At 45.4% G+C, this 461,373-nt stretch carries 368 protein-coding genes, 4 tRNA genes, 7 pseudogenes and 1 CRISPR repeat array (1 of these 380 only partly in view); of the genes and pseudogenes, 166 read left to right on the top strand and 213 right to left on the bottom strand.

Annotation, left to right across the window (positions count from 1 at the left end):
• The 26 genes and pseudogenes from CI959_RS16255 to CI959_RS16120 form a co-directional block, all read right to left on the bottom strand.
• A protein-coding gene (locus tag CI959_RS16255) for an ABC transporter permease (protein ID WP_011966402.1) crosses the window boundary here: on the bottom strand, positions 1-612 show its 5' portion. It extends 474 nt beyond the left edge of the window; 612 of the gene's 1,086 nt are visible here — the first part of the coding sequence; its start codon is at positions 610-612; the stop codon falls past the left edge of the window.
• A gap of 3 nt (positions 613-615) precedes the next feature.
• Positions 616-1,350 (bottom strand): ABC transporter ATP-binding protein, encoded by a 735-nt coding sequence (locus CI959_RS16250; RefSeq protein WP_005856443.1) that lies wholly within the window; start codon positions 1,348-1,350, stop codon positions 616-618.
• A 268-nt stretch (positions 1,351-1,618) separates the two neighbouring features.
• Positions 1,619-2,539, bottom strand: a complete 921-nt coding sequence (locus CI959_RS16245) for an ABC transporter ATP-binding protein (RefSeq protein WP_008771941.1) — start codon at positions 2,537-2,539, stop codon at positions 1,619-1,621.
• Positions 2,517-3,407 carry an HlyD family secretion protein gene (locus tag CI959_RS16240; RefSeq protein ID WP_005856439.1) on the bottom strand — a complete coding sequence of 297 codons (891 nt, stop codon included), beginning with the start codon at positions 3,405-3,407 and terminating at the stop codon, positions 2,517-2,519. Before CI959_RS16240 ends, CI959_RS16245 begins: the two co-directional genes overlap by 23 nt.
• 27 nt (positions 3,408-3,434) lie before the next feature.
• Entirely contained in the window at positions 3,435-4,721 is a 1,287-nt protein-coding gene (locus CI959_RS16235) for a TolC family protein (protein ID WP_057317359.1), read from the bottom strand.
• 37 nt (positions 4,722-4,758) lie between these two features.
• On the bottom strand, positions 4,759-5,388 hold the full coding sequence (locus CI959_RS16230; RefSeq protein WP_009276036.1) for a TetR/AcrR family transcriptional regulator: 630 nt from the start codon (positions 5,386-5,388) through the stop codon (positions 4,759-4,761).
• A 210-nt stretch (positions 5,389-5,598) separates the two neighbouring features.
• Entirely contained in the window at positions 5,599-6,603 is a 1,005-nt protein-coding gene (locus CI959_RS16225; protein WP_057317345.1) for a glycoside hydrolase family 43 protein, read from the bottom strand.
• Between the two features lie 39 nt (positions 6,604-6,642).
• On the bottom strand, positions 6,643-7,854 hold the full coding sequence (locus CI959_RS16220) for an L-serine ammonia-lyase (protein ID WP_008771936.1): 1,212 nt from the start codon (positions 7,852-7,854) through the stop codon (positions 6,643-6,645).
• A 27-nt stretch (positions 7,855-7,881) separates the two neighbouring features.
• Entirely contained in the window at positions 7,882-9,018 is a 1,137-nt protein-coding gene (locus CI959_RS16215; RefSeq protein ID WP_008780482.1) for an acyltransferase family protein, read from the bottom strand.
• 7 nt (positions 9,019-9,025) lie between these two features.
• Entirely contained in the window at positions 9,026-10,144 is a 1,119-nt protein-coding gene (locus CI959_RS16210) for an acyltransferase family protein (protein ID WP_005856429.1), read from the bottom strand.
• 102 nt (positions 10,145-10,246) lie between these two features.
• A pseudogene (locus CI959_RS16205) lies at positions 10,247-10,615 on the bottom strand (AAA family ATPase); the annotation flags it as partial.
• Positions 10,616-10,845: 230 nt separating this feature from the next.
• Positions 10,846-11,598 carry a glycosyltransferase family 2 protein gene (locus tag CI959_RS16200; RefSeq protein ID WP_005856427.1) on the bottom strand — a complete coding sequence of 251 codons (753 nt, stop codon included), beginning with the start codon at positions 11,596-11,598 and terminating at the stop codon, positions 10,846-10,848.
• Between the two features lie 15 nt (positions 11,599-11,613).
• Positions 11,614-13,071, bottom strand: a complete 1,458-nt coding sequence (locus CI959_RS16195) for a radical SAM protein (protein ID WP_005856426.1) — start codon at positions 13,069-13,071, stop codon at positions 11,614-11,616.
• Positions 13,068-14,112 (bottom strand): annotated as a pseudogene (locus tag CI959_RS22115) (acyltransferase family protein). The gene CI959_RS16195 and the pseudogene CI959_RS22115 overlap by 4 nt, the downstream one beginning before the upstream one ends.
• 13 nt (positions 14,113-14,125) lie before the next feature.
• A complete protein-coding gene (locus CI959_RS16185; protein WP_227211117.1) occupies positions 14,126-15,214 on the bottom strand; it encodes a hypothetical protein in 1,089 nt (362 codons plus the stop codon).
• Between the two features lie 8 nt (positions 15,215-15,222).
• A complete protein-coding gene (gene wecB / locus CI959_RS16180) occupies positions 15,223-16,386 on the bottom strand; it encodes a non-hydrolyzing UDP-N-acetylglucosamine 2-epimerase (RefSeq protein ID WP_005856423.1) in 1,164 nt (387 codons plus the stop codon).
• Positions 16,383-17,558 (bottom strand): glycosyltransferase, encoded by a 1,176-nt coding sequence (locus CI959_RS16175; RefSeq protein ID WP_005856422.1) that lies wholly within the window; start codon positions 17,556-17,558, stop codon positions 16,383-16,385. Before CI959_RS16175 ends, wecB (CI959_RS16180) begins: the two co-directional genes overlap by 4 nt.
• Positions 17,559-17,565: 7 nt before the next feature.
• Positions 17,566-18,642, bottom strand: a complete 1,077-nt coding sequence (locus CI959_RS16170; RefSeq protein ID WP_005856421.1) for an EpsG family protein — start codon at positions 18,640-18,642, stop codon at positions 17,566-17,568.
• Positions 18,643-18,649: 7 nt separating this feature from the next.
• Positions 18,650-19,831: a glycosyltransferase gene (locus tag CI959_RS16165; protein ID WP_009017888.1), complete on the bottom strand. Its 1,182-nt coding sequence runs from the start codon at positions 19,829-19,831 to the stop codon at positions 18,650-18,652.
• A gap of 620 nt (positions 19,832-20,451) precedes the next feature.
• Positions 20,452-21,984, bottom strand: a complete 1,533-nt coding sequence (locus tag CI959_RS16155; protein ID WP_036628701.1) for a lipopolysaccharide biosynthesis protein — start codon at positions 21,982-21,984, stop codon at positions 20,452-20,454.
• 321 nt (positions 21,985-22,305) lie between these two features.
• Positions 22,306-22,668 carry a nucleotidyltransferase domain-containing protein gene (locus CI959_RS16150; RefSeq protein WP_005856417.1) on the bottom strand — a complete coding sequence of 121 codons (363 nt, stop codon included), beginning with the start codon at positions 22,666-22,668 and terminating at the stop codon, positions 22,306-22,308.
• Between the two features lie 136 nt (positions 22,669-22,804).
• Entirely contained in the window at positions 22,805-23,449 is a 645-nt protein-coding gene (locus tag CI959_RS16145; protein WP_005856416.1) for a sugar transferase, read from the bottom strand.
• A 72-nt stretch (positions 23,450-23,521) separates the two neighbouring features.
• Positions 23,522-23,668 carry a hypothetical protein gene (locus CI959_RS21565; RefSeq protein ID WP_005856415.1) on the bottom strand — a complete coding sequence of 49 codons (147 nt, stop codon included), beginning with the start codon at positions 23,666-23,668 and terminating at the stop codon, positions 23,522-23,524.
• 537 nt (positions 23,669-24,205) lie between these two features.
• Entirely contained in the window at positions 24,206-24,595 is a 390-nt protein-coding gene (locus CI959_RS16135) for a hypothetical protein (RefSeq protein WP_005856413.1), read from the bottom strand.
• Positions 24,596-24,630: 35 nt separating this feature from the next.
• Entirely contained in the window at positions 24,631-25,746 is a 1,116-nt protein-coding gene (locus tag CI959_RS16130; protein ID WP_009017883.1) for a transcription termination/antitermination protein NusG, read from the bottom strand.
• A 461-nt stretch (positions 25,747-26,207) separates the two neighbouring features.
• The gene (locus CI959_RS16120; protein WP_095231485.1) at positions 26,208-27,143 is read right to left on the bottom strand and encodes a site-specific integrase; all 936 of its coding nucleotides are present in this window, start codon (positions 27,141-27,143) and stop codon (positions 26,208-26,210) included.
• A gap of 66 nt (positions 27,144-27,209) precedes the next feature.
• Here CI959_RS16120 and CI959_RS16115 point away from each other — a divergent pair, with 66 nt between their 5' ends.
• The 3 genes from CI959_RS16115 to CI959_RS16105 all read left to right on the top strand — a co-directional run bounded on the left by CI959_RS16115 (position 27,210) and on the right by CI959_RS16105 (position 30,645).
• Complete coding sequence (locus CI959_RS16115; protein ID WP_005856411.1) at positions 27,210-28,700, top strand: cobyric acid synthase; 1,491 nt, start codon at positions 27,210-27,212, stop codon at positions 28,698-28,700.
• Positions 28,701-28,704: 4 nt separating this feature from the next.
• Positions 28,705-30,027: a Gfo/Idh/MocA family protein gene (locus CI959_RS16110; RefSeq protein WP_095231484.1), complete on the top strand. Its 1,323-nt coding sequence runs from the start codon at positions 28,705-28,707 to the stop codon at positions 30,025-30,027.
• Between the two features lie 108 nt (positions 30,028-30,135).
• A complete protein-coding gene (locus tag CI959_RS16105) occupies positions 30,136-30,645 on the top strand; it encodes a ferritin-like domain-containing protein (protein WP_005856408.1) in 510 nt (169 codons plus the stop codon).
• Positions 30,646-30,733: 88 nt separating this feature from the next.
• On the opposite strand, the gene CI959_RS16100 is transcribed toward CI959_RS16105, so the two are convergent.
• Positions 30,734-31,306, bottom strand: coding sequence for a DJ-1 family glyoxalase III (locus CI959_RS16100; RefSeq protein WP_005856403.1), 573 nt, complete (start codon positions 31,304-31,306; stop codon positions 30,734-30,736).
• An 11-nt stretch (positions 31,307-31,317) separates the two neighbouring features.
• A complete protein-coding gene (locus tag CI959_RS16095; protein WP_005856401.1) occupies positions 31,318-32,589 on the bottom strand; it encodes an ATP-binding protein in 1,272 nt (423 codons plus the stop codon).
• Positions 32,590-32,787: 198 nt separating this feature from the next.
• Here CI959_RS16095 and CI959_RS16090 point away from each other — a divergent pair, with 198 nt between their 5' ends.
• The 6 genes from CI959_RS16090 to CI959_RS16070 all read left to right on the top strand — a co-directional run bounded on the left by CI959_RS16090 (position 32,788) and on the right by CI959_RS16070 (position 38,679).
• Positions 32,788-34,089, top strand: a complete 1,302-nt coding sequence (locus CI959_RS16090) for a phenylacetate--CoA ligase family protein (protein ID WP_005856399.1) — start codon at positions 32,788-32,790, stop codon at positions 34,087-34,089.
• 23 nt (positions 34,090-34,112) lie between these two features.
• Positions 34,113-34,538 (top strand): hypothetical protein, encoded by a 426-nt coding sequence (locus CI959_RS16085; protein ID WP_005856397.1) that lies wholly within the window; start codon positions 34,113-34,115, stop codon positions 34,536-34,538.
• A gap of 13 nt (positions 34,539-34,551) precedes the next feature.
• On the top strand, positions 34,552-34,695 hold the full coding sequence (locus CI959_RS22110; RefSeq protein WP_005856393.1) for a symporter small accessory protein: 144 nt from the start codon (positions 34,552-34,554) through the stop codon (positions 34,693-34,695).
• Complete coding sequence (locus CI959_RS16080; RefSeq protein WP_008780467.1) at positions 34,692-36,245, top strand: sodium:solute symporter; 1,554 nt, start codon at positions 34,692-34,694, stop codon at positions 36,243-36,245. Before CI959_RS22110 ends, CI959_RS16080 begins: the two co-directional genes overlap by 4 nt.
• A 170-nt stretch (positions 36,246-36,415) precedes the next feature.
• Entirely contained in the window at positions 36,416-37,324 is a 909-nt protein-coding gene (locus CI959_RS16075; RefSeq protein WP_008778290.1) for a hypothetical protein, read from the top strand.
• Positions 37,321-38,679 (top strand): ATP-binding cassette domain-containing protein, encoded by a 1,359-nt coding sequence (locus tag CI959_RS16070; protein WP_057317348.1) that lies wholly within the window; start codon positions 37,321-37,323, stop codon positions 38,677-38,679. Before CI959_RS16075 ends, CI959_RS16070 begins: the two co-directional genes overlap by 4 nt.
• Before the next feature lie 22 nt (positions 38,680-38,701).
• On the opposite strand, the gene CI959_RS16065 is transcribed toward CI959_RS16070, so the two are convergent.
• On the bottom strand, positions 38,702-40,210 hold the full coding sequence (locus tag CI959_RS16065) for an ATP-binding protein (RefSeq protein WP_005856384.1): 1,509 nt from the start codon (positions 40,208-40,210) through the stop codon (positions 38,702-38,704).
• A 152-nt stretch (positions 40,211-40,362) separates the two neighbouring features.
• Here CI959_RS16065 and CI959_RS16060 point away from each other — a divergent pair, with 152 nt between their 5' ends.
• Together CI959_RS16060 and ybaK are read left to right on the top strand one after the other, a co-directional pair.
• Complete coding sequence (locus CI959_RS16060) at positions 40,363-42,489, top strand: Tex family protein (RefSeq protein ID WP_057317349.1); 2,127 nt, start codon at positions 40,363-40,365, stop codon at positions 42,487-42,489.
• Positions 42,490-42,492: 3 nt separating this feature from the next.
• The gene (ybaK, locus tag CI959_RS16055; RefSeq protein ID WP_005856380.1) at positions 42,493-42,975 is read left to right on the top strand and encodes a Cys-tRNA(Pro) deacylase; all 483 of its coding nucleotides are present in this window, start codon (positions 42,493-42,495) and stop codon (positions 42,973-42,975) included.
• A gap of 124 nt (positions 42,976-43,099) precedes the next feature.
• On the opposite strand, the gene CI959_RS16050 is transcribed toward ybaK, so the two are convergent.
• Entirely contained in the window at positions 43,100-43,504 is a 405-nt protein-coding gene (locus tag CI959_RS16050) for a lipocalin-like domain-containing protein (protein ID WP_008771908.1), read from the bottom strand.
• Positions 43,505-43,663: 159 nt separating this feature from the next.
• Between CI959_RS16050 and CI959_RS16045 the strand changes: the two genes are divergently transcribed.
• The 6 genes from CI959_RS16045 (at position 43,664) to CI959_RS16020 (ending at position 49,338) form a co-directional block, all read left to right on the top strand.
• The gene (locus tag CI959_RS16045) at positions 43,664-44,245 is read left to right on the top strand and encodes an HdeD family acid-resistance protein (RefSeq protein WP_005856375.1); all 582 of its coding nucleotides are present in this window, start codon (positions 43,664-43,666) and stop codon (positions 44,243-44,245) included.
• A 95-nt stretch (positions 44,246-44,340) separates the two neighbouring features.
• Complete coding sequence (locus CI959_RS16040) at positions 44,341-45,177, top strand: AraC family transcriptional regulator (RefSeq protein ID WP_005856373.1); 837 nt, start codon at positions 44,341-44,343, stop codon at positions 45,175-45,177.
• 275 nt (positions 45,178-45,452) lie between these two features.
• Positions 45,453-46,298, top strand: a complete 846-nt coding sequence (locus CI959_RS16035) for a prephenate dehydratase (RefSeq protein WP_008771907.1) — start codon at positions 45,453-45,455, stop codon at positions 46,296-46,298.
• Positions 46,273-47,451, top strand: coding sequence for a pyridoxal phosphate-dependent aminotransferase (locus CI959_RS16030; RefSeq protein ID WP_008780461.1), 1,179 nt, complete (start codon positions 46,273-46,275; stop codon positions 47,449-47,451). Before CI959_RS16035 ends, CI959_RS16030 begins: the two co-directional genes overlap by 26 nt.
• Before the next feature lie 34 nt (positions 47,452-47,485).
• The gene (locus tag CI959_RS16025) at positions 47,486-48,556 is read left to right on the top strand and encodes a bifunctional 3-deoxy-7-phosphoheptulonate synthase/chorismate mutase type II (RefSeq protein ID WP_005856362.1); all 1,071 of its coding nucleotides are present in this window, start codon (positions 47,486-47,488) and stop codon (positions 48,554-48,556) included.
• 8 nt (positions 48,557-48,564) lie between these two features.
• Positions 48,565-49,338, top strand: a complete 774-nt coding sequence (locus CI959_RS16020; protein ID WP_005856360.1) for a prephenate dehydrogenase/arogenate dehydrogenase family protein — start codon at positions 48,565-48,567, stop codon at positions 49,336-49,338.
• Between the two features lie 22 nt (positions 49,339-49,360).
• Here CI959_RS16020 and CI959_RS16015 read toward each other — a convergent pair whose 3' ends face one another.
• Positions 49,361-50,740, bottom strand: coding sequence for an MATE family efflux transporter (locus CI959_RS16015; RefSeq protein ID WP_034527476.1), 1,380 nt, complete (start codon positions 50,738-50,740; stop codon positions 49,361-49,363).
• 85 nt (positions 50,741-50,825) lie between these two features.
• Positions 50,826-51,389, bottom strand: a complete 564-nt coding sequence (locus CI959_RS16010) for a Crp/Fnr family transcriptional regulator (protein ID WP_008780459.1) — start codon at positions 51,387-51,389, stop codon at positions 50,826-50,828.
• A 319-nt stretch (positions 51,390-51,708) separates the two neighbouring features.
• On the opposite strand from CI959_RS16010, the gene CI959_RS16005 reads away from it, so the two are divergent.
• Entirely contained in the window at positions 51,709-53,055 is a 1,347-nt protein-coding gene (locus CI959_RS16005) for an MATE family efflux transporter (RefSeq protein WP_011966430.1), read from the top strand.
• Between the two features lie 5 nt (positions 53,056-53,060).
• On the opposite strand, the gene CI959_RS16000 is transcribed toward CI959_RS16005, so the two are convergent.
• Complete coding sequence (locus tag CI959_RS16000) at positions 53,061-54,458, bottom strand: MFS transporter (RefSeq protein WP_005856339.1); 1,398 nt, start codon at positions 54,456-54,458, stop codon at positions 53,061-53,063.
• An 86-nt stretch (positions 54,459-54,544) separates the two neighbouring features.
• Between CI959_RS16000 and CI959_RS15995 the strand changes: the two genes are divergently transcribed.
• From CI959_RS15995 to CI959_RS15935, 14 genes are all read left to right on the top strand, one after another.
• Positions 54,545-55,894 (top strand): sigma-54 dependent transcriptional regulator, encoded by a 1,350-nt coding sequence (locus CI959_RS15995; RefSeq protein WP_057317350.1) that lies wholly within the window; start codon positions 54,545-54,547, stop codon positions 55,892-55,894.
• Positions 55,884-57,203 carry a PAS domain-containing sensor histidine kinase gene (locus CI959_RS15990; RefSeq protein WP_057317351.1) on the top strand — a complete coding sequence of 440 codons (1,320 nt, stop codon included), beginning with the start codon at positions 55,884-55,886 and terminating at the stop codon, positions 57,201-57,203. The genes CI959_RS15995 and CI959_RS15990 overlap by 11 nt, the downstream gene beginning before the upstream one ends.
• Before the next feature lie 348 nt (positions 57,204-57,551).
• Positions 57,552-58,805: an Nramp family divalent metal transporter gene (locus tag CI959_RS15985; protein ID WP_008780456.1), complete on the top strand. Its 1,254-nt coding sequence runs from the start codon at positions 57,552-57,554 to the stop codon at positions 58,803-58,805.
• A 52-nt stretch (positions 58,806-58,857) separates the two neighbouring features.
• Positions 58,858-60,597 carry a glutamine--tRNA ligase/YqeY domain fusion protein gene (locus tag CI959_RS15980; protein ID WP_008778287.1) on the top strand — a complete coding sequence of 580 codons (1,740 nt, stop codon included), beginning with the start codon at positions 58,858-58,860 and terminating at the stop codon, positions 60,595-60,597.
• A gap of 10 nt (positions 60,598-60,607) precedes the next feature.
• Positions 60,608-62,065, top strand: coding sequence for a tetratricopeptide repeat protein (locus tag CI959_RS15975; RefSeq protein ID WP_057317352.1), 1,458 nt, complete (start codon positions 60,608-60,610; stop codon positions 62,063-62,065).
• A 17-nt stretch (positions 62,066-62,082) separates the two neighbouring features.
• On the top strand, positions 62,083-63,000 hold the full coding sequence (locus tag CI959_RS15970) for a DUF368 domain-containing protein (RefSeq protein ID WP_036616753.1): 918 nt from the start codon (positions 62,083-62,085) through the stop codon (positions 62,998-63,000).
• A gap of 128 nt (positions 63,001-63,128) precedes the next feature.
• The gene (locus CI959_RS15965) at positions 63,129-63,230 is read left to right on the top strand and encodes a helix-turn-helix domain-containing protein (RefSeq protein ID WP_226766767.1); all 102 of its coding nucleotides are present in this window, start codon (positions 63,129-63,131) and stop codon (positions 63,228-63,230) included.
• Positions 63,231-63,295: 65 nt separating this feature from the next.
• Positions 63,296-63,523, top strand: coding sequence for a ferredoxin family protein (locus CI959_RS15960; protein WP_005856324.1), 228 nt, complete (start codon positions 63,296-63,298; stop codon positions 63,521-63,523).
• Between the two features lie 14 nt (positions 63,524-63,537).
• Positions 63,538-64,617, top strand: coding sequence for a 3-methyl-2-oxobutanoate dehydrogenase subunit VorB (locus CI959_RS15955; RefSeq protein WP_005856322.1), 1,080 nt, complete (start codon positions 63,538-63,540; stop codon positions 64,615-64,617).
• Positions 64,618-64,622: 5 nt separating this feature from the next.
• Complete coding sequence (locus tag CI959_RS21560; protein ID WP_172580096.1) at positions 64,623-64,793, top strand: hypothetical protein; 171 nt, start codon at positions 64,623-64,625, stop codon at positions 64,791-64,793.
• Between the two features lie 12 nt (positions 64,794-64,805).
• Positions 64,806-65,570 (top strand): thiamine pyrophosphate-dependent enzyme, encoded by a 765-nt coding sequence (locus CI959_RS15950; RefSeq protein WP_005856318.1) that lies wholly within the window; start codon positions 64,806-64,808, stop codon positions 65,568-65,570.
• Positions 65,571-65,588: 18 nt separating this feature from the next.
• Positions 65,589-66,131, top strand: a complete 543-nt coding sequence (locus CI959_RS15945) for a 2-oxoacid:acceptor oxidoreductase family protein (RefSeq protein WP_005856316.1) — start codon at positions 65,589-65,591, stop codon at positions 66,129-66,131.
• 104 nt (positions 66,132-66,235) lie between these two features.
• Positions 66,236-68,317 (top strand): putative porin, encoded by a 2,082-nt coding sequence (locus CI959_RS15940; RefSeq protein WP_010182819.1) that lies wholly within the window; start codon positions 66,236-66,238, stop codon positions 68,315-68,317.
• Between the two features lie 9 nt (positions 68,318-68,326).
• Entirely contained in the window at positions 68,327-69,151 is an 825-nt protein-coding gene (locus tag CI959_RS15935) for a transporter substrate-binding domain-containing protein (protein ID WP_005856312.1), read from the top strand.
• Between the two features lie 2 nt (positions 69,152-69,153).
• Here CI959_RS15935 and CI959_RS15930 read toward each other — a convergent pair whose 3' ends face one another.
• Positions 69,154-71,022, bottom strand: coding sequence for an ATP-binding protein (locus CI959_RS15930; RefSeq protein ID WP_011966432.1), 1,869 nt, complete (start codon positions 71,020-71,022; stop codon positions 69,154-69,156).
• Between the two features lie 136 nt (positions 71,023-71,158).
• Between CI959_RS15930 and CI959_RS15925 the strand changes: the two genes are divergently transcribed.
• Entirely contained in the window at positions 71,159-72,439 is a 1,281-nt protein-coding gene (locus CI959_RS15925) for a DEAD/DEAH box helicase (RefSeq protein ID WP_057317353.1), read from the top strand.
• 93 nt (positions 72,440-72,532) lie between these two features.
• Here the strand turns inward: CI959_RS15925 and rho are convergent, their stop codons facing one another.
• From rho to CI959_RS21555, 6 genes are all read right to left on the bottom strand, one after another.
• The gene (rho, locus tag CI959_RS15920) at positions 72,533-74,515 is read right to left on the bottom strand and encodes a transcription termination factor Rho (RefSeq protein WP_011966434.1); all 1,983 of its coding nucleotides are present in this window, start codon (positions 74,513-74,515) and stop codon (positions 72,533-72,535) included.
• Between the two features lie 201 nt (positions 74,516-74,716).
• On the bottom strand, positions 74,717-76,033 hold the full coding sequence (tilS, locus tag CI959_RS15915; protein WP_057317354.1) for a tRNA lysidine(34) synthetase TilS: 1,317 nt from the start codon (positions 76,031-76,033) through the stop codon (positions 74,717-74,719).
• A gap of 73 nt (positions 76,034-76,106) precedes the next feature.
• The gene (locus CI959_RS15910; RefSeq protein WP_005856302.1) at positions 76,107-76,871 is read right to left on the bottom strand and encodes a zinc ribbon domain-containing protein; all 765 of its coding nucleotides are present in this window, start codon (positions 76,869-76,871) and stop codon (positions 76,107-76,109) included.
• Position 76,872: 1 nt separating this feature from the next.
• Positions 76,873-77,970: a Nif3-like dinuclear metal center hexameric protein gene (locus CI959_RS15905; RefSeq protein WP_005856300.1), complete on the bottom strand. Its 1,098-nt coding sequence runs from the start codon at positions 77,968-77,970 to the stop codon at positions 76,873-76,875.
• A 111-nt stretch (positions 77,971-78,081) separates the two neighbouring features.
• On the bottom strand, positions 78,082-79,839 hold the full coding sequence (gene aspS / locus CI959_RS15900; protein WP_005856298.1) for an aspartate--tRNA ligase: 1,758 nt from the start codon (positions 79,837-79,839) through the stop codon (positions 78,082-78,084).
• A gap of 120 nt (positions 79,840-79,959) precedes the next feature.
• Positions 79,960-80,133 carry a hypothetical protein gene (locus CI959_RS21555; RefSeq protein WP_005856296.1) on the bottom strand — a complete coding sequence of 58 codons (174 nt, stop codon included), beginning with the start codon at positions 80,131-80,133 and terminating at the stop codon, positions 79,960-79,962.
• 86 nt (positions 80,134-80,219) lie between these two features.
• On the opposite strand from CI959_RS21555, the gene CI959_RS15895 reads away from it, so the two are divergent.
• Entirely contained in the window at positions 80,220-80,357 is a 138-nt protein-coding gene (locus tag CI959_RS15895) for a DUF86 domain-containing protein (protein WP_095231483.1), read from the top strand.
• A gap of 44 nt (positions 80,358-80,401) precedes the next feature.
• Here CI959_RS15895 and CI959_RS15890 read toward each other — a convergent pair whose 3' ends face one another.
• The 19 genes from CI959_RS15890 to CI959_RS15790 form a co-directional block, all read right to left on the bottom strand.
• Positions 80,402-81,214: a glycosyltransferase gene (locus CI959_RS15890; protein ID WP_005868212.1), complete on the bottom strand. Its 813-nt coding sequence runs from the start codon at positions 81,212-81,214 to the stop codon at positions 80,402-80,404.
• A gap of 222 nt (positions 81,215-81,436) precedes the next feature.
• Positions 81,437-82,234, bottom strand: a complete 798-nt coding sequence (locus tag CI959_RS15885; protein ID WP_005856290.1) for a hypothetical protein — start codon at positions 82,232-82,234, stop codon at positions 81,437-81,439.
• A 3-nt stretch (positions 82,235-82,237) separates the two neighbouring features.
• Positions 82,238-82,807, bottom strand: coding sequence for a dTDP-4-dehydrorhamnose 3,5-epimerase (gene rfbC / locus CI959_RS15880; protein WP_036630770.1), 570 nt, complete (start codon positions 82,805-82,807; stop codon positions 82,238-82,240).
• An 11-nt stretch (positions 82,808-82,818) separates the two neighbouring features.
• Positions 82,819-83,727, bottom strand: a complete 909-nt coding sequence (locus CI959_RS15875) for an NAD(P)-dependent oxidoreductase (protein ID WP_008780448.1) — start codon at positions 83,725-83,727, stop codon at positions 82,819-82,821.
• Between the two features lie 7 nt (positions 83,728-83,734).
• Positions 83,735-84,802 carry a CDP-glucose 4,6-dehydratase gene (rfbG, locus tag CI959_RS15870; protein ID WP_057316468.1) on the bottom strand — a complete coding sequence of 356 codons (1,068 nt, stop codon included), beginning with the start codon at positions 84,800-84,802 and terminating at the stop codon, positions 83,735-83,737.
• Positions 84,803-84,817: 15 nt separating this feature from the next.
• Positions 84,818-85,633 carry a glucose-1-phosphate cytidylyltransferase gene (gene rfbF / locus CI959_RS15865; RefSeq protein WP_005856281.1) on the bottom strand — a complete coding sequence of 272 codons (816 nt, stop codon included), beginning with the start codon at positions 85,631-85,633 and terminating at the stop codon, positions 84,818-84,820.
• A gap of 48 nt (positions 85,634-85,681) precedes the next feature.
• Complete coding sequence (locus CI959_RS15860) at positions 85,682-86,512, bottom strand: phosphorylcholine transferase LicD (protein ID WP_005856279.1); 831 nt, start codon at positions 86,510-86,512, stop codon at positions 85,682-85,684.
• Positions 86,513-86,521: 9 nt separating this feature from the next.
• Positions 86,522-86,941, bottom strand: a complete 420-nt coding sequence (locus CI959_RS15855) for an adenylyltransferase/cytidyltransferase family protein (RefSeq protein ID WP_005856277.1) — start codon at positions 86,939-86,941, stop codon at positions 86,522-86,524.
• A 9-nt stretch (positions 86,942-86,950) separates the two neighbouring features.
• Positions 86,951-88,126 (bottom strand): glycosyltransferase, encoded by a 1,176-nt coding sequence (locus CI959_RS15850; protein WP_005856274.1) that lies wholly within the window; start codon positions 88,124-88,126, stop codon positions 86,951-86,953.
• A complete protein-coding gene (locus tag CI959_RS15845; RefSeq protein ID WP_005856272.1) occupies positions 88,123-89,025 on the bottom strand; it encodes a hypothetical protein in 903 nt (300 codons plus the stop codon). The genes CI959_RS15850 and CI959_RS15845 overlap by 4 nt, the downstream gene beginning before the upstream one ends.
• Positions 89,026-89,033: 8 nt before the next feature.
• The gene (locus tag CI959_RS15840; protein WP_005856270.1) at positions 89,034-90,095 is read right to left on the bottom strand and encodes a hypothetical protein; all 1,062 of its coding nucleotides are present in this window, start codon (positions 90,093-90,095) and stop codon (positions 89,034-89,036) included.
• Positions 90,092-91,207: a glycosyltransferase gene (locus CI959_RS15835; protein ID WP_008778278.1), complete on the bottom strand. Its 1,116-nt coding sequence runs from the start codon at positions 91,205-91,207 to the stop codon at positions 90,092-90,094. Before CI959_RS15835 ends, CI959_RS15840 begins: the two co-directional genes overlap by 4 nt.
• A gap of 147 nt (positions 91,208-91,354) precedes the next feature.
• Entirely contained in the window at positions 91,355-92,884 is a 1,530-nt protein-coding gene (locus CI959_RS15830; RefSeq protein ID WP_008778277.1) for a membrane protein, read from the bottom strand.
• Between the two features lie 87 nt (positions 92,885-92,971).
• Positions 92,972-93,493, bottom strand: a complete 522-nt coding sequence (locus CI959_RS15825) for an acyltransferase family protein (RefSeq protein WP_009017867.1) — start codon at positions 93,491-93,493, stop codon at positions 92,972-92,974.
• A 328-nt stretch (positions 93,494-93,821) separates the two neighbouring features.
• Positions 93,822-94,583 carry a DNA-binding domain-containing protein gene (locus CI959_RS15815; protein WP_009276771.1) on the bottom strand — a complete coding sequence of 254 codons (762 nt, stop codon included), beginning with the start codon at positions 94,581-94,583 and terminating at the stop codon, positions 93,822-93,824.
• Positions 94,584-94,634: 51 nt separating this feature from the next.
• Positions 94,635-95,777: an MraY family glycosyltransferase gene (locus CI959_RS15810; protein WP_057316470.1), complete on the bottom strand. Its 1,143-nt coding sequence runs from the start codon at positions 95,775-95,777 to the stop codon at positions 94,635-94,637.
• On the bottom strand, positions 95,774-96,163 hold the full coding sequence (locus CI959_RS15805; protein WP_009017866.1) for a hypothetical protein: 390 nt from the start codon (positions 96,161-96,163) through the stop codon (positions 95,774-95,776). Before CI959_RS15805 ends, CI959_RS15810 begins: the two co-directional genes overlap by 4 nt.
• A 54-nt stretch (positions 96,164-96,217) precedes the next feature.
• On the bottom strand, positions 96,218-97,330 hold the full coding sequence (locus CI959_RS15800) for a transcription termination/antitermination protein NusG (protein WP_057316472.1): 1,113 nt from the start codon (positions 97,328-97,330) through the stop codon (positions 96,218-96,220).
• A gap of 524 nt (positions 97,331-97,854) precedes the next feature.
• Complete coding sequence (locus tag CI959_RS15790; protein WP_095231482.1) at positions 97,855-98,790, bottom strand: site-specific integrase; 936 nt, start codon at positions 98,788-98,790, stop codon at positions 97,855-97,857.
• Between the two features lie 84 nt (positions 98,791-98,874).
• On the opposite strand from CI959_RS15790, the gene CI959_RS15785 reads away from it, so the two are divergent.
• On the top strand, positions 98,875-101,697 hold the full coding sequence (locus CI959_RS15785) for a sugar-binding domain-containing protein (protein WP_057316474.1): 2,823 nt from the start codon (positions 98,875-98,877) through the stop codon (positions 101,695-101,697).
• Between the two features lie 75 nt (positions 101,698-101,772).
• Here CI959_RS15785 and CI959_RS15780 read toward each other — a convergent pair whose 3' ends face one another.
• The 3 genes from CI959_RS15780 to CI959_RS15770 all read right to left on the bottom strand — a co-directional run bounded on the left by CI959_RS15780 (position 101,773) and on the right by CI959_RS15770 (position 105,955).
• Positions 101,773-104,016: an excinuclease ABC subunit UvrA gene (locus CI959_RS15780; RefSeq protein WP_036630954.1), complete on the bottom strand. Its 2,244-nt coding sequence runs from the start codon at positions 104,014-104,016 to the stop codon at positions 101,773-101,775.
• 533 nt (positions 104,017-104,549) lie between these two features.
• The gene (locus CI959_RS15775) at positions 104,550-105,461 is read right to left on the bottom strand and encodes a ThuA domain-containing protein (RefSeq protein ID WP_009276767.1); all 912 of its coding nucleotides are present in this window, start codon (positions 105,459-105,461) and stop codon (positions 104,550-104,552) included.
• Positions 105,458-105,955 (bottom strand): hypothetical protein, encoded by a 498-nt coding sequence (locus CI959_RS15770; RefSeq protein WP_009017861.1) that lies wholly within the window; start codon positions 105,953-105,955, stop codon positions 105,458-105,460. The genes CI959_RS15775 and CI959_RS15770 overlap by 4 nt, the downstream gene beginning before the upstream one ends.
• Before the next feature lie 100 nt (positions 105,956-106,055).
• On the opposite strand from CI959_RS15770, the gene CI959_RS15765 reads away from it, so the two are divergent.
• Complete coding sequence (locus tag CI959_RS15765; RefSeq protein ID WP_010184305.1) at positions 106,056-107,300, top strand: family 20 glycosylhydrolase; 1,245 nt, start codon at positions 106,056-106,058, stop codon at positions 107,298-107,300.
• A gap of 125 nt (positions 107,301-107,425) precedes the next feature.
• Positions 107,426-107,989 (top strand): sugar O-acetyltransferase, encoded by a 564-nt coding sequence (locus tag CI959_RS15760; protein ID WP_008771860.1) that lies wholly within the window; start codon positions 107,426-107,428, stop codon positions 107,987-107,989.
• A 13-nt stretch (positions 107,990-108,002) separates the two neighbouring features.
• Here CI959_RS15760 and CI959_RS15755 read toward each other — a convergent pair whose 3' ends face one another.
• Together CI959_RS15755 and CI959_RS15750 are read right to left on the bottom strand one after the other, a co-directional pair.
• Entirely contained in the window at positions 108,003-108,905 is a 903-nt protein-coding gene (locus CI959_RS15755; RefSeq protein WP_005856223.1) for an AraC family transcriptional regulator, read from the bottom strand.
• Positions 108,906-109,050: 145 nt separating this feature from the next.
• A tRNA-Asp gene (locus CI959_RS15750) sits at positions 109,051-109,124 on the bottom strand.
• A 143-nt stretch (positions 109,125-109,267) separates the two neighbouring features.
• On the opposite strand from CI959_RS15750, the gene CI959_RS15745 reads away from it, so the two are divergent.
• Both CI959_RS15745 and CI959_RS15740 read left to right on the top strand, forming a co-directional pair.
• Positions 109,268-110,581, top strand: coding sequence for a pyridoxal phosphate-dependent aminotransferase (locus CI959_RS15745; protein WP_008771858.1), 1,314 nt, complete (start codon positions 109,268-109,270; stop codon positions 110,579-110,581).
• Between the two features lie 120 nt (positions 110,582-110,701).
• A complete protein-coding gene (locus CI959_RS15740; protein ID WP_005856219.1) occupies positions 110,702-111,298 on the top strand; it encodes a YqgE/AlgH family protein in 597 nt (198 codons plus the stop codon).
• Here the strand turns inward: CI959_RS15740 and CI959_RS15735 are convergent.
• Genes CI959_RS15735 through recR form a run of 3 tightly spaced genes read right to left on the bottom strand, consistent with a single transcriptional unit; the run spans position 111,290 to position 113,642 of the window.
• On the bottom strand, positions 111,290-111,805 hold the full coding sequence (locus CI959_RS15735) for a GNAT family N-acetyltransferase (RefSeq protein ID WP_005856217.1): 516 nt from the start codon (positions 111,803-111,805) through the stop codon (positions 111,290-111,292). The two genes, CI959_RS15740 and CI959_RS15735, sit on opposite strands and share 9 nt — an antisense overlap.
• 17 nt (positions 111,806-111,822) lie before the next feature.
• A complete protein-coding gene (locus CI959_RS15730) occupies positions 111,823-112,989 on the bottom strand; it encodes a glycosyltransferase family 2 protein (RefSeq protein ID WP_057316476.1) in 1,167 nt (388 codons plus the stop codon).
• Positions 112,990-113,015: 26 nt separating this feature from the next.
• Positions 113,016-113,642, bottom strand: coding sequence for a recombination mediator RecR (recR, locus tag CI959_RS15725; RefSeq protein ID WP_005868175.1), 627 nt, complete (start codon positions 113,640-113,642; stop codon positions 113,016-113,018).
• A gap of 484 nt (positions 113,643-114,126) precedes the next feature.
• Here recR and CI959_RS15720 point away from each other — a divergent pair, with 484 nt between their 5' ends.
• From CI959_RS15720 to CI959_RS15690, 7 genes are all read left to right on the top strand, one after another.
• Complete coding sequence (locus CI959_RS15720) at positions 114,127-116,124, top strand: OPT family oligopeptide transporter (RefSeq protein WP_057316477.1); 1,998 nt, start codon at positions 114,127-114,129, stop codon at positions 116,122-116,124.
• A 17-nt stretch (positions 116,125-116,141) separates the two neighbouring features.
• Positions 116,142-117,455, top strand: coding sequence for a SpoIID/LytB domain-containing protein (locus CI959_RS15715; protein ID WP_057316479.1), 1,314 nt, complete (start codon positions 116,142-116,144; stop codon positions 117,453-117,455).
• 148 nt (positions 117,456-117,603) lie between these two features.
• Positions 117,604-119,982, top strand: a complete 2,379-nt coding sequence (locus CI959_RS15710; protein ID WP_057316481.1) for an FtsX-like permease family protein — start codon at positions 117,604-117,606, stop codon at positions 119,980-119,982.
• 225 nt (positions 119,983-120,207) lie between these two features.
• Positions 120,208-121,791 (top strand): bifunctional UDP-sugar hydrolase/5'-nucleotidase, encoded by a 1,584-nt coding sequence (locus tag CI959_RS15705; protein WP_057316483.1) that lies wholly within the window; start codon positions 120,208-120,210, stop codon positions 121,789-121,791.
• A gap of 41 nt (positions 121,792-121,832) precedes the next feature.
• Positions 121,833-123,296, top strand: a complete 1,464-nt coding sequence (locus CI959_RS15700; protein WP_057316485.1) for a sodium:solute symporter — start codon at positions 121,833-121,835, stop codon at positions 123,294-123,296.
• 44 nt (positions 123,297-123,340) lie between these two features.
• Positions 123,341-123,943: a ribosome biogenesis GTP-binding protein YihA/YsxC gene (yihA, locus tag CI959_RS15695; RefSeq protein ID WP_005856199.1), complete on the top strand. Its 603-nt coding sequence runs from the start codon at positions 123,341-123,343 to the stop codon at positions 123,941-123,943.
• A gap of 17 nt (positions 123,944-123,960) precedes the next feature.
• Complete coding sequence (locus CI959_RS15690) at positions 123,961-125,841, top strand: radical SAM protein (protein WP_011966460.1); 1,881 nt, start codon at positions 123,961-123,963, stop codon at positions 125,839-125,841.
• 191 nt (positions 125,842-126,032) lie between these two features.
• Here CI959_RS15690 and CI959_RS15685 read toward each other — a convergent pair whose 3' ends face one another.
• Both CI959_RS15685 and CI959_RS15680 read right to left on the bottom strand, forming a co-directional pair.
• Entirely contained in the window at positions 126,033-128,339 is a 2,307-nt protein-coding gene (locus CI959_RS15685) for a TonB-dependent receptor (protein WP_057316487.1), read from the bottom strand.
• 99 nt (positions 128,340-128,438) lie between these two features.
• On the bottom strand, positions 128,439-128,792 hold the full coding sequence (locus CI959_RS15680) for a hypothetical protein (protein WP_057316489.1): 354 nt from the start codon (positions 128,790-128,792) through the stop codon (positions 128,439-128,441).
• A 97-nt stretch (positions 128,793-128,889) separates the two neighbouring features.
• Here CI959_RS15680 and CI959_RS15675 point away from each other — a divergent pair, with 97 nt between their 5' ends.
• The 3 genes from CI959_RS15675 (at position 128,890) to CI959_RS15665 (ending at position 134,427) form a co-directional block, all read left to right on the top strand.
• Positions 128,890-130,557 (top strand): putative transporter, encoded by a 1,668-nt coding sequence (locus tag CI959_RS15675; protein ID WP_005856194.1) that lies wholly within the window; start codon positions 128,890-128,892, stop codon positions 130,555-130,557.
• Positions 130,558-130,640: 83 nt separating this feature from the next.
• Positions 130,641-133,562 carry an ATP-binding cassette domain-containing protein gene (locus tag CI959_RS15670; RefSeq protein ID WP_005856192.1) on the top strand — a complete coding sequence of 974 codons (2,922 nt, stop codon included), beginning with the start codon at positions 130,641-130,643 and terminating at the stop codon, positions 133,560-133,562.
• Between the two features lie 34 nt (positions 133,563-133,596).
• The gene (locus CI959_RS15665; RefSeq protein ID WP_009276759.1) at positions 133,597-134,427 is read left to right on the top strand and encodes a hypothetical protein; all 831 of its coding nucleotides are present in this window, start codon (positions 133,597-133,599) and stop codon (positions 134,425-134,427) included.
• Between the two features lie 182 nt (positions 134,428-134,609).
• Here the strand turns inward: CI959_RS15665 and CI959_RS15660 are convergent, their stop codons facing one another.
• The gene (locus CI959_RS15660; RefSeq protein WP_008780427.1) at positions 134,610-135,797 is read right to left on the bottom strand and encodes a class I SAM-dependent methyltransferase; all 1,188 of its coding nucleotides are present in this window, start codon (positions 135,795-135,797) and stop codon (positions 134,610-134,612) included.
• Between the two features lie 6 nt (positions 135,798-135,803).
• The gene (locus CI959_RS15655; RefSeq protein ID WP_008780426.1) at positions 135,804-138,089 is read right to left on the bottom strand and encodes an ATP-binding protein; all 2,286 of its coding nucleotides are present in this window, start codon (positions 138,087-138,089) and stop codon (positions 135,804-135,806) included.
• 202 nt (positions 138,090-138,291) lie between these two features.
• Between CI959_RS15655 and CI959_RS15650 the strand changes: the two genes are divergently transcribed.
• From CI959_RS15650 to CI959_RS15610, 9 genes are read left to right on the top strand one after another with little or no spacing between them, the layout of a single operon-like run.
• Complete coding sequence (locus tag CI959_RS15650; RefSeq protein ID WP_005856184.1) at positions 138,292-139,485, top strand: saccharopine dehydrogenase family protein; 1,194 nt, start codon at positions 138,292-138,294, stop codon at positions 139,483-139,485.
• A 1-nt stretch (position 139,486) separates the two neighbouring features.
• The gene (bcp, locus tag CI959_RS15645; RefSeq protein WP_005856182.1) at positions 139,487-139,945 is read left to right on the top strand and encodes a thioredoxin-dependent thiol peroxidase; all 459 of its coding nucleotides are present in this window, start codon (positions 139,487-139,489) and stop codon (positions 139,943-139,945) included.
• Positions 139,946-139,954: 9 nt separating this feature from the next.
• Positions 139,955-141,007 (top strand): recombinase RecA, encoded by a 1,053-nt coding sequence (gene recA, locus CI959_RS15640; RefSeq protein WP_005856173.1) that lies wholly within the window; start codon positions 139,955-139,957, stop codon positions 141,005-141,007.
• A 41-nt stretch (positions 141,008-141,048) separates the two neighbouring features.
• On the top strand, positions 141,049-142,002 hold the full coding sequence (locus CI959_RS15635) for a GNAT family N-acetyltransferase (protein ID WP_005868142.1): 954 nt from the start codon (positions 141,049-141,051) through the stop codon (positions 142,000-142,002).
• Entirely contained in the window at positions 141,993-143,300 is a 1,308-nt protein-coding gene (locus CI959_RS15630; protein WP_009017846.1) for a polysaccharide deacetylase family protein, read from the top strand. Before CI959_RS15635 ends, CI959_RS15630 begins: the two co-directional genes overlap by 10 nt.
• Positions 143,301-143,338: 38 nt before the next feature.
• Positions 143,339-143,974: a PIG-L deacetylase family protein gene (locus CI959_RS15625; RefSeq protein WP_005868139.1), complete on the top strand. Its 636-nt coding sequence runs from the start codon at positions 143,339-143,341 to the stop codon at positions 143,972-143,974.
• 14 nt (positions 143,975-143,988) lie between these two features.
• The gene (locus CI959_RS15620) at positions 143,989-145,224 is read left to right on the top strand and encodes a glycosyltransferase (RefSeq protein ID WP_095231481.1); all 1,236 of its coding nucleotides are present in this window, start codon (positions 143,989-143,991) and stop codon (positions 145,222-145,224) included.
• A gap of 4 nt (positions 145,225-145,228) precedes the next feature.
• Positions 145,229-146,362 carry a mannosyltransferase gene (locus tag CI959_RS15615; protein WP_057316493.1) on the top strand — a complete coding sequence of 378 codons (1,134 nt, stop codon included), beginning with the start codon at positions 145,229-145,231 and terminating at the stop codon, positions 146,360-146,362.
• Positions 146,346-147,359, top strand: coding sequence for a class I SAM-dependent methyltransferase (locus CI959_RS15610; RefSeq protein WP_005856160.1), 1,014 nt, complete (start codon positions 146,346-146,348; stop codon positions 147,357-147,359). The genes CI959_RS15615 and CI959_RS15610 overlap by 17 nt, the downstream gene beginning before the upstream one ends.
• On the opposite strand, the gene CI959_RS15605 is transcribed toward CI959_RS15610, so the two are convergent.
• The gene (locus CI959_RS15605; RefSeq protein ID WP_005856158.1) at positions 147,303-147,713 is read right to left on the bottom strand and encodes a 2-amino-4-hydroxy-6-hydroxymethyldihydropteridine diphosphokinase; all 411 of its coding nucleotides are present in this window, start codon (positions 147,711-147,713) and stop codon (positions 147,303-147,305) included. The two genes, CI959_RS15610 and CI959_RS15605, sit on opposite strands and share 57 nt — an antisense overlap.
• A 16-nt stretch (positions 147,714-147,729) precedes the next feature.
• Complete coding sequence (locus CI959_RS15600) at positions 147,730-148,215, bottom strand: hypothetical protein (protein ID WP_005856155.1); 486 nt, start codon at positions 148,213-148,215, stop codon at positions 147,730-147,732.
• A gap of 137 nt (positions 148,216-148,352) precedes the next feature.
• Between CI959_RS15600 and feoB the strand changes: the two genes are divergently transcribed.
• From feoB to CI959_RS15585, 3 genes are read left to right on the top strand one after another with little or no spacing between them, the layout of a single operon-like run.
• Complete coding sequence (feoB, locus tag CI959_RS15595; RefSeq protein WP_008780422.1) at positions 148,353-150,842, top strand: ferrous iron transport protein B; 2,490 nt, start codon at positions 148,353-148,355, stop codon at positions 150,840-150,842.
• Positions 150,843-150,892: 50 nt separating this feature from the next.
• Positions 150,893-151,048 (top strand): FeoB-associated Cys-rich membrane protein, encoded by a 156-nt coding sequence (locus tag CI959_RS15590; RefSeq protein WP_085931154.1) that lies wholly within the window; start codon positions 150,893-150,895, stop codon positions 151,046-151,048.
• 44 nt (positions 151,049-151,092) lie between these two features.
• On the top strand, positions 151,093-152,337 hold the full coding sequence (locus CI959_RS15585; protein WP_008780421.1) for a metallophosphoesterase: 1,245 nt from the start codon (positions 151,093-151,095) through the stop codon (positions 152,335-152,337).
• Between the two features lie 3 nt (positions 152,338-152,340).
• Here the strand turns inward: CI959_RS15585 and CI959_RS15580 are convergent, their stop codons facing one another.
• A complete protein-coding gene (locus CI959_RS15580) occupies positions 152,341-153,657 on the bottom strand; it encodes a UDP-glucose/GDP-mannose dehydrogenase family protein (RefSeq protein ID WP_008780420.1) in 1,317 nt (438 codons plus the stop codon).
• 123 nt (positions 153,658-153,780) lie between these two features.
• Here CI959_RS15580 and CI959_RS15575 point away from each other — a divergent pair, with 123 nt between their 5' ends.
• The 3 genes from CI959_RS15575 (at position 153,781) to CI959_RS15565 (ending at position 157,961) form a co-directional block, all read left to right on the top strand.
• Positions 153,781-154,728: an ornithine cyclodeaminase gene (locus CI959_RS15575; RefSeq protein ID WP_008771831.1), complete on the top strand. Its 948-nt coding sequence runs from the start codon at positions 153,781-153,783 to the stop codon at positions 154,726-154,728.
• Between the two features lie 144 nt (positions 154,729-154,872).
• A complete protein-coding gene (locus CI959_RS15570; RefSeq protein WP_057316502.1) occupies positions 154,873-156,690 on the top strand; it encodes an aminotransferase class I/II-fold pyridoxal phosphate-dependent enzyme in 1,818 nt (605 codons plus the stop codon).
• A 26-nt stretch (positions 156,691-156,716) separates the two neighbouring features.
• The gene (locus tag CI959_RS15565; protein WP_057316505.1) at positions 156,717-157,961 is read left to right on the top strand and encodes an oligosaccharide flippase family protein; all 1,245 of its coding nucleotides are present in this window, start codon (positions 156,717-156,719) and stop codon (positions 157,959-157,961) included.
• 214 nt (positions 157,962-158,175) lie between these two features.
• On the opposite strand, the gene CI959_RS21550 is transcribed toward CI959_RS15565, so the two are convergent.
• Positions 158,176-159,798 (bottom strand): hypothetical protein, encoded by a 1,623-nt coding sequence (locus tag CI959_RS21550; RefSeq protein ID WP_176471228.1) that lies wholly within the window; start codon positions 159,796-159,798, stop codon positions 158,176-158,178.
• Positions 159,799-161,670: 1,872 nt separating this feature from the next.
• The gene (locus CI959_RS22105) at positions 161,671-161,748 is read right to left on the bottom strand and encodes a DUF2770 family protein (protein WP_227204473.1); all 78 of its coding nucleotides are present in this window, start codon (positions 161,746-161,748) and stop codon (positions 161,671-161,673) included.
• A gap of 146 nt (positions 161,749-161,894) precedes the next feature.
• On the opposite strand from CI959_RS22105, the gene CI959_RS15545 reads away from it, so the two are divergent.
• Both CI959_RS15545 and CI959_RS15540 read left to right on the top strand, forming a co-directional pair.
• Positions 161,895-163,118 (top strand): glycosyltransferase family 4 protein, encoded by a 1,224-nt coding sequence (locus tag CI959_RS15545; RefSeq protein WP_011966467.1) that lies wholly within the window; start codon positions 161,895-161,897, stop codon positions 163,116-163,118.
• The gene (locus tag CI959_RS15540) at positions 163,115-164,194 is read left to right on the top strand and encodes a glycosyltransferase family 4 protein (protein ID WP_011966468.1); all 1,080 of its coding nucleotides are present in this window, start codon (positions 163,115-163,117) and stop codon (positions 164,192-164,194) included. The genes CI959_RS15545 and CI959_RS15540 overlap by 4 nt, the downstream gene beginning before the upstream one ends.
• A 44-nt stretch (positions 164,195-164,238) precedes the next feature.
• On the opposite strand, the gene CI959_RS15535 is transcribed toward CI959_RS15540, so the two are convergent.
• Genes CI959_RS15535 through CI959_RS15525 form a run of 3 tightly spaced genes read right to left on the bottom strand, consistent with a single transcriptional unit; the run spans position 164,239 to position 167,533 of the window.
• Positions 164,239-165,102 (bottom strand): phosphorylcholine transferase LicD, encoded by an 864-nt coding sequence (locus CI959_RS15535; protein ID WP_008780413.1) that lies wholly within the window; start codon positions 165,100-165,102, stop codon positions 164,239-164,241.
• Positions 165,103-165,108: 6 nt separating this feature from the next.
• Positions 165,109-166,722 (bottom strand): GNVR domain-containing protein, encoded by a 1,614-nt coding sequence (locus CI959_RS15530; RefSeq protein WP_008780412.1) that lies wholly within the window; start codon positions 166,720-166,722, stop codon positions 165,109-165,111.
• 7 nt (positions 166,723-166,729) lie between these two features.
• Positions 166,730-167,533 carry a polysaccharide biosynthesis/export family protein gene (locus CI959_RS15525; RefSeq protein ID WP_008780411.1) on the bottom strand — a complete coding sequence of 268 codons (804 nt, stop codon included), beginning with the start codon at positions 167,531-167,533 and terminating at the stop codon, positions 166,730-166,732.
• 196 nt (positions 167,534-167,729) lie between these two features.
• Between CI959_RS15525 and CI959_RS15520 the strand changes: the two genes are divergently transcribed.
• Positions 167,730-168,569, top strand: a complete 840-nt coding sequence (locus CI959_RS15520) for a S1 RNA-binding domain-containing protein (protein WP_005856099.1) — start codon at positions 167,730-167,732, stop codon at positions 168,567-168,569.
• 96 nt (positions 168,570-168,665) lie between these two features.
• Here the strand turns inward: CI959_RS15520 and lepA are convergent, their stop codons facing one another.
• A complete protein-coding gene (gene lepA / locus CI959_RS15515) occupies positions 168,666-170,453 on the bottom strand; it encodes a translation elongation factor 4 (protein WP_005856098.1) in 1,788 nt (595 codons plus the stop codon).
• 86 nt (positions 170,454-170,539) lie between these two features.
• Between lepA and CI959_RS15510 the strand changes: the two genes are divergently transcribed.
• Positions 170,540-172,738 (top strand): tetratricopeptide repeat protein, encoded by a 2,199-nt coding sequence (locus CI959_RS15510; protein ID WP_005856096.1) that lies wholly within the window; start codon positions 170,540-170,542, stop codon positions 172,736-172,738.
• Positions 172,739-172,779: 41 nt separating this feature from the next.
• Positions 172,780-173,301 (top strand): GNAT family N-acetyltransferase, encoded by a 522-nt coding sequence (locus CI959_RS15505; protein ID WP_005856094.1) that lies wholly within the window; start codon positions 172,780-172,782, stop codon positions 173,299-173,301.
• Positions 173,302-173,309: 8 nt separating this feature from the next.
• Here CI959_RS15505 and CI959_RS15500 read toward each other — a convergent pair.
• Both CI959_RS15500 and CI959_RS15495 read right to left on the bottom strand, forming a co-directional pair.
• Positions 173,310-173,396: transfer RNA gene (locus tag CI959_RS15500), tRNA-Ser, on the bottom strand.
• A 138-nt stretch (positions 173,397-173,534) separates the two neighbouring features.
• Positions 173,535-174,086, bottom strand: a complete 552-nt coding sequence (locus CI959_RS15495) for an NADH peroxidase (RefSeq protein ID WP_005856013.1) — start codon at positions 174,084-174,086, stop codon at positions 173,535-173,537.
• A gap of 155 nt (positions 174,087-174,241) precedes the next feature.
• On the opposite strand from CI959_RS15495, the gene CI959_RS15490 reads away from it, so the two are divergent.
• Positions 174,242-175,300, top strand: coding sequence for a class I fructose-bisphosphate aldolase (locus tag CI959_RS15490; RefSeq protein WP_005856012.1), 1,059 nt, complete (start codon positions 174,242-174,244; stop codon positions 175,298-175,300).
• Positions 175,301-175,368: 68 nt separating this feature from the next.
• Here the strand turns inward: CI959_RS15490 and CI959_RS15485 are convergent, their stop codons facing one another.
• Positions 175,369-177,480 (bottom strand): S9 family peptidase, encoded by a 2,112-nt coding sequence (locus CI959_RS15485; protein ID WP_008780335.1) that lies wholly within the window; start codon positions 177,478-177,480, stop codon positions 175,369-175,371.
• Between the two features lie 85 nt (positions 177,481-177,565).
• Between CI959_RS15485 and CI959_RS15480 the strand changes: the two genes are divergently transcribed.
• Positions 177,566-178,054 carry an SPOR domain-containing protein gene (locus tag CI959_RS15480; RefSeq protein WP_005856008.1) on the top strand — a complete coding sequence of 163 codons (489 nt, stop codon included), beginning with the start codon at positions 177,566-177,568 and terminating at the stop codon, positions 178,052-178,054.
• 292 nt (positions 178,055-178,346) lie between these two features.
• Here the strand turns inward: CI959_RS15480 and CI959_RS15475 are convergent, their stop codons facing one another.
• The 4 genes from CI959_RS15475 to CI959_RS15460 all read right to left on the bottom strand — a co-directional run bounded on the left by CI959_RS15475 (position 178,347) and on the right by CI959_RS15460 (position 184,552).
• Positions 178,347-179,225 carry a carbohydrate kinase gene (locus CI959_RS15475; protein WP_005856006.1) on the bottom strand — a complete coding sequence of 293 codons (879 nt, stop codon included), beginning with the start codon at positions 179,223-179,225 and terminating at the stop codon, positions 178,347-178,349.
• A 175-nt stretch (positions 179,226-179,400) separates the two neighbouring features.
• A complete protein-coding gene (locus CI959_RS15470; protein WP_057316600.1) occupies positions 179,401-182,136 on the bottom strand; it encodes a substrate-binding domain-containing protein in 2,736 nt (911 codons plus the stop codon).
• Positions 182,137-182,180: 44 nt separating this feature from the next.
• The gene (locus tag CI959_RS15465; protein WP_005856002.1) at positions 182,181-183,089 is read right to left on the bottom strand and encodes a hypothetical protein; all 909 of its coding nucleotides are present in this window, start codon (positions 183,087-183,089) and stop codon (positions 182,181-182,183) included.
• Positions 183,090-183,094: 5 nt separating this feature from the next.
• Positions 183,095-184,552, bottom strand: a complete 1,458-nt coding sequence (locus CI959_RS15460; protein ID WP_005856000.1) for an MBOAT family protein — start codon at positions 184,550-184,552, stop codon at positions 183,095-183,097.
• A gap of 120 nt (positions 184,553-184,672) precedes the next feature.
• On the opposite strand from CI959_RS15460, the gene CI959_RS15455 reads away from it, so the two are divergent.
• A complete protein-coding gene (locus tag CI959_RS15455) occupies positions 184,673-185,140 on the top strand; it encodes a WbuC family cupin fold metalloprotein (protein ID WP_005855998.1) in 468 nt (155 codons plus the stop codon).
• Between the two features lie 153 nt (positions 185,141-185,293).
• On the opposite strand, the gene CI959_RS15450 is transcribed toward CI959_RS15455, so the two are convergent.
• From CI959_RS15450 to CI959_RS15400, 11 genes are all read right to left on the bottom strand, one after another.
• A complete protein-coding gene (locus CI959_RS15450) occupies positions 185,294-186,112 on the bottom strand; it encodes a peptidylprolyl isomerase (RefSeq protein ID WP_005855996.1) in 819 nt (272 codons plus the stop codon).
• A gap of 39 nt (positions 186,113-186,151) precedes the next feature.
• Positions 186,152-187,996 carry a U32 family peptidase gene (locus tag CI959_RS15445; RefSeq protein ID WP_057316604.1) on the bottom strand — a complete coding sequence of 615 codons (1,845 nt, stop codon included), beginning with the start codon at positions 187,994-187,996 and terminating at the stop codon, positions 186,152-186,154.
• Entirely contained in the window at positions 187,997-188,929 is a 933-nt protein-coding gene (gene metA, locus CI959_RS15440; protein ID WP_005855991.1) for a homoserine O-succinyltransferase, read from the bottom strand.
• A gap of 50 nt (positions 188,930-188,979) precedes the next feature.
• On the bottom strand, positions 188,980-190,215 hold the full coding sequence (locus tag CI959_RS15435) for a 6-bladed beta-propeller (RefSeq protein ID WP_057316687.1): 1,236 nt from the start codon (positions 190,213-190,215) through the stop codon (positions 188,980-188,982).
• Between the two features lie 262 nt (positions 190,216-190,477).
• Positions 190,478-191,857: an efflux transporter outer membrane subunit gene (locus tag CI959_RS15430; RefSeq protein WP_010184517.1), complete on the bottom strand. Its 1,380-nt coding sequence runs from the start codon at positions 191,855-191,857 to the stop codon at positions 190,478-190,480.
• Positions 191,854-195,018, bottom strand: a complete 3,165-nt coding sequence (locus tag CI959_RS15425) for an efflux RND transporter permease subunit (protein ID WP_008780328.1) — start codon at positions 195,016-195,018, stop codon at positions 191,854-191,856. The genes CI959_RS15430 and CI959_RS15425 overlap by 4 nt, the downstream gene beginning before the upstream one ends.
• Positions 195,015-196,181 (bottom strand): efflux RND transporter periplasmic adaptor subunit, encoded by a 1,167-nt coding sequence (locus CI959_RS15420; RefSeq protein ID WP_005855980.1) that lies wholly within the window; start codon positions 196,179-196,181, stop codon positions 195,015-195,017. The genes CI959_RS15425 and CI959_RS15420 overlap by 4 nt, the downstream gene beginning before the upstream one ends.
• A gap of 279 nt (positions 196,182-196,460) precedes the next feature.
• Positions 196,461-197,135 (bottom strand): RluA family pseudouridine synthase, encoded by a 675-nt coding sequence (locus CI959_RS15415; RefSeq protein WP_009017818.1) that lies wholly within the window; start codon positions 197,133-197,135, stop codon positions 196,461-196,463.
• A gap of 1 nt (position 197,136) precedes the next feature.
• The gene (gene fabG / locus CI959_RS15410) at positions 197,137-197,883 is read right to left on the bottom strand and encodes a 3-oxoacyl-[acyl-carrier-protein] reductase (RefSeq protein ID WP_005855977.1); all 747 of its coding nucleotides are present in this window, start codon (positions 197,881-197,883) and stop codon (positions 197,137-197,139) included.
• 20 nt (positions 197,884-197,903) lie between these two features.
• Entirely contained in the window at positions 197,904-198,848 is a 945-nt protein-coding gene (locus CI959_RS15405; protein ID WP_095231480.1) for a 3-oxoacyl-ACP synthase III family protein, read from the bottom strand.
• Between the two features lie 16 nt (positions 198,849-198,864).
• The gene (locus CI959_RS15400) at positions 198,865-199,458 is read right to left on the bottom strand and encodes a TetR/AcrR family transcriptional regulator (RefSeq protein WP_011966477.1); all 594 of its coding nucleotides are present in this window, start codon (positions 199,456-199,458) and stop codon (positions 198,865-198,867) included.
• 150 nt (positions 199,459-199,608) lie between these two features.
• Between CI959_RS15400 and CI959_RS15395 the strand changes: the two genes are divergently transcribed.
• Positions 199,609-199,680: transfer RNA gene (locus CI959_RS15395), tRNA-Met, on the top strand.
• 195 nt (positions 199,681-199,875) lie between these two features.
• On the opposite strand, the gene CI959_RS15390 is transcribed toward CI959_RS15395, so the two are convergent.
• From CI959_RS15390 to CI959_RS15335, 12 genes are all read right to left on the bottom strand, one after another.
• Positions 199,876-201,735: a ChbG/HpnK family deacetylase gene (locus tag CI959_RS15390; protein WP_057316606.1), complete on the bottom strand. Its 1,860-nt coding sequence runs from the start codon at positions 201,733-201,735 to the stop codon at positions 199,876-199,878.
• 27 nt (positions 201,736-201,762) lie between these two features.
• The gene (locus CI959_RS15385) at positions 201,763-202,176 is read right to left on the bottom strand and encodes a PaaI family thioesterase (RefSeq protein WP_005855973.1); all 414 of its coding nucleotides are present in this window, start codon (positions 202,174-202,176) and stop codon (positions 201,763-201,765) included.
• A gap of 10 nt (positions 202,177-202,186) precedes the next feature.
• Positions 202,187-202,753: a xanthine phosphoribosyltransferase gene (gene xpt, locus CI959_RS15380; RefSeq protein WP_005855972.1), complete on the bottom strand. Its 567-nt coding sequence runs from the start codon at positions 202,751-202,753 to the stop codon at positions 202,187-202,189.
• A 6-nt stretch (positions 202,754-202,759) separates the two neighbouring features.
• Entirely contained in the window at positions 202,760-204,085 is a 1,326-nt protein-coding gene (locus tag CI959_RS15375; protein WP_057316607.1) for a nucleobase:cation symporter-2 family protein, read from the bottom strand.
• Positions 204,086-204,093: 8 nt separating this feature from the next.
• Positions 204,094-205,980, bottom strand: coding sequence for an endonuclease/exonuclease/phosphatase family protein (locus tag CI959_RS15370; RefSeq protein WP_057316609.1), 1,887 nt, complete (start codon positions 205,978-205,980; stop codon positions 204,094-204,096).
• A gap of 14 nt (positions 205,981-205,994) precedes the next feature.
• The gene (locus CI959_RS15365) at positions 205,995-207,017 is read right to left on the bottom strand and encodes a low specificity L-threonine aldolase (protein ID WP_009017811.1); all 1,023 of its coding nucleotides are present in this window, start codon (positions 207,015-207,017) and stop codon (positions 205,995-205,997) included.
• 175 nt (positions 207,018-207,192) lie between these two features.
• A complete protein-coding gene (locus tag CI959_RS15360; RefSeq protein ID WP_005855965.1) occupies positions 207,193-207,402 on the bottom strand; it encodes a DUF6722 family protein in 210 nt (69 codons plus the stop codon).
• A gap of 55 nt (positions 207,403-207,457) precedes the next feature.
• On the bottom strand, positions 207,458-209,140 hold the full coding sequence (locus CI959_RS15355) for a hypothetical protein (protein ID WP_057316611.1): 1,683 nt from the start codon (positions 209,138-209,140) through the stop codon (positions 207,458-207,460).
• 10 nt (positions 209,141-209,150) lie between these two features.
• On the bottom strand, positions 209,151-210,311 hold the full coding sequence (locus CI959_RS15350; RefSeq protein WP_009017809.1) for a DUF4249 domain-containing protein: 1,161 nt from the start codon (positions 210,309-210,311) through the stop codon (positions 209,151-209,153).
• 12 nt (positions 210,312-210,323) lie between these two features.
• Positions 210,324-213,077 (bottom strand): TonB-dependent receptor, encoded by a 2,754-nt coding sequence (locus CI959_RS15345; protein WP_057316612.1) that lies wholly within the window; start codon positions 213,075-213,077, stop codon positions 210,324-210,326.
• On the bottom strand, positions 213,074-213,766 hold the full coding sequence (locus tag CI959_RS15340) for a hypothetical protein (protein ID WP_057316689.1): 693 nt from the start codon (positions 213,764-213,766) through the stop codon (positions 213,074-213,076). Before CI959_RS15340 ends, CI959_RS15345 begins: the two co-directional genes overlap by 4 nt.
• Before the next feature lie 38 nt (positions 213,767-213,804).
• A complete protein-coding gene (locus CI959_RS15335; RefSeq protein ID WP_036613728.1) occupies positions 213,805-215,535 on the bottom strand; it encodes an ATP-binding protein in 1,731 nt (576 codons plus the stop codon).
• 165 nt (positions 215,536-215,700) lie between these two features.
• Here CI959_RS15335 and CI959_RS15330 point away from each other — a divergent pair, with 165 nt between their 5' ends.
• Both CI959_RS15330 and CI959_RS15325 read left to right on the top strand, forming a co-directional pair.
• Positions 215,701-216,045 carry a hypothetical protein gene (locus CI959_RS15330; protein ID WP_057316613.1) on the top strand — a complete coding sequence of 115 codons (345 nt, stop codon included), beginning with the start codon at positions 215,701-215,703 and terminating at the stop codon, positions 216,043-216,045.
• A gap of 119 nt (positions 216,046-216,164) precedes the next feature.
• Positions 216,165-218,321 (top strand): BT4734/BF3469 family protein, encoded by a 2,157-nt coding sequence (locus CI959_RS15325; RefSeq protein WP_057316614.1) that lies wholly within the window; start codon positions 216,165-216,167, stop codon positions 218,319-218,321.
• A 301-nt stretch (positions 218,322-218,622) separates the two neighbouring features.
• Here the strand turns inward: CI959_RS15325 and CI959_RS15320 are convergent, their stop codons facing one another.
• On the bottom strand, positions 218,623-218,844 hold the full coding sequence (locus CI959_RS15320) for a DUF4248 domain-containing protein (RefSeq protein WP_005868065.1): 222 nt from the start codon (positions 218,842-218,844) through the stop codon (positions 218,623-218,625).
• A 141-nt stretch (positions 218,845-218,985) separates the two neighbouring features.
• Between CI959_RS15320 and CI959_RS15315 the strand changes: the two genes are divergently transcribed.
• Together CI959_RS15315 and CI959_RS15310 are read left to right on the top strand one after the other, a co-directional pair.
• Positions 218,986-219,444: a hypothetical protein gene (locus CI959_RS15315; protein ID WP_005855948.1), complete on the top strand. Its 459-nt coding sequence runs from the start codon at positions 218,986-218,988 to the stop codon at positions 219,442-219,444.
• A 41-nt stretch (positions 219,445-219,485) separates the two neighbouring features.
• The gene (locus CI959_RS15310; RefSeq protein ID WP_005868062.1) at positions 219,486-219,983 is read left to right on the top strand and encodes a glucosaminidase domain-containing protein; all 498 of its coding nucleotides are present in this window, start codon (positions 219,486-219,488) and stop codon (positions 219,981-219,983) included.
• A 454-nt stretch (positions 219,984-220,437) separates the two neighbouring features.
• Here the strand turns inward: CI959_RS15310 and CI959_RS15300 are convergent, their stop codons facing one another.
• The 6 genes from CI959_RS15300 to CI959_RS15275 all read right to left on the bottom strand — a co-directional run bounded on the left by CI959_RS15300 (position 220,438) and on the right by CI959_RS15275 (position 235,859).
• Positions 220,438-220,944, bottom strand: coding sequence for a hypothetical protein (locus tag CI959_RS15300; protein ID WP_008771787.1), 507 nt, complete (start codon positions 220,942-220,944; stop codon positions 220,438-220,440).
• Positions 220,945-220,950: 6 nt separating this feature from the next.
• Complete coding sequence (locus CI959_RS15295) at positions 220,951-222,729, bottom strand: RagB/SusD family nutrient uptake outer membrane protein (protein ID WP_057316691.1); 1,779 nt, start codon at positions 222,727-222,729, stop codon at positions 220,951-220,953.
• A gap of 39 nt (positions 222,730-222,768) precedes the next feature.
• A complete protein-coding gene (locus tag CI959_RS15290) occupies positions 222,769-226,059 on the bottom strand; it encodes a TonB-dependent receptor (protein WP_008771785.1) in 3,291 nt (1,096 codons plus the stop codon).
• A 380-nt stretch (positions 226,060-226,439) separates the two neighbouring features.
• Positions 226,440-228,737 (bottom strand): beta-galactosidase, encoded by a 2,298-nt coding sequence (locus tag CI959_RS15285; RefSeq protein ID WP_036628908.1) that lies wholly within the window; start codon positions 228,735-228,737, stop codon positions 226,440-226,442.
• Positions 228,738-228,865: 128 nt separating this feature from the next.
• Entirely contained in the window at positions 228,866-230,509 is a 1,644-nt protein-coding gene (locus CI959_RS15280) for a diphosphate--fructose-6-phosphate 1-phosphotransferase (RefSeq protein ID WP_005855923.1), read from the bottom strand.
• Between the two features lie 358 nt (positions 230,510-230,867).
• Positions 230,868-235,859, bottom strand: a complete 4,992-nt coding sequence (locus CI959_RS15275; protein WP_057316616.1) for a type ISP restriction/modification enzyme — start codon at positions 235,857-235,859, stop codon at positions 230,868-230,870.
• Between the two features lie 421 nt (positions 235,860-236,280).
• Here CI959_RS15275 and CI959_RS15270 point away from each other — a divergent pair, with 421 nt between their 5' ends.
• The 6 genes from CI959_RS15270 (at position 236,281) to CI959_RS15245 (ending at position 240,829) form a co-directional block, all read left to right on the top strand.
• Positions 236,281-237,405 carry a TlpA disulfide reductase family protein gene (locus CI959_RS15270; protein ID WP_008771781.1) on the top strand — a complete coding sequence of 375 codons (1,125 nt, stop codon included), beginning with the start codon at positions 236,281-236,283 and terminating at the stop codon, positions 237,403-237,405.
• 11 nt (positions 237,406-237,416) lie between these two features.
• Positions 237,417-237,863: an OsmC family protein gene (locus tag CI959_RS15265; RefSeq protein WP_008771780.1), complete on the top strand. Its 447-nt coding sequence runs from the start codon at positions 237,417-237,419 to the stop codon at positions 237,861-237,863.
• A 123-nt stretch (positions 237,864-237,986) separates the two neighbouring features.
• The gene (locus tag CI959_RS15260; RefSeq protein WP_005855907.1) at positions 237,987-238,679 is read left to right on the top strand and encodes an iron-sulfur cluster assembly scaffold protein; all 693 of its coding nucleotides are present in this window, start codon (positions 237,987-237,989) and stop codon (positions 238,677-238,679) included.
• On the top strand, positions 238,672-238,863 hold the full coding sequence (locus CI959_RS15255) for a hypothetical protein (protein ID WP_005855905.1): 192 nt from the start codon (positions 238,672-238,674) through the stop codon (positions 238,861-238,863). The genes CI959_RS15260 and CI959_RS15255 overlap by 8 nt, the downstream gene beginning before the upstream one ends.
• Positions 238,864-238,872: 9 nt before the next feature.
• Entirely contained in the window at positions 238,873-239,874 is a 1,002-nt protein-coding gene (locus tag CI959_RS15250) for a GGGtGRT protein (RefSeq protein ID WP_005855903.1), read from the top strand.
• A 94-nt stretch (positions 239,875-239,968) separates the two neighbouring features.
• Entirely contained in the window at positions 239,969-240,829 is an 861-nt protein-coding gene (locus tag CI959_RS15245) for a nitroreductase family protein (RefSeq protein ID WP_008771779.1), read from the top strand.
• Positions 240,830-240,966: 137 nt separating this feature from the next.
• On the opposite strand, the gene CI959_RS15240 is transcribed toward CI959_RS15245, so the two are convergent.
• Positions 240,967-241,143: a DUF4250 domain-containing protein gene (locus CI959_RS15240; RefSeq protein ID WP_005855899.1), complete on the bottom strand. Its 177-nt coding sequence runs from the start codon at positions 241,141-241,143 to the stop codon at positions 240,967-240,969.
• A gap of 163 nt (positions 241,144-241,306) precedes the next feature.
• On the opposite strand from CI959_RS15240, the gene CI959_RS15235 reads away from it, so the two are divergent.
• The 3 genes from CI959_RS15235 to CI959_RS15225 all read left to right on the top strand — a co-directional run bounded on the left by CI959_RS15235 (position 241,307) and on the right by CI959_RS15225 (position 244,386).
• Complete coding sequence (locus tag CI959_RS15235) at positions 241,307-241,759, top strand: copper resistance protein NlpE (protein WP_008771778.1); 453 nt, start codon at positions 241,307-241,309, stop codon at positions 241,757-241,759.
• A 300-nt stretch (positions 241,760-242,059) separates the two neighbouring features.
• On the top strand, positions 242,060-243,679 hold the full coding sequence (gene abc-f, locus CI959_RS15230) for a ribosomal protection-like ABC-F family protein (RefSeq protein WP_057316618.1): 1,620 nt from the start codon (positions 242,060-242,062) through the stop codon (positions 243,677-243,679).
• Entirely contained in the window at positions 243,676-244,386 is a 711-nt protein-coding gene (locus CI959_RS15225) for a phosphatase (protein ID WP_005855893.1), read from the top strand. Before abc-f ends, CI959_RS15225 begins: the two co-directional genes overlap by 4 nt.
• A gap of 52 nt (positions 244,387-244,438) precedes the next feature.
• On the opposite strand, the gene CI959_RS15220 is transcribed toward CI959_RS15225, so the two are convergent.
• A complete protein-coding gene (locus CI959_RS15220) occupies positions 244,439-246,166 on the bottom strand; it encodes a tetratricopeptide repeat-containing serine protease family protein (protein WP_011966493.1) in 1,728 nt (575 codons plus the stop codon).
• 122 nt (positions 246,167-246,288) lie between these two features.
• Between CI959_RS15220 and CI959_RS15215 the strand changes: the two genes are divergently transcribed.
• A complete protein-coding gene (locus CI959_RS15215; protein WP_057316620.1) occupies positions 246,289-247,014 on the top strand; it encodes an MBL fold metallo-hydrolase in 726 nt (241 codons plus the stop codon).
• Here the strand turns inward: CI959_RS15215 and CI959_RS15210 are convergent.
• The 12 genes from CI959_RS15210 to CI959_RS15155 form a co-directional block, all read right to left on the bottom strand.
• Entirely contained in the window at positions 247,006-248,214 is a 1,209-nt protein-coding gene (locus tag CI959_RS15210; protein ID WP_005855888.1) for an ABC transporter permease, read from the bottom strand. The two genes, CI959_RS15215 and CI959_RS15210, sit on opposite strands and share 9 nt — an antisense overlap.
• A complete protein-coding gene (locus tag CI959_RS15205) occupies positions 248,198-249,373 on the bottom strand; it encodes an ABC transporter permease (protein ID WP_057316621.1) in 1,176 nt (391 codons plus the stop codon). Before CI959_RS15205 ends, CI959_RS15210 begins: the two co-directional genes overlap by 17 nt.
• A gap of 125 nt (positions 249,374-249,498) precedes the next feature.
• The gene (locus tag CI959_RS15200; RefSeq protein ID WP_095231479.1) at positions 249,499-250,485 is read right to left on the bottom strand and encodes an HlyD family secretion protein; all 987 of its coding nucleotides are present in this window, start codon (positions 250,483-250,485) and stop codon (positions 249,499-249,501) included.
• A 20-nt stretch (positions 250,486-250,505) separates the two neighbouring features.
• Complete coding sequence (locus CI959_RS15195; RefSeq protein WP_005855881.1) at positions 250,506-251,948, bottom strand: TolC family protein; 1,443 nt, start codon at positions 251,946-251,948, stop codon at positions 250,506-250,508.
• A 61-nt stretch (positions 251,949-252,009) separates the two neighbouring features.
• The gene (locus CI959_RS15190) at positions 252,010-253,209 is read right to left on the bottom strand and encodes an MFS transporter (protein ID WP_008780298.1); all 1,200 of its coding nucleotides are present in this window, start codon (positions 253,207-253,209) and stop codon (positions 252,010-252,012) included.
• A gap of 339 nt (positions 253,210-253,548) precedes the next feature.
• Positions 253,549-254,088, bottom strand: a complete 540-nt coding sequence (locus tag CI959_RS15185) for an FHA domain-containing protein (protein ID WP_008780297.1) — start codon at positions 254,086-254,088, stop codon at positions 253,549-253,551.
• A 287-nt stretch (positions 254,089-254,375) separates the two neighbouring features.
• Positions 254,376-255,944 (bottom strand): ATP-binding protein, encoded by a 1,569-nt coding sequence (locus CI959_RS15180; protein ID WP_009276347.1) that lies wholly within the window; start codon positions 255,942-255,944, stop codon positions 254,376-254,378.
• A 141-nt stretch (positions 255,945-256,085) separates the two neighbouring features.
• Positions 256,086-256,967 (bottom strand): helix-turn-helix domain-containing protein, encoded by an 882-nt coding sequence (locus CI959_RS15175; RefSeq protein WP_008771769.1) that lies wholly within the window; start codon positions 256,965-256,967, stop codon positions 256,086-256,088.
• Positions 256,968-257,647: 680 nt separating this feature from the next.
• On the bottom strand, positions 257,648-258,337 hold the full coding sequence (locus CI959_RS15170; protein WP_011966499.1) for a hypothetical protein: 690 nt from the start codon (positions 258,335-258,337) through the stop codon (positions 257,648-257,650).
• Between the two features lie 19 nt (positions 258,338-258,356).
• Positions 258,357-259,319: a glycosyltransferase family 2 protein gene (locus tag CI959_RS15165; RefSeq protein ID WP_041525570.1), complete on the bottom strand. Its 963-nt coding sequence runs from the start codon at positions 259,317-259,319 to the stop codon at positions 258,357-258,359.
• Positions 259,320-259,564: 245 nt separating this feature from the next.
• Positions 259,565-260,440, bottom strand: coding sequence for an NAD kinase (locus CI959_RS15160; RefSeq protein WP_005855867.1), 876 nt, complete (start codon positions 260,438-260,440; stop codon positions 259,565-259,567).
• Between the two features lie 15 nt (positions 260,441-260,455).
• Complete coding sequence (locus CI959_RS15155; protein WP_005855866.1) at positions 260,456-261,115, bottom strand: CBS domain-containing protein; 660 nt, start codon at positions 261,113-261,115, stop codon at positions 260,456-260,458.
• A gap of 84 nt (positions 261,116-261,199) precedes the next feature.
• Here CI959_RS15155 and CI959_RS15150 point away from each other — a divergent pair, with 84 nt between their 5' ends.
• The 5 genes from CI959_RS15150 to CI959_RS15130 all read left to right on the top strand — a co-directional run bounded on the left by CI959_RS15150 (position 261,200) and on the right by CI959_RS15130 (position 264,597).
• Positions 261,200-261,916 (top strand): pyridoxine 5'-phosphate synthase, encoded by a 717-nt coding sequence (locus CI959_RS15150; RefSeq protein WP_005855864.1) that lies wholly within the window; start codon positions 261,200-261,202, stop codon positions 261,914-261,916.
• A gap of 104 nt (positions 261,917-262,020) precedes the next feature.
• Positions 262,021-262,680 carry a MotA/TolQ/ExbB proton channel family protein gene (locus CI959_RS15145; RefSeq protein WP_224202609.1) on the top strand — a complete coding sequence of 220 codons (660 nt, stop codon included), beginning with the start codon at positions 262,021-262,023 and terminating at the stop codon, positions 262,678-262,680.
• 91 nt (positions 262,681-262,771) lie between these two features.
• The gene (locus CI959_RS15140; protein WP_005855860.1) at positions 262,772-263,182 is read left to right on the top strand and encodes a biopolymer transporter ExbD; all 411 of its coding nucleotides are present in this window, start codon (positions 262,772-262,774) and stop codon (positions 263,180-263,182) included.
• A 5-nt stretch (positions 263,183-263,187) separates the two neighbouring features.
• Complete coding sequence (locus CI959_RS15135) at positions 263,188-264,042, top strand: energy transducer TonB (protein ID WP_044546518.1); 855 nt, start codon at positions 263,188-263,190, stop codon at positions 264,040-264,042.
• Positions 264,043-264,051: 9 nt separating this feature from the next.
• On the top strand, positions 264,052-264,597 hold the full coding sequence (locus CI959_RS15130) for a DJ-1 family glyoxalase III (RefSeq protein WP_005868002.1): 546 nt from the start codon (positions 264,052-264,054) through the stop codon (positions 264,595-264,597).
• A 127-nt stretch (positions 264,598-264,724) separates the two neighbouring features.
• Here CI959_RS15130 and CI959_RS15125 read toward each other — a convergent pair whose 3' ends face one another.
• Positions 264,725-265,801 (bottom strand): linear amide C-N hydrolase, encoded by a 1,077-nt coding sequence (locus tag CI959_RS15125; protein WP_036630960.1) that lies wholly within the window; start codon positions 265,799-265,801, stop codon positions 264,725-264,727.
• 120 nt (positions 265,802-265,921) lie between these two features.
• On the opposite strand from CI959_RS15125, the pseudogene CI959_RS15120 reads away from it, so the two are divergent.
• Positions 265,922-266,122, top strand: a pseudogene (locus CI959_RS15120) (SDR family NAD(P)-dependent oxidoreductase); the annotation flags it as partial.
• A 152-nt stretch (positions 266,123-266,274) separates the two neighbouring features.
• Complete coding sequence (locus CI959_RS15115) at positions 266,275-267,207, top strand: DMT family transporter (protein WP_005855838.1); 933 nt, start codon at positions 266,275-266,277, stop codon at positions 267,205-267,207.
• Here the strand turns inward: CI959_RS15115 and CI959_RS15110 are convergent.
• The gene (locus CI959_RS15110) at positions 267,193-268,083 is read right to left on the bottom strand and encodes a 1,4-dihydroxy-2-naphthoate polyprenyltransferase (protein ID WP_036630959.1); all 891 of its coding nucleotides are present in this window, start codon (positions 268,081-268,083) and stop codon (positions 267,193-267,195) included. The two genes, CI959_RS15115 and CI959_RS15110, sit on opposite strands and share 15 nt — an antisense overlap.
• 93 nt (positions 268,084-268,176) lie before the next feature.
• Between CI959_RS15110 and CI959_RS15105 the strand changes: the two genes are divergently transcribed.
• Both CI959_RS15105 and CI959_RS15095 read left to right on the top strand, forming a co-directional pair.
• Complete coding sequence (locus CI959_RS15105) at positions 268,177-268,578, top strand: hypothetical protein (RefSeq protein WP_005855834.1); 402 nt, start codon at positions 268,177-268,179, stop codon at positions 268,576-268,578.
• Between the two features lie 393 nt (positions 268,579-268,971).
• Positions 268,972-269,166 carry a hypothetical protein gene (locus CI959_RS15095; protein ID WP_005855829.1) on the top strand — a complete coding sequence of 65 codons (195 nt, stop codon included), beginning with the start codon at positions 268,972-268,974 and terminating at the stop codon, positions 269,164-269,166.
• A gap of 146 nt (positions 269,167-269,312) precedes the next feature.
• Here CI959_RS15095 and CI959_RS15090 read toward each other — a convergent pair whose 3' ends face one another.
• Both CI959_RS15090 and CI959_RS15085 read right to left on the bottom strand, forming a co-directional pair.
• Positions 269,313-270,677, bottom strand: coding sequence for an MFS transporter (locus tag CI959_RS15090; RefSeq protein WP_005855828.1), 1,365 nt, complete (start codon positions 270,675-270,677; stop codon positions 269,313-269,315).
• Positions 270,678-270,804: 127 nt separating this feature from the next.
• Positions 270,805-271,818, bottom strand: a complete 1,014-nt coding sequence (locus CI959_RS15085; protein ID WP_005855821.1) for a LacI family DNA-binding transcriptional regulator — start codon at positions 271,816-271,818, stop codon at positions 270,805-270,807.
• Positions 271,819-272,018: 200 nt separating this feature from the next.
• On the opposite strand from CI959_RS15085, the gene CI959_RS15080 reads away from it, so the two are divergent.
• The 3 genes from CI959_RS15080 to CI959_RS15070 are packed head-to-tail and all read left to right on the top strand — an operon-like array spanning position 272,019 to position 277,694.
• Positions 272,019-274,988: a TonB-dependent receptor gene (locus CI959_RS15080; RefSeq protein WP_009276338.1), complete on the top strand. Its 2,970-nt coding sequence runs from the start codon at positions 272,019-272,021 to the stop codon at positions 274,986-274,988.
• A gap of 20 nt (positions 274,989-275,008) precedes the next feature.
• Positions 275,009-276,556, top strand: coding sequence for a RagB/SusD family nutrient uptake outer membrane protein (locus CI959_RS15075; RefSeq protein WP_005855819.1), 1,548 nt, complete (start codon positions 275,009-275,011; stop codon positions 276,554-276,556).
• Positions 276,557-276,584: 28 nt separating this feature from the next.
• On the top strand, positions 276,585-277,694 hold the full coding sequence (locus CI959_RS15070) for a SusE domain-containing protein (protein ID WP_057316623.1): 1,110 nt from the start codon (positions 276,585-276,587) through the stop codon (positions 277,692-277,694).
• Positions 277,695-277,969: 275 nt separating this feature from the next.
• Here CI959_RS15070 and CI959_RS15065 read toward each other — a convergent pair whose 3' ends face one another.
• Entirely contained in the window at positions 277,970-278,191 is a 222-nt protein-coding gene (locus tag CI959_RS15065) for a winged helix-turn-helix domain-containing protein (protein ID WP_005855817.1), read from the bottom strand.
• Positions 278,192-278,386: 195 nt separating this feature from the next.
• Here CI959_RS15065 and CI959_RS15060 point away from each other — a divergent pair, with 195 nt between their 5' ends.
• Complete coding sequence (locus CI959_RS15060; protein ID WP_008778253.1) at positions 278,387-279,256, top strand: AraC family transcriptional regulator; 870 nt, start codon at positions 278,387-278,389, stop codon at positions 279,254-279,256.
• A 7-nt stretch (positions 279,257-279,263) separates the two neighbouring features.
• Here the strand turns inward: CI959_RS15060 and CI959_RS21875 are convergent, their stop codons facing one another.
• Both CI959_RS21875 and CI959_RS15055 read right to left on the bottom strand, forming a co-directional pair.
• Entirely contained in the window at positions 279,264-279,389 is a 126-nt protein-coding gene (locus CI959_RS21875; protein ID WP_255223121.1) for a hypothetical protein, read from the bottom strand.
• 146 nt (positions 279,390-279,535) lie between these two features.
• A complete protein-coding gene (locus CI959_RS15055; protein ID WP_009276336.1) occupies positions 279,536-281,578 on the bottom strand; it encodes a M13 family metallopeptidase in 2,043 nt (680 codons plus the stop codon).
• 182 nt (positions 281,579-281,760) lie between these two features.
• Here CI959_RS15055 and CI959_RS15050 point away from each other — a divergent pair, with 182 nt between their 5' ends.
• Positions 281,761-283,296 carry an alpha-N-arabinofuranosidase gene (locus tag CI959_RS15050; protein ID WP_057316625.1) on the top strand — a complete coding sequence of 512 codons (1,536 nt, stop codon included), beginning with the start codon at positions 281,761-281,763 and terminating at the stop codon, positions 283,294-283,296.
• Positions 283,297-283,378: 82 nt separating this feature from the next.
• Positions 283,379-284,281, top strand: coding sequence for a nucleotidyltransferase (locus tag CI959_RS15045; protein WP_005855808.1), 903 nt, complete (start codon positions 283,379-283,381; stop codon positions 284,279-284,281).
• Positions 284,282-284,483: 202 nt separating this feature from the next.
• Here the strand turns inward: CI959_RS15045 and CI959_RS15040 are convergent, their stop codons facing one another.
• The 3 genes from CI959_RS15040 to CI959_RS15030 all read right to left on the bottom strand — a co-directional run bounded on the left by CI959_RS15040 (position 284,484) and on the right by CI959_RS15030 (position 288,061).
• Positions 284,484-285,509 (bottom strand): alpha/beta fold hydrolase, encoded by a 1,026-nt coding sequence (locus CI959_RS15040; protein WP_005855807.1) that lies wholly within the window; start codon positions 285,507-285,509, stop codon positions 284,484-284,486.
• A 17-nt stretch (positions 285,510-285,526) separates the two neighbouring features.
• The gene (locus CI959_RS15035; RefSeq protein WP_005855806.1) at positions 285,527-286,690 is read right to left on the bottom strand and encodes an aldo/keto reductase; all 1,164 of its coding nucleotides are present in this window, start codon (positions 286,688-286,690) and stop codon (positions 285,527-285,529) included.
• 96 nt (positions 286,691-286,786) lie between these two features.
• Positions 286,787-288,061: an MBL fold metallo-hydrolase gene (locus tag CI959_RS15030; protein ID WP_057316627.1), complete on the bottom strand. Its 1,275-nt coding sequence runs from the start codon at positions 288,059-288,061 to the stop codon at positions 286,787-286,789.
• Between the two features lie 197 nt (positions 288,062-288,258).
• On the opposite strand from CI959_RS15030, the gene CI959_RS15025 reads away from it, so the two are divergent.
• The 3 genes from CI959_RS15025 (at position 288,259) to dinB (ending at position 290,852) form a co-directional block, all read left to right on the top strand.
• Positions 288,259-288,930 (top strand): peptidylprolyl isomerase, encoded by a 672-nt coding sequence (locus tag CI959_RS15025; RefSeq protein WP_005855801.1) that lies wholly within the window; start codon positions 288,259-288,261, stop codon positions 288,928-288,930.
• A gap of 5 nt (positions 288,931-288,935) precedes the next feature.
• Complete coding sequence (locus CI959_RS15020; protein WP_005867982.1) at positions 288,936-289,700, top strand: peptidylprolyl isomerase; 765 nt, start codon at positions 288,936-288,938, stop codon at positions 289,698-289,700.
• 66 nt (positions 289,701-289,766) lie between these two features.
• Positions 289,767-290,852 (top strand): DNA polymerase IV, encoded by a 1,086-nt coding sequence (gene dinB / locus CI959_RS15015; protein WP_009017772.1) that lies wholly within the window; start codon positions 289,767-289,769, stop codon positions 290,850-290,852.
• Positions 290,853-290,860: 8 nt separating this feature from the next.
• On the opposite strand, the gene CI959_RS15010 is transcribed toward dinB, so the two are convergent.
• The gene (locus CI959_RS15010; RefSeq protein ID WP_095231478.1) at positions 290,861-293,419 is read right to left on the bottom strand and encodes a DUF5686 and carboxypeptidase-like regulatory domain-containing protein; all 2,559 of its coding nucleotides are present in this window, start codon (positions 293,417-293,419) and stop codon (positions 290,861-290,863) included.
• Between the two features lie 222 nt (positions 293,420-293,641).
• Positions 293,642-296,554 carry a bifunctional fucokinase/fucose-1-phosphate guanylyltransferase gene (locus tag CI959_RS15005; protein ID WP_081033134.1) on the bottom strand — a complete coding sequence of 971 codons (2,913 nt, stop codon included), beginning with the start codon at positions 296,552-296,554 and terminating at the stop codon, positions 293,642-293,644.
• Positions 296,555-296,699: 145 nt separating this feature from the next.
• Here CI959_RS15005 and CI959_RS15000 point away from each other — a divergent pair, with 145 nt between their 5' ends.
• Entirely contained in the window at positions 296,700-297,329 is a 630-nt protein-coding gene (locus tag CI959_RS15000; RefSeq protein WP_005855789.1) for a master DNA invertase Mpi family serine-type recombinase, read from the top strand.
• 224 nt (positions 297,330-297,553) lie between these two features.
• On the top strand, positions 297,554-298,015 hold the full coding sequence (gene ndk / locus CI959_RS14995) for a nucleoside-diphosphate kinase (protein ID WP_009276331.1): 462 nt from the start codon (positions 297,554-297,556) through the stop codon (positions 298,013-298,015).
• Between the two features lie 195 nt (positions 298,016-298,210).
• Here ndk and CI959_RS21870 read toward each other — a convergent pair whose 3' ends face one another.
• The 15 genes and pseudogenes from CI959_RS21870 to CI959_RS14930 form a co-directional block, all read right to left on the bottom strand.
• Entirely contained in the window at positions 298,211-298,462 is a 252-nt protein-coding gene (locus CI959_RS21870) for a hypothetical protein (RefSeq protein WP_230323773.1), read from the bottom strand.
• On the bottom strand, positions 298,450-298,971 hold the full coding sequence (locus CI959_RS21865) for a hypothetical protein (RefSeq protein WP_230323774.1): 522 nt from the start codon (positions 298,969-298,971) through the stop codon (positions 298,450-298,452). The genes CI959_RS21870 and CI959_RS21865 overlap by 13 nt, the downstream gene beginning before the upstream one ends.
• Positions 298,938-299,399, bottom strand: a complete 462-nt coding sequence (locus tag CI959_RS21860; RefSeq protein WP_230323775.1) for a glycosyltransferase — start codon at positions 299,397-299,399, stop codon at positions 298,938-298,940. Before CI959_RS21860 ends, CI959_RS21865 begins: the two co-directional genes overlap by 34 nt.
• Positions 299,396-300,555: pseudogene (wecB, locus tag CI959_RS14985) on the bottom strand (non-hydrolyzing UDP-N-acetylglucosamine 2-epimerase). The gene CI959_RS21860 and the pseudogene wecB (CI959_RS14985) overlap by 4 nt, the downstream one beginning before the upstream one ends.
• A gap of 29 nt (positions 300,556-300,584) precedes the next feature.
• On the bottom strand, positions 300,585-301,790 hold the full coding sequence (gene wecC / locus CI959_RS14980) for a UDP-N-acetyl-D-mannosamine dehydrogenase (RefSeq protein WP_011966514.1): 1,206 nt from the start codon (positions 301,788-301,790) through the stop codon (positions 300,585-300,587).
• Positions 301,791-301,851: 61 nt separating this feature from the next.
• The gene (locus CI959_RS14975; protein ID WP_009017767.1) at positions 301,852-303,438 is read right to left on the bottom strand and encodes an alginate lyase family protein; all 1,587 of its coding nucleotides are present in this window, start codon (positions 303,436-303,438) and stop codon (positions 301,852-301,854) included.
• Positions 303,420-305,537: a bi-domain-containing oxidoreductase gene (locus CI959_RS14970; protein ID WP_095231477.1), complete on the bottom strand. Its 2,118-nt coding sequence runs from the start codon at positions 305,535-305,537 to the stop codon at positions 303,420-303,422. Before CI959_RS14970 ends, CI959_RS14975 begins: the two co-directional genes overlap by 19 nt.
• Before the next feature lie 2 nt (positions 305,538-305,539).
• The gene (locus CI959_RS14965) at positions 305,540-306,535 is read right to left on the bottom strand and encodes a glycosyltransferase family 4 protein (protein ID WP_005855765.1); all 996 of its coding nucleotides are present in this window, start codon (positions 306,533-306,535) and stop codon (positions 305,540-305,542) included.
• A 347-nt stretch (positions 306,536-306,882) separates the two neighbouring features.
• Positions 306,883-307,965, bottom strand: a complete 1,083-nt coding sequence (locus CI959_RS14960; RefSeq protein ID WP_009276326.1) for a glycosyltransferase family 4 protein — start codon at positions 307,963-307,965, stop codon at positions 306,883-306,885.
• Entirely contained in the window at positions 307,962-309,143 is a 1,182-nt protein-coding gene (wzy, locus tag CI959_RS14955) for an oligosaccharide repeat unit polymerase (protein WP_005855761.1), read from the bottom strand. Before wzy ends, CI959_RS14960 begins: the two co-directional genes overlap by 4 nt.
• 46 nt (positions 309,144-309,189) lie before the next feature.
• On the bottom strand, positions 309,190-310,128 hold the full coding sequence (locus CI959_RS14950; protein WP_005855759.1) for a glycosyltransferase family 2 protein: 939 nt from the start codon (positions 310,126-310,128) through the stop codon (positions 309,190-309,192).
• A gap of 100 nt (positions 310,129-310,228) precedes the next feature.
• Positions 310,229-311,776 (bottom strand): lipopolysaccharide biosynthesis protein, encoded by a 1,548-nt coding sequence (locus CI959_RS14945; protein ID WP_057316631.1) that lies wholly within the window; start codon positions 311,774-311,776, stop codon positions 310,229-310,231.
• Between the two features lie 219 nt (positions 311,777-311,995).
• Positions 311,996-312,370, bottom strand: coding sequence for a DUF86 domain-containing protein (locus tag CI959_RS14940; protein WP_005855755.1), 375 nt, complete (start codon positions 312,368-312,370; stop codon positions 311,996-311,998).
• On the bottom strand, positions 312,363-312,656 hold the full coding sequence (locus CI959_RS14935) for a nucleotidyltransferase family protein (protein ID WP_005855753.1): 294 nt from the start codon (positions 312,654-312,656) through the stop codon (positions 312,363-312,365). Before CI959_RS14935 ends, CI959_RS14940 begins: the two co-directional genes overlap by 8 nt.
• A gap of 69 nt (positions 312,657-312,725) precedes the next feature.
• Positions 312,726-313,154 carry a hypothetical protein gene (locus CI959_RS14930; RefSeq protein WP_005855752.1) on the bottom strand — a complete coding sequence of 143 codons (429 nt, stop codon included), beginning with the start codon at positions 313,152-313,154 and terminating at the stop codon, positions 312,726-312,728.
• Between the two features lie 137 nt (positions 313,155-313,291).
• Between CI959_RS14930 and CI959_RS14925 the strand changes: the two genes are divergently transcribed.
• Both CI959_RS14925 and CI959_RS14920 read left to right on the top strand, forming a co-directional pair.
• Positions 313,292-313,855, top strand: a complete 564-nt coding sequence (locus CI959_RS14925) for a BT4734/BF3469 family protein (RefSeq protein WP_005855750.1) — start codon at positions 313,292-313,294, stop codon at positions 313,853-313,855.
• A 55-nt stretch (positions 313,856-313,910) separates the two neighbouring features.
• Entirely contained in the window at positions 313,911-315,743 is a 1,833-nt protein-coding gene (locus CI959_RS14920) for a DUF3987 domain-containing protein (protein WP_057316632.1), read from the top strand.
• 133 nt (positions 315,744-315,876) lie between these two features.
• Here CI959_RS14920 and CI959_RS14915 read toward each other — a convergent pair whose 3' ends face one another.
• Positions 315,877-316,116 carry a DUF4248 domain-containing protein gene (locus CI959_RS14915; RefSeq protein ID WP_009017759.1) on the bottom strand — a complete coding sequence of 80 codons (240 nt, stop codon included), beginning with the start codon at positions 316,114-316,116 and terminating at the stop codon, positions 315,877-315,879.
• 229 nt (positions 316,117-316,345) lie between these two features.
• Here CI959_RS14915 and CI959_RS14910 point away from each other — a divergent pair, with 229 nt between their 5' ends.
• Positions 316,346-316,843: an HU family DNA-binding protein gene (locus CI959_RS14910; RefSeq protein WP_005855743.1), complete on the top strand. Its 498-nt coding sequence runs from the start codon at positions 316,346-316,348 to the stop codon at positions 316,841-316,843.
• A gap of 103 nt (positions 316,844-316,946) precedes the next feature.
• Here CI959_RS14910 and CI959_RS21855 read toward each other — a convergent pair whose 3' ends face one another.
• Positions 316,947-317,069 carry a hypothetical protein gene (locus tag CI959_RS21855; RefSeq protein ID WP_255223120.1) on the bottom strand — a complete coding sequence of 41 codons (123 nt, stop codon included), beginning with the start codon at positions 317,067-317,069 and terminating at the stop codon, positions 316,947-316,949.
• 19 nt (positions 317,070-317,088) lie between these two features.
• Between CI959_RS21855 and CI959_RS21545 the strand changes: the two genes are divergently transcribed.
• Both CI959_RS21545 and CI959_RS14905 read left to right on the top strand, forming a co-directional pair.
• Positions 317,089-317,184, top strand: a complete 96-nt coding sequence (locus tag CI959_RS21545) for a smalltalk protein (protein WP_005855736.1) — start codon at positions 317,089-317,091, stop codon at positions 317,182-317,184.
• A 33-nt stretch (positions 317,185-317,217) separates the two neighbouring features.
• The gene (locus CI959_RS14905) at positions 317,218-317,664 is read left to right on the top strand and encodes an N-acetylmuramoyl-L-alanine amidase (protein ID WP_008778242.1); all 447 of its coding nucleotides are present in this window, start codon (positions 317,218-317,220) and stop codon (positions 317,662-317,664) included.
• Positions 317,665-317,666: 2 nt separating this feature from the next.
• Here the strand turns inward: CI959_RS14905 and CI959_RS14900 are convergent, their stop codons facing one another.
• The 4 genes from CI959_RS14900 to CI959_RS14880 all read right to left on the bottom strand — a co-directional run bounded on the left by CI959_RS14900 (position 317,667) and on the right by CI959_RS14880 (position 321,399).
• A complete protein-coding gene (locus CI959_RS14900; protein ID WP_049762385.1) occupies positions 317,667-318,332 on the bottom strand; it encodes a sugar transferase in 666 nt (221 codons plus the stop codon).
• 65 nt (positions 318,333-318,397) lie between these two features.
• The gene (locus CI959_RS14895; protein WP_009017757.1) at positions 318,398-318,787 is read right to left on the bottom strand and encodes a hypothetical protein; all 390 of its coding nucleotides are present in this window, start codon (positions 318,785-318,787) and stop codon (positions 318,398-318,400) included.
• A 65-nt stretch (positions 318,788-318,852) separates the two neighbouring features.
• A complete protein-coding gene (locus CI959_RS14890) occupies positions 318,853-319,956 on the bottom strand; it encodes a transcription termination/antitermination protein NusG (protein ID WP_036630274.1) in 1,104 nt (367 codons plus the stop codon).
• 510 nt (positions 319,957-320,466) lie between these two features.
• The gene (locus CI959_RS14880) at positions 320,467-321,399 is read right to left on the bottom strand and encodes a site-specific integrase (RefSeq protein ID WP_009276318.1); all 933 of its coding nucleotides are present in this window, start codon (positions 321,397-321,399) and stop codon (positions 320,467-320,469) included.
• Between the two features lie 155 nt (positions 321,400-321,554).
• On the opposite strand from CI959_RS14880, the gene CI959_RS14875 reads away from it, so the two are divergent.
• The 5 genes from CI959_RS14875 to CI959_RS14855 all read left to right on the top strand — a co-directional run bounded on the left by CI959_RS14875 (position 321,555) and on the right by CI959_RS14855 (position 326,849).
• Positions 321,555-322,058: a DUF4494 domain-containing protein gene (locus CI959_RS14875; protein WP_005855722.1), complete on the top strand. Its 504-nt coding sequence runs from the start codon at positions 321,555-321,557 to the stop codon at positions 322,056-322,058.
• 4 nt (positions 322,059-322,062) lie between these two features.
• Positions 322,063-322,731, top strand: a complete 669-nt coding sequence (locus CI959_RS14870) for a YggS family pyridoxal phosphate-dependent enzyme (protein WP_009017753.1) — start codon at positions 322,063-322,065, stop codon at positions 322,729-322,731.
• Between the two features lie 29 nt (positions 322,732-322,760).
• Positions 322,761-323,738 (top strand): dihydroorotate dehydrogenase-like protein, encoded by a 978-nt coding sequence (locus CI959_RS14865; RefSeq protein ID WP_005855718.1) that lies wholly within the window; start codon positions 322,761-322,763, stop codon positions 323,736-323,738.
• A 209-nt stretch (positions 323,739-323,947) separates the two neighbouring features.
• Positions 323,948-324,313 (top strand): MarR family winged helix-turn-helix transcriptional regulator, encoded by a 366-nt coding sequence (locus tag CI959_RS14860; RefSeq protein ID WP_005855716.1) that lies wholly within the window; start codon positions 323,948-323,950, stop codon positions 324,311-324,313.
• 67 nt (positions 324,314-324,380) lie between these two features.
• Positions 324,381-326,849: an FAD-dependent oxidoreductase gene (locus CI959_RS14855; protein WP_057317736.1), complete on the top strand. Its 2,469-nt coding sequence runs from the start codon at positions 324,381-324,383 to the stop codon at positions 326,847-326,849.
• Between the two features lie 69 nt (positions 326,850-326,918).
• On the opposite strand, the gene CI959_RS14850 is transcribed toward CI959_RS14855, so the two are convergent.
• The 6 genes from CI959_RS14850 to CI959_RS14825 form a co-directional block, all read right to left on the bottom strand.
• Entirely contained in the window at positions 326,919-327,176 is a 258-nt protein-coding gene (locus CI959_RS14850) for a DUF2442 domain-containing protein (RefSeq protein WP_005855712.1), read from the bottom strand.
• Between the two features lie 15 nt (positions 327,177-327,191).
• On the bottom strand, positions 327,192-328,466 hold the full coding sequence (gene serS / locus CI959_RS14845) for a serine--tRNA ligase (RefSeq protein WP_008780959.1): 1,275 nt from the start codon (positions 328,464-328,466) through the stop codon (positions 327,192-327,194).
• 47 nt (positions 328,467-328,513) lie between these two features.
• A complete protein-coding gene (locus CI959_RS14840) occupies positions 328,514-329,053 on the bottom strand; it encodes an NlpC/P60 family protein (protein WP_005865414.1) in 540 nt (179 codons plus the stop codon).
• A gap of 129 nt (positions 329,054-329,182) precedes the next feature.
• Entirely contained in the window at positions 329,183-329,893 is a 711-nt protein-coding gene (locus CI959_RS14835; RefSeq protein ID WP_036644367.1) for a LytTR family DNA-binding domain-containing protein, read from the bottom strand.
• On the bottom strand, positions 329,890-330,912 hold the full coding sequence (locus CI959_RS14830) for a sensor histidine kinase (RefSeq protein WP_057317735.1): 1,023 nt from the start codon (positions 330,910-330,912) through the stop codon (positions 329,890-329,892). Before CI959_RS14830 ends, CI959_RS14835 begins: the two co-directional genes overlap by 4 nt.
• A gap of 99 nt (positions 330,913-331,011) precedes the next feature.
• Positions 331,012-333,006, bottom strand: coding sequence for a glycoside hydrolase family 97 protein (locus tag CI959_RS14825; RefSeq protein WP_005855702.1), 1,995 nt, complete (start codon positions 333,004-333,006; stop codon positions 331,012-331,014).
• A gap of 82 nt (positions 333,007-333,088) precedes the next feature.
• Between CI959_RS14825 and CI959_RS14820 the strand changes: the two genes are divergently transcribed.
• A complete protein-coding gene (locus CI959_RS14820; protein ID WP_036630266.1) occupies positions 333,089-334,828 on the top strand; it encodes an SGNH/GDSL hydrolase family protein in 1,740 nt (579 codons plus the stop codon).
• A gap of 12 nt (positions 334,829-334,840) precedes the next feature.
• Here CI959_RS14820 and CI959_RS14815 read toward each other — a convergent pair whose 3' ends face one another.
• Positions 334,841-335,377, bottom strand: coding sequence for a CinA family protein (locus CI959_RS14815; RefSeq protein WP_005855698.1), 537 nt, complete (start codon positions 335,375-335,377; stop codon positions 334,841-334,843).
• A 64-nt stretch (positions 335,378-335,441) separates the two neighbouring features.
• Entirely contained in the window at positions 335,442-336,461 is a 1,020-nt protein-coding gene (gene tsaD, locus CI959_RS14810; RefSeq protein WP_008780953.1) for a tRNA (adenosine(37)-N6)-threonylcarbamoyltransferase complex transferase subunit TsaD, read from the bottom strand.
• 139 nt (positions 336,462-336,600) lie between these two features.
• Between tsaD and CI959_RS14805 the strand changes: the two genes are divergently transcribed.
• Entirely contained in the window at positions 336,601-341,064 is a 4,464-nt protein-coding gene (locus CI959_RS14805) for a translocation/assembly module TamB domain-containing protein (protein WP_057317734.1), read from the top strand.
• Here the strand turns inward: CI959_RS14805 and CI959_RS14800 are convergent.
• The 3 genes from CI959_RS14800 to mtgA are packed head-to-tail and all read right to left on the bottom strand — an operon-like array spanning position 341,021 to position 343,366.
• Complete coding sequence (locus CI959_RS14800) at positions 341,021-341,953, bottom strand: tRNA-dihydrouridine synthase family protein (protein WP_005855693.1); 933 nt, start codon at positions 341,951-341,953, stop codon at positions 341,021-341,023. The genes CI959_RS14805 and CI959_RS14800 overlap by 44 nt on opposite strands.
• A gap of 1 nt (position 341,954) precedes the next feature.
• Positions 341,955-342,620, bottom strand: a complete 666-nt coding sequence (gene lipB, locus CI959_RS14795; RefSeq protein ID WP_005855691.1) for a lipoyl(octanoyl) transferase LipB — start codon at positions 342,618-342,620, stop codon at positions 341,955-341,957.
• Complete coding sequence (mtgA, locus tag CI959_RS14790) at positions 342,566-343,366, bottom strand: monofunctional biosynthetic peptidoglycan transglycosylase (RefSeq protein WP_011966042.1); 801 nt, start codon at positions 343,364-343,366, stop codon at positions 342,566-342,568. The genes lipB and mtgA overlap by 55 nt, the downstream gene beginning before the upstream one ends.
• 140 nt (positions 343,367-343,506) lie before the next feature.
• Here mtgA and CI959_RS14785 point away from each other — a divergent pair, with 140 nt between their 5' ends.
• On the top strand, positions 343,507-345,165 hold the full coding sequence (locus CI959_RS14785; protein ID WP_005855687.1) for an AMP-binding protein: 1,659 nt from the start codon (positions 343,507-343,509) through the stop codon (positions 345,163-345,165).
• A gap of 50 nt (positions 345,166-345,215) precedes the next feature.
• Here CI959_RS14785 and CI959_RS14780 read toward each other — a convergent pair whose 3' ends face one another.
• Positions 345,216-345,725, bottom strand: coding sequence for an RNA polymerase sigma factor (locus tag CI959_RS14780; protein ID WP_005855686.1), 510 nt, complete (start codon positions 345,723-345,725; stop codon positions 345,216-345,218).
• A 265-nt stretch (positions 345,726-345,990) separates the two neighbouring features.
• Here CI959_RS14780 and CI959_RS14775 point away from each other — a divergent pair, with 265 nt between their 5' ends.
• Complete coding sequence (locus CI959_RS14775) at positions 345,991-347,370, top strand: nodulation protein NfeD (protein ID WP_005855684.1); 1,380 nt, start codon at positions 345,991-345,993, stop codon at positions 347,368-347,370.
• A 6-nt stretch (positions 347,371-347,376) separates the two neighbouring features.
• Here the strand turns inward: CI959_RS14775 and CI959_RS14770 are convergent, their stop codons facing one another.
• Positions 347,377-348,012, bottom strand: coding sequence for a helix-turn-helix domain-containing protein (locus CI959_RS14770; RefSeq protein WP_005855682.1), 636 nt, complete (start codon positions 348,010-348,012; stop codon positions 347,377-347,379).
• Positions 348,013-348,082: 70 nt separating this feature from the next.
• On the opposite strand from CI959_RS14770, the gene CI959_RS14765 reads away from it, so the two are divergent.
• The gene (locus CI959_RS14765; protein ID WP_005855680.1) at positions 348,083-350,353 is read left to right on the top strand and encodes a cation:proton antiporter; all 2,271 of its coding nucleotides are present in this window, start codon (positions 348,083-348,085) and stop codon (positions 350,351-350,353) included.
• A 17-nt stretch (positions 350,354-350,370) separates the two neighbouring features.
• Positions 350,371-351,123, top strand: a complete 753-nt coding sequence (gene kdsB, locus CI959_RS14760; protein ID WP_034527937.1) for a 3-deoxy-manno-octulosonate cytidylyltransferase — start codon at positions 350,371-350,373, stop codon at positions 351,121-351,123.
• Between the two features lie 16 nt (positions 351,124-351,139).
• On the opposite strand, the gene CI959_RS14755 is transcribed toward kdsB, so the two are convergent.
• From CI959_RS14755 to CI959_RS14740, 3 genes are all read right to left on the bottom strand, one after another.
• Positions 351,140-352,864 (bottom strand): DUF6057 family protein, encoded by a 1,725-nt coding sequence (locus CI959_RS14755; protein ID WP_036630262.1) that lies wholly within the window; start codon positions 352,862-352,864, stop codon positions 351,140-351,142.
• A 248-nt stretch (positions 352,865-353,112) separates the two neighbouring features.
• Complete coding sequence (gene yidC, locus CI959_RS14745) at positions 353,113-355,014, bottom strand: membrane protein insertase YidC (RefSeq protein WP_057317569.1); 1,902 nt, start codon at positions 355,012-355,014, stop codon at positions 353,113-353,115.
• 10 nt (positions 355,015-355,024) lie between these two features.
• The gene (locus tag CI959_RS14740) at positions 355,025-356,632 is read right to left on the bottom strand and encodes a CTP synthase (RefSeq protein ID WP_005865380.1); all 1,608 of its coding nucleotides are present in this window, start codon (positions 356,630-356,632) and stop codon (positions 355,025-355,027) included.
• Between the two features lie 416 nt (positions 356,633-357,048).
• Here CI959_RS14740 and CI959_RS14735 point away from each other — a divergent pair, with 416 nt between their 5' ends.
• From CI959_RS14735 to galE, 9 genes are all read left to right on the top strand, one after another.
• The gene (locus tag CI959_RS14735; RefSeq protein ID WP_057317570.1) at positions 357,049-358,593 is read left to right on the top strand and encodes a DUF3078 domain-containing protein; all 1,545 of its coding nucleotides are present in this window, start codon (positions 357,049-357,051) and stop codon (positions 358,591-358,593) included.
• 101 nt (positions 358,594-358,694) lie between these two features.
• Complete coding sequence (locus CI959_RS14730; protein ID WP_005855668.1) at positions 358,695-359,111, top strand: SoxR reducing system RseC family protein; 417 nt, start codon at positions 358,695-358,697, stop codon at positions 359,109-359,111.
• 9 nt (positions 359,112-359,120) lie between these two features.
• Positions 359,121-360,053, top strand: a complete 933-nt coding sequence (locus CI959_RS14725; protein ID WP_005855666.1) for a Fe-S cluster domain-containing protein — start codon at positions 359,121-359,123, stop codon at positions 360,051-360,053.
• A gap of 11 nt (positions 360,054-360,064) precedes the next feature.
• A complete protein-coding gene (gene rsxC, locus CI959_RS14720) occupies positions 360,065-361,396 on the top strand; it encodes an electron transport complex subunit RsxC (protein WP_005855665.1) in 1,332 nt (443 codons plus the stop codon).
• Between the two features lie 12 nt (positions 361,397-361,408).
• Positions 361,409-362,377: an RnfABCDGE type electron transport complex subunit D gene (locus CI959_RS14715; protein ID WP_005855664.1), complete on the top strand. Its 969-nt coding sequence runs from the start codon at positions 361,409-361,411 to the stop codon at positions 362,375-362,377.
• Positions 362,378-362,379: 2 nt separating this feature from the next.
• Positions 362,380-362,994: an RnfABCDGE type electron transport complex subunit G gene (locus CI959_RS14710; RefSeq protein WP_008771710.1), complete on the top strand. Its 615-nt coding sequence runs from the start codon at positions 362,380-362,382 to the stop codon at positions 362,992-362,994.
• A 17-nt stretch (positions 362,995-363,011) separates the two neighbouring features.
• Positions 363,012-363,596: an RnfABCDGE type electron transport complex subunit E gene (locus CI959_RS14705; RefSeq protein ID WP_005855661.1), complete on the top strand. Its 585-nt coding sequence runs from the start codon at positions 363,012-363,014 to the stop codon at positions 363,594-363,596.
• Between the two features lie 12 nt (positions 363,597-363,608).
• Complete coding sequence (rsxA, locus tag CI959_RS14700; protein ID WP_005855659.1) at positions 363,609-364,181, top strand: electron transport complex subunit RsxA; 573 nt, start codon at positions 363,609-363,611, stop codon at positions 364,179-364,181.
• Positions 364,182-364,206: 25 nt separating this feature from the next.
• Complete coding sequence (galE, locus tag CI959_RS14695; protein WP_005855657.1) at positions 364,207-365,247, top strand: UDP-glucose 4-epimerase GalE; 1,041 nt, start codon at positions 364,207-364,209, stop codon at positions 365,245-365,247.
• Positions 365,248-365,315: 68 nt separating this feature from the next.
• Here the strand turns inward: galE and CI959_RS14690 are convergent, their stop codons facing one another.
• The 8 genes and pseudogenes from CI959_RS14690 to CI959_RS14655 all read right to left on the bottom strand — a co-directional run bounded on the left by CI959_RS14690 (position 365,316) and on the right by CI959_RS14655 (position 378,491).
• A complete protein-coding gene (locus CI959_RS14690; RefSeq protein WP_022193141.1) occupies positions 365,316-367,697 on the bottom strand; it encodes a hybrid sensor histidine kinase/response regulator in 2,382 nt (793 codons plus the stop codon).
• 38 nt (positions 367,698-367,735) lie between these two features.
• Positions 367,736-368,367: pseudogene (locus CI959_RS14685) on the bottom strand (HAD family hydrolase).
• A gap of 122 nt (positions 368,368-368,489) precedes the next feature.
• A complete protein-coding gene (locus tag CI959_RS14680) occupies positions 368,490-369,737 on the bottom strand; it encodes a DUF1015 domain-containing protein (protein WP_005855651.1) in 1,248 nt (415 codons plus the stop codon).
• A gap of 71 nt (positions 369,738-369,808) precedes the next feature.
• Positions 369,809-370,732 carry an NAD(P)-dependent oxidoreductase gene (locus tag CI959_RS14675; protein WP_005855649.1) on the bottom strand — a complete coding sequence of 308 codons (924 nt, stop codon included), beginning with the start codon at positions 370,730-370,732 and terminating at the stop codon, positions 369,809-369,811.
• Positions 370,733-370,749: 17 nt separating this feature from the next.
• A complete protein-coding gene (gene serC / locus CI959_RS14670; protein ID WP_005855647.1) occupies positions 370,750-371,817 on the bottom strand; it encodes a 3-phosphoserine/phosphohydroxythreonine transaminase in 1,068 nt (355 codons plus the stop codon).
• A 132-nt stretch (positions 371,818-371,949) separates the two neighbouring features.
• Entirely contained in the window at positions 371,950-373,221 is a 1,272-nt protein-coding gene (locus tag CI959_RS14665; RefSeq protein WP_057317571.1) for a replication-associated recombination protein A, read from the bottom strand.
• Positions 373,222-373,702: 481 nt separating this feature from the next.
• Complete coding sequence (locus CI959_RS14660; protein ID WP_008771706.1) at positions 373,703-375,271, bottom strand: SusD/RagB family nutrient-binding outer membrane lipoprotein; 1,569 nt, start codon at positions 375,269-375,271, stop codon at positions 373,703-373,705.
• Positions 375,272-375,293: 22 nt separating this feature from the next.
• Positions 375,294-378,491 (bottom strand): SusC/RagA family TonB-linked outer membrane protein, encoded by a 3,198-nt coding sequence (locus CI959_RS14655; protein WP_005855640.1) that lies wholly within the window; start codon positions 378,489-378,491, stop codon positions 375,294-375,296.
• Positions 378,492-379,182: 691 nt separating this feature from the next.
• Here CI959_RS14655 and CI959_RS14645 point away from each other — a divergent pair.
• Positions 379,183-382,356 carry a SusC/RagA family TonB-linked outer membrane protein gene (locus CI959_RS14645; RefSeq protein ID WP_005855638.1) on the top strand — a complete coding sequence of 1,058 codons (3,174 nt, stop codon included), beginning with the start codon at positions 379,183-379,185 and terminating at the stop codon, positions 382,354-382,356.
• A gap of 15 nt (positions 382,357-382,371) precedes the next feature.
• Positions 382,372-383,901 (top strand): SusD/RagB family nutrient-binding outer membrane lipoprotein, encoded by a 1,530-nt coding sequence (locus CI959_RS14640; RefSeq protein ID WP_005855636.1) that lies wholly within the window; start codon positions 382,372-382,374, stop codon positions 383,899-383,901.
• A 90-nt stretch (positions 383,902-383,991) separates the two neighbouring features.
• On the opposite strand, the gene CI959_RS14635 is transcribed toward CI959_RS14640, so the two are convergent.
• The 4 genes from CI959_RS14635 to CI959_RS14620 form a co-directional block, all read right to left on the bottom strand.
• Positions 383,992-385,170 carry a site-specific integrase gene (locus CI959_RS14635; RefSeq protein ID WP_005855634.1) on the bottom strand — a complete coding sequence of 393 codons (1,179 nt, stop codon included), beginning with the start codon at positions 385,168-385,170 and terminating at the stop codon, positions 383,992-383,994.
• Between the two features lie 188 nt (positions 385,171-385,358).
• Entirely contained in the window at positions 385,359-385,859 is a 501-nt protein-coding gene (locus CI959_RS14630) for a lipid-binding protein (RefSeq protein ID WP_008780938.1), read from the bottom strand.
• A 43-nt stretch (positions 385,860-385,902) separates the two neighbouring features.
• Positions 385,903-387,375, bottom strand: a complete 1,473-nt coding sequence (locus CI959_RS14625) for a SusD/RagB family nutrient-binding outer membrane lipoprotein (RefSeq protein ID WP_005865342.1) — start codon at positions 387,373-387,375, stop codon at positions 385,903-385,905.
• 27 nt (positions 387,376-387,402) lie between these two features.
• Positions 387,403-390,576: a SusC/RagA family TonB-linked outer membrane protein gene (locus tag CI959_RS14620; protein WP_005855628.1), complete on the bottom strand. Its 3,174-nt coding sequence runs from the start codon at positions 390,574-390,576 to the stop codon at positions 387,403-387,405.
• Positions 390,577-391,229: 653 nt separating this feature from the next.
• On the opposite strand from CI959_RS14620, the gene CI959_RS14615 reads away from it, so the two are divergent.
• Both CI959_RS14615 and CI959_RS14610 read left to right on the top strand, forming a co-directional pair.
• A complete protein-coding gene (locus CI959_RS14615; protein WP_081033164.1) occupies positions 391,230-394,064 on the top strand; it encodes a TonB-dependent receptor in 2,835 nt (944 codons plus the stop codon).
• A 20-nt stretch (positions 394,065-394,084) separates the two neighbouring features.
• Positions 394,085-395,455 (top strand): RagB/SusD family nutrient uptake outer membrane protein, encoded by a 1,371-nt coding sequence (locus tag CI959_RS14610; RefSeq protein ID WP_005855624.1) that lies wholly within the window; start codon positions 394,085-394,087, stop codon positions 395,453-395,455.
• Between the two features lie 77 nt (positions 395,456-395,532).
• On the opposite strand, the gene CI959_RS14605 is transcribed toward CI959_RS14610, so the two are convergent.
• From CI959_RS14605 to CI959_RS14595, 3 genes are all read right to left on the bottom strand, one after another.
• A complete protein-coding gene (locus CI959_RS14605) occupies positions 395,533-397,005 on the bottom strand; it encodes an ATP-binding cassette domain-containing protein (RefSeq protein WP_010184676.1) in 1,473 nt (490 codons plus the stop codon).
• Between the two features lie 136 nt (positions 397,006-397,141).
• On the bottom strand, positions 397,142-398,629 hold the full coding sequence (locus tag CI959_RS14600) for a SusD/RagB family nutrient-binding outer membrane lipoprotein (RefSeq protein WP_005855620.1): 1,488 nt from the start codon (positions 398,627-398,629) through the stop codon (positions 397,142-397,144).
• Between the two features lie 25 nt (positions 398,630-398,654).
• Positions 398,655-401,900, bottom strand: coding sequence for a SusC/RagA family TonB-linked outer membrane protein (locus tag CI959_RS14595; RefSeq protein WP_011966031.1), 3,246 nt, complete (start codon positions 401,898-401,900; stop codon positions 398,655-398,657).
• A 560-nt stretch (positions 401,901-402,460) separates the two neighbouring features.
• On the opposite strand from CI959_RS14595, the gene CI959_RS14590 reads away from it, so the two are divergent.
• A complete protein-coding gene (locus CI959_RS14590; RefSeq protein WP_005855615.1) occupies positions 402,461-403,129 on the top strand; it encodes a DUF1080 domain-containing protein in 669 nt (222 codons plus the stop codon).
• Positions 403,130-403,180: 51 nt separating this feature from the next.
• Here the strand turns inward: CI959_RS14590 and argB are convergent, their stop codons facing one another.
• Positions 403,181-403,948 (bottom strand): acetylglutamate kinase, encoded by a 768-nt coding sequence (argB, locus tag CI959_RS14585; protein WP_005855613.1) that lies wholly within the window; start codon positions 403,946-403,948, stop codon positions 403,181-403,183.
• A 77-nt stretch (positions 403,949-404,025) separates the two neighbouring features.
• On the opposite strand from argB, the gene CI959_RS14580 reads away from it, so the two are divergent.
• The 6 genes from CI959_RS14580 (at position 404,026) to CI959_RS14555 (ending at position 412,837) form a co-directional block, all read left to right on the top strand.
• Positions 404,026-404,098 (top strand) — tRNA-Gly (locus CI959_RS14580).
• Positions 404,099-404,461: 363 nt separating this feature from the next.
• Positions 404,462-405,649, top strand: a complete 1,188-nt coding sequence (locus CI959_RS14575; protein WP_057317573.1) for a DUF4105 domain-containing protein — start codon at positions 404,462-404,464, stop codon at positions 405,647-405,649.
• A complete protein-coding gene (locus tag CI959_RS14570) occupies positions 405,646-407,232 on the top strand; it encodes an alkaline phosphatase family protein (protein ID WP_022193138.1) in 1,587 nt (528 codons plus the stop codon). The genes CI959_RS14575 and CI959_RS14570 overlap by 4 nt, the downstream gene beginning before the upstream one ends.
• A gap of 134 nt (positions 407,233-407,366) precedes the next feature.
• Complete coding sequence (gene secA, locus CI959_RS14565) at positions 407,367-410,747, top strand: preprotein translocase subunit SecA (protein WP_005855607.1); 3,381 nt, start codon at positions 407,367-407,369, stop codon at positions 410,745-410,747.
• 96 nt (positions 410,748-410,843) lie between these two features.
• Positions 410,844-411,938 carry an alanine dehydrogenase gene (gene ald, locus CI959_RS14560; RefSeq protein WP_005855604.1) on the top strand — a complete coding sequence of 365 codons (1,095 nt, stop codon included), beginning with the start codon at positions 410,844-410,846 and terminating at the stop codon, positions 411,936-411,938.
• Positions 411,939-412,093: 155 nt separating this feature from the next.
• On the top strand, positions 412,094-412,837 hold the full coding sequence (locus CI959_RS14555; protein WP_005855602.1) for a lipopolysaccharide assembly protein LapB: 744 nt from the start codon (positions 412,094-412,096) through the stop codon (positions 412,835-412,837).
• Between the two features lie 91 nt (positions 412,838-412,928).
• Here the strand turns inward: CI959_RS14555 and rseP are convergent, their stop codons facing one another.
• From rseP to CI959_RS14505, 9 genes are all read right to left on the bottom strand, one after another.
• Positions 412,929-414,257 (bottom strand): RIP metalloprotease RseP, encoded by a 1,329-nt coding sequence (gene rseP / locus CI959_RS14550; protein ID WP_008780932.1) that lies wholly within the window; start codon positions 414,255-414,257, stop codon positions 412,929-412,931.
• Between the two features lie 30 nt (positions 414,258-414,287).
• Positions 414,288-415,439 carry a 1-deoxy-D-xylulose-5-phosphate reductoisomerase gene (locus CI959_RS14545; RefSeq protein ID WP_008780931.1) on the bottom strand — a complete coding sequence of 384 codons (1,152 nt, stop codon included), beginning with the start codon at positions 415,437-415,439 and terminating at the stop codon, positions 414,288-414,290.
• Positions 415,440-415,445: 6 nt separating this feature from the next.
• Entirely contained in the window at positions 415,446-416,309 is an 864-nt protein-coding gene (locus CI959_RS14540; protein WP_008780930.1) for a M23 family metallopeptidase, read from the bottom strand.
• A gap of 28 nt (positions 416,310-416,337) precedes the next feature.
• Positions 416,338-416,859 carry a ribosome maturation factor RimM gene (gene rimM / locus CI959_RS14535; protein WP_008780929.1) on the bottom strand — a complete coding sequence of 174 codons (522 nt, stop codon included), beginning with the start codon at positions 416,857-416,859 and terminating at the stop codon, positions 416,338-416,340.
• 12 nt (positions 416,860-416,871) lie between these two features.
• Positions 416,872-418,176 (bottom strand): UDP-N-acetylglucosamine 1-carboxyvinyltransferase, encoded by a 1,305-nt coding sequence (gene murA / locus CI959_RS14530; protein WP_008780928.1) that lies wholly within the window; start codon positions 418,174-418,176, stop codon positions 416,872-416,874.
• Entirely contained in the window at positions 418,173-418,778 is a 606-nt protein-coding gene (locus CI959_RS14525; protein WP_008771685.1) for a DUF4290 domain-containing protein, read from the bottom strand. Before CI959_RS14525 ends, murA begins: the two co-directional genes overlap by 4 nt.
• Before the next feature lie 66 nt (positions 418,779-418,844).
• The gene (locus CI959_RS14520; RefSeq protein WP_009276293.1) at positions 418,845-419,342 is read right to left on the bottom strand and encodes a GNAT family N-acetyltransferase; all 498 of its coding nucleotides are present in this window, start codon (positions 419,340-419,342) and stop codon (positions 418,845-418,847) included.
• A 95-nt stretch (positions 419,343-419,437) separates the two neighbouring features.
• Positions 419,438-421,252, bottom strand: coding sequence for a glycoside hydrolase family 2 protein (locus CI959_RS14515; protein ID WP_057317575.1), 1,815 nt, complete (start codon positions 421,250-421,252; stop codon positions 419,438-419,440).
• 881 nt (positions 421,253-422,133) lie between these two features.
• Positions 422,134-424,602, bottom strand: coding sequence for an outer membrane beta-barrel family protein (locus tag CI959_RS14505; protein WP_005855575.1), 2,469 nt, complete (start codon positions 424,600-424,602; stop codon positions 422,134-422,136).
• A gap of 177 nt (positions 424,603-424,779) precedes the next feature.
• Between CI959_RS14505 and CI959_RS14500 the strand changes: the two genes are divergently transcribed.
• The 12 genes from CI959_RS14500 to CI959_RS14445 all read left to right on the top strand — a co-directional run bounded on the left by CI959_RS14500 (position 424,780) and on the right by CI959_RS14445 (position 438,724).
• Positions 424,780-425,886 (top strand): sensor histidine kinase, encoded by a 1,107-nt coding sequence (locus tag CI959_RS14500; RefSeq protein WP_005855572.1) that lies wholly within the window; start codon positions 424,780-424,782, stop codon positions 425,884-425,886.
• A gap of 17 nt (positions 425,887-425,903) precedes the next feature.
• Positions 425,904-426,656, top strand: coding sequence for a LytTR family DNA-binding domain-containing protein (locus CI959_RS14495; RefSeq protein WP_005855569.1), 753 nt, complete (start codon positions 425,904-425,906; stop codon positions 426,654-426,656).
• A gap of 73 nt (positions 426,657-426,729) precedes the next feature.
• Positions 426,730-427,581 (top strand): DUF3298 and DUF4163 domain-containing protein, encoded by an 852-nt coding sequence (locus CI959_RS14490; protein WP_005855566.1) that lies wholly within the window; start codon positions 426,730-426,732, stop codon positions 427,579-427,581.
• A 20-nt stretch (positions 427,582-427,601) separates the two neighbouring features.
• Complete coding sequence (gene rsmG / locus CI959_RS14485) at positions 427,602-428,294, top strand: 16S rRNA (guanine(527)-N(7))-methyltransferase RsmG (protein ID WP_011966023.1); 693 nt, start codon at positions 427,602-427,604, stop codon at positions 428,292-428,294.
• Positions 428,291-428,929: an MBL fold metallo-hydrolase gene (locus CI959_RS14480; protein ID WP_005855561.1), complete on the top strand. Its 639-nt coding sequence runs from the start codon at positions 428,291-428,293 to the stop codon at positions 428,927-428,929. Before rsmG ends, CI959_RS14480 begins: the two co-directional genes overlap by 4 nt.
• 12 nt (positions 428,930-428,941) lie before the next feature.
• Positions 428,942-431,794 (top strand): aminomethyl-transferring glycine dehydrogenase, encoded by a 2,853-nt coding sequence (gene gcvP / locus CI959_RS14475; RefSeq protein WP_005855559.1) that lies wholly within the window; start codon positions 428,942-428,944, stop codon positions 431,792-431,794.
• Positions 431,791-432,900: a hypothetical protein gene (locus CI959_RS14470; protein WP_039848705.1), complete on the top strand. Its 1,110-nt coding sequence runs from the start codon at positions 431,791-431,793 to the stop codon at positions 432,898-432,900. The genes gcvP and CI959_RS14470 overlap by 4 nt, the downstream gene beginning before the upstream one ends.
• A 112-nt stretch (positions 432,901-433,012) precedes the next feature.
• Entirely contained in the window at positions 433,013-434,392 is a 1,380-nt protein-coding gene (locus CI959_RS14465; RefSeq protein ID WP_005855557.1) for an MFS transporter, read from the top strand.
• A 57-nt stretch (positions 434,393-434,449) separates the two neighbouring features.
• On the top strand, positions 434,450-434,929 hold the full coding sequence (locus CI959_RS14460; RefSeq protein ID WP_005855556.1) for an AraC family transcriptional regulator: 480 nt from the start codon (positions 434,450-434,452) through the stop codon (positions 434,927-434,929).
• Positions 434,930-435,083: 154 nt separating this feature from the next.
• Positions 435,084-435,989 (top strand): electron transfer flavoprotein subunit beta/FixA family protein, encoded by a 906-nt coding sequence (locus CI959_RS14455; protein WP_005855555.1) that lies wholly within the window; start codon positions 435,084-435,086, stop codon positions 435,987-435,989.
• A gap of 4 nt (positions 435,990-435,993) precedes the next feature.
• Positions 435,994-437,013, top strand: coding sequence for an electron transfer flavoprotein subunit alpha/FixB family protein (locus CI959_RS14450; protein ID WP_005855554.1), 1,020 nt, complete (start codon positions 435,994-435,996; stop codon positions 437,011-437,013).
• A 4-nt stretch (positions 437,014-437,017) separates the two neighbouring features.
• The gene (locus CI959_RS14445) at positions 437,018-438,724 is read left to right on the top strand and encodes an acyl-CoA dehydrogenase family protein (RefSeq protein WP_005855553.1); all 1,707 of its coding nucleotides are present in this window, start codon (positions 437,018-437,020) and stop codon (positions 438,722-438,724) included.
• A 51-nt stretch (positions 438,725-438,775) separates the two neighbouring features.
• Here CI959_RS14445 and CI959_RS14440 read toward each other — a convergent pair whose 3' ends face one another.
• From CI959_RS14440 to tpx, 3 genes are all read right to left on the bottom strand, one after another.
• On the bottom strand, positions 438,776-440,059 hold the full coding sequence (locus CI959_RS14440) for an MATE family efflux transporter (RefSeq protein WP_005855552.1): 1,284 nt from the start codon (positions 440,057-440,059) through the stop codon (positions 438,776-438,778).
• Between the two features lie 27 nt (positions 440,060-440,086).
• On the bottom strand, positions 440,087-441,304 hold the full coding sequence (locus CI959_RS14435) for an MFS transporter (protein WP_005855551.1): 1,218 nt from the start codon (positions 441,302-441,304) through the stop codon (positions 440,087-440,089).
• Between the two features lie 105 nt (positions 441,305-441,409).
• Positions 441,410-441,910 (bottom strand): thiol peroxidase, encoded by a 501-nt coding sequence (gene tpx / locus CI959_RS14430; protein WP_022193127.1) that lies wholly within the window; start codon positions 441,908-441,910, stop codon positions 441,410-441,412.
• 165 nt (positions 441,911-442,075) lie between these two features.
• On the opposite strand from tpx, the gene rmuC reads away from it, so the two are divergent.
• Positions 442,076-443,347, top strand: a complete 1,272-nt coding sequence (gene rmuC, locus CI959_RS14425; RefSeq protein WP_022193126.1) for a DNA recombination protein RmuC — start codon at positions 442,076-442,078, stop codon at positions 443,345-443,347.
• Positions 443,344-444,927, top strand: coding sequence for a YfcC family protein (locus CI959_RS14420; RefSeq protein ID WP_005855548.1), 1,584 nt, complete (start codon positions 443,344-443,346; stop codon positions 444,925-444,927). The genes rmuC and CI959_RS14420 overlap by 4 nt, the downstream gene beginning before the upstream one ends.
• Here the strand turns inward: CI959_RS14420 and trxA are convergent.
• From trxA to cas9, 4 genes are all read right to left on the bottom strand, one after another.
• On the bottom strand, positions 444,924-445,223 hold the full coding sequence (trxA, locus tag CI959_RS14415; protein ID WP_005855547.1) for a thioredoxin: 300 nt from the start codon (positions 445,221-445,223) through the stop codon (positions 444,924-444,926). The genes CI959_RS14420 and trxA overlap by 4 nt on opposite strands.
• A gap of 866 nt (positions 445,224-446,089) precedes the next feature.
• Positions 446,090-447,060: a CRISPR direct-repeat array (repeat unit 47 nt; unit sequence GTTGTGATTTGCTTTCATTTTAGTAACTTTGAGCCATTGGAAACAGC).
• A 107-nt stretch (positions 447,061-447,167) separates the two neighbouring features.
• On the bottom strand, positions 447,168-447,500 hold the full coding sequence (gene cas2 / locus CI959_RS14410; protein WP_005855545.1) for a CRISPR-associated endonuclease Cas2: 333 nt from the start codon (positions 447,498-447,500) through the stop codon (positions 447,168-447,170).
• A 1-nt stretch (position 447,501) separates the two neighbouring features.
• Complete coding sequence (gene cas1 / locus CI959_RS14405) at positions 447,502-448,431, bottom strand: type II CRISPR-associated endonuclease Cas1 (RefSeq protein ID WP_005855544.1); 930 nt, start codon at positions 448,429-448,431, stop codon at positions 447,502-447,504.
• Positions 448,432-448,545: 114 nt separating this feature from the next.
• On the bottom strand, positions 448,546-452,820 hold the full coding sequence (gene cas9, locus CI959_RS14400; RefSeq protein ID WP_005855543.1) for a type II CRISPR RNA-guided endonuclease Cas9: 4,275 nt from the start codon (positions 452,818-452,820) through the stop codon (positions 448,546-448,548).
• Positions 452,821-453,409: 589 nt separating this feature from the next.
• Between cas9 and CI959_RS14395 the strand changes: the two genes are divergently transcribed.
• The gene (locus CI959_RS14395) at positions 453,410-454,540 is read left to right on the top strand and encodes a site-specific integrase (RefSeq protein WP_004289313.1); all 1,131 of its coding nucleotides are present in this window, start codon (positions 453,410-453,412) and stop codon (positions 454,538-454,540) included.
• A 59-nt stretch (positions 454,541-454,599) separates the two neighbouring features.
• Here the strand turns inward: CI959_RS14395 and CI959_RS21685 are convergent, their stop codons facing one another.
• A complete protein-coding gene (locus tag CI959_RS21685) occupies positions 454,600-454,893 on the bottom strand; it encodes a hypothetical protein (RefSeq protein WP_224200298.1) in 294 nt (97 codons plus the stop codon).
• On the opposite strand from CI959_RS21685, the gene CI959_RS14385 reads away from it, so the two are divergent.
• The 8 genes and pseudogenes from CI959_RS14385 to CI959_RS14350 form a co-directional block, all read left to right on the top strand.
• On the top strand, positions 454,798-455,442 hold the full coding sequence (locus CI959_RS14385; protein WP_007478951.1) for a hypothetical protein: 645 nt from the start codon (positions 454,798-454,800) through the stop codon (positions 455,440-455,442). The two genes, CI959_RS21685 and CI959_RS14385, sit on opposite strands and share 96 nt — an antisense overlap.
• 198 nt (positions 455,443-455,640) lie before the next feature.
• On the top strand, positions 455,641-456,015 hold the full coding sequence (locus tag CI959_RS14380; protein WP_004294465.1) for a helix-turn-helix domain-containing protein: 375 nt from the start codon (positions 455,641-455,643) through the stop codon (positions 456,013-456,015).
• The gene (locus CI959_RS14375) at positions 455,993-457,117 is read left to right on the top strand and encodes an AAA family ATPase (protein WP_004289317.1); all 1,125 of its coding nucleotides are present in this window, start codon (positions 455,993-455,995) and stop codon (positions 457,115-457,117) included. Before CI959_RS14380 ends, CI959_RS14375 begins: the two co-directional genes overlap by 23 nt.
• 81 nt (positions 457,118-457,198) lie before the next feature.
• A complete protein-coding gene (locus CI959_RS14370; protein ID WP_004289318.1) occupies positions 457,199-458,086 on the top strand; it encodes a toprim domain-containing protein in 888 nt (295 codons plus the stop codon).
• Positions 458,087-458,326: 240 nt separating this feature from the next.
• The gene (locus tag CI959_RS14365) at positions 458,327-458,773 is read left to right on the top strand and encodes a hypothetical protein (protein WP_004289320.1); all 447 of its coding nucleotides are present in this window, start codon (positions 458,327-458,329) and stop codon (positions 458,771-458,773) included.
• Between the two features lies 1 nt (position 458,774).
• The gene (locus CI959_RS14360; protein ID WP_004289321.1) at positions 458,775-459,101 is read left to right on the top strand and encodes a DUF4134 domain-containing protein; all 327 of its coding nucleotides are present in this window, start codon (positions 458,775-458,777) and stop codon (positions 459,099-459,101) included.
• Positions 459,102-459,175: 74 nt separating this feature from the next.
• A pseudogene (locus CI959_RS14355) lies at positions 459,176-459,433 on the top strand (DUF4134 family protein); the annotation flags it as partial.
• Between the two features lie 562 nt (positions 459,434-459,995).
• Positions 459,996-461,373 (top strand): annotated as a pseudogene (locus tag CI959_RS14350) (reverse transcriptase/maturase family protein); the annotation flags it as partial.

The raw sequence follows: 461,373 nt of genomic DNA, 5'->3' as shown, positions 1-461,373 counted from the left end.
GGAGACCAGCAGGACTTCCATCGTTCCCATCTCCTTCTCTTTCACGATGCCGATCGAGGTCATCATGGCGCATATAAGGATCAAGATCAAACCCATTACGCCGGGCACGAAGTTGTAGGCGCCTTTCATTTGAGGGTTGTAGAGCAAAGTGGTAACCGGGGTCACGGCTTTACTCTCAACCGCAGACTCTCCTTTCAACTGTTCCGCAATGATCGCCGAGCAATAGGCGATTAGCTGCGTGGCCTCGTTCGGATCGGTAGCGTCCGCCAAGACTTGTACTTGGGCATCGGCCGTGGAAGCGTATTGAGGGGGAAAGACAACTATGACGTGTACCTTTCCTTGCCGAAACAAGGCCCCGGCATCCTCATAGCTATCGACGGTCGTATACAGCTCGAAATACTCGCTGGCATTCAAGCGGTCTGCCATCTTCAGTGTCAGCTCATCCCGGCTTTGGTCGAAAATAGCGATCGGCACACGCTTGATCTCGGTCGTGATGGCATATCCGAACAAGATGATCAGGATGACGGGCATGAGCAAGAGGATCATTGTCGTGCGTGCGTCCCTGAAAATGTGATAGAACTCCTTTCTAACAAAGGATATGAATTGTTTCATCGTTTATTCTCCTCTCGTTGCTTTTCGAGCCAAGGCGTGGAAGACTTGGTTCATATTCGTTGTCTTAAAATCCCGCTTCAAGGCGGAGGGACTGTCTAACGCTTCGATCTTTCCGTCTACCATGATGGAGACACGGTTACAATACTCCGCCTCATCCATATAATGGGTGGTGACGAAGATCGTGATCCCCCGGGCAGCCGCTTCATAGATCAACTCCCAGAACTGGCGGCGGGTGACGGGATCGACGCCTCCGGTAGGCTCATCCAAGAAAACGATCTTGGGATCATGGATGATCGCCACGGAGAAGGATAGCTTCTGTTTCCACCCCAAGGGCAGGGAATCGACCAAGGTATTCCGCTCCTTTTCCAGCCCGAGGATATCCAGCAACTCATCCGTTTTCTGGGACAGCTGCCGTTTAGACAAGCCGTAGATACCGCCGAAGAGACGGATATTCTCCCATACCTTTAGATCGCCGTATAGGGAGAATTTCTGGCTCATGTATCCGATATTCCGTTTGATGGACTCGCTCTCCCGGTAGACATCGAAACCGGCTACCCGGGCCTCGCCGGATGTCGGGACGGATAGACCGCAGAGCATACGCATGGCGGTGGTCTTCCCTGCCCCGTTTGCCCCGAGGAAGCCGAATATCTCGCCCGGCTCCACCTCGAAACTGATATGATCGACGGCGGTGAAGGTGCCGAAACGTTTGGTCAGTTGTTTTACTTCTATCGCTTTCATTATTTATCCTTATTTCATAATTACAATGCCGTATTTCTCCAAGATTCGACCTCGCGCCCAACACGAGGCCCCGCATTTCCCCGAGATTCGACCTCGCACCCGACGCGAGCCCCGCATTTTCCCGAGATTCGACCTCGCACCCGACGCGAGCCCTCGCATTTTTCCGCGATTCGACCTCGCGCCTGACGCAAGCCCCGTATTTTTCCAAGATTCGACTTCGCACCCGACGCAAGGTCGAATCTTGGGGAAATGCGACACATCCCCTCTCCTACAAGGCCATGAAACAATCCTCAACGCTTGGCTCAAGGCGTTCGATGCTTACATCTGCGTAACCTTTGCCTTTCAGATATTCCTGTAATCGCCTCATGACATCCTCCCCATCCCTCCTCAACGTAAGATGATGAGCATCTCCAAAAGCGAAACATGAGTTTGTATCCGGGAACTCACGCAAGTCTCCCAACAACTTATACATCGACGCACATCGCACCGCATATAGCCGCCTATCGAATGAGGTACGGATGCCTACCGGCGTATCGATAGATAGGCATTCCCCAGAACGCACCAAAGCGATACGGTCGCAACGGGAGGCCTCATCCATATAAGGCGTAGAGACAAGTATCGTAATGCCTTGCCGTTTCAGACGATCCAGCATATCCCAGAACTCAGAGCGGGAGACAGGATCGACCCCCGTCGTAGGCTCATCCAAGAACAAGACATCCGGACGATGGATCAAGGCGCAACTCAAAGCCAGCTTCTGCTTCATACCACCGGACAGCTTCCCCGCCCGCCGATGCTTGAACGGCTCTATCTGACTATAGATATCCCGTACCAGATCGTAGTTCTCCTCGATCGTCGTATTGAAGACCGTAGCGAAGAAGTTCAAGTTCTCCTCTACTGTCAGGTCTTGGTAGAGCGAGAAGCGGCCGGGCATATATCCTACCCGCCGACGGATCTCCTTCAAGTCTTTCACCACGTCCAAGCCGCAGACAGAGGCGGTACCGCTATCGGCCAGCAACAACGTGGTCAGGATACGGAACAGGGTGGTCTTTCCCGCCCCATCCGGACCGATTAACCCGAACAACTCACCAGAGCCGATCTCCAGCGACAGATCCCGCAGGGCCTCGACATCGCCATAACGCTTGGTGATATGATTTATATGAATCTCATTATTCATATTTAATCTCCCCATATTGCCCGATCTTCAGATAACCATCGTTGCGGACGGCGATCTTGATGGCATATACCAAATTAGCCCGTTCGTCCTTCGTCTGGATACCTTTCGGGGTAAACTCGGATTTATCGGAGATCCACGTGATCGTACCGGGGTATTCCCGGCGATCATTCCCATAGTCGGCGAAGACCTTGAGAGATTGCCCTAGTTTCAGGTGGGATAACTGATCCGCCGTCACATAGGCGCGGAGATAAAGCAAGTCCGTATCGGCGATCTTGTAAAGCGGTTTGCCTGCCGCCGTCACCTCTCCCGGCTCGGCGTATTTCACCAATACCGTACCGGTCTGGGGATTGAGGATACGGCTTTTCATCAGTTGATCATCCAATTGCATGATCTGGTATTGCAGGCCTTCCGCCTCGGCGTCGGCACCTCCCGTCGTCTTGCTTAAAGAGGAGTATTGGGCATCCAGTTGTTTCTGGAGATATTTGATGTTATTCACGATATCGTCCAGTTGCTTTTGGTTACCCGCTTTGGCGCGCACCAAGTTCTCTTGTCGCTGCTGCTCGGTCTTGGCCGTGGCGATTTGTTGTTCCAGAACGGCGATCTGCTTGCGGATATCCGGCTTGCGAATATCTACTGAGCGAAGGCTGGCAGAGAGTTGCATCTTCCGCAGAAAAAGCTGGGTACTATCCACGTAACCCACGATGGCGCCGGCATCCAAGCGATCGCCCTCCTCGATATTCAGTTCCATGATCTTTCCGTTGGCTTCCGAAGATACCAAGATCTCGGTTGCCTCAAAGGTACCGGAAGCGTCAAAATCATTGTCTGTATTACCGCAAGCCGTCCATAGAAGGCTGCATAAGCTGATAAAAATCAAATGTCTCATAAATCAATTGTATTTGTCATACTCTATTTAATTCGTTGTATACATATAATTATAAATGGTCATCAAGCGCTGTACACGGTGCGCCGCGGCGGTTTGCCGGGCCATGTCCTCGGCGTTGATCTCCCGGATCAGGTCCGTGACGGAAATCACGCCATTCTCCAGCTTCACCTCCGCTGCCTGCTTGATGCTTGTTCTCAGACGGATGATATCGTCATCGGCACGCATCAGGTCCGTCATTTTCTTTATCTCCGTGTTTTGCCGCAAAAGTTGCAGGCGGGTATTGAATAAGAAGGTCTCCCGTTGCACATCAATCTGGCGACGGCTTACCTCGATCTTCCTCCGGTCGTTCTTCAGCGTGTACAACTTCCCCAGATTCCAAGAAAGACGGACACCGGCCACATAATAAGGCTCGAAACTATCCTCCAGCATGTTCAAGCCCGGCCGTCCGTAACCACCTTGTACGAAAGCTCCGATACGAGGCATCAAGCCCGCCGTTACCTGCTTGTTTTGCGTCTCGATCCATTCGCTCTTAGCATCCAAGGCCCGTAATTCCGGACGGTTGATTTGCGTGGACAATGAACGCTCGGGTGACTCCGGAGTCCTCAAGACGACTTGATCCGTCAGCGGTTTATTGATAAAGGTCGCCAACATCTGCCGATATGCCGTACGAGACGCTTTTAGCTCAATCTCATTTTGGCGGGCATTCAGCAGTTCCACTTCCATACTTTCCAGATCCGATTGATTCGCCACGCCATTGTCCATCATCGCCTTGATACGCTCGATATTGACCTGCAACTCTTTTTGAAGCAAAGCGTTCTGACGTATCAACTCGTCTTGCAGCAGGCAACCGAAGTAGATTTGATTCACCCGGTCGTTCAGCGCATACAACTCACTTTCCAATTGCTCCCGGTTGGCGATCGCCTCAGCACGAGTCAAGGCACGGGCCGAACGGGTGCTACCGCCGTCCCAAATCGTCTGGTCCACCTGCGCCACGACTTGATACTGGTCCTTGCTCAAGCTCGGGATCTCAAAGCCGGGAAGAAGCGAGGAGATCTTATCGCCATCCAAAGGCAACTTCGTCACGTCGCTCTGATAGCTTGCCTTACCGCTTACCGAGAGCTGGGGAAGCCAAGCCTTGCCCACATTGCTCAAGCTATAACGCTCCGTCTGATCGATCAAACCCATTTGATGAATCTGTGGATAATTCGCCCTCGCCCATTCGTAACATTGCGTGATCGTGACCGATTCCTGTCCGCCAACCCTCCCGGCATACCCAAACAGGCTAATTAACAATAATACATATACACCTCTCATATACTCTATGATATGTTTATTAAATTGAACAAATCCATCATCTGGCATCCGGGACCATCAGCTGGGTTATTACCTCGACGATCAAATCCCTGCGCCTATCCATATATTCCTCAAACCGCCCCATATCGTTATCCAAAAAAGCCGCCGCTAGTGGCTTGCGGATCAACAACGGGAAGACCACTAGGCTCACCAAGGTCGAAACTAAATCTATGACCGGCATCTTCCGTAGAAGCCCCTTGTCCATCTCCTCCTCTATCTGACGACGAAGACGCAAGATGGGCTGTATTTTTTTCGGGTCTCTCAGCACGGTCTGGAATAAACGTTCCGGATCTCTGTTTAACTCGCCCACCACAAAACTCGGAAACATCGGGTTCGCACGAACAATTCCCATATACAGATCAACGATCACCGGCATTTTCTCCAGCATCGTACTCTTCTCATCCAAAACCCGATCGATGTTCGGCAACAATGAAGAAAGCAATTGCCCGAAAATAGCGTCGAACAGAATCTCTTTCGTCCTATAATAATAATGTAAGGCCGTCCTGCCAATACCCACTTCTGCCGCCACGTCACTCATGGTAGCCGCCTCGTACCCCTTTCGGACAAACACTCGCTTCGCCGCTTCTATGATGCGAGGCTCCATCTCATTCATGTCTTTCGCTTCCATAATAAAATGTTATTTTTTGTTTTGTCACCATTGTTTGTCATTATTGTTTGACACATGCGTCAAAAATAGTATAAAAAAATTACATAGCAAGTAAAACCTAAGTTTTCTTGCTATGTAATCCTTCTTTTTTTCATTCGAGAGGAAATACGATTCCTTTCGAGAGGAAGGCGGATTCCCTTCGAACCCGCCTTTCATTTCTATCGGAAGTAATTATTGGATCGTGCGAGCCTCAACTCCTTCGGTCGTAATCTCCACGGGATTGATCAATCCCTCCTCGTTGAACGTCATCTTCTCGATACAAGTCTCCCGGTGGTCACGTGTCTTGACCCCGGCCGGCCGGCGATGGTACACGATGTAGTAATCTTCCGAATTCGGCACATGCATGATCGAGTGGTGACCCGCTCCGTTTGCCATATCGAAATTTTGCCGCAAGACCTCCCCAATACGATTGAACGGGCCAAAAGGAGAATCGGAGATGGCGTAAGCGACCTTGTAATCCGGTCCGGTCCAGCCCCCCTCACTCCACATGAAGTAATATTTACCATTCTTCTTAAACATAAACGGGCCTTCCACGTAATCCTTGGGAGTTACCTCTTTATAAATCGTTCCGTCCTCAAACGGTATAAGTCCGGTAAAGTCTTTGTTCAAGCGTACCATGTTGCAGTGCTTCCAACCACCGTAATACATATAATACTCATCATTGTCAGCGTCGTGGAAAACAAACTGGTCGATCGGCTGCGCCCCATTCACGATCTCGTTGATCAGCGGCTTACCCAGCAAATCCTTATAAGGCCCTTCCGGACGATCGCTCACGGCAACACCGATACCTCCGATCTCTCCCTCGTGCACGTCATTCGCCCCAAAGAAAAGATAATACTTACCGTCCTTGTTGATTACTGAAGGAGCCCACATAGCGATCTTCGCCCATTTCACCTCTGCCGTATCAAGAATGGCGGTATGCTTGGTCCAATTCACCAAATCCTTGGAAGAGAAGCAATCGAAGAAGGTTTGCTTCTCATATAAATCACTCGTAGTCGGGTAAATCCAATAGGTATCCCCGTAAATAATTCCCTCCGGATCGGCGTACCAACCCTCGAACACAGGATTACCACTCTTCGCTACCTCTTCATTTGGAGCCTGTTTAGGGCCACCACAGGACATCAAGGCACCGGCCATCAATACAGTGTAAAACAGGCTTTTCTTTCCGTTTATCATCAATAGTAGATTATTTATTAGTAAATCAAATAGTATCTTTTAATTATTCGAGTTCTCCATGTTCTTCGCCAAACCACCTTCCGAGGTCTCCTTATAAAGACTGGGCAAATCATTACCTGTCTGGCGCATCACCTCAACCACCTGATCAAAACTTACCCGGTGTTTTCCGTCGGAGAAGTTCGAGAACGTATTCGCGTCAAGTGCACGGGCAGCAGCAAAAGCGTTTCGCTCGATACAAGGGATTTGTACCAAGCCACAAACAGGATCGCAAGTCAATCCCAAGTGATGCTCCAATCCCATCTCGGCGGCATACTCGATCTGCGCGGGCGTACCACCAAACAACTGACTGGCGGCAGCGGCAGCCATAGCGCAAGCCACGCCAACCTCACCTTGGCAACCTACCTCTGCCCCCGATACGGAGGCATTCGTACGCACCACATTTCCAAACAAGCCTGCCGTAGCCAACGCACGCAATATACGGGAATCACGGAACTCACGCGTCTCCTTCAAGTGATAAAGGACCGCAGGCATTACACCGCAAGAACCACAAGTCGGAGCGGTCACGATCTTCCCACCGCACGCATTCTCCTCAGACACCGCCAAGGCATAGGCATACACCATTCCCCGGCTCTTGATACTGCTGCCATAACCTTTCGCACGGATCATATAATCGGAAGCCTTACGACGAATGCCCAAACCTCCCGGCAAGATGCCTTCCGCTTCCAGACCACGACGAACCGCATCCTGCATCACTTCCCATACCTCAGCCAGATAATCCCAGATAGAAGGGCCTTCGTGCTGCTCGACATATTCCCAATAGGAATGGCCAGTCTTCTCACACCAAGCCTGTATCTCCTTGATCGTATGCATATCGTATACTTGCTCCGTCCTCAACTCATTGAAAGACTCGTTCGCCAAGGTTCCCCCGCCGATACTATATACGGTCCACGTATCCAGCTCCTCGCCACTCTCATTATACGACTCGAACAACATCCCGTTCGGGTGGAACGGCAAGAAAGTCTTGGGTTCCCAAGTAATATTTGTCTTCGCGACCGGCTGTAATACCTCAAGAATAGCCGCGTCCGTCATATGGCCTTTTCCCGTAGCCGCCAGACTACCATATAAGGTTACGTTAAAACGAACAGCGCCCCGGTTACGTTCCAAGAACATTTGTGCCGCACGCATCGGCCCCATAGTATGACTACTTGAAGGGCCATGACCCATCCGGTATATTTGTTTGATTGATTCCATCTTTCTTCGATCTAAGTTTTCTTGTTTCTATACTTTAAGGAAAATATTATGTTTATAAAACGCATACAAAAGTACATAAATTACCGATACATTGCACATGGCAATGAGCACCGGATAATAATTTCCTAAATATTGCTGGGTTCCGAAAAACAAGGATTCGCCGATACACCTAAAACTTACCACGTTAGTAAGCATATAAGCCAGTATTGAATTCATGCCGTACACTTTCAGCCAAGTCGTATACTTTCGATGCCCTTTATAGTCGATCCAATAATAGAACAACCCCATAAGCAAGAAACAGTACCCACTGCTCACCAATACCATCGAACTGGTCCACAGTTTCTTAATAACGGGAAGCTCGATACCCCAAAGCCATCCGGCGATAACCATACCCAGACCAATACCGAATAACATCCGTAATTTGAGCCGCTCGGAATATAATTTGTTCTTTAGGATATATCCGGCGAACAACCCGGTCAACACGGTTACCCCGAAATTCAAGCTGCTCAGTATCCATGTATAACGATACCAAGTAGCGAATATCACCTCCCCGTTCTCCACCGTCGCCCCATCCCGGAAACGTCCCAGTACGGTGCGATCGATCCATTCGGCCAAATTACTATCCGGTGTGTACGAACCTCCCCCATAGTTACCGACTGTAATAAACTCCATCGTTCCCCAAAAGATTAATAAAAGAGATGCCGCTATACCGATCTGTACCCGTATCCTTACATGCAAGAATAACAAGGAAGCAATCAAATACCCCATAGCGATCGACTGCAAAGTATTTGAATACAAATAAACCCGGTCCGGGTCCAAAGCCAATAAATTACCTTGGCACATCATACCGAAGACCCAAAGCAGTAGCACCCGTTTCCCGATCCGCCGATATACCGCCATCTTATCGGGCATATCCTTATAACGAGACAAAGAGAAAGGCATAGAAACTCCCGCCATGAATAAGAATAAGGGCATCACGAGATCCCACGTAGAGAATCCCTCCCATTCCACATGCGAGAATCCCCACATAAAAGAATTAAACCAAGGCATATCAATCGCATGGGCCAGCGGATGCAACACCATCTCCAACACCACTAAGCAAAAAAGGTCGAAGCCACGGAGTACGTCCAATGACTCCAACCGATTTAATTTCTTCTTCTCCATCCGTCTATTATACTTTCAAGAAAATACGTTGGCGATATAAGAAATACAAGAATCCCCAACAAACAGCGATATATGCGATAGCGCTAACCAAAGGCTGGGCGGTCTCGGGCATCAATTTCGCCAACCCTCCGAATATAGCCTCGGAAGTATAGGAGAAACGGATGAAACGCTGTGCCAAATAGATCGTAATAGAGTTCATGCCGATCACGGTAAAAAACAAGGTCCATTTACGCCACCCCAATACATCTATGATATAGAAGAACAAAGCAAACATCCAAACGGAATAAGCACCTACCACACAGACAAAAGAGCTTGTCCATAGCTTCTTATTGATAGGGAAGACCAAGCTCCATAACAAGCCGACGATCAACAATACAGCTCCCGCTCCTACTAAACAAAGCACTTTATTTCGGTCGGTCAGCCCCTCTTTCCGTAACTTAATCCATTCACCAGTGAACATACCCAACATTGCCGTGGCAATCGCAGGGACGGTGGAGAATAAACCCTCCGGATCAAAAACAGTCTCGTGCAAACGTCCGGGAAGAAACAGGCGGTCAATATACCCTACCAAGTTTCCCTCGAGCGTGAATGGCCCCGCTCCACCGGCGTCCGGCACAGGCACAAAAGCCATCGCCAGCCAATAGCCAACCAAAATAAGAACCGTTATCCCCGCACGCACTTTCCAACCGAAACGGACAAACAACAAGGCTGCGAACATCCATCCCAACCCGATACGCGCCAGCACGCTCGCACAACGCAGGTGGTCAAATTCGAACGACAATAGCCCGTTATATACCAATCCCAAGAAAACCAAGGTAATCCCCCGACGGACGATCTTCTTATAAATCGCCCCTTCCGTCATACCTTTTCCTCGTTGCTTCTCTAGTGAGAACGGAAACGAGATACCCGCAATAAAGAGGAACAATGGGAAGATCGTGTCGTGATGCGCCAATCCGTTCCATTCCACATGTTCCATCTGCCCGGCTATCGCCTGAAAAAAAGGATTCGGAAACAATGTCGCCAAAGCGACAAATAAAGAAGCACCGCCCATAATAAAGAGCATGTCAAAACCCCTAAGGGCATCCAATGATTGCAACCGCTGGGGTTGTTGTTTTTGTTTTTCCATATAATCTATTTACATTTAAAGTCAACACAAATATACTAAAACTCGCCCACATACGGATGGGATTTAACATAAAGACACCCCTAATCTTTCCCCTCGCATTCCTAATTCCGGTGTTAGATTATCGACCAACTCCGCATGGGTAATCCCGCAAAGGGTCGCATAGTCATAGTCTAAACTTATATCATTGAGTTGGTTCAAATCACTGAAATACAATACCGGATAAACATTCCAATCCTGCTCTAGCTGATCGATAGCCAATCCTTTAAACAGTTCTTTTTTCCCTTGGAAATAGGCTTCTAACGTAGATATCAATAAACTTTTCCCAAAACGGCGAGGACGACTCAGAAAGTAAGGCTTACCTTTCGTCACCAATTGGTAAATCAAGGCAGTCTTATCCACATATAAATAGTTCTCATTCCGAATATTTTCGAAACTCTGTATTCCTATCGGTAATTTACGCATAGTCGTCATAACCTTTTTTCTTACCACACCTGTTGTTGAACAAAGATAGAACTTTTTTCCGGAACAAGTCTCCGATTATAGTTTTCATTCTATGAAATACTCAATTTTTTCTACACTAATAGAGGGCGATATTTTACTTTCCATAAGCTGGAAGTAGAATATCGCCCTCTATTTTACAAGACAGTTTGTCTATGAGTAAGCACTAGATCTAAGGCATACAAATATTTCACTGAGTAAGATCACCTCATAGCCTTAGCAAAAGCTCTAATCGCATAATGAATAAAATAATAAACAGCCTTATACACCGGCAAATCCATCTCATTTCTCAAAATGTTCCACTGCCAACGCATGGCTTTTAATTTATTCGAAGAGACCGAATGGTCACTAACTCGGTAAAGAGCCGTCACCGTATTTGTGTTCTGCGCTTTATACCCTTGCTTTAAGATAGAAAGCCAACATACATAATCCTCATGCCCAATTTCCTTGAAAAATATCTTTCCCGTCAAGGCTGAATCATACATGGCTGTCAAGCATCCTATACAATTCCCTTTCAACAACAAACGATAATCAACCTCACAAGGAGCTATTACCTCACGCCCGCATCGCTCTCCGCCTAGACTTACTTTCTCATAGTTAGAGAAAACAATAGCGACCTCGGATTTCTCGAAGACTTTTAACTGATCGCTTAGCTTATTCGGTAACCATATATCATCGCTATCCAAGAAAGCAATATACCGTCCTTTCGCTTCCTTTATTCCCATATTACGGGGTAACGTAGGCGAACCGGATGGTTTATCCGTCCGTAAATATCGAATACGGGAATCTATTCTCGCATACTTTTGAATGATTGAGAGTGAATCATCACTAGAACAATCATCCACAATAATCATCTCCCAATCCCCAAACGATTGAGCCAATACGGACTCAATCGCTTGGGATATAAAAGGAGCCGCATTATAACACGGGGTTATAATGGATACAAGAGGCAACACGTTAAATACAAATGATTATTTAAATAAATAACGTTTCAACTTAGCGAATGCCTTAAGCGAACGTTTCAAGTCTGAAGGATTACGCAAACCGACTCTCAGCCTGTGTAAAATGTAACTGGCACGTAAATAATATTTCTTCCGTGCCCTATTACAGAAATCAACCATTTCCCCTGCGGAAAGATCCGGTAAAGACAATACGGTGTTATGTGTACCATCCGGCAAACAATACTTCTCATAATCCGTCTCTATATAGTTATTTTCCCTCGCCCACTGATAAGCCTCCGTACCGGGATAAGGTATCAACGGGAAAAACTGGGCGGTATCCGTATTCAACCTTAACGCTAACCGAAGAGTCTCTTCCATGGTTTCCCGGGTTTCGCCTTGGTTACCGACCATATAACAAGCATGTATTAACAAACCCGCCTTTTTAGCGTTGGCAACATACTGATAGAAATATTCCACCTTCGTTCCTTTCTTGATGTTATCCAATATCTGTTGGCTACCACTCTCTATACCCGGAATAATCAAACGACATCCGGCCTTTTTCATAGCCAACATCGTTTCCAAATCAAGGTCTACACGAGCATTACATAACCATTTCAGCCGTTTATTCAATTTCTTTTCCACTAACAAACGACAAATGTCCAATACTCGCTTCTTATTGGCTGTAAATGTATCATCTTCGATTACTACCTCTTTCACATCTGGGAAATTAGCGGCAATGTATTCGAACTCGGCCACCACATTCTCTGCGGATCGTGCCCGAAAAGCATGCCCATGCATCGTTTGCGGATAGACACAGAAATTACAACGAAAGGGACATCCACGCCCGGTAAATATCTGGATAGAGGGATATGTGGCAGCAGCGAAAAAGTAATCCCTCTCATTTAAATGTTCCTTGATAAATTGTGAGGCAAAAGGAAGATCATCCAAATTCTTCATCGGTGGCATAGGCGCGGTTCGTACAAACTCCTTCCCGTCCCAAAAACAAAGCCCTCGAACCTCCCGCAGATCCTTTCCTGCGTCCAGAACATTCGCTAGCTCATTCACGATACAATCATATTCTCCAATAGCGACCGCATCCACCGCATCCGAATAACCCAACGTCTCTTCTGCGCAAGCCGAAGGATGAGTCCCCACAAGCACGACAAACGAGTGAGGATACAATGCCTTCAGCTTCCCGGCAAAAGCAACGTCACTTTTAATGGAAGGCGTACTTGTATCTAAAACAAACAATGAATGCTCATTATCCGTCTTCCGAATAATGTTTAAAGACTGTTCCTCATTTAACTGTTTAGCTGGAGCATCCAAAAAAGAGACATTATGTCCCTGTTTGCTTGAATACAAAGCCGCATAAATCAGCCATAGAGGATAATATAAAGCCCCACTTTTCGTAATTGCTGGACTACGGGACTCACGAGAGAATTTTCCATACTCAGCCTTGAATGGAGGATTGATGAAATAGATGTTCATATAGATTTTCTTTTATAAGATTTTCCGTATAAAAACAATTCAAGAATAGGAGATATAGAGACTATGTTCTTAATCCATATAGAAGCATAGCTAATAAATAAAGAGAATATAAACAAAAACAAAAAACAAGGTATATTGTCCACCGATGACAACGTAATATAGTCCGTAATCACCAATAAAAACGCAAAAGGTCCGTTATGGGTCACATAAATAGATAAAGACTCACGCCCGAAATATTGGAACATATTATCTACCTGTCTATTCCAAGAAATATGGTGAACAATAAAGAACAAAGAAAAGATAGCGAATAACGACAACACAATCTTCATCAATTGGTTAAACATCGAGGACATATCATATACAAAAGAAGGGATCAGCAGGAAAAACATAACGAACGAAAACGTAAAAAACTTCTTATTATTCAGAATAAGACTCCTCAAATTCGTTTGTTTACACACGATAGACCCTAAAAAATAAAACATAAAATAATTAAATACAGATCGTATTCCTTCCGAGTAAATCGCATCCTTATACAGTAACATATACAACAAAATAACAAGTATAAATAAGAACAATAAAATTACTAAATCTACAAAAATAGACTTAGCATTTATTTGTTTATCGACCCATCTATAGACAAAAAAAAAGAATAGAGAGAATGAACAGAGTAGCAAAGAACCACAATCCCCCTCCCCATGTTTTCACAAAGTTCAATACACAATCTATAAAGCTTTGATCTATCATTGTCCTTAAGAAAAAGAAAGGGATAACAACTCCCCAAGTAACCATGGGAAGTAACAATGTCCTCAACTTCTTTATTAGAAAAGAAATGGTTTCATTCCATCCAAAGCGTTCTATTCGAAATGTCATCTGAGCGACATACCCACTAATGAACATAAAAAGAGGCATGTGGAATGAATAAATAAAACGCCAAAGAAAACTATCCTCGCAATTGTTATACCCTATGACATGACCTAGTACAACAAGTAAGATTGCAATTCCTTTAAGTTGATCGATGTAAGATATTCTAAGATCGTTCATTTCTAGTAAAAAATTAGTTTATTATAAATGGTATATATTTACTAAACATGAAACGATCAACATATTCACTATACTTATCAATCCACATTTCTCTTGCATTTTTACTACATAAATCTATTCGCTCCTGAAGATCAAAACAAATAAAAAAAGACTCCAAATCCCTTAAACTTTCTCCTATGACAAACCCAGTTCTTCCCTTCTCTGTCTTATTTCCAACCAATGTCCCTTCTGTTGTTAATATTGGTTTTCCAAGAAATAGCCCTTCGTAATATTTATTAGGAGCTGCATACACGTTATTTAAAACAGTTTTTTCATATAAAGCGACAATTATATCTGAATTCGCCATTATTTCTAATCCTTTTTCATATGAAACCGTACCAAAATAATGAATATTAGAGACACAATCACTATACTCCTTCACCAATTTATCCATAATTCCAAATCCTGCAATATTAAGTTCTAATGAAGAATTATTTTTCACACATTCCAACAGTTTATCAATACCTCGATCCGCAGGCATAGTACCAACATAAGACAATATGACTTTATCCGACATATTTTGTTTATTAGGTAAGTTTTGATTTAGACTCGTAAAAAGAGTTGGTATATTAGGAAGAACCCATAAATTATGAGGTATATAGTTTAATTGTTCCGTTCTTTCTTCTTCACAAATTATAGTAATATCTGAATGCTTAAGAAAAAATCTCTCAAACGTCAATATTATTGTTTTTATTAGCCGATTATTAAAATGCCTTGAATCAACAAACCAATCAAAGATATCATATATAACTTTTTTTCCAAAAAACAACTTCAATATAATTGCAGGTAGGATTGTATCAAAATCACAAGCATGAATGACCTTGTACGATTTTTTATTTCTTAACAGATAACAAAATATATACCAGTTAAATCCTAATATTCCAAACGCATTTTTTAAACCTGTACCATACTTTGACTTTCTTTGATAATATGAGTGAATATGGTCATTTTTCAACTTACAACTTCTATCCCAACAAACTATTCTATAATTTATATTGTTAGCATATAAATAATCGCAATACTTTTGCACTCTAGGGTCAGGATTACAATCTAAACTTCTCAAAAAAACAATCATTTCAAATATTCTAACAAGATTTTCACAATTCTATGACTAGCCACTCCATCTCCATATGGATTTACCGTACGACTCATCGACTCATATTTTTCATTATCACACAGAAGATCAGAAACTGCAGAAATAATTTTATCACAATCGGTACCAACAAGTCGCACAGTTCCTGCTGAAACAGCTTCCGGTCGTTCCGTTGTATCTCGCATCACCAATACAGGTTTTCCAAGTCCAGGAGCCTCTTCTTGAACGCCGCCACTATCCGTCAATACAAGTGTTGATTTCTCCATTAAGTAAACAAATGACAAATATTCCAATGGTTCTATAAAAAACATATTATTCAAGTTGGATAAATCATCTCCAAATACCTCATGAATAGGTTTGCGAACATTAGGATTTAAGTGCATCGGATAAATAAAATCAATATCAGAATACTTTTGTGTCAATTCTTTAATTGCCTTAGATATACGAATAAAACCATCACCAAAATTCTCTCGTCGATGCCCTGTTATAAGTACCATTTTTTTCCCATCCAATAAGCGATTAACATCATACCCTCTTTCTCTTAAGACCTCTTTCTGCATTGCTTCCATAATCTTATCGGTCTTCATCTTTCGAACTACTTGAAGCAAAGCATCTATCACTGTATTACCGGTAACCCATATCAGATCAGGATTTACATTTTCCCTCATTAAGTTTTGTTTACCCAATAAAGTTGGTGCAAAATGATAAGTAGCAATACGACCGGTTATTTGTCGATTCATCTCTTCCGGCCAAGGATTATAAGTATTATGAGTACGCAAACCTGCCTCTATATGCCCAACAGGTATTCGTTGATAATAAGCAGCTAACGCTGCGACGGTAGAAGTAGTTGTATCACCATGTACTAAAACAAGGTCCGGTTGTACCTCTTTTAAAATATCACGCATACCTAACAACACACAAGATGTTACATCATACAGGTCTTGTCCCTGTCTCATAATATTCAAATCATAATCAGGTATTATTTCAAAAACATGTAATACTTGATCCAACATTTCACGATGTTGTCCCGTCACACAAACAACGCTTTTTAAATCATTAGGATATTTTTGAAATTCTTTGATTAAAGGAGCCATTTTAATAGCTTCAGGACGTGTTCCAAAAACAAATAATACTTTTTTCATATTTTATTTCCTTTGCAATTTAATGTGTCATTTATAAGGTTTATCCATTTTCCACCTATATATTCTGGATCAAAAGAATGAATTTTTTCCATACATCTATTTTTCATTTGTTGTAATTGTACAGGATCATTCATTAATTGGTGTAGCTTTTTAGCGTATTCTTTTTTCTTATAAGGAGATATTAAATACCCATTTATTCCATCATCTATAATATCAACAGCTGCAGAAAACGAATTATATAAAAGCGGGACAACACCAAAGGATTGACACTCTAATAATGTCATAGGGAATCCTTCATAGATGGATGTCATACAAAAAATTTTAGCACGCTTATAGTATTCATTAGGATCAACCATCCCAACAAACCTAACATTTCTCAAACGCATATTTTTAGATAGATTTTCTAAATATCTACGACAACTTCCGTCTCCTAGAATATAAAGTTTCCAACCTAGATCCTTATACTTACTTTCAATAATATACCAAATATCAAGCAATTTATCTACAGATTTCTGCGGCTCCAATCTACCCACAAAAACAACGACATTTTCTTTATCACTAGGCAATACAGGAATTTGTAAAATTGCAGGATTATTTATAACTTCAATTTTATCAAAGTTACTGTTTGTATTTATATAACAATAATCATTAAAATATTTTTTTGATAACAAAACAACGCAACTACTATTGTCAAATATAAATTTTCCGCCCTTAAAGCCTCTAAATACAGACTGAAAATAATACCACATTCGATAGATTAGCAATCTCGTAAAAGATGTATAAAAAAATATTTTAAAGAATTTATTTTCTCTTAGGAACAAATCTGGAGTATTATGAAGAACTGAGACTAAAGGAATTTTTAGTTCATTACACGCAATAGTACAACCGGCAGAAGTACGACTATTAACAGCCGTCTGATTAATTACAACATCTATTTCATTTTTAATTAAATACGATTTTATAAAATCGATATTACATAAGCTATTCATATTGCACTTATCTGGCAAACCAACTTGACACAACTCTGACTTTAACCCTTTATGGTTTTGCCAATACATTAAATACACAGAATATCCATTTGAATTTAAATATTCATATAAAAATCTAGTAACAGACTCTACTCCTCCAGATTGTTTTACAATTTCATAAGTAGAAAAAAATAAGACTCTCATACAAAATTCATTTTACATTTATATGACTAACACCTATTATATAAATATTGGTAGAAAACCAAAATGCAAAGAGTAGAAACAAAACAAAACAATTTGTCATTGATATACAGGAATATGTAAATCTATTAAACACATATTTACTCAGCAAATATATCATGGGAATTTTAACAACATTCAACCATCTCAAAAAGATATCATTATTCTCTATATTTAGAAAATAAAATATCGTTGACACATATATTATCCAAAATACAAAACGATACATAACTTTATCGATACAGGTTAGTATATTCTTCCGCAGCGTATAAAGTACAATAAAACTTAGCACATATAACACTACGACTTGTATATACATTATAACAACCCACCAAAATGATCCCTCCTGTGCTTCTTTCATCAAATACCCTCCTCCTTCTAGTTCCAACAAATCCGACAAATATTCTTCAATCAAAATATTTCCAAAATACACAAAAACAGGAATAACACATACAAGCAATAAGATTTTTTTTGTATTTATATTCATTATCAATAGTAATAAAAACAACAACATATATATTCCTGTTTTATGAAAAAAAGAACTCGATATCAAAAGCAATAATCCAAATAGAATTTTTTTAAGTTGTATTTTTTCATATAGTATTAAAAACAATCCTAAAAACATCATACATATAGATAACATTTGACGCCCCCCCGCCATATCATACAGTAATATAACACTATACAATATCAAGAAATACAATTTGTAGCACCTAACATATTGAAATATTCCCCATAGAAATATAAATGACACAATATACAATGTCAGCCTAAAAACAAAATAATTTCCACTTATTAATTGAATATACCATACATATATTGGTTCTAAAGCGACCAGAGGATCATTCACTTTAGACATTTTCATTAATTCCAAATAAGAATTATAATCAGCTGTAATATAACCATATACTGAAAATATGATAAAAAATACAAAGATTATAAAGTAAGATGATTTTTTTATTTTCTTATTCACACAGACTAAAAACAGCAAGAATAAAATAACAAAATTATAAATAAACCAAGAATAAGAATATAGCAAAATTGGCATTATTAGTTCAGATCAATTCATTAAACAATTTTTCCCATTCAAACACTACTTTATTTATATCATATAACTCAGATTTTTTAATAGCATTATTTCTCATATAACAAAGAGAAGTATCATCTAAAGACATCAAATATCGAAGTTTACAAATATACTCATTTTGTTTATTAAATGGAATTACATAGCCATTCACTCCATCATCAATAATATCATCAACAGCAGAAAAACTATCATAACATATTGGAATACAACCATATTTCATTCCTTCTATCAGTACCATTGGAAAACCCTCCGATTCTGATGTCAAACAAACGACAGTAGATTGATTAAAATAATATTCAGGAGAGTTAGTTGAACCTTCAAAATATACGTTTTTTATATTTTCCGATTTCACCAAGCTCTTATAGATTCCCACATCAGGACCATCACCTACAATAAGCAGATCCCAGTCTAAAAACTCTTCACACAAATATTTCCAGATATTAATCAACTCGGAAATTTTTTTTTGGGTTTCTACTAATCGTCCCACATAAAGTAGTTTTTTTCTATTTAAGAATAAACCATCTACTTTATCATCCACATTAAAACCATTTGGAATAGCTATAATTTTCTCATATTCACATCTTGACAATTCAGCACAAGATGAGACATAAGATTTTGACAACACAACCATCTTATCACTAACAAGAGATGCCATGATATATGATCTCCTAACTACATTATGTATATATACCTGATATATTGGCTTTAACATCCGTTTTAACACATTTTTTACTCCTCGGCCTTTTATCATTGTATCAAGACATTTAAAATCAACAAATGGATCATTATGGACAACGGTGATAAAAGCTGGAAAATATTTACCATTACCTTGTACATTTCCTTTTAATTTAAGCATCAACTTATTTACCTCATAGTCCATATTTTGATTAATAATAACATCGATTTCATTCTCCTGCAAAACCAACAAAAAATGGCGCCTATTTTCTCTGGAAAACAATTTTTCATTAGGCATATTTAAGCAAACAACTTTAGAATCAAGCCTACTCATATATTCACATTTATTTCCTTTAAAAAGAGATAATATACAGACATTATATCCTATTTTAACAAGACTATTAGACAAAGTTATAGTCATTTTTTCCACACCACCATATCTAGGAAATTGTTTTAGAATAAATAAAATATTCATAACTTTTACTGCTTAAAATTTCAAGTAAGAACTCTAATTGTATTTTTATCTCTTCCACACACGAACAAAATCATCCTTCCGATCTCTCAATATCATCATCGGCTTACAATTATGCGATGGGTCTATCAAATTTTGAATACCAGTTATTCATCATATTCAGCACTATGAGATTCACTTTCATAAGCCCAATATAATCGTCCTAACTCAACCCTTGCAGATCTGAAAAATTCCAAACCTTAACAGGTAGTCTTATATTTATTCCAATTCTTCAAGAATAAAAAATCAGCTTTCAACCGCGGAACAATATTCCTTTGCGCTTCCAGTAATTGAAAAAACGTATTCTTAAATTGATCTTCTTTTACAGATTTCTTTTGTTTCTCGTTAAATTCAAATTGCTCTCTCAATGTCAAATAAAGTAGCACCGCATTAAGCAAGCCGATCACAGGAGCTGTAAGTCCACCTATCGTATCCCCAATCTCGCCTATATGATCAAATATAACCTCATCCCCAAAAATAGGACGAGTGTACAAAAAGGAGCACAAACAGCAAAGACTGTCAAACAAAGTAAAATTACAAGAGCAACTAATTTTCTATTCATATTGCTATTATTCTCTTTTTATTCATACATGACACATCCGGATAAATCGCCTCATCAGATTTCTCATTCCCGGAGCAACACAAAGCAAAGTTAAAGTCGACAAAATAGAAAATACAAGAATACCCAATAATCCATCAAAAAACGTCGTATCTCCTTGCACCATTGAATACCTCATCCCAAGACAAACTATCACTCCGCAAAGCAACGCTGCCATCAAATGTCTCGCATACATAAATATGTATATACTCAATCGCTCATCCAAGCCCTTGCGAAACAAATAGTAAGGTTTCCAACAAAAAACGACCAACAACAAGCTGATCAGCACCCCAGATAACACACCATGTAATCCAAAGTAATATCCTAAAATAATAGATAGGCCAACATTCAGAGAGGCTTCCACTATTGGTGCCCAAATATCGCCAAACAAGCCGTAAGCATTGATATAGGCATCCACCGTCGTTCGGCTTAAATTAACAAACAGAATAGCTGTCATCAACAACAAACTCAAGGAATCCATGACATATTTCTTGCCTATCCAAAAGGAGACAAATGCTGGAGTAATCATAAGAACCCCGAAGCACATGATACAAGAGAACAAGAACCTTATAGAAAACAGTTCCGCAAATACACTCATAATCTTTCGTTTGTCCCCTTCAGCCACCAAATTTCCAATTCCAGCATTCATGCTATTAAACATAGCTGTCATCAGAGTTTGAACACCCATTACAATCAACATATAATTACCGTACAAAGCGACTACCGTTAATGTCGTATAGACATATATAATGATTGGGCTTGTTTGTGACAAGGCAAAACCTCCAATTTTATGAAAAAACAGTTGCTTGACCTTCGTAAGCACATCCGGATATTTCCTTGTCAACTCTCTACCTATAAGCAAATTTGTCTTTAAATAAGGATAAGTCCGGGCGATCACCCGATTCAAAGCCATTGAAGCCACCACAGCGAACACCATTTCCAATACCAGCCACCAAACATATCCATCATCCAAGAATCGAATCGCCAATATTTGGCAAAGTAATTTTGCTAACATCGAGGCTTTGTAACTATACTGTATCTTATACTCCTGTTGATCCGCAGACAAAACGATCTGCTTATAATTAACAAAATAGCTTAATAGCCCACTAACCAATAATACCCCAAAAGAGGCATACGCATACCATAAGGGCAACGGCATCTTGGCAAAGATCCAAGGGAAAAAGGCCATCAAGACCACACTTCCAGCTATCACGATCCATGCGATACGCCGATAGAGCCACCCTTGCAAGGATACGATTTCATTGATTGTATCCGTATCTTTCTCGGCAAGCGGTTTATAAAGGGTACAAGCAATAGCAGCTCCCACCCCCAATTCCGCAAGGTTCAAGAACTGCAGCAAATTGGTAGCCGTAGTATTCAACCCCAGCACCTCCGCCCCCAAATAATCCAAGAAAATCTTCCTTGAAAAGAATTGGAGGATCAGGTTGATGAAATAAAACACCAACGCCACCGAACTGTTTTTTATACTTTTGGATGTTCGTGAATCTGTTTTTGCCATATTCTTCACAAATCTATTTGCCCCAAGATACACTCATAAGTAAGAAACAAGCTATTCCACAAAGGAACTCCTTATAACTCGTTCCTACAAGCTAAAATTGTCGTATTTCTTTATGTGATTATTAAGGATGAGCGATCAGACTTTCGAGTTTAGCTAACAATTTACGTGTGAGTTCCAACAAAGGCAATACATCCTCACGCTCAAAGTCAAAGAAATCGTTATAATCCCCGGTAATACGATGTTGTAGCAAACGGGAATATAATCAGCTTTCATCTTTTGTCAACAAACCTTTAGAGACATAATTCAATTCTAATTGACCAACTACCCCATTATGGGTTTGCACCTTGAATCCGCTGTTATATCTTCCGCACTCAAGAATTGTATCCCCTTGTCTTTTACGCTGTGTACAAAGGGAGAGAAATGGTATCTCATCCAATCTTTCAAGGTGTAAAGCACCGGGCTGACGCACTCGTTTAACAACCAACCCAGCCCTACTAAAGGATAGGATATATTGTCATAATCCTCCACCTCGATTTTCGGTTTGTCCAACAAGATCAATATACCCCAATCCGAATCCGGACGTGCCTCGTTTCTGGCCTGCGAACCATACAAAAAAGCATGCCCTCCTGCCGGTATGACCTTACGCAAGGTCTCCTTGATTCGATTCAGCACGTCCGTTCTCATAAAATCTATGACTTTTATTGTTTCACTTCCGGGCAAGGATAAATAATGTACACCAAACTTACGCATAAATGCCCACATAATTTCATTCTGCCTGGTAGTGCAGGATTGGATAATCGCTCTCCTTAGTTTTCCTCATCTAAAATTTCTTCCCAAACGCAATGTTCAAGAACGTCTTCACCAATATCTTGAAATCGAACCACCACGAGCGATGCTCCAGATAGAACAAGTCATAGCGCAGACGGCGGAGCATCTTCTCCAGCGTATCCGTATAACCGTTATAGAGCGTGGCGTAAGAGGTCACACCCGGACGGATCTGGTACAGGAAGCGATAGCGGGGATCGCGTTCCATGATCTGGTCGATGTAGAACTTGCGTTCCGGACGGGGGCCGATAAAAGACATATCACCGATGAAGACATTCCATAATTGGGGAAGCTCGTCCAAATGATGCTCACGCAGGAACTTGCCCACATGCGTCATACGGGGATCAGCGCCTCCCTTGTAAAGGGCAGGGCCGAACTTCTCAGCGTCCAAACGCATGCTGCGGAACTTATAGATGTTAAACGGGCGACCGAAACGGCCGATACGCTCCTGCCTGAAGATAGCCGGGCCGCCATCCTCGCGCCTTACGGCGATGTAGCAGATCAAGAACAAGGGGGAGAATACGACCAAGGCGATAAAGGCCAAAAGACAATCCCCTATACGCTTCACGTTACGCTCGAAGGCGTTCATCCCATCTGAGATAAAATCAGTAGATTTTCCAAAACTCTCTTCTAAAATCATGGCTAGTTAATTAGTCGATGAAGGCAGGCACGAGGTTAAAACTTAATCTCATTTGCATAGCCCATCCTTAAATTATTTCTTTCCTCCGTTCATTTCCTCCTCTTTCTTATAATCGATATACCGCTCCAAGGCCTCACGTGCCAGACGGCGGAAAAGTTCCTCGTCCGACAGATGGTCCCAAAGGAGATCTACCAATCGATAGTAAACGCTAAAGTGCATGTCCTTGCCTTTTTAAAAGAATTGTAAGTGTCACTGCCAATGCCTCCGCTTATGCGGATAATGGACTTGGTCAGTCTGGTGACTTGTAAAACCGTGGCGATGTAATCGCCCAAACGGGGAAATGATTGTCTGTGATACATGTCTGGTTTGTTATTATTTTTATACAGTCCTTATGGAGACCCCAAGTAATGCAAATAATGCAAGTAATGCAGCACCTTTTTCCCACACACGTGCGTACATTATATAAAACAAGAATTTTACACTAAACGATCACAAACAAGGCATGGAACGATCCGGAAGAGAAACGCTGGATAGCCGTATGAAAGTTTGATTCGACACATATAATGTACACGTGCGTGTGTGGGAAAAAGGTGCTGCATTACTTGCATTACTTGCACCTGTTTTCCCCGGCATCGGTTCCATCCCGCACGTATATCGGCATCGACTCACGCCTACGTTCGTATAGGCCTACACCGATATACGTGTGGGGCGACGTCGATATACGTGTAAAACGATGCCCTTATACGTATGCCACACTCATACGGTCTCGCTTAGCAATGGCAATCCCTCCACCTCTCTCTTATGCCAGCCTTGGTAATCAGACAGGGAAAAACCGGGGACGGTCAATTGCTTGTAATCCTTATCGTCTCTTCGCAAGATGTGCTTGCGGGCATACGAGCGGAGCGAACGATCCGTCACGGATACCATCACCACAGGAAACGGGTAGCCGAGCAAGCGCATCGGCGTGACCTCGCTGTCCGGGAACACACGGCGCAACTGATAGGCCGAGCACTCGAACGCCACCCAATAAGGCCCCGTGCAATACAGGTGGATCGAGTTTTGGTTCGTACGCTCACGCCCCATGATCTCACCCAAATGCTCGTTCAGCAACCGCACCAAACGAACGCCGGAAGGAAGGGAAGACATTTTGATTTTTGATTTATTATTTAAACTGTCTACTGTTAACTTATTTCATGGTTGAGCCACCGATCGTAATCGTCCAGCCGGCGGATCAACGACAACTTGCTTTTCTTGGGCGAGGACTCACTTCGCCACGGATCCACAACCTCGTGCGCCATCTGACGGTAAAGACTGCTGTCCGTGCAACCGTAGAGCGTCACAAGCAACAAGGCACGGGATTGCGGAGCTTTCACCGCCAGGAGCATACCGCGCATCGTGGCGAGCAAACGAGCGAACTCTTCTTTTTCGCCCAGTAGCTTGTAGGCGGAAAGGAGCGACGAATAGACCTTGCAGCGCATCACGTCCGTCTCCGCACGGAGAGAACCATAGGCTCTCAATACCTCACGCGCCAAGCGGGTATCCTCCTCCCCTACGCTACCGGAGGCGTGATAACGGCCCAACGCGTCGTGCAGGCCATCCCGCAGGCGATCGTTGTCCAGATGGGTATAGACATGCTTACCATTGGTGTTCAGCTCGATCAGCTCGTACTCGCCCGGCTTCACCTCCAACAAGGGAACCCACATGCAATCGAGGATACGGGCCATCACATCCTTGTGACCGCCGCCCGGCTGGATCACCACCTCAGCCTCCATCCCGGCGAAATAGCCGGACGTGATACGTACACGGTCACCCTTCAGCAGGCGGCCACTGTCCGGAACGTACACCGGAAGCTCGTTGGAGTAAGACTCCGCTACCCAACGTAAGTTTCCCATCTCGCTATCCGACAGGTAAGGGAAATGGGGCGTGCCCCCGGAAGAGACACGGGGAAGGAAATTATATAAGGGGAGCGTCTGCTTCATCCGGAAGATCTCCTCCACCGAGGACCGGATAAACACGTAGTTGAACAGCAGGGGACGCCTCGTGTTGACCAGCTTGCCGTCCACCTTCCTCACCTCCACGTACGAGGGGGCGAAATACTCGAACAACGTCTCCCCGCGACGCTCGCGACGGGAAAGCTCGGCATCCAACCCTCTTGAGGGACTGATCCTATCGCGCCTGCCACCCGCGGCGGTAGGGAGCGTCAGCACGTACCAGCGAACGGTCTTCAGGTCTTGGCGCTTACAGACCCGCTCCATACCCCTATCCGGGCAATCGTTCCTCAAAACATTCATCGACATGATTCTTTTTTCCTTGGAGTATTTCAAGATATCCACCAAGCCTAACGACAATTCAAAGCCCTGCCAAGACCCTATCGTTTCTTCTTGACAAACAACGCTTTAAGTATTCAATTATGGTATTTCTGAAAATTACCATCACTTGCGATTTTTAAGCTACTTGGGAAGTAGCTTAAAAGATGGGAAAATGGTCACCACACAGTTGTAGAGACGGGGCACGCCTCATCTCTACGTGAATGTAGATGCAATTTTTGTGAGGTAACGGGATGATATAGGAAATATGAGATCATTCCGTCTCTATCGTTGTGTCCATAACCCAAGAATAGGAACGAAGATATAAGGAGAATCAAAGTCGGAACATAAAGAACAGAGCACAAATAAAGTCTAATGTTTGCTTGTGTCTTGTTATTTTTTATTACATTTGCGCCGTGAAAGAATACGCTACTTCCCAAGTAGCAAGCCTCCTACCCCACTTTGGGTATCGGTTTACACACGCTCTCAAAACAATTCCGGTTCACCTTCGACAAACGCTCCAACGAGAAGCTCTTCAAATAGATCTGTGTTGTCTTAATAGACTTATGCCCCAACAACTCACTGATAACCTCGATCGATACATCTTGTTCCTTCAAGAACGAGGCGAATGAATGACGGATCGTATACGAGGTGACCGGAAGCGTAACGCCTGTCGATCTCGCCAACAACTTCAAGTCACGGTTAAAGCGGGACAGGGTCCTGTTATATTCTTTGTAGGCCGCCTCACCGGTTCTCGTTCCACTCAAAAAAGGAAATAAATAAAGGGATTCCTTTGCCGTACAAGCGGACAACTCATCCAACAGCCGCAACGCTCCGGAGGGAATCTCCAACTGTATGAGGGATCCGCTCTTTTGTCGGTGATACTGCAATATCCCATCCCGGATATTCTCCCATTTCAAATGCGCTAGATCCACAAACGCTATCCCGCTGAACGCGAACATCAACCGAACGGTCAACTGTACACGCCGCAAGGACGGATCCTCCAATGGGGCGTTAAATATACGATCCAGCATCTCTCGCGGCAACGCCTTCTTCCGCTTGCTTTCAACGCCCGTGAAGACATCTTTGAACAGGTTGGGTACAAAGGGAGCCTCGTTCGCCTCCACGGCCAAGTTATAAATGTGACGAATCCGACGCATATAGGTGGACACCGTATTCAACGAACGGCCCTTGTCCAACAACCATGACTGATAGCACAAAAGCCTGTTCCTATTAATATAGGCATAAGGAATCGCCTCCATACCGCAAAAGCACTTGAACGAGTTCAAGGCATCTTGATAACTCTTCGCCGTGGAATACCGTTTTTTCTCACGCAGACAAGCCATGTAGATGGACAGGCCCATAACAAAATCTTCTTCTTTTTTCATATCTTCTCCTTAATAAAAAGGCCAAAAATACTACCTTTGTACACTGTGTAAATAAAATCTATACAGATGAAGCAACACCTACGACCGATTATGTTTGTCGGAACCTGCTCTGATGCGGGTAAAAGCGTTATCAATGCGGCGTTTTGCCGTATTTTCAAGCAAGATGGTTATCAACCGGCACCGTTCAAGGCACAAAATATGTCCCTCAATTCCTACTCTACCCCGGAAGGCGGCGAGATGGGCCGGGCGCAAGTCGTACAAGCGGAGGCCTGCGGTATTTCCCCGCATACGGATATGAACCCGATATTACTAAAGCCGACAAATGATAAAAGCTCGCAAGTCGTATTAAACGGAAAGCCAGTCGGCAATATGTCCGCCAAGGATTATTTCGGGATACAAAACCAGAAGGAGGAGCTATTTAAGGAAGCCATCGAAGCCTTCAAGCGTCTGGAAGCTCGCTATAACCCGATCGTATTGGAAGGAGCCGGAAGCATCTCCGAACTAAACCTGCGAGACCGGGATATCACCAATATGCGTATGGCGATCGCTGCCGGAGCCTCTACCTATTTAGTTGCGGATATAGACCGTGGGGGCGTATTCGGCTCTGTATATGGAACGATCGCTTTATTACGACCGGAGGAACGAGTGTTAATGAAAGGGGTTATCATCAATAAGTTCCGTGGAGACGCCTCTTTATTCGAAGAAGGACGGAGCCTATTAAAGGAATTGACTGGGATTCCCGTGGTCGGCGTAATTCCATGGTTTCGGGATATCAAGATAGAGGAAGAGGATTCCGTAGCGTTGGATATGAAAAATAACACTTATAAAGACGGGAAAATCAATGTAGCTATCATCCTGCTGAAACGAATGTCTAATTTCACGGATTTTGATGTATTGGAGATGGACCCCCGTTTCAATCCGTATTATACCAACAATATCGATGAGATAGAGAAAGCCGACATCATCCTGCTCCCCGGCTCAAAGAATACGTTATCGGACTTACAAAGCCTGCGGGCCAATGGGATAGCGATGGCGATTATCCGGGCGCATAAAGCGGGTAAAAAGGTGATCGGTATTTGCGGTGGCTATCAAATGATGGGAGTCCGCTTGGAAGATCCGGAAAGTATCGAGGGAAATATCCCGGCGATTCCCGGTCTCGGTCTTCTGCCTCAATGCACAGTCATCGAGCAGGAGAAGATCACGAGACAAAGCGACTTTGCTTTCCTCCCCTCCTCGGAGAATAAGGATTGTAAAGGATACGAAATACATATGGGACGAACCACCTTATTGGGCGACGCCCCCGAACAGCCCGTAGCCCGACTGGAAGACGGACGAACGGACGGATATTACCTCAACAACCGATGCTGGGGAAGTTATATGCATGGTATCCTTGATAATCCGGCCGTATTGGACAACTTAGCTGAGGGCTTTGACACGGAAACGACTACAGGCCCTTTCGATTATGCCGCTTTTAAGGAAGAGCAGTATGATAAACTCGCCGCCCTCGTAAGGGAGCACGTGGATATGGAATATATTTATAACAGTATTAAAAACTAATATCATGAACAGACGTACTTTTATGCAAAAAACCGGACTTATCATGTCCGGACTTACTTTATCGCCGCTTATCGGTAAATCGTATTCCTCCATATACGGACAAACCGCCCCTAGCAACAAAGTAAAGATAGCCCTCATAGGATGCCGTAGCATGGGATACGGGGATTTGAATACTTTTCTTGATTATCCGGAGACGGAATGCGTGGCTCTTTGCGATGTCGATGACGAATGGTTAAACAAACGGGCTGCCGACGTTGAGAAGAAAACAGGGAAAAAAGTACCTCACTTATATAAGGACTGGCGACGAGTAATCGATAATAAAGACGTAGATGTAGTCATTATCGGTACGCCGGACCATTGGCATTGCCTTCCGACGGTCTGGGCTTGCCAAGCGGGAAAAGACGTATATGTAGAGAAGCCGCTCTCCAATACGATCGAGGAATGTAACCTGATGGAAAAAGCCGCCCGTAAATATAACCGGATCGTACAGGTAGGCCAATGGCAACGTAGCGACCCGCATTGGGACGAGGCGGCTAATTTCTTGAAAGCCGGAAATATCGGACGGATCCGTACGGTCAAGGTCTGGGCTTACCAAGACGGCAAGCCGACACTTCCGGTTAAACCGGATTGCGACGCTCCCGCCGGTGTGGATTACGATATGTGGCTAGGCCCGGCTCCTAAACGTCCGTTCAATCCTTATCGCTTTCATTATAATTTCCGTTTTTTCTGGGATTATGCCGGAGGCTTGATGTCGGACTGGGGTGTACATTTACTGGATTATGCCCTAGAAGGTATGAACGCGGGCCTTCCCAGCCGTGTATTCTCAGGCGGTGGCAAGTTCGCCTATCCGAACGACGCTATGGAGACACCCGATACTTTAATGGCGACTTATGCCTACGATGATTTTAATATCATCTGGGATCACGCCTGTGGAATCAATCACGGACTCTATAACCGTAAGGAAGGATTAGCGTTCTATGGGGAGAATGGTACGATGGTACTCGACAGGGCCGGTTGGGAAGTCATACCAGTCGTATCCAATAACGTAGCCCGCATGGAAGCCGTTCCTTTCAAGAAAGGAGAAGGCAAAGGACTTTATAATCATGTGGGAAACATGTTGAGCTGCATTAAAAGCCGTGAGCTTCCGAACGCCGATGTCGCTATCGGTGCCCGTGTAGCGAAGATGGCTCATCTGGCGAATATCTCCTGCCGGGTTCAACGGGAAGTTCATTGGGATGATAAAAACAATTTGTTTGTCGGCGATAACGAGGCTACCGCCTTGTCGAAAGCCTATTACCGGGCACCTTGGGAATTACCTAAATTGTAACAATCGCAGCATAACGTTAAAATTTTGACAAACAATAAACAATGCCCTAGTAAGCTTGTTAGAACTATAAAAAACGAACAATACGTTTAATTCTAAATTAATACAGCTATGGCAAAAGAAAGCGTCAAAATTTTAAGAGGGAAATTGGATGTCGACAATTTATTATCTCAACTAAACGCCGCGTTAGCGGAAGAATGGCTAGCATACTATCAATATTGGGTAGGAGCCTTGGTCGTTGAAGGAGCCATGCGTTCCGACGTACAAGGTGAATTCGAGGAACATGCCGAGGAAGAAAGGCATCACGCCCAATTATTGGCAGACCGGATCATCGAATTGGAAGGAGTTCCGGTACTTGATCCGAAACAATGGTTTGAATTAGCCCGATGCAAATATGATTCACCGACAGACTTTGACGTAGTAAGCCTTCTGAACCAGAATGTCGCCTCCGAGCGTTGCGCCATCTTGCGTTATCAAGAAATCGCTAAATTCACGGACGGCATCGACTTCACGACTTGTGATATCGCTAAGCATATCTTAGCTGAGGAAGAAGAACACGAGCAAGATCTGCAAGACTATTTGACAGATATCGCACGTATGAAAAAATCTTTCCAGAAATAATTTAGGAAAGGGAAAACTCTTTACAACAAAAATCCCTTGAGAGAATGTCTTAGAGACATTCTCTCAAGGGATTTTAATTTCAAGCACATTAATGCTTTGTCCCATGCAACAAAGCGTCATATAATAAGGCATCCGCCACTTCCAAAGCGATTTCCTCGTCTTTCAGATTCCTCAAGATCGTCAAACCAAACTCAAACATAAAACCCGGCCCCTTGCTTGTGATGATATTTCCATCCTGCTCTACTCCATTATCCGTAGGGATAGCGCCTACCATTGTTGGCTCGAAGAAAGGAAAACAGGTAGCCCTTTTCCCTTTTAGCAATCCAAGACCACCTAAAACCATCGGTCCGGCACAGATAGCACCGATTAATACGCCTTCCTCCGTTTTCTCCTTGACTAATTCTTTCAAATGGGCATGCGCATTTAAGTGGTTGCTTCCGGGTATTCCACCCGGCAAGATCAAGGCATCGACGCAACTGAAATCCGCCTCCTCGAACAGATAATCAGCCATTACCGGAATATCATGAGCTCCTATCACCAATCGGTCACCCGTAATAGATACCATCATAACCCGTACACCACCACGCCTCAAGACATCAATCGTACCCAAGGCCTCTATTTCCTCAAAGCCTGTCGCTAAAAAGACAACCGCATTTTTCATTTCTTTTTTATTTAATATAGTTGACATTCACTTAAAACAGAAGGATCATCCTTCTCCACAACAGCCTTATCCGTAACAACCAATGGTAAGGTGAACCAGAAAGTGGAACCTTTGCCAAGCTCAGATCGCACACCGATCTCACCACCCAACTGCTCTACAATCATCTTGCAGATCGGTAGTCCCAAACCAGCCCCTTGATAAAAATCATCCAATTTCACGAAACGCTCGAAAACAGACTCCAGCTTTTCCTCTGATATCCCGATTCCGGTATCCATGACAGAGACACGTACGAACATATCTTCCACCTCATAAAAAAGCGAGATAAAACCTTTGGAAGTAAACTTAATGGCATTAGACAAGAGATTTAACAAGACCTGTTCTACCCGGTGCGGATCGATCCACAGACGAACAGAAGGCATGGCGACCGAGTTATATAATAATGCCACATCGGAAGTCATCTTCAAGGATTGTACCACATAGGCCTCTTGGCAAATATCCCTCAACTCAACTTCCGACACGTTATAGTTTAACCGACCGGACTCGATCTTCGACAAATCCAAGATATCGTTAATCAGTTTCAACAATAAATCGCAATTCTTATTTATAATCGAAAAGTATTCCCTTTGCTCACTGGCATTAGTCGTTTCCGTCACGAGATGGGCAAAGCCAACGATAGCATTCAGCGGAGTCCGGATCTCATGGCTCATATTAGCGATAAAAGCGTTTTTCATCTTATCCGCCTCTTGCACTTTCATCAGCGCCAACTGGTCCTGACGCTGCTCCGTGATATCATTCAGCATGACCAATAACAGAGGCGAGGCTCCCGGGTCCGGATTCGTGATCAGTAAACGTACGATATTTACGATTCTCACCTCTCCATTCGGTTTCTCATACTCGACCATTTCCTTTACCATACGTCCCGTCTTGATCGTATGGTAATCTTCCGTTCGGATCTCATGCGCCCGCCGGGAATCAGGGAAAAGCTCGAAATCCGTCTTCCCTAAGATATCTTCCGCCTTGACCCCCGTAAATTCCTCCGCCGCCTTATTAAAATAGATATACCGGAAACCGTTGAAAATATCTTTCACCGTGATCTCCACAAATACGTTCGACAAGATCGTATCCATCAAGATATTTAAGAAGTTGATCGTATGCTGGCTTTGGCGCATCTCAAGTTCGTTATCGCTCGCGGATGGTGTCAAAGTGGCTTTTTCCAGATCGGCTTCCAGTCTCTCAATCCTTTGAATCAACTCTTCTTTGGAAAGGTGGTCATATTTTCCCATGGCCCATACATAAAGTTAAATTGCGTAATGGACAAAAATAACTATTATTTTTTTATTTACAACGGCTTACCGCCTAATAATTCTTATTTTCAAAAGGTCATTACTAATATTTTGACACAAAAGCATGGCGTTATCCAAAATAAAAGATACATTTGCAATCTAATTTCATGAATTAAACACACTCTAATTGAAAAAACGATGATGTATTGGCAGAAAGAAATAGAAACCATGGATCGTAAAGATCTGGTAAAATTCCAACTGGAACGACTGAAACAAACCATAGAACTAGCGGGCAACTCCCCTTTTTACCATAAGATATTCAAAGAGAAAGGAATTACCCCGGACAGTTTTCAGTCCTTGGAAGATTTACAAAAACTTCCGTTTACAACGAAAGATGATCTTAGAAATAACTATCCGTTCGGATTGGCAGCCATCCCGTTACAGAAATGCGTACGTATCCACTCTTCCAGTGGAACGACAGGTAATCCTACCGTTGTCTTACATTCCGCCAAGGATTTGGACCAATGGGCTAACCAAGTAGCTCGTTGCATGTATATGGTAGGGCTAAGGGATACGGACGTATTCCAGAATACATCCGGCTACGGCATGTTTACCGGTGGCCTCGGTTTCCAGTATGGAGCAGAAAAATTAGGTGCGTTGACAGTGCCTGCGGCGGCCGGTAATACCAAACGACAGATTAAGTTCATCACCGATTTCGGCACCACCTGTTTACATATCATACCGAGCTATGCCACTCGTTTGGCCGAGGTTATGTATGAGGAGGGAATAGACCCGAGAAAGGATACCAAACTACACACCGTATGTATTGGTGCCGAGCCTCACTCGGAAGAACAACGTAAACGCATCGAACAGCTTCTGGGTGTCAAGGCTTACAACTGTTTCGGTATGTCGGAGATGAACGGGCCGGGTGTAGCCTTCGAATGTACGGAGCAGAACGGCTTGCATATCTGGGAAGACAACGTGATCGTAGAGATCGTAGACCCGGTTACCTTGCAACCGGTGCCCGAGGGAGAGGTCGGAGAATTGGTATTAACGACCATCAACCGGGAGGCGATGCCTTTACTCCGTTATCGTACCCGTGACCTTACTTGTATCTTACCGGGCGATTGCCCTTGCGGACGTACCCATAAACGCCTAGCCCGTTTCAAAGGACGTAGCGACGATATGATAATTTTGAAGGGTGTGAACCTGTTCCCCATCCAAATCGAAAAGATATTGATGCAATTCAAGGAATTGGGCAGCAATTACTTGATCACCCTCGAAACGATCGGCAACAGCGACGAGATGTTGATCGAGGTAGAGTTGAGCGACCTATTCACCGATGATTATTCAGCCTTACAGCGTTTGACGAAAGGTATCACCCGTCAGTTGAAGGACGAATTATTACTTACACCACGTATCAAGCTGGTAGCCAAGGGATCTTTGCCAACCACAGATGGCAAGGCGGTACGAGTGAAAGATCATCGCAAGCTTTGTTAAATAAACAATTAAAATAACACCTTATGACAGTCAATCAAATTTCTATTTTCCTAGAAAACAAGTACGGGAAATTAAGCGAGATATTAGCGTTATTGGCGGAAGAGCGCATCCGCATCATCGCAGCCACCGTAGCCGACACCTCCGAGTATGGAATCCTTCGTATCATCGTAAGCGATCCCCAGAAGGCATACAAGATATTAAAAGAAAACAACGTCAGCGCAAACCTGACCGACGTATTAGCGATCGTAACCAGCTCATGCGCCGGAAGTTTTGCCAATACATTATCTTATTTCACGAAAGCGGGCATCAGCATAGAATATATGTATTGTTTCTCCATCCGGGAAAAAGCGATCTTGATCTTGCGTACGAACAACCGGGAAAGCGCCCGTGAGGTAATCCGCCGTCAGAATCTCGAGTATATCTGTGAAAGTGATCTAATAAAACTTTAATAGGCACGGATATATGTTCGGAATCAGCGACCCCGGTATTTGGCTGGCTTATCTTCTAGCGTTCGCCTGCCTCCTATTTTCTATTTGGTTCGGGATAACCACTTGGAATAAAGAAGACGACGAAAAAACAAACCCTACTAAAGAATCACGAAAATGAGTACGCTAACATTAGGCATTATTGTCATTATTTACATGTTTGTAATCGCTTGGTTAGGGTATCTCGGATACAGGCAGACGAAAAACGCCAGTGATTATTTATTAGGCGGACGAAAAGTAAACCCCATTATCATGGCCCTGTCTTACGGGGCGACCTTTATCTCGGCATCGGCGATCGTTGGTTTCGGTGGCGTAGCCGCTACGTTCGGCATGGGTATTCAATGGCTTTGCTTATTGAACATGTTCATGGGCGTAGTGGTAGCCTTTATCTTTTTCGGACGAAGGACCCGGAAGTTAGGCGAGGCACATAACGCACGGACTTTCCCGCAATTATTGGGATTACACTATAAGTCCCGGTCTATACAGATCTTTATCGCCTCGATCATTTTCATCGGCATGCCCCTCTACGCCGCCGTGGTGATGAAGGGAGGAGCCGTCTTCATCGAACAGATGTTTCACATCGACCTTCATCTGGCCTTGTTGATCTTCACCTTGATCGTAGCGGCCTACGTGATTACGGGCGGTATCAAGGGAGTACTTTATACGGATGCGTTGCAAGCGGTTATCATGTTCGCTTGTATGCTATTCCTGCTATTTTGGTTTTACCATATCATGGACATGGGCTTTATCGAGGCGAACCAGAAGTTGACGGATATCGCCCCCATGGTGCCCGAACGCTTCAAGGCCTTGGGACATCAAGGATGGACAGCTATGCCCATCTCAGGCTCTCCACAATGGTATACATTGGTTACCTCATTGATCCTTGGCGTAGGAATCGGTTGCTTAGCGCAGCCACAACTAGTCGTACGCTTCATGATGGTGGAAAGTACCAAGCAACTCAACAGGGGCGTATTGATCGGCTGCGTGTTCTTGATTGTCACGGTAGGGGCGATTTATCACGTGGGAGCCTTGTCTAATTTGTTTTTCCTCAAGACGGAAGGTGTAGTCGCCTCCGAGGCGGTAAAAGATATGGACAAGATCATCCCCCTATTTATCAATAAAGCGATGCCGGAGTGGTTCGGGGCGGTTTTCATGCTTTGTATTCTCTCTGCCAGTATGTCTACCCTTAGCGCGCAATTTCATACCATGGGAGCGGCTTTCGGGGCAGACGCATTCCCCAAACTAGGACGTAGCAAAAATCCGAACTCTACATTAGGTGTACGTATCGGCGTGCTATGCTCTATCTTGGTCAGCTACGTTATCTGCTATACGCTAAGCGCAAGTATTATCGCACGAGGCACCGCCTTGTTCATGGGTATTTGCGCGGCTACATTCCTACCTACCTATTTCTGCTCGCTATATTGGAAAGGGGCTACCCGGCAAGGGGCCTTGGCCAGCTTATGGGTAGGAGGCTTGGCCAGTTTATTCGCCATGTTGTTCCTTCATAAGGCGGAAGCGGCTCCGGTAGGACTTTGCAAGGCTTTATTCGGACAAGACGTCTTGATCGATGTATATCCGTGGCATGCGATAGATCCGATCTTATTTGCTTTGCCATTATCGGCGATAACGATTGTTTTGGTTAGCCTAGCGACTCAAAAGAAGGCTTTTTAGCTTTTCTTATGAACCTCAAAACACTAATTAGCATTTATTCTATTGACAGATATATAGAAAACAGTACATTTGCACTGTGGTTTTTTCATAATAGTATTAGATTTAAGGTTAACAAAGTTGGTTAGGGGTTGCCGGGAGGCAATCCTTAATTGTTTTATAGAGGTCTAGATATGATTAAATACATTTTTCTACTATTCATACTTTGTTGCTCCGGTTGCCGGCACGCACAAACGGAAGATACCGTAATCAAGGTTTCGGTACTTCGTGGTCCATCCGTTATCGCATTCGCCGATTGGCTTGAGAATCCTCCAATTATAGATAACAAAAAAGTACAAGTAAAAGTGGTAGACTCGCCTGATCTGGCGCAAGCCTTACTGATCAAGCAGGAGACCGACATAGCCGTACTCCCCATGATCAATGCGGCGAACTTGTACAATAAAGGGATCAAGATTAAACTAGCGGGATGCCCGATCTGGGGAACCCTTTACCTCGTCGAGAAAACACCCTTAAAAGAACCGGCATTGTATGTATTCGGCAACGGTACGACTCCCGATATCCTTACCCGGTACTATCTCGGCCGCCAGCGATCAGACTATCCGTTGAATTACGCCTTCAATACCGCCGGGGAAATCACCCAAGGCATCTTAGCCGGAAAAGTAAATCGTGCCGTGCTCGGGGAACCGTTTCTAAGCATCGCTTTACGGAAAGACAGCAGCTTACGAATAACTGCGGACTTGAATCACTTAACAGACAGCGATACCCTCGGATTCGCCCAAACAGCGGTCGTATACACCCCGACGATGGAGAAATATCGTATCGCTTTTGAGGATGCCTTACGAGCCTCCTGCCAAAAAGCCGTACGATATCCGAAAGAGACCATCCATTCTTTGGAAGAACATGGAATCTTCGCCCAAGGGGCCTTAACTCCTGAGAGTATCGAGCGGTGTAAAATCCATTATTTATCGGCTATCGAGGCGAAAAACGCCGTCATGGATTTCCTGCGTCTCATCGAACAGTATGAACCTAAGGCCGTCGGCGGGAGGCTTCCCGATGCCGGATTTATCCCCGAAAAACAATGAGATTGCGAAAAACAATCACTACAATAGTCGCTACCGCTATCCTCTTGGCGGGATGGCAACTATTCGCCGTTATAGCCAACCAACCGGAGCTGATACCTTCACTTCCCCGACTCGTACGGACACTTTGCGAATGGCTCGTCTCCGGTAGTTTCTATCAGTCGGTCGGAGCGACTATACTCCGGGGAATCTTAGGCATGTCGATCTCATTCGTTTGTGCGATAGGGATGGCCGGGTTATTCGCCCGTTTTGAGTGGGTGTATGAATTATTCAGACCTCTGCTTGCCATCATGCGCTCGATCCCGGTCATATCCTTCATACTTTTGGCGCTTATATTCCTAAATCCGGAAAGTATCCCTTTGATGATCGCCTTCCTCACCATGTTCCCGCTACTAACAGAGAATCTGACACGGGGAATCCTCGATCTACGTCCGGGTTTATCCATTATGGCACGTCAGTTCCATATCAAACGTTCCAATGTCTTATTCCAGATCATCTATCCGCAGCTAAAGCCATTCTTATATAGCGGACTTGCCTCCGCCGCCGGATTCGGCTGGCGTGCGATCATTATGGGAGAAGTCCTGTCGCAATGCGCATTCGGAATCGGAAGCGAGATGAAAAGGGCGCAAAACTTTATCGCTGTCCCTGAGCTACTCGCTTGGACAATCGTGGCGGTATTCATCAGTTTCTTTTTTGACAAAGGAATTAGCAAAGTCGCTGATATCACCCCTAAAATATCTTTCGCGAATGAGGATCAGACCATCCCGACCCCTACATTATCAGTTTTAGACACGAAAGATATAAGTTACCAATACGGCATACAGCACTTTTCCCATTCCTTTCAAAAAGGGATTATTTATGGAATTAACGCACCTTCAGGCAAAGGAAAAACAACGTTATTAAACCTAATCGGAGATATCTTATTGCCTACGGAAGGAGAGATACATCCCACAAGACACTTTGGAATCGCCACCATATTCCAACAACCGCAACTCCTGCCCCATCTAACCGCAGAAGAAAATATCATCCTCCCCCTCTCCTCTTTTCTCACGGAGGAGAAAGCCCGGCGAATTGCCCAAAAACACTTACAGGAAATGGAAATGGAGCCCTTCGGGAACCGATATCCTAAAGAGCTTAGTTACGGACAGCAACAACGTATCGCTATAGCTAGGGCATTGGCATACCCTTCTCCTCTCCTTTTGATGGACGAGCCGTTCAAAGGCTTGGATGAAGCCCTAAGCCATCGCATCATAGAACGAATACGAGAAATGCAAATGAAAGAAGAACGGATCATTCTTTTCACGTCACATAATCCGGATGAGATTCGGTTGTTGGCGGATGAGGTGATTTACCTATAAATCCCAACCAAACTTGAATGTCTTATTTCACTTTCATCGGTTGGCAAGGTATCGTAAACCAGAATGTAGAGCCCTTTCCCTCCTCCGACTCAACCCCGATTTTACCTTTCAACTTCTCAATTATCGTCTTGCAGATAGAAAGCCCTAATCCTGTTCCTTGCTTAAAGCTGTTCAATTTCACGAAACGATTGAATATGCTCGCTTGAGACTCCTTACTGATTCCCATACCCGTATCCGTTACGTAGACATAGATACCATCATCGGTCAAACGATAACCAAACCGTATAGAACCCGAGCTGGTGAACTTCACGGCGTTGGAAAGGAAATTGGTCAAAACCTGAGTCAAACGGGTCTTCTCCGACACAATACAATAGTCATTACCGTCCGACTCAAAGATAACCTTTACATCCGGGGCCACTCTCAAGGCGAAAGCTTGCTGCTGGGGAGCGAATATCTCACTCAAACGCAGGGTCGTATAAATAAACTCCATCTTTCCGGACTCGATCTTAGAGATATCCAAGATATCACCGATCAACTGCAACAAAAACTCATTGCTACTCTCTATGATCCTCAGATATTCCTTTTTTTCCTCCTCATCGTCACTCTCCGCCAATAAGGTGGAAAAGCCGACGATGGCATTTAAAGGGGTACGTATCTCATGGCTCATGTTAGCGATAAAAGCGGACTTCATCCGGTCGCTCTCTTCCGCCAAACGCTTGGCCTGCACATCCGCCTCGTGCCGTTTATCGACGGTCATATCCCGAAGGATTCCGATCGAGCGGATCGGCTTGCCATCCGGATCGGCCTCATAGACCTCACCGATCTTCTCCAGCCATACATACTCATCCGAGAAATAACGACAAGGGAAACTGAATCGCATGGAATCGATCTCGCCCCGCATGAAAGCGGTTGTAATATTCTCATAGACCTTCCGGTAATCCGGATGGATCTTCTCCGTAAAACTAGCGTGGGTGATCTGCACATGCTTGATCTGGCCGTTTTCTTCCAAGGAAAGCTCCGCCGTACCGTTTACCAGATCCCAAAGCCACGGGTAGATCTTACCCGCTTGACAAGCGAGCGCCAAGCGCTTATTATAACTATGCAACTCCTCCTCGACCTGCCTTTGCTTTGTAATATCCCATGAAATCCCTACTAAATAAGGAGGCTTATCCTCACGGGGCGCTAGCAGTTTCATCGTATCCATAGTACGCAAGATACCTTTCGGATCGATCATTTGCTCCACGAAACGCTGCATCTTACCCGTTTTCACCACCTCCTCGTCCATATCCCTGAAAGATTGGGCGACGACCGGATCTAGAAATAGGTCAAAATCTGTTTTCCCGACCACATCATTATGATATCGTCCGTAAAGTTGGTTCATCAAAGGGCTGGAGTACACGTACCTGAAATTATCACCCGTATCCTTCACGAAAAAGTAGATGGGCAACGAGTCCACGATATTAGATAACAATCCTGCTAAATCCCTATAATCCTGTTCCAAAGTTTTGTTCTCCGTAGTATTAACTTCCATGTTGATTTTTTTAATCAAAGGCTTGAATATTCAGGCCGTAAAATTCTTGAAAATTAATGAAAGATACAAATAATAAGCCCAAGAAGTGAGTATCCCGACCGAAAATATAAGCAAAACCGTATATTTGTACTCCAATTCTAAGAAAACTAGATATGATAAACGTATTTCACACGCTTATAGCCCGTTTTCTACAAATTCCGGAAGGACAAGTGGAACGGACAATCGGGCTCTTGAACGAAGGCGCTACCATACCTTTTATAAGTCGTTACCGGAAAGAGGTGACCGGAGGATTAGACGAGGTGCAAATCGGTGCCATCAAAGATCAACTGGATAAACTGACGGAACTGAGCAAACGAAAGGAAACGATCCTCGCCACGATAGAAGAGCAAGGAAAACTTACTCCCGAGCTCCGGAAACGCATCGAGGAGTCTTGGGATAGCACCGAGATCGAGGATTTATATCTCCCTTACAAACCGAAACGGGTCACCAAGGCGGAGATCGCACGCCGGAAAGGACTGGAGCCCTTGGCTAAGATCGTTATGATGCAAAACGAGAATAACCTATCCGCACGCATCAAGAGTTTTATCAAGGGGGAAGTGAAAAACGCCGAAGAAGCCTTGCAAGGGGCACGGGACATTATCGCCGAATGGATCAACGAGAACGAATCGGCACGTAATACCGTACGTAACTCTTTCGCTCATACCGCCATGATCACATCCAAAGTGATCAAGGGGAAAGAAGAGGAAGGCGCCAAATACCGGGATTACTTTGATTTCAGCGAGCCTTTGAACCGGGCCAGTTCCCATCGCTTATTGGCTCTCCGACGGGGAGAGGCGGAAGGTATCCTTCGTGTAAGTATCTCTCCCGACGCGGAATCTTGTCTGGATCGCTTGAACCGGCGCTTCGTAAAAGGTCGTGGAGAGGTTTCCGAGCAAGTGGCTACAGCTGTCGACGATTCTTTCAAACGCCTGCTGAAACCCTCTATCGAGACGGAGTTCTCCAACCAGAGCAAGGCGAAAGCCGATGAGGAGGCGATCCGGGTATTTGCCGAGAACCTCCGGCAATTGCTGCTCGCTCCTCCCTTGGGACAAAAACGGGTATTAGGCGTAGACCCCGGATACCGTACCGGATGTAAGTTGGTCTGTCTGGATGCGCAGGGGAATTTACTGCATAACGAGGCGATCTTCCCGCATCCGCCCCAGAACGAGAAGGGCAAAGCCGCCGCTAAGGTCGCCCAGTTAGTAGCCACTTACGCCATAGATGCCATTGCCATCGGTAATGGTACCGCCAGTCGTGAGACTGAGCAGTTCATCACGAATATACGATACGACCGCAAGGTACAAGTGTTCGTAGTCAGCGAAAACGGAGCCTCTATCTACTCCGCGTCCAAGATCGCTAGGGAGGAGTTTCCCGAATACGACGTCACGGTACGCGGAGCTGTCAGCATCGGTCGCCGGCTGATGGACCCTTTGGCCGAGTTGGTCAAGATCGACCCGAAGAGTATCGGTGTCGGCCAATACCAGCATGACGTAGAGCAAAACGCCTTGAAAAAGAGTCTGGATCAAACCGTGGAGAGTTGCGTGAATTTAGTAGGTGTAAACGTGAATACGGCGAGCAAGCATTTGCTGACTTACATCTCGGGATTAGGCCCTACGTTAGCGCAAAACATCGTGAATTACCGGGCGGAGCACGGACCCTTCACTTCCCGGAAAGAACTGATGAAAGTCCCCCGTATGGGAGAGAAGGCTTTCGAGCAAAGCGCCGGATTCCTACGGATACCCGACGGAAAGAATCCGTTGGATAACTCGGCCGTACACCCCGAGAGCTACCCGATCGTCGAACGGATGGCCAAGGACCTAAAATGCTCGGTAGCCGACCTGATCACCGACAAAGCGCTTAAAAAGAAACTAAAACTAACGGACTACCTTACGGATAAGGTCGGGATGCCTACCTTGCTTGATATCATGGAGGAACTGGATAAACCGGGCCGTGATCCCCGCCAAACGATCCAAGTATTCGCGTTCGATCCCACGGTGAAAACGATCGAGGATTTGAAAGAAGGACAAGTATTGCCCGGTATCGTGACCAACATCACCAACTTCGGTTGTTTCGTCGATGTAGGAATCAAGGAAAACGGGCTTGTCCATATCTCCGAGCTGGCGGATCGTTTCGTAAGCGATCCTACCCAAGTGGTCTCCATCCATCAGCATGTCAAGGTGAAGGTTCTAAGCGTAGACCTATCCAGAAAACGTGTTCAATTATCCATGAAAGGGATCTAAATGATGAAAGAGAAGATTAATAAGACAAACGTGGCGCGCCTGCTGGACAAGGCTAAGATCGCCTACCAGCTCGTGCCTTATGAAGTAGACGAGAATGATCTGAGCGCTACGCATGTAGCGGAGCAGCTAGGGGAAGATATCGCCCAAGTATTCAAGACCTTGATCTTACATGGCGATAAGAGCGGTTATTTCGTATGCGTGATCCCCGGAGCGGACGAGGTGGACTTGAAAAAGGCGGCCAAGGTATCCGGGAACAAGAAATGTGAGATGATCCCCGTGAAAGAGTTGTTACCGCTTACCGGTTATATCCGGGGAGGATGCTCGCCTATCGGCATGAAAAAGCATTTCCCTACGTATATCCATCCTACGGCATCCGGCTTCGATAAGATCTATGTAAGCGCCGGACAACGAGGCTTGCAGATACAGATAGCCCCCGCCGATTTAATCAAGGTGGCGCAAGCTATAGAAGCGGATTTGATCGCATGATCTAACATCGCTGAGAGTACTTCGTAAGAAGTACTCCAGTACTCCGCAAAGAGTATCGCAGTACTTCCTCGGGAGTACTGGAGTACTCCTTATGAGGGACTGAGATCAAACAGCACATGATATCTTAGAATTTCTTAAACGTATACGTTCTTCCTTCGCAGCTCATTACCAGATTCGTCACAGATGACTGCTCGATCGTGAAAGTTTGTTTAGGTGAGGTCCAATCCGTATAACGCATGAATTGTTCCAAAGGCGTACCTCCATAGTTGACCAACTCCAGATCCAGTCTCGTATCTCCCTCCAACGTCTTATAACCGAAATTCGTACGATATACGTCCTTTGCCGGGTCATATAATTGGTACTCGAACAAAGAGGTCTGGAAGTTATACCAAACCGTATCCACCGTCTGGACCACCCCATTCGCCTCTACGGTTTTCAATTGCCATTTCCCTTCCAGCTTATGTTCCACCTTATTACAAGACACCAACGCCACGACAAAACAAGTTATCGCTATCAAATTTTTCATCATAATCCTCGTACTTATATACCTATATTGATTTGAAACGTCAAAGAAAAGAATTAATTTCCAAAGGACAAAGTTTTTAAGGATATCCTAGCCACAAATACCCAGAACTTTTTCTTCCTTCCCTTTGTTAATTGGGTAATTACAATACAAATATTATCCAATATGAAAACATTTATTGATAAAATGGATTATGCGGTCAAGAATTGGTGGTTATCACTATTGGTCGGACTGCTTTACATCATCGTCGCTATTTATTTAATGTTCGCGCCATTGGCGAGCTACGTAGCGCTTAGTATCTTATTCAGCGTCTCTATGTTCGTAAGCGGCTTGTTCGAGATCGCTTTCGCCTTGGCGAACAAAAAGGGTATCAGCAGTTGGGGATGGTATTTGGCCGGAGGTATTATCGACTTGATCTTAGGTATATTCTTGATGGCAAGCCCGGGACTTAGCATGGAGGTGCTTCCGTTTGTCTTGGCATTCTGGCTTATGTTCAGAGGCTTCTCGGCTACCGGTTATTCGATGGACCTGAAACGATACGGCACACGGAACTGGGGTTGGTACATGGTCTTCGGTATCTTGGCTATCCTTTGCTCCATCGGTGTTATCTGGCAACCCGCCCTAGGTGCTTTCACGTTGGTTTACATGATCGCTTATGCCTTATTAATAATAGGTATATTCCGTGTCATGCTATCCTTCGAACTGAAAAGCTTGCATAAACGGAATAAGGAAGCACAAGCGGAATAAGTCTGATTCAAGGATTAATTGGTCTATTTTTAAATTATCCAGTAAGTCAACACCACTTTTATTATTTTTGTGTTCAATCATTAATAAATTAACGGATGAACGCAAACTTACCACAATTAGATTTGCCCCGGGATTATGTCGTAGGAAACGACATTACCGAGGCAATCTTAAACTTTTACAAGCAGACTTGCCGGTTAAAAGCAGGTATTTTCGTGTTATGCGTTGAAGGAAATTTACGGGCTTCCATCAACTTGACGGAGTACACGTTGAAACCGAATGATTTCATCACCTTGATGCCGGGAAGCATTATTCAGTTCTGTGAGCAGAAAGAGAGTTTCCGCCTTTCCTTTATAGGATTCTCATCCGAGTTCATGGACTGCGTGAACATGATAAAGTCTACGATGAGCGCCTTACCTACTATCTACGAGAATCCGATCATATCACTGAGTGAGGACCGGGCGGACTTCATTAACGATTATTTCCATTTGCTAGAGCGGGTACAAGCGAAAGAGAAATCCATAAACAGGGAGATGGTGAAACATATCCTGCTTACCATGATCCATGGGATCAGCGATTTGTATCAAGGGAAATCATGGCCTAACAAGATAACGACCCGTAGCGACGAGATCCACAAGAAATTCATCCAACTGGTGATGAAGAATTATACCTCAAAGCGGCAAACGGCTTTTTATGCCAGCCAACTAAGTATTTCTCCCCAGCACCTCTGCATGATCATCAAGCAAAAGACAGGACGTTCCGTATCCGATATCATAGCCGATATGATAATCATGGACGCAAAATCGCAATTGATGGCTACGGACTTGACTATCCAAGAGATATCTTACTCCTTGAACTTCCCGAATGTATCCTTTTTCGGTAAGTACTTTAAACGGTACGTAGGCGTATCTCCACAGAAGTTCAGAAACAGTTAAGATAAAATTTAAATGTAACAGAAAAAAAATATCACTTTTTGCTTGTAGTTTCCAAAAAAGCGTTACTTTTGCTGCGTATTTAAAAACAAACAGACAATGAATCGATTTAGCTTTACATATTACTTTTATTACTTTTACTTTAGCAGAGTAAAGGCAGGAGTTTGTATGTAAAGCGTTGATGATTGAATATAAATATCAATAAAATATAAAGTCCTGCCGGTTTCGGTGGGACTTTTTTTGTTTGTAACAGTTTAGAGTAAAAATAGAGAAACAAGATGAAAAAGAAAGTAGCAATACAGGGAATAGCCGGTTCGTATCACGACATCGCCGCCCGTAATTATCATGAAGGTGAAGAAATAGAAATCATCCCTTGCAATACGTTTCGGGATGTTATCACGACGATCAAGAAAGACCCGTCCGTACTAGGCATGATGGCCATCGAGAATACGATAGCGGGAAGCCTCCTTCAAAACCATGAGCTGATCCGTGAAAGCGGGCTGAGCGTCACCGGCGAGTATAAGCTACGTATCTCCCATTCCTTGGTAGCGCTTCCGGGAACCTCGATACACGAGGTAACAGAGGTCAACTCCCATCCGATAGCGTTGATGCAATGTACCGATTTCCTCGATACTCTGCCCAACGCCAAGGTGGTAGAGAAAGAAGATACCGCCATGAGTGCCCGGTGGATCTCGGAAAACCAACTGAAAGGACATGCGGCGATATGCGGGAAACTGGCTGCCCAGATCTACAAGATGGAAGTCCTTGCCGAGGGGATCGAGACTAACAAACGGAATTTCACCCGCTTCCTCGCTATAGCGGACCGCTGGACGGCGGATGAGATGCTTCGAGGAACCGATAAAAACAAATCCTCTCTCGTATTCGCTCTTCCCCACACCTCCGGCAGCCTTTCCAAAGTCCTCTCCGTTCTCTCTTTTTACGACATGAATCTTTCTAAAATACAGTCCTTGCCTATTATCGGGCGTGAATGGGAATACTTGTTCTACATCGACCTTACTTTCACGGATTTTACCCGTTACAAACAAGCATTGGACGCTATCAGACCGTTAACAAAAGACTTAAAAATATTAGGCGAATATGCAGAAGGAAGACAAAGTGTGTAACATTACACCCGCTAACCGTGTAGGTAGCGTACAGGAATACTACTTCTCCAAGAAACTGAAGGAAGTAGCCGAGATGAACGCCGCAGGCAAGAACGTCATTAACCTTGGCGTGGGCAGCCCCGACCTTCCACCTTCGGAACAGACCATCGAGACGTTGTGTGAACATGCCCGCAAAGCGAACGAGCACGGTTATCAGCCGTACGTGGGCATACCGGAACTGCGTAAGGGATTCGCCGACTGGTACAAGACGTGGTATAACGTAGACTTGGACCCGAAAACAGAGATCCAACCGCTCATCGGCTCCAAAGAAGGTATCTTGCATATCTCGCTGGCATTCTTGAATCCGGGGGATGGCGTACTGGTTCCGAACCCGGGATATCCGACATATAGTTCCGTCAGCAAACTGGTAGAGGCCCGTTTGATCCCTTACGAGCTGAAAGAGGAACTGGGATGGCAACCGGATTTCGAGGAACTGGAGAAAATGGATCTCTCCAACGTAAAGCTGATGTGGACCAATTACCCGAATATGCCCACAGGGGCGAACGCTAGCGTAGAGCTATACGAGAAGCTAGTGGCCTTCGGCCGGAAGCACGGTATTATTATATGTAATGATAACCCCTATAGCTTCATCTTGAATGAGCATCCGCTAAGTATCTTAAGCATACCGGGAGCCAAAGAGATCTGCATCGAGATGAACTCCATGAGTAAGGCTCATAATATGCCGGGTTGGCGTATGGCGATGCTGGCTTCCAACGCCCAATTCGTCCAATGGATACTGAAGGTAAAAAGCAATATCGACTCCGGGCAGTTCAAGCCGATGCAATATGCGGCGGTGGAGGCCCTAAGCGCGAAGAAAGAGTGGTACGACAACATGAACCGTGTCTATCGTAGCCGCCGGGACCTTGCCGGACAAATCATGCGTACCTTGGGATGCGAGTACGACGAGAACCAAGTAGGTATGTTCCTTTGGGGACGTATCCCCGACTCCGCCGAGAGCGGCGAGGCAATCGCCAACAAGGTGCTATACGAGGCAAACGTATTCCTTACGCCGGGATTTATCTTCGGTAGCCGTGGCGAGCGTTATATCCGTATCTCCCTTTGCTGCAAGAACGAGACTTTAGAAGAAGCCTTGAAGAGAATTGAGAATTTATAACTGAAAATTGAAAATTAAAATATAGATCACAAAGATGGAAATGAAGATTGAACCGTTAGCATTACCGGGAGTTGACACACAACGTCCTATCGTAATCGCAGGCCCTTGTAGCGCCGAGACAGAAGAGCAAGTGTTAGAAACAGCCCAAGGATTAGCCTCCAGAGGCGTTAAGATATTCCGTGCGGGTATTTGGAAGCCTCGTACGAAACCGGGTGGATTCGAGGGCATCGGAGCCGAGGGATTGGCTTGGTTGAAGAAAGTGAAAAAAGAGACCGGTATGCTGGTATCTACCGAGGTAGCGACTAAAGATCATGTATTCGAGGCATTGAAAGCCGGTATCGATATCCTTTGGATCGGAGCACGTACGACGGTAAATCCATTCGCTGTCCAAGAGATCGCCGATGCGTTAAAAGGGGTTGATGTACCTGTATTGATCAAGAACCCGGTTAACCCGGACTTGGAGTTATGGATCGGAGCGTTCGAGCGTTTGTACGGAGCGGGCATTCATCGTTTGGGTGCTATCCATAGAGGTTTCAGCTCATACGACAAGAAAATCTACCGTAACCTTCCGTTGTGGCATATTCCTATCGAGCTTCGCCGCCGTATGCCGGACCTGCCTATTTTCTGTGATCCTAGTCACATTGGTGGTAAGCGTGAGTTGGTAGCCCCACTTTGCCAGCAAGCGATGGACTTGAGTTTCGACGGCTTGATCGTAGAGTCTCATTGTAACCCGGATTGCGCATGGAGCGACGCTTCCCAGCAAATCACCCCGGATGTATTGGATTACGTATTGAACCTATTGGTGATCCGTGACGTAAACCAGACTACCGAGAACCTGACCGCTCTTCGCCGCCAGATCGATGGTATCGACGAGCAATTATTGGAGCTTTTGGCTAAACGTATGCGTATCTCCAAGGAGATCGGCGTTTATAAGAAAGAGCACAATATGCCGATCTTACAGTCTCCCCGCTACAGCGAGATCTTAGAGAAACGCTCCTGCATGGGTGAGCAAATGGACCTGAGCCCGGACTTTGTAAAGGAGATCTTGAAGGAGATCCATGAGGAATCCGTGCGCCAGCAAATGATTATCATGAACGAACAATAATTTATAAGATGAAAATATTGATTTTAGGCGCAGGAAAGATGGGTTCTTTCTTCACCGACCTGCTTAGTTTTGATCATGAGGTAGCCGTATTGGAGAAAGATCCGAAACGTATGCGTTTTATCTATAACGCCCTTCGCCTACAAAGCCCGGAAGAGGTTAAGGATTTCAATCCCGAGTTGGTCATCAACTGCGTGACGTTAAGTTACACGATAGAGGCTTTCAAGGCCGTAATGCCTTACTTGCAGCCATATTGCATTATTTCCGATATCGCTTCCGTGAAGACTTATTTGAAGGAGTTTTATGAGACATGCGGTTTCCCGTATGTCTCCACTCACCCGATGTTCGGACCTACATTCGCTAATCTGGGACAACTGGAGAAAGAGAATACGATTATTATCTCCGAGGGCGATCATCTGGGCAAGATATTCTTCAAGGATATTTATTCCAGCCTCCGCTTGCATATCTGCGAATACACGTTCGAGGAGCACGATAAAGTGGTAGCCTACTCACTAGGTATCCCATTCGCCTCCACTATGGTATTTGCCGCTACGATGAAGCATCAGGATGCCCCGGGTACCACTTTCAAACGCCATATGAAAATCGCCCGCGGCCTTTTGTCCGAGGACGATTTTCTATTGACCGAGATCCTTTTCAACCCCCGTACCCCTCGCCAAATCGAGCGGATACAAGAGGAATTGCATATCCTGCAAGAAATCATCAAGGATAAGGATTCCGAGAAGATGAAAGAGTATCTGACCAAGATACGGAAGAATATCGAATAAGAAATTAAGAAGGTTGTGCTGATTAATTTTTCAGCACGGCCTCTTTTAAAAGTTCTCTCCTTACCAACATAAAGGAGATAAATAACGTACACAATTCCGCCACCGGTACATTATACCAAATACTTTGGATGCCGAATAAAGAAGGATAAACGATAATACCAAAGGTTACGAATACCAAGCTACGCAGCATAGAGATAACAACCGACAGCTTAGCGTTGCCGATAGCCGTGAAATAACTGGAGGCCAATATATTCAGCCCACTCATCAAGAAGGTGAAGCAATAAATCGTTATGCCGTAATTAGCGATCGCCAAAGCGTCCAAAGCCTCTCCTCCCTTAAAGAAAAAGGACGTGATCTGTTGCCCGAAAAAGAATAAGATGGCGAATAACGTTATACCTATCATAAAATTAACACGCCCTGCTAATCTCAGCACTTTCTCGATCCGGTCCAATCTTCCCGCCCCGAAATTATAACTGATAATCGGTATAATTCCATCGGATATCCCTAAGAATACCGTGGTGGCGATAAACAAGATATAGTTAATCGCCGTAAAGGCGGCGACTCCATCCTCTCCTAAATATCGCATCATCGTTATATTGAACAAAAAAATCGTGATTCCGGCAGATAGCTCGGATATTCCTTCCGAAGAGCCATTGTATAACGCATTCCAGACCAAAGGCCAACGGAAACGTCCTCTTTGTACCGCTACGACTTGCCCTCGCTGGAACATCCGGGGAATATTGAACAGCGCTCCCAAGGTAAAGGCCAAACCTGTAGCCAATCCCGCCCCCTTAATCCCTAAACCCATTACCGGGATAAACAAAAGATCCAGACCGATATTAATCAACACCGTACTTCCCATTACGATCATGGCATAAAGCGGATGCCCCATCGCCTTAATCATATAATCTCCTAAGAACATCAATGATAATAAAGGGAAAAACGGGACAAGGGAACGAATATAGTCCACGGCTCCCGTAACCAATACGTCATTCGCACCTAACATACGGGCGATATCTCCGGCGAATATATAAATCAACCCGCTAATCAAAACGGATATTCCTCCAAGAAACAAGAACGAAGTAGTTATAGCGTTATTCGCCTCTTGCCGATCCGAACGTCCGAGGTTTATACCGATCAAGGTCTGACACCCTACTCCTATCACGATAGACAAAGCCGTCATCAAACTATAGCAAGGTAAGATCAGATTCACGCTGGCCAAAGCGTTCGCCCCGACAAACCGCCCTAATATCACACCATCGATCACCGACTGAATCCCGAGGAATAATAGGCCGGCTACTCCCGGTATCGTATATTTCAGAAATAGTCTTGAAATCTTTTGAGTTAGTAAACCACGCTCCAACTCTTGGCGATGGATCGCCTTTTCTCCACTCATTTTCATATTATCCACTTCACGTTTTTAACGACGCGAAGATATGGCTATTGAAAACAAGAAAAATTACCCTATGATAAATAATGACTTTTCCCTATTTTTTTACGGAAGCACGGATACGGCTCAATGACTGTGGGGTTATCTGTAAATAGGAGGCGATATGTTTCAAGGGTAGTTTCAAGATCAAGTCCGGACGGGTTTTCAGCAATGACTCATATTGTTCACGAGCTTCCATCCAACTATCGTTTATAAAATAGTTCTCATATTCCCGAAGATAGTAATCTTGTATTTTCAACCCCCAATTGGCCAACTCAAGGGAGCTCCGGCATAGGTAATCCAATTTCGTTTTCGGTATTCTCAATAATGTCGTATTCTCCACCATTTGAACATTATAGGCGGAGATATTCCGATAAACAAAATTGATCACCTCGCTATCTGAGGCGAACCATAACGAGATATCTTTCCCCTCACGCTCCACGAAAGCCCGGACCAATCCGGTTTTCACGAACCAAACGAACGGATCTCTTTCTCCCTCCCGAATCGATAATTCTCCCTTAGCAAAAGAAACCTCTTTCATTTCTTCCAACAGCTGCCCCACGATCTCATCTGATAAAGGAGACACCTGCCTTAATTGTTCTACGAACTGATCCATAATCATTCATTTATCTTATATCCGTAAAGATATAAAAAAAGTGCGATCCCAAAAACAAAGGTAATTTTGAAGGTTTGCGGATTCCAGTGATTTTACGTAATTTTGCGCCGCTAAATCAAAGAAGAGGTATGAGCTGTAAATTCGAATATTATTTTTTTACGACTAAAAGCATCTTGTTCGTCCATTGGACTACGAGAGGCTCTACCGTATCCGCACCCTATTCCTTCTAATTTATCTTTACATTTTCATTTAAAACAACTCTATCGTATATCCGGCATATACGATCAAGGATTTTTACACCATCATTAATAACAGAACAATACATATGTACAATAGAATAGCGGGTTACAAACAATATTATAAATCCTTAGTAATGCTAGGGGTACCTATCATCATTGGACAATTGGGGGCTATCATCACCGGATTGGCAGACACCATCATGGTGGGACAACACAGTACGGAGGAACTAGCGGCGGCATCGTTCGTCAATAATGTAATAAACGCATTTATCATAATGGGAACCGGATTCTCCTATAATCTTACCCCGCTGATCGGACAGAATTTAGCGATGAATAAAAAGATCGTGATCGGAGGCTGGCTCAAAAACAGTCTGGTTGCCAATATGACTACCACCTTATTATTGATAGCCGTCTTACTGGGGATTTACCTAAACCTAGACTCTTTAGGCCAACCCGAAGAACTCTTGCCATTGATAAGACCTTATTTCGCAGTCTCATTAGTCTCGATCATATTCGTAATGCTTTATAATTCATTCCGTCAATTCGTGGAAGGCATAGCCAACCCATCCATATCCATGTGGGTCCTATTGACAGGGAATCTGCTGAATATCATCGGCAACTATATCCTCATTTACGGAAAATGCGGAATGCCGGAACTCGGACTGCTCGGGGCAGGTATAAGCACCTTTATCTCGCGTATCATCATGCTATTGCTTTTCATCGCCGTATTCATGCTGCGAACCGACTATAAGCCTTACCGGAAAGGTTTCACCCATATTCGTATCAATAAGCAAAGTTGGAGAAGGCTGAATTCCATAGGCTGGCCGATCAGTCTGCAACAAGGCTTGGAAGCGGGAACATTCTGCGTCACCGCCATCATGGTGGGTTGGCTGGGTAGCCTTGAGCTTGCCGCCCATCAAATAGCCATTACCATATCAACGATCAGTTTTACCATCTATTTAGGTCTTGGAGCCGCCGTAGCGATTCGTACCAGTTATTATAAAGGGGCGAACGACTGGTATATGGTGCGTAAGATCACCATTGCCGGGCTTCATCTAGGGCTTATTGTCGTTTGTATTGTCTGCACCACCTTATTCATGACCCAATCCTGGCTTGGATTAATATTTACGGATAATCTTCATGTCAACGCAATCGTGAAGACACTACTCCCCATATTGATGCTCTATCAAATAGGAGACAGCGCACAAATCATTTTAGCGAACTCCTTACGAGGGCTAGCCGACGTGAAAGCGATTATGTGGATCTCGTTTCTCGCTTATTTCATCATAGCCATACCTGCCGGATATCTATTGGGATTCACATTCCATTGGGGTATCGCCGGGATTTGGATGGCTTACCCATTAGGCTTCTTATGCTCTGTATGCCTGCTGGGATACCGGGCGAAAATGCAGGTAAAATCGCATCTCGCCTAATCCGATCAAGCCTTACGATTGATCCGGGAGAAACTAATAACCGCCCCGATCAAGGCCAACACACTTCCCAGCCATAACGCCGCGGGCATGCTATGGCCGGGAAATAACTTAAACATCAAGGCTACCAGCGAAGCCCCGCAAGTTTGTCCCAGCAAACGGGCCGTACCCAACATGCCACTAGCCCCTCCACTCCTACTTTCCGGAGCGGCCCCGATCATGAGGCTATTGTTAGGAGTCTGGAACAACCCGAAGCCACAACCGCAAAGCGCCATGCGCCAGATAATATCCAGATCGGAAGGATGCGCCGGTAATTCCGCCAACGAGAACAACCCTCCCGAGAAGATAATCAACCCGATACCACTCAAGACCCCGGCATTCATTTTCTCCGACAAGATCCCGGCCAAAGGGGCGCACACCATTGTCGCCAAAGGCCAAGGAGTCAATAATAAGCCGGTCGCCACCTCATCGCGTCCCAGTACCCGCTGCAAGAAAAACGGGAAAGAGACCATAGCCAGCATCTGAGCGATGAAAGAAAACACAGACGTAATGATAGAAAGGGTAAAAAGAGGAATACGCAGCAAGTCTATCGGCAATAATGGATATGCCTGCCGTTCCTCTCTCCGGATATAGAAATACCCACAGAACAATACGATAACAATCGCCGCTATTATCAATGAGATATGTACATCATGCGTGAACGCCTCGATAATCGCTATCACCAAACCGAATGTCAATGCGTTCATGAGTGCCGCCGTAACATCAAACTTACGTCCGACAGCCTTCACCGGATTTTGCGGCAAGAACTTAAAGCTCAATATCAAAGCGGTAATACCTATCGGGATATTTATAGCGAACAACCAAGGCCAGTTCCCCACGGACAATATACCAGCGGCTATCGTAGGACCAGCGGCGGCCGATACGGATACCACCAAGGCATTAATCCCCATACCTCGCCCCAGAAAACGTTTGGGATAAATAATACGGATCAAGGCCGTATTCACGCTCGCTATGGCAGCGGCGCCAAAACCTTGTAGCGTACGGGCGATAATCAGCGTAAACAAGGAATCGGATAAAGCGCAGGCCAAAGAGGTACAGCTAAATAACAGCAACCCGATCGTATACACCTTCCGATACCCCCAGATCTCTCCCATCGACGATAACGACAGCAAAGAAATCGTGATCGCCAACTGATAAGCGTTCACCACCCATATAGAAGCAGACGGACTCGTATGGAGATCGCCGGCAATCGTAGGTAAAGCCACGTTTGCGATCGCCCCATCCAACACCGACACGGTAACACCAAGCCCAATCGCTAGGATCGCCCAATAACGGCTAGGGATTGGCAAGCCATCCGGGATATTCCCTCCCGTCTGACCATTTATATTCGTTATTTCTTTATCCATACGGTATATGAAACAGAAATAGGATGTATCTGGTTTAGGAAGTATCGACCAGATCGAGTATCTTTGCCCGTATAAATGGACATGACATGGCAAAACAAGGCACTATACTAGTTGTGGATGATAATAAAGGTATCCTGACCGCCGTACAAATGCTGTTAGGAACTTGCTTCGAGAAGGTTATCACCATCTCTACCCCGAACAAGATAAAAAACACGCTGCACGACGAGAACGTGGATGTCGTATTGCTCGACATGAATTTCAGCGCCGGTATAAACAGCGGCAACGAGGGGTTGTTCTGGCTCTCCGAGATCAAGAAGGCTTATCCCTCGATACAAGTCGTTCTCTTTACCGCCTACGCCGACATCGATCTGGCGGTACGAGGAATCAAGGAAGGGGCTACCGATTTCGTGGTAAAGCCTTGGGACAACGCTAAATTATTGGAAACCTTGCAAGCCGCTTACCAAATCCGCTCGGCCAATCATAAAGGCGGTGTCGGCAACAAGCAGTTGGTATCCAAGGAAAGCGGTATGTTCTGGGGAGACAGCAACGCCATGCAGCAACTACGGATGCTGATAGAGAAAGTAGCCAAGACAGACGCCAATATATTAATCACGGGAGAGAACGGAACCGGTAAGGAAATGCTGGCCCGGGAAATACACCTGCTATCCCCCCGCAAGGATGAGGCCATGGTACCGGTGGATATGGGCGCTATCACGGAGACGCTGTTCGAGAGCGAGCTGTTCGGACACGTAAAAGGGGCCTTCACCGACGCCCGGACGGATCGCCCCGGTAAGTTCGAGGTAGCGAACAACGGAAGCTTGTTCCTCGACGAGATCGGGAACCTGTCTTATCATTTGCAAGCCAAATTATTGACCGCCTTGCAACGCCGAAGCATCGTACGGGTAGGTAGCAATACCCCGATCCCCATCAATATCCGCCTGATCTGCGCCACGAACCGGGACTTGCAGGAGATGGTACAGAAAGAGCAATTCCGCGAGGACTTGCTGTATCGTATCAATACGATACACGTAGAGATCCCGCCCTTGAGGGAGCGGCCGGAGGATATCGTACCGCTTACCGAAATATTCATCACGAAATATACCAACATCTATGGTAAAAAGCCCATGGCTCTCACCGACGACGCCAAGGAAAAACTGAAAGCCCAACCTTGGCTGGGTAATATCCGCGAACTGGAACATACCGTGGAGAAAGCGATTATCATCGCCGACGGTGATACTTTAGATGGCAGCAATTTCGATTTTCCCCGTAAGCGGGAGGTGCCCGTCAAGAATGACATCACTACGCTCGAGGAAATGGAGTATACAATGATCAAGGCCGCCATGGATAAATTCGGCGGCAATCTCTCGCTCGTGGCGAACCAGTTGGGAATCTCACGGCAAACGCTTTACAATAAGATCAAGCGGTATGAACTTTAAAGGCATTTATTACAGCCTCACCTTCCGCCTCGCCCTCGCTATCGGGCTGACGGCGGCACTCACCTACCAGGCCTTGGTGGAAGAATGGGGATGGTTCCTGTTCTTAGGCATCGGATGGATGGCTGCCTTGCGGGGCATCAGCCTTTTGTTCAAGCGGAACGCACAAAAGGTAGCCTTCATGTTCGACGCGATCGACAATAGCGATTACGCCTTCAAATACGCTACCCGGGGGCGTTCCTCCAACGACAAGCTGGTTAGCGAGTCCTTAAACCGCATCACCCAGATACTTTTTCAAGCGAAAGCCGAGGCGATCCAGAAAGAGAAATATTACGAGTTGATCATGAACCAAGTGAATACGGGTATCATCGTAGAAGATGATAAGGGCAATATTTTCCAGACCAACAACGAGGCCTTGCGACTGCTGGGATTGACGGTCTTTACCCATGCCCGCCAGCTCGGACGTATCGACGAGAATCTAGAGCGCCTCATCAGCGACGTTCGTCCCGGCGAGAAACATCAGATCTCCTTTATCAACGAGCGGGGCACGGTACATCTCTCGGTCCGTGTCTCCGAGATGACGCTCCAAGAGAAACACGTCCGCATCATCGCGATCAATGATATCAACAGCGAGCTGGACGATAAGGAGATCGAGTCATGGATACGGCTGACACGGGTCTTGACCCATGAGATCATGAACTCCGTCACCCCTATCACCTCCTTGAGCGACACCTTGCTTTCCCTCCACCAGAATGTCGACGAGGAGATACGGGGCGGCTTGGAGGTAATCAGCTCTACCGGGAAGAGCTTGATCGCGTTCGTCGAGTCGTACCGTAAGTTTACGCATATACCGACTCCTCAGCCCTCTTTATTCTACGTCAATAAGTTCGCCGAACGGCTCACGCGGTTGGCCCGTCATCACAATAACTACCCGAACATAACCATTCGTATCGACGTGGAACCGGAGGACTTGATCGTCTACGCCGACGAGAACCTGATCACGCAAGTAGTCTTGAACCTCTTGAAGAACGCCATGCAAGCGATCGGGCACGAGCAAGAAAACGGGCTTATCTTGTTCAAGGCGTATTGCGACCCCAACGAGGCCGTTATCCTAGAAGTGACGAACAACGGCCCTATCATCCCCCCCGAGGAAGCCGAGCATATATTCGTGCCGTTCTTCACCACGAAAGAAGGCGGAAGCGGTATCGGGCTGTCCATCTCACGACAGATCATGCGCTTGTCCGGCGGCAGCATCGCATTGAGAAGCAACCCGGCCCAGCGGCAGACCACCTTCGTGTTGACATTCCCGTAGCTCGTTTACCGTATCCGCATAAACGCGGACACGCGGCCGGGCGGATACGCAGACACACAAGCCCGGATACACGGGCGCGACCGTACGGGTACGACCGCATATCCGTACAGCTGCCCATCCGTATCCGAGTAGCTACATCTTTGTATCCGGGCAGCTACATCTTTGTATCCGAGTAGCTACATCTTTGCAGCCGTACGGATACGGACGGACAGCCGGGCAGCTACAAGAGGACAGCCGTACGGATACCCGCCATCGGCCGTACGAACGTATTTCCGGCCACCGTTGGGTAACAACGAAACTATTCGTATCTTTACGCTGTTTTTTTAATTTAAAAGTATCTATACAAACATGAACTTACTAGACAAACTGAAGATCAACCACCGCCCCCGCTCCGGGGCATTGGATTTGCTAAAATATATCGGCCCCGGATTACTTGTCACCGTAGGCTTTATCGATCCCGGGAATTGGGCGACGAATCTCGCCGCGGGCTCCGAGTTCGGCTACGCCCTCCTGTGGGTCGTCACCTTCTCGTCCGTCATGCTGATCATTATCCAGCACAACGTGGCCCACCTCGGTATCGTGACCGGCCTCTGCCTCTCGGAGGCGACCAACAAATACATGCCGCGCGTGCTAAGCCGCCCGATCCTAGGATCGGCCATGCTCGCCAGCGTATCCACCTCCCTCGCCGAGATACTCGGTGGAGCCATCGCCCTCCGGATGCTGTTCGGTATGCCGATCAAGGCGGGAGCGGTGATCGTCACCATCGTATGCCTCGCCATGCTATTCAGTAATACATATAGTAAGACCGAACGCTGGATCATCACGTTCGTGTCCATTATCGGGCTCTCGTTCCTATACGAGCTGGCGTTGGTCGACGTAGACTGGGGGCAGGCCGTGGTAGGCTGGGTGAAACCCACCTTCCCCGAGAACTCCATGCTGATCATCATGAGCGTACTGGGAGCCGTCGTGATGCCTCACAACCTGTTCCTGCACTCGGAGGTGATACAGAGCCGGGAATGGAACCTAGAAGACGAGTCGGTCATCAAGAAACAACTGAAGTACGAGTTCTACGACACGCTCCTGTCCATGGTGATCGGCTGGGCGATCAACTCGGCGATGATCATCTTGGCCGCCTCTACCTTCTTCAAGCAAAACATCGCCGTAGACGAGCTGGACCAAGCGCAACAGTTATTGGTACCCCTCGTAGGAAATAACGCCGGGGTGATTTTCGCCGCCGCCCTATTACTGGCAGGTATCTCCTCGACCATCACATCCGGTATCGCCGGGGCTTCCATCTTCGCCGGATTCTATGGCGAGGCGTACAATCATACCGACCTCCACTCAAAGCTGGGAGTCCTGCTATCGTTCGTCCCCGCCTTGGCCATCATATTCCTGATCGGCGATCCGTTCAAGGGATTGATCCTGTCGCAGATGTTGTTGAGCGTGCAATTGCCGATCACGGTCTTCACGCAAGTGTACCTCACTTCCAGCAAGAAGGTCATGGGTGTCTACGCGAACAGCCGCTCTACGACCATCATCCTCTTGCTGTTGGGAACGATGGTAACCGTCCTAAATATAGCCCTGCTCATCAGCCTATTTTAAAAAGAAATCGCTACCTTTGCCCCATTCGAAGAAAAACTATCAATTTTTAAGTATGAGCGATATCAATACAAACGAAGAAGAAGGCAAGAAGAACCTGAATTTCATTGAGGCAGCCGTAGAGAAAGATTTAGCGGAAGGCAAGAACGGAGGACGTGTACAAACCCGTTTCCCGCCCGAGCCCAACGGATACCTTCACATCGGCCACGCGAAGGCCATTTGCCTAGATTTCGGCATCGCTGAACGCCATGGCGGTATCTGCAACCTCCGTTTCGACGACACGAACCCGACGAAGGAGGATGAGGAATACGTGGAGGCGATCAAGGAGGATATCCAATGGCTGGGATATCAGTGGGGAAATATTTATTACGCGTCCGACTACTTCCAGCAATTGTGGGATTTCGCGATCCGCCTCATCGAGGAAGGTAAAGCATATATTGACGAGCAGACATCCGAACAAATAGCCCAGCAAAAGGGCACGCCTACCCAACCGGGCATCGAGAGCCCGTATCGCAACCGTCCGATCGAGGAAAGCTTAGCTCTCTTCAAGAAGATGAACACGGGTGAGATAGCGGAAGGTGCCATGGTACTTCGCGCGAAGATCGACATGGCAAACCCGAACATGCACTTCCGCGATCCGATCATCTATCGGGTGGTTAACCATCCGCACCATCGTACGGGCACGACGTGGAAAGCGTATCCGATGTACGACTTCGCCCACGGACAGAGCGATTTCTTCGAGGGCGTAACGCATTCCTTGTGTACCTTGGAGTTTGTCGTACACCGTCCTCTGTATGATTTGTTTATCGACTGGCTGAAGGAAGGCGAGGACTTGAACGACAACCGCCCCCGACAGACTGAGTTCAACAAATTGAACCTAAGCTACACGCTGATGAGCAAGCGTAACCTGCTTACATTGGTAAAAGAGAACTTGGTAAACGGCTGGGATGACCCCCGTATGCCGACCATCTGCGGTTTCCGCCGCCGGGGTTACTCTCCGGAGTCTATCCGTAAGTTCATCGACAAGATCGGTTATACGACTTACGACGCCCTGAACGAGTTCGCCTTGCTGGAAAGCGCCGTACGCGAGGATCTGAATGCCCGCGCCATCCGTGTATCCGCCGTGATCAATCCGGTGAAACTGATTATCACCAACTATCCGGAAGGACAGGTCGAGGAGCTGGAAGCGATCAATAACCCGGAAGATCCGGAAGCCGGCAGCCATACGATCGAGTTCAGCCGTGAGTTGTGGATGGAACGTGAGGACTTCATGGAAGACGCCCCCAAGAAATATTTCCGGATGACACCGGGACAGGAAGTTCGTCTGAAGAACGCTTATATCGTAAAATGTACGGGCTGCAAGAAAGACGAGAACGGTGAGATTACCGAGGTATATTGCGAATACGATCCGAATACCCGCAGCGGTATGCCGGACGCTAACCGTAAAGTAAAAGGTACCTTGCACTGGGTAAGCTGCGCCCATTGCCAAAAAGCGGAAGTACGCTTATACGACCGCCTTTGGAAGGTGGAGAACCCTAGAGACGAATTGGCCGCTATCCGGGAGGAGAAGAATTGCTCCCCGCTAGAGGCCATGAAGGAAATCATCAACCCGAACTCCTTGGAGATCCGGAAAAACTGTTACGTAGAGAAGTTCGTGGCTACCTTGCCCAAGCTTTCCTACCTTCAATTCCAGCGTATCGGCTATTTCAACATAGATAGCGAATCCACCCCCGACAACTTGGTATTCAACCGTACCGTAGGACTAAAGGACACGTGGAGCAAGATTAATAAATAAAGAATAGTAAATGAAAAAAGACGATATCTCACGCTTGTTACAACATTATCTTTCAGCGAAGGAAGAGGGTAAGGAGCCTTATTTCGACGCTGATCAAATCGATGAAATGTTGGACAGCTTTGAAGATTCGAACGATTATACTTACTTTGATGAAGTCTTAGCCCTCGGGCTAAAGCTTCATCCCGGTAATTCCGCCTTGCAAATCAAGAAAGGCAGGCAATTCGCGTATAACGAGGATTATGAGAGCGCTCTCGCTCTGCTCGAGAATATAGCGGAGACTGATAACCAAGATCTGGATATGTTAAAAATGGAATGCTATTGCTCGCTCAACCAATATCCCAAGGTTCTGGAGATCACGGAAGAGTTGATCACTAGGGATTGTGACTATTTGGAGGAAGTCTTCGAGTACATCTCCCCCATCCTGAATGATTTAGACATGAACAAAGAGGCCCGCGATTTCGTGGACCGTGGCTTGGCTTTATTTCCGGATAACTTGATCCTTAAGAATGAGCTTTGCTACATCCTCGAGACGGAAGGAGACATTCCCCGGGCGATCGAGTTATGTAATGAGCTAATCGATAAGAATCCTTTCTCATACGAGTATTGGTTTACGCTGGGAAGGCTACATTCCATGGTTGGCGATTACGAGAAAGCGATCGAGGCTTTCGACTTCGCCTTGACGTGTGATGATTCCGATACGGAACTGAAAATATTGAAAGCGTACTGCCTGTATATGAACGAGAGCTATGAGAAGGCGATCGAGGAATATCAAGAAATCGAGGGTGATGAGGAGGTGATGCGCCGTATCTCTCCACTCATGGCGGAATGTTATATGAAGCTGGAGCAATATGAGAAGGCTTACCAACTGCTTTCCACGATCATAAACGATCCGGATATGGAGGATGGGCCGACCAATTATATCAATTATATCCGTTGTTGTACCGAGACTGAGCGCGACAACGAGGCTTCCATCATGTTATTCAAGGCGGCGCAATTGTATCCGAACAATGTCCGTCTCCTTTCTCTTTTAGCGCTTTGCTTGCTTGATAGCGGGAAAAAGGAGGAGGCTATCGCTATTACGAATAAGATATTCAAGATCATCGATAAGAAAAGTATCAATCCGGAAACTCAAGAAGAATGCAACAGCCTGCTTCATGCCGGACAATATTTGCTTTCTAAGGGAGATGTAGATAAGGCGATCTCTTATTACAAGAAAGTCCTTCAAATCAACCCGAAGACTCCAATGATTCATATCCATTTGGCTATGGCTTATCTGGATAACCGTGATATGGAAAATTTCATGGAGCATATCGGCCAAATATCCGGAGATGATCTTCTTTATTTGCTTCGTAAAGTGGGACCAGAAGTATTCGCGGACTTTACCATCGATTCCGATAAAGAGAAGAAACATATCCAACCCGAGGATCTGGTAAAAGAGTTTTTAAAGAATAAAGATAACAGTAATTAGACAATTAATAATGTAATATGCCTAACAAACGAAATCTCAAGGACTACGGTTTTTTAGTATTAAAAGGTATGGGTATGGGAGCGGCGGATGTCGTTCCCGGCGTGTCGGGAGGAACGATCGCCTTTATCGTAGGTATCTACGAGGAACTGATCGACTCTATCAAAAGTATTAACGGGACGACATTGAAACAATTATTCACGGGGAAAATAGCGGCCTTCTGGAAAGGGATCAACGCTAATTTCTTGCTTTCTATCGTGGGTGGTATCGGTATCAGCATATTCTCGCTGGCGAAGATCATTACGTATCTCTTGGTGTATCACCCGATCTTGGTATGGTCTTTTTTCTTTGGCTTGGTGCTGGCCTCTACTTGGTTCGTCTCTAAGGATATCAAGCAATGGAACTGGAAGACGATCTTGAGTTTCGTTGTCGGGGCGATGATCGCTTTTTATATCACCGTGGCGACTCCCGCCGAGACTCCGAGTAATTTACTCTTTATCTTCCTCTGTGGGGCGATCGCTATTTGCGCCATGATCTTGCCGGGTATCTCGGGTAGCTTTATCTTAGTGTTGCTCGGAAAATACTTCTATATCATGGAGGCGGTCAAGACATTTAACGTTCCCGTTATGTTGGTGTTTATAGCGGGTGCGGCTATTGGTATCACGACGTTCTCCCGCGTGTTGTCATTCGCCCTTCGTAAATTCCATGATATAACGATCGCCGTATTGGCCGGATTCATGTTGGGTTCGCTTAACAAGGTATGGCCTTGGAAAGAAACGATCGAGACCTATGTGGATAGCCATGGCATGACCAAGCCGTTGGTTGAGGCGAATATCGCTCCGAATCAGTTTGTTTGGGAGGCCGTCGGATTGATGATCTTAGGTTTCGGGATCGTATATTTCCTAGAAAAGCTCTCACAAAAAAGCGCTAAGGCGTAACCCAATATTACAATGGGCATTATAAGGTGATTAGAATGCCCATTCTTATTTGCCTACATTTTATCATCGCACATCGTACTTTTCCAATAAGCGAAATCCTCTCTATACTAATAAAGTGATAAAGAAGTATCAAAAGTAACTATAACCGTACCCTAGTCGCCGAGGTGTTAAATATCAGTAGAAAGACGCTATTCAACAAAATGAAACGTTATAATCTTGGCAACGAGTAATTTTTTACTAACTTTGATGCCTCAATAGAAATGTGTTACATTTAGATTTTAAATAAACAAGTATTATGGCGAAAATAAAAGGAGCTGTTGTTGTAAACACAGAGCGCTGCAAGGGATGCAACCTTTGCGTAGTAGCCTGCCCGTCGGATGTACTGGAGTTGCACCCACGAGAAGTAAACAACAAGGGGTATCACTATGTGTACATGAAGAACCCGGACGCATGCATCGGTTGCGCTAGTTGCGGGTTAGTTTGTCCGGACGGTTGTCTAACGATCTACAAAGTAAAAATATAAAGTTATATCAAGATATGGCAGAAGATATAAAATTAATGAAGGGTAACGAGGCCATCGCCCATGCGGCTATCCGCTATGGCGTGGACGGTTACTTCGGCTATCCGATCACTCCGCAGTCGGAGATATTGGAAACCCTTATGGCAGAGATGCCGTGGGAAAAGACCGGCATGGTAGTCTTACAAGCGGAGAGCGAGGTAGCCGCTATTAATATGGTATACGGCGGAGCCGGCACTGGAAAGAAAGTGATGACCTCTTCTTCCAGTCCGGGCGTGAGCTTGAAACAAGAAGGTATCTCTTATATCGCAGGAGCGGAGCTTCCTTGTCTGATCGTGAACGTTATGCGTGGCGGTCCCGGATTAGGAACGATCCAGCCGAGTCAGGCTGATTATTTCCAGACCGTGAAAGGCGGTGGTCATGGCGATTACCGTTTGATAACCTTAGCTCCCTCTTCCGTACAGGAGATGGCCGATTTCGTAGGCCTTGGTTTTGATCTGGCTTTCAAATACAATAACCCCGCTATTATCTTGGCGGACGGTATCATCGGACAGATGATGGAGAAGGTGGTATTGCCTCCCTATCAACCCCGCCGTACCGAGGAAGAGATTATCGCTCAATGTCCTTGGGCCGTACAAGGAAAGAAGGGCGGACGCAAAGGTAACGTCATCACTTCCTTGGAGCTAGACCCGGCGAAGATGGAAGAGAACAATATCCGTTTCCAAGCGAAATATCGCAAGATCGAGGAAAACGAGGTTCGTTACGAGGAGTTCCAATGTGAGGACGCTGATTATCTATTGATCGCGTTCGGTTCTTCCGCCCGTATTTGCCAGAAGGTAGTCGAGATCGCCCGTGCGGAAGGTATCAAGCTTGGCTTGTTACGCCCGATCACGTTATGGCCGTTCCCGACAAAAGTGATCGCCGCTTATGCGGATAAGGTAAAAGGTATGTTATCGGTTGAGTTGAACGCCGGACAGATGGTAGAGGACGTTCGCCTAGCCGTAAATGGTAAGGTGAAGGTAGAGCACTTTGGCCGATTGGGTGGAATCGTATTCACCCCGGATGAGGTATTGAACGCGCTGAAGGAAAAATTATTCTGATCCGTATGACACGAGGAAGTAAAGCTGACGAGATATTGACGCTGTTTTTTATGCTACTGGCCATAGCTGCCGTGGTATGTTACTTCGCTGTTAGCGATAAGGCCGTATTCTTGTATTGTGGCGGGGCGGCGATCGTATTGCGGCTGGTGCAATATGTCTTAAGATATATACATTAATAATTAAAGATTATGGAACTCAACGATATAATTAAACCGGAAAATCTGGTGTATGAAAAGCCCAGATTGATGAATGAAAATCCCATGCACTACTGCCCCGGTTGCAGCCACGGTGTGATACATAAGTTAATCGCCGAGGTTATAGCCGATATGGGTCTGGAAGATAAGACAATCGGTATCTCCCCCGTGGGATGTGCCGTATTCGCATATAACTACTTGGATATCGATTGGATCGAGGCAGCCCACGGACGTGCGCCAGCCATAGCTTCTGCTGTTAAACGCTTGAATCCGGAGAAGATGGTATTCACGTATCAAGGAGATGGTGACTTGGCGGCTATCGGTACGGCCGAGACGATTCATGCAGCCAACCGTGGCGAGAATATCGTGATCGTATTCGTAAATAACGCGATCTATGGTATGACCGGCGGACAGATGGCTCCGACTACACTGGAAGGTATGCCCACGGCTACCTGTCCTTACGGACGCAACATCGCCTTGAACGGTTACCCGCTGAAGATCGGTGATTTATTAGCCCAATTGGAAGGAACTTGCTTGGTAACACGCCAAAGCGTACAGACGGCCGCAGCCGTACGGAAAGCGAAGAAGATGCTTCGTAAGGCTTTCGAGAACGCTATGGCCGGTAAGGGTACTTCTGTGGTAGAGTTCGTCTCCACTTGCTCATCCGGCTGGAAGATGACTCCGGAAAAAGCCAATAAATGGATGGAAGCGAACATGTTCCCCTTCTACCCGCTGGGCGACTTAAAGAATGTTGAATAAGTAATACGGTAAACGACAATGAAACAAGAAATAATTATAGCAGGCTTCGGTGGACAAGGTGTATTGTCTATGGGTAAGATCTTGGCCTATTCCGGTTTGATGGAAGGCAAGGAGGTTAGCTGGATGCCTTCATACGGACCTGAGCAACGTGGCGGTACGGCCAACGTAACCGTTATCTTGAGCGACGAGCGTATCAGCTCACCCGTATTGAATGAATATGATATCGCTATTATCTTGAACCAACCTTCCATGGATAAGTTCGAGAGCAAGGTGAAACCGGGCGGTATCTTGATTTACGATGGTTATGGCATCCATACGCCAGCGAAACGTACGGATATTAACGTATATCGGGTAGATGCCATGGACGCCGCTACCGAGATGAAGAACGAGAAGGCATTCAATATGTTGATCTTAGGCGGGTTGCTTAATATCGTCCCGATGGTTCAATTGGAGAACGTCATGCTAGGATTGAAGAAATCCTTGCCCGAGCGTCACCATCATTTGTTGCCGATGAACGAGGCTGCCATTAAGAAAGGAATGGAGATTATACAGAAAATATAAGAAGCTCATTCATTGATGTGCCGATATGCCAATTAAGTTTTCTGATTGGCATATTGGCATATTTTATAATTGGCACATTATTTTTTGTTATATCTTTGCAACCCATGAAGTATTATCTATACATATTACTTTTTCTGATAGGAACGGCGGCTTCCGCGCATGCGCAAGGACGTTCCGGGAGCCGGGGAGGACGAGGTGGATTCTCGTTATCTAATTTATCATCCTCAAACAAGGAAATACCGGATAGCTTGCTGCAAACAGATAGCGCGGCGCTGAAATCAAAACGAATCATCGGTTATCGGCTCACGCCTCTTTTGGGAGAACGTTATATCGCTCCTATGGATACCAATCGATTAAATTTCGGGAATAGTACGTTGGTGGAAGCGAACTCATTGGCCGTAGGTTATCTGGCGAATGTGGGATCGCCGGCGCAAACCCGTATTTTTAACGAACGTAAGGAGGAACGTGATTTCATCTTCGCCGATGCCTATGATTATTATATCACGACCCCAACAAACGCTTATTTCTACGATACCAAAGTACCCTATACCCAAGTGACTTATACGACAGGAGGAGCCAGCCAGAATAAGATGGACCGACTGAAAGGGGTATTGACCATGAACTTTGGCAAAAAGATCAATGTCGGTGGCGAGATGGATTATATCTATAGCCGCGGATATTATAACTCCAACGGTAATAAATTATTAAGTTATCGTTTTTTCGGAAGTTATATCACCGACCGTTACGAGTTAAACGCTTATTTAAGTAATTTCAATTTCGTAAACTACGAGAACGGTGGACTTACAAATGACCAGTATATCACGAATCCCGATGACTTGGCCGAGAATCAAAGAAATATCGATAGTAAATCATACCCTGTCCGTTACACGGACACATGGAACCGTGTCCGTGGAAAACAATATTTCCTGACACAGAGATACAATCTCGGTTTTACTAAGGAATTGGAAGAAACCGATGAGGAAGGGAACGTAAAAGAGGTATTCATTCCGGTTTCCAGTATCATCCATACCATCGATTACGAAGATAACCGCAGACGCTTTATCTCTAATGATGCCGGGATCGATACCTGCTACACTCATCTTTATGGTATGGACGCATCTTTGAATGACCAGACTTCCTCTTGGAATTTAAAGAATACCTTTGCGTTGGCCTTGCGGGAAGGTTTCCAAGATTGGGCTAAGTTCGGGCTGACCGCCTTCGTTACTTTCGAGAAACGCCGGTTTAGATTGGCATCCCAAGTTCCCGGACTGGACTACGGTCCGGATGGTCGTGGAAGCTCTGAGCCAAGCACATTAAATTTCCCTACTTCCGAAGTATATGATGAGTTTACTACCTACATCGGCGGCGAATTATCCAAACGCCGTGGTAGCCTTCTTACCTACAATGTCCGTGGAGAATTAGGACTTGCGGGAAGTGACGCCGGAGAGGTCCGAGTGAGCGGAGACCTGCAAACAAAATTCAAACTTTTTAAGAAAGACGCTACGATCAAGGCGGAAGGATACATCAAGAACATCACCCCGGCGTTCTACCAACGTCACCATCATGGGCGTTACTATTGGTGGGATCTATCATTGAAAAATGTGCAAAGGATTTACGCCGGAGCGAAAATCAACTTGGAATCCACCCGTACCCAGTTATCCGGAGGAGTGGAAAGTATCCAGAATTATGTATTCTTCAACGGCAAAGGTTTGCCGGAGCAAAGCAGTAAGAACATCCAAGTTGTCTCAGCCCGTATCAAGCAAGATATCATGTATCGTGCGTTCGGATGGGAGAATGAGGTGGCCTATCAGCTTTCTAGCGAGAAGTCTCAACTTCCGTTGCCGGATATCAGCGCATACTCGAATATATATCTAGCGTTTAAGTTGGCGAAAGTATTAACCGTACAGATTGGCGCGAACGTATACTACAACACCGCTTATTACGCTCCTTATTACGAGCCGGCTACCCAGCAGTTCCAAGTACAGGAAGAAGACAAGAAAGTGAAGGTCGGTAATTATCCGTTGATCAACGCTTATGCGAATTTCCATTTGAAGCAAGCTCGCTTCTTCATCATGGCATACAATCTAGGCTCTAAGTTCGTTGACCCGAATTACTTCTCTCTTGCGCATTATCCGTTGGACCCGATGGTCTTGAAAATGGGTATCTCCGTGACTTTCAATAATTAATCGATTGCCATGAGATCTAAGAAGTTGCTTATCCTATACGCTTTTCTACTGATTGTCGCTGTAGTGACAATGGTACAGCTTTGGAGACTTAACCAACGTCCCCAAGAGATCGGACCTCGTGATTATCCGGAAATCAAGGAAGAAGGAATTCTTCGGATGATAACCGAGTACAATCAATCCGGATATTTCGTATCCGGCGATACGGTGCAAGGTTTTCAATACGAGCTTAGCCAAGCGATCGCTAAATTATCCGGATTGGAGGTTCAGACGCATTTGGAAATGAGTTTAGCGAAAAGCTTCGAGGAATTATCGGACAACAAATGCGACGTAATCGCAAGAAACATACCCATCACCTCCGAGATGCGGGAAAACTACCTGTTCACCGAACCGATCGTTCTCAACAAGCAAGTCTTGGTACAACGTACGGCAGAGGCGAACAACGGACAAGCCCCTATCCGTAACCAATTGGATTTAGCCCAAAAGACTTTATACATACCGAAAGATTCCCCGGCCTTATTGCGTCTGCAAAATCTGGGACACGAGATAGGCGATACGATCTACGTGGTGGAAGATGAGTTATATTCTACCGAGCAGCTTATGATCATGGTAGCCAAAGGCGATATCGATTATGCCGTATGCGACCAACAAATCGCCCGCATGACCCAGAAAAAACTGCCGGAAGTCGATATCCTAACGGATGTCAGTTTTACCCAATTGCAATCGTGGGCGGTCCGTAAAGACTCTCCTGTCCTACTGGATAGCCTAAATAGTTGGCTCCAGCAAATCAAAGACAGTGGATTATACGACCAGATTTATAAGCGCTATTACAAATAGGGCTATTCATGAGACGGCAAAATAAAGGAGAACTCCGAACCCACCCCTAATTCAGACGTAACATGTATCGAACCTCCCATCTTCACAACCAATCCTTTGCAGATAGCCAGTCCTAATCCGATTCCTTCCATATAGTCGTTTATTTTCACGAAACGGTCGAAGACATCTTTCAATTTTTCCTTATCGATGCCGATTCCCGTATCCCTTACGTAAAAACGTAATTGATCATCCGGTTGAATGGTATATCCCATCGTGATGCTACCTTCTTTCGTGTTCTTGATAGCGTTGTTCACCAAATTATTAATCAACTGCAACAGACGCATGCTATCCGTACCGAACATATGGTGGTCAGCCTCTTTCTCCAAAACCAACTTGACTCCTCCCGGAACCCGTAACTTGGCGGAAGCATAAATCGTATCCATCAATTCACTGACATCTAATTGCTCATATGTGATCTTTATCGCATCCGCCTCGATCTTCGAGATATCCAAGATGTCATTGATCAATTGCATCAACAATTGGTTATTCATCTTGATCACATCGTAGTACGACATACGTTCCTCATCCGTATCAGCAAAAGCCATCAATTCAGAGAAACCGGTAATCGCATTCAAAGGAGTCCGGATCTCATGGCTCATATCCGCCAGATATTTCGATTTCATCTTATCAGCGGCCTCAGCCTTCACCTTCGCCTCCTCAAGGCTTAATTCTTGATTCTTCCGTTCCTGAATATTCGTTGAACATCCAAGGATAACCGAAGGTCTTCCTTTATCGTCCCGTTCATACACGGTAGCGAATACCTCTCTCCAAACATATTCCTTCTTGCCGGGAAATAGCATACGTGCCTCGATCCTTGCCTCAGAGATTTCCCCTCGGCAAAGACGGGTAAACATATTATGATAATGTTCTTGATCATCCGGATGCGCCCGGCTGATAAACTGCCCCCATGACACCTCTATCATATCTTCCGACATGGTATTCCAATCGTTCAAGGTCACAACGGAATCCTTGAAATTATGGGTACTGTCCGGATCGATGAAGATCGAGCATGTACGTATATCACTTATCCGCAATGCCATTTTCGTCAAGATCCGGGTTCTTCTCAAAGTATTCTCCGTAGCCAACTCGGAAGTTATATCTCTCCATAAAGCCAAGACAAGCGGCTTGCCATTATTTAGGGAAATAGGATATTTAGCGACCTCTATATCCCGGTAATCGCCGGAGGCCGATTTTACCTTGCCCTTAAATCTAGCGGTCAGTCCTGTCTTGATCACATTCATATCGGTTTCCAGACGCTCCTCGGCGGTCATCAAGGCATTATAATTCACCTCGAAATCATCATGTCCCTCGATCTCCCGGGTTTCAATACCCGTTATTTCCTCCATAAAATGATTCCAATACAGGTAATTAAAATGGTTATCCCCATCTTTCACGAAAACACCCAACGGTAACCGATCTAATATCGTATTGATCAGTTCTTGTAGATTTTTTTCTGTTTTCAGAGAAGATACATTGCGTGTATAAACGATCACAAGCTCCTCATTAAAAAGGCTTGCTTGCGATAGATAATAATAGTTCTTTCCCTCAAAAGAGACCTCAAAAGAGAAATCCACTTTCACTTGCTCCTCGAAAACACGTTTAACCGCAGCTCTATAGATCTCATATTGATCGTAGTTCTTCCCGTCCGGGAACAACGCTTGAGGTTGCTTTCCGATACAGTTATTCGCTAAATAATGATAATAATCGTCTTTTGCAGAAATAACCTTGACAAGAGTAAGATTTCGATCTACTAATACGATCGTATCGGGACTCTTCTCCATGATCATCTCTAATCCAGACTGAACGTTACTTCCGCTTTCTAGACTATTCATATTAATTCTTTCGTTTTTGGGGTATAACTCGGGGATAAAGGTATTTATTTTTCTATTTATCACCAAAGAGAAACCTACCTATTGCATAATATTTCTAAATAATCTTTATCTTTACCGGGAATTTGAATGTAAAAAGATGAGATTTGATGAATTAGATTTGGAAGATGCCGTATTAGACGGGCTTTATGACATGAATTTTGACGAAACGACTCCAGTCCAAGAGTTAACGATTCCTGTCATTTTAGAAGGTAAAGACATCATCGCTTGCGCACAGACCGGAACCGGTAAAACGGCGGCGTATGTTTTGCCAGTTATTAATGAACTAAGCAAAGGTTGTCATCCGACAGACGCGGTGAATGCGGTCATTATGGCACCGACCCGGGAATTGGCTCAACAAATAGACCAACAAATTCAAGGATTCACTTATTTTATACCTTCCGTATCCGCAGTAGCCGTGTATGGAGGTACCGACGGAATCGCTTGGGAACAACAAAAGAGAGGTTTAGAGATGGGTGCGGATATCGTGATCGCTACCCCGGGACGTTTATTGTCCCATATTAAGTTAGGTATTGTAGATTTGTCTAAAGTGTCGTTCTTCGTCTTAGACGAGGCGGACCGCATGCTGGATATGGGTTTTTATGACGACATCATGCAGGTTCATAAACAGCTGCCCCCCTACTGCCAGACGATCATGTTCTCGGCTACCATGCCGCCTAAGATCCGGACGTTGGCTAAAACCATCCTAAAAGATCCGGAAGAAGTCAAGATCGCTATCTCACGCCCACCCGAATCTATCATGCAAACCGCATATATCTGCTACGATCCACAAAAGCTCAAGATTCTACAAGATCTCTTCACTCAAAGCCGCCCTCAACGAGTAATTATCTTCTCCTCTTCTAAAATGAAGGTGAAAGAATTAGCGTCTACCTTAAAAAGATTAAAGTTCAATGTAGCCGCCATGCACTCGGATCTAGAGCAATCCCAAAGGGAGGAGGTCATGAAAGAATTCAAGAGCGGACATATCGATATCCTTGTGGCTACGGATGTCGTAGCACGTGGAATTGATATCAATGACATCAAGTTGGTCGTGAACTTCGATATCCCGCATGATCCGGAGGATTACGTACACCGAATCGGACGTACGGCACGGGGTACGAACGGCGAAGGATTGGCGATTACTTTCGTATCGATCGACGAACAAGCACAATTCAAGCGCATAGAGGATTTCTTGGAAAAAGAGGTTTATAAGATACCGGTCAGCCCGGAATTCGGTGAAGTGCCCTTGTATGAGCCGGAAAAATACGGTATGAATAAAAGAGGCAGAGGACGGCCTCGTAAAAGTGAGGATAAAGGATCATCCTCGAGCCCACAAAAACGAAATATGGGACACCGTGGAAGGCCTAAAAAGGCGCAATAAAAGCATTATTCTTTTAAATCAAAAACACTATACTTTTGGAGCTAAAACAATATGTTTCGAACTCAAAAGTATAGTGTTTTTTATGGGATATTATCAACCGTTCATGGATGCCAAGAATTCCATATTATCAACGGTTTGTTCCATCCGTTGCTTAACAAATTCCATAGCCTCCATAGAGTTCATGTCTGATAGATATTTGCGTAAGACCCACATACGGTTCAACGTGCTCTCATCCTGCAATAAATCATCACGGCGAGTGCTGGAAGCCGTGATATCCACAGCCGGATAGATACGTTTATTGGCTAATTTACGATCCAATTGTAACTCCATATTACCCGTACCCTTGAATTCCTCGAAGATCACGTCGTCCATCTTAGAGCCAGTCTCCGTAAGGGCGGTGGCTAGAATCGTAAGGCTACCGCCATTCTCAATATTACGGGCGGCACCGAAGAAACGCTTCGGCTTCTGCAACGCATTTGCGTCCACACCACCGGAAAGCACCTTACCGGAAGCCGGTTGTACCGTATTATAAGCACGAGCCAAACGAGTGATCGAGTCAAGAAGAATCACGACATCATGACCACATTCTACCATTCGTTTCGCCTTGTTCAATACGATCTCAGCGATTTTCACGTGACGTTCAGCCGGTTCGTCGAATGTAGAGGCGATCACTTCCGCATCCACGCTACGAGCCATATCCGTAACCTCCTCCGGACGTTCGTCGATCAATAATATAATCATATAAACCTCGGGATGGTTGTAAGCGATAGCGTTCGCGATATCTTTCAGCAACATCGTCTTACCGGTTTTCGGTTGAGCGACGATCAAACCACGTTGCCCTTTTCCGATCGGGGAGAATAAATCAACCACACGTACGGCGATATTATCGTATACTTTCGGTGATTTACGTGCCGTAAGCATGAATTTCTCATCCGGGAATAACGGGGTCAAATGATCGAAAGGAACCCGGTCGCGAACCTCTTCTGGCGTACGGCCATTGATCTTGTCCACTTTCACCAACGGGAAATACTTCTCACCTTCCTTCGGCGGACGAATCGAGCCTTCTACCACGTCACCCGTTTTCAAGCCAAATAACTTGATCTGGGATTGAGAGACATAAATATCGTCCGGTGAAGTCAAATAGTTATAATCTGAAGAACGAAGGAAACCGTAACCATCTTGCATCATCTCCAACACGCCGGTTCCTGTAAGGATGCCGTCAAACTCATACATTTTCTCTTGAGCCTGCTGGTTGTTATTAGCGTTATTGTTATTACGGTTGTTATTATGATTATTCTGTCGATTGTTCTGTCGAGGATTATTCTGCTGGGGAGCGGCCTCGGGTTGAGGTTTGTTAGCCTCGGGTTTCGGAGCGGAGAACGGGAAAATCTGATCCAATACGGATTTAGCGTCCGGATGGCGAAATACGATGCGCTTAGGCTCTTCTTCCGTCGCTTGTGGTGAAGTGGTTTCTTCCGCTACCTCTACCGGAGTCGTATTTTCCGGCAAAGCGGCTTCTTCTTCCGTTTCAAGTTCCGCCACAACAGGAGGCAACAACGGTTTCTCCACCGGGCTCTCTACTACCGCCGGAGTTTCCACGGCCGAGATTTCCGTTACCATAGAGATCGTTTGCGGCTCTTTCGAAACCACCACTTCCTTGTTATCCTCGGAAGGAGCGATAGCGCCCGCTACCTTTTCCTTTTTCTCGATACGGACTCTTTTCTTACGTTCAGGCTGCTCTTTTTGCTCTTTCTTGTCAGCCGGAGCAGCCACTGGCTTTTCCGAAGCCTGTTGGGCACTCTCTGCAGCTTCGGCAGTCTCAGCCTTCGCCACTTTAGGAGAAGCGGCTTTAGCCGGACGGCCTCTCTTACGGCCCTCTACAGGCTTCTTAGCCTCTTTCTCTTTCATCTTTTCAGCCTGAATGCCGGCATAGGAGATCGCTTGCTCATCAAGAATCCGATAAACCAACTCTTCTTTCTTTAAGCTGCTAACTTTTTTTATTCCCAACTCTTCCGCGATACTTTGAAGTTCGGGAAGAAGTTTTTCATTTAGTTCTAGAATGTTATATTTCTGCATATTGCGAAGTAATAATATAAATGGCACATACACACGGATCACATATGCAAACACGACGTACGCCCAATGGTATCATTGTATCTTTATTAAATTATAATTTTCATGTAATAACCGGATTGTTCAGCTAATTTGAACCATTAGTAACATATCTGCGGAGTAAATCTTCGCAAATGTAAGAATATTTTTACAATAAACGAGGATTTAGCCCAAAAAATTCACAATTAGCACACGCTTTGTTGATTCGTCCATACGAAAACGATTATCAGTCCTTTCTCCTACCACCCAAACGATAGCGTCGCCACTACAAAGAAGCCATGTGCGCTCCTTCTCAATCCGGCTAAATTTATGATCGGAGAAATAGTCACTCAACTTCTTACGTCCTTTCATTCCGAAGGGAATAAACCAATCGCCTTCTTTCCAAGTCCGCAATGTTAAAGGGAAATCGAGTTTATCATAATCCAAATAAGCGATCCGCTTATTCTTCTCGATAGGGAAATCTATAGTTATAACAAGTTTTTGGAAAGATAGTTCAATAGGTTCATGATTAATGCCCTTTTCTGGATCTAAAACGAAGGTTCGCTTTTCCTTCTTCTCTAAAGAAGTGATCCATAAATAATCCCGATCCTTCAGCAAACGATGGGTGGAAGAGTAAAACAGCTTACCAGGCTCCTTGGTCAAGGCAGCGAAAATATCGTCCGAGACCAGACGGGTAAAACCATATTCTTTTAATAACTCATACAAAATCGTCTTCGGAGCCGGAAACCGCATCAACGCCCCGATAGAAAGACGATCATCCGATACGACAACCTCTTTCCGGGCTTGTTCCAATACATATATATATATAGTCTCTGCGGCAGAAAGATGCTCGGCGGAACGTGCGATGGTATTCCGGGCCGATGGATTTATCTCCTCCAAAAGCGGCAACACATTCAAACGGATGAAATTACGGGTATAAGCATCCGATAAATTCGTGCTATCCACCATATAGGCGTAGCCTTGATCCGCCAGCCAAGCCAAGATATCCTCACGGCTTACGCACAGCAAAGGACGGACGATGAAACCATTCCTCGGACGGATCCCGCTCATCCCCCGGATTCCCGTGCCCCGTATCAAATTCATCAAGACCGTCTCCACATTATCGTCCCGGTGATGGGCGACGGCGGTCGCCTGCCCTCCCAGCCACTCCCGCATCTCCTCAAACCAAGCATAGCGCAATTCACGGGCAGCCATCTCTATCGAGAGATGCCTCTCTCCGGCATAAGAGATCGTATCGAAATCTATCTTATGAAAGGGTACTTCCAAAGATTCCGCGAACTCACAGGCAAATGCCTCATCCCGATCCGACTCCTCCCCACGCAAATGAAAGTTACAATGAAGCGCTATACACGGATATCCCAAACGCACCAATACGCCCAACAAAGCCACAGAATCGGCACCACCGCTCAATCCGACCAAAACCGGACGATCCTCGGATAACAGCCGGTACTTCTCTATATATAAACGTATCGTATGTATCATAACATCTTTGTATTAAAAACAATAATGGCCCTAGCCGGTTTTAGCTAGAGCCATTACTTATAGATCTTTTGAATTAATCTTCTACACCTGCTAATTCCGGGTCGATCATAATACGACCACAGTATTCGCAAACAATAATTTTCTTACGCAACTTGATATCCAATTGCTTCTGAGGCGGGATCTTGTTAAAGCAACCACCGCAAGCGCCACGTTGCACATAAACAACAGCCAAACCGTTACGAGCACCTTTACGGATACGCTTGAAAGCGGTCAACAAACGAGGTTCGATAGTGGCTTCCAGCTTCTTCGCTTTCTCACGAAGTTTCTCCTCATCCTGCTTTGTCTCGGAAATGATCTGCTCCAACTCGCTCTTTTTCTGAACCAAGTCAGCCTTACGGCCTTCCAGCTTCTCAGTCAGTTCAGCGATATCTTTTTTCTTAGCGTCTACCGCCTCTCCGAACTCACGGATTTTCTTCTCTGAGAACTCAATTTCCAAACCTTGGAACTCGATCTCCTTGGACAGGTTATCAAACTCCCGGTTATTACGCACATTATCTAATTGTGCCTTATAGCGATCTATCAATGTGGTAGATTCCGTGATCTTATGCTTTTGCTCAACAACAGAAGCCTCAAACTCCTTGATCTCCGCCTGATAGTTCTGGAGACGTGTTTCCAGTCCTGCGATCTCGTCCTCCAAGTCTTGAACCTCCAGAGGAAGCTCACCACGAAGGGTCTTGATCTTATCAATTTCAGTCATCATCGTCTGAAGTTGATACAGCGTAGAAAGCTTTTCTTCAACCGTATATTCCTTTTCAGCTGATTGTTTATCTGTAGCCATTCTATAAATATTTTACTGGGTTTGAATTAACATTCGAAAAATGTACCGCAAAGGTAGGGAATTTTTTCGATATTATGTTATAAAATATGTCTTTTGTACAGATTTCCGATTCATAATGACCGATAACCGCCAGTAGAATCCGGTCCTCCACATCGTAAAAATCGTTGTACTTCGCCTCCCCCGTTATAAAGACATCGGCACCATACGCGATAGCGTCCTTGATCAAGAAAGCGCCGCTGCCTCCGCAGATAGCGACCTCTCGGATAGGCTTACCAGTAAATGGGGAATGCTTCACGCAACCGACGTTAAACAGGGCCTTGATCCGCAACAAGAAACTCAACTCATCTTCCTCGGCAGGCAACTCTCCCACTACACCGGAACCTGCCTGTTCCCATGTGTTTGATAACGAATAAAAATCAAAAGCCGGCTCCTCATACGGATGAACGGATAACAGGGCACGGGTCACCGCCGTCTTCTTGAATGCCGGAAGGATCATCTCGATACGCACCTCTTTCTCTACATGCAACTCGCCGATCTCACCACAAAACGGATTGCATCCCGCATTGGCACGGAATGTTCCCTCGCCATGTAAATTATAACTGCAAGCATCATAGTTCCCGATACTTCCCGCACCGGCATTGAACAAGGTATTCCGCATGATCTCGGCATAAGCCTCGGGGACAAACGTCACCAACTTCAGCAAAGCGCCTTTTTGGGGGCTCAAGATCCGTACATTTTGCAAGCCGATCAACTCTGCCAAACGGTAATTCACGCCTCCTACGGCATTATCAAGATTGGTATGGGCGGCATAAACCACCAAATCATACTTACACGCCTTCATCATGCAACGCTCGATATAATTGGAGCCAGTCAACGACTTAAACGACTTAAAGGCCAAAGGATGATGAGAGATGATCAGGTTGTATCCCATCTCGATCGCTTCATCAAGCACCTCCTCGGTAACATCTAGGCATAGCAACACACCCGTCGCATGCTGGTTCACGTCGCCAACTTGCACACCCGCATTGTCAAAACCTTCTTGAAGCGGCAGCGGGGCGTAATGCTCGATTTCTCTCAATATATCTTTAACCTTTACCATGCTAAATATCTTTTGATTTATGTTCGGGAGAAAAAGTAATTCCTTTCGGAAGAAAAGAAAATTCCATTCAGATGGAATAAGATTCCCATTCGAATGGAATTTCAGATTGGATTATTTCTTGATATCAACGATCAAATTCAGTTCGTCCAACTGGGCCGGATCCAAGACACCCGGAGCATCGAGCATAACATCTCGTCCAGAATTGTTCTTCGGGAAAGCGATACAGTCGCGGATAGAATCCAAACCGGCGAACAAAGACACGAAACGATCCAAGCCATAAGCCAAACCTCCATGAGGAGGCGCTCCGTACTTGAACGCATTCATCAAGAAACCGAATTGCTCTTGCGCTCTTTCTTCGGTGAATCCTAACAGCTTGAACATCTTATCCTGTAATTGGCTGTCGTGGATACGGATAGAACCACCACCCACTTCAACGCCATTGATAACCATATCATACGCATTCGCACGAACAGCGCCCGGATCCGTGTCCAACAACGGTATATCATCCGGATTCGGAGAGGTAAACGGATGGTGCATAGCGTAGAAACGTTGATCGTCCTCGTTCCATTCGAACAGCGGGAAGTCGATTACCCACAAGCAAACGAACTTATCCTTGTCACGAAGGCCTAATTGATTACCCATCTCTAAACGCAACTCGCAAAGTTGCTTACGAGTCTTCATCGCATCGTCGCCGGAAAGGATCAAAATCAAATCACCCGGCTTAGCGCCGAACGCATTCTTCATTTCTTGAAGAACCTCTTGGCTATAGAATTTATCTACGCTTGATTTCACGTTACCATCCGCTTCCACACGGGCGTAAACCAAACCTTTAGCACCTACCTGCGGACGTTTCACGAATTCAGTCAGCGCATCCAGTTGTTTACGGGTATAGCTTGCAGCACCTTCCGCACAGATACCCCCTATGTAAGCAGCGTTATCGAATACGGAGAAACCATGGCCTTTCATGATGTCCATCAACTCGACGAACTTCATGCCGAAACGCAAATCCGGTTTATCGCTACCATATTGTTTCATAGCATCTTGCCAAGTCATACGCATAAACGACTCCTTGAACTCGACACCACGGATTACCTTAAACAAATGTTTCGCCATGCCCTCGAACATATTCAAGACATCCTCTTGCTCCACGAAGCTCATCTCACAGTCGATCTGCGTGAACTCCGGCTGGCGATCCGCACGCAAATCCTCGTCACGGAAACATTTTACGATCTGGAAATAACGGTCGAAACCGGAAACCATCAACAATTGCTTCAAGGTCTGTGGAGACTGAGGCAAAGCGTAGAACTGTCCCGGGTTCATACGGGAAGGAACCACGAAGTCACGGGCACCCTCCGGGGTAGAATTTACAAGAACCGGAGTCTCTACCTCCAAGAAACCTTGCTCATCCAAATAGCGGCGAACCTCGAACGCCATTCTATGACGAAGTTCCAGATTCTTACGAACGCAAGCACGACGCAAGTCCAGATAACGATATTTCATACGCAAGTCATCACCGCCATCTGTCTCCTCCTCGATCGTGAACGGAGGGGTAAGCGCAGTGTTCAGGACATTTAATTCAGAAACGATCAACTCAATATCACCTGTCGGGATATGCGCATTCTTGCTGGAACGCTCACGAACCGTACCCGTAACCTGAATCACGAATTCACGGCCCAGTTTATTCGCCTTTTCGCAAAGAGCTGCATCAACCTCCTGATTAAATACCAACTGAGTAATACCATAACGGTCGCGGATATCGACAAATGTCATTCCTCCCATTTTGCGGGTTTTCTGCACCCAACCGGCCAGTGTAACCACCAGACCTTCATCCGCAAGGCGCAAGTCGCCACAAGTTCTTGTTCTATACATCTTTATTATTTAATTTGCTAGATTTACCAATCTTTATACCTCGGTTTATTACAAACCGCAACCACAAAGATAATACTATAAATCTTAATAATTATTCTTTTAAGCAAATTAAAATACGTTTTACCCTCTGCTACCCAAGCTGTCCGTATCGGGATTAATCTCTTTCACAGCCTCCTTTACATCCTTGGCCGTTATTTTCTTCTCATTTTTAACAGCGATTTGCTCTACAGGATACTTTTCCTCCATCTCCTCCAATTTAGAGTCTACGGATGTTTTTGAATCATTTGTTCTCATATTCTCTATTTTATTAACGTAATAATGGCTATTAAACAAGCAAGTACTGCCAATGGTTTATAGCGATAGCGACATTGTCCGTGAACATGGAAGGAGTTATGGGAATGCGAGACATTATAGCACATCATTATTTCGATATAGACGCTGTTATAGTGTTTGATGTGATGAAAAATAATCTGCCAGCCATAAAAATGACTATTGATAAAATGTTATTTGATATTTGAGACACCTTCCGTGAGCGATACTGTGGATGAGGACAAAAAGCTATTTACCCCCGGATGAGCCTCTTATAGAGCAACGAACGCAAGCCATTAGGGAGAAGACGGGTCACTAAGCGAATACAGACATTCTTTAGCAAGGAGAAAAAGCCGATAAAACCCATCTTGTAAAACAGCGTCTGCAACCTCACTTCCGTTACGGCATACCGCCATCCTCCCCGCCGCCGAAACATATCCGGCGAGAAGCGGAAAAAGAGCAGGCTCTCTTGTATATTATAGAACCGGGCACCATTCATCAGCATCCGTACCCACAGATAATAATCCTCGAACAAAGGAAAATGCTTATATCCTCCAGCCTTTAGCACGGCCGACTTCCGAAACATCACCACCGGATGGTTCACCGGACACCTTCCCTTGGCAAACCTCAAGATATTTTCATGCTGCTCCGGCACTTTCCGCATGGAAAGTACATTTGATACCTCCCCTTCAAACTCATCGATCCAAGCCCCCACTACATCAATTTCCGGATGTTCCAAAAATATCGCCAATTGCTTCTCAAAACGATCCGGCTTAGCGATATCATCCGTGTCCATACGAGCCACAAGGTCATACGAACAATGCTTCAGCCCCTCGTTAAGAGCCTTGCCGAGACCTCGGTTGGTGGGCAAAGAAATCACTTTTAACTCAGGATGCTGGCTTGTGAATTCTTTTATGACCGCATACAGCTCATCCGTCAAAGGACCATCTTCCACCAAGACAACTTCTATAGGCAATAGCGTTTGCGTGAAGATACTGGTCAGACTTTGACGTAAAAATAGTGGGCTCTCTTTATGATATAAAGAAAGTAATACGGAAAATAACATAGACTTTCAGGAAAAGTATTATATAAGAAAAATTTCTATATGTACATATAAGATGTATCCGGAACACTTGAAGATTGACTCTTTACAGAGTCTGTACGTAAAGAACCGTCTCAAATCTATCTTTCTCATTCTCATGATCCTAATCTGCCTCATAAAAAAAACAACTCTCTGATTTACAGAATTAAAAAACATAAACATTCTTCATAACCACATTACACCAGCTCATCTCTTCGTTGCAAATTTCATACCCACTCTACTTAAGACATTTTTTAGCGCTCTCCGTTGCTTAGGTGATATTTTCCACTGAAGCCAATTAGTCATATCAATCTTTATCTGTTGAGAGAGAGGAACAATGCCTCTACCAGAATCTATATACAAGCTCAATCTACTCAAATTTTCAACAGCATGCCTAATCCATTTACCTTTATATACTCCATGTATATATGGCAAGATATATTCTGAAACTGCCACCACATCTTTATAATCCTCTGATGGAGCAACAGCGGCTTGTTCATTTATTGAGTTTTCAATATCCCATGCACTAAGAGAGCCATCGCCTAACAGCTCAACAAAAAGATCCTTTCGAAATATTCCAAATTGAAGATTGATAGCATAGGGGATTTGCTTATTGACACTACGCAATAAAGGAAAAGATTTAATTTTAGATCCTTTAGGAGTAGGGCCTAAATTACAATACCTTATCTCGTGGCTATCCATATAGTCAAGTAACCGCTCTATTAATGAATTGTCAACATTGTCACTCAAGATAATGTCATCACACATCAACATTACATACTTCGATTTTATAACTGGCAAAGCCGCTATAGTACGCTCAACCCAAGTATCATTTTGCTTATTATTGCATATACAAGTAATACCTTCATACGATTTGGTATTGGTGGTTAGAATAAACTCATAGGGACAATCACTCCAATATCTCCGATACCCTTTTAAAAATACGGCAAGCACATCAGAATACGAATCAGGAGAACTAACATAAATAGAAAGTCGCTTATCCATCAGCTATTGTACTTTTTCTATATATTCCTTCAAACTCATCAAGTTTTTATCCTTGTCAGAAATGATCAATTTCTCAATACCGCCAATCTTATCGAAAGGCCACTCTATAGCCATATCCGGATCATTATACATTATGCCGGCATCACCTTCACCATAAAACACCTCACCACATTTATAGCTAACGACAGAATCCTCCAGCACCAAATAGCCATGGCCAAAATACTGAGGTATGTATAGAGCCTTCTGATTCTCTCCGGTCAGATCAAAACCTTGCCATTTACCAAATGTTGGCGAATCAGGGCGAAGATCTATGATTACGTCATACACATGGCCACTTATACAACGAACAAGCTTGGCTTGCTGTTTAACAAGCTGGAAGTGCATCGCACGAATTACACCCTTTTTACTAATGGTATAGAACACCTCTTTAAGTTCATGATCTATACCATTTTGCTTAAATGTATCAATATTGTAATCCTTTATAAAGCCACCACGTTCGTCTGTGGCATAGAAGGGAGTTATCTCATATGCCCCCTTCATATCAAGTTCCTTGAATTCAAATTTCTGTATCATGACTAATTCCGCTATAACATCAAAGAGTTTTTAAGCCAATTAATAGTTTTATCAATGCCTTTATCAAAGTCTATAGACGCATATTCTCCAATAGTACTAACCAAGTTACTATTGTCAAACATATCCATTGTATACTTTACACCATCATCTTCACGGACTCCTATCCCTACCTTATCTGCGCAACCAACTAGTTCTCCTATACGAATAAGATAATCTTTCAAGACTCTAGGATTGCCAGAGCCTATATAATAGAACGGCTTATTCGTTTCCTTAAAGCCTAGACGATATACAGCTTCTATAAGATCATCCACATAAATAAAATCATATGGTTGTAAAGCTGGACCAAATGCTGCTTCTTTACCAGCCATCAACTCACCTAACGTATAACTAACCAAATTGCCCGTTTTATTACCTACACCGTATATATTTGAGAACTGCATCCACACAAACTGTTGAGCGATATTCTTGCAATAATCTTCCAAAATTATTCTGCAAGCATGCTTAGCCACACCATACATCATTCCACCAGTCGTTTTTTTCAGATGCGACAAACTAAATGCTACATTCTCCGCTACAGTACCCGCACAAAGAAATTTTTTCACATTTAGCCTCTTGCAAATATTAGCGCAATCTACTGCCATCTGAATATTTGATAATTGAACCGTAGGATCTGCTTTATCAGCCCCATTTACACCTTTCCACGCAAAATGATAGAAAGAGTCATATTCAATTACTGGCAGTCTTTCGACTAGAGATGTATTCACCCCTGATTCTATCCTCGTAATAAGATTTGAATCAGGCAAACGATTGCCATGAAAGGTAATATCAACAGCAACAACCCTAGTACCTTTTTCTATCAATTTCTTTATAAGTGAACTACCTATAAAACCATTGCCCCCTGTGACGATTACGTTCTTCATATTATCGTTATACGTTAAAAAATTCATCTATCTGTTTATCCATACAAACACGAACATCCCCACCTGCTAGCCAAACCTTACTCCATTCAACAATCTTTTCCATTGCCTCATCCAGATTCCATCGAGGGCTCCATCCAAAAGTCTTTTTCAATTTAGAGCAATCAAGCTTCAAGAAATTAGCCTCGTGAGGACCACCGTCATACTTGTTCACCCACCTCATACCTTCGCCCCACTTGTTCACAAATAGCTCAACAAGAGCGCCTGTTTGAAAACAATCCACATCATCGGGACCTACATTATAATAATCCGCAAAACCGATATCCTCATATTGCTTCATCGCTATCAGCAGGTAAGCATACAAAGGTTCTAGAACATGTTGATAAGGACGGGTAGAGTATGGATTACGCACAACAATATCCTCATGTTTTACAGCCGCACGGATACAATCAGGTATTATTCTATCACTGGCGAAATCTCCACCACCTATCACATTACCCGCTCTAGCAGTAGAAATAGGAATAATAGGCAGACCATCAATATCTGTAAAGAAAGAACGCTTGTAGCTATGAGTCACCAGCTCCGAACAGGATTTGGAATTTGAATAAGGATCATACCCATCCAATTCCTCATTCTCCCTATAGCCCCAACTCCACTCCCTATTCAAATACACTTTATCCGTAGTGACATTCAAGAAAGACTTCACGCAACAATTATTGCGAACACACTCAAGAATATTCACGGTACCCATCACGTTTGTCTCGTAGGTATAGGCAGGATCTTTATAAGAATCTCTAACAATGGGCTGAGCGGCAAGATGCAGCACAATTTCTGGTTGAGACTCATCAAAAGCCTTCTTTAGAGAGGCATAATCTCGTATATCGCCAATCACGGAATGTATGTCATCTTCAATATTAGCAATTTGAAACAACGAAGGCTCTGTTGGGGCTTCAAGTGAATATCCGGTAACGACCGCTCCGGCATTAGCGAGTATCCTACACATCCAAGAGCCCTTAAAGCCGGTATGGCCCGTAAGGAAAATCCTCTTGCCTTTATAAAAATCCAATATATTTCCCATTTGTATGATAGCTTATTATTTTGCGTAATCTGGTATTTCCGGAACAGAGCGCTCCCAACGCTTCCAAGGAGCTTTATCCTCGGCAAGCAGTTTTTCAAGCATAGATTTCTCACGTATATTATCCATGCACTGCCAAAAACCAGTATGGATGTAAGACATCAACTGACCCTCTTGCGCCAACTTGACTAGTGCGGTCTTTTCGAAGACACAAGAGTCACCCCCTTCCAGCATATCAAAAACCTCGGGTTCCAACACCATGTAGCCGGCATTAATAGGAGCGCCATCAGAGGCGTTCTTTTCCCGAAAAGCCCTTACGGCTTGATCTTTAGTAATATCTAAGACTCCTTTATCTTGTGCTATCTTGACGGCCGTAAGGGTCGCAAGCTTGCCATGGCTCTTATGAAACTCCACCAATTTATCAATTTCTACATCACAAACACCATCGCCGTATGTCATCAAGAAAGTCTCATTCTCTATATATCTCTGGATACGCTTAATACGACCTCCAGTCATAGTGTTGTAGCCCGTATCAACGACTGTGACTTTCCAAGGCTCCATATTAGTTTGATGAACGGTCATTTCGTTGTTGCCACCACGATAGTCGAAAGTCACATCAGAGTTATGAAGGAAATAGTTGGCGAACCACTCCTTAATATATTCCTGTTTATAACCGGCGCAAATGATAAACTCGGTATAACCATAATAGGCATACTCTTTCATAATGTGCCACAAGATTGGCATACCACCAATCTCAATCATTGGCTTCGGCTTGAACTGAGATTCCTCAGATATACGAGAACCGAAACCTCCTGCAAGAAGTACTACTTTCATGATAAAGAAAAGATTTTTCAGTTAAGTAATCAGCTAAAGCTAAGATAATTAAGAATTAAACTTGTCTTTATAAATTGTATAATCATTATGTATATCAACAAAAACTGCATGAATAGGATATTCTGTAAAAATATCAGAATTAGGGATTTTCATAAAATCGCTACCATACCTAAGAGAAAGATATTTTTCCGCTTCAAAAGGAATAGGTAAAAGGAGATTCTCAAAATTCACATAGCGCTGAATTCCTAACCATTTACGAGGAAAACTCGTTTTGGGAAACGGAGCCTTTCCAAAAAAATGGCCAACAAGTAACGTATTTTTAGTTGAAAAGTGATTCAATATTTTGAATAAAAAGTTTTTTGCTGTAGTACCTACAACAAAATGACAAGAATTAATAAATACTTTCTTGAAAAAGCTATCAGAATCGTAATCTACCAAATAAAGAGATGTAGCTTTTAAAATTTGAGCGGATAAATATTGAATATAACGAACAAACTTATTAGGTGATACATTATACAAACACATTATATCAATATAAATACCTTGATGCATTTTATTATATCCTTTTTCAATACAAGTTGTTCCATTCATTCTTAACTTAGAAAAAAACAAAGGCCACTCAGTAGAATTTTCTCTTTGAAGATGAAATTTTTCTGTATCAAGATGTATAGAAGCATAATGAAGGAACTTATGATAATTATTAAAAGTCATAAAAACGTCAAAATCATCATCCCATGGAATAAAGCCATGATGCCTAACAGCACCTAAAGCACTTCCACCCATTAAATAATATTCTATATCATATTTCTTACAAAACTCATCAAAATAAAACGCTATTTCTAATATTTTATATTGAAAATCTTTAATATCAACATTCATAGTAGTAATTTAAACTAGTTTATCACGCAATATAGTAGAAGAAATACCTTTAGTATAAGGAAAATAAACAACTTTAGCTCCATTCTTATTCAACTCAGCTTCTACTTCCTGAAACAAAGAATTACCTTTCCAGTCATCACCAACAAACATCACATCGAAATGCAAACGATGATAAGCAGACATTTTATCTCGATTAACTTGAGGAACTACTTTATCTACATATTTGCAAGCCTCAACAATTGCCTTACGATTATCATAAGAGATTATAGGACTTTTATGCTTATACTCTCTTACCAATTCATCGGTACTAACACCAACAATTAAAAAATCACACAATTCCTTAGCTCGTTTTAGTATGTTTAAATGACCAATATGAAACATATCAAACACTCCAGAAGTGTATCCAATAATAAAATTTTCGTGACACATAATTATATATTATTTCAACAAACTATTATACAAATCCACCCACCTTAGCATAACATTTTTTACAGTAAAATAATGGAGACAATTAAAAGCATTCTCTGAAAGTTTACAACGCAATTTTTCATTAGTAATTAAGTCATAAATCGAGCGAGAATATTCAGATATGTCCAAAGACTTAATAACTTTTGAATTAACATCATTAATTAAGAAACCTCGAATAGCCATACAATCATCAAAAGCAATAGGGACTACTTTCATCTGCATAGCTTCAAGCAGACTTAGTGGAGCACCTTCTAATAAAGAGGTAAACATTAGTATTGACGAACGTTCAAAATATTTCTTTGAATCATCACGCCCAACCAATTTCACATTTACAATATCATTTTTATTTATAAAGTCTTTATAAACAGATTCCCACTCTCCATAACCAACTATAGTTAAACACCAATCTCTCACGTCATAAGTAGATAAAAAATGTTTCCAAATTTTTAATGCTAGTAATATACGCTTAGATATTTCATCAAATCGAGCCACAATTAGCAATTCATTTGTTTTAGAATAGTTACGCTCAACATAATCAAATGAGAGAAAATTGGGAATTGAGACCATCTTAGAAGAATCCTTCAAATTAGCAATAGATCTATAAATGGGTATATAAGCATCAGATAGGAGAACTAAAGCATCTGAGTATTTATAGATAGATTTATACTTCCTTTTGGTAGTATATTTAACTAGAAAACGAGTAATAGGGTAGAAGAATAACAATAAAAGATAAATAAGCCACTTAAAAGAAATCCGCCTATTAAGAACTTGAAACAAAAGAGATTGCTTATTATATCTAATATTCTCTGTTCCTGGAAGATTATGCAAAACTGATATAATTTTCACTTTTAATCCCGCAACAGCTTGACCAAGGAATTTCATATTAACAGCTCTTGATGCCTGATTATGAATAATAGAAATCTCATTATCAATAAGAAAAGAACGGAAACCATCTAAATCATTATAATCAATTTTAAATTTCGCATCAAAGACTAATTGAGAGGAACTATATTCAGAATCTTTAAAATAAGCTATAAAACAATGAATTCCAACACTAGACAAATATTTGGCAGACAACAAAGTGACTTTTTGATTGCCACTACCTGATTCAGAAGGATCTAATAAACTAATAAACAAGATATTCATGATCTATACTTATCAAATAATTTACGATATATTTTCTGAAAAGGAATATAGTGATTCTTATAACCATCTATAACACATATGCTTTTATAAAAATTTATCGTGTGCAAACCATCCGAGTAATATGACGATGAATCAGGATAAAGGGATATTACTTTTGTTTCATTATAGGACTTATCTGAAATATCCTCAACTTTATACAGAATAATACCTTTACCATACCCTTGTAAACAATCCTGAGCTGGTCTGTATACAGTATTATTTACGTACATGAAATCACCAGCCATTCTGCTCCCAAACAAATTAGATTTTATTAATATTGGAGACAAATCGTATCCATATAATCTATTATTTGAAGTCCACATATACAAATCCTTATTATATGCATTTCTTGAAGTTGCAAAAAGATAAAAGGCTCCATTATAAGGCAAGATTGTAGCATCCGCAACTGCAACAGGAAGCATAGTACTGAAATGTTCACAAGAATGTAACAAAGTATTATACTTATAAACATTAAGTTCTGTAGAATACGAATTTTCAGGAACAATATAAACCTCATCAAGAGTATCACCTCTAATAATCAAGGGATAAGAGTTATGTATATTATCATCTATCAACGTATATTTTTCAATTATTTCACCTGTACATTTATCGACAGACAAATGACATATTGTTGCTACATTTTTACTACCTAACAAGATATCTTCTACAAGCAAATCAATAGTGCAGTCAGATACATTTAAAATGAATGGATCTGCATAACAATGAAATTTAGAGTCTCTCCTTAACCAAGTGATATTAGACAAATCAATATTATCACTGACTAAATCTTCTGGAATAGCATTAAAAAATCCCACATTCCATTCTTTATAAGATATTTTTTTCTTTAAATCAAAAAACATATAAATAATTAATTGGTTTTACCACAAGAATACTTACCCGACATTACTATCCAAAAAAACAGACCTCCCCAAAGATATGTATTAATAATAGCACTTTCGGACAAACTCAAAAATAAATATTGAAGCATTACAGGAATGAGAATCAAATTATAATCAAACTTAGAAACAGCCTTACAATATAGATTATACAAATATGCTAAAGAAAAAATTCCAGAAGACAGCAGCAATGATATATACGCAACATCTATTATAATAGACTCATCAATATTAGTTGCACCAATCAACAAATTATTCGGAGTTAATTCGCCAAATACGAGCAAAGAATACCTTAATCTACCAGAACTAATTTCATGAATAAAAGAATACTCTGATTCATTAAACAAAACAACAATAAAAAAGAATAGTATCACAAATGGATAAGACAACAATATATATTTATTAAAGAAACATTTTTTTAAATTTGTTTTTTGAACAAAAGATAAAACAAGCAGAATACAGCCAGAGAACAGAACCGTACGAGAATAAAATGATTCATATATAACAAAGACTATAAAAGCGACAAGAAATGTATTAATTTCTTTCTTTAAAACCACAAGAAAAATAACCAAGAAAAACAAATACAATGAAAACAGGTTAGGATTTCCATATCCCATATCACTAACAACGCCTCCAGACTTATAGAAAAAATCAGAATATTCTTCATGCAACACTCCTAAAATCAATAAACCGTAATTTATAATTAAGAATAATACAGTTAGACAAAAAGAATATTTAGCCATTTTATCAATATAAAGATTCCTAGATATTGATACCAGCAATGACACAAACAACATTTTAGATGCTTCCACACGAAACAATGAAAGTATAAAAAATAGAACTATCCAATAAATATTATCATCTATCTTTGTAAAAAGCAACGAAATAAAAGAAATACCAATAATAAGTATAGATAAATTAGCTGTAGCAAAGTCTGATATATTTAGTGTCATTTTAAGATTAACAAGAAATATTATAATAAAGAACAATATCTCTAAAATTCTATTCTTCTTAATAACAAATGAGCCAGTCATAAAATACTATATATTTCATTCATTGTTTTTTCAACATCAAACATCAAAGAACGTTTTGCTGCTTTATCTTGATAGACAAAGACCTTATTATAATCATTGACAAATAATTTAATTGCATTATACAGAGATTCATCATCATTGTCTGCCAAAACCCCATACTCGGAATTTGACCCTAAAAGCTCTACTGGACCAACTGTTTTTGTAGACACAATTGCTTTTCCCAGACATAATGCTTCCGCCACAACTAAAGAAAATCCCTCTGCCAAAGAACAACTCACAAATAAATCCGCACACTTTATATAGACATAAGGATTAGGCTTATAACCTAAAAGGTGTACATTATCATCCAAATGTAAATCATGGATCATTTTACTAAGATCTGACTCCAAACAACCTGCACCAACAATCCAAAAATCTATATCATATCCATTATCTACAAAAATTCTAGCAACTCTTATAATACTATCAAATTGTTTTTGTCTAACCAATCTTCCTACTAGACAAACCGTAAATTTCCTTTTCTCAACTTTAAACTCATTTGCCCGCAAGACAATTGTCTTACAATCTATCAAATTATATATTACTTTTGTGGATGTAGTCACATTAAAAAGTTGTTGAAATTTATTTTTCGCATCATTAGACACAAAGATCACATCATCCATTAATTCATAACATTTCTTCTCATGCTTATTACTTTTGAAATACCTTTTTGTCCAATGGAAATTAAACAGATCTACGTGCACCCAAGATAAATGCCTAATTCCTTGCTTCAATATAAAGCTATGATACACCAAACTCCGTCCTTCTAAAAAAGATATTATCGTATCATACTTTTCACCTTTCATCTTATCAATTATTATCTGTCTTCTAAAAAATAATATATAAAAATAATATAAACCAAAATAGGACATTATTTTTCCTATCATTCTTTCTAATAAGGGTCTATTAATATTATAGAATAATATTATTTTTCTCACTTCTAAAGGCACTAGATTTGCATAATTTCCAAAATCATGTTCTAACAAAAGATCTATATCATATTTACTATAATCAAAATTATTAAGCATATCCACCAATAATTTTTCCGCTCCACCATCATAAAGGCTTTGCATCACGAACAGAATTCTTTTTTTATTGCCACAAGTCATATATAAATAATTTAAATTCAAATTACATCAAATATATTCTAGTTACTTAACATGATTCAATAACCCTACATTGCTTATATACTATTTTTACTCTATTAATAACAAAAACAACTATTTAACAACAAATCGTTTTAGAGCCGCATGCAATATCATACGCTCACTTGATTGCAACAAACTATAAATAACACTAAAGCCAATAAATACGGAAAGCGAAAAAACTATCAAGAAACGAAAAACTGAATCATTAGGTTCGATTAACATCAATATAGAACCGACTAACACCAATGAGAATGTAAAAATTAATATAGGCCTAACAACATCTCGAAAGTATTTTCTCATATTCAACTGTATTTGCCTATGAATATCACACAAACTATAAAACCAATATCCTACATTTGCTAAAACCGCAACAATAAATGGGACAAGCGGATTAGCATTCAATCTTAACAAAAGATAGCTTATAGGTAATATCGCCAACGTGAACATTCTACCATATACTTGACTGTTTTTTATATGTCCAGTTGCATTTGCCGCCATCCATAGAGGTGGTATAAATACTCCTATCAAGGATTCACACAGAACAAGACGAGTGAATGATATAGTATGGCTTGGAACCTCACCTAACCAAACCTCCAGTATAAACTCTATCTCAACCATTACAGGTATAGCTATCAAGGCCGCTAAGAAATAAGCATATTTAGAGCTTTTCTCAATTAGTGTCACCATGTATTCACAATCACCGGAAGCATATGATTTAATTATTTGAGGTTTAACCGCTGTCATCATATTCTCAGTAAAACGTGTAACAACTGCGCTTACTTGCACAGAAACCGCTCGTGCCGCATTTACAGCGGGACCAAAGAATATATTTAAAAGGATATTTGTTCCTTGTACACCTGCAGACCAAGCGAAACAGCCAAATAAATTTTGACCTATAAACTTTGACATCTCTGCGACCAAACTATAATTCCAATAAAACCTAAATTTACATTCGGTAAATGACCTTACACTATATATCGCATAAATTAGCCAGACGAAGACAGAAACTATAGCCATAAGCAAACCATACAATATCAACGAATCGATTGTTCCAAAAGCTTCAAGCAAATAGACTATGAATAATCGAGCACAAGCCTCAAAAAGACCAAGATAGGCATATATATTCATTCGCTCATGCGCAACTATAGCCCCCATTAATGGGACTTGATTAATAGCGGAAAGTATGGAGATCAATGAAAAATGATATACCCAAACGGCAGCACCTAACCTCTCTGGAGGTATCACTAACTTATTGTATACAAACCAAAGTCCCAATGTTTCACCAAACAGCAATAATAATACGGATAACAGCCACATGAGGGTTAGGCTCTGTCTAAAAGCACATCCTGTCTCCATTAAGTCTTGTTTTCCCAAACCTATATTCATATATCGTTGGGTAACATTAGATAAACTAGAAATAAAAAAGCTCATGATGGAAACTACCCCTCCCACCACATTATAAATGCCGAAATCCTCTACACCCAAAACCCTCAACACGACCCGACTGGTGTACAGCGTCACCCCCATAATCAGAAGCATGCGCATGTAGAGGAACAACGTGTTCTTAGCTATTCGCTTATTGTTTTCGGAATTTGCAGACATAAAATCGTAATCGAACAATCCAAAGCACACACTTTATTAAGACACACCAGACAATGCAGAGAATAATATTTCATGACTTAAGAGCAATTAAAGCACATATTTTTTTATGTATTTTACAACAAAATGCAATATACAACCCAATAATACACTAGAAATCACATACACTACAAAAGCAAAAAAAGGATTATCTATAATACGCATTAAGGAATAACGTCCTTCACTAACAACCTCAAACATCAAATATATCTCAAAACTAATAAAAAAACAAAAATGAAACATATTTATTAGGAACAGATTTTTTACATTGAAATGATAATCATCCACAAAATAAAGGAATGCAAACATTAAAATCAGAAATGGATAATATGTAACTGAAAGTTTAAAAAATCTTTGTTTCAGAAAAGACATATCATATTCCATCCGGCTATTATTATTCCATACAATACCAAATAGCATACCAGACATTGCGATAAACAATGTTACAAAGACACCTCCGAAATAATGTCCTAAAAATGAAATTGAATTATAATTATGACAAAAATGGCATAGCAATATACCGGTAATAGCAAGAGCCCTTAAATAGTCGAAGGCAACAATACGTTCTCTCATCTCTCTATTAATAAATCATTTAAATATTATGCAAACTCAATACAAGGCGTACACTCTAGGGGAGGCTCTTTGCAGTACCCTAAACCTAGTCATATTAACAATCAATTTTGATTTTAACATTATCTGTGTCCAATGTAATGTTATTAGGAACTTTATTCACATAATTCCTACACCCATTATCAGATCACACCGTGGTCTCACCAATGTACAAGCTATTTCCAAAGCATACTCAACCGAGAAATCCCTGTTACCTTATCATGTAAAGGTGGTTTACCAGTACAGGTAATAGTGATTTATCTGTACTGGTAATAGCGATTTACCAAATATGTCAGATCTCATCCGGGCTCTCGCTATCGCCACCGCCATCAGCAGGCTTTCCGCCCACCCAAATTTGCGTACTTACGCTACGAGGCGTTTTCAGTATGTGACCCGCACTACCATACTGCGTCGTCACAGTCAGCGTGTACTCACCTTCCGCCAAATCAGCCGGCAGGAGCAACGTGAGCGAAGAAGGGTTGTTGATGGTGATCTGGTCGTCCGTCAGTTTCGTGGTGGCACCTTTGGAGTCGGTCAGCGTAACACCTACCGACTCGTGGTCGCCAACCACTTTCAACATCGCCCCTCGGACGAAGAAGTTGTGACCCGCAGTGGCGCTGCCGTCTTTCAAGCCCGTCTTACGATCCTCGGTCTCCAGGATGTACATGATGTTAGACTTCTCGCCGAGGATCTCCACCACGGTCTTGGCGATCGCCTCGCGCAGAGCCTTGTCTTGCGTGAAAGAGACGTAGATGGAATTATTCTCCTTGTTCCAAACGCCGCCCTCAACCACGCCTTTCAACTGGGGGACGGCACGGAACAGACCCGTGTTCACGCTATAGCCGTTTAAGATCAAGTCCATTACTATCCGATGGTAGAGGGTCACAGAGTGACGCATCGTCTCCGGGCGTAGACCGGTGTCTTGCTTGTACATCTCCTCCAACACATCATCCAAAGTTAAACTTCCGGCCGAGGCCAGTAACAAGATCTTGTCCGTCTTGTTGTCGGTGGTCACCGCATTATCGATGAGCCAGCCTTTCAATACTTTCTTCATGGTATTTTGATTTATAGGAAGGACGGAATTGCCCTTCCCGGCTTTCCTTGTCTAGAACCTCTTGTCGAATGCCGATTCCCTCTTCTGCCGATTCCGGGCGATCAGCCAATCGATCACCAAGTGAAGAACCGTCCATAGAGACAGGTTTAAAAATAATATACAATTGACATTCAAATGATTATCCAATACAATATTCAATGCGATAAAGAAAACGGACACGCAAATGATCGTCACCATCACCATCCGCACCCGCATACCCGTGCGCAACAACTTATGATGGAAATGGTTCTTGTCCGGCAAGAACGGGTTCTTGTGCTCACGAAGGCGGCGCAGCACCACACGTACCACGTCCAGCAACGGTACCAAGACCGTGGAAAAGGCAATCACCAAATAAGGATTCGAACGCTCCGTAGAGGTACTATTCGATACACATAAATGAATGATCAGGAAACTGATCACGTAGCCCAACGTCAAACTCCCAGCATCGCCCATGAAGAGCTTATGCCCGCAGTTGGCATTGCCAAAGACATTGTAGCACCAGAAAGGCATGAGGATTCCCAGCGTACAGATAGCGAGCAAGGCATAAACACATTGATCTTGAATGAAAAAGAACACGCTCAAGACCGATAAAGCGATACAGCACAAACCGGAGGCCAGACCATCGATCCCGTCAATCAGGTTGATAGCGTTTGTCACATAAACCACGGCGAAAACCGTGACTGGCACACCCAGCAAGGCCGGGACCGAATAGATCCCGAATAGGCCTCCCAGCGTATCGAGCCAATTGCCGGACAACACCAGCAGGAGGGCCGACACGACTTGTACGATGAACTTGTAGCGGTAACCCACCCCGACCAAGTCATCGCAGACACCCACCAGATAAAGAAGTGTCATGCCCACGAACAAGAAAAGATACTCATGGAGCATCTCGATCGAGAAGCTAGACAGATCCGAGGGCCACAGATAAAGGCGAAAGCCTATCACCAAGGCAAACGACATCAAGACCACGGGAAAAAACGACAGGCCACCCAAGCGGGGAACTGGGGTCGTGTGTACCTTTCGAGAATCCGGGACATCATACAGTCTTTTCTTGTGGGAGATCACCAAGATCCTCGGGATGATCACCATGCCCAAAGACACGGAGATCAGATATCCGGACAGTAATAACAATAATAGAATTTGCACCTCACTCATACGATCTCACTTAATGAAGGCAACCCCTTCACCTCGCCGGCATGCCACGCTTGGTAGTCCTCATGGGAGAGTTGGGATGCTGTTAATAATTTGTAATCTATGTCGTCTCTTCGCAAGATGTGCTTGCGGGCATACGAGCGGAGCGAACGATCCGTAACGGACACCATCACCACAGGAAAAGGGTAGCCGAGCAAACGCATTGGCGTAATCTCGCTGTCCGGGAACACATGGCGCAACTGATAGGCCGAGCGCTCAAATGCCACCCAGTAAGGACCCGTGCAATACAGGTGAATCGAGTTTTGGTTCGCACGCTCGCGGTTCATGATATCATTTAAATGCTCGTTCAGCAACCGCACCAAACGAACGCCGGAAGGAAGGGAAGACATTTCTTTTTGATTTATGATTTATGATTTAAACTGTCAACTGTCACTTGTCTACTGTTAACTTATTTCATGGTTGAGCCACCCGTCGTAATCGTCCAACCGGCGGATCAAGGATAACTTGCTTTTCTTGGGCGAGGACTCACCTCGCCAAGGATCCACCACCTCATGCGCCATCTGCCGGTAAAGGGCGCTGTCCGTGCAACCGTAGAGCGTCACAAGCAACAAAGCACGGGATTGCGGAGCTTTCAACACCGGAAGCATACCACGCATCGTGTCATGCAAACGTGTGAACTCCTCCTCATCGCCCAACAACTTGTAGGCAGAAAGAAGCAATGAGTAGATCTTGCAACGCATCACGTCCGTCTCCGCACGGAGCGAACCGTAGGATCTCAACACCTCACGGGCCAAGCGGGTATCCTCCTCTGATACGCTGCCGGAGGCATGGTAACGTCCCAAGGCATCGTGCAAACCCTCCCGCAGACGGTCGTTATCCAGATGGGTATAGACGTGCTTACCCTTTGTGTTCAGCTCGATCAGCTCATACTCGCCCGGCTTCACCTCCAACAAGGGGACCCACATGCAATCGAGGATACGAGCCATCACATCTTTATGACCGCCACCCGGCTGGATCACCACCTCCGCCTCCATACCGGTAAAATAACCGGACGTGATACGCACACGGTCTCCCTTCAGCAAGCGGTCGCTGTCCGGTACGTACACCGGAAGCTCGTTGGAATAAGATTCCGCCACCCAACGTAAATTCCCCATCTCGTCATCCGACAGATAAGGGAAATGAGTCATGCCTCCGGAAGAGACCCGGGGAAGGAAATTGTATAGGGGAAGCGTGCGCTTCATCTGGAAGATCTCCTCAACCGAGGACCGGACAAACACGTAGTTGAACAGCAGGGGCCGTTTCGTGTTGACCATCTTTCCGTCCACCTTCCTCACCTCCACATAGGAGGGGGCGAAATACTCGAACAACGTCTCCCCACGACGCTTGCGCCGGGAAAGCTCGGCATCCAAGCTTTTAGCGGGGCTGATCCTGTCGCGTCGTGCCACACCCGTAGTAGGAAGCGTGAGCACGTACCAGCGTACAGTCTTCAGGTCATGACGCTTGCCAACCCGCGCCGTACCCCTCTCCGAGCAACCGTCTCTCAAAACATTCATCATTATGATTATCTTTTCCTAAGATTATAGCAGGATCTCCACTCAAGCCTCACGACAATTCAAAGCCCTACCAAGAGCACCATATTTACTCCTGATAAACAACACTTTATGTCTTTAAAAATGGCTTTTCTGAAAATCACCATCGCTTGAAATATTAAGCTACTTGGGAAGTAGATTAAAAGGTTGGAAAATGGTTATTACCCAGTTGTAGAGACGGAGCGTGCTCCGTCTCCCACCGTCTGACAGTAATTTAGAATACCATTTTGAGGGGATGAGACGGGGCACGCCCCGTCTCTACAAGAATGTATGTTCGATTTTTAGGAGGGACGTGATGATGTAGGAAATACGAGATCATTTCGTCTCTATTGCCATGTCTATGCACTAGGAATAAGAACGAAGATTTAAGGAGAATCAAGGTCGGAGCACAAACTAATGAACAAACTAAGCCTTATGATTGCTTGTTATTTGTTATTTTTTATTACTTTTGCGCCGTGAAAGAATACGCTACTTCCCAAGTAGCAAGCCTCTTACCCCACTTTGGGTATCGGTTTACACACGCTCTCAAAACAATTCCGGTTCACTGTCGACAAACGTTCCAACGAGAAGCTCTTCAAATAGATCTGTGTTGTCTTAATAGACTTATGCCCCAACAACTCACTGATAACCTCGATCGATACATCTTGTTCCTTCAAGAACGAGGCGAATGAATGACGGATCGTATATGAGGTGACCGGAAGCGTAACGCCTGTCGATCTCGCCAACAACTTCAAGTCACGGTTAAAGCGGGACAGGGTCCTGTTATATTCTTTGTAGGCCGCCTCACCGGTTCTCCTTCCACTCAAAAAAGGAAATAAATAAAAGGATTCCTTTGCCGTACAAGCGGACAACTCATCCAACAGCCGCAACGCCCCGGAGGGAATCTCCAGCTGTATGAGAGACCCGCTCTTTTGTCGGTGATACTGCAATATCCCATCCCGGATATTCTCCCATTTCAAATGCGTGAGATCCACAAACGCTATCCCGCTGAACGCGAACATCAACCGAACGGTCAACTGTACACGCCGCAAGGACGGATCCCCCAACGGGGCGTTAAACATACGCTCCAGCATCTCTCGCGGCAACGCCTTCTTCCGCTTGCTTTCAACGCCCGTGAAGACATCTTTGAACAGGTTGGGTACAAAGGGAGCCTCGTTCGCCTCCACGGCTAAGTTATAAATGTGACGAATCCGACGCATATAGGTAGACACCGTATTCAACGAACGGCCCTTGTCCAACAACCATGACTGATAGCACAAAAGCCTGTTCCTATTAATATAGGTATAAGGAATCGCCTCCATACCGCAAAAGCACTTGAACGAGTTCAAGGCATCTTGATAACTCTTCGCCGTGGAATACCGTTTTTTCTCACGCAGACAAGCCATGTAGATGGACAGGCCCATAACAAAATCTTCTTCTTTTTTCATATCTTCTCCTTAATAAAAAGGCCAAAAATACTACCTTTGTACACTATTAATTAAGTAAACCATATTTAGAGTAAAAACATTACCATGAAGAGATTTTGGAGTATTCCACTTATGCTCATGCTATTCGCATGCCAAACTCCCAAAGAGAGTAGAGAGGAATTATCGCTTGTCGGTTGCTGGGAATTACGATTGGATTCAACAGATGTCACCGAGCAAGTTCAATTACCGGGTACCACGGACACCAACCAAAAAGGATACCCTAACAATGATAAGGAGGAGACAACTCATTTGTCTAGGCCCTTCCGCTATCAAGGTAAGGCTTGGTATCAGAAAGAGATCACGATTCCAGAGAATTGGGAAGGCAAGAGCATTTGGTTAATCTTGGAGCGAACAAAACCGACCCAAATATGGGTAGATAGCATATATGTCGGTTCATCCGACCATATTTCCACCCCTCAAGAATACGATCTGTCCGCATATCTCCGGGCTGGGAAGCATCACTTGACTATTCTAGTCGATAACGGTTTGAGCGTTCCGCCCCAATTATTGGACAATTCACACGCTTATACGGAATCCACGCAGACAAACTGGAACGGTATTATCGGAGACCTGAAATTGGAAGCCCGTCCACAATTCCATATCCGCCGGATACAAGTATATCCACATGCGGATCAAAAAACGGTGGACGTAAAAATAAAGCTTTCAAATCCATTCGAGCAAATGATCGTAGCCGCCGTTCAAATAGAGATGGAGGCTTTCAACACAGGCTTAGAGCACCATATCAAATTCAATAAGAATATCGTAGTTCAACAAGACGAGATCATATTCCAAATACCGATGGGTGATGACGCCTTGGAATGGAGCGAGTTCTCCCCTACCCTGTATCGCTTGACCGCGAACATCCAAGGAGAGAATATCCAAGATAGCCAAAGTACTACTTTCGGATTAAGAGATTTCAAAGCAGAAGGAACACAATTCAACATCAACGGATTGACCACCTTCCTTCGTGGAAAACACGATGCTTGCGTATTTCCGCTTACAGGCCATGTACCGATGGATACCGCAGCATGGAGACGCTATTTCCGCATCGCCAAGGAATACGGTATCAATCATTGCCGTTTCCATTCATGGTGTCCTCCTAAAGCTTGTTTCGAGGCGGCCGATATCGAAGGTTTTTACCTCCAACCGGAACTACCTTTCTGGGGAAAGATGGAAAAGGGCGATACCACTTTGATCCATTTCCTCACCAAAGAAGGATTACAAATACAGGAGGCTTACGGGAATCACGCCTCTTTCGTCATGATGGCGATCGGCAACGAGCTTTCCGGGGATCAAGAAGCGATGGTAGACATGATCGCCCGTTTCCGTAGTGAGGACGGACGGCATTTATACGCATCTGGATCGAATGACTATCTAGGCTTCAACGGCCCTGCGGCGGGTGACGATTACTTCACGACCTGTCGAGTCCCCGGCGCTAACGTATTCAGCAACCATACCCGGGGTTCCTTCTCTTTCGCAGATGCGGAGGATGGCGGTTATATCAACCATACCTATCCAAACTCGGTCATGAATTTCGAATCCGCTATCGAACAATGTTCATTGCCTATCATCGGACATGAGACCGGGCAATTCCAATGTTATCCGAATTATGAGGAAATCAAGAAATATACCGGGGCACTAAAACCTTGGAATCTGGAGATATTCCGCAAACGACTGGGCGAGTCCTGTATGGCCGGACAAGCGGATGATTTCTTCAAGGCTTCCGGTAAATGGATGGCGCAACTTTACCGGGCCGAGATGGAAATGGCGTTCCGTACTCCGGGAATGGCCGGCTTCCAATTATTGGATTTACAGGATTATCCGGGACAGGGCACGGCGTTAGTCGGTATCTTGGACGCTTTTATGGATAATAAGGGCTTGATAACCGCCAAGGAATGGAAAGAGTCTTGCGATGATGTCATATTACTGGCTCTCCTACCTAAATTCTGTTACTCTGGGAATGAGGCGCTCAAAGGCTCCATCAAGGTAGCGAACTATACACCTACCACTTTAAAAGGGAAACATCTAACTTGGACCTTGACGAATAGTCAAGATCAAGTAATCGCCCAAAACAACATACCGCTGCAAATCAATCAAGGTACGTTGGCCGAGGTAGGCCCATTAAATATCGCTTTACCTGCCATTCAAGAGGCTGAGACCTATACTTTACGGCTGGCGATCGAGGGCACGGATTATCACAATCATTATCCGTTATGGATTTATCCGGAACATAATAACGTGCAAATCCCTACGGATATCAATGTTATTAAGAAATGGGATAAACAGGCCGAGAACTTATTGGCGAACGGGGCGAAAGTATTGTGGTTCCCGGATGCCAAGACTTACAAGAACGTGACGGTAGAAGGATTATTCCAGACAGATTACTGGAATTACCGGATGTTTAAGTCCATCTGCGAATGGGTAAAGAAACCGGTCTCTCCGGGTACCCTCGGATTATTAATGAATCCCTCTCATCCGGTTTTCGCTCATTTCCCGACGGATTTCCATACAAACTGGCAATGGTTCACGATGATAAAGAATAGCCATCCGTTGATACTGGACCAGCTTCCGGATAATTACAGGCCAATCGTACAGGTGATCGATAACGTGGAGCGTAATCATAAATTAGGGATGATCCAAGAATTCAATGTCGGCCCGGGCAAGTTATTAATCTGTATGACAGACTTGGAAACCCAACAAGAATACCCGGAAGCCCGCCAATTATACCGTAGCTTATTAAGTTATATGGATTCCTCCGAGTTCTCGCCTCAGATGACATTAACGCCCGCTCAATTGATTGAGTTATTCACGCATCAAGTCGGAGATTCGAAGATTAAGGAATTAGGGAATATCTCGTATGATGAGTAAGCGACCTCACTTTTGACGTATATTCACATAGAGACGCAGCGTGCTGCGTCTCTTTCCCTATAATATTCATAATCATCAAACAAGATAGTCTTTCGTAACGGAACGCTCGCAGGATAGTAACTCCTTGGGAGTACCACTAAACAAGATCTCACCCCCCATTAGTCCGCCTCCGGGGCCTATCTCGATCACATAGTCCGCCGCTTTCAAGACATCCAGATTATGTTCGATCAAAAAGACACTATTGCCTTGATCTACCATAGAATCGAATAAGGAGATAATATGCCTGATATCTTTCACGTGCAAGCCATCCGTCGGCTCATCCAAGACAAAGACCTTGCTTTGGGTTCCTAGATAAGACGCCAGTTTCACCCGTTGCAACTCACCTCCCGATAATGTGGATAAGGCTTGGTTCAAATGCAAATACCCCAGACCAACCAGCATAAGCGGACGGAGTTTCTCCGCTATCACCGTTCCCGCAAAACGAAGGGAAGCCTTGCGGACTGTCAAGTCCATCACCTCGGCGATCGTAAGACCATCCACTGTATACCGCAAGGCTTCCGGGGAATAACGCAATCCTCCACAAGCCTCACAAACGGTCTCGATCGAATCCATAAAAGCCATATCAGACACGATCACGCCTTTTCCCCCACAAACCGGGCAACCGCCTTTTCCGTTAAACGTGAACATACTAAGCCCAGCCTTACTTTCCTTAGCGAAAAGTTTACGAATATCATCCGCAACTCCCAGATAAGTGGCCGGAGTGGAACGCAAGCTGATCCCGATATTCTTTTGGCTGATATAAATCACCTCCTCGGGGAAATCCCGGCGGAAGCATTCCATCAACGAGCTTTTCCCTGAACCGGCTACACCGGCGATCACCGCCAGTACTCCCATAGGAAGATCTACCGTCACGTCCTTCAAGTTATGAAGACGGGCATGCTTTACCGTAAACCAACCGGACGGGATCCGGAGGCTTTCCTTCAGAGGGGTATTTTCTCCTAGCATACGGCCGGTCAAGGTATCGCTACGGAGTAAGCCCGCATAATCTCCCTCGTACAAGATACGGCCGCCCTCCATACCCGAACCCGGCCCCATATCCACGATATGATCGGCGATCTGTATCATTTCCTTATGATGTTCCACCAGCAAGACCGTATTCCCATGATCCCGCAACTTTCGGACCGAGGCTTTCAATAAATGGATATCGTGGCTATGCAAGCCCACGCTCGGCTCATCCAACACATAAAGCATATCGGAAAGAGATGAGTTGATATATTTAGCGATCTTACAGCGTTGCGCCTCCCCGCCGGAAAGGGTTTCCATGGAGCGATCCAGCGTCAAATACCCCAAACCGATCTCCAATAAGGCGGATAACCGGCCTCCGATCGCCTGCTTCATGTCTTTCGCCAACGGGTCATCAATCTCCCGAAGCCAAGCGATTATCTCGGGGATCGCCATATGAGTTACTTCGGCTATATTTCTCCCGTTGATCCGGCAAGAAAGTACCTTATCGTTCAAGCGGGTCCCACCGCAATCCGGGCAGATTCCCATCGTAACCATCGGTTCCAAGACCTTTTGATGGATCTTCCCTTCCTCGGAATTGATGATGCTGCGATACATACGGGTTACCAAGCCCTCATATCTCGCCGTCTTCGGCCAGTCGGCAGGAGGATTCTTCAAACGGATTTGCGGGGAATAAAGGAATAAGCGCAACTCCTCCGGCGTATAATCCCGGATCTTCTTATCCAGATCGAAAAGGCCGCTGCAAGCATAACGTATCCATCGCCATTGGCCGGGCTGGAAGGTGACGTAATGGATCACGTCCTCATCGTTCAGGCATTTATCAAAATCAACCAGCTTATGCACGTCCAGCTCACGAATCTCCCCCAATCCGTCACAACGGGTACAACGGCCTTGCGGATGATTAAAGGAGAATGTATCCGAATATCCGACAAAGGGTTTACCCACCCGTGAGAACAACAGACGGAGCAACGAATAGATATCCGTATAAGTCCCCACCGTAGAACGGGCGTTGGGAGCGGGCTTCCGCTGGTCTATCACGATAGCGACCGGCAGATTCCCGATCCGGTCTACATGCGGACGGCCATATTTGGGCAGGTATTGCTGCACGAAACTGGGGAACGTCTCATTCAACTCCCGGCGTGAACTGGCGGCGATGGTATCCAATACCAACGAAGACTTTCCGGAACCCGAGACCCCGGTGAATATAGTGATTTGCTTCTTCGGAATATCCAGAGAGATATGTTTCAAGTTATTCTCATAAGCTCCCTCGATCTTGATATATTCTTGATTTGACATAACCAATGACTTTAATGAACGAATGACAAAGATACGATCTAATCCTGTCTTTTTAATAGATATAAAGCGTATCTTGTAACACTACCTTTTGAGAGAGGTTACCAAGTAGAGGAAAGAGGATAGCTATATATGGCGCTTTTTACTCAAAAAGGCCGCTTTTTATACACGATAGGTCATGAAAGCCTACGCAACTAGTCGTGTTAGGCAACGCCAATAGTCACGTTGGGCATCGAAAGCAGTCATGAATAGGGTTATGAACTGTCATGAATAGGCATCATAACCCTATCATTTCCCCATCGTACCCCTATGAGATAGCCCAAACAACCCATAAGATATGAATTACGATGAACTAATTTCGCTAGAATGAAAGGCTGTTTTTTGACATCTATCTATTTAACAGACGATTACTGATTTTTTCTTGCGTATTTAGGAGCGAGCCGTACTTTGTCCCGGAAAAATCGATTCTCCGGGACTTAACTTTACAATTTGTCAATTTGATTATTCTGTCGAAAGACACCATCTTATTAAGGCATTTAATTCGTCGCATGGAAAGGAGCCTTGAATTCCGGACGGAGCGTACAGGTATCTTCCAATGGGAAATCCCGAGGGGCCTCTTGCGTCACTTCCCCGGTGGCTGCCCATTCAGCCCCTCTTAGTAAGGTTACCTGAAAACCCGTACACTCCATCGAGTAAATCATATTCGGGTCATTGCCGCAATGCCCCAACAGATCGACAAAGACACGCCCCTTCCCCCACTTCACCGTCCACATCAACGGTTCATGGCGTCCACGCTCATAAGCGGTAACCAATATCTCCACATTCCGTACCGGACCACGCAAGCGGGTATAAATCTCGTCCTTGAAATGTTTCCATCTTATAGGCAGACCTTTCAAAATAGGGTGCTCCGGCGCACGATGCTCTAGGATCGTCTCATGCTGCAAGCCATGATAACCCGCATGACCGGGTGTATAATCGTATACATATTTGCCCTCTTTCCAATACAGGTAAGGGCCGTCTTTCTCGTTCCGACCCTCCCAAGCTCCCATGCCGATTATCTCGTTGTACGCTTTCCAACCGGCCATAGGTACCACGGAGGAATGGATAATCACGACCCCACCACCATCCGCTACATAGTTCTCGAAAGCTTTTTGGACAGGCTCGGGCCAGACTTCACCTCCGTAATTAACAACAACCAAGTTATATTTAGCGAAATCGGGCTTAAAGGTATTTATATCTCCTCCGAAATCCGGGGTAAAGACGAAATCCACCTTAAACATTCCACTGTTCTCTAAGATCTGCTTCATGGCCTCGCAAGCACCTCGCCAATAATGACTGCCATCTTGCCCGGCGATCATCATCGTTTTTATCACCTTTTTCTGGGCGTAAGAGGTTGAGGCTGATAAGGCGCAACAGATAAGCGCTATAAAATAGATATACTTTCTCATGGTTGTTGGGGTTTAATGTTTTTACTCTCGGGGCTCCATTCGATACGGTCGTAGCAACGGGTGGTCCGCAAATTATATCCTCGCTCATCAACCGTAAACTTCCCATCCTTGAAATAATCGATATATAACTCGGAGATCCCGTCATTATTGCGATCCTCCACCGTAAGCGCATATTTATCCGTCACATAGATCTCATCCGATATATATTGGATCTCTTTCGTATAATTATCCACGATCACGTAATAAAACTTAAACAGGTCGAAAGTAGGGTAATGCCCATTATCCCGCCCGAAAAGCATGACCTCTTCCATAGCGGCATCATCATCCATATTCGCTAAAACGGATTGTTGAAACCAAAAGCCGTCTTTTTGCGCTTGCGGAGGAATCCGGTCCCAACCCTCTTGATGGGCTGTCACCCGGAATTGGGCATGGGCGCCCATACAAACGAAAAGTAGGAGAACCCAATAAATCAATCGTCTTATCATGTCTATCATTTTTAATTATTATTCATATTTATAAGGCACAAATGTAATGATATGTCTCTTATTGATTATATTTGTCTTGTATTAAATTCACCTTTAGTCTAAATATATTATGAGCGATCAACCAATAGATTTTACGCAACGTAACATAGCCATCGACATCCTCCGGGCCGTCACGATGTGCGTGATGATCTTCGAAAGCGTACATCAAATTAAAAATTTAAACATTAAAACATATCGCTATATGAAAAAGATTATCGGACTATTCTTGCTTATATGGGCTATAGGTTCAGCCCAAGTTTCCGCCCAATCAGAGACAAACCGTTTAGATAGTATCATGCCCGTACGAGGCTTGGCCATCGCCGCTCCATCCGCACAGAAGTTGGATCTATTCTTGAAGTTCGTCCAAGAGGAACTGGCTCCCAGTCATTTCAACTTGTTGATTCTACGGGTAGACTGGAATTATGCCTATGAGTCCCATCCAGAACTGAGGGATCCGACCCCACTCACACGAGAGGATGTGAAAAAGATCGTAAAGGTTTGCCGGGATAACGGAATACGTATCGCTCCCCAGATCAATCTCTTGGGGCATCAATCATGGGCTGAGACTACCTACGCTTTATTACGTGAGTATCCGGAGTTCGACGAGACGCCACACGTGGATACCAAGAACTATACGGGTTGGCCCAACTCAGACGGACTTTATTGTAAAAGTTACTGCCCGCTTCATCCGGAAGTACATAAAATCGTATTCGCTTTAGTAGACGAGTTGACGGATGTTTTCGAAACTCAATTATTCCATGCCGGAATGGACGAGGTCTTTTATATCGGACATGATAGTTGCGTCCGTTGCGGCGGACATGACAAGGCTGAGTTATATGCCGGTGAGGTCACTAAAATACAAAACCACTTAGCCTCACAAGGCAAACGATTGATGATATGGGGAGACCGCCTGATCGATGGCAAAACTACCGGGATCGGCGCTTGGGAAGCCAGCATGAACAATACCTACCGTGCGATCGACTTGATCCCGAAAGATGTTTTTATCTGCGACTGGCATTATGAGCGTGCCGAGCAAACCGCTGTTTACTTTGCCATGAAAGGCTTCGACGTTGCTACATGCCCTTGGCGTAAACCTCAGATAGCGCTTCAACAGGTAGATGATATGATCCATTTTCGCCAGCATTCAAATCCGGAAATGTCTCGCCATTTCCAAGGAATTATCGAGACAGTCTGGTCCGGTGCAGACAGTTTCCTCGAGGCCTATTATAACCCGACTACCTATAAGCAAGAGGTCTCGGACGCTGTCACGGTCAAGAAACTAATCGAGAAATATAAGACCTTGGAGAATCGGTGAATGTAATTTAGGTCATAATTCCTGTAATCCATCTACAAAAGTTTCTCCGGATTTCATCGATCTTTGCCGTTGCAATCGAAAAGGTATAAACAAACCAAGAAGTAGAACTTATTAAAATAGCAATTATGACACTAAACGAATTCTTGAAGTATGTAGAGACAAGAAAGCCTCTTAAAGGAGACGAGATCCATCAGTTTATGAACAAGATGAGCGATGAGGCCAGACGCATGACATTCGAGTTAAACGGTTCATATCACGCTCCCGAGGAAATCCGTGAGCTGTTATCCCGCTTGTTTAATAAGCCGGTCGATCCGTCTTTTCGTGTATTCCCCCCGTTCTATACGGATTTCGGAAAGAATATCACGGTAGGCAAGAACGTTTTCATCAACGCTTGCTGTCATTTTCAAGATCATGGCGGGGTGACACTGGGTGACGGTTGCCAGATCGGGCATAACGTGGTCTTTGCCACCCTCAACCACGGCTTCGCCCCCGAGGACCGGAGCACTACCTACCCTGCCCCGATCGTTCTGAAGAAGAATGTCTGGGTAGGCTCGAACGCAACGATCCTATCCGGCGTAACCATTGGCGAGAACGCTATAGTCGGAGCCGGCTCGGTAGTTACTAAAGATGTACCGGACAATGCCATCGTGGGAGGTGTTCCCGCCAAGGTCATAAAATACATCCAATAGCCCGTAACACAGATTACGACATCTGGGATTTCCGATATTCATTCGGGGTACACCCCACGGTCTTCTTGAATATGCGGCTGAAATGCTGGGAGTATTGGAATCCTAGGTCGTAAGCGATTTGGCTGACGGTCTTGTTTGTCCCTAATATCCATTCTTTCGCTAAGGAAATAATCCGGTCTTGTATATTTTCTTGGGCAGTTTTCCCTGTCTCTTTCTTGATCAGATCACCGAAATAGTTTGGGGACAAACAAATCTTCTCGGCGAAATACCGTACAGTAGGTAGCCCTTCCTGTCTTAACAGATCGCTTTGCAGGTATTCATCCAGCAATCGTTCGAACCTCACCAACACATCCTTATTCGTCTCCGCACGGGTCGTAAACTGACGGTCATAAAAACGCAGGCAATAATCGAGCAGCAACTCGATATTCATCGCGATCAGCCGTTTGCTATGCTTGTCGATGGAGTGCTCCAACTCGATCTGGATTTTCCTCAGGCAATCCACGAAGATCCCCTTCTCTTCCTCAGAGAGATGTAACGCCTCGTTTGATTCATAGGAGAAGAAAGAATAACGCTTGATGTCCCGTCCCAAAGCCGTACCACGGATCAAGTCCGGATGGAAAAGCAACCCATGCGCCAAAGGCCGGGTCCCATCCTTAAGCTCAATACCCGTCACCTGCCCGGGAGCGAATCCTACTACGGTTCCTTCTTGATAATCATAATATTGCCTCCCATACCGAATATCCCCGCATTTCGTATCTTTCAGGAAAAGTCCGTATATACCATAATTAACCCGGAAATTAGTAGGCCATGTCTCGGACTTGGATAAATCTACCACGCTCACCAATGGGTGCAACGTCTCCAAGCCAAACATCTTGTTGTATTGATCGACGGTATCGATCTTTATTAGATTCTCCATAAGGCTATCTGTTTTATTGGTCTCAAAGATAAACATTCCAAATATAACAACCTCATGCCATCAGGCAAAATCCATAGAACCGGATGATATCGTATTAAAATATGTATTAAAGGAAAATTTAAAAAGAGGAAGGAGAAATAAAAAGCGGTCTGGACGGGACTCGAACCCGCGACCCCATGCGTGACAGGCATGTATTCTAACCAGCTGAACTACCAGACCAAAATGTTATTCTTTATCGCTATTCCGTTGAATTGCGGTGCAAAGATAGGTGGATTTTTTGAATTAGCAATAGTTTAGGATGAAAAAATTAGAACAAATCGATAAATTTCATACTTTTGTCCCCATATATAATTAACACTAGCATGAAAAATACTCCTGTAGACTATCAGACAGCCAGACGGATTATCGATGGCTTTGGACTTCCCGATTTTGGGAAAGCGACTATCCGGGAGGTAGTTGCCATATCCACGCAATTGGAACAAGAAACGGGAACCGAGTTCATCCATATGGAAATGGGCGTACCGGGCTTGAAAGCCGCTCAAGTAGGCGTAGACGCTGAGATCGAAGCCCTGCGTAACGGTATAGCGTCTATCTACCCGAACATCAACGGAACTCCCGAAGTGAAAAAGCAAGCTTCCCGCTTTATCAAGGCGTTTATAAATATAGATATAGACCCAGAGTGTTGCGTACCCGTAACCGGTTCCATGCAGGGCACATACGCCTCTTTCCTTACGGCCGGACAATGTACGCCGGGAAAAGACACCATCTTGTTTATCGACCCCGGATTCCCCGTGCAGAAACAGCAAATAGCCGTTATGGGCTATAAATATGAGTCGTTCGACGTATACGAATACCGTGGCGAGCGATTGCGTGAGGCCTTGGAAACGCATCTTTCCAAAGGCAATATTGCCGCGATGATCTATTCCAACCCGAACAATCCGGCTTGGTTCTGCCTCACCGATGAGGAGTTGAAGATCATCGGCGAGATGGCCAACAAATACGACGTGATCGTCATAGAGGACCTCGCCTATTTTGCCATGGATTTCCGCAAGGACCTCGGATGTCCTTTCGAGCCTCCTTACCAAGCGAGCGTAGCCCGTTATACCGATAATTATATCATGCAGATATCCGGTTCCAAAGCGTTCAGCTATGCCGGACAGCGTATCGGCGTGACAGCGATCTCCAATAAACTTTACCATCGCTCCTATCCGGGATTGACTCAGCGTTATGGAGGCGGTACGTTCGGTACGGTATATATCCACCGTGTCTTATACGCCCTATCTTCCGGAACCAGCCACTCGGCCCAATTCGCCTTAGCCGCCATGTTCAAGGCCGCCGCAGACGGTACGTTCGACTTTGTCTCGCAAGTGAAAGAATACGGACGTCGAGCGGAGAAACTAAAGAAGATTTTTACGGATCATGGTTTCACAATCGTTTATGATCACGATCTGGACCAACCGATAGCCGACGGTTTCTATTTCACGATCGGTTACCCGGGAATGACCGGCGGACAATTGATGGAAGAGCTGGTTTATTACGGAGTAAGCGCCATATCATTAAGCACCACAGGCAGTAACCAACAAGGACTACGGGCTTGTACCTCTTTCATAAAAGATCACCAATATGATTTGCTGGACGAAAGACTGAGATTATTCGAGGAAAATCATCAAGCATAAATTAACAATAAGCCCGGTCGATTCACGTTTATTAACTTGAATCCCGGGCTTTTCATTTGCTTCTTATTAAAAAACGCCTTATATTGTCGGTGAATTAGTAACAACCTAACATTCACGATCATGGCATCTTATAAAAATATATTTAAAATAACACATAACGATGTCCTTCCTATTCAAGGAAGTATTCTGATTGCCGAGCCTTTTTTACAAGATGCCTATTTCCAACGTTCCGTCGTATTATTAATAGAGCATACGGAACACGGATCGATGGGATTTGTCTTGAATAAAAAAACGGATCTTATCGTAAACTCTTTTTTCAAGGAGTTTGCCGAATTTCCGGAGATACCGATTTATCTGGGGGGGCCGGTCAGCCCCAACCGTTTGTTCTTTATTCATTCCTTAGGGGATAATATCATTCCGGACGCATTAAAGATCAATGATTATTTATATTTCGACGGGGATTTCAACGCATTGAAACGATACATCCTCAACGGGCACCCAATCGATGGGAAAGTGAAGTTTTTCTTGGGATACTCCGGATGGACCGAAGGGCAATTAAACCATGAAATCAAACGGAACTCGTGGGCCGTAAGCCATATCACCACCGATAATATCCTGTCTGCCGACGGGGAGGGCTATTGGAAAGATTCCGTAGAATTATTAGGCAATGATTATAAAACTTGGACAAAATATCCGAAGGACCCGTATTTAAATTAACTGCATTATGCAGACATCGGAATAACCATCCGGTGTCCTGATCCAGTCCTTAAGCGTCCCCGCCTCGACAAATCCCAGACGGGTAAATAATTTCTTGCTAGGCTCGTTCGCCACGGGAATATGCACATAAAGTTGATGAAGCTTCAAAAACGTATAAGCGTATTCCATCAATAGTCTTAACGCTTCCGTAGCAAAGCCACGTCCTTGATACCTACGATCCAGCATAATACCGCAAGCCGCCCGGTTCGGATGCGGCTCAAAATCGAATAAGTCCACGATCCCCACGGAAGTCCCCGTATCGCATTCCTCGATCATGAAGCGAAGTTGGCGAGACTCATAGATACTCCGGTCGCTACCCGCTATATATTCCTTCAATATATAACGGGAATAGGGAGCCAAGGTATTCCCTACTTCCCATAACTCCGGATCATTCTCCCAACGATACAACAACTCCAGATCCTCTGGTTCCAATGCCCTCAAGCGGACTCTATCATTCGACAACAACATATTTACCCAAGGATTACTTAAACAAGCCGACCACTCTTCTTCGTATATATATGGTAAACCGCTTTCTTGTTCACGAGCTTGTCCATAAACAAGAGCATCTGCTCGTAACGGGCATCGGGGAAGCAGAAAGCGTAGTCCGTAAAGCCTTTCATCTGGTTCTTGCGACAGATAGCATCCATCACACGCTCCACGTCCAAATCCCAGAGATTCACGAATTCCAGATCCGGCATAGCTTTCAGGCAAACGGCCTTTACCTCCTCAAAATGATCCTCCCTACACAAGATCAAAAGGCGGCGATGCTTAACCGCTTTAGCCTTCTTGCGTAGAGGGGCTGAAATCATCGCCCAGCAAGCTTTCAGCAGGACAGCCAACCGGATCAGTATCCGCATCAACCAACCGGACCCCGGATAATATTTCTTATAGAAAATCAACATGGCGCCGTAAAAAGCCCTTATGTACCTCAAGTCACCATGCTTCGTACTCTCCCCCTTATAATGCAGGATCCGTTCCGGCACGTACAAGTTCTTATAGCCTCCCAACACGATCCGATAAGACAAATCGATATCCTCCCCATACATGAAGAACGACTCATCCAACAAACCAACCTTATCCAACGCCTCATGGCGAAGCAACATGAACGCACCCGCCAGCACCTCCACCTTATGCGTCTGCTCTTTATCCAGATACGGCAGGCTATAACGTGCGAATGCAGGAGAGTTAGGAAACAGCTTTGAAAGACCGAATATCTTGCAGAACGACACCCAAGGCGAAGGGAAAGCCCGTTTGCTCTCCGGCAAGAATACCCCGTGCCCATTCAGCATCTTCACGCCGATAGCTCCGATCTCCGGATCCTCATCCATCTGGAAGCACAGGCTGCGGAGGCTCTCCTCTCCCACCACGGTATCGGGATTCAGCAATAACACGTATTCCCCGGCGCACTGGCGAATCGCCTGATTATTAGCCTTGGCGAAACCGGGATTATCTTTATTCTCAATGAAAACCACCTCCGGGAATTTAGGCCGGAGATATTCGACAGATCCATCCGTCGAGTTATTATCCACCACGAACACCTCGGCGTCCATCCCCGTTACGGCGGCACGGACAGAATAGAGGCATTGCTCCAGAAAATACTTCACGTTATAGTTAACGATGATAACGGACAACTTGGTTTCTTCGTAGGTCATTCCGGATATTAATTATGAGTTATGATTTATGAATTAGAAGAGGTGAGATTGAACTCGGTACGATTGATAATGGATCGTCCTAAGGTGATCTCGTCGGCATACTCGATCTCGTCACCGATAGATACGCCACGTGCGATGACACTGATCCTCACATCGTAACCGGATAGCTTCCGGTAAATAAAAAAGTTAGTCGTATCGCCTTCCATGGTAGTGCTCAACGCCAAGATGATCTCTTTCACCTCACCTTCGGCCACACGTCGCACCAGACTGTCGATACGCAAGTCGCCCGGTCCGATACCATCCATCGGCGAGATGATCCCGCCCAACACATGGTATACGCCACGGAATTGCCCGGTATTCTCTATCGCCATCACCTCCTTGATATTCTCTACCACGCAAACCAAGGAATGGTCACGGCTGGGGTTGGCGCAAATAGAGCAAACCTCATCATCACATATATTATGGCAGACCTTGCAGTACTTCACGTCTCGACGGAGGGCGACCAAGGCCGCAGCGAAGTTTTCCGTATAGCCGACGTCCCGGCGCAACATATAAAGCGCTAGCCGGAGCGCTGTCTTCCTCCCCACCCCCGGCAAGGAAGCCAATTCATTCACGGCATTTTCCAACAAGGCTGAAGGATATCTTTGATTCATCTACTTTCTGTATTTGACTACAAAAATAGAAAGAATTTACGAATTAACGATAAACCTCAAATTATTTACTCGGCTTCTCCCCCATCCCATTCAAGTCGCACATCTCTTGCTTGATATGTACAACTATAACTGCTCTAGGTATAATTGTTCATGTCCTCAAGTAATAAACATTCTTTTTGCCATATACAAACATACTTACTACTTGATCTATTTCCAAATGATCGCCGTGGGATGTACAGACCACGACGTGATTTGTATATTCCACGACTTGGTCTGTACAGATCACGCCGTGGTTTGTAGAATTATACAGCATGCGAACAAGAATTCATACGCTACTGGGCAAGAATTCATATAGATAATTTGGGTACGGTTGCCCTAACTATTCTAAAGAATCCTTGCATGTCTCAGCCAGAAAACATAAATTTGTCACCCAACACCCGTTTGGTGGAGCTATTACGAACTAATAATCTAACATTTTAATATCGTGAAACCAGAAAATGAAGAAAAGGTAACCGGGCTGCCAGAAAACGCCTACCGAGAATTAAAAGAAGGGGAAAGCTACAAGCCTCTTATGTCTCCCAACAAACACTATCCGGAGGTTACGCCTTGGTCCGTCCTTTGGGGATTGGTCATGGCGGTGATATTCAGCGCGGCGGCCGCTTATCTGGGCCTGAAGGTCGGTCAAGTATTCGAGGCCGCCATCCCGATCGCTATCATCGCCGTAGGGTTGTCCAGCGGATTCAAGCGGAAGAACGCCTTGGGAGAGAACGTCATCATCCAGTCTATCGGGGCCAGTAGCGGCGTGATCGTGGCGGGGGCCATTTTCACCTTGCCCGCCCTTTATATCCTGCAAGACAAATATCCGAAGATCACGGTCAATTTCTTCGAGGTTTTCATGAGTTCCTTGTTAGGAGGTATCATCGGAATCTTGCTATTAATCCCGTTCCGTAAATATTTCGTATCCGACATGCACGGCAAGTATCCCTTCCCGGAAGCTACGGCTACCACGCAAGTACTCGTCTCCGGCGAGAAAGGCGGAAGCCAAGCGAAGCCCTTGATATTCGCCGGATTAATCGGTGGTTTGTACGACTTCATCATCGCCACCTTCGGTTGGTGGGGCGAGACGATCAGTACCCGTATCGTCGGAGCCGGTGAGATGCTGGCGGAGAAGGCCAAGATCGTATTGAAAGTCAATACGGGTGCAGCCGTGCTAGGTCTGGGTTACATCATCGGATTAAAATACTCCTTGATCATCTGCGCCGGTTCATTCTTGGTATGGCTGGTGATCATCCCCGCCATGTCCGCCATTTTCAGCGCCGACGTACTTACGTTCGGCAATGACGCTATCACGGCGACCGTCGGGAGCATGAGCGCCGAGCAAATCTTCACCACCTACGCCCGCCACATCGGTATCGGAGGTATCGCTACCGCCGGGGTGATCGGCATCATCAACTCTTGGGGGATCATCAAGGGAGCCGTAGGCTTGGCGGCGAACGAGTTGAAAGGAAAAGGAGACGCTGTGGAGAGTAATACCATACGTACGCAAAAGGATTTGTCGATGAAAGTGATAACGATCGGTATCATCGTATCGCTGATCGTCACCTTCCTGTTCTTCCAGTTCGGCGTACTTCATAATTGGTTCCATGCCGCCATCGGCTTATTGCTGGTCGGGGTGATCGCTTTCCTGTTTACGACCGTAGCGGCAAACGCTATCGCTATCGTAGGGACGAACCCGGTTTCGGGCATGACACTCATGACGTTGATCCTCGCCTCCATCATCTTGGTCGCCGTAGGGTTGAAGGGGCCGGCCGGCATGGTATCCGCCCTGATTATCGGAGGCGTGGTTTGTACGGCGCTTTCCATGGCGGGAGGTTTCATTACCGACTTAAAGATCGGCTATTGGCTGGGGAGCACACCCGCCAAGCAAGAGACTTGGAAATTCTTAGGCACACTAGTTTCTGCCGCTACGGTAGGAGGCGTGATCTTGATATTGAACCAGACGTACGGTTTCACGACCGGACAATTGGCCGCTCCGCAAGCGAACGCTATGGCCGCCGTTATCGAGCCGTTGATGAGTGGTTCGGGGGCACCTTGGGCTTTATACGCGATCGGAGCCGTCCTCGCCGTCGTATTGAACTTCTGCAAGATACCGGCGTTGGCATTCGCCTTGGGTATGTTTATCCCTTTGGACCTAAATACGCCGCTTTTGATCGGTGGAGCGATCAGTTGGTACGTAGGAAGCCGTAGCAAAGACCAAAGCTTGAACTCGGCCCGCTTGGAGAAAGGTACGTTACTGGCTTCCGGCTTTATCGCCGGCGGTGCCTTGATGGGGGTGGTCAGTGCGGCCTTACGCTTCGGCGGAATCAACTTGATGAACGAGGAATGGGCATCTAGCAATGCCGCCGAGATACTGGCGGTTGTCATGTACCTTGTCATGATCGCTTACCTCACATTTAATTCCCTGAACGCGAAAAAAGAATAGAATAAAGGAATAAGGATATGGAAGCACCTGTAATCAATGTGGGAATCATGACCCACAAAGCGATCTCATTTGTTTTTAACGAAGAGTATGTACATACGGAAACCGGCACGTTCACCATAGGCGAGCAACGTGCCCTCTGGGTAAACGGCAAGATCGTGTACAATGGGAAGCTTTATCAGGAGCTATTCTTCGAGCCGACCAGCCCGCAATCCTCTTTCGACTTGAAGGCGGTCACGATCGGCGTGGATTTTCACTGGCAACGACAGGAGGATCAACGCTTCAAGGGAGCGTTGAACCTCGTGGCGACCGATAAAGGAATCGTCACGATCAACCAAGTGGACGTGGAGGAATACCTTACCAGCGTAATCTCCTCGGAGATGAGCGCCAACGCTTCCAAAGAGTTGCTGAAAGCCCATGCCGTGATCTCACGAAGCTGGCTCTTGGCGCAGGTCGAGAAGAATTTCAGCTTGAACGGATCGGTTACGCCCTATAAAAGTTGTTACCGCGACAACGAGACCTTGATCCGCTGGTACGACCGGGAGGACCATGAGTTGTTCGATGTCTGTGCCGACGACCATTGCCAGCGTTACCAAGGTATTACCCGGGCATCGAACCCGATAGTCAGGGAGGTGATCAAAGAGACCCGTGGAGAGGTATTGATGGATAACGATACGATCTGCGACGCCCGCTTCTCGAAATGCTGCGGAGGCGTGACCGAGAAATTCGAGAATTGCTGGGAACCGGTTCCCCACTCCTATCTTACCGCATTGAGGGACGGCGAGACTCCCACCTATCCCGACTTGACGGACGAGCGGGAAGCGGAACAATGGATACGTACCTCACCCGAAGCCTTCTGTAATACGACGGACAAGGAGATCCTTAGCCAAGTGCTAAACAACTACGATCAAGAGACCACGGATTTCTACCGTTGGAAAGTAGAATACACGCAAGAGGAACTATCGGGGTTGATCCACCGGAAAACGGGTATGGATTTCGGACTGATCATCGATCTCGTACCGTTGGAAAGAGGTTCGTCCGGACGTATCACGAAACTTAAGATCGTAGGGGTACGCCGTTCGTTCACCATCGGCAAAGAGCTTGAGATACGCCGGACATTATCCGAGACGCATCTATACAGCTCGGCCTTTGTTGTCGACAAAAAGGATATCCGCCTCGATATCCCCTCCCGCTTCATCTTGACAGGAGCCGGATGGGGACATGGCGTAGGGCTTTGCCAGATCGGAGCCGCCGTGATGGGAGCCAAAGGGTATTCGTACCGGAAAATCCTCACGCATTATTTCCCCGGAGCCTCTATTGAGAAAAGGTATTAAACAAAGGTGTCCAAAATCTGGACACCCTTGTCCAATTATTGGACACTCATAAATAATCATACGCTACTCACCCCTCTGTTTTTCAACCATATAAACACAATGGCACGGTATTTGATTTTATCTTACCGGAAAATAATACAATAACAATATGAAAAACATCGGGATCGCAATTCGCTCCCTTTTTAAGAGAGGGCAACACAATGTAATGAAGATTATCTCCTTGGGTATAGGACTGACCATCGGCTTGGTGCTGATCGCTAAAGTCCACTTCGAGAACACCTACGATAACTTCTATCCGGACGGAGACCGGATCTATCGAGTATATGAGAAATTTTTCATGAACGGGGAAGTGGGCGACCACGGGCAAACGCCCGCCGGAGTAATCCCCCTCTTGAAACAAGAGACACCGGAGATCGAGGCCGCCACACGCTATACGTACTTCCGGGGAAACTCCCCTTTTACGATGTCCGACAACAAGCATCGGCTCAAAGCGACCTTCATCCTAGCGGACAGTTGTCTTTTCGACGTATTGCCCCGCCCCATGCTCATCGGAGACCCTAAGCAAGTTCTCTCCCAACCCATGTACGTGCTTGTATCCGACGAGATCGCCGAACGTATCGGCGGTAACGTGATGGGAAAACGCTTCGAGATTGACGACGCGCCGGGACAAGCCCTCACGATAGGCGGCGTATTCAAGAAACTACCGGACAACACCGAACAGAGTTATGACATTATCGTATCCCTTTCTTCCATCAGCAAGTTCATGTGGGACGGAACCCATATGTTAACCGGAAACGACCGCTACCAAAGTTATGTCAAGGTATCGCCGGGTACGACAGAGGCCCAGTTGGAAGCGGGAATGAGACAGATGATCGACAAGCATTTCCCCGTAAACGACCTTAAGAAAGCCGGCGTGGAACTGACCTTCACCTTCCACAAACTACTCAACGTACATATGGAGGACGATATGGCCAAACGTATGGCCTTGATCCTCTCGTTCATCGCCTTCGTATTGATCTTCACCGCCGTAATGAACTATATATTGATCGTGATCTCCTCCATCGTGAACCGCACGAAAGAGATGGCCGTACGCAAATGTTACGGGGCGAGCGGTAAGGATATCCAAGGTATGGCGTTGTCCGAGGTAGGGACCCACGTCACCGTCGCACTAGCGCTGGTCGTACTTCTGATCCTAGGATTTCAAGGAATTATAAAGGAGCTGATCGGCACGGGAGTCCGATCGTTATTCCTATCCACAGGTATGTGGGCGATATGCCTCACGGTCATAGTCGTACTTATCTCTACGGGCATAGCTACCGGCTGGTTCTTAGGACGCATTCCTGTAGCGGCTGTTTTCCGGAGTATTCGTGAAGCACGCCGCCTTTGGAAACTGGGACTCTTGTTCTTCCAGTTCACGGCAATCAGCTTCCTCGCCTCCTTATTGCTAGTGGTAGGCAAGCAATACGACCATATGGTGAATGATCATCCGGGATACAATCCCGAGAACCTCGCCTATGTGTATATCGGCGCCGTAGACTCCACGGGGCGTGCCAAACTGATCGAGGAAACCCAGAGATTGCCCGAGGTAGACGCCATCACGACTTGCTATAACCTTCCTTTCTGGGGAGCCTCGGGCAATAACGTCTATCTTCCGGGAGACGACCGGGAACTATTCAACATCGCCGACCTCTACGACGTAGGAAACGATTACCTGAACGTATTGGAAATCCCGATCGTAGAAGGACAATACTTCACAGAGAATACCACCTCCTCGCAAGAGATACTGGTGAGCCGCAATTTCATTGAATACATGAAACCTTTCGCCGACTGGAGCGACGGAGCCGTGGGCAAGACGGTACAAATAACCGGACACGATACCAAGTCCGAGTCGATGCCTCTCTTCACGATCCGGGGCGTGTTCGAGGATTTCCGCCTAGGCTCCATAGCGGGAGAAGATCCGCGAGCCAAGATCATGTTCTATACGAAAGGGGCGGCCCAACATATGGTCATTCGGTACCATAGCCTTTCTTCCGAGGCTCTACGCAAGACGCAGGATCTAATGGGGCAACTCATCCCGGATAAAGAACTCAACGTGATCTCCTTCAAGAGCGAGATGCTGGAAGGATACACCTCCTCCCGGAAATTCCGTGACTCCGTCATGATCGGTGGCATCGTCACCTTGCTGATCGTCTTCATCGGATTGATCGGATACACGAACGACGAGGTGAACCGTCGCCGGAAAGAAATGGCGATCCGCAAGATTAACGGAGCCACGGTAAAAGACATACTCCATATTTTCTTGAAAGATATCATCACCATGGCATTGCCAGCCATCTTACTTGGTTGCGGTATCGCTTTCTATATCTCCCAGAAATGGCAAGAGCAATTCTCGGAAAAGATCCAGCTATCCTGGTATCTATTCGTGGGAGGAGGCGTATTGGTACTCACCGTCATACTGGCGGTTTCCGGATATAACGTATTCCGTACCACCCACGACAATCCCGTAAACAACCTCAAGTCCGAATAAATCAAAAGGGCCGCATCTTATCCGGACGGCGGCCCTTTGACTTAATGTTTACCTATTTCCCGGTTATGATGAACAACCGGTTCGCTTTCACTCTCACGAGCTATTACTATGACACAAAGGTAGGCCGAAGGTTTAAAACGATCAAAAAGAATTCGACGAATCGGGCGTTTTCCTCGGTGAATCCCGTTATTTTTCCTACTTTTGTCCCTATTAATACATACAACCATGGGACTGAAAAAACAATTCGTATCAGCGATTTTGCTAGGCAGCGCGCTAACCGCTCCCCTATTCGCACAAGATATCGCCACCCCGTCCAGCTCGATAGACACTTTAGCCATTTTCTCATTCAACGATTTCCATGGGGCTTTCGCCTCTGACGGGATCACGCCGGGAGCCGCCCGGTTGGTACAAATGACACAAAACGAGAAGCAACGCTATCCGCATTCCATCGTTGTCTCAGGCGGAGATAATTTCAGCGGAAGCTATTTCTCCAAGATCACGAAAGGCGAGCCTATCAAAGAGATGTACGAGGCGATGGACGTGGAAATGTCCGCCATCGGTAACCACGAGTTCGACTGGGGGCTTCCTTATCTAGTGGACACCGCCGCCTTGAATATCCCCCATGTGGCCGCCAATATCACCGAAGAGAAGAGATATACTCACCCCGACTGGTTGAGTCCCTACCGTATCGTAGAGCGTAAGTTGAAAGATGGCTCCTCCCTACGTATAGCCTTCATCGGACTGACCACGACGGACACCTACGTCAAGACCAAGCCGGAGAACCTGAAAGGGCTTCAGTTCACGCATCCGCTGGGAGCAGCCTGCATACAAACCGTCTACCAGTTAAAGAAAGAGGACCAGATCGATATGATTATCCTCTTGATACACATCGGCACGGATATGAAAATGCCTTACCGCATCACCGAGGAGAACGCCCAAGGACTGCCGTTCATCGATAAGGTAGACGCCATCATATCCGCCCACTCGCATGAGCTGGTGCTCGATAAGATCAATAACATTCCCATCATCCAAGCCGGCGTAAACGGTACCCATATCGGGAAACTGCTGTTCCAGATACAGGATTTCAACGGACACCGGGATATCTCTTTCATCCAAGGGGATACCGTGCGTGTAGCCTGCGAGGAGAACCCGGAGATGCGAGAGGCCGTGGAGAAGATCATGGATAAATATCGGCTGAACGAGAAACTTGCCACGGCAAAAGAGGCCTTGATCCACGACCGTACCATCAATAAGTTCGACTATACGCCTATCGGGGCGTTGGTCACGGCCGCTTACGCCCAGCGTTTCCAAAAAGAGATGCCCGCTTACAAGGATCAGCCGGTGATCGGCGTAAACCATTACGGAGGTATACGTGCGGCCCTCCCGAAAGGAGATATCACCCGACTGCGTGCCGGCAACATCTTGCCTTTCGGCTCCGCTATCGTTGCCTATCGTTTCGACGGCAAGCGGTTGAAGAAGCTATTGGAGGATGGACGGAAGAATCCGAACGGTTTCCTTCAATCCTCCGACCTCACGCTTACCCTAAGCGGAAATAAGATCGAGAAAATAGTCTATACGAGAGACGGGCAAAAGACCGAGATCGAGGACAATACCCCTTGCGTGGTGACCCTAGACGCTTTCATCACCGATGGCGGAGACGGGTACGACGCCTCTTTATTCAAGGGCTACGAGATCCCGGAATTCGATAATTTAGGTATCATATCGACCGACGCTTTCATGGACTACCTAAAGGGCATCAAGAAACCCATCACGGTAGAATCCACGCATATGCCCGTTATTTCAAAGTAAAGCCGTATCTTTGTGGAGAAAAAGAAAGAAGTTAGCAATACATGAACAGCTATATCATCCTTTTTATTATCGCTGCCTATTTCACCGTCTTGCTGCTGATAGCATGGATCACGGGGCGTAATAACAGCAACGAGGCATTCTTCCTCGGGGACAGGAAATCACCTTGGTATATCGTCTCTATCGGCATGGTAGGGACATCCTTATCGGGGGTGACGTTCGTATCGGTACCCGGCATGGTGCGGGCGATCGATATGACGTATATGCAGACTGTATTAGGCTTCTTCGTGGGATATATCATTATAGCCAAGGTATTGCTACCGCTATACTATAAGTTGCAGCTTACCTCCATCTACTCGTATCTGGATGACCGGATCGGGAGAAGGGGGTACAAGACAGGGGCCTCATTCTTCCTGCTCTCGAAGATCGTAGGGGCGGCCGCACGCTTATATCTAGTGGTCTTGATCTTGCAAACCTACGTGTTCAACGCTTGGAACATCCCATTCGCCGTGACCGCTATCCTCAGTATCCTGCTGGTATGGCTATATACGTTCCGGAGCGGTATCAAGACGATCATCTGGACAGATACGTTGCAGGCCCTTTGTCTCGTGGCAATGTTGATCGTGATCATCTGGCAGGTGAAGGACAAGATGGGACTGGATTTCGGGGATATGGCGCAGACCTTGGTGGAAAGCCCTCATTTCCGGATCTTTGAGTTCGGCGATTGGCATAGTACGCAGAACTTCTTCAAGCAGTTCTTCAGCGGTATCTTTATCACGATCGTCATGACCGGGCTGGATCAGGACATGATGCAAAAGAACCTCTCCTGCAAGAGCTTGAAGGATGCCCAGAAAAACATGTACACATATGGCTTCGCCTTCACGCCGGTCAACTTCTTGTTTCTCGCACTGGGGGTACTGCTACTGACATTGGCGGCACAGCAGAACATCCAGTTGCCAACCCTCAACGACGATATCCTCCCGATGTTTTGTACCTCGGGGATCTTGGGCGGGAGTATCTTGATCTTCTTTACGATCGGTATCATAGCGGCGGCTTTCAGTAGCGCCGACTCGGCGTTGACAGCGCTCACCACCTCTTTTTGCGTGGATATCCTCGGCGTGCAGAGAGAGGAAGCGAAAAGGGCGAAACGTACCCGCCTAAAGGTACACGTGATGATATCCGTCTTGTTCGTCTTGATCATCTTGGCGTTCAAGGCCGTAAATAACCGAAGCGTTATCGACGCGATCTACATGATAGCGTCGTACACGTATGGTCCTCTATTGGGGCTGTTTGTTTTCGGGCTTTTCACGAAGCGGAAACCCCGTGACAAATACGTGCCCTATATCTGTATAGCCTCCCCGTTGATTTGCCTCGCCACGGATTTCTTGGTGAAACAATACGCAGGCTATACGTTCGGCTACGAGATGCTTATGGTAAACGGAGGCATCACGTTCGCCGGGCTGTGGCTTTCGGCAATTGAAAATGGAAATTTGAAAATTGAGAATTAAGCCTAGCCATTATTCAATACTCATTATTCATTAATTTATATTTTATGGAAATTAAAAGCGCAGAATTTGTTATCAGCAACACAGACGTAAGGAAATGCCCCGAGGGTAATAAGCCGGAGTATGCCTTCATCGGACGAAGCAATGTAGGCAAATCCTCTTTGATCAATATGCTTACCAACAAGAAGGGCTTGGCGATGACTTCGCAAACACCGGGTAAGACTTTACTTATCAATCATTTTCTTATCAATAACGAGTGGTATCTGGTAGATCTTCCGGGGTATGGCTTCGCCCAACGAGGCAAGGAGAACCGGGAGCAATTGAAACGTATCATCGAGAACTATATCCTCGATCGAGAGCAACTGACCAACCTATTTGTCCTTTTGGACTGCCGTCACGAGGCGCAAAAGATCGATCTGGAGTTTATGGAATGGCTGGGTGAGAGCGGGGTTCCTTTCTCTATCATCTTCACGAAGATCGACAAGATCAGCAAGGGACGCTTGAAAGAGAACCTAAAAGTCTATACGGATAAATTACTGGAGACTTGGGAAGAGCTTCCTCCGATCTTCCTCTCTTCCTCGGAGAAGAAAGAGGGACGGGATGAGATTCTGGACTATATCGAGTCTATCAACAATAGCTTGAATAATTGAAAATTAGTTGAGTTGATATGGGATTAGCTTCGGTTCTTCTGGTTTTATCTCCGTTTACGCAGATCAATACGCCTTATCCTTCCACGGCTTACCTAAAAGGTTATTTGGAGGCAAAGGGTGTACATGCCGGGCAGACCGATCTGGGTATCGAGACAATCTTGGCTTTGTTTTCCACGCAGGGTCTCGGGGAGTTATTCGCCGAGATCGAGCGACGGAAAGGTAAATATCCGGCTAAAGTCCGGGGGATGCTAGCTAATAAGCAACGGTATATCGACACGATAGCCGCCGTCGTCGCTTTCCTTCAGGGAAAGAACGATCCTCTCGCTTATCGCATCTGTAACCAAGATTACCTTCCCGAAAGCGACTGCGGGAGCCAAAACGAGGAGGAGCTGGAATGGGCGTTCGGCACTTCGGGATTACGGGATAAGGCCCGTTATCTGGCGACCTTGTATCTGGAGGATCTCTGCGACTTGATCAGGGAAACGATCGACCCGGATTTCGGCTTCAGTCGATATGCCGAGCATCTGGGCCGCTGCGCCTCCTCTTTCGACGAGATCGAGGAAGCCCTCCAAAAACCTTTCGGCTTTATCGACCGCCTGACGCAACCGCTATTGGAAAAGCACATCGCCAAGAGCAAGCCCAAGGCGATCGCTTTCAGCGTACCTTTCCCGGGGAATTTATTCAGTACCCTCCGGCTCGCCCAATGGCTACGGCAGGCACATCCCGATATCCCGATCCTTATGGGAGGTGGTTTCGTGAATACGGAACTTCGCTCCATCACGGATACACGCTTCTTCAAATACATCGATTACCTCTTGCTAGATGATGGAGAGGACCCACTCTTCCAAGTGTTACGCTATCTGGACGGGGCGATCCAAAAAGAGGAACTGGTACGCACCTTCTCCTTGGACGAGAACGGTAGCCGGGTCGTTTATCAAGATAATCCCGCTTACCCCGCTTGCCGGCAAAGCGAGACCGGATTCCCGGATTACGAGGGCTTGCCGCTGGACAAATACATCTCCGTCATGGAAATGGCCAACCCGATGCACAAGCTTTGGAGCGATGGTCGCTGGAATAAACTGACCTTGGCGCACGGTTGCTACTGGGGGAAATGCGCCTTCTGTGACGGCTCATTGGATTACATCAAACGATATGAGCCGAATACAGCCAAGACTTTGGTAGACCGTATGGAGCGCTTGATCGAGCAAACCGGCGAGATCGGCTTCCATTTCGTGGACGAGGCCGCTCCACCCGCCTTGCTACGGGAAATGGCGCAGGAGATTATCCGCCGTGGGATAACCGTCGTGTGGTGGGGAAATATTCGTTTTGAGAAAAGCTATACTGAGGAACTATGCGACCTTCTTCAACGAAGTGGCTGCATCGCCGTGTCGGGAGGTCTGGAAGTAGCCTCTCCCCGACTCCTCAAGCTGATAAATAAAGGGGTGACAGTGGCTCAAGTGGCACGGGTCGCCAACAACTTTACCGGGGCAGGCATCATGGTCCATGCCTATTTGATGTATGGTTTCCCGACCCAAACCGCTCAAGAAACCATAGATTCCTTAGAAACGGTCCGGCAAATGTTTGAGCTTGGGCTGATTCAATCCGGATTTTGGCATCGTTTCGCCATGACAGCGCATAGCCCTGTGGGGTTGCACCCCGCCGAGTACAGTTGCCGTGTCACGGAGCCTCCCTTTGGCGGATTCGCCCGTAATGACGTACAGTTCGAGGCGCTATCCGGCTGCGATCCGGAGCTTTTCAGCGAGGGGCTTCGCGTTTCCCTCTACAATTACATGAATGGAACAGGCTTCGACTTGCCCTTGCATAAATGGTTCGGCGGCATGAAAGTACCACGCACCACCCTGCCGCCGAATTATATAGAGAGGATAGTGGAGGAATAGCCCCGTAGAGGCTCGCCGGAGGATTGGAAACGGGTTGGAACTCTGCGGCGATCTCCGCCGGGCATCTTGAGTTCCCTTCCGATCCTCCGGCGACCCCCGCCGGGCATCCCAAGAGTCTTCCACATCCCCCGGCGATAGCCGCCGGATGCTTCAAAGTCCTTCCAACTCCCTCGGCAAGGCTCGCCGAGTATTTAATAACTGATCTTGCACCCCACGAAATAACTTCTAGGAATTCCCGGGCCATAGATATACCCGGCATCCCGATGCGCTCCCTTGTCGAAATCATCTTGATAGGAGTCGAAGATATTCTGTATTCCGGCGTTCACCTGCAAGGTTGCGGACTTGAAGATCGGGAAGTCGTAAGACAGCTTCAGGTTCAAGTCGAAGAAATCACGAGTCTTCTCCTCACGATCCTCGGGAATGTAACCCGCCAAGTGCTGCACCAACATGCTGCCCGTATAGGTTCCCGTCAATGAGGCGGAGAAACGTTTCACGGGCGTGAAGGTAGAGGTGAAATAGCCATATACGTCCGGAGAGCGGAACATCTTCTTCTGCGGGGTGATATTCGGGTTCTCGCTCCATTGCTCTGCCTCCTTGTAGCGGCTCCGTTGCAAAGTAGCGCCCGCCTGTATCTGCATCCAAGAATAGGCCATCTTACCCTCCAGATTGATACCCATCACACGGGCACCCTTTCCATTACGGCGTTCCATCAGCAGGTTATTGTCCTCGTCACGGCCGATCTCCTCCAAGATAAACACGTTCCGTAAATCCGTATAGAAACCTTCCACTAAGAAATTCACTTGAACCGGGCCGAAGCGATGATAAAAATCCACGGAAGCGCTCACGCTCTGCGAATTCTCCTCCTTCAAGTCCGGAGAGATCTGGATGATCGCCACGTCGCCCCCCACGGCGGTGATATGCAAATCCTCGTCGAACGCTTGAGGGGCCCGGAAACCGCTGGAGTACGACATACGCAGGTTGATATCCTTCGTCGGATTGAAGCGCACGTTCGCACGAGGGCTAAAGATCACATGATCCATCATGTTATGCTTATCCAAACGGCCACCGATCAAGAAACTCCAACGGTCATTCTTCCACTCGTTCTGGGCGAAGGCGCTACCGATATGCACGGTCTGGGCGATCGTACGGTGATAGCCAAGCATCTCGTCTTGCAGATCATCGTAGCTATATTCGGCGCCTCCCGTAAAGGTAGCGGGCATAAAAAGGCATTTATCCCATTCGTAGGAATATTGGACGCCACCGATAAAGGTCATGTCCGTCGTGTTACCATAGGCGTTCGGATCTTTTCCGGCACCGTAATAACTCTGGCGTTTCGTATGCTGGGCGGAGGTGTACACATTCAGCCGATGATGGTAGTCGCGAGAGAAAAGATCAAATTTCAGGCCTCCCCCGTTGATCTGGTGGTCGGTCTGCTCGGTGATATCCGTCTCGTGAGGCGGAAGATCCAATAAATTACCACCTCGCCGGAACTCGCTGATGTTATGGTACTCGAAAGTGAGCTTGGAGTAGTTGCTGGTCTTTAGGTAGGAACGGAATCCGAGGGTCTTCGCCTCCAACTTACCCAGCTCCGAGTAGCCATCGCCATCATGGTCGTAAGAGGCACGGTGGCGGCCCTGCCCAAAGAGGTAGATACCCGCCTTATGATCGTCCGTCACCAACGAGGCGTTCACGGTCGTATTATTATCCGGACGGCTTCCCCCGATCATCGTCAACGAATGGGCAATCTGGGCAGAGTTGCGCATCGGTTCCTTCGTGATGATATTGATCGTACCGGCGATAGCGGACGAGCCGAACAAGGCCGAGCCTCCTCCGCGCATCACCTCTACCCGCTCGATCATATTTGCCGGGATCTGCTCCAAGCCATATACGCCGGTCAGGGCGCTGAAGATCGGCCGGCTATCCACCAAGATCTGGGTATAAGGGCCTTCCAGACCATTGATACGTACTTGTTGGAAACCGCAATTCTGGCAGTTATTCTCCACACGCACGCCGGGCTGGAAGTTCAGACCGTCGGCCAAGGAAGTGGCGTGCGTAGTCTCGAACACCTTGGAGTCGAGTACATTTACCAAAGAAGGAGCCAGACGGCGGGTCGTCTCGTTACGGTTTGCCGATACGACGACACCGTCCAAGGAGACAGCGTCTTCCTCGGCATTGAAATTGATCTCCAATGTCTTCCCTTTCTTAAGGGTCACCGTCTTCTCCTCGGTTTTATATCCGATAGACTTCATGACCAAGGTGTATTTTCCCTCGGGAAGATTCTTCATATAGTAATGACCGGTAGCGTCGGTGGTCGTACCGATCGTCGTACCGTGGAGGTAGACATTGATAAAAGAGAGATGCTCTCCTGTTTTCTTATCGAGGATATGGCCTACGATATTAGCGTCGGAAGGATTCAAGGAGGTATGATCGTCTCCCTCTGCCCACGCTGATGTAAAGACACAGCACAGGCATAGTATAAGTGTAATGAACTTATTCATTGCTTGATTAATAGTTGTTTGAATATTAATGATTACGAATTGCCGAGGAGACGGGCATGCCCCGTCTCTACAAACGGATATTGATTTCTGGATATGTAATCAAACAACTGGGGGAGCCCGCAGGTATCGCAGTCCCTCAACGGAAGTGACATGATCCGGATAGACCGGAGACTCAGAGAGATTAGATATTTTTAAAGAATAGAATTGTAAACGTAACAGGTGAATCGCCCCGTCCATCACGTAAATAGATGAGAGCATATGAAACAACTGTATCTCCGCCAAAGAGGTATGATGATGGCAAGTACCGTCCGCCGTCTTCTTGAAAGGGTGCGCATGCACGATGGTCGTACCATGCTCCACATGGACGTGCGTAAAAAGCGAGACACTGCTATAATACGCAATAAAAAGTACCGGCAGCAACCACTTTATATATTTAACCATCGTTTCCCTCACCCTGTATCATCGTTATTTCGTGGGCAAAGATACTACAATTTTTTTAATTGCTTTGTTTTATATATTTTTGCGCTTCTAAAGCAAAAAAGAAACTCTTATGAATTGGTTACTTGAGACGCTTACAGAACCCTCGATGATACAGGCCGTGGCCGTCATTTCTATCGTGGCGGCGGTTGGTGTGTATTTAGGGCGGCTAAAGATATTCGGCATTTCATTAGGCATCACTTTTGTATTCTTCGCCGGTATTATGGCAGGGCATCTGGGCATTACCGTAAATAAGGACATGCTGAACTTCGCTCAGAACTTCGGGCTTATCGTTTTCGTATATACCTTGGGATTGCAGGTAGGTCCCGGTTTCTTCTCTTCCCTAAAAAAAGGCGGGGTGGAAATGAATACGATGGGATTAGGGGTGATCGCTTTAGGACTGATTTTGACGTTGGTGTTTCATTGGATAACAGGAATTTCCGTCCCCGTTATGGTAGGGTTGCTATCCGGTGCCGTAACGAATACCCCGGCCCTAGGTGCCGCCCAGCAAGCGCTCTTACAAATGGATCCGGAAAATACGAGGAACGTAACGGATATGGCTCTGGCCTGTGCCGTAGCTTATCCATTAGGTGTCGTAGGCGTAATTCTCGCTATTATCATCTTGAGGTCCTTATTCGCAAAAAAGACACAGAGCACGCATAAGGAGCAAGACACGACAACAAACGTAGCGGAATTTCAGGTATTAAACCCCTCTATTTACAATAAGAGCATCCAGCAAGTCATGAAATTGACAGAGAAACATTTCGTGATCTCCCGCCTCTGGAGGAACGGAAAGGTGACGATCCCTACCTCTGAAACCATCTTAAAGGAAAAAGACCATTTGCTTATCATATCCGTAAAGGCGGATGTCGAATCCATCAAGGTACTTTTCGGAGAACAAGAGACTACGGACTGGAATAAGGAAGATATTGACTGGAACGCTATCGACAGCCAATTGATCTCCCGCCGTATCGTCGTAACCCGCAACCGGGTAAACGGGGTAAAGCTAGGCTCGCTCCGGCTCCGCAACCTATACGGGATCAACATCACCCGGGTAAACCGTGCGGGTATCGATCTGGTGGCCTCCCGTGACCTCCGTCTACAGATTGGGGATAAACTAACGATCGTAGGCGAGGCCAATTCCGTGAATAACGTGGGTAAGATATTGGGAGACGAGCTGAAACGGCTGGATAACCCCAACCTGCTTGCCATATTCGTAGGACTTACGCTGGGCGTATTAATCGGGGCGATCCCAATCGCCATACCGGGAATGAGTACCCCCATCAAGCTGGGTATCGCCGGAGGACCGATCATCGTTGGAATCTTGATGGGTGCGTTCGGCCCCCGTTTCCACCTAACGACTTATACCACCCAGAGCGCAAACCTGATGATGCGGCAGTTCGGTATAGTGATCTATCTGGCGGGACTGGGAATCGACTCCGGAGCTCATTTCTTCGAGACCGTCTTCCGTGCCGAGGGATTGTTATGGATCGGTCTCGGTTTCCTATTGACGATCGTACCGGTCTTGATCGTCGGGTTCATCGCCTCGCAATTCTTCAAGTTAGATTACGCCCACAACATAGGTATGCTATGCGGAAGCATGGCCAATCCGATGGCCTTGAGTTATGCCAATACGACCGTCGAGGGTGACGAGCCTTCCGTATCTTACGCTACGGTTTACCCGTTATCCATGTTCATCCGGGTGATTTCTGCCCAATTATTGATCATGTTATTCACTTGACCGCTTAAAAAGTCTAACATTCGACCTGTTTTTTGTTTCACTTACCTTATCTTTGCAAGACATTTGAAACAATACTTTGATGAATGAATGAAACTATACTCAATGGGCTACTAAACTTGTTCGCTATATTTGCGTCCTTGGCAAAAATAGAAAGTGATCAAGCACGTCAAGCTGTCAATTCTTACTTAACCAGTCACTTTGGTATCCGCTCCCATAAAGAATATATGGAGCTATTTGAAGAGATACAAAGTGTTTACGATGACCCGGAGTTCGACATCGATAGAGAAAGCGTTATTATTAACGTATGCAACCAGCTCAAGCCCAAATTGATCGCGGAAGACCAACTATTGCTTCTTCTCCGTTTCATGGAGTTCGCCCATGGCAACAATGAAGGATTGAACGAGAACTTAGCCATTTTCCATAAGATCGCTACGATATTCAATATCGATACGGATACCTTCGACAACCTATACGCCTTTGTAGTCGGTAAAAAATCCCCCTCCATACTTACGATCAACGCTGATGATAGCGATAAAGACGTCAACCATATCTACAGAAGGGGGTTGGAGGGCGAGATACGGGTGTTGAGACTGACCCGGTTCGACCGAATGGTCTTTATCTACCAAGGCAGCGGACGGGTATTCATGAACGATATCCCGCTTACTTCCGGTATCTTCTATGGCTGGCAACGCAGCAGCGTAATCAAAAGCCCACTATTCTTGCCGGTTTATTATAGTGATGTCCTCGATGTATTCAATCAGAATGAGCATAAGGAACGTATTTTATTAACCGGGAGGGATATCGAGTTCAGCTTCAAGAATAGCGAGAACGGTATGCACAATTTCTCTTTCAACCTTGAATCTGGCCAGTTGGTAGCCATCATGGGAGGAAGCGGCGTTGGTAAGTCGACCTTGTTAAGCATCTTAAATGGGAATATTATCCCCGGAGAGGGAAATGTATGCCTGAACGGACATCCGCTGAGTGATCCGGAATGCAAGCAATTGATCGGTTTCGTGCCTCAGGATGACTTGCTGATCGAGGAGCTGACCGTATTCCAAAATCTATGGTATACCGCCCGCCTTTGTTTCGCCAACCTGACCAAAAAGGAGATCGAGGATCGTGTCAATACGATACTGGAGGATTTGGATCTGAGCAAGATCCGGGATTTGGCCGTCGGGTCTCCAATCCGGAAAACGATCAGCGGAGGGCAACGTAAACGTTTAAATATAGCACTGGAACTTATCCGTGAGCCGGCGATCCTTTATTTGGATGAGCCTACCTCCGGCCTCTCGTCCACCGATTCCGAAAAGGTCATCATGCTGTTAAAGGAACAAACACACCGGGGACGGCTCGTGGTTGTCAATATCCACCAACCTTCGTCCGAGATCTATAAACTGTTCGACCGCCTATGGTTATTAGATACCGGCGGTTACCCGATTTACGACGGTAACCCGATCGAGGCGATCACCTATTTCAAACGGATCGCCAATTATACAGATCAAGACATCAGTGTTTGCGGCACCTGCGGAAATATCAATCCGGAACTAATCCTAACCATTATCGACGCAAAAAAGATAGACGATAGCGGAAACCAGACAAACATCCGGAAGATAACTTCAAAAGAATGGCATGAGTTATATGTAGCTTCCCGCCCGAAGTTCCAAGAGGTTAAGCCTACCCCCCTGCCCCCGAATCATCAGCAGAAGCCCTCGATCTGGAAGCAATTCTGTATCTTCTTGGAAAGAAACATAAAGACCAAGCTGACCAATAAGCAGTACTTGTGCATCGCCTTACTGGAGACTCCTTTATTGGCGGTGATCGTGGCCCTGCTCACCCGCTTCGTACCCGATGACGGGTATTCTTTGCTGGCGAACAAAAATCTGGTATCCTACATTTTCATGGCGGTGATTGTCGCTACTTTCACGGGATTAAGTATCAGCGCCGAAGAGATCATCAAGGACCGGACGCTCCTAAAGCGAGAACGATTCTTGCGATTGAGCCGAGGCAGTTATCTCTCGTCAAAGATGTTCTACCTGCTTTGTATCTCAGCGATCCAAAGTTTGCTATTCATAGTGGTAGGAAATTTATTGATAGGCATTGGAAGCGAGATGTTCCTTACTTGGTGGATCACGCTATGGGCAACCTCATTCCTCGCCAACCTGACAGGTTTGGTACTATCGCAATCCCTAAACTCGATCGTAGCGATCTATATAACGATACCGCTGCTTTTAATCCCGCAGATCTTACTTTGCGGCTTAGTTGTCAAGTTCGACGATTTGAGCAGAAGCGCATCCAGCCGGAACATAGTGCCCCTTATCGGTGAGGTTATTCCCTCACGTTGGGCATTCGAGGCGTTGGTTACGGAACAATTCCGGAACAACAGCTACAACCGCCTATTTTTCACGGTCGAGAAAGAAAAGTTCCTAGCGCAATATTACCGGAATGTCCATGCTGACGAGGTGCGCAGCCTCATAAACAGCCTCAACCTGATCCCGGAGAAACGGGAAAAGAACACCCGGACGATCCACAACGAACTGGCCGTACTATCCCGTGCCGCCCGTATCGCCCCCTATACGTCCAAAGAGAGTTACGAGAGCTATATGGATAAAGTAGAAAAAGCCCTGCATACCCGTAGCGATAATTTCACGGCGTTATTAGAGAAAAAACGGAAAGAGGTCATTCAAGAACACGGCTCCGAATGGTTGAACACCTTGAAAAAGGAACATCATAACTCAGCCATCGAGGAGCTGGTACTCAACTCAACCAGTACCCAATTCTATAAGGAGGCCCACAACCGGATCTACCCTAAAATCGGGCAGATTTATCTGGAACCGGACAATAATTGGGGACGTGCGCCTTTCTATAGTCATGAGAAAAAATTCGCCGGTTATACATTTTCTACTTTTACATTTAATTTATTAATGTTAGGAATCTTTGCTTTATTGGTAATTATATCTATCTTCGCAGAGTTTCCCGGCAAGTATTTAAACAAAGGGAGCGATTAATGACAAAATATATAATCTAAAAATAAAGAATAACATGAAAAAGAGTTTTGTTAGCCTGCTAACCATAGCAGCGATTACATTTGGAATGGTATCTTGCAACAGCAGTAAAAAACAAGACGCCGCTGAGCAAAAAGTAGAGGAAGAAGCAGCTATCGCAGGAGAAGTATCTAAAGGTCTGCTTACTGCCGAGTTGAAAGACGAGGTTACTCGTTTCTTGAAAGATATGCCGGATTCGGAGTTGCCTTACAAAGTATCTACCGGCGAGGTTACGATCTCTGTCGCTAATACTGATTTTATGTTGCCGGTCAGCAAGGTTTCCGAATTGAACACACAAGCCCAGAAAGCACGTGCTTGCGGTATCTACTTCGCAGACTTGAACGTATTGAAGGCTATGAAAAAGCCGACTACAGATATCGAGAACGTATTGGTTAAATTGACTACGGATCTGGACATTCCATTCGCTATCGACATCATGAAAGAGTCCGCTCCCGCTAACGCCAGCAAAGAGGAGTTAAGCAAATTCATGAAAAACCAAGAAAACAAATTGATCGACGCTATGATGGAAAATGATAAGGCTGACGTTGAGCTTGAGTTGTTAGGGGGCATGGCTGTAGAATATGCCATTGTATACGCAAATCCGGGCTTGGTTGTTAAAGGCGACGCTATTTCCGCCGGTTTGAGCGAGAATATGGAAAAACGTATCGGTATCATCCAGCAGATCACAGCCGACTTAGCTAAATATTATCCTGACTTGGAGCAATTAGGAACTACAATCGCTCCGTTAAGCGGAATGGTAGCAACCATAAATACGGCTCGTGAGTCAAAAGCTAAGATTGAGGAAATGCGTGCGAATCTATTGAAGTAATATAAACCTCATATCATAAAAAGTGTATGGTGATAACATCATACACTTTTTTATATCCCTTCGGATATCACTGCAACAGGCTTTGCAATAGTACTGCAACAAGCCTTACAGTAGTACTGCAACAGGCCTAGCAGTAGTACTGCAACCCTTATGCAGTAATGCTGCAGCACCTATGCAGTATCCTATATCTTATGAGTTTTGATAAGTACCTTATCCCCATTTTCCAGAGTAGTAGCGAAAAGATAGATAGTTCCTCCATCCGCAATTTTAGTTCGCTTACGTAACTCATCCACCGAGAGGGGGAAATTACGGACTGTGATATTCGCTTGGGGAATCTGCCTCGACAAGGTCTTACATTGTTTATTCGTAAAGGGGATCACTTCGTCTACCACAAAAGAACGTCCCGGAAAACTAGGGACAACCTCATCCGACGTATATAAATGACTGTTGACATGCAATTTATTCAATCCAAAGCGAGTGGCGACCGCTTTAAACGCACCCGCCTTCAAGATGGAAGCGTTCGGTTCGTATAAATAACGCTTGACTTCTCCACGGATGGAAGCGACAGCTTCCCGTTCTTCCACCAATGAGAACACAAACAATTCCGGCTCTTCCTCCGAAGTGAAATTCACGCAACAGATTTGAGGACTCCCGCCTTTCGAGCCTCGCTCCAACACAAACAAAAGCTCCTTACATTCATTTTTCACCGAAAGCACCTGTATGGCTGTCACATCCGGAAGCAAATCCAACGTCATATGAATATCCGCCATCGGAGATAATTTAGCGATCACCTTAGGGGCATGACCAAACAAGACAGGAACCAACTTTGTCAAATCCGGCTCGCAATCCTGCAGCGCAAAAACCCGCTTATTCCCCTCTCCCCTACGAGCCGGATCGATATAAAACACATCTATTCCATCGATCTTATCTATCAACTCCGTAGAATCGCCATTCAATACCGTTACGTTACCAACGTCTAGCACCTTGAAATTATGGATAGCCGCCTCGCAATAAGCGGGAAAGCGTTCGATATAAGTAACCTGCCGTACTTTCCGGGAGAAGAAATAGCTATCGATCCCCAATCCACCAGTCAAATCACATACATGTGCCTGTGGATCTACCAACCTCTGTTTGTACAAGGCAGTCTGTTCCGAGGAACATTGCTCCGCCGCTATCTTCGCCGGAAAAACCAGTCGATCGTTTTGATACCATGAAGGTAGTTTATCCTTGATCTGCCGCCGAGATTTTAATTGATCCACCACGAAAGGGATATCGATCCCCGGATAACGAGAGGCGGAAAGCAACAGACGATTCAAATCATCCGACGCATGTTCCTTGATAAATCGTGAAAGTTCCTCTATTTGTTCCATGCTTTGTCAACCTATACGTTCTTTAGGCAAAGTTAGCATAAAACGGCTACCTTTACCATATTCCGACTTCAATTGTATCTCACCGCCGAAACGCTGCGCTATCACTTGGCAAATCGCCAGTCCGAGTCCGGTGCCTTGCGCAAACTCATCCAATTTGCAAAAACGATCAAAAACTTGCTTCTGTTTCTCCTCAGGGATACCGATACCAGTGTCTTCTACATAGATATGAAGGCAGTCGCCTTTCGTACAGAAATAGTATCCCACTTCTATATAGCCCGAAGTCGTGAACTTGATGGCATTATTGATAAAATTAGACAATACTTGTTTCAGCCGATAAGGATCTACCGCCACAACCACCGGGATCTCGGGGACACGCATGCGTAGCTCTACCCCCTCGGGCATCATCAACTGGAAAGTACAATAGATTTCATTGATCAAGACATTCAAATCATGGCGATCGAAAACAAAACTCATCTTTCCAGATTCCATACGGGAAAGATCTAAAATATCATTGATCAGTTTCAATAGTAAGTCGGAGTTCGTATTAATCAACTTCACGAACTGCTCACGCTCTTCCGGCTCCAAGACCTCTTCCGAGTTCATTAAATTCGAGAAACCGACAATCGCATTCAGCGGCGTACGGATCTCATGGCTCATATTCGCCAAGAAAGCCGACTTCATCCGATCCGACTCCTCGGCTTTTTCCCTCGCAGAGATCAAGACCTCCTCCGTATCCTTGATATTTTGGATATTCAAACATAAGCCATTGATTACATACCCATCATTCGCATCCTCTAAGCTTCCGTAACGAAATTCCCACCATTGGTAACCTTTCCCGTTAAAATCGCAACGATATTGAAGGATATGATGAGAGATCGTACCCGTACAAATGAAATCAATCAAGGAGCGCAAACTCTGCCTATCGTCCGGATGAGTCATCTCGTACAGCTCATCCAAAGGAATTTCCCGGGGAGAAATATTCACATAGCTAAAGAACTCGTTGTCAAACCGGAAGGTACCAGACTGTAATTTCCAAGCGAATATATTCCCCCCTTCCAACGCTAAAGAAAGATGCTCCTTCTCTTGCTTTAAATTAGCGAGCACCGCTTTCCTTCGTCTTGCTTCCCGCCAATAGAGATAAAACAAATAACCGATCAATGCCAGCAATAAGATCACGCCCAAGGAAGAGGCGATAAAAACCCCAATCTTATACCGTTCAGAAATAGGCATATTGATGATGTGAACATTAGTAGGGACCTCCTCCTTTGAGATACCTAAACGTTGCATCTCCCCCCAATCATACAGATACTCTTTAGGACTCTCTACGATCGGAACGGAAGAGACAGGCGTACCGGAAAGAATTTTAGCCGCCAACCGAGCCTGTTCCGCCGCTTGTATGCGATTCGAGCAAAAATAGCCTCCCAGAACTTCCACGTTTATATTAAAGATTTCCCGCACCGCCGTAAATGAAGGAGTCACGAACATCTTAGACAAACCTGCGGATGTATAGTCATAACGGATATTGAAAAATACGCAATAAGGATAGGTACCATTAATATTACTCAATAAAAACTCCCCATTGGCTTTACGAAAAGGCATGAAATGAATTACATTTTTCGAAGGACGTATCGCCTTCATTCTCATCTCGGTTCTAAACGTCATGGAATCTACCTTAAAGTCCGGGTCATTTAATTGGAAAGCCAATTGATTATAATTCAATACATATCGGCTCGTATCGACCGCTTTTATCAACTCCCGGAAAGCCAACTGCCCTAAGGAGGTCTTATCATAATTGATATAAATGCGAGACTTTCCCATTTGCTGATCGATCAAACGAAGGTTTTCCTTATAATCAATCTTGTCCCAACTACCTGTTACGTTCGGATATTTTTCCAGCAAATCCCAATTAGGGAAATTGACGCCAGAGAAAACAACCGGAACTTTCTTTACAAAAGGATGGCCGCATTTCATCAACGTATAGGTAGCCTGATCATCATTCACCAATATGATGTCGGGCTTCCAAAGACGTATCGTATCGATAAAGTTATACATCCGTTCCTCTTCCTCCTCAGCCATATAGCACTCACAATCGAGATAAAACGTGCGGATGTCCGCATTCACCCGGTTTTTTCTCAGTTCTTTCCGGATATCCGAGTTTAATTCCAGATAGTTCTTGTCATCCCACCGAAAAGATTGGATCACAAGCACACGGCTCCGCTTCGCCTCGGGTTTGCACCCCAACGCCAATAAGAGCAGAATAAAAACACCCCCGGCATAATTTAAAAATCTCATGTCCAAACTTTAAACAGTAAATGTGACAAAAGTACGACTATTTTCAGTATTCACATTCATTAGCTGTATCTTTCTTTCCTTTCATCCCTTCTAAAATGAATAAATAAATCTTTTATAGGGATTGTCAAGGAAAAGCCGTATATTTGTCCATTGGTTGAAAACCTTGTAAACTGTATATTAACAAGATTAATTCTATTAGTAAATGGGAAGAGTATTAGTTATTGGTGCAGGGGGCGTAAGTACCGTTGCTGTTAAGAAAATAGCGATGAATGCGGATGTCTTCACGGATATCATGGTAGCTAGCCGTACGAAAAGTAAATGCGACAAGATCGCCGCCGATATCAAGAACGTAAAAGTGCAAACCGCACAGGTAGACGCAGATAACGTGCAAGAGCTTGTTGCCTTGTTTAACGCCTTCAAACCGGATTTGGTGGTAAATCTGGCCTTACCTTATCAAGACTTGCATATCATGGATGCTTGTCTGGAATACGGCGTTAGCTATTTAGATACGGCCAACTACGAACCGCTTGATGAAGCCAAATATCAATACAGCTGGCAATGGGCCTATAAAGATCGTTTCGAGAAAGCCGGTCTTACCGCTATCTTGGGATGTGGTTTCGATCCGGGGGTTACCGGCGTATATACAGCCTATGCGGCAAAGCATCATTTCGACGAGATACACTATCTGGATATCGTAGACTGCAACGCAGGAGATCACCATAAGGCATTCGCTACCAATTTCAATCCGGAAATCAATATCCGTGAGATTACTCAACGTGGCAAATATTTCGAGGATGGGGAATGGAAGGAGACCGATCCGTTAAGCGTACATAAAGCCTTGAATTATCCGAATGTAGGACCGAAAGAATCGTATTTGATGTATCACGAGGAATTGGAAAGTTTGACCAAAAACTTCCCGACCCTCAAACGGGCTCGTTTCTGGATGACTTTCGGACAGGAATACTTGACTCATCTACGTGTCATCCAAAATATCGGTATGGCTCGTATCGACCCGATCCTTTACAACGGGCAGGAAATCGTTCCGATCCAATTCTTAAAAGCCGTATTGCCGAACCCGGGTGATCTGGGAGAGAATTATACTGGCGAGACTTCCATCGGTTGCCGCATCCGTGGTATCAAGGACGGTAAGGAATTAACTTATTACGTATACAACAACTGTAGCCACCATGCCGCTTATCTAGAGACAGGAGCGCAAGGTGTTAGTTATACCACCGGTGTTCCCGCCATGATCGGCGCCAAATTATTTATGCAAGGCATTTGGAAGAAACCGGGAGTATGGAATGTAGAGGAATTCAATCCGGACCCATTCATGAAAGAGCTAAATGAGCAAGGTTTGCCTTGGCATGAATTGTTTAACATTGACTTAGAATTGTAATATGGCAGTACAAATAGGCGATAAGGTTCCCGAGTTTTTGGGAACCGATCAAGACGGTAAAGAGGTAAAGATGAGTGACTATAAAGGGAAAAAAGTAGCGCTCTATTTCTATCCGAAAGATAACACGAGCGGTTGCACGGCGGAAGCATGCAGCTTACGTGACGGCTATCAAGCCTTACAAGCGAAAGGCTTCGAGATCATCGGAGTAAGCAAAGATAGCGCCAAATCGCATCAAGGCTTTATACAAAAGCAAAACTTACCTTTCCGTTTAATAGCGGACACAGACACGACCTTACAAGAACAGTTTGGTGTGTGGGCTGAGAAAAAAATGTACGGACGTTCATACATGGGGACTCTCCGGACCACCTTTATCATTAACGAGGAAGGTATTGTTACTAATATCATCGGGCCGAAAGAGGTGAAGACAAAAGACCATGCAAATCAAATCCTTAATTTATAAGGGACACATATGGCAAAAGAAGAAAATTTGTTCGAAGAAAAAGCGAAAGAAGAAGGTGGTAAACCAGCCGCTAACACGGATAAGCTAAAGGCTTTACGTGCGGCAATGGATAAAATCGAGAAGAACTACGGAAAAGGTTCGATCATGAAACTAGGCGATGAAAACATCGAGGATATCGAGGTGATACCGACAGGCTCTATCGCTTTAAACGCAGCGCTGGGCGTAGGCGGATATCCGAAAGGACGTATCGTCGAGATCTATGGTCCGGAATCTTCCGGTAAGACAACCATAGCGATCCATGCGATCGCCGAGGCTCAGAAAAAAGGAGGTATCGCCGCATTTATCGATGCGGAGCATGCTTTTGACCGTTTCTATGCTGAAAAGTTAGGCGTTGATGTAGAGAACCTATGGATCTCCCAGCCGGATAACGGTGAGCAGGCCTTGGAAATAGCCGAGCAATTGATCCGTTCATCCGCCGTAGATATCATTGTTATCGACTCCGTAGCCGCATTGACTCCTAAAGCCGAGATTGAGGGCGATATGGGAGACAGCAAGATGGGTCTGCAAGCTCGTCTAATGTCGCAAGCCCTTCGTAAGTTGACGGCCGCAATCAATAAGACGAATACGACCTGTATCTTCATCAACCAATTGCGTGATAAGATCGGTGTAATGTTCGGAAACCCTGAAACGACGACAGGTGGTAACGCATTGAAATTCTATGCTTCTGTCCGTTTGGATATCCGTAGTATTGGAAAGCTGAAAGATGGTGACGAGATCAAGGGAAACCAAGTGCGTGTGAAAGTTATAAAAAACAAGGTGGCTCCTCCATTCCGCAAGGCAGAGTTCGATATCATGTTCGGTCAAGGTATCTCCCGTTCCGGAGAGATCATCGATCTTGGTTCTGAACTGAATATCATCAAGAAGAGCGGTTCATGGTACAGCTACAATGATACCAAATTGGGACAGGGTCGTGATGCGGCAAAACAATGTGTCGAGGACAATCCCGAATTGGCAGACGAATTATCCGAATTAATATTTGAGGCATTAAAAGCCAACAAGTAATTTGCGGGGGCGGGCAAACCCCGCCCCTATACGAAATTGTAATGAGTAATAAAGACAAATATCGTTTACTTTGCAATACTGAAAAAAATATACCGATCTTCTCACATGACTGGTGGTTGGATACGGTTTGCGGAGAAAAAAAATGGGATGTCTTGCTTATAGAACAAAAGGGAAGGATACAGGCAACCCTCCCCCTTTACGTCCCCCATTCCGATATTGTCTCAATGCCTTCTTACACCCAAACGATGGGCCCTTGGTTCGCCGCAAGTTCCTCCGACACGAAATATACGACCGAGTTAGGACGACGTCAAGAACTATGCAAACAATTCACGGAAGAACTAAAACGCTATCCGCACTTCCTGCAAAATTTCAATTATGACATTACGGATTGGCTTCCGTTTTATTGGGCGGGATATAACCAAACGACACGTTATACCTATTTATTAAAAAATATCCGGGATCATCAAGCGGTATGGGAGAATATGAGCCCCAATATCCGGCGAAATATTGCGAAAGCGCAGAATAAATACCATATATCCGTAAAAAAAGGGATTCCTTTGAATGAGTTCCTAGCTGTACAAGCCCAAACATTTGATCGCCAGCATGTACGAATCAAGGAAGACACGAATGTACTGAAAGACTTGATCGCCACTTGCCGGCAAAGAGGACAAGGTGATTTATGGGGAGGTTATGATGAGCAAGGCCATTTACATGCGGCCGCTTTCATCGTATGGCAAGATCGATCGGCTTACTATCTCGCAGGAGGAGGAAATCCGGCCTATAGAGGTTCCGGAGCGCAAAGCTACGTCCTGTGGGAATGTCTTCATTTCGTTTCTCAATTTACGACGGTATTTGATTTCGAAGGGTCTATGCTACCCGGAGTAGAACGTTTCTTCCGCGAGTTCGGAGCTATCCAAACCCCATTTTTCACAATATCTAGGGGGAAATTGAGTTTATTAGACAGAGCACGCATTAAACTAAGCAAATGGGTATGAAAAATCGCACTTTACATTATATAATACGTTTTCTTGTAGGAGATGATGTCCCTAGCGAACTGGTGGAAACGATCGGGTACACGGCTGATCCCAATAAATTCGACCGATATAACGTCGTTATCATTCCATCCGGCTTCTTTGATGGACAAACATACGGGACTCCCGCTTCCTTACCGGAACTCCCCTTGCAAGAGGTTCAAGGTATCCCCTTGTTATTCGGCTCGCCGAAAGAGGAATGGATAAGAGATACATGGGTGGTTCATGCCGATATCATTGCAAGTACTTATTTTCTCATTTCCAGATACGAGGAGATGGTACGGCGTGGACTTCGGGATGAGCATGGAAGATTTCCCGGTAAAGAGTCCTTGCCCTACCGGGCCGGTTTCCTGCATCGTCCGATCGTGGATGAATATCGCATGCTGCTTCATCGTTGGCTGCGCCAATCCCGGTTACGTGTACCCGAGGTAAAAAAGCAAATCCGGAAGATCTACCTCACGCACGACGTAGATTCTCCGACTCTATATCGTTCGTGGAAAGGTTTGATACGGTCTATTAGAGATAGAAGAGGTTTATATAAATCCTTTCAAGGTAAATTCGGTTCCCTTGAGAAAGACCCGTTTTATACCTTCCCTTGGTTTTTCCGCCAGAATAGTATCCTTCAGGACTTGATCGGGAAGGAACAATGTCACCCTATCCTATTTATCCGGAACGGGGGGAAAGCCAAGCACGACAAACCTCATTACGATTTGAGGAATAAAGATATTCGTAAATTGATAAAAAGTGCTCTAGAGCATAATGTAACTATTGGTTTGCATAGTAGCTACCAAGCGGGTACGACTCCCAGCCTTATCCGGAAAGAGAAAACCGGTCTGGAAGATCATATCGGTAAAAATGTTCGGTTCAACCGTCATCATTTCTTGGCAATCCGGGAACCGGAAGATATGGACCAAATAGAGGCTGCTGGGGTTACGGACGATTTCACCATGGGGTACGCCGATGTCTCTGGATTCCGGTTAGGGACTTGCTACCCGGTTCGTTGGATCAATCCGATCACCCGCCGGCTATCTCCTCTCCGACTACATCCGCTTATTATAATGGATTGTACCCTAGAGGAGGAGAAATATATGGGACTGGATTTTAACAGGGCTTTAACCTATTGCCGGAATTTAGTGGAACAAGTAAATAATGTAGGAGGTGAATTGGTTTTACTATGGCATAATGACTCCGTACAAGAAGGGTCCGGAAGTTATTTACGTAAATTATACGCCCAGCTATTAAAAGAATTAGCGAAGCAGTGAAAACAATAAAATCCCTGTATTCAAATAAATCAGAAAGAATGATTACTAATTGTAAAAATATTTTAGTCCTCGCCCCTCATACGGATGATGGGGAACTTGGGTTGGGGGGAACTATCTCACGCCTGATAGAAGATGGTAAAAAAGTGACCTATGTGGCTTTCTCCACCGCACAGCAATCGGTTCCCGAGGGTTTTCCGAAAGATATCTTGAAGACAGAGGTCAAGCAAGCGACCCAGACCTTAGGTATAGAACCGGAAAACCTAATCATATACAATTACGAAGTAAGAAAACTGGGATACGCAAGACAAGAGATATTAGAGGAGTTAATACGCCTGAAAAAAGTATCCGATTTTGACCTAGTCTTCATCCCTAGCTTGCACGACATCCACCAAGATCATACGACGATCGCCCAAGAGGGTCTACGGGCGTTCAAAAACACGAATATATTAGGTTATGAGTTAATCTGGAACAACCTGACATTCAATACACAATGTTTTGTAAGGCTGGAAGAACGCCATATCGACGCAAAGGTAGAATCATTGAAAGCCTATAAATCGCAAGGAGCGAGAGATTATCTATCCAAGGACTTTATCTATTCATTAGCGAGAGCACGGGGTGTCCAAGCGGGATGTACCTATGCGGAAGCGTTTGAAGTCGTTCGTCTATTCTTATAACACTGATTGAATCCATGAATAAACTCCTTATCATATGTGATATGTTCCCACCCGCTTTCGCCCCCAGAATGGGATATCTATGCAAATATTTGACACGCATGGGATGGGAAGTTACCGTAGTGACAGAATACATAGAAGACAATACATTCGAATTCCTTACGGGGTATGCGGACGTGTATTGCGTCCGCTACTACAAAGCATCAGGAAAGATCTCAAAGCATATCGAATGGATGTGGGTCATGTTTCTAGACATCTTGTTTGGTTATAAAGACATGAGAATAATCAACGCATGCATCCCCTTAATAAAGACCAACCAGTACAAGGGGATATTGTGTAGCACATACCGCACCTTTCCTTTAACCGCGGCCAAGACGTTAGCGATCCATACCAACCTCCCTTTCGTCGTGGATTTACGAGATATTATCGAGCAATATGCCTCCAACGAATATATATCGCATAAATTCCATACATTTTCATGGTTAGACGCATTCATCACAAAGCGATTTCGCAAACGGTTACTTAGAAAGCGAAATAACGCTTTGGAGGTAGCGGATTGTGTCACGACCGTATCGCCTTGGCATGTGGAGGTACTCAAACAATATAATCCCAACGTAAGACTGATTTATAATGGATTCGATCCTGAGTTGTTCTATCCGCAACAAATCAAGACCTCCCGGTTTATCATTACCTATACCGGACGGTTGTTAAGTTTAGCGATCCGAAATCCGGAGTTATTATTTGCGGCCATCGCCCGTCTTACGGAGGACAAGATCATTATCCCCGAAACTTTTCGAGTTGTATGGTATACCGATCAAGAGTCCCGCTCCATCATCCGCCAAGAGGCCGAACGACATGGGGTGCAATCTTTCATGGATTACCATGAGTATGTACCGGCATCCGATATTCCCCTCATCTTGAACAAAAGCTCGGTGCTGCTTTCCTTGACGAATAAGTTTGACACGTCTGGTCCAAAAGGCTTCATGACAACTAAGTTCTTTGAATCGCTTGCGGTAGAAAAACCCATCTTATGCGTACAAAGTGACGAGGCTTACCTCGCCGAAGCCATCAAGGAGACCCATTCCGGACTGGCCGCAACCCGGGTAGACGAGGTGTACGATTTCTTGAAACATTACTATGAGGAATGGCAGGAAAAAGGATATACGACCTCGCCCGTCAATCGGGATAAGCTATCGAATTATTCCCGGAAAGAACAAGCTAGCCAATTTGCGCATATATTTGAGGAGATTTAAGCAGATGGATAAATACCTCAACATAGTATCGTTCAATATACCTTATCCCGCCAATTACGGAGGGGTTATTGATGTGTATTATAAACTGGAAGCCTTGCGTGCTTGCGGCGTGAAACTCATATTACATTGTTTCGAATATGAACGTCCGCACGCGCCGGAATTAGAAAGCATTTGCGACAAGGTTTTCTATTATAAACGCCGTACCGGGGTAATCGCTAATTTAACATGGCTCCCTTACAATGTATATAGCCGTAAAGATCATCGCTTGATCGAGAATCTTTTACAAAATGATTACCCGATCTTATTTGAGGGCCTCCACTCCTGTTATTATATGAACGATCCCCGTTTAAGAAACCGGATGAAGATATTCCGGGAGTGCAATATCGAGCACGATTATTATCGCCACTTGGCAAAGTCTGGCAAAGGATTGGTTCGCAATGCCTTTTTCAAGATCGAGGCCATGCGCTTCCAAGCCTATCAGAAAGTAGCACGGTACGCAAATCTGATAATCGCCGTATCCACGACAGACGCAGACTATTTACGAAAACAATTTCCCAATCAAAGGATCGAGTTCGTTCCTTGTTTCCACGAGAATAACCGGATTACGGCCGAACCGGGAAAATCCGATTATATTTTATATCATGGCAAGTTATCCGTTATCGAGAATGAACGAGCCGTGTTATTTCTCACCAAGCATGTTTTCAGCCAATTAAAACATACCTGCATAATAGCGGGCATGAACCCGACCCGTTTGATACGAGAGGCAGCCGCTCCTTACCCACATATAAAAGTAGAAGCAAATCCCAGTAAGGAACGTATGGACGCATTGATCCACAACGCACAAATTCATATGCTAATCACATTTCAAGATACCGGCCTAAAACTAAAGCTTTTGAACAGCTTATTCGCCGGAAGGCATACGATTGTCAATCATCTCATGCTAGCGGGTAGCGGATTAGATCCTTTATGCCATATCGCCGATACGCCGGATGAGATGATACGGGCTTGCGAACAATTAATGGCCCTACCTATAGATAAAGAGGCGATAGATAAACGAAAACAATTATTGTTCCCTGCTTTTTCTAATGAAGATCAGGGGATACGTTTATACAAGATGATATATGATGAAAGAGAATAGAAGTGATTTATTACATACATTAACCGAACGTTTGAAAGCGATCGACTATAATAAATTACCTATCAGCGATTATAATAAGCGATACATCGGCAACTTAAAGCCGGCGTTAAGCTATTTCATGCATATATACGCAGATTGCCTACAAAGAGGACTTCAAGCGATACAAACCCCTATCTCCGATGTCACGCTAATCGATTATGGAGGAGGAACCGGCTTCCTTAGTATTCTGGCGAAATCCATAGGAATAGGACAAGTTATTTATATTGATCTTAACCCATCTTCCGTGGAGACGATCCAGCTATTGAAACAAATAATAGGAATAGGCCCCGATACCATACTCCATGGAGATTCAGATGTTCTTGCGGACTGGTGCGCAAGGAACAAAGTCTCCCCCCAACTTTTAATCGCTACGGACCTGATAGAACATGTCTATGATTTATCTTTGTTCTTCAAGGATTTAATCCATATAAACGATTCCATGTATCTACTATTCACGACAGCCTCTACACCATTCAACCCGTATGTCCAACAACGGTTACATAAGATGATGATCGGATGCGAAAGTGGATCTTTGGAATCCCCCAACTATTATACATTACGAGAGCAATTCATAACGAAACTTTGCCCGGCTTTCTCCCCAAAAGAAGTAGAGACATGGGCCCGGCAGACTAGAGGCTTGACCTATCCCGATATCCAAAAAGCGATCGAGAAAAAGAGTTTACCAAGCCCGGAAGACCCATACAATACTTGCGATCCGGCTACAGGTAATTGGGCCGAACGAATCCTTCCCATACAGACTTATGAGGACTTATTGGCACCCTACCAGTTCAAGCTTAAAGTAGAGAAAGGATTTTATAACGCAGACCGAAACAACCCAGTTCTTTCTTTGATATGCAAAGGTATCAACGCATTGATCCGCAACAGCGGCTCCTTTGGTTTTCTATTGGCACCATTCATCATTCTCTCCTGCGGCAAGGAGCGAGCAGATGCCATCTAGAACATATTCACGGGTCAAGTCCTCTGCTTTCAAGATTTGGTCGTTCCACTGCAATAAATCAATATCTATCGGCACACGCCCACAAGATTTATCTTCCGGCTTACGGCCGATGCAGCATTCTATATCTTTCAAGACATCCTTTATTCGCGCCGGACTCTCCTCGCTATACAAAACAGCCACTCGATTCAAAAATGTAGTTGATAATGGACAATCGATCGGTTCCGTATAAACTGGCTGAGAAAACTGTATAAAAACAAAATGAGCACGCAGCATCTCCGCCGCGCGCTCCATATTTTTCTCTTTATCCCAATTAGAGCCTAAGCACAATAGAACCCGGTTTCGTTTATTCTCCATCTCCGGCTAAAAGCGTTTAGTCATTCTTATGATTATTCAAGAATGTATTGATAAAACCGATCAACTTCACGAAAGAAGCGGAAAATTGTCCGGTATCGCTATTACGGATAGAGATAAATTTCTCCTTACCTTCCGTGGTAAATGAAACCTGATACATGATATCCCCTAAATCCCGGTTCGTCTCCTCCTCAAAGCCATAAGAGTCTTTCATCTTAAAGAAATTACATTTTTGCAGAATCGGTTTTAAAGAAGCAAACTCCTCGTCAGTCAATGTCCCCTCCATAATTTTAGGATCTCGTTTCTTGGCGAAATTATCCATATAATAATTATACTCCTCGATACGGAATGTCTTGTCACTATCAAACAGAACCATTAGTTTGTAGTTATCTACACTTTCCATACTATAACTAAAAGAGAAATCCTTCAATTCTTTTTTACAGCCTGTAAAACAAGCAGACAGAAGAACCAATAAGGTGGTGAACAAAGTAATTCGTAGTTTCATTTGTCTAAAGTTGAAATTTGTGGCACAAACATACATAAAATACTCGAAAAACAACCCATGGAAATAAAAAAATACCTATTAGTTGGTATTGGTGGTACGAAGTTTTCAAGCTACCTTCGCGTAACATTTAATAGGACATGAGATTATCAGAACTTCGCACAGGCGATAAAGGTGTTATAGTAAAGGTAATGGGTCGCGGAGCTTTCCGCAAACGCATTATCGAGATGGGATTTATCAGAGGGAAAGAAGTGATCGTTATACAAAACGCTCCGCTCAAAGACCCTATTCACTATCGTGTAATGGGATATGATGTCTCATTGCGACGCTCGGACGCCGCATTGATCGAAGTCGTTAGCGCGGCGGATTTCGAGAAGGAACAAGCTACCTCGGTACAAGATACGAACAGGAGTGCAGACTCTTTTATCCTGCCTTCCGGCAATGAATTGCAAGCCATCGCATTACATAAAGGAAAAACAATTAACGTAGCCTTGGTTGGTAATCCGAACTGCGGAAAGACCTCTCTTTTCAATTTCGCATCCGGAGCACATGAGCATGTGGGTAACTATAGCGGCGTGACCGTAGATGCCAAGGAAGGAACCTTCCAACAGAATGGCTATACATTCCGCATCGTAGATTTACCGGGTACTTACTCCCTATCCGCTTACACGCCGGAAGAATTATACGTGCGTAAGCATTTGAATGAAGAGCAACCAGACGTGGTGATCAATGTTATCGACGCATCCAATCTGGAGCGAAACCTATATTTGACCGCCCAACTGATCGATATGGACGTTCGCATGGTAATCGCCTTAAACATGTATGATGAGCTGGAACGCCATGGTAATAAATTCGATCATGAGTCCTTAGCGAAAATGATCGGGGCACCGATTATCCCGACCGTAAGTAAAACAGGCTTTGGCATAGAGGATTTGTTTAACCGTGTAATCAAGGTATACGAAGAAGAAGATCCTGTCATCCGTCATATCCATATTAATTACGGAGAGTCTTTAGAGAAAGGGATCAGCAACGTTAGGAAGACCTTGAAAAATAGCGTGGATATACCCAAAAGCTTGTCAAAGCGCTATCTATCTATCAAGCTATTAGAGGGAGACCGGGAGATAGAGACATTTATAAAAACGCTGCCCGGTGCCGAAACGATCTTCCAAGAAAGAGACCGTAATACAGCCCTAATAGAAAAGTTATTGCAAGAGGATTGTGAGACCGCATTCACGAACGCACGCTATGGCTTTATTTCCGGAGCGTTGCGTGAGACTTACGAACAAAATATGATCAAAGAGGCAACGAGTACGCAGATCATCGATCTATTCGTCACGCATAAAGTCTTAGGCTTCCCTATCTTTATCCTATTCATGTGGATCATGTTCGAGGCCACTTTCCGTTTGGGAGGCTATCCGATGGAATGGATAGAGGCATTGGTCGAGGTGATCGGTAATTTCGTGCGCAACCATATGTCGGAAGGACCTTTGAAGGATCTTCTCGTGGATGGTATCATCGGTGGCGTGGGAGGTGTTATCGTGTTCCTGCCGAATATCTTGATTCTGTATATGTTCATATCGTTCATGGAAGACTCCGGATATATGGCACGTGCGGCTTTTATCATGGATAAGATCATGCATAAGATGGGACTGCATGGAAAGTCGTTCATCCCTTTAGTGATGGGATTCGGTTGTAATGTTCCTGCTATCATGGCCTCCCGTACGATAGAGAGCCGTAATAGCCGGATGATAACGATGTTGGTAAATCCGTTGATGAGCTGTAGCGCCCGCCTGCCGGTTTATGTATTGCTGACCGGGGCGTTTTTCCCGAAGAACGCCAGCTTTGTGTTATTAGCTTTATATGTATCCGGAATCTTGCTGGCAGTTATCATGGCCCGTCTTTTCAAACGCTTCCTGTTTAACGAGGAGGATGTTCCTTTCGTAATGGAACTCCCCCCCTACCGGATGCCTACCGGCAAATCCATCATGATCCATATGTGGGAGAAAGCGAAACAATACTTGCACAAGATGGGAGGTATCATCTTGGTCGCTTCTATCATCATCTGGTTCCTTGGGTATTTCCCCAGACATTCGGAGAGCGGAGATCAGTTTGATCGCCAGATAGCGGAGATCGAAAATACGGAGTTGGATTCTCAAGAAAAAACAGATACGATAGAGGAGTTAGAACGCTTGAAGGCAATCGACCACCAACAAAATTCGTATATCGGGCGTATCGGCCAGACGATTCAACCGATCTTGGCTCCTTTAGGATTCGATTGGAAAATGAGTGTAAGCCTACTTACCGGTATGGCGGCGAAAGAAGTTGTTGTCAGCACGTTAAGCGTATTATACACGGGGAATGCCGATGATGACAGCCAAGCCCTGTCGGAGCGTTTGAAGCAAGACCGTAACGCGGAAGGTAATTTGGTATTCACACCGCTCATAGCGATTAGCTTAATGCTTTTCGTCTTGATTTATTTTCCGTGCATAGCGACTATATCGGCTATTGTCAACGAGTCTGGCTCATGGAAATGGGGTATATTCGTTATCATTTATACTTGTGTCCTAGCATGGATCGTTTCTTTCATTGTTTATCAAACGGGGAATTTCTTTGTGGGTTTATTCAGCTAAGAACTTTCCTATGTTTTATTTAGTTATATATAGGAGGTAAATTTATAGGTATGTGGCAAGATATAGCAGTTTGCGTTATTGGTATCTCGGTTATCGGATATATCGCATATAAGGTTTATCGAATGCTTACGAAACCGAAATCCAGTGATCCTTGCTGTGGGTGTAGTGGGTGTTCGTTGAAAAAAGAGTTTAGAATGAAGGAATAACAAAATATTTTTTATATTTGCGTTATTCTAATACACCATAGGTTATGAATAACACGGCCTTACAAATATATGCCCTTTTTATCCTGCTGATCTTATCAGTAGGCTGTAAAGATGATTGGAAAAACCTTAACTTGCGTAGCGGAGAGAATGAACCTTTTTATTGGGAAAACAATAAGCTCGCAGCTCAGAGACTAGCGAAAATCATGTACAATAAAACAGATAGTGGAAGTTATGAACGTTTTAAGATCGTCCATATTTCGGATTCTCATTTATCCTCTTGGTCTCCGAGCAATAATTACGAGTTACCTATAAATCTACGACAATCCATCCAATTCGCCAATCAACAAGAACTGCGGATCAATGCGATAACCGCTACGGGTGATTTTATCTCTATTGATAAGAAAAAGAAGGCGAAAGAATATATGCACTCATTTATTCATTACCTTTATGATGAAAATCATGTCCCCACCTTTATTTGTACAGGAAATCATGATAGTAATTCCGAAGAAGAGATAGGCAGTACCTTCTTTTATAAAAACGAGATCAACGAAATATTATTCGCCAACAGTAATTATTCGAAGAATCGAAATAGTGCCGAGAATTATTACTATTCGGATGTAGCAAACCCTCAAGGAGGTACGATCCGTTTCATCGCCCTCGATATGTTAGACCAACCAGCATCCCAATATAATACTTTATCTTACGCATATTTCTCCCAGAAACAAATAGACTGGCTTATAAACACCGCATTAAAAAATGGCATGACAGACCATCATAGCGTCATTATCTTAACTCATTACCCATTTCAACGCCGTAGTGTAAATAACGATACCTATTTATGTGATGGGGATTATGTCCATTCGTGGAATATGATTCCCGAAATCATTGAAGCCTTTCGTACTCGTTCCTTATTAGAAAAAGTATATCCAAATCAATTCAACCTAGACCCCATCAATGTCAAAGCAGATTTCAGTGACCGCAAAGGAGAATTTGTCTGCTATCTAGGTGGACATATCCACTGCAACGCCTATTTTGACGTGACTGGATTAGAAAACGAAAGCACGGAACTCGTTCCACAAAAAATGATCCTTTGTACCAATCAAGCTCCAAGTGAAAAAGGCGTGGTATACAACAGGGTCATACGTGAAGAGGATAGCCTATCAAGTAACAGTTTTTGTATCTATGCTGTAGATACAAAAGAAAAGAAGATTTACATCACCTATTTCGGTGCCTATAAACCTTCTAATGATTGTAACTATCCGGAGATTCATACAATCTCGTATAATTAAAATTTACCGACCTATACAATGATAGATAAAGCCGGTTTCCTCTAACTCTGTCTTGTCATAAATATTACGTCCGTCTAAAATTAAAGGCGTGGACATCAATTTCTTGATAACAGACCAGGAGGGCATACGAAATTCTTTCCATTCCGTAACAAGCAACAGAGCGTCTGCATCTATCACGGTCTCATAAATATCTTTACCATATGAAATCACCCCCACAGGTAAACGTCTTTGAGCCTCGGGCATTGCAACCGGATCATAGGCGGAAATTACACATCCGGCTTCTTTCAACTTTTTGATTAAGACTAGCGAAGGAGCCTCTCGCATATCATCCGTTTCCGGCTTAAATGCCAATCCCCATAAAGCAATTCGCTTACCTTGTATATCTCCTCTAAAATGTTTCATTAATTTACGGAACAATATCGATTTCTGCTCCTCGTTTACGGCTTCCACCGCTTCTAGGATACGCATTTGGTAACCACTGTTGGCTGCGGTCTTCACAAGCGCCTTAACGTCTTTAGGAAAACAAGACCCACCGTATCCACAACCCGCATATAAGAAACGACTACCTATACGGGCATCCGTACCGATTCCTTTACGTACCATATTAACATCCGCCCCAACTATCTCACACAAATTGGCAATATCATTCATAAAACTGATGCGAGTAGCCAACATAGCGTTCGCCGCATATTTTGTCATCTCCGCAGATGGCACATCCATGAAGATTACACGGAAATTATTTAACAAAAAAGGACGATACAATTTCGCCATCAACTTCTGAGCACGATCAGACTCAACCCCAACAACAACCCGGTCTGGACTCATAAAATCCTTGATAGCCGCACCTTCTTTCAAGAATTCAGGATTAGAAGCGATATCAAATTCAATACTCACATCTCGCAAGGCTTGTTCCTCCTTGATCGCTTTCTTGATTTTCTGGGCAGTGCCTACCGGAACCGTACTTTTCGTAACAACCAAGATATATTTATTCATATAGCGTCCTACCGTACGGGCAACCTCAAGCACATACTTCAAGTCTGCGCTACCATCCTCATCGGGAGGTGTACCAACCGCACAAAACAGTACCTCGACCTCATTCAAACATTCTTTTAAATCAGTCATAAAATGAAGACGACCAGCTTGGGAATTGCGTGCCACCATCTCGTCTAGCCCCGGTTCATAGATAGGAACTATGCCTTTCTTTAGATTCTCAATCTTTACCTTATCCACGTCCACACAAAAGACCTCAGTCCCCATTTCCGCAAAACAAGTACCCGTTACCAACCCGACATAGCCTGTACCTACAATCGCTATTTTCATATATATCTATTACTTATGTTTATAGTGCATTTAAAAGAGATACAAAAGTAAGACTATTTCAAGAATTATACATAACTTTGGAAGCTTTTTTGGCATAAGCATGAACTAAAAAAGGAAGTCAATATGAAAATTATCTCTGAAAATCAGATTAAGGATTTAGGAATTACGCCTGCGACCTGTGTAGATTGGGCGAAAGAAAGTTTCTCTATAAAAAACAAGGCTCAATTACCCGCAAAAATAAGTGTACACCCCCAAGGTAATGACTTTTTCACTTCCATGCCCTGCCTCTTACCCCAAGAATTCTCTAGGTTTGGAATCAAGGTGGTTCATCGTATTGTAGGTGGCATACCTGCTTTAGGAAGCGATATCCTACTCTATGATTCCAATACGGGAGAACTATTAGCCCTATTGGGTGGAGATTGGATAACCGCTATGCGTACAGGAGCTGTCGCCACTCTCGCTATCCAAACATTAAAAGCGACCGATGCCACTACTTACAGTTTCATCGGCTTAGGAAATACAGCTAGAGCAACTATGTTATGTTTACTTGATAGCCAAAAAAATACGCATCATACAGTTCAGCTATTAAAATATAAGGATCAAGCGGATTCCTTTATAGAGAGATTCGGGGCTTATCCCAATGTTACATTCTCGATCATAGACAATATAGAGAATCTCATATCCAACTCAGATGTTATTATCAGTTGTATAACAGACGCAAGCAACTTGATCTGTCCGAAAAATGACCTATTTAAAGAAGGATGCCTAGTCGTGCCGATACATACGAGAGGATTTCAAAATTGCGATCTCTTTTTCGACAAGGTATATGGCGATGATACCGATCATGTGAAGGGATTCCGTTATTTTTCCCAATTCAAACAATATGCCGAGCTAGAAGACGTTTTATCAGGTAGAACGGCTGGCAGAGAAAATGACCATGAACGGATATTAAGTTACAATATAGGTCTTGGTCTACATGATATTCTATTCGCAAGTAAAATTTATGATAGTTTATCTGCGCAATCTCCAGAGATTAAGATAGAAAGAGAGGTATCAAAATTCTGGATATGATATCGGTTTACATTATATGCAGCGTTTTAGATAATAGAATCATCTTATAAAGACAACCCCTTCTCGGTTATGTACAGTCAAATTGATATTTTGACAGTAAAATCGACAGGGGTATTTGTTTATACAATTAAAAAAGAATAAGATATGCAAGCGATCATATTAGCGGCAGGCATGGGCAAACGCCTTAAAGAGTTGACAAAAAACAACACAAAATGCATGATTAAGGTACATAATCAAACCTTAATCGAACGTATGCTTAAACAACTGGAAGCTCTATCTCTGAAACGTATAATTATCGTGATAGGTTATAAAGGAGAAAAGGTACGTGAGCTTATCGGAGATAAGATAAACAACACTCCTGTTCTTTATGTAGAGAACAATGTATATGATAAAACAAATAATATATACTCGCTATATCTCGCTAAAAACTATCTGGTGGAGGACGAGACAATTCTACTTGAATCCGATCTAATTTTTGAGAACTCCATTCTCAGCAAATTGATAAACCATCCCTATCCAAATTTGGCAGTAGTTGCCAAATACCAAAGTTGGATGGATGGTACCGTCGTACGGCTGGATGAGGATAACAATATATTGAACTTCATCTCAAAGAAAGCGTTTCAATTTTGCCAAAAGGAGTCTTATTACAAGACCGTAAATATATATAAATTCAGTAAGGAATTTTCCACTAATAAGTATATTCCGTTCTTGGAAGCTTATTGTAAAGCCCTCGGTAATAATGAATACTACGAACAAGTTCTAAAGGTAATATCCTTATTAGACAGACCGGATTTAAAGGCCTTGACGATTACAACCGAAAAATGGTATGAGATAGATGACCAACAGGACTTAAATAATGCGGAAGCCTTATTTTCGGAAGGCAAGCAAGCATTATCTTTATACGGCAAACGTTACGGTGGATACTGGCGTTTCCCTATGTTATTGGATTTCTGCTATCTCGTCAACCCTTATTTCCCAAATACCCGATTGAAGGAAGAAATGAAAGCCAATTTCGATACTCTCCTTACCGAATATCCTTCCGGTATGCAAGAAAACGCTCAACTAGCCGCCCGTTATGCGGGAATATCCTCCGAACAAATCATCGTAGGAAACGGAGCGGCCGAGTTAATCAGTGGTTATATGCGTATGACCTCTAAGTATACCACAGGAGTTATATTACCAACATTCGAGGAATACCCGAACCGTTTGGCCCCTAAGCAGCTGGTGTATTATACTCCCAGCAACCGAGACTTCTCTTATACTGCTTTAGACATTATATCTTTCTTTGATAACAAACCGATTGAGCAACTTTTGATAATTAACCCTGATAACCCATCAGGAAATTTATTATCTAAAAATGAGATATTTGCGCTAGTCGAATGGTCCGAACGAAAAGGGATTCGTTTAATCATAGATGAATCTTTCCTTGATTTCGCAAATCCTGAAAATAAACTTTCCCTGTTAGATAAAGAGCTTTTAAACAAATATCCACATTTGATTGTCATTAAGAGCATATCAAAGTCATACGGCGTTCCCGGATTACGATTAGGTTTTTTAGCGTCGGGAAACAAAGATCTCATACGAGCGTTAAAAAAAGATATATCAATTTGGAATATCAACTCCTTCGCAGAATTCTATATGCAGATTTTCATAAAATACAGTGATGACTACGACAAAGCCTGCCATAAATTCTTAAACGAAAGAGAGCGTTTCTTCCAAAATCTACAGGCCGTCTCATATCTTAGGGTTATTCCCTCAGCCGCAAATTATTTCTTATGTGAAGTAACCGATACTTACACATCGGAGGAACTTTGTAGCTCTTTATTGTCGGGAAATAGTATCTTGATAAAAAACTGTGGAACTAAAGCAGGGTTCGAAGGGAAACAATATATCCGAATCGCTATCCGGAATAAGGAAGACAATGATAAGCTAACAGAAGCGTTGACTTCATTGAATAAATAAGGAAATTCAATCCGGTCTTTATTATCATGGAAATAAAAAAGAAGCTCAAGAATCCTATGGTTATAAATTTTATCTCCTTGGCATTGCTCCAAGGAGTTAATTATTTATTACCTTTATTATCATTCCCTTTTCTTTTCAGAGTACTCGGTGTAGAACGCTGGGGGCTCGTGACGTTCGGCTATGCCTTGATGCAATATTTCATTATGTTCACGGATTTTGGCTTTAACCTATCAGCCACGAAATATATCTCTGAGCATAAAACGGATTTAGGTAAAATCAACTCTTACCTAAATAGCACAATGCTTGGACGTTTCTTTTTATGCGGGGTCAGTTTCGCCATACTACTCATCCTGATCACTTGTTTTAATAAGTTTAAATCAGAGTCTTCTTTTTATCTCCTATATTTTGGTATGATCATAGGCAATGTTATGTTCCCTATGTGGTTTTTTCAAGGCATGGAGAATATGAAATACATTACGGTATTCAATATCGTAGCGAAATCATTGAGTTTCCTTCCCTTTTTCATCTTCATTCGAAAACCGGAAAATTATATATACGTACCGATATGCTATAGTTTTGGCTTTATTCTTGCCGGGATCGTTAGTATCTTTATTGTTTACTTCAGAATGGGGATGAAATGGTACTTCACATCGATCGAAGAAGTTAGTAACTCCTTAAAAGATAGTTCCACTTATTTTCTCTCCCGGGCCTCGACCTCTTTGTTCACCACAAGCAACTCGTTTCTATTGGGTTTGATTTGCGGAAACACAGCGGTGGGTTACTATTCGGCAGCAGAGAAGCTATATCAAGCGTACAATCAGTTATTGACACCATTCACTGGGGTTTTATTTCCGCATATAGCGAAAAGTAGAGATGTCTTGTTCTTTAAAAAAGTATTCTATAGAATAACATTCTCCAATTTCTTTTGCGTAACGACCGTACTTTTATTCTCAAGTTATGTATTAAGATTTGTCTATGGGACAGCCGATCCGGATATCTTAGAAGTATTCCGGATACTTGTAATCGCTTGTTTCGTAACCATCCCCTCTATGTTACTAGGATATCCATTTCTGGCGGCCATGGGGCACCCTCTATATACGAACTATACAGTTATGACCACCTCCATGGTACACATCACTGGATTAGCGATCCTATATGTTTGCGGAATGATCGCCCCTATCACGGTAGCAATGATGGTAGTCGTGTCTGAGACACTTCTTTTCCTTTTCCGTATTTGGGGGATACGTAGGTTCGGGCTATTCCGAGCGTAAGAAGCTGAGGCAAATTTGACAAGTGATTTAAGAAAAGACATATCTTAGCTTCATCAACCAAGTATCTTAGGTTCGTTGGCAAAGTATGTTAAGTTACTTTGCCGATGAAGTTAACTTACTTTTTTGCCCAACTTTCCCACAAAACGCAAATTCCCGATAAAAGGTCGTAATAGCCATAAAGATTTAAAAGTTTATGGCTATTACAACATATAGTTCATTGTATTAAAATGCGTGTATTTGGATGCACATTAAAAGTAGTAGAAGAAAATTGCTTTGCGGTCACGTACACGGTTTCTACACTATCAAGCCCAGTAAACCTAAACAAAGAAAGGCAAGGTCTCACGTCTACTGTTCGTAAAACATAGTTCGATGAGCAATCAATATATTGCAACGCAGGATTACCAGATAAATCTAACGACTGCAAAGCACAGGACCTACAATCCAAGTTTTGCAGGCTAGGATTACCTTTTATATTCAACATCTTAAGTTGAGAATTTGATGGACACCTCAAGGTTTCCAATAACGGGGAATTGCTCGTATCCAAACATTCTATATCCATGTTAGAACATAGAAGATAAATTAAATTAGTTTTCTCGCTCAAGTCTAATTCTTTAATGCCCACCCATTCCATTGTTACCTCTTCCAACGCTCCGCAATCAGCGAACGACAACTCATCTTGATATAAATGATAAATTTTCAAGTATTTAAGAGATTGACATCCATTCAAACGTAAAAAAGCACTAGGATTATAATTATAAAATTCCAGATGCTCAAGGGAAGCACATCCACTAAGATCCAAGCCCGGAAAACTTTCAGTTGTATATAGTTTTAGGCCTCGGATACTTTTATTGAAATCCAAGCAAGTTAATCCATAGCAATCTAAAAACAAATTAGGACAATCACTAACATCTACTTCCCCCGCATTTCCCTCCAACCGGGTATTATCAAGGCTCGTACAACCTTTAAACTGTAATGAGGTCAGGAGGCTAGAAGTTATATACAATGATTCCAACGCTGAACAATTCTGGATATCAACAGAAGAAGGTTGGGCATCCGACCGATAAGTCAAATTCCGCAAATTAGGATAAAGACTTCCTTTTAGTTCTTTTATCGTCATATTATATACCGTGATACTTTCTAAAGCATGATTCTTACTTAAATCCAAAACACCATCTCCACTATCAATAAATATTTCCTTCAAACGAATACAATCTGATAGGTCTATATTGCCAATGCGTCTACTTTCAAACGTTTCCAAGCCAACACACCCTTCCAAGTTAATCGAATACGCATAATCAGCGGCCAAACTTTTTAAAGACTTACAACCTTTCAAGTTCAATGCATAATTCTTACCTGTAGGAGTAAATTCCTCTAATGCTTCGCAACCACTCAAATCAATATCCATTAAACCAATAGCTCCCGTAAAAACAATGCGCTTCAAACGTTTATTATTCTTTAAATCTAAGTTTTGGAAACTAGCCCCATCTGAGTAATATGCGATAGATGATAGCTGCTCCAAGGACGGCAAATCATTAAGAATAACTCCTGTTGTCTTTATTTTGAGGCATAAATTCTTTAATTGCTTACAAGCATTTATATCTATCGATTCAAGAACCACCGTAGAACAAGTCAAACTATCTAACTTACAATCTTCGGGAAGCTTCAGATAATTGGTATGGGAATTACATACCAAGATCTTTAATGCTTTATTCTGACTAAGATCTACAGAATCAACCAGTGCGTAAGTCAATGACTCTAACGAAGTGAAAAACTCAATCCCTTCATTGATCCGTAAGATTTGAACTCTTCTCCCGGATCCATAATGTAATCTTCCCATTCAGCCCTCCTTTACCAGGAGGAGTTGGGGTCGGATCAGGAATCGGGTCTTCTTTTCAACATCCCACAATAAACACAATCGCAAATACATAGGCAAACCATTTCAATGTTTTCATAATTATCTCCATCTAATATTATTAGATATAAATGGAAAATAGAAACATATATTATCGTATATTCCTTATTTAATATGTAATGTATTTGAAGAAAATATCATTTTACCATTTCTTCTACCTATAGTATAACCAATATCTGATAATCCAGCTGTCGGCATATAACCACATTCTGGAGAATAATTTGAAGTAACAATAAAATCCTCAGACTCATAAACGTCAATTTCACCCTGCCTCGTATCAACAATATATATTGTATGCGGCAGAACGCCTACCAACTAAGCCGTTGAAGTATCAAACGCCATTTTAATATTAGAAGAAAGAATTCGTATCGCACTACACCCTCTAGCCACACAATATTCATTAGTTCTTGATATTGCTCTCAGATTCTCAGGTACAACATCTGTTGTATCCTGCATATTTATAGACAAACATGCTCCATCTCTCACTCCCAAATTAGAATTTAACAAATCTTCATTTGAGCAAGAAACAAATAAAGTCAAACAAAATAAAAATATGCATATAGATAATTTTCCTAAAAGAAAAAAAATTCAATAATATCTCAGTTCTTCATTTTCACCAGACACAAACAAAAATCTATCAATCAACAATTTACACATTTTCATACAAACCACAAAAAGCAAATAAATGCAAAAAGGATGATGAAACATAGTTTATTCCAAGAATAACCCATAACTTTGTTTCATAATATAAATATGTACAAGTTACTCAACGTACTCTTATAAAAGTATGATACAGTCTTTGATTAATAAACATTTTTTCAATCTGCTTCTTTTCACCTTGACTTTTGGTATATTGTTATACGATGCCATCGGGTTTGATTATACAGATGAAATTTGCGCCTTATTCCTATTCGTTTTATTCGGTATATATCTGTTTTCCACATCCGACTGGAACTTCAACAAGGGCTTTTTAACAACCATTGGTATTTTCCTGTTCTATTTTTGCTACTCCCTATACATTGGAAGTAATACGAAAACAGCGATAATATCAGATATGTTAATCCAGATCAAGCCTTATCTCGCTTTTTTCTGCGTATACTCAATGATGCCAAGATTTAGCGAATCCCAGAAAAATATCATGAAATCAATATGCCTTGTATTTTGGTTTCTCTTGCTTCTGATGGGACTAGGAAAAGCTGTAGAGCCTAGGATTTTATTCCATCTCATGGGACATCCGGCTTATTATGCGGCAGCCGTTGTATGCGTTTCCCTTTGTTATTTGTATTGCAGTAAGTTCACTAATCTGGATAAGATTACATTTGTTGCTTTATTGTCTATTGGACTAATATCTGGTAGATCTAAATTCTATGGATTTTTCGCTCTAGCCACATTTATCACGTTCTACTTCTCAAATATAAAGCAGTTCAAGTTAGACGCAAAGAATATTACGATCATATTACTAACTATTGTCGCAGTATTATTTGTCGCTAGAGAGAAGATCTATTTCTATTTCTATCAGACATTAACCAGCGAGGTAGACAAAGACATGATCGCCCGGTATGTATTATATGCGACCGCCCCACAGATATTAATAGATTACTTTCCTTTCGGTAGCGGGTTCGCCAGCTTTGGGACTTTCTCCTCAGGAGTGTATTATTCGAGTATCTATTCAAAATATGGAATAGATGGAGTATGGGGTATGAGTAAGGACCATTACAACTTTATAGCGGATACCTACTACCCTTCTTTAGCTCAATTTGGCATTGTAGGGATTATCTTATACATCACTTTTTGGATCTATATCCTTATGAAGGCAATTAAATTCCATAAAAGGACATATAATATGAAATGCTTATCGATGGTATTGATGATCATTGGTTTCTTTATCATTGAGGGCACTACCGACTCAACATTTACAACGCATAGAGGCTTTTTTGTCCTTATGCTATTAGGTTTAATATTATCAGATTTGAAGAACGGGGTGACAGATGAAGTTCATCCAAATGCAAAAGAGTTACAAGATGAAAATACTTCAGATAAATAAATACTTTTTCAAAAAAGGAGGTGCGGAAACTGTCTTTTTCAACACGATTCAGCTCCTCGAGAGACATGGGCACACAGTTATCCCATTCAGTCTTAAGAATAAGAAGAACGAACCTTCTCCTTATGAGTCGTATTTTGTAGACTATCCAGAACTATCGGAATCTTCTTTACCCAAGAAAATAAAAAATTTACCGGCTTTTATCTATAATAAAGAAGCCGCACGTAAATTAGAGAAGTTGATCCAAAAGGAGAAACCGGATGTAGCACATATACATCTGATGTTTAATAGTATGTCTGTATCGATCTTACCAGTCCTCAAGAAATACAATATTCCTATTATCATGAGTGTCCACGACTATCGTTTAGTCTGTCCTGCATACACATTCACGGATGGAAAAAGGAATTTTTGTGAGCGTTGTAAGACCGGGAATTACTACAATTGCATAACACACAAATGCTCAAAAGGTAGCCTCATCAACAGTTTCATGTTGAGCATGGATAGTTATTTCCGATCAAAATTCTATTCTCCGATCGATTACATCAATCGATTCATATTTGTCAGCAAATTCTCTATGAATAAGCATATTCAAGTAGAGAACCGATTCAAGGATAGATGTACTTATTTGTATAATTTTACCCCGAAGGTAAAAGATTACAGTTCAACAAAAGGAGATTATATCTTTTTCTTTGGAAGAATATCCGAGGAAAAAGGTATCCTCACCTTATTGAATGCGATCAAGCAAGTTCCTGATATAAAATTAAAATTAGCTGGAACCGGACCTTTATTGGAGCAACTAAAGTCTCAATGCCCTCCAAACGCAGAGTTTCTGGGATTCAAACAAGGAGAAGAACTGCGGGAACTTATTCACAATGCCTCTTTTGTTGTAGTCTCATCCGAATGCTATGAGAATAACCCGATGACAATCATTGAATCCTATATGATAGGAACTCCTGTTATTGGTAGTGATTTGGGAGGAATACCAGAGTTGATTATTGAAAACAAAACCGGATATACATTCAAGCCAAAATCACCCGATGACCTAAAAGAAACGATTACAAAGGCTTGTTCTATATCAGAGGAAGAATATGCGAGAATGTCGGATGAGGCGAAGAAATTCGCAATGGATAACTTCTCAGAAGAAAGCCATTATCAAAAACTCATCAAAAACTATCAACTCATTATCGATCAGAATAAGCGATGAAAAATGTCTATGTATTTGGGACAAGAGGCTTTCCGAATGTACAAGGAGGCGTAGAGAAGCATTGTGAGCAACTTTATCCGGAACTGACTTCTAAATATAACATTTCTATATTCAGAAGGATTCCATTCTTAAAGAAAAATGCGGAAAAGGTATATAAAGGCATACGATTCATAGATCTACCTTCTACACGAATAAAAGGGTTTGAGCCTTTTTTCCATTCATTCTTGTGCACTATATATTGTATTATTAAGAGACCAGATATCGTACATATCCATAACATTGGTCCCGGAATGTTTATACCACTCCTTAAACTCGCTGGGTTGAAAGTTGTCCTTACGTATCATAGCGCAAACTATGAACATAAGAAATGGAATTACATATCCCGAAAAATATTAAAATTCAGCGAATGGATAGCTGTTAATGGTTCTACAGCCGTAATCTTTGTCAATAAAAAGCAAATGTGTCTTTTCAATGATAAAATTCAGCGTAAATCCACTTATATACCGAATGGAGTATATCGCAAGCAACTAGCGACAAGGACTGATTATATAGAGAAACTTGGGTTACAACCTCAAAAATATATTTTAGCTGTTGGACGTATTACACAGGAGAAAGGATTTGATTATCTGATTGATAGCTACGTACAATCTTTACCTCATGACTTCAAGCTCGTTTTAGCCGGAGGAGTAGACCATAACTCCTCCTATTCGTCCGAAATCAGCGAAAGAGCCCAAAAACAGAATGTAATCATGCCCGGATATGTGGATGGAGAATTTCTAAGGCAATTATACTCCCATGCCAGACTTTTTGTATTACCTTCTTATAATGAAGGCTTCCCATTAGTACTTTTAGAAGCGATGAGTTATCATCTACCTATATTGGCAAGTGATATACCCGCTAATAAATTACTTGAGCTAAATCCAGGGGACTATTTCAAAACAGGGGATGCTTTGGATCTATCTAAGCACATAAAACAAAAACTGGCTCAAGAATTTACCAGAGTTGACTATCCACTCGACGAGTATACGTGGCAGAATGTCAGCGACAAAGTAACTACAATCTTTGACAAGATATAAAAAATATCCCTCAAAATACTGTTTAGCTATTTTGAGGGATATTTTTATATAATTGGCTTTATTTCATGAGCATGTTGCGCAGCCAAACGCTGCTTCTCAGGAGGTGGAGTCATATAATTAGGACCATATAATGTCGTTAAATATACATCTGGTCTATGAGGCGCAAAAAACTTTGAATCCTCAAAGTCTATCTCTACTACAGGAAAGATATCGTCAAATCGAAGATATCTTTTCCACAAGGTATCGAAACCATGACCAAGGCGGCAGTCTGTACCTAATCCCCTATTCTTATCAATAAGCTTCTTCGCAAATTTCATATATTGAAGAACCAGTTTATGGAATACGGGATGAAAAAAAGCCAATATCTTTTTATCTATAGACTCATCCTTGAAATATATCGCATCTAAACTCTTGCATATAAACGTATTATAGACCTTCACCATTTTTTCAAACATAAAAGGCAATTTCTGCTTATGATAACGATCCATAGGAAATATATCTATAAACAATCCTTTCTCGCATTCTTCATCCTCATATCCCGGAGATAATATGAAGCTTTTCTTGTCTCTTACCTTACAGGGTAAAGGTAAATAATGGTAATGAGGGTCGGTCTCTCTGGTCTGCAACATCATATCTTCAGGGAACTCATTCACGGCAATCTTTACAAAACGCTCATAATCCTCACGAATCATGCAGATATCCAAATCATCATCCCAAGGAATGAAACCTTTATGGCGAACCGCTCCTAATAAGGTACCCGAGCACATCCAATAAGAAATATCATGCTTTCGACATATATAATCAATAATCTTAAGCATTCTCAACATCACTAATTGCGCTTGACGCAATACCGTTTCTCCTTCTTGACGATTGTCAGGATATAATTTCGAGAAATCAACAACACTCATAAAATATTACTTAGAATCTTTACTTTGCTTTTTATATTCTTGGATAAGAAGAGACGATTGTCTTCTTACAAATAAGTAAGATATAGGTATCACCAATGTTAAGACCAACATTCCAATAAGCGCAAACAACTTACGAGGACCGACAGGCTTGCTCTTTACATAGGCAGGATCAATCACCCGAGCCTTATCTCTTGTCTGACCTAAAATAAGAGCGGTCTCCTCTCGCTTCTGAAGTAATATCAAATAAACGCCTTGAATAATTTCCTGTCTACGTTTCAACTCTACAAACTGTCTTTCCGCAACCGGATAATTATTCATTTTACTATAAATTTCCTGCTCCTTCGCTTTTACATCCTTTATTGACCGCTGCATTCCTTTTTGAGCATTACCGATGGTTTCTATTACGCTTCCACGTAACTTATCCGCTTGCTCAGTCAAAGTTCCGACCAGCGGGTTATTGATACTCGAATTTTGAATTACGCGTGCACGTTCTAGCAAAACTTCATTATAACTAGTTAACGCACTTCCTTTCTCCCCTTCCTGAGCGGTCAATAAAACAGGTACCAAATTATATTTATTCGCAGGATCTTTCACGAATTCATCCATCATATTGATGACATTGGATTGAGCCTCCAATTCTATCAACTTTGTTTGTAGTTCTTTCATTTGTTCCACATAGAATTGAACGTCATGCTCTATATCCATCAATTGGTTCTTGCTCTTATATTCTTCAATTTGGTTTTCGACAGCGGCAAGTTCCGCTATAATATTCTCAATCCTCCCATCTAAGAAAACCAAAGATTTACGAGCCTCTCCTTTTTTATACGCCTCAGCTTCTTTGTTATAGATCGCAATTAATGTATCTAGCATATCCGTACCCCGATTCTTTTCATAATCAGTGCAACTCAACTCTATTACGTTTGAAGTCTTGGAGCTTCCTTCTATTAAAAATTCTTTCTCCAAATCCTCTGCGACCCACCCCGCAGGATTATATGTAATATCAAGTTTCGCTGAGGTGATATCTTTTTTTCCCGGCGCAAAGTCCAAGGTGAAGTTTCCCATCGGTAACTCAATGGTAGCAGGCAATGATGGAAAACTAAAATGTTTCTTTTTCATATTAACAGACTCCGCTGAAACCTCCGCCTTACCATTTTTTACGAAAACCGAGAACTCCACAGCTTCTGCCAAGCGTGCGTTTGTAGCAGAATCGGCAATCAACTTTAAAGGAGATTCATCATATAAACGATAGCCCAAAGAAAATGGTTCACAATAATCGACATTCACGCCTAATTTCAGAACCATATTCCGAAGCATTTTATTAGAAGTCAATGTCATTAGTTCATCATCAATATTAACGACACCTCCAGAAACAGATCCCAACCCAAAAGATTTCATCAACCCAGCGGCCTCTCCCAATCCAAAGCTACCTCCTCCGAGGTCTTTATCTTCCTGAATCTGGATACGGGCCATCATCTCATATGTACGAGGGTAATAAATCAGATATAAAACCGCAGGGATTATAGAAAACAGGAATACCCCTAAAAATAATTTCCAATGCAATAGATATCTTACGATAATACTTTTAAGTCCGATTGTTTCGTTGTCTTTCACTTCCATCATCTAATTATTATTTAGTAATAGCCAATATAACAGTCGTTATCACAGATACAGCGCTCAAAATTGAGGAGAACACGGTTATACTATATTGTTGGGCTTGACTATAACGGGCGTTTCTCTTCTTCGCATTATTCGGTTCCACATAAACAACATCATTTTGTTGAAGATAATAATAGGGGGAAGTAAATATATCCGGCTCGGTAATATCCAAACGAGCAAACTCCTTTTCTCCATTATTATCTCGTATAACCAAGATGTTCTTACGGTTTGCGTTAATTGTCAAATCACCGACCTGACCGATAGCATCTAAAATTGAAAGACGATCATTTTTCACGGAAATCGCACCCGGCCGAGAGACCTCACCCATCATCGTGACCTTATAATTAACAATCTGTACATTAACCAAAGCATCTTTCACATAAGGGGAGATCATTTCTTGCATTTTATCACTTAACTGTTGCTTGGTCAATCCCGCCACATGGATCTTTCCCAAAACAGGGAAATTTATGTCACCTTCCTGATCAACCAAATACGTTCTTAATTGACCAGAAGAAACCGTCGTAGTCTCACCTTGAGTTGCATAGGCATATACAGGGGGATTAAAGGGAGTAACGACTGTCGGATCCCATGCCGTAACGGTTATCGTAAGTAAGTCATCAGGGCAAATCTTCGAGGTATAAGCTTGATTCATCTTACTCACCTGTTCGGGGGTCAAGGCATCCACTCCTTGGAAATAAACCACATCTTTAGGAACAGAACAAGCCCCTAACAATAAGACAAACAATGCCACTACTGATACTAATTTCACTTTCATAATCTTTGTTTTCTTCAAATAAGGTGCAAATATACGTTTTTTAGTTTGAACATGAGGTCTCAAAAGGACCACAAGTATAAAGATACTTCTATAACGATGCAATTGTCTAGATATTGCTGCATGCTAAATCAAAATTATAGTTGTTTTTACCGCTTTTTCATGATTATTGCGTAAGTTTGTGACAAAACAAAAATATATGGTTGAGATAGGAAAATATAACACGCTGAAAATAGTGAAAGACCTTGACTTCGGGGTTTATCTGGATGGAGGTAACGGGGTGGAGATCTTGTTGCCGACTCGTTACGTACCTAAAAACGTGAAGCCCGGGGATGAGGTCGAGGTGTTTATTTATCATGATAATGAAGGGAGGTTGATCGCTACTACCGCACGTCCTCTGGCAACGGTCGGGGAGTTCCAGTTCATGGAGGTAAAAGACGTGAATAATGCCGGCGCATTTCTGGAATGGGGTATCATGAAAGATTTGCTCGTTCCTTTCAAGGAGCAGAAAATGCCGATGAGAGAGGGGAAATGGTACTTGGTCTATGTCCGGCTGGATCATGTGACAGGACGTATCATGGCATCCGCACGTATCGAGAAGTTCTTGAACAATACCCCTATCGATTACGAGCAGAATCAAGAGGTTCAGTTATTGGTAGCCGACGAGACGGATCTTGGCTATAAGGTGATCATCAATAACCAGCATTGGGGATTGATCTATTATAATGAGGTATTCCAGCGTCTTGAGAAAGGCGAGCATCTGAAAGGCTATATAAAAGAGGTACGTGAGGATGATAAGATAGATGTGAGCCTAACGCCGCAAGGCTACCAAAAGGTAGAGGGGATCGCCGGCGTCATTCTGGAAGCGATGAAAACACAAGGGGGATACATCCCGGTACACGACAAGAGCGATCCGGACGTGATCTATTCCTTATTCCGCTGTAGCAAGAAAGCTTTCAAACAAGCGATCGGGGCACTCTATAAGCAACATCTTATCACGCTGGAAGATGGCGGGATACGGCTCGTGAACGAGAAGTGACCCATTTATATAAAAAAAGTCAATGGAATCCGTTACAGAATCCATTGACTTTTCTTTATAAATCCATTGAGTTAGCGAACGGATTCCATTGACTTTCTAATCCAGCTTCAATACGGCCAAGAACGCTTTTTGCGGAACTTCTACCGTACCGATCTGCTTCATTCGTTTCTTTCCCTCTTTCTGTTTTTCCAGCAATTTACGCTTACGGGAGATATCGCCTCCATAACATTTCGCCGTCACGTCTTTACGGACAGCCTTAATTGTCTCACGAGCGATAATCTTAGCGCCTATCGCCGCTTGGATAGCGATATCGAATTGCTGGCGGGGGATCAACTCTTTCAGTTTCTCGCACATACGACGTCCGAAAGTAACGCTATTATCCACGTGCGTCAATGTAGACAAAGCGTCTACCGGCTCACCGTTCAACAGGATATCTAATTTAGCCAACTTACTGGGACGGAAATCATGTAAATGGTAATCGAAAGAAGCGTACCCTTTTGAAATACTCTTCAACTTATCATAAAAGTCGATTACGATCTCGCCCAACGGCAAGTCATAATGAATCTCGACACGATCACCTGAAATATATTCTTGCTTAAGCAGGACGCCACGCTTACCCAGACAGAGTGTCATGATCGGGCCGATATAGGTAGTGTTCGTGATCACGGAAGCACGGATAAACGGCTCGTCGATATGATCAATCAAGGTCGGGTCCGGCAAGCCTCCCGGATTATGTACCTCGATCTCCTCCCCTTTCTTTGTATGCACGATATAAGAAACGTTCGGTACAGTGGTTATCACATCCATATTGAACTCACGATCCAAACGCTCCTGAACAATCTCCATATGCAACAAGCCCAAGAAACCGCAACGGAACCCAAAACCCAGCGCGGCGGAACTCTCCGGCTGGAAAGTCAAGGAAGCGTCGTTCAACTGTAATTTCTCCAATGACGCACGAAGGTTCTCGAAATCCTCGCTATCGATTGGATAGACACCGGCGAAGACCATCGGCTTCACCTCCTCAAAACCGGCGATCGCGTCTTTAGCCGGGCGAGACACATGAGTGATCGTATCACCGACACGCACCTCCCGGGACGTCTTGATACCGGAAATGATATATCCTACGTCTCCCGTCCGGATCTCCTCACGGGGGCACATATCTAATTTCAATATACCTACCTCGTCGGCGTCATACTCTTTTCCTGTAGCGATAAACTTCACATGGTCACCTTTACGGATCACGCCGTTTACCACCTTGAAGTAAGCGATAATACCACGGAACGGATTAAAGACGGAGTCAAAAATCAAACACTGCAACGGGGCCTCCGGATCACCTTTCGGGGCCGGGACCTTCTCCACGATCGTATTCAAGATCTCGGTCACTCCCTCGCCTGTCTTTCCGCTCGCCCGTAAGATATCCTCACGAGGGCAGCCCAACAGTTCCACGATCTGGTCCTCTACCTCCTCCGGCATGGCGCTAGGCAAGTCAATCTTGTTCATCACCGGAATAATCTCTAAGTCATTCTCTATCGCCATATACAGGTTAGAGATGGTTTGCGCCTGAATACCTTGGGCCGCGTCCACGATCAGCAACGCACCCTCGCAGGCGGCGATAGAGCGGGAAACCTCATACGAGAAGTCCACGTGCCCCGGAGTATCGATCAGGTTCAGTATATATTCTTCACCCTTATAATTATACTTCATCTGGATCGCATGGCTCTTGATCGTAATACCACGCTCACGCTCTAAATCCATGTCGTCAAGGACTTGAGCTTGCATGTCTTTACCTTCTACTGTCTTGGTATACTCAAGCAAACGGTCTGCCAAGGTACTTTTCCCATGGTCAATATGAGCAATAATACAGAAATTGCGGATATTCTTCATCTGCCAAATTTATTTTTAGGTACGCGAAGATAGGAAATTTAGCCTAAATACTATACTTTTGGCATACCATTTGTTGTTAATAGTATATGACAATACAAGAAATAAATAAAGCATACAACCGAATTATCGGTTCATTAGACGAAAAGGAGCTAAAGAATGCGTTCGATTTTCTCCAAGGTTTAATAGCGGGAATACGTGAGTACTCATTCCAAGACAGGTTGAACGAGCTACAAGATACTTATAAATATATGTTGCGATACCGGATCGAGGGGGCTAAAGATCCGATGCAAGACCAGATATACAACAACTTGATCGCATCCAGCTATGAGTTCGCGGATATAGTGAAGCACAAGGCCTTATCGGTAGATTCGCCTCTCTCCTATTATAGCCGTAGGCGAATGATGCAAAAGGAGCTTACCAACTATGACCAGCTCCACAAGGTCTTGAGAAACGCCTCTCTGGTGAAGATAGAGACTCCGACCGGAACCATCACGGAGCAGCAGCAAATCGAATCCGCCACGATCCTATTATTCAATAAGATCTGGACCTCGAATCCTCTCAATAAGGAAGAAATAGCCTCCATCAGGAACCTATTGAATGACCAAGAGTTGCCTTTTATCATCGGTAGCCAAATCGTATCGGCATTAATGTTGGGATTGCAAGCCGCTTTCGATAAGGAGAAACTGCTATTATTATTCGATGCGGCCAATATCCAAGAAGACGAGATTCGTTACCGCGCGTTGATCGGGATTCTCCTGACGCTCTATACCTATAGGAAACGTACGGCGCTATATCCGCAGATAGCGGATCGACTAGCGGCTTTATCCGAGGGATTTCCTAATTTCACGAAAGCGATCCGAACGATTACCCTTCGTTTTATCCTAGCCCGTGAGACAGAGAAGATCACCCGTAAGCTACAAGACGAGATCATTCCGGAGATGATCAAGCTAGGCCCTAAAATCAGTCAAAAGATAAACTTAAAGGATATCAATCCGGAACTTCTCGGAAACGAGATGAATCCGGAGTGGCAGAATATGTTATCGAACAGCTCCTTAGGGAAGAAAATGGAGGAGTTCAGCGAACTGCAACAAGAAGGCGCGGACGTAATGCACTCTACTTTCGTGCACCTAAAGCATTTCCCCTTTTTCCGGGAACTGGGTAACTGGTTCATGCCATTCACGACCGAGCATTCCGCTTTTGGCAATCAGTTGAGCAAGAATCAAACGGAAAAGGACATGCTAGATTCCATGACTCTTGCGGCATTCATGTGTAATTCCGATAAATACTCCTTATATTTCAGTATGATGCAATTGCCGGATCAAGCCCGTCAAATGATGATGGGACAATTTGGTAGCCAAGCCTCCGAGATGATTCAGCAAACGAAGGAGGAATTGATCAGTAAACGGGGAAAACTGGAAATCATATCCGGACAGTACATACAGGACTTGTATCGTTTCTTCAAACTTTATCCGGGACATCTGGATTTTGATGACATATTTACATCTGCGCTAGACTTTCATAACCTGCCAATTTTGCAGCCTTACGTCAGTGATGAGGAAAGTTTGACAACTATAGCGGAGTATTATCTCCGGAAGAATTACTTCCTCGACGCGCTCACGATCTACAATCGCTTATCCGATGCAAATCAAGAAAGTGATATCTTATTCCAGAAAATCGGTTACTGCAAACAAATGAATGGCGATATACAAGGCGCCTTGGAGGCTTATTTACATGCGGATCTTATCAATCCGGACAGTAAATGGGTTATTCGCCGGATCGCCGGTTGTTACCGTACCTTAAAGCAACCGGAAGAAGCGTTGAAATACTATCATCGTTACGAGGCTTTCAATCCGGATGATTTATCGATCCAAATATGTATCGGCCACTGCCATCTTGAACTCAAGAATTATAATGAGGCGCTGAAATATTATTTCAAGGTAGATTATCTGGACAATAAAAGCACGAAGGCTTGGCGTCCGATCGCTTGGTGTTCTTTCTTGACCGGTAAATACGATCAGGCCCGTAATTATTACAAAAAGATCATGGATAATCAACCCAACACCCAAGATTTCTTGAATGCGGGACATACGGAATGGGCATTACAGAATATAAAGGGAGCGCTTGCTTTTTATAAAAAAGCCGTGGAGAAAGAGTCCGGTGATTTCTCGAAGTTCCAAGAGCAGTTCAATCAAGATATCCCCGATCTTCTTGTAGCGGGAATCGAGGAGGCGGAAGTGCCGTTGATGATGGATCAACTCCGGTATTCCTTGAGCGATATATTCTAACTAGTCATCCAACAATTTGAGAAGACAAGAAAAAATATCGTATGAAAGAGATGATACTAAAGACAAAGCGACTCCTATTAAGGGAATTAAAACAAGATGATTTTGATGATATCTGTAAGCTTTTACAAGATCCGATTGTAATGTACGCTTACGAAGGAGCGTTCAGTAAAAAAGAGGTACAAGAATGGCTTGATAAGCAATTAAGGAGGTATCAAAACGATGGCTTTGGCTTATGGGGGATGATAGAGAAAGGCAGCGGAGAGCTTATCGGTCAGTGTGGTCTCACCTATCAAGAATTCAACGGTCAACAGGTTCCGGAGATCGGTTATTTGCTTAGGGCGGAATACTGGCATAAAGGTTATGCTACCGAGGCCGCCATAGCTTGTAAGGAATACGCCTTCAATATCCTTAACTTCGACAAAGTATACTCCATCATACGGGACACAAATATCCCCTCTCAAAAAGTAGCACTAAGAAACGATATGAGGGAAATCGCAAATTTCATAAAACATTATCGCAATATCGATATGCTTCATTTAGTATTCTGCGTGGATAAGTCATAGTTATCAAGCGGAAAGACTGGGATTCGAACCCAGGGAGCGGTTACCCGCTCACCGCATTTCGAGTGCGGCCCGTTCGACCACTCCGGCATCTTTCCTTGTGGTTGACGTGTACAAAAGTACATAAAATATAGTATCGTTATTCTCTTGAAAGGCTAAAATTACTTTATCAAATACAAAAAAGGGCATTCTTCACAGAACGCCCCTCTTTAAAACATATAACTAATACCTCTAAATTACTTGAAATAACGATTATATAAACCTTCAAATCCTTTGCCATGACGTGCCTCGTCTTTGCACATCTCATGTACGGTATCATGGATTGCGTCCAAATTCTGTTGTTTAGCCAATGTAGCGATACGTTTCTTGTCCTCGCATGCGCCAGCCTCAGCTTCCATACGCTTTTTCAAGTTAGTCTTCGTATCCCAAACTACGTCGCCAAGAAGCTCTGCGAACTTAGCAGCGTGCTCAGCCTCTTCCCAAGCGTAACGCTTGAATGCCTCAGCTACCTCAGGATAACCCTCACGGTCTGCTTGACGGCTCATGGCCAAATACATACCAACTTCGGTACATTCTCCCATAAAGTGAGCGTTCAGACCTTCCAAAATCACTGGGTCTACACCTTTAGCAACACCTAGTACATGTTCGTCAACGAACTGCAACGCACCTTCTGTCTCTACTAATTCCTTAAATTTGCTTTTCGGTTGTTTACATTGAGGGCAGAACTCAGGAGCCTCATCACCTTCGTGTACATAACCACATACTGTGCAAATCCATTTCTTTTTCATATATCGCAAAATTTTTATTGGTTGTATGGCACAAAATTAACTAAACTATCCGATACTACCATAATTCATCGATAGATTAATTCTATGTGTTAATCGATAAAAACTATGGAACTTATTTTTGACAGCGATTGTTTACTAAGTAAATATTTATTTATATGGATACATCAAAGATTATTAGTTTATTAGGAGACAAAAGTGATTATTATTTAAATCACGTATGTAAGACTATTGATAAATCGCTGCTTCATCTTCCATCACCCACTTGCGTGGACGATGTGTGGGGCAATTCAGATAGAAACATACAGACTCTCAATAGTCTGCAAACCTTGTTGGGGCACGGAAGATTAGCTAACACCGGATATGTTTCTATCCTCCCGGTAGATCAAGATATCGAGCATACCGCAGGGTCTTCCTTCGCTCCAAACCCCATTTATTTCGATCCGGAGAATATCGTAAAATTAGCGATCGAGGGTGGTTGCAACGCAGTCGCTTCTACGTTCGGCATACTAGGGTCAGTCGCACGAAAATATGCTCATAAGATTCCATTCTTGGTAAAACTAAATCATAATGAGCTTCTTACTTATCCGAATTCTTACAATCAAATCGTATTCGGTACGGTGAAGGAAGCATGGAATATGGGCGCCGTAGCTGTAGGGGCCACGATCTATTTCGGATCAGAGCAAAGCCGACGTCAGCTAGTCGAGATTGCCGACGCATTCGAGTATGCCCATGAACTAGGTATGGCGACCGTATTATGGTGCTATTTACGAAACAGCTCTTTTAAAAAGGATGGCATCGACTATTCCGCGGCAGCCGATTTGACCGGACAGGCTAATCACCTTGGTGTCACGATCAAGGCCGATATCATCAAGCAGAAGCTACCGGAGAACAACGGAGGTTTCACCGCTATCAATTTCGGGAAGATCGATCAAAAGATGTACACAGAGTTAACGACAGAACATCCGATCGACCTCTGCCGTTACCAAGTAGCCAATAATTATATGGGACGTGTCGGGCTTATCAACTCCGGCGGGGAATCTCATGGCGCCTCAGATCTTAAAGACGCTGTCGTCACTGCTGTCATAAACAAACGTGCGGGTGGCATGGGGCTGATTAGCGGAAGAAAGGCGTTCCAACGTCCGATGAAAGACGGCGTGGAGTTACTTCATTCAATTCAAGATATTTATTTGGATAAGGATATTACTATCGCTTAGTTTGTTATTGCGTTGAGAAAAGAAGGCCGTCCATCAAAGCTATATACTTTGGGGACGGCCTTCAAATTTTATTTCTTCAACCACATATCCAACCACTCAAAGAATGTGCGTTGCCATAGAACGCCATTCTGGGGCTTCAATACCCAATGGTTCTCATCCGGATAAATCAGCAACTCGGCCGGTACACCCCGAAGAACCGCGGCGTTAAACGCTGCCATTCCTTGATTAGCCAAGATCCGGTAATCCTTCTCTCCATGGATACAAAGGATAGGCGTATCCCATTTGTCCACGAACTTATGCGGGGAGTTCGCGAATGTACGCTGAGCCGTAGCGTTTTGCTTTTCCCAGTACGCTCCACCCATATCCCAATTGGCGAACCACATCTCTTCCGTTTCCAGATACTGCATTTCCATATTAAAGATACCATCGTGGGCGATAAACGCCTTGAAACGTTTATCATGATGACCTGCCAACCAATATACGGAGAATCCACCGAAGCTGGCGCCTACACACCCCAAGCGATCCTTATTTACATACGGTTCCTTGGCTACCTCGTCAATAGCGGTGAAATAGTCTTTCATGCATTGTCCGCCATAATCGCCACTGACAGCCTCATTCCATTCCAAGCCAAATCCGGGAAGCCCCCGACGGTTCGGTGCCACGATAATATAATCATTAGCCGCCATGATCTGGAAATTCCAGCGGTAAGACCAGAACTGGCTAACAGGGCTTTGCGGGCCACCCTCACAGAACAACAAGGTAGGATACTTCTTATTCGGATCGAACTGAGGCGGATAGATAACCCACGTTAGCATCTGCTTGCCATCTGTCGTCTTCATCCAACGCTCCTCCACCTTACCCATCGTAAGCTGGTCGTAAATATGCTTGTTCTCGAACGTAAGTTGAGTTACCGTATGATCCCCTGTCAAATCGATCGAATAGATCTCGTCTCCCATGCTCATGGAATGACGTTGAGCGATCAGCTTATCGCCCAGAAGAGCGACAGAGGCGTAATCGTACATACCTTCGGTCAGCGGGGTAATCTTATTGCCATTCGCCAAGTCTATCTGATAAACCTGCGACTCGCCATGCCAAACGCCCGTGAAATAGATACGCTCGCAATCAGCGCTCCAGCAATAAGAGTCCACGTTGGAGTCAAAATCCTTGCTTACGAATGTTTTCTCACCCGTCTCCAGATTCATTACCATCAAGCGATTTTGATCCGCCTCGTAACCATCCCGTTCCATACTTAACCAAGCGATGCTCTTTCCGTCCGGAGAATAGGTGGGATTCGTATCATATCCCTTGTTCTCTTCCGTTATATTGGTCGTTTGCTTCGTATTCAGATCATATACATAAATATCCGAATTCGTGGAGATCGCATATTCTTTACCCGTCTTTTTGCGGCTGGTATAGGCAATCTTGTCCGAGGTAGTGTTCCAAGCCAATTGCTCGATACCGCCAAACGGCTTCATCGGGCTCTCAAACAACTCGCCCTCCATCACATCCACAGGATTGCTGATCGATTCGCCATCGAAATCGGCGACAAAAGGATGCGGAACGGTAGTCACCCACTCATCCCAATGCTTGTACATTAAATCCGTAATGATAACACCTGTCGCCTTATCCAAATCCGGATATTTATCAGCGGTACTGTTCACGGTTTTCACTTGCGAGATAAACAAGACCTTTTTCTCATCGGGAGAGAAAGCGAAACCCTCGATATCCTTATCATAATCGGAAAGTCGCTTACGGTCCGTCCCATCCGGATTCATTTCCCAAAGCTGGCTGCTACCGCTCTCGTTACATAAGAAAGCGATCTTGGTTCCTCCTTTGATCCATACGGCCTCGTTCTCAGCGAATCCGGTTTTCGTGATTTGCTTATTATCCGATCCGTCCGCGTTCATCACGAAGACCTCACGGTTGCTCTTGTTTTCCGGTACACTATAGTACGCCACCGTATACACCACTCTTTTCCCGTCCGGAGATACGTTCATACCGCCGATACGTCCCATGGCCCACAAAGCCTCCGGGGTCATGCGGCCGTCTTTGATCCGGATGTCCGACTTCCCGATAAGGTTCTTATCGCCGGTCTCCTTCACGTTCACATCCGTAGCCGGATTGCAAGCACCTAACAGTAGGGATGTTGCCATAATCATTGTTCCGATAGATTTATTCATGCCGTTATAATATATTACAATTTGAGTGCGAAAGTACTAAATATAATTTATATCTTCGCGTTACTAATTATAAGAACTGAACAGTATGAATAAGATTTGGTTATTTGGAGCCGCTGTATGTATGGTATTAGCACTCGGCTCATGTAAACCTAAACAGAGCGCGTACAAGGCTGCTTACGAACAGGCCAAAGAAAAAGAGTCGACAGCTCCTGTTGAGGTTGTAGAACAAGAGGAAGAAGTTGTTGAGGTCGCTCCTGTCTCAAAACCCAGAACCTCTACGGCTACCACTCGTACGGAAAAAATCAACGCCGCTCAAGGTGAGGACGCCAGCCGTCTGAAACGTTATAGCGTCGTTGTCGGCAGTTTCAAGAACAAGACAAACGCTTACGCATTAAAAGAACGTATGCAGAATGATGGTTACAACGCAGTGTTGGGCGAGAACGAGCAAGGGATGTTGCGTGTGATCGTCGCTAGCTTCGACAATAAAGCGGACGCCGCCGATAGCCGTGACGCCATCAAGGCGAAATACGCTCCTAACTTCCAAGATGCTTGGTTATTGGAGAGAGCTTATTAATTGTAAGCTATCAGAAAAGATAAAAGCGGAAGGTCTCGTTAGCCTGTAAGAAGAATCTTGCAGGTTATCGAGACCATTCTATTTGAAGGAAACATAAGGACATAAAAATAGCCCGACTTCAACAGCCGAGCCACTTTTCACCAATCTAATCTAACTTAACCTAAAACAAAAACCATCTTTTTCTTTTTGCCTTTCTCTTCTTATATCCTAACAACCTTTTTACCTTAAAAACGTAATACCTATTCGAAATTGTATAAACTCAAAACATCTAAACACATATGATATAAACGAATTACTCTTCATAAACCGGCCACGCACCTTCTTTCGTACAAACGAAAGCCGCTGTCTTTACAGCGAAATGATGGGCCTCGCTTAAGGACTTCCCCTTTAAGAGCGAAATGATTAGAGCCCCCGAAAAAGCATCCCCCGCCCCGACCGTATCCGCCACCGTGACCTCCGGCGTGGGCAACGTAGAGATCTCCTCTCTCGTATAAATCGTACTATGGGAGCTCCCCGCAGTCAAGACAAACATCCGAAGGCCGTATTTCTCAATAAACCATAAAGCCACTTCCCTCTCAGTTCCATTCAAGCCGAATAAGTCCCGAAGAACGTTAAACTCCTCATCATTCACCTTCAACACATTCGCTAAGTACAAAGACTCCTCGATCAACTCCTTATCATAGTATCGCTGGCGAAGATTGATATCCAGCAAACGATAAGCGTCTTTCGGCGCAAACGATGAGATCGCTTGTATCGTCTCCCGAGACTGACGGGAACGCTGGGCCAATGTACCGAAACAAATAGCGTCCGCTTTCTCCGCCAAATCAATCGCATCGGATGTAGGCGATATATGATCCCAAGCCACTCGCTCATGAATCGTATAAGTAGGGATACCTTCTCGTAACTCTACCTGAACGGTTCCCGTCGGGTAAGGCACTTTCTCGATCAAATGCTGGATATGATTCTTATCCAACTCATCAACGATCTCTTTACCCAACTCATCATCTCCGACAGCGCTGATAGCATATCCCTCAGCACCTAGGCAAGACGCATGATAGACAAAATTAATCGGGGCCCCCCCAGCCTTTTTCCCGGAAGGAAGCATATCCCATAATAATTCTCCAATCCCAACGACAATTGGTTTACGTCTTGATTCAGTCACCTGTTCCATGGTCTTTCTATTAAAAACAACTTTCGTACTTATCGACACCGCAAAAGTATATCATCGTTATAAATACAACGATAACTATAGCTACAAGATAAATCACACAAGTTACATAAAAGATTTATTTTCAAGGGACAATAACAGACGTTACCCGTATGTAACATCTGTACAAGCAGCATCCTTACAAAGACTCTATAAACTCGGTTGGCGTTATATTATAAACCGCTTTAAAGCATTTGGAGAAATAGGCCGGCGAGCCGAATCCCGTGGCATAAGCAACCTCGCTAATCGTTCCGGATCGCTGCTTCAATAGGGCGGATGCCTTTTTCAAACGATAGTTACGCAAAAAGTCCGTAGGGGTAATCCCGGACAACTCCTTCACCTTTCGATATAAATGCACACGAGACAGGCCCAGTTTCTCACTGCCTTTCTCTATACTGAAATCGGGATCGCTATAATTCTCCTCTATCAAAGCGATAAACTTACGCATAAACAAATCATCCAGACTCTCTACCTTCCCTTTTGTCTCGATGGAAAGTCCCGCAGGCGATTGAGACTCTTTCAAGAAAACCTCTCGCAAACGATTACGTTCTTCCAACAATTTAATGATACGTAATTTCACGATCTCGATATTGAACGGTTTCTGGATATATTCATCCGCTCCCCCCTCAAATCCATACAAGCGTTGACTGTCATCCGAAAGAGCCGTAAGCAAGATTACCGGGATATGACTGAGGGCCATATCCGACTTAACCCGGCGGCAAAGCTCGAAGCCATTCATCTCCGGCATCATCACGTCACTGACGACCAGTGATACATTTTCCTTCAATAGAATATCCAAGGCCTTGGCACCATTCTCCGCTACAAGTACATTAAAATTCCCGGACAACTCATGCTGTAAATAAGCGCGAATATCCCAATCATCCTCAACGATCAAGATCATATAATCATATTTCTTATTCAACGTTTCTTGAACTTGGGATATATCCAAATGCGCTACACCAGAGGACGATTCTGTCGCATTCGACAGAAAGACACAAGATTCATCAAAATGAGATTTACCTTTCGGGATCTGAACGGTAAACACTGTCCGTTCGCCTTGCTCGCTTTCCACGTGGATCGAGCCTTTATGCATAAGGACAAATTCCCGTGTCAGATGCAGTCCGATACCCGTTCCCGGAGCATAGCTTTGCCCGCTTGTAAAAAAGCGCTCGAATACGGAGGCTAGGTTTTCCGGGGGAATACCCTCTCCATTATCTTCCACCGATAAGACAACCTCCGTCTCCTCCTCCCGCAAACGAATCGTAATCTTCCCCTGCTCCGGGGTAAACTTAAAAGCGTTCGAAAGCAAGTTCGTTAATATCTTCTCCATTTTGTCCGTATCCACCCAAACAAAAAGAGAATCCATTTCATGCAGGAAGGTATAATCAATTCGCTTACTCTGGGCCAGAGTATTAAAATAAGATTTCACCTCTTGGATTAAAAAGACCAAATCCATCTTAGTAACCCGCAATCCCATCTTATTATTCTCTATCTTCCGGAAATCCAGCAATTGGTCGATCACACGTTTCAAGCGTTCCGCATTCTTCTTAACGATGCGGATATCATCCGCGAAAGCGCCTGCCGGGGCATCTTGCGCCATCTTGTTCAGAGGCCCTAGAATCAAGGTCAAAGGAGTCTTTATCTCGTGAGATACATTCGTAAAGAACTGCAATTTCTGTGTCGTGACTTGCTCGATACGCTGGTTCGCTACCGAGAGTTCCTCTTTCTGTTGTTGTACCAAACGATTTCTCTCATTCAACAAATGATTCTTCTGGCGCACTTTACGATTAATATAAACCGTGTAAATAGCGGAACCACCCAACAAAAGCACCAATATCAAGATAATAATCAAGGAACTATAAAGAAAGTTATATTTCGAGAGCAATTGCGACAAATTCGCACGCTGTTTCTCGATCTGGCGTTGATATTCTACCAACCGGTCTGATTGTAAATAAAGGGTACCGGCGTTGGTCTTATCGATCATAGCGGTGCTTAACGCATACTTTTTCGTATAAGCTTGTCCGCTTAAGATCTGCCATGCTACCTTAATAGCCACCCCACCACCTGTCGGATAATAAAAAGAGGCATCCAACTTACCCTGCGCAACCGCCTCCACGCCTAAGCCTCCTCCCAAGAGTCCATCCACGCCTATAAATTCCACGTGCCTCACCAGCGACGAATCTCGCTCCTCAATCGCCTCACGGGCCCCTAAGGCCATCATATCATTATGAGCGAAAACGATATCGACATCCTCTATGGAATCCAGCTTCAAGACTTCCTCATAGGCATTCTTCCTGTACCAATACCCATCCAACTCCCGGATTTTCACATTCGGATCAATAGACATCGCATCGACAAAACCTTGATGTCTTTCTGTAGCGGAGGAAGAGCCTCTCCGTCCCCATATCTCTAAAATCGTTGTCTCCCCCTTGATCAAGGAGCTGATGTACATTCCGATCGAGCGACCGATCTCGTAATTATCCGCTCCAATATACGTCGTATATTCATCGCTATTAATTTTCCGGTCCAATATGATAGTGGGAATACCAGCCCTGTACGCCTCAACAGCGACAGGCGTAACAGGCTCGGTCTCATTCGACGATATAATCAGCAAATCCACCTTTTTCTTGATAAAACCTTTTATCTGGCTGATCTGAGTATCATTATCCTGACTAGCATCCATTACGACCAACTCGATCTCCGGATGATTTAAAGCCTCTACTTCCATATCACGTATCATGGATTGACGCCAAATATCCGTCATCGAGCATTGAGATACACCGATGACATATTTCTTTTCTTTTTTACCGGGCGAACAGGCAAAGCAAAGAATAAGGAATAGCCAAAGCAGGATATAAAGCGGGTTTCCTTTCATGTGGTATATTTAATTCGATCGTTTATTCTACAAATATACGAAAACTATTCCGAAATTACCCCCAAACAAGTCAAGGTATCTTTTAACAACGGGGTAAATCTATGGATACCGATTTCATTCAAATGATCAGCGTCCCTATAGCAAGAATCAGGTAACGGTACAGCCGTATAATTCAAATAAAAGACCGTTTTATCATCCACGTATTCCCGAGCCAAAGAATCCGTCAATTCTCGATAACTCGAAGGAACCCGTTCCATATATTCCGTGGAAACAGGGGCATTGTACAAAATAAGAGACAGATCCCGCTTCTTACATTCCTCTACGATTCGCCCCAACATCTCTTGTTGAAATGAGGATGGCAATAAATAAGCACCCTTATCATCATAGTAATGACGATCGATAATAACGTCTAGTGTTCCCCCGGTCGCCCCCGTGAAAATACGCTCGATCACATTCCTTTTAATCTCAGCTACGCAATTCTTGAACGGAACGCCAAACTCATACGAATACATGACCTCCTTACGGGTTACCGGCGAAACAGCCTCCTGTACCAAAAGTCGCAAATCCTCCCGCTCCTTTAGATGGGGATAAATAGACATATAGGCAGGAAACTCATCTTGATAGGAATCATCGGCCACGGTAAACGTGTGGTAACCAAACCCCAATATCACGGTTTTCAAATGGGGAAGGTAAGGCGCTTTCAAGCATAAATCGATATAGGTATTGAAATAATTCTCACTGGATTTAGCGTCATTCCTCGATTTCCCCAGCATATCGGCGGATATCGAATGTAAAGGATGGGAATCGCCCAAAATCAATACCTCCACTTCCGGATCACTTTTGAGGCTGGGTACGCTTATATGAAAATAAGAGCGGATCAGCAGGCAACTAAGCAACCCTAAACATCCTACCACCCCTAAATACCGGAATATAGCAATAAAGAACCTTCTCATACTTATCAGAATTGAAAATAAATGAAACCTTGTGGATTACTGGCGTCGAAACCATAGATGATAATCAGCAATACCGTATAGATAACATACCGAACCGGAAGGCTAAGGTCCTCTATCATCAACCCATGCGCTTGTTTTCGGCCGATCCATTCCACGATGAACATAAGAGCCGTGAAAAAGAAACATTTCTTCAGCAGGAGTTGCCCGAATCCCAAGCCCACAAGCTGAGGAGCCGAGAATAACGAGACATTGAACATCCGCTCGAGATACACAGCCGCTTGGGATATATCTTCCGACCGGAACAGAATCCATCCCAATAAGACCAGCAAAAACGTAGCTCCCATCTGTGTCAATTCCTTCACAGAGGGGAGGAAACTGTTTTCCGCCACGGAATCTCTATACCTCCTATTTTGACCCAACAATAACAATGGCAGAAACAACAATGCATGATACGCTCCCCATGCCACAAACGTCCAGTTAGCCCCGTGCCAGAACCCACTTACCAAGAAAATAACAAGGGTATTCCGGAAGCTCTTCCATTTCCCTGCCCGGCTTCCCCCTAGGGGTATATAGATATAATCCCGGAACCAAGTCGTCAAAGAGATATGCCAACGCCGCCAAAACTCCGCTATATCCCGGGAGAAATAAGGATACTTAAAGTTCTGCATAAGGTCTATGCCAAACAACCGGGCACAGCCGATCGCTATATCCGAATATCCGGAAAAATCCCCGTAAATCTGTATCGTAAAGAAGAAAGCCCCCAGAAACAAGGTACTCCCATCCAACGTCTGGTAATTCTCAAACACACCGTTCACGAACAAAGCGCAGTTATCGGCAACCACCACTTTCTTGAAAAATCCCCAAAGCATCTGGCGTATACCATCCAACGCCAGATCACAATCGAAATTACGAGGCCGGAGAAACTGAGGTAACAAATGGGTAGCCCGTTCTATCGGGCCCGCCACTAATTGGGGGAAGAAACTGATATAAGCGAAGAATGCCACGATATCATGAGTCGCCTTGATTTTACCTTGGTAAACATCAATCGTATAGCTCAAAGCCTGAAACGTATAAAAACTGATCCCGACAGGGAGCAAGATATTCAACGTCACGTAATCGGCATCCCAGCCCAATAGGTGAAGGACATTTACCAAATTCTCGGTAAAAAAATCAAAGTACTTAAATACGCCCAAGATCGAAAGGTTCAGTAAAATATTACCGGCACTTATCCACTTTTGGACCAACCGGTTGCCAGCGCATTTCTCCAAATAGACTCCACTCAAGTAACTGCATAACGACGTAAACAGGATCAGCAGCAAAAAGCGCCAGTCCCACCATCCGTAGAACAGGTAACTAACAGCTACCACAAATAGATTTTGCCACCGCAAAGACTTGAAAACAAACCAGTAACCAAAGAAAACCAATGGCAGGAATATAAGGAACTCTATGGAATTAAATAACATAAATATTTAATTTTCAGACTCAAGAATATGTATGATCAAGGCGCAAAGATAAGGAATATCAAGCATTGACCAATAAATATTTCGTATATTCGTGGCTCAGAAATACAATAAGATACAGAGATGAAGATAATCAACGAACAATTACTCGACGAGACCCAGGCCAAAGCCTTGCAGTCTCCCCGCCTGCGAATGAACTATAATTTCCATGAGAGATTGGATGATCCGATCAATCGGTTACTGAATGCCATGGAGCCCGGTACGTATTTGCGTCCGCACCGGCATTTAAATCCGGCGAAAGACGAGATCTTCTTGTTGCTACGTGGGAAGGTAGCGGTATTCTTGTTTGACGAGGAAGGGAATATCACGGAGAAAACGATACTGAATCCAAAGGAAGGCGCTTATGGAGCGGAGATCAAGGCAGGGACATGGCACGGGCTTCTGGTACTGGAATCCGGATCGGTTATTTATGAGATAAAGCAAGGGCCGTTCGCGCCGCTAGCACCGGAGAACCTAGCGCCTTGGAGCCCCGAGGCGGAAGATACGGAGGGAGTAAAGAAGTATCTGGAATGGCTCGAGAGCCAAATATGATTGATGATACTTTTAGTATAACAAGCTAGCGATCAGCCTCGTATAACAAGAGCTATCCGAGGGTTTTAACAATGCCCATTCTAAAGTGTTTACGATGCCCATTATAAGGAGCTTACAATGGGCATCGTTACCTCCTTATAATAGGCATTGTTATTATTTCTGGAAAACCTTCGTCGATTTAATCATCACGTCGTGTAAAGGACGATCGTTCTTATCCGTCTTTACCACGGAGATCTTCTCTACGATATCGAAGCCTTCCACTACCTCGCCAAAGATCGTTACCGAGCCATCCAGATGCGGAACGCCACCGATCGTCTTATAAATCTCACGCCGTTCGGCCGGGATCACTACCGGGCCTAATACCGCCAACGTATCTTCCACCAAGATGGACGCACGGGCATGTAACTCATTCTCCAAGGAATCGGCGGCCAAGGAAGGATCTTGCTTTTTCAGCTCATCCCGGAATTTATAGTACAACCAGTTGCGGCGGATCTCGTTGATACGAGCCTCTTTCTCCGCAAGCTCCTTGTCGTCCAAGACTTTCCCTTGCACAAAACAGAACTGCGTACCGGCGGAAGCACGTTCCGGATTCACGGCATCGATCTCTTTCGCGTCGATCAAAGCGCCTTTCTTATTAAAATGATTAGGTAATATCTCAGCGGGAACGGTATAACCACCATCGCCATCCCCATACAAGGCACCCGGCTCATGCGCTTTACTCTCCGGATCACCACCTTGCACGACAAACTCCTTGATAACACGGTGGAAAAGCATACCCTCATACTCGTTCGACTGGCAGAGCTTTATGAAGTTATCCCGGTGAAGAGGCGTATCGTCGTATAGCAGGACGGTGACGTCTCCCATCGTCGTCTTGATTTTCACATATACGGGTTTATTCGGGTCCAAAGGCTTATCCCCACAAGCTACCAACGTGAGCAAGAGCAGGAACAGCGAGAAAATTTGTCGTTTCATACCTGTTTTATTTATCGGATTAAGTAGTTACAAAGCCGGTTATTCCTCCGCATAGATCAACATCTGGCAATTCTTGCAGTCGAAGCGCAAACGCAAGAGCGTTTCCTTATAGCGCAGCAAGTAAGGCTCCTTATAGGGAGACTTCTGCTTCTGGTAAGTAGGGCACCATCCCATACTGTACCTCAGGCAATGTTTCGTGAACATCAAAGGGACATCCTTCTGGGGAGACAACTCGAAAGCGTCTTCCACGGCAGTCACGCCATGCGCCTTATAAAAGGCACCAGCCTTGCTATTGGAGACATTCCCTAAATAAGTCAGACGCTTCTCTGGGAAAGGGATTTCCAAAGTCTCGCCTACACACGGCTTTACCGGACGAGCCTCTTCCCTGCGGTAACGAATCCGCCGGGTAGAGATAAGCCTCTCCACCCCTTGCCTACGCATCTCGGCCAATAAAGAAGAAGGGACAAACCAGTTATCGGACATCGCCACGGTGACCTCCACCGCCTCAAAAGGCGTATTTCCCAACTTAGAGAGCTGGGTACGGATATTCTCCGCTTGATCCCGCCGGGCCGGTTCTTTCTCGAACGGCTGGGTAAGCATGATACGGGCTCCTGTCTCGTCTGTCATACTTAACGTGAAGCCAAAGGCGTTATCTTGAAATTCCATCCGGACAGAGAGCTTCCGCTCGGCGGATGGCTTGGATAGCAGTTTATCAAACTCTTGATCGAAATTCCGGTACAAAGGCATCTTCGGACGGATCGCCGGGCGATCCAGCGTAAAGATCCGGTTCGCCTCCACACGGTTTACCCGGAAGCCCTCCAACTCCCCTTTCTCATTGAAGAAGGTAAGCCCGTCGCCATTATTCAATTGTTTCAGTCCGGCGATCGTGAAAGAGTTTCCTTTCAGTTCCTTCACCGTACCCACCGGCTCCCCCAAGGACTTAGGCGTATCAAAGCTGGTGATATCCTTCGTGCGCTCCTTCCATAAGAAAGGCGTGAAACCCCGGTTGAAGCTTTTCTCCGCCACGGGCTCGAACGTGTAAGTGCTATGCCCGGCCGAGGCACGACGGTATTCTGACCGACGGGCCAAGATAGCGTCTAGTTTCTTCCGATACCAAGCCGTTACGTTCTTCACGTAAGATACATCCTTCAAACGACCCTCGATCTTCAAGGAAGAGACACCGGCATCCAACAACTCCTCCAAGTATTCCCCCCGGTTCATGTCCTTCAAGGATAAGAGATGCTTACCCGATACGATCTCCTTCCCGTCCGCATCGATCAAGCTATAAGGCAGGCGGCAATACTGGGCGCATTCCCCCCGGTTGGCGCTTCGTCCGCTCAAGGCGGCGCTCAGGTAACACTGGCCGCTATAGCTTACGCACAGCGCCCCGTGTACGAAGACCTCCAGAGGCACGGTCGTTCGCTCGGCGATCTCCCGTATCTGGTTCAGTGATAGCTCTCTCGCCAATACGACTTGCGTGAAACCTACTTCTTGCAGGAATCTCACCTTCTCCGGCGTACGGTTATCCGTTTGCGTACTGGCGTGCAAGGGGATAGGCGGAAGGTTCAACTGGGTGATACCCATGTCTTGAACGATCAAGGCATCCGCCCCGACCTCGTAAAGTTGCCAGATCATTTGCTCGGCCTCTGCCAGCTCCTCTTCTTTCAAGATAGTGTTCAAGGCCACGTAAATACGAGCCGAATAGAGATGGGCGTAATCGCAAAGCTGCCGTATATCGTCCAGCGTATTACCGGCGGCGGCACGGGCTCCGAACTTCGGGGCACCGATATACACGGCATCGGCGCCATGGTTAATCGCCTCCCTACCGCAAATCAGATCCTTAGCGGGAGATAACAGTTCTATCGAACGGGGTTCTTTTCTCATTTACAAGCTTCCTAGTTTTTTAATATCTTCCCGGCGGAACGGGGTCTCTTGGTATACGTAATAGTTCAGCCAATTGGTGAATAGCAGGTTCGCGTGCCCCCGCCAACGTACCACCGGGCCTTGCGCCGGATCGTTATTCCGGTAATAATTACGAGGCTTGTTGATGGGCAATCCCTTCCCCAAATCACGCATATACTCATCATTCAGCGTATAGGGCGAATACTCGGAATGGCCGGTGATGAAGAATTCCCGTCCGCCACGAGCCATCGCCATATAGACGCCGGATTCCTCGCTCTCGGACAATAAGGTGAGCTCGGGCACCTTCATGATATCCTCTCGGCGAATCTCGGTATGACGGCTATGAGGCACGAAGAACTCGTCATCGAACCCCCGGAAGATCGGAACAAACGGTTCCCGGAGCGAATGACGGAAGACACCGAACATCTTGGCCGGCAAATCATATTTAGGCACCCCATAGAAATGGTATAGCCCCGCTTGCGCCGCCCAGCAGATATAGAGCGTGGAGGTAACGTGCGTACGGGCCCAATCGAATATCTGCGTGATCTCCTCCCAATAACTAACTTCCTCGAAAGGCATCTGCTCCACGGGAGCACCCGTCACGATCATCCCGTCGTAGAAATCATCCGCCATCTCATCGAAATCCTTATAAAATTCCTGCATATGCTCGATGGGCGTATTCTTCGGCGTATGTCCCTTGATCTTCATGAAATCAAGTTCCACTTGCAGGGGTGTATTACTGAGGAGGCGAACCAAGTCCGTCTCGGTCGTTATCTTAAGGGGCATCAAATTCAATACGACTACCCGAAGGGGGCGGATATCCTGCTCCGACGCACGCAAGGAATCCATCACGAAGATATGTTCCTTCTTCAGCAGCTCGATAGCCGGTAAGTTCTTTTGTAAATTTAATGGCATTTTCTATCTCTGATTATTATATGAGCGCAAAGATAATGAGAATTTTCTCATTATCGCTTATACTTCGCCACCATGATCACGGGGTTATCCTCCTCGTGCATACCCGCGGCGATCTCCTTTAACTTGCCTTTGAGGTGTCCTTCTTGATAGGCCTCGACAAGTTCGGGGGTATTTATCCGCCACGTGAAGGCGATCTCGTCGTTATTGAAGACCGTGAGGTCGAAAATCTCGTCCACGAGGTTGGCGATCGGTACTTCTTTCGTAAAATCATCGTTATATAGGACATACTCGGATACTTCCTTTGTCTCCCTATCGTACACCAAATCGGTTCTCATCAACCGATAGTAGGTATCCATCATCGCCAAGTTCAACTCTTTCTTTACGGTCTGCATAAAACAATAGCGATCCGTAACCACACCCGGGAAAAGAAAGATCTCCGGGCTCATGGATTGAATAGAGGGAGTCCTTACGATAAAAGGCTTTAATCCCTCGGCGGACGAGTAGGTGTAGACCGTATCGCAAGATGGCTCCGTAAGTAGCCAACGATCCTCGTAAGGGACGATACAAGGGTTATTAACCATACCTATGCCCTTTTCGTCGAACAATACTTGCGACACCTTTTTCTCAAAAGGGACTTTTATTTCTTCTACCACACTCCCATCTTGCTTGGATACTATCAGGAATATATTCCTAGGCTCAAGATCCTGATAAGCCCCATTGAAATTACGCCCACTACTAGCATCTTGGCAGATGAAGTGATCCCTGTCAAAATTGAAGATCGCTTTATAATAAACCCATGATTTCGTATCCTCGTCTTCTCCTTCCTTGAACGTGAAGCTTCGCTTGAAATTCCCAAACAAGTCATAAGTCATTATCTTTCTTTGCCGCAGATTACCAACAAACAGTTCTCCTTTCTCATCGTCCAGATAGATGCCATTCGTTGCGGCATACTCCTCGTTCCCCTGCCCTTTCCGATTGATATGCCAAATAGCCTTACCTTTCCGGTCGTAAATAAAAATGTCACCATCGGCAGCAAACATATTCCGTATGATCATCACATCCTTCCCGATCGCTTGCAACCAGCCTAGCGTCACGAACTCGTCCGTAGTCTCCAACGGAATATATTCCACGTCAAAAAGATCTTGCAAGATCAGTTCCTTTTTGGGATAATCCTTCGATACGTCCACCACGATAAGATCCTCTTTCTCTTGGGTAGAAGAGGTACCGCAACCAACCATACCTCCCGTTAATAAAAACATTCCCGCCGCTATCAAGCTCTGTCTCATAATAGTCTTTTCTTTTAGTTTAAATTTAAGGATAAAGGCAAATAACATTCACCTTGCGCAATATAGGGAATTTTTAATGGCTACGCAAAGATTTGTTCGAAAAACTCGTAAATATCTCATTATTTAATGGTTATTATAAATAAGAAAACCAATGGACTCCATCCTATAACTCAATGGGATCTTGTTCGTATTCCATTGAGTTATAGGATGGAGTCCATTGGTTTATAGATTGATATCCATATATCTGCTTTAGGTATAAGGATTAGAACCCTCCCCCTAAAGCCTTATACAGGTATACCACCGACAGCAACTCATCCAGCACGGCATTGTTCAAACCGATCTGGGCGTCCAGCAAACCACGCTGGGCATCCAATACGTCCATGTAGCTGATGACACCGTTGATGTATTGCAGTTGGGCGAGTTCCAGATATTTACTGGCGGAGGCTTCCAGATTCATGCGGGAAGCACGGATCTCCTTCACCTTGCGGACGGTCACGATAGCGTTGTTCACCTCCTTGAAAGCGCCTAATACGCTCTTTTCATAACTATAGACCTCTTGCTCGTAACGAGCCTTCGCCGCTTTCACTTTCGCCTTGTTCTTCCCCATGGCGAAGATCGGCTGCAACAGGCTTCCGGCGATAAAACCAGCCGGACTCTTCAAGATGCTGCTTAACTCATCGCTCTCGAAACCGTAATTACTTGTCAAACGGATCTTCGGGAATAAGTCCGTTTGCGCCACACCTACCTGAGCGTTCGCCGCCCGAAGCTTAAACTCCGCTTGACGCATGTCCGGTCGGCGCTCCAACAAAGAAGACGGTAAGCCGATCGGTAAGGCATCCGGCAAGTGCTGGTCGCTCAAGGAAAGACCACGGGGGATATCATCCGTATACTCGCCCAACAACATGCTGAGGTCGCTTTCCTTGATCTTGATCTGACGCTCCAGCGAGGGGATCAAGGTCTCGGTACGGGCCAACTCCACTTGGGCTTGGTTGTAAGCCGTCTCGGAAGTAAGTCCGCCCTCATAGCGAAGCTTCGCCAAGCGAACACCCTCACGGCGTGCGTCCAAAGTTTGCTGTACGATCGACAACTCTTGGTCCAAGGCGCAAAGTTGATAATAATTGGCGGCAACCTCGGCGATGATGGTCAATCGCAAGGCACGTTGTCCTTCCACGGTCTCCATATAGGAAGCGATGGCTGCCTCATTCGCCCAGCGAAGGTTGCCCCATAAATCTAATTCCCAAGACAAAGTCAGCTTCGCCCCAAATTCTGGATCGGGCTTTGGGTTATCCCCTCCATAATTCAAGCGTTCCTTTTGCGCATAGACATTCGCTCCCACCTCCGGCAGCATACTCGCGAAAGAGATCCGCTTGGCGGCGATCATCTCCTTCACCTTGGCGGCGGCGATCTTCATATCCTTATTATTATCCAGCGCCTTTCTGATCAGATCCTTCAAGGCCTCATCGGCGTAAAGGCTCTCCCATGGGATATTCTCCACGGATGCCGTATCGGTCGTATCCGTATAAGCCTCGATCCGGTCCGGCAGGTTCAACTCCGGACGTACGTACCGCTTTCCGATCTTGCAGGAAGAGAACGCCAGCATAGAAACGACGAAAGCGGCTATATAGAAATTCTTTGTCATCATAATTTTCCGTTTTTGTGTCTCTTTAAAATAGAGGTTACCACTTCTTTCTTTTGAGCGATACGTTCCATACGCATCTTTCCCTTTATCTTATAGATCAAAACAAAGAAGAAGGGAACCAACACGATACCTACCGTAATCGCCACCAGCATACCGAAGAACACGCCCGTACCGATACTATGGCGGGAAGCTGAGCCCGGTCCGCTGGCTAACACCATCGGAAGCATACCCAACACGAAGGCCAACGAGGTCATCAAGATCGGGCGGAAACGCATCTGGGCGGCATGGATAGCGGCTCTCACCACATCTACCCCGTTATCCACCTGTACCTTGGCGAACTCAACGATCAAGATAGCGTTCTTCGCCGCCAAACCGATCAAGGTTACCAGACCGATCTGATAATAAATATCGTTCTCCAACCCTGTCGCCCAGATGCCCAAGTAGGCGCCCAGCGTAGCTACCGGCAAGGAAAGCAATACGGCGATCGGCACGATCCAGCTCTCATACTGAGCCGCCAAGAACAAGAAGACAAACAAGAAGACCAACGCCAAGACAAAACCAGTCTGCCCACCGGCCTGTTTCTCTTGATAGGAAAGACCGCTCCACTCCAGACCGATATTCTCGGGCAGATGCTCCCTAGCGATCCGTTCCATCGCAGCCATCGCCTCACCCGTACTATATCCCGGAGCGGCTACGGCGTTGATCGAGGCCGTGGTGAACATATTGAAACGCTTGATCGTTCCCGGACCGGTCGTATATTGGGTCGTGCCCAAGGCAGTCAATGGAACCATCGCCCCATCCTTACTGCGGACGAAGAACAAATCCAGATTATCCCGGGTGGCCCGATAAGGCGCCTCCGCTTGGATATATACACGGTAAATACGGTTGAACATATTGAAGTCGTTCACGTACACGGAGCCTAGATAAGCCTTCATGGTCGAGAAGATATCAGACAACGGGATGCCGAGGAACTTCGCCTGATCACGGTCCACGTCGAAATACAACTGCGGGATCTCGCTCTGCATGGCGGAAGACACACCTTGAAGCTCAGGCGCTTGCGAAGCGTAATACAGGAAAGTATCCGTGGCACTTACCAGATTATCCCAGCTAGCGTCTCCCTTAGCCTCCAACTGCATCTCCAAGCCACCGCTCTCACCCAAACCCGGGATTACCGGTGGACGGTTCACATACGACTTAGCCTCGGGGTAATAGTAGAATTCCCGGCGGGCATCGGCCATCACGTCCTCTACCTTCATGCCGGAGGATTTACGCTCTTCCCACGGTTTCAAGATCACCGTCAGCGTGGCACGCCCTTGGTTCGTACCGACACGGGGACTGCTACCCGTTACATTCTGTACGTAGGCCACGGCCGGATGATGGTCGAGGAACTCGATCGCACGGTCGGTTACGGCACGTGTACGTTCCAAGGTAGTACCCTCGGGCATCTCCAGCTCTACAGTGAAGAACCCTTGATCCTCCTCCGGGATAAAGCTGGTAGGCAACATCCGGTTCAAGACAAAGATGGCCACCAGTACCATCCCGAACCCTGCCAAGATACGGCGGGGATTAGCGATAGAGATACGCAACAACTTCGTATATTTCTTATTTCCTTTCGCCAACCACAGATTGATCTTACGGAAAATAAACGCTTTCTTCTTATGAGACGGACGCAAGATGATGGCGCACATCGCCGGGCTCAACGTCAAGGCCACTACCGTGGACAACAGCACGGAAACCACGATCGTAACAGAGAACTGACGGTACAGCTGCCCCGTGATACCCCCCAAGAAACTCACCGGCACGAACACGGCAGCCAATACCATGGAGGTAGCGATCAAAGCACCAGACAATTCCCGCATCGCCTTATGCGTAGCCTCACGGGCAGTCACACGCTCCTCGGCCATGATACGCTCCACGTTCTCCACCACCACGATAGCGTCGTCCACCACGATACCGATCGCCAAGATCAATCCCAGCAAGGTTAGCATATTCAACGAGAAACCGAAGATCAACATGAAACCGAACGTACCGATCAAGGAGATCGGGACGGCGATCGTCGGGATCAAAGCCGCACGCCAGTTCTGTAACGAGAGGAACACCACGAGAACGACCAAGAAAAGGGCCTCGAACAAGGTCTTATACACCTCGTGCACGGATTGTGAGATATACTCCGTCATATCGAACGGGAAATTATACTCCAAGCCTTCCGGGAAGTTCTTGCTGATATCCTTCATCGCCTCTTTCACCTTCGTGGCGACCTCCAGAGCGTTCGCCCCCGGCAACATATAGATACCCAAGATAGCGGCGTTCTTCCCATTGATCCCACTCTCCGTAGAATAAGAGGAAGCCTCCAGCGATACCCGGGCCACGTCGCTCATCCGGACGATCGAGCCATCCGGGTTTGCTCGCACCACGATATCCTCGAACTCCTTCACGGTAGACAAACGTCCCGGGGCCGTGATAGGCAAGGTGACATCCACATCCAGCACGGGCTGCTTACCCAGCTCGCCCGCCGCCGACTCCCGGTTCTGGTCTTTCAAGGCATCTTGCAAATCACTTACCGTCAATCCCATGTTGGCCAACCGATCCGGATATACCCAGATCTGCATACCGTAATAACGGCTACCGATATTCGATACACGACCTACGCCCGGGATACGGCGCAATACGTCCAACACGTTGATCGTGGCAAAATTACTCAGATAGATCTCATCGAACTTCGGATCGTCGGACATCAAGCTCAAGGTCATCAGCTGGCTAGGAGCCTGCTTCTCGATCGTGATACCATTTTGGATCACCTCGGCGGGCAAACGGCTCTCGGCCAGTTTCACACGGTTCTGGATCTCGACAGCCGCCAAGTCCGCATCGGCGGATACATCGAAAGTCACCGTAATATTCAAGCTACCCGAGTTCGAGCTACTACTTTGCATATAGATCATACCCGGCGTACCGTTCAGCTCCTGCTCGATCGGGGTAGCGACCGCTTGAGACACCGTCAAGGCGCTCGCTCCCGGATACGTGGCGCTGATCTTCACTACAGGGGGCGTAATCTGCGGATACTGGTCCACAGGCAACAATGCCAGTCCGATGATTCCGACAATCACGATCAGTATCGATAAGACGGTCGAAAAGACAGGACGGTCTATAAAGAATCCCGGTTTCATTGTTCTTCCTCCTCTCTAAGCGCTTGGATAGCCTTCTCGTCGCCGGCCTCTACCGCATGTACCTTCACGCCCGGCACCAATTTATGATAACCTTCTACCACTACTCGCTCGTTCTCGCCCAAGCCCCGTTCGATCACGACCTTGTTGCCGATCTCCGGGCCGGTCTGCACGAAACGCTTCTCGGCGATATCGTCCCTACGGATGATATAGATGAATGCACCTCCTTTCTCGATCGAGAGGGCTTTCCGGGGAACGACGATCGAACGCTCGCGGACATCCAGCAGGAGCTTCACCTTCGTGAACTGTCCGGGCAATAATTTCTGGTTCGGGTTGGATAGTTCCGCACGAACGCCAAACGTACCGGTCTTCGGGTCCACCAGCGGGTCGGCGAAGTCCACGATACCTTTTACCGGGTATTCCGAGTCGTCCGCCAAGGTAACCGTCACGGTAGGCTGCCAAGAACGGGTCGTATCCTGCTCGCCAAACTTCACGTTACGACGCTCGGCACGCAGGTAATCCAAGGCGGTCATCTTAAAATCGACCAATACCGTGTCACTTTTCACAACAGCCGCCAATTTCGAATTGACACCCGGGCCCACCAAAGCACCCACATCCACGAAACGCTCACTGATATACCCAGACAGCGGCGAGGTCACCACCGTATAGCTCAACTCCATCTCCGCTTGGTCTAGATCCGCCTTGCTCATGGCGATATTCGCCTCGGCATCTTCCAGGGCGGCTGTGGCGTTATCCAAATCCAGTTGGCTGGCGGCGTGTTGCTCGTACAACGGTTTCAGGCGTTCCACATCACGCCGGGCCTTGGCCGCTTGGGCTTGGCTTTTCTTCAGTTGGGCTTTCGCTTTCTCTACTCTAGCACGATATTTATCGGGATTAATCATAAACAGGGGCTCATTCTGCTTCACCCGTTTACCTTCCTCAAACAACATTTTCTCTAGGAATCCCTCCACACGGGCATGTACCTCGACAAAGCTGGCGGCACGGATACGTCCCACGTACTCGCCATAAATCTGCACGTCTTCTTTTGAGGGTTTGTCTACGATCACGATGGGCAATTGCTGCTCTTCCTTATGGCGGCAACCCGTCATCGCTACTACAAGGGCTATCAAGATAACCTGTACTTTTGCCAATCTTTTCCTGCTCATTCTACCTATATAAATTACTTATGTCACATTTGTTATGTAAAGAAAGAAAGAATCATTCCATTTTTCTCGAGGAGACCGATAATTAACATTACTTCACTTAATAACAAATCGTATAGCGTTTATGTTAACATTTATACTAAAATTAGGGTGTATCCAACCGGGGAATAAATCCACACCTACTGGGTAAGTCTACACTTTAAAAACAAAATCCTTTCGAATGAAACGTTTTCTCCATCCGAAAGGATTCCACATATATCAGATCTTTATCAATATCAATTATTATCGGTCAACCGACAACGCTTTCCACAAATTATCATCCGGCACGGGAGCGACAATTCGCACGTTCTCTTTTGAAACCGGATGGATAAACTCCGCGCTACGAGCGTGTAAGCTAATGCCCCCATCCTTATTGGAACGATCGAAACCATATTTCAGATCCCCCTTGATCGGACATCCCATCTTCGCCAACTGACAGCGGATCTGATGGTGCCGCCCCGTCTTCAAATCGATCTCCAACAGATAATAATTATCCGAATGGGCGATCAATTTATAACGCAGGATGGCTTTCTTGGCATTCGGCCGCTCGGTATCGTAAGCGTAACTCTTATTTTGCTTCTCGTTCCGCACCAGCCAATCCACCAACTCACCCTCATCCTGCGGGGGACGGTTCTTGACGATCGCCCAATACGTCTTGCGCACCTCACCGACACGAAACATCTCGTTCAAGCGAGAAAGGGCCTTGCTCGTCTTGGCGAAAATCACGACCCCGCTCACCGGACGATCCAGACGGTGCGTGACACCGACAAAGACGTTACCGGGCTTGCAATACTTCTCCTTCAGCCATGCCTTCAGCATCTCCGAGAGAGGCTTATCGCCCGTTTTGTCGCCTTGCACGATCTCACGGCAGGTCTTATCTACCGCTATAATATGATTATCCTCGTAAATAACCTCCATATTACATGTTCATACCGCCGTCAACCTGAATAACCTGTCCGGATACATAAGAAGACATATCCGAAGCCAAGAAGGTAGCGATATTAGCCACATCCTCCACCGTACCGCCACGGCGCAAAGGAATCTTCTTGCACCACTCGGCACGTACCTCGTCAGACAACTGAGCGGTCATATCCGTGATGATAAATCCCGGGGCGATAGCGTTCGCACGAATGCCACGAGAACCCAACTCCTGAGCGACAGACTTAGCCAAGCCGATCATACCGGCCTTGGAAGCGGAGTAGTTAGCTTGTCCGGCGTTGCCATGAACACCTACGACAGAAGACATATTGATAATGCTACCCGCACGTTGCTTCATCATGACCGGGGTACAAGCGTGGATAAAGTTGAAAGCGGACTTCAAGTTCACGTTCAACACAGCGTCCCATTGTCCCTCGCTCATACGCATCATCAAGCCGTCTTTCGTGATACCGGCGTTGTTCACCAAGATATCGATACGTCCGAAATCCTTCACGATCTCGGCAACGACGTTATGAGTCTCCTCAAAGTTAGCAGCGTTGGAAGCGTATCCTTTCGCCTTTACACCCAAGGCCTCGATCTCAGCCTGTGTAGCCAAGCCATTCTCATCGATCACTAGATCCGTGAAAGCGATGTTAGCGCCCTCTTGGGCAAACTTCAAGGCGATAGCCTTACCAATACCACGAGCGGCACCCGTTACGACAGCCACTTTACCTTCTAATAGTTTCATATTACTCAAATTTTTTAATATCAATGTTTAATCAAGCAAGCTCCCGTTGAATAGCCACCGCCGAATACCGTGATAGCGATCAAGTCGTCTTTCTTGAAATTCTTATCGTTCTGGGCATATACCAAGGCCGAGCTTACGGAACCCGTATTTCCCAGCTCCTCGATATTGTGTAAAAATTTCTCGTCCGGCAAGTTCAATTGCTTGGCGATATTCGCCATGATACGCATATTCGCCTGATGGCCGATGAAATAAGTAAGGTTATCCAGCGTATAACCGTTCTTCTCCAACAAATGAAGGACATTCTTAGGCATATAGGTACAAGCTTGGATAAATACGTCACGCCCCTCCGGCATCAAGATACCGCCGTCACGAGGACGCAAGTGAACCGCCTCCATCGCTTTCGACAAATGGCCGAGACCTTGCGTGTAAACCTCTACGATCTCGGCGTCGCCCTCACCGATCCGCTCCTTGGAGATAAAGAAAGCGGCGGCGGCATCACCCCATAAATGGCCCGCCTTCGGGTCTGTCTCATTATAATAAGCGGAGTTCTTATCAGCGGAAAGCACCAAAGCCTTGGAAACCTTCCCCATGGCGAAATATCCCTCCACAACCTCCAAGGCGTTCAAGAAAGAAGAACAAGCCGAGGATAGATATAAAGCTTTCGCGTCAGCGATAGTATACTCATGTTGAACCGTATGCGCGGCCGTCGCAACCGTATCATAGGGAGAATACGAAGCGGAGACGATCAAGTCTACCTCCGTGATATCGTAAGGCAATTTGGGAAGAGCGTCCTTCACGGCCTCAAGGCTCATGGTATTGATATTCTCTTCCTCTTTCGCTTTCGAGCGGGTATGAATGCCCGTCCGTTGCTCAATCCACTCACTCGTCAACCCGTTTAATTCAAGAAAATGTTGGTTATCTACCCGTTCTTCAGGCACATAAAACCCTGTCGCATTAATAAACATCCTTAGTGTCTTTGATTTACTTAATCTTTATTCCGTTGAATATTAAATTCATCACATTGTCTCTACGTTTAATCCGCTGGCTGATATTATCACCCATGATCCCCCGGATATAGGGCACCTCCAGCCCTTTCAAGGCATGATGGAGCACGAGGGCGGTAATGTCCGTGTCCGGCATGCTGAATACACCTTCCTTCACGCCATCGTCCAATATTCCCTTTATGATCTCCACTTCCCGAAGGTCGAAGCTCTTGCGTACCTTCTCCACCCGCCATATATCACGGAAGAAGGTAGCCCGCAACGTACCGTTCCGAAACACCAACGCCTTTACAGCGTCCAAGCGGCTATAGATAAACGTCAGCAGCTTCTCGTCCGCCGGCAGATCCTTGCTGGCCACGTCCACCAGCATCTTATGAAGCTGGTCCAGCTCCGACTCCACTACCGCCAAATAGATCTCGTTCTTGCTTTTAAAGTACGTATAAAGCGTACGTCTCCCCTTACGAGATGCCTGTGCAATATCGTTCATCGTCGTGTTATCAACCCCCATGCGGGCAAACAATTGTCTGGCCACATCCACCAACATGTCACGTGTTTTAGAAACTGTCATCGGCATTGTATTGCACATTTTGATTAAAACTGTGCGCAAAGTACTTAAAAAAGATCGTATCTACCAAGTATATTAAAAAAAACTTGCAATAAATTTGTTTTGTAAGAAAATATCCCTACCTTTGCACTCGCAATCAAGAAATGATAGCAACTATATCGCGGAGTGGAGCAGTGGTAGCTCGTTGGGCTCATAACCCAAAGGTCGTAAGTTCGAGTCTTGCCTCCGCAACTAAGAAAAGCCTTCCGGTCTGTGACCAGAAGGCTTTTCTTTTTTCGTAACCCAATGGTTTACGGGGTGGGAATCATTGAGTTTTTCCCGTAATCCATTGACTTACGTACCGTAAACCATTCGCTTAAGCCCAACAAGTCATAGGCTTACGTCCGGGGGCTCTTATTGGTTTCCCGGACGTAGGTCCTACAGTTCCTATCTCAAGGCAGGCAAGATATATTTCCATATCAAGTTGATCTCGGCCTGCATATCGCCGATATTCGCGGTCATGGCGATTACCGCATCTTGCTCGGGCAATATAATAATGTATTGTCCATTGGCTCCATCGGCACGAACGGCGTTATGGCGGCAACGCCACATCTGGTAACCGTAGCCTTGCAACCAGTCGCTATCTTTCGGCTTCATCTTCAAGTTCTCCGGTCTCATACCAGCGGGCAAAGAGGCTATCTTGGAGGTGGTGGCTTCCTCTATCCAGCTTTCGAGAAGCAATTGCTTATCGTTCCATTTTCCCTTTTGCAGGAAAAACTGACCCATTTTCGCTAGATCCTCGGTCTTGAGATACAAACCCCAACCGCCGCAATTGATGCCTTGGGGACTCTCTTCCCAAGTAGCGCCGACAATACCCAGCGGACGGAACAGGCGTGGATAGAGATAATTGATCACCTTCTCCCCCGTCACCTTCTGGATGATAGCGGAAAGCATATACGTGCCGAGGCTGTTGTATACGAAATAGGTTCCCGGTTTATGTACCAACGGCGCCGAGAGGAAGAGCTTTGCCCAATCGGCCTTCTCGTTCCCCTTCTGCCGTACTAAAGCGGTGGGATCGACATCATGGCCGGAGGACATGGTCAATAGGTGACGTATCTCCAGCTCTTTCAAGTAAGGGCTTACCTCGGCCGGTAATTGGTCGGGGAAGAAGGAGATCACCTTGTCCGTGACCTTCAATTTACCCTCCGCAACGGCAAAACCGATAGCCGTAGCCGTAAAGGTCTTGCTAACGGAGTTCAAGACATGCGGCGTATGGCGGTCGCCCTCACCCAGCCATTGCTCCTTTACGACCTTTCCATGCTGGAGGATCATGATACTATGCAAGTCTTGATCCGCCTTTTTCACCGCCCGCAGATAATTGCCGAACGCCTTATCCAAGGCTTTCGAGGCTTCCGCACGAGGGAGTTCCTTGGTCAGGTCGTTATAGCTGATCAAGTCTATGTTCTTATCCTTCAAGGCTTGCTTCACCTTCGGACTGGTAAAAAGATCGGTCACGCCTTGACGGTCCATCGCCACGTTCTCGTAGCCGATATGCCCGACGGTTTTCATCTCCTCGTTATCCAAGGCCGGGTGATCCAAGAACATATAGCGTTTACCGGGTTCCAGCTTATCCAGCATCCGGATGAAACTGGCCTCCTTCTCGGCCGGGGTCTTGGAGGCTCCATCATATCCGGAATAGGTGAAATCGTATTCCTGCATCGCCTCTACCCGATCCACGACCGGCAGATGATATTCCTCGGACAAGCGGCGCATCAGCTTCACCACCTCCGGATCGAAACCGGTCGATCCCATATGGCCGGAGATATGGCTGATCTGGGGAATGTTCTTCAAGGCCATCTCTATCTGGGCCCGGGCCTCCTGCTCGATCTCGGCCAAGCTCCATGTATTCTCCAGAATGGCCAGACCCGGGTAGGCGGGATTCGGAGACATCATCGGCAAGAAATAGCCATCGCTATCGGTCAAGCTGGGACAATGCGTCAGCGGACGCCATTTCACGTTATCCCATTCGCTGGTCAGCGTCAGGTGAAGCCCGACATCTATCCCCGGGTTCTCCCTCAACAGCCGGGCGGCCTCGGGGAACCACGAGGTGACAACCATAACCTCTATACAGGTCTCCACCCCATTCTTATACCCTTCCATACACGCTATATTGGCGGAACGGAACGACCCCATGTCATCCGCACGGATGATCAGGCGGGGATTCGTGGCAGGCTGGCTGAATGCCGGCCACGTAGCGGCGAACAACAGGCAGCCGCAAAGGATTCTTTTTACATTTGAAGTCTTCATGATATTGATAAATAAGTAACATCTTTTCTATACTTGGGGATGGACCACACAGAAGGTGCCGGAAGATTTGCTCACCAACTTATCGTCACAATAAATCTCGCACTCACAAAAATGTATATTCCGTCCCGCCTTGATCACGGTACCCTTGGCGATCAGCTCATTGCCCCAAGCGGCCCGTAAGAAAGACATTTTCAACTCTGCCGTCAGCACGTCTTTCTCCAGCGGGGTCATCGTATAGGCGGCGAAACCGGCGATCGTATCCGCCAAAGCAGCCAAGACCCCCCCATGCGTCACGCCGCTATATTGTCTCTGCTCGTCATGCAAGGGCATATGCGCCTCTACACGACCTTCCTCGATAACCGTGAAGTCGATCCCCAGAAAATTCACATAAGGATTCGTCTTCGCACGGTTAATCAACTTTTCTTTTATTCTCTCATCCATATCTTTTCCTTTAACGAACCGTTATCTTACAATCATCCAGATTATCGATAATGGCGAGGCTCTCCACACGTATGCCCTTTTCACGCAGCAGGTTCCCGCCATCTTGAAACGCCTTCTCTATAATAAAACCCATACCCTCGATCACGGCTCCCGATTGCTCCGCCAACTCGACCATTCCCATGGCGGCGTTTCCGTAAGCCAAGAAATCATCGATAAACAGGATATGATCCTCCGGAGTCAAGAAGTTATTGCTGATACATACCGTATAGTCACGATCCTTCGTGAAGGAATGGACCACGGTAGAGAGCATGTTCTCCATCGTCTTCGGTTTCTTCTTCTTTACGAAGACCACCGGCAGTTGCATGATATAACCCACCATAATGGCCGGGGCGATACCACTCGCCTCGATGGTCACGATCTTGTTTATCTTACGATCTTGAAAACGACGGATAAATTCCTCGGCGATCTTATACATCAACATCGGGTCCATTTGATGGTTGATAAAACTATCCACTTTAAGGATACCACCGGGATAACAGCGGCCGTCTTGCAAGATGCGTTGCTTCAATAATTCCATAATTTGTTATTCTGTTTGATCTTCTTTTACACGTATAAATAAATTCGCCAGAATGGCCGTCAAGCCACCCGTCGTTATGCCGGAGGAGAAAATACCACGGATCACCTGAGGGGCGACCCCTAAAATATCCGGCATCAGCTCCACCCCCAGCCCCAAGGACAAACTAACCGCCAACACCAACGTGGCCTTCCGGTTGATATCTTGGGCGGCGATAATACGGATACCTGCCGCCGCCACCGTACCGAACATCAGCAGGGTAGCTCCTCCCAGTACCGGATCGGGCATCAAGGAGAAGATAACGCCGACAACCGGGAATAAACCCAACAGGATCAGCATACCCGCTATATAATACCCCACGTACCGGCTGGCGACTCCCGTCAACTGGATAATCCCGTTATTCTGGGCGAAGATAGAGTTCGGGAAAGAGTTGAAAATTCCGGAGATAAACGAGTTCACCCCATCCGCCAGCACCCCGCCGGAGATTCGCTTCAGGTACCCTTCTCCCTCGATCGATTTTCCCGATATCATCGAGTTGGCCGTAATATCCCCCGTAGCCTCGATCGCCGTGATCAGATAGATCAATGCGATCGCCACGAATGAAGAGATATTAAAATCCAATCCATATTTGAAAGGAACCGGGATATTAAACCCTCTCAGGTTTTGCGAGGAGACAGCCTCCATATCCACCATCCCCATGGCGAAAGCGATCGCGTAACCGATACACAACCCTAGCACGATGGAACTCATCCGCAAGTACTTGTTCTTACAACGATTGAAGAACAAGACACTCAACAAGACGCACACAGCTACCCCGATATTACGCAAACTACCGAACGTACCGTTATCCATAGCCGTATACCCCCCGCCGCAAGCGACCACTCCAACCTTGATCAAGCTCAAACCGATGAGCAACACCACGATACCCGATACCAAGGGAGTAATCACCGAGCGCAGATACTTAAAAGTACGGCTCACGATCATCTCTACCGGAGAGGCGGCGATACAAACGCCGAAAATAAGGGGAAGCCCTCCCGCCAAACCAGCCGTGATAATCGGGCCGATAAACGAGAAGCTGGTTCCTTGGATACATAGCAGCCCCGCCCCGACCGGTCCTAATTTACGACATTGAACGAATGTGGATACCCCGGAGGCGAATAGGGCCATGGAAACCAAGAAACCGGTCGTCTCCAGATCCAGTTTCAGCGCCCCGGCGATAATCAAGGGAGGTGTTATGATCGCCACGAAAATAGCCAGTAGATGCTGGATGGCGGCAAAAAGCGTCTCTTTCAAAGGCGGACGGTCATCGATCCCGTAAATCAAATCCGTATCCATACTGTCTCTTATAATTTCAAGTCTAATAAGGTCTCTCCTCTTGCGTTCAACACCCGTACACTCATCTCGTTTCCTTTCTTCCGCAATACCATCACCGTAGCCGAATCGAGCTTATACCCCCCGCCTACGATCACCGGGAAGTTGTTTCCCAACGAGCCTTTCGGGTGGAAGGCGTATTGATGCGTATGGGCGGATATATTCACGTTGAAAGGGGCTTTCGCCAACAGGCTTCCCCAAAGCTCCGGACAAGGCTCATAGGCATCCCCGTTTCCGTAGATAGGGATATGGTTCAATAAAACCCGCTTCGAGGCTTGCTTAAACTCCTTGCCGCTCAATTCTTTCGAGAGGAAACTCACTTGATCTTTCCGGAGACCGGTGAAATCGTTCAGGCCATAATACACCCATGTGCTATCCGGTTTATCCTCGCCGCAATCCAGCATGACGAAACGGGTATCTCCCCAGCTGAACGCCCCATATGTCTTATCGTCCACATAGTCAAACAAGGCACGCAGGCCGATCGAGTAAGCGTTGCGTATCTCGTGGTTGCCTCTTAGGAAGAAAGCGGGTACATGACTGGCGCCCACCTTCCCGCATAAATAAGCCAAATGATACAAAGCTTCTTTCTCATTGGCGGGATCGTCTATACAATCCCCGTTAAATACCACGAAATCATAAGAGATATCACGCACTTGCCCGTATAAGGCGTCTAGGGTCGGGATATGCTTATGTAGGTCATTAAAGATCAAGGCCGTGAAATCCTTTTGGGATGCGGAAGGGAGCGTGAAGGTGTAGAACGGGGATACCGCCGTCTCGCCAAACTCTTTCTTATAGGCTTGGTAAAGCATGATTTCCTGCGAGCATACCCGGTAGTAATAGGTTTGCCCCGGTCGTAGGTCCGTCAGCCGAATCTTATTATGCAAGCCGTTGCATATCACTTGACCGTCCACGATGGTGCGAGCCTTCTTCAAATTCAGCGTGTCCGTACCGTATTCTACCCAACTATACGTAGGGACACGGGTCTGCCACATCACCGTTATGCCGCCCTCCGTAGGATTTTGCAGATAGGGCGCCGCATAAAAGATCTCTTCCGGCTTGGCCTTCAGGCGAACCTCCGTTACGACCGGGCGATGATCCGATGCCACCGCCTCTTCGGGAACCCATGCGGACAAACGGGTAAAGGGCTGTCCATTCTTTACATAACCCGCTATATAGTCCAAACAGCTATCCGGCGTGGAAGCCGGGAAGGTAGCCTGTTTAGGATTGCTCAATAGCTGGAAATCCTTGCTGATTTCCGTGATAAAGGGGGAATGCGCCGTAGCGTTCCAATCCCCGGCGATAAACAGGGGCTTATGAGCGAAAGCTGCTTCCCGCCGAAGGATCGGCAAGGAGAGCATCCGGTCTTCCGGTGTCAAGGAAAGGTGCGTGCAGCAGAAGATATATCTCTCAAACTCGACCCATAGCAAGACCCGTTCCTCCTCCCGTCCGGGAAGGGCTATATAGCGGTAGCTCACCGGCTTCTCCTTGCTCAGCATACCTACTCCGTATTTACCGCCATCGAAGTCGATGGCCGGGGCGTAGGTAGGGAACATCAGGGTGCGTTCTCCCAACGTCCGGAGCACGTCGATCCCGCCGCTTCTTCCGGTCACGCTATCTACCTCCTGTACGGCGACGACATCGGGGGCTACCTTACATATAGCGTCCGCTATACGCCCGAGGTCCGTCACCTCATCCATGCCCCTTCCGTTGCGGATATTATAGCTCATGATACGCAACGTATTCCGCTCGGCATCGCCGCTTTGCTGTGCCAATGCCTTATTTATGGGCAAACATCCGATCATAACGATCGCCCAAATAAACCATTTCCTCATAGGATTCGATCTAATGTTTATATTCATTTTATATCTATACCTTAACCGAATATCTCTTTCAATGACTGCTCGAACTCAGCGATATCCTCGCCGGAAGTATCCCAAGAGGTAACGAGACGGGCCTCGTTGATCTCCTCGTTCCACATATAGAAGAAATATTTATCTTGCAACTTTCTCAACGCCTCGGCAGGGATCGTGAAGAAGAGCTGGTTGGACTCGATCTTCTGCGTAAAATGAATTTCCGGGTATTGTCGTAGCACGTCCGCTAGCTTGGCGGCGCTGATATTCGCTTTCATAGCGTTCTCCAACCAGAGGTTATTTTCCAGATAAGGGATGAACTGGGCGGAGAGATAACGTAGCTTCGAGGCTAGCTGGGCGGATTGCTTCCGGTAAAATCGCAGGTTCTCCGTGATCTCCGGGCGGAACGAGACCACGGCTTCTCCCATCATCATACCGTTTTTCGTGCCTCCGAAGCTCAAGATATCCACGCCTGCGTCTACAGTCACTTGGCGCATCGAGCAATTCAGGTAAGCGCAGGCGTTCGCCAAGCGTGCTCCGTCCATATGCAGATACATATCGTACGAATGTAAGAGATCGGCGATCGCTTTCACTTCCTCTATCGTATAGATCGTACCTAATTCCGATACTTGGGAGATATAAACGGCCTTGGGTTGCGAATGGTGGCAAACCCCGAAGTTCTTCAGATGGGGACGGATCAATTCCGGTGTCAGCTTACCATCCGTCGTAGGAATCGTGACGATGGCGCAACCGGTCATCCGTGCGGGGGCTCCACATTCGTCTACGTTGATATGGGCGGTCTCGGCGCACAGGATGCTATTAAACGGACGGGTCACGGCTTGCAGGGCCACGGAGTTCGCCCCCGTCCCGTTAAACACGAAAAAAGGAGAAGCATCCTTGCCGAACACTTCTTGTATCTTACTCGTAGCGGCCTCTGTCCAAGGATCATCACCATATCCAACCGCATGATTATCATTTGCCTTGATGATCGCATCCATTACCCGGGGATGCACGCCGGAATTGTTGTCACTAGCGAAACTTCTCATCTTTAAATCTGATTTTTCGCCAAAAGTACGGATTTAAGATGAGAATGAGGATATCCAAGTAACTATTTATCGCTATCCATTATGTTATTCTTATTTGTATGCGTATATGAATATATCAGATAAACGACACAAGGAATAACCACTATACTACAAAAGAATAAATAAGGTCCCATAACTATTTCCTCCTTTTTTTACTGTTTTCAGCCCTTTCTCCTTCCTTAAAATAGCGGGTACCCGCCCAAAAAGTAATTATAGCAACAATTGCCGCATTTATATAAATAATCCAACTCTGCTGTTGATAATTACTGATGAATGTGCTAATGATTCCGCCAGTCACTACATACTTAGCGATATCCATCAACCATTTTCCGATTTCTTTTTTCATAGTAAGATATTTTGTTTGTCAAGGCAAAGATAAATAGAATAATCCATACCGCACGTTATTTTACCTGAAATTGTTCCGTTGCGTAGAGGGCCTCGCCGGTTTGGGTCAGGCCTTCGATGGTGATGGTGAAATCACCGGTCATGTCGGAGGTGGTAAAGGGGATGGATATAGAGGACTCGCCGTTTGTCCGGATATCGGGTCGCCAAAGTAAGGTATGGCGGAAATCCGGAACGGGAGATCGCTTCTCGGCCTCTGTCCGGTAAGCGGGCATATAGAAGATGCGCTGGGCTTGCGTGCCCTCATAATCAAAGAACTGGGTGGAGTTATCGACTACCAGACCCGGGTAATTATGCTCGTAAGAGGAGAAGGAGGCGATACCGTCGAATATCTGCCCTCCGAATACGTACTTGCCTTTATACACATCGATCTTCCGGATTTTTAGGGGATCGTACTTAAAAATGACCTCATGATCGACGATGGGGATACCATCCAATAAAACCAATGAGTTACCGATCGTATACCCGATCCGCTCCTCGGTCAGGACCGCCAACCGGCGAACCCCATCCATCTTACGGAAGCGGAGGCCGGGGATAAACTCGATCACGACTTCCTCCATCGTCGTGAAACGGGTGTACTCATCCAAAAGATAACTCCAATCCGGTTGCCACTGGAACCAAGGCTTCTCCGCTTTTTCCCGAACCAAGGAATCAGACCGGTAAGCATGCAACACCTGTAGCCCCACGCTCCGCTTCACCAACTCATCTTGCCAAGCAGGATTCAATCTCAAGGCGGGAAGCTCCTTCTCCGGATGCGTAGCGTAAGGAGATTCGATGTCCACCCGGTAGCGAGAGGAGGAAGGGGATAAAGCCACCGTCACGATCTCGTGCGTCCCGGATATGTGTTTCGTAAAGAAAGTCACCTCCCCGGCAGCGCCCAGTTGCCCCCCGAAAAGGCGGATCTCCCCCCCGGAAAAGCCCAATAAAGGCCTCACCGCCTCCTTAGACGAAGGTTCGCCCGTAGACAGATCGATCACTTTCCCCGTCAGGATCGGCCCCTCGTATTCCGCCAAGAATTTACGATCGGCAGGCGATGATCCCGTAGTAGGCATGCTTTGTTTCCAATCAACGATACCGCTCCGGGCGAAAGGTTTATACAAGTCAATCCCGGCGATAGAGACCGATAGGGTCTGTAGATCCGGGGGCAGGCCGTTTATCCGGATCTCCCCCCCTGAACGGGTATCATAGGTCATACGGTCCGGTGATACGGAAACCGGGCCCTCTCGCCTCGTAAAAGAGTAAGCGGGCAATAAAGTATCTGTCAGCAGGGTCTCGTTCGTCACGAAAGTGTTCACCACCGCCAGCGGCTTCTCAAAGAAGACCTCCTCCCCCTCGTTCCGCATATAACGGGTATAGGCCACCAGCCGGTAGTTTCCGGTCGGCAAGGTAGAAGGCAACTGCAGACAACCATCGCCCACCCCCTTCTCCAGCACGAGTCGGGCTTGCACGACCGCCGAGGCGCTATCCAGAAGCTCCACATACCCGACCTTGCTCACGTCGGATAACCGTTGGTCCAAATCCGTGGCAATGAATTTCATCCATACAAGCTCGCCCGACAGATAAAATTGCTTATCCGTTTGCAGGTAAACCCGCTCTCGCAATTCCCCTGCGAGAAGCGTTTGCCCCGCCCATAAAAGGCAGAGGAGCGACAAGATACATTGTTTTATCATAGACTTCTTCATAGCAACTAAATTATAAATGACTGGTAGGCCACCAAGAGGGCTTCTGTTTCGAACCAAAACGGCCGCAATCCATACAACGTTTCAGCGCATACGTATTACTCTCCGCATTCATCGGATTATAGGAAACATATCCGTAATCCGGATTATTATCATATTCCGATCCCTGTACGATCGTGCTTGCGCAGCCCGTAACCTCGGCCTCATATACCTTCTCTATCTCCGGAAAGAAACGCTTGAGGCGAGTCACTGTCGCCACTTCCACGAAACCGATCACCGGAACCTCCGGGTCCGTCACGCAACGGATATTCCCTTTCATCTCCGAAGGAATAGGGGCAAACAAGCTACCAGACTCCTCTATGTTCTTCTGCAAATTAAAATAGTAGTCGTAAGCCTCCCGGTGCAACGCATATTGTTCCACCTCCGCATGATACAACATCGAGAAACGGCGATCGCTGGGATGATACGAGGCGATACTTTTGTTAGCGATCACGTTCTGCGTCAGCCTATCGGAACTGCCTAGGGAGATCACCTTCGAGCTGTCCTTTCCCCAGCAATAATACCAATTATTCGATGTAAGTAAATCATATATTACGACCGTATTACCCATTTTCTCGGCGGCCATAAAGATCTCCGCCTTCACCTCCCAATTCTCCTTATACATCCAGCGGAAATAAGAGGATCGATCCGGGGCATTATGCGTAGACACACAGAGACGGACCTCCTCTCCCGGCCCCTTCTTCAGCAAGGAGAGAGAGTCGATCGGAGGCGTTATCTCCGGTCCCAGATAGTCCGACTCATACTCCAGCCCATCCAGCGAGATATGTAGCCGGTACCGGCTACCCGGGTCCAGCTCTCCCATATCCACCTTATACTCTCCCTTCCCGGAAGAATTAGCGCAAGTGAAAACAGCTCCATCCTCACGCTCCACCACCACCTTGGCATTATTCACGAACTCATCCTCCGTGAAATCGTCGGTCAGGCCCACGCTTCTCCGGAGCTTTATCGTAGTCTCGCCATTCGTGATGATACCATCCACGACCAACAAATCCCGTACCTGCTCCAAGCCCTTCGGCTCGTAGTCCGTGACACAGGCGGACAATAACAACAGCAAAGCCCCCAGCCACCAATGAAAGCCTTTTATAGAATCTTTTATCTTCGCTTCTTTCCTCATCTCAACTCCCCCCTAAAATTTAATATTATAAGAGACAAACGGGATAGGCACCCCGAATATCGCCATCTTATATCCCTTTAATTTCCCGTTCTCCGATATATAATACACCGAGTAGGCGTTCTTTCGCCCCGTCAGGTTATAGACCCCGAAAGAGATCGTGCTATGCGTGAGCAACGTCAGGTGGTGGCTCGGCTCGATGTTGAACGAGGCGTCCATCCGGAAAAAGTCCGGGATGCGGTATTGATTACGGTCCGAATAGTAGACAAACTCACCGCCCCCGTAATGATATTTGGAGACCGGCAAGGTGATCGGCCGTCCCGTGCTATAGTCGCAATTCAGCGAGAAGCTGAAACGATGCGTGAACTTATAGTTGCCCACGAACTTCAGGTCGTGCGGCTTATCGAAGTCGGCGGCGTACCAATCCCCCTTGTTCACGGGATTCACGATCATCGGATCGTTCTGCCGCAGTTGCGTGCGAGAGTAGGTATAGCTTACCCAGCCGTTCAACTTCCCTTGCGTTTTCTTCACCATCAGCTCCACGCCATAGGCACGCCCCTCGGTCCTCAGCACGTCCGTCTCGATGTGGTGGTTCATCAGCAGCTCGGCGCCGTTCCGGTAATCTAGGTAATCCTTCATCGTCTTGTAATATCCCTCCAAGGAGACCTCGATCGTATTGTTCAAGAAATTCCGGTATAGCCCGGCGGCCACTTGCATACCCGTCTGCGGCTTGATGTTGGCGTCGCTCAGCTTCCACGTATCTGTGGGCGACATGATGGTCGTGTTGGATAGCTTATGGATATTCTGCCGCATCGTATTAAAGCCGGCCTTCACGGAGAAGTCCTCGGTAAAGGCATAACGGGCGGATACCCGGAACTCCGGCCCGTGGTAAGTCTTGAACGCCCCGGTCTTATCCACCGTACCCGTCACGGTAGCCAAGGAAGGCAGTTGGTCGTCGGCATAGAGATTATAGGTACGGGGCCCCAATACGTTAAACATGGAATAACGGACCCCCACGTTCAAGGAGAGTTGGGAGGTGATATCCCAACGATCGCCCACATAGATAGCGGACTCCACCGCTTTCTCCTTCTCCATCCGGTCCTCCTTCACCAACGACTCCCCGCCATAGGGAAGGTATTTCCCCGGCTCCAAGTCGTAAAACAGCGAGCTGGCGCCGAAATCCAGCGTATGCTTATCGCTCAGGTAATGCGTGAAGTCCATCTTCCCGTACATCTGGTCGATACGGAAAGCGAGGGAATAAGCGTTCACCGGGTTATCCGTATTACGGGTATTGTAGCCATAATGGTCGTAGCCAGCGGTGAGGACCCCCGTGAAACGATCCGAGAAGATATGCCTCCATTTCACCGAGGCGTTGGCGTTCTCGTAGGCATACCGCTCATCCACGTTAAAGCGGAAACGGTCGTGGCTATAGTAGCCATTCAGATAGAGGTTGTTCCGCTCGTCGAACTTATGGTTAATCGTGGCGTTCAGGTCGTAAAAACCGGCGTTGCCATCCTTATAGCCGCTCTTCTCGGGGAGTTTCTTCAAGATCCAGTCCGAGTAAGTGGTACGTCCGCCCACGATAAAGGAGGTCTTCTCGGAGAAGAGAGGCCCCTCCAAGGTAAGGCGGCTGGTCAGCAAGCCGATGCTCGCCGATCCCTTGAACTCCTTCTTGTTACCCTCCCGGCTGTTGATGTCGAGTACCGAGGAGATACGTCCGCCATACTTGGCGGGGATGCTGCTCTTGTACAGCTCCATGTCCTTCACCACGTCGGGGTTGAAGACGGAGAAGAAGCCGAACAGGTGGGTCGGGTTATAGACCGTCCCGTCGTTGAAGAGAATCAAGTTCTGGTCCGTCGCCCCGCCCCTCACGTTAAAGCCGCTAGAGGCCTCGCCCACCGCCTTCACGCCGGGGAGCGACATGACTACCTTCATGATATCCACCTCGCCGAACGCCATCGGGATATTCTTTATATCCTTCACCTTCAGGCGTTCCACGCCCATCGTCGTATTCCGCACGTTGGCGATCTTCTCGGAGGAGATCGTGACCTCCTTCAAGGTGTAGACCTGTTCCTCCAGCTCTATATCCAGCTTGCCGTCGGAATGGAGCATGATCTGCCGCCGGGTGTCCTTCATGCCCATGCCTTGTATGTACAGCTCGTGCCGTCCGGGAGGGAGGCGCAGCGTATAATAGCCGTAAGCGTCGGTAGTAGCCCCGATCATCGGGTCCTTCACGAATACGGCCACGCCCACCATCGGCTCGCCGGTCTTGAAATCGCTGATATTGCCGGTCACCGTGACCCGGTCCGCCGCCTTGCCCGAGGCGTCGCCGATCTCGTAAACCTTGTTCTCCGAGGTAGCCTTCTGCTGCTTCCGGCCCGCCATCAGGGAGATACCGGAGCCTTCCTCGTCGCCATCGCCCTCTCTCCGCTTCTCCCGCAGGAAGAAGTTCTCGGGCAGGGAGGTCATCAAGGTGTTATCTCTCAACACAAAGAAGGCGCCGCCATACGAGGATACTTGGAAGGGAGTTCCCTCCAACGCACGCCGCAACGCCACCAAGGGCTCTTCCTTCTCACTGTGTACGCTAACGACCATGGAGTCCGTCTCCAAGGGTTGCCGGTAGACGGGCTGTCCGGTCTGCCGCTCGATAGCGTTGAACACGACATTTAAGGTTACTTGCCGGAAATCCAGATCGACCGTCCGCTGCGCCCTCGCCGTCCAGCCGGACAGCAGGCACATTACCATACCGATATATAGGCTCTTTCTCATGGGATCTCGTTTAACTGTTCATACTGTCTCACCACGGCTACGATGGCTTCCTCGGGAGCGTGCTTGAAATCCAGCTTTCGCCGCTTGATATACCGGGCCAGCTCTTTTTTCTTGGACTTGAGGACCTTCAACACGGAGCCCTTGCTCCTCACGGTATAGTAAACGCCCTCCTTCCGGATGTAGTATTTTACGGACTGATCGAAGGAATCATCGAGCTTCATATCTTTTATCGTCTTAGATAATATACAAGACCATTTCCCCAGCACGGTACACTTCCCTTCATACAACCGTAGGTAATAGCCTTCCGGCAGGTTGCCCGACCGCTCGTCCGGATACCTGTAGAAGATAGGATAGCCATGAAACTCGGCGTAGTCTACCCGATCGCTCGGCAAGACGATATTATAGCGATTGTCCGGAGAAAGCAGCAACAGCTCATTCCTGTACAGATCTAAGCGCATTTTCACGCCCTTGTAGAGAATGCCTTCGAAGCTAAGATCCCCGGGTACGTATTTCTCGCTCTTCAAATAGGGGTGATTTTTTATGGAGGTGGAATATTTCAATTGCTCCTTCCCATGGTAGATCACGGATTGGCCGGCGGCGGAAGAGACATAGTCATCCACCGCATCTTGTGCCCTAGCCGTAACGATAGCCAACGCACATACGCATAAAAGCCCCAGAAGCTTTCTCATAAGATACAGATTTAAAGTTTCATGCCAAATATAGGCATTCAATCACAAGCCACCAAATCCCAGCCTTTAAATATCAGTGTTATCAGGCGAAGTTTCGTATTTCCCTTCGTCTCTCTCACTTTAGGATCTTCGGCATAACGTTTCAATTGCCCGGCAGCCTCAGTCCTCAGCGATTCTATCTCCGGGGCGGAGGCGTCACGACGGGCATATTTTACCTCTACGATATAACTATAGACGATTTCCGGTTGATGCAACAAATCGGGCATCATGTAGAAGTCCGCATATCCCTTATTCGCCTCATACTCCGGATGAATTATATAAGTACGGGTCAAGCCCAAGTAAGCCAACAAAAAGCCCTTTACGTGCGCCTCACCCTCGATAAACTCACGGATAGAGCTTTGTCGCTTCAATTCAGAGGCGAAGTACTCAAAGACAGGTTTCCAGTTTCCCTCGTAGGCCATGCTAGCCACGAGCATCCCCAGCCGATCCATCTCGAGGGAAAATAAATCGGCGCTCCGGTAAGCCTCCACCAAATAGGAGTACAACTGCTCACGAACCGTCAAGTTAGGGATCGCCAATAGGGTACTCCCCCATTTAGTACCCCGTATGGTAAGCAGCCCGAAATAGTAGAGCAGGCTCTTAAAATTATCCGGTTTTGCCAGATCCTCGGCGGGGAAAGCCGTCTTGATGGTACCTATGGTCTCGCCATTCGTCACGATGTCTTGGATGATAGAGGCGTTCATGCCCATTTTCTTGTCCAAGCGAATCAAATGACGGAGCTTATTATAATCCGTACGGATGTTGTTATCGATCATGTTCTCCGGAACTTTTTTCAACGGAAGATAATGATTCAGGAAATACAGCACCATATCCGAGTTATACATCGGCTCGTGGAGCGAATCTCTCGAGAAACAGTAATTATCGTACCATGGCTTCATCACGCCGATCACCTCATCTACCTCTCCGGCCAGCATATCCACGTCTTTATAATAAGACAACATATCACGTACCTCCCGCTCGCTAAACCCGATAATCCCGTTAAACCGGGGATCGGTGCTCATATTGGCACCGATATTGAATCCACTTGTCACGTCATCCATGGTGACCGGAGAGACTCCCGTGATGAACATACGCTTGATCGGTCCATTTCCCGTGGCACCCTCTTTCAGCTTATTAAAGAAATAGCGGAAGAACCCCGTGCCATGTGTCAATTTACGGTAATGCTCATTCCCCACATTGGCGAGTATGGCGTTCGTGAAATTATCATACTCATCGATGAACAGGTAGATCGGAAGATCCAGCAACGTAGCCTGCCCGATCAGGTAGTTCAATTTCTCGTCTGCGTTCTTGAGCCTTTTCAATTCACTGGCGAAACCGGGATTGAACATATGTCCGTAAAGCCCGGCGAAAAGATCGAAACGCATCGAGCAATTATCATTGAACGAGGCCAGCAACCGATCCGGGTCCGGATTCACGCCGGCGAAATTAAAATCGAGCACAAGGTATTTCCCTTGTTCCGCCGTAGGATGCGAACCGATATACAGCCCCTCGAAGATTTCCTTGAAACGATCCCGCCTATAGATATCATAATACCATCTAAGCATGTTGATAAACAAAGACTTTCCAAAACGCCTCGGACGGATCAAGAAGAAGAAATTGGCAGATTCCTCCAACCACTCGATATAATGAGTCTTATCCACATAATAATACGGCTCTTTCCTAATCCTCTCAAAATCCGTCAGTCCGTAAGGAATCTTCTTTATTATCATAGCGATCTTTGTTTTTATGAGTAATTACAAATATAAGCATATATATCCGGCAAAGCAACAACTTCCGAGGAATTATCACGCGGATAATGTACCTTTGCGACGTTTTTAACTTTAACAATTAATCATATATGAAAAAAAATCAGTTTCCGGGAAGCGGAAACAAGCGTGAGAAAGCTGCTGGATAGTTTGGAAAATGCCCAAAAGGCATGGGTGGACTTGAAAAAAGACGCGAAAGGGGCGCATAAGTTGTTTAAAGACTACCAGCCGGAGGAGGATCTGGTTAAACGGGAGAAGATCATCTACACGGGCTCCGTGAAAGACTTCGTGCGGCTGACGCTGCCCATCCTCAATGACCCGCGGTTCCGGGTGAACGGACAGACGAACCGGGAAGCCATGATACGGGCGCTGGACGAGGTGTTCGAGATACACCCCAACGGCTGCCCGAAGCCAAGGAGCTTCCGGAGCATCCTCTCGACGGCGCAGGAGGAATACGGGAAAGCGCATGAATAACAAGCTTCCCGTTTTTCACAACAAAAGTTAAAACTTGGGAGGCGTCCCAAAGCGCCTCCCTACCTTAGCGGCATCAAGCCAGAGACACTGGCTCTTTTTTTATCACTTAAAAACATAGTATGATAAACACGTCATTATTCGCCCTTTTCGGACGATACAAGGGAGACGCCTCGCTAGCGGGCGTACTGGAAAACATCCAAAGAGGAACGTACAAGCAGTTCATCGACGAGACGCGGGAGGCGCTAGCGTCGGACGATAAGGAACTGGCCGCCAAACTAAAGAAAAAACTGCCCGCTTTCACCCCACAGGCCACCTACTCCGGGAAACGCCTCGACCCTCACATCACCCGTTACAACCAATTGGTGGTACTCGACATCGACCACGTAGGGGAACGGGAGCTGGAGCGTATCACCCCGCTCGCCACGGAAGCGCCCTACACCGTGGCGTATTTCCGCAGTCCCAGCGGCGACGGGGCGAAACTCATCGCCTACGCCGCCACGGACGAGACCGCCACGCCGGGTAATCACCGGAGGGTCTACGAGGCCATGAGCCGTTGGTACGCCGCCCGGCTCGGCGTGGAGCTGGATACCTCGGGCAGCGACATCGGGCGGCTTTGCTTCGTATCGGACGATCCCGCCCTATACCTCTCGCCTGCCTACCGCCCTTGGCTGGAGGGTACCGGCGAGCTACCGGAGGGCCTCGCCCCGCTACCCCTTACTTGGAAGGAGGAGGTTAGCGAGACGGCTCCCGGGGCGAAGGAAAGGAAGGTGGCCTCGCCACTGGAGAAGGCACGCCGGACCGCCGAGCGGAAAGGCGCCTACGCCGAGGGCAACCGCAATAACTTCATCTTCGTCATGGCCGCACGGGCGAACCGGCTGGGCGTGAAGCGGGCCGAGATGGAGGCTTACGCCGCTACCGCCTTCGCCGACTTGCCGGCGGAGGAGCGCCTCGCCGCCATCGAGAGCGCCTACAGCCACGTGGAGGAGCACGCCGCCGAGACGAGCGCCGCCACCTCCCGGAAAAAGGGCGGGGGTCCGCTGGACGTGGTCGCCGTGGAGGCCTATATATCCGAGCGTTTCCTCACCCGCAAGAACGGCGTGAGGGGGTACGTGGAGGTGGCCTCGAAGAAAAAGCGGAACGGCCAAAAGCCGGTCTTCAAGCCGGTGACCGACTACTGGGTGAACTCGCTCTGGCGGAGTCTCCTGAAGGACGGCCACTACTGCTCGCATAACGACATCCGGGCCATACTGATGTCGGACTTCAGCGAGACGTTCCACCCTTTCCGCTCGTATTTCGAGGGGCTGGCCCCGTGGGACGGGGTGACGGACTGGATCGGGCAGCTGGCCGATACCGTGGACACCACCCGGCCCGCCTTCTGGCGGGGTTGCCTCAAGCGCTGGCTTATCGCGCAAGTGGCCGGATCCATGGAGCTAGGCGTGGAAAACCATACCATCCTGCTGCTGGCCGGCGGGCAGGGGCTGGGCAAGACCTCGTGGCTGCGGAACCTCGTGCCGCCCGAATTGCGGGACTATCTTTTCACGGGCAATGTCAATCCCTATAGCAAGGGTTTCCCGCAGATGATGGTGGACTGCCTCTTGATCGTCATCGACGAGATGTCCGGCCAGAGCTACGCCGATCTGAACCGTCTCAAGGCGCTCACCTCCACCGGGGTCATCTACCTGCGCCGCCCGTACGGACACTATGCCGAGACGCAGATACGCCACGCCTCCTTCGCCGCCACGGTGAACGACTTGCAATCGCTGCCGGACGATAACGAGTCTCGCCGCTTCCTCTGCTTCGAGGCCACACGGATCGATTACCAGTCGCCCGTGCGACACGCCGACATCTACGCCCAAGCTCTCGCCCTCTTCCGCCGGGGCGAGAAATACTGGTTCTCCGGCGAAGACATCCGGAAGATCAACGAGAACAACGAGACCTTCCGCCAGCGAAGCCCCGAGGAGGAGTTGTTCTTCACCTATTTCCGCAAACCGGAGCGTTTCGACACGCCACAGTATCTTACGGCGAGCGATATTATGACGAAACTAAGTGTATTTACACGTATCACGCCGACACGTTCCAATATAGTTACGTTGAGCAAGGTGCTGAAAAAACACGGTTTTAAGCTCACGAAAACTAGAGGAAAACTACTGTTTGAGGTCGCCGAGATCACCTCGGAACAGGTAAAAGCCAATTTTTTGCGCCCTAGGCAAGAGGAAGAGGATAGAGCCCAAAAGGAGAATGATATCTTTAAGGGTCAAGAAGATAAGCCGGAATAAAAACTGACTTTCTAAAATGAGCAGGGCGCAAAAGGCGCAAAAAACAGTGTCTGGAAAAACATTTTACAAAAAAATAAATATATATCACACTATAGCAGTGTGATGAAAAAATATATTTACAAGAAAAGTTTTATATAGGCACGTAAAGATGCGCCTTTTGCGCCCTAACCCCGGCACCGATATTCGTCGGGATTAAGAAACATGACCGGAAAACCAATGAGATACGGTCGCTAAGTCAATGGAATCCGTCTCGCTTTCCATTGACTTAGCGCCCCTATTCCACCCGGATACCATCCGGCTCTCACGGCTCGCCGAGCGACTCGATGATGGCCCGCACCATGGCGGGCGAATAGACCCGCTCGCCCTCGTGATAACCCAGCGAGAGGAGGCGACCGGGCAGGCCGGGATAGATCGTTATCCAATGTTGCAGCTTGCGGTGGGCCGAGCGGGGATGCAGGTCGGGCAGGTAGACCTCGGCCAGCTCCATCCGCCCGTATGCTCGTATCTTGAATGTCGTTTCCATATCCTAAAGATAGTGAATCTCCGGCATATATCCATCATTTTCCGGAGAAATAATTCACCCGAAATCACCCTAAGTCACCCAAAGCGACAAAGCCCCCATGCCCTGCCGTATCTTTGTATCAACATTAAAAAACAACACATTATGATCCGCTACAAGAAGTATCAAAACAAGAACGAGAAGAACGTGACAACCTTCAACAAGTGGTACGCCCGTGCCGTATGCGAGGAGACGGTAGACATCGCCGCCTTGGCCGAGCACATGTCCACCCACAACACCCCCTTCTCCACCGGCGCCATCCACGGCATGCTGAAGGACATGGTGAATTGTATCAAGGAGCTGCTGATGGACGGCAAGAACGTGAAGATAGACGACCTCGGCATCTTCAGCGTGGGCATCCGCTCGAAGGGGGCCGTCACGCCGGAGGATTTCTCCACGCAAGGCAATATCATCGGCGTACGCCTTCGTGCCCGTGCCACGGGCAACCTCTCCAGCGCCTCGCTCAAGCTGACGGCCAAGCTCCGTGAGTACACCGAGTACTCGAACGGAGAGGTGACCCCGGGAGGTGGCGGGGGCGATTCCGAGAGCCCGGACGAGATTTAGGGAATTGAAAATTGAAAATTGAAAATTGAAAATTAAGTGGTATGGAGATTTCTGTTTTTATACGTGAATACGCTCCGCTGGCTGGGGAGGCCGGGCGGGCGTTCCGGATCGATCCGGTGGTGATCTTGGCACAGGCGGCCATCGAGACGGGTTGGGGCGAGAGTACGCTCTGCCGGGAGTATCATAACTTTTTCGGCATCACGGCCTACGGGCTGCCCAACGTATGGTGGACCGGCCGGTGGACGGAGCTGTCGCCCCGCTCGCTACGTTTCCGGATCTACCCGGACGATAAGTGCTCGTTCATGGATTACTGCCGCCTGCTTCGCTCGGCCTATCCCCGGGCGGCCGACATGAGCGCCAACCCTACGGCCTTCGCCAAGGAGATCGCCTACAGCCCCTACATCAGCGAGGTGAACGGCGACAACCGGGAAGCCTATCGTAAGCTGATCGTCCAGCTTTGCCGAAAAATCAGCTCGCAACTATCAATCGTTAATCAAAAGGGCGGGCAGATGCCGTCCCTATCATCAACTGTCAACTAAAATGAAATACCTTGAACTCATCCTCCGTTGCCTCACGGCGCTCCTCCGGGTCATCTTCCCGCAGCATCCCCCTGTTCCCGAAACGACAGACGCTACCGGCGCTGCTCCTTCTCCTGCTAGCCCTCCTCTCCCTCCTCATGCGGGAGACGGAGGTGACGCTAGCGGCGATCGGCGCCTCGCTGACGCTCTTCCGCCACGACGGCACCCCTCCTCCCCACCGCCCCCCGGGGCGGACTGGCTGGGTATCTCCGGCTACACCCTCCTCATAGCGGGGTGCGCAGGGTGCCTCTTGAAGTACTGGGGTTATTAGAGGAAATGGGAATTTGAAGAATACTATTTTCTTCAAGCAAAAAGGGTATGCCGTGATGCATACCCTTTAACTTTTATTAAACCATCTATTCCTTTTGTGGTTATAAAAGAACATATAACCATCAATTATTCAAGACAAACTCTTCTATGGCATAACCGTTATATAAGTTGTCACTCCATCTACCCTAACTCCATTAACATATACATCACAAACTAGTCGATAAGAACCCGGAGAATATACGTTAATCGAACAATAATCACCATTCGGATAACAATAACAATTCCCAGAACCTACAATACTCCATCTAAATTCAGCACCACTAGGAGCATTGAACAGTTGGTAAGACGACCCTGCGTAACCACCACTAAACTTCAAAGAAGTTTCCCCCTTAATATACATAGCAGCAGCAACTGCCATTATATCTACATTATCGTTTTCCACTTCTACAGCTTGAATTGTAGAAAAAGAACACACAGAAAGGCACAAAATAATAAAACAGCATAATAACTTCTTCATAATTTTAAAATTTAATTGAGTTTCAATAAAAAAGAATTCTAAAATATAAGAAGACAAACTCTTTAAGAGCAAGAATCTGTAAGCACCATTCAAAATAAAAACGATAAGGAAGTCCCCTGCCTTCCTTATCGCCATAAACCTTTAGTTTCTCCAAGCTTCCGGCTGTACCAAGTACGGAGTACCTGTTTCCGGATCTGTACCCAAAGTCAAGATCTCATCGTCAGGAACGGGCAACATTGTCTTTTTCGATGACAGATAAGAAGCTCCCGCAAACTTAGAGATATACTGTTTCTCATAGTCCACATAGGCTTTCAACTCACTAGCCATCACATCACCACCCCAACGGGACAAATCGAACCAGCGCTCACCTTCCATAGCCAACTCTAACTTACGCTCCATGCGAATCGCCTTGATACAAACATCTTTGTTTGAGAATGCGGCATGTGAAGAAGGATATTCGGCAATCTTATAATTAGCGGCTGGAGTCCCATCATCTAACTTAACAATATTAACATCCAAAGCCGCACGACGACGAATCTTGTTAACCTGCTCCATCGCACCTTTCAGATTCCCTGCGTTAGCCAAGCATTCAGCATATAATAAAGTTAAGTCACGAACACTTAAATATTGCAAGTTCATAGCAGAACCCGGTGCCCAACCACCATATAACGCTTTCATACCAGCCGCATCCTCAGCCTTGCTATATACATGCTTTTTCGGCATGAAGATACCGCCATTCGTAGCATCTCGTACCCAACCATTCTCTGGGAATCCCCAATCCTTATAAGGAATACCAAAACGACCTACAGCAAAATCCAATCGAGGATCGACCGCAATGTTATTATCGTTAACGGCTAGCACAGCATCTTGGGAACTATCGGAGTTACGAACAGATACACTTTTCTTCGTACGATATTCACCGTTCAAGTAAGGAAGGCCATTCGCATCTACTTGGAACGAATTCACCAACTCAAAAGAAGGCTGGTAGAAACCACAACATCCACCGGGACCTGTATTATGCGGATAAGCTAAACAGAAGGGAGCCCCCCCCATATTCTCTGCCGCATTTGAGTATTGTACCGCAAAAACGGATTCCTTACCATTTTCTGTCAAAGCATTGAAGTTATTGTCCAGATCATCTTCCAGTCCATAAGCCATACCCTTAGACGTAACACCATTTGTCAACACATCCGCTAAGATAGGTTGCGCTTCCGCCAAATCACCATGCCACATCAAGATCTTAGCCTTCAAAGCCTTCGCTGCGGATTTATTCGCCCGACCAACCTCACCAACAACCTTAGGATCATCCGATAAATTCGCTATAGCATCATCCACGTCGGCAACGACCAAACTATAGATATCTTTGTCATTATGCACCTTTGGGTCATTCTCTTGATTAGTCTCATCAATATAGGGGAGATAAACACCAAACACACGCATTCCCTCGAAATAAGCCAAGGCTCGTAAGAATTTCAACTCGCCTTTACGCATTTGGCGAATTTCCTCCTTCATATCCTCCGCTTTTTCCAAGACCTGAAGAGCCAAGTTAACACGTTTGCTCATTTGATACACCCAAACCCATTTTTGCTTGATATAGCCATTGGTCGACAATGTATTATACAATTCTATCTCATTCACCGTAGATTGGTCGTTAGGGTCTGATCCCTTGTTGGCATCACCCCCATAAATACCACCCCATACCCAGTTAAACGGAGAAGCTTGATAGGGATCGTATCCTTCCACAGGAGAGGCTAAACCCGCATAAGCACTAGTAACCAGCAACTCCACACCTTGAGCATTCGCCAAAGCCTCCGGGGTCAAAACTCCTTGCGGCTCCTTTCCCAAGAAATCATCGCCACAAGACCCTAAAGTCAGCATACTGGCAAAAGCCAACGCTAATATATATTTGTTGTGTTTCATAATAAAATTCATTTTAAAAGTTAATCAAATCCCTAAACATTAGAAAGCGAAATTTACACCGAACAAGAAACGCATCGTTGAAGGCCATCCACCCATATCAACACCTCTCTGTAGGTCTCCCCCACTTTCTTTGCCCATATCCGCATTCGTATATTCCGGATCCAATCCAGAGTAACCGGTAATAGTCAGCAAATTCTCGGCTTGTACATACAAACGTAAGTTTTGGATACCCACCTTAGATAACACGCTCTTCGGAAGCGTATAACCCAAAACCACATTCTTCAAACGCAAGAACGAAGCATTCTCTACGTAATAAGAGTTCGAGAATTTACCAGAATAACCATCGTTCGAATCCAAGATCGGCAAAATGGCATTGCTATTATCAGCACCGGGAGTCCAAGATTGATCACGCATACGCTCAGACTTGTTACCGTTGAACATCCAGAAGTCCGTAAAATATTTCGTATTGTTAAACAGGTCATTGCCGATAGTTGAATACCAGAACATCGTGAAGTCCCAGTTTTTCCAAGTAACCGTAGCGTTTAAGCCAGCGATCAAATCAGGATGGGGAGAACCGATGAACGTACGGTCTCTTTCCGTCAACTTACCATCCTTATCCACATCATCAAACTTAAATTTACCGACCCAAGCCTTGGCGGACTCAGCGTTCAATCCGGATTGTCCTAGAGGCGGCAAGGCCAAAACCTCGTCAACGTTCTCATAGAAACCATTCACCTTGTAACCATAGAACTCAGAGATAGCATGTCCTTTCGTCGTACGGGTCACGTTTCCATCCAAGCGAGTTCCCGCTCCCCACAAAGAGGCATCATCCGACTCCGAGATACGCAGTACCTCATTCTTATAATGGGAAAGGTTCAAACTTACGTCCCAAGACCAATCACCTTTTGAATCTCTATAATTCAAGTTCAAATCGACACCCGTATTCTTGATATCACCGAAATTGATATATGGTTTCTTGATCTCCGGGTTAGCAAACGCTGAATATTGAGCCTCGATCAACATATCCGTTGTCTTCTTCCAATACCACTCAGCACCAATATTGAATTTACCATTTAAGAAAGTAGCGTCCACTCCGACGTTCCACATCTCTGTAGACTCCCACTTGGTATCCTCGTTTCCATATTTATCTAAGATGAAACCTGTTGTAGTAGAATTATTCTGTCCGTTCAAATCGTAGTCAGAACGTTTCGGGTAAGTTGCAAGTTCCATAGCATAGTTCGTAATACGAGGAACCTCAGAGTTTCCTGTCTGTCCATAACCGACACGCAACTTCAAATCGTCCAACCAATCTCTCGTACTTTCCATGAAATCCTCTTGGGAAATACGCCAACCTAAAGAAGCGGATGGGAACACACCATAACGATTAGATTTTGAGAAACGAGATACACCATCCCGACGGATGATACCTGTGAACAAATATTTATCATTGAAAGAATAATCTACACGGCCGAACAAGCCAAACAAAGCAAACTCACCCTTATATTCGGAATTCGCCAAACGCTGGTTGTTATTCTCACCCATATTCAGCACCCAACTATTCGTATTATCCTCAAACAAATAATTGTAACGACGACCGGTCAACTTGCGTCCCAGACCGTCACGGATAGCCTCCGTACCTAACAGAACGGTAAGTTTATGGATATCATTAAAAGTCTTGTTATAGGTCAACGTATTCGTCCATACCCAACGATAATTAAACTCACTTTGTTCCTCAAAGTTATTCTGTCCCATAGACTCTGAGAACTCCGGATTTTTCTTTTCCATGCGATAATAATACCGGTTCGTATAGTCGATACCGAAGTTCGTACGGAATGTCAAGTCCTTGAAAATATCCGCCTCAGCCCATAAGTTACCAAAGATACGGTTGCGAGTATAATAGTTGTCCTTATTACGGACTTGATTGGCTACCGGATTCTGGAAGTTACCCGTACCGGAGAACTTTGATCCAGCGAAATTACCTGCGATATCATATACCGGAACCCAAGGAGAAGCACGATATGTCCACGAATAAGGATTAGATTCCGCTCCATTCGCACTCAAGCCATTATCTTTCGTGAAAGCATACGTTAAGTTCTCACCCACACGTAACCAGTCACGTACATTGAAAGAGGTATTCGCACGCACTTGATAACGCTGATAGTAAGAATCAATTACCGTACCGTCTTGTTTGAAATAGTTTGCGCTTAAGTTATACTGTCCCTTTTCCGTACCACCGGACAAGCCGATCTGGTGATTTTGAATCATGGCGGCACGATCTAACTCATCCCACCAGTCCGTATCTGAGAATGGTGCGTAAGTTGTAGTAGGATAATCATAGTCGCTCGGATCTATTGTAGTAGAACCCTGAGCACCTGATTGTGTCAAGTAATTCGGGATAGAAGGTCTATCCCCCGTACCAAATTGAGGATTACTTGGATAACCTCCGATATCACGCATAGCAATATTATTCTTCTGCGCCTCCCAATCTAGGTTCAAGCGATCCATAGAATTCAACACGTCATATTTCTTACCCGTCTTCTGGACACCAATATAACCGTCGTACGTTAATCTCGGTTGCCCGCTCTTCGTACCTTTCTTCGTCGTGATCAAGATAACACCGTTCGCAGCCTGCGCACCATAGATAGCGGCAGAAGAGGCATCCTTCAATACCTGCATACTCTCAATATCGTTCGGATTCAAAGTACTTAGATCCTGATTACGTGTTGACACGCCGTCAATTACGTATAATGGGCCGTTATCATTAACCGTATTGATACCACGAATACGAACCATTGAAGGAGAACCCGGAGAACCGGTCTGACCGATATATACACCGGCCGCCTTACCTTGCAACTGCTGGGTAGCGGAAGATCCGGAAGATGCCAAAAGGTCCTTCGTATCGACTACTGCCACGGAGCCTGTGATATCTTTCTTCTGCTGCGTACCGTAACCTACTACTACTACCTCATCAAGGTTTTGCGTATCTTCTTTCAAAGTCACATTTACCACTTCTCCCGAAGCCGGAATTTGTTGGGATACATAACCAATGTAGGAAACGACTAAAATGGAGTTGGGCTCAACTTCCAAGGAATACTTACCGTCAAGGTCGGTAATCGTACCGTTTGTAGTACCTTTTACTACAACATTCACACCCAAAAGGGGTTCACCCTTTGCGTCAGTTACCGTACCGGTAACTTTCTTAGCTTGTTGGGAGATGGACACATTCGCGTTAGACGCATGGATTGGAGGGGTTACACCCGCACCGACCATAAGGAAACAAAGTGCCAAACCCAGCCCGCTTTTAACAAAAGCCAACTGTTTGTTCATCATAACACAAAAATAGGTTAACATTAATAATTATATCCACTCTTCGGATATGGGTACAAATATAAATTATTATTCTCAATAAACAACAATAGTATGCATATTTTTTTCACATTCCCTTGAACTTGCGGATATGTGTTCGTACAAATAGCTATTATAGACCCAATAAGGCTTATTCTTGTTAACAAAAAGACACCTTCACAAGAATCAACAATATGTTAAAAACCGCATAAAAAATACAATCTATTCCTAATTTTTCCAAAGACTTTTAAACCTTATTATCAATCTACAGCACGGTAAATGAGTCTCTTGGGCCATATAAAAGAAAAGAGGACGCCGTTTTACCGACATCCTCCTAAGCTCTTATCGCATTAGATCCATGAGCCTTACCGGCTACCAGCTATCGATTTACTCACGATATTCGTTACGGCCTCTTGCATCTTCTCGATGACGCCGCTGTTTTCCATCCCGTATTCGGAGGCGATCGTCTCCAGATTCGGGGAACCGACCCAAACCTTGCCGTCCGCATCTTCCCAAACGGAGATACGTAGCGGCAGCTCCAAAGAGATAGACGGATCTTGCTGCATCAATAAAGTCCCGACTTTCGGTGAGCCGAAGACGATCACCTTATTCGGAGGCAGCTTCATCCCTACCTCGCTAGCGTTTCGCCCATGATCGAACATGGCGAACACGGAACCTCCTTGAGACTTGATAATCTCCTCGATCCGCCGCATCGTCTCATCCACGCTAAACGGGCTTACTGTTTTTTCCATCAAACGATTCTTTTTCTCCATGGCTGCAATTTTCTTTAGTTTTGTCAAGACAGGAGTCTTGACCGTCCGTACGCTCGACTTCCGGTCATTATTCAGCTGCTCATAAATAACGATTTTATTCTCTCCTTTGTTCAGCCATACGCCCGGTATGTAAAGCGTTTGCTGAGGGCCGGCGTACCAATAGCGACCGATATTGATGCCATTGATGAAAATAATGCCCTTTCCCCAATCCTCCATATCGATAAACGTATCGCCGGTATCGGACAGGTGGAAGGTTCCCTCGTAGAGAACCGGCTTATTCCCCAACGCCGCTACCTCGGGCGAGCCATTCTTATAGACATAAGGTTCGCCGGAGACCAAAGCCGGCATCCGGTCCATCGGGAGCTTGTACATCTTCCAGTCCGATATCTCGCTGCCGTTAATCTTGACCGAGCTGATGATCCCCTTCGTATTGCGTACGATCTCCTCGCCATAATTGATACGCCCCATGTTCTCCACCAAGATGTCCAAGGTAGCGTTGAACGGGATATCGATTTCCATCGCATATTGGTTGAAGCAACGGTTTAACTCGCCGACACGCTCGCCATCCACGTAGATCGTAGCGTAATCACGCAAGCCCGGTATCTCCAAACGGCCTTTCAGGGGTTGGTTGAAATGGGTAGAGTACAAGACGTAGCCGTATCCTTGGTTCAATTGCTCGAACGTGAGAGGTGTCGGAGACGCTACCGGTTCCCCTTCTTTCGCCAAGGCCAACACATCGGCTACCTTCGTCAAGGAGATCGACGGGATCTCGATCAGCGGTATAGGGGCTGGGGCCTCGGGGACGTCATAAGTGACGTATTTCCGGATCACGTTGCGGATCGAGTCGAACTTCGGGGTCACCCAACCCGCCTCGCTGATCGGGGCGTCGTAGTCGTAGCTGGTCAAGTCCGGCTGGATATCATGCTTCTTGTCGTAATTGGCGCCACTGGTGAAACCGAAATTCGTACCGCCATGAACCATATAGAAATTGAAAGAGACATCGTTTTGGAGGTACGTCTCCGTCTGCCTCGCTATGCCGGAATCGCTTATATCGGGGAATGGTTCCGCCCAGTGCATCAGCCAACCGGGATAAAACTCGGCTACCATATACGGGCCTACTCCCCCGTGATACTCGTTCACCACCTTTTTCAAGTTCTCCACGTTGCTCTCCCCGTTCGCCGTAGGCAACGCTCCCGGGGTGGAACCGCCCTCGAACAACCAGCTTCCGTCCGAGGTGAACAGAGGCACGTTGAAACCGGCGTCCGCCAATTGCCGCTTGATCTTGGCGTTGTAGCGGCGATGCTCCTCCAAGGGGATATCCTTACGTTGCGCCACGTAAGAGCCGAACTCGTTCTCGGCCTGCACCATGATGATAGGGCCGCCTTTCGATACCTGCAAGTCGCCGACCTGCTCGTAAAGCTTATCGATATAAAGCTTCGTGCGTTTCAAGAACTCCGGGTTATCCCGGCGGATCTCCATGCCCGGTATATTCTGCAACCACCACGGATAACCACCGAACTCCCACTCGGCGCATACGTACGGGCCGGGACGGAGGATTACCATCAATCCCTCCTCTCCCGCTATCCGGATATACTCGGCCAGATTCTTGTCTCCCTCGAAATCCCATTTACCCGGCTCCGTCTCGTGCAGGTTCCAGAAGACATAGGTAGCGACCGTATTCAAGCCCATCGCTCGCATCATCCGAAGGCGATGCCGCCAATATTGATGAGGGATACGAGGGTAATGCATCTCACCCGAGAGGATCGGGGTTACCTTCCCGTTTACATAAAAATGACCGTCCTTGATCTCGAACGTACGTTTCTCCTTGGCGAACGAGCCGACAGGTATCAGCATCAAAAGGAGCAATAGATAGGCGATTTTCTTTTTCATGGAATCCATGTGTTATAAAGATTTATTTTTAGGTTTAAGATCTCGTGGCAAATGTATGTAAATAAAAAGAGGATGCCAAATAAATGACATCCTCTCTAGCTTATATATTTATAATGTATAAGTCTGTATTAAGCTTGCTCCAACTGCAAAGTCTTAGTCGGCTGGTCGCAAACCTCCGTCGGACCGAAGTACTGGATCGGACCCGGATATACATAGCTAGTAGTCAAAGCCCACTCGTCACGGTTAGCGGCGAACGCCTTGAAAGGAGCGCCGTCAAGCTTAACCAAAGCCTTCTGGATAACCGGCTTCATCTCGCCATGACGTTTCTCCATGTTCATCATCATAGTAACAGGGATACCACCGGCGATCCATTGATCAGCGGGAGCGGTCGTGTTACGTACGGAAGACATATAACCTGTCTTACCGGCGGCGATCAAGCAAGATGCCGTGTAACCCAAAGAGTAGCAGTAGTCCGCATCGTAGTTAGACGGAGCGGCGCAACGACCCTCGTAACCGAAGAAGTGGTGTTGTGCGGCGAACTTGCCTACGTACTTGCCCTCGGCCTTCCACTCAGCCAATTTCTTGCCAACCATCTCAGACAATAACTTCTCAGTCTCGATCAAAGAAACCTGTACGTTTCCGTGCGGGTCACGGTCCAAAGACAACTGACGAGCTACGCCCTCCGGAAGAGAAGCATACAGATCAGAGTTCTCCTTCGTCAACTTGCTGATGATATAAGCACGTTGCTCGCTCTTCTTGATCATCTTGAACTCAGCGTCGTGCTTAGCCAAGAAGTCGTTCAACTCGGCGATCAAGCGTTTCATAGCCGGAACGAACTCGATCAAGCCCTCAGGGATCAATACCGTACCGAAGTTATTACCCTCGGCGGCACGTTTAGCCACGATACCAGCCACGTAAGTAACGATATCGTCCAAAGACATATTCTTCTCCTCAACCTCCTCGGAGATGATACAAACGTTCGGTTGAGTCTGCAAAGCGCACTCCAAAGCGATATGAGAAGCGGAGCGACCCATCAATTTGATGAAGTGCCAGTATTTCTGGGCGGAGTTACAGTCACGTTGGATGTTACCGATTACCTCGGAGTAAACCTTACAAGCCGTGTCGAAACCGAAAGAGGTCTCGATCTGGGCGTTCTTCAAGTCGCCGTCGATCGTCTTCGGGCAACCGATTACCTGTACGCCGGCGCCAATAGCCTTGTAATACTCGGCCAATACGCAAGCGTTCGTGTTAGAATCGTCACCGCCGATAATAACCAAAGCCTTGATATCAAGCTCTTTCAAGATCTGAAGACCTTTATCGAATTGCTCTTTCGTCTCTAATTTCGTACGTCCGGAACCGATCATATCGAAACCGCCCGTGTTACGGTACTCGTCGATAATATCAGCCGTCAATTCCATATATTTATGATCGATCAAACCGCCCGGGCCCAAGATGAAACCATACAGACGAGAATCTGCGTTGTGAGCCTTGATACCGTCGAACAAACCAGCGATCACGTTGTGACCACCGGGAGCCTGACCACCGGAAAGGATCACACCAACGTTCATGACAGGCATAGCCTTCTCCTCGTTACTCTTCTCGAATGTAACGATCGGCATTCCGTAAGTGTTCGGGAACAATTTCTTGATTTCTTCCTGATCGGCTACTGATTGAGTATACTCGCCGTCAACGGCTTTCACTGCACCTTTCAACGCAGCGGGTACCTTCGGTTGGTAAGCTGCTCTTGCGATTTGTAATGCACTCTTTGTCATTTCTTAATTGATTTATTTAGAAATTATTTGATACGTGTTCAAAAGTGACGCGAATATAAGGAAAAAAATCCGTATTAATAAAAAGACAGGGGGATATGTTCATTGAAAAATCACCCTAAAATTGGTTCCGAAGGAATGATTAACACTTTACAAGCCGATTTCCTAAAACAGGTCTGACAATATAGATCAACTCCTTCATCGTCCGCCCCAAATACATAATACTTTATCGTATAAACACACCTTTTTAGCTCCTTTACATAAAGACTTTATATGCATGCAAGCTTTATCCCTAGGTGTATCTCTAGATTATAAAATAATAAATATCAATTCCTCACAAGAAGCCCCTTTTACTATTTTCTTATTCCAACTTTAAATCCGGTAACTTTTTGACGATCTCCATGGTTTGTACGCTCACGTTGATTACGGAGAGTAGCAAGTCCAAGATATAACGGGGGTTATCATGCTCACGGCTCCAGTCATTCGGATCGTTCTTGATCAAGCTACTTGGATCGGTTTTCACTTGATAGCGCTCCATGATCCATTCGATAGCGGATTTACCGTTCACGATGTACTCATACGCCTCATCGGGTATGTTCTCTATGCGAATCGAGCTGTTGTAGATAATCGTATCCTTTTGCCCCTTTTTGGGGAATCGCATTTTCTCTACCTCATAGTATTTATAATCCACCTTGACCGCATATAGATCCGTAGTTCCGGCAATCATACGACCATCCGGGGCTTCCTCCTTTTGCCTGTCGCCAATGACTGTCACGCCCTCATACGCAGGTATTTCCTCATAATTCAGATGCAGATTAGCCAGTTGCTTACCCGCATAGGAGAAATCGAGGAATGCGTCTATATCTTCCACGATCGGGATACGTGGTAAGGATTTCTTCAAATCGGCCGCAAAGGCTTCCCGGTATTTCGGGGAATGAAGCAAGCCATACACATAGTAGAAGATGGTTTCTTTCGTGATCTTCCGGGCATTACCGAAACGGGTACGGACTTCTTTCAGTATCCAGTCGGTAATTCCGTCTCGACGGATGTAATCATCGCTTGATTCGGTATCGAATAAGGACAAGGTTTGTTGCTTGTTCTTGTTTTCTTCGTACCAGTAGAGAGGGAAGCATTGACCATTAAAAATAACCTGAAGATCAGGAATGCAATCAACAATTAGACAAGAGAAATCTTTATCTCCGATTCCTTTCACGCAAATCACTAAATTCTGATGAATAGAAGTCGGAAACATATTAAAAACAGGTCCTACATCATTTAAAACAGTCTTATCAAAATATAAATTTTGCTTTGAAAATGGGCGATACAACCCTATAGAGGCATATTTAACATCATAAAAATGCTCTCTATTTTTTTCTACATCTTGTCTATAAGCTCTACTCCAACTTATTTTTAATGGGTCATTGTCAATAAAACTCACAACATCAATATTCGGATTATACCTTTTATACTCTTGATATTTTAATCTTTGCTCATTATAAAACTCATTTGATCGTTTCATTGACTCAAGCATTTTTTGTCTCGAATAGTTATAAGCCCATGAATCGCGGGAAGAACCTATGCCTCTTGCATAAACAGCATTAAATAGAGTCTGCTTATTAGCTTTATTATCCTTATCACCCAAAAGTATCAAAGAATCAAACACATCCCCTCTCTGATTAATCCAATCCCCTTTCTCATTCGGAGCAACAATCTCCCATTGTAATTTACTAGAATCAACGGAACCAAACTCACTTATCTTTTTAAGCTTCTGCTCACGAGATAAATAATCACCAATATCATGATACAGAATCGTCGCTTTTCCTTTCTTTTCCGGGTTCTTTATTAAAAAGGTAATTGATATAGGCGTACGAGAACCTGAACCAAATATTTTACCGCCTTCTTTACGAGATAACTCACCACTCGTACGTTGGTTTCCCCTTAAATTAAACACATATACACTCGAATATTCATCCTCAAGACATTTCCTAAATCCTTCTTGAGCATTTCCATCAATCCAAGCCCCATTACTAATGAAAGCTACCACACCCCCATCCTTGCAATCCGCAATACGATCACTCGCCCAACGAAACGCCTTAATATAACTATCATAAAGAGAGTTCTTATTAGTCGCTTGAGCGGCTTTGGCATACGTCTCGGCAATCCGTTTATCCAAATGAGCGTAACTCAAATTCTGCGCATTATCATTCGCCGATTTCTGTCCGACCGAGTACGGAGGATTACCCATTATAACCCGTACCGGAGCTTTCTTTTGCTTATCCACATTCGCCGCATTCTCGGGAAACCAAGTCTGATCCAAAACATTCTCCTCGTTCTCGGTTGTCTGGAAAGTGTCCGTTAAGCAAATGCCCTCGAACGGCAAATAAGTATCTCGCTTTACGAGACTATGAAAGACGCTCTCGATATTGACATCAGCGATATAATAAGCAAGCAAGACCAACTCATTGCAATGAATCTCATTCTTATATTTACGTTCCAGATCCTCCGGACGGATCAAACCGCTTTGTAGCAAACGGGTAATGAAAGTACCTGTCCCCGTGAAAGGATCTAAGATATGCACATTCTCATCCGAAAGGCTGCAATCAAATTCCTTGCGCAAGATATCGTCAACGGAATGGATAATAAAATCCACGCATTCCACGGGTGTATAAACAATACCCAGCTTATCCACGGTCTTCGGGAAAGCACCCTTGAAGAACTTCTCATACAGATTCTTGATAAGCGTCTGCTTTCCTTCCAGATTGTCAATATCGCCTACGTTCATGCGCACGTTCTCATAGAATTTATTCAATACCTCCGTATCCTTTTCCATGGCCTCGCTCTCCAGTAGCTCCAACATACGTTGCATACTACGGCTGACCGCATTATTCTTGACAAACTGATAGTCCTTAAACAAGGCATCGAATACCGGACGTGTAATCATATGCTGCGCCAGCATCTCCACCGCTTGTCCCTCGTCAATGGAAGGGTTCAAGTTCTTTTGCAAGCCATTCAAGAATTCAACGAAAGCCTCTTTGTGCAATCCCTCTTTCACGACACGGGCGATGCGCTCTATAAATTTCTGGGCGATCAAGCCGATCTCCCTCGCCCAGTTCTCCCAATACAGGCGATCTCCGACCTTCTCGACCATCTTCGCGTAGATCCCATCTTGCAAAGAACCGAAACGAAGTTCCAACTGGCGAGCGATTTCCTCATTACTTAGCTCGGTCGCCCCCGTCTGTTGATCCTGCGGATCGGGCATCCAATCCTTCCCGTGCATCCGACCCGAGCCTTGCGGTATCCCGGCGACAACCACCTTGGGAGGCTTCACCTTATTCAAATGTATCTTATTGACCGTAGCGTTAAACTCATCGTCGTGGGCACGCAAGGCATTCAAGATTTTCCAGACCACGGAAAAACGCTCGTTATCCTCCATCGCCTTCTCCGGCTCCACATCCGCCGGAACGACTACCGGGACAATGATATAACCATATTTCTTCTCATCCGAAGCCCCCTTGTGGAACGTACGCATCACACGCCCCACGCTCTGCACGACATCCACCTCGCTATTACGGGCAGCGACAAAAAGAACAGCGTCCAAAGCCGGCACATCCACCCCTTCGGACAAGCAACGCACGTTCGATAGAATACGGCACTCGTTCGGATTGCCGGTCTCCTCCTTCAGCCAAGCGATCTTCTCCTCCCGTGTAGCGGCATTCATCGCCCCGTCGATATGTTGAACCTCGATATCCACGACCTCTTCCCGTACTTCCTCCGACAAGGATTCCTTATATTTTCTCACCATCGTAGGCATCACGGCAGCAAACCCCTTGGAAGAGATACCGCTCCCCCGCTCACTCGGATTAATGGTCGAGCAAAACGCCACGGCCCTCCGCATCAATACCGGGTCCGCCTCCTTCGTAACCCCCTTATCTCCTTTTATACGTTTGGACAAGCCATTGATACAACCGATGAGCTTACTGGCGTCGTCCATCTTTATTTCCTTTTGTTGCTTATCCTTGACATCCTCTAGGATAGAATCCGGGATATCATCCTCGCTAATCGTCAGCACCAATACCTTATAGTCCGTCAGCAGTCCCTCACGCACGGCACGTCCGAATCCGATCCGGAAAAACTCCTCGCCATAATAGTCCGGGTTATTCATGCTCCACAACACTAAATCCTTGTCTTTAGCCGTCGCCTTGGCATTGTCATTATAATAACGTGGAGTAGCCGTCATGTAAAGACGCTTTTTCCCCCGGATCAAGTCATTGTCATGTATTTTAGTAAAATGACTCTCATCACGACCTTTTTGCTTAAAACCGGTTGTCCGATGCGCCTCGTCGCAAACGATATAATCGAATATACCATAAGACGGATCAGCCTCCAATAGCGCTCGCTGCGCCTCGGCCAAGACATCTATACTTTGATAGGTCGAGAATACGACAACCAGTCCGTCCGTATCCTTATAGCCTAATAATTGCCGTTTTATCGAGTTGATATTTGTCGTGGCGGGCAATGGGTTATCGATGATACTCGTCTCGTCATTATCGAAATCGTTCCTTTTGGAAGCCTTGGAATCCGAGCAAATACAAACAGCCTTCATCCTGTATTTCGTATCTGTCATCCAAGCATTCAGCGATTGTCCTAAAAGAGCGATACTGGGGACCATGAATAAAATCAGTCCCTTGCCCCCGGTCTCTTGCTCTATGATCTCCAAGGAGGTGTACGTTTTTCCCGTTCCACAAGCCATGATTAGTTTTCCCCGGTCATGTACCCTAAAATATTCATGAGCCGCTTTCATCGCTTCCAACTGATGCTTGCGAGGCTGTTTACCTTCCCGTAAAGCCGCTTTTCCCGTATCCCCTTTCAAGAGTTTATCCCAATCAACCGGAGAAGCCTCCAACTCATGCATATTGATACGAGTCACCGAAATGTCTTGACCTTTCAACGTCTCTTCCGCATTCGCTCCCCAGCGCAAGGTGGTAGAAACCCAGATCAGGTTACTGAAATACGTGGTCTTCAAGGTTAAATCATCTATAAACGCACGATGAGCGGTGGATATAAAGGAGTCTACGACCGCCTTGCTTATGACGGCCTTCTCGTCATAGCATTTACACTGGATGGCCCAATAATCACCCAAATCAGTTTTCGCCACCAAGTCTATACCAAGATCTTTCCCGCCGAAATCCTTTTTTCCCGGAAATTCCTCCCAAAGCCAAACCTCCTGCAATTTATCCGCATAGCGAGGGTCCGTTTGGAACCATCTCTTCATCAGTTTCTCAAACTTCGCTCCCTTTTCTCTTTCGGTAAAAGATCCGGTACGGAATCTTTGAAGTACTTCTTTAAATGTCATTGTCTCAATCGTCCGTTGTTTAGTCCTCAAAAGTACATAAAACTCCACTTATTTCAATAACTCGGACAGATTTTCATTGGAGACATAGCCGACCTTCTAAAAGAAACATCTGTTTCTTCCGATAGAAACAAGAGTTTTATACGGGAGAAACTTTTGTTTATTCATAGGAAAACTTTTGTTTTCCCTAGAAGAAACTAAAGTTTCCTAAGCATAAAAAACAACAAAACTGCAATAAATTGAAAAACAACACTATACTTAAAAATTCACTCTTCTACAGATAAGATAAGCGAGAATATTTCTTTTTTCGGAGCAAAGCCTTATGTAAATGTCATCGGGCAACGTTTTTTCCCAAAAGACTTCGTATATTCGCGAAGTCAATATTCCATATTTTAATACATTACTTACATAACACAAATACAAAATGAAAAAGTATCTTACTCTTGCCGCATCAGCTCTGCTCCTAGCCGCATGCAGCGAAAAACCGGGTTACGAGATCAACGGTACCGTAGCGAACACCGATCTAAACGGAAAATACGTTTACCTGTATGAATATGGCGTACAAGACGCCGCCCCAATGGATAGCGCATTGGTGCAGAACGGCACGTTCACGTTCAAGGGAACACAGAACGCCCCTGCCCTACGCAAACTCGCCTTCGCCGAGGATGTCGTGGAACCCAAACGTGCCGCTTCCGGCGAGAACGCTCCTTTTACAAGCGTATTCGTACTGGAGAACGGTAAATTACAGGCTGTTCTTGACGAGGCCGCTTCCGCCGTTTCTGGAACACCGGAGAATGACGGATTGAAAGCCCTGCAAGCACAAATGAAGACTTTGCGTGCGGATTTGGAGAAGCTTTCCGCCGACATGAAATCTGAGGACAAGGAAGTCGTAAGCGCCGCCGAGAAGAAATATGACGAGATCGACCAAAAGGTAACCGATGCCGTCAAGACTTACATATTGAATAATACGACCAAGCAATCCGCCGCCAAGTTATTATACGATTTCCGTTATAGCTTGGACGAGGCTGCCCAGAACGAGATTATCGCCAAGGCGGACTCCGCTTTCAAGGCCGTTCCGAACATCGATAAGCTCATGGCTCACCTAGATGTACTGAAAACCGTAGCCGTAGGCAAGAAGTTCGTGGACTTCGAGATGGCCGACCCGAACGGTAAGACGCACAAGCTATCCGAGTTCGTAGGCAATGGCAAGAACATCGTGTTGATCGATTTTTGGGCAAGCTGGTGTCCTCCTTGCCGCCGGGATATGCCGAATTTGGTAGCCGCTTACAAGAAATACAAGAACAAAGGTTTCGAGATCGTTGGTATCTCCTTGGATAGCAAGGCTGACGCATGGGCGAAAGGCGTAAAGGACCTGAATATCACATGGACCCAACTCTCCGACTTGCAAGGCTGGAAAAACTCCGGTGCTCAACTATACGGGGTAAACAGCATCCCTCACACCGTATTGGTGGATAAGGACGGAACGATCATCGCCAAGAACCTACATGGCGAGGAGATCGACGCTAAACTTCAAGAAATACTAAAATAAACAAGAATAACATGTCCGCTCAAATCACTCTAAACTGGGAAAAGGACTTGACATTCGAGACCTTGCTAGACGGGCATAAGGTGACAATAGACAGGGATATGGAGAACGGGGGCAACGACGAGGGCCCCCGTCCCAAAGCCCTAATGCTCGTAGCCTTAGCCGGATGCAGCGCCATGGACGTAATCCCTTTGTTCAACAAGATGAGGGTACGTTTCGAGAAAGTATCCATTGACGTGAAGGCCGAGAGCTCCGACACCATCCCCATGGTATACACCGCATTCCACATGACCTACCATATCCAAGGGAACAAGGAAGACGCAGCCAAGATAGACAAGGCGATCCGCTTGTCGCAAGAAAAATATTGCGGAGTAGGCCTTATGATGAAAAAGATCGCCCCTATCACGTACGAGATCCTGTTAAATGGGGAACCGTTAAAACCATACCCTAACGACAAATAACAAATCCCGCCTCTTGCATGGCTGGATTAAAAAATCTATCTTTGTGCGATCTTTAGAGAAAGCGATATTACTATAAAATTAGCATAAGGTTTTATTACACTTTAATATAATAAATTAGCGATTATGATTTATTCACATGAAGTTCAACACATGTGTGTTGTAAAGAAGGGAGCTAACCACCAGTGCGCTCCGATTCCTGAAGAAGGAAAGTGGGTTAGAGCAACTCAGATCACTGATATCTCTGGTTTGACTCACGGTATCGGTTGGTGCGCGCCGAAACAAGGTGGATGTAAGCTGACATTAAACGTTAAAGAAGGAATCATCCAAGAGGCTCTTGTAGAGACAATCGGTTGTTCCGGTATGACTCACTCAGCGGCTATGGCTTCTGAGATCCTTCCGGGTAAAACTCTTTTGGAAGCATTGAACACAGACCTTGTTTGTGACGCTATCAACACCGCTATGCGCGAGTTGTTCTTGCAGATCGTCTACGGTCGTACACAGTCCGCTTTCTCAGAGGGAGGTCTGCCTGTAGGCGCTGGCTTGGAAGACCTTGGTAAAGGTTTGCGTAGCCAAGTGGGTACGATGTTCGGTACATTGGCTAAAGGTCCCCGCTACTTGGAGATGGCCGAGGGATATTGCACGCGCATGGCATTAGACGCTGATGACGAAGTAATCGGTTATGAATTCATCCACTTGGGTAAATTCATGGATATGGTTAAGAAGGGTATGGACGCTAACGAGGCACTGGAAAAGGCGAAAGGCTCTTACGGTCGTTTCAAAGAAGCTGTAAAATATATCGATCCTCGTAATGAATAAGAAAACATTTACACGTGTCCTCATCGGGCTGAGTGTTATCACGGCTGTGGCTACGCTTATCACGTATTTCGTGATGAAGCCGGAGAAACCGTGGTTGGCGTTTTACGTGGCTTGTTGTGGCGGTGTATTGGTTTTCAACTTTCTGATATCTTTATTCCTAGTAAATAAGAATTTTAAAAAGTAAAAAAATAATATGGCTTTATTTGAAAGTTATGACCGTCGTATTGATCATATCAACGCGGTATTAAACGAATATGGTATCAACGGTATCGAAGACGCAAAGGCTATCTGCGATGCTAAGGGTATCGACCCTTATACAATGTGTAAGGAAACTCAACCGATCTGTTTCGAGAACGCTTGCTGGGCTTACGTAGTAGGTGCCGCTATCGCTATCAAGAAAGGTTGTACGAACGCTGCCGAGGCTGCCGAGGCTATCGGTATCGGTTTGCAGGCATTCTGTATCGCTGGTTCTGTTGCGGATGACCGTAAGGTGGGTATCGGCCACGGTAACTTGGCCGCTCGTTTGCTTCGTGAGGAGACGAAGTGTTTCGCTTTCTTGGCTGGACACGAGTCTTTCGCCGCAGCTGAGGGCGCTATCAAGATCGCCGAGATGGCAAACAAGGTTCGTAAAGAGCCGTTGCGTGTTATCTTGAACGGTTTAGGTAAGGATGCCGCTAAGATCATCTCTCGTATCAACGGTTTCACGTATGTACAGACTCAGTTCGACTACATGACAGGTGAGGTGAACGTTATCGAGGAGAAAGCTTACTCTAACGGTCTTCGTGCGAAAGTTAAGTGCTACGGCGCTGACGACGTTCGTGAGGGTGTAGCTATCATGCGTAAGGAAGGTGTTGACGTATCTATCACGGGTAACTCTACAAACCCGACTCGTTTCCAACACCCGGTAGCCGGTACTTATAAGAAAGAATGTATGGAGAACGGTCACCCGTATTTCTCTGTTGCTTCTGGTGGTGGTACGGGCCGTACTTTGCACCCGGACAACATGGCCGCTGGTCCTGCTTCTTATGGTATGACGGACACAATGGGCCGTATGCACGGTGACGCTCAGTTCGCTGGTTCTTCTTCCGTTCCTGCTCACGTAGAAATGATGGGATTCTTGGGTATGGGTAACAACCCGATGGTAGGTGCTACGGTTGCCGTAGCGGTTGCTATCGAGGAAGCTATGAAGAAGTAATCAACTAAACAATAAAATAATTGTTTATATATAGACTCCTGTAATCTTGATGGTTGCAGGAGTTTTTATTTTACTTATCAAAAGGAGGAAAAGGATGACACTAAACATAGACCAAGAGAGTTGCATCAAATGCGGGAAATGCGTACGGGTATGCCCTTCGGATATATTCACGCAAGAAAGGGCCGGAGAGACGATCGGGCTGGTACGTGTGGAAAGCTGCATCGTTTGCGGGCATTGCGTGGACGTATGTCCGACCGGTTCCGTGCTACACAGCGAATTCCCGCCGGAGAAAACGCATACGATCGATTACAGCCAGATGCCTACGCCGGAGCAGGTGATGTTGCTGATCAAGTCACGCCGTTCCAACCGGACATTGACCTCGAGGCCCGTACCCAAGGAGATGCTGGACAAGATCGTGGAGGCCGCTCATTCTGCGCCGACGGCTACAAACTCCCAAAGTCTCTCGTTCACCGTCGTCACCGATCCGCGAAAGCTACGGCAGGTGAGCGATTATACGATAGGCGTGTTCGACTCCTTGGCGAAGCTATTATTGAATCCCGTCGTGAAATGTGTGGTCAAGCCGTTTATGAAGGATGTCTATAAATACGTACCGGTATTCAATCGGTTGAAAGAGGAACACAAGGCGGGTAAAGATCCGATTCTCCGGAAAGCCACCGCCCTGCTACTGATCCATACACCGAAGTCCAACCGATTCGGAAGTGAGGACGCTAACCTCGCTTATCAAAACGCCTCCTTGATGGCGCAATCGCTTGGGGTAAGCCAGATCTATATGGGCTTTGTGCTCACCGCTATCCGGCAGGAAGGAAAAGATACGCTCGCCAAGACTCTAGGGATCGACGGCAAGATACAAGCGATCATGGCGCTCGGCATACCGGCTTTTAAGTATCCGAAGTACACGGACCGGAAAGAGATCGTCAAGAACTATATCGAGTGAGACTTGATGGAGACAACCTTGTCGACCGGGGTATGCGATCCATTGGATTACGCATCGTAAGTCAATGGATTACGATACGTAAGTCATTGACTTATGGTTCGAATCTCATAGGTTTACCGGGCTAGGATCACTCCCGATCACCAGAACTTATTATGCTCCGGGCTGTATTCAAAACCAGCGTCTTTAAGCTTTGTAAGAAGGGATTTCTTGTTCACTTGCAAATCCTCGCATAAATCGTCGAGGGAAGAATAATTGTCACGAAGTTTCATATTGATGAAGCTGAATAGCATCATCGGATCGTTTGGTAATGACATAATCTTACGAATAAAAATGTTATCTATGTTTTACAACACAAAGATAATGCTTTTTCGCCAGATGGAACCCAGACACGATCCTTATTATTTGAATATCGGTACGCAACAAAACAACCTACAAACTGGTTTTAAATAACGAGAACTTATAATTCAATTGAATGACATGAAAAAATATGTATTAGTAGTAGCGGTAGCCGCAGCCCTATTCAGCTGTAGCGGCAACCCAAAGGCAGACGCCACGCAAACAGACAAGAACAAGCAGGAAACCGCCCAAGTACCGGATATGCACAACGCAGAGACTTCCTTGGATTACTGGGGTGTTTACGAAGGGACATTACCGGCCGCCAGCTCGCCGGGTATTAAAACGACCTTGACATTGAACAAGGATAAAACCTTTACCCTCCGCTCCGAATATATTGACGAGAAAGACGGTATTTTTAATGATAAAGGAACTTACACGCTGGACGGTAACGTCTTGACAACGAAACAAGAAGGGGGAGATATCACGTATTATAAGGTAGAGGAAGGCCAACTGAAAATGCTGGACCAGCAGAAGCAACCCATCACGGGCGACTTAGCCAAGTTCTATATCCTTAAGCAAACAAAGAAATTCTAGGCTTTATCCCCATAAGTATATACTTTCAAGGGCAAAAGCATACCCTTTTGTACATGAAAGTATATACTCATTTGCCTAAACCCAAAACTATTCCTAACTTTGCGTCCCTATATAACTATATAATTACTCCAATGAGAATAGCCGCTTAATTTATCTCAAGATGTCGTTCTTTCCATCCGGAAAGCCCTCTATCCGTATAGGGCTGATTTCGTGACGACAGATTCGAGGCTATAGTGAAACCGATCATCATCGGTATTTCTTATCCATTTTAGTATCTCACATTTTAAATCAGTTCACACTATGAGTATCGTAGCGCAAAAAATCACGTATATACATCCGGACAATCAAGTCTTATTCAAGGGGATCGACTTGACGATCAACAAGGGGCAAAAGGTAGCCTTAGTCGGGAACAACGGATCGGGAAAATCCACCTTCCTCCGTATCTTGGCTGGAACCTTGCAAGCGCAGGAAGGGGAGATTATCTATCCGACCCCACCCTATTACGTACCCCAGCATTTCGGGCAATATGATAACCTGACGGTGGCCCAGGCCCTACGTATCGACGGGAAACTAGAAGCCTTGCGGGCGATTACCGAGGGCGACGCCTCCCTCTCTAATTTCAATACGCTGGCGGATGACTGGACGATCGAGGAACGGAGCCTCGCCGCCCTGCACGCTTGGGGTTTGGAGCATATCCTCCTCTCCCAACCGATGCGCACATTAAGTGGCGGCGAGAAAACCAAGGTTTTCCTCTCCGGAATCGAGATCCACCAACCCTCGATCCTACTATTGGATGAGCCGACTAACCATCTGGATAAGCGTAGCCGGGAGAAGTTATACGATTTCATCACGTCTTGCCGTATCACCTTGTTGGTCGTCAGCCACGATCGTACCTTATTGAACCTATTAGCTTCCATAGCGGAATTATCCGTCGGGGGGATCACCCTTTACGGGGGTAATTATGATTTCTACAAGGAACAAAAAGAACAGGAACAGGCTTCCATGCAAGAGAAACTGGAAGCGAAGGAGAAAGAGCTTCGCAGGGTCAGGAAAACCGCCCGTGAGGTAGCCGAGCGAAAACAAAAGCATGAATCCCGGGGAGAGAAGCAAAGCGTCCGGAAAGGAATCCCCCGGATCATGATGGGCGGATTGAAGGAGAACGCCGAGAAAAGCGCCTCCAAACTAAAAGAGGTTCACGAGGACAAGATGGAGAACCTTGCCAACGAGCTAAAGCAAATGCGCTCCTCCCTACCCGACCTTCAAGGCATGAAACTGGATTTCAGCGCATCCGGCTTACACGAAGGCAAGATATTGGTTACCGCCAAGGAGATCAATTTCGGTTACGCCGAGGCCGGCGATCTATGGCCCTCCCCGATGAGCTTCCAGATCAAGAGTGGGGAACGGTGGCTGATACAAGGTGATAACGGTTCCGGCAAGACGACTTTGCTGAAGTTGATTACCGGCCAGTTACCGCCTCGTAGCGGTTCCTTGATCCGTGCGGATTTCTCCTCTATCTATATCGACCAAGAGTACTCGATCGTCCGGAACGACCGGACGGTGTACGAGCAAGCGCAAGCCTTCAACGAGCGTCATTTCCAAGAGCACGAGATCAAGACCTTGCTAAACCGTTTCCTCTTCCCGCACGACACGTGGGAGAAGAGCTGCGGGAAGCTGAGCGGAGGCGAGAAAATGAGGTTGGCTTTCTGCTGCCTGATGATCAGCAACCAGACTCCGGACCTGTTTATCCTAGATGAGCCGACCAATAATCTCGACATCCAAAGCATCGAGATTATCACCTCCATGGTCCGTGCGTACAGGGGCACGATCTTGCTGATCTCGCACGACGCTTATTTTATTCGGGAATTGGGTATCCACCAAATAATAACTACCTTCGCGGGTAGGTTAAAGACGAATTTATGAAGACGTTACTTGACGTGCATACCCATACGGTAGCCAGTGGGCATGCCTTTAGCACCCTGCAAGAAATGGCAGTGGCCGCCTCCGAGAAAGGATTGAAGTTACTAGGTATAACAGAGCATGCCCCCGGCATACCGGGGACATGCTCCCCGATTTACTTCCGCAACCTACATGTGGTTCCCCGCCGGATATACGGTGTCGAGTTATTGCTCGGAGCGGAATTGAACATCATCGACTATAAGGGTACGATTGATCTGGGCGAGGAGTACTTCCCGATGCTGGATATCCGGATAGCGGGCATCCACTCGCTTTGCTACAAACCGGGAACGGTCGAGCAGAATACAGAGGCGATGATCGGGGCGATCCGCAACCCGCATGTCCACATCATCAGTCACCCGGGAGACGGTACGGCAGAGGTGGATTTCGAGCCTATCGTATTAGCGTCCAAAGAGCATCACACGTTGCTGGAGATCAACAACAGCTCTCTCAACCCGGTCCGCAAGAAACTCACCGCCAGAGATAATAACCTCACGATCTTGCGCCTATGCAAGAAATACGAGGTTCCTGTGATTTTAGGTAGCGACGCGCATATATCTTTCGATATAGCCCGGTACGATCATATCTACGAGTTATTGCAAGAGACACGATTTCCGGAGGAATTGATATTGAACGACAAGGTAGAGGCGTTCAAGAAGTTCATAGGGAGATAAGCGGTGCCTTACATCCGGGCAGATACACGTACGTACCCGCCCGGGTGCATCTTTACTTACAATGTTCCTTTATTAATTTGTCCACGACAGGATCACCCAACTCCTTCGCCTTGTTGAAAGCCTCGCACGCTTCCGCCTTCTTACCCTGACGGACGTAGCAGATGCCTCGCAGACGGTAGCAAGAGGCGAAATCCGGAGCGATCCGCAAGGCATTCTCTAAGCTCCTCAACGCCTGATCATAGTTTTCCATACGGATATATACGGACGCTTCCTCCGCCGGATAAGTCGGGTCGCCCGGATTCAAGCGGATCGCGGATTGGATATCAGCCAAGGCTCCGGGGAAATCGTTCATGCGGAACTTCGCTTGCTCGCGGTAATAGAAGAAGCGGTCGCCGACCTGTCCTTTCAAGAGATCGTAGTATAAATCATAATCGTCCACGGCCTCCTTGTATTGCATCAGTTTCAAGCGGAGATCCACCCGTTCCAAGATATAGGGAGCGGCCTCGTTCGTTGGCGGGTTGCCGCATTTGGCGATGGCGCTATCCAGCAAGGCGATGATATCCCCGAAGTTAGCGCCCCGGATATTCGCCTTCGCCTTCGCCGCCCAATACCAAGAGGTAGAGGAAGCCATATCGCTATCGTTCACCTTCATATAATCAGCGAACGCCTGCTCGAAATCTCCTTTATAAAAATGGATGTCCCCTTCCAATTGGCGATAGACCGGCAAGTCCTCCTCCCCGATCGCTTTTTGTATCGCCTCGGTAGCGGCATCGACGGTCCACTGCTCCTTATTCAAGGTCGTATCCGCGGCGGCCACACCGTAGATCAGCTTGGCTCGGTTGAACCAGACATCCCCTTTCCGCTCGCTGAAGCGGGAAGCCGTGTTTATATCTTCCAACGCCTTATCCAGACAAGCCCCCTGCTCGGCCTCCGTAGGAGCCAGATCCGCACGGTGGTAAGCGTAATGATTGGCACGGTTCAAATACCCGTCGGGAGAATCCGGGAAAGTGGCGATGAAATCATTCAAGGTAGCCAGATACGTCTTCGGGTCTTGCGAGCTTGCCATCAGGTATAAGGAGACCTGCGCTTGGCTCGCGTCCGCCGGCCACGCCTTCCGGATACCAATCCGGCTATAGGTGGAATTAAAGGCGTCCGCCGACTGAATCGTCAAGCTATTCGCATATCCCGCCGAGACCGCGTAGGAATCTTCCTTCTTCCCCGACGCGTCTTCCTGCGCCAAGCCGAACACCTCGCCGTCCGCCGTCAATACAGGAGCGTTTACCTGCCCGCTTTCCAGCGCCATCGACAATTTATAATAGCTGAACGGCTCCTTCAACTTACTGACCTCCGAGACCGGTCCTTCCCCGAACTTCGTGATCTTACCGGTCGAGTAAGGCATCAGATAAGCGGTAGCTCCTTGCGAGATCGGCTCACGGGCGATCGGCAAGAACACGGCTTTCTTCGGCACCTCTACCTTGAACTTGATCACGTCATATAATTCATCAGCCCCCAAGATGCGGCTTACCGGATATTCTTTTCCGTCAGCGTCGGTCACGGTCGCCCTCGCCGCATCCTTAAACAAGGAATAGCCGGACAACGCCTCACCGGTCTCGGTTATGAAAAATCCCGTACCGGACGCTTTCTTCTGGTTATCTTTTCCATAAGTGGTGACGGTAACCACCGCCTTTCGTTGCTTATCCATCCATTTGGGCGCTTTCTTTTGCGCCGCCACCCAAAATACTTGGCAACAAATCGTAATCAACAGAACAATTCTTCTCATTTCGTTTTCATGTTATCAGAATATACGTCGCAAATGTAAATATTTATACCGGATAGCCGAACAAATTAGGGAATTAATCTATTATGATTATATTTGCGGAAACACTAAAAAACCGCAAGATTATGAGACTAAAAACATGTATGCTTATGTGTAGTTTATTCATGGCGAGCTTAGCCTCCGCTAGTAACTTCGCCTCGGATTCTTTCAAGACCAAGAGCGGAAAAGAACTGACCATCACGTTCATCAAGCATGGCAGCCTGATGCTTACGTACGACAATCATTCGATACAGGTAGATCCTGTCTCCGAATACGCCGATTATACGACTTTCCCGAAAGCCGATATCATCTTGATCACCCACGAGCATGGCGATCATCTGGACCCGAAAGCGATACAAGCTGTCGAGAAAAACAGTACGGAAATCATCGCCAACGAGAACAGCCAAAAGAAGCTGGGAAAAGGGAAGGTCCTAAAAAACGGCGATACGGATACCTCCATCAGCTATATGAAGATAGAGGCCGTCCCTGCCTATAACACCACACCCGGACGGGATAAATATCACCCCCGCCACCGGGATAATGGCTATATCCTCACGTTCGATGGACTAAGAGTCTATATAGCCGGCGATACGGAAAACATCCCGGAGATGAAAGACCTGAAAGACATCGACATCGCTTTCCTTCCCATCAACCAGCCTTATACCATGACCGTCCCGCAAGCGGCGAAAGCGGCCCGGATGTTCTCGCCTAAAATCTTATACCCTTACCATTACGGGGATACGAAGATAGGCGAATTGAAAGACGCCTTGAAAGGTAGCGGCATCGACGTGAGGATACGGGAGCTACAATGACGACAAGGCACGGCTCGCCTTTAAGATATTCCGCCGGTACACCCAGCAAGCCAAGAGGAAATAAACGACGCATTGCACCCACAACGTCACGTACTCCACACCGACTTGCTCAATCGACGCTCCCATCGAGTTAAGCTGTACATAGGCCAGCGTAGCGGGAGCCGCCGGAATGATATAATGGGCCATCTGCCAATACCAAGGCATCAATTCCAAGGGATAAGAGACTCCGGAAAGGAAGATCAAGCCTACCGAGAAGAAGGCGATCATCAATAACGGAGCCTCCGAGTCCGTAAAGAAATAAGAGGCGGCCAGCCCAAAGAAGCTGGTAGCCAACAGAAAGGGTATCAGCAGGATCAAGGTGTTCAGATAATTACCGATATCCGGCAGGCCAAACAATAGCGGTATCAAGCCCAACAAGAACAAAGCGAAAATCGTATACAATACGCAATACACAAAGGTCTTGCTGATTATCACCCTAGCGATCCGGCCAAAGGATAATCCCTCGGAGGCGAAACGAACGATGGTACCCGAATCCCGCTCTTCCCCGCTTATCATACCGATCACCATCAACAAGGTCTGGAACATAATGACGATCAATACCGCCGGGATCAAATAGGTTCCATATCCTTCCGTAAAATTATACAACGCCGTCCCGACCACTGATATGGGTTGCGCCGAAACGATCTTGGAAGCGTCTTGCTGGGGCAAGAACACCAACATCTCCGGACGATACCGATCGTTCAACGCCAACATGGCACCGCTGGAAGCCTCCTGCATCGCCATATAATATAGGAAGGCGCTTGTCGTCTGGTACATGATAAACAGGGACTCATTCCCTCGTGCCACCCGGGTCTCGAAATCAGAGGGAAGATACAAGATACCTACGGCATCCCCCTCCTTCATCCACTCCTGCGCCTCAGCGTAATCCAAACCATCGGCGATTACCGAGACTTGCGGAGTGGCGTTCAGCAAACGGATGTACTCCCGGCTCAAGTCGGTCTTTGAGTCATCGACGACTACCACCGGGGCGTTACGCACCAGATCCGGGGCATACATATAATTATACAGCAGGCCATAGAGAAATATACCTCCTACCAAGACGAGCAAGATAGCGTAGCTCGTGGAGATCGTCTTAAACTCGTCCTTGACCAAGGAAGCGATATCCGCCAAGGTTCCTTTCATATTATCGGATGTTCTCATATTTATGACTTAAAATAGCGATTTTCAAATGTGGCAACAGCACCAATGCCAATAACATAAACGCAAACAACGAACTTACGTTTACCCATGTATAAGGGAATCCGTAATCGCCATACAATAAGTTCTGGTTGATCTCCACGAAATGCCGTACCGGAAACAGGTACGAGGCGTAATGTACGGGAGCGTACATGGAATCGACCGGGAAAGTAACGCCGCATAAAGTAGCCCCCAGCGAACCGACCATAGACACCACGCTAATCACGATCGCTATAGCGGGAAACAACGAGAACAGGAATACCGCCAACGCTTGCGTAGCGACCACGAATAAGATCGCCGTCAAGTTCAATGGCCAGAAACCGCAAGCGAAAGGAATATGCATGACCCCGAACATGATATAGTTAGCGAAGACGCTCATGATACAAAAGATAGTCGTATAAGGGAGCAGCTTGCCCACCACCGCCACGAACATATTCATCCGTGCCGCCTCCAGCCATTCATCGCCTGTCCGGAACTTGATCTCACTACCGATAGCGTACACCGTAACCAGCAAAATGATCACTTGGAAAAAGACAAAGAAAAAAGGATTGCTCAGATAAACGGAATAATCCAGATCCGGGTTGAACAGCGGGTGGCTACTGGATCGTACCGGTAATAGGAAGGTGGTTATCTGATTCTCCCCCAGCCCCATCGCCGTAGCTTGCACAACCACCGGGGCGAGGGAAAGCGTACGCAGCAGGGTCTCGAAGGCCCCACGTACCTCACCGCCCACGCTCAACAAGGCATAGTGGTAATAATACGATAAAGTAGCGTCACGCCCCGCCGTGGCATCCGCCTCAAACTGATTGGGGATCACTAAATAACCGTAGATTTCTTTTGCTTGGGTAGCATGGCGAGCGGTCTCTTGGTCCGTATAATGCCGGGTTACCCGGAAAGTCGGTACCGCCTCTACCTGCCGGATGATCTCCCGAGACATGGAGGTGTTGTCTTGGTCTACTACCGCTATCGGTATATTCTCCATCTGCCCGCTTCCAAAAATCGTAGACATGAAGAATATACAGAACAAAGGCAACACGATACACACCCCGAAATATAACCTCCGGGAAACCATGCGATCCAGTTCCCGACGTAAAACCATATAGAAAGGACTCTTCTTTAGCATAGCGACAATAAATTATTTAGTTGTAGAGACGGGGCGTGCCCCGTCTCCCACCGTCCGACAGTAACTTTAAATACTATTTCGAGGGGATGAGACGGGGCACGCCCCGTCTCTACAACTGGATAGTATCAAGGGAATTGATAGAGTACGGACATACCGGGACGCAATCCCTCCACCTTCTCCACCGGTAAGGCATGTATCTCAAAGGTCCGCAAGTCATAGCTACCTGTCTGCTTGGTAGATTTCCAAGTAGCGAAACTGCCCAACGGACTGATATAATTGATCTTGAACTCAATATCCTTCTTATCGATCGCCGGTACATCGGCGACAAACGTTCCTCCCATCTTAAATAAAGGCAAACGATCCTCACGTACGTTCAATACCACATGCACGTCATCTAATACGACTAAGTTCATGATTGGCATCCCGGCCCCAACCAACTCTCCCCGTTTCGGGAAGATAGCGGAGATTTGTCCCGATTCCGGAGCCGTCAACCGAGCGTCCTGTAAAAGAGCCGCCACCTCCTCCACGGTTCCTTGCGCCGCCGTCACCAACGAGCGGGCGCTCTCCTTATCTTGTATCTGCGCCCCGTCTACCGCCATTTGATATTGGCTATAAGCGGCACGTTCGGCGGCCTCAGCCGCTTTATACATGGCCTCCACCTCATCTTTACGCTGTGAGGTTACCACGCTATCTTTATACAAGGCATTGACCCGATCATAGGTAATCTTCGCCAATTGTAAATCCGATTTGGATTTATTCCACAATTGTTGCAAGGAAGCGATGATTTGCTTTCGTGTACCCTCATCCACTTTCTGGTGCTGATACTTCGCGATGTTCTCCATGGCGTTCACCTGTTGATATTTAGCCAACGCCTCCGGACTATTGATGACGACCAAGGTATCGCCTTGGCGTACATTCTGTCCCTCTTTTACCAGAAAGGTATCGATACGCCCCGGTAACTTGCCGGAGATACGTATTTCCGTTGCCTCGATCTGCCCTTGCAAGATCACCGGCTTCTTTTTCAACAAGATCATCCCGATCAACGAGACAACTATAACAATCGCCAAGACTGCGACGAAGGCCACACTCAAATATCTCTTAGTTTTATCCATAACTCCTAAATTTTCAATTTTCAATTCCCCAAAAGCTCCTCGGTCTTTCCCTCCATCTTGTATTGGTGGAACTGCTCCGGCGTACCGCAGACAGACAGCAGATTAATCAAGGCTACATCATACTGATAATAAGCCAAAAGAAAAGCGGTCTTCACCTTCGCCAGCATAACCTCGGCATCGACTACCTCCGTAGAAGTAGCCATTCCCTCTTGGAAGGATTTCTTCCGCACCCGGACCAGTTCCCGGCTCATCTCGATCGTCGTATCCAAAGCCTTTACGTTATCCAAGGCATTTTGTAGCTGGCTGTAGAATTTATCGATACCGACCTCCAGATCCGTAATCGCCTTCTCCTTACCCAAACGAAGCGACTGACTAGCGATCTTTGCCTGCCGGATGGTTTTCTCCCGGTTCAAGCCATCAAAAATATTCCACGTAAAACCAACTCCCACCATCGTACGAGGCAACAAATATTTATCCAGTCCATCAGCGTACAAAGTCTGTTTGCCGAATAAAGCGATATTCGGGACATAAGCGGACCGGCCGATCTTTAGTTGATTATCGGCTACAACCTGCTGCAATTTCAATTGATTGACTATATAATTATTCATCGGAACCAGATCCTTGAAGTATTGAGCCGGAGGAAGCGCCTCATTAATGAATAAAGGAGTCGTGGTACGTACGTCACTCCCCTCCTCCATATTAATCAAGCTTTTAAACGCCTGTTGAGCGACCGCTAAATCCTTACGGGCCGATTCCAGTTCTCGTTTCGCCTCGTCCATACTTACCTGAGCGAACAGACGCTCGGCCCGATTGATCATCCCGTTTTGCTCTAATTTAAGGGCTTGGTCATAATGGGTTTTCAAAGAATTGTACACTTCCGTTTTTACGTCCACCACACTTTGTCCCAGACGAAGCCCGAAATAAGCCTCGATCAATAAGGATTGTTGGTTGGCATCCACTTGATTCCTATTCACCTCCGCTATAGAGACCATCGTCTTTCCGATCTTGTTCGCGTAGATACGTTTTCCTCCCGTGAAAACAGGCCACGTCACCGTAGCGTCTATAGAAGTGATGTTTTGGGAGATCAGCGGAAGCGAGAAAGTACCTTGCCCGATCTTATCCAATACCGACATGATCAGCTCATTATCCGGGATATAATTATGGACAAACTCCTTCGCCGGTTCCGTATATTTACTCAGCGACTGCCGTACCTCTATCGGATTCGACATATGTACGAAAGCACCCGCGGCGTTCACCGACGGATACCAAAAAGCGTTTAGCTTTTGATGCTCATTCCGAGCCCATTCCACTTCTTTCCCTGCTATTTTCAAGCTTTTATTTTCCTTATGAAGCAGGTCGAGAGATTGTTCCAAGCTTAAATCCACATCGTTCCCTTGGCTCCATGAAGCACATGGAAGAAGATACAGCAAAAGAATACTGTAAGATACTATATTACTCACCATAAACTCATTTAGTAATTGACGTTCAGTTGGAGTAATAACAGCGAAAAAGGGAGGATTGTTTTTACTTCTTTTTCAAGTTGGGAAGGAACCAAGTGACCAGTCCTAAAAGAGGCATGAAGCCACATACGTTGTAGACAGCCTCTATTCCATAATGATCCGCCATATTTCCTAATACGGCCGAGGCTATACCCGCCACACCGAAAGCAAATCCAAAGAAAAGTCCCGAGATAAGACCTAATTTATAAGGAAGCAACTCTTGCGCATACAACAAAATAGCCGGGAACGCCGATGATAAGACCAACCCCACGCAAAAACTAAGCACGATCGTCCAAACGAATCCCACATGCGGCATCAACAAGCTAAATGGGGCTGCCCCTAGAATCGATCCCCAAATCACATATTTCCGTCCTATCTTATCACCGATAGGACCACCCGCCAAGGTTCCTATGGCCGTAGCGATCAGGAAGACGAACAAACAGATCTGCGAAGTCTGTACACTCACCCCGAATTTATGGATCAAGTAAAAGGTATAGTAGCTATTCAAACTAGCCATATAGATATATTTAGAGAAAATCAAGGTCAGCAATATCGAGATCGAAAAGACTGTTTTTCCCAAAGAAAGAGGCATCTCCACATGCGTCTCACCCGACTTCTTCTGCCATTTCACCCGACTCAAATACGCCTTATACCAACGGCAGATAGGAATCATCACCAAAATAGCGACGAATGCTAGTATAGAAAACAAAGCGATATGAGTCCGTCCATAAGGCGCCACCAATAGAGCAACCAGTAGCGGACCTAACGATCCGCCCAAATTACCACCCACTTGAAAAAGCGATTGCGCCAATCCCCTACGCCCTCCCGACGCTAGCGAGGTGATCCGGGACGCTTCCGGATGCAAAACCGAAGACCCGATACCTATCAAGAATACGGAGATCAAGACCCAATGGAGCGTAGAGGAAAAAGCGAGATTCAACAAGCCGACCAACGTAAAACTCATACCAATAGGTAACGACCAAGCCACGGGACGCTTATCAAAAATCAAACCGGTTATAGGCTGGAAAACAGAAGCGGATAATTGATAAACAAGCGTAATCAACCCGATTTGGGCGAAGCTCAACGCTAAATCATCCTTGAAAAGTGGATAAACCGCCGAGATAACGGATTGCAACGAATCATTCAAACAATGCGTAACGCTTAACGCCACCAATACCCGGAATGCTGTTTTATTTACCGGCTGTTGTTTAGAAACCTGCTCCATAACTATCTATATTTCTATTTCACCTCGTGCTCATTAACATTTCAAAAACCGCACAAAAAGTTAGCTAATTTCTAGAAAAACAAACCCTAAGAGCCTATTTTAACTATAGTTAATACAACTATTCTTTCGGTTCTTTTCATTTCTTTATGTTAATCGGCTTAATCTTAATACCTATGAGCCTTGTTTTCTCAGTGATACTTCAGAGCTGTATCCCGGAATGAGCATATATCTTATAACTCACTCCCAAAACAAACGCCAAAATCCCTTATCTGCCATCATTCCGACCCGAAGTTAAAGATCGAGATCATTAACGGGAACAGCCTCTGAAGTTTTTTATATTTATTCCTCTTCTTCTCCCTCGTTCGCCGAATGTAAGATAAAAGTAGTAGCGCCAATCGTTACGATCGTACCTTCCCCGATACGTACTTGTTCTTTTTTACCAACCAACACATTTTTCACAAAAGTCCCGGTCAAGCTAGGAAAGTCACGCACCATATAAACGAACTTGCCATTAGCGTCTTTCTTTACATTAATCACACAATGCTTACGCCCCATACTTGGATCGCTCGTGATAATAGGGACATCTACACCTTCCGTATCCTTATTACGGCGACCAATCACATTATCTCCCATCACTAATGGTAGATCTTGCTTAAAAGCAAAACCATTCTCGATAATGGTAATATAACCACAAGAGAAATCCGGTTCCTTCACCTCTTTTTCCTCACCGGTAGCCGTCTTCACCACCTTTCGGCCCAATTTAATCTTAAATTGCGCTCCACACTGCGGACAGACGAAGGCTAATACCTTCCCTTCCGGATATTTGGTCTCATCAAAAGACAACTGATTATCACATTTTGGACAGAATACTCTTTTCATACACTTAAATACAGGATCTAGTATTACAAACGGAGCGCAAATTTACGAAAAAACCTTCAGCTACACTCCTAAAATCTCATGGTTATGATTTTTTGAAACAAAAAAGGCCATCCGTCACGGACAGCCAATCTCAATTGTTAACCTTAAATCTAATACCATGAAAAACATGGTGCAAATATAGAGGTTTTATGTTATGTAGCATAATATTTTATTTGCAAATCTCATTTACTTAACCAGATTTAACAAAACTATGCTTTAAAACATATCCGTAAACAATATATATCCCCTTAGAACTTAGGTTCATTCTCTTTAATCTCCTTCAAAGGCAAGGTAAACCAAAAAGTGGAACCTACTCCCAATGTAGATTCTACCCCGATTCGTCCCCCTAGTTTCTCGATAATATTTTTGCAAATCGCCAATCCTAATCCGGTACCTTGTTTGCAAGCGTTCAACTTAACAAAGCGATCGAATATAGTTCTACAATCTTCCTCCGAGATTCCCATTCCCGTATCCGAGACCGAAACTCGTATTTCATCTTTCGATACCTTATAGGCTAATTTGATCTCACCTTCCGAAGTAAACTTAATCGCATTTGTCAAGAAATTAGAAATAACCTGCACGACTCGTTTCGGATCTGAGAAAACAGTCACGGGTTGTGAGCCCCGATCGAAAACAAATCGAACGTTTTTCGGAATCTTCAAGGCATGTACCGCATAGGTTTCCTCACAGATCTCCTTAAAATCGAAATTTCTCTTCGTAATGTCAAAGGTTCCCGCCTCAATCTTTGAGAAATCAAGGATATCCTCAATCAATTGCAGAAGCAATTCACTATTCTTGTCAATGATATCCACATAAAACTCTCGTTCCTCCTCCTCTATCTCCTTGGTCTCTGCCAGTATATTCGCGAAACCAACAATAGCATTTAAAGGCGTGCGGATCTCATGACTCATATTCGCCAAGAACATAGACTTAAGCCGATTCGCCTCTTTAGCCTTAACTAACTCATATTCTTTCCGTTGACGCTCTCGTTCCGCCCAGCGCAATTTATCTTGCATGGCGATCTCATCCGTTATGTCCATCAAGTAATAAAGGATTTTCGCAGGTCTTCCCGCCTCATCATATTTATAAGGGTACGCATACGCTCTCACCCAAACATATTGCCCCTCAAAAAGCTGTCGGTATTGAATACTATATTCACCGATCTCACCCATAACAATCTTTTCAAAGCCTTGTACAAGTACCCTTTCCCGATCTTCCGGATATACGATCTCACAAAAATCTTTTTTCGTTGTCAAGTTACTTGCTCTCAATCTGGATTTATTACCTAAAACACGTAAATCCAGATCGATATGCATCTTATCGGTTTTAACATCATATTCCCACAGCAAGGAATCACTGCAACGCATAACCGTTTTCAACTTCGTGAACAGTTCCTCTACTTTCTCCGACTTTTGATATTCTTCCGTCTCATCCGTAAACATTAGTACATATCCACAGATATCTTCAGCCTCTCCTTTCAACGGCACACATTTAATAGACAGACGTAAATTTATACCTTCCTTTTTTGGGTCTATGTTATAGTACTCATTCGTTTGTATATTATCAAATTCATAATTACAATCGAACACAACCATTTCTCCCTGTTTCAGACGAGCGATCTTGTCCTCTGGAAAATTAGGATTCTCGAAAAGATTTATTCCCATAATATCCTTCCGGCTTATAGCGAACAAATTCTCGTCCGTCCTATTGAGATCCACTAGCTGCCCCCTCTCGTCATAAACTTCAATTCCAACAGGTAATTTCTGGAATAGGGCATTAAAGCTCATTTCCTCTAGCATTTTATTACATTGTCCCATCGTCATATTAAATTATAACCACTAATTCCCTACTTTAAATCAATCAAGCAATCTCCTCTGTTATTTATACAACAAATGAACGATAATAACGATTGCAGCAGAAGTTTAAAGTTATAGAAATAATATGAAAATCAAACATAATCATGTTGAAAATATATATTTTCGATATTGAGAAAGAGTCATTCCCGTCCGTTGACGAAAAAAGCGATTCAATGTCGATTGAGACGGAAAATTAGTCAATATAGCGATCTCCTGTATATTTAATCGAGAGTCACGTAGCAACGACTTTACCTCTAACACTATATAGATAGATAAAAACTCCTTGGCTGAAATGCCACACCTTTCATTCATGATCGCACTTAAATAAGTTGTCGTTATATTCAATTTATCCGCATAAAATCCAACATTCTTGTGATTCTTGAAATTCTCTGCCACGAGACTACAGAAATCATAGATCAATTGCTCTTTTCTCAAACTAGTCCTGAAAGGGATTTTCTTACGCACTTTCACATAATAGTCGTAAACATCCATGTAAAAAATCCCCAAGTAACATATAATCCGCTCCCTCAGAAGCCCATTACCCCGATACCGCTCAAGCTCATTCTCTATCAATTTGCAAAATGATTGAAAACGCTCAATACCATTATTATCCTCTATATTATAGTAAAAATGATCCTTCACGAAAAAATGAAATCCCGGATCAAAATGACGTAAGGAACTTAATACATCCCCATGTAGTACATGTGGTATGATGATAAACTTCGCCGAGAAGTCCTCACTCACGTTCCGCATTGAGCATAACTGTCTCGGAAATAAGAAAATCAATTCATTCTTATTCCATACATGCTTATTATCAAGCAAATGAATGATCGCACTACCTCTATTACATACTGCTATTATCCCGTAATCCAAAAAAGAAGGTTCTGAAGTCAATGGACTATCTTCAATCTGTTCCGTAATAATAAAGTCTTTTTCTAATCCGCCTAAAAAACGATCACATGTATTATACCTATTCTCTTGCATATACTCTTATAAATTAAGGGAATACGAAATCTTACCTCCAACAACAATCAACAGAATAATATTATATTTTGTTCTGTCCGTTAAGGTCCCAAGTATATTCGTTTGATATTTTTCTTTCCTTACCCCCTCTTCTATTAGCCATCAAACCTTATATATCAATTGGTGCTAACAGCTAACCAAGGAAATCATAAAAAAACACAAGACAAAATTATATAATAAAAAATTAACTATTAAATGCATAACTAAACTAAAAGCGCACAAAAACACATCAATTGTATACAAAATCGAAACAGACAAAGAATAACCGAAAAAGATCATAAAAATACAGTTAGCTTCATTGACAAAGTAAGTTAACTGAAATACCAAAGCAAGTTAACTTACTTTGCCGATGAAATTAGCTTACTTTGAAAGTATGGATGTTACCCTCGGAAAGGGGAGCCTAAGCAGTGTTCTCAAAAATTCGTGTATTCATGCCTCTATACAAAAAAAGGCTATCCGTCACGGACAGCCAATCTCAATTGTTAACCTTAAATCTAATACCATGAAAAACACAGTGCAAATATAGGCGGTTTTATGTTATGTAGCATACTGAATTATTTGCAAAATTCATTCACTTAACTCGATTTAACGAAATCATGCCCTAAAACATAGTTATTAACAAGAAAACTATTCGTTCAGATCTAATAGCTTCCCAAGAAATCGTCGAGGGAACGAGGATCATCATCTGGCATCAATTCTTTTTTCAAACGAAATTTGCGTTTATAGATAGCGTCCTTCGTCACATTCAAGACTGACATCAGCTCCGCCGAGGTTAGCCGCAATTTGATCAAGCAACAAAAACGAATGGCATCCTCCGTCAAATCCGGATAAGCGACACGTAAACGACTTATAAAATCATCATAAAGAGTATTTACGATCTCGATCAAGTTTCTCCAATCCGAATCCGGCAATATCGTTTCCGATTTAGAAAGTATCTTCAACTTCTTGAACGTATCCAACTGTTCCAGCAAACACTTCGCCAAACGTTCCTTTTCCTTGATCAAGGATTCCACGTCACGATGCGCTTTCCACTGAGCCGCATGCTGGTATTCCATCAAGCATTTCTCCTTCGCTTCCAATTGCTCCTTGATGTGCGACATCTCACGACTATAACGTTGTATCAAGATTTCATTTTTATCCACAAGACTCGCTATTTCTCTCAGTTCTTTCTCCTTTTTTGTCTTATAAAGGTGATAACGTAAAAAAGATAATAAAAGTAGGGCAAAAGTAACGATGATTAAAATGATCAGATAATAAATATCTACATAGAAATGCTCCGGCTCCTTTAGAACCGAGCTTATGGCAGTAGATGTGTGCAGCGCAAACTTCATATAAATAGTATTTATTATCTTAATACTTCTTTCTTAGAATTCCCTCTCTCCAAATCGCTTCCAAAAAGCCTGTCCCATATCCGATCAATTGGACAAAAGCCGCTATGATAGATAACAACGCAACGATTCCGTTCTTATTTCTCACTAAAGCGTCAAAAAAGATCAGCGAAATATAAAATAACAATAGCCCCCATACCTTTGGAACGAAAAAAGCGGAAATACATACTCCCAGCAGACCTACCACAAATAAGGCCGGCAGGCAATGTACCCATTTCAATGATTCCGGGTACTTCTGGTACAAGATAATCCTAGCGTACCCCGAATGCCATACTTGCCGGAAAAACTGGACGAAATTTGTTCTTCGCTTATGATAGACCCAAGCGCCCGGAAAATAACGGCATTTATAGCCTGCCGCAAAAATCCGGATACTAAAATCTATATCCTCTCCATAACGCATATCAGAGAAACCACCCAAGGCTTCATACACCTCTTTCCGCATTCCCATATTAAAACTCCGAGGATAGAATGTATCCAAATGTCTCCGGCTTCCTCGGATCCCTCCTGTCGTAAAGAAAGAAGTCATCGAGTAATTGACCGCTTTTTGTATAGCGGAAAAAGAAGAATGCGCCCTGTCGGCACCACCAAAGGCATCCACCTTATAACGCATCAAGGACTCGTGTACTTGTTCCAGATAGCTGGCCGGAACGATACAATCCGAATCCAAGACAATCACGATCTCTCCTTCCGCATAACGTACCCCTTGATTGCGAGCCAAGCCCGGGCCTGAATTCTCTATATAGAAATAGCGAATCCTCAAGCGGTCATTATAGGCATTGACTACGGACTCACAAGGTATAGAAGAACCGTCGTCCACTACGATAACCTCAAAATGTACATATGTCTGCCGGGTAAGACTGTTTAATAAATCGTCTATCTCCTCCGGACGATTGTAGACAGGAATAATAATTGAAAATACTTCCATTAAGCTAGATTTAATCTGCCGACAAAAGTAAAGAGTTAAAAAGCGTGTATCAAAAAAGGGCACTGGACAAATAGAGGACATAGCTGGACATCGAATACCCCCTATTTTTTACCCCATAATAGAAAAACTGGACAAAAGACATAAGATACGTTCAGTTCATTCATGCAGAATAATCTATTTATCAATAGCTTACAAAATACAATACTATCCGCTACTATTTGGACAAAGACTGGACGCACACAATATTATTTCATTCGCACATCTGCCCCCCACATTAATTTTTCCCGAAGCGTCTGATAAAAAGTATGGTTATAGCGCTTGATGACTTTCGTCGTATAATCGGCCTTGCTCATCTTTAATTCGATACCTGCCGGGAATATTTCCGAACGTCCATCCAAAGAGATCAGAAAATATTTATTCCGGCTCTCTACCCGAAGCGTTATTATATCTGAATCCGGAATCACCAACGGACGCACGTTCAAGGAATGCGGAGCGACCGGACTCAAGACAATGCTATTACTTTGCGGGACGATAATCGGCCCATTTACGCTCATCGAATAGGCCGTGGAACCGGTAGGTGTAGCCACTACCAAACCATCCGCCTGATAAGAAGTCAGATATTCCCCATTCAAGAATGTATGAATCGTAATCATCGAGGAACTATCACGCTTCAGCACGGCGATCTCGTTCAAGGCATAATTATATCCGCGAAACGCACGGTCTTCCGTATATAAACGCAAGAGGGTTCGTTCCTCTACCTTATAGTAATTCTTAAAAATCTCATCCAGCGTATCCTCAACCTCATTACTGCTGACATCCGCAAGGAAACCCAGCCGTCCGGTATTAATGCCTAAAATAGGGATATCCTGTTTATTTACCCGGGCCGCCGTACGAAGGAACGTACCATCTCCTCCCACGCTAAGGGCTATATCCAGATCAAACTCATCACCCACTAATAGCCCGCTCACCACTGGCTCAAAACCAAAAGCATCGGTAAGGAATGTATAAAAAGGGCTGTCCACATAAATATCAGCCTCTTGTTCACGAAGCTTCTCAAACAGGCGTTTAATCAGATTCTGTCTCTCGATCTGATATTCACTTCCAAATATTCCAACTTTCATTCTACGCTCCTTACTTTACATATTCATATAATGTAATAACTCATTCATCCGCTGCCGCAACATATCATCCACCATCCCCTTCTCCATAAAATGATAAAGCACCGTATAATTGAAACGCTCGAAACTACGGATCACGGGAGAGGCATCTTCCAAATCGATCTTAAGGGTTATAAGCAGACGGCCCGTATCTTTATCTTGATGGGATAGCAAATTAAGGACATGGGCATTATTCGCCTCTACCAAACGGGCGATATCCGTTAATGAATAATCCTGTGGCATCATTTCCAATACGATCACGCTTCCAGCCGCCTCCGCATTACATAGCTCGGATAAAGCATCCACCAAACGATCCCGGGTAATCGCCCCCAAATAAGTTCCGTCCACGGAAACCACAGGCAACAGGCTCAATCCATATCGGGTTATCATTGCCAACGCTTCATGTAAATGTCTATTTTCCGAAATCGCCGGAGCGAATAAAACCGGCTCACCGATCGTAGCCGAAGGATCCGGCAGCGCCAATAAGTCTTTTTCCGACACTAAACACTGGTATGCGCTATCACTCAATAACGGAAGATGCTTGAGTTTAAAATCCTCCATTAATGCCAACGCATATTCCGCTGTGTCAAAACTTTTTAACACCGGAATTTCCTTTGTTATGAAATCTTTCACCAACATTATTCTGTTAATTCCCTAAATCCTGCTAAATTTGCCGATACTTTTGTGCAAATGTAATGAAAGAAAAAAGATATACGATATACAATGACAAATTTAAGTGTAAACATTAACAAGGTTGCTACTATTCGTAATGCGAGAGGTGGCAATATGCCAAACGTGCTGAAAGTGGCGCAAGACTGTGAATTATTCGGGGCACAAGGAATTACGGTTCATCCCCGTCCGGATGAACGACACATACGCTATAGCGATGTTTATGGACTAAAACCTCTTATCCGGACAGAATTTAACATAGAAGGCTATCCTTGTGATAAATTCATCGACTTGGTATTGAAGGTAAAACCGACCCAAGTCACACTGGTTCCGGACGCTCCGGATGCCATCACGTCGAACTCAGGTTGGAACGTAAAGGACAATTTCGATTACTTAAGCGAATTGGTAGACACCTTTACCTCACAAGGAATCCGTACATCCATCTTCGTCGGAACAGACTTGGCGAATATCGAGCTAGCGGCGAAAACAGGTACGGACCGTATTGAATTATATACGGAACCTTATGCGACCTATTATCCGGAAGATCGTGACAAAGCGATCGCTCCTTTTGTCGAGGCCGCGCAATTAGCTAAAAACTTAGGATTAGGCGTAAATGCCGGACACGATTTGAACTTAGAAAATCTGGCTTTCTTCAACAAGAATATCCCTTGGCTGGAGGAGGTTTCTATCGGCCATGCCTTGATTTGTGATGCGCTCTACCATGGTTTGCAAGAGACGATCGCTTTATACAAGGCATGCTTGAATAGTTGACAAGTGACAGTTTATAGTTATAAATCATAAATTATAATTCATAATTCGAAACGATGAGTATTTTACTTTCACTACAGGCCGTGGGCTCTCAGGCGGCAGATCAAATGCCGGATTTAACGGCTGTAACCCTTCCTACGGAAGCGGAAATCAATGTGATAGACCTTGCCTTTAAGGGAGGTTGGATTATGGTGGTATTGTTACTGCTCTCTCTGATGGCTATTTATATTTTTGTTCAACGTCTGATCATCATTCGCCGTGCGGGAAAAGAAGACGAGACGTTCATGAATCGTATCAAAGACTATATTCACGAGGGAAAAGTGGACTCGGCTCTCAATTTATGCAGGAGCACCAACACGCCTTCCGCCCGTATGATCGAGAAAGGTATTACCCGTTTGGGCCGTCCGATGAACGATGTACTCGTAGCGATCGAGAATGTCGGAAATTTGGAGATCGCTAAACTGGAAAAAGGTTTCCCCTTGATCGCGACGACCGCCGCCGGAGCTCCCATGCTTGGTTTCCTTGGGACGGTAACCGGTATGGTACGTGCTTTCTTCGATATGGCAAACGCAGGCACCAATGTTGATGTCTCCCTATTATCCGGCGGTATCTATGAGGCCTTGGTAACAACCGTTGGCGGTCTGGTAGTTGGTATCATTACATTGTTCGCGTACAACTATCTGGTATCTCAAGTAGATAACGTCGTGAACAAGATGGAGGCTCGTACGATGGAATTCATGGATTTATTAAATGAACCGGCTAATTAATTGATAATGGAGAATTGAAAATTGAAGATGAGCCAACTCTCCTCTATTTAATTTTCAATTCTCCATTTTCAATTTTCAATTATAAAAAATTATGGCTCTAAAAAGAAGAACAAAGGTAAACGAAGCGTTCAGCATGGCCTCTATGACCGACGTCATATTCCTCTTGCTGATCTTCTTCATGGTTACCTCTACCGTAGTAATCCCGAACGCCATCAAGGTTACCTTGCCGCAAGCGCAAAAGCAGACAGCGGCGAAACCTCTTACGAGGGTAACGATAGACGCGAACTTGAATTACTACGTGGCATTTGGAAAGCAAAAAGAGGTACAGGTCTCATTTGATGAGATCACTCCTTTCTTGCAAGATAGTTACGCGAAGGAACCGGAGATGTTCGTCGCCTTATATGCCGACGAGACCGTGCCTTACAAAGAGATTGTAAAGATACTGAATATAGCGAACGAGAATAAATTCAAGATGGTGCTTGCCACCCGTCCGCAGAAATAACAGATATGAGACTGAATAAGGATGACATATACAGTTTGATCGGTACCGTTGCTTTTCACGGTGTCATTCTACTGATACTTTGGTTTACCGTATTGAAAACCGAGGTACCGGATGAAGACGGGGGTGTACTCGTTAATTTCGGGAATGTAGATGCCGCCGCCGGAATGTTCGAGCCCAAGTATACCGGGCAAGAACCGCCTCAGGAAACGACCACTCCCCCTCCTCCCGTACCGGAGCCGCAAGTGGAAACGCCCAAGCAGGAACTCATCACTCAAGATATCGAGGAAAGCGTAGCCCTTGAGGACGCTAAAAAGAAGAAAGAGGAAGAGAAACGCAAGAAACAAGAGGCTGAGAAGAAACGGAAAGAAGAGGAGGAGAAAGAACGTATCCGCCGGGAAGAAGCCGAGAAGAATCGTCTGGCCGAGGAACGCCGCAAGAAGGAACAAGCCATTAGCAACAAGGTGGCCGGAGCTTTTGGTATGGGAAACGCCGAGGGTAACAGCCAAGGCGACGCTGAAAGCGGAACCGGTAACCAAGGAAGTCCGTTCGGTAACTCTGATCATGGGGCGAATGAAGGCGTAGGCGGTTACGGATCATTTAATTTGAACGGCCGTTCCATTGGTGCCGGAGGTCTCCCTCGTCCCGCTTACACGATCCAAGAGGAGGGGCGTATTGTTATCAATATAACCGTAGATCCGAAAGGCAACGTTATATTTGCCGAGGTAGGCCGGGGAACTAATATCGACAACGCCTCCATGCGTAAAAGCGCTTTGGACGCGGCTCGAAAGGCGAAGTTCAACAGTATCAGCGGCGCTAATAACCAGAGTGGTACTATTACTTACGTGTACAAATTTAAATAATTGAATCTTATGAAGAAAGCGATCGTATTCTTAGCGAATGGCTTCGAGGAAATGGAAGCCACGGGAACCGTAGACATTTTGCGTCGCGGAGGTATAGACACGAAAACAGTCTCCATCACAGACGACCGTAAAGTGATTGGCGCTCACAATATGGAATATACGGCTGACGCCACATTTACCGAAATCGATCTTTCGGATGCTGATGCCTTGATCTTACCCGGAGGCATGCCCGGAGCATCCAACTTGAACAATTCGGAACCGGTGAAAGAAGTCTTATTACAACAATACCGTGAAGGACGTATCGTAGCGGCTATCTGCGCAGCTCCGATGGTATTAGGCGGTCTAGGTTTGTTAAAAGGTCGCAAAGCCACTTGTTATCCCGGGTTCGAACCGAAATTGATTGGTGCCACCGTAACAGGCGAGGCTGTCGAGGTAGATGGAAATGTAGTAACCGGTAGAGGACCGGGCTTGGTATTCAATTTTGGCCTAGCTTTAGTATCTGTACTAAAAGGTGACGCGGTTGCGGAGGAAGTTGCGGCCGGATTACTATTATAAGATTTAGATCATCAGTCGAAACCCAATAGAATAGGGAACGTAATCCATTGAGTTATGTTTCCTATTCCATTGAGTTTTATCACCTATCCTATTGACTTACGAGATATCCCCCAAAGAGCTCACTGCCCTATTCTATTTTGATCGTTTCAACCGCTTGTCGCTTCGTCCCATCCATGGATACCGCACGATAACGAACCGTGGAGAAATCAATGGAACGTAAATCTATATTCCGAATAACGCTATTGTACATCGTACGGTAATAAATCACATGGTTTCGCATATCCGTAACCGAAGTCCATTGAGTAGCGCTCGGTATATCGCAAGGTACTTGCCCTAATGGGAATTCGATCCCTACGGGAATATCAAAATTATTCAATATCTGGAAACACTGGAAAACCGTTTCCAATGCGGTTTCTTGTTGTGGGGCCGAAGCTTGGTAAAAAGCCGCACGAACGAAACGTGACGGTGGAGTTACGTCACCCGGAATCCCAAGGAAACCGCTTCCCGCACCAAATGAAGACAACTCGATATTTCCTAATTGTTGATTGGGGGCCGTACCCGGGAAAAGATTAACATAATTATTCAGGTTCGTCAGATGCCACTCGAAACTGGGAGAATTAGTCAGAACTCCTAACGTATTCTCATAGAAGTGTAGCTCACCCTTAATAATCTCAAGAACCAGTTGACGTCCCGACGGCTCGGCAAACCGCCAATGAACGGTAGACGCACGGGGATCTATATTGATAACATGCACTTTCTTAACAGCCTCTTTCACCTCCTCTACATTTGAACATTCCCCCAACAACCAAGACACTAATTGCAGATCAGAGATACTTTTATCCCGAACTGCGGCATTATATTTCTCATATTCACCGTACTTTGGAAAATAAAACAATCCAGCCGATAACCCAACCTCATTGAGTCCTTCGGCGATAAATTCCTTTTGCTCCACTGCCAAGCCCACATATCCATAACGTGCCGTGAAAGTCATTCCATCAACCCCATTCGGAGTATACGATCGTTCGGTGTATCCTCTTGGAACCACGACATACTGGCTGTTCAAATTACTTCCACCCCATTCTATCGTACGTGCTACAATAGTCGTACCGTCCTTGCTTTTTAAGGTAATACCGGTGCAAGCCTCTGCAGCGGAAGGATTAATAAGCAAGCCGGCAATCGCAAATAAAATAAAGAAATATCTCATAAGTATCATTTTTGATAAAAACAAGCGACAGGAAAAGGATGTTTTCAAGAAAAGAAATTTTAGATAGACAAACAGCACTTATTACCGGCGGAGCAAGCGGCATTGGACATGCTAGCGACCCCTTCAATGACCGTAAAAGGAAAAGGAAGCATCGTAAACGTAGCCTCCATTGGAGGATTGACAGGAGATTTCCGGGGAACTCTTTATGGTATGAGCAAAGCTGGCGTCATCAATTTAACCCGTTACATTTCCGGACAGACTATCATCTCTGATGGAGGTATGACTTGCCATAATCCGACGATAGAGGATATTTCACATTGATGAAAGTTCTTATTTACATTATTAGTAAGAGAGCGATTCCTTCTCTTTATACATTTAGCATATAATGCCACAAAAGTAGCAGGGGCATTTTAACCCCATGTTATTTCAAGACTTTTTTGTATGTTTGCGGTCATTTTATCAAAAAGTATAATATGAATAATAATCTAAAAGGTTTCGCTTATGGAATAGCGACTTCTGTTACATTCGGTTTAATCCCTTTGTTTACATTGCCTCTTATGGAGAAGGGTATGCGGTTTGATTCGATATTGTTCTATCGTTTCTTATTCGCGGCCATCGCCTTATCGGGTATGCTTCTAGCAAAAAAGGAATCTTTCAGAACAGAGATGCGAAACCTACCGATATTGATTTTATTGGGTGCTTTTTATACAGGCTCGGCAATGTTCCTGTTTTGGGGCTATAATTTTATGGCGGCGGGAATCGCCACGACTCTACATTTCACCTATCCGATATTCGTAACCCTATTCATGCTGTTTGTATTCAAAGAAAAAACATCATGGATTACGCTCTTGGCGATCGGGCTCGCTATTTGTGGAGTAGCCCGTCTATCCATTGATGGAGGAGAGATGCGATTAAACGGGCTAGGCGTAATCATCGTATTACTTTCCGCCGTCGCTTATGCCCTCTATATCGTCACCGTCAATAAATCGAGGGTACATGATATGCCGGGACGAAAACTTACGTTCTATGTATTTATCGTCAGTACCTCTTTATTTTTCATAAAAGCACAGGCAGGAACAGGAATCCAACCCATTCCAGACCTGCCCTCTTTTATTAACCTCGTCTTATTAGCCTTCTTGCCAACCGTAGTATCTAACATTACATTGGTACAAGCCGTACACCATATCGGTTCCACCCTAACTTCCGTACTGGGAGCAACAGAACCCGTGACAGCCGTCTGCGTAGGTGTTTTAGTCTTTGGAGAGCCTTTCACCCCTCACCTCGCTTTAGGAATCTTACTGATTATCGTAGCGGTTACATTGATTATCCTGTCCAAATACATACAGAAAAATCTCCATGAGGCCAAGCGATTGTTCAAAGCACGGCACATCTTAAGAACCAAATAACAATACAACTGAAAGCAACACGGCATAGATAAATACATTCCGTGCCGTATGCCCTAAAGTTCTATTAAGCTCACGGCCTTGATACTGTTTCATCTCCAGCCATGTGGCGGCAAACAACACGCTAAAAGCCGCGAATAAACAAACAAGCCAAGGTGAGGCATCCATCAATAAAGGCAGCGTGATCAAAAAAGCCAATATACCGTTCAGCAAATAAGTTACCAACCCGAACGTACGCCCGAATAGCACAATCGTAGTCCGTTTACGAGCCGCCTTATCTTGCTCATAATCCCGGTAATTATTCACGATCAAAATATTAGCGGACAACAGCCCCAATGACAACGAAAGCAAGAATGACAATAAGGAAAACGATAATGCTTGTACATAATACGTAAAACAAACCGGAATAATCCCATAAAACAATACGACACACACATCCCCCAGCCCGTTATAAGCCAAAGGAAATGGCCCTGCTGAATAAGCCAAGACACAAATCGCAATAGCAATTCCTACACCGATGAGCTCCCAGCGGGCAAAGAAAAACAAGAAACAGCCACATAGACAAGAAAGCCCCAACGTGATAAAAGTCCCCCATAGCATTGCCTTAGGAGTTATCCAACCGGAAGCCACCGCTCGCTCCGGGCCTAACCGGTCCTCCTTATCCGCCCCCTTCTTAAAATCAAAATAATCATTGGCAAAATTACTGGCTATCTGGGCAAGTAAAGCCACCAAAACACAAAGGATCGCCGGAGCCAATTTAAATACTCCATCCCTGTAAGCCAGCGCACACCCAACTAATACCGGACTAAATGATGCCGGCAACGTTTTCGGACGTGCCGCCTCTAACCAAGCTTGAATTCTCGATCTGTTATTCTCCATTCTATTGTTTTATTCTTAAAATAACTACAAAAATAAAAAACAAATAACATATACTGTTGTTATTATCTAAAGAAATACTTGTATATTTGCGCCATGAAGAATTTTCTATTCATATTAGGTCTGTTGATTAGCTTCATGCTGTTTGCTCCCGAAGAAGGAACAAAGAGTATGGATGAGGTTATGTCTGCGACTAAAGAGGCCGTTATGAAAGAAAAAAACACGGCAGATGCCCAACGTCGTTTCGAAGTATTAAGTAACGAGCTGAAAAGCAGTAACTGCTTAACTCCCCGCAGGATTTCACAAACGGCAAACAACACTATCGAAATACGGATATGGAAAAATATGGAGAAATCCCTTCAAGACATGCGTTTGAGAGGAGTAAATCAACTTCATAGAGTATCTCAACATATATCCACTTATCAGATCATAAATTTATCCACACTTCTGTGTCGTATGGGAGAGCATGTCTTTGCCCTACGAAAACTCATTATTTAGTTTTTAATTGTTTCATATTTGTATCTTTCGGTAAGTCATTGATATGTCTTATCGGTAGGAATATTGCATTTATTAAATCAATATTTCCGGGGAGTTATTGCCCATTTACATTATTATAAACAATTAAAAATTACAATTATGACAACTAATAAATCAGGTAAAATACGTATATATCTTTATGTTCTTCTAACAATCGCAGGTTGTGTATTCGCATGCAGTTCTATCATCCCTAACGACTATATTAAATTAGTAGTAGTTATGGGTACTCTATGTGTTGGTCTATATGGCATAATGAAAGGACTGAGTAGTACCGGGACGTCATCGGAAGAGGAAGTCTTGGAAAAAGAATAATAAAATACAACAATTATCGAATCCTAAAAAAATAAGAAGATCATGAGAATAAATAAGGATTTGGCTGATGCAATCATGATGGTTTCATTTATCGTATTGGTATTAGTCGGAACTACAACATTTGACAATGAGGTTACTAAAAACGTAACCATGGGATCCCTCGGTGTGATTACGGTAGCGATGTTAGTTCTTCGCGTCATAGGATCACGCCAAAAGGAAGAGGAAGAAGCCTTTTAGTAGTTAGTCCATTGGTTTCCTGTTGTTGTCCCGGGGTGACCCGGGATTATCTGAGATACGTTTTTCTACCTACATTATAATAACTTGCTGTTTGACTTGGGTATAGCGTTTTTACGCTTGACAACAGGAAACCGGACTTATATACCTTACACTTTTCTACTGAACTTTTTCTCTTTGACAAGACTAACTGCGGCGGCGGCGAAAAACAAGAAAACACCTCCCGTTAACAAAGCGAACACAGCATGCCCATGATAAACATTACGTACAATCCATCCATGAATGATTCCATTCGTGATCTGAGGTATCGTTATAAAGAAATTAAATATACCCATATAAGTACCCATCTTATCAGCGGGAAGACTATCGGAAAGAATAGCATAAGGCATCGCCAATATACTTGCCCACGCTATACCGATGCCAATCATAGAAAAGACCATCATTCCTGTGTTATTCAACAAATAGAGAGAAACCAACCCTGCCCCTCCTAGGCATAAACAGAGGGCATGAGTCATTTTCCGACCTAAATGACGGGCAATCGGGATCAATAATAAAGCGAATAACATCGCCACAAAATTATAGATACTGAATAACTCACCTACCTTATCGCCAGCCATCGCATATTCGGCGGAAGCAGGATCTGTTGCCCCATATACATGTTCAGCGATAGCAGGCGTAGAATAAACCCACATGGAATACAAGGCAAACCAAGCGAAAAACTGGCATAAACCTAACTGTAACATTATTTTAGGCATATGAAAGATATCATGCATGATCTCCATAAAACCATTGCTATCCCGCCTTTTTTCAATGACCTCACCACCGGAAAGCCGAAACTCAGCCATCTCTTCTGGGGAATATTCCTTTGTCTTAAAAATTGTCCATAATACGCTCGCTAATAAAATCGCCGCACCGGCATAAAAGGCGAATTTAACATTATCGGCAACCTCACCAGCAACCGCCGTATTAGATAAACCAAACACCTTATTCATAATACTCGGCAACAAGGAACCAACGACAGCACCGATGCCGATCAAGAAAGTCTGGATCGAGAAGCCAGTCGTATGCTGCTCATCGGGTAGCATATCCCCTACCAAGGCACGGAAAGGCTCCATCGTTACATTGATGGAAGCATCCATGATCATCAACATACCCGCACCAATCAATACGGGAGATAAAATAGCCGTCTCTGTACCGGGTGACAAGAACAATCCCGCATTCGGCATCAATATCAAGGCAATCGTCGTAAAGATAGCTCCTACCAGAAAAAACGGACGCCGACGTCCTAAACGGCACCATGTTTGGTCGGAATAATGACCAATGATAGGTTGTATGATCATACCTGTCAGCGGAGCCGCTAACCAAAATAAGGATAGTTGCTCTACATCCGCTCCATAGGTTTGAAGTATTCTACTTGAATTTGCGTTCTGAAGGGCGAAACCGAATTGAATGCCCAAGAAACCGAAAGTTAGATTCCAAATTTGCCAAAAACTCAAAAATGGTTTTGTTTTCATGAGAATTATGTTTTTTAAGGTATTTATTTGTTTGGTGACAAACATACGGAATTATTCCGAAACAGGACGTCGTCCCTATTCAAATTCATGCAAAGAAGTAGAGCAAACGTTTTCGGAAGCTACTTTTTTAACGGGTAGACTGTCTCACCACCAGATTTGTCTTGATAATCTTGCTCACGATACGATCCCCGTCACGCACGCCATTCAAACGTTCTATCAGTAAACGCATAGCGATAGCTCCCAACTCATAACCATGTTGATCCACGGAGGTCAGCAGGGGATCACTAACTTCCGCTAAGCTATTATTCGTAAACCCACAAATCGAAACCTCATCGGGTATCCTCAATCCCTTGGCCTTGACAACATTCAGCACCCCTATAGCAGTCTCATCATTTACGGCGAAGAACGCATCCGGACGATTGGGCAACGACAATAATTCCGGGGTCAACCGAAGCGCCTCGGTATAATTATCACAAATCTTAATTAACTCTTTATCTACCGGTAATCCATTTTTACGCAAAGCATCCTCATATCCCATCCTACGATTATTAGAGATCGCTAAATGAGAAGGAGATCCGAAAAAGGCGATTCGCCGGCAACCGCTACGAATCAAGTATTCAACAGCGGAACAAACCCCGGCATAATCATCAACGACCACCCGGTCTGTCAAGATCCCCGTGCATATACGATCAAAAAACACCATAGGTATATCGCTATCGATTAGTTCTTGGAAATGATTGTAGATCGTCGTTGTTTTAGCGACAGAAGCCAAGACACCGCAAACACGTGCTTCCAATAAAGCTTGCGCACCTTTTACTTCTTTCTCATAATTCTCATTACTTTGACAAATAATAACACGATACCCTCCCTTTTCCGCCTCATCCTCTATACCGGATAAAACAGAAGAAAAGAAATAATGTACGATCTGCGGTAAAATAACACCGATTGTTTTCGTATTATTTGTCCGTAAACTCAAGGCTAAGGCATTGGGCTTATATTTATGTTCACGAGCGTAAGCATTCACTATATTCTTGGTTTCTTGGCTGATATCCGGATGATCAGCCAAGGAACGAGAGACTGTTGACGGGGAAATATGCAAGGCTTTCGCTATATCCTTTATCGTGATTTGACGCTTTTTCATGGTTCTCTTTTTTATAAAATCAAAGATATGTATTTAGGTCATACAATGCAAACGTTTGCGAGAACGTTTGCGTAAATTTATAGGGGTATCGACAAACATTTTAACAACATGAGAGGTTTGATAAACATACATTTGCATTCACATACTATGGCTAAAATTCAATAAATATAATAGAGTATTAATCTTAAACTGTCTAATGCATGAAACAAAAAATGTATTCTTGCGACGCAAGAGTAATCTTATCTATCTTGATAGGATTGTTTCTCTCCTGCAATGTTTTCGCACAAGACGTCACGATCAAAGGCAACGTGAAAGATGCGAAAGGTGAACCCATCATTGGGGCTAGTATCCTTGAAAAAGGAACTACGAATGGAACTGTTACCGATTTCGACGGTAACTTTATGCTTTCGGCGCCTAAAGGAAGTACGATCGGTATTTCTTACATAGGCTACAAATCACAAGACATTATCAACCAAGGACAAAGTAATTTAATTGTCGTATTACAAGAAGATACGGAAGTATTGGACGAGATTGTCGTAATCGGTTATGGTACGGTGAAGAAAGATGACGCTACCGGTTCCGTGACGGCCATTAAGCCAGATAAGATGAACCGGGGTTTGACCACCACCGCAACCGATATGATCAACGGTAAAATCGCCGGCGTAAATATCACGACTGACGGTGGAGCTCCGGGTTCGGGAGCCAGTATCCGCATCCGTGGTGGTTCTTCCTTATCGGCCAGCAACAACCCGCTGATCGTTATCGATGGACTTCCGATCGACAATGACGGTATCAAAGGGGTATCCAACCCGTTGAGTACGATCAACCCGAACGATATCGCAACATTCACCGTATTAAAAGACGCATCCGCCACAGCGATCTATGGTTCGCGTGCCTCTAACGGTGTGATTCTTATTACCACTAAGAAAGGTGAAAAAGGCTCCCGCCCACGGGTTACGTACGATGGAAACGTTTCTATCAGCACGAAGACCAAATCAATCGATGTTATGGGAGCTGACGAATATCGTAATTTCGTAACGGATCGTTTTGGGGCGGAATCAAGCGCCGTTAAGTTATTAGGAAAAGAAAATACGGATTGGCAGAAAGAGATCTTCCGTACAGCCGTGGGAACCGATCATAATATCACGGTATCCGGAGGCTTGAATAATATGCCTTATCGTGTATCCGCCGGATATACAAACCAAAATGGTATATTGAAAACCTCTAAGTTCGAACGTTATACTGGATCTGTAAACCTAGCTCCCAGTTTCTTCGAAGATCATTTAAATATTAACTTCAACGCCAAGGGAATGATCTCAAATAATCGTTTCGCCGATACGGGAGCTATCGGAGCGGCAATCGCATTCGACCCGACTCAACCAGTCATGAACGGCAACAGTAAATACGGAGGTTATTTCGCTTGGGAAAATGCCGGTGAATTTATCTCAATCGCTACAAAAAACCCGGTAGCGATGCTTCAACAGAAAAAAGAAGAGGCTAATTCTAAAAACTTGGTCGGTAATATCCAAGTTGATTATAAATTCCATTTCCTTCCCGAATTACGTGCGAACTTGAATTTAGGTATGGATATGGCTACCGGTACACAAGATATTTACTATCCGAAAGAATCTCCATTAGGTTACGTGGATAACGGCAAAACAGGTTATGAGACAATCGACAAATACAATCACCTATTGGATTTTTATTTGCAATACGCTAAGGATTTCAATGAAAAGCATCATTTTGATATCATGGCTGGTTACTCTTGGCAACATTTCCATCGTTCCACAGAGAACGCATACAATAACTTGAACGGAGATAACCCGACTTCTTATATTTTCAAGACAGAAAGTTATTTGATCTCTTTCTTCGGACGTGTCAATTATTCATTCATGAATCGCTATCTTATCACCGCTACCTTACGTAACGATGGCACTTCCCGCTTCTCTAAAGACAACCGTTGGGGATTGTTCCCTTCCGTGGCTTTAGGATGGAAGATCAAGGAAGAGGGCTTTATGAAAGACGTGGACGCTGTATCGGATTTAAAACTACGCTTGGGTTATGGTATTACTGGTCAACAGGATATCTCGCAAGGAGACTACCCGTATATGGCGACTTATTTCGCGGGACAAGACGGAGCCTACTATCAATTTGGCGACCAATTTGTTCCTATCGCCCGTCCCGACGGTTACAACCCGAACTTGAAATGGGAGGAGACTACTACTTGGAACGCCGGATTCGACTTCGGATTCTTAGATAACCGTATCACTTCATCCTTGGACTATTATTACAGGGAAACTAAGGACTTGATCAATGTGATCGACGTACCTGCCGGAACAAACTTCAAGAACCGTATCGTCAGCAATATCGGTTCTTTGAGAAATCAAGGTGTTGAGTTCTCCATCAACGCTAAAGCGATCTCAACCTCTGATTGGAAATGGGACCTAGGCTTTAATGTCGCTTGGAACAACAACGAGATTACGAAGCTAACCGCACAGGATGACGCCTCATCCATCGTATTGACAGGAACCGTAGAAGGTGGTACCGGGACCATGATACAGGCACAAGGCGTGAATCACCCGGCGAACTCATTCTATGTATACGAGCAGGTATATGATCAACAGGGAAATCCGATCGAAGGATTATACGTGGACCGCAACGGAGATGGCGTGATCAATGACGAGGACCGTTATTTCTGCCATAAACCGGCGGCCGATGTAACGATGGGCTTTACTTCTAAATTGGTATGGAAAGCATGGGATTTCAGTTTCTCACTTCGTTCCAACCTCGGGAACTATGTATATAATAATGTAGCCTCATCCAATGCGGCATTAAGTGAAGGTAGTATTAACAATAAAGGCTATCTATCCAACCGTCCGCTATCCGCTTTCGATACGAATTTCCAGAACATGAACGTATTGTCCGATTATTATGTACAAAACGCATCTTTCTTACGCTGCGATAATATCACGTTGGGTTACTCTTTCAACAAATTATTCGGCGTATTGGGCGGACGCATCTACGGAACCGTACAGAATCCTTTTGTTATCACGAAATATAAAGGATTGGATCCGGAGGTAGCGAACGCAGCTGATAAGACCTTCGGTATCGATAAGAACGTATATCCTCGCCCATTGGTAGGTATACTCGGTGTAAGTCTTAACTTCTAATTTTAAATCAGGATATCTATATGAATACGAAATTCTTTAAATATATAATACCGGCTTTATCGCTGGTTTTTAGCGTAAACTTCACCTCTTGCCTAGGTGATCTCGATGTTACGCCTATCGATCCGAACCTAAACGTAGAGTTCGATCAGAACGCCAATTTCGCCAAGATCTATGCGGGATTAGCCATCACAGGAAATAAAGGTCCCGACGGACAAGGAGATATCGCCGACACGGATGAGGGAGCGTCGGGTTTGATGCGTATGCTATTCAACCTAAATGAGCTTCCTACGGACGAGGCTATTTGCGCTTGGTCTGGCGACGTGGATGTATATCCCTTGAACTTCGCTAAGTTTACCGCCTCGAACGGTGTGGTATTGAATATGTTCAACCGTCTGTACATCCAAATCGCTCAGTGTAATAACTTCTTAATACAGACAGAGGGCAAGGATGACGAGGAAAGTCTTACACAGCGTGCTGAAGTTCGTTTTATCCGTGCCTTGGATTATTATTATTTGATTGATTTATATGGCAATGTCCCGTTCGTTGATGAGAACACGGGTATCGGTACCTATGTTCCCGAACGGATTACCCGGGCGAATCTCTATACCTATATAGAGAAAGAGTTGAAAGAAATCGAGCCACAAATGAAGGCTCCCCGTGCAAATGTATATGGACGTGCCGATCAAGCCGCCGTATGGATGCTACTTTCTCGCTTATATCTGAACGCAGAAGTATATACAGGTACCCCTCAATGGTCTGCCGCCGCTGAATACTCAAAGAAAGTCATGGACGCCGGTTTCTCTCTGGCTCCTAATTATGGAGATAATTTCCTTGCAGATAACAACACCTCTCCCGAGATGATCCTGCCGATTTGTTATGATGGCGTACAGACCCGCTCTTGGTCCGGATTGTTCTTTATCGCCAGCTTTATCAGTGGTGACATGAACGCACTGGTTGATTTCGGGACTAAAGAAGCATGGGGTGGTAACCGTGCCCGCATGGCATTGGTGAAAAAGTTCGCTTCTGACGGAGACTTATCGAAAACAACTGATACACGTGCCTCTTTCTGGACTACAGACCGTACATTCGAGATCAATAAGCCGACCGAGTTTACAGAAGGTTATTCTGTAACTAAATTCAAGAATATCACGAAATCCGGACAAATCGGTCACGATCCGAATCAGCAGTTCCCGGATATGGATTTCCCATTGTTCCGTTTAGCCGAGGCTAATCTGACCTTTGCCGAAGCCACAATACGGGCGGGAGGCGATAAACAAGCCGCTTTAAGCGCTATTAACCAGCTACGGAAAAGAGCGAAAGCCACGGAAATTACGGCAACCGATCTTACTTTGGATTTTGTGCTTGATGAGAAGGCCCGTGAGTTCTATTTTGAGGCGCAACGCCGTACGGATTTGATCCGCTACAATAAGTTCACCTCCAATTATACTTGGGATTGGAAAGGCGAGACAGCGGGAGGTACTTCAATCTCCAGTCACTTCTCATTGTTACCGATTCCTTCGACCCAACTCGTGGCAAACAGTAACTTGAAACAAAATCCGGGTTATTAATCGTAAAACCTATTAATAAGTAACAATTATGAATAAAGTCAATATATTATCCATCGTGTTTGCGGGCATCTGTGCTTTTTCTGCCTGCACGGACGATAAAGATCCGGTTATCAATGACCTAAAGGACTCAGAAGGTAATAATATATCTTTTACCCTCAATGCTCCGAATAACAGTTCATATACTTTAATGCCGGAAAATGCCAGTAGTATCATCGATATTTTTACCTGTGAACAACCGGATTACGGTTTTGCGGCAGGTGTAACGTATACCGTACAAGTCTGTGAAGGAGGAACTGAATTCGAGAAATTCGAGTCGCTGCCAACTACCGGTTCCGGCGAAAAAGTCTTGATCAAGACATTCGAGCTGAATGATGCCATGAACAATTTGGGAATGGTTAATCCTACCGTAGCTTATAATGTGGACTTCCGTCTTAAAGCATTTATTAACGACAGTGTTCCCGAACTTTATTCGAACACGGTAAACATGGCGATCACTCCATATAGTGGCGCCCGTACCCAAGTTTATTTTGTGGGTGACATATTCGACAACGGATGGAACAATAACGACCCATTGATGCGTATATTCGCTGATGACGATGTCAATAATATGTTATTCACTTACACAGGTTTCGTAAAAGCCGGTAGCGCATTCAAGATCATTCAAACCCCGGGTGATTGGGGCATTCAATGGGGTTACGACAGCGACGGAGCATTAAGCAATGACGGCGGTAGCGGTAATATCGAAGGCTTCACGCAGGATGGCTATTATACGATCACGTTAGACTTGGCTGGTAACAAATACAGCATCGAACCTTATACCGGAGCGACAACCGAATACAAACAAATCTCCCTGATTGGAGACTTCAATGATTGGGGTGGTGATCTAGATTTACAACAGGCTAGTTACGACAAGCACATCTGGATCGGCGAGAAAATAGAGATTCCGTCCGATGGCGGTTTGAAATTACGTGCGGATCATGACTGGGCCGTAAGTTTCGGTGGCAGCAATAGTTTATGGAACGATAAACAAGGACAATTCGCCAAATTTGACGGAGGTGATAATGTAAAGGTTTCCGCCGGTACCTATTTTATCAAGTTTAATGACTTAACGAAACATATCATTCTACTAGCCGAATAAGGCATTACTTAAATTACCATCCTTTACTTGATTTAAAAGTCAAGTAAAGGTGGTAATAGATAAAAGTAACGCTTGTGTTTATGAATTATGCCTCAAAAGATATGTTTTAGAACATGATTTTGTTAAATCAAGTTAAGCAAATGAGATTTCCAAACTATTCATTATGCTACATAACATAAAATCTCTATATTTGCACTGTGTTTTTCATGGTATTAGATTTAAGGTTAACAATTGAGATTGGCTGTCCGTGATGGATAGCCTTTTTTTGTTTCCTTCTAATAGTACATATTGGATTTGATGCCATTGCTGACATACAACAAACCATTCTTTCTCGTGATATAAATATTGTTTTCTCTAGCCAACCAGCCAATAGCCAAGGCTAGGTCCTCAATACTTAAAGACAATTTACGGCTTAACTCTTGCGTAGATATTTCATTTACCTCGTTTAGCGCATGCCACACTTTTCCTGCGTTTAGTCCAATTCTTCCTTTTTCCATAATCAAAATACTTTTCTAGTAAACGAACTATATTCTTTTTGTTTCCTCTTTCCTACGATTAGTAGTCATTTGTAAAGTTCGCCCTTAAATTTTAGGGAATCAATATCCATTCTTTCGTTTCTATGTTCTATTTTTATTATCTTGAATAATAAGTATTTATTAATTCCTATATTTGAGACGAATTACCGATTAGATATGGAAAAGGAAATGCTCACATTCGATATCACGAACGATTTTATCGTCGGAGATCGTATCACAAAAGAGACGCTAAACAAATACAGCAAGCTGCCTCATAAGATAAAGGCAGGTTTGTTTCTCCTTTGTGTAGAAGGTTCCGTGCAGGCTTCTATCAATCTAGCGAAGTATACGATTAACAAATATGATTTCGTGACCTTAGTGCCCAGCAATTTTATCCAGTTTCATGAAATATCGGACGACGCACGTTTCTATTTCGCCGGATTCTCTTCGGAGTTTATGACAAACATCAATTTTATTAAATCAACCATGAGCTTTCTTCCCGTTATCACGGAACATCCGATCATGCCGCTGGAAGAATCTGTAGCTCAATTATATATTGACGGATACCGTTTATTGATACGTGCGCAATCCTTATCCCCGTCTTATTCTATGGTAAATAAAAACCTAGTCATCGCTTATCTCACGATATTCATGCAAGGAACGGCTGAGTTATATAAAAATCATAGCCATTGGACAAATGGAATCCGTACGCGCACCAATGAGATTTACCGTAAGTTTATCCAACTTGTCGTAGAGCATTATACCACCGAGCACAGCGTTTCTTTTTACGCCGCTCAATTAAATTTGTCGTTACCTCATTTCTGCACGACTATTAAGAAAGCGATCGGACTTACTCCTTTGGAAATCATCTCCTCCATTATCACGATGGATGCCAAGGCACAATTAAGATCAACAGACTTAACCGTAAAAGAGATCGCTTTCTCTTTAGGCTTTAACAACCTGTCTTTTTTCAACAAATATTTCAGGCAGCATACGGGAATGACACCTCAAGAATATAGAAGAATGAAAATTCCCTCAAGCACGTAGCCAGCAATCACTTCTTTAGTAAAACCATACCATCGATATCGGGCATCCATGAGCTCCATCCCATCGTGGGAGGATCATACGCAAAAACAGAAGATGCCAAGAGAAGTAAGGCGATTGATATATAGTTTCGCATGGTATAAAATTTTCATGTATAACGTTCTTAATCAAACAAAAATAAGAAAAGTGCATCAGACCGCCAAATCGGGATAAACGAAAAAAGGGAAGTATGCCTTTTTGACGTGACATACTTCCCTCATTTATATAAACTCTGTATTTGGGTTACCAGATAACTACCCGATCAGCCGGAGCCATAAACATCGGATCACCCTCTTTAATGTCAAAAGCGGCATAGAACGGGGCAATATTACGCAAGGCGGCGTTCACACGCCATTTTCCCAATGAGTGCGGGTCGATCTTGGTACGACGACGGATCTCCTCGGGACGGATATTTTGTCCCCACAACGTCGCATATCCCAAGAAGAAACGTTGTTCATTCGTGAAGCCATCGATCGGGGCCGGAGTCTCTTTGCCCTTCAAGCTATTCAAATAAGCTTGGTGAGCGACCAACAAACCTCCGTGGTCGGCGATATTCTCACCCAACGTAAAACGTCCGTTGGCATGAAGCGTATCTATTACGATAATCTGGTCATATTGATCAACCAATTTATCAGCACGCTCCTTGAAACGAACAGCATCCTCGGCAGTCCACCAATCGATCAAATTACCATCCTTATCGTAGTTACGTCCCTGATCATCGAATCCATGCGTCATCTCATGGCCGATTACCACGCCAATAGCGCCATAGTTCACCGCATCATCGGCATCCGGATTAAAGAATGGAGGCTGAAGGATCGCAGCCGGGAAACAGATCTCATTCGTAGTCGGATTGTAATAAGCGTTCACGGTCTGCGGATTCATATGCCAACGAGATTTATCGACCGGCTTATCCACGTCCGCCAATTGATAGGCCATATCGAAGATGTTAGAACGGCGGACATTCGCCCAATAAGAATCGTCCTTGATCTCCAAGCCACTATAATCACGCCATTTGTCCGGATAACCTATTTTCACCGTAAAAGCGGCCAATTTCTCTTGCGCTTTCGCCTTAGTCGTATCGCTCATCCATTCCAAGCCATTGATCCGCTCGCTCAAAGCAGTCTGCAAATTCCCCACTAGCGTCAACATCTTTTCCTTAGAAGAAGCCGGGAAGTATTTCTCTACATACATCTCGCCGACAGCCTCGCCCAACGCACCGTTTACCGTATTCAACGAACGCTTCCAACGAGGTTGTTGTTCCTGCTTTCCGGACATTACCTTTCCATAGAACTCAAAATCAGCGTCTACAAAATCATCACTTAGGTACGGAGCCGCCGCGCTCAATAAATTAAACGCCAAATAATATTTTTGCTCATCGACCGTCGTATTCTGCAAAGCCTTATTCATATCCTTATAGAAGTTGATTTGCTTCGCATCCAACTCTTTCAGCCCAGCTAATCCCATGGATTCAAAATATACATCCCAATCCAACGGGGATTCTATTTGCTTGAAATCCTCGTAAGCCAATTTATTATAGTTTTTCTGGGAGTCACGCAAATCCTCACGGCCATAAGAGATCTCAGCGATAGCCTTCTCTATTTTCATCACGGCATCCACCGCCGCATCCGCCTGTTCCGGGCTTGAGCCGGCCAACGTAAATAACTTATTTATATAAGCCCTGTAAGCGTCACGCATCTTAGCGGAACCTTCATCTTCCAACAAATAATAATCCCGATCGCCCATTCCGATACCAGCCTGATACAGCTGGACGATATTCATGGCACTATTCTTCTCGTCAGCGTCCACGAACAAAGCGAAGAACGGAGCCATGCCTTCCTTATGAAGCGTAGCCACCATCTTAGAGACATCCGATTTCGTCGCCAGCGCATTGATAGCGGCCAGTTCCTCTTTGATAGGAGCCACTCCATCGGCATTCAACTTCGTGCTATCCAATCCCATCGCATACAAAGCGCCGATCTTCCCGGCGACACTACCCGCCTCATGGGGCGTAGCGCTAAGTTCCTCGATCAATACCCGGAGCTGCTCTTGGTTATTCTCTAGTAATTGGTCGAAAGTTCCGAAACGAGCGTATTCCGGTTTCAAAGGATTATTCTTAATCCATCCACCACAAGCGTATTCATAAAAATCCGTGCCTGCGGCAACCGTGGTATCCATATTCGCAGGATTAATAGCAGCGATCTTCACTACCTCTTTCTGAGGAGTGTTACAACTCGCTAAAGCGACTATCCCAGCCGCTAAAAACGGAAACATTTTTCTCTTTCTCATTTTGTTTAGTCTTTTGCCTTAAAACCTTACAAAGATACGATAAATACGCAAAAGAAAAACATGTACGTGTTTCTTTTAAAACATGTACGACTTTTTACGAAAACACGTACGTGTTTTTCGGACGATAAAAGGATTCATGTATTCAAGAATAAGTGTATCTTTGCCAACAAATCATTTATATCATGAAGAAACTAATAATCAGCGTTTGGGCATTTATCGCCCTTCCCTTATTCGCTCAGCGAGACGCGAATATCCGTATTTATCCGGAGCAAGGTAACCAACAGATCAGTAAACATATTTACGGGCAATTCGCCGAACATCTAGGGAGTTGTATCTACGGTGGCTTATGGGTGGGACCAGAGTCCGACATCCCTAATACCCAAGGATACCGTACGGATGTCTTAAACGCGTTGAAGAAACTACAGATCCCGAACTTACGTTGGCCGGGCGGTTGCTTCGCCGACGAATATCATTGGATGGATGGAATCGGCCCCAAGGAAAATCGCCCGAAAATGGTGAATAATAACTGGGGAGGGACGATTGAGGATAATAGTTTTGGAACCCATGAGTTCTTGAATCTATGTGAGTTATTAGGTTGTGAGCCTTACATCAGCGGAAACGTGGGAAGCGGTACGGTTGAGGAAATGGCTAAATGGGTGGAATACATGACCTCGGAAGGAGACAGCCCTATGGCCAACCTACGCCGGAAAAATGGCCGGGATAAGGCATGGAAAGTCAAGTTTTTCGGCGTTGGGAACGAGAGTTGGGGATGCGGGGGCAGTATGCGACCGGAATATTATTCCGACCTTTACCGTCGTTACTCTACGTATTGCCGTAACTATGATAGCAATGTCTTGTTCAAGATCGCCAGCGGTGCCAGCGATTATGATTACAACTGGACCGAGACGCTGATGAAACAAATCGGCGGACGCATGGATGGTATCTCTTTACATTATTATACAGTAGGAGATTGGAACAATAAAGGCTCCGCTACCGATTTCAACACGGAGGATTATTACTGGACCTTAGGAAAATGCCTTGAGATAGAGGATGTCGTTAAAAAGCATATCGCTATCATGGATAAATACGACCCGAAGAAAAATATAGCCCTCATGGTAGACGAATGGGGTACTTGGTGGGATGTGGAACCCGGTACGATCCCCGGCCATCTGTTCCAGCAAAACACGATGCGCGACGCTTTCGTAGCCGCTCTTACCCTACATGTCTTCCACAAATATACGGACCGGGTGAAAATGGCCAATATCGCACAGATTGTCAATGTATTGCAGTCCATGATCCTCACGAAAGGCAAGGACATGGTGCTTACGCCTACTTACCATGTGTTCGAGATGTACAAGGTTCATCAAGACGCTACCTTTTTGCCGATGGATCTAATCTGCGACAAGGAGAAAGTAAGAGACAACCGGGAAGTGCCGGTCGTAAGCGCCTCCGCATCCCGGGACTCGCAGGGTAAAATCCATATCTCGTTGGCGAACGTAGATCCCCGGCAAAGCGAGAACATCCATATCGACCAGCAAAACGTAACGATAAAGAGCGTGAACGGGCGTATCCTGACAGCGTCCTCCATAAACGACTATAACACATTCGATTCGCCGGAGAAGGTCAAGCCGGAAGTTTTCAAGGGAGCCAAGGTGGAAAAGGGAAAGTTAAGCGTCAGCCTGCCTCCCATGTCGATCGTCGTATTAGAAGTTTTATAAAAAGACGGACAATAACATGGCAATGTTTCTATAATTATTAACTTTGCCCGAAGAATTAAAAAACACATTAAAGAAACGCATTATGAAACCTACATTATTTGTATTGGCAGCCGGAATGGGTAGTCGTTATGGAGGATTAAAACAATTGGACGGCCTAGGTCCCAATGGCGAGACCATCATGGACTATTCTATTTTCGATGCTATTCGTGGCGGGTTCGGTAAACTTGTATTCGTTATCCGCAAATCTTTCGAGAAAGACTTCCGTGAGAAAATCATCTCCAAATATGAGAACCATATCCCGGTTGAAGTCGTATTCCAAGATTTGAACGATCTTCCGGAGGGCTTCACCTGCCCGGAGGGACGTGAGAAACCGTGGGGAACCAACCATGCCGTATTGATGGGCAAGAAGGTTATCAATGAGCCTTTCGCCGTAATCAACGCCGATGATTTCTACGGACGTGACAGCTTCGCCGTATTAGGCAAGCAATTGTCTGAGATGGATGGCAAGAAGAATGATTATTGCATGGTAGGCTACCGTGTAGGTAATACGTTGAGCGAGAGCGGTTCCGTAGCACGTGGTGTTTGCGCCACGAACGAGGAAGGTTATCTGACAGGCGTCGTGGAGCGTACCGCTATCGAACGTATCGACGGAGATATCCAGTTTGTAGACGAGAACGGAAAGAAGGTCGTATTGGAAGAAAATACGCCGGTATCCATGAATATGTGGGGCTTCACTCCCGATTACTTCGAGTATTCCGAGGAATATTTCAAGGAGTTCCTAAAAGCCAATATGGGTAATTTAAAGAGTGAATATTTCATCCCGTTGATGGTAAATAAATTGATCACGGAAGGAACAGCCCGTGTGAAAGTATTGGATACAACCTCCAAATGGTTCGGCGTAACTTATGCGGCGGATCGTCAAGGCGTTGTGGATAAGATCCAAGCCTTGGTAGACGCAGGCGAGTATCCAAGCAAATTATTCTGATTATAAGGTTCTTATGGCTGATTCCTCAGCAGGAAGTAACAGCCGTGGCCTAAGACTCTTATCGTATCACCCTTGTGAAGCGATCTTTTCACCTCTGTGAAGCGATCTTTTCACGGGGGTGATACGATCTTTTCACCTCTGTGAAAAGATCAATACCTCCTAATGAAAACGATACTATATATATTTCCATTACCCAAAAGACCTAGTCCAAAGCTTTTGTATGTAACCATTCAGAAAGCAAATCCGCAACCTCTATATTATTTAAATCCGACATAGGGAAATGGGTATTGCCATGTAATCCTACCTCCGGTAAATGAATAACGGTGACATCCCCACCCTGATCATTCAGCATTTTTGCCCATATCTTCATCAAGCGCAAACGGCGTGTCCATTCATATAACTCCGGACGCTCATCGGTTTCGGGTAAATTATCTCCATAATAAATGACGATAGGGACCTTGGTATATTCCATGAATACGGACATAGGTACTTCAATGCCTTCCATTTTCTTGGAAAGCGTAATAAACTTAGCCTCCTCCGGCAATTGCCCTTCCGGAAAAGGAACCGCTCCACCCGGTTCGTATGATGCGATAGCCTTAATGTTTCTCGTCTTAAGCAATGTATTCCATCCAACGGGCCCGCCTTGCGAATGGGTAATAAATACGCCCGGGCCTATCTTGTCGAACAAAGCGGCGTAGGCATCCGAATAGACCTCAAAATCCGTCGTGCCAATAGTCGGCGTCATTTGACGAAAGTATTGGTCCAAGGTTTCCTTATCCCGCTTAAACTGTACTCCTTCAAAATAATCCGGCCAGATACCTACACGAAAACGGTTAAACCAAACCTCCTCGTCAAACGCCGGAGAAATTGTCACGCTCTCCGTACCTCTACCGGCGTTCCCTCTACGAGGCTGATCGACAAGATAGACACTAAACCGGCGACGTAAGAAAATATTCTGGAAGCCCTCACGCCCGTCGGGTGTGGTTTCCCATGTCTTAGAAAACTGCCCTACACCATGGGCGAATACCAATGGGTATTTCCTTGCTCCGACCGGCTTTTGATAAAATACGTACGCATGGTCGCCATGAAAAGTATGCCCTAATGAATCAACCAAGACCGTACCTCCAACAGCGAAGCTGCCTTGCTCATCAACCATCAGAACACGCTCATCTCGCTGTTTACATCCAACAAGCAAGAGAATGATACCAAGTATAAAAACAGGTCTCATATTTCCGATAGCTTAATCTATTTCTGTACTTTTGATTCCTGTAGCGCATTATAACGGCTTCCCACTACAGGGATAGCGGAAACCGCATCCTCCAATTCCCTCATCTCACCGGCGGTGAAAATGATATCCGCAGCACGTAAATTCTCTTCCAGATGAGACAGCTTCGTAGTCCCCGGTATAGCTACGATCCAAGGTTTCTTATTCATTAACCATGCCAAGGCAACTTGTGCGGGCGTGATCCCCCGTGTCCTCCCAAAAGCATTCAGCACTTCCACGATCCGCATATTGGCACGGATAGCTTCCGGTTGAAAACGAGGTAAATCTTGACGATTGTCGTTTTCCGGATCAAATCGAGTATACTCGTTAATCAAGCCTCCCAAAAAGCCTCGATTTATCGGACTATAAGGAACAAAACCAATACCCAATTCCTCACACAACGGCAATACGCTCTCCTCCACGGCACGATGCATCAAATGATATTCACTCTGTATAGCCGTAACAGGGCAGATCCTATGGGCACGGCGGATGGTATCGGCATTCACCTCGCAAAGTCCGAAATGCAATACCTTGCCTTCTCTGATCAATTCGTTCACGGTCTCAGCGACGACCTCAATCGGAGTGTTCGGGTCCGCACGATGCTGGTAAAACATACCGAGAGTTTCTACTCCAAGATTGCGAAGCGAATTCTCGCACACCTTACGTATATTGTTGGGAGAACTATCTTCCTCTGTCTTGATTTGTACGCCATCCACAAACTTATGCCCAAATTTAGTAGTTACAAATACCCGGTCCGAATAACCTTTCAACGCTTCGCCAACTAATCGTTCATTCGTTTGATAACCATAGCTCTCTGCCGTGTCGAACAAAGTAACACCACGATCGATGGCCTCATGTACCAAAGCGATTACTTGCTTCTTGCCGGGATGCTGGCCGCGATGATGATTCAATCCCATACAACCAAATCCCATAGCCGATACAACCATAGAAGCCGTACCACTTCCCAATGTCCGCTTTACACCGACCACGGCATTAGTTTTACAATCCAAGGCCGAGGGTCCTTGCCTGTTCACGCCCTCACAGGCAACCATTCCATTGAATACGGAAGAAGCACATATCCCTGTTCCTGCCAATACCGCCGACCTCAAAAATCCCCGACGGCTTATCTCATTGTACTTTCTCATAACTTATGACCTTTCTAATTAATATTCCATTCACGGCAAAAATACTACGTTCCTACATCCAAACATGTATCAAAACCACAGATAGATATACCAATTTCATCGGTCATACTCCTTATCCGTCACAGCCCGGAGCTGTACGGCATGATTCTCGATCGCATGTTCCGTAATGGTCATACACACGATAGAGCTACCCGGTGTCGCCCCATTCCAATGGCGTACATTAGGAGGTGTCACGATCACATCACCCTTCCGGATCACACGTTTCTCTCCTCCTTCCTCTTGATAATATCCTTCTCCATCAAGTACTAACAAGGTTTGTTCGGCATCCGGATGGTAATGCCAGAAATTACGACTGTAAGGTTTGAATATAAAATGCGCGATCATCGTATTACCAGACTCCTTCAACAAGGAGACATAGACATCCCCCGTATTATACTCCGACGAAGCCTTTGCGTCAGCAGGGAAAATCAATGTCTCGGCACTTTGTTCACCCTCGCTAGAGCTGAGAGCTACAAGGTCAAAAGCTTCTCCCGGGGCTAAGACATGAACACGTTCCGGATTGAAGATACGCTCTTCTAGCATTTTAGGGTCGGCATTGAATGGTTTCATATCGGGAGCATCCACCGTTCCCCAATGAGACAGGAGAAGCTGCGCTTTAGGATAAGCATTTGCGATCTTTATGGCTCCCTCCAATCCTATATGCCATGAATCATCCGAAAAATCAAAGAAAATCACGTCCGGGGCAGGTAATTCCAAGAACTCAGGAAGAAAGCGGGAATCTCCCGGTGCCCAAATTAAGCCATCCGGTGTTTTCATGAGGAAACCACAATAATCTTCAACCTTAAATTCATGCGTATATCCCGGATACTCATTTTGCCACGTATGGTAAGCCGGAGTTAACTTGATAGAAATCGGACCAACATTAAAAGTCTCCCCGATACGATGTCCGAAAGAGTTCAAACCCTGTGCTTCCATCAAAGAATCCATGTAGAATGTAGAATGATATTCCCGGCATACAGAAGACATTTCCGTACAAGTAGGAACACTGTAATGATCATTGTCGCAATGAGTGATCAATACCGCATCCAAATGGGGAACATCTTTAGGGGCGATCGGCATATTTATTAACAAAGGCATATCAAATCCCTTCAACATAGGATCGACCATCAAACACGTACCACGGCTATTAATCAGAAAGCCAGCGTTCCCCAACCAGCGTATAACCGTATGCCCGGTTGACTCAAAAGCCTCTTTGCCGAAAGGTTGTGATGCAGGAGGGATGGCTTGACCCTTTTCATTATAAGAAAACTGAGCCTTTATGTTTAAGACAATCCCCCCTAAAATTAAAATAGCTAAGATACTTGCTCTCATAGTATATTGAATTTAGAGTTTTAAATTTCTATGACAAAATTACCTAGATTCAACATAAAACGATGTGCATATATTACAGATGTTTGTAACGCTATTACGGTTTCCTACCAAAGAAATCATGTTTAGACCTATTCCTTTGATCATAGATATCGATATTTATTCTTATTTTTGTCCATCTAAAACTAATAGAAATAAATATGAGACGGATTCTTACGATGTTGTTTGTTTCGGTATTTATGCTTTCGCTATGCCCGCTGCATGCGCAAGAGACTGAGACATTGGTGCTGATTGATACGGATATGGGTAAGATTAAGGTGAAACTGTTCAACGACACGCCGTTGCACAGGGATAATTTTATCAAGAACGTAAAAGAACACCGTTACGATGGATTATTGTTCCATCGGGTTATCAAGCAATTCATGATACAAGGAGGCGATATCAACTCGAAAGACGCTCCCTTGGACGCACATCTGGGCGACGGAGATCTAGATTACACCATCCCCGCCGAGTTCGTGTATCCGAAATATTTCCATAAGCGGGGAATGCTCTGTGCCGCACGTACCCCGGATGAGGAGAATCCCGAGAAGGCCTCATCAGCGACTCAATTCTATATCGTGACCGGAAAGTTCTTTACGGAGATGGAGCTAGATAAGATGACCAAGGAGAAAGGCATCGAGTTTACGCCGGAGCAAAAAGAAGCCTATATGCTGGAAGGCGGAACGCCTCATCTGGACGGCAACTATACGGTGTTCGGAGAGGTTATACAGGGTATGAAAGTCGTGGATAAGATACAGTTCGTCGAGACGAACGCCGAAGACAGGCCCACGAAGAACATAAAGATCAAGTCAATGAAACTCATAGAAAAATAAGTAAAATGGAAAATCAAGCAACTGAGACAAGGGTGCTTATGCACACCAACAAAGGAGATATAAAGCTGAAATTATATAACGACACGCCATTACATCGTGATAACTTTATCAAGTTGGTAAAAGAAGGGCAATATAACGGCTTGCTGTTCCACCGTGTGATCAAGGATTTCATGATACAAGGAGGTGACGTAACTTCCAAGGATGCCCCAATGAACAAGCAACTGGGAGCGGGCGATCTGGGCTATACCGTTCCCGCCGAATTCCGTTACCCGAAATATTTCCACAAGAAAGGAGCCCTTTGCGCCGCACGTACCGGAGACGAGGTGAACCCGGAAAAGGCCTCTTCCGCCTCCCAATTCTATATCGTAACGGGGAAAAAGTATTCGGAACAAGAGTTGAACCAGATGGAAAAGCAATTGGAAGGCCGTCTGAAACAAGAGATATTCGCCCGCCTGCAAAACGAGAACAAGCCTAAGATCATGGAATTCTATCGCAGTGGTAACAAGGAAGAACTGGCGATCCTTCGTGATACCTTGATTGGCAAGACCGAGCTGGAGGCCGAGAAGCGGAAAGACGAGGTAAAGTTAAACCCGGAACTCCGTGAGGCTTACAAGAACGAAGGTGGCGTACCGTTCCTCGACAATCAATACACGGTTTACGGCGAAGTGGTAGAAGGCATGGATGTCGTAGACGCCATACAGTCCTCCAAGACCAACAAGCAAGATCGTCCGACCGAGAATATCGTCATTAACTCCGTAGAGATCTTATAATGCGGTTATCGGCTTCATAAACCGACGAAGGGGCTTATCGCGAATATCAGTAATAAAAGAGCTATCTTGAGAAAGATCATACATATCGATATGGATGCCTTTTATGCCTCGGTGGAACAACGAGACAATCCGGAGTTGCGAGGAAAACCCCTAGCGGTCGGGCATGCGGAGCAGAGAGGCGTAGTAGCCGCCGCTAGCTACGAGGCCCGGAAATATGGGGTACGTTCCGCCATGGCATCTCAAAAAGCCAAACGTTTATGCCCGGACCTGATATTCGTACACGGAAGGATGGACGTATATAAATCCGTCTCACGCCAGATCCACGAGATCTTCCACGATTATACGGATATCATAGAACCCCTTTCCTTGGATGAAGCCTTCTTGGATGTCACCGATAATAAACAAGGCATCTCTCTCGCTGTAGATATCGCCAAGGAGATCAAGAAACGGATCTGGGAAAACTTGAACCTGATAGCGTCAGCGGGAGTCTCCTACAACAAATTTCTAGCGAAAATAGCCTCGGATTATCGAAAACCCAATGGATTATGTACCATTCACCCAAGCCAAGCCCTCGATTTCATAGCCCGTCTTCCCATCGAGTCTTTCTGGGGAGTAGGTCCCGTAACAGCCCGAAAAATGCATACGCTCGGTATCCACAACGGACTGCAATTACGGGAATGTTCGGGGGAGATGCTTACCCGCCAGTTCGGAAAGGCGGGAATACTTTATTATGAGTTTGCCAGAGGTATAGACAACCGTCCCGTAGAAGCGGTACGAATCCGGAAGTCGGTAGGTTGCGAGCATACGCTAGAAAAAGATATCTCCCGCAAATCCTCTGTTATCATCGAGCTTTATCACGTAGCGACCGAACTTATCGGCAGGCTGGAACGTTCCGGATTCAAGGGAAACACACTGACCTTAAAGGTCAAGTTCCATGATTTCAACCAAATCACGAGAAGCCTCAGCCGTCCGGAAGAGTTAACAACCTTAGATAAGATCCTTCCCTTGGCCAAGGAATTACTGAAAGAAGTGGAATATACCGAGCATCCCATCCGACTGATCGGCCTATCCGTATCTAATCCCGTAAAAGAGGAGCCTCATACGAAAGACCGTTGGGAACAATTAAGTTTTGAGTTCAGCGACTGGAAATAATACTTGCCCTAGAAGGATAGCTTCATCATAAAACGTATACCCTTTGTCTGGATGCCCGGATGATCCTTATAGGTCAGACGCCATACATAATCCAAACGCAAGAACTTAAAGATATTCTCGATACCGACACCCGCCTCCATATAAGGAGTAGACGGGTCCATCAGGTAAGAGCCCTGCGGGAATAAGAACAAGCCCTCATTCTGCTCACTGATATACGGATTATTCTTATCCGTCAAGTGTCCGAACATACCCCGGAAAGAAAAGACCTCTCTCCATTTTAACTTCTTGATAAGCGGGATACGGTTCAACAAGGTTCCGTTCATGAAATAAGTAATATCCCACGAAGCGTACTCATCGTTGATGAACTCCATCGCATTCATATTCGTATAAGATTCCGGTTGCACCAAATACGACAAGTTTGCGTTTGGCAAGATCAACAAAGGATAAGGGGCCTTTGTCCAAACTTTACCTGCTTTAGCGAGAATATCCACATAACCGAAAGCAGAGAACCAGAAGCGTTTCTGGATACCGATCTCCGTCTTCTGATAATCATACGAACTACCTAATACATCTTGGAAAGCCATCGTATGGTTCAAGGTGAATACCGGTGCGTCAAGCGTAATCGGATAACGGTAATTACGAGTCTGGTAGAATTTCTCATTCGGGGCAAAACGGAACTTAAACTCCACTTCCGACATCCGGTAGGAATCGGTAGCCGTGATCTGGCCATCCGGACCGATACGGTCGAATGCGGCGTAACCGGTTGAGTATTCCTTAAAATTCCGAAGTACCGCCCCATAAGCCCAGCCGTTATAATGTTCACGGTAATAGGTCAGTTCCATATTCCTTAAATAGGTGGCACGTGTATCCTTCTGCCGCTTCAAGGCTAAGAACATATTATCCTTGTTGGTATACATATACTGCTGACCTAACTGGTTGATATCATATAGGTACTCGAAGCGAATAGAATGCACGGGAAATTCTTTCCGATAATCCTTCTTATCGATAAAAGAATATTCTACGATACCATCATATTTCAACTTGCGGTCTTTCGATCCATAAGCCAAATAACCATCCAAGAAAAGACGTTTACTGAACGCCGTTGTCGTGGTTCCACCGACACGGAAGCGGGCCCCCTCAATCGCGTTACCACTGATATAGGTGTTCATCGGGCCAAACTCGAACTTGCTCTTCTCCGGAATCTTATTCGTCGCGATATAACCGGAGGTAAGGATCGAAACAACCTTCTCCGTCACATAGAAAATAGGAACGGAACGAAGTTTCGCCATTAGCAACTCCACGTTATTCTGCTTGCGAGTTCCCGCCTCAGTAGGACGATTCTCCTCCCAGAAATCCGCCGAACGGCGATAAGCTTCCATCGGTATAATAATAGGTGCGCTCTCCTCGAATACTTTAGGATCATCGGGTCCCTCAAACGCTTGATTCGAATAGATATTCAAACGGCGGGCATACATTCCTTTCGATTTCTCCGTCAATTTGAAGTCCACGTTGATATCATCTTTCGTAATGATACGAGTCCCATCCGGGGCACGGTCGAAAGTCTGCTCGATCGTCATTCCACCGACAAAATTCAAGTTGATCTTCTTCGGGACATTCAACTTAACCTTCTGCACGAAATAAGTAGAATCCAACGTGATAAAAAGATGTCCCGTAAAGCCGAACGTCTCCGGAGTAAACGGAGCGAAACCCAAATCCACACACTTCTGTCCGGCGACCTCCACCGTGTCTAGCAAATAATATTTATAGAAGTTAGGTCCCATCGTAGACATAGGGCTTACGAAACGGTTCAAGAACAAAGGAATATCATTCTGGAAGATATTCACTTCCCGAAATACCTCATTCAAGAACTGTTGCATACCGTCTCGTGAGAAGACCTCATCCACACCAGCCGCTTTCGTAGCCTGAACGACCCTCTTTTCCGTCTTCGGGTCTTTACGATAATAAACGGTCTGGATTTTCTCACGTTCGGATACCGGCAAGATCGTCTTTCCCACCTCCAACGTATCGATAAACTCAGTCAAGAAGTCAAACTTTCCCGCCTTTCCATCCTTTTTCGGTTTCGGTTGGTAATCGTTCATAGCGAAGACCATCTTCTCGTATTGATCATACCGAAAATAATCATGATTACGAGGATCGTTGCTCTCCCGACGTGCGATAGCGTTTTTGATAAAGGTAACCGCAGGATTATCCTTCTTCCGATATCTTTCCTTTCCCGGCTTGATGATCACCTCCGACAAATTAATACTTGTCGGAGCTAGCTGAATCTTCAAATGTTCCGCTTTACCCGGAACGAATTTCAATTCTTTCTCCGTATAACCCAAATAAGAGACCTGTAAAGTACGTACCTTAGATGAAGAGGAAAGCGTAAAAGCCCCATCCAGATCTGTCGTAGCACCTATCGTAGTTCCCTTCAAAATCACAGCCACATAAGGCAAAGGTTCTCCCGTAATGGAATCAGTCACGATTCCTTTTATCATGTAGTTCTGGCTCTTCGCTACCCAAGCGAACGCCAATAAAAGCCATATAAAAACAATTCTCTTCCCCATCAGATCTGACACCTCATTAAACTCCGCAAAAGTACAACAGGATCATTTATATAAATGTTCCAAAACACATGCAATATATTCCAATTAGCAACAAAACAGGCAAAAATACACACGTATATACGCAACGCCCCTCAGCAGTATAGGCATAGGCCTGTATCTATACCAGCGTAAGCCAACACCTATACTGGCGTGTGCCCTCGCCTATACCGGCGTGGCACGAACCTACGAACGACTAATCTGAAGCCCCTTATTCGACAAGCTCATCTCCACGAACCGGGCGTTCGAATTGGGTGGAGAAAGAGTCAATATCTTTCGGATTTGCAGGGCCGCACCCGGGTCTTTCGCTACGATATATAAGTAACCACCACCGCCTGCTCCCGGAAGTTTATATCCCAAGGCATAAGCCTGTATCTTGGAGATAATAGCTTCCACCGCCGCCGGATTCGTTCCGGAATCGAGTGCCTTATTTTGCTCCCAAGTCTTTCCGACCAATTTACCATAAGTCACGAAGTCTCCGCATTGGATCGCCTCGTACATATCGAGCGCATGGGCTTTCATCTCGGACAAAAGACCTAAATGCGCCTCGCTATTCAAGAACATACCCCGTACGATTTCCGACAAAATATCTTTCGCCGTACGAGTAATTCCCGTATAATAAAGAAGATGACAAGGCCGGTATTCCGGATCAGTAAACAAATATTCCGGCAGCCAACGTACCAAAGGATTCTGATTAAAACCCTCGTTCGTTTGCAAGAGTTTCAAACCGTGCAATACACCACCGTATTGATCTTGCCATCCCCCGCCGGTAGTCAGCAATTGTTCTAAAATCAAGGTGCGGTTTCCGATCTCATTCTTATCCCAAGCCAAGCCACAAAAATCAGAGATAGCGCCCAGCACGGTAGCCGCGAGGATCGAGCTAGTGCCTAAACCGGAACCCGCCGGTATCGCCGCCAACAAGGTAATCTCGAGCCCGCTACCAAAAGCTTCCAGCTGGACATCCAAAGAAGCATAAGCCTCCGCCGAGAATTCCGGGACAAATCCCGCCAAGGCCAAAGCCGCTTTCGGGATGGAAAACGGCGATCCTACCTTATTATAATCACGAAGCTCATCCCATGAAGAGATAACCTCCATCGCTCCCAGATCGATCGAGCGAAGGATAATCTTATGGGTATCGGAAGGCTTGATATAGACTTGTAGTGGTGGTTGCCCGTTTAACTCGATCGCCACGTTCACCACGTTTCCACCCGCATATAAGCAATAGGGCGGCGTATCTGTCCACCCACCTGCCAAATCAATACGTACCGGACTACGTCCCCATACGATCTGGTCCCGATAGACATTCAAACACGGCTGCTGCTTACTTCCGAGGACGGAACCGACCAGTCCCTCCCGCAACAAAGCGAAAGCCTTTTGCTCCTCCTCCTTATACGCTACCCCCGAGATCTTCATCACCTGAGAACGGAACATATGATTATGTATCCTTTTCATCAACGGATTATCCTCGGGAAGGGCTTTCGGTAAGACAATCTTGTCTTTGGCGAAGCTTTCCGCTGCATCCGAAAGATCCAATTGATAGAATACACTTTTCTCATGATTAGCGGCCAATAATGACCAGTCTTTTTTACGGAAAACTTCTCGCTGAGCTACTAAACGGCGTAAATTCGCTTGATCGGACAAATCATTCGCCGATAATTTTCGGGCGGAAAGCCAAATATGCTTTCCCTCTTCCCTATCCAGCTCCGTAATCATCCAGCGCAGCACTTTTCCCAGCTCATCCACGGTTTGGCAAACAGGGAACAAAGGTGCGTTTTGTATATCCTCATTCCCTCCCAAGGTGATACCTCGCTCCATCGCCCAAGTCAAGATAGGTTTCCCCATAAACAAGGTAGACACATCAGACAAGGCCCCTTTAAACAAGTCATTAAAACCATAGGGCCTTGCCGCCCAATTGGTTTCCCCTACCGGGACAACATCTACACAGATACCTTCCGGCAGGGATAAGTTCCAATTATTCTCCGGAACACCCGTTATAATTTGCTGGCCACGTAACGTCCAATTCTCACCGATATAACTATTCTCTATCCATAATTCCGAATTCTCAGCGGTCAATTTCTGGTGTAACACCGCATTCTGCACAAACATGGCGGGATGTGGTTTCACCTTACGCTGCATGATCGCACGTTGATCCCTAACTAAGTTCTGTACCGCCAATGTAGAGGAAATCAACTCACGGCTAGTTCCATAATGATAGAACTCTCCACCCGGAAGCGGCAGAATCGCTACTGAAAGCTGATTTAACTCCGAGTCCGTGATACGTGGATTCTTCCCCAAGGCCAACCCGAACTCAGCATATAAATCATACGCCTTCATCGCCTTGCCATCTTCGGTATAGGAATGTTTCATTAATAACCGCACCGCCTTGTCGCTTAGCAGCCAGATACCGATATCCATCAAGAATAAATGACTACCCGCCAATTCCCCCAAAGTTTCCAACGAAGGCTTCTGTAGCATGAAGTCCAGAGTGTCCGGAGACTTACGGCTCGATACAAAAACCCCGTGATTCTTGGCCAACGAAGGCTCGACCCATAAACCGTAACAAACCACATCTACCTCAGGAATCTCCTGCAAAGGCTGGTTAGCACGGATATATACGTCACCGCTAGCGATCAAGGTATGAAGCGATTCCGGCGCCTTTTTCATGATCCGTTCATAAAGAGGTAATTGCAAAGACAATAAGTTCTGGGATAACCTCTGCCCTCTTGCCCAGCGAAACACAGGGATCGGAGTCAATATTTTCCCGGATGGCGCATATCCGGGCAAACGGCGGCTTTGCCCTCCGGCATGCAACAAGATACGCTTCTCCTGTCCCAACCACTCCTCCACGGATACATCAGGGGCCTCTTTTCGCCGGGAGGCCTCCAACAACCAAGTCGTTCCTCCCCCGGATCCCAAGCGGGCACCTACCGGATCCGAGGTGCAAAACCATTCCTCCGTACTTACATGCTCTATCGCATGGAAACAATCAACCAAATTTGGAGGTAAAGACAATAACTTTTTCATACCCATGATCATTCTAAGACTCCTTCTTATTTTTCGAAAGCAAAAGTAACTTAAATTTTCTATACGGATATCCATTAACCCTTTTTATTACAATTTGTATGGAGTTCAAACCCACTCAACTTCTTTAACACACCCATAAAAAAGTTTGTTTTTACTAAAACACACTATCAATCAATCCGTTTCCAGTATCTTGGTTGTTGTTTAATTAAATATAGGACATATGGTATACGGTTATGTAAGAGTCAGTACAGACAAACAAACTACTGAAAACCAGCGATTCGAGATTGAGAAATTCACAAAATCGAGGAACATGAGAATCGACAGGTGGGTAGATGAGACGATCAGCGGGACAAAAGTAATCGCCGATCGCCAACTTGGTAAATTATTAAAGCAAATACGTAAAGGCGACATCCTGATCACGACGGAACTGTCACGTCTCGGACGTAATCTTATGCAAGTTATGAGCTTCCTTCATCAATGTATGGAAAGAGACATCATTGTATTTACGGTAAAGGAAGGTTACGAACTCGGAAATAACATTAACAGTAAAATCTTGGCATTCGCATTTAGCCTAAGCGCCGAAATTGAACGCAACCTGATTTCGCAACGAACGAAAGAAGCGTTGGCTCGGAAAAAAGTGCAAGGTGCCAAACTGGGCCGTCCAAAAGGAGAGCGACCGGAAGCCTGTAAGCTAAAAGGTAAGGAAGAGATGATCTTGCAGTATATTAAAGAACATAAGACTAAAGTATATATCAGCAAGAAACTGGGAGTAAACCGGCAAACCTTGAGGGAATTTCTCAAGACTCATCCGGAAATTCCACGGAAATGGAAAAGAATACAGAAGGATTAACAACTCAAGCAATAATTAACGTATGTTAAATTAGTTTAGTTTAGCAGACTTATCGCTCGTTTATTTGTTTATTCCCATTAACTTGCGGAGGAATAAGATAGAAATATACTTGAAATATCCTAAAAAACATTTCATCCTTTATTCCTCTATCATTCATAAAACGCCGCAAGGTTAACATGTATTCAAGACATCAAACATTTGTTTAATCTTTTAATATAAATCTTATGGAAAAAACATTGGTTATTTTAAAGCCTTGTACCGTTCAGCGAGGGCTGATCGGTGAAATCGTAAACCGTTTCGAGAAGAAGGGACTCCGTCTGGCCGGCATGAAGATGGTTTGGCTGACTGACGAGATCTTGAGTGAGCATTACGCCCACCTAAAAGAAAAGCCTTTCTTCCAACGTATCAAGGACGCGATGAGTGTATGCCCGGTAATTGTATGTTGCTGGGAAGGGGTAGATGCCATACATGTAGTAAGAACCTTGGCCGGCGCTACCAATGGTAGAAACGCCGCTCCCGGTACGATACGGGGAGATTATAGTATGAGCGTACAAGAGAATATCATACACGCATCAGACTCACCGGAGACAGCCGAGATCGAATTGAAACGCTTCTTCAAGGATGACGAGATATTCGATTATGAGCTGAAAAACCTATTGAGTCTTTACGCCAATGACGAGTTTTAAATAAAAAAGAATAGCCGGAAACGAGAGAAATCATTCTCACCTTTCCGGCTCTCATATTTAGAAACCAACATCCTATTCTCCCGAACTGAATGAACAACCTAATTACTAATCTAAAAATCTAATACCATGAAAAACACACTACTATATCTATAACAGGGCATCCCCGCAAAATGTTTAAGGGATTTCATCCTGAAATTAGAAAGCCGATAAAAAACGTTTGTACACCTCCAGTTGCCTTTCAAAACAGAAAGTTGTCTGAGATACTCTTAAGCAGTTCGCTTTTAGCTGTCGATACTCCTCATCCGGTAAGTGGCTCATGGCCCGTATATTTTTAGAAAGTCCCTCATAATCTCCGGGGGCCGAGACAAGGCCCAACTGATTCTCCTTTACAATCTCCTCGCCCTCGCCGCCTCCGCAAAACAAGATAGGAACGCCTAACGGCAGCAAATCAAATAATTTAGAAGGTACCGCCCCCTTATACGAACCGTCAAGGGGATAATAGAGGCATGGTAGCGTATAAGCTCCTCACGCATCCGTTCCTTGGGCAAAGAGCCATGATAAAAGACACCTCTATCATGTGTTCTCACATAATCCTCTATCTCCACGGCTTGGTTGCCCCCTCCAAATAAATGAAGCTCCGCTCCCATCCCTTTAAAATCGACACGCTCTATCAACTCCAATATATTCTGCGCCACGCCCAGTAAACCGGCATAGACGATCCTGAAAGGCTTTCGAGAAGAAGGGGTTTGATTCGGTAAAACAAAACGATGCTGCAAATTCCGATACAAGAACGAGGCCTTGCCCGGCTCATACCGTTTTATATAATCCACGATCTCCTTACTCTGCCCTTGACAGGCCGTGGCCTTACGATAAAGGAACCGCTCGATACGCCCCATCACCCCATGATAAACGCCCCCCTCTTTCATGGCCCCAGCTCCACGGCCGACAATGGCCAAAGGTCTGAGACGTTCAGTACCACCTTTTTCCGGTAGCAGCAACGAAAAAGCAACATGGCCGAGGCCGCCGCCAAAACAGGAGGGGTCTGGATGATCACCTTATCATAAGATTTTATACGCTTACGCTTGAGAGCGAAACACCAAAGGGTCGTGGCGAAAGCGCACATACTGGCAAGACGGACCAACGGTTTCTTCGAGATCGAGGCATACGTCCAGTACCTGAAGACCGTTATCCCGTTTACATCCTCTGTCTTGGAAAAAGCCCCCCTATATCCATCAAAGATACGTCCCTTGGGATAATTGGGTAAGCAAGTCAACACATCCACCTTTATCCCTAAGCCAGACAGTCCCTCCGCCATGTTCGTAATGCGTGAGGGTGCCGCACCGATCTCTGGAAGATAAGAGGGAGAAACGATCAAGACCCTCATTCCTTCCGGTTCAAAAATTCCACGATCCTTCCGCAAGCCAATCCATCCCCATAGGGATTAACCGCCTTGCTCATCGCATCGTAATAAACAGTATCATCAAGTAACGCCGAGACCTCGCTCACGATCTTATCATAGTCCGTTCCGACCAGTTTCACCGTACCTGCCGCGAGAGCCTCCGGACGCTCGGTCGTATCACGCATCACCAACACGGGCTTGCCCAATCCGGGGGCCTCCTCTTGGATACCGCCGCTATCGGTCAGCACTATCGTTGATTTCTCCATCAGATAGACAAACGACAGATATTCCAATGGCTCAATGAAGAACATATTCTCCAAATGAGAAAGATCCTCGCCGAATACCTCGTGAATCGGCTTGCGCACATTAGGATTCAAGTGCATAGGATAGACAAAATCCACCTCCGGATACTTCCGGGTCAAGTCCTTGATAGCGGTACACATATGGATGAATCCATCACCGAAGTTCTCCCGGCGATGACCCGTGATCAACACCAATCTCTTACCCTCAACCAGACGGTTCACGTCATACCCCGAACGTAAAAGCACGCCTTCCAACTCCTTGTCAGCTCAGCGTCCGTCTTTATCTTAGTCACCACTTGCCGTAAGGCGTCTATCACCGTATTGCCGGTAACCAAGATTGAGTCCGGATTCACGTCCTCTCGCATCAAGTTCTGCTTGCTCAACCGCGTGGGTGCGAAATTATACGTGGCGATACGCCCCGTGACCTGACGGTTCATCTCCTCCGGCCATGGGCTATAGATGTTGTGGGTACGAAGGCCGGCCTCTATATGACCTACAGGTATCTGTTGGTAGAAAGCGGCCAAGGCGGCCGCCGTGCTCGTGGTGGTATCCCCATGCACCAGCACGACATCGGGTGTCGCCTCACGCAACACGTCACGCATACCGGTAAGGACACGGGCGGTCACGTCATATAAGTCCTGACCCTGCCTCATGATATTCAAATCATAATCCGGCGTGATCTCGAACAATTTTAACACTTGATCCAACATTTCCCGATGCTGTCCGGTAACGCACACGATGGTCTCGAACGACTCCGGATGTTTTTGGAACTCCTTCACCAGCGGAGCCATCTTGATCGCCTCGGGACGGGTCCCGAATACTAACATTATTTTTCTCATTACTGCGTATTCTTCTATTTAGCGAACGATTATTTCTTGAATGTCCCGCAAAAGTCCAGCACCTCCACGTCATCCCGATAATTCAACCCCGCAAACTCCCTATGATTCACCAAGAAGACCACTATATCCGCCTTCTCGTATGCCTCCTTATAAGGGGTCAGCTTAAACAACTTATGCTCCGAAACGTTCGGCTCCACCACCATGATATCAGCGTTGTTGCACGATTGCAACACCTTCGTCGTTATTCCCTTGGCCGGCGATTCACGTAAGTCATCGATATCAGGCTTGAAAGCCAAGCCCATCATTGCCACCGCCGGCTTACGCCCATGCTTCAACTCAAACCGCAGCATGGCGTTCCTCACTTTCTCAGCGCACCAGAAAGCCTTGTAATTATTCGTCTCACGGGCCGTCGAGATCATACGGCTCTCCATCGGAAACTCCGCCGTGATGAAATAAGGGTCCACCGCTATGCAATGACCGCCAACTCCGCAACCCGGCCGTAAGATATTCACACGGGGATGCTTGTTCGCCAAATCGATCAGCTCCCACACATTGATCCCGGCCTTATCACAAATAAACGACAGCTCATTGGCGAAAGCGATCTGTACGTCCCGGCTTGAGTTCTCGGTCAATTTACACATCTCGGCCGTCTTGCTATTCGTTGGGTGAAGCGTACCCTTCACGAACTGGCCGTAGAACTCCATCGCCTTACGGGTGGAGGCCTCGTCCATGCCGCCGATGACCCGGTCGTTATGCACCAACTCATGGATCACGTTACCCGGAAGCACCCGCTCCGGGCAATAAGCGATATAGATCTTGCCCTCCAGTTCCGGCCGCTCCGAGAAAATCAACCTAGCCATCCGTTCGGTCGTCCCCACCGGCGATGTAGACTCGATCACGTACAAATCCCCCTCCTTCAACAAAGGAAGCACCATACGGGTAGCCGACTCAACGAACGATACGTCCGGCTCATGATCCCCCTTGAAAGGAGTGGGTACCACCATGAAATAAGCGTCGCTCACCCGAGGCTCGGTGTACGCCTTGAAATGTCCGGAGGCCAGTACCTCCCGCAACATCTCCTCCATACCCGGCTCGATGATATGCAATTTCCCCTGGTTGGTAACCTCCACCACTTGAGCGTTAATATCCACGCCGGCGATCTCCACCCCGTGCTTTGCGGCAATAATAGCCGTGGGCAGGCCAATATAGCCCAACCCCATGAAACATGCTTTCATAAGAAATATGTGTTATTTTTTAAGTAAGATATTAGGCAGATCAAGAATGGTCCAATAACGATCAACCGATTGTATAAGAAAGTCTCTTCACAAAATGAATACGAATTGTCTTAGATAGGTGAAAACGGTTATACGTAAATGACACTTGGTCATCTACAATCTCGACAGAGGATGCGCCGGCCACTCTTATCGCCGCGATACTCGTCACTATCTCATTTCGTGAACAAGATATGATCTCCACATCCGGAGCCAGATGGATCAAGCTTACGGCTTTCACGGCTGTTGAGACAGAATCCTCTATCCTAAAACGATCCTTATCAATCGTAAATTTTCGCAGATGCCTACCCAATGAGCCAAAACCATCATGCCAAGCCTCTACCTCATTCGGAGAATCTTTAAGAAGCGTCACCCTTGCCCGCCTCCCCACACGAAAGCCTCCCCATACCTCGCTAGAGTTCTTATCCCCTAGCACCACCGTATTATGGGCCGCCGTGCCACGCTCGTATTGCCTACGGGCTGTCTTTTCATACGTAGAAATTCCGGTATCCATAACGAAAGGCTTACCCCCTATCCGCAACTCATAATTGAACGTATCCGCATGCGAATGGCCGGGTTGGTAAGAGGCCCTTATGTCTCCAACATCCACGATAGCCTCCCAATGGCCCGCCATCAATTTTCGATAGCCACACGCTCCCATCGGAAGCTTTTCCCAGTCCATATCCAATCGCTTAGCGTATGCAAACAATTGAGTCGGAGAAGGCGCGATTCCCTCAGCGGAATCATTCAGGAGAGGTATCGTATTATCTTTATAAACGACAGAGGCTAAATGTCCCAACATACCACCGGCTTTTTCTCGTAAGCGTTCATTCAAACCTTCCTGCCCTATAAACCGCAAATTATTTACAGAGACATTATAGCAATCCAGCAATCGATCCAATAATATACAATGATACATCGGTGATTGCTCGTAATGAGCGCCATCCGGAAGGAGTTGCTCTTCCAGTTCCCGCAACAATAAGCCTTTCGCCTTTTGATAGATCGGCTCATCCTTAAAATAAAGCCCGGCCCATAACAAGGAGAAAGCGTCTTCCAATAAGTGATTCCCTAAAAGATGATATTCCAGATTATCCAGTAAAATCTGATATTGGGCATACAAGGAGGAATCCCATTTTCGTTTATTCTCAGCCAGAATATAAGGATGATATTTCGACAGGAACTTGATCCAATTGATGCCTCGTAAAGCGATCGGATAAGGTTCCAGACCATTCCTATTCCCCTCTATTTCATCGACAAACTTATCGATCCAGCAAACGGCCTGTTCGAAAGATATAGTTTCTTGATGAAGGTAGTCCATATAATTTAGATTATAGGACCATAACTTACCAAAGCTCTCATCGTTCCATCCTAGAAAAGCGGATTCCGTACCCAAGAAAGAGAAATGCCCCGTAACACTATCCAAGTCCGTATATTTCGAGATGAAAAGTTTAAAAGACAAAGGATGTCCCACTCTCGGTAATGACAATACATACCGAAAGCTCCTGTATTTCCTAATATATGCCCGTAGCCTATACCAGACTTGATAACGAACTTGGCGAGATCTCAAGTTCCGAAGAGTAGAAATATATAATTTTAGAGATTCACCCAACATCTCTCTTTCAAGCTCGTAATGCAAGCGAAAGTAGCTTTCGTCGTATTCAATATACTCTCAAATGGAATCAATGGCTCACCGCCCTCCCGGATACGTTCATTCAACAACGTAAATTGACGTTTTTGCCCTTTATCCATACCGGCCTTCATCGATGAGAAACCCTTAAAACCATACCCGGTCAATTTACGCCAGTTATCCAAGACCAAGACCCTCTCCTGAGAGAAAACCTCCACACGTTCCTTGGCGTACGATTTCGAGCCGTTCGCAAAGTAATTGATCACGGCGTTCGTCCCATTCGCGTAACGAAGCAATATGCTGGCATTATCCGTATTCTCCTCCGGATTTTCGCCTAACGCATTCATGCAGACCGCCACGACCTCCGAGCCCGCCAAGAAGGAACATAGATCGATAAAATGGCAAGCCTCACCAATGATCCGCCCTCCACCTATCTCTAGATCGTGTACCCACACTTCTTGCGGGATAAATCCGGCGTTCATCGTCGCCACTATATTTTTAGGTCCGTCACCTAGCAATCGCTTCATTTTCTCGGCGAACGGAGAGAAACGCCGGTTAAAACCAACCGTCAAGGTCGTGCCCTCAGGAGCCCCTTGATAAGCCCGTATAATATCATCCAATTCCGTCTCATTCAAGCATAACGGTTTCTCCACGAACACGCTTTTCCCATTCCGTAAAGCCTCTATCACCATCCGGGCATGCAGGTTATGGCGTGTCGTGACCATCACCAAATCCACCTCCGGATCTTTCAATATATTTTGATAGTCCGACGTGGCGTTCTCCGCCCCCGCCTTCCTCGCCAATATCTTGGCGGACAATCCTTGGGCACTCGCTATATACTTGATTCTAGCGTGGGCCTTAGCCAAGCAAGGTATGACCATGGCGGAGGTATAATTGCCCGCCCCAATAATCCCGATCTTGCCCTTTCCACTCACAAAGGTATTATTGCCGATAGAGACAACAGACTCCATTTTTGAATCAGCGGGAAACCGCAATATAGAGGCGATCGATCCTTTCTTGCGCATATCGCCGTAAATCTCCTCATAATCCACCAAGTCAACCTCTTCCGTTATCAACGACTTGACATCCAACGATCCGGAAGAGATCGCGTGGAGTATCGTCTCAAAATTACGCTTTTCCGTCCAGCGGACATAAGCCAACGGATAATCATGCCCCTTGTTCTCATATTCCTCGTCATAACGTCCGGCCCCGTACGAGCAAGATACCTGAAAACTCAACTCCTTCTTATAGAAGTCATCCCTTCGCATATTCAATCCGATAACACCCACCAACACGATCCGTCCCCGCTTACGGGACATCTCACACGCTTGATGGATCACCTCATGGCTTTGCGTGGAGGCCGTGATCAAGACACCATCCGCACCGATACCACCCGTATAATCCTCCACGAACCTTACCGGATCCGTACCTTTGCCCGGATTAACGGCCACGATTCCCTTCGAGGCGGCCATATCCACCTTCTGCTGGTCAAAATCCACCCCGATAACCTTACAGCCGTTCGCTCTCAACAACTGCGCCGCCACCAAACCGATCAATCCCAGACCGACCACCACGACCGTCTCGCCCAACTGAGGATTCAATAAGCGGATTCCTTGCAAGCCAATCGAGCCAATCACCGTAAAGGCCGCCTCCTCATCCGTTATATCATCCGGCACCTTCGCCACCAAGTTCTTCGGCACGCAAACAAACTCCGCATGGTTCCCGTTCGAGACCACCCGATCGTCCACCTTGAACTCCGCGACACCTTTCCCTACAGCTACCACACGTCCGACATTGCAATATCCCAAAGGTAAAGGCTGCCCTAGCTTATTGAACACGGCCTCCAGTGTCGGTTGCAAACCATCCGTCTTTATCTTGTCCAAAACTTGCTTCACCTTATCCGGTTGTTGCCGTGCCTTATCAATCAGGTTCGCCTTTCCGAACTCCACGAGCATACGCTCCGTTCCCAAGGATACTAAAGAACGAGACGTTTTAACTAGAACATAACCTGCTCTTACTTGAGGAACTGGTACTTCTTCAAGCACAGTTCGCCCTGATTTTATATCTTGAATAATCTGTTTCATAATTATTCTTTATACTTTTTCACAACATTCATTATATCTTTTTCTCTTCTTGCCATTGAAAATAATGTTTCAATCCTACTATGAGCCGCAATACTAATACTCTCTAAATCATTATTCCAATAATCCTCTATAACATTAGCAATAGTTTCCGGTAATGTATTCCTTATTATTATTCCTGCATTTCCAACAACATTTAGAACTTCTCCAACATCTGTTGTTACGACTACAGTCCCACAACTCATAGCTTCCGCAATAGCTAACCCAAACCCTTCATATCGTGAAGGTTGTAAATAGAAACGACAGCTTTTCAAATAACACAATTTTTCCTTCTCTGAGATTTCACCTAAAATACTAATATAAGCATTTAAACCTTTCTCTGATATATATTTCTTCACTTCATCAAAAGCATCTCCTTTATGTCCTGCAATATTAAGATGCATATCTAACTTATCTTTCAATAATTCAACCGAATCTATAATCTCATACAAACATTTTCGTTTCACATTTTCTTTTCCTGTCCAACAAATAGTAAACAATTCATTTCCTCTATTGCAATACATTCCCCTTGAATACTTTACAGTATCTATACAATGTGGAGAATATACTATATTTTTAAGATTCCAATCTTTATAAATTTGTTCATACTCATTTCTTGAGACTAGAATATTTTCATTTGCATATTTAATAGAAAATTTAATCAATAACCTTTCTAATAACGGTCTTCTATAGTAATCCGAAGCAGCCATTGGACACTTATAATTAAAAGTTCCTGTTATTACAACTTTTTTCCTCAACAGCTTTGAAACAACTACAGGAAAAAAGGCATATGTCCACCACCAAACAAAAATTACATCTGCACTCCAATCTATTTCGCTATATTTAGTAGCTATCGTCAAACTGGGATCTATTTTTTTTAAGATTTTAATATCCTGATTATAGAATTCGACTATAAATAGCTTACTCTTATCTGATATCTTACAAAAGAAACATATTTTCATAATTCCGTTCTAATAAATTCAAATCATCACTTATTTGTTAATATTCAATTTAGATAACACCTCTTTTTAAAGACACTTTTACGTTAGTACTAAATTAAGTAACACCCTTTTTAAAGAGCACTTTACTATGCCCTAAACTAAATTCTATTAAAAATCAATTATAATTTTAATATTAGCAGGTATCCAATATAATTTTATCGAGAATAAAATTCTGACTTCTCATGCAATTTTTAAAGTTTTTCTCAAAAACATACGCCAATAAAATTTCATGCATAATTGCCTTATAATTTCACAATCACCATTATACTATAATAAATTTAATACTCCAACATTACTTCCATATTGATTTAGTTTATTAGTTCCTTTATTACAAAATTTTCTATATCTATATCCAAATCAGAAAGAGAACGAGCATTGCGATAAGTATCTAGAGCACCATCACACAATTTCCGATGGTAATCTGTATCTACACACAGTTTCAAAATGGCTTTTTTTAGATCCAATATGCTTTTATTCCTCACTAATATGCCATTCCTATCATTTTTTACTGTAAAAGGTATAGCTGAATTATCAAACGCTATAACCGGTAGTCCGTAAGACATAGCCTCAATTAATACCATACCATAACCTTCCAGTAAAGATGGAAATACAAAACAATATGCTCGAGAATAATATGACCTCAATTCTTCATCTGATATACGCCCTACAAAAGTTACAATATCCTCCAGCCCATATAAGTGAACCAAAGACAACAGACATTTATAGTATTTTTTTTGAGAAAGATCCCCCACAATATCCAAATGAATACCAGATCTTTCCTTTTCAGACATCTGTCCTATTGCCTCCAGTAAATATAAAAGTCCTTTCCGTTGATATACAGTACCTACAAATAATAACTGTTTCAACACATAGCAAGAACATGTTGGAACATCTTTCTTGAATGCCATTTCGAGAAAAACAGTACGACTATCTGGTCTCATCTGCTTTATCAAGGAATGCGTATATGGATTGGGAGTTATAATAGCGAAAGACACACCCAATCCCAGCCATTCCAACATGTACTGTAATTGTCTTTTTATTCCAGACATTTCTTGGTACCGAAAATGATGATGAATAACATAGACTTTCAACTTAGGATAAAATATTCTGAAAAAATAAAGCAGCCAAATAGATTGAGCAAACCAACCGCTATTTAAGAATACAGCATCGTATGAACCGATTCTCCTACACGACCAGAGTATGTATGCAGGCAACAACCACTTATTAATGCGTCTAGTATGATCTTTTGTAAAAAAGGACATATCTATCTGTCCTGAAAAAAGTATTCTTTTAAAAAGATAAGAATCATATAACTCTCCTCCTGTCGTAGGATATAGATAATTCCCCGATGGATATAACACAAGTACTTTCTTTTTCTTTTTCTTTTTCATTTCCATATTATTATGTTTGATATAGACAATGTAAACCATATTATCAGCAGGGTATATATAGTATTAGAAAGAGCTGAAATATCTCCACTTGTAGCAAACTCTATTGTTAAAATATAAGCAATTCCAGAAGCATTTGGAAATCCTATCCTCTTTGTTAGATTAAATATTATAATAAGAAGAAAAGTCATCAGAAACAGGTTAAAAAGAAATATGTAAGGAGATTTAACATATGACATTATTAAAACCCCTATGACACCAGGCATAGTTGAACTGTTTTCTAATTTTGAATGCTTTATTTGCTCTTCCACATAGAATCCAGTACTCTTAAACTCAGGTCTGTATCCCCAATAATGTAATGTATCATAAAAGTAAAAAAAATCGGGGATTAATTCCAAATCATAAACATTTTGTGACGAGTTCTGTAAAATATAGGCACTGTTGGAAAAACTACTTATTCGTCCACATAATTTCCCAACCATTATATCCATGTTTGAAGTTTCACTCATCCCTCCTTGTCCCCTTAATTGTGCACGAACATTATAAGCGGAAGAGACAACAATCGGAACCAAATAGAGTATCGCTAATACAAACAAGAAATTTCGCTTCACAAAAGATTTCACCTTCTTGCCTTGCCTAAACAATAAGATGAGTAATAGAATAAAGAACCCTCCTAAAGAATGAGCAAGAATCGTGTGAATAGAAAACAAAAGAACAGTTACAGCAAGATTTTTACGGCTATTGGAAATCAGCAAATAAGCAATAACCCATGGACGTACCATCAACTTGAAGAAAGCCGAACGGATATAAGAAAAAAATCCGCCGTCTATTTCTATCGAAGTTCCCATTTGGCCATATCCAGTAAAGAGTAGACCTATATGAACCAACAATAAAAGCCATGTAATATTGCGAATTATCGCAACCTTGAACTTATCGGGTACATTTTCTGTCTCTTTAGACCTATACCGTTTATACAATCCATATATACCTATATAAGGAATGATAGTCAATACAGCTATAACCAACAAAGCAGGTAACGGAAATAACACATCACGTTGTATGAAATCCCCGTTATACACTCCCAATATAATGGTATACAAACAACTGCCAATTATTGCCAACATATATGGCAGTAAAACTAGCTTTGCACCATATGTATCTATTCTTGAGACATCAGACATAAAACTAATAAAATTGCTAACTGTTTATGATAAGATTCAACAATAGTTAACGACAAAAAGTATAAAAAAAACGTGCAATATAAGGTGATATATAGAATGCTATCCAAAAAAGAGTCTTCCTCTTAAAAGAGAAGTTTTGATGAAGAATAGCTTTTCTCACACCTTCAAAATCTTTTTTAAATGTTACGATGTATGGATTTTCTCCTGCAGATGTTAGGATAACACATGCTTGCCTATATCGTAAAGCAGGATAAATTTCTTTAAATTGATTCTCTGATAATTTGCAACGAAGTAAATCGCAGAGTTTTTCACATTGCTCTACCAAAATTTTCACAGGACGACGTGTTAACGAGCTGTAATTTACATTTTGGACATAATGATAAAATGCTTTTGGTACATATGCCATCTTTATAGGATGTGCCAACAGGCATACACTGACATAAGTATCTTCTCCATATGACAACCCTTCCGGAAAATTCACATCATATTTGCTGTAACAAGCTCGTTTAACGAGCTTGTTACAGCAGCTGCCATGCAGCTGCTGGAACACATCTTTTAGCATCACACAATGCTCTAATATAAATAACCGTTGCTTCACGTAAGTAGATTTCTTGGAAGTATCCCGCCATACATCACAAATTATCATATCTGCATTTTCTTCTTTTGCCTTTCCGTATAGTTCCTCCAGCATATTCGGTTCCACCCAGTCATCTGGGTCAGCGTGTATCACGTACTCGCCTCTTGCATTGTTCATTCCACACTGTCGAGCGGACGCTACTCCACCATTCTCTTTATGGAATACACGGACACGATTGTCCTTCCGGGCATACTCGTCGCAAATTTCTCCGGAACGATCGGGACTCCCATCATCTACCAGCAAAATTTCATAGTCTTGAAAAGTCTGTGCTAGCAGGCTGTCTACACAACGCCGCAAGCAGGATTCCGCTTTGTAAACAGCAACAATAATAGAAATTACAGGTGTCATTTGTTATATTTATTAAACATTTTTTACTTTGAATATTATAAACCATACAGCCTATCTTAGCTAACTTTTTAATGTATCATACAACCTATATATCACTATACTATTTTCTCCCATTCATCATACTTTGAATTCTTCGAATAAAGCGATTCAAACCAAGTCCTAAAAAATAAAACATAGATAAAAGAATGAGTGTATACAAAATCGTAATAAACACTCCATATACAAAAGAAGATAAAGCACTTTCAAATGAGTGCATTGGGACTAATTTCAATACAGAATAAGTAAGTATTATACTAACAATTGCAACACTTAAATGCTTAACGTACATAATTATATACAATTTCAATCGTTGTTTCAAAGCTTTTCGAAACAAATAATAAGGTTTCCAACAAAAAACAACAAGAAATAAACTTATCAACACACCCAACAATACACCATTTAACCCCCAAAAATATCCTAATAACACAGACAAACAGATATTGATAGAAGCCTCCGTAACTGGAGCAAAAATATCACCAAACAAACCATAAGCATTGATATAAGCATCCACGGTCGTACGGTTTAATTGAATAAACAAAGTAACAGTCATCAATAGCAATGTCATGGTATCCATCACATATTCATTACCCACCCAAAGTATTACAAATAAAGGAGTCAACATAAACACTCCAAAACACATTATACAAGTGAATAGAAAACGAACAGAGAATAATTCCTCAAACACCGACATAATCTGTTTACGATTTCCCTCTGCCACTAAATTCCCAATTCCTGCGTTCATGCTATTAAAAATGGCAGTCATCAAAGTTTGAATCCCAAGGATAACCAACATGTAATTGCCATATAACGCCACTACAGTTAGTGTAGTGTAGGCGTAAATAATGATCGGGCTAGTTTGTGTCAAAGCAAAGCTACCGATCTTATGAAAAAACAATTGCTTAACTTTCTTAATAATAGCTGGATACTTTCTCGATAATTCCCGACCTCGTCCTAATTTAGTTTCTAGAAATGGATAAGTCTGCCGGACCATTCTATTTAACACCAACGAAGCTACGATCGCAAACACAATCTCCAATACCAACCACCATACATAACCGTCTCTCAAATATCGAATCGCCAATATCTGACAAAGGGTTTTAATCAACATCGAGGCCTTATAGCTATACTGGATCTTATACTCTTTCTGGTCAGCGGATAAAACGATCTGCTTATAATTAACAAAATAACTCAGCAATGCACTAACTAGCAGCACTCCGAAAGAAGCATACGCATACCATAAGGGTAACGGCATCTTAGCGAAGATCCAAGGGAAAAACGCCATCAACACGAGACTTCCCACTATCACGATCCATGCGATACGCCGATACAACCAGCCTTGCAAGGAAACAATCTCATTGATAGCAACCGTATCCTTCTCTAATAAAGGCTTATATAATGTACAAGCAATGGCTGATCCTATTCCTAATTCCGCAAGGTTCAAGAACTGAAGCAAATTGGTAGCCGTAGTATTCAGTCCCAAGATCTCTGCCCCAAGATAATCCAAGAATACCTTACGGGAGAAAAATTGAAGAACCAGATTAATAAAATAAAAAGCCAAGGCTACCAAACTATTTTTTATACTTTTCGAAGTTCGTGAGTCTGTTACCATTGCTACAAAGAATTGTGTTTAATACAAAAATTGCTCTCCATGATAAAGAGCATACGCACGTAGAGGAACAGCGTATTCTTAGCTATCCGCTTATTATTCTCTGATTTACTAGGAATAAAGACAAGTACACAAACCACTCCCATCCCGCCGGTAAACCAGTAGGGCAAAAAACGAGTGTCTTGATTTAAAATGAGTTTAAACTATATTTATCGTGATAAGTCACCGAGACAAATCCCTCAGCATAACACAAATAGTGGAGTACAAATCCGGAACCTCCTTTTGAAGACTATAAAGTATCACGCTTGCGTCAATATCAAAATAATGATGGACAATGATATCTCTCATCCCTTTAATATCCTTCCAGTTTACAGCCGGATATTTAAGAAGTAATTCCTTATTCGTTATTTTGTCTAGATTTTTGATTGCCTCACCTACAGCGACAAGTTTCATACAAACACTATCCAATAGAATCATACCAGACTCATTCATATAAAAATCATCAACCTTATGAATATGCGAAGTTCTTGCCATTATCATTGAAAGAGTATCCTTTATCTGCGACAAGGTATCCAAGGCCAACTCCGTATCAAACATAGATTCCCTCCCTCTCGATTCGTTTACGAAGCAACTGATTCATCCGGTCTCTAAGACGGATGATATCCACCGGGCTTCCCAACAATTCTTCCAATTCATTTTTCAAATGGGAGAGAGAGAAAAGCCCTTGCGCCTCACCCTCGTAATAAATGTCCACATCACTGCTTTCCGTCTGTTGATCACGAGCTACAGAGCCAAAGATACCCATTTTCAAGATTCCGTACTTTTTGCCTTTACGAACCTTGAAGTCTCTTAATAACGCTAGGATCTCTTGTCTCGACTTCATAAGAAAATAGAATATTGACAAAGAAACAAATAAATATCCAATTATGCAATCATTCATAAACCAAAACACCTACCCTTCCCCCAGCACATACTTCACGATCGCCCGCCGGATATTGCGCAAGCTCTTGCCTTGCTTGAAGGGGAGCAGGGGGATGATGGCGTTGATGAATTCCTTGCTCTTGATAAGTTTGGCCGGTTCCACGCAGTCGCAAAAGACCTCGTTGAAAAGGTCGGTCAGCACCGTTTGGCAGAGGGTGGCCACATCCGGGCATTGGGCGATTCGCTTCACGAAGTCGTGACGCACCTCCTCGTCTTGGATATAGGAGGCTAATAAATCACACGGCTCCGGATCCGGCCTCACGTCTTTTTCCGAAACGACCTCCGGCTTTTCTCCCGGGTCCAAGCAAATATATTGAATGGCAAACATGGCATTGGGCAGCACCTGTATGTTCTCGCCATGGATGTGCAGCACACACGGGCTCGCTTTCTCTTCACTCATATCTTCTTCTTTTTCCTGTCACCGAATTACTTTTATGCGCAAATAACTTACCGATAGGTGCAAATAACTTACCGGACCGTTTTTTCTCACTCTTTTACCTTTCCTTTACCAGCCTAAACTTTAAATCAAACGAGTTAATGAAAGAATGTATCATGTCCTTTTTCAACGCCCCCATCTCCAATCAAGTGCCGAGCGGCGTGACCAGTGTCAAACAGTTGCATACCTATATCACCTCCAACGAGTGGCTGAAAGAACGAACGCTCAGCGTACAGGACGCTTTGAGCGACGAGAAACGGTTCCGCAAACTGAAGCAAAACTTACTGCCATACGTCACACCGGCCGGGGTCTTCTCCTATCGCAAGGAAGACCGCCTGTTATTCCTTTCCGGAGAGTTTGTCATCGATATCGACCATCTCCCCTCGCCGGAGGAAACCCTCCACTGGCGAGACACCTTGTTCGCCGATAATAAACTGAGACCGGACCTAGCTTTCGTCAGCCCAAGCACCACAGGCGTGAAACTGCTCGTCCCCTACCGGCTCTCACCCAAGGCTTCCATAGAGGAATCTTTTGATAAGGCACGGCTATCGGCATGGGAATACCTGAAATGGAAATACGGATTGAATGCGGATGCCTCAAACGCCGATCTCTCACGGGCGTGTTTCCTCTGCCATGATCCCTCCGCTAAGCTGCGGGAGAGTTGATAGTTGACAAGTGACTGTTGACAGTTTAAATCATAAATTATAACTTATAAATCAAATGAACCCATTATCAGATTTAGAGCGGCTTGTCGCCGCCATCGAACACCAAGGGGCGAACATCGCTCCCACTTACCAAGAGTATATGCCGATCGCCTTCGCCACCGCCAACGATTGCGGGGAAGCGGGAAGGACGTTCTTTCATCGCATCTGCCGCCTGTCCGAGAAATACGTCTACGAAGAAGCGGACAAGCTATACGACCACGCCCTCAAAGCGGGCAACGGGCGCAACGGATTAGGCTCCGTCTTCCACAGGGCCGAGATTGCCGGCGTAAAAACGGACAAGCAACTGGCCGACACCTTCCGCCAATACCCGAGGGAGAACAAGAATCCTTCAAACCTTCAAGCCCCTCTCACACCCACACACGCACATACGTACGCACGTGAGGACTTGCCACCCGCTTTCCCGAATTATCCGTGGCCCCCGTTCATCAAGCAGATGATCGATTGCGGGAACTCCATCGCCCAGCGTGACATACTCCTGCTGGGAGTATTCACCGTACTCGGGGGCACCTTGAACAAGCGGGTACGGGTGTTATACGGACAAAAATACATGTATCCATGCCTACAAACCTTCATCGTAGCGCCTCCCGCCTCCGGAAAAGGAGCCTTGACATGGGTCAGGCGCCTAGCTGAACCTATTCACGAGGAGATGATGGCCCGCTACAAAGACAGCCTAAAGAATTATCGGGAGGAAAAGAACCGATGGGACTCACTCGGCAAGAAACGCTCCGAGACGCCCGAGCCGGAACAACCGCCCCTCAAGATGTTCCTCATAGCCGGCGATAACTCGGGTACCGGTATCTTAGAGAACCTCATAGAGGCCGACGGCGTGGGGCTGATCTGCGAGACCGAGGCTGATACCGTGAGTACCGCCATCGGAGCGGATCACGGCCATTGGAGCGATACCTTGCGTAAATGCCACGACCATGAGCGACTGGCCTTCAACCGGCGTACTAATCATGAGTACCGGGAATGCGATGAGTCTTATCTCAGCGTATTGCTAAGTGGAACCCCGGCGCAAGTAAAGCCGCTAATCCCCTCGGCGGAGAACGGCCTGTTCTCTCGCCAGTTATTCTATTTCATGCCACCTATCGATGAGTGGATGGACCAATTCGATTCGGAAAGCGAGGATTACGGCCTACGCTTCGCCACATGGGGAACACAATGGAAACAGGTACTGGACCTGATCAACGGATCGGTCCAAACGATCCAGCTAAGGCTATCCGAGAAACAGAAAGAGCTGTTCAACCAACGGTTCGCCCAGTTATTCTCCCACGCCGGTTACGCCTATGGAGGTTCCATGCGAAGCGCCGTCGCCCGTATCGCCATCAATACCTGCCGGATCCTGAGTACAGTAGCCCTGTTGAGAGCCTTGGAGAAATTCCTCCCTCCCCAACAAAAAATTTTCAATTCTCAATTTTCCATTTTCAATTCCCCCGGTCTCTCCCCCGCCCCGGAGATACCCATCGAGAATATCAAGGATGGTATCGTCCCCAAGCTGGACCTGCGGGTCACCGACGAGGATTTCCAAGCCGTACTCACGCTCATAGAGCCTCTTTACCGCCATTCGAGCTACGTGCTGGGCTTCCTGCCTACCTCCGAGGCCATCCCTGTCCAGACCTCTCCTGAACAGGCTTTATTCAATGCCCTCCCAATGATGTTCTGCCGTCGGCAGGCCGTGGAGGAGGCAGCGAAGAACGGCATACCCGAGAAAACACTCGACTCCTCCCTCAAACGGATGCTGGAGAAGGGAACACTGATCAAGACCGCACGGGGCGAGTACGCTTTCTCCTCGCACGTGTGTGTGCGTGAGGGACGCCCGAAGGAATGAAGGAATGAAGGAAATGCCACTACTGTCATTGCCCGTAAGCACTACCGTCGCAGCCCTACGCCAGTACTGGCGTTGTCTGATGCCAGTACCGGCATCGCCGCTCGCCTATACCGACGGGTGGCGGTGTCTCCTCTCAAGGACGACCCAAGTAACGGAAGATCAGCTCCACTTGCAGGGAGGTGAAGACCCGTTGCCTCGAGCGGTAGCCCGTATCACCAAGCTCCCGGGTCAGACGATCGTTATACCGCATCCATTCCGCCAGCCGGTTCAGGGCCGAGACGGGGCTGATCTCGGGGGCGTAGGCCATGGCCAGCTCCCGCTTGGAATAGGGCCGCACGGGCCACTCGTCGATTTGTGTATATCCTGTTCGCATATCGTTCGCATTTTTAAGATTTATCTTATTGGTATAAAGATACTTAAAACATACGACACGAACAACTATACGGATGTTTATTTTTCAGCATATCTCCTCTTTTATCTCCCTTATTCATCCACTGTCAGCGGTATTCATTTCAGAGGAAACCGAATGTCGTACATTCGTTATCGAAAACAAATCGATTTCATTTTCAATTTTCAATTATCAATTTTTAATTATCAAATCTATGGCTTTAAATTACAGCGTGTCCCTTCGGACCAACCCTATCAAGAAAGACGAGCCGGCGAAAGCGTACGCCACGGCACAGATCAATGGTGAGCTATCGCTCAAGCAGCTGAGCCGCCGGGTATCCATGCAAACCACCGTCAGCCGGGCGGATGTGGTGGCGGTATTGATCTCCACTGTCGAGAACCTGCTCGATGCCCTCCAAGAGGGGAAACAGGTGGATTTCGGCGAACTGGGTAAATTCCGGCTCCATATCCTCAACGAGGGTGCGGAGAGTCTTGAGAAATTCACATCTACAAACATCACCGGGGTTAGTATCCAGTATATACCGGGCGAGGACTTGAAGAATGTCTTCGCCGGGCTGGAGTTCCAACCTGTGGCTACTCGCAAGGCTCAGCAAGCGGTGCTCCGTGCGGAGAAGGCTGGGGAGACTACCGTGGATATCTCGAAGAAGCCGGCTGCTGGGGGTGGGGATTCGGAGTCGCCTGATGAGATCTAACGTGTCACTTTTGGCTTGACCCAAAAGTAACCAAAAGGTCAAGGCTGACGCTGACGGGCTACTTCGAGACCTACGCTCGCTGTCGCATCCCAACTCGCTACGCTCAGACAGGGATGCTCCTCACGCTCGCTACGGTCTCTTCGCTTGACGCCCGTCCGCTGAGGCCGTCCGAAGGAAAGCGAAGCTTTCCTCTTATATCAGCCGGGATTCCTAATTCATAACTCATAATTTAAAATTCATAATTCATGAAAAAGTCCGTATGGAGTACCATTATCAAAGTGATCATCGCCGTAGCTACCGCCATCGCGGGAGCACTTGGCATCCAATCCTGTATTCTCTAATTTTCAATTTTCAATTATCAATCTTCAATTATCATGGGTAAGGCTTATTGTTTCTACCAGAATTACAGGGAGGTTCGCCTCCTTGTAATTCATTGCTCGGCTACACGATATGACAGGGATTTTCCTGTGGAGGCGCTCCGTTCATCGCACAAGGCACGGGGATTCGCCGATATCGGCTATCATTTCTATATCACACGGGACGGGGAGCTACATCGTTGCCGACCGGTCAACCAGATCGGGGCGCACGCAGCCGGATGGAACGACAAAAGTATCGGTATATGTTACGAGGGAGGACTCGACGAACAAGGCCGTCCGGCCGATACCCGGACCTACGCCCAGCGCTGTACCTTGATGGATCTGCTACGGCAATTACGAAGGGATTACCCGGAGGCACGCATCCTAGGACATTACCAACTTAGCCCCTATATCCGTAAGGCTTGCCCCTGCTTTGACGCAAGGGAGGAATACGGGGAGATCTAGCATTAGAATTTCTTACCGAACGCTATATTCAAGAAGGTCTTCACCAATATCTTGAAATCGAACAGCCAAGAGCGATGTTCCAGATAGAACAGGTCGTAACGCAAGCGGCGGAGCATCTTATCGACCGTGTCCGTATACCCATTGTAGAGCGTGGCGTAAGAGGTCACGCCCGGACGGATCTGGTAGAGGTAACGATAACGAGGATCACGCTCCATGATCTGGTCGATGTAGAACTTACGCTCGGGACGGGGACCGATAAAGGACATGTCGCCCACGAAGACATTCCATAACTGGGGCAGCTCGTCCAAGTGATGTACCCGGAGGAATTTTCCGACACGGGTTATCCGGGGATCTGCCCCACCCTTGTAAAGGGCCGGACCGAACTTCTCCGCGTCCAGACGCATACTGCGGAACTTATAGATGTTGAACGGGCGACCGAAACGACCGATACGCTCTTGCCTAAAGATCGCCGGGCCTCCATCCTCCCGTTTTACGGCGATATAACAAAGTAAAAACAGCGGGGAGAAGACGATCAAGGCCAAAAACGCCAGCGCACAATCCCCTATACGTTTTACATTACGTTGGAACATACCCATCCCATCCGGGATGAATCGCTCCGGTTCCTCTCTCTCACTTTTCCCCAATGGCGTAGTTTTCTCTTTTTCCATACTTACCATAATCCACTTTTCTTTCTGACATCAGGATCTTTTACACCTCCTGACCTTAAAAAAACTCATACGCTCTCACTCAATAAAGGCAATCCCTCCACCTCGCCGGCGTGCCATTCACGGTAGTCCGCCAAGGGAAACCCGGGGACGGTCAATAGCTTGTAATCCGACCCGTCTCTTCTCAAGATATGCTTGCGAGTATATGAACGGAGCGAGCGATCCGTTACAGACACCATCACGATCGGGAACGGGTAGGCGAACAGGCGCAGCGGCGTGGTCTCGCTATCCGAGAACGCACGATGCAGTTGGTAGGCGGAACGCTCGAACGCTACCCAGTAGGGACCCGTGCAATACAGGTGTATTGAGTTTCGGTTCACACGCTCACGATCCATGATCTCTGTCAAATGCTCACGCAACAAGTTCATTAACCGGATACCCGAAGGAAGAGAAGACATTTCTTTTTGAATCTTGATTTCTGAATCTTGAATCTTGAATTATTTAATTCATTATTCCTTATTCACTATTCATTATGTTTCAGCCACCGGTCGTAATCACGTAAACGACGTATCAACACGGTCTTACTCTTCTTGGGCGAGGCCTCCTCCATCCAAGGGTCAACCAGCTCGTGCGCCATGCACTGGTAGAGGCTGCTGTCCGTACAGCCGTACAGCGTGACCAGCAACAAGGCACGGGATTGCCCCGCTTTTATCACCGGGAGCATGCTGCGCATCGTGGAGCGCAAACGATCGAACTCATCCGACTCGCCCAAAAGCAGATAGGCAGGAAGGAGCAAAGAGTAAAGCTTGCAACGGATCACATCGGTCTCAGCACGGAGAGAGGCGTAGCCACGCAGGACCTCACGGGCCAGACAGGCATCCTCATCCACTACCACGCCGGAGGCATGGTAACGGCCCAAGGCATCGTGCAAGCCCTCCGACAGACGGTCGTTGTCCAAATGGGTATACACGTGCTTGCCCCCCGTGTTCAGCTCGATCAGCTCGTACTCCCCAGCTCTCACCTCGAACAAGGGGACCCACAGACAGTCGAGGATACGCACCATCACGTCCTTATGCCCACCGCCCGGCTGCACCACCACCTCCGCCTCCATGTCGGTAAAAGGGCCGGAGGTGATACGCACACGGTCGCCTTTCAACAAGCGGCCGCTATCTGGCACGTATACGGGAAGCTCGTTGGAGTAAGAAGCCGCGACCCAACGCAAGGTATCCATCTCACGATCCGAGAGGTAGGGGAAATAAGACCGCCCACCGGAGGAAACCCGGGGGAGGAAATTATACAGGGGAAGCGTACGCTTCAGGCGGAAGATCTCGTCCTCCGAGGCGTGGACGAACACGTAGTTGTACAACAGGGGTTGCCTCGTGTTGACCATCTTGCCGCCCACCTTCCTCGCCTCGACATACGAGGGGGAGAAATACTCGAACAAGGCCTCCCCACGACGCTCACGGCGGGAAAGCTCAGCGTCCAGCCCCTTCGAGGGGCTGATCCTGTCACGCCCGCCACCAGCGGTAGGGAGCGTGAGCACGTACCAGCGGACGGCCTCTTGGTCACGTCGCTTCAGAACATGCGCCATGAACCTATCCGAGCACTTGCCTGTCAATATATCCATCTCTATGATTATCTTTTCTAGTGGTTATTTCGTGGCCCGAAAACAGACCCCACGGCAATTCAGAGCCCTACCAAGAATCTTTTACATCATCTTGATAAACAGCGCTTTATATTTTTAAATATGGCATTACTGAAAATTACCATCTCTTGAAATCTTAGGCTACTTGGGGAGTAGCCTAAAAGGTGCGAGAACGGTTATCACCCGGTTGTAGAGACGGGGCGTGCCCCGTCTCCCACTGTCTGATAGTATCTTTAAGTTACCATTTGGAGGGGATGAGACGGGGTACGCCACGTCTCTACAGGAATGTATGTTCGATTTTTTAGAAGGGACGTGATGATGTAGGAAATACGAGATCATTTCGTCTCTATTGCCATGTCTATACACTAGGAATAAGAACGAAGATTTAAGGAGAATCAAGGCCGGAGCACAAACTAAAACTAATGATTGCTTGTTATTTGCTATTTTTTGCTACATTTGCACCGTGAAATGAACGCTACTCCCCAAGTAGCCTCAACCCACCTCTGGCATATAATTATATACATTCTCAAAGCAAGACTTATTTACCACCGTCATTTTCTCCAACGAGAAACTTCTTAGATAAATCTGGGTTGTCTTGATGGATTTATGCCCCAATAACTCGCTGATCATCTCAATGGGGACATTTTGCTCCTTCAATGCCATGGCAAAAGAATGACGGATCGTGTAGGAAGTCACATCCGAGGCTATTCCGGCAACCTCCTTCAACGTCTTCAAGTTCCGGTTAAACCGGGACAAGGCCGCATTGTACTCGAGATATTCCTCATGGCCGTTCTTCGTCCCACTTAAAAAGGGAAATAAATAACCGGAGCCTCCACCCCTCTCACCTGCCAGCTCCTTATACATAGCCTCCGCCGTATCCAAGACCTCCAACCGCATAGAGGTCCCGGTCTTCTGGCGATTGTAATCCAATATGCCGTTCTTGATATTACCCCTATTCAAATGGGCGAAATCAACGAACGACATCCCCCCATATTGAAACATCAAGCAAAGCGTCAGCTGTGTCTTCCTCAACTTCTCTCCTTTTACCGGGACAGTCATCAGGCGATTCAAATCACCCAGAGGCAAGGATTTCTTGCGCTGGCTTTCCACACCCGTAAAAACCCCCTTGAATAAAGAGGGGATAAACGCCGCCTCGCCATTCTCCACCGCCTTGTTATAGATACAACGCAAACGGCGGATATACGTGGAGACCGTATTACGCATGCAGCCTTTCTCCAACAAATAAGCCTCGTACCGGCGAAGAGTATCCTTATTTATATATGTATATGGGATACGATCCGTCCCGCTATACCGTATAAAAGAGTTCATCGCATCCTGATAACTTTTCGCCGAGGAATACCGTCCTTCCTTTTGTAACAGACTTATATACTCTCGCATCCCTTCCACCAAATCTTTCTCATCCATATCTCTCTATTTTAAATTCCAACTGAAAACAAACACGCGAAATTAGACATCCTGACAAATTATATCTTTTGCGGCAAGTTGTTTTATTGACGAATAGCCACTATATTTGTACGTTGTTTTAAACAGAGTACAGACTAAATTAAAAAGTAAAGCATATGCACAATTGGTTTGAATGTAAGGTCTCTTACGAGAAAATGCTGGAAAATGGCATGCAGAAAAAAGTAACCGAGCCTTACTTGGTAGACGCCCTGTCTTTTACGGAAGCGGAAGCTCGCATCATCGAGGAGATCCGCCCCTTCATCACGGGTGAATTTACGGTAACAGACATCAAACGAGCTCGTTTATCCGAATTATTCTTCAACGAGAATGGTGATCGGTTCTATAAGATCAAGGTTTATTTTATCACGTTGGACGAGAAGAGCGGAGCGGAAAAGAAAACCGCCGCACAAATGCTTGCCCAAGCCACTACGCTGAAAGAGGCCATCGCCGTATTGGAAGATGGAATGAAGGGTACATTGGCGGATTATACCATCGCCTCGGTAACGGAAACCCAGTTGATGGATGTATTCCCATTCGACGCAAACAGTATTCCCGGCGAGAAGAAAAGTGGCGAGGAACTGATAGCGGAGCAAAAACAACAAGCTGAACAAAGAGGATAAAAACATGAGTATCGCTCAAAACATAGTACAACTGAAAACGTCGCTCCCGCAAGGGGTGACGTTGGTTGCCGTCTCTAAGTTTCACCCGGTGGAGGCTCTATGGGAGGCTTACAACGCCGGACAGCGGGTGTTTGGCGAAAGCAGGGCACAGGAACTGAGCGCCAAGCAAAAAGTACTACCTGAGGATATCGAATGGCATTTTATCGGCCCGTTACAAAGCAATAAGGTAAAAGATATCGCTCCTTTTATTCATTTGATCCATAGCATAGACTCCTTGAAGCTTTTGGCTGAGGTGAATAAACAAGCGAAAAAACACAACCGCACGATCCGGGTATTATTGGAGATCCATGTGGCGCAAGAGGAATCCAAGCACGGACTCAGTCCTGAGGAATGCAAGGAGTTGTTGCGTGACGAGTCCTTGGCCGAATTCCAGCATATTCGTATTTGCGGATTGATGGGTATGGCTACCAATACCGATGATACGGGGTTGATACGGGAAGAATTCCGCAAGATCCATGATTTATTTATCGAACTGAAAGAGACGCTCTGTAAAGATAATGTCGATTTCAAGGAGATATCCATGGGGATGAGCCATGATTACCCGATCGCTATCCAAGAAGGAAGCACCTTGATACGGGTGGGTACCAGTATCTTTGGCGAACGGGAATATTAAAGTAATTATTAAATCTAAATATAGGCAACATGATTGACATTAAAACCCAATACGCAGGGTTAACACTTCGCAATCCGATTATCGTCGGGAGCTCCGGACTCACCAATAAGGCGGAACGTAACAGGGATTTTGAGAAAGCAGGCGCTGGAGCTATCGTATTGAAATCTCTTTTCGAAGAGCAGATCGAGATGCAGAGCGAGGCTTTGATGCAAGACTCCGATTACCCCGAAGCGGCGGATTATATCCGTGGTTATGTAAAAGCGAATCAAGTAAATGATTATCTGGAACTGATCAAGAAGAGCAAGGAATTATGTACGATCCCCATTATCGCCAGCATCAATTGCTATAAGGCGGACGCTTGGATCGACTTTGCCCGCCAAATTGAGTTAGCGGGAGCGGACGCTTTGGAATTGAACGTGTTCTTCATGGAAACCGAGCTGACCGAAGATTTCGAGAGTATCCGGGATACGTATGTCAGTATCATCCGCAAGGTAAAAGAGACCGTATCGATTCCGGTTATCATGAAGATCGGAAAGAATTACAGCAATATTCCTTCACTGGTTAATTTGTTGAAAGTAAACGGTGCTGATGGTGTCGTGCTATTCAACCGTTTCTACCAGCCGGATATCGACATCAATAATATGCAGATCGTTTCGGGTAATGTATTTAGCAATCATTCCGATTTGAGTGACACGATTCGCTGGACGGCTATCGTATCCGGAAAGATCCCGGGAATCAGTATCGCTTCCTCTACCGGTGTGCATGATTGGGAAGATGTCGTTAAATGTCTATTGGCCGGCGCTTCCGCCGTACAGATGTGTAGCGCTGTCTATACACATGGAGCGGAAATCATCTCCCAAGTATTGACTTGCGTGGAAGAGTGGATGCATCAGGCACATTACCAATCCCTTTCCCAATTCCAAGGCAAATTGAATTACGCCAATATCCCGAACCCGGCGATGTATGAGCGTTCACAATTCATGAAATATTTCTCCAACAGAGATTAAAAGAAATACCTAGTAGTAGAGACGGGGCGTGCCCCGTCTCATCACCGTCTGAATAGTATCTTTAAGTTACCATTTAGCTGGGATGAGACGGGGCACGCCCTGTCTCTACTATAGGGTAATATACAATAGTCTTAATTATTTTCCACTAGAAAGTATTTTTATTAGAAAATAGTTATATCTTTGCATCATCAAACAAGTTATAAAGAAATATGGAACCAATTTGCGCCATAAAGGATATCTATAAGATACTGTACCAGTTCGAGAAAAATTTCTCGGAAGTACATGCTATCACCATCAACGAGGCCATGTTGCTTTGTTGCTTAAAGGATAATGAGGCAAAGTCGGCGGGAATGATTTGCGATTATATCGGTCTTTCAAACTCCCGGGTCTCAAAGGTGATCACCTCTGTCGAGAACAAGGGGTTTATCCGCAGGAACATCAATAAAGAGGATAAGCGGCAAATGTTTTTCTCGCTCACCCCAAAAGGGAAAGAGAAAATACAACAGATGATGCAGGCCGAGCTAAACATGGACAGCCTGTTCAATCAACTCAAAGAATACATACAAAAGGGATGAATCCCTTTTTTTAACTAATTATTGTCTACTAACAAATATGTATAATACAAATTAAATAAAAATAGATATGAAGTATTTGATTATTGGAGGTGTAGCCGGTGGAGCTACCGTAGCAGCCCGGCTGCGTAGAATGGACGAGAAAGCGGAAATCATCCTTTTCGAACGTGGAAAATATGTTTCTTACGCAAACTGTGGATTACCTTATTATATAGGAGACACGATCAACGACCGGAATAAATTATTCGTACAAACCGTGAAAGGCTTCACGGATCGATTCCGCATCGATATACGTACGGAGCAGGAAGTGACCCGAATCCTTCCCGAATCCAAGCAAGTGGAGGTAAAGAAACTCGGCACAGGAGAAACCTACACGGAGACTTACGATAAACTAGTGCTCTCTCCCGGTGCGGAGCCTTTGCGTCCACGCATCGAAGGAATCGAGAGTAAAAAGATATTCACGTTACGTAACGTGCCGGATACGGACACGATCAAGAATTACGTGAACACAGAAAAGCCCCGTACCGCCGTTGTTGTAGGGGGTGGTTTCATCGGCTTGGAGATGGCGGAGAATTTGCATGAGCTGGGTATCCACGTCACTGTCGTGGAAATGGCTAACCAAGTGATGGCACCCCTCGACTATTCCATGGCCGCTATCGTACATCAGCAATTGATCGGCAAGCAGGTAGGCTTGATGCTGGAAGATGGCGTATCTCGTTTCGAGGAGACTTCCAGAGGCGTGACCGTTCATTTGAAAAGTGGGAAGCAGATCCCGGCGGATATGGTTTTATTGAGTATCGGTGTCCGTCCGGAAACCCGATTGGCCAAAGAAGCGGGACTTACGATCGGAGCACTCGGCGGTATCGCTGTCAATGAATATATGCAGACCTCGAACCCGGATATTTATGCGTTGGGAGATGCCGTGGAAGTACGCCACCTCGTGACAGGCAAACCAGCCTTGATCCCATTGGCGGGTCCGGCGAATAAGCAAGGACGTATCGTAGCCGATAATATCGTATCCGGCAATAAGGAAACTTATGACGGGACGATGGGAACCTCTATCGCCAAGGTATTCGACTTGACGGTCGCCACGGCGGGAGCTAACGCTAAGCTGTTGAAACGGGAAGGAATCGCTTATCAATCCTCCTATACGCATGGAGCCTCGCATGCGGGATATTACCCGGGAGCCGTGCCTTTATCGATCAAGATATTGTTCGCACCGGAAGACGGACGACTGTTAGGGGCGCAAGTCGTAGGTTTCGGAGGCGTAGACAAACGGATCGAGATGTTAGCGCAAGTGATCCAGCGGAAAGGTACGGTCTATGACCTGACTGAGTTAGAACATGCGTATGCTCCTCCTTATTCAGCCGCTAAAGATCCTGTAAATATGGCCGGTTTCGTAGCGGAGAACCTGCTTACGGGAAAAGCGAAAGCGATCCAGTGGAGAGAAATCCAGAACTTATCGCCAGATACCGTACGTATCGATGTCCGTACCCGTGACGAGTACAGCTTAGGGACAATCCCCGGCTTCATCAATATCCCGGTTGATGAGTTAAGAGAACATTTGGCGGAACTGCCCAAGGATAAACCGATCGTAGTGACTTGCGCCGTTGGATTAAGGGGCTATTTGGCTTATCGCATCCTGACTCAAAATGGCTTCACGAATGTCCGGAACCTATCCGGTGGTTACAAGACTTGGAGTGTAGCGACAGCAAAGATCAAGAATGAGCCGGCCTGCGCACCTTGTTCGTCCGAAGCTGTTTCTGATAAGGCATCTGGTAAAAGTAGCTCTTGCAAATCGACTCCGGCAGCTACGGCGATTAAGGTAGACGCTTGCGGATTAATGTGTCCGGGACCGATCATGCAGTTGAAAAAGAACTATGAGAACTTGCGGGAAAATGAGTCATTGGAAATCACCGCAACAGATCAGGCTTTCGGAAAAGATGTCTCTTCATGGTGCAAGATAACCGGGGCAGAGTTAGTCTCTCTGGAAAATAAGGGAGGCACGATCGCCGCCACGGTACGAAAAAAAAAAGCTGAATGCAAAATAGCGACAGGTGGTAATAGTGCCGACAACAAGACATTGATCGTTTTCAGCGATGACCTCGATAAGGCGTTGGCCTCATTCGTCATAGCGAACGGGGCTGCCTCCACCGGAAAGAAGGTGACTATGTTCTTTACTTTCTGGGGACTTAACGTGATTAAGAAACGGGAAAAACCTGCCGTATCTAAAGATATCTTCGGCAAGATGTTTGGCTGGATGCTTCCGGCAAATAGCGAAAAGCTGAAACTATCTAAAATGAATATGGGTGGAGCCGGCAGTTGGATGATGCGCCTTATCATGAAGAAGAAACGGATCGACAGCTTGGAAAGCCTTATGGCACAAGCCGTAGAGAATGGTATCGAGATGATCGCCTGCACGATGAGCATGGACGTAATGGGCGTCAAAAAAGAAGAACTGATGGATAACGTTGTCCTAGGAGGCGTAGCCACCTATCTGGAACGTGCGGAAGACGCAAACGTAAACTTATTCATCTAATTCATTCAAAAAAAATATCCCAGCATATCCACAATAAGGACAATGCTGGGATATTTTATAAAAAAGAGATTATACGAAGTCCAATGTTGAACGTTTCATAATAAGAGGATAACGTTCTGGATGTTTCAAACTTTCGATCTCCAAATCAACATCTAACTCCGGCCATTCTATCGCATTACGCCCAGCCATCCGAACATTTAACACATTACTAATACGTGCTTCTTTCAACCATGGAACACGATTATAGGACAGAAAATAATCCCGTCCTAACACCGAAAGCATAATACCCTGCGCATTAATCATTAATACGTTTACCGATGTGTTCATCAAATGATTTGATGCTTATTTAATCATATCAAACCCAGTGTAAGGGATCAACGCTTTCGGGATGCGGATGCCCTCGGGGGTTTGGTTGTTTTCCAATAAGGCGGCTACGATGCGAGGTAAAGCCAAGGCACTACCATTCAAGGTATGGCAAAGTTGCGTTTTCTTATTCTCGTCACGATAGCGGCATTTCAAGCGGTTGGCTTGATACGTATCGAAGTTGGACACGGAGCTAACTTCCAACCAGCGTTGTTGTGCCTCGGAATACACCTCGAAGTCAAAGCAAAGGGCAGCCGTGAAACTCATATCACCCCCACAAAGACGAAGGATGCGATACGGCAACTCCAACTTCTGAAGTAATCCCTCCACATGATTCAACATCTCTTGGTGAGATTGCTTAGAGTGCTCCGGTTTATCGATCCGAACCAACTCCACCTTAGAAAATTCGTGCAAACGATTCAAACCACGTACATCCTTGCCATAAGATCCGGCCTCACGACGGAAGCATTGTGTATAAGCGCAATTCTTGATCGGTAACTGCTTCTCATCCAGAATGACATCCCGGTAAATATTTGTCACGGGCACCTCCGCTGTCGGGATCAAATAGAGGTCGTCTACCTCGCAATGATACATCTGTCCCTCCTTATCTGGAAGCTGTCCCGTACCATAACCGGAAGCCGAGTTCACCACCGTAGGCGGCATGATCTCCAAGTAACCGGCGTCACGGGCCTCATCCAAGAAGAAGTTGATCAACGCACGTTGCAAACGAGCGCCCTGTCCTTTATAGACCGGGAAACCTGCTCCCGTGATCTTAACACCCAGATCGAAATCAATCAAATCATATTTCTTCGCCAATTCCCAGTGCGGAAGAGCGTTCTTCGGAAGTTCCGTTTCCATACCTCCCATTTTCTCTACCACATTGTCCTCCGCAGAGATACCCTCGGGTACCTCATCATAAGGTACGTTCGGGATCGTATAAAGTAAGTTCTGCAGCTCCTCGGCAGCCTGATCCATCTCAACCTGCAAAGCCTTGCTCACCTCCTTGATCTCGGAAACATGTTTCTTAGCGGCCTCCGCCTCTTCCTTCTTGCCCTCTTTCATTAATTGTCCGATCGACTTCGAGGTTGCGTTTACCTCCGCTAGGTTCTTATCTAATTGATTTTGTGCGATACGTCTTTTATCATTCAATTCCAACACTTTATCGATGCTTTCTTTCGCACCCTTAAAATGTTTCTTTTCCAGTCCACGGATTACGGCATCCGTGTTTTCAGTGATTAATTTGATTGTCAACATATTCTATTTATGTTTAATAGTTTTTCTAAGACGCGAATTTAGTAATTTTATTTTACCCTACCACCCGTTAACCAAGTTCTTGTATAATAAGGTTCGCTAAGGCTACTTACCATCACGCCACTGGAAGTACTGGTATGGATGAAGCGCCCATTTTTCAAGTAAATCCCCACGTGATTCGGAACGCCACGTTTCCCGCCACGACCCGTCTTAAAAAATACCAGATCTCCTTCCTGCAATTTGGCACGACTCACTTTCTTGCAATTATACTTCAGCATATCCGCCGAGGAACGAGCCAGCTGTTTTCCGTATACCTCCCGATAAACGATCGATACGAAACCGGAGCAATCCACGCCCCGCTTCGTGCTCCCTCCCAATTTATGACGTACACCCAACCAACGGGCCCCCTCGTTGTACAAGAATATATTATCTTCCGGTGTGATACGTACCCCATATAAGCGAGCCAACTCCTTCGGTCCCTTGAAATCGGCGGGCAAAGCTACTTTTTGTTGTTTTTTGCTACCGCACGAGGTCAGACATATAAGCAGGATAAAGATCCGGATAAACCCTAAAGGAATGCTATTCTTCATATCGTTTTCTCTTAATTAAGGCACGAATATACACATAAAGTTTAGAATGCCCATTATAAGGTTCCTACAATGGGCATTGTAAGGTCGTTAGAATGCCCATCGTAAGGAGCTTTGAATGGGCATCCAAGTTCAAGAAGGTTGAGCAGCTTTCAGATAAGCGTTGAACGCCTCTTTGTAGGCATCCGTCACGTGGATGATCTCCTTTCCGATATAAACGCAATTATTCCGATCAACGGAACGGATCTTATCCAACGCCACGATATAAGAACGATGTACCCGCATAAAGCGACCGGTAGACAGCATCTCTTCCATGGCCTTCATCGTCACGTGGGTGATAAGCGGACGGGCCTCCCCTTCCAGATAGATCATCACGTAATCCTTCAAACCCGTCACGTATAATATCCGGGAGATTTCCACCTGCCGCAACTGGCTATCCACCCGCACGAAAAGGCTGCCTCTCTCCTCCTTCACGCTACTCATCTCAAACCATTGGCGGGCCTTCTCCGCAGCTCCGAGAAACTTATGGTATCGGATGGGCTTCAGCAGGAAATCGAGGGCATTCACCTCATAGCTATCAAAGGCATACTCCTTAAAGGCGGTCGTGAAGATCACCCTCGTACTGGGCGGTACCATCCGGGAGAGGTTCAGCCCGTCCAGATCCGGCATCTGGATATCCAAGAAAAGCACGTCCACCGGAGACTCACGCAACGTGGAGAGTGCCAGTACCGGATCATTGAAGGAAGCCGCCAGCCTCAGATAAGGCGTACGGCTTACGAAGTCCTCCAGCATCTTCACCGCCAAGGGCTCATCGTCTACGATCATGCAAGTCAGTGTTTTCATAAGCAGTCTCGAAGTGTTATTTGAACAAAGTAACTATTTTCCCGAAGCGCTTGATCATATCGGTAACGACCGGGATAAGCCAGATCCAGCCTACGCCTCAGATTCTCCAGCCCGATCCCCGATCCGCTACGGTTCACGTCCGGTTTCGGGTGGTCGCTATTCTCGCAGGTAAAGACGAGGTCATCTCCTTCCGCCTTGAAACGAATACGTACGAACGACGACTTACGGCTATTCACGCCATGCTTGAAGGCGTTCTCTATTAAAGAGATGAACAAGAGCGGAACGATCCTCATCGGTTTAGGCGGGATCCACAGATCAACTTCCACGGTAGCCAACTCATTGCAGCGCAATCTCATCAACTCGATGTAATTGCTCATGAACTCGATCTCGCCTTCCACCGGTACCAGCTCATGGTTCGACTCATAGAGCGTATACCGCAGCAAATCGCTCAATTGCCCGATACGTTCTTGCGCCGTATCTTGGTCTATCTGGACCAAGCTGGATATATTATTCAAGGTATTAAAGAGAAAATGCGGATTCAACTGGTTCTTCAGCCAAGCCAATTCCGCCTCGGCGTTTTTCTGCCGCTCCTCTTTCAAACGCATCTGCATATCGCCCCAGCGTACGATATAACGGAACCCCACGGCACATCCAATCACTAGCAAATGTAAGAAGAACGCTCCGAAAGCGACCATATACATTCCCGAACGCCATTCGTCCGGGAAATCCGCCTTAGGAGAAAATATCCATAGGTTAGCCCCCGTGATCAATAGCAAATTCATCAAACCAAAGAGCATCTTCCGATCCCGATAAAGCAAATAGGGAACCAATACATAGAAATTAGCGGTGAAAACAATAGCCAACGGAGTAATGAACCCCGTATTAATCTTCCACACCTCGAAAGCCGAGCTCGGATTAAAGCGTATGAAAAAATCGATCGCAGGAGGAATCAGCCATAAAGTGATCCACAATAAAGCCTGTCCTCCCGCCAATATATAATCTTGCCTCGTGAGTTTCATAATACCGTTTTTTATAAAAGTAAACGAATCTAACGCCTGCGCCTATGAACGCAAGCGTTTATTCGACGAAAGGCAGGATCGCTTTAGACGAAAAAAGAATTATCGTTTCTGGATACGAGCCGCATAGCCTCCACCGGGAGCCATATGGATCTTTAATTTGCGATCTGTCGGGACTGGGATTACCTCTTTCTTATAATCACGGGCGGCACGATCGGCATTTATGCCATCCTTGAATAATTCCAAAGTATAATCACCTTCGCCCAAGAAAGACAGGTCTAAATCCAGCTCCCTCGGCGTCCAGTTGGTCAACGCCCCGATATACCAATCATTACCATGACGGCGGGCGATCGCTACATACTCGGAGACCTTTCCAGCCAATGAGACCGTCTCATCCCAGATGGTCGGAATGTTAGAGATAAACTCCGTACATTCCTTTTCCCTCCTATAATTAGACGGGGCATCGCACAGCATATTGAAAGGAGACTCGAAGATCACGTAAGTAGCCAACTGGCGGCAACGGGTTCCTTGGCTCATCGGCTCCGAGTTTACCGACCGATGATTACCTCTGGCGGCGTTACGCATAGCACCTTGCGTATAATCCATCGGGCCGGCGATCATACGGATAAATGGGATCGTGACATCATACGTCACCATATCGAACTCCTTCTCGGAAGACCACTTCATTTGCTCCAAACCATTCACACCCTCATAGTTCAACACGTTCGGATAGGTCCGTTGAAGACCTGTCGGCTTGAATACGCCATGGAAATCCACTAGCATCTTATATTTAGCGCATACCTCGGAGGCTTTATAAACAAAGTTCACCATTTCCTGATCGTCACGATCCAAGAAATCCACCTTGAAGCCTTTCACGCCCATATCCGAATAATGCTTCACGACATTCTCCATATCACGGGCGAAAGCCCAATAACCCGCCCAAAGGATAATTCCGACATTCTTGGACTTACCGTAATCCACCAATTCTTGAAGATCGATCTCCGGTATTACTTGCATCATGTCCGCTTGCAGGTTCACGGCCCAGCCCTCATCCAAGATTACGTACTCGATGCCATGCTCGGCGGCGAAGTCGATATAATATTTATAGGTGGGATTATTGATTCCGGCACGGAAATCCACACCGTATAGATTCCAGTCGTTCCACCAATCCCAAGCCACCTTACCCGGCTTGATCCAAGAGATATCGTTTACCCGGGAGGGAGAAGCCAGACGGTAGACCATATCGCAATCGGCCAACTCCTTATCATTCCGGGAGATTATAAACGCACGCCAAGGGAAAGAACGGGTTCCGGATGTTTTGGCGATATAGTTCTCACGCTCTTTCACCAACATCTGTAACTGATTATGGCCACCTTGCTCCTTCACTTTCGGATAAGGCGCATGAACCGCTTTCAAGGAAGGTTTTCCCGTCTCGTTATTCAAGAACATCCCGGGGAAATCCTCCAGATCGGCTTCCGTGATACAGATCTTGCGACCATCTCCCAGATCCACCAAAAGAGGCAGGATCTTCAGGCGTTTATCATTCAGGCCAGTGATCGTCTCGTTTGCGTAGGGCTGCTCGAAGGAATTGAAAAATTGCTCCTCGAACGTCGGCTTCGTACTATTCACGTAAGCGGTGAATGTCTTATAATCCGAGGGAAAATTATAGACGGCCTCCTCATCGGCAATAACGATCGGTTCCTTTCTTTTCGTCGTGAAACGGTAAGCGACTCCATCGTTATACACCCTAAAAACCAGCCCGTAGTTTCCCCGGAACGAGATTTGCATCTCATTATAGATATCCTTTACTACGTCCTTCTTATAGAACGGAGAGGGTATCTCCTTGTCTACCGAGGTCTTCGTCACTTTCAAGACTTTCGGGTTAGCGCCAAGTACCTCACCTCCTTGTAAAGTCATAGATACGGCAGAATTCATCACCTCCGAATGATCCTGTACGATAGCGAAAGTGACTTTATCGGCTACCGTAACCTCCACCTTTATATCCCGGTTTGGAGACTGGACTTGGTAATTCTTCTGGGCGATCGACGGGATAGCGCCCATTAAAAAGAGAAAAGCAAATAGAATGTTTTTACTCATGGTTTATTGATTTAAGTTTGTTTATGAATACAAATATATATTATCTTTGTCATATTCATAACAAAAAACAAATAATACCAGAATGATGAGACTTCACAAAATCTTCTTAACGCTCGTATGCCTCACGGCTCTATCCGCCCACGCACAATGGAAATGGCTCAACCCGCTCGAATGCGGATTCCCTGTCATACAAAACCAAGGATGGACCGAAGAGATCGGAGACAGCTACGTCCGGCTTCCCCAAAGAGCCGAAGGCAAGGTACGTAAACCCGTCTGGGATTTATCGCGCAACTCCGCCGGGTTGGCGATTCATTTTTTCAGCAACGCCCCTGAACTAAAAGTACGCTATCAAGTAAGCGGACCGCTGAATATGCCACATATGCCCACGACAGGCGTATCCGGCGTAGATCTATATAGTATCGATAGCGATGGCCAATGGAGATTTTATTTCGGCGGTTATCCTTCCGGAGATACGCTTCAATATCATTATACGAACATAGGCAAAGATCTGTATCATGACAGGGGCTATGAGTTCCGCCTCTACCTGCCTCCTTATAATACGATAAAGTGGTTGGAAATCGGCGTGCCCGAAAACGATGAGCTTACGTTTATCCCCGTATCGCCCGAGAAACCGATTCTTTTATACGGAACCTCGATCGCCCAAGGCGCATGCGCCTCCCGTCCGGGCATGACTTGGGGCACGATCTTGCAGCGTTCACTGGGATATCCGCTTATCAACCTAGGCTTCTCCGGTAACGGACGTTTAGAGAAAGAGGTATTGGATTTTATTTGTGAGATAGACGCACGCCTTTATATCCTTGACTGCCTGCCCAACCTCACGCCAAAGAGCAAAGATGAGATCACGCAACTCGTATCGGACGCAGTCAAGCAAATACGTGCCACCCACTCCTCTCCGATCTTATTGGTGGAGCATGCCGGATATAGCAACGCACTCGCCGACGATACGAAGCTACAAGATTATGTGCGCATGAACGAAGGAGCTAAAAAAGCATTCGAGGAATTGCAGGCACAAGGGATAAAAGATATCTACTACCTTACACGAGAAGAGCTGGGACTGCACCCGGATGCTTGGGTAGATTACGTCCATCCTTCCGACTGGGGCATGGAAACACAAGCGAACGCCGTAGAGCGGAAAGTACGGGAGATATTACGCATCCCCAAAGGAGACCTCTCTACCACAATGCCTGTCACCCAGCGCCGGGAACCCAATAATTACGAATGGCAAAAACGTCACCGGGATATTCTCTCGCTGAATCAAAGCAACCCGCCTCGACGGGTGATCCTAGGTAATTCCATCACGCATTTCTGGGGAGGAGAGCCCAAAGGACCGTCCGTGCGAGGTATGGAAACATGGGAGAAAATCATGCGTCCGGCTGGATTCCACAATCTCGGATATGGTTTCGACCGTATCGAGAACGTACTTTGGAGAGTCTATCATGGTGAATTGGATGGATACAAGGCTGAGGAAGTAGTATTGATGATCGGCACGAATAACATCGGAATCAACAATGACAACGAGATCGTGGAAGGCATTCGTTTCTTGCTTTCCGCCATCAGGCAACGGCAGCCGGAGGCCAAGATCAAGGTAATCGGCATCTTGCCCCGCCGTAACCAAGAAGAACGGGTAAGGAATCTCAATCTCCGCATCCGTCAAATAGCCGAGACCGGATGGTACACGTTCAAGAACCCGGGTACGAAGTTGCTTCAGGAAGACGGCAAGATAAACGAATCCTTATTCTCAGACGGATTACACCCGAACGAGGAAGGCTATAAACGAATCGTGGACGAGATCGCCCATTAAGCGATAGTCCCTTTACTCACGAATCAATCCGAGCAACATACGCAACGCCGCCTCTGCCGACAAGCGAATGTTCTCCATACGAGGATTCTCCCCGAAATGATAGCACTCGGAGAGAATCCTCTCCTTATAAGCGGCGGCAATCCATACCGTTCCCACCGGTTTCGAGGGAGTCCCGCCTCCCGGCCCGGCGATCCCGGAGGTAGCGACGGCACAATCACATCCCAATACCCGCATAGTCCCACGGGCCATCTGCTCCACGACCGGCTGGCTTACGGCCCCGAAAGTGTTCAAGTCCGCCTCGGAGACACCGAGCACATGATGCTTCACCTCGTTGCAATAGGCTACCACGCCCCCGGTGAAGTATTCCGAGCTGCCCGCCATGGAGGTTATCATGCTGGCAATCTTTCCGCCTGTACAACTCTCTGCCGTACCCATCATCAGGTGTCCTGATTTGAGTGCGTCCGCTACCTCTAACTCTATTGGTAAATCATCTACTTCCATTGTTATAATGATACTAGGAGTTTCATTATGGGAAAACAATAGTTTCATTAGGAAGAAACTTTTGTTTTCCCTAGAAGAAACTTTTGTTTCTCTATAGCAAAACTATCTTTTCCTATAAGACAACCCTAGAAAAAGGAGCGGCATCCATCGGACAGAACTCCTTATCCATATACTTATAATATCCCGTGATAGCTACCATAGCGGCGTTATCCGTGGTGAACGAGAACTTCGGGATATGCACTTTCCAGCCATAACGTTTTGCGTGATCCAAGAATGCCTCACGCAAACCGGAATTGGCCGATACACCTCCGGCGACAGCTACTTCCTTTATATGCAAATCCTTCGCAGCCTTACGCAATTTACTCATCAAGATATCGATTACCGTAGCTTGCAAGGAAGCGCATAGGTCTCGCTTGTTCTTCTCAATAAAATCCGGATCATCTTTCAAATGATCACGCAAGGTATATAAAAAGGAGGTCTTCAGGCCACTGAAGCTATAATCATATCCGGGGATATGCGGCTTGCTGAACGTAAAGGCATTCGGATTACCCTCGTTCGCCAAACGATTCACGACTGGGCCACCAGGATAACCCAGTCCCATCACCTTAGCGCATTTGTCGAAAGCCTCTCCTGCGGCGTCGTCGATCGTCTGGCCGATCACCTCCATATCATTATAAGCGTTCACCTTTATGATTTGCGAGTTACCGCCCGAAACCAACAAGCAAAGGAAAGGAAACGAGGGAGCATGGTCATCGTCCGGAGTCTCCTTGATAAAATGAGCCAACACGTGAGCCTGTAAGTGATTGACCTCGATCATCGGGATATCCAAGGAAGCGGCCAAACCCTTGGTGAACGAGGTCCCGACCAATAAAGAACCCATCAAACCCGGTCCACGAGTAAACGCCACGGCACTCAACTCGGACTTATCAATGCCGGCACGCTTGATGGCCTCGGCTACTACCGGAATAATATTCTGCTGATGGGCACGGGAAGCCAACTCGGGGACAACCCCGCCATAGGCCTCATGAACGGCTTGACTGGCTATTACGTTGGACAGCATCACGCCGTCACGGATCACCGAAGAGGAAGTGTCATCGCAAGAAGACTCGATTCCTAATATCGTTATACTCATATCTTCATTCTTTTTTCCGCGAATTAACGAAATCTATCGCGATATTGTTGTAGATTTGCGCTAAATAAATAGAAAAGATATCAGAGGACTTAAATACATAATCATTACCCTGCTTACATTATTCTGGATATTCTATGCGTTGCCGGGCATCTTACTGAGAATTCCTTATATTCAAAACAAAGTATCAGAAGTAGCCACGACCCAGTTATCCGGCCACCTCGGTGTGCCCGTAAAGATCGGTAACGTGGATATCGAATGGTTCAATCGCCTAGTACTGGAAGGGCTTTATCTGGAAGACCAAGACGGGAAAGTCATGTTCGAGGCGAACCATGTGGCGGCGGGATTCGAGATCATGCCGTTACTGGAAGGGAAGTTCGTCTTCACGACGGTACGTTTGTTCGGTTTCTCCTTCAACCTACGAAAACATACGCCCGAAAGCCCCTTGAACCTGCAATTCGTCATCGACGCTTTCGCCAGCAAGGATTCGATAAAGAAAGAGAAGAATATCGATCTCCGTTTCAACTCCATCATGATCCGAAGAGGTAATTTCAGCTATAACGTGGATAGCGAGAAAGAGACCCCGGGAAAGTTCAACGCCAAGCATATCGATATCAAGAACCTGAGTGCCAAGATATCCCTCAAGGCTTTTAACAAGGACAGCGTGAACGCCCATATCAAGAAGATGAGTTTCGATGAGGCATCCGGTTTCTCCTTGAATAAGTTATCGCTGAACGTGGTCGGGAACCGGGATAGCGCTTTCGTGCAGGACTTCGAGGTACGCTTGCCGCAGACAAACTTGAAGATCGGGCGTGCCCGGATCGATTTAAGCGAGATCGATAGCCTTCCCGCTCTCTTGAACAACGCTCCGATCGATTTGAATATAACACCTTCGCAAATCTGCCTGAAAGACTTATCCCCTTTCGTCCCGGCGTTCAAGAACTTCGCCGACACGATTGAGTTATCGGCCGAGGCAAACGGCTACATCAATAATTTTAACTTGAAGCGCCTCACCTTGAAGTATAGCGATAAGATGCTGTTTATCGGCCAGATGGAACTGAAAAACATCACCTATCCTGAGGAAACGTATCTTTTAGGGAAGGTGAATAAGATGTATATCACGACAGACGGCATCTCCAGTCTGGCCAATAACTTCAATGAGCGTCCGAAGAGTCTCCCGGCCCCGGTCGTCAAATTGGGGACGATCAATTTCACGGGCGAGATATCAGGCTTTTTTGATAACCTAGTCGCTTTCGGAAAATTATCGTCTTCCATCGGCTCCATACAGACAGACTTGATATTCGGTAGCAACAAGGATAAGAATATAGCCGCTTACCTACGGGGACGCATCGCCTCCAGCAGCTTGCGGCTCCATGAGTTATTTGGTGAGAATAATCCTTTCGGGGAGGCTCGCTTCGACATCAATATCGATACCCGTAGACCTGTTGGCGGAAATTTCTCCGGAAATATCCAAGCACAAGTCAAGGAGTTCGATTATAAAGCTTATAAATACAAGGATATAAATCTTTCCGGTAATTTCAGGAAGAGTAGTTTCGATGGGACTATCCATGTAAACGATCCCAATGGCGAGTTACACGCCCAAGGCATCTTCCAGCACCAAGGGCAAAACTCCTTGTTTAATTTCACCGCCCGCCTCGATCATTTCCGGCCGGACCGATTGAACCTGACAGACAAATATGAGGCGCCGAATATCTCCTTGGCTTTAAACGCGGATTTCACCGGAGATAATATCGATAATCTGGAAGGTAGCATCACGTTGGACAGTCTTTCTTTCGAGACCACTCCCAGCAGCTTCTTCCTTAAGAAATTCGAAGTAGTTGCCTCGGGGCATAGTCTCGACCGGCAATTAACCATAACGTCCGATATCTTGAATGGAGAGGTCACCGGGTCTTACTCATTCAACACGCTAATCCCCAGCCTTATGAATACGTTCAAGGGATATGTGCCAGCCTTGATCAACACGACCCAGAAAAAACAAATCGTGAAAGAGAATAACTTCGCCCTCCTATTAACGATCGAGAATACGGAAGCGCTTTCTACGACATTAAAACTACCGTTCACGATGGTGCAACCCGGACGGATCACGGGACATTATAATAATATTTATAATAAGTTCCGTATCGAGGCGTGGCTTCCGAAGTTCAATCTCGGGAAATCCATGTTCGAATCCGGCTACTTGGTTTGCGACAATCCGAACGATAAGGTAAACCTACAATTAAAAACGATTAATTATAACGACAAGGGACTGCGTAACTACCTTGATATCAAAGCAGACGCTAAAGATAATCTGGTGAACACCCTGATTGGCTGGGCGAATAATAAAGAGCGGTTATTTAAGGCCGACATCTCCGCCTCTACCCTTTTTGTCGAAGAGGAAAGCGAGAAAGGGCCGGCCAAGTTACGTACGGAAGTCACGTTGAATAAAAGCCCCCTCATTATTAAAGACACGCTCTGGACCATCAATCCGGCGAATATAACGATTCGTGAGGGCAAGATCGGTATCGAGCATTTCCGGGTAGATCATGAGACCCAGTATTTATCTATGGAAGGGACGATCTCAAAAGATCCGGCAGATACTTTATTGGTAGACTTGAAGCAAATAGAGCTGAGTTATGTCTTCGACGTATTGAATATCCCAGTCTTGCAATTCGGAGGTGAGGCTACCGGTAAGTTCTACGTGAATGATTTATTCAATAGCCGTATGCTAAACACGGATCTGGAAGTAAAGAATTTCTCATTCAACCAAACCCCCTTGGGTCGCCTCAATCTCTTCAGCGAATGGGACGACGCACAGAAAGGTATCCTTATGCTGGGAAGCATCTACAAGAACGACAGCACTTGGACGGATGTAAACGGCTATGTATTCCCGGTCGGACCCAATGCGGGGCTATCCTTGTATTTCGATGCCAATGATATCAATCTAGCTTTCTTGCAGCCCTTTGTCGATACGGTCGTAAAGAACTTGCAAGGCCGGGGATTCGGAAGTATACATTTGCACGGCCCCTTTAAGGAGCTGAATGTCGAGGGAGATGCCTATGTCATGGATGGAGGGGTAGGCGTTGATTTCTTGGATACGTATTATACCTTCTCCGATTCCGTCCACCTTGACTCTACATCCGTCAATTTACGGAATATCACGGTCAAGGATCAATTCGGCAACCTAGGGAAAGTCAGCCTCAAGTTCAACCATTTGCATTTCCGGGATTATAGCTTCCTCGTAAACGTGCAAGGCAATAATATGTTGATGTATAACGCCAACCAGAAAAAGAATCCGCTGATTTACGGAACTGTATTCGCCAGTGGAACGGCGCAGATCAAGGGTAACGGTAAGTTGATCGACTTTGATATTAATATGAAAAGCGAACCTAAGACCGCTATTTATCTGGACTTCATGAATAAGAACTCGGCTACGGACTATGATTTTATCACGTTCGTCGATAAAAGCAAGTTGGCCGCTAACGTAGATTCCACGTCCACACACCCATTGAATATCGTACACGAGACAGACGAGGGAGCCGAGCTACGAATGAACTTCCTCCTTGATATCACACCCGATGCCGATATAGAGCTAATCATGGACCCGATAGCGGGAGACCGTATCAAAGGAAACGCCAGTGGAAGTTTACAAATACAATATGGAACAAGAAGTGATCTTCGTATGTATGGCGACGTGAATATCGTACAAGGAAACTATAATTTCAGCTTACAGCAAATCATCCATAAAGACTTTAAGATCAGAGACGGTAGCACGATCAATTTCCGTGGCGATCCCTTTAATGCCCATATGGATATCAATGCGATCTACAATCTGACCGCAAATATCGGAGACTTGGATCAGAGTCTCTTACAAGAAAGTTCTCGAACAAACATACCCGTCAATTGCGTCTTAAACCTTAAAGGCGCATTGCGCAGCCCGTCTATTTCCTTCGACTTAGAATTTCCGAACTCTAACGAGGAATTAGAGCGTCAAGTCAAAGCGTTTATAGACACAGAGGATATGATGACTCGGCAAATTGTTTATTTGCTGGTGTTAAATAAATTCTACACACCAGAATATGCCCAAACGAGTTATAAGTCTAGCGAGTTAAACGCCGTGGCTTCATCCGCTATCTCAGCGCAATTATCCAATCTATTAGGTAGTTTCACGGATAAAGTACAAATAGGGACAAACATACGAGCGGGACAGGACGGTTTCAAGGAAGACACGGAATATGAGATGATATTATCCAGCCAGTTGCTAAACAACCGCTTATTGATCAATGGTAATTTCGGTATGAGAAATACGGTCACTACAGGCAAAAATAACACTTTTATCGGAGAGTTCGACCTAGAATATAAGTTGACCCCCTCCGGTGAGATCCGGCTAAAGGCTTATAACCATGCCAGAGATATGTATTTCGGCCTGAAGCAAGCATTAACCATACAAGGTGTAGGTATCATGTACCGGAAAGACTTCACGAACTTCTCTGAGATTTTCAGGAGAAGAAAGAGGCCTCTTTTACCCTTGATCCCCAAAGACTCTACGAATGTCCCTCCCGTAGTCAAAGACTCAACAAATCTTTCACTGCCGACTGATAAGAAGTAAGGGAAGTACTTTTCAATACTTTCTTGCGAAGCCTTTTATCGGCCTCCGGCAAAAGATAATCCCAGATTGTCTTCATTTTAGATAATACCTGATGCTCGCCACCTTCCAACCGGGCAGCATATTCATCCATCAACGACTCATGGAACATGACTAGTTTATCCCGCCTCTCATTCACGGTCAAGACCTGTCCGGACACAAACTCAGTGGCCAGCCAAGGAGAGGCCAATAACCCTCGTCCCAGCATGATCCCGGCAAGCCCCGGAAAACGCTCCTTTATTCCTCGGATATCTTCCAGCCCCACTAAATCTCCATTATAATATAAGGGAAGTTCACATTCATCATAAAAACGAGAGAATCCATCCCAATCGATAGCTCCTTTATATTGCTGTATCCCTAACCGGGGATGCAAGGTTATATGCTTCAAAGGTAACTTATTTAATAAGGAAAGAAGCACGAATGACTCGTCGGTACACTCCCACCCCAAACGCATTTTCATAGAAAAAGAAATATCCGGGAACTCCTCAATCGTACGTAATAAAGACTCGGCCTCTTCCTTGTACCGCAAAAGTCCCGAGCCTCTATGCGCACGGACCTGCATAGGGAAAGGGCATCCTAAATTAATATCCGCTTCCTTGTATCCATTCTCTTGGAATAAACGCACGATCGGCCGAAACTCGTCTGGTGTGGAAGCGATCAATTGCGGTACGACATGTACCTGCCTATTTCTATCGCAAGCGATATCCTTCAAGTCCTTATTCCGGAAACCACCTTTCTCTATCCTTACGAAAGGAGTATAATAGGTATCTACGCCCCCGAATACTCGGGTATGCGCCTCTCTATAAACCGAATCAGTATATCCTTGCAAAGGAGCGAAATGAATGACTGCCATATCAAGCGAAGATTTCCATGAAAATCGATCTCAATTGACTTTTTGCCAACTCAAAGTCTTGGGGTACCCCCAACTCCATAGCCAAGGAGGTAACGCCTTTATCCGTAAAACCACAAGGGTTGATCAATGAAAAGTAACTCAGATCCGTATTTATATTCAAAGCAAAGCCATGCATCGTAACGAACCGGCTGCTTTTCACGCCAATCGCACAGATCTTACGGGCACGCCCCGGTACTTCAGGGTCTAGCCATACACCCGTCGCCCCTTCCAAACGTTCCCCTTTCAAGTCGTAAAGCGATAGGAAACGGATGATCGTCTCTTCCAGCATATGGATGTATTGTTTCAATCCCAGATTCCAATATTCCAGATCAAATACCGGATAACCGGTAATCTGTCCCGGCCCGTGATACGTTATATCCCCCCCTCTGTTTATATGGTAAAACGAGACCCCTCGTTCCCGTAAAGTTTCCTCGGGAATAAGCAAATTAGAGTCCTTGCCACTTTTACCGATCGTCAAGACCGGTAAATGCTCACAAAAGAATAATTGATTATCCTCTTTCTTTCCCGTTGCCTTCGCATCCAATAAGACCTCGAAAGCAGCTGTCTGATATTCTAACGCATCGGCATAAGCGATTCGTCCCAAGTCATGATAACGGAAGCTCTCCATTTCTTTCTTTTTTTAACCTTTCCGGTACCGGGATCAACTTGCCCGGCACCATATCCCATTTCTACTTTTATCAGTTTTCCCATTAAGGAAATTATTTTCGCTTGTCGTTTCAGCATATAAGGTGACGGTTTAGCAGAATTAAACTTCCGGGGATTTGGAAGTGTGGCCGCTATCAAGGCTGCCTCGCTTTTGGTCAATTGGTAGGCATGCTTACCGAAATGAGCCTCCGCTACCGCCTCCGCGCCATAGATGCCCTCCCCCATCTCTATCGAGTTCAGATAGACTTCCATAATACGTTCCTTTCCCCATATCCATTCGATCAAGAAGGTAAAATAGACCTCGATACCTTTCCGTAAATAACTTTTCCCCGGCCAAAGAAATACATTCTTAGCGGTCTGCTGGGAAATCGTGCTGGCACCTCTTACCCTTTTACCTTTCTCGGCCTCGGCCCGTGCCTTCTGGATTTGTTCCACATCAAAGCCATTATGCTCCATGAACAGGTTATCCTCCGACGCTATGACCGCTTGAACCAAAGGCTGGGCGATCTTGGATATAGGAACCCACGTATGATCGAGTTTCATTTTCTTCCCATCCTGATGCTGCTCATACATACGAATAAACATCAATGGCGTATAATATACGGGTACAAATTTATATACCATTACCGCCAATATACTGGATACAAACAGGAAGATCAACAGATTCCTGCACCAGATCCATATCCGTTTTACCAGAGGTGCTACCATATTCTTCTATTTGGAGAGGCAAAGGTAAAGAATATTTCAGTTTCCGGCAGACTGAAACTCATAATTTACAGAAAAGGCACTATCTTTGGCTTTTGACAACTTTCCACCCTGTCATATGGTTATTTGATAAATAAATTAGTATGGAGAATCGTTTTTTAGGACTCATAGAGAATAGCATCAAGGAGCATTGGGATCTCCCGGCGTTCTCCGATTATAATGGACATACCTTCCATTATAAAGATGTAGCTCGTCGAATTGAGAAATTTCATATTATCCTAGAGCATGCCGGCATTAAAAAGGGGGATAAGGTGGCTTTAGTTGGACGGAACTCCTCCAACTGGGCGATCTGTTTCTTCGGGATCTTGGCTTATGGAGCCGTAGCCGTGCCTATCCTACATGAATTCAAACCGGATAATATACATCATATCGTAAATCATTCCGAGGCAAAGGCAGTCCTTGCCGCTTCCAGCAACTGGGAGAATATGAATGAACGCATGATGCCTGACGTGAAACTGTTCATGATGCTGGATAACTTCTCGATCATTCACAGTAAAAGCAAAGAAGTCCGGGTAGTAAGAGATCGGATTAATGAATATTTCGGTAAAAAGTACCCTCGTTCATTCACGTCGAACGATGTTCGGTATCACGTGGAAAAGCCGGAAGAATTAGCGGTACTTAATTATACTTCCGGAACCACCAGTTTCTCGAAAGGGGTTATGATCCCCTATCGGAGCTTATGGAGTAATACGCAATTCGCTTACGACAATTTACCGTTCATCCATCCGGGTGATAATATCGTATGTATGCTTCCGATGGCCCATATGTACGGATTGGCATTCGAGGTATTGAATTCCGTGAATAAAGGCTGCCATGTACACTTCCTCACACGTACCCCCAGCCCGAAAATCATAGCGGAAGCTTTCACGACGATCAAGCCGGCGCTGATCCTAGCCGTACCTCTGATTATCGAGAAAATCATCAAAAACAAGGTATTCCCCGAACTGGAGAAGCCTTTGATTAAATTGCTCTTGAAAGTCCCCTATATAGACCAGAAAGTGCTGGATACCATTTCCGCCAAGTTAACGGCGTCTTTCGGAGGAAACTTCGGGGAGATCGTTATCGGAGGAGCCGCTATCAATAAAGAAGTGGAAACGTTCCTTCATTCCATCCATTTCCGCTATACCGTAGGCTACGGGATGACCGAATGTGGCCCGCTAGTCTCCTATGCGCAATGGGATGAGTTTAAGCCCGGTTCCGTAGGACGTATCGTCGACCGTATGGAAGTCCGCATCGATTCAGAGGACCCGGAAAACAAGGTGGGAGAAATATTGGTGAAGGGTATGAACGTGATGCTCGGTTATTACAAGAATCCGGAGGCTACGAAAGCCGTTATGATGCCTGACGGATGGATGCGTACCGGCGATCTAGGAACCCTCGATAAAGATGGATTTTTATATATCCGCGGCCGTAGTAAAACCATGATTCTAGGCCCCAGCGGACAAAATATCTATCCGGAAGAGATCGAGGATCGCTTGAATAATATGCTATATGTAGCGGAATCGCTCATCATCTCCCAAGGAGGTAAACTAGTCGCCCTCATCTATCCCGATTGGGAGCAAGTAGATAAGGCAGGTATACAACATTCCGAAATCGAGAAGTTGATGCAGACCAACATTGACCAAGTAAACGAGGAGATGCCGAATTACAGTAAAATCACCTGTTTCAAGCTGTATCAAGAAGAATTCGAGAAAACACCCAAAAGAAGCATCAAGAGATATTTATACCAACCGGCCGAATAAAAAGAAAGCCGTCTTTTGTTAAAGACGGCTTCTTTTATATAAAGTAAATTTTATCCTTGACGAAAATCTTTTAAAACTTTTTGTAATTCTTGTCGAGCGAAAAAAATACGGCTCTTAACCGTCCCCAGAGGAACATCCAGTTTATCAGCGATCTCATTGTACTTATAGCCGCTCAAAAACATAGAGAATGGAACCTTCAACTCATTGTTCAAACCGTTGATCGCTTTCGTGATCTCTTGAATTTGATAAGCGCCATCCGGAGAGTCAAAACCTGAATCGTTCACGACATCCAAGTTATATAAGTCGACACCTTGATCTACGACAGTTTGCGTGCGAACGATCTTGTGATAATTGTTAATGAAAATGTTACGCATCACAGTCAAGACCCAGCCCTTAAAATTGATATTGTCTACAAATTTTTCTTGATTGTCTAAAACCTTCAGCGTTGTGTCCTGCATCAGATCTTGGGCATCATCCCTATTCGCTGTAAGCATAAGCGCAAAATTCATCATGTTTTCTTGCATGCTCAATAATTTTTTCTGAAATTGCAACGCATTCATATTTTTACTAGTTAAATAAAGTTTAATACTGTATAAGTATTATCCCTCAAACATTGAAGGATGCAACAAATATATAAATTAAAAATGGAGATATACAGTTCTTTGATAAATATTAATATTAAAAATCGTAACTTAATATTTTTGTTGTAAATCTTACTGAAAATGAGTATTATTTACAAGTTGCACAAGTTACAAAAATCAACATTTACAACAAGCCAGTTACAATTTTCAACCAAATATTAAAAACGAATATAATACAAACAAGATGAAACGTTTATTAACAATATTAACAGCTATAGTATTAATACTTGCAATCTCTCTTCAATCAGAGGCTAAAGAGAAGTCCTTAATATATACGATTGATATAAAAAAAGAGATCGATAACACCACGTGGATTTATCTCCATAACGGATTATCAGAGGCTAAGCAATTGAACGCCGATGCCATCTTATTGCATATGAACACATACGGCGGATTACTGGAATCTGCCGATTCTATGCGAACGGCTATTTTATATAGTCCCATACCAGTATATGTATTTATCGATAATAACGCAGCTTCAGCAGGTGCTTTAATTTCCATAGCATGCAAGAAAATCTATATGCGGAAAGGGGCGAATATAGGTGCGGCAACGGTTGTCAATCAAACGGGTGCGGCTCTACCTGATAAATATCAATCTTATATGCGTTCCATGATCCGTTCGACGGCTGAGGCACAAGGGAAAGATACGCTTATACAAAACGGCGACACGATCTATAAATGGAAAAGAGATCCTTTAATCGCCGAAGCGATGGTCGATGACAGAGTGATCGTCCCCAACCTCATCGATAGCGGTAAGGTATTAACACTTACCTCTCAAGAAGCACTCAAATGGGGTTATTGCGATGGCATCGCCGAGAGTCCGGATCAAGTAATCACAGAATATATCGGATGTAAGGACTATGAGATTAAAAGTTATGAACCCTCATGGTTCGATAATGTAAAAGGTTTCTTTATGAGTCCGGTAATACAGAGCTTATTAATCATTATTATCATCGGTGGTATTTACTTCGAGATGCAAACCCCGGGGCTTGGTTTTCCATCCGCCGCCGCGATAATAGCGGCTATCCTTTACTTCGCTCCTCTCTATATGGACGGGTTGGCTGAAAACTGGGAAATCCTGTTATTCATTCTCGGCGTTATATTAATAATGTTGGAGATATTCGTGATCCCGGGCTTTGGCATAGCGGGGATAAGTGGAATTATTCTCGTGGTCGGCGGACTTACGATGAGCTTACTGAACAATACTGTTTTTGATTTTCAAAACGTATCTGGAATGGATACGGGCAGAGCCGCCTTAACGGTTCTATTAGGTCTGGGTATCGGATTCACGTTAGTGATATGGTTATCCAACAAAATAGGACATAAAGGACCGCTAAAGAAAATGGCATTAAACGCTGATTTGGAAAAAGCGGTATCCAGCCCCAATTTGACACAACTGATCGGAAAAGAGGGCACGGCCGCTACCGTTTTACGTCCTTCGGGTAAAGTATCTATCGAGGGAGAGTTGTATGACGGCGTATCGGAGTCTGGCTTCATCGAGAAAGGGACTCCTATCAAAGTCGTCAGATTCGAGAGCGCGCAAGTCTATGTAATCAACCTATAAACGAGTCTATGCGATCCGTTTATAGGCAATACATTTATCGATCACGACATATTCCATCGCTCCCATAGCCATCAAATCACTTAGGATGTTACGGGCCGCATAATAATTGATATGGGCGATACGGCAAAATTGCTTTATGCTGATATAAGGATGCTCGTCGAGCCAAGAAAACAGGATCTCGACGGGCTTACTTATTTTCAGCAATGTACCTTCTTTGGTTTTCTGCTTCTTCCATGCTTGCATGAGGACTTCGTTCGCTAATATATTCTCGTCTGCAACCCGGATATAGGCCTTGTATTTATCGTCTTTATCCGGTGCCGTATGCGGTTTCTCATCGCTTGGGGCGATATAGACCTCCAATACGGTCTTCCCGTTGACATCCCAGCGCTTAGCTGTAAACGGCACCTCGGGATGCGTATACATTTTAGAAGCAGCCTCGATCATATAATATTCCTCCTCACTTCTCACACCGGAAATAGCGCCGTTATCCTTCACTCCAATCAGCAGCCGCCCGCCATCTGTATTCGCGAACGCACTCAATGTCCGGGCAATCTTCTTGCTGTCGCTCACCTCAAACTTGAAATCAAGTTGTTGATGTTCCCCTTGCTCTATAAGCGCTTCAATCGGATGTTTCTTCTTCATTTTGGCTTCTGTTTTGAGACACAAAATTAAAATAAATACCTAACTTTGGCAATCGAAAAAACAATAAACGATGTCTCAGATACCTGCGCTAATATCAGATCTTGCGGTCATACTCATATCCGCCGGGTTGGTTACCCTGTTATTCAAAAAGTTAAAGCAACCGGTCGTATTGGGGTATATCGTAGCCGGAATACTCGCCGGACCTTCCATCGAGCAAATACCGACAGTTACAGATGTGGAAAGTATCCGTATCTGGGCTGATATAGGCGTTATCTTCCTGTTATTCGCTTTGGGGCTCGATTTCAGTTTCAAGAAGTTGATGAAGGTGGGAGGAACCGCCGTCATTGGAGCCATAACCGTTGTTATAGGTATGATGACAGCGGGATATATCACGGGCTTATCACTGGGTTGGGGACATATGAACAGTCTTTTCCTCGGAGGTATGTTATCGATGTCTTCCACGACGATTATCTTCAAGGCATTCGACGACATGGGATTGCGTAACCAACGATTCGCCGGTGTCGTATTCGGTATCTTGGTGGTGGAGGATCTATTCGCCGTATTATTAATGGTATTACTTTCTACCGTAGCGGTAAGTAAACACGTGGAAGGCATGGAGATGCTGGATAGCGTGGTCAAATTAGGCATTTTCCTTTTATTCTGTTTCGTTGTCGGGATCTATTTGATCCCCTCTTTTCTGAAAAAGGCAAAAAGCTTCCTAAATGAGGAGACTCTGTTGATCGTGAGCATCGGGCTATGCCTTGGTATGGTTATGATCGCCACAAAAGCCGGATTCTCATCGGCTCTCGGAGCTTTTGTCATGGGTTCTATTTTGGCCGAGACCATTGACGCTGAACGGATCGAGCATTTGGTAAAACCCGTAAAAGACTTATTTGGAGCGATTTTCTTCGTGTCTGTAGGCATGTTAATCGATCCTCAGATGCTCTGGGAGTACAAAATCCCGATTTTCATTATCACGCTCGTAGTCATGGCCGGACAGATTTGTTTCGCCAGTTTCGGAGTATTACTGTCCGGACAACCGATAAAAATAGCCATCCAGTCTGGTTTCTCGTTAGCGCAGATCGGAGAATTCGCCTTCATCATCGCAGGTTTGGGACTATCATTAAACGTGACGGATCAATATCTGTATCCGATCGTTGTCGCCGTATCCGTGATCACGACATTCTTCACACCTTATATGATCCGGCTAGCGGAACCTACCTACAAATGGGCGGAGCGGATCATACCGGAGAATTGGAAACAGTTCTTGGAGCGATATTCATCCGGTTCCAATACGATCCGTCAAAAAAGCGCATGGAATAAGTTACTAAAAGCCTTGGTCCGCATCGTCGGTACTTATACCGCCGTCTGCCTAGTACTTATCTTTTTATGGCTACAAATCGTGACTCCGTTCATCTGTAAACATTTGCCCGGCATCCAAGGAAGTCTAATCTCCTTGATCTTAATCCTAGCTCTGATCTCCCCGATGTTGCGGGCGATCATGATGAAAAAGAATCATTCCGTGGAGTTCCAGCAATTATGGAACGATAATAAATATAACCGGGGTCCCCTAGTATCACTCGTGATCCTCAGAATCCTGCTCTGTATCGGTCTCGTCATGCTTCCTGTCGCACGGTTATTGAATGCTGCGCTAGGAATTATGCTGGCGGTCGCCTCCGCTGTTATCGTATTAATGATATTCTCCAAACGGCTAAAGAGGCAGTCGATCTTGATGGAACGGCATTTTTTCAGTAACCTTGTAGCGAGAGAAATGGAGCAAGAGCGAAAAGCCCCGATTAACCAGCGTTTCGCGAACCACTTATTAGAACGAGATCTCCATTTAGCAGATTTCGAGGTGAAGCAGAATTCCCCCAGTATGGGAAAAAGCCTGAAAGAATTAAACTTCAGGCAAAAGTGCAACGTAAATATCGTAACGATTATCCGGGGAGAGAAGCGAATCAACATACCGGGAGGAGACGAGCGGCTCTACCCGTTCGATAAACTGGTAGTAGTTGGCGCAGATGATGATCTGGAGCACTTTAGGAAATATCTGGAGGAACGCTACAAGAAATCATACGCCGAGCAATCGAACACAAGAAAGGAAGAGATGAATATGGAGCAAATCATTATCTCGGAAGGTTCCCGATTGATCGGCCGCTCCATCATAGAGTCCGGTATCCGTGATAAAGCCGCTTGCTTGGTAATCGGTATCGAACGTGGAAGTAGCTCGATCAAGAATCCGCCTCCTAGTACGGTTTTCGAGGAAGGAGATATCGTATGGATCGTAGGCGAACGGGATAAGTTGATCCAGTTAAGTGAAGGAAAAGTAGTAACCAGTTAACAAAATGATATAGAATGATGAAGTTTATAGGAATTATTCCGGCGAGATACGCCTCTACCCGTTTTCCGGGGAAGCCATTAGCGGATATGAACGGAAAGCCCATGATACAACGTGTATATGAGCAAGTAAAGGATGTCTTAGACTCCGTTTGCGTAGCTACCGACGATATCCGGATAGAGAATGCGGTTAAAACCTTCGGCGGCCAAGTCGTCATGACCTCCGATCAACATCGTAGCGGTACGGATCGTTGCTACGAGGCTTATCAGAAAATAGGCGAAGGGTATGATGTGATTGTCAATATCCAAGGTGACGAGCCTTTTATCCATCCCGAGCAAATCCAGACGATCAAAACCTGCTTCGCCGACGCAAACACGCAAATAGCGACATTGGTAAAGCCTTTCCGTTCGGACGATGATTTCGAGAGTACCCTATTCAATCCCAATTCCCCGAAAGTCGTACTCAACAATAACAACGAGGCTATGTATTTCAGTCGATCTATTATTCCTTATATCCGGGGCAAGAAATATACGGAATGGTTGCCGAGTCATACCTTTTACAAGCATATCGGGTTATATGCCTATCGTGCGCAAGTGCTGAAAGAAATCACCCAATTACCTCAATCCGCTTTAGAACTGGCGGAAAGCCTTGAGCAATTACGCTGGTTGGAAAACGGATATAAAATCAAGGTCGGCATCACAGAGCAAGAAACGATCGGTATAGATACACCGGAGGACATGGAGAAAGCCTTAGCCTTCCTTGCGAACCGCTGATCACTTACACTATTATTCAATGAATATAGTCAGAGTAGTACCAATAGGTGGAGGAATAACGTTCTCGTAATTCCTCCTTTGCTTTTCTACCCGATTTACAATGGATGTAATCTTGGTAATTCTCGATAACATCTTGAGGTATCTGATAACCGGCCACCTCCTCGTCCGAGCTTTTAGATAAGACTTGTACCAAAGCCTCCTCATACAAACGGGGTACAACCTCAAATTTTCCTTTATAATAAGTATCGAACGCATTCTTAAAACTATTCAAATTCTCGTTCAGTAAATAATAGCACAACAAATAATCCAATGCCTGTTTATTTTCCGGATATTCCGCCACCAAACTTGACAGTACGCCCGGATAATCGGATATGGACATTAGTATGTCGTGCTCTCGCTCCCAATCACTTTTCCTCGGCAAACGTTTCTCCATCGACAAGGTCTCCTCACCCTTCAACTGTTCCTCCTTCGACCTTGCCCATGAGTGATAAAATAACGTCGCGTCCAATAGGTTCAGGTATTTTCTAGCCTCCTCAATATCCCCTCGCCGCATATCAATCTCCACCAGCCGCTTGATCTGCCGTACACTTCTTTGTTTAGGGCTGAACAAGATTCCTTCGATCGCCCGGTGACGGGCCATATCCATATCTCCCAATTGATAATACACCTCATTACTGAAAAACACGGGAAGTATAGAAGACCTCAAATCGATCGGTAAGAACAAGGCGTCCGCCCCTCGTTGATAATGATCCATCAAATTCTGGGGCAACTCGTTCTTCTTGGAGAAAGCGATATTCCTATAATAACTTACCAAGATATCGGGAGAATCAAATCCGGCAGACAAATCCAAGACTCGCTCCCAATCACCCCTATAGATCGCTTGGTCTACTGCCAGAACCTTTTCCCGCTTCCGGTTCGTACCCGCTATAACAAATGAAAAGAATCCAAATACGACTAAAAAGGTTATAAGCAAGCTATGCCGGTTCAGACGTATCCTACGTATACTTTTAATCTCCAAAGCGAATATCTCTAGAATCAACGCTAAAGCGGGGAAATATACGCTCAAGCCATCCACATGGGAATATTTATAGGCCTCCTCAATGCTCAATCCATAAAAATGACGCATGAACAACGGATATAAATAACTCGATAACAAAAGAGAAAGCCAGAACCACCACCGTTTCCTATTCTTGGCTCCCTCATAGAATATCACCATCAAGGAGAAGACAAACAGCCGGCTACCGACCATGCTATAAATTATGGGAAGAAGTATAAAAGCCACCCAAACGGACGTTCTCTTATTCTTAATCCGGATGTATCCCAAGAAGAGCCATAGCACGAAAATCAACGTAAGCGTAGACGCTATACTATACGACAACCGGCAAATCAATCCCCACTCTAACGCTACCGGAAACAACGCATATATGGAGACCATATTACCATTTCCGAACTTGCGTAAAACCCGCATAGAGTAATACCATAAGAGCAACAACACGCACGTCACGATTAACGGACCTATCACAGTCAAATGGAAGAACTGTATCAAGAAATTCCCCACATAACAGCTCAACCAAGCCGGCTCATCCCAGAACGAGATAAAATAATCGGTGGTATACAAAAAAATCCTCATCTGCTCTTTGAAGAACAAATGGTTTGGGTAAATCCATTGAAAGAAAGCAAAGCATACTACGAAGAATATTCCCGCTATTACCCATTGAAGCGATCGTTCATTTTTTGTCATTGACAAAATCCCTTATTTATAACCTCCCTATTTCCTCAATATAGAAAAAATCAATTTCCTCATCAATCTTTTGAATACAAAACAATGCAAACAAACAAAAAGTTTTGAATAAATACAAATAAACAAATAGAATCATGATCAAGACGTCTTGTTTTTCAAGTAGAGGAGCCAAGATATACAAAAAAGTCCCTTTATCTACCAATAAGCAGATAAAGGGACCTTTTTCAAGGACAACAATTACTATTATCCTATCGTTTTTTCTTAGCCTCTTGTTGTTTACGCAACGTCTCCTGCTGTGCTCGTTGAGCCTCTTCCAGACGTTTCATGAAACCGGATTTCTTCATCGGTTTCCGTTTGTTTGCCTCCAACTTAGCTAACAATTTATCCTCATTGATCGTATAGCGGAAGATCAATGTCTGCACGATTGTGATCAACGTAGAGATGAAATAGTAATACGTCAAACCGGAAGCATACTGGTTGAAGAACACCAAGAACATCAACGGCATCATGTACATCATGGCCTTCATGCCCGGCATCTGTTGCTGCCCGGTATTCGTCATCTCCATATTATACTTGGTATAAAAAATATTCGTGATCGTCATCAACAAACAGAACAAACTGATGTGATTTCCGAAATACGGAGTGATGATCGGAATATATTTATTCCAACTAAAGATAGCGTCGTAAGTAGACAAGTCGTGCGCCCAAAGGAAACTCTGGTGACGTAACTCGATCGCCGACGGGAAGAACATGAATAAAGCGATTAAGATCGGCATCTGCAACAACATCGGCAAGCAACCGCTCATCGGGCTCGCCCCCGCACGGCTATATAGCTCCATCGTCGCTTTCTGCCGTTCCATAGCCTTATCCTGTCCGGGATACTTAGCGTTGATCTCCTCCACTTGCGGACGCAATACACGCATCTTGGCGGACGACATATAAGACTTATACGTCAACGGGAAAAGGATGATCTTCACGATGATAGTCATCAAAAGAATCAAGATACCATAATTATGGATAAACTTACCCAAGAAGTCGAACAAGGGGATCACGAAATATTGGTTCACCCAGCGGAAGATACCCCAGCCTAGCGGAACCAACTTCTCCAGATCCAGTTGCTGCTCGGCAGAGACTCCCTTATCGAAGGACTTCAACAAGGCGAACTTATTCGGTCCGAAATAAAAGGACAGGTTCGTGGCCTCCTTACCTTGCAAGTCGAAAGGTACGGAAGCGGTCGTCTTGAATTGTTTCAACACATCCCCCTCCGGAATCGCTTTCGAGTCTAAGGTAGTAGCCTCAAAGCCCTCTTGCGAGATCAATACGGTAGAGAAGAACATATCCTTATAACCGATCCATTTCAAGCGGTTCGGGATCTGCTTGCTGTCACTCTTCGACTCGCTCAGGTGTTCCACGTCGTCCGCCATGAACTTGTAGTTCAAGGTCACGTAGCGATCCTCAAACTTACGTCCTTTTTCCTGTTGGCGGATATCCTGCACCCACAATAAATCCAAGGCATTCGTGCTCGGTGCCAAGACACCGTTCAATCCCGTACCCAGAATCTGGTATTGCACCATATAATCATCCGGTTTCAAGGTATAGGTAAAATCCAGATGACTACCCTCGCCGGTGTTCAAACGCATGATCACGGAATTCGGGTCATTCCCTTTAACCGGGGTAAAATACAAATCGCTCGTATTCACGACACGGTTCGTAGCCGTGACCAACGTGAAATTAAAATTAGACTCTTTCTCGTCGAACAAAACGAGAGGCTCGTCATTATACGTATCATACTCCTTCAAGCGTGCGTAACAAATACGTCCGCCCTTATTGCTGATACGCAGCTCGACCACGTCATTTTGCAGGGTCGTGTAATCTTCCGTGCCCACCATAGCGTCGCCGAATACGCCGAAGCTCTGCTGCAAACGTTGCGCCCGTACCGAGTCCGGCAGGTTCTCCAACGAATCCTCCACTAAAGCACTCTTGTTCTCTTGTTTCTGCAACTCCAGTTGCTGAGCATACTCAATCTTCGCGATTGAATCTTGGTAACGGCGCTGTGCCTCCAACTGCTCAGGCGTTGGCCTGTTGAACCAGCTAAACGCGAATAATACGACACCGATCAGCAGAAAACCTATTAATGTGTTTTTATCCATTTATCACCAATTATTTTTTATTTTCGATAGCAGCTTTCACGAAGCTGAGGAAAAGAGGATTCGGATTCACCACGGTACTGTTGTACTCCGGATGATATTGAACGCCCACGAACCATTTCAAGGCGGGGATCTCTACCACCTCTACCAGATTTGTCTCCGGATTCTCACCCGTACACATCATACCGGCGGCCTCGTATTGCTTCTTATACTCGTTGTTGAACTCGAAACGATGGCGATGACGCTCTTGGATATGCTCCTTGCCGTATGCCTCCAATACCTTGGAGCCCTCTTTCAGCGTACAGTCGTAAGCGCCCAAACGCATGGAACCTCCCATATTGGTAACGTTCTTCTGCTCCTCCATCAAGTCGATCACCTTATGTGCCGTATTCGGCTCCATCTCCGTAGAGTTGGCATCCGCCAAACCTAACACGTCACGCGCAAACTCGATCACCATGCACTGCATACCCAAGCAGATGCCCAAGCAAGGGACATCATGCTCACGAGCGTATTTGATAGCGGCAAACTTGCCCTCGATACCTCTCTGCCCGAATCCGGGGGCGATCAAGATACCATCCATATCCTTCAATTGCTCGGCGGCGTTCTCGTTATTTAATTTCTCCGAATGGAACAAATGCAAATCCAGTTTATGATGATTGTAAATAGCGGCTTGCAACAAAGACTCGTCGATCGACTTATAAGCGTCTTGCAATTCCACGTATTTACCAACCAAACCGATCTTCACCGTATCCGTAGCCGTGCTCTTCAAGGCAAGGAATTCCTTCCAAGGCTTCAACTCCGGAGTCGGGCCGACTTCCATACCGACCTTACGCAAGACCACCTCGTCCATCTTCTGGCGTTGCAATACCAAAGGAACCTCGTAGATCGTCGGTACGTCGATCGACTGGATCACGGAATCCTCGGCCACGTTACAGAACAACGCCACCTTACGTAACAAGTTCGCATTCAGCTCATGCTCCGTACGTAAAACCAACACGTCTGGCTGGATGCCTAACTCCTGCAATTGCTTCACGGAATGTTGCGTAGGCTTCGTCTTATACTCTTTCGCCGCCGCGATATAAGGCACATAAGTAAGATGTACGCAAAGGCAGTTCTTACCCAGCTCCCATTTCAACTGGCGAACGCTCTCTATGAAAGGCAGAGACTCGATATCACCCACCGTACCACCGATCTCGGTGATCACGAAGTCAAATTTATACTTGCTACCCAATAATTTCACGTTACGCTTGATCTCATCCGTGATATGAGGCACCACCTGCACCGTCTTACCCAGATAATCCCCCTTACGCTCCTTGTTGATCACGCTTTGATAGATACGTCCGGTAGTGATATTATTCGCACGGGTAGTCTGGACATTCAAGAAACGCTCGTAATGGCCCAAGTCCAAGTCAGCCTCATGTCCATCGACGGTCACGTAACATTCCCCATGTTCATAAGGGTTCAACGTACCCGGGTCGATGTTGATGTAAGGATCAAATTTTTGGATAGTAACCTTGTAACCTCTTGCTTGAAGGAGCTTACCTAAAGAAGCGGAAATAATACCCTTACCTAAGGAAGAGACCACGCCGCCTGTAACGAAAATGTACTTTGTATCTGCCACGATAGTAATATTTTAGTTATCTTTTTAATTGCACACCTGCATTTCGAAACCGCAAAGTTAGCGATTTTCATCGAGACATGCCAAATTTAATGTTTTTATTTCTCGCTGAATATCTCCAGAACTGACCCGGGCTTCGGCAGGACTCTTCCGATTCCCGACCCGAAGCCCGGCACTAAAGACAGTACTTCTCATGGAATTACTTCGGTACTACGCAGGAAGTACTGAAGTACTTTGAGCGAAGTATTCCAGTACTTCCAGCGGAGTACTGAGGCAAGTCCGTAAAGCCTCGTTAGACACACCTGCTTTGCCTCAGTGATCGTAACTTTTGCCCAGATAAATATCAAATCGTATGTTATATATCATTCTTTTTAGCTAATTTTGCGACCACTACAACTAATAGATGTAAATAAGGTATTATGATGATGAAGAGGCATGGTGTGTATGCGCTATTATTACTTTCACTAATTGGAGGCTCGGCATACAGCCAAGAGAACCAGCTAGTTACCGGAACGATAGTTCAACGTCCCGCACAGCAAGTCGTATCGGATGATACGATTCCCGCGATCAATCTTAGCGAAGAGGAATTAGACAACATCGTAGACATTCGTAAGCAATTCGAGAAGCAAAACAAGACTTACTCGGCGCCCTTGGCCCCAAGCACGAATTTACTGCGTTTCTTGAAGAAAGACGAGCTGGAAATCTCGGACGAGGCGATGTATTGGGCCCGTCTGGTACGAGACGCCTCCACGATTTTCGATAATACGATGACCTTCCGGGATACCGTGATCGTAAACCCTTTGTTCATGCCGATCGTTTTCCGGGGAGATTATTTACCCGAGAACTTGATATTCTACAACTTCGATTCGTTGAAGGAGAGGACTCCCTATGATAACCTATACCGGGCAGATTCCATTTTCAAAGATCTGGAACGAAACAAACAATTCGAGGAGATGGCTTACAAATATGTACAGAACAATTACCCGACTTATTTCCGCTACTCCGAGAGGGATCTGCCCAATGAGGTAATCAAACCTAAATTCATCAAGAAGAATATTTATGAGGACTTGCCGATCAAGGTGGAGGCTGATGCCAATTTTGAGGACGTAGACGCTCCCGCCCGCTTTATCCCGGAGCGGAGATACTGGATATCGGCCTTCGAGAGCGCCATCCAATTCTCCCAGAACTACGTTTCGGAGAACTGGTATAAAGGTGGAAGTAGCAACTTGAACCTGTTCACCAAGAACAATTTAAAATACGACTATAAGAAAGATAAGGTACAAGTAACGAACGAACTGGAATTCAAAGCCAGTGTATATACGGCACCGAAGGATACCTTAAGGAACTATAAGATCGGTGACGACGTATTCCGTATACACAGCAACGTCGGCTACCAAGCGTTCAACAAATGGTACTATACGTTCGACGCTGAGTTCAAGACCCAGTTCTTCACCAACTACCAAGAGAACGAGCGCATCAAACAGGCCGCATTCCTAGCCCCGTTCTCTATCAACTTCGGTCTCGGTATGAAATACGAGCTGGAAAAACAATTTACCGACAAGCATAAGAAGATTAAATTCAGCACCAACTTGGCGCCGATCTCCTATACATATATGTATACGACACAAGAGATCGATTATAGCCGTCACGGTTTCAAGAAAAACGAGGAAACCGGTGAGTTCAATAACAAGCTAAGCCAAATAGGTTCCACGATCCGCGCAGACCTCGCCTTCGATTTCAACCGTAACGTAAGCTGGCAATCCCGTCTTTATTTCTTTACCACTTACGGCGATCATACCATCGGGGAGTTCGAGAATACCTTGGTTCTGGCCATCAGCCGCTTTTTCTCCACACGTATCTATTTTCACCTTAGATACGACGATGGAGTGGAAAAAACAGAGGATAACAAGAGTTATTTCCAGCTTAATGAGTTGTTAAGTTTCGGTTTTAATTACAAATGGTAAGCTAGGATTTAAGATTTCGAATAATAAACTTTGTTAATCGTGACATAGTTTCTAAATTATACTTACTTTTGCCTTGATTTTGCAATGTCGAGATTACAAATATGAGCGAAAGTATAAATCATACAGGATTTGTAGAGAAGATCGATGGCGACACCGTCTTCGTCCGCATTACCCAACAATCCGCATGCTCGGGATGCCACGCACAGTCTATGTGCTCGGCATCCGAGAAAAAGGATAAGATCATTGAGGTACCCGATCGGTCGGGACGGTTTCACGTAAACGAGGTAGTGATAATATGCGGACAAAATTCCATGGGACTTCAGGCCGTATTGCTAGCATTTGTCATTCCTTTGGTGATAGTCGTGGGGGCCATCGTAATCGGGACGAATCTACAATGGGACGAGACCACGAGCGGGTTAACCGGTTTATCGCTTTTACTGCCTTATTACTGTATACTATACTTAATGCGTGACAAACTAAAAAGACGATTTATATTTACTTTGAAAAAACTTAATTGATAATATATCATGATTTTAATTGCCGTTATTTCATTAGGAGCAATCGGGGCGGTCGGAGCGGTTTTCCTCTACGCTGCTTCCAAGAAATTTGAAGTCTACGAAGATCCTCGCATCGCACAAGTACAGGAAGTCCTTCCCGGGGCGAACTGTGGAGGTTGCGGTTATCCGGGTTGCGCCGGATTCGCAGGCGCTTGCGTAAAAGCTGACTCATTAGACGGATTGCTCTGCCCCGTTGGTGGTGGCCCGGTCATGGCCAAGGTCGCTACAATACTGGGTAAAGAGGCGGGTACAGCCGAACCCATGGTAGCCGTTGTCCGTTGCAACGGAACTTGTCAGGCCCGCCCACGTACAAACTCTTATGATGGAACGAAAAGTTGCGCCATCGCCTCTACCCTTTACGGAGGCGAGACGAATTGTTCTTTCGGTTGCCTAGGTTATGGCGACTGCGTGAACGCCTGCGCTTTCGACGCCATCCACATCAACCCGGCTACGGGAATCGCCGAGGTAGACGAGGAAAAATGTACTTCCTGTGGTGCTTGTGTGAAGGCTTGCCCGAAGAATATCATCGAGCTAAGAAAGAAAGGACCTAAATCACGCCGGATTTACGTGTCTTGCGTAAATAAGGACAAGGGAGCCGCCGCTCGCAAGGCTTGTGCCAACGCTTGTATCGGCTGTGGCAAATGTGCCAAGGAATGTCCGTTCGAGGCAATCACCGTAACAAATAACGTAGCTTATATCGATTATACGAAGTGTCGTTTATGCCGCAAATGCGTGGCTGTATGTCCGACAGGAGCTATTCATGAGCTGAATTTCCCTCCTCGCAAGGAAGCCGCTCCCGCTCCGAAAGCGGAGACCGTGAAACCGGCGCCGAAGGCAGAGGCTACCGTGAAACCGGAAGCCACACCGAAAGCTACAAGTGAAGAAAAAACAAATCTAAATTAAAATCTAATAGTATGCTAAGGACATTTCGAATCGGAGGTATACATCCCCCCGAGAATAAACTGTCTGCCGGTAAGAAAATTACGGCTCTCGCTACGCCTAAACAGGTGATTATCCCCCTCAGCCAGCATATCGGTGCCCCAGCGCAGGCCGTGGTGAAGAAAGGGGATCTGGTAAAGGTGGGTACATTGCTAGCCAAGGCGGGTGGTTTCGTATCAGCGAACATCCACTCTTCCGTATCCGGCAAAGTGAACAAGATAGATAACGCTCTCGACGCTAGCGGATACAAACGTCCCGCTATCTATATAGATGTGGAAGGTGATGAATGGGAAGAGACGATCGACCGCAGCGAGACCTTAGTGAAGGAGTGCACGCTGTCTTCCAAGGAAATCGTGGATAAGATCGCCGCTTCCGGTATCGTCGGTCTGGGTGGAGCGACTTTCCCTACGCAGGTGAAATTGATGCCGCCTCCCGGAAACAAGGCAGAGATCGTAATCATCAACGCCGTGGAGTGTGAGCCTTATCTTACTTCCGACCATTCGTTGATGCTGGAGAAAGGCGAGCAAATCCTAGTCGGTGTCACGATCCTAATGAAAGCGGTCAACGTGAACAAGGCCGTGATCGGTATCGAGAATAACAAGCCGGACGCTATCGCCCATCTGCAAAAGTTGGCGGTAAATTATAAAGGTATAGAGATCATGCCGCTTAAGGTACAATATCCGCAAGGAGGCGAGAAACAATTGATCGACGCCGTTATTCGCCGTCAGGTAAAAAGTGGTGCGCTTCCTATCTCGGCGGGTGCCGTGGTACAGAACGTAGGAACTGCTTATGCCGTTTACGAGGCGGTACAAAAGAATAAACCGTTGTTCGAGCGTGTGGTGACGATCACGGGTAAGGCGGTAGCTAATCCTTCCAATTTCTTGGTTCGTATGGGAACACCGATCAGTTGCTTGATCGAGGCCGCAGGTGGCCTGCCCGAGAATACGGGTAAGATTATCGGTGGCGGACCGATGATGGGTAAAGCGTTGATCAGCGCCGAGGTGCCGGTTTGCAAAGGAAGCTCCGGTGTTTTATTACTGACAACGGAGGAATCTGTCCGCAAGCCGATCCGGGATTGCATCCGTTGCGCCAAATGCGTAGGTGTCTGCCCGATGGGATTGAACCCTACCCTATTGATGAACGCCACGGAATTCCAGAATTGGGAATTGGCGGAGAAGAACTATATCACCGACTGTATCGAGTGCGGGTCGTGTAGTTATACCTGTCCGGCCAACCGTCCGTTGCTGGATCAGATCCGGTTGGGTAAAGGAAAAGTTATGGGTATTATCCGGTCTAGAAAGTCATAAAACAAGAGCAACATGGAAAATAATTTATACGTATCGCCCTCGCCCCACATCCATGGAGGCGACAGCATAAGCAAAAATATGTATGGTGTACTGATTGCCCTTATCCCGGCTTTCTTGGTATCCCTTTATTTCTTCGGTCTGGGAGCGTTGATCGTTACGGTCGTATCGGTTCTGGCCTGTATGATATTCGAGTATTTGATCCAGCGATTCCTGATGAAAAAGGAACCGACCCTTTGCGATGGCTCCGCTATCCTGACGGGCGTATTGCTGGCCTTCAACCTACCTTCCAACCTTCCGGTCTGGATCATTATCATCGGAGCGTTGGCGGCGATCGGCATCGGCAAGATGTCTTTCGGTGGATTAGGTAATAATATTTTCAATCCGGCGTTGGTCGGACGTGTATTCTTATTGATCTCCTTCCCGGCGCAGATGACGACTTGGCCGGTGGTAGATGCCTTGAACGTTTTCCCGATGACTTATACGGACGCCCAGACCGGTGCGACGGTACTGTCGTTGATGAACGAGGGCGTGACCGAGCTTCCGTCTTACGGGAATATGCTTGTAGGGGCTATGGGAGGTAGTCTCGGTGAAGTGAGCGCCGTGGCCTTGATCCTCGGTCTTTTATTCATGCTATGGAAAAAGATCATCACTTGGCAGATCCCGGTATCCATCTTGGCTACCGTATTCGTATTCACGGGCATCATGCACTTGGTGAATCCGGTACAATACGCCAGCCCGTTCGTTCATTTATTATCCGGTGGTTTGTTATTAGGCTCCATCTTTATGGCGACCGACTACGTAACCTCGCCGATGAGCAAGAACGGAATGCTTGTCTACGGCGTGGGAATCGGAATCCTTACCACGGTGATCCGTTTGTTCGGGTCTTACCCGGAAGGTATGTCGTTCGCTATCCTGATCATGAACGCATTTACTCCGCTAATCAACAGCTATATCAAACCTAAACATTTCGGAGGAAAGTAAGCATGGCAAAATTAAAATCAACATTACCCAATATGCTCCTTTCACTAACAGGCATTTGCTTGGTAGCAGGGGCGATCCTAGCCGGAGTGAACCAGTTTACCGCCGGCCCTATAGCGGTAGCCAAAGCGACCGCCTTGGAGGAAGCGATTAAAGCCGTTGCTCCCGAGTTCGACAACAAACCGACTGAGGACGTCTATATGGCCGTCTCCTCCGATGGTGATTCCCTCAAGATTTATCCTGCCAAGAAAGGCGGACAAGTCGTTGGCGGAGCTGTAGAGAGTAATACGAAAAAAGGCTTTAGCGGTGAGATACGGGTTATCGTAGGTTTCGATATGGATGGCAAGATCTTGAACTATTCCGTATTGCAACACGCCGAGACTCCGGGCTTGGGAGCCAAGATGCAAGAATGGTTCCGTGCGGACAAGAACAAGCAAAGTGTCTTGGGACGTACGATTCCGGACGGAGGCTTAAAAGTAACAAAAGATGGTGGCGATGTGGACGCTATCACGGCAGCGACAATCTCCAGCCGTGCGTTCCTCGATGCCGTGAACCGTGCGTATAGCGCATTCGCTGGCGTAGACGGACTAACGGGTGCCACTTCAACTGATAACAAATAAAAAGGGAGGACAGAACAATGAGTAATCTAAAAATATTGATGAATGGTATCATCACGGAGAACCCGACATTTGTATTACTGTTAGGTATGTGTCCTACCTTGGGAACGACCTCTTCGGCCATCAACGGCATGAGTATGGGATTGGCTACGATGTTCGTATTGATTTGCTCGAATATCGTGATTTCCGCCTTGAAAAACGTAATCCCCGACTTGGTGCGTATCCCGGGATATATCGTTGTGATCGCGACGTTCGTGACCGTAGTGCAGATGTGCATGGAAGCGTTCGTCCCGGCTTTATACGCTAGCTTGGGATTATTTATCCCGTTGATCGTGGTAAACTGTATCGTACTAGGACGTGCCGAGGCTTTCGCTGCGAAGAACGGCGTAGTCCCATCCGCTTTCGACGGAATCGGTATCGGACTGGGCTTTACGATGGCTCTTACGCTGCTGGGCGCTTGCCGTGAGTTCTTGGGAACCGGTAAGTTATTCAACGTAACCTTGATGCCCGAGGAATATGGTTCGCTGATCTTCGTATTGGCTCCGGGAGCGTTTATCGCCTTGGGTTATCTGGTAGCAATAGTAAACAAACTGCGTAAAGCATAATAAACGGATCATATGGAATATATATTGATATTTATCGCCGCCGTATTCGTTAATAACGTTGTACTGGCACAGTTCTTGGGAATTTGTCCGTTCTTGGGGGTATCTAAGAAAGTGGAGACTGCCGCAGGCATGGGAGCCGCCGTTACGTTCGTGCTTACGATCGCCACGATTGTTACATTCCTCGTGCAAAAATACATATTGGACGCTTTCGGATTAGGGTTCATGCAGACGATCAGTTTCATCTTGATCATCGCCGCCTTGGTTCAGATGGTGGAAATCATATTGAAGAAGGTCTCTCCCGCCCTTTACCAGGCGTTGGGCGTATTCCTTCCGTTGATCACCACGAACTGCTGTATCTTGGGTGTGGCGATCCTTGTAATCCAAAAAGAGTATAATTTATTAGAATCTGTGGTATATGCTATCTCGACCGCTATTGGATTTGCGCTAGCTTTGATTATCTTCGCGGGTATTCGGGAGCAACTAGCCATGACGCATGTTCCGGAAGGCATGAAAGGCACTCCTATCGCCTTGATAACGGCCGGTTTGCTAGCTATGGCTTTTATGGGATTCTCGGGTATCGTATAACAAACTTATCTAAATGAACACTAGAATGAAAAAGAAGATTTTAGTAGCGGGCGGAACCGGTTATATCGGCTCACACACCACAGTAGAATTGCAGAACGCCGGATATGAGGTAGTCATTATCGACGATTTGTCAAACTCGAATATCGAGGTGCTCGATGGTATCGAGAAAATCACGGGCATCCGTCCGGAGTTTATCCAATTGGATCTAAAGGATAAGGAAGGTACTCGCAAGGCATTGGAAGCTCATCCGGGCATCAAAGGCATTATCTTGTTCGCCGCTAGCAAGGCGGTAGGAGAATCCGTACAGCAGCCTTTGAAGTATTATCGCAATAATATTGTCACTTTGGTGAACTTGTTGGAGATGATGCCTGAATTCAATATCGAAGGTATCGTATTCTCTTCCTCTTGTACGGTATACGGACAACCGGATCCGGAGAACTTGCCGGTAACCGAGAATGCCCCGATCAAACCCGCTATGTCTCCTTATGGAAACACGAAGCAGATCAACGAGGAGATTATCCGGGATACGATCCATGCGGGAGCGCCTTTCAAGAGTATCATCTTGCGCTACTTCAACCCGATAGGCGCTCACCCAAGCGCAGAGATCGGCGAGTTGCCAAATGGTGTTCCCCAGAACTTGATCCCGTACTTGACACAGACGGCTATGGGTATCCGCAAGGAATTAAGCGTATTCGGCGATGATTATGATACGGCAGACGGCTCTTGCATCCGTGACTATATCAATGTCGTAGACTTGGCGAAAGCGCATGTAATCGCTATGGACCGTATGCTTGAGAATAAGTCTGATGAGCATATCGAGATATTCAACCTAGGTACCGGCAATGGTGTTTCTGTCCTTGAACTGATCAATACCTTCGAGCAGACAACAGGCGTTAAGGTTCCGCACAAGATCGTGGGCCGTCGTGAAGGTGATATCGAGAAGGTATGGGCCAATCCGGAGCACGCGAATAAGGTATTAGGCTGGACCGCCAAGGAGACTTTAGCCGACACCCTGCAATCCGCATGGAACTGGCAGAAACGTTTGAGAGAACGTGGCATCCAGTAAATAACACAAAAAAGAGGCCGTATCTGATAGCGCTTAGCTAAGATATGGCCTTTTTTATATCCTTATATCTACAAGTATTTCTCTAAGATCTCAAGAACTTTCCCGAAATCGATCGGCTTAGCGATATGCTCATTCATTCCGGATTCTTTACACAACTTGATGTCTTCCGCAAATGCGTTCGCAGACATGGCTATTATCGGCATGGACTTGATATCCGGACGTTCTAATGCCCGAATATGGCGAGTAGAGTCGTACCCGTTCATGACCGGCATCTGGATATCCATAAATACCAAGTCATAATATCCCGGACTAGAGTTTTTTACCATATTCACCGCGACAAGGCCATTTTCCGCCTCCTCTACCACCGCACCGGTCTCTTCTAGTAACACAGTCGCTATTTCCCTATTCAAGCTATTATCTTCCACCAGCAAGATCCGCTTACCCTCAAAGTTACCGAAAGGATATTGAGGCTTCTCCGTCTCTTCCTCTTTTTCCTCTTGCTTGATAGCGAAACTTTTCATCAAATAAAATAACTTGGATTTCATCAACGGCTTACTTATGAATCCATCGACACCGGCTCGTTGGGCTATCTCCTCAAAATGCGGACAATCATAAGCGGAAAGAATAATGATCGGAATATCCCGGCCAACGACTTTTCGGATACGGGTAGCGGTCTCGATTCCATCCATTCCCGGCATTTTCAGATCAAGGATAACGGCAAAATAGTCATCATTAAGATGATGTGCCCTCTCTACTTTCCCGATAGCCTCCTCACCAGAAATGGCATATTCACCTTTCATACCGATCTCGTTAATCCTCATACATGCGTTCTCGCAACACACGATATCATCGTCTACCACGAGAACCGGTAAATCCCTTAAATGATCATCCTCAAAACACCCTTGATCCTGCAATTTCAACTGCATCGTAAATGTAAAAACGGAACCTTTGCCATATTCACTCTCCACCAGAATCTCACCATTCATCATATGAGCGATATTACGGCTTATCGCCATGCCTAAGCCGGTTCCTTGTATATTCCGCAAGGTTGCGTCTTCCGCACGTTCAAATGGTTCGAAAACCTTGTGTAAGAAATCCGGCTTTATCCCGATACCATTGTCTATAACCGTAACCTCAAATAAACCATAATTACCATTTTTAATTGGCTTTTCCCGTATCTCAAGTGTTATTTTCCCATAGTCCGGCGTATACTTTATGGCGTTTGACAGCAAATTCAACAATACTTGCTGAATCCGTTGCACATCGCCAATCAGCTTTTCATGTTTGATTTGAAACAAGTGAACCCGGAAATCCTGAAACTTCTGACTGACCGAAGTCTGAACCATAGTAATTACGCTTTGCAATAACTCGCCCATATCGAACTCCTCGTCTGTCAGCAAAATATGTCCGCTCTCTACCTTAGACATATCCAAGACCTCATTGATCAAGTTCAATAACAATTTGGAAGAAACCATAATCTTCTTCAAGCAATCCACTATACGCTCCCGATCGTCGATATGCATACTGGCGATAGTGGTCATACCGATAATGGCATTCATCGGAGTACGTATATCATGGCTCATACGGGATAAGAAATCCGATTTAGCCTGATTTGCCGATTTAGCCACTTGTAGGGCATCTTGAAGTAATTGCCTTTGCCGCTCTTCCTCACGAACCTCCATAATATCGGTCCGGGTCAAAAGAAGTATATTCCTCTCCTTATCGAAAAAGCTAAAACGCAACTTCTTATCCCTAAAAACGCCATTCTCCATCACCTGACAGAACAAGACATACTCACGGGAATTTTGTAAGATAGATAAGACATGATCTAGGGAAAGATTTCGGGTTAACTCATCTCGCTGATCCTCCGGCACATATTTGTGGTGGAACTCGGCTACCTCTTTTTCATAGTCATTACTCGCTATCGGGGGGACCGGCGTCCCACTTTCACGATTGGAAGTATACATGACATAGCTATTCGTATTTGCCTCTATATAAACGACATAATCATACTCAGTCTGAACGGCAGCCTCTACGATCTGTGCCTTGCGACAATGATTCACATAGCGGCTGAAAAGAATGACACGATCCGGAATTCCACTCTTATCTTTCAAGATACGAATAAAAGCCTCATGCCACTCAAAACCCAACAAATCATTACAGAAACGCATGTCGAACTTCTTATTTGCTACGCCGCTAGCCGCCATTTGCCGCAATGAATTCAAGGATAAGATCTCCTCCCATTTCCCTAAATCCGCAGGATATACATATTCTTGAATGTAAGTCTGGCAAAGTTCTGTATAATCCAAACATTCTCCTTCCCTTTCGGGAGTCATCGAATCTTTGACTATCTCAACCTTTTCATTACCTAATGTGACGATCCAAAGCGTATCGACTAGCTCGTTTACACCACAGAGTAGTTCTTCCAAATTTAAAGTAGTATTTGTCATTTTCAATGATATAGATTTAATTAAGAGGAATAGAGATCCTATGATTTTGAGAGTATTTCATCGAGCCTCCCTCTCCAATCCTCTCCATTCAAAGGCTGATAGGTATGGAACCCCAGTTCCTGCCCCACTACGATATTATTCTTACCATCATCTACAAATAATGTTTCCTCTGGTCTGATTCCTGAATCCAAGACCATGCGATCAAAAATTTCACGATCTGGCTTAGTGACACCGATTTCATAAGAGAGATACAATTTATCGAAATAATCATTTAATGGACGGCCCGCCGGCGTAAACTCTTTTGTCTGTGCCCATTCAAGCTGTATGATCGGATTTGTATTGCTCAATAAATAGACTTGATATTTCTCACGGAGTTTTAATATGTAGTCCAATTTATATTGGGGAACGCCACCAATGAAGCCAAACCAAGCCCAACAAATATCCTCATAAGAAAGGTCTTTACCCGTATGCTTCCGTAAATAGCGACAAAACTCCTCTACTCCGATCTTTCCGGTCTCCAGATCTTGAAAAACCCCTTTTTGTTCGTAAGGATCTATCAATCCATCGGCATCTTTGACCCCAATCTCTATTAAACGACGAACAGGTTCATCCCGGTCCAAATCTATGATAACGCCCCCAGATCGAATACTATATTTTTTATTTTACCCATTGCGATACTATTTAAGTCCTAAAGATACAATTTATTCCGTATATCTAGGTTACAAGGATAAAAAAGGGTATAATCTTCAACGATTATACCCCAATCCAAAGCTATATTTATGTATATAAGACTTAATCCAATTTATGGATCACCAAACCGGAGCGAAGCTTCGGTTCGAACCACGTCGTCTTCGGCGGCATAATATTACCCGTATCGGCGATATCCATCAATTGCTTCATCGTAACGGGATACAAAGCCAAGGCAACCTTCATCTCACCGCTATCCACACGGCGTTTCAATTCACCCAGGCCACGGATACCTCCCACGAAATCGATTCGCTTGTCCGAACGTAAATCCTTAATGCCTAAAATCTCATCCAGAATCAAGTTCGAAGAGATCGTGACATCCAATACGCCTATCGGGTCATTGTCATCGTACGTACCGGGCTTAGCGGTCAAAGAATACCATTTCCCTCCTAAATACAGGGAGAAATTGTGCAAGGCACCCGGTTTGTAAATAGCAGAGCCCTTCTCCTCTACCACGAAGTTTTTCGTTAATCTCTCAACGAATTGTTCCTCGGTCAAGCCGTTCAAGTCTTTTACCACACGGTTGTAATCGATAATGGTCAATTGGTTGGCCGGGAAGCAAACAGCCATGAAATAGTTATACTCCTCGTCTCCCTTATGATCCGGGTTTTGCTTGGCCTTCTCCGCTCCTACCAAAGCAGCGGCGGCGGAACGATGATGTCCGTCGGCAATATACAACGCAGGCATCTCCCCGAATAACTCCGTGATGCGGGCGATGTCCTTATCCTCATCGATAATCCAGAACGTATGGCCGAAACCGTCTAATTTCGCCACGAAATTATATTCAGGCTCACGAGCCGTATATTTCATTACGATAGCGTCTAACTCTGAGTTGTCGGGATAAGCGAAGAATACCGGCTCGATATTAGCGTTGTTGACACGTACGTGCTTCATGCGATCCTCCTCCTTGTCACGGCGGGTCAGCTCATGTTTCTTGATCGTGCCATTCATATAATCGGGAACATAAGCCCCGACTACCAACCCATATTGAGTCTTGCCATTCATGGTTTGGGCATAAACATAATAGCATTCTTTCTGATCCTGAACCAACCAACCTTTTTCCTGAAAATTATTGAAATTGGCGGCGGCCTTCAGGTAAACAGCCGGATCATGCTCATCCGTCCCTTCTGGGAAATCGATTTCCGGTTTAATGATATGGTAAAGGGATTTCTCGTTTCCTTCCGCTTCCGCACGAGCTTCTTGCGAGTTCAATACGTCATAGGGGCGGGAAGCCACCTCCTCTATAAATTCTTTTGGTGGACGAACTCCCTTGAAAGGTTTTATTTTTGCCATGGTAATTAAATCTAATTGGTTTATGTATCAATGTAGAGACGGGGCGTACCCGTCTCTACAACCGGATATTCTCATTTATTAACCCGATACTTTTCATTGCCATTCACCAAGAAATCAACGATCTGCTTGGCGGCGGCGATACCAGCGTTGATATTAGCCTCGGCGGTCTGGGCACCCATCTTTTTCGGGGTGCTGAAATAACGACCGGCATATTTTTCGGCCAATTCCGCATGGATAGCGGGCATAATATCTGTCAAGTACTTGAAATCCGGACGCTCTTCCAACATCTTAGCGAGGCCAGCCTCATCCATCACCTCCTTACGAGCCGTATTCACTACGATAGCCCCCTTCGGCATGGAATTCATCAACTCGAAATTGATAGAACCCTTCGTCTCGGCCGTAGCCGGGATATGCAAGGAAACGATCTGGCAAGCCTTGAACAAGTCCGCCGTAGAAGCTACAGCCTTCACACCATCGGCCTCAATCACGGAAGCCGGACAGAACGCGTCATAAGCGTAAACCTCCATACCGAAGCCTTTAGCGATACGAGCCACGTTACGGCCCACGTTTCCATAAGCCAAGATACCCAATTTCTTTCCTTTCAACTCTGTTCCGGAAGTTCCGTTATAGAAATTACGAACCCCGTACACCAACATACCGAATACCAATTCGGCGACAGCGTTAGAGTTTTGTCCCGGCGTATTCATCACGCATACCTTATGGGCAGTAGCCGCATCCAAGTCCACGTTATCATACCCCGCACCGGCACGAACCACGATCTTCAGGTTCTTAGCGGCATCCAATACCTCAGCGTCCACCTTATCGCTACGGATAATCACGGCATCGGCATCCTTAACCGCATCCAGCAATTGCGCCTTCTCTGTATATTTCTCCAAAAGAGCCAGTTCCATGCCAGCGCCTTCCACTACCTCCCGGATACCTTTCACAGCGACAGCGGCGAAAGGTTTCTCTGTAGCAACTAATATCTTTGCCATGTCTGAATCCTCCTTGATTAATGTTGTTTCTCGAACTCTTTCATGCAAGCTACCAAAGCCTCCACGCTGCTCTTCGGCATTGCGTTATAAAGAGAGGCACGGAAACCACCTACAGAACGGTGTCCCTTGATACCTACCATACCAGCGGCAGTAGCATATTTACTGAACTCGTCCTCCAACTCCTTATACTCATCATTCATCACGAAACAAACATTCATGATCGAACGATCTTCCTCCGCTACCGTACCACGGAACAACTTATTGCGATCGATCTCATCGTATAAGATCGCCGCATTCTCAAGATCCTTCTTCTCCATAGCGGCGATACCACCTTGTTCCTTATACCATTTCAAGGTCTGTAAAGCCGCGTAAATAGGCAATACAGGAGGTGTATTGAACATGGAATCCTTTTTAATATGGGTAGCGTAGTTCAACATGGTCGGGATCGGACGGTCTACATGTCCTAAAGCGTCCACACGAACGATAGCCAAAGTCACGCCGGCAGGAGCCAAGTTCTTTTGAGCACCCGCATAGATAATATCATATTTGGAAATATCGATCGGACGAGAGAAAATATCGGAAGACATATCGCAAACCAAACGTTGCTTCACATCCGGATCCTTACGCATCTCTGTTCCGTAAATCGTATTATTAGAAGTAAAATGGAAATAATCCGAGTCATCAGCGATCGCATAACCCTTCGGGATGTAAGTATAGTTCTTGTCTTTGGAAGAAGCGACAACATCTACCTCCCCAAACAACTTAGCTTCCTTGATAGCGTTCGAAGCCCATGTGCCGGTATCCAAATAAGAGGCTTTCTTATTCAACAGATTGTAAGGAACCATACAGAACTGCATGCTGGCGCCACCGCCCATGAATACAACCTCATAGCCTGCCGGAACATCCAGTAATTCCTTGATCAACGCACGTGCCTCGTCGTTTACGGCTACAAACTCCTTACTTCTATGAGAGATCTCAAGAAGTGATAACCCCATACCCGCAAAATTTTCTACCGCAGCGGCTGTATTCTTAATTGTATACTCGCTCAAGATAGAAGGACCTGCATAAAAATTGTGCTTCTTCATACCAATGTCTTTTTAGAATGTTATTATAAATAAAGTAACTATTTTTTCAAAAACAGGCGGCTAATGTAACTATTTTTTCTCATTTGCCGACACTTTTCGAGCATTTTTTAATTTACAATCAGAATATGTCAATTAAAAACGATCTCCCCAAAGGCGCCTCATTTGCTCAATTAGTTTGTGCTCGGCCGGATTTTCCTGTCCTTTCCACAAACGTTCGCCCAAAATTTCCTTCGGAAGATACTCCTGCTTTACAAAATGATTTTCGTAGTCGTGCGCATATTTATATTCCTTGCCATACTCCAATTCAGCCATTAATTTGGTAGGCGCGTTGCGTAGATGAAGCGGTACGGGTAAATTCCCAGTCCGGTTAACAAGTGCCAAAGCGTCGTTGATCGCCATATAGGCCGAATTACTTTTCGGGCTGCAAGCCAGATAAACGGTCGTCTCGGCCAGAATGATCCGGCCCTCCGGCCAGCCGATCTTCTTCAAGGCATCGAAACATGCGTTCGCCAGCAAAAGCGCATTCGGATTCGCCAATCCGATATCCTCAGAAGCGGAGATCACCAACCGCCGTGCGATAAACTCAGGGTCTTCTCCCCCGGCCACCATACGGGCGAGCCAGTAAATGGCGCCATCGGGATCGCTACCCCGGATCGACTTGATAAAAGCGGAGATTATATCGTAATGCATCTCCCCTCCCTTATCATACGCCGCAGGGTTCTCCTGCAACCTCTCCACTACCTTCTCATCCAGAATCTCAATATTGTCACTCTCCTCGGCAGACACCACCAGTTCCAGAATATTCAGCAACTTCCGGGCATCTCCTCCCGAGTAACGTAACATGGCATCCGTTTCCGTCAGCCTTATGTTTTTATCCTTCAGAACGACATCCTCGGCGATCGCCTTATGCAATAGCGTAAGCAAGTCATTCTTGTCCAGCGATTTCAACACGTACACCTGACAACGGGATAACAAAGGACGGATTACCTCGAACGAGGGATTCTCCGTGGTTGCCCCAATCAGCGTCACCACGCCCGTCTCCACGGCGTTCAGCAATGAGTCTTGCTGCGACTTACTGAACCGGTGTATCTCATCAATAAACAATATCGGCGATACCGTATTGAAGAAGCAGTTGCTCTTGGCCTTCTCTATCACCTCCCGCACGTCCTTCACTCCCGAACTGATCGCGCTTAACGTATAAAAAGGCGCATCCAACTTATTCGCTATGATCTGCGCTAAGGTAGTCTTCCCGACTCCCGGCGGCCCCCACAATATAAAAGAGGGAACCCGTCCCGCATCAATCATCTTCCTCAACACGGCTCCCTGGCCTACCAGGTGCTTCTGTCCAATATAATCATCCAACGTCTTCGGACGTAATCTCTCTGCTAATGGTTGACTCATCATGGAAGCAAAAGTCGGATATTTTATTTACTTTTCAAAGGATAAGTCAAGAAATTTATCGTATAAAAAGAATGTTAAACAACAGGAAATAGTGACATAATGAAAGAACAATCACTACAAATACACTTTTACCCATATAATATACTAACATTATGACAATGAAAATTTAACATTCCCTTAATTCCCTATCCTTTCTATCCCATACTTTTAGCGATATCTTCTTAACACATTATACCTTCTTTCTTGAAGCATTAAATATCTATCAACTGGTGCATGATCGTCCAACAGTTGGTGCATGATCATGCAACGTCTGTTAGATGATCATGCACCAATTGTTAGATGATCTATATTTCCATATAAAACCAATAAGCCTTCCAAGGAAATGGGATAAGGGAAGCTATCAAAACATGTAAGATATATAACAAAAAAAGATGCCCCTCCATAATCGGAGAGGCACCCTATACCTTATATTATATATGTTAGATTAGCGAGTTCCGCCAGCCCACCATACAGGCTCTGAATATACGTATTGACCGTCGCCATAAGCGGCTTTTACTTCCGGATTTGATACCACGTCACTATTACCATAAGGCATACGAAGAGGGAATTTTTTCGTATTCGCCAATGTCACGAAATTCTCTCCTAATCCTTTCATTCTACGGATATCATTAAAAGTCTCGGTAGCCTCTCCCGATGCCCCCCACAAAGCCAGATATTTCTGGATCATGGTCTCTTTCAAAGGATTTACAGCAAACAACGGTTTAACTTGGTTATCGAAATATGTATTGGCCGTCTCCTCTGTCATTTTTTCTGAATTCACGACCATTTTGCTACCCATATAAGTGATAGCAGAAGAGACACTTCTCTCAGCATTTGCGATTCCGGCAGCTACCGCCTCTTTCAACGCTTTCTCGGCGTCAGACGTACGGTTTAAGCGACATAACGCCTCAGCTTGCAAGAATTTCAACTCATGATAACTCATCAACATCGTAGGAGCCGTGTTTGAATATACAAAGGCGGAAACACCATATTTCTGCATATTCTGCTCAGGAGTACCATTCGGGGCCGGAACTAAGTTCTTATCAGCAGAGCCTGTAACCTGTACGCGTTTCTTGTCAGCCGTAGTAGGAGAAAGCATCACTCTTTCCAATCGAGGATCTTTACGCTCAATCAACTTGTCCGTCAAGCTCTGGCTATTGGCAAAACCAGCGCGAGAATCGAAGTAACCAAAGAATGGGTTGATATTATTCGCATCATAGACAGCGTATGCAGCCTCGTCATCCGCAGAAGTAAAAGATTTTGATACATAGTCCAAAACCTTATTCAAGTCAGCTTGCTTATCCGTGGAACGATTGATCAGACGCATCGTATAACGAGCCTTCAAACCATAAGCGAATTTAATCCATTTCTCGGCATCTCCATTATACAAATAATCATACGTACCAACCGGTGAACGATCAGACTGATTCAAATCCTCGATCGCCTTGTCCAAGGAGGCCATTATAGAGACATAAATCTCCTCTTGCTTATCTATTTTAGGATTCATATTCACCGGTGAGCCATTCTCATCCAATAAAGAAGCTTCACTATAAGGTGTATCTCCAAATATATCCGCCAATAGAGCGCCATTGTAAGCTTCCATGACCTCAGCGATACCTCTCGTCACTAAATTTCCCTCATCACGCTTACCTTCTTGACATTGACCGATAATAACACGAGCGTTCTTCAAGCTTGTATAAACATTTCCCCACGTATTCTCAAACGTAGAAGAGGCAGAAGGCTCATTCAAACGAATTTCCGCGTTATATAACTGGTTTTCGATACCCACTTCATATTCCACGTAGGAAGATGAATAGGTATTGAAGTCTCCGCTAACGTTGGAAAATGCAGTAGAAGTAATCAAGTCGGCCAAGATAAATTTGCCATCCACGCTATTTGTATGGCTCGTATCTTGGTTAATCCGATCCATTACATCCTCGGAACATCCAGCCAATGCCAAGGATACGGCCGACATAACAGCCAACCCTTTAAATGATTTTATTATTGTATTCATATATATCTGTCTTCTTTATAAATTAGAAATTTACGTTGACACCAAAACCGTAGCTAGATGTACCCGGTAAGGAGAAACGCTCGAAAGCGCCAGCCATATTGTTATTTCCTTGAGTAGCCTCTGGATCGAAGCCTTTTATCTCAGACCATACAATGATATTACGGGCGAAAACATTCACGTTTACATTCAAGTTATCTTTCTTATATACAGGATATGACAATGAAAGTTCACGCAATTTCAAGAACGAGTTGTCATAAACATAGGCTTCGTCAATGCCCCTCACGCTTTTGAAATACTCCTCTGCATCTGATCCTTTCACTCCACCCGTATAGGGAACATAGATAGGTTTACCATCCGCATCTACGCCCTTCTGTTCAACAGCAGCATAGTCAAAATGATATTTATCACTCTTACGAACCTCTCCAGATAACTTACTTGTACCATAGAAGTTCGTCTCACCAGCCGTACCACTATACATTTGTCCACCTTGCTTCCAGTCAAATACAGCAGCCAAACGGAATTTATACAACTCGATATTCGTATTGAAACCCAAACGGAAATCAGGAGAAACCTTACCGATTACTTGGGTCTCACCAGCCTCTGGTATACCTTTTTCGTTTACTACAATTCGTCCTTCGCCATCACGTTTGTAACCAACACCATAGATTACCGGGAATTTATCGCCGATACCTGCACGTACTTGAGGAGTCACGAAACCACCCAACATAATGCTCTCTACGCCCGGAGCCAACTCGTCTACATAATTGTCGATCTTTGAGAAGTTAAAAGCGAAGTCCAGCTTGAAATTCTTCGTATCAACCGGAGAGATACCTAATGTAATCTCATGTACGTTTGAGTGCATCTTTCCACCATTCATCATCATACTGGAAGCACCTGTGGAGCCAGCCAAAGGCACCTCGAAGATTTGGTCTTTCACGTTCTGACGAGAATACGTATAATTCAATGAAACTAAACCATTCAAGAAAGTCAAGTCAGCACCAAGCTCATAAGACTTCGTGTTCTGAGGCTTCAAGTTCGGATCATAAACCACGAAATAAGGAATATACGCCATATTTCCATTAATCGGATACATAATAGGTGTTCCCTGGAAGAAACCACCACCATAACTTGGCGTATAATAATAAGACGGCACATATTCTCCTGCCATACCTACCTCTGCGTAAGAGCCACGGATCTTACCAAATGTCAAGATATCATTCTTCAAGGCTTCCACTTCCGTGAATACCCATCCAAGGGATACGGAAGGATAAAAGAACGAACGGTTATCTCTCGGCATAGAAGACACGATATCGTTACGTCCCGTAACATTCAAATAAAGCATATTCTTCCAAGCCAAAGATAAGCTAGCGAAGTTACCTACCGTACGTTTTCTCTTATACTCATGAGAGCTGTTGAATACAGAAGCGTTGTTCAAATGGTTCCAGCCCGGGAAGTTGAAGCTATATCCCACGGCTTGAGTATTACTGATTCGCTTATCTACAAGCTCATTACCCAACAAAGCATCGAATACGAAGTCCTCATTGATATTCCAGTTATACGTAAACGTCAACAATGAGTTCATCTCATTTACCGTAAAACCGTATTCGCTAGCATAACCATTCGCATAACCAGTTGTACCGTAGCCGTAAATATCAGAGTAATTGGTCGTATAAGCGTCATCACCAATTTGGTATTTCACATCCAATTTATGATTGTCCGTACCAAATTTAGTAGAATACTTCAAGAACGCATTCCCGAAGAAACGTTGAGATCTCTCCGTAAAGCTATTATTGTCGCACGCCCAGTTTCCATCATCGATCCAGTTCTCACGGAACGTATTCTGAGTATAAGGATCACCTTCGATATGGGAAGGTATGCCCGCCATAGTATAACTGATAGGAGCCGTATAAACCGTAGCGGTAACACCGTCATTAGCGGTTCCTTGCTTCTTGATCTTTGATGTCACGAAGTTTCCGTTAAAACCAGTCGTCCAGTTATCATGCAATTGCGCCTCACCCGACAGCTTCACGTTATAACGATCCATTCCCGTAGAACGAACGATACCATCAGAAGTCGTATTACCCAAAGAAAATGAATAGTTTCCTTTATCGAAAGATTGAGCTACATTTACAGAGTTACTCCAAGTAACGCCAGTCTGGAAGAAATCTTTCGCATTATTATAAGCTTGGGGAGTAGCCCATGGATCCAATCCTGCCGCAGCACGCTGAGGCACATAGTATTGTCCATTATGCAATCCACCTTCCGTATATTCATTTTGTACATTACCGCCATATACAGGATCATTCGCCAAGTCAGAGATAGACGGTCCCCAGCTAAATCCCGAATATGGGTTATAAGCACCTTCATTACCTTGTCCATATTCAGTTTGTAACTCAGGTAATGTAGAAACCTTATCAAACGCAAGATTCGTGTTGAATGAGATCTGAGGTTTTCCTTTACGAGCACCTTTTCCGCTCTTTGTAGTAATAACGATCACACCATTAGAAGCACGCATACCATACAACGCAGAAGCGGCTTGTCCTTTCAAGATGTTGATACTCTCGATATCGTTCGGATCTAAGTCTACGGCACGGTTCGCATAGTCAGCTCCACTAACACTACCATTATTCATAGTATCCGTATTAACATCCGCCGTAGAAGCGATCGGCATACCATCGATCACATACAAAGGAGAGTTATCCCCTGTAAATGAACGGGCTCCACGGATCATGATCTTGGAAGATGCGCCTGGCATACCCGATGAGGAAGCGATATCGATACCGGATACTTTACCTTGCAAAGCCCCAGACAAACTAGTGTTAGCACCTTGTGTTAACTCATCCGATTTTACATCTTGCACGGCATAACCTAAAGCTTTCTTTTCCTTTGAGATACCCATCGCTGTAACCACGACCTCATCCAAGTTTTGAGTATCAGACATCAATGTTACATTTACATTGGGAGACACAACTACCTCCTTGGATTTCATACCGATGTATGAAATAACTAATTGCTTACCATCACTAGGAACATCCAAAGTAAAATTACCGTCAAAATCCGTAACTGTTCCCACAGTCGTTCCTTTTACGATAATGGACGCACCGATCACCGGCTCACCATCTTCTCCGACTACCTTACCGGTAACCTTCGAGGTCTGTGCCGAAACTACTCCTACGCTCATCGCAAGAAATAGTAGCACAGAAGTCAACTTTTTCTTCATAGACACATTCTTTTTATTTAAACTAAACTAGAAATTCAATTAAGCTTTCGTGGACTATAGTTCATACAGAACTACTCCATTTTATGTTTTACGACATACCTATTAAATGAAAAACGGTTGCAAAACTATAAATTATACCTGAAAAAAACAACAAATTATTATTATTGTGATATATTTCCTTTGTTTTCTTAATTGTTAAATCTGTCAATTTGCAATATAACCACTGTCTAAATCGACTCAGGTGACATGATCGTATCACAAATCAATGAGTTATCGCTGCCGATAGTTTCTTTTTGACAAATAAAAAAATTATTTTTATCTTAATTTTATCGTAACAAATAGTGAGCTTACTCTTTATAGGCATGATATTGGACTTGATATCAACTTATTCTGGATATTTTATAGCATATAGCTTATCACTAAAAATATTTACAACTTTATTTTATGTAGATATTTGTGAAAAACGGCTGGCTTTTCTTATCCTCCCAATATGGCTGATAAACAATATCTCTCAAATCCAATATATTTATTACAGAATTTTAATAGATCTAAACTTATATGATAATTTTTTTTCATATGACTACACTAAATAAAATATTGAAAATTGGTAGTTCTGTATGAACTTAGTTAATCAACCATTAAAATGCAGAGAAAACATTTTTAAGTATATAGTTAATAAATAAGTGTGTTTATGAAGAAAAAGTTGACTTCTGTGCTACTATTTCTTGCATTGAGTGCAGGTGTGGTTTCAGCACAGACCTCGAAGGTTACCGGTAAGGTAATTGGGGAAGATGGAGAGCCGGTGATCGGTGCCTCTATTATCGTAAAAGGGACAACCGTGGGAACAGTCACGGATTTTGATGGAAACTTTGAACTAGAAGTACCTGCGAATGGTAAACAATTGGTTATTTCATACATCGGTATGAAATCTCAAGAAGTTGCGGCCACTTCTAATGTAAATGTAAAACTATTAGCCGATACCCAGAACTTGGATGAGGTCGTGGTTACGGCTATGGGTATCTCAAAGGAAAAGAAAGCTTTAGGTTATGCGGTTCAAGATGTGAAAGCGGATGAGTTGACGAAAGGAGCTAATACTAGTTTGTCTGGCGCATTACAAGGTAAGGTTTCTGGAGTGGAGATCTCTCCTTCTTCCGGTATGCCGGGTGCCTCTTCTAAGATCACGATTCGTGGTTCCAGATCTTTTACAGGGGATAATACTCCTTTGTATGTGATTGACGGTATGCCTGTCGCTTCAACGGCTGATGTGGACACCGGTAGTTCTGTTTCCGGCACGGACTTTGCATCTCGTGCGGTGGATATCGACCCAAACGATATTGAAAGCATTAATATATTAAAGGGACAGGCCGCATCTGCCTTGTATGGTATGCGTGCAACAAATGGAGTAATTGTCATTACGACCAAAAGTGGAAAGGGAGCCCGTAAAGGTAAACCTCAGGTCGCTTTTAATACCAGCTTATCTTTTGATAAGGTTTCAACGATGCCTGAATACCAAAAAGTGTATGCGCAGGGTACAAATGGCAAGTATAGCCCGTATGCTTCAACTTCTTGGGGACCACTAATCAGCGAATTGCCTAACGATCCGACTTATGGAGGAAATACGGATAATGAGTTTACCAAGCAATATGGTAAGCATGAAGGTATGTATTATGTACCTCAGCGGGCCGCTGCGGGATTAGACCCTTGGGCTCAACCACAAGCTTACGACAATATCAAGGATTTCTTCAACGTGGGTACGACATGGAGTAACTCCGTGAATGTAGCTCAAGCTTTTGATAAAGGTAACTATTCCTTCTCGATCGGTAATACTACGCAAGATGGTATTATTCCAAATACAGGCATGGACCGATACAACGCAAAAATGAGTGCCGAAGCTCAATTACACAAGAACTGGTCTACTGGATTTACCGGTACCTATGTAAATTCGAAGATCAGCAAGCAGTCTAGTGCCAATAATGGAATCTTAGCTACTGTTTACGGAGCTCCTTCTAGCTACGATTTAGCCGGTATCCCAAGTCATGTTGAGGGTGACCCGTATACACAAAATACATTCCGTAGCACATCAGGTTTTGACGGAGCTTATTGGGCGGTAGATAACAACGAGTTCTTGGAACGTTCACAACGTTTCTTTGGAAATACTTATTTGAAATATTCTACGAAGTTCAATACCGATAATCACAAATTGGATGTCAAGTATCAATTGGGTGTGGACTCTTATACGACTAATTATACGGATTCTTGGGGTTATGGACATGCAAATGGTTATGGAGAGATTGATCACTATGGATATTCAATCACGGAGTTGAACTCTTTGTTGACCGCTGCATATACTTGGAATATCAATGAAGATTGGTTGTTCGATGCCCTTGTTGGTAATGAATTGGTAGAGAATCAGCGGAAATTTTACGAGTCTTATGGAGCGAACTATAACTTCCCGGGTTGGAATCATATAGATAATGCTACAACTATGGTAGCATCCGAGTCATTACGCCGGAAACGCACAGTTGGTAACTTTGCTAGCATTTCATTGTCTTACGCTAACATGGTTTACTTCAACGCAACTGTTCGTAACGATATCGTATCTAATATGCCTCGTAACAACCGCTCATTCACTTATCCATCTGTTTCCTTGGGCTGGATTTTCACAGAATTAGAACCATTGAAGAATAATGTCTTGACTTATGGTAAATTACGTGCTTCTTACGCCGAAGTAGGACAGGCTGGAGATTATTATGATTCTTATTATACTACACCTGTTTACGGTGGTGGTTTTTATGGTTCTACGCCTATACAATATCCTATGAGTGGAATTACGGCGTTCACTCCATATGCTCGTGTGTATGATCCGAATCTGAAACCTCAGAACACGAAGTCTTATGAGTTAGGTGTGGATTTGACCTTCTTGAATGGTCTGTTCTCATTGAACTATACCTTCTCTCGGCAGAATGTGAAAGATCAGATATTTGAGGTTCCTTTGGCTGGTTCTACAGGCTCTGCAGAATTAGTAACCAATGGTGGCGCTATCCATACGAACGCTCATGAGATTACGTTGGGAATCAATCCGATCAATACGAAGAATTTTAAATGGGATATGGCATTTAACTTCTCTAAGATCGATAACTACGTGGATGAGCTGGCTCCGGGTGTAGAGAGTATTTTCTTGGGAGGTTTCGTTGATCCGCAGGTACGTGCGAATATTGGCGATAAATTCCCTGTAATCTATGGTACGACTTTCTTGCGTAATGACAACGGTGACATTGTCGTAGACGAAGATGGCTTGCCTCAGATCGGTAGTGAGGGTGTGATCGGTAAGGTTTCCCCGGATTTCCTCTTGGGTTTCAATACTAATTTTGAGATCTACAAATTCCGTATCGGCGCTACGTTCGATTGGAAATGTGGTGGACAGATGTATAGCGGTACATTGAACACGTTGAACTATTATGGTACAAGTATGGAGTCTGTTGAAAGTCGTACGGCCGAGACTTTCCGTTTTAGTCATCCGGCTGTAAAGCAGTTGGAAGATGGTTCCTATGTAGCTAATGACATAGATATCAAAGGCGAAGACGCTTTATCATATTATGACCGCATGACGCTTATTTCCGAAGCTGGTATCTATGACAGTGGTTTCTTGAAACTACGTGAGTTGTCCGTTAGTTATCCGATATGGGATAAGAATGGAATCAACGTGAACTTAAATGTTTTTGCCAGAAATATCATTCTTTGGTCTGAGTTGAAAGGTTTGGATCCTGAGGCTTCTCAAGGTAATAATAATATGGGCGGTGGCTTCGAGCGCTTTTCTATGCCGGGTGCTTCGAGCTATGGCTTCGGTTTAAATGTGAAATTCTAATAAAGGAAACAAAAGATGAAACTTCAAAATATCTCAAAAAAATTATTGACGGGAGTTGTTTTCACCGCAGCCTTGGTCTCTTGCTCTGAGGATAAGATGGATGAGATCAACAAAGATCATAATCATACCACAGCAGTTCCCGCAAAGATGATCCTTACGGATGTCATGACTTCGACTGCGTTTAGCGTGGTTAGCGGCGATTTCAATTTATATGGTGGTATGTATGTGGAACATGAGACAGGTTCGCATAATCAATTCTACTATGCGGAAACCCGTTCTTCTTGTACATCGGCTTCTACCTTTAATAACTCATGGGGGGGAACCTATTCGACACTGAAAGATGCTTTGATCTCTGTCAAAGTCGCAGAAGAAGAGCAGAACTTCATAACAAAAGGCATTGCGGAACTTTTCGTGGCTTACAATTTGGCGATCTTGACAGATATGTATGGTGATACACCTTGGAAAGAGGCTTGTGACTATACAGTATCTATGACTCCCGCTATCGATAAACAAGAGGAGATTTATAAGGATATCATGGCCTATGTGGATGCCGCAATTGAAGATCTTCAGAAATCAGATCTGACGAGCCTGTCTAATCAAGATTTGATTTATAAAGGTGACGCTTCGGCTTGGCTAAAGACAGCTTATGGCTTGAAGGCTCGTTATACGATGCGCTTGATGGGACGTAGCGCTGATGTTAAGGGCGATATGGAAAAGGTGTTGGATTATATTTCCAAGTCGTACACCTCGGCAGCCGAGCAATGTAGCTATGCTATGTATGGTGTGGGTGTTAATATCAACCCATTTTTCGGAGTATTCTATTCTCGTTTAGGTGAAGTAGCCAGCCGAAGTATGTTTGATAAATTGAATGAGCGTAATGATCCGCGTATCAGACGTTGCTATGTGGAGGCTAACAGCCAAACGATGATTGCTTCTAAGGATGATCCATTATTGAATCTTGCTCATAATGGTGATTTAGTACAAAGTCAGTTAGAATATACTGTTTCCATGTTCTGTGCAGCTCAAACCGCTCCGACTCACATCTTAAGTTATCATGAGGTATTGTTCTTGAAGGCAGAGGCTTTGTGTCGTTTAAATCGTAAGGATGAGGCAAAAGCAGTGTTGAAAGAGGCTGTTGTCGCAGGTATGGCTAATATGGAGGTTAATATCAAGTCTGCCCTCGCTTCTGATTATTGGGGAGGTTTCTTGAATGTAACAAACGAGGTGACACCGGAGGAGGCCGCTTCTTACTTTGATGAGAATGTCGTTCCCTTATTCGATGCTAATCCTTTGAAAGAGACGATGATTCAGAAATATATTTCTTTCTGGAACGCAGATGGAGAGTCTACCGAGTGCTATAATGACGTACGTCGTTTGAAGAGCTTGGGTGAGGATATTTATGGCTTGCAAAATCCGGGTAAGTTCCCGTTAAGATGTCCGTATGGTAATGATGATACTACGACTAATCCTAATATACAAGCTGCTTATGGTGATGGTCAGTATGTGTTTACCGAAAACGTATGGTGGGCTGGCGGAACTCGCTAATCAATATATAAAAGCATAACGAGTGACAACATTCAAAAAAGGGGAAGAATATCTTAATGATATTTTTCTCCTTTCTTATAAATCCACATTCTAGCCGAACTTCAATCGTGTCTCAATCTTCTCAAGATCGCGGACAATCGTCATATCCATGATATTGCTATAGATTTCGGTAGTACGAACACTTTTATGCCCTAACAACTTTTGTACCGTAGTTATATTCGCTCCATTATATAATAATAAGGTAGCATTTGTATGCCGAGCCGTATGAAAAGATACCTTCTTATCAATACTTGCCAATTGGCTGATTCGGCGTAATTGCTTATTCACGTTTGAATTAGAGGATAAGGGAACACCAAACAGGGTTCTCGGCGCATTCTTATATCGCTCATAGATAGGTAAAGATTTACCCTCGAACAAGAGGAATAGCGGCAAACGGACACTCACATCTGTCTTCACCGATGAATAAACCAGCCAAACCTTATCATCAATAATCAAAAAGTTCTCTTTCGTTATACTTACTATGTCTGAGAAACGTAATCCCGTGTAGCAACTAAATAAAAACATATCCAGACACCGGCGCAATGTACGCTGCCCATCCAGCTTTAAGTTTTCCAAACGACCTAACTCCTCAGGCGTTAAATGAGTACGCTTACTCTCTTGATATTTAATCTTATATTTCCGAAATGGATATTTGTGCAACTCGAACAACTCCTTATTAATCGCCAAGTTGATATATCGTTTCAAATGCTTCATATGTTTAGCGATCGTATTTCGATGATACTCCTGCTTCAATAAGAAATATTCAAAATCGCATAAGAAATTGAAATTAATATCCTTAAACAGAACGTCCTTTTTATATAAGGATAGAACATGCAAAGTGGACAAATGGTTTTTTAATGTCGATTCTTTCAAATTACTATGTAAAATCTCCTCACGCATGAAAACAAGAAAAGAGGAAGACGTAGATGTCGAAGAAGCCTCCTCACGCAGATCCTTCAACGAAAAACCGTTATTCGCTTGTCTCTTCTCCAGCTCATCTCTCTCCAACTCCATAACATAGTTCTGAAGATACAGGTTTAACGCATCCATATTCGGATGATTCTTTATGGAACGTCTCTTGTTGTCCCATTGACAAGGTTTCACATAAACCTTCGTTGAAAAATACCTCTTTTGCCTATTCAAATAGGCCTCTACTTGAATCAAAGCTTTTCCTTCCGCATTCAATTGCTTTTTTCGATTAAACACTAAGTTGTAAATTACTTTTTCCATGATACATTTATATATTATCTGATTGTAAACACGAAGGAACAATAATAAGTTCTTTGTAGCACAATCTACAAACTAAAAGTTTGTTATCACGGATTACCTACTAATAAAAAACCATATATCCAAGTAAATAAAAAGGGCCTACCAAATACATGGCAGGCCTCTCCTACTTTTCGAGATATTAAATCATATCAATAATCTTCACCTTCCCAACCTGTTTTACGGAATCCCTTAACCGTCATCGACTTTCCATTTTGAGTCAAGGTAAATTCAATGGCATCCACTTTTGTATTGGCTTGAGTAGTATAACCATCCACAATTACTTTACCAGAGATATTGAAGGTTACAGTAGAATTTATACCATCATCCGCATGGAGCAGATTAGCGATACCATCCCCATCAAAAGATTTAGAAGTGACATCGCAATGAATCTTGCCACGTACTCCCCAGTCGTTTGTGGCAACACTCATTTTTATCCACATCTTATCCGTGGCATCATCAGTCGTATTGTAAGTATTGCAGGTCACACCTTCCGCCAAGACACCACCATCCTCACCTGTAACATTAACTACCCATTCGCCACATAAAGGGTAAATAGCCGTGTATTCTATCTCGTAATCACCATAAGTCTCACAAGAAGAAAAGGTGACCAACGCCAATAAGATAACCAGTAATTTATTTATCTGTTTCATATTCAAAAAGCTTTTCTGATTAATATACATTTATAACACCCATTTATTTATGCCACCATTGTTTTTCCGCTAACGGAACTACCGCCGGAGTATTAGGGTTATAGTCTGAAGATGACTTCGGATACAATAAACGACGAGGATATTCACCCGGAGCCAACGCAGAACCAATGCAAGGAGTCAACTGCCCCCAAATATATCCTTCCTCATCCACATGCTTTGTCCCTAAAACAGGAATACCGGTACGATTGATATCAAACCATGCGTCCCATGCTTGACAACGAGTGGAAGCGATCCACTTCTGGGTCAAAATAGAGGTAAGCATTGAATTTTGGTCCGTACTATCGAATGCATAAGGAGCACCTTCAGAAATAAACTCGGCAGCAGAATACCCCCAACGTTCAAACGCATAATTCACACCTTGCTCATAAGCCACTTTCGCTTTAGCCACATCATTCAAACGAGCGTAAGCTTCCGCTTGCAGGAACGCTACCTCAGCAGCAGACATAAAATAAACAGGATCTGTAGGACCTAGCTTAGCCACAGAGATCATACGAGTTGTTACCGCTACCGAGTTTGGGCGGTCACCATACTTCAAAGCTGTTGTCTCGCCGGAGCCATCCGTATTAGGTGAATAAAAATCATTTAAACGAGGATCCTCATATTTTTTCAAATAATCGCAAACCGTAGCGCACGCACGAATATTTACAGTTGAATTCAATTTACGACGGTCATTCTCATACAATGGATTTGATTTATTTTCCAAATCTTGAAAACAGTCCATCTTAGCGTCTACACTCAGCAAATCTCCTTCGTCGAGCAATGCCTTGATAGCAGCTTTATTCGTATCGAAATCACGCATCAACAATTTTAGCTTTAAACTCTTCGCAAATTGAATCCACTTATTCACGTCACCAGCGAACACCAAGTCTTGTTTTGTAACCGAAGGCAAACCACCTGCGGTAGCTTCCGCTTTTTTAGCGATAATCTCGTCCAACATCGCTAATAATCCCGGATAAACCACAGTCTTACTGTCATCATATTTCGGTGTAGTATTCTCATTCCCAAGAATAGCTTCTGTAAAAGGAATAGAGCCATAAGAGTCCACTAGGATATGATACATAAAGGCAGTCATAGTCTTACCCATTACCCAATAATTCCATTCTTGAGCCGATTCAGAGCTTTTGATAACCAAATCCAAGTCTGGCAGTGCTATTGAATAAGGTATAGACCATAAACGAGAATCGGATGCGTTAGTTATCGTATAGTTAACCAATGTATTATACTGGTTGGATGTATGTCCCTGCGTACATTGCTGAGACCACATGCTACCATATAATTCGTAAGTACCACCTACAATACTTGCTACTCCTGCGATACCAGAAGGAAGCAAAGTAGAAGAAGAGGCTTCCGTTGGATATTCCGGATTCTGGTTAATATCCAAATAATCGGAACAAGCTGTAGTCGCCATCAACAAGCAGCTAACCAGTCCTGTATATATTAAATTGTTTCTTTTCATACTATCTTTACTTTTTAAAGTTACTTATTATAATACAACTTTAATACCACCACCAAACGTACGGTTTGTCGGAGCCGCACCAAATTCACCAATTTCAGACAAGATGTCATTACCATAATTCGTACCTTCCGGATCTACGTAGTTGTTCTTTTTCGGGGTCCACATAAATAAATTACGTCCGATCAAACTAACTTGAACCATAGAGAATGGGGTTTGTTTCAACCATGCTTTCGGCAAAGAGTAAGAAAGTGTAATCTCTCTTAATTTCAAGTAATCTTTAGGTAAAATCCAATTTCTATACTGAGCGTAGTTGGAGGCGTTATTATAGTAGGTATTAACAGCGCTAGAAGCACCTCCCCAATGTACGATAGGTATATCATTCTCTACGTATTGACCATTTACGACTTTCACGGAATTAGGAACCACAAATGGTTCACGATTATTAAACACCGTATAAGTAGAGTTTCCGGCAAATGTAAGCAATTGAGAGGTATATGAATAGAACTCACCGCCATTACGCCAATCTAACACCGCTGATAAAGTAATCCCTTTCCATGTGAAATGCGTATTAAAGCCCATCAAGAAATTAGGTGTAGACGTTCCTACGATCTCTTTCTTGCTAGCATCAATTGTCGGCATACCGTTATTATCAACGATCACCTTACCATCATCAGTCGTGGCCAAAGCCGGAACCTTGAAAACGCCCAAAGGCTGACCTACTTCCGCAACGAAATCCACTTGATAGGAACTTGTCAATTTATACTCAGTTACATCATCCCATAACTCTTTCACCTCACTCCAGTTCTTACTGAAAGTAAAACCTAATCCCCACTCGAAATCTTTCGTACGAACAGGAATACCATTCACTGCCAACTCGACACCTTGATTCGCAATCTTACCTACGTTGCGGGTCATAGACGTATAGCGAGACTCCGGAGCCAGACTAGCAGATATTATCTGATCTTTCGTACTCTTATTATAATAAGCAGCATCAATATCCAAGCGATTGTTAAACAGATGCGTTGTTAAACCGAACTCCCATTCTGTCGTGATCTCCGGACGAAGATCCATACTCGGCAAACGATTATACTCTGTCAAGCCTAATGTATTATTAATAGGTAAATATAAATCTCCAAAACCTAAACTGATTTGAGTCGGTGTAAAATAACTGCTAGTACGGTAAATCGGAGCATCGTTACCAGTCTGTCCCCAAGCTGCACGAACCTTCAAGAAATTCAGATAATCAGATTTCAAATCCTCAAACATATCCGTGATGATCAATGAAGTATTCACGCCACCATAGAAAAAGCTATTATTTCCTTGAGGTAAAGTAGATGACCAGTCGTTACGAATAGAAGCATTCACAAACCAGAAATTCTTGTAACCAAACTCACCTTGAGCGAACAAACCAACCAAACGGCGTCTATCAGAGTAAGTCGTAGTCATGGGCTTATCAACACCATTCGCTAAGTTAAACCATCCCGGTTGCTCCAAACCATACAGATAAGATTTCAAATAAGAACTCGTTTGTTGATTCAAGTTCCATCCAATCATACCATTCAAAGCGATATCCTCACCGATTTTATAATCCGCGTTTAAGAAAGCGGTCGCATCAATTTGCTCCACCTTGTCACGACGTTCCGTATAAGTACCGGGCTGCTGCTTCTTACCACCTAATTCACTCCAAGACCCTGAAGCGAAAGTCACTTTTTCATTCCATCTCTTTTGAGTAGCGTTCGTAAAGTCACCACCTAAACGTCCAACCGCCTTCAAACCTTTCATAATCTCAAAAGCAAGCTCGATCTTACCATAGACACGGTCATCTTGATACTTATTACGATTATGATCTAACACCCAATATGGATTCTCCGCATAAGCTGTATAGAAGTTATCCGTATTAAAATAAGGATTCGTATAATCTTTCATTGAGCTAATATCTACATCCACGGCATGTTGCAAAATCTCAGAAAACATCGTTGCACCATCATCTCCTTGGCCAGCAGCAGCTTGTGTGATATCTTTACGGACATAGTTCAAGTTTAATTCCGCAGAAAAACGTTTATATTTCATATTACCTCTTAACGAGATTGTATTACGAGCATATGAATCAGCGTCACCCGGTAATACACCGTCAGACTTCACATTACCATAGGAGGCAACAAAACCAAGTTTATCATTACCCATACGAATCGAGACGTTATTATTCGTCTCAAAACCAGTTTCATAAAAATCACGAAGATTGTTCTTTACATACGAGAAAGGCTTAGAAAGCGGAGTTAATAAACCTTCTGAGCCGTCTGAGTAAGGTCCCCAGATATGATCACGACCATCCAAAACCGGTCCCCAAGAACCATTCTCCATAGGTCCGAAAGATCCCCATCCTTGTCCGAAACGATCTTGTGTTTGAGGAACACGCAATACGCTAGATCCCATAAATGAGCCATCGTACGTAACAGAAAGCCTCTCAGCCCCAGCCCGTTTTGTTGTCACCATGATAACACCATTAGCAGCCCGGCTACCATAAAGGGCAGTAGCGGAAGCACCCTTCAAGACTGTTACAGACTCAACATCCTCTGGGTTAATGTCATTAGCTTGGTTACCAAAATCCACGGAGTTAGAGAAAGAATCCTCACCTTGGAAATCATTCATAATAGGCACACCATCCACCACATACAAAGGTTGATTAGCACTGAAAGAACTGATACCACGCACGATTACTTTCTGAGAAGAGCCTGTAGCACCACCGCTAGTAATATTCAAACCCGCAACCTTACCAGTCAAACCTGACATCACTGATCCAGACTTAGCGGCATTCAAATCTTCACTCTTCACAGTAGAGGCTGCATAGCCCAACGCCTTTTCCTGCTTTTTCATACCAATCGCAGTTACGACAACCTCCTCAAGATTCTGGGTACCAGACTGAAGGACTACCCTCAACACATCTTGTACCGGAACCTCACGAGCAATCATACCCACATAAGAAATTACCAGAGTCTTCGCGGAACTTGGTACATCCAAACTGAACACACCATCAAAATCCGTTACTGTACCTGTAGTAGTACCCTTGACTATTACAGACGCACCAATAATCGGTTCACTGTCTTCGGCGGAAATAACAGTACCTGTTACTTTCCTCGTCTGAGCTGTGGCCAATCCAATGCCTAAAACTAGGCAAAGTAAAAGATAAGTCAACTTGTTCATAGACACACTCTTTTTTTGTTTAACTTATATAATATATTCGCAATAGATATTCAAAGACTTATATTTTAAGGGTCGTATGAATGCAAATGTAACAATAAATTTATTATAACAAATAAATAATTAAAAAATTTCAATAAAACAACAAGAAAAGGCTAATGGGTAGAAAATATGGAGACTTTTTCAACCACAATTTAAATGCCGTAATATGTACACCAAATATTACAGCTTAGATCATCAACAAAGAACCATATTTTTAACATTTTGAAAAATAGGAATATATATTAGGTATGCATTAAAAAATAACTTAGGACGGCTCCGATATAAGTCATAAGTTCTACAACACCCAAAGACCTAGGAAAGGCTTTTCAAGTGATTAGTTATTCACTTCCCAAGCTGTTAGTTAGCGGCTAGGTATAGCCGTTAGTTATTCACTTGAGTAGCCGATAGTCGTTATTATTATTCGCTTATTTTCAATTATTTACGCATAAGTAGCCAATGCCTTCTCGCAATCCGATCCGCAAAGAAATGATCGCATGAAAATTGTAACAAGTTATTTCTTGAGCGTTACTGAATAATCACAAGCAATGACAAGGTTCCGCGAAAACTAAGTAATAATAAAAAATAACCTATTATTCATAGGTTCCGCGAAGACTCTGGTATTTTCATACGTCGGAATGTTTGCGAAAGAAGCTCCAATCCAAGATGTAATGAAAGTTGTTTTGAATACGGCGGCGACAGAGCTGGATGAAGTTATGGTTGTCGCTTATGGTACGGCGAAAAAATCATCTTTCACGGGATCCGCTAAAGCGGTAAACGCAGAAGATATCGTAGCTGGCTCCAAAGAGTCCTTGGATAAGGCTCTTTCTGGAAAGATGTCCGGTGTTCGCGTAACCTCCAACACTGGTGATCCAGGAGCTCCCGGTGATATCAATATCCGTGGTGTCGGCTCTATCAGCGCAGCCAAGTCTCCTCTATATGTCGTGGATGGCGTGCCTGTAAAATCAGACTCAGATATGGCATACTACGGGAAACAGTCCAGTTTGCTAAGCTCCTTGAACCCTGATGATATTGAGAGCATGACGGTGTTGAAAGATGCCGCAGCAGCTTCCTTGTACGGCTCTCGTGCAGCGAATGGCGTTATCATCATTACGACCAAAGCCGGAAAAAGAGGCAAGACGAAAGTAAGTTACAATGGCGAGGTCGGCTGGAGCAATATGGCTGTAAAACAGTACGAGACAATGAATGCCTCCGAATTGCTCCTGTACGGAAAAGAAGCGATTTCCAATTATTATATCCTAAACGGACTCGCTGGCAACCGTGATCAAGCATACGCCTTGATTGACAAGGAAGGCGACATGGAAGCATTCTTCAACGACCCATCGGGTAACACGGATACCAATTGGCGTGATGAGGTTTACCGTACAGCCTTGACGCATAACCATCAATTATCCGTAAACGGAGGTAACGACCGTACACAATTCTATGTAGGTCTTGGTTATAATAATGCGGAAGGTATCGTAATCGGTAGCGATTTCGAACGTTTCTCCGGTCGTATCAATTTAGATCATCAAGTAAATAATTGGTTGACTATCGGTGTTAAGCAAATGATCGCATTCACTACCCAAAATGGTTTCCGTGATCAGCAAAATCAAGATCAAGGTATCGGTACTGCTTCTCCACTGAGCTTGGTGTACTCCTCAGACCCGACGGCTCCCGTAAAGAATCCGGACGGTACATACAACGCCGACTCAAACTGGGGTGCCGCTTCCAATCCGCATCTAATGTTGGGCAAGGAACAATGGATTAAATCCCGTGTAATGCGTAGTATGTCTAACATTGATTTAGGCGTAAAATTCTCCAAGCAATTATCGTTCAAGACGATTTTTGGTTACGACTATATCGATACGAAACACTTTGAGTATTGGTCTCCCAACAGCGTGGACGGTAAGGCCGTAGGCGGCTTGGGATCTCGCTATACTTACGAGAACCGCAATTTAACAAGTTCTTCCACGTTACGCTACGCTAATACATGGAACGATGTTCATAATTTTGACATCCTAGGTGGTTTCGAGGTAACAGAAGACGAACTGACAGCCATCTATACTACGGCAAAACAATACTCAACCGACAAGTTACCGGAATTAGGAAACGGACAACCAGATGGCGCATCCAGCGAAGTATTTGGCTCCGGAATCGTATCCTACTTGGCTACCGGCAACTATAATTACGACAATAAATACTATCTGTCTGCCAGTTTCCGTCGGGATGGTTCTTCTCGCTTGGGAACCGATAATCGCTGGGCGAATTTCTGGTCCGTATCTGGCGCATGGCGCATCAGTGGCGAGAATTTCCTTAAAGACAATGAATTGTTCTCTGATCTAAAAGTTCGCTTCTCTTACGGTACAAATGGAAACTTGCCGGGCTCATATTACGCGAACCAAGCGTTATATGCGTTCTCTGGTGGTTATGGCCCCTCTTCCGCCATCTATTGGAATCAAGCAGGAAATGAGGAATTAGGTTGGGAGAAGTCCAAAAACATGAATGTGGGTTTTGACTGGAACTTATTCAACCGAGTAAATCTGACAGTAGAATATTACAACAAAACAACGACCGACCTGTTATTCGAGATCCCGACTTCTATCGTCACAGGTTTTGAGAAAAACTGGCAAAACCTTGGTAAGCTACGCAATAGCGGTATCGAGATAGAGGTAAATTCCCAAAACATCAAGAATCAGCACTTCTCATGGGACACGAATTTCAACCTTACATTCCAGAAGGCGACGATCAAGGAATTGCCGAACCATAACGACATCGAATATGGAGACGGCGATATGTATCTGCACCGAGAGGGAGAATCCATGTATACTTTCTATCTGCCGGAATGGAAAGGCGTGAATCCGGATACAGGACTAGGAGAATTCTGGAAAGATCCAAACGATCATAGCAAAGGAGTAGTGAACAAGTACGATGAGGCTGAAAAAGGAATCGTAGGCAAAGCCATTCCCGACGTAACGGGAGGTTTGACAAACACGTTCCGGTTATATGATTTCGATCTTTCATTCTTGATTACCTATCAATTTGGTGGCGATATATTCGATTATCCGAACTACTTCTTCCATCATGACGGATTCCGTTTAGGTTCATTCAACCTAGAAAAGAGCGTAGCGGGTAATTATTGGATGAACCCGGGCGACAACGCCTTATACCCGAAGCCTATCTACCAGAATCCATATCGCTCGGATCGCTTCTCCAGTCGTACCATCGTATCTTCTGACAATATCCGTATGCGTGAAATCACCTTGGGATACAATGTACCGGTATTGAAAAACATATTCAGTAATCTGCGTGTGTACTTCCGTGCGAATAATCCGTTCATGATCTGGGCAAAGACAAAAGGCATCGACCCGGATGTTCCCTTGAATGGTTATCGCCAGGTAGATACCCCGGTCTCTAAAAGCTTTGTCTTTGGTGTAAACATCACATTATAATTTATTAAAATAGAATCTATATGAAAAAGATATATTTAGTAGGTCTAGCGTTCGCCTTATTAACGGCCTCCTGCGATGATGTCCTAGAAAAGACATCATCTACCCAATTACCTACGATAGACGCAATCTCTTCCGTAGCCGATTTGACAAATGCCGTGAATGGCGTATACGAGCAACAGGCTACAGAGGTAGGCTCGTATGGAGCGGAATTCACATTGCTGGCCGATTTACGAAGTGGGGATTTCCAATCTATCTCCACGGTGAATCATGCCGGCCCCATGTATCGTTACCAAACAGGTAAAAACGATGAGATGGTTTATAGTTTCTATAAATTATTCTACAATAGTCTAGCTCGCCTTAATAATGTATTAGCCGCCGCCGAGAATCTTGAAGGTGCGGATGTAGACATATTGAAAGGAGAACTATACGCTATGCGCGCCTTGTATCATTTCGATTTAGCCAGAGTATTCGCTAAATTACCATCAACAACAGATATGAACGATCTGGGCATCGTACTCTCCACAGAGGTTTATCCCACGGATTATATCGGGACCCGGGCGACCTTACAGCAGACATACGACCAGATATTGAAAGATATCGAGACCGCATTGCCTCTTTTGAGTAAAGATAAACAAACCGGACACATCAATTATTGGGGGGCTTTAGCGATCCGCGCACGCGCTTACCTTTACTTAGAAAAGAATAAAGAGGCACTGGCTGACTGTAAGGAGATTATCGCTTCCTCTCCTTATAAGTTATACACACGAGATGAATATATAGGCGCATGGGATAAGGAAGGAACGAACGAGGCTATATTCGAGATCTTAGTTACCCCAAATTATAACGCGCAACGTAACTCTATCGGTTATTTTACACATGCCTCCGGCTACGGTGAATGTGCCGCTACTGAATCTTTCCTGGAAGAGCTGGCTAAGCATCCGGGAGATATCCGTACGGAATTATTCGCAAAAGAGACCGATAATGGCTATGACGGGACCTATCCGCAAAAGTATAAGGGACGTGACGGGCAAATCTATGTAAACAATCCAAAGGTCGTGCGCCTTTCCGAAGTTTACCTAATAGCGGCCGAGGCCGCACTAAAAGCAGGGGATACCTCCGCGGCCGCCGGATATATGAATACGTTACGCAAGAATCGTATTGAGAATTATACCGATGTCGCTTCTATCACGTTGGATGATATCTTACTGGAAAGACGCCTAGAATTATTCACGGAAGGACATACCGCTTGGGACGCTTGGCGTAACGGCAAGTCTGTCAACAATAAATTCGTAGGTGAGGTTAAGCCGGGCGATTACCGTACGATCATGGCAATTCCTATCGGAGAAATCACCGTATCAAGAGGTCAGTTGATACAGAACCCAGGATATTAATCCTTTATCCATAAGTATTTATTGATTTTAGAGGATGTGCCACTTCACCACGGCACATCCTCTTTTTCTTTGTACGCTCACGAGTGCTTCACTAGCTCGAACCGCTTGTCTACACAAGCAGGTAATTCATGCGGGTAATGGGTTACGTAAATCAAGGTTTTTCCCGGGCGATCGCAGAATTGCTCGATAATAGCAGCCGCCTTTTTCTTATTGCTCACATCCAGACCGTGGAGAGGCTCATCTAATATAATTAAATCGGGATCTTTCACGAAAGCTCTCGCTAATAAAGCCAAACGTTGTTCTCCCGATGATAAGGTCAAGAATAAACGGTCTTTCAAATGTTCGATGCCAAAAACTTTCATCCACTCCAAGGCTACCGTTTCTTGCTCCGCATTACACTTACGAAACAAGCCGATCGAATCGAAAAAGCCGGAACCGACAATATTCAAGGTAGGGACATTCTCCTTATAATATAAGTGCATCTCCGGCGATACATATCCGATACGCTTCTTGATATCCCAAATACTTTCCCCGGAACCTCTCTTTCTATCAAACAAATACAACGTATTCGCATACGACTGGGGATTATCCGCGTAAACCAAACTCAGCAAGGTAGATTTACCAGCGCCATTCGGACCGAATAACGCCCACTTCTCCCCGTTCTTGATTTCCCAATCCAAATCTTTCAAGATCGTACGGCTACCATAGCGTATTTTCACATGCTCCATGCGTAAAGTCACCTCATGTAAAGAGGCTATCTTGTTCATATCCACAGGTAAACGAACCTTACCAACTTCCTCGCATGCATGAATGCCTTCCGTTGGAAAAAGACGGGCGATTAATTCCGTATCCGACATAAACTCCTCTCGAGTCAGCGGAGGCAGGCAAGTACGATCATGGATAGGCAATACATGCGTGATCATTGCCGGTATGTCATTGGGGTTAGATAATAACAAGACAACTTGAACGCCATTCAATTTTGTCATTTGCCCCAGCATCTCTACCAATAAATCCCGGGATGGAGCGTCTAAGCCGATAAAAGGATTATCCAAGATCAAGACACGAGGACGGCTAAGCAACGTCCGGACAATCAAGAATTTTCGTAATTCACCACTTGATAAGAAGATCAACCGCTTAGGCAATAAATCCTCTATACCGAAAAGAGTCAATATCTTCGCTAAATTATCAGAGCCGGCATATTCCTTCAACAATTCCTCGACAATAGGCATCTCCTCCGTCTCTGTCGAATGCCAACGCTGTTGGTAATAAGAATTCCGGCAATCCGCCAACGAATAAATATCCTTAAACGCTATGCTCTTGATAAAGTCACTCACCTTACCATCCCCGGAGAACACGACCTCACCTTCCTTAAAAGCGAATTTACGCTGCATAATATCCGCTATCAAGGTTTTACCAGCGCCATTCGGACCGATTACAGCCCATTGCTGTCCTTCATCAATTCTCCAATTCACGGGTGCCGTAAACCGCAATTCCGGCAAACGAGTAACGATATTCTTAATATCGACCACCATCATTCCTTCTTTTTCCATCTTTTTTCTAAATAAGCCGGACAAAGATACATAGTTTATTAAAAAATGACAGCATAATGACAAAAAAAGGGGCCACTCATCACGAGCAGCCCCTCTATAGTATACAGGCACTTGGTATGTCTATGTTAACTAGTAGTTAATGAACGCCTGTACGTGTATCCCACCACATTTGTTTACCCCACAAATTATCCACGACTTCCGCATCGAAGGGAGCACAATTCGCATTGTTCAAATTACGTTCCTTATCAGGATACGGAGAGCGGAATGGAGGTACGTTATGATTAGAATAGTTTGCCGGACGGCCCGGAGCCGGATACAAGTTGTCTGGCACGCCTGTACGGCGATACAATGACCAACCTTCCATTCCTTGCTTGAACATGGCAACCCATTCCTCATAATAAATCTGTTTCTTATCATTCGTGAACTTACCCGCGTTCGCAAGGTAATCCGCTATATCTTCGGCAGATACGCTATTCTCTTCCATGGAATAGGTAACAGCCTTATTGTATGCGTCCTCTGCGGAGATTCCGGTATTCCATCCCAACATAGAAGCCTCAGCGACACAGAACCAAGGCTCAGCGACACGCATATAAGGAGAAAAACCAGCCAAGTCCGTAAAGAAACGTGCTCCCCAAATGGAATATTTAGAAGCTACCGCATTCGCTTTCGCCCCGATCGTATAACCTACATACTTAGGCTCACCGGCCTCCACACTTTCTTTTGTGGGTTGGAAATAAGATGAGCGACGAGGGTCCTCACGTGTATTCATATGATCCACGATCACGTCTGCGGCACAATACTCCGTCTTACGTGTACGATAACCGTCTGCCATCGGTTCGTAATAGTTGGGGTCTGTTCCGATCCACCAGAAGAAAGCATTATCATCGTTGCTTTCCATGATCGGATACTTAGTGGGATTACCCATAACTTCCTCTACGGTCTCCTTAGCCAACGCCGGGGAAACCTCTGAGATACGCATCGCTAAACGAAGACGCATAGAATTACAATATCTCTGCCACTTCTCGATATCACCACCGAATAACAGGTCTCCCTCGCCTAAGTCATCACTACCACCATCGGCAAAGCCATCCGCTGCTTCCTTCAACGTAGCCAATAAGCCCGGATAAATATCCTCTTGCTTATCGTATTTCGGCTGCAAGATTCCATCCGTCATCTTAGCGGCATCCGTATAAGGGACATCACGCCAACGATCCGTGGCCACCTGCATCAAATGAACCTGCATAACCTTCGATACGTTCAGCATATTAGGAGTCTCATTAAACGTGGCACGCTTCTCGATATCTTTCAGGTTATTCAATATACGATACAAATACTCCCAGTTCGTATCCTGTACACCCGTACGGAAATTATAGCGGGACTCGTCGATATAAGTCATCTTCGAAGCATATCCGCAGAAAGTCATCGGCTCATCCATTGCGAACCACCGATCATACAGACGATAGGATGTGTAATATAAAGAATACGCCAGAAGATTCGTCGTAGGCACATCCGTAGGGCTATCTGGGTCTGTATTGACCTCCTCAAACGAATCGGTACACGAGCTACCGAATACAGTAGCGCCGACCATCATAGCCATCATGAAATTCTTGATATATCTTTTCATATTAAATTCCTCAGATTAATGTTGATTAAAATGTTACACCTAACTTAAGACCAAAACTACGAGAAGGAGGATAAGAGTTGGACTCAAAACCTACACCAGAGTTGAATCCTCTGCTTGTAGCCGCAGTCTCGGGATCATCACCACCGGTACTTGTAGACTCCGGATCAATATGAGCGATATTTGACTTATGCACCCAAAGCAACGCCAAGTTCGTACCAACCAATGATACATGAGCGGCCTTGATACATTTAGTCTTCTCTAGAATTGATTTCGGGAAATTATATGTCAGGTGAGCCTCACGCAATTTCAAGTAAGAACCATCGAATACAGACATCTCACAAATCGTATAATAATTATAGAAGAAGTCCTCCGCGTTGACAGCGACATCATTAATCTTACCATCAGCGGTCTTGAAGACCTTGTCCGTCATATAATTCTGGCCAAGTACGACGCCATTCTCACGCAAATCGCCTTCTGCCGTGTGTTTCAAGATACCCGTCTGAGAACCGAATGCTTGTGTAACAGAATATATGTCACCACCCAAACGGAAATCCAATAAGAAACCGAAGCTCCAATCCTTATAAGAGAACTCATTGCTGAAACCAGCCAACCACTTCGGCGTAACATCACCGATCTCTTTTCCGGCCTCGTACACAGGAATACCATCCTCTACCAAGATCGAGCCATCCTCATTATATACGTAACCAGTACCTACCAAAGTACCCCAGCTCTTACCGACCATAGCATAGTTCTTCACGCTCCAGCTACTACCGATTTGGTAAGCGTCCAAGGACTGTCCGGTAACGGGATCTGTATAAAGCTCATCGATTCGGCTCTTATCCTTCGCCCAGTTCAACGTAGCCGTCCAGTTGAATCCCTTCGGATTCTTGATGATATCACCGGATACCTGCAACTCGACACCCTTGTTGCTGATCTTTCCAGCGTTGATATACATAGAGGTATAACCGGTAGAGGTAGCCACATTCGCATTCATGATCTGATCGCTCGTCACCTTATTATAATATGCGGCATCAATATGCAAACGATTGTTGAACAAATTAGCCTCAACACCAACTTCCCAAGTCTTTACGCTCTCCGGACGAAGATTTGTAGGAGGAAGGATTGTCGGATTATAGAACAATGTAGTACCATTGAACGAAGAACTGATCAATGAATAATAAGCGTTCGAACGATACGGGTCCGTTGCGGAACCGATCTTTGCCCAACCACCACGCAATTTCAAGAAATTCAAATAATCGCCATTTTGCAATCCGGGGAATGTCTCGGTCAAGATCCAGCTACCACTGAAAGAAGGATAGAAGAAAGCGTCCTTGATCGTAGAGTCCCAGTCATTACGGACACTTACCTCGGCATAAGCCATATTCTTGTAGCCGATAGAGGCATTAGCGTATACAGAGTTTGAACGACGTTTCTCATGGTCGTTCAAGGTGTACGGGGTTCCATGAGCGTTCGCTACGGTAAACAATCCCTCTGCGGTCAATTCGTCCGCACCTGTCCCCATGATAGCTGTTTGATAATCACGATAGTTGGCTCCAGCCAAACCATTCAAGGCCCAATCACCGAAGTTCTTGTTCACGTAGGCGATAAAGTCCGCGTTAAACTCAGTCATCGAACGGTCGAAGCTACGGAAATATCCATTCGGATAGTCGATATTCCATAAAATACGAGAGAACTGATTAGAATCGTAATGATCCAAGCCCATACGACCTTCAAACTTTAACCAATCGGTCGGTTTGATATACAAAGAGGTCTTGCCATAGAAACGATTACGATCATAACTATTGGTATTCTTATTCAATGTCCAATACGGATTCGCATGGAAAGACTGTATCCAGTTATAATGCGTATATTTTCCATACTCATCCACTTGATCCCAATTATTCTTCAAATCTTTCAAATCAACTTGACGACCAAACCACTGCATGATAGACTGCAAAGCATTCGTACTGTTATATCCCGTACCCGGCAAGTTCGCGCTTTTCGTGCGAATATAATTCGCAGACAAGTCGAAATCAATATACTTATTAAACGTCATTTTCGTGTTCACCGCCATAGCATAGCGCTTCTGATCAGTGTTCGGGGTCGTACCGCTTTGATCACGGAAAGATAAAGATGCGCGTGTAGACGTTTTATCCGTAGAGGCAGACAAAGCCACCGTATGATTCATTGAATAACCCGTTTGGAAGAAATTCTTGATATTGTCCGGGCAGGAAACCCAAGGAGTAGCCTGACGCACGCCATCGATCACCGGGCTATTGTATTGCGGCAAATTCAATCCGATATCCAAGCGAGGTCCCCAAGACTCATCCGCATTATCGTTGATACCACTCCCCATACCATCTACATAATTGTAACCATTCTCCAAGGCAAAAGCTTGATAATCGCCAGAATATCCCCCCGCTTGCGCTTCCTTCCAATCATACTCGGAAGCGTAATAGCCTTGTCCGTATTTATTCTGCAATCTAGGCAAATTATAAACCCGGTCAATCGTGATATCACCCTCATAAGAGATAGATACACCCTTGTCTTTCTTACCGGATTTAGTAGTAACCAAGATAACGCCATTACCGGCACGCATACCATACAAAGCGGCAGATCCACCCTTCAACACAGAGATGGACTCTATATCCTCCGGATTAATATCATTCAAGCCGGAACCCAAGTTTACAGTGGCACCTTTCGCATTATCATTAGCGATAGGCACACCGTCCACAACGATCAACGGTTGGTTATTACCAAAAGAGGAATTACCGCGAACCACGATATTCTGCGACGCACCAACCTGTCCACCTTGAGAAGTAATCTGCACACCGGCGATCTTACCGGAAAGTGAGGTCGCCAAGCTCTGTTGGCCAGCTTTTGTCAACTCATCAGATTTCACCTCTTGCAGGGCATAACCCAAGGCTTTCTTCTCACGAGTCAAACCCATAGCGGTTACAACCACCTCATCCAACGCTTTTGAATCCGAGTCCAAAACAACGTTGATCACGGATGCCACAGGTACTTCCTTCGTTTTCAATCCTACATAAGAAATAAAGATCATCTTAGCGTCTCTCGGTACATCTAAACTAAAGTTTCCCTCAAAGTCCGTAACCGTACCAATCGTAGTGCCTTTCACAACGACAGCCGCACCGATCACGGGTTGCTGATCTTCCGATGATATAACATTACCTGTTATCTTCATCGTCTGTGCCGTTGCGACTCCTATGCCTATAAACAAGCATAATAACAAAAAAGTCAACCTTCTCATAAACACACTTTTTATTTAACAATTAATTATTTAAATCAAATTTCACACATAACTTACCATAGTTTACGAAGAACTTAGTTTAAAACAGCAGGATTATACATGCATATATATAAAATTACATTAAAATATTCACTTTACTTTTACATACAATCACACATACACCTAATCCTCACACTGCAAATATAAAGAATATTTTCTGTTAAAAACAAATAATACAATGATTTCATGTCATTAAAACAGTCAAATATATTTCACAACGTCATTTTTAGACCTATTAAATGAATATTTTGACACATAAGCAATATCATAATAACACAAAACCAATCAAGCAATAGGTGTTTTTCAGTTAATCTATTTTACAACAATAAAGATTATACAAGATTTTAATATCATTTTAACAAACTATTTGATCTTTGATAAAAAAAAGAAGATTTCCTTAAGAATCATAGCATTTCAACCTATTTCGCTTTCACTTGTAAATAAAATCGTTCTTCGTAGACTATGTTCCTTCCAAAATAAATGAATACATTTGCCTCACGTAAATCTTTAAAACTAATAGCATGAAACATTTTCTTTTAGCCATGGCTACTTTATGGTGTGTGGCAAGTACATTCTCCTCATTCGCGGCGGATAACAATAAATGGAAGCCTCTCTTCGGTAAAAATCTGGAAAACGCCAACTACAATCCGGAAGTTTGGAGCGAGACTGATGGCGTGTTAGGTGCCGTGAAGGACGAGTCTATCTGGACAAAGGATGAATATGAGAACTTCGAGCTGGATCTTGATTTTAAGACCGACGTGGGCACGAACAGCGGAGTAGTCGTTTACTGTACGGACACGAAGGATTGGATACCTAACTCGGTAGAAATACAGATAGCGGACGACCATTGTGAAAAATGGGGAAACGGCAAGCCGTATGAGAAATGCGGAGCCATTTACGGACATCTAGGCGCCGTGCAAGACAAAGTTGTCAAAAAACCCGGGGAGTGGAATCATATGCGTATCAAATGCGCCGGACAACATATCATGGTTATCCTCAACGGAAAGAAAGTTACCGAAATGGATATGAGCAAATGGACTTCCGGCACCAAGAACCCGGATGGAAGCGATATCCCAAGTTGGTTGCCCAAACCTTTCGCCGAATTACCGACCAAAGGATTTATCGGATTACAAGGAAAACATGGGGATTCATTAATCTGGTTCCGTAATATCAAGATTCGGAGTCTTTGATAGACCTATTATATAATGTACGTGAGGGGCTATAAACAGCCCCTCATTTATTTAAAAGACTCTCGTCCCTTTTCCTTGGTGAATCTCCGAGGCTTGCGTAATAATCACCTGCTTCACCCCGGCGTCTATCGCTTGGTAAGCGTTTTCCAGCTTTGGGATCATGCCCCCTTGGATAATTCCTTGTTCTACATATCCCTTAAACGCTATACGATCGATTTCCGGTATCACGCTCTCATCATCGTTCTCGTCCAACAAAACGCCTTTTTTCTCGAAACAGAACATCAATGTCACCTCAAAATGTTTTGCCAACGCTTTAGCGGCTTCTCCCGCTATCGTATCAGCGTTCGTATTCAACATATGGCCTTGCTTATCATGTGTAAGAGGAGCCAGTACCGGCACGATACCTTGATGGATAAGAGAGGCTAGCAAATCGGCATTCACCTCTTTCACGTCGCCTACGAAACCATAATCCACCTCTGCCACGGGACGTTTGTCGGAGCGCATCAAATTCATGTCCGCACCAGTCAATCCTAAAGCGTTTACGCCCAACGCCTGCAAGCCCGCTACGATGTTTTTATTCACCAACCCGCCATAGACCATTGTCACGACCTTCAAGGTCTCGGCATCTGTAATACGGCGACCGTTCACCATCTTGCTCTCGATCCCTAGTTGGGCGGCAAGCTTGGTAGCCGAGCGTCCTCCCCCATGCACCAAGACCTTATATCCCTCGATAGCAGCGAAATCGTTCAATAATTGACGAAGCGTTTCTTCTTCCTCAACGATCTTCCCTCCTACCTTTATCAAGACTAGTTTTTCCATACTTAATTCTTTTTTATAAAATTTTCTCGCCAAAGTTACTAAAAAAAGAAAGATTTGTATACATTTGCACTCGCAATGCGGTAGTAGCTCAGTTGGTAGAGCATCAGCTTCCCAAGCTGAGGGTCACGAGTTCGAGCCTCGCCTACCGCTCTATCAGGCATTAGGCGATTATCCAAATAAGGATGGTCGCCTAATTTTGTTTTATCTCCTCAATGCTCCTTCTAAAAGCAACGTCTGTTTCTCTAGCTAGAAACTAGAGTTTTGTGCAAGGGAAACTTCTGTTTCCCCATAGGAAAACTTTTGTTTTCCCTAGAAGAAACTAAAGTTTCTTTTTAAAAAAAACCACAAAAACTGCAACATTCTTATAATCAAAGACGTAACCAAGTTTCCTTTTCCCTTTATAATAAAAACAAAGCTATCTCTTTTCTCGACATAAAGCCATATGTTATGCTTAAACGATCTATACTGTTTAAGAAAAATAATCTACCTTTGCGTCAAATAATTAAGAAGAGAATGACAAAAAGCATATTTCTATTCCTGCTGGGGATTCTTTCCCTATCGGCGATAGCGCAACCCAAACTGAGCGAGGAAGCCCGTATCAGTCTGATGACCAGCGCACCGTACGATGAAGAGGTATTCACCGTGTACGGGCATGCCGCTCTACGCATATACGATCCCAAGCAAAATATAGATTATATATTCAATTACGGTATATTTGATTTCTCCAAACCTAATTTTATCTATCGATTCGCCAAAGGAGAGACGGATTATAAACTGGGAGTGGCCGATTTCCAAGACTATGTGATCGAGTACCAAATGCGGGGCAGCGATATTACGGAGCAAGTATTGAACCTCACCCAAGAAGAGAAAGAGCATATATGGGACGCCCTGCTTATCAATTACAGGCCGGAGAACAGGGTATATCGTTATAACTTCTTCTTCGATAATTGCGCTACCCGCCCTGCCGCGATCTTGGAAAAGGAGATCAACGGGAGCGTCGATTATCAGTATCCCTATCAATCCCAGACCTTCCGGGATCTTATTAATTATTGTACCCGAAACCATCCGTGGCTCACATTCGGATGCGACCTAGCGCTAGGCAGCCCCACCGACCGGGAGGCCACCCAGCACGAGATGCTCTTCCTCCCCCCTTATCTAAAAGAAGCGTTCTCTAAAGCCACCATCACGGGCCCGGACGGGACAATCCGCCCATTGGTGAGCGAGACCCACGTGATCGGAGCCGGGGAAGCCGACGAGCCGGAAAAAGATATCTGGGATTTATTCACCCCTTTAGTCTGCGCTTGGCTTCTGTTCGGAATCGTTTTAGGGTTTACTTGGATCGAATGGCGCAAAAAAAAATACTTCTTGTGGGTGGATTGTGTCCTTTTCTCGGTAGCCGGAGCCGGAGGTGTCATCCTCTTCTTTCTTAGCTTCATATCCGTCCATCCCTGCACGTGGCCGAACTGGTCTTTGGTATGGTTACAGCCGCTCGATTTGATCGCTGTTATTTTGTTTTGCGTAAAAAAGCTGAAGAAGGCTGCATATTACTATCATTTTATTAACTTTGCGGCGCTTACGCTGATGTTACTGGGATGGTATTTCATTCCGCAACATCTAAACAGTGCCTTTATTCCGCTTGTAGCCTCGATTTGGGTTCGTTCGGGTTGGGGTGTTTACAGAAAGATATGGAGAATCGGATGAGAAAAATTATAACGTCACTTATCGCTATCCTCGTGGTAACAAACCTTGAGGCGCAGCAACGTACCCCCAAATTGGTGGTATGTATTACTGTGGATCAGCTAAGGGGCGACTATATAGAATACTTTTATAATACATTTGGCGAACGTGGCTTCAAGCGTTTGATGAACGAGGGGTTGGTGTACAACAATATCCGCTTCGAGTTCTCGGACATAGACCAAGCCAGCGCGTTCGCGACTCTTTTTACCGGAAGCAACCCTTGCTTCAGCGGTATCGCCGGAGATAAGACGTTTGATTTCGAGAAAGAGAAAGAGGTCTCGATCTTAAATGATCCCGAATATCTGGGTAATTACACGAAAGAGAATTATTCGCCCAAGAATTTATTCAGTTCCACGATCGGCGACGAGTTGAAAATCGCCTCTCAAGGAAGAAGCGACGTATATTCCATCGCCCCGGATGCCGAGAGCGCCATCCTTTCCGCCGGACATGCGGCCAACGGAGCTTTCTGGATGGATAACACCAACGGGAAATGGGCTACCACGACGTACTACAAGGGAATCCCTTGGTACGTAGACCGCTATAATAACGGCCCGGAATCCTTGGCGTCACGCTTAGAAACCATGGTATGGACTCCTACCCTTCCGATGGAGAAATACGATGCCTTTCCTTACGTATTAGACGATCTGCCTTTCCGCTATACGTTCAGCGAGAAGTTCGCGAACTGCTATCCGAACCTGAAGACCTCGCCGTTCATCAATAAGGAGATCAATCGCTTGGCCCTCCAGTTCCTAGAGTACGGAGGGTTTGGTACACGCAGTTGCCCGGATATGTTGTCTATCACGTACTACGCGGGCAATTACCGGGGTACGATGAGCAAGGAATACACCCGGGAGATTCAAGATACGTATTATCAACTCGATCAAGATATCGAGAAGCTACTGGATACGATCGACAAGAAAGTGGGCTTGGCCAATACATTGGTAGTCTTCACCGGTTCCGGTTATTATAAAAGCGAGGAGTCTTATCCGGACGGCCTGATGGTGAACGGTGGCGAGTTCCACCCGAAACGTTGTCTGGCCCTGCTTAATATGTACTTGATGGCCATTTACGGCCAACATACCAGTTGGGTACAAGGATACTACAACAACCAGATCTACTTGAACCGCAAGGCGATAGAAGACGCCAAGCTGGATTTGACGACTTTACAGAACAAGGCCGCCGAATTCATACAGGAATTTAGTGGCGTACAACTCGTCACCACGGGCAGGAGCTTGCTTACGGGCGACTGGAACGAGGGAACCGCCAAATTCCGTCAAGGTACGCACCATTTGAGACGGGGCGATCTGATCATCGAGTTGCAACCCGGTTGGAAAGTAAACCTCGACAATCCGAAAGAAAAAGTCAAGATTATACGCAATAATGCTGTTATCACCCCGCTGGTATTTATGGGCAACGGGTTGAAACCCCAACATATCTACCGCGAAGTCAAGGCCACTGAGGTAGCCCCCACGGTAACCCATGTGCTAAGAATCAGGCCACCAAACGCTACTCAAAGCTTGCCGCTCTGGGAGCTGACAACCAAATAATAGAGAATTGATTATTAAAGTTGATAATTATCAAGGGTTGTGTGGCTCTTCTTTCTATTTATTATTATCTAATTATTCAAACAACAAAGTAATAACAGACGATAGTTGCTCAACTATCCATTAACATAAGAATCATGGGATTTAATGAGTTTATGACGAAGCTGTTCGGCAATAAGTCGCAGCGTGACCTTAAAGAAATCACACCTTACGTAGATAAGGTAAAGGCCGTATATCCGTCAATCAAGGCACTCTCGAACGACGAGTTGCGTGCGAAAACAGATGAGATCAAACAACGTATCCAGGACTACGTAGCCGAGGAGAAAGCGCAAGTGGAAGAGCTTCGCAAAGGCATCGAGGATAAGGAACTGGAAGAACGTGAGGCGATCTGGGCCGAGGTAGATAAAATCGAGAAAGCCATCACGGACAAGATGGAAGTGGTACTGGAGCAATCCTTGCCCGAGGTATTCGCCATCATGAAAGATACGGCCCGCCGTTTCGCCGAGAATGAGGAAGTGGTAGTTACCGCTAACCAATTCGACCGGGATCTGGCCGCTCGTTTCGACTTTGTCCGCATCGAGGACGATAAGGCGATTTACGCCAATCACTGGAAAGCCGGTGGAAACGAGATCACATGGGATATGATCCATTACGACGTTCAGCTATTTGGTGGCGTCGTTCTTCATAAAGGTAAGATCGCCGAGATGGCGACCGGTGAAGGTAAGACCTTGGTGGCTACCCTTCCGGTATTTTTGAACGCCTTGACACGTAACGGTGTACACGTGGTAACCGTGAATGATTACTTGTCAAAACGTGACTCCGAGTGGATGGGACCGCTTTATATGTTCCACGGACTTTCCGTAGACTGTATCGATAAGCACCAGCCGAACTCCGAGGCTCGCCGTAAGGCTTACGAGGCGGATATTACGTTCGGTACGAACAACGAGTTCGGTTTCGACTACTTGCGTGACAATATGGCGATCAGCCCGAAAGACTTGGTACAACGCAAGCATAACTACTCCATCGTCGATGAGGTGGACTCCGTATTGATCGATGACGCTCGTACGCCGCTGATCATCTCCGGACCGATCCCTCGTGGCGAGGAACAATTATTCGAGCAATTCCGCCCGAACGTGGAGGTTGTCGTGAACGCGCAGAAAGACCTTTGCTCCAAATTATTGATCGAGGCCAAGAAGAAAATGGCTAGCGATGACCAGAAGGTCGTTGAGGAAGGCTCTATCCTTCTGTACCGCTCCTTCAAGGGATATCCCCGCAACAAGGCGTTGATCAAGTTCTTAAGCGAGCAAGGCGTAAAAGCTCAAATGTTGAAGACGGAAGAATATTTCATGTCCGAGAATATGCGCCATATGCACGAGGCGACCGATGAGTTGTATTTCGTGATCGACGAGAAGAACAACAGTATCGAATTGACGGATAAAGGTATCGACCTATTGACCGGTAAGACGGACGACCCGACCTTCTTCGTACTTCCCGATATCACTTCCCAATTATCCCAATTGGAGAATATGACAGGAACCGAGGAAGAGAAACAGGCCCAAAAGGACGAGATATTGGCGAACTATTCCGTCAAGAGCGAGCGTGTACATACCATCAACCAATTATTGAAAGCTTACACCTTATTCGAGAAGGATGATGAGTACGTGGTTATGGACAACAAGGTCATGATCGTTGACGAGCAGACGGGTCGTATCATGGACGGACGTCGTTATTCCGATGGCCTGCACCAAGCGATCGAGGCTAAGGAACGTGTAAAGGTAGAGGCCGCTACACAAACATTCGCCACGATCACCTTGCAGAACTACTTCCGTATGTACCATAAGCTGTCCGGTATGACCGGTACGGCGGAGACGGAAGCAGGCGAGTTCTGGGATATCTACAAATTGGACGTAGTAGTGATCCCGACCAACCGACCGATCGCCCGTAACGATATGAACGATCGTATCTACAAGACAAAACGTGAGAAATATAACGCTGTTATCGAGGAAATCGTTCAGCTGACGGAAGCAGGCCGTCCGGTATTGGTGGGAACAACATCCGTAGAGATCTCCGAGCTATTGAGCCGTATGCTTACGATGCGTAAGATCCAGCACAATGTATTGAACGCTAAGTTGCACCAGAAAGAGGCCGAGATCGTGGCCTTGGCGGGTCAAAAGAGTACGGTTACGATCGCTACCAACATGGCCGGTCGTGGTACCGATATCAAGCTGTCCAAGGACGTGAAAGACGCAGGCGGTTTGGCTATCATCGGTACGGAACGCCATGAGAGCCGTCGTGTAGACCGTCAGTTACGTGGTCGTGCCGGACGTCAGGGAGACCCGGGTTCTTCCGTATTCTTCGTTTCACTGGAAGACGACTTGATGCGTTTATTCGCTTCCGAGAAGATCGCCGGCTTGATGGATAAGCTTGGTTTCAAGGAAGGCGAGGTTCTGGAGCACAATATGTTGAGCAAGTCCGTAGAACGTGCCCAGAAGAAGGTAGAGGAAAACAACTTCGGTATCCGTAAACGTCTGTTGGAATACGACGACGTGATGAACTCGCAACGTAACGTAATCTACACCCGCCGTCGCCACGCCTTGATGGGAGAGCGTATCGGTCTGGACGTATTGAACACGATTTACGATACTTCTACAGCTATCGCCGATCAACACGCCGAGGACTTCGAGGGCTTCAAGTTGGAATTGTTCAAGACATTCGCCATGGAAAGCCCGTTCACGGAAGACGAATTCAAGAGCATGAAACCGGAGCAACTCGTAGAGAAATTGTTCGAGGAGGCATTGAAGACTTATAAACGTCGTATGGAACGCATGACGCAAGTCGCTCACCCGGTCATCAAGCAAGTGTACGAGAATCAAGGAGCGATGTACGAGAATATCATGATCCCTATCACGGACGGCAAGCGCATGTATAATGTATCTTGCAACCTGAAAGAGGCTTACGACACGGAATGTAAGGCAATCGTTAAATCCTTCCAGAAATCAATCGTATTGCATATGATCGACGAGGGATGGAAAGAGCATCTACGTGAGATGGATGAGCTGCGCCACTCCGTACAAAACGCTAGCTACGAGAACAAGGATCCTTTGTTGATCTACAAACTTGAATCTTACAACCTGTTCAAGACAATGGTAGACAACATGAACCGTAAGACAGCCGCCATCTTGATGCGTGGACAGATCCCGGTACGTGAGGAGCCGACCGAGGAGCAACGCCAAGCCATGCAAGCCCGTCAAGCGGCCGTAGCCCAGCAAGCCGCCCAAGCGATCGCCGAGGAAAGAGCCCGTCAACGTATCGCCGTACAAGAGGCCGCCCCGGAGAAGCACGAGGATATGAGCCGTTACCGCACGGAGAAAACAGACTTGAGCGGAAACAACACCCAAGCCGAGGCACCTCAACCGAAGCAAGCTCCGGTCCGTGCCGAGAAACGAGTAGGACGCAATGATCCATGTCCTTGCGGAAGTGGCAAGAAATACAAGAACTGCCACGGACAAGGTTTATAAGGAACAAGAAATAAGATAAAAAAAGAGGGACAGAATACCAATCTGTTCCTCTTTTTTGTATATTGCAGGCATATAAACCCATTAAATGCTACCATTATGATTATTGGAATTCCAAAAGAAATCAAGAACAACGAGAACAGGGTAGCTCTTACTCCCGCCGGAGCCAAAGAGTTGGTGAAAAGAGGTCATACCGTGTATGTGCAACACACGGCTGGTATAAACAGTGGTTTCGCCGATGACGCCTATGTGGCGGCAGGGGCCCGGATACTCCCGGCCATTGAGGATGTATATGGAATTGCCGAAATGATCGTAAAAGTAAAAGAGCCGATCGCCAGCGAATATCCCTTGGTACGCAAAGGACAGCTTGTCTTCACCTACTTCCATTTCGCATCCGACGAGGCTCTCACCCTTGCCATGATAAAGAGCGGCTCCATCTGTCTGGCTTACGAGACCGTGGAGAACCCAGATCATACGTTACCCCTTTTGATTCCTATGAGTGAGGTGGCCGGACGCATGTCCGTACAGGAAGGCGCTCGTTTCCTTGAGAAACCGCAAGGTGGCAAAGGCGTATTGCTAGGTGGCGTGCCAGGCGTGAAACCGGGTAAGGTATTAGTTTTAGGCGGTGGTGTGGTAGGCCACAACGCCGCCTTGATGGCCGCCGGGCTAGGCGCCGATGTCACGATTGCCGACATCTCGCTTCCCCGCTTGCGCTATCTGTCCGAGACGATGCCGAAAAACGTGAAGACATTGTTCTCTTCCACGCATACGATCGAACAGGAATTACCCACAACCGATTTAGTGATCGGCGCCGTATTAATCCCCGGAGCCAAGGCCCCGCACTTGATCACCCGGGATATGTTGAAGTTATTAAAACCGGGCAGCGTATTGGTAGACGTAGCCATCGATCAAGGCGGTTGCTTCGAGACCTCCCATCCGACTACGCACGCCAATCCGGTTTATGAGATAGACGATATCCTCCATTACTGCGTAGCCAACATTCCGGGAGCGGTCCCGCAGACTTCCACGTTAGCCTTGACCAACGCTACCCTGCCGTACGTGATCAAGCTTGCCGACAGAGGTTGGGAAAAAGCCTGCGAAGAAGATCCGGGCCTAGAACTGGGATTAAACATCGTGGAAGGAAAGATTGTCTACCCCGCCGTGGCTGAGGCTTTTCCTTCACTCAAAGCATAAGTTTCAAAGAATCTTTCATCAGTAGGGATTGCCGTAAGCAATCCCTTTTTTATGTTTTCTATTTTTATTGTTTTCTAAAAAACGTAAAATATCTTGGCTTCTTTTCCCGCACGCCTTAACTTAGAGCACAAAATCAATCAAATTTAATAATTACCATGAAGAAAATTGTTTTATTAGTGGCTTTATGCCTATGTGTCGGAAACCTATTCGCACAAGACGCTGACAAATTAAGAGATGAAGGTGACGCTGCTTTGAAAGCAAAAGATTACGCTACCGTCGTAACAAAATACGGCGAATACTTGAAACAAAACAATTACCAAGACACGGCCCGTATCTTCAATTGCGGATACGCCGCTAATCAAGCGAAGAACTACGCCGAGGCCGCCAAGTATTTCGACATGGCCGTTAAGATGAACTACAACGTAGACGACTCTTATGTAGGCGAGGCCATGGCTTACCGTAACTTAAACAAGACAGAAGAATTCCTGACTACGGTAAAAGAGGGATTAAAAGTGATTCCCGATGGAAACAAGAATAAGACCAATCTGGAAAAGTTGCTTTACGGTTACTGCATCAAACAAGGACAAGCCGCCCAAAAGAAGGGAGATCTGGCCGGTGCCGAGAAAATGTACAAAGAAGTCCTAGCCGTATCGAACAAGGATTACCAGAGCAACGCTTACTACAGCCTTGGCGCCATGCTGTATGGCAACGGAGCGAAGATATTACAGGCCGCTACCCCGATCGCTACTTCCGAGCCGGATAAATACAACGCCGAGAAAGCGAAAGCCGACAAAGATTTCAAGCAAGCGAAAGAATATTTGACAAAGGCAGTCGAACTCGACCCGAAAGACGAGAACTCCAAGAAGATCCTCGCTTCTATCAACGACATCCTGAAATAAGAAAGAGGACTTTATTCATACAAAAAAACCTCCCGGATCACATAGAAAAGTGATCCGGGAGATTTTTTGTATCTAGCTGTAGAGACATACGCTACTTGAAGAAGAAGCGGAAGATGTCATTTCCATTCGCATAGATCAATAAAGCGAACAGGATAAACATACCTGCCATTTGGGCATACTCTAGGAATTTATCGCTCGGTTTGCGACGGGCCACTACCTCATAGATCAAGAACATCACGTGTCCGCCATCCAAGGCCGGAATCGGCAAGATATTCATGAACGCCAAAATGATAGATAGGAAAGCCGTACGTTCCCAGAAAATCCGCCAATCCCAGACAGACGGGAACAATCCGCCGATCGTACCGAAACCGCCCAAACTGGAGGCACCTTCCTTCGTAAACACATATTTCATGTCGTTCACATATCCCTTCAAGGTATTAATACCTAATTTAATACCGGCGGGGAACGACTCGAAGAAACCGTATTTGCGGGTCACGGTCTGATAGAGATCCGTAGGCAACATCACCGCTACGCCAATTTTCCCGGCCGAGTCCGTCCTCATGGTCAAGGACTCCAACTGGCCGTTCCGGTAGAAATCTACTGTCACCTCTTCACCCTTATTCTCTGACAATAACCCAGAGGCATCATAAAACGTCGGGGTAGCCACACCGTTAATAGCCACCACGCTATCCTTCGGCTGCATGCCGGCAAGAGCCGCCGGGGCATTCTTGTCGGGAAGCTCACGAACAACCATCGGGATACGCAAAGGATCGGCGAAGCCTTTTCCGTCACGCATGCAACGTTGCATCATATCCTCCGGTATGGAGATCACGGTCTCCCGCCCGTCACGGAGCACCGTCACGGTCTTTGCCTCCACCACCTTGCGGAAACTGTCGCTACCGAAACGCTCCAACTCCTCATTGTCCGCTCTCAGCAAGATATCACCGTCCTGAAAACCGACGTTCTGGAACGTCTCGCTATAATTCATACCCATCTTCATGTTCTTCAAGGGCAAGTACGTATCGCCCCACGTAAACAAGATCATGGAATAAATAAACAAAGCCAGCAAGAAGTTGAACACCACGCCCGCTACCATAATCATCAAACGCTGTCCGGCCGGCTTGGAGCGGAACTCGTAAGGCTTGGGCGGCTGGGCCATCGCCTCCTTGTCCATACTCTCGTCGATCATACCGGAGATCTTACAATATCCTCCCAACGGAAGCCAGCCTACACCGTATTCCGTGTCACTGTTTTTCGGCTTGTACTTGAATAGCGAGAACCACGGATCGAAGAAGAGGTAGAACTTCTCTACCCGCACCTTGAAAATCCGGGCAAAGATAAAATGCCCGAACTCGTGGACAATCACCAGTATCGATAAGCTCAAGATGAGCTGTAACGCCTTAATCAAAAAAGTTTCCATCTACTATTGTTTGTTCTGTTTTAAATTATTTCAAAATAACTCGGCCGCCAACCGCCTAGCCTCGGTGTCGGTAGCCACGTAATCCTCATACGAGGGATTGACGATAAACGAGGCTTTCCGCATAGTCCGCTCGATCACGTCGCTCATTTGCAAGAAGCCGATACGATCTTGCAGGAAGGCAGCCACCACCACCTCATTGGCGGCATTCAAGATACAGGGCATATTCCCTCCTTGGCGGGCCGCCTCGAAAGCGAAAGCCAAGTTGCGGAAACGTTCCATATCCGGCTCCTCGAACGTCAAAGTCGAATATTGGTTAAAATCCAGACGGGGCGCCATGCTCCTCATACGTGTCGGAAACGAGAAAGCGTAGGCGATCGGCAATTTCATGTCGGGAATTCCCAGCTGGGCGATCACGGCGCCATCCTCAAACTGCACCATCGAGTGGATCACCGACTGTGGGTGCACCACCACCTGTACCTGATCCGGCGTGACATCGAACAACCATTTCGCCTCGATCATCTCGAAGCCCTTGTTCATCATCGAGGCCGAGTCTATCGTGATCTTCGCCCCCATCGTCCAGTTCGGATGCCTCAAGGCCTGCGCCTTCGTCACGGTAGCCAGCTCCTCCAGCGTCTTCCGCCGGAACGGACCGCCGGAAGCCGTCAGCAAGATCTTCTCGATCGGATTATCGTACGCACCTGTTAAACATTGAAAAATGGCCGAATGTTCCGAGTCCACCGGCAAGATAGGCACCTTATGCTCGGCGGCCAGCTTCATGATCAGCTCGCCGGCCACGACCAAAGTTTCCTTATTCGCCAAGGCGATCGCCTTTCCCGCCTTGATCGCCGAGATCGTCGGTCGCAAGCCGGAATAACCCACCATCGCCGTCAGCACCATATCGATCGGCTCCGACTGCACCATCTGGGCGATAGCGTCGGCACCCGCCCATACCTTGATCGGCAAGTCCTCCAAGGCCTCTTTCAGCTCGGGATATTTCCGCTCGTTGGCGATCACCACCACCTCCGGCATATATTTCCGGGCCTGATTGATCAATAAGTCCACTTGGTTATTCGCGGTCAAGGCATACACCTCGAAAAGATCGGAATGCTCGCTCACTACCTCCAAGGCTTGGGTTCCGATGGAACCGGTCGAGCCTAATATCGCTAACTGTCTTTTTTTCATGGAATATCAAAAAGCTATATATTCTTCCGGATTCACAGGATTGCCCTTATACCACAACTCGAAATGCAGGTGCGGCCCGGTAGACAACTCTCCCGTATTCCCGACCAAAGCGATCGCCTCACCGGCTACCACATGGTCTCCCACCTCTTTTAGCAACAATTCGTTGTGCTTATAAACCGAGATGAATCCGTTCTTATGTTGTAATTGAATTACGTTTCCGTGGTTCGGATCGAAACCGGTATAGATCACCGTACCATCCAACGTAGCCAAGACACTCTCCTTCGGGGCCGCGGCCAGATCCACGCCATAATGATGGACATCCGTCTCATAATGAGAGGTGACCACGCCATTCACGGGCTTATAGAAAAAGACCCCCTCGGTCGGGACCTTGCCCGGGTCGGTCAATACCGATAAATTATATTTCTCCTCTTCCTCGTAATCTTTCACGAAGCGAGTCTCTTCCTTGCTACGAGGAATCTCATAGTTAATATCGTTGCTAGCCAAAGAATCTATCTGGCGGATCGAGTCCAAGGGCATCGTACCGGAAATGATTCCGGCCACGTTATCCAGATAAAGGGACTGGATCTCGATCATACGCTCCAACGAATCCGCCCGCAAGGCATTCTGCATAATCTCCTTGCGAACCTCCACGTCGAGATAACCCGGCAAGTAGTTGCGAATCGGTGTCTTGATGATGATAAAAGCGGTAACGGCGATCAAGAAAAAGGCGAACACCGCCAAAGTGACAAACGCCGATAACTGCGAAAGCCGGAAAGACCACACCTCCTCCAACGTCCCCTCATTGATGAAGGAAAGTTTATATTTAAACCGGATCCGGTGCCAAAACGATTTCGTATTCTTCTTTTTCAACCCCTAATCTTCAATTATAAATTCTCAATTATAAATCAATCAGTCCCTCCGGCAAAGACACAGTGAGGCTACGGGCCTCATGGTCGGCCTCGGTGATCAACTCCTCCACGGCTGGGATCAACAGCTCCTCGCCTTTATGATCGACACGCAGAAGGACGTTGATTGTCGTCTCATCCACGTCTGTTATCTCTCCTAAATAGCCTTTCTGTACGTCCGTCACGGTATAACCGATAAAACTGTCCCACGTCATATCCCCCACGAGATCCTCCTCGTCCACGGCGTCCAAAGGATAAAACACCTCCTTGCCCACAAACATACGAGCATCCTCCTCGGAATTCACGTCCTCCAGTTTCACCAAGACCACCGTATCGGTCTTATAGCGGAAATCCTCCACGAAGAACGGTACCAAGATACCATCCATCTCGCAAACAATGTACGGGTCCTCGGCATCTTCCAGCACATCGCTATTCGTCACCAACGACAACTCCCCCTTGATGCCATGGGGCTTGGCAAACTGCCCGATCTTGAAAACCTCTTCTTCTCTAATCATCGCCTAAAATCTTTAAATCCTCGTGATACGTGCCCCGATCCGGTTCAATCGCTTATCGATCCCTTGATATCCCCGGTCGATCTGGTCTATATTATGGATCGTGCTGGTGCCCTCGGCGCTCATGGCGGCGATCAGCAAGGCGATACCCGCACGGATATCCGGGGATACCATCGTAGAGCCCCGTAATTTGAAGCGGTTGCCCAGCCCGATCACCGTAGCCCGGTGCGGGTCGCAAAGGATGATCTGGGCTCCCATATCGATTAGCTTGTCCACAAAGAACAAGCGGCTCTCAAACATTTTCTGGTGGATCAGCACGCTTCCCACGGATTGCGTAGCCACTACGAGAAATACGCTCAGCAAGTCCGGTGTAAGCCCCGGCCAAGGAGCGTCGGCGATGGTCATGATAGAACCATCGATAAACGTATCGATCTCGTAGGAATCATGCCGGGGGATATAAATATCATCGCCTCGCTGCTCCACGGTAATACCCAAGCGGCGAAAAGCGTCCGGGATGATCCCCAGCTTATCATATCCTGTATTCTTGATGGTGATCTCCGATCCGGTCATAGCGGCCATACCGATAAAGCTACCCACCTCGATCATATCGGGGAGGATGGTATGCTCCGTGCCGGAAAGCGACCGTACACCTTCTATTGTCAATAGGTTAGAACCGACACCTGAGATTCTCGCTCCCATGCGGTTCAGCATCGTGGAAAGTTGTTGCAGGTAAGGCTCGCAGGCGGCGTTATAGATCGTCGTCACCCCCTCGGCCAGCACGGCAGCCATCAAGATATTCGCCGTTCCGGTCACGGAAGCCTCGTCGAGCAGCATATAAGCGCCTTTCAACTGGCGTGCCTCTATCTCGTATACTTGCCGCTCGGCGTCGTAGCTAAAGCAAGCGCCCAGCTTCTGGATTCCCACGAAGTGCGTATCCAGCCGGCGTCGCCCGATCTTGTCGCCACCCGGTTTCGGGATCAGCGCCCTGCCGAAGCGGGCTACCAACGGGCCTACGATCATCACGGAACCCCGCAGGCTACCACTCTTGCGCAGGAACTCCTCGGTACGTAAATACTCCATGTCCACGTCGTCCGCCTGAAAGGTATAGGTATCGGCGGACGGATGCTCCACCTTGACCCTCATATCCCTAAGGAGCTGGATTAAGTTATTCACGTCCAAGATATCGGGCACATTGTGTATGGTCACCTTCTCCGGTGTTAGCAATGTCGCACAGATCACCTCCAGCGCCTCATTCTTGGCGCCTTGCGGGACGATCTCGCCGGACAAGCGATAACCACCTTCTATAACGAACGAGCTCATCTGCCTTTACGCGTAAAGTTTCTTTTGTGGGCGCCACTGTTATTACGGGCCAATATATCACGGCTCTCGGCCAGTTTATGTTCCTCCTCGCTCAATACGATCTTGCTGCCGGAGAGTTCGTCCAGATCCTTGAAGATCTTACGGTCGTCCACGCTTTCCTTGTTCCAAGTAAGGAACGATTTCTTCATCTGGTTGGCCAGCAGTCGCACGAGCTGGTCTTTCTCCATGCCGGGTTGCAGCTCCGTGGCCTTGCGGATCATCAGCTCCAAGGTCTTTCCGTAATGGCGGTAGCGTATACGGTTATTGTTGTACGGGATACGAGGCGGACGGCTATACAGGTTCTCCTTCTTGATGATCTCGTACGGATAGTCTATATCGAGCTTAAAATCGGCCATGATCGCCAGATGATCCCAAAGGATATGCTTAAAGTCGTTTACGTCACGCAAGTGCGGGAACATGTTTCCCATGATGTTGATAATCGTGTTGGCGCAACGCTTACGCTCTTCCCTGTCTTGGATAGTCACGCAATAGTCCACCATATTTTGGATATTGCGTCCGTATTCGGGCAAAGTCAATCTTTTTCCTTCTGTATTGTATTTCATTCTTTACATTTTGTTTATCGCGAAGATAGGTATATTAATTGAGAATTGAAAATTGAGATTCGAAAGTTACCTCTCGTTAGGCTTAATTATCAATTCATAATCTACCACGTCCAGCCACCGCCCGAATTTCAGCCCTACTTTCTCGAAGTGGGATACTTTTCTGAACCCCAGCTTCTCATGCAGCGAGTAGCTGGCCTCATTCCCCTCAGTGATGCAGGCGATCAGGGCGTGGTAGCCGCCTGCCCGACATTCCTCGATCAGCCTTTCCATAAGCTGCCGGCCGATCCCCTTGCCCTTGTATCTCGGGGATAAATAAACGGTGGTCTCAAGCGTATATTTATAAGCTGCCTTTTCTTTCCACGTATGGGCATAGCAATATCCCACGACCTCATCCTGATCCACGTACACCAGATAAGGATAGCTCGCCGAGATCCCGGCTATGCGACCCTCCATCTCCTCCACCCGCAAAGGTTCCGTCTCAAACGTAGCCACGCTATTCACGACATATTCATTGTATATATCCACGATCGCCTTGGCGTCTCGCAAACTCACATTCCGAATCATATTCATTTCGCTAAAACAATCCGATCCGGGAAAGAATCTCTCTTTGCCCGGACCGGATCTATCATCGAGTCAAATAACTATTTTTTCTAAGCCTTCTACTCAGACAAGGCCTTGATCACCTCTTGGTTCGCCTTGCGCACCTCGGCCTCGTTGATCTTGATCACTTTACGGTCGTAGGTCATAAGGCCGTTCACCTCGCCTTCCACGTCCGTGGTTTGCGTGTAGACAGCGGCGGAGAAACCCTTCGGGACCATCGCCTTCAACTCCTTGGCGTACTTCACGTACTCGGCGGTCACCTCATCGCTATTCTTAAACTGTACATAGCCCCAGTTGCGTTTATTCCACCACAAATGGTTCTCCACGGCCAAGCCGATACCACCATACTCGCCCAATACGTTCACACGCACCGGATCGAACAGGAACATCGCCGGGCCCGGGTAATTATGCAAATCCAAGATATCGCCGCACGCACGGAAATTACCGCCACTGGCCGGATTCACCAGACGGGAAGGATCGTATGTTTTTGTCCACTCGGCAGCCTTCTCGGTATCGAACTGGCCCCAAGCCTCGTTGAAGGGCACCCATACTACTACGCTAGGATTCGAGACGCACAGGTCCATGATCTCCTTCCACTCCTTGTAATAATTACGGATAGACTCCTCGGTACGCTCCTTGTCGGTTCCACCGTTATACGTATGAGGCGCCCATTGGTTACCCATGTCGCCGCTAGGCATATCCTGCCAAACCAACATACCTTCCTTATCGCAATGATAGTACCAGCGGGCCGGCTCTACCTTCACGTGCTTGCGGATCATGTTGAAGCCCCACGCTTTCGTCTTCACGATATCATACAGCAACGCCTCGTCCGTGGGAGCCGTGTAAAGCCCGTCGGGCCACCAGCCTTGATCCAGCGGGCCGTATTGGAACAGGTTCTTGTTGTTCAAGCGCATACGCATGATGCCGTTGGCGTCACGCTCGGCGGATATCTTACGGAAGGCGGTGTACGATTTCACCTCGTCTACCTTCTTGCCATTCTTTGACAAGCTCACCTTCATATCATATAAATAAGGATTGGAAGGTTCCCACAACGTAGGATTTTGCACGGCCAAGCGTAATTCTGTCCCTTGTACGCCCTTGGCGGTAGCAACCACCTGCCCCTTATCGAGCAAGCTGACCTCCACGATGTCCGACACCGGGGAGTCGGAACAAGCCCCGACCGTCACGCTCATCACGCCATTATCGATATTCGGGATCGCCTTGATAGAGGTGATATGCGAGGAAGCGACCGGCTCCAGCCATACGGTCTGCCAGATTCCGGTGACCGGCGTATACCAGATTCCCTCCGGGTTGGCCACTTGCTTTCCACGGGGCTGGTAGCCTTTATCGCTCGGGTCCCATACACGCACCACCAGCTTATGCGTACTTTTGCCATTCAGATAGGGAGTGATATTCAAGGAAAACGGGGTAAAGCCTCCCGTGTGGGAACCGATCAGGATATCATTCACGAACACGTCCGCTTTCCAATCCACGGCGCCGAAGTTCAACAAGATATCTTTTCCTTTCCATGAGGAGGGCACCGTAAAGGTTCGTTTATACCACAACTCATTCTTCTCCCCCACTTCTTTTTGCACGCCGGACAAGGAGGATTCCACGGCGAACGGCACCAAGATATTCCCATCGAAACTCGTCGGCTCTGCCTGTCCTTTTGGAAGGATAGCGTATTCCCACTCGCCGTTCAAATTCTGCCAATCCGCACGTTCCATCCCGGGGCGTGGATATTCTGGCAATACATTCCGGGGATCTACTTTCTCAGCCCAGTCCGTCTTGATCTTGTCTCCGGCGGGCTTCCACTGCGCCCCGGCGCTACAAATCGTTGCGAACGCACAAAAGGCTAACAATAATTTTCTCATGATATTATTTACATTTTGAATTGATAATACACTTTCAAGTGACAAAGATAATAGAAAATATCCAAAATCCACATCGTCCTCGGATACCAATAGGAGAACCGTACCCAAATCGATCTAACCATCAAATACCCGGAATATCTCTTGTGACAGAATCTCACAAGGTAAGGTTATTGTCTTTTTTTAATGTTCCTATTTTACATCAATATCATTTCCGGAAAAACACGTACGTGAATATCCAAAAACATGTACGACTTTTCGGAAAAACATGTACGTGTTTCGACGCAAACATTACGATGTTTTTACGACTCTGATTTTCAACCCCTTGAAAACACGACCTGATTTTCTGCTTATTGTAAAATTCTTCTTATTCAGGGATACCCGGAAAAGAAGGGGGATCAATACGCACACCTTCACCCACTGGCTGAAAGCCAAGAAGGAAGAGCGTGAGCTTGCCTTCCTCCGCACCTATCTTTGTAGGTAGAATTAAAATGCTTCAATTTGGCAAACGTCACTTGAAACGCCTGCAGGCGAAAGAGTTATTTCCGTATGGGTTACCCTTGGAAACTACGCTTTGCCGTGTGTTTCAAAGCATAGACAATGAAAAGATGGCTGATCGAATGTCTGCTTTTGCAGAGGTTTTCCGTAGGGAAATATCCGCTTCGGCAAGAATCAAAGATCTTTGCGCTATGGGCTTGAAGACTCCATAAAGACCGCCACCCCGACTGATGTCTATAAGAATAGTATTCTCGCCCATGCCGCACTGGCATGCGTAGAGGCATTGTACGCCCAATTCAAAACTTAAATGAAAAAGCCGTGAGAGAAACAGCATCAAAATCCACATCGTCCTCGAATACCTATTCGTAATCATAATACTATCGTTACTAATCGACGTCCTTTCCCCCACTATCCTTCACGTCATCGTTCACGATGCCCCGCTTGATTTTCCTGAAAGTATCCGTAAGGCTCCCGAAACGATAAGATACGGATATACCGAACTCACGCATCACCTTATTCTCCGTCTCATAAAGGGTGAACGCATTGTTATAAGTCTTGTTCTCCATCTTCCAAGTCTTCGTCAAAGGGCTCTTGCAATAGACAGATAACGTGAGCTTCTTATGGAAAAAATCCTTATTCAAGGTAATGCCGTGAAACAGGAAATCGGATCGTTCCCCTTGCAATTGAATCTTGGGTAACATATAACCGGCGTTCATGTTCAGCCAGAAATCTTTCGGAAACGAAAATTGGACACCGGCGAAAGCACGTCCGCTCCAACCGCTGTTCGACAAGTTTCTTTCCTCGTTTTCCATACTGATATAATCCACGCCACCATTCATGAAAAAACGGAACAATGGGAGAGGGCTCCAATTCATATAAAGGGAAAAGCCTGTCTGGTGCCGTTTGCCGATATTACCATAGGTAGAGACCGATACGTTCGGACGCTCCGTATCCATAAAAGTATATTGCTCGATAGAATTGTTCACAAATGCATGGCTTACGCTGGCATTTATGTTAAACTTCTGGGTGAATAAGGTATAATTAAGGTTCACACTATTGCTTTTCTCGGAATCCAAGTCTGGATTGCCATAAGAAACATTTAGCGGATCCCGCTCGTCGACATAAGGATTCAAATAATCAATACCCGCACGCTGGATACGCATATTATATCCCAGACGGATCTGTTGCGACTGTCCGATCGAGTAAGACAACGTAACGTTCGGTACGATATCCACAAAATTCGAATGAAAGTCTTTCGTCAGATCATTCGAATAGCTCACGTCCAAGCTCGTTCCTTCCGCACGTACTCCAGCCTTTATTCCCAGCTTATTCCAACGAAAGGTGCCACCCAGATACACCGAGTAAATATGTTGCGTATGGCTGAAATCCACAAAGCTGCCCGACGGTTCATGCCAATTGCCGGAAGTCTCATCATAAAGCCGTTGCGTGATCTCACTGTCGGTCTGGCGCAAGATATATTTTACTCCGGTCTCCAGATCATGCCCCCCGGCAATGGGTCTTATATAATCCAATTGTCCCGTATGCTCATTGGTCTTCGCCCGGTTCGTGTCCCATTGCAGGAAATCAGAGTAATTCGAGGTACCCGTTATCCGCATCCGGTTCTCATCATCATTCGGATCATTGGTGAAACGATAAGACAAAGTCAGCAACTCCCCCTTACGCCTTGTCTCATGCTGGTAGTTGGCATTCACCTCCACGGAGCCGAAGACAGGTTGATTCTGGCTAAAACGATCGTAAGCATAAATCAAGTCTCGGTTCATGTCACGCATCTCCACGCTCAGATCCGAGAACTCTTTCTGACGCTTGCGGAACAAATTGGCGTCCACGCTAATCAGGTTCATCGAGTCGATCTCGAAAGTTCCCTCCAAATATCCCCGGTGCATTTTCTCCCTTTCCCAATGCTCCCCGATCTGGGAGAGGTAACGGTTAGCGTCATCCGATAAGTTCTTGCGAAAGGAAGTGATATCCGCTATAGGCTCACGTTCATACTCCAGATTGTAATTCGCCGTAAGTCCCAGTTTCCCTGCTTTCAGCGAGACGAATGTCCCGCCGCCGTATGCCTCGTTCGTAGTAACCTCCGCACTCACCGTCCCCGTATATCCATCCAAGACACGTCTCACCATAATAATATTGATAATTCCACTCACTCCCTCAGCGTCGTAGCGGGCACCGGGATCTGTTATCACCTCTATATCCTTGATGTTGGAGGCCGGAAGACTTTTCAATACTGTCGAAGGATTACTGCTAAGCAATCCCGAGGGCCGTCCATTCATGTAGATCTTAAAATTACTATTTCCTTTCAGTTGGATATTATCATCGCCATCCACGGTTACCATCGGTACCTTCCGCAACATATCCAATGTATTGCTGACTTTCGCCTCGGGATCCTCCTCTAAGTTATAGACCAATTTATCAATATCCACCTTGACCAAAGGTCTTTGCGCCGAGACCCTCACCTCTCCCAGCGTCCGGGCATCATCTTTCATACATAATTTACCTACGTTCCATACGGGCGATTGAGCCGAAACGCTCACTTTCCTCCGAGCAGGTATTTTCCCGATAGAACTCATATGGAAATAATAAGATCCGGCCTCGGGCAAGGAGACAGAGAAATACCCATCAATATCGCAAGCCAATAAAGCAAGAGGCTCCGTAATCTCCTCACCCCTCGTCACACGCAAGGTCGCGAACGAGACCGGCTCATTTGTCAATGAGTCCACAACCTGTCCTTTCAACTCAAAGACACCAGCTCCCAGTACTTGCGCCGATACGGGACGAATCGCAACGCACGCTAGACAAACGAACAAAAGCTTAAAAAACAATGCAGTTTTCATATTCAATCGTGATTTATTATTACGCAAATATGACTCCCGGAGAGGCCAAAAGTTTTGTTTTTCCGTCCAAAGCGAAAGAAAAAGGATTGAGGGCGAAAATTAAATGATCCGAAAACAGGAGGAAAAGAAAGGGTATATCAAGCTTTAACTTTACTTTTGCCTATAAAAAGAGAAGCCATGAAAATAAGACATTATCTCCTTCAGAAACCATCCATACTGATATGGGTATCCGTATTATCGGGTTTCTTCGTGACCTCCGAAGAGATCATGGATTGTATCGAGCTATCCCGGATCAGAGGGATTGACCCCGAGATCGACAGTATATTATTGTTGATCTTCCAATGCCTGTTTTTCATCCTGTTCACTCGGATACTACTACAAATTAACGTATGTTGGCAGCCTGAGAAAAAAGGGCATCTCAAGCAATTCGCCTATTCGTCGCTGGTATCCGTATTATTTTCCTTAATCGTATGGCTCGGGGTCTCACCCGTCATACGAAGCACAAACCAAAATATCCGGGAGAAATACGAGCGAAACGAACCGAAAGAAAACCACCGTTTCCATGGGAAGAAGCTTTTCTACTTGTTCCACGAGCCAGAGGAGGCATGGTACAACAACCTTTTCACGCTATTCGTTGGAATATACACGTTCAGCCGGATTTATATCCTCGCCGCACGTAAAGAGGAAGTGGAGCGAAACTACGAGAAACTGAAAAACGAATCCCTGCAAAGCCAGATAGATGCCTTGTACAACCAGATCAACCCTCATTTTTTCTTCAATGCGTTGAACTCTTTGCATGCCTTGATAGTCGAAGGACAGAATCAGAAATCACTGGCTTATCTCTCCAACCTATCCAATGTATTCCGATATATACTTCAAAGCGAGAAGAAAGAATTAGTGGCGTTAAAGGACGAACTATCTTTTTTGGAAACCTACCGCTTCATGCTATCCGTCAAATATGAGGAGAAACTGACGTTCGACATACAGATCAACCCAGCCTATATGTCCTGCCAGCTACCGGTTCTTTCCTTGCTACCATTGATAGAAAACGTGATCAAGCATAATGAGATCAGCGCCCGCAACCCAATGCGATTATCCATTTACAGCACCCACGAACCTTCTTTGGTGATCCTAAACCGGAAACAGCCCAAGCTGGACGAGGTGGAGAAAGTGGGTATCGGGCTGAAAAACCTAGATAACCGCTTTGCCCTACTCGTAAAAAAAAGAATAAGGATAGAGGATACGGATGAGTTTTTCCGTGTTTCCCTACCTTTAAAGAGTTAATCTAAATCCAAACAATCATGAAAATCATCATTATCGAAGACGAGGCCGCAGCCTACAAGAACATCAAGAACTTATTACTACAGATAGATCCGCATATCGAGATCTTGGATCATTTCGATACGGTAGTAGATAGCGTGACATGGCTCCGTAGTCATCCCATGCCCGACCTCATCTTCATGGATATCCAATTGGCGGACGGAAACTCTTTCAATATTTTCGAATGCGTCACCATAGAGGTTCCCATCATATTCACTACCGCATACGACCAATATGCGATCAAGGCATTCGAGGTAAACAGCGTCGATTATCTATTGAAGCCTATCACGTTAGAGAGCATGCGAAAGGCACTAGATAAATACAACCGACTTAATCCGGTGACCGTACGGCAGCATATCAGCCGGATCGACCAATTGGTTTGTAGCTCGGAATATCTAAAGCGGATTCTCGTCCCATTCAAGGATCGGATTATACCGATCAAAACCGAGGCGATCGCTTATTTCTATAACACGAACGGCGAAAGTAGCGTGGTGACCCGCGAGAGACAATCATATTCCATCGGTAAATCTCTAGACTCCTTAATGATAAAATTAAACCCGACTTGCTTCTTCCGGGTAAACCGACAGTTTATCCTTTCCAAGGAAGTAATAGATAGCTTCACCATCTGGTTCGATAGCCGATTACGTATAAATCTGAGCCTCCCGACCGACGAACCCATTTTCGTGGCTAAAAATAAGGCGGCGGAATTTAAGGTATGGTTGTCCTCTTATTAAACTTCATCGTGCAATTTGATTATACAATTTAATAACGTACATTCGCGTACAAATAAATTAAATCTGTAGTCCGATGAGAACGCATTTACGCGAAAGCATGCTGGCGCTTCTTTTGATAGGTATCTTAGCCACGGGTTGCGATACCGGAACGAAGAAGGCTTCTGAAAACAGTATCACGTTTGATTCTATCAGCGTGGAAAAGACTTACCATTTGTTAGATAATCCGGATAATCCCAATTGCAATCTAGAGATCAAGTTCGTTTATCCCCGGAAATATTCGGATAAAGAGGTTCTTAAGAATCTACAGAGACAGTTCGTCTCCTCTTATTTCGGCGAGAATTATGAGCAATTATCCCCCGAGGAGGCGGTACGGAAATATACCGACGACTATCTGGCCGCTTATAAGGATCTGGAAGAGGATTACAAGGCTGAGGTGGCGAAATCCGACGAGACACCGGTGGGCTCTTGGTTCTCTTACTATGAGATGTCGTCGGATGATATCGCCTTCAACCAAGACGATATCATCAGCTATACGGTAAGCTTCGAGAACTATACGGGCGGAGCGCATGGCGCACATTCCTACAATAACCATGTAGTGAACCTCAAGACCGGTAAGCCGATCACCGAGGAGGAGATATTCGTGGACAACTATCAAGACAATCTGGCGCGAATATTGGTAGATCAGATCGCCAAGCAAAACAACGTATCCGACGCCAAGGAACTGGAAAATATCGGTTTCTTTAGCGTGGACGAGATCTTCCCGAACGGCAACTTCCTCGTAGACGAGACGGGCATCACCTATTCTTTCAACGAATATGAGATAGCGGCATACGTGGTAGGCGTCACGAACGTCCATCTCCCTTACAAGGAAATCCGCTATTTGCTGCGGGATGACAGCCCGATAAGTCAGTTAATTGAAAATTGAAAATTGAGAATTGAAAATTAATGATAGATAAACCTATAAACAGATGTCCTATGGAACAAAATACAGAGAAATTCTCAATTCCCAATTCTCAATTTTCAATTCTCACATCTTATTTCCCCGATCTCACCGACCGGCAAAAAGAGCAATACGCCGCCCTATATGACCTATATACGGATTGGAACGCCAAGATCAACGTGATCTCACGGAAGGATATCGAGAACCTATATCCGCATCACGTGCTTCACTCGCTGGGTATCACCGATATGCTGCGTTTCAAGCCGGGTTCCTCGGTGATGGATCTGGGTACGGGAGGCGGTTTTCCCGGCATCCCCTTGGCGATCTTATTCCCGGAGACCCATTTCCATCTGGTAGACAGTATCGGGAAAAAAATCAAGGTGGGACAAGCCGTGGCCGAGGCGATCGGGCTGGAGAACGTATCCTTCCGCCATTGCCGGGGCGAGGAGGAAAAGCAGCTTTTCGATTTCGTGGTAAGCCGTGCCGTGATGCCTCTGGCGGATCTGGTAAAGATCGTCCGCAAGAATATAAAGAAAGAACAGATCAACGCATTGCCCAACGGATTGATTTGCCTGAAAGGTGGAGAGCTGGCGCACGAGATATTGCCTTTCCGGAACCAAGCGATAAGCATGGATCTGAAAGACCATTTTAAAGAAGAGTTTTTTGAAACTAAAAAAGTAGTGTACGTACCCTTATGATTACGATAAAATCTTTCGAAGTAAACTATTTCTCCGAGAATACTTACTTGCTATACGATGATACCAAGGAGGCAGTCCTTATCGATTGCGGCTGCCTGCGCAAAGAGGAACAAAAAGAAGTAAGCGACTTTATCGCCCAGAACGGGCTGACGCTGAAACGTTACCTTTGTACGCACCTCCATCTGGATCACATATTCGGCAACGAATTCGTCCATAACACCTACGGGTTGAGCCCGGAAGCCCATAAAGCGGACGTGGAGGGCCTTCCCTCCCCCGAGGAGCAAGCCAAGGCGTTCGGCCTGCCGATGAAGGCGAAAAGCGTCCCGGTAGGGAAATATCTGGTAAACGGGGAAATCATAAAGTTCGGGAAATCCGAGCTGGCGGTATTGAGCGTTCCCGGTCATTCGCCCGGAGGCGTGGCTTTCTATAACAAGAAGAACGGTTTCGTGATCGTCGGGGATTCCTTGTTCGCCGGAAGCATCGGCCGTACCGATTTATGGGGAGGCAACCAAGATATACTGCTTGCCGCTATCAAGGACAAATTACTGTCGTTGCCGGACGAGACCGTGGTATACCCCGGCCATGGCCCCGAGACACGAATCATTGATGAGAAATTAAATAATCCTTATTTATAAAATACTAGAATTATGGACACAAATAAGTTTGTAAACCGCCACGTGGGCATCTCTGCGGAAGATATTCCCGCTATGTTGGAGACGATTGGCGTGAAGTCTTTGGACGAGTTGATCGATCAGACCATTCCGGCCAACATCCGTTTGAAAGAGCCGTTGAACCTCCCGGAGGCCATGACGGAACGTGAGTTCGCCGAGCATATCGCCGAGCTGGCTTCCAAGAACGAGGTATTCACCTCTTATATCGGTATGGGTTGGTACGACACGGTTTGCCCGGCCCCGATCCAACGTAACGTATTCGAGAACCCGGTTTGGTACACCTCCTATACGCCGTATCAGGCGGAAGTATCCCAAGGACGCTTGGAGGCGTTGCTGAACTTCCAGACTGTTATCTGCGAACTGACCGGATTGCCCTTGGCGAACTGCTCGCTACTCGACGAGGCGACAGCGGCAGCCGAGGCGGTTACCATGTTTCATGGTTCACGCAGCCGTGCGCAGGTGAAAGCGGAAGCCAATACGGTATTCGTTGACGAGAACGTGTTCGCCTCTACGCTGGCCGTCATCCACACCCGCATGATCCCGCAGGGCATCCAGGTGGTAGTGGGCGATTATAAGAAATTCGAGTTCACGCCGGACGTGTTCGCCGCCATCGTACAGTTCCCGAACGCGGATGGTTCGATCGAGGACTATAAGGAATTCGTGGCCCGTGCGGGCGCCGCCGGAGCCAAGGTAGGCGTAGCCGCCGACTTGATGAGCTTGGTATTGTTGACTCCTCCGGGAGAATGGGGAGCGGATGTCGTATTCGGTAGCAGCCAGCGCTTCGGTATCCCGATGTTCTACGGGGGTCCTTCCGCCGCTTTCTTCGCTACGAAGGACGATTATAAACGTACGATCCCGGGACGTATCATCGGTATCTCCAAGGACGCTTACGGCCATCCGGCTTATCGCTTGGCTTTGCAGACCCGCGAGCAACATATCAAACGTGAGAAGGCTACGTCCAATATCTGTACGGCTCAGGCGTTGTTGGCTACCATGGCCGGATTCTACGCCGTATATCATGGAGCGGAGGGGTTGCGTAACATCGCCGGACGGATTCATTCCACGGCCGGATTCTTGGCCAAGGAGTTGGAGAAACTGGGATATACGCAATTAAACAAGGATTATTTCGATACCTTGAAGATACAGCTTCCCGCACACGTGTCGGTGAACGCGCTGCGTGAGATCGCCTTGGAGTGCAAGGTGAACTTGCGTTACTTCGAGGCCGGACAAGTAGGCGTCAGCATAGACGAGACGACATTGCCTACGGACATAGGCGTATTATTATACATCTTCGCCGGCGCCGCAGGTAAAGACTATATGCTGGACGAGTCTATCCCCGCCCAGACTTATTTCGACGCTAAATTCGCCCGTACCTCCGATTTCTTGCAGCAAGACGTATTCAAGAAATATCATACGGAGACCGAGTTGATGCGTTACATCACCCGTTTGGGACGAAAGGATGTTTCCTTGGCCCAATCCATGATCTCGCTGGGATCTTGCACGATGAAGCTAAACCCGGCTTCTACGATGTTGCCGCTTAGCCGTGCGGAATTCATGAATATCCACCCGTACGCTCCAGAGGAGCAAGTGGAAGGCTATACGGAGCTGATCGAGAACCTGTCTTCTTACTTATGCACGATCACGGGCTTCAAGGGCTGTACGTTGCAACCGAACTCCGGCGCCGCTGGCGAGTACACGGGTCTTCGTGTGATCCGTGCTTATCAGGAAAGCATCGGCCAAGGCCATCGTGATATCGTTTTGCTTCCGGCTTCCGCCCACGGAACCAACCCGGCCAGCGCTATCCAATGCGGGTATAAGACCGTAACCGTTAAATGCGACGAGAATGGTAATATCGATCTGGAAGATTTCCGTGCGAAAGCCGAGGAGAACAAGGAGCGTTTGGCTGCCAGCATGATTACCTATCCGTCTACGCATGGTATCTTCGAGGTGGACATCAAGGAGATGTGCGACATCGTTCACGCTTGCGGAGGACAGCTTTATATGGATGGCGCCAACATGAACGCGCAGGTTGGATTGACAAATCCGGGTACGATCGGCGCCGATGTATGTCACTTGAACCTGCATAAGACCTTCTCTTCTCCTCACGGAGGTGGTGGTCCCGGCGTAGGCCCGATCTGCGTGGCCGAGCATCTGGTTCCGTTCTTGCCGCAGCATCCGGTGCTTTGGGGCAGCGACTTGAATACGGTATCCGCGGCTCCTTATGGTAGCGCCGGTATCCTACCGATCACGTACGCTTACATACGCTTGCTGGGTACGGAAGGTCTTGAGACAGTAACGAAGACGGCCATCTTGAACGCCAATTACTTGGCCGCTAAGTTCAAGGATACGTACGGTATCGTCTATACCGGAGCGACAGGCCGTGTAGGTCATGAGTTGATCTTGGAATGCCGCACGGTAAAAGAGCGTTCGGGCATCGACGAGGGCGATATCGCCAAGCGTTTGATGGACTTCGGCTACCACGCTCCTACCCTATCTTTCCCGGTACACGGCACCTTGATGGTAGAGCCGACCGAGAGCGAGAGCAAGGCCGAGCTGGATCGTTTCGTAGAGGTAATGGAATGTATCTGGAACGAGATCAAGGAGGTGGAGGAAGGCAAGGCTTCGAAGGAGGACAACGTCTTGAAGAACGCCCCGCATCCGGAATACGAGGTGACCGCCGACGAGTGGAAACACGCGTATCCCCGCACGAAGGCCGCCTTCCCGCTGGAATGGTTGCACGACAGCAAGTTCTGGATTAACGTAGCCCGTGTAGATAACGCTTATGGCGATCGTAACTTGATCCCGACTTTATGCGCTTGCGAGATATGAAGAAGCTCTTTATCGCTTTGGCGGCCGTCGCTCTGACGGCTTGCGTCAAGGCGCCCGAGAAAACAGTCAAGGTCTACGCATGGCAAGGCGAAGGCGGGAATACCACCGAGCAAACCTTACAAGCGGACTTTAGTAAATGGCATGCCCACGGTGTAGACGGGATGTGCTACAACGCCGGCCACGACACGGAGAAAATCCAGCGTGCCGCCAAAGCGGCCCATGCCAATGGCATGGAATACCACGCATGGATTCCTGCCATGTTGCAACATGGATTGGACTCCACCCTCTACGCCGTGAACCGGAAAGGCGAGTCGGCCTATTCCGTACAGGCCTATGTCCCTTATTACAAATGCCTGTGCCCGAACCAAGAAGGTACGGCGGAGTTCTTGCTGGATCTATATGGCAAGGTAGCCGATATCCCGGAGGTGGATTATATCCATCTGGATTATATCCGTTACGTGGATGTCATCCTGGCCCGCGGACTTTGGGAAAAATACGGCTTGGTGATGGACGAGGAATATCCTACGGCGGACTATTGCTACTGTGACAAATGCGTGGCCGATTTCAAGGCCGCTACCGGTATCGACATCAAATCCGTAGAGGATCCTTCCAAATGCGCGGAATGGGCGCAGTTTCGTTGCGACCTGATCACGAAATTGGTAAATCGCATCGCCGACGAGGTTCACGGCAAAGGCAAGAAAGTGAGCGCCGCCGTATTCCCGGGGCCGGACTCTCACGCTAAATGGATGGTTCGTCAAGAATGGAATAAATGGAATATCGACGCTTTCTTCCCGATGAATTATAACGATTTCTATCTGGAGGACGCTTCTTGGCTGGCTCCGATCGTGAAAGAGGAAGTAGCCGCCGTGCAAGGCAAGAAGCCGGTTTATAGCGGTCTGTTCATCTGCGAGGATTGGCAGAACAAGGCGAATATCAAGGACCCGGAAGGCCATGGACTGATCCCGTCCGAGATCGAGGAGGCCGTAAGAGGCTCCATGGAGAACGGAGCGGCCGGCGTGGCGTTGTTTACGCCGGGCAACATGACGGATGAGCATTGGAAAGCTTTCGATAAGGCGATCCACCAACCGTATACCGTAAAGCCCTAATTCGTAATTACTATACGATAAAACAAAGACGAGGAGGCGCAGCTCTTCATTTTCTCGCCTGCGCCTCCTCTTTGACTTATCCATCTAATCTATCTTACTAATAAATAATATCATGACAACTAAGAAACAAGAGAAAATCAAATTCAGTAAAGCATTCTGGGTAGCGAACACCGTCGAGTTGTTCGAGCGAGCCGCTTATTATGGCGTATTTATCGTTATAACCCTTTATCTTAGCCGCATCTTAGGCTTTAACGATATTCAGGCCGCCAGCATCGCCGGTATCTTTTCCGCTTGTCTGTATCTGCTGCCCACATTCGCCGGAGCGTTGGCCGATAAGATCGGTTTCCGCAACTCGATGCTACTGGCTTTCACTTTGTTAACTTGTGGCTATCTAGGACTGGCTGTTTACCCTACTTGGCTTCAATCCGCCGGACTTGTTGAATACAGCACGACGACTACCTTTACGGGATTGCTGGAGAGCAATCTTCAGTACGGCATTATCCCTATCATGGCCTTGATCGTATGCGGCGGGGCTTTTATCAAGAGCGTTATCTCCGGCACGGTCGCTAAAGAGACTACGCCGGAAACCCGTGCGAAGGGCTTCTCTATCTTCTACGCGATGGTAAATATCGGGGCCTTCTCCGGGAAGACCATCGTGAAGCCGCTTCGTGAGGCGTTGGGCAACGAAGGTTTGATTACCTTGAACTATTTCTCGGCGAGCATGACCTTCCTTGCCTTGCTAGCCATCTGGTTCTTCTACAAAAGCGCTCAGCATTCGGGCGAGGGCAAGACGTTCGGGCAGATCTGGAACGCCTTGATCAAGGTTTGTAGTAACGGACGGCTCATTACATTAATCATCATTATCACCGGATTCTGGATGGTACAACACCAGCTGTATGCCACGATGCCAAAATATGTGCTTCGTTTGGCCGGCGAGGGAGCCTCTCCTTCTTGGTATGCCAACGTAAACCCTTTAGTCGTAGTTCTGACAGTCAATCTTGTAACACAGATGATGCGGAAGCGGACAGCGCTTACCTCCATGACGGTGGGTATGTTTATCATGCCGGTGTCCGCTCTTTGCATGGCATCCGGTAATATGCTGGATACTAATTCCTTGATCCTAGGGATGCATCCCGTAGCCTTCATGATGGTGGTGGGTATCGTCTTCCAAGGGCTGGCGGAGACGTTCATCTCTCCTCGCTTTCTCGAGTATTTCTCCTTGCAAGCACCCAAAGGAGAAGAAGGTCTCTATCTTGGATTCAGCCATTTGCATTCTTTCCTCTCCTCTATCTTCGGATTCGGGCTGTCCGGTTTCCTTTTAAGCAAGTATTGCCCGGAGCCAACCCTGTTCGCCTCTCACGAGGAATGGCTGGCGGCAAGCGCGAACGCCCATTACATCTGGTATTACTTCGGTGCGATCGCCTTGGTATCCGCCGTAGCGTTGATCGTGTATGGACAAGTCGTAAAGAGGCTGGATAGCCAAAAGATTTGACCCGGAAGAATCGCAAGATCAAATCCTTGAGAAAAAACAACCTTAAAACATATCATCATGGAAGAAACATTCAAGAGAATCCCCCCGGAAGATGTCTTTATCACCGTCTTCAAGCGTAAACCCACCGAAGAAGAGCTTTGGATGGGCGTCCCTCCCGACTTCGACGGCAACCGCCCCTCGGGCAACAACCTGATCGATCTCTTCGCCTATCTCATCCGCAAGTACGGCCGGATGGACACCAGCGAATACGCCCGCATAATGCAACTCAAGACCAGCGAGCTCCGGGGCGCCATCCTCGCCATCGGCGGCATGTCGGCGATGGAATGGCGCAACCGCTACCTTCTCCTCGAAGCTCAGGAGCTGATGGAGCGGACGGACATGAGCATCACCGAGATCGCCGCCAAGCTGGGTTTCTCGCAGCCCTCGGTATTCTCCAAGTTCTTCCGCACGCTGACGAAATCGCAGCCTTGGGAATGGCGCATCGAGAAAAAAAAACCGGGCTCAAACCGGAAGAGAACCTATCATTGCTACGAGTAATCAGCAGGCAATACATGCTCAAACACACGCCAAGTGTGCAATTTCCTCCGCAAAGTTCTTTGTTATAAAGAATGTTTGATTACTTTTGCACCTCGAGATTAACAAGAAAGTAGAAGTATTACATCAATATAAAAATCTAATATTCCTATATAATATGAGTTTAAGAATTATAGTTTTAGCGAAACAGGTCCCGGATACACGAAACGTGGGAAAGGACGCCATGAAGGCGGACGGTACGATCAATCGCGCCGCCTTGCCCGCGATCTTTAACCCGGAAGACCTGAACGCGTTGGAACAAGCGTTACGCTTGAAAGACGCTTACCCCGGGACGACAGTTACGCTGCTGACGATGGGCCCGGGACGTGCCGCCGAAATCATCCGCGAGGGTTTGTATCGTGGTGCTGACGGCGGTTTTTTGTTGACCGACCGTGCGTTTGCCGGAGCCGACACGTTAGCCACATCCTATGCGCTTGCCACGGCTATCAAGAAAATCAACGATTATGATATTATCATCGGTGGTCGCCAAGCGATCGACGGCGATACGGCACAGGTAGGTCCGCAAGTCGCTGAGAAATTAGGACTGACCCAGATCACGTATGCCGAGGAAATCCTAAACGTTGATAAGGAGGCCGGACGTATCACCGTAAAACGTCATATCGACGGGGGTGTCGAGACCGTGGAAGGTCCGCTTCCTATCGTTATCACCGTGAACGGCTCCGCCGCTCCCTGCCGTCCCCGCAACGCGAAGTTGGTACAAAAGTACAAACACGCCATGGGTAAACAGGAACGGGCCGTGCAACCCGCCTGTCACCAGGACGGTACGCCGACTCTTCGCTACCCGGAATTGTACGAGACCCGCCCGTATTTGGATATTCAAGAATGGAGCGTAGCCGACGTGAATGGTGACTTGGTTCAATGCGGCCTTAGCGGTTCGCCGACGAAGGTAAAAGCGATCGAGAATATCGTCTTCCAAGCCAAGGAAAGCAAGACCATCTCCAGCGCCGACCAAGAAGTAGAGGATTTGATTGTCGAACTGTTAGCTAACCACACCATCGGATAAGATTATGAACAACGTATTTGTATATTGTGAGACAGAAGGCACGAACGTTGCCGATGTAAGTCTTGAGCTTCTGACTAAAGGTCGTAAGCTAGCCAATCAATTGGGCTGTGGGCTGGAGGCGATCGTTGCCGGGTCCGGCCTTGAGGGTGTAGAGAAACAAGTATTGCCTTTTGGCGTCGACAAGGTTCATGTGTTCGACGCTCCGGGTCTGTTCCCTTATACGTCACTTCCTCATTCCTCTATCTTGATCAATTTGTTCAAGGAGGAGAAACCGCAGATTTGCTTGATGGGCGCTACGGTGATCGGTCGTGACTTGGGCCCTCGTGTATCCTCGGCCTTGACAAGCGGCTTGACGGCCGATTGTACCTCTTTGGAGATCGGCTCGCACGAGGACAAGAAAGCGGGTATCACCTACGAGAACTTATTATATCAGATCCGTCCGGCGTTCGGTGGTAACATCGTAGCCACGATCATCAACCCGGAACATCGCCCGCAAATGGCGACCGTTCGTGAGGGCGTGATGAAAAAGGAGGTTTTGGACGAGAACTATAAAGGCGAAGTGATCCACCACGACGTAGCGAAGTATGTCCCCGAGACAGACTATGTGGTGAAAGTGATCGACCGTCATGTAGAGAAAGCGAAGCACAACCTGAAAGGCGCTCCGATCGTAGTAGCCGGAGGTTATGGCGTAGGCTCTAAGGAGAACTTTAATTTATTGTTCGATTTGGCGAAAGAGCTTCACGCCGAGGTAGGTGCCAGCCGTGCGGCTGTCGATGCCGGTTTCTGCGACCACGACCGTCAGATCGGTCAGACCGGTGTCACGGTGCGTCCGAAATTGTATATCGCTTGCGGTATCTCCGGGCAGATCCAGCATATCGCCGGCATGCAAGACGCCGGTATCATCATTTCGATCAATAATGATGAGAACGCCCCGATCAACACGATCGCCGATTACGTAATCAATGGTACGGTAGAAGAGGTGATTCCTAAGATGATTAAGTATTACAAAAAGAACAGTAAGTAAGATTATGGCTAATTTCTATACAGATAATCCCAGCTTGAAGCATCATCTTCACCATCCGTTGATGAAGCGTATCGTAGAGCTGAAAGAGCGCGGCTATGCCGACAAGGATACATACGATTATGCTCCGATCGATTTTGAGGACGCAATGGATAGCTACGAGAAAGTATTGGAGATCGTTGGTGAGATTTGCGGGGAAATTATCGCCCCGAACGCTGAGGGCGTAGACCATGAGGGCCCCACGGTAGCGAACGGACGTGTCACGTACGCTTCCGGGACACAGCAAAACCTCGATGCCGTTCGCAAGGCCGGCTTGATGGGTATCGCTATGCCTCGCCGCTACAATGGGTTGAATTTCCCGATCGTCCCTTACATCATGGCCGCCGACTTGGTTTCCCGTGCCGACGCCGGTTTCGAGAACCTTTGGGGTCTACAAGATTGTGCCGAGACCTTATACGAGTTCGGCAACGAGGATCAACGCCAACGTTACATCCCTCGTGTTTGCGACGGAGAGACCATGTCTATGGACTTGACGGAGCCGGACGCAGGTTCCGACCTTCAATCCGTTATGTTGAAAGCTTCTTACAACGAGGCTGACGGTTGCTGGTATCTGAACGGCGTAAAGCGTTTCATCACGAATGGCGACGCTGACATCCATTTGGTATTGGCCCGTTCCGAGGAAGGTACGAAGGATGGACGTGGCCTTTCCATGTTCATCTACGACAAGCGCAATGGTGGCGTGAATGTCCGTCGTATCGAGAACAAAATGGGTATCAAAGGCTCTCCTACTTGCGAGTTGGTATTCAAGAACGCGAAAGCCGAGCTTTGCGGTGATCGTAAGCTAGGTTTGATCAAATATGTAATGGCTTTGATGAACGGTGCCCGTCTGGGTATCATGGCTCAAGCCGTAGGACTTAGCGAGGCTGCCTATCGTGAGGCTTATGCTTACGCCTTGGATCGTAAACAGTTTGGTAAGTCTATCATCGAGTTCCCGGCGATCGCTGAGATTATCGCCTTGATGCGTGCGAAAGCGGATGCTTCCCGTTCTATGTTATACGAGACCGCCCGTTTCGTTGACGTCTACAAAGCGTTGGATGATATATCCAAGGAACGTAAACTGACTCCGGAAGAACGTCAAGAATTCAAGAAGTACAGCAAGCTCGCGGATGCTTTCACCCCGATGGGTAAAGGCATGACTACCGAGTACGCAAACCAGAACGCTTACGACGCTATCCAAGTTCACGGAGGTTCCGGTTTCATGAAGGACTACGCTTGCGAACGTATCTACCGGGATGCCCGCATCACGAATATCTATGAGGGTACCACCCAATTGCAAGTCGTAGCGGCCATCCGCCACGTCACCACGGGTACTTATTTGAACCAGATTCGTGAATACCAAGCGATCGAGTATAAGCCGGAATTAGAGGCTCTGAAGAACAAACTTGCCGCTATGACCGAGAAGTATGAGAAAGTGGTAGCCAAGGTTACGGAGACAAAGGATAACGAATATATTGACTTCCAAGCTCGCCGTATGGTCGAGGCAGCCGCTCATTGCGTATTCGGCTACTTGCTATTGCAAGACGCAAACAAAGATGACAGCTTCCGCCGTTCCGCCGAGGTTTATGTAAACTACGGACAAGCTGAGATTGATAAGATCGAATCCTTCATCAACAACTTCAATCGTGAGGACTTAGTTTATTACAAACAACAGTAAATAGGTTTTCCTAGGATAAAATGAGGCGAGGATCAGTTACAGGTTCTCGCCTTATTTTTTTAACCGCCAAAGTACCCATTGCATACCGCCACGTAAAGACAGATACCAAAGGAAAGCCATCCATAACGCATGATTCCCCATCGATTGATAAAACAAGTAATACATAATAAAGAAAGTGCCCGAGGCCACAAGCATCGAGTAAAGCATCTGGCGTGTGGCCGTGGCACCGATAAAGATACCGTCCCAAAGGAAAGCGGAGAATCCACATAAAGGAATCGCCAACACCCAATAGAAATAATCCCCGGAAGCTTCAATGACTGAGGTATCGTTCGTCAATAATCCCAGAAAATTCTTCCCTCCCAACGCATAAAGGATCGTGAAAGACAATGAGAGGCCGATTCCCCATAGGAACAATAAGCGAATGCATTTACGTAACCCCACATCGTTTTTGGCTCCAATAAAGCGACCGGCTAATGCCTCTCCCGCATAAGCGAATCCATCCATTATATAAGAGAACAAGGTAAATAACTGCATCAACAAGGTGTTTACGGCTAATATCACATCCCCTTGTCTCGCACCTGTAGAAGTAAAGAAAGTCGTAACAGCGACCAAGCACAAGGTCCGGAAAAATATATCACTATTGACTGAGAAGAAGCGACGCATCGCCTCCCTACCCCAAAGCCCGTTCCAATCAATATACGCTTTCAAACGTTTATAATATTTCAACCAAAGAGCAAACGCCATGAGGAGACCCGCATATTGGGCGATCAGTGTTCCCAACGCTACGCCTTCCACCTTCATACCCAGCACAAACACGAAACATAGGCTGGCCACAATATTCACGATATTCTGCGCGATAGCGATAAACATCGGGAAACGAGAATTCTGCATACCGATAAACCAACCGGCAAAGCCATATAACCCCAATACAGCCGGCGCTCCCCAGATACAGATATTAAAATAGAGAGAGGCCCATTGTTTTACCTCCTCCGTTGCGTCGATCAAAGTAAACGCAACCTTCAAGATAGGGTATTGAAGTATCAAAAGCCCCAAAGATATCAGGAAACCAACCCCGACAGACCGGAATAAGATCCGGGTAACTTCCGTCAAATCCCGTTTCCCGTACGCTTGGGAAGTCATACCGCTTGTCCCCATACGGAGAAACCCGAATATCCAGTAGATAATATTAAACAGCATCCCGCCTACAGCGATCGCCCCGATGTACGAAGCAGATCCAAGATGTCCCACGATCGCCACATCTATCAATCCCAATAAAGGTACGGTTATATTGGAAATAATAGAAGGTATCGCCAGTTGAAGTATTTTCTTATTCATATTAAATAGTGTCTAAATACGATATCGTTATCTCTTAAAACTCTCTTTCAGACTGATCAACGAAGGGATAAAAAAGGATATAATACCTATCAAACATAAAAAGCCCCCACTTATTATAAAGGTATTTCCAAGCCCGATAGAATCCGCCAAAAAGCCGGTACTCAAAAGACCGATCATCGAAGGAAGCATACTAAAGCTCATGTAAAAAGAGAATACCCTTCCCATAACTCCCGGATCAATGCGAGATTGGATAACCGTAGTAAAAGTAGCAAAATACAGGGAACCACAAACACCTCCTAAAGCCGTCAGCACCGCAAACCAGATAAAACCGGATACCGGTAACAACCCGGAAAACAAGAATGTCAATCCCAACGCTATATACATCCCATTAATCAACAGTATCTCATTCCAACGATATTTCTTAAGCCCCAGTAAAGCACCCGCGAGCAAGGCTCCTCCACCCCATGAAACCTCGACCAAACTCACTTGGAAAGCATTTCCGGCAAAGTGATTCAACGTCATCAACGGGAATAAGACACTTACCGGCATAATCACGAATGTAGCCAATATAGACAATAGGAATAACCACGATAGCCCATATTGGTTACGGACTTCCATAATCGCCTCTTTCGCCTCTCTCCAAAGATGCAATTCTGAATTTCGTTCCTCATGAGAAGGATCGGGAATAAAGACAAAGCAGAGCGATAGACAAGCGAACGCCGCTCCAGCCACATCCAATAAGAGGATATTCGTCATCTTCATCATCGTTATGAATAGACCGGCCAAAGCGGGCCCGGCGATATTACACACCGACTGGATCACCTGATTAATCCCAGCTATGCGCATCAACTCCGATTTTGGAGCCAGCAAAGGAACAGAAGCTTGCATAGCGGGCATATGAAAGGCAGAACCTACGGAACGAAGGGCCAATAACACATATATATGACTAATCTTAGCCAAATCAAAATAAAACAAGACCGCCAATATCAACGTACAAAAAGCAATAAAGCTATCTGCCATAATCATCACCCGCTTCCTTTTCCACCGGTCGATAAAGATCCCCGTGAAAAGCCCCAAAACAGATTGAGGTAACAAAGCGGCCATCGTAGCAAATGCCAATACCTCAGCGGAACCTGTCTCCAGACTCAACCACAAGACTATCGCGAAATTAACAATCGAACTTGTCAGTATAGATAAGAACTGCCCCGTCCAAATAATGGCAAATACTCGCTTCCAGTTATCCATATAAACGTGTTTGTATTAAAAAAACGAAGGCCGCGGGATTCACATCCGACGGCCTCCTACACTAACCCTTAACTTTAACCAATGAAAAACAATAATCTACTACATTTATTTCAACGCAGCTAAAGCCGCATCGTAATTCGGTTCGGTAGTAATCTCGGGAACAAGTTCCTCATAAACCACCTTACCAGCTCCATCGACCACTATCACGCCACGGGCTAATAACCCTTTCAGCGGACTGTCTACCAGAAGCATCCCATACTTATCCTCAAAACATGAACACCGGAACACTGACAATGTAATCACTTTATCAATACCTTCCGTAGTACAGAAACGTCCATGCGCAAAAGGTAAATCTTTAGAAACAGCTAATACCACCGTATCCGGATGCGAAGCGGCTTCTTTATTGAAGCGTCTTACCGATGCCGCACATACACTTGTATCCAAGCTCGGAAAAACATTTATCACCACTTTCTTTCCTTTCAAGTCGCTTAGCGACAATTCGGATAAATCACTTTTTACACCCTTAAAGTCCGGAGCCTCTGTCCCAACTTTTGGCAACTCGCCGTTCGTATGAATCTCGTTACCTTTTAATGTTACTTTTGCCATCTTTGTATGTAAATTAAATAGTCTTACTTTAAGTTGGCTGCGCAAATATAAGCAGCTTTCTGTCGATAAAACAAACGAAAATAAACAATGTTTTTTCATTTAACTCTATTTAACTACTGTTGCAAAATACAGATTACCTATCTTTGACGTCAAAATTAAAAACAGATGGATTGGATTATTATCGGCGGACTTCTTATAATCATCGTGACGCAAATCCTTTTGCGTCCTAAACAGCTAAATAATAACAAAGAAGACCTAGAAAAGTTACTAAACGAGATACAACGCTCGTTCGACCGTATCGAGAAAAACTTTAGGGAGGACTTCCGCCTGAACCGGGAAGAAAGCCGGTTAGTAGCAAAAGATAACCGAGAAGAGCTGGCTCGTTCCATGAATGAGTTCAAGGAAGCCTTCGAACGTGGAATCGATTCTTTTAACAGGTTGCAGAAAGAGAAATTCGCCGCCTTGGACGAACGCCAACAGAGATTAGTGGATAACACGGAAAAAAGGCTGGAAGAGATCCGAGTCACCGTAGACGAGAAACTTCAAAAGACATTGAATGACCGTATCGGGCAATCTTTCCGTTTAGTCTCCGAACAATTAGAAAGTGTACAAAAAGGACTGGGCGAGATGCAAACCTTAGCACAGGATGTAGGAGGATTAAAACGGGTACTTAGTAATGTTAAGACCCGGGGAAATATCGGGGAGATCCAACTCAGTATGTTATTGGAGCAGTTATTGGCACCAGAGCAATACGAGGCGAATGTACATACCCGGAAAGGTTCGGATGCGGTCGTTGAATTCGCAGTCAAGCTCCCCGGGCGGGATGATGCCCGAGAATTCGTATACCTTCCCATAGACGCTAAATTCCCGAAAGATGTATACGAACAGCTCCTAGACGCTTACGATGCCGCAGATTCCCAAGCGATCGAGACAGCCGGAAAATTATTGGAGACAACGATCAAGAAGATGGCTAAAGATATTTCGGACAAATATCTGGCACCTCCCGCCACGACCGATTTCGGCATTATGTTCCTGCCGTTCGAGGGCATTTACGCCGAGGTCGTACGCCGTTCCGCTTTATTGGAGGACTTGCAACGAAACTACAAGGTAGTCGTAACAGGTCCCACTACCCTAGCGGCCATACTAAACAGTTTACAAATGGGCTTCCGTACATTGGCGATCCAAAAGCACTCAGGGGAGGTATGGACGATCTTAGGGGCCGTGAAAAAAGAATTCGAGAAAGTAGGCGGTATGCTCGAGAAAGCCCAAAAGAACTTGCAAACCGCCAGCGGGCAAATAGAAGAGGTTTTAGGTACCCGTACCCGTGCCATCCAACGTAAACTCAAAGACGTAGATACGCTTAGCGACCGTGAGGCCCGAGCTATCCTTCCCGAGATCGGAATATTAACTGAAGAAGACGAAAAAGCAGAATCATGAAAAAGAGACAAATACCCCACACTTACGTAATCATTTTTTACATCATCTTATTTTGCGCCGCATTGACATGGATTATCCCCGGTGGGCAATACACGGAAAATATCAGCCCAGATGGAGAGCGGACCGTTGTATATGAATCCGTGGAAAGCGTACCTCAAACATGGGAGGTACTCTCCGCCTTTTATAAAGGATTTGTGGACAAGGCGGATATCATCGTCTTCATCCTCATCATCGGTGGTGCATTCTGGATCGTGAACGACAGTAAGGCATTTGATATCGGGACAGTCAGTTTCCTGCGGAAAGCACGCAAAATGGAGAATAACCCCATCCTTCATAAAATAGGCATAGACAATTTTTTATTGACCGCTATCATGCTACTTTTCAGTATATTCGGGGCCGTATTCGGGATGAGTGAGGAGACCATCGCTTTTTGTCTGGTCTTGGTCCCGATGGCGATATCTATGGGATACGATTCCATAACCGGCGTATGTATGGTTTTTATAGCGGCGGGATTAGGTTTCGCCGGAGCGATTTTAAACCCTTTCACTATCGGTATAGCGCAAGGCTTAGCAGGAATTCCTCTTTTTTCCGGCATCGAGTATCGTATCGTTTGTTGGTGTATTATCAATGTGGTAGGCTTCACATGGATATTGCGTTATGCCGCCAAGGTAAAAAAGAACCCTCAATTGTCACCAGTCTATGAGGATGATCAATACTGGAGAGACCTACATAATACCCATTCTTTGGAAATCGTGTACAGGACCCCGAAAGCCGCATGGGTCAGTTTTATCCTATTGGCAATCATCTTAGCGGTCTTTTCTGTCTATTATCCCCAGACATCCTTAGAAATCGGGAATAGTGTAATCGAGGGACTTCCCTTAATCCCGATTCTTAGCGTAGCGTTCATAATCAGTTCGATATTCACTCTGCGGAAAACCGTACATTTATATATATTGAACCTTTTATTCTTCACGATCTTTTTCCTGATAACAGGCGTAATGGGCTATGGATGGTACATTATGGAAATAGCGACTTTATTCTTCGCCTTGGGCATAGCGGCGGGAATCGCCAATGGACGCGATCCGAATGAGCTTGTGAAACTATTCTTAGAGGGTTGCAAGGATATTATGAGCGCCGCCTTGGTTGTCGGTTTGGCAGGAGGTATCATCGTAATCCTACAAGAAGGCAAAGTGATCGATACGATTCTCTTTAACCTAGCGAAAGGGATGGAAGGCTTGGGGCAAGTAGCTACGGTCGGGATGATGTACGTTATCCAGACGCTTATCAATTTAGTTATTCCTTCCGGAAGCGCCAAAGCGGCCCTTACCATGCCTATCATGGCCCCATTCTCGGAGTTGATCGGTTTATCCAAGCAGGCCACCGTCATGGCCTTTCAGTTTGGCGATGGCTTCACGAACCTGATAACTCCCACATCAGGTGTCCTGATAGCGGTTCTAGGAGTAAGCCGTATCCCGTATGATAAATGGTTCAAATGGGCATGGAAGTTCATCCTTGTCCTAGTGATCCTAGGATTCCTATTATTGATCCCAACGGTATTGATCCCGATGAACGGCTTTTAATCGATATAGCTTTGCGCCTTCCGCAATAGGCTTCCGTGATCCATCACGCCGGAAGAGCGCCATACGATCTCACCTTTCTTAAAGATGATCAAAGTGGGTACGGATTGGATCCTCAACTGTGTGGCAAGTGCTTCGTTCTTATCTACATCAATTTTAAGGACACGCACTTGTCCCGCCAACTCCTTCCCCAATGCCTCGACCGTCGGACTCAACACCTTACACGGGCCGCACCATGTCGCAAAAAAATCCACCAATACAGGTTTATCCCCTTTAATGATATCGTCGAATGTTTCCATCTTACCTACTCTTTATATATTTACAATCTGTTTAATCTCAACCATAGGGAACCAAGCCCCATAGTTTCCAGCTTAAGCCTATCAAAAACAAATGTACGAAATTAAATCATTTATCTAAGACCTAAACAACACGGCTCTTTCATTTACCCATCCGTTTCAGCAGGCCGGAATGCATGGATCTCAAGTAAAATTCCGCACAATAAGCTCACGAGAGAAACTTATATATAAGAAACTGATAATCAGTATTAAAAAATAGGATAATCTTTCCAAAAAAAATAAAAAAGCCGTGCCTAAACAATCTTTTACCAGAACACCGCACCAAAATATTCCTCAATCAATGCAAATTGTCATTCTGACACTTTGCAATCTAAACGCTTGGAGAATCGATTATTTCGAGGCAAGGTACGACTTGCTTCCAAATTCGAAAATATTTTTTCACAATAATCTATTGAACAACGCATTACAAATTTTCACTGATTTATTCTAGCGAAAGATTTCGTCTTCTGTCAACCTCAGTCGGACAAACAAGCGACTTTTTATCTGAAAACAATAAGCTTTTCATCCGAAAACAATCGGATTTCCGGTCGGAAACAATAAGGATCGCAGTCGAAAACAGCATACAACGCCGTTATAAACACCTTACTATTGGATCATAATCCCTCTACAAAGCCTATTCATACACTAAAAAATGGCGAAATACGCTGTTTCCGCCTTCCTTTTCTCTCTATTTTCGCATTTCCATAAAAAGCCTTTATCAGCTAAAAGTCTCCATTTTGAGCAAAATGACAGAAAAAGAGATATTTTGATGACATAAAAGAGAATGGCTTACTTTTTGGTGTAGCTGCCCCAATATTTTGCAATATTTTATTGTGACTTGCTTTCATTTTAGTAACTTTGGACCATTGGAAACAGCTTCTCTGCGTTTTGGTTCAATGCGATTGCAGTTGTGATTTGCTTTCATTTTAGTAACTTTGAGCCATTGGAAACAGCTTTGTGCGCTACCAAAAGGCCCTGTCCCTAGTTGTGATTTGCTTTCATTTTAGTAACTTTGAGCCATTGGAAACAGCTCAGATTGAGTTTATGACCAAGCTATACGAGTTGTGATTTGCTTTCATTTTAGTAACTTTGAGCCATTGGAAACAGCTTCCTTTTCCACGTTATCGATGTAGTATGTGTTGTGATTTGCTTTCATTTTAGTAACTTTGAGCCATTGGAAACAGCTCCGTAAGACGGGAGATAGACCGCCTCACGGTTGTGATTTGCTTTCATTTTAGTAACTTTGAGCCATTGGAAACAGCACCGTCCCCTTGGAAAGAGTCATGCTTTGTGTTGTGATTTGCTTTCATTTTAGTAACTTTGAGCCATTGGAAACAGCTTCAGCTTTTTGGATTTTTCCAGTTCCTCTGGTTGTGATTTGCTTTCATTTTAGTAACTTTGAGCCATTGGAAACAGCTCTCTTTCACTTTTTCCTCTGATAGCTTCGGTTGTGATTTGCTTTCATTTTAGTAACTTTGAGCCATTGGAAACAGCAGCCGATCCTTCACGCTTACCCACGGGGATGTTGTGATTTGCTTTCATTTTAGTAACTTTGAGCCATTGGAAACAGCTCCTTAGAAAGAGATAATACTACACTACCGTTGTGATTTGCTTTCATTTTAGTAACTTTGAGCCATTGGAAACAGCGCGGCAGTGCCTAAAGCCATTTTAATAGTAGTTGTGATTTGCTTTCATTTTAGTAACTTTGAGCCATTGGAAACAGCCTGACTCGGGAAACGAGGAATTACAAAAGAGTTGTGATTTGCTTTCATTTTAGTAACTTTGAGCCATTGGAAACAGCATATTATCTATTAAAAACTATTAATCAATGGATTACAAAGCACATCAGAATAAAAAAAACAGATATTGTTTCCATTAAAAATCCCGCTTGACAGCGGGATTTTTCTTTTAGAACAACTCCAATTGCTGTCCAGGAGTATTCACTTCCACCGTTTTCTTTCCATAAAAAAGTTCAATATTCCCAAACTGCTTATCCGTAATACACATGATTCCGACATTCCCATGCTCCGGAAGAAAAGATTTAACTCTTTTTACATGTACGGCCGCATTCTCGCTACTAGCACAATGGCGGACATAAATAGAAAACTGAAACATCGTAAATCCATCTCTTTGTAGATTTTTCCTGAAATCCACATACGCCTTTTTCTCCTTCTTCGTCTCGGTAGGCAAATCAAACAACACAAGTACCCACATAACACGATATTCGCTAAACCGATCCATATTACATTTCCGGATAGGAGATTCTACGCAATTCGCCACTAAAGCACTTATACAGAGAAGCCGTAGTTTGCCCGACAGCCACCATCAACGGACTACGTTTTCCTGACATATAAGTTTCTAGCACAGGAATAGTAAGCAGCTGCGCTTTCAACTCTCTCGTTAGTTCCGCATAATCCACTCCCTGCTTTATGATACCACAGACCAATTGATCCACATACGGACGATAAGGCTCCATGATGTCATCTGCCAAGCAATAAGCATTATAACGATTATGATGGTGGATTCCTAAAGTAGGCAAAAGCCCACTTGCCACCAAGCTACGAGCAACAACCGCCCGCAGAATAGCATATCCATAATTCAACAAATTGTTAGGCGGAATGCCCTCCCTGTCTCTTGTGAAACCTTCTATCCAAAACAAATTCTTCCAATAATAAGCAGCCGCTCGGGCTTCCAGGTTACTCGTATCTCCGCTTTTCACATCCGAAGCCCATGCGTACATACATTTCACTTCTGCGCCAGAACATTCTTTCAATACGGCTGCCTGATTTTCAATCTTCGTCTTTATGGTCTGCTGCCAAAGCTGTTTCTTTAACGGTAGAGAGGCATCCAACTGTTGCCGGAATCTTTCGTTTTGCGTCGTGTTCCCATACAGAGGAAGCATCAAACCAACCGGCATACTTTTACTGTTACATGTAATGACAGCACAATTATTTTCAAGTAAAGCTTCCAACACGCCCGAAGAGATGGTGATCTGCTTGTGATCCAGTACCACAACTCCAATATCCTCAATGGGTTTCGTCACTTCTGAAGTTCGTTTGAAACTTTCAGGTAACGTATCATTCCTGACTACCTCCGGTAATTTTATCATCAACTGAGCATTTTTCAGAGACAGATAAACGGGGTTTCCAAAATAAAGGGTTTTCTTGATCATAAGCAGTTAGATTTTAAATTACTATTAATCAGTATAAAAGTCTGTTTCTAAAAAGGGTACAACCTTTTTGAGAATAGCATACACCCTATTTATTTCAATTTCTAATAGATACTATTAATATTCTCCCACTGATACTATTTGTCCAATGTGGTTAATTCGGATCTTGACAACACTATTACCAAAAGAAAGTGTTTTATATTGTTTATAAGCAATATCTTTCAACTCTTTCATATCTTTCACTGTTGTTTCCAAATGATGTCTAAATTTATAATCTCGAACAACATTATTTCCATACATAACTTTTGACATAGTCTGCACCCTAAATAAATTCGGACTAATCATTGCATAATTATCCGGATTCAACAAATCCACCTCCTTCGGATTGAAGCCTGTCTTTTCATTCGGGAACACGAAATATTCATTCTGCTTCATGCTAAACAAAAATTGCCAACCTTCACTTTTTCTGTAATCCTTATCAATAATAGGAAGTCCTAAATTAGCCCGTGTTACAGCCTCAAAGAAGGGGACAACCACCTCGTCCAGTTCATACATCAGATTACCATCCTCATCAAACGTCACCTGTCCTTTCTTGTCTAAAACAGGTTTACGATAAATAGCCACATGATGGTTGTTTCCGGTATTTACAAAATCCACAGGGATTTGTTTTCCATTTTCATCCCATATCGGATTCCCATTCTTATCTTTCTTCACGTGTATCGATTGGGCATTATTGATTCCTCGGATGCTAACCCGCTTGATACTTATCCCCTTTTCCTTATTCAGCCATATCGGATTTTCCCAAAAATTAACAAATGCCTTTTTGGGATCTCCACCGTATTCTTTCAAACGCCGTTCTAAAATAGCACGTACCTTTACATCAACTACTTTATCCACATTCAAAGCAGGATCGACCGGTTTTCGGATAGTATAAATAGTTTCAAATTCAACTGTTTGTACCTTCTCCGGAACTCGTATGGTCTGATACTTATCAGCATAAAGCGGATTCTTTTCCAATGCATTTTTTCCTGTAAATGCTTTCTTTGGATCATTACCGAATGTTTCCAACCGTTTAAGTAAGGCATTTCGATAAGCCCGTTTACTCACAGTCGCTATTTTAGCCGCATCAAAAGAAGCATTCACCTTTTCTATTTTTGTCACATATTGTTTGTGACTACCATAAACCGTTTCCAAATGCAACTGACCTCGCGGAGTTTGCTGTATCTTCGTATTTTCACCCTTTCTCTTTTTTGTTCGATTAACATTGACAGTCACCACCTTGTTCTTAGCTTTAATAGATACCAGCAGTTTTTCCAAATGCTGTTTGGCTTCTATCCGGAATTGCTCCAATGGAATAGGAGGCAAAGCTCTTCCTTTGTCAAAATAACGGGTCTTGATACCTATTATATTCGTATGGTTTCTATTGCCTGAATCTTGTGCCGCATTTTTATTATTGAAATACTGAATAAACGCATCCTTTGTAAAAGCTACCGTCAGCGCATCCATCGCATGATGCCGATGGTCATTCCTTTTTGTCCAATCCTTTATTCTTTTGATTTTTCTTCCGTCCTTATCTTCGTATGTTTCCACAAAACCCAAGGCTTCATATTTAGGCAGGTTCAGTTCTTTCATTACATCCACCAATTGCCAGTCTTCACGCAATTGATCTGTAATGGAACCGGTAGTTGCCACTACTCTACGGCAGATTTCGTTCAACATAGCGAGTGCTTTTTTCGCTATATATTGTGTATTTCTCAAATCCCTATCAATGAAACCATCCGGTATATCCTTCTGTTCCATTTTCAATTTCCGAAGTTTCGCCTTTTTGTCATTGAACAAGCTTTCGCAACGATTTATATATTGTTGCAAGCCTTCTTCTCCATATTTTTCTTTTACAAAATCATAAGCGGTCTTATTTCCCTTTTCTATATTAATAGCCTTATACTCCAATGTCTTGTTAGATAAAGAATCATCAAAAAGACGGGATTGTGGAATAATATGTTCTATATCTATCTCCTTACTGAAAATCTTTTCTTTAGGTATATATTGATTGGAATACAATGTTTTATATCCATTATCTTTCAACTCTTCATAAAGTTTGTAACGGATAATATCATTGCGGCTCACGTTCATCATACCAAATTCATCTTGCAACAATTTACGGATCTCCTCATGCTCACGGGTACTCTTTGCGATAGCTTTCGTCAGTTCCTCACGTTCTTTGGCACTCTTCTTTAATTCACGAGCCAATTCCACTCGGATTTCATCAGGTTTTCCATACGTATCAATGATTGTATTGATTACATTCACCATCTGACTCAAAATCTTTTCAACCACCGGATTTCGGAGACTGTTTTTAGGAAGAACCTCCAGCTTGCCCTTTAAAACCTTATTTTCTATCTCCTCCTTAGTCAGTGAAGATTTGGAATGACGATAACCGGCATATTCACAAGCCACATCATACAGATTACCCTCTTTCAAATAGGGTAAAATCCTTTTGATGGCTTTCGCGCTCAAACTTCCGTAATCATCTTGAAACGAAAGACTGGCTAGCTCTACAGCATATTCTTTCTCAACTCCGCAAAGTTGCATGATCTTTTCAATCAGTTTGCCGTTACCGGTCGACGTATTATCTCCTTCAAAAGAATACAACAGATGCCAAAGTCTGAAATAAGGTTGCATCTCGAGCTCTTTCCCCTCTTTGGTTAAGTCAATGGTAAACAGATTCGTATTCCAACCTAAATCGGTAAAGATAGTTCTTAGCTGTCCGATTATCTCATCTGCTGGTTTCTTAAAATCCAACGGTTCGTAGCCATACTTTTCTATCATTTTGCTATAGGCAGAAAAGAGAGAAAACCCAGTACGATTTCCATCTATTTGTTTGAAGTTCAAATCCAATTCCTGTGGATTTTCAAATAAGAGCTTCAACACATCTGCTTTCTTCATGTTTTCTTTTATCGCAAGTTCTCTTGCCAGTATTTCTTTTTCTTCTGGATACAAAGCCCTACTTTCGCTTGCCGACAAAGCATTTCTTTTCTTCTCTCTTCCCAATACCTTTATGTCATTCAATGTCTGCCATACCTTAAATTCCTGAAACAATGGATGCGAACGAGGTATCACCTTGCATCCTATGACTTTGGTCTGTTTCTTTCCATCCTTTTCTACTACAATCTCCAACCTTTCAAACTCACAGAAACTAATCAAGCCTTTCTGACTTTTCAGACGTCGTTGGTAAAAGATGATCATATCGCGAATCTCTTTTTTCAATTCAGCTGTCAATTCCTTATGAAATTCTGCCTGCTTTTCCCAAATTCTATCAAATTCATCCAAATAATCCTGCCGATAGAATACCATATTGCGCAAACTTGCATGGGGATTCTTGTCTAACTCAGCCATCTGATACTGTCCGACCGTTTGATGATTAAAGTATAACACTTTGCTCCTATCACTAATGGCTCCCAAATAACCACTAGACGCATTTATCTGACCATTGATCTCTTGCAAGACTACGGCTATCTCTTCCAAACCTAATTGTTCAGTAAGAGCTTGCGCACGCCAACGATAATTTTCCTTTTTCAGTTCATACCCCTTAGTCGTCCGTTTAAGACCGACAAGTTTACATTCTTTTTCTATCGTTTCATTCTTTGCTTCTCTGTCATTCCAGCCAACCACTTCTTCTTTCCAAACAAAATAGTTAGCCAAGATAGCCCATGTCTGGCTTCTGTTTTTTCCTTTGATTTCTTCTTTGGCGGCATCACAGAAAACATCAGGATGAAATTGCTTTTGAACACTCCATATTCTATCCAACTCTTCTTGCAAATCAGAACGGTAAAAGTCTGGCAAAACTTTCTTGCCCGATTCAAGTAACTGCGAACAAAGTTGCCCCGGAGTCAAATCCTCCTCATACAGCTTTTTAGCAATCTCCATTCCATCAATCAAAACTCCATCTTCTTCCTTTTTTACCTTTCGACTACTTTTATATCCACGTTTTTTATTAATCATCAATAAGACACGGGATAGTTCCTCTAAAGAAATCTCTTCTTCAGCAGCTTTAGCCCGTAAACGACAGGTTTCAAACGTAGTTCTGTTTCCTTGTTCCGAAAGGATAGTTTCGTCGGTAATAAAACCCAGCTCTTTCAAAAATTCAACCAACGCATCACGACGTAATTTATATCGCTGCAAATTACGGCGCATACTTCTTTTAAGAGTTCTTTCCGCATTTGTAGTGATACTTTTCCCTTTTTCAAAGTTCTGCGTTTCATCTACTGTCAAAGGATTTACTCTCACACCTAATCGGATGATTGACGAGACTTCCTCATCTGTTTCAGCTTCGTTCACCAACGCCCACCCTATACTATTTGTCCCTAAATCCAAGCCTAAAATCCTTTTCATAGTATGTTATCTTTACATTTTCCCAAATATAAAAATTTTATTTCAGAAACACTTGCACGCAAGCATTCCATTTCATATATTTGTCATACTAAAATGAAGCAAATCACAATAAGGATTATTCCGTTGTGAAAACATTAGGTTCCCTCGCCCTTCTGCGGGGGATTTTTTTATGCTACGAAGTTCTAAAATCAGCCTAAATGCCAGCTTGGTAGAAACCCGTGGAAAGGACAGTATATCTTCTATGCCACTTGCAGTATATATTAAATGACAAAGTAAGTAGTACTTACTTTTACGGCATATTCCTCAATCCTGTCCATTCCTAAAATCACTTGTCACTTTTGGGGTAGTTAAACAACTTTACTTGTCAATAAACAAACAGGCATATTAAAGATGAAAATAAAATCCAAATAAATACAACTAAATATGCTTTATATCAGTTCTTTATAGGGTAGTTATTTCTTTCAGTTGTTTTCACTATTTTCTGTTAATTGGTTCTTTTTGGGTACATTTTTGTTTCTTGTTTGTTTCTTGATTTCAGTTTTAATTCGTACATTTGCATACGAAAAATAACGAATGAAAGAATACGATTATGCCACGAATAAAGAAGCCTAAAAAAGTAAAAGAACCAATCCGTCTTCGGATGAAGGATTTGTCCGATGGCAGCAAAAGTCTGTATCTGGATATATACCGCAACGGCAAACGGACATACGAGTACCTGAAGCTGTATCTTATTCCGGGAACGGACAGCAATACCCGTCGGCAAAATGAAATAACAATGGCTGCCGCAAATGCCATCAAGTCGAAACGTATTATCGAGCTGACCAGTGGTGAAGCCGGTATCGTGAACCATACGGATAAGATTTATCTGCTGGACTGGATGCAAACCTATCTGGAGTACCAAGAGAAACGCGACAAGAAGGGCATCGGTCAAATCAAAGCCGTTACCCATATCCTGAAAGAATATGCAGGGGAAAGATTTATATTGGATCGGGTTGACCTCGCTTTTTGCCAAGGCTATATCGACTACATGCTGACAACCTTCCGCCCTAAAGGAAAGCCGATAGCAGCTTCTACACGCAACACCTATTATCAGATATTCAATGGCGCCCTGAATGCTGCCGTTCGGGCTAAACGGTTGTTGAGAAATCCGTTTAACGAGATGGAAAAGTCGGAGAAGCCCAAAATGCCGGAAAGCGTGCGGTCCTATATGACCATCGAAGAGGTACGGGCATTGATTGCCACTCCGATGCAGGAAGGGAGGGTAAAAAATGCCTATCTGTTCTCCTGCTTCTGCGGACTGCGTATCAGCGATATTGTCGGCCTGAAATGGAAGAATGTCTTTGTCGATAACGGCCAATACCGTCTGGCGGTAGCTATGCAGAAGACCAAAGAACCGATTTACCTGCCACTCTCCAACGAGGCGTTGAAATGGATGCCGGAGCGTGAGGACAAGGCTGCAGACGATCCTGTGTTCAACCTGCCTTCAAATATCAATCAGTATCTCAGACCGTGGGCCGAAGCGGCCGGAATCACCAAGCGTTTTACTTTTCACACCGCCCGGCATACATTCGCGACCATGATGCTGACGCTCGGTGCGGATCTCTATACCGTATCGAAGCTGCTTGGCCATACCTCCGTGAGAATGACACAGGTGTACGCCAAAATCATCAACCAGAAAAAAGACGAAGCAGTCAATTTGGTTAACGGCCTATTCGACTGATGTAGTCATACATGTCAAATTCAATTTAAGGTAAATATTTCCGGCTTTTCTCCGATATTTCAAATGGTCGAAGTAATGCCACTATTATAATAAGTATAAACCCATAAAAAACAATTCGACATGAAAGGACAAAACAACAGGTCCTCTCTTTTTTTGAAGGGAGACCACATCTGCACCACTTCGCTACGGAACAGGATGTAGCGGAAGAATTTTACGAGTTGCTCTCCGAAGCAAGGGAGCTTTATCTTCAAGACGTCATGACAGGCGGCAAACGATATGGCCGCTACGTGGATGACTTTATAAACAGCCACCGGTACATCGACTGCAACAGTGCGGTTTGCAGGAATTGCCATGAAATGAACATTCATATCATCAGAGGGCTGTTGCTCGATTGTACAAGTCTCGTCAAAAGCCTCTTTACCGCAGAAACATTTTCTTTCGAGGAGTGCATGGCCTTGAAACAAAAGTACGACATTGCCGGAGTATGGTTCGACTCTTCACGTATAGAAGATTCCAGAAACGCTCCACCTCTCTCCTTTGGTTGCAATTTTTCCCGTGAACAGATGACAGGTATTGTGGCTTGCGCCAACGCTTATCATCTGTTTTGCGTTTCCACTCTCCGCATCGAGGACATGGAAGCGCTTTTTGCCTGCAAGGAGAATTTCTGTATACGTGTGAACAATATCCGCCATGTGGCGGTTCTGTTCGATGCGTTGCTCGAAAACACCTTTATCCTACCTCACTGGCAGTCGGTTCTCGACAAGGGGCGGTTCCTGTTGTCCAAAGACGGCACAAGATATGTTACCGCTTCAAGCCTCTCGTCTGCCCTCTCTGCGGCGAGGAACAACATTACATCGGCAAACCTCGGCATACGAAAAGCCATCAGTCGGCTGAAAATATGACACGAAGTGCCAAAAAGCCAAGTATGTGAAAGATAAAACAGTGATAGTTGCCGTGATACGTGCATAGTATCATGCCGGAATTTCCGGCTGTCCGGTTCACATCACATAACTTTGACCTCCGTTAGCGCGCTGCATAACGGAGGTAACTCTCCATTGTCTAATTTTAACATGTATTTTATGCAAAACAGAACAACATTCATGGAGCGGTTAAGCGAACGGCTGACCGCCATAGAAGCGGTTCTCAAGAAGTTGGAACCGGTGGAAGGTCTGTTGGAGCGTGTGGCTTTACTGGAAAATACCATTTACACGACCAAGAAAGTCTTCACTTTTCAAGAGGCGTGCATGTATATCGGCGTGTCCGAAAGTATGTTGTACAAACTCACATCGAACAAGGAAATCCCGCACTACAAACCTCGCGGCAAGATGCTTTACTTCGCGAAGGAAGAGCTGGACGCATGGCTCTTGCAAAACTACGAACCTACGGTGGACGATGCCATGCGTATGGCGACGGAAGTATCCGCAACCCAACCGTTCTTTAACCAGAAGCGCTATGGAAAACGAAAAAAGAACTGACCGTAACTCGTGGGCGGAACTGGACGAGAATCGCCTGTCGGATATTCTCACGGCATCGCAGATAAAGGCCACGGACACCTACGTGACTCCGCCCCAGATTATATGGATCGACAACTCCACCATAGCGACGCTCGGCAATTTTAGCGCTTCGACGGGTAAGGCGAAGGCGAAAAAGACGTTTAATGTCTCTGCTATTGTCGCTGCGTCACTGGCGGGCCGGCAGGTTTTGAACTACCGGGCGCATCTGCCCGAAGGCAAGCGCAGGATCTTGTACGTGGACACCGAACAGAGCCGTTTCCATTGCCATAACGTGTTGGAACGTATTCTCCGCCTGGCGGGACTGCCCACCACAACCGACAACGAGAATCTCGATTTCATTTGCCTGCGGGAATACACGCCGGCCGTGCGTATTGAGGTCATCGACTACGCTCTGCGACAGAACAAAGGGTACGGGCTGGTCATCATTGACGGCATCCGCGACCTGATGCTCGACATCAACAGCACCAGCGAATCGGTGGAGGTTATCAACAAGATGATGGAATGGTCGTCGAAATACGACCTGCATATCCATTGTGTGCTGCACCTGAATAAAGGCGACAACAATGTGCGCGGGCATATCGGCACGGAAATGAGCAATAAGGCGGAAACGGTGCTGGTCATCACCAAGAGTGCGGAGAATCCCGTTATCAGTGAAGTTCATGCGCTGCATATCCGCGAGAAGGAGTTCAAACCGTTTGCTTTTTCCGTTGATGACGAAGGATTGCCGGTCATGGTGGATAACTATTCGTTTGATGGCAGCGTGAGACCGAAGGCCCGGAGCAGCTTCATGGATTTGTCCATCGAGCAGCACCGGGAGGCGCTTTCCGCCGCTTTCGGGGACAGGCCCATCAAAGGTTTCGAGAACGTACTGCAGGCTCTCATGGCCTCCTATGAGGCTATCGGGTTCAAACGGGGACGCAGCGTCATGATAAAACTGCTGCAGTACCTGACGGAAAACCTGAAGCTGATCGTCAAACGGGACAAGCTCTTTTATTACGATGTGACCCCGACCGAAGCCTTGCTTTTCGACGAAGAATGCGAGGACGCAGAAGGTGAAAAATAATTTAGTTTACTTTGGTCCGGGTATATATAGGAGAAAAACCAAAGTAAACCGTTTTTTGAAAACAAGTGAAAAGAAAATGACATGACCATAGCGGAAGCAAAACAACTGCGTATCGTGGACTATCTTGCCAGTCTCGGCTACCACCCCCAGAGTGTAACATCGAAACAATACTGGTATTTGTCGCCGCTACGCAATGAGCGTACCCCGTCGTTCAAGGTCAATGACCGGCTCAACGAATGGTATGACTTTGGCGCAGCGACGGGCGGAGACCTTGTGGAACTGGGCAAACACCTTTACCAGACGGACAGCGTGAGCGAAGTGCTTGCCTATATAGGGAAGCACGAGAACGCTATCCCGATACAAAGGGTGCGGATTCCGGGGACAACGCCCCGACCCGTCGAAGCCGACATGAAGGACGTGCTCGTCGTACCGTTGCAGCACCATGCGCTGCTCTCGTACCTTCATTCCCGTGGAATCGACGGAGACATCGGCCGCATGTTCTGCCGGGAGGTCCATTATGAATTGCGGCAACGGCGCTACTTCGCCCTTGCCTTCGGTAACGTGGCGGGCGGGTACGAGGTTCGCAATCCTTATTATAAGGGCTGTATCCGGTGTAAGGACATCTCTGTCATCAGGCATTCTCATAGTGAAGCACAGAACCGGGTTTGCGTGTTCGAAGGCTTCATGGATTTTCTCTCTTACCTGACGCTGAAACAGACGGGTGATGATACGGTCTGCATCGGCGCACCTTGCGATTACCTCGTGATGAACTCGGTGAACAACCTGAAAAAGGCTTTGGAACACTTGCAGGTGTACGAGGAAATACACTGTTATCTCGACAATGATCTCGCCGGACAGAAAACGGAAGAGACCATCGCCGGCATGTACGGCAAGCGGGTGCACAACGAAGCACTCCGTTATCACGAGTACAAGGACCTGAACGATTACCTGCGCGGAAAGAAACGGTAAGGCATTATCGTTACCCCTCCCTTGAAAGCTCTCCTCCCGGAGGGCTTTTTTTATGCCCGTTTTTCCCGGTACATTCGCCTTAAAGTATGAAATTAAAGTTCAATTTATATGTTTCATACTTATTTATACGTAATAAAATATTGTTTGATATAAAGAGTTTTCATTATATCAAATATAATACTTTTCTTTGCTTTTGTACTTTCAAAGTTCAATTAAAGTTTAATTTCATACTTAAAACAGATGAGTTCATACTTTATATTCGCCCTTGTACTGACGGTGCTGTACATCGTCTATTACGCGGTCAATATTACCCGTGACCTGTATGGAAAGAAGGGAACGGAGAAGACTGACGAAGAAGTTTTCGACCTCGGTCCGATGGATGCCACGGAAGAGAGTGTCGAGGTTTCGGAGAACGAGACCGGGTTTAGTATCGGAAATGAGACATGCGACACGGAAGCCGTAGCTGCCCCGCCTGCGGTACAAGACGGCGATACAGGGAAAAAGGAGGCAGCCGCGAAAGAGCGGCTTGAAAGGCTGAAGGCCAAGGCGGAGGCGCAGATGGAAGAGATCGCTCCCTACCTGTCCGACGGCTTTACCGACGAAGAGATGTATAAGGCGTTGATTTCCAAAGGACGCTTGGACAACCGTCCCTGCCTGAAATGGAGACCGGTCAAAGATAAGCTGTAAGATGTCGAAAACGAAAAAGATACTATGTGCGCTTTGTTCCATCATCCCCTGTTCAGCTCTGGCGAAAAGCGGCAGCGTGAATTACAGTTGGGGTGCGGATGCGCTGGCGACGATGCACGACTACGTGGTAACAATGATGTTTTACGTCCAAGCTCTCTGTTGTGCCATCGCCGGGATTTGTGTGATTGTGTCCGGATTCCAGATTTACGTAAAGATGAACACGGGCGAGGACGGCATTACCAAGTCCGTCGTAACGCTTGTGGGCGCGTGCCTGTTCCTGATCGGTGCGTTCCTCGTCTTTCCTGCCTTTTTCGGCTATCGCATATAGAAACGGGAGGCAGGAATCAAGTACCGCCATAACGATTCGAAAGAACTGCAATACTTACCCTAAAATAAATAATCATGTTTCAAAAAACAAAAAGACAAATGAAAAAAATGTTTTCTGCTAAAAAAGTACAGATGCTCACACTGATGTTGCTGTGTGGCACGACGGCCGTCATGGCCCAGAACTCCGCAGGCGATTATTCCGCCGGTACGACTGCACTGGCTACCGTGACGGAGGAAATCGCCAAGTACGTTCCCATCATGGTCAAACTGTGTTACGCCATTGCCGGTGTTGTGGCTATCGTAGGCGCTATCTCGGTGTACATCGCCATGAGTGCGTCCGTAATGGTTGCATGATAAATTCCTCTTTAGCAAGAGGATAGGTCAGGGTTCAAGTGATCTACTTCCACCCAAATAAGCCCGAGGGGAAACCTAAAGGTGAAAATAGCACTTTGGGAAAGCAATAAGTCAGTCAAAAGCCAGACTGCGACTGAATTGCGAGGGAGAAAGACAGATATGAGGATAAAGTCCATACTGATTGAACGATAGCCCAGCGGCAAAAGATGTAGCTGCGACGGAAGGCTTTTACAAACGTCGCATTGTGGCACTAAGACAACGTCATTGGTGTTATAGCAAAGAACCAGCCACAACGCAACCGCAGTAAGCGGAGAAAAGGGCGGAAGTCGTATCCGACAATCTGTCGTGCTAATAGTTATCATACAGCTAAACGGAGATTACCTAAGTTGGAAAGCCATGAAAGTGGCTATGGGCTTTGGCTCTGAATATCCAATATGGTAACGGAGTTCCCATAGTAGTCCGAGCAAGGTAATGCCTTGTACATGGCGAAGGGGAACAGTTAGTAATGTTTTAATACAAATTTTGAAAACGTGTAAGACGTATGGAAAAATCAGAAAGAGTATTAAAAGCTCTAAGTGACCACAGTCAAAGTTCGGATTATAAATACGAGCGACTGTATCGGTATCTGTTCAGTGAAGAGATGTTCGCTGTAGCCTACCAACGCATCTATGCGAAGCAAGGCAACATGACACCCGGAACTGACGGCAAGACCATCGATGAGATGAGTCTTGAAAGGATTGAAAGATTGATTGTGTCCTTAAAGGACGAAAGTTACCAACCCCACCCTGCACGCAGAGTGTACATACCGAAGAAGAACGGCAAGAAACGTCCGCTCGGTATTCCCTCATTCGAGGACAAATTGGTGCAGGAGGTAGTTAGACTGCTGCTTGAAGCTATTTATGAAGGTCATTTTGAAGGCACTTCACATGGTTTCCGACCGCATCGAAGCTGCCACACGGCATTGGGTATGATACAGAAGTCTTTTGCGGGAGCAAAGTGGTTTATCGAGGGAGACATCAAAGGCTTCTTTGACAACATAGACCACAACGTACTGATTAGCATTCTTCGTGAACGCATATCAGATGAACGCTTCCTCAGACTTATCCGTAAATTCCTCAATGCAGGGTATGTGGAGGACTGGAAGTACAACAAGACGTACTCAGGAACTCCGCAAGGTGGAATAATCAGCCCCATGCTGGCTAACATCTACCTTGACAAGTTCGACAAGTACATCAAGGAGTACGCAGCCAAATTCCGCAAAGGTGACAGACGCAGCATCAATCCCGAATACTGGCGTTTGAACAATAAGAAGAACTGGCTGAAAAAGAAGTTGCAGAAAACATCCGATGAGCAGATACGGAAAAGCTATCTGTATGAAATTGCCCAACTGAGCAAACAGATGCTGTCCACTCCTCACAAGGATGCAATGGATGCGGACTTTAGAAGAATGCAGTATGTAAGGTATGCGGACGATTTCCTTATATCGGTTATCGGAAGCAAGTCTGAATGCGAGACCATCAAAGCGGACATCACCCAATTCATGAGAGAACAACTCAAACTTGAATTGTCTGATGAGAAAACTTTGATAACACACGCACAAGACAAGGCGAAATTCCTTGGATATGAAATCTTCATCAGAAAGTCAGACGCAGTGAAAAGGAATAAGGACGGAGTTCTCAAAAGAGACTTCAACGGCGCAGTGGTGTTAACCCTTAACTCGGCTGTGATACAAAAGAAGCTCACTGAGTACAACGCGTTGGAGTCAGAAACATTGATGGCAAAGACATTTGGTGGTCAAAGCCTCGCAGATATATGACTCCAATGAAGCCCGAAGATATTCTTGCCCAATACAATGCGGAAACCAGAGGACTTTACAACTACTATTCACTTGCTGCAAACGTGTCCAAAGAATGTGCATC

Origin of the sequence: Parabacteroides sp. AT13 (genome assembly GCF_002272965.1) — a bacterium.
GTDB classification, from domain to species: Bacteria; Bacteroidota; Bacteroidia; order Bacteroidales; family Tannerellaceae; genus Parabacteroides; species Parabacteroides distasonis.
This window is presented reverse-complemented; position numbering and strand designations above follow the sequence as displayed.

Coding starts and splice junctions, on each gene's coding strand:
- CI959_RS15760 (WP_008771860.1), top strand. CDS start 107,426: ATGACACTAAACGAATTCTTGAAGTATGTAGAGACAAGAAAGCCTCTT.
- CI959_RS15220 (WP_011966493.1), bottom strand. CDS start 246,166: ATGAGAAGAATTGTTCTGTTGATTACGATTTGTTGCCAAGTATTTTGG.
- CI959_RS15830 (WP_008778277.1), bottom strand. CDS start 92,884: ATGTCTGCAAATTCCGAAAACAATAAGCGAATAGCTAAGAACACGTTG.
- CI959_RS15805 (WP_009017866.1), bottom strand. CDS start 96,163: ATGTCTTCCCTTCCTTCCGGCGTTCGTTTGGTGCGGTTGCTGAACGAG.
- CI959_RS15740 (WP_005856219.1), top strand. CDS start 110,702: ATGGCATCTTATAAAAATATATTTAAAATAACACATAACGATGTCCTT.
- CI959_RS15255 (WP_005855905.1), top strand. CDS start 238,672: ATGAATAAGAAAACATTTACACGTGTCCTCATCGGGCTGAGTGTTATC.
- CI959_RS15435 (WP_057316687.1), bottom strand. CDS start 190,215: ATGAGACAGAGCTTGATAGCGGCGGGAATGTTTTTATTAACGGGAGGT.
- bcp (WP_005856182.1), top strand. CDS start 139,487: ATGGCAGTACAAATAGGCGATAAGGTTCCCGAGTTTTTGGGAACCGAT.
- CI959_RS15620 (WP_095231481.1), top strand. CDS start 143,989: ATGAATAAACTCCTTATCATATGTGATATGTTCCCACCCGCTTTCGCC.
- rimM (WP_008780929.1), bottom strand. CDS start 416,859: ATGATTAGAGAAGAAGAGGTTTTCAAGATCGGGCAGTTTGCCAAGCCC.
- CI959_RS15150 (WP_005855864.1), top strand. CDS start 261,200: ATGACAAATTTAAGTGTAAACATTAACAAGGTTGCTACTATTCGTAAT.
- CI959_RS16090 (WP_005856399.1), top strand. CDS start 32,788: ATGATGTATTGGCAGAAAGAAATAGAAACCATGGATCGTAAAGATCTG.
- CI959_RS14495 (WP_005855569.1), top strand. CDS start 425,904: ATGAAAATCATCATTATCGAAGACGAGGCCGCAGCCTACAAGAACATC.
- CI959_RS15005 (WP_081033134.1), bottom strand. CDS start 296,554: ATGGATATCCGTATAGAAAATTTAAGTTACTTTTGCTTTCGAAAAATA.
- gcvP (WP_005855559.1), top strand. CDS start 428,942: ATGGACACAAATAAGTTTGTAAACCGCCACGTGGGCATCTCTGCGGAA.
- CI959_RS15095 (WP_005855829.1), top strand. CDS start 268,972: ATGAGAATAAATAAGGATTTGGCTGATGCAATCATGATGGTTTCATTT.
- CI959_RS14920 (WP_057316632.1), top strand. CDS start 313,911: ATGAACCCATTATCAGATTTAGAGCGGCTTGTCGCCGCCATCGAACAC.
- CI959_RS14610 (WP_005855624.1), top strand. CDS start 394,085: ATGAAAAAGATATATTTAGTAGGTCTAGCGTTCGCCTTATTAACGGCC.
- CI959_RS15990 (WP_057317351.1), top strand. CDS start 55,884: ATGAACTTTAAAGGCATTTATTACAGCCTCACCTTCCGCCTCGCCCTC.
- CI959_RS15145 (WP_224202609.1), top strand. CDS start 262,021: ATGCCGGATTTAACGGCTGTAACCCTTCCTACGGAAGCGGAAATCAAT.
- rsxC (WP_005855665.1), top strand. CDS start 360,065: ATGCTAAGGACATTTCGAATCGGAGGTATACATCCCCCCGAGAATAAA.
- tsaD (WP_008780953.1), bottom strand. CDS start 336,461: ATGAGTATAACGATATTAGGAATCGAGTCTTCTTGCGATGACACTTCC.
- CI959_RS15165 (WP_041525570.1), bottom strand. CDS start 259,319: ATGGAAGTATTTTCAATTATTATTCCTGTCTACAATCGTCCGGAGGAG.
- feoB (WP_008780422.1), top strand. CDS start 148,353: ATGAGATTATCAGAACTTCGCACAGGCGATAAAGGTGTTATAGTAAAG.
- CI959_RS14385 (WP_007478951.1), top strand. CDS start 454,798: ATGACAGGCGGCAAACGATATGGCCGCTACGTGGATGACTTTATAAAC.
- CI959_RS15110 (WP_036630959.1), bottom strand. CDS start 268,083: ATGGAGAATAACAGATCGAGAATTCAAGCTTGGTTAGAGGCGGCACGT.
- CI959_RS16195 (WP_005856426.1), bottom strand. CDS start 13,071: ATGAACATCTATTTCATCAATCCTCCATTCAAGGCTGAGTATGGAAAA.
- CI959_RS16175 (WP_005856422.1), bottom strand. CDS start 17,558: ATGAGAGTCTTATTTTTTTCTACTTATGAAATTGTAAAACAATCTGGA.
- CI959_RS14575 (WP_057317573.1), top strand. CDS start 404,462: ATGACAAAAAGCATATTTCTATTCCTGCTGGGGATTCTTTCCCTATCG.
- CI959_RS15575 (WP_008771831.1), top strand. CDS start 153,781: ATGAAAATTATCTCTGAAAATCAGATTAAGGATTTAGGAATTACGCCT.
- lipB (WP_005855691.1), bottom strand. CDS start 342,620: ATGGAGAGCTTCCGTTATCATGACTTGGGACGAATCGCTTATGCCGAT.
- CI959_RS14465 (WP_005855557.1), top strand. CDS start 433,013: ATGACAACTAAGAAACAAGAGAAAATCAAATTCAGTAAAGCATTCTGG.
- CI959_RS15985 (WP_008780456.1), top strand. CDS start 57,552: ATGAACTTACTAGACAAACTGAAGATCAACCACCGCCCCCGCTCCGGG.
- CI959_RS15215 (WP_057316620.1), top strand. CDS start 246,289: ATGAGACTAAAAACATGTATGCTTATGTGTAGTTTATTCATGGCGAGC.
- CI959_RS15665 (WP_009276759.1), top strand. CDS start 133,597: ATGAAAAAGAGTTTTGTTAGCCTGCTAACCATAGCAGCGATTACATTT.
- CI959_RS15890 (WP_005868212.1), bottom strand. CDS start 81,214: ATGTTATTTTCCGTATTACTTTCTTTATATCATAAAGAGAGCCCACTA.
- CI959_RS14645 (WP_005855638.1), top strand. CDS start 379,183: ATGAAGAAAAAGTTGACTTCTGTGCTACTATTTCTTGCATTGAGTGCA.
- CI959_RS14930 (WP_005855752.1), bottom strand. CDS start 313,154: ATGAGTGAAGAGAAAGCGAGCCCGTGTGTGCTGCACATCCATGGCGAG.
- CI959_RS15580 (WP_008780420.1), bottom strand. CDS start 153,657: ATGAAAATAGCGATTGTAGGTACAGGCTATGTCGGGTTGGTAACGGGT.
- CI959_RS15940 (WP_010182819.1), top strand. CDS start 66,236: ATGAAGTATTATCTATACATATTACTTTTTCTGATAGGAACGGCGGCT.
- CI959_RS15155 (WP_005855866.1), bottom strand. CDS start 261,115: ATGTTGGTGAAAGATTTCATAACAAAGGAAATTCCGGTGTTAAAAAGT.
- CI959_RS14680 (WP_005855651.1), bottom strand. CDS start 369,737: ATGGCAAAAATAAAACCTTTCAAGGGAGTTCGTCCACCAAAAGAATTT.
- CI959_RS15420 (WP_005855980.1), bottom strand. CDS start 196,181: ATGAGCAGGAAAAGATTGGCAAAAGTACAGGTTATCTTGATAGCCCTT.
- CI959_RS15840 (WP_005856270.1), bottom strand. CDS start 90,095: ATGACTGGCTCATTTGTTATTAAGAAGAATAGAATTTTAGAGATATTG.
- CI959_RS14925 (WP_005855750.1), top strand. CDS start 313,292: ATGAAAGAATGTATCATGTCCTTTTTCAACGCCCCCATCTCCAATCAA.
- CI959_RS22110 (WP_005856393.1), top strand. CDS start 34,552: ATGTTCGGAATCAGCGACCCCGGTATTTGGCTGGCTTATCTTCTAGCG.
- ald (WP_005855604.1), top strand. CDS start 410,844: ATGATTATTGGAATTCCAAAAGAAATCAAGAACAACGAGAACAGGGTA.
- CI959_RS15660 (WP_008780427.1), bottom strand. CDS start 135,797: ATGGAACAAATAGAGGAACTTTCACGATTTATCAAGGAACATGCGTCG.
- CI959_RS14375 (WP_004289317.1), top strand. CDS start 455,993: ATGGAAAACGAAAAAAGAACTGACCGTAACTCGTGGGCGGAACTGGAC.
- CI959_RS14820 (WP_036630266.1), top strand. CDS start 333,089: ATGATGAGACTTCACAAAATCTTCTTAACGCTCGTATGCCTCACGGCT.
- CI959_RS15825 (WP_009017867.1), bottom strand. CDS start 93,493: ATGAGAGAACGTATTGTTGCCTTCGACTATTTAAGGGCTCTTGCTATT.
- CI959_RS14395 (WP_004289313.1), top strand. CDS start 453,410: ATGCCACGAATAAAGAAGCCTAAAAAAGTAAAAGAACCAATCCGTCTT.
- CI959_RS16120 (WP_095231485.1), bottom strand. CDS start 27,143: ATGAAAAAAGAAGAAGATTTTGTTATGGGCCTGTCCATCTACATGGCT.
- CI959_RS15405 (WP_095231480.1), bottom strand. CDS start 198,848: ATGTTTATTAATGCGACAGGGTTTTATGTGCCTGAAGAACGGGTAGAT.
- rfbG (WP_057316468.1), bottom strand. CDS start 84,802: ATGGGAAATATATTGGATTTTTATAAAGGCAAGAGGATTTTCCTTACG.
- CI959_RS15735 (WP_005856217.1), bottom strand. CDS start 111,805: ATGTTGTTGTCGAATGATAGAGTCCGCTTGAGGGCATTGGAACCAGAG.
- CI959_RS15290 (WP_008771785.1), bottom strand. CDS start 226,059: ATGATGAACAAACAGTTGGCTTTTGTTAAAAGCGGGCTGGGTTTGGCA.
- CI959_RS15635 (WP_005868142.1), top strand. CDS start 141,049: ATGAGTAATAAAGACAAATATCGTTTACTTTGCAATACTGAAAAAAAT.
- CI959_RS16225 (WP_057317345.1), bottom strand. CDS start 6,603: ATGATAAACGGAAAGAAAAGCCTGTTTTACACTGTATTGATGGCCGGT.
- CI959_RS15525 (WP_008780411.1), bottom strand. CDS start 167,533: ATGAAAGTGAAATTAGTATCAGTAGTGGCATTGTTTGTCTTATTGTTA.
- CI959_RS15895 (WP_095231483.1), top strand. CDS start 80,220: ATGGAAGGAGTTATGGGAATGCGAGACATTATAGCACATCATTATTTC.
- CI959_RS15875 (WP_008780448.1), bottom strand. CDS start 83,727: ATGAAGAACGTAATCGTCACAGGGGGCAATGGTTTTATAGGTAGTTCA.
- CI959_RS15170 (WP_011966499.1), bottom strand. CDS start 258,337: ATGAAGTTTGCGCTGCACACATCTACTGCCATAAGCTCGGTTCTAAAG.
- CI959_RS21875 (WP_255223121.1), bottom strand. CDS start 279,389: ATGCGAAACTATATATCAATCGCCTTACTTCTCTTGGCATCTTCTGTT.
- CI959_RS15995 (WP_057317350.1), top strand. CDS start 54,545: ATGGCAAAACAAGGCACTATACTAGTTGTGGATGATAATAAAGGTATC.
- CI959_RS15510 (WP_005856096.1), top strand. CDS start 170,540: ATGACAATACAAGAAATAAATAAAGCATACAACCGAATTATCGGTTCA.
- CI959_RS14435 (WP_005855551.1), bottom strand. CDS start 441,304: ATGGATAACTGGAAGCGAGTATTTGCCATTATTTGGACGGGGCAGTTC.
- CI959_RS15245 (WP_008771779.1), top strand. CDS start 239,969: ATGACACTAAACATAGACCAAGAGAGTTGCATCAAATGCGGGAAATGC.
- CI959_RS14545 (WP_008780931.1), bottom strand. CDS start 415,439: ATGAAAAAAAGACAGTTAGCGATATTAGGCTCGACCGGTTCCATCGGA.
- CI959_RS14905 (WP_008778242.1), top strand. CDS start 317,218: ATGGGTAAGGCTTATTGTTTCTACCAGAATTACAGGGAGGTTCGCCTC.
- CI959_RS15035 (WP_005855806.1), bottom strand. CDS start 286,690: ATGAGAAAGTACAATGAGATAAGCCGTCGGGGATTTTTGAGGTCGGCG.
- CI959_RS15650 (WP_005856184.1), top strand. CDS start 138,292: ATGGGAAGAGTATTAGTTATTGGTGCAGGGGGCGTAAGTACCGTTGCT.
- CI959_RS14900 (WP_049762385.1), bottom strand. CDS start 318,332: ATGGAAAAAGAGAAAACTACGCCATTGGGGAAAAGTGAGAGAGAGGAA.
- CI959_RS15355 (WP_057316611.1), bottom strand. CDS start 209,140: ATGAAGAAGTCTATGATAAAACAATGTATCTTGTCGCTCCTCTGCCTT.
- CI959_RS14655 (WP_005855640.1), bottom strand. CDS start 378,491: ATGAAGAAAAAGTTGACTTCTGTGCTACTATTTCTTGCGATGAGCGTA.
- CI959_RS15610 (WP_005856160.1), top strand. CDS start 146,346: ATGATGAAAGAGAATAGAAGTGATTTATTACATACATTAACCGAACGT.
- CI959_RS15085 (WP_005855821.1), bottom strand. CDS start 271,818: ATGAAAAAGCGTCAAATCACGATAAAGGATATAGCGAAAGCCTTGCAT.
- CI959_RS15315 (WP_005855948.1), top strand. CDS start 218,986: ATGATCCGCTACAAGAAGTATCAAAACAAGAACGAGAAGAACGTGACA.
- CI959_RS15065 (WP_005855817.1), bottom strand. CDS start 278,191: ATGGAAAAAGGAAGAATTGGACTAAACGCAGGAAAAGTGTGGCATGCG.
- CI959_RS16060 (WP_057317349.1), top strand. CDS start 40,363: ATGATAAACGTATTTCACACGCTTATAGCCCGTTTTCTACAAATTCCG.
- CI959_RS16220 (WP_008771936.1), bottom strand. CDS start 7,854: ATGGAATCAATCAAACAAATATACCGGATGGGTCATGGCCCTTCAAGT.
- CI959_RS15125 (WP_036630960.1), bottom strand. CDS start 265,801: ATGAGATATTTCTTTATTTTATTTGCGATTGCCGGCTTGCTTATTAAT.
- rseP (WP_008780932.1), bottom strand. CDS start 414,257: ATGGAAACTTTTTTGATTAAGGCGTTACAGCTCATCTTGAGCTTATCG.
- CI959_RS14505 (WP_005855575.1), bottom strand. CDS start 424,602: ATGAAAACTGCATTGTTTTTTAAGCTTTTGTTCGTTTGTCTAGCGTGC.
- CI959_RS15425 (WP_008780328.1), bottom strand. CDS start 195,018: ATGAAACCGGGATTCTTTATAGACCGTCCTGTCTTTTCGACCGTCTTA.
- CI959_RS16150 (WP_005856417.1), bottom strand. CDS start 22,668: ATGAGAACGGACGTGCTGAATCGAATCAAGGAGACCTTGCGTAAGGTC.
- CI959_RS15270 (WP_008771781.1), top strand. CDS start 236,281: ATGAAAAAGTATCTTACTCTTGCCGCATCAGCTCTGCTCCTAGCCGCA.
- CI959_RS16045 (WP_005856375.1), top strand. CDS start 43,664: ATGAAAACATTTATTGATAAAATGGATTATGCGGTCAAGAATTGGTGG.
- CI959_RS15285 (WP_036628908.1), bottom strand. CDS start 228,737: ATGAAAAAGAAAATCGCCTATCTATTGCTCCTTTTGATGCTGATACCT.
- CI959_RS15855 (WP_005856277.1), bottom strand. CDS start 86,941: ATGTGTCACGAAAATTTTATTATTGGATACACTTCTGGAGTGTTTGAT.
- CI959_RS14690 (WP_022193141.1), bottom strand. CDS start 367,697: ATGACAAATACTACTTTAAATTTGGAAGAACTACTCTGTGGTGTAAAC.
- CI959_RS15765 (WP_010184305.1), top strand. CDS start 106,056: ATGAGCGATCAACCAATAGATTTTACGCAACGTAACATAGCCATCGAC.
- CI959_RS15200 (WP_095231479.1), bottom strand. CDS start 250,485: ATGGATAAAACTAAGAGATATTTGAGTGTGGCCTTCGTCGCAGTCTTG.
- CI959_RS15755 (WP_005856223.1), bottom strand. CDS start 108,905: ATGGAGAATCTAATAAAGATCGATACCGTCGATCAATACAACAAGATG.
- CI959_RS15190 (WP_008780298.1), bottom strand. CDS start 253,209: ATGGAGCAGGTTTCTAAACAACAGCCGGTAAATAAAACAGCATTCCGG.
- CI959_RS16210 (WP_005856429.1), bottom strand. CDS start 10,144: ATGGAAAAACAAAAACAACAACCCCAGCGGTTGCAATCATTGGATGCC.
- CI959_RS14940 (WP_005855755.1), bottom strand. CDS start 312,370: ATGTTTGATACGGAGTTGGCCTTGGATACCTTGTCGCAGATAAAGGAT.
- CI959_RS16075 (WP_008778290.1), top strand. CDS start 36,416: ATGATTAAATACATTTTTCTACTATTCATACTTTGTTGCTCCGGTTGC.
- CI959_RS16040 (WP_005856373.1), top strand. CDS start 44,341: ATGAACGCAAACTTACCACAATTAGATTTGCCCCGGGATTATGTCGTA.
- CI959_RS15280 (WP_005855923.1), bottom strand. CDS start 230,509: ATGACAAAGAGTGCATTACAAATCGCAAGAGCAGCTTACCAACCGAAG.
- CI959_RS15775 (WP_009276767.1), bottom strand. CDS start 105,461: ATGAGAAAGTATATCTATTTTATAGCGCTTATCTGTTGCGCCTTATCA.
- cas2 (WP_005855545.1), bottom strand. CDS start 447,500: ATGGATCGGTTTAGCGAATATCGTGTTATGTGGGTACTTGTGTTGTTT.
- rsmG (WP_011966023.1), top strand. CDS start 427,602: ATGATAGATAAACCTATAAACAGATGTCCTATGGAACAAAATACAGAG.
- CI959_RS15945 (WP_005856316.1), top strand. CDS start 65,589: ATGAAACAAGAAATAATTATAGCAGGCTTCGGTGGACAAGGTGTATTG.
- CI959_RS16070 (WP_057317348.1), top strand. CDS start 37,321: ATGAGATTGCGAAAAACAATCACTACAATAGTCGCTACCGCTATCCTC.
- CI959_RS15505 (WP_005856094.1), top strand. CDS start 172,780: ATGAAAGAGATGATACTAAAGACAAAGCGACTCCTATTAAGGGAATTA.
- CI959_RS15295 (WP_057316691.1), bottom strand. CDS start 222,729: ATGAAACACAACAAATATATATTAGCGTTGGCTTTTGCCAGTATGCTG.
- CI959_RS15205 (WP_057316621.1), bottom strand. CDS start 249,373: ATGCTAAAGAAGAGTCCTTTCTATATGGTTTTACGTCGGGAACTGGAT.
- CI959_RS15905 (WP_005856300.1), bottom strand. CDS start 77,970: ATGGTAAAGGTTAAAGATATATTGAGAGAAATCGAGCATTACGCCCCG.
- CI959_RS14975 (WP_009017767.1), bottom strand. CDS start 303,438: ATGTTGGGTGAATCTCTAAAATTATATATTTCTACTCTTCGGAACTTG.
- CI959_RS14370 (WP_004289318.1), top strand. CDS start 457,199: ATGACCATAGCGGAAGCAAAACAACTGCGTATCGTGGACTATCTTGCC.
- CI959_RS15385 (WP_005855973.1), bottom strand. CDS start 202,176: ATGGATGAGAGAATAAAAGAAAAGTTGATTAACCGTGCGAAGACGAAT.
- ndk (WP_009276331.1), top strand. CDS start 297,554: ATGGAAAAAACATTGGTTATTTTAAAGCCTTGTACCGTTCAGCGAGGG.
- CI959_RS15950 (WP_005856318.1), top strand. CDS start 64,806: ATGGAACTCAACGATATAATTAAACCGGAAAATCTGGTGTATGAAAAG.
- CI959_RS14785 (WP_005855687.1), top strand. CDS start 343,507: ATGGAGAATCGTTTTTTAGGACTCATAGAGAATAGCATCAAGGAGCAT.
- CI959_RS15340 (WP_057316689.1), bottom strand. CDS start 213,766: ATGAGAAAGCTTCTGGGGCTTTTATGCGTATGTGCGTTGGCTATCGTT.
- CI959_RS14445 (WP_005855553.1), top strand. CDS start 437,018: ATGGCTAATTTCTATACAGATAATCCCAGCTTGAAGCATCATCTTCAC.
- CI959_RS15655 (WP_008780426.1), bottom strand. CDS start 138,089: ATGAGATTTTTAAATTATGCCGGGGGTGTTTTTATTCTGCTCTTATTG.
- CI959_RS15485 (WP_008780335.1), bottom strand. CDS start 177,480: ATGAATAAATCTATCGGAACAATGATTATGGCAACATCCCTACTGTTA.
- CI959_RS16100 (WP_005856403.1), bottom strand. CDS start 31,306: ATGAAAAATGCGGTTGTCTTTTTAGCGACAGGCTTTGAGGAAATAGAG.
- CI959_RS15025 (WP_005855801.1), top strand. CDS start 288,259: ATGAGACGGATTCTTACGATGTTGTTTGTTTCGGTATTTATGCTTTCG.
- CI959_RS16085 (WP_005856397.1), top strand. CDS start 34,113: ATGACAGTCAATCAAATTTCTATTTTCCTAGAAAACAAGTACGGGAAA.
- CI959_RS15050 (WP_057316625.1), top strand. CDS start 281,761: ATGAAGAAACTAATAATCAGCGTTTGGGCATTTATCGCCCTTCCCTTA.
- CI959_RS16245 (WP_008771941.1), bottom strand. CDS start 2,539: ATGGGGAGATTAAATATGAATAATGAGATTCATATAAATCATATCACC.
- CI959_RS16080 (WP_008780467.1), top strand. CDS start 34,692: ATGAGTACGCTAACATTAGGCATTATTGTCATTATTTACATGTTTGTA.
- CI959_RS14460 (WP_005855556.1), top strand. CDS start 434,450: ATGGAAGAAACATTCAAGAGAATCCCCCCGGAAGATGTCTTTATCACC.
- CI959_RS21550 (WP_176471228.1), bottom strand. CDS start 159,798: ATGGGAAGATTACATTATGGATCCGGGAGAAGAGTTCAAATCTTACGG.
- CI959_RS14635 (WP_005855634.1), bottom strand. CDS start 385,170: ATGGAAAAAGTAATTTACAACTTAGTGTTTAATCGAAAAAAGCAATTG.
- CI959_RS15780 (WP_036630954.1), bottom strand. CDS start 104,016: ATGTCAAATCAAGAATATATCAAGATCGAGGGAGCTTATGAGAATAAC.
- CI959_RS14480 (WP_005855561.1), top strand. CDS start 428,291: ATGATTACGATAAAATCTTTCGAAGTAAACTATTTCTCCGAGAATACT.
- CI959_RS15670 (WP_005856192.1), top strand. CDS start 130,641: ATGAATGAAACTATACTCAATGGGCTACTAAACTTGTTCGCTATATTT.
- CI959_RS15225 (WP_005855893.1), top strand. CDS start 243,676: ATGAAGACGTTACTTGACGTGCATACCCATACGGTAGCCAGTGGGCAT.
- CI959_RS21555 (WP_005856296.1), bottom strand. CDS start 80,133: ATGAGAACAAATGATTCAAAAACATCCGTAGACTCTAAATTGGAGGAG.
- CI959_RS15585 (WP_008780421.1), top strand. CDS start 151,093: ATGAATAACACGGCCTTACAAATATATGCCCTTTTTATCCTGCTGATC.
- CI959_RS15710 (WP_057316481.1), top strand. CDS start 117,604: ATGAAAAACATCGGGATCGCAATTCGCTCCCTTTTTAAGAGAGGGCAA.
- CI959_RS16000 (WP_005856339.1), bottom strand. CDS start 54,458: ATGGATAAAGAAATAACGAATATAAATGGTCAGACGGGAGGGAATATC.
- CI959_RS15815 (WP_009276771.1), bottom strand. CDS start 94,583: ATGAAGAAAGTATTGAAAGGCTGGCTCATCGATAATGCGGTGACCACC.
- CI959_RS15445 (WP_057316604.1), bottom strand. CDS start 187,996: ATGAGAAAAGAACCCCGTTCGATAGAACTGTTATCTCCCGCTAAGGAT.
- CI959_RS16230 (WP_009276036.1), bottom strand. CDS start 5,388: ATGGAAGCGAAAGACATGAATGAGATGGAGCCTCGCATCATAGAAGCG.
- CI959_RS15235 (WP_008771778.1), top strand. CDS start 241,307: ATGAAAAAATATGTATTAGTAGTAGCGGTAGCCGCAGCCCTATTCAGC.
- CI959_RS15800 (WP_057316472.1), bottom strand. CDS start 97,330: ATGATGAATGTTTTGAGAGACGGTTGCTCGGAGAGGGGTACGGCGCGG.
- CI959_RS14830 (WP_057317735.1), bottom strand. CDS start 330,912: ATGAAACTCACGAGGCAAGATTATATATTGGCGGGAGGACAGGCTTTA.
- yihA (WP_005856199.1), top strand. CDS start 123,341: ATGGAAATTAAAAGCGCAGAATTTGTTATCAGCAACACAGACGTAAGG.
- CI959_RS14895 (WP_009017757.1), bottom strand. CDS start 318,787: ATGTCTTCTCTTCCTTCGGGTATCCGGTTAATGAACTTGTTGCGTGAG.
- CI959_RS15030 (WP_057316627.1), bottom strand. CDS start 288,061: ATGAGAGCAAGTATCTTAGCTATTTTAATTTTAGGGGGGATTGTCTTA.
- CI959_RS22105 (WP_227204473.1), bottom strand. CDS start 161,748: ATGATCATCAATACCATCGATAAGCATTTCATATTATATGTCCTTTTA.
- CI959_RS15135 (WP_044546518.1), top strand. CDS start 263,188: ATGAGACTGAATAAGGATGACATATACAGTTTGATCGGTACCGTTGCT.
- CI959_RS14935 (WP_005855753.1), bottom strand. CDS start 312,656: ATGAAGTCGAGACAAGAGATCCTAGCGTTATTAAGAGACTTCAAGGTT.
- CI959_RS15980 (WP_008778287.1), top strand. CDS start 58,858: ATGAGCGATATCAATACAAACGAAGAAGAAGGCAAGAAGAACCTGAAT.
- rmuC (WP_022193126.1), top strand. CDS start 442,076: ATGGATTGGATTATTATCGGCGGACTTCTTATAATCATCGTGACGCAA.
- CI959_RS14710 (WP_008771710.1), top strand. CDS start 362,380: ATGGCAAAATTAAAATCAACATTACCCAATATGCTCCTTTCACTAACA.
- CI959_RS15590 (WP_085931154.1), top strand. CDS start 150,893: ATGTGGCAAGATATAGCAGTTTGCGTTATTGGTATCTCGGTTATCGGA.
- CI959_RS14755 (WP_036630262.1), bottom strand. CDS start 352,864: ATGACAAAAAATGAACGATCGCTTCAATGGGTAATAGCGGGAATATTC.
- CI959_RS16110 (WP_095231484.1), top strand. CDS start 28,705: ATGAACAGACGTACTTTTATGCAAAAAACCGGACTTATCATGTCCGGA.
- CI959_RS15910 (WP_005856302.1), bottom strand. CDS start 76,871: ATGGCTACAGATAAACAATCAGCTGAAAAGGAATATACGGTTGAAGAA.
- CI959_RS16135 (WP_005856413.1), bottom strand. CDS start 24,595: ATGTCTTCCCTTCCTTCCGGCGTTCGTTTGGTGCGGTTGCTGAACGAG.
- xpt (WP_005855972.1), bottom strand. CDS start 202,753: ATGGAATTATTGAAGCAACGCATCTTGCAAGACGGCCGCTGTTATCCC.
- CI959_RS15275 (WP_057316616.1), bottom strand. CDS start 235,859: ATGACATTTAAAGAAGTACTTCAAAGATTCCGTACCGGATCTTTTACC.
- serC (WP_005855647.1), bottom strand. CDS start 371,817: ATGAAGAAGCACAATTTTTATGCAGGTCCTTCTATCTTGAGCGAGTAT.
- CI959_RS14630 (WP_008780938.1), bottom strand. CDS start 385,859: ATGAAACAGATAAATAAATTACTGGTTATCTTATTGGCGTTGGTCACC.
- CI959_RS16215 (WP_008780482.1), bottom strand. CDS start 9,018: ATGGAGAAGAAGAAATTAAATCGGTTGGAGTCATTGGACGTACTCCGT.
- CI959_RS14950 (WP_005855759.1), bottom strand. CDS start 310,128: ATGACACCTGTAATTTCTATTATTGTTGCTGTTTACAAAGCGGAATCC.
- aspS (WP_005856298.1), bottom strand. CDS start 79,839: ATGTATAGAACAAGAACTTGTGGCGACTTGCGCCTTGCGGATGAAGGT.
- CI959_RS14455 (WP_005855555.1), top strand. CDS start 435,084: ATGAGTTTAAGAATTATAGTTTTAGCGAAACAGGTCCCGGATACACGA.
- CI959_RS15265 (WP_008771780.1), top strand. CDS start 237,417: ATGTCCGCTCAAATCACTCTAAACTGGGAAAAGGACTTGACATTCGAG.
- CI959_RS14960 (WP_009276326.1), bottom strand. CDS start 307,965: ATGAAAAAGAAAAAGAAAAAGAAAGTACTTGTGTTATATCCATCGGGG.
- CI959_RS15930 (WP_011966432.1), bottom strand. CDS start 71,022: ATGAATAGTCTAGAAAGCGGAAGTAACGTTCAGTCTGGATTAGAGATG.
- CI959_RS15140 (WP_005855860.1), top strand. CDS start 262,772: ATGGCTCTAAAAAGAAGAACAAAGGTAAACGAAGCGTTCAGCATGGCC.
- CI959_RS15090 (WP_005855828.1), bottom strand. CDS start 270,677: ATGAAAACAAAACCATTTTTGAGTTTTTGGCAAATTTGGAATCTAACT.
- mtgA (WP_011966042.1), bottom strand. CDS start 343,366: ATGGTAGCACCTCTGGTAAAACGGATATGGATCTGGTGCAGGAATCTG.
- CI959_RS15495 (WP_005856013.1), bottom strand. CDS start 174,086: ATGAAAAAGAAATGGATTTGCACAGTATGTGGTTATGTACACGAAGGT.
- metA (WP_005855991.1), bottom strand. CDS start 188,929: ATGCCATTAAATTTACAAAAGAACTTACCGGCTATCGAGCTGCTGAAG.
- CI959_RS15535 (WP_008780413.1), bottom strand. CDS start 165,102: ATGAGTGTTGTTGATTTCTCGAAATTATATCCTGACAATCGTCAAGAA.
- CI959_RS14725 (WP_005855666.1), top strand. CDS start 359,121: ATGATTTTAATTGCCGTTATTTCATTAGGAGCAATCGGGGCGGTCGGA.
- murA (WP_008780928.1), bottom strand. CDS start 418,176: ATGAGCTCGTTCGTTATAGAAGGTGGTTATCGCTTGTCCGGCGAGATC.
- CI959_RS15450 (WP_005855996.1), bottom strand. CDS start 186,112: ATGAAACGACAAATTTTCTCGCTGTTCCTGCTCTTGCTCACGTTGGTA.
- CI959_RS14590 (WP_005855615.1), top strand. CDS start 402,461: ATGAAACATTTTCTTTTAGCCATGGCTACTTTATGGTGTGTGGCAAGT.
- CI959_RS14870 (WP_009017753.1), top strand. CDS start 322,063: ATGAGTATCGCTCAAAACATAGTACAACTGAAAACGTCGCTCCCGCAA.
- CI959_RS15430 (WP_010184517.1), bottom strand. CDS start 191,857: ATGATGACAAAGAATTTCTATATAGCCGCTTTCGTCGTTTCTATGCTG.
- CI959_RS16050 (WP_008771908.1), bottom strand. CDS start 43,504: ATGATGAAAAATTTGATAGCGATAACTTGTTTTGTCGTGGCGTTGGTG.
- CI959_RS14605 (WP_010184676.1), bottom strand. CDS start 397,005: ATGGAAAAAGAAGGAATGATGGTGGTCGATATTAAGAATATCGTTACT.
- CI959_RS15690 (WP_011966460.1), top strand. CDS start 123,961: ATGGGATTAGCTTCGGTTCTTCTGGTTTTATCTCCGTTTACGCAGATC.
- CI959_RS15465 (WP_005856002.1), bottom strand. CDS start 183,089: ATGAGAAGGTTCTTTATTGCTATATTCCGGTATTTAGGGGTGGTAGGA.
- wecC (WP_011966514.1), bottom strand. CDS start 301,790: ATGAAAGCATGTTTCATGGGGTTGGGCTATATTGGCCTGCCCACGGCT.
- CI959_RS14875 (WP_005855722.1), top strand. CDS start 321,555: ATGCACAATTGGTTTGAATGTAAGGTCTCTTACGAGAAAATGCTGGAA.
- CI959_RS15565 (WP_057316505.1), top strand. CDS start 156,717: ATGGAAATAAAAAAGAAGCTCAAGAATCCTATGGTTATAAATTTTATC.
- CI959_RS15605 (WP_005856158.1), bottom strand. CDS start 147,713: ATGGAGAATAAACGAAACCGGGTTCTATTGTGCTTAGGCTCTAATTGG.
- CI959_RS15300 (WP_008771787.1), bottom strand. CDS start 220,944: ATGGCGATAAGGAAGGCAGGGGACTTCCTTATCGTTTTTATTTTGAAT.
- CI959_RS14765 (WP_005855680.1), top strand. CDS start 348,083: ATGTCTCAGATACCTGCGCTAATATCAGATCTTGCGGTCATACTCATA.
- CI959_RS15010 (WP_095231478.1), bottom strand. CDS start 293,419: ATGGGGAAGAGAATTGTTTTTATATGGCTTTTATTGGCGTTCGCTTGG.
- CI959_RS15195 (WP_005855881.1), bottom strand. CDS start 251,948: ATGGTGAGTAATATAGTATCTTACAGTATTCTTTTGCTGTATCTTCTT.
- CI959_RS15935 (WP_005856312.1), top strand. CDS start 68,327: ATGAGATCTAAGAAGTTGCTTATCCTATACGCTTTTCTACTGATTGTC.
- CI959_RS15470 (WP_057316600.1), bottom strand. CDS start 182,136: ATGAAAGGAAACCCGCTTTATATCCTGCTTTGGCTATTCCTTATTCTT.
- CI959_RS15185 (WP_008780297.1), bottom strand. CDS start 254,088: ATGAAAAGAGTATTCTGTCCAAAATGTGATAATCAGTTGTCTTTTGAT.
- CI959_RS14500 (WP_005855572.1), top strand. CDS start 424,780: ATGAAAATAAGACATTATCTCCTTCAGAAACCATCCATACTGATATGG.
- CI959_RS14715 (WP_005855664.1), top strand. CDS start 361,409: ATGGAAAATAATTTATACGTATCGCCCTCGCCCCACATCCATGGAGGC.
- CI959_RS14945 (WP_057316631.1), bottom strand. CDS start 311,776: ATGGTAACAGACTCACGAACTTCGAAAAGTATAAAAAATAGTTTGGTA.
- CI959_RS15335 (WP_036613728.1), bottom strand. CDS start 215,535: ATGATAATAAAGAAGATTCCTTACGGACTGACGGATTTTGAGAGGATT.
- CI959_RS14970 (WP_095231477.1), bottom strand. CDS start 305,537: ATGAAACAGATTATTCAAGATATAAAATCAGGGCGAACTGTGCTTGAA.
- CI959_RS15675 (WP_005856194.1), top strand. CDS start 128,890: ATGAATTGGTTACTTGAGACGCTTACAGAACCCTCGATGATACAGGCC.
- CI959_RS15530 (WP_008780412.1), bottom strand. CDS start 166,722: ATGATGGAAGTGAAAGACAACGAAACAATCGGACTTAAAAGTATTATC.
- CI959_RS15115 (WP_005855838.1), top strand. CDS start 266,275: ATGAATAATAATCTAAAAGGTTTCGCTTATGGAATAGCGACTTCTGTT.
- CI959_RS15345 (WP_057316612.1), bottom strand. CDS start 213,077: ATGAGAAAGAGCCTATATATCGGTATGGTAATGTGCCTGCTGTCCGGC.
- trxA (WP_005855547.1), bottom strand. CDS start 445,223: ATGGAAACATTCGACGATATCATTAAAGGGGATAAACCTGTATTGGTG.
- CI959_RS15240 (WP_005855899.1), bottom strand. CDS start 241,143: ATGTCATTACCAAACGATCCGATGATGCTATTCAGCTTCATCAATATG.
- CI959_RS15705 (WP_057316483.1), top strand. CDS start 120,208: ATGGGACTGAAAAAACAATTCGTATCAGCGATTTTGCTAGGCAGCGCG.
- CI959_RS15615 (WP_057316493.1), top strand. CDS start 145,229: ATGGATAAATACCTCAACATAGTATCGTTCAATATACCTTATCCCGCC.
- CI959_RS14840 (WP_005865414.1), bottom strand. CDS start 329,053: ATGAAGAATAGCATTCCTTTAGGGTTTATCCGGATCTTTATCCTGCTT.
- recR (WP_005868175.1), bottom strand. CDS start 113,642: ATGAATCAAAGATATCCTTCAGCCTTGTTGGAAAATGCCGTGAATGAA.
- CI959_RS15180 (WP_009276347.1), bottom strand. CDS start 255,944: ATGGGACAATGTAATAAAATGCTAGAGGAAATGAGCTTTAATGCCCTA.
- CI959_RS14800 (WP_005855693.1), bottom strand. CDS start 341,953: ATGGCAGTCATTCATTTCGCTCCTTTGCAAGGATATACTGATTCGGTT.
- ybaK (WP_005856380.1), top strand. CDS start 42,493: ATGAAAGAGAAGATTAATAAGACAAACGTGGCGCGCCTGCTGGACAAG.
- CI959_RS14835 (WP_036644367.1), bottom strand. CDS start 329,893: ATGAAAACACTGACTTGCATGATCGTAGACGATGAGCCCTTGGCGGTG.
- CI959_RS14365 (WP_004289320.1), top strand. CDS start 458,327: ATGAGTTCATACTTTATATTCGCCCTTGTACTGACGGTGCTGTACATC.
- CI959_RS15400 (WP_011966477.1), bottom strand. CDS start 199,458: ATGCCGATGACAGTTTCTAAAACACGTGACATGTTGGTGGATGTGGCC.
- CI959_RS15715 (WP_057316479.1), top strand. CDS start 116,142: ATGGAAGCACCTGTAATCAATGTGGGAATCATGACCCACAAAGCGATC.
- rfbC (WP_036630770.1), bottom strand. CDS start 82,807: ATGATACAGAAATTTGAATTCAAGGAACTTGATATGAAGGGGGCATAT.
- rfbF (WP_005856281.1), bottom strand. CDS start 85,633: ATGAAAGTAGTACTTCTTGCAGGAGGTTTCGGTTCTCGTATATCTGAG.
- galE (WP_005855657.1), top strand. CDS start 364,207: ATGAAAAAGAAGATTTTAGTAGCGGGCGGAACCGGTTATATCGGCTCA.
- CI959_RS14735 (WP_057317570.1), top strand. CDS start 357,049: ATGATGATGAAGAGGCATGGTGTGTATGCGCTATTATTACTTTCACTA.
- CI959_RS21855 (WP_255223120.1), bottom strand. CDS start 317,069: ATGAGTTATGAATTAGGAATCCCGGCTGATATAAGAGGAAAGCTTCGC.
- CI959_RS14380 (WP_004294465.1), top strand. CDS start 455,641: ATGGAGCGGTTAAGCGAACGGCTGACCGCCATAGAAGCGGTTCTCAAG.
- CI959_RS15415 (WP_009017818.1), bottom strand. CDS start 197,135: ATGGAGGTTATTTACGAGGATAATCATATTATAGCGGTAGATAAGACC.
- wecB (WP_005856423.1), bottom strand. CDS start 16,386: ATGAAAAAAGTATTATTTGTTTTTGGAACACGTCCTGAAGCTATTAAA.
- CI959_RS15480 (WP_005856008.1), top strand. CDS start 177,566: ATGAATAAGATTTGGTTATTTGGAGCCGCTGTATGTATGGTATTAGCA.
- CI959_RS16115 (WP_005856411.1), top strand. CDS start 27,210: ATGAAGCAACACCTACGACCGATTATGTTTGTCGGAACCTGCTCTGAT.
- CI959_RS15850 (WP_005856274.1), bottom strand. CDS start 88,126: ATGAATATCTTGTTTATTAGTTTATTAGATCCTTCTGAATCAGGTAGT.
- CI959_RS15460 (WP_005856000.1), bottom strand. CDS start 184,552: ATGTTATTTAATTCCATAGAGTTCCTTATATTCCTGCCATTGGTTTTC.
- CI959_RS15970 (WP_036616753.1), top strand. CDS start 62,083: ATGCCTAACAAACGAAATCTCAAGGACTACGGTTTTTTAGTATTAAAA.
- CI959_RS16020 (WP_005856360.1), top strand. CDS start 48,565: ATGAAAATATTGATTTTAGGCGCAGGAAAGATGGGTTCTTTCTTCACC.
- recA (WP_005856173.1), top strand. CDS start 139,955: ATGGCAAAAGAAGAAAATTTGTTCGAAGAAAAAGCGAAAGAAGAAGGT.
- CI959_RS15250 (WP_005855903.1), top strand. CDS start 238,873: ATGGCTTTATTTGAAAGTTATGACCGTCGTATTGATCATATCAACGCG.
- CI959_RS14570 (WP_022193138.1), top strand. CDS start 405,646: ATGAGAAAAATTATAACGTCACTTATCGCTATCCTCGTGGTAACAAAC.
- CI959_RS14490 (WP_005855566.1), top strand. CDS start 426,730: ATGAGAACGCATTTACGCGAAAGCATGCTGGCGCTTCTTTTGATAGGT.
- CI959_RS15975 (WP_057317352.1), top strand. CDS start 60,608: ATGAAAAAAGACGATATCTCACGCTTGTTACAACATTATCTTTCAGCG.
- CI959_RS15455 (WP_005855998.1), top strand. CDS start 184,673: ATGAAGATAATCAACGAACAATTACTCGACGAGACCCAGGCCAAAGCC.
- CI959_RS14525 (WP_008771685.1), bottom strand. CDS start 418,778: ATGAAATACAATACAGAAGGAAAAAGATTGACTTTGCCCGAATACGGA.
- CI959_RS15055 (WP_009276336.1), bottom strand. CDS start 281,578: ATGAGAAAGAGAAAAATGTTTCCGTTTTTAGCGGCTGGGATAGTCGCT.
- CI959_RS15375 (WP_057316607.1), bottom strand. CDS start 204,085: ATGGATACGGATTTGATTTACGGGATCGATGACCGTCCGCCTTTGAAA.
- CI959_RS14780 (WP_005855686.1), bottom strand. CDS start 345,725: ATGAATGCGTTGCAATTTCAGAAAAAATTATTGAGCATGCAAGAAAAC.
- CI959_RS16250 (WP_005856443.1), bottom strand. CDS start 1,350: ATGAAAGCGATAGAAGTAAAACAACTGACCAAACGTTTCGGCACCTTC.
- CI959_RS15325 (WP_057316614.1), top strand. CDS start 216,165: ATGATAAACACGTCATTATTCGCCCTTTTCGGACGATACAAGGGAGAC.
- CI959_RS14450 (WP_005855554.1), top strand. CDS start 435,994: ATGAACAACGTATTTGTATATTGTGAGACAGAAGGCACGAACGTTGCC.
- CI959_RS15785 (WP_057316474.1), top strand. CDS start 98,875: ATGAAGAGATTTTGGAGTATTCCACTTATGCTCATGCTATTCGCATGC.
- cas1 (WP_005855544.1), bottom strand. CDS start 448,431: ATGATCAAGAAAACCCTTTATTTTGGAAACCCCGTTTATCTGTCTCTG.
- rsxA (WP_005855659.1), top strand. CDS start 363,609: ATGGAATATATATTGATATTTATCGCCGCCGTATTCGTTAATAACGTT.
- tilS (WP_057317354.1), bottom strand. CDS start 76,033: ATGATACATACGATACGTTTATATATAGAGAAGTACCGGCTGTTATCC.
- CI959_RS15020 (WP_005867982.1), top strand. CDS start 288,936: ATGGAAAATCAAGCAACTGAGACAAGGGTGCTTATGCACACCAACAAA.
- CI959_RS14825 (WP_005855702.1), bottom strand. CDS start 333,006: ATGAGTAAAAACATTCTATTTGCTTTTCTCTTTTTAATGGGCGCTATC.
- CI959_RS15570 (WP_057316502.1), top strand. CDS start 154,873: ATGCAAGCGATCATATTAGCGGCAGGCATGGGCAAACGCCTTAAAGAG.
- CI959_RS15490 (WP_005856012.1), top strand. CDS start 174,242: ATGGATACATCAAAGATTATTAGTTTATTAGGAGACAAAAGTGATTAT.
- CI959_RS15060 (WP_008778253.1), top strand. CDS start 278,387: ATGGAAAAGGAAATGCTCACATTCGATATCACGAACGATTTTATCGTC.
- CI959_RS15175 (WP_008771769.1), bottom strand. CDS start 256,967: ATGCAAGAGAATAGGTATAATACATGTGATCGTTTTTTAGGCGGATTA.
- CI959_RS15845 (WP_005856272.1), bottom strand. CDS start 89,025: ATGTTTTTTGATTTAAAGAAAAAAATATCTTATAAAGAATGGAATGTG.
- CI959_RS15600 (WP_005856155.1), bottom strand. CDS start 148,215: ATGAAACTACGAATTACTTTGTTCACCACCTTATTGGTTCTTCTGTCT.
- kdsB (WP_034527937.1), top strand. CDS start 350,371: ATGAAGTTTATAGGAATTATTCCGGCGAGATACGCCTCTACCCGTTTT.
- CI959_RS15475 (WP_005856006.1), bottom strand. CDS start 179,225: ATGGAACAGGTGACTGAATCAAGACGTAAACCAATTGTCGTTGGGATT.
- secA (WP_005855607.1), top strand. CDS start 407,367: ATGGGATTTAATGAGTTTATGACGAAGCTGTTCGGCAATAAGTCGCAG.
- serS (WP_008780959.1), bottom strand. CDS start 328,466: ATGTTGACAATCAAATTAATCACTGAAAACACGGATGCCGTAATCCGT.
- CI959_RS16155 (WP_036628701.1), bottom strand. CDS start 21,984: ATGGCAAAAACAGATTCACGAACATCCAAAAGTATAAAAAACAGTTCG.
- CI959_RS15960 (WP_005856324.1), top strand. CDS start 63,296: ATGGCGAAAATAAAAGGAGCTGTTGTTGTAAACACAGAGCGCTGCAAG.
- CI959_RS15925 (WP_057317353.1), top strand. CDS start 71,159: ATGAGATTTGATGAATTAGATTTGGAAGATGCCGTATTAGACGGGCTT.
- yidC (WP_057317569.1), bottom strand. CDS start 355,014: ATGGATAAAAACACATTAATAGGTTTTCTGCTGATCGGTGTCGTATTA.
- CI959_RS14515 (WP_057317575.1), bottom strand. CDS start 421,252: ATGAGAAAATTATTGTTAGCCTTTTGTGCGTTCGCAACGATTTGTAGC.
- CI959_RS16105 (WP_005856408.1), top strand. CDS start 30,136: ATGGCAAAAGAAAGCGTCAAAATTTTAAGAGGGAAATTGGATGTCGAC.
- CI959_RS15080 (WP_009276338.1), top strand. CDS start 272,019: ATGAAACAAAAAATGTATTCTTGCGACGCAAGAGTAATCTTATCTATC.
- CI959_RS15770 (WP_009017861.1), bottom strand. CDS start 105,955: ATGATAGACATGATAAGACGATTGATTTATTGGGTTCTCCTACTTTTC.
- CI959_RS16130 (WP_009017883.1), bottom strand. CDS start 25,746: ATGTCGATGAATGTTTTGAGGAACGATTGCCCGGATAGGGGTATGGAG.
- CI959_RS15885 (WP_005856290.1), bottom strand. CDS start 82,234: ATGGATAAGCGACTTTCTATTTATGTTAGTTCTCCTGATTCGTATTCT.
- CI959_RS15310 (WP_005868062.1), top strand. CDS start 219,486: ATGGAGATTTCTGTTTTTATACGTGAATACGCTCCGCTGGCTGGGGAG.
- CI959_RS15630 (WP_009017846.1), top strand. CDS start 141,993: ATGGGTATGAAAAATCGCACTTTACATTATATAATACGTTTTCTTGTA.
- CI959_RS16165 (WP_009017888.1), bottom strand. CDS start 19,831: ATGAATATTTTATTTATTCTAAAACAATTTCCTAGATATGGTGGTGTG.
- CI959_RS14665 (WP_057317571.1), bottom strand. CDS start 373,221: ATGATGAGTCAACCATTAGCAGAGAGATTACGTCCGAAGACGTTGGAT.
- CI959_RS15070 (WP_057316623.1), top strand. CDS start 276,585: ATGAATAAAGTCAATATATTATCCATCGTGTTTGCGGGCATCTGTGCT.
- CI959_RS14850 (WP_005855712.1), bottom strand. CDS start 327,176: ATGAACACATCGGTAAACGTATTAATGATTAATGCGCAGGGTATTATG.
- CI959_RS15790 (WP_095231482.1), bottom strand. CDS start 98,790: ATGAAAAAAGAAGAAGATTTTGTTATGGGCCTGTCCATCTACATGGCT.
- CI959_RS14660 (WP_008771706.1), bottom strand. CDS start 375,271: ATGAATACAATAATAAAATCATTTAAAGGGTTGGCTGTTATGTCGGCC.
- CI959_RS14595 (WP_011966031.1), bottom strand. CDS start 401,900: ATGAGAAGGTTGACTTTTTTGTTATTATGCTTGTTTATAGGCATAGGA.
- CI959_RS16010 (WP_008780459.1), bottom strand. CDS start 51,389: ATGATTATGGATCAGTTCGTAGAACAATTAAGGCAGGTGTCTCCTTTA.
- CI959_RS14555 (WP_005855602.1), top strand. CDS start 412,094: ATGAAGAAAATTGTTTTATTAGTGGCTTTATGCCTATGTGTCGGAAAC.
- CI959_RS16095 (WP_005856401.1), bottom strand. CDS start 32,589: ATGGGAAAATATGACCACCTTTCCAAAGAAGAGTTGATTCAAAGGATT.
- CI959_RS14770 (WP_005855682.1), bottom strand. CDS start 348,012: ATGAAGAAGAAACATCCGATTGAAGCGCTTATAGAGCAAGGGGAACAT.
- CI959_RS14775 (WP_005855684.1), top strand. CDS start 345,991: ATGAAACGTTTATTAACAATATTAACAGCTATAGTATTAATACTTGCA.
- CI959_RS15625 (WP_005868139.1), top strand. CDS start 143,339: ATGATTACTAATTGTAAAAATATTTTAGTCCTCGCCCCTCATACGGAT.
- CI959_RS14420 (WP_005855548.1), top strand. CDS start 443,344: ATGAAAAAGAGACAAATACCCCACACTTACGTAATCATTTTTTACATC.
- CI959_RS14865 (WP_005855718.1), top strand. CDS start 322,761: ATGATTGACATTAAAACCCAATACGCAGGGTTAACACTTCGCAATCCG.
- CI959_RS16015 (WP_034527476.1), bottom strand. CDS start 50,740: ATGAAAATGAGTGGAGAAAAGGCGATCCATCGCCAAGAGTTGGAGCGT.
- CI959_RS15730 (WP_057316476.1), bottom strand. CDS start 112,989: ATGACCTACGAAGAAACCAAGTTGTCCGTTATCATCGTTAACTATAAC.
- CI959_RS16145 (WP_005856416.1), bottom strand. CDS start 23,449: ATGATTTTAGAAGAGAGTTTTGGAAAATCTACTGATTTTATCTCAGAT.
- CI959_RS15835 (WP_008778278.1), bottom strand. CDS start 91,207: ATGCAAAGCCTTTATGATGGTGGAGCGGAAAAATTATTGGTGGATATG.
- CI959_RS16025 (WP_005856362.1), top strand. CDS start 47,486: ATGGAAATGAAGATTGAACCGTTAGCATTACCGGGAGTTGACACACAA.
- CI959_RS14890 (WP_036630274.1), bottom strand. CDS start 319,956: ATGGATATATTGACAGGCAAGTGCTCGGATAGGTTCATGGCGCATGTT.
- CI959_RS14730 (WP_005855668.1), top strand. CDS start 358,695: ATGAGCGAAAGTATAAATCATACAGGATTTGTAGAGAAGATCGATGGC.
- CI959_RS14440 (WP_005855552.1), bottom strand. CDS start 440,059: ATGAATAAGAAAATACTTCAACTGGCGATACCTTCTATTATTTCCAAT.
- CI959_RS15860 (WP_005856279.1), bottom strand. CDS start 86,512: ATGAATGTTGATATTAAAGATTTTCAATATAAAATATTAGAAATAGCG.
- CI959_RS15130 (WP_005868002.1), top strand. CDS start 264,052: ATGAAGAAAGCGATCGTATTCTTAGCGAATGGCTTCGAGGAAATGGAA.
- CI959_RS14600 (WP_005855620.1), bottom strand. CDS start 398,629: ATGAAAAGATATATCAAGAATTTCATGATGGCTATGATGGTCGGCGCT.
- CI959_RS15545 (WP_011966467.1), top strand. CDS start 161,895: ATGAAAATACTTCAGATAAATAAATACTTTTTCAAAAAAGGAGGTGCG.
- wzy (WP_005855761.1), bottom strand. CDS start 309,143: ATGTCTGATGTCTCAAGAATAGATACATATGGTGCAAAGCTAGTTTTA.
- CI959_RS15810 (WP_057316470.1), bottom strand. CDS start 95,777: ATGAGTGAGGTGCAAATTCTATTATTGTTATTACTGTCCGGATATCTG.
- CI959_RS15075 (WP_005855819.1), top strand. CDS start 275,009: ATGAATACGAAATTCTTTAAATATATAATACCGGCTTTATCGCTGGTT.
- CI959_RS15685 (WP_057316487.1), bottom strand. CDS start 128,339: ATGAATAAGTTCATTACACTTATACTATGCCTGTGCTGTGTCTTTACA.
- CI959_RS15350 (WP_009017809.1), bottom strand. CDS start 210,311: ATGAGGAAAGAAGCGAAGATAAAAGATTCTATAAAAGGCTTTCATTGG.
- CI959_RS21545 (WP_005855736.1), top strand. CDS start 317,089: ATGAAAAAGTCCGTATGGAGTACCATTATCAAAGTGATCATCGCCGTA.
- CI959_RS14915 (WP_009017759.1), bottom strand. CDS start 316,116: ATGCGAACAGGATATACACAAATCGACGAGTGGCCCGTGCGGCCCTAT.
- CI959_RS16035 (WP_008771907.1), top strand. CDS start 45,453: ATGAAAAAGAAAGTAGCAATACAGGGAATAGCCGGTTCGTATCACGAC.
- CI959_RS15390 (WP_057316606.1), bottom strand. CDS start 201,735: ATGAAGACTTCAAATGTAAAAAGAATCCTTTGCGGCTGCCTGTTGTTC.
- CI959_RS14965 (WP_005855765.1), bottom strand. CDS start 306,535: ATGAAAATATGTTTCTTTTGTAAGATATCAGATAAGAGTAAGCTATTT.
- CI959_RS16240 (WP_005856439.1), bottom strand. CDS start 3,407: ATGAGACATTTGATTTTTATCAGCTTATGCAGCCTTCTATGGACGGCT.
- CI959_RS21560 (WP_172580096.1), top strand. CDS start 64,623: ATGACACGAGGAAGTAAAGCTGACGAGATATTGACGCTGTTTTTTATG.
- fabG (WP_005855977.1), bottom strand. CDS start 197,883: ATGAAACTATTAGAAGGTAAAGTGGCTGTCGTAACGGGTGCCGCTCGT.
- CI959_RS21685 (WP_224200298.1), bottom strand. CDS start 454,893: ATGGCAATTCCTGCAAACCGCACTGTTGCAGTCGATGTACCGGTGGCT.
- CI959_RS14855 (WP_057317736.1), top strand. CDS start 324,381: ATGAAGTATTTGATTATTGGAGGTGTAGCCGGTGGAGCTACCGTAGCA.
- CI959_RS16030 (WP_008780461.1), top strand. CDS start 46,273: ATGCAGAAGGAAGACAAAGTGTGTAACATTACACCCGCTAACCGTGTA.
- CI959_RS14640 (WP_005855636.1), top strand. CDS start 382,372: ATGAAACTTCAAAATATCTCAAAAAAATTATTGACGGGAGTTGTTTTC.
- CI959_RS16005 (WP_011966430.1), top strand. CDS start 51,709: ATGTACAATAGAATAGCGGGTTACAAACAATATTATAAATCCTTAGTA.
- CI959_RS21565 (WP_005856415.1), bottom strand. CDS start 23,668: ATGCACTTTAGCGTTTACTATCGATTGGTAGATCTCCTTTGGGACCAT.
- CI959_RS15045 (WP_005855808.1), top strand. CDS start 283,379: ATGAAACCTACATTATTTGTATTGGCAGCCGGAATGGGTAGTCGTTAT.
- CI959_RS15745 (WP_008771858.1), top strand. CDS start 109,268: ATGAAAAATACTCCTGTAGACTATCAGACAGCCAGACGGATTATCGAT.
- CI959_RS15210 (WP_005855888.1), bottom strand. CDS start 248,214: ATGAGAACATCCGATAATATGAAAGGAACCTTGGCGGATATCGCTTCC.
- CI959_RS14860 (WP_005855716.1), top strand. CDS start 323,948: ATGGAACCAATTTGCGCCATAAAGGATATCTATAAGATACTGTACCAG.
- CI959_RS15360 (WP_005855965.1), bottom strand. CDS start 207,402: ATGAAAAAAGAAATCGGAAAATGGTTGATGGATATCGCTAAGTATGTA.
- CI959_RS15540 (WP_011966468.1), top strand. CDS start 163,115: ATGAAAAATGTCTATGTATTTGGGACAAGAGGCTTTCCGAATGTACAA.
- CI959_RS15955 (WP_005856322.1), top strand. CDS start 63,538: ATGGCAGAAGATATAAAATTAATGAAGGGTAACGAGGCCATCGCCCAT.
- CI959_RS14470 (WP_039848705.1), top strand. CDS start 431,791: ATGAAGAAGCTCTTTATCGCTTTGGCGGCCGTCGCTCTGACGGCTTGC.
- CI959_RS14620 (WP_005855628.1), bottom strand. CDS start 390,576: ATGAACAAGTTGACTTATCTTTTACTTTGCCTAGTTTTAGGCATTGGA.
- CI959_RS15365 (WP_009017811.1), bottom strand. CDS start 207,017: ATGAGAAGTTTCGCTAGTGACAACAATTCCGGCGTGCATCCCCGGGTA.
- lepA (WP_005856098.1), bottom strand. CDS start 170,453: ATGAAGAATATCCGCAATTTCTGTATTATTGCTCATATTGACCATGGG.
- CI959_RS14675 (WP_005855649.1), bottom strand. CDS start 370,732: ATGGCAAAGATATTAGTTGCTACAGAGAAACCTTTCGCCGCTGTCGCT.
- CI959_RS15160 (WP_005855867.1), bottom strand. CDS start 260,440: ATGAAAGTTGGAATATTTGGAAGTGAATATCAGATCGAGAGACAGAAT.
- CI959_RS16235 (WP_057317359.1), bottom strand. CDS start 4,721: ATGAGAGGTGTATATGTATTATTGTTAATTAGCCTGTTTGGGTATGCC.
- CI959_RS14910 (WP_005855743.1), top strand. CDS start 316,346: ATGGCTTTAAATTACAGCGTGTCCCTTCGGACCAACCCTATCAAGAAA.
- CI959_RS15105 (WP_005855834.1), top strand. CDS start 268,177: ATGAAGAATTTTCTATTCATATTAGGTCTGTTGATTAGCTTCATGCTG.
- CI959_RS14815 (WP_005855698.1), bottom strand. CDS start 335,377: ATGAAACTATTGTTTTCCCATAATGAAACTCCTAGTATCATTATAACA.
- rho (WP_011966434.1), bottom strand. CDS start 74,515: ATGCAGAAATATAACATTCTAGAACTAAATGAAAAACTTCTTCCCGAA.
- CI959_RS14705 (WP_005855661.1), top strand. CDS start 363,012: ATGAGTAATCTAAAAATATTGATGAATGGTATCATCACGGAGAACCCG.
- CI959_RS15520 (WP_005856099.1), top strand. CDS start 167,730: ATGGTTGAGATAGGAAAATATAACACGCTGAAAATAGTGAAAGACCTT.
- CI959_RS16170 (WP_005856421.1), bottom strand. CDS start 18,642: ATGCCAATTTTGCTATATTCTTATTCTTGGTTTATTTATAATTTTGTT.
- CI959_RS14360 (WP_004289321.1), top strand. CDS start 458,775: ATGTCGAAAACGAAAAAGATACTATGTGCGCTTTGTTCCATCATCCCC.
- CI959_RS16065 (WP_005856384.1), bottom strand. CDS start 40,210: ATGGAAGTTAATACTACGGAGAACAAAACTTTGGAACAGGATTATAGG.
- CI959_RS14625 (WP_005865342.1), bottom strand. CDS start 387,375: ATGAAAAGAAACAATTTAATATATACAGGACTGGTTAGCTGCTTGTTG.
- CI959_RS14520 (WP_009276293.1), bottom strand. CDS start 419,342: ATGATTCGGAATGTGAGTTTGCGAGACGCCAAGGCGATCGTGGATATA.
- CI959_RS15000 (WP_005855789.1), top strand. CDS start 296,700: ATGGTATACGGTTATGTAAGAGTCAGTACAGACAAACAAACTACTGAA.
- CI959_RS15370 (WP_057316609.1), bottom strand. CDS start 205,980: ATGAATATAAACATTAGATCGAATCCTATGAGGAAATGGTTTATTTGG.
- CI959_RS21860 (WP_230323775.1), bottom strand. CDS start 299,399: ATGAGGGTCTTGATCGTTTCTCCCTCTTATCTTCCAGAGATCGGTGCG.
- CI959_RS14880 (WP_009276318.1), bottom strand. CDS start 321,399: ATGGATGAGAAAGATTTGGTGGAAGGGATGCGAGAGTATATAAGTCTG.
- CI959_RS15320 (WP_005868065.1), bottom strand. CDS start 218,844: ATGGAAACGACATTCAAGATACGAGCATACGGGCGGATGGAGCTGGCC.
- CI959_RS15040 (WP_005855807.1), bottom strand. CDS start 285,509: ATGAGACCTGTTTTTATACTTGGTATCATTCTCTTGCTTGTTGGATGT.
- CI959_RS15700 (WP_057316485.1), top strand. CDS start 121,833: ATGAACAGCTATATCATCCTTTTTATTATCGCTGCCTATTTCACCGTC.
- cas9 (WP_005855543.1), bottom strand. CDS start 452,820: ATGAAAAGGATTTTAGGCTTGGATTTAGGGACAAATAGTATAGGGTGG.
- argB (WP_005855613.1), bottom strand. CDS start 403,948: ATGGAAAAACTAGTCTTGATAAAGGTAGGAGGGAAGATCGTTGAGGAA.
- abc-f (WP_057316618.1), top strand. CDS start 242,060: ATGAGTATCGTAGCGCAAAAAATCACGTATATACATCCGGACAATCAA.
- CI959_RS15260 (WP_005855907.1), top strand. CDS start 237,987: ATGATTTATTCACATGAAGTTCAACACATGTGTGTTGTAAAGAAGGGA.
- tpx (WP_022193127.1), bottom strand. CDS start 441,910: ATGGCAAAAGTAACATTAAAAGGTAACGAGATTCATACGAACGGCGAG.